At 44.9% G+C, this 461,373-nt stretch carries 391 protein-coding genes, 1 tRNA gene and 6 pseudogenes (2 of these 398 running past the window's edge); 192 read left to right on the top strand and 206 right to left on the bottom strand.

Features of this window, described 5'->3' with window-relative positions:
* From J4N42_RS17940 to J4N42_RS17925, 4 genes are all read left to right on the top strand, one after another.
* Positions 1 to 998: the final stretch of an LruC domain-containing protein gene (locus J4N42_RS17940; protein WP_252034015.1), read on the top strand. The gene continues 1,117 nt to the left of window position 1, outside the view; 998 of the gene's 2,115 nt are visible here — the last part of the coding sequence; its start codon lies beyond the left edge, outside the window; it ends in the stop codon at positions 996 to 998.
* A 5-nt stretch (positions 999 to 1,003) separates the two neighbouring features.
* Positions 1,004 to 1,486, top strand: a complete 483-nt coding sequence (locus J4N42_RS17935) for a hypothetical protein (RefSeq protein ID WP_252034013.1) — start codon at positions 1,004 to 1,006, stop codon at positions 1,484 to 1,486.
* A gap of 136 nt (positions 1,487 to 1,622) precedes the next feature.
* Positions 1,623 to 1,928 carry a hypothetical protein gene (locus J4N42_RS17930; protein WP_252034012.1) on the top strand — a complete coding sequence of 102 codons (306 nt, stop codon included), beginning with the start codon at positions 1,623 to 1,625 and terminating at the stop codon, positions 1,926 to 1,928.
* A gap of 55 nt (positions 1,929 to 1,983) precedes the next feature.
* Positions 1,984 to 2,820 carry a sulfurtransferase gene (locus tag J4N42_RS17925; RefSeq protein WP_252034010.1) on the top strand — a complete coding sequence of 279 codons (837 nt, stop codon included), beginning with the start codon at positions 1,984 to 1,986 and terminating at the stop codon, positions 2,818 to 2,820.
* Between the two features lie 71 nt (positions 2,821 to 2,891).
* Here J4N42_RS17925 and J4N42_RS17920 read toward each other — a convergent pair whose 3' ends face one another.
* Together J4N42_RS17920 and J4N42_RS17915 are read right to left on the bottom strand one after the other, a co-directional pair.
* The gene (locus tag J4N42_RS17920; protein ID WP_252034008.1) at positions 2,892 to 4,187 is read right to left on the bottom strand and encodes a glycoside hydrolase family 18 protein; all 1,296 of its coding nucleotides are present in this window, start codon (positions 4,185 to 4,187) and stop codon (positions 2,892 to 2,894) included.
* A gap of 141 nt (positions 4,188 to 4,328) precedes the next feature.
* On the bottom strand, positions 4,329 to 5,324 hold the full coding sequence (locus J4N42_RS17915) for a sugar-binding transcriptional regulator (protein WP_252034006.1): 996 nt from the start codon (positions 5,322 to 5,324) through the stop codon (positions 4,329 to 4,331).
* 448 nt (positions 5,325 to 5,772) lie between these two features.
* Here J4N42_RS17915 and tal point away from each other — a divergent pair, with 448 nt between their 5' ends.
* Together tal and tkt are read left to right on the top strand one after the other, a co-directional pair.
* Positions 5,773 to 6,723, top strand: a complete 951-nt coding sequence (gene tal / locus J4N42_RS17910) for a transaldolase (RefSeq protein WP_252034004.1) — start codon at positions 5,773 to 5,775, stop codon at positions 6,721 to 6,723.
* 83 nt (positions 6,724 to 6,806) lie between these two features.
* A pseudogene (gene tkt, locus J4N42_RS17905) lies at positions 6,807 to 8,799 on the top strand (transketolase).
* A gap of 70 nt (positions 8,800 to 8,869) precedes the next feature.
* Here tkt and J4N42_RS17900 read toward each other — a convergent pair.
* On the bottom strand, positions 8,870 to 9,340 hold the full coding sequence (locus J4N42_RS17900) for an Lrp/AsnC family transcriptional regulator (RefSeq protein ID WP_252034002.1): 471 nt from the start codon (positions 9,338 to 9,340) through the stop codon (positions 8,870 to 8,872).
* 148 nt (positions 9,341 to 9,488) lie between these two features.
* Between J4N42_RS17900 and J4N42_RS17895 the strand changes: the two genes are divergently transcribed.
* Positions 9,489 to 10,454, top strand: coding sequence for a hypothetical protein (locus tag J4N42_RS17895; RefSeq protein WP_252034000.1), 966 nt, complete (start codon positions 9,489 to 9,491; stop codon positions 10,452 to 10,454).
* Positions 10,455 to 10,487: 33 nt separating this feature from the next.
* Here J4N42_RS17895 and J4N42_RS17890 read toward each other — a convergent pair whose 3' ends face one another.
* Entirely contained in the window at positions 10,488 to 11,147 is a 660-nt protein-coding gene (locus J4N42_RS17890) for an outer membrane beta-barrel protein (protein ID WP_252033999.1), read from the bottom strand.
* Between the two features lie 108 nt (positions 11,148 to 11,255).
* Positions 11,256 to 11,873 (bottom strand): OmpA family protein, encoded by a 618-nt coding sequence (locus J4N42_RS17885; protein WP_252033997.1) that lies wholly within the window; start codon positions 11,871 to 11,873, stop codon positions 11,256 to 11,258.
* Positions 11,874 to 12,033: 160 nt separating this feature from the next.
* Between J4N42_RS17885 and J4N42_RS17880 the strand changes: the two genes are divergently transcribed.
* Together J4N42_RS17880 and bamJ are read left to right on the top strand one after the other, a co-directional pair.
* Positions 12,034 to 12,660 (top strand): thiol:disulfide interchange protein DsbA/DsbL, encoded by a 627-nt coding sequence (locus J4N42_RS17880; protein WP_252033995.1) that lies wholly within the window; start codon positions 12,034 to 12,036, stop codon positions 12,658 to 12,660.
* Positions 12,661 to 12,672: 12 nt separating this feature from the next.
* Entirely contained in the window at positions 12,673 to 13,146 is a 474-nt protein-coding gene (bamJ, locus tag J4N42_RS17875; RefSeq protein WP_252033993.1) for a BamJ family beta-barrel-assembly machinery protein, read from the top strand.
* 79 nt (positions 13,147 to 13,225) lie between these two features.
* Here bamJ and J4N42_RS17870 read toward each other — a convergent pair whose 3' ends face one another.
* A complete protein-coding gene (locus J4N42_RS17870) occupies positions 13,226 to 13,825 on the bottom strand; it encodes a beta-phosphoglucomutase family hydrolase (RefSeq protein ID WP_252033991.1) in 600 nt (199 codons plus the stop codon).
* A gap of 36 nt (positions 13,826 to 13,861) precedes the next feature.
* Here J4N42_RS17870 and arfB point away from each other — a divergent pair, with 36 nt between their 5' ends.
* Together arfB and J4N42_RS17860 are read left to right on the top strand one after the other, a co-directional pair.
* Complete coding sequence (gene arfB / locus J4N42_RS17865; protein WP_252033989.1) at positions 13,862 to 14,275, top strand: alternative ribosome rescue aminoacyl-tRNA hydrolase ArfB; 414 nt, start codon at positions 13,862 to 13,864, stop codon at positions 14,273 to 14,275.
* 185 nt (positions 14,276 to 14,460) lie between these two features.
* Complete coding sequence (locus tag J4N42_RS17860) at positions 14,461 to 16,230, top strand: methyl-accepting chemotaxis protein (RefSeq protein ID WP_252033986.1); 1,770 nt, start codon at positions 14,461 to 14,463, stop codon at positions 16,228 to 16,230.
* A 28-nt stretch (positions 16,231 to 16,258) separates the two neighbouring features.
* Here the strand turns inward: J4N42_RS17860 and ppsR are convergent, their stop codons facing one another.
* Entirely contained in the window at positions 16,259 to 17,092 is an 834-nt protein-coding gene (ppsR, locus tag J4N42_RS17855; protein WP_252033984.1) for a posphoenolpyruvate synthetase regulatory kinase/phosphorylase PpsR, read from the bottom strand.
* A 156-nt stretch (positions 17,093 to 17,248) separates the two neighbouring features.
* On the opposite strand from ppsR, the gene ppsA reads away from it, so the two are divergent.
* Complete coding sequence (gene ppsA, locus J4N42_RS17850) at positions 17,249 to 19,630, top strand: phosphoenolpyruvate synthase (protein ID WP_252033982.1); 2,382 nt, start codon at positions 17,249 to 17,251, stop codon at positions 19,628 to 19,630.
* Positions 19,631 to 19,702: 72 nt separating this feature from the next.
* On the opposite strand, the gene J4N42_RS17845 is transcribed toward ppsA, so the two are convergent.
* The gene (locus tag J4N42_RS17845) at positions 19,703 to 20,713 is read right to left on the bottom strand and encodes a DUF3080 domain-containing protein (protein WP_252033980.1); all 1,011 of its coding nucleotides are present in this window, start codon (positions 20,711 to 20,713) and stop codon (positions 19,703 to 19,705) included.
* Positions 20,714 to 21,034: 321 nt separating this feature from the next.
* On the opposite strand from J4N42_RS17845, the gene ylqF reads away from it, so the two are divergent.
* The gene (ylqF, locus tag J4N42_RS17840) at positions 21,035 to 21,970 is read left to right on the top strand and encodes a ribosome biogenesis GTPase YlqF (RefSeq protein ID WP_252033978.1); all 936 of its coding nucleotides are present in this window, start codon (positions 21,035 to 21,037) and stop codon (positions 21,968 to 21,970) included.
* Between the two features lie 64 nt (positions 21,971 to 22,034).
* On the opposite strand, the gene J4N42_RS17835 is transcribed toward ylqF, so the two are convergent.
* On the bottom strand, positions 22,035 to 23,021 hold the full coding sequence (locus tag J4N42_RS17835; RefSeq protein ID WP_252033976.1) for a CobW family GTP-binding protein: 987 nt from the start codon (positions 23,019 to 23,021) through the stop codon (positions 22,035 to 22,037).
* A 487-nt stretch (positions 23,022 to 23,508) separates the two neighbouring features.
* On the opposite strand from J4N42_RS17835, the gene clcA reads away from it, so the two are divergent.
* The 3 genes from clcA to cqsA all read left to right on the top strand — a co-directional run bounded on the left by clcA (position 23,509) and on the right by cqsA (position 27,756).
* On the top strand, positions 23,509 to 24,912 hold the full coding sequence (gene clcA, locus J4N42_RS17830; RefSeq protein WP_252033974.1) for a H(+)/Cl(-) exchange transporter ClcA: 1,404 nt from the start codon (positions 23,509 to 23,511) through the stop codon (positions 24,910 to 24,912).
* Between the two features lie 390 nt (positions 24,913 to 25,302).
* Positions 25,303 to 26,253, top strand: coding sequence for a TDT family transporter (locus J4N42_RS17825; protein WP_252033972.1), 951 nt, complete (start codon positions 25,303 to 25,305; stop codon positions 26,251 to 26,253).
* A 291-nt stretch (positions 26,254 to 26,544) separates the two neighbouring features.
* Complete coding sequence (gene cqsA / locus J4N42_RS17820) at positions 26,545 to 27,756, top strand: alpha-hydroxyketone-type quorum-sensing autoinducer synthase (RefSeq protein ID WP_503035423.1); 1,212 nt, start codon at positions 26,545 to 26,547, stop codon at positions 27,754 to 27,756.
* A 100-nt stretch (positions 27,757 to 27,856) separates the two neighbouring features.
* Here the strand turns inward: cqsA and J4N42_RS17815 are convergent, their stop codons facing one another.
* Together J4N42_RS17815 and J4N42_RS17810 are read right to left on the bottom strand one after the other, a co-directional pair.
* On the bottom strand, positions 27,857 to 28,339 hold the full coding sequence (locus J4N42_RS17815; RefSeq protein ID WP_252033970.1) for a hypothetical protein: 483 nt from the start codon (positions 28,337 to 28,339) through the stop codon (positions 27,857 to 27,859).
* The gene (locus J4N42_RS17810; protein ID WP_252033968.1) at positions 28,332 to 28,973 is read right to left on the bottom strand and encodes a winged helix-turn-helix domain-containing protein; all 642 of its coding nucleotides are present in this window, start codon (positions 28,971 to 28,973) and stop codon (positions 28,332 to 28,334) included. Before J4N42_RS17810 ends, J4N42_RS17815 begins: the two co-directional genes overlap by 8 nt.
* 306 nt (positions 28,974 to 29,279) lie before the next feature.
* Between J4N42_RS17810 and J4N42_RS17805 the strand changes: the two genes are divergently transcribed.
* Both J4N42_RS17805 and J4N42_RS17800 read left to right on the top strand, forming a co-directional pair.
* Positions 29,280 to 31,418 carry an Ig-like domain-containing protein gene (locus tag J4N42_RS17805; protein ID WP_252033966.1) on the top strand — a complete coding sequence of 713 codons (2,139 nt, stop codon included), beginning with the start codon at positions 29,280 to 29,282 and terminating at the stop codon, positions 31,416 to 31,418.
* Positions 31,408 to 32,607, top strand: a complete 1,200-nt coding sequence (locus tag J4N42_RS17800) for an outer membrane protein transport protein (protein ID WP_252033965.1) — start codon at positions 31,408 to 31,410, stop codon at positions 32,605 to 32,607. Before J4N42_RS17805 ends, J4N42_RS17800 begins: the two co-directional genes overlap by 11 nt.
* A gap of 73 nt (positions 32,608 to 32,680) precedes the next feature.
* On the opposite strand, the gene J4N42_RS17795 is transcribed toward J4N42_RS17800, so the two are convergent.
* From J4N42_RS17795 to J4N42_RS17780, 4 genes are all read right to left on the bottom strand, one after another.
* Positions 32,681 to 34,720, bottom strand: coding sequence for an ATP-binding response regulator (locus tag J4N42_RS17795; RefSeq protein WP_252033963.1), 2,040 nt, complete (start codon positions 34,718 to 34,720; stop codon positions 32,681 to 32,683).
* A 149-nt stretch (positions 34,721 to 34,869) separates the two neighbouring features.
* The gene (locus tag J4N42_RS17790) at positions 34,870 to 37,926 is read right to left on the bottom strand and encodes an AAA family ATPase (RefSeq protein ID WP_252033961.1); all 3,057 of its coding nucleotides are present in this window, start codon (positions 37,924 to 37,926) and stop codon (positions 34,870 to 34,872) included.
* Positions 37,927 to 37,936: 10 nt separating this feature from the next.
* Positions 37,937 to 39,070 (bottom strand): exonuclease SbcCD subunit D, encoded by a 1,134-nt coding sequence (locus J4N42_RS17785; protein WP_252033959.1) that lies wholly within the window; start codon positions 39,068 to 39,070, stop codon positions 37,937 to 37,939.
* A 370-nt stretch (positions 39,071 to 39,440) separates the two neighbouring features.
* Positions 39,441 to 41,180, bottom strand: a complete 1,740-nt coding sequence (locus J4N42_RS17780; RefSeq protein WP_252033957.1) for a bifunctional metallophosphatase/5'-nucleotidase — start codon at positions 41,178 to 41,180, stop codon at positions 39,441 to 39,443.
* Between the two features lie 263 nt (positions 41,181 to 41,443).
* Between J4N42_RS17780 and J4N42_RS17775 the strand changes: the two genes are divergently transcribed.
* Complete coding sequence (locus tag J4N42_RS17775) at positions 41,444 to 43,075, top strand: ATP-dependent endonuclease (RefSeq protein WP_252033955.1); 1,632 nt, start codon at positions 41,444 to 41,446, stop codon at positions 43,073 to 43,075.
* Positions 43,076 to 43,227: 152 nt separating this feature from the next.
* On the opposite strand, the gene J4N42_RS17770 is transcribed toward J4N42_RS17775, so the two are convergent.
* The 3 genes from J4N42_RS17770 to J4N42_RS17760 all read right to left on the bottom strand — a co-directional run bounded on the left by J4N42_RS17770 (position 43,228) and on the right by J4N42_RS17760 (position 46,156).
* On the bottom strand, positions 43,228 to 43,716 hold the full coding sequence (locus J4N42_RS17770; protein WP_252033953.1) for a DUF1097 domain-containing protein: 489 nt from the start codon (positions 43,714 to 43,716) through the stop codon (positions 43,228 to 43,230).
* 251 nt (positions 43,717 to 43,967) lie between these two features.
* The gene (locus J4N42_RS17765; RefSeq protein WP_252033951.1) at positions 43,968 to 45,497 is read right to left on the bottom strand and encodes a hypothetical protein; all 1,530 of its coding nucleotides are present in this window, start codon (positions 45,495 to 45,497) and stop codon (positions 43,968 to 43,970) included.
* A 107-nt stretch (positions 45,498 to 45,604) separates the two neighbouring features.
* Positions 45,605 to 46,156 (bottom strand): CBS domain-containing protein, encoded by a 552-nt coding sequence (locus tag J4N42_RS17760; RefSeq protein ID WP_252033949.1) that lies wholly within the window; start codon positions 46,154 to 46,156, stop codon positions 45,605 to 45,607.
* Between the two features lie 436 nt (positions 46,157 to 46,592).
* Between J4N42_RS17760 and J4N42_RS17755 the strand changes: the two genes are divergently transcribed.
* Positions 46,593 to 47,489 (top strand): LysR substrate-binding domain-containing protein, encoded by an 897-nt coding sequence (locus J4N42_RS17755; RefSeq protein WP_252033947.1) that lies wholly within the window; start codon positions 46,593 to 46,595, stop codon positions 47,487 to 47,489.
* An 85-nt stretch (positions 47,490 to 47,574) separates the two neighbouring features.
* Here J4N42_RS17755 and J4N42_RS17750 read toward each other — a convergent pair whose 3' ends face one another.
* From J4N42_RS17750 to J4N42_RS17740, 3 genes are all read right to left on the bottom strand, one after another.
* Positions 47,575 to 48,144: a YceI family protein gene (locus tag J4N42_RS17750; RefSeq protein WP_252033945.1), complete on the bottom strand. Its 570-nt coding sequence runs from the start codon at positions 48,142 to 48,144 to the stop codon at positions 47,575 to 47,577.
* Positions 48,141 to 48,680, bottom strand: coding sequence for a cytochrome b (locus J4N42_RS17745; RefSeq protein WP_252033944.1), 540 nt, complete (start codon positions 48,678 to 48,680; stop codon positions 48,141 to 48,143). The genes J4N42_RS17750 and J4N42_RS17745 overlap by 4 nt, the downstream gene beginning before the upstream one ends.
* Before the next feature lie 175 nt (positions 48,681 to 48,855).
* Positions 48,856 to 49,104 carry a DUF2164 domain-containing protein gene (locus J4N42_RS17740; RefSeq protein ID WP_252033942.1) on the bottom strand — a complete coding sequence of 83 codons (249 nt, stop codon included), beginning with the start codon at positions 49,102 to 49,104 and terminating at the stop codon, positions 48,856 to 48,858.
* A 256-nt stretch (positions 49,105 to 49,360) separates the two neighbouring features.
* Here J4N42_RS17740 and J4N42_RS17735 point away from each other — a divergent pair, with 256 nt between their 5' ends.
* The 4 genes from J4N42_RS17735 to dcuC all read left to right on the top strand — a co-directional run bounded on the left by J4N42_RS17735 (position 49,361) and on the right by dcuC (position 53,662).
* Positions 49,361 to 49,996, top strand: coding sequence for a hypothetical protein (locus J4N42_RS17735; protein WP_252033940.1), 636 nt, complete (start codon positions 49,361 to 49,363; stop codon positions 49,994 to 49,996).
* A gap of 91 nt (positions 49,997 to 50,087) precedes the next feature.
* Positions 50,088 to 50,876, top strand: coding sequence for a lipase family protein (locus J4N42_RS17730; RefSeq protein WP_252033938.1), 789 nt, complete (start codon positions 50,088 to 50,090; stop codon positions 50,874 to 50,876).
* A 324-nt stretch (positions 50,877 to 51,200) separates the two neighbouring features.
* Complete coding sequence (locus tag J4N42_RS17725; protein ID WP_252033936.1) at positions 51,201 to 51,995, top strand: EAL domain-containing protein; 795 nt, start codon at positions 51,201 to 51,203, stop codon at positions 51,993 to 51,995.
* Positions 51,996 to 52,294: 299 nt separating this feature from the next.
* Positions 52,295 to 53,662, top strand: a complete 1,368-nt coding sequence (dcuC, locus tag J4N42_RS17720; RefSeq protein WP_252033934.1) for an anaerobic C4-dicarboxylate transporter DcuC — start codon at positions 52,295 to 52,297, stop codon at positions 53,660 to 53,662.
* Between the two features lie 95 nt (positions 53,663 to 53,757).
* Here the strand turns inward: dcuC and J4N42_RS17715 are convergent, their stop codons facing one another.
* Complete coding sequence (locus J4N42_RS17715) at positions 53,758 to 54,390, bottom strand: response regulator (RefSeq protein ID WP_252033932.1); 633 nt, start codon at positions 54,388 to 54,390, stop codon at positions 53,758 to 53,760.
* A 15-nt stretch (positions 54,391 to 54,405) separates the two neighbouring features.
* Entirely contained in the window at positions 54,406 to 56,106 is a 1,701-nt protein-coding gene (gene narQ, locus J4N42_RS17710; protein WP_252033929.1) for a nitrate/nitrite two-component system sensor histidine kinase NarQ, read from the bottom strand.
* A 247-nt stretch (positions 56,107 to 56,353) separates the two neighbouring features.
* Here narQ and napF point away from each other — a divergent pair, with 247 nt between their 5' ends.
* The 6 genes from napF (at position 56,354) to J4N42_RS17680 (ending at position 60,931) form a co-directional block, all read left to right on the top strand.
* Positions 56,354 to 56,848 carry a ferredoxin-type protein NapF gene (gene napF, locus J4N42_RS17705; RefSeq protein ID WP_252033927.1) on the top strand — a complete coding sequence of 165 codons (495 nt, stop codon included), beginning with the start codon at positions 56,354 to 56,356 and terminating at the stop codon, positions 56,846 to 56,848.
* Between the two features lie 2 nt (positions 56,849 to 56,850).
* Entirely contained in the window at positions 56,851 to 57,156 is a 306-nt protein-coding gene (locus J4N42_RS17700) for a chaperone NapD (protein ID WP_252033925.1), read from the top strand.
* Positions 57,153 to 59,639, top strand: a complete 2,487-nt coding sequence (gene napA / locus J4N42_RS17695; protein ID WP_252033924.1) for a periplasmic nitrate reductase subunit alpha — start codon at positions 57,153 to 57,155, stop codon at positions 59,637 to 59,639. Before J4N42_RS17700 ends, napA begins: the two co-directional genes overlap by 4 nt.
* A gap of 78 nt (positions 59,640 to 59,717) precedes the next feature.
* Positions 59,718 to 60,173, top strand: a complete 456-nt coding sequence (locus tag J4N42_RS17690) for a nitrate reductase cytochrome c-type subunit (RefSeq protein WP_252033923.1) — start codon at positions 59,718 to 59,720, stop codon at positions 60,171 to 60,173.
* Positions 60,174 to 60,202: 29 nt separating this feature from the next.
* Positions 60,203 to 60,781, top strand: coding sequence for a NapC/NirT family cytochrome c (locus J4N42_RS17685; RefSeq protein ID WP_252033922.1), 579 nt, complete (start codon positions 60,203 to 60,205; stop codon positions 60,779 to 60,781).
* Positions 60,782 to 60,793: 12 nt separating this feature from the next.
* Complete coding sequence (locus tag J4N42_RS17680; protein WP_252033921.1) at positions 60,794 to 60,931, top strand: TIGR02808 family protein; 138 nt, start codon at positions 60,794 to 60,796, stop codon at positions 60,929 to 60,931.
* A gap of 82 nt (positions 60,932 to 61,013) precedes the next feature.
* Here the strand turns inward: J4N42_RS17680 and galE are convergent, their stop codons facing one another.
* The 4 genes from galE to J4N42_RS17660 all read right to left on the bottom strand — a co-directional run bounded on the left by galE (position 61,014) and on the right by J4N42_RS17660 (position 66,609).
* Positions 61,014 to 62,027 (bottom strand): UDP-glucose 4-epimerase GalE, encoded by a 1,014-nt coding sequence (gene galE / locus J4N42_RS17675; RefSeq protein WP_252033920.1) that lies wholly within the window; start codon positions 62,025 to 62,027, stop codon positions 61,014 to 61,016.
* 116 nt (positions 62,028 to 62,143) lie between these two features.
* Positions 62,144 to 64,117 (bottom strand): sensor domain-containing diguanylate cyclase, encoded by a 1,974-nt coding sequence (locus J4N42_RS17670; protein ID WP_252033919.1) that lies wholly within the window; start codon positions 64,115 to 64,117, stop codon positions 62,144 to 62,146.
* On the bottom strand, positions 64,110 to 64,619 hold the full coding sequence (locus J4N42_RS17665) for a YfiR family protein (protein ID WP_252033918.1): 510 nt from the start codon (positions 64,617 to 64,619) through the stop codon (positions 64,110 to 64,112). The genes J4N42_RS17670 and J4N42_RS17665 overlap by 8 nt, the downstream gene beginning before the upstream one ends.
* Positions 64,609 to 66,609 (bottom strand): TonB-dependent receptor plug domain-containing protein, encoded by a 2,001-nt coding sequence (locus tag J4N42_RS17660; protein WP_252033917.1) that lies wholly within the window; start codon positions 66,607 to 66,609, stop codon positions 64,609 to 64,611. The genes J4N42_RS17665 and J4N42_RS17660 overlap by 11 nt, the downstream gene beginning before the upstream one ends.
* A gap of 172 nt (positions 66,610 to 66,781) precedes the next feature.
* Between J4N42_RS17660 and J4N42_RS17655 the strand changes: the two genes are divergently transcribed.
* The 3 genes from J4N42_RS17655 to J4N42_RS17645 all read left to right on the top strand — a co-directional run bounded on the left by J4N42_RS17655 (position 66,782) and on the right by J4N42_RS17645 (position 69,294).
* Positions 66,782 to 67,534 (top strand): 5-oxoprolinase subunit PxpA, encoded by a 753-nt coding sequence (locus tag J4N42_RS17655; protein ID WP_252033915.1) that lies wholly within the window; start codon positions 66,782 to 66,784, stop codon positions 67,532 to 67,534.
* Between the two features lie 130 nt (positions 67,535 to 67,664).
* Complete coding sequence (locus tag J4N42_RS17650; protein ID WP_252033912.1) at positions 67,665 to 68,381, top strand: 5-oxoprolinase subunit B family protein; 717 nt, start codon at positions 67,665 to 67,667, stop codon at positions 68,379 to 68,381.
* Positions 68,368 to 69,294: a 5-oxoprolinase subunit C family protein gene (locus J4N42_RS17645; RefSeq protein WP_252033910.1), complete on the top strand. Its 927-nt coding sequence runs from the start codon at positions 68,368 to 68,370 to the stop codon at positions 69,292 to 69,294. Before J4N42_RS17650 ends, J4N42_RS17645 begins: the two co-directional genes overlap by 14 nt.
* A 77-nt stretch (positions 69,295 to 69,371) precedes the next feature.
* Here the strand turns inward: J4N42_RS17645 and J4N42_RS17640 are convergent, their stop codons facing one another.
* The 3 genes from J4N42_RS17640 to J4N42_RS17630 form a co-directional block, all read right to left on the bottom strand.
* Complete coding sequence (locus J4N42_RS17640) at positions 69,372 to 70,817, bottom strand: FAD-dependent oxidoreductase (RefSeq protein ID WP_252033907.1); 1,446 nt, start codon at positions 70,815 to 70,817, stop codon at positions 69,372 to 69,374.
* A 369-nt stretch (positions 70,818 to 71,186) separates the two neighbouring features.
* Positions 71,187 to 73,622, bottom strand: coding sequence for an ABC transporter permease (locus J4N42_RS17635; RefSeq protein ID WP_252033905.1), 2,436 nt, complete (start codon positions 73,620 to 73,622; stop codon positions 71,187 to 71,189).
* Complete coding sequence (locus J4N42_RS17630) at positions 73,622 to 74,296, bottom strand: ABC transporter ATP-binding protein (protein WP_252033903.1); 675 nt, start codon at positions 74,294 to 74,296, stop codon at positions 73,622 to 73,624. Before J4N42_RS17630 ends, J4N42_RS17635 begins: the two co-directional genes overlap by 1 nt.
* On the opposite strand from J4N42_RS17630, the gene tesA reads away from it, so the two are divergent.
* From tesA to J4N42_RS17610, 4 genes are all read left to right on the top strand, one after another.
* Complete coding sequence (gene tesA, locus J4N42_RS17625; RefSeq protein ID WP_252033901.1) at positions 74,295 to 74,894, top strand: multifunctional acyl-CoA thioesterase I/protease I/lysophospholipase L1; 600 nt, start codon at positions 74,295 to 74,297, stop codon at positions 74,892 to 74,894. The two genes, J4N42_RS17630 and tesA, sit on opposite strands and share 2 nt — an antisense overlap.
* 78 nt (positions 74,895 to 74,972) lie before the next feature.
* On the top strand, positions 74,973 to 76,184 hold the full coding sequence (gene fabV / locus J4N42_RS17620; protein WP_252033900.1) for an enoyl-ACP reductase FabV: 1,212 nt from the start codon (positions 74,973 to 74,975) through the stop codon (positions 76,182 to 76,184).
* Between the two features lie 189 nt (positions 76,185 to 76,373).
* Complete coding sequence (locus tag J4N42_RS17615; protein ID WP_252033899.1) at positions 76,374 to 78,290, top strand: sensor domain-containing phosphodiesterase; 1,917 nt, start codon at positions 76,374 to 76,376, stop codon at positions 78,288 to 78,290.
* 95 nt (positions 78,291 to 78,385) lie between these two features.
* Complete coding sequence (locus J4N42_RS17610; RefSeq protein ID WP_252033898.1) at positions 78,386 to 80,041, top strand: ABC-ATPase domain-containing protein; 1,656 nt, start codon at positions 78,386 to 78,388, stop codon at positions 80,039 to 80,041.
* A 77-nt stretch (positions 80,042 to 80,118) separates the two neighbouring features.
* Here J4N42_RS17610 and J4N42_RS17605 read toward each other — a convergent pair whose 3' ends face one another.
* Entirely contained in the window at positions 80,119 to 80,736 is a 618-nt protein-coding gene (locus J4N42_RS17605) for a DNA-J related domain-containing protein (protein WP_252033897.1), read from the bottom strand.
* Positions 80,737 to 80,884: 148 nt separating this feature from the next.
* Positions 80,885 to 81,724, bottom strand: a complete 840-nt coding sequence (locus J4N42_RS17600; protein WP_252033896.1) for an isopenicillin N synthase family dioxygenase — start codon at positions 81,722 to 81,724, stop codon at positions 80,885 to 80,887.
* Between the two features lie 528 nt (positions 81,725 to 82,252).
* On the opposite strand from J4N42_RS17600, the gene J4N42_RS17595 reads away from it, so the two are divergent.
* The gene (locus tag J4N42_RS17595; protein ID WP_252033895.1) at positions 82,253 to 82,882 is read left to right on the top strand and encodes a DUF2238 domain-containing protein; all 630 of its coding nucleotides are present in this window, start codon (positions 82,253 to 82,255) and stop codon (positions 82,880 to 82,882) included.
* Here the strand turns inward: J4N42_RS17595 and cutA are convergent.
* The 3 genes from cutA to J4N42_RS17580 form a co-directional block, all read right to left on the bottom strand.
* A complete protein-coding gene (gene cutA / locus J4N42_RS17590) occupies positions 82,839 to 83,165 on the bottom strand; it encodes a divalent-cation tolerance protein CutA (protein WP_252033894.1) in 327 nt (108 codons plus the stop codon). The two genes, J4N42_RS17595 and cutA, sit on opposite strands and share 44 nt — an antisense overlap.
* A 323-nt stretch (positions 83,166 to 83,488) precedes the next feature.
* Positions 83,489 to 84,169, bottom strand: a complete 681-nt coding sequence (locus J4N42_RS17585; protein ID WP_252033893.1) for an HAD-IA family hydrolase — start codon at positions 84,167 to 84,169, stop codon at positions 83,489 to 83,491.
* A 144-nt stretch (positions 84,170 to 84,313) separates the two neighbouring features.
* A complete protein-coding gene (locus J4N42_RS17580; protein ID WP_252033892.1) occupies positions 84,314 to 84,817 on the bottom strand; it encodes a flavodoxin in 504 nt (167 codons plus the stop codon).
* 155 nt (positions 84,818 to 84,972) lie between these two features.
* On the opposite strand from J4N42_RS17580, the gene J4N42_RS17575 reads away from it, so the two are divergent.
* Both J4N42_RS17575 and J4N42_RS17570 read left to right on the top strand, forming a co-directional pair.
* Complete coding sequence (locus J4N42_RS17575) at positions 84,973 to 85,446, top strand: CreA family protein (protein ID WP_252033891.1); 474 nt, start codon at positions 84,973 to 84,975, stop codon at positions 85,444 to 85,446.
* 166 nt (positions 85,447 to 85,612) lie between these two features.
* Complete coding sequence (locus J4N42_RS17570; protein ID WP_252033890.1) at positions 85,613 to 86,917, top strand: inosine/guanosine kinase; 1,305 nt, start codon at positions 85,613 to 85,615, stop codon at positions 86,915 to 86,917.
* An 84-nt stretch (positions 86,918 to 87,001) separates the two neighbouring features.
* On the opposite strand, the gene torS is transcribed toward J4N42_RS17570, so the two are convergent.
* A complete protein-coding gene (torS, locus tag J4N42_RS17565) occupies positions 87,002 to 89,935 on the bottom strand; it encodes a TMAO reductase system sensor histidine kinase/response regulator TorS (RefSeq protein ID WP_252033888.1) in 2,934 nt (977 codons plus the stop codon).
* A gap of 79 nt (positions 89,936 to 90,014) precedes the next feature.
* Between torS and torT the strand changes: the two genes are divergently transcribed.
* Both torT and J4N42_RS17555 read left to right on the top strand, forming a co-directional pair.
* On the top strand, positions 90,015 to 91,019 hold the full coding sequence (gene torT / locus J4N42_RS17560; protein ID WP_252033887.1) for a TMAO reductase system periplasmic protein TorT: 1,005 nt from the start codon (positions 90,015 to 90,017) through the stop codon (positions 91,017 to 91,019).
* Between the two features lie 62 nt (positions 91,020 to 91,081).
* A complete protein-coding gene (locus J4N42_RS17555) occupies positions 91,082 to 91,537 on the top strand; it encodes a methylglyoxal synthase (RefSeq protein ID WP_252033886.1) in 456 nt (151 codons plus the stop codon).
* Positions 91,538 to 91,603: 66 nt separating this feature from the next.
* Here J4N42_RS17555 and helD read toward each other — a convergent pair whose 3' ends face one another.
* Positions 91,604 to 93,673: a DNA helicase IV gene (gene helD / locus J4N42_RS17550; protein WP_252033884.1), complete on the bottom strand. Its 2,070-nt coding sequence runs from the start codon at positions 93,671 to 93,673 to the stop codon at positions 91,604 to 91,606.
* A gap of 193 nt (positions 93,674 to 93,866) precedes the next feature.
* On the opposite strand from helD, the gene yccS reads away from it, so the two are divergent.
* From yccS to J4N42_RS17525, 5 genes are all read left to right on the top strand, one after another.
* Positions 93,867 to 96,023: a YccS family putative transporter gene (gene yccS / locus J4N42_RS17545; protein ID WP_252033882.1), complete on the top strand. Its 2,157-nt coding sequence runs from the start codon at positions 93,867 to 93,869 to the stop codon at positions 96,021 to 96,023.
* A 124-nt stretch (positions 96,024 to 96,147) separates the two neighbouring features.
* On the top strand, positions 96,148 to 96,372 hold the full coding sequence (locus tag J4N42_RS17540; RefSeq protein ID WP_252034224.1) for a hypothetical protein: 225 nt from the start codon (positions 96,148 to 96,150) through the stop codon (positions 96,370 to 96,372).
* A gap of 81 nt (positions 96,373 to 96,453) precedes the next feature.
* On the top strand, positions 96,454 to 96,744 hold the full coding sequence (locus J4N42_RS17535; RefSeq protein ID WP_252033881.1) for a hypothetical protein: 291 nt from the start codon (positions 96,454 to 96,456) through the stop codon (positions 96,742 to 96,744).
* A gap of 101 nt (positions 96,745 to 96,845) precedes the next feature.
* Positions 96,846 to 98,108, top strand: coding sequence for a hydroxymethylglutaryl-CoA reductase (locus tag J4N42_RS17530; protein ID WP_252033879.1), 1,263 nt, complete (start codon positions 96,846 to 96,848; stop codon positions 98,106 to 98,108).
* 155 nt (positions 98,109 to 98,263) lie between these two features.
* The gene (locus tag J4N42_RS17525) at positions 98,264 to 98,929 is read left to right on the top strand and encodes a PilZ domain-containing protein (protein ID WP_252033878.1); all 666 of its coding nucleotides are present in this window, start codon (positions 98,264 to 98,266) and stop codon (positions 98,927 to 98,929) included.
* 27 nt (positions 98,930 to 98,956) lie between these two features.
* Here the strand turns inward: J4N42_RS17525 and luxQ are convergent, their stop codons facing one another.
* The 6 genes from luxQ to J4N42_RS17495 all read right to left on the bottom strand — a co-directional run bounded on the left by luxQ (position 98,957) and on the right by J4N42_RS17495 (position 105,181).
* A complete protein-coding gene (luxQ, locus tag J4N42_RS17520) occupies positions 98,957 to 101,530 on the bottom strand; it encodes a quorum-sensing autoinducer 2 sensor kinase/phosphatase LuxQ (protein ID WP_353505400.1) in 2,574 nt (857 codons plus the stop codon).
* Positions 101,527 to 102,624 carry an autoinducer 2-binding periplasmic protein LuxP gene (locus J4N42_RS17515; RefSeq protein ID WP_252033876.1) on the bottom strand — a complete coding sequence of 366 codons (1,098 nt, stop codon included), beginning with the start codon at positions 102,622 to 102,624 and terminating at the stop codon, positions 101,527 to 101,529. Before J4N42_RS17515 ends, luxQ begins: the two co-directional genes overlap by 4 nt.
* A gap of 131 nt (positions 102,625 to 102,755) precedes the next feature.
* The gene (locus J4N42_RS17510; RefSeq protein WP_252033875.1) at positions 102,756 to 103,913 is read right to left on the bottom strand and encodes a conjugal transfer protein TraF; all 1,158 of its coding nucleotides are present in this window, start codon (positions 103,911 to 103,913) and stop codon (positions 102,756 to 102,758) included.
* A 72-nt stretch (positions 103,914 to 103,985) separates the two neighbouring features.
* Entirely contained in the window at positions 103,986 to 104,303 is a 318-nt protein-coding gene (locus J4N42_RS17505) for a GIY-YIG nuclease family protein (protein WP_286036695.1), read from the bottom strand.
* Positions 104,287 to 104,946 carry a YceH family protein gene (locus J4N42_RS17500; protein ID WP_252033874.1) on the bottom strand — a complete coding sequence of 220 codons (660 nt, stop codon included), beginning with the start codon at positions 104,944 to 104,946 and terminating at the stop codon, positions 104,287 to 104,289. The genes J4N42_RS17505 and J4N42_RS17500 overlap by 17 nt, the downstream gene beginning before the upstream one ends.
* Positions 104,947 to 104,983: 37 nt before the next feature.
* Positions 104,984 to 105,181: a hypothetical protein gene (locus tag J4N42_RS17495; RefSeq protein ID WP_252033873.1), complete on the bottom strand. Its 198-nt coding sequence runs from the start codon at positions 105,179 to 105,181 to the stop codon at positions 104,984 to 104,986.
* Positions 105,182 to 105,334: 153 nt separating this feature from the next.
* Between J4N42_RS17495 and J4N42_RS17490 the strand changes: the two genes are divergently transcribed.
* Positions 105,335 to 105,682, top strand: coding sequence for a DUF496 family protein (locus tag J4N42_RS17490; protein ID WP_265689047.1), 348 nt, complete (start codon positions 105,335 to 105,337; stop codon positions 105,680 to 105,682).
* 120 nt (positions 105,683 to 105,802) lie between these two features.
* Here J4N42_RS17490 and J4N42_RS17485 read toward each other — a convergent pair whose 3' ends face one another.
* A complete protein-coding gene (locus J4N42_RS17485) occupies positions 105,803 to 106,321 on the bottom strand; it encodes an NUDIX hydrolase (protein ID WP_252033871.1) in 519 nt (172 codons plus the stop codon).
* A 123-nt stretch (positions 106,322 to 106,444) separates the two neighbouring features.
* Positions 106,445 to 108,061: a mechanosensitive ion channel domain-containing protein gene (locus tag J4N42_RS17480; protein WP_252033870.1), complete on the bottom strand. Its 1,617-nt coding sequence runs from the start codon at positions 108,059 to 108,061 to the stop codon at positions 106,445 to 106,447.
* Between the two features lie 534 nt (positions 108,062 to 108,595).
* On the opposite strand from J4N42_RS17480, the gene J4N42_RS17475 reads away from it, so the two are divergent.
* Positions 108,596 to 108,757 (top strand): hypothetical protein, encoded by a 162-nt coding sequence (locus tag J4N42_RS17475; protein WP_252033869.1) that lies wholly within the window; start codon positions 108,596 to 108,598, stop codon positions 108,755 to 108,757.
* Positions 108,758 to 108,902: 145 nt separating this feature from the next.
* Positions 108,903 to 109,436 (top strand): DUF3332 domain-containing protein, encoded by a 534-nt coding sequence (locus J4N42_RS17470; protein ID WP_252033867.1) that lies wholly within the window; start codon positions 108,903 to 108,905, stop codon positions 109,434 to 109,436.
* Positions 109,437 to 109,484: 48 nt separating this feature from the next.
* Here J4N42_RS17470 and J4N42_RS17465 read toward each other — a convergent pair whose 3' ends face one another.
* From J4N42_RS17465 to J4N42_RS17450, 4 genes are read right to left on the bottom strand one after another with little or no spacing between them, the layout of a single operon-like run.
* A complete protein-coding gene (locus J4N42_RS17465; RefSeq protein WP_252033865.1) occupies positions 109,485 to 110,147 on the bottom strand; it encodes a potassium channel family protein in 663 nt (220 codons plus the stop codon).
* Positions 110,147 to 111,211: an AI-2E family transporter gene (locus tag J4N42_RS17460; protein WP_252033863.1), complete on the bottom strand. Its 1,065-nt coding sequence runs from the start codon at positions 111,209 to 111,211 to the stop codon at positions 110,147 to 110,149. The genes J4N42_RS17465 and J4N42_RS17460 overlap by 1 nt, the downstream gene beginning before the upstream one ends.
* A gap of 22 nt (positions 111,212 to 111,233) precedes the next feature.
* Positions 111,234 to 112,247 carry a DUF2955 domain-containing protein gene (locus J4N42_RS17455; protein WP_252033861.1) on the bottom strand — a complete coding sequence of 338 codons (1,014 nt, stop codon included), beginning with the start codon at positions 112,245 to 112,247 and terminating at the stop codon, positions 111,234 to 111,236.
* Positions 112,237 to 113,358 (bottom strand): HlyD family secretion protein, encoded by a 1,122-nt coding sequence (locus J4N42_RS17450; RefSeq protein ID WP_252033859.1) that lies wholly within the window; start codon positions 113,356 to 113,358, stop codon positions 112,237 to 112,239. The genes J4N42_RS17455 and J4N42_RS17450 overlap by 11 nt, the downstream gene beginning before the upstream one ends.
* A gap of 162 nt (positions 113,359 to 113,520) precedes the next feature.
* Between J4N42_RS17450 and J4N42_RS17445 the strand changes: the two genes are divergently transcribed.
* Complete coding sequence (locus J4N42_RS17445; protein ID WP_252033857.1) at positions 113,521 to 114,513, top strand: helix-turn-helix domain-containing protein; 993 nt, start codon at positions 113,521 to 113,523, stop codon at positions 114,511 to 114,513.
* A 68-nt stretch (positions 114,514 to 114,581) separates the two neighbouring features.
* On the opposite strand, the gene J4N42_RS17440 is transcribed toward J4N42_RS17445, so the two are convergent.
* Positions 114,582 to 115,805 (bottom strand): carbohydrate porin, encoded by a 1,224-nt coding sequence (locus tag J4N42_RS17440; RefSeq protein WP_252033855.1) that lies wholly within the window; start codon positions 115,803 to 115,805, stop codon positions 114,582 to 114,584.
* 303 nt (positions 115,806 to 116,108) lie between these two features.
* On the opposite strand from J4N42_RS17440, the gene J4N42_RS17435 reads away from it, so the two are divergent.
* Positions 116,109 to 117,011, top strand: coding sequence for a helix-turn-helix transcriptional regulator (locus tag J4N42_RS17435; RefSeq protein WP_252033853.1), 903 nt, complete (start codon positions 116,109 to 116,111; stop codon positions 117,009 to 117,011).
* 297 nt (positions 117,012 to 117,308) lie between these two features.
* Entirely contained in the window at positions 117,309 to 117,779 is a 471-nt protein-coding gene (locus J4N42_RS17430; protein ID WP_252033851.1) for a hypothetical protein, read from the top strand.
* 580 nt (positions 117,780 to 118,359) lie between these two features.
* Here the strand turns inward: J4N42_RS17430 and J4N42_RS17425 are convergent.
* The 5 genes and pseudogenes from J4N42_RS17425 to J4N42_RS17410 all read right to left on the bottom strand — a co-directional run bounded on the left by J4N42_RS17425 (position 118,360) and on the right by J4N42_RS17410 (position 127,492).
* A complete protein-coding gene (locus tag J4N42_RS17425; RefSeq protein ID WP_252033849.1) occupies positions 118,360 to 121,938 on the bottom strand; it encodes a sacsin N-terminal ATP-binding-like domain-containing protein in 3,579 nt (1,192 codons plus the stop codon).
* Entirely contained in the window at positions 121,931 to 125,476 is a 3,546-nt protein-coding gene (locus J4N42_RS17420; RefSeq protein ID WP_252033847.1) for a helicase-related protein, read from the bottom strand. Before J4N42_RS17420 ends, J4N42_RS17425 begins: the two co-directional genes overlap by 8 nt.
* A gap of 254 nt (positions 125,477 to 125,730) precedes the next feature.
* Positions 125,731 to 125,925, bottom strand: a complete 195-nt coding sequence (locus J4N42_RS22680) for a BrxR family transcriptional regulator (protein ID WP_503035490.1) — start codon at positions 125,923 to 125,925, stop codon at positions 125,731 to 125,733.
* 240 nt (positions 125,926 to 126,165) lie between these two features.
* Positions 126,166 to 126,270 (bottom strand): annotated as a pseudogene (locus J4N42_RS17415) (IS200/IS605 family transposase); the annotation flags it as partial.
* A gap of 175 nt (positions 126,271 to 126,445) precedes the next feature.
* The gene (locus J4N42_RS17410; RefSeq protein WP_252033845.1) at positions 126,446 to 127,492 is read right to left on the bottom strand and encodes a GMP reductase; all 1,047 of its coding nucleotides are present in this window, start codon (positions 127,490 to 127,492) and stop codon (positions 126,446 to 126,448) included.
* Positions 127,493 to 128,067: 575 nt separating this feature from the next.
* Between J4N42_RS17410 and J4N42_RS17405 the strand changes: the two genes are divergently transcribed.
* Positions 128,068 to 128,661 (top strand): porin family protein, encoded by a 594-nt coding sequence (locus J4N42_RS17405; protein ID WP_252033843.1) that lies wholly within the window; start codon positions 128,068 to 128,070, stop codon positions 128,659 to 128,661.
* 24 nt (positions 128,662 to 128,685) lie between these two features.
* On the opposite strand, the gene J4N42_RS17400 is transcribed toward J4N42_RS17405, so the two are convergent.
* The 4 genes from J4N42_RS17400 to J4N42_RS17385 all read right to left on the bottom strand — a co-directional run bounded on the left by J4N42_RS17400 (position 128,686) and on the right by J4N42_RS17385 (position 132,434).
* On the bottom strand, positions 128,686 to 130,161 hold the full coding sequence (locus J4N42_RS17400) for an NAD(P)H-hydrate dehydratase (protein ID WP_252033841.1): 1,476 nt from the start codon (positions 130,159 to 130,161) through the stop codon (positions 128,686 to 128,688).
* A gap of 122 nt (positions 130,162 to 130,283) precedes the next feature.
* Positions 130,284 to 130,721 carry a PAS domain-containing protein gene (locus J4N42_RS17395; RefSeq protein ID WP_252033839.1) on the bottom strand — a complete coding sequence of 146 codons (438 nt, stop codon included), beginning with the start codon at positions 130,719 to 130,721 and terminating at the stop codon, positions 130,284 to 130,286.
* Positions 130,721 to 131,725 (bottom strand): response regulator, encoded by a 1,005-nt coding sequence (locus J4N42_RS17390; RefSeq protein ID WP_252033837.1) that lies wholly within the window; start codon positions 131,723 to 131,725, stop codon positions 130,721 to 130,723. Before J4N42_RS17390 ends, J4N42_RS17395 begins: the two co-directional genes overlap by 1 nt.
* Before the next feature lie 247 nt (positions 131,726 to 131,972).
* Entirely contained in the window at positions 131,973 to 132,434 is a 462-nt protein-coding gene (locus tag J4N42_RS17385; RefSeq protein WP_252033835.1) for a TetR/AcrR family transcriptional regulator, read from the bottom strand.
* 533 nt (positions 132,435 to 132,967) lie between these two features.
* Between J4N42_RS17385 and J4N42_RS17380 the strand changes: the two genes are divergently transcribed.
* Both J4N42_RS17380 and J4N42_RS17375 read left to right on the top strand, forming a co-directional pair.
* On the top strand, positions 132,968 to 133,267 hold the full coding sequence (locus J4N42_RS17380) for a YfcZ/YiiS family protein (RefSeq protein ID WP_252033833.1): 300 nt from the start codon (positions 132,968 to 132,970) through the stop codon (positions 133,265 to 133,267).
* A 196-nt stretch (positions 133,268 to 133,463) separates the two neighbouring features.
* Positions 133,464 to 134,063: a hypothetical protein gene (locus J4N42_RS17375; RefSeq protein ID WP_252034196.1), complete on the top strand. Its 600-nt coding sequence runs from the start codon at positions 133,464 to 133,466 to the stop codon at positions 134,061 to 134,063.
* A gap of 67 nt (positions 134,064 to 134,130) precedes the next feature.
* Here the strand turns inward: J4N42_RS17375 and J4N42_RS17370 are convergent, their stop codons facing one another.
* A complete protein-coding gene (locus J4N42_RS17370) occupies positions 134,131 to 135,234 on the bottom strand; it encodes a 1-acyl-sn-glycerol-3-phosphate acyltransferase (RefSeq protein WP_252033831.1) in 1,104 nt (367 codons plus the stop codon).
* A 176-nt stretch (positions 135,235 to 135,410) separates the two neighbouring features.
* Here J4N42_RS17370 and J4N42_RS17365 point away from each other — a divergent pair, with 176 nt between their 5' ends.
* Positions 135,411 to 136,019: an AraC family transcriptional regulator gene (locus J4N42_RS17365; protein WP_252033830.1), complete on the top strand. Its 609-nt coding sequence runs from the start codon at positions 135,411 to 135,413 to the stop codon at positions 136,017 to 136,019.
* Positions 136,020 to 136,050: 31 nt separating this feature from the next.
* Here J4N42_RS17365 and J4N42_RS17360 read toward each other — a convergent pair whose 3' ends face one another.
* A complete protein-coding gene (locus J4N42_RS17360) occupies positions 136,051 to 137,421 on the bottom strand; it encodes an alpha-amylase family glycosyl hydrolase (protein ID WP_252033828.1) in 1,371 nt (456 codons plus the stop codon).
* A 235-nt stretch (positions 137,422 to 137,656) separates the two neighbouring features.
* On the opposite strand from J4N42_RS17360, the gene J4N42_RS17355 reads away from it, so the two are divergent.
* Together J4N42_RS17355 and J4N42_RS17350 are read left to right on the top strand one after the other, a co-directional pair.
* Complete coding sequence (locus J4N42_RS17355) at positions 137,657 to 138,310, top strand: DsbA family oxidoreductase (protein ID WP_252033827.1); 654 nt, start codon at positions 137,657 to 137,659, stop codon at positions 138,308 to 138,310.
* Between the two features lie 318 nt (positions 138,311 to 138,628).
* A complete protein-coding gene (locus J4N42_RS17350; RefSeq protein WP_252033825.1) occupies positions 138,629 to 139,546 on the top strand; it encodes a M14 family metallopeptidase in 918 nt (305 codons plus the stop codon).
* A 40-nt stretch (positions 139,547 to 139,586) separates the two neighbouring features.
* On the opposite strand, the gene J4N42_RS17345 is transcribed toward J4N42_RS17350, so the two are convergent.
* Positions 139,587 to 140,375, bottom strand: coding sequence for an AraC family transcriptional regulator (locus J4N42_RS17345; protein ID WP_252033824.1), 789 nt, complete (start codon positions 140,373 to 140,375; stop codon positions 139,587 to 139,589).
* Positions 140,376 to 140,474: 99 nt separating this feature from the next.
* Between J4N42_RS17345 and J4N42_RS17340 the strand changes: the two genes are divergently transcribed.
* Together J4N42_RS17340 and J4N42_RS17335 are read left to right on the top strand one after the other, a co-directional pair.
* Positions 140,475 to 141,371 (top strand): DMT family transporter, encoded by an 897-nt coding sequence (locus J4N42_RS17340; RefSeq protein ID WP_252033822.1) that lies wholly within the window; start codon positions 140,475 to 140,477, stop codon positions 141,369 to 141,371.
* Positions 141,372 to 141,544: 173 nt separating this feature from the next.
* A complete protein-coding gene (locus J4N42_RS17335) occupies positions 141,545 to 142,267 on the top strand; it encodes a LuxR family transcriptional regulator (protein ID WP_252034194.1) in 723 nt (240 codons plus the stop codon).
* Between the two features lie 12 nt (positions 142,268 to 142,279).
* On the opposite strand, the gene J4N42_RS17330 is transcribed toward J4N42_RS17335, so the two are convergent.
* Both J4N42_RS17330 and J4N42_RS17325 read right to left on the bottom strand, forming a co-directional pair.
* Positions 142,280 to 142,861 (bottom strand): acyl-homoserine-lactone synthase, encoded by a 582-nt coding sequence (locus J4N42_RS17330; protein ID WP_252033820.1) that lies wholly within the window; start codon positions 142,859 to 142,861, stop codon positions 142,280 to 142,282.
* 247 nt (positions 142,862 to 143,108) lie between these two features.
* Positions 143,109 to 144,926 carry a hybrid-cluster NAD(P)-dependent oxidoreductase gene (locus J4N42_RS17325; RefSeq protein WP_252033818.1) on the bottom strand — a complete coding sequence of 606 codons (1,818 nt, stop codon included), beginning with the start codon at positions 144,924 to 144,926 and terminating at the stop codon, positions 143,109 to 143,111.
* Positions 144,927 to 145,064: 138 nt separating this feature from the next.
* On the opposite strand from J4N42_RS17325, the gene J4N42_RS17320 reads away from it, so the two are divergent.
* Both J4N42_RS17320 and pyrC read left to right on the top strand, forming a co-directional pair.
* Positions 145,065 to 145,232 (top strand): YqaE/Pmp3 family membrane protein, encoded by a 168-nt coding sequence (locus J4N42_RS17320; RefSeq protein ID WP_252033816.1) that lies wholly within the window; start codon positions 145,065 to 145,067, stop codon positions 145,230 to 145,232.
* A 160-nt stretch (positions 145,233 to 145,392) separates the two neighbouring features.
* Positions 145,393 to 146,421, top strand: coding sequence for a dihydroorotase (gene pyrC / locus J4N42_RS17315; protein ID WP_252033814.1), 1,029 nt, complete (start codon positions 145,393 to 145,395; stop codon positions 146,419 to 146,421).
* Between the two features lie 297 nt (positions 146,422 to 146,718).
* Here pyrC and J4N42_RS17310 read toward each other — a convergent pair whose 3' ends face one another.
* On the bottom strand, positions 146,719 to 146,919 hold the full coding sequence (locus J4N42_RS17310; RefSeq protein WP_252033812.1) for a restriction endonuclease subunit S domain-containing protein: 201 nt from the start codon (positions 146,917 to 146,919) through the stop codon (positions 146,719 to 146,721).
* 306 nt (positions 146,920 to 147,225) lie between these two features.
* On the opposite strand from J4N42_RS17310, the gene J4N42_RS17305 reads away from it, so the two are divergent.
* The 7 genes from J4N42_RS17305 to J4N42_RS17275 all read left to right on the top strand — a co-directional run bounded on the left by J4N42_RS17305 (position 147,226) and on the right by J4N42_RS17275 (position 156,972).
* Positions 147,226 to 148,182 (top strand): AAA family ATPase, encoded by a 957-nt coding sequence (locus J4N42_RS17305; protein ID WP_252033810.1) that lies wholly within the window; start codon positions 147,226 to 147,228, stop codon positions 148,180 to 148,182.
* Between the two features lie 13 nt (positions 148,183 to 148,195).
* On the top strand, positions 148,196 to 149,119 hold the full coding sequence (locus tag J4N42_RS17300; protein ID WP_252033808.1) for a DUF58 domain-containing protein: 924 nt from the start codon (positions 148,196 to 148,198) through the stop codon (positions 149,117 to 149,119).
* Complete coding sequence (locus tag J4N42_RS17295; protein ID WP_252033806.1) at positions 149,119 to 149,613, top strand: DUF4381 domain-containing protein; 495 nt, start codon at positions 149,119 to 149,121, stop codon at positions 149,611 to 149,613. Before J4N42_RS17300 ends, J4N42_RS17295 begins: the two co-directional genes overlap by 1 nt.
* Positions 149,606 to 150,574, top strand: a complete 969-nt coding sequence (locus tag J4N42_RS17290) for a vWA domain-containing protein (RefSeq protein WP_252033804.1) — start codon at positions 149,606 to 149,608, stop codon at positions 150,572 to 150,574. The genes J4N42_RS17295 and J4N42_RS17290 overlap by 8 nt, the downstream gene beginning before the upstream one ends.
* Positions 150,567 to 152,567 (top strand): VWA domain-containing protein, encoded by a 2,001-nt coding sequence (locus J4N42_RS17285; RefSeq protein ID WP_252033802.1) that lies wholly within the window; start codon positions 150,567 to 150,569, stop codon positions 152,565 to 152,567. The genes J4N42_RS17290 and J4N42_RS17285 overlap by 8 nt, the downstream gene beginning before the upstream one ends.
* Positions 152,568 to 152,569: 2 nt before the next feature.
* Positions 152,570 to 154,207 carry a BatD family protein gene (locus tag J4N42_RS17280; protein ID WP_252033800.1) on the top strand — a complete coding sequence of 546 codons (1,638 nt, stop codon included), beginning with the start codon at positions 152,570 to 152,572 and terminating at the stop codon, positions 154,205 to 154,207.
* Positions 154,208 to 154,437: 230 nt separating this feature from the next.
* The gene (locus tag J4N42_RS17275) at positions 154,438 to 156,972 is read left to right on the top strand and encodes a bifunctional diguanylate cyclase/phosphodiesterase (protein ID WP_252033798.1); all 2,535 of its coding nucleotides are present in this window, start codon (positions 154,438 to 154,440) and stop codon (positions 156,970 to 156,972) included.
* A 109-nt stretch (positions 156,973 to 157,081) separates the two neighbouring features.
* On the opposite strand, the gene J4N42_RS17270 is transcribed toward J4N42_RS17275, so the two are convergent.
* Complete coding sequence (locus tag J4N42_RS17270; RefSeq protein WP_252033796.1) at positions 157,082 to 159,205, bottom strand: sensor domain-containing diguanylate cyclase; 2,124 nt, start codon at positions 159,203 to 159,205, stop codon at positions 157,082 to 157,084.
* 294 nt (positions 159,206 to 159,499) lie between these two features.
* Here J4N42_RS17270 and J4N42_RS17265 point away from each other — a divergent pair, with 294 nt between their 5' ends.
* A complete protein-coding gene (locus J4N42_RS17265) occupies positions 159,500 to 159,976 on the top strand; it encodes a L,D-transpeptidase family protein (protein ID WP_252033795.1) in 477 nt (158 codons plus the stop codon).
* A gap of 120 nt (positions 159,977 to 160,096) precedes the next feature.
* Here the strand turns inward: J4N42_RS17265 and ureG are convergent, their stop codons facing one another.
* From ureG to urtA, 13 genes are all read right to left on the bottom strand, one after another.
* Positions 160,097 to 160,732, bottom strand: coding sequence for an urease accessory protein UreG (gene ureG / locus J4N42_RS17260; protein WP_252033794.1), 636 nt, complete (start codon positions 160,730 to 160,732; stop codon positions 160,097 to 160,099).
* A 45-nt stretch (positions 160,733 to 160,777) separates the two neighbouring features.
* Positions 160,778 to 161,458, bottom strand: a complete 681-nt coding sequence (locus J4N42_RS17255) for an urease accessory protein UreF (protein WP_252033793.1) — start codon at positions 161,456 to 161,458, stop codon at positions 160,778 to 160,780.
* Positions 161,459 to 161,498: 40 nt separating this feature from the next.
* Positions 161,499 to 162,110 carry a HupE/UreJ family protein gene (locus tag J4N42_RS17250; RefSeq protein ID WP_252033792.1) on the bottom strand — a complete coding sequence of 204 codons (612 nt, stop codon included), beginning with the start codon at positions 162,108 to 162,110 and terminating at the stop codon, positions 161,499 to 161,501.
* Between the two features lie 115 nt (positions 162,111 to 162,225).
* On the bottom strand, positions 162,226 to 162,678 hold the full coding sequence (gene ureE / locus J4N42_RS17245) for an urease accessory protein UreE (RefSeq protein ID WP_252033791.1): 453 nt from the start codon (positions 162,676 to 162,678) through the stop codon (positions 162,226 to 162,228).
* 99 nt (positions 162,679 to 162,777) lie between these two features.
* Positions 162,778 to 164,481 (bottom strand): urease subunit alpha, encoded by a 1,704-nt coding sequence (gene ureC, locus J4N42_RS17240; RefSeq protein ID WP_252033789.1) that lies wholly within the window; start codon positions 164,479 to 164,481, stop codon positions 162,778 to 162,780.
* A 40-nt stretch (positions 164,482 to 164,521) separates the two neighbouring features.
* Positions 164,522 to 164,857, bottom strand: a complete 336-nt coding sequence (locus J4N42_RS17235; RefSeq protein WP_252033787.1) for an urease subunit beta — start codon at positions 164,855 to 164,857, stop codon at positions 164,522 to 164,524.
* Between the two features lie 11 nt (positions 164,858 to 164,868).
* Complete coding sequence (gene ureA, locus J4N42_RS17230) at positions 164,869 to 165,171, bottom strand: urease subunit gamma (protein WP_252033785.1); 303 nt, start codon at positions 165,169 to 165,171, stop codon at positions 164,869 to 164,871.
* Positions 165,172 to 165,296: 125 nt separating this feature from the next.
* Positions 165,297 to 166,232 (bottom strand): urease accessory protein UreD, encoded by a 936-nt coding sequence (locus J4N42_RS17225; RefSeq protein ID WP_252033784.1) that lies wholly within the window; start codon positions 166,230 to 166,232, stop codon positions 165,297 to 165,299.
* Positions 166,229 to 166,924, bottom strand: coding sequence for an urea ABC transporter ATP-binding subunit UrtE (urtE, locus tag J4N42_RS17220; RefSeq protein WP_252033781.1), 696 nt, complete (start codon positions 166,922 to 166,924; stop codon positions 166,229 to 166,231). Before urtE ends, J4N42_RS17225 begins: the two co-directional genes overlap by 4 nt.
* Before the next feature lies 1 nt (position 166,925).
* Positions 166,926 to 167,768: an urea ABC transporter ATP-binding protein UrtD gene (gene urtD / locus J4N42_RS17215; RefSeq protein ID WP_252033779.1), complete on the bottom strand. Its 843-nt coding sequence runs from the start codon at positions 167,766 to 167,768 to the stop codon at positions 166,926 to 166,928.
* On the bottom strand, positions 167,765 to 168,937 hold the full coding sequence (gene urtC, locus J4N42_RS17210) for an urea ABC transporter permease subunit UrtC (RefSeq protein ID WP_252033777.1): 1,173 nt from the start codon (positions 168,935 to 168,937) through the stop codon (positions 167,765 to 167,767). The genes urtD and urtC overlap by 4 nt, the downstream gene beginning before the upstream one ends.
* Before the next feature lie 10 nt (positions 168,938 to 168,947).
* Entirely contained in the window at positions 168,948 to 170,576 is a 1,629-nt protein-coding gene (gene urtB / locus J4N42_RS17205) for an urea ABC transporter permease subunit UrtB (RefSeq protein ID WP_252033775.1), read from the bottom strand.
* Between the two features lie 156 nt (positions 170,577 to 170,732).
* Positions 170,733 to 172,019, bottom strand: coding sequence for an urea ABC transporter substrate-binding protein (gene urtA / locus J4N42_RS17200; protein ID WP_252033773.1), 1,287 nt, complete (start codon positions 172,017 to 172,019; stop codon positions 170,733 to 170,735).
* 328 nt (positions 172,020 to 172,347) lie between these two features.
* Here urtA and J4N42_RS17195 point away from each other — a divergent pair, with 328 nt between their 5' ends.
* Complete coding sequence (locus J4N42_RS17195; protein WP_252033771.1) at positions 172,348 to 173,349, top strand: metal-dependent hydrolase; 1,002 nt, start codon at positions 172,348 to 172,350, stop codon at positions 173,347 to 173,349.
* Positions 173,350 to 173,458: 109 nt separating this feature from the next.
* On the opposite strand, the gene J4N42_RS17190 is transcribed toward J4N42_RS17195, so the two are convergent.
* Positions 173,459 to 175,819, bottom strand: coding sequence for a Lon protease family protein (locus J4N42_RS17190; RefSeq protein ID WP_252033769.1), 2,361 nt, complete (start codon positions 175,817 to 175,819; stop codon positions 173,459 to 173,461).
* A 228-nt stretch (positions 175,820 to 176,047) separates the two neighbouring features.
* Between J4N42_RS17190 and J4N42_RS17185 the strand changes: the two genes are divergently transcribed.
* Together J4N42_RS17185 and J4N42_RS17180 are read left to right on the top strand one after the other, a co-directional pair.
* Positions 176,048 to 176,542: a hypothetical protein gene (locus tag J4N42_RS17185; protein WP_252033768.1), complete on the top strand. Its 495-nt coding sequence runs from the start codon at positions 176,048 to 176,050 to the stop codon at positions 176,540 to 176,542.
* A 12-nt stretch (positions 176,543 to 176,554) separates the two neighbouring features.
* Positions 176,555 to 178,174 carry an ABC transporter ATP-binding protein gene (locus J4N42_RS17180; protein ID WP_252033766.1) on the top strand — a complete coding sequence of 540 codons (1,620 nt, stop codon included), beginning with the start codon at positions 176,555 to 176,557 and terminating at the stop codon, positions 178,172 to 178,174.
* Positions 178,175 to 178,526: 352 nt separating this feature from the next.
* Here J4N42_RS17180 and J4N42_RS17175 read toward each other — a convergent pair whose 3' ends face one another.
* Positions 178,527 to 179,426, bottom strand: a complete 900-nt coding sequence (locus J4N42_RS17175) for a LysR family transcriptional regulator (protein ID WP_252033764.1) — start codon at positions 179,424 to 179,426, stop codon at positions 178,527 to 178,529.
* 156 nt (positions 179,427 to 179,582) lie between these two features.
* On the opposite strand from J4N42_RS17175, the gene J4N42_RS17170 reads away from it, so the two are divergent.
* The 3 genes from J4N42_RS17170 (at position 179,583) to J4N42_RS17160 (ending at position 185,850) form a co-directional block, all read left to right on the top strand.
* On the top strand, positions 179,583 to 181,274 hold the full coding sequence (locus tag J4N42_RS17170) for an L-lactate permease (protein ID WP_252033762.1): 1,692 nt from the start codon (positions 179,583 to 179,585) through the stop codon (positions 181,272 to 181,274).
* A 200-nt stretch (positions 181,275 to 181,474) separates the two neighbouring features.
* Complete coding sequence (gene lldD, locus J4N42_RS17165; protein ID WP_252033760.1) at positions 181,475 to 182,611, top strand: FMN-dependent L-lactate dehydrogenase LldD; 1,137 nt, start codon at positions 181,475 to 181,477, stop codon at positions 182,609 to 182,611.
* Positions 182,612 to 182,997: 386 nt separating this feature from the next.
* Positions 182,998 to 185,850 carry an FAD-binding and (Fe-S)-binding domain-containing protein gene (locus J4N42_RS17160; protein ID WP_252033758.1) on the top strand — a complete coding sequence of 951 codons (2,853 nt, stop codon included), beginning with the start codon at positions 182,998 to 183,000 and terminating at the stop codon, positions 185,848 to 185,850.
* 146 nt (positions 185,851 to 185,996) lie between these two features.
* Here the strand turns inward: J4N42_RS17160 and J4N42_RS17155 are convergent, their stop codons facing one another.
* Positions 185,997 to 187,757, bottom strand: a complete 1,761-nt coding sequence (locus tag J4N42_RS17155; protein WP_252033756.1) for an alkyl sulfatase dimerization domain-containing protein — start codon at positions 187,755 to 187,757, stop codon at positions 185,997 to 185,999.
* Between the two features lie 171 nt (positions 187,758 to 187,928).
* Positions 187,929 to 188,246: a hypothetical protein gene (locus J4N42_RS17150; RefSeq protein WP_252033754.1), complete on the bottom strand. Its 318-nt coding sequence runs from the start codon at positions 188,244 to 188,246 to the stop codon at positions 187,929 to 187,931.
* Positions 188,247 to 188,558: 312 nt separating this feature from the next.
* Here J4N42_RS17150 and secD point away from each other — a divergent pair, with 312 nt between their 5' ends.
* The 7 genes from secD to J4N42_RS17115 all read left to right on the top strand — a co-directional run bounded on the left by secD (position 188,559) and on the right by J4N42_RS17115 (position 196,894).
* Positions 188,559 to 190,346 (top strand): protein translocase subunit SecD, encoded by a 1,788-nt coding sequence (gene secD, locus J4N42_RS17145; protein ID WP_252033752.1) that lies wholly within the window; start codon positions 188,559 to 188,561, stop codon positions 190,344 to 190,346.
* Entirely contained in the window at positions 190,346 to 191,248 is a 903-nt protein-coding gene (gene secF, locus J4N42_RS17140) for a protein translocase subunit SecF (RefSeq protein WP_252033751.1), read from the top strand. The genes secD and secF overlap by 1 nt, the downstream gene beginning before the upstream one ends.
* Before the next feature lie 239 nt (positions 191,249 to 191,487).
* Positions 191,488 to 192,579 (top strand): calcium:cation antiporter, encoded by a 1,092-nt coding sequence (locus tag J4N42_RS17135; protein ID WP_252033749.1) that lies wholly within the window; start codon positions 191,488 to 191,490, stop codon positions 192,577 to 192,579.
* Positions 192,580 to 192,636: 57 nt separating this feature from the next.
* On the top strand, positions 192,637 to 193,293 hold the full coding sequence (locus J4N42_RS17130) for a DedA family protein (protein ID WP_252033747.1): 657 nt from the start codon (positions 192,637 to 192,639) through the stop codon (positions 193,291 to 193,293).
* A 44-nt stretch (positions 193,294 to 193,337) separates the two neighbouring features.
* Positions 193,338 to 194,729 carry a magnesium transporter gene (locus J4N42_RS17125; protein WP_252033745.1) on the top strand — a complete coding sequence of 464 codons (1,392 nt, stop codon included), beginning with the start codon at positions 193,338 to 193,340 and terminating at the stop codon, positions 194,727 to 194,729.
* A 267-nt stretch (positions 194,730 to 194,996) separates the two neighbouring features.
* Positions 194,997 to 195,674 carry a hypothetical protein gene (locus tag J4N42_RS17120; protein WP_252033743.1) on the top strand — a complete coding sequence of 226 codons (678 nt, stop codon included), beginning with the start codon at positions 194,997 to 194,999 and terminating at the stop codon, positions 195,672 to 195,674.
* Positions 195,675 to 195,961: 287 nt separating this feature from the next.
* Positions 195,962 to 196,894, top strand: coding sequence for a LysR family transcriptional regulator (locus J4N42_RS17115; protein WP_252033741.1), 933 nt, complete (start codon positions 195,962 to 195,964; stop codon positions 196,892 to 196,894).
* A 123-nt stretch (positions 196,895 to 197,017) separates the two neighbouring features.
* Here J4N42_RS17115 and J4N42_RS17110 read toward each other — a convergent pair whose 3' ends face one another.
* The 5 genes from J4N42_RS17110 to J4N42_RS17090 form a co-directional block, all read right to left on the bottom strand.
* Positions 197,018 to 198,832: a mechanosensitive ion channel family protein gene (locus J4N42_RS17110; protein ID WP_252033739.1), complete on the bottom strand. Its 1,815-nt coding sequence runs from the start codon at positions 198,830 to 198,832 to the stop codon at positions 197,018 to 197,020.
* Between the two features lie 206 nt (positions 198,833 to 199,038).
* A complete protein-coding gene (locus J4N42_RS17105; protein ID WP_252033737.1) occupies positions 199,039 to 200,079 on the bottom strand; it encodes an alpha/beta hydrolase in 1,041 nt (346 codons plus the stop codon).
* A gap of 552 nt (positions 200,080 to 200,631) precedes the next feature.
* Positions 200,632 to 202,908 (bottom strand): DEAD/DEAH box helicase, encoded by a 2,277-nt coding sequence (locus J4N42_RS17100; protein ID WP_252033735.1) that lies wholly within the window; start codon positions 202,906 to 202,908, stop codon positions 200,632 to 200,634.
* Complete coding sequence (locus J4N42_RS17095; protein ID WP_252033733.1) at positions 202,902 to 203,606, bottom strand: hypothetical protein; 705 nt, start codon at positions 203,604 to 203,606, stop codon at positions 202,902 to 202,904. Before J4N42_RS17095 ends, J4N42_RS17100 begins: the two co-directional genes overlap by 7 nt.
* A 558-nt stretch (positions 203,607 to 204,164) precedes the next feature.
* Positions 204,165 to 205,022 (bottom strand): SDR family oxidoreductase, encoded by an 858-nt coding sequence (locus tag J4N42_RS17090; RefSeq protein ID WP_252033731.1) that lies wholly within the window; start codon positions 205,020 to 205,022, stop codon positions 204,165 to 204,167.
* 93 nt (positions 205,023 to 205,115) lie between these two features.
* On the opposite strand from J4N42_RS17090, the gene J4N42_RS17085 reads away from it, so the two are divergent.
* Positions 205,116 to 206,072 carry a LysR family transcriptional regulator gene (locus tag J4N42_RS17085; RefSeq protein WP_252033730.1) on the top strand — a complete coding sequence of 319 codons (957 nt, stop codon included), beginning with the start codon at positions 205,116 to 205,118 and terminating at the stop codon, positions 206,070 to 206,072.
* Here J4N42_RS17085 and J4N42_RS17080 read toward each other — a convergent pair.
* The 5 genes and pseudogenes from J4N42_RS17080 to J4N42_RS17060 form a co-directional block, all read right to left on the bottom strand.
* Positions 206,067 to 206,207: pseudogene (locus J4N42_RS17080) on the bottom strand (integrase); the annotation flags it as partial. The gene J4N42_RS17085 and the pseudogene J4N42_RS17080 sit on opposite strands and share 6 nt — an antisense overlap.
* A gap of 58 nt (positions 206,208 to 206,265) precedes the next feature.
* Entirely contained in the window at positions 206,266 to 206,466 is a 201-nt protein-coding gene (locus J4N42_RS17075) for a DUF1289 domain-containing protein (protein ID WP_252033728.1), read from the bottom strand.
* Between the two features lie 103 nt (positions 206,467 to 206,569).
* Positions 206,570 to 207,232, bottom strand: coding sequence for a transmembrane anchor protein (locus J4N42_RS17070; protein WP_252033726.1), 663 nt, complete (start codon positions 207,230 to 207,232; stop codon positions 206,570 to 206,572).
* A 20-nt stretch (positions 207,233 to 207,252) separates the two neighbouring features.
* On the bottom strand, positions 207,253 to 207,996 hold the full coding sequence (locus tag J4N42_RS17065; RefSeq protein ID WP_252033725.1) for a HupE/UreJ family protein: 744 nt from the start codon (positions 207,994 to 207,996) through the stop codon (positions 207,253 to 207,255).
* A gap of 531 nt (positions 207,997 to 208,527) precedes the next feature.
* The gene (locus J4N42_RS17060) at positions 208,528 to 209,604 is read right to left on the bottom strand and encodes a nickel/cobalt efflux protein RcnA (RefSeq protein WP_252033723.1); all 1,077 of its coding nucleotides are present in this window, start codon (positions 209,602 to 209,604) and stop codon (positions 208,528 to 208,530) included.
* A gap of 135 nt (positions 209,605 to 209,739) precedes the next feature.
* On the opposite strand from J4N42_RS17060, the gene rcnR reads away from it, so the two are divergent.
* Positions 209,740 to 210,012: a Ni(II)/Co(II)-binding transcriptional repressor RcnR gene (gene rcnR, locus J4N42_RS17055; protein ID WP_252033721.1), complete on the top strand. Its 273-nt coding sequence runs from the start codon at positions 209,740 to 209,742 to the stop codon at positions 210,010 to 210,012.
* Between the two features lie 148 nt (positions 210,013 to 210,160).
* Here rcnR and J4N42_RS17050 read toward each other — a convergent pair whose 3' ends face one another.
* Positions 210,161 to 211,669 carry a DUF3360 domain-containing protein gene (locus tag J4N42_RS17050; protein ID WP_252033719.1) on the bottom strand — a complete coding sequence of 503 codons (1,509 nt, stop codon included), beginning with the start codon at positions 211,667 to 211,669 and terminating at the stop codon, positions 210,161 to 210,163.
* A gap of 538 nt (positions 211,670 to 212,207) precedes the next feature.
* Between J4N42_RS17050 and J4N42_RS17045 the strand changes: the two genes are divergently transcribed.
* From J4N42_RS17045 to arsB, 4 genes are all read left to right on the top strand, one after another.
* Positions 212,208 to 212,978 (top strand): YMGG-like glycine zipper-containing protein, encoded by a 771-nt coding sequence (locus tag J4N42_RS17045; RefSeq protein WP_252033717.1) that lies wholly within the window; start codon positions 212,208 to 212,210, stop codon positions 212,976 to 212,978.
* A 231-nt stretch (positions 212,979 to 213,209) separates the two neighbouring features.
* The gene (locus J4N42_RS17040; protein ID WP_252033715.1) at positions 213,210 to 213,842 is read left to right on the top strand and encodes a lipase family protein; all 633 of its coding nucleotides are present in this window, start codon (positions 213,210 to 213,212) and stop codon (positions 213,840 to 213,842) included.
* A 116-nt stretch (positions 213,843 to 213,958) separates the two neighbouring features.
* Positions 213,959 to 214,300, top strand: coding sequence for an ArsR/SmtB family transcription factor (locus tag J4N42_RS17035; protein ID WP_252033714.1), 342 nt, complete (start codon positions 213,959 to 213,961; stop codon positions 214,298 to 214,300).
* Positions 214,301 to 214,496: 196 nt separating this feature from the next.
* Positions 214,497 to 215,528 (top strand): ACR3 family arsenite efflux transporter, encoded by a 1,032-nt coding sequence (gene arsB / locus J4N42_RS17030; RefSeq protein WP_252034193.1) that lies wholly within the window; start codon positions 214,497 to 214,499, stop codon positions 215,526 to 215,528.
* Between the two features lie 66 nt (positions 215,529 to 215,594).
* Here arsB and J4N42_RS17025 read toward each other — a convergent pair whose 3' ends face one another.
* The 6 genes from J4N42_RS17025 to J4N42_RS17000 form a co-directional block, all read right to left on the bottom strand.
* Positions 215,595 to 216,950, bottom strand: a complete 1,356-nt coding sequence (locus J4N42_RS17025) for an EAL domain-containing protein (RefSeq protein WP_252033711.1) — start codon at positions 216,948 to 216,950, stop codon at positions 215,595 to 215,597.
* 250 nt (positions 216,951 to 217,200) lie between these two features.
* Positions 217,201 to 218,046 carry a mechanosensitive ion channel family protein gene (locus J4N42_RS17020; RefSeq protein ID WP_252033709.1) on the bottom strand — a complete coding sequence of 282 codons (846 nt, stop codon included), beginning with the start codon at positions 218,044 to 218,046 and terminating at the stop codon, positions 217,201 to 217,203.
* Between the two features lie 53 nt (positions 218,047 to 218,099).
* Positions 218,100 to 219,014, bottom strand: coding sequence for an OmpA family protein (locus J4N42_RS17015; RefSeq protein WP_252033707.1), 915 nt, complete (start codon positions 219,012 to 219,014; stop codon positions 218,100 to 218,102).
* 9 nt (positions 219,015 to 219,023) lie between these two features.
* A complete protein-coding gene (locus tag J4N42_RS17010) occupies positions 219,024 to 222,551 on the bottom strand; it encodes a hypothetical protein (protein ID WP_252033705.1) in 3,528 nt (1,175 codons plus the stop codon).
* A gap of 60 nt (positions 222,552 to 222,611) precedes the next feature.
* Positions 222,612 to 233,726 carry a DUF11 domain-containing protein gene (locus tag J4N42_RS17005; protein WP_503035407.1) on the bottom strand — a complete coding sequence of 3,705 codons (11,115 nt, stop codon included), beginning with the start codon at positions 233,724 to 233,726 and terminating at the stop codon, positions 222,612 to 222,614.
* A 190-nt stretch (positions 233,727 to 233,916) separates the two neighbouring features.
* Positions 233,917 to 234,384, bottom strand: a complete 468-nt coding sequence (locus tag J4N42_RS17000; RefSeq protein ID WP_252033703.1) for a DM13 domain-containing protein — start codon at positions 234,382 to 234,384, stop codon at positions 233,917 to 233,919.
* Positions 234,385 to 234,665: 281 nt separating this feature from the next.
* On the opposite strand from J4N42_RS17000, the gene J4N42_RS16995 reads away from it, so the two are divergent.
* Positions 234,666 to 235,430 (top strand): winged helix-turn-helix domain-containing protein, encoded by a 765-nt coding sequence (locus J4N42_RS16995; protein ID WP_252033701.1) that lies wholly within the window; start codon positions 234,666 to 234,668, stop codon positions 235,428 to 235,430.
* Positions 235,427 to 235,894 carry a hypothetical protein gene (locus J4N42_RS16990; protein ID WP_252033699.1) on the top strand — a complete coding sequence of 156 codons (468 nt, stop codon included), beginning with the start codon at positions 235,427 to 235,429 and terminating at the stop codon, positions 235,892 to 235,894. The genes J4N42_RS16995 and J4N42_RS16990 overlap by 4 nt, the downstream gene beginning before the upstream one ends.
* A 142-nt stretch (positions 235,895 to 236,036) precedes the next feature.
* Here J4N42_RS16990 and J4N42_RS16985 read toward each other — a convergent pair whose 3' ends face one another.
* On the bottom strand, positions 236,037 to 236,651 hold the full coding sequence (locus J4N42_RS16985) for a porin family protein (RefSeq protein WP_252033697.1): 615 nt from the start codon (positions 236,649 to 236,651) through the stop codon (positions 236,037 to 236,039).
* A gap of 285 nt (positions 236,652 to 236,936) precedes the next feature.
* Here J4N42_RS16985 and J4N42_RS16980 point away from each other — a divergent pair, with 285 nt between their 5' ends.
* Together J4N42_RS16980 and J4N42_RS16975 are read left to right on the top strand one after the other, a co-directional pair.
* Complete coding sequence (locus tag J4N42_RS16980) at positions 236,937 to 237,386, top strand: exoribonuclease R (protein WP_252033695.1); 450 nt, start codon at positions 236,937 to 236,939, stop codon at positions 237,384 to 237,386.
* 217 nt (positions 237,387 to 237,603) lie between these two features.
* Positions 237,604 to 238,458: a hypothetical protein gene (locus J4N42_RS16975; RefSeq protein WP_252034189.1), complete on the top strand. Its 855-nt coding sequence runs from the start codon at positions 237,604 to 237,606 to the stop codon at positions 238,456 to 238,458.
* 68 nt (positions 238,459 to 238,526) lie between these two features.
* Here J4N42_RS16975 and J4N42_RS16970 read toward each other — a convergent pair whose 3' ends face one another.
* From J4N42_RS16970 to J4N42_RS16955, 4 genes are all read right to left on the bottom strand, one after another.
* A complete protein-coding gene (locus tag J4N42_RS16970) occupies positions 238,527 to 239,243 on the bottom strand; it encodes a carbonic anhydrase (protein WP_252034188.1) in 717 nt (238 codons plus the stop codon).
* A gap of 292 nt (positions 239,244 to 239,535) precedes the next feature.
* Entirely contained in the window at positions 239,536 to 240,387 is an 852-nt protein-coding gene (locus tag J4N42_RS16965; RefSeq protein WP_252033694.1) for an ion transporter, read from the bottom strand.
* Between the two features lie 199 nt (positions 240,388 to 240,586).
* Positions 240,587 to 241,618, bottom strand: coding sequence for an L-threonine 3-dehydrogenase (gene tdh, locus J4N42_RS16960; RefSeq protein WP_252033692.1), 1,032 nt, complete (start codon positions 241,616 to 241,618; stop codon positions 240,587 to 240,589).
* A 79-nt stretch (positions 241,619 to 241,697) separates the two neighbouring features.
* Entirely contained in the window at positions 241,698 to 242,891 is a 1,194-nt protein-coding gene (locus tag J4N42_RS16955) for a glycine C-acetyltransferase (RefSeq protein WP_252033691.1), read from the bottom strand.
* 333 nt (positions 242,892 to 243,224) lie between these two features.
* Between J4N42_RS16955 and J4N42_RS16950 the strand changes: the two genes are divergently transcribed.
* The gene (locus J4N42_RS16950) at positions 243,225 to 243,962 is read left to right on the top strand and encodes an EAL domain-containing protein (RefSeq protein WP_252033689.1); all 738 of its coding nucleotides are present in this window, start codon (positions 243,225 to 243,227) and stop codon (positions 243,960 to 243,962) included.
* An 11-nt stretch (positions 243,963 to 243,973) separates the two neighbouring features.
* A complete protein-coding gene (locus J4N42_RS16945; RefSeq protein ID WP_252033687.1) occupies positions 243,974 to 245,587 on the top strand; it encodes a response regulator in 1,614 nt (537 codons plus the stop codon).
* Here J4N42_RS16945 and J4N42_RS16940 read toward each other — a convergent pair.
* Positions 245,568 to 246,386, bottom strand: a complete 819-nt coding sequence (locus J4N42_RS16940) for a helix-turn-helix transcriptional regulator (RefSeq protein WP_252033685.1) — start codon at positions 246,384 to 246,386, stop codon at positions 245,568 to 245,570. The two genes, J4N42_RS16945 and J4N42_RS16940, sit on opposite strands and share 20 nt — an antisense overlap.
* A gap of 200 nt (positions 246,387 to 246,586) precedes the next feature.
* Here J4N42_RS16940 and J4N42_RS16935 point away from each other — a divergent pair, with 200 nt between their 5' ends.
* Together J4N42_RS16935 and gloA2 are read left to right on the top strand one after the other, a co-directional pair.
* Positions 246,587 to 247,522 carry a LysR family transcriptional regulator gene (locus J4N42_RS16935; protein WP_252033683.1) on the top strand — a complete coding sequence of 312 codons (936 nt, stop codon included), beginning with the start codon at positions 246,587 to 246,589 and terminating at the stop codon, positions 247,520 to 247,522.
* A gap of 28 nt (positions 247,523 to 247,550) precedes the next feature.
* Positions 247,551 to 247,934, top strand: coding sequence for an SMU1112c/YaeR family gloxylase I-like metalloprotein (gloA2, locus tag J4N42_RS16930; RefSeq protein ID WP_252034186.1), 384 nt, complete (start codon positions 247,551 to 247,553; stop codon positions 247,932 to 247,934).
* A 41-nt stretch (positions 247,935 to 247,975) separates the two neighbouring features.
* Here gloA2 and J4N42_RS16925 read toward each other — a convergent pair whose 3' ends face one another.
* From J4N42_RS16925 to J4N42_RS16905, 5 genes are all read right to left on the bottom strand, one after another.
* Positions 247,976 to 249,403: a PepSY-associated TM helix domain-containing protein gene (locus J4N42_RS16925; protein WP_252033681.1), complete on the bottom strand. Its 1,428-nt coding sequence runs from the start codon at positions 249,401 to 249,403 to the stop codon at positions 247,976 to 247,978.
* A gap of 102 nt (positions 249,404 to 249,505) precedes the next feature.
* Positions 249,506 to 249,862, bottom strand: coding sequence for a hypothetical protein (locus J4N42_RS16920; protein ID WP_252033679.1), 357 nt, complete (start codon positions 249,860 to 249,862; stop codon positions 249,506 to 249,508).
* A gap of 180 nt (positions 249,863 to 250,042) precedes the next feature.
* Positions 250,043 to 250,441, bottom strand: a complete 399-nt coding sequence (locus J4N42_RS16915) for a cytochrome b562 (RefSeq protein ID WP_252033677.1) — start codon at positions 250,439 to 250,441, stop codon at positions 250,043 to 250,045.
* A gap of 172 nt (positions 250,442 to 250,613) precedes the next feature.
* Positions 250,614 to 251,357, bottom strand: a complete 744-nt coding sequence (locus J4N42_RS16910) for a phosphatase (RefSeq protein WP_252033675.1) — start codon at positions 251,355 to 251,357, stop codon at positions 250,614 to 250,616.
* Positions 251,358 to 251,404: 47 nt separating this feature from the next.
* On the bottom strand, positions 251,405 to 251,848 hold the full coding sequence (locus tag J4N42_RS16905) for an SRPBCC family protein (RefSeq protein ID WP_252033673.1): 444 nt from the start codon (positions 251,846 to 251,848) through the stop codon (positions 251,405 to 251,407).
* A gap of 314 nt (positions 251,849 to 252,162) precedes the next feature.
* On the opposite strand from J4N42_RS16905, the gene J4N42_RS16900 reads away from it, so the two are divergent.
* The 4 genes from J4N42_RS16900 (at position 252,163) to gnd (ending at position 259,073) form a co-directional block, all read left to right on the top strand.
* The gene (locus J4N42_RS16900; RefSeq protein ID WP_252033671.1) at positions 252,163 to 255,039 is read left to right on the top strand and encodes an HD domain-containing phosphohydrolase; all 2,877 of its coding nucleotides are present in this window, start codon (positions 252,163 to 252,165) and stop codon (positions 255,037 to 255,039) included.
* A 334-nt stretch (positions 255,040 to 255,373) separates the two neighbouring features.
* Positions 255,374 to 256,876 carry a glucose-6-phosphate dehydrogenase gene (zwf, locus tag J4N42_RS16895; RefSeq protein WP_252034184.1) on the top strand — a complete coding sequence of 501 codons (1,503 nt, stop codon included), beginning with the start codon at positions 255,374 to 255,376 and terminating at the stop codon, positions 256,874 to 256,876.
* Entirely contained in the window at positions 256,873 to 257,589 is a 717-nt protein-coding gene (pgl, locus tag J4N42_RS16890) for a 6-phosphogluconolactonase (protein ID WP_252033669.1), read from the top strand. The genes zwf and pgl overlap by 4 nt, the downstream gene beginning before the upstream one ends.
* 35 nt (positions 257,590 to 257,624) lie before the next feature.
* A complete protein-coding gene (gene gnd, locus J4N42_RS16885; RefSeq protein WP_252033667.1) occupies positions 257,625 to 259,073 on the top strand; it encodes a decarboxylating NADP(+)-dependent phosphogluconate dehydrogenase in 1,449 nt (482 codons plus the stop codon).
* 137 nt (positions 259,074 to 259,210) lie between these two features.
* Here gnd and J4N42_RS16880 read toward each other — a convergent pair whose 3' ends face one another.
* Positions 259,211 to 259,414, bottom strand: coding sequence for a hypothetical protein (locus tag J4N42_RS16880; protein ID WP_252033665.1), 204 nt, complete (start codon positions 259,412 to 259,414; stop codon positions 259,211 to 259,213).
* Positions 259,415 to 259,581: 167 nt separating this feature from the next.
* Here J4N42_RS16880 and J4N42_RS16875 point away from each other — a divergent pair, with 167 nt between their 5' ends.
* Complete coding sequence (locus J4N42_RS16875; RefSeq protein WP_252033663.1) at positions 259,582 to 260,469, top strand: AraC family transcriptional regulator; 888 nt, start codon at positions 259,582 to 259,584, stop codon at positions 260,467 to 260,469.
* A gap of 120 nt (positions 260,470 to 260,589) precedes the next feature.
* Here the strand turns inward: J4N42_RS16875 and J4N42_RS16870 are convergent, their stop codons facing one another.
* Positions 260,590 to 260,787 (bottom strand): hypothetical protein, encoded by a 198-nt coding sequence (locus tag J4N42_RS16870; RefSeq protein ID WP_252033662.1) that lies wholly within the window; start codon positions 260,785 to 260,787, stop codon positions 260,590 to 260,592.
* A gap of 328 nt (positions 260,788 to 261,115) precedes the next feature.
* Between J4N42_RS16870 and J4N42_RS16865 the strand changes: the two genes are divergently transcribed.
* A complete protein-coding gene (locus J4N42_RS16865; protein WP_252033660.1) occupies positions 261,116 to 261,259 on the top strand; it encodes a hypothetical protein in 144 nt (47 codons plus the stop codon).
* 60 nt (positions 261,260 to 261,319) lie between these two features.
* Here J4N42_RS16865 and J4N42_RS16860 read toward each other — a convergent pair whose 3' ends face one another.
* The gene (locus J4N42_RS16860; RefSeq protein WP_252033658.1) at positions 261,320 to 261,760 is read right to left on the bottom strand and encodes a YtoQ family protein; all 441 of its coding nucleotides are present in this window, start codon (positions 261,758 to 261,760) and stop codon (positions 261,320 to 261,322) included.
* Between the two features lie 2 nt (positions 261,761 to 261,762).
* Positions 261,763 to 262,071, bottom strand: a complete 309-nt coding sequence (locus tag J4N42_RS16855) for a putative quinol monooxygenase (RefSeq protein ID WP_252033656.1) — start codon at positions 262,069 to 262,071, stop codon at positions 261,763 to 261,765.
* An 86-nt stretch (positions 262,072 to 262,157) separates the two neighbouring features.
* Here J4N42_RS16855 and J4N42_RS16850 point away from each other — a divergent pair, with 86 nt between their 5' ends.
* Entirely contained in the window at positions 262,158 to 262,562 is a 405-nt protein-coding gene (locus J4N42_RS16850; protein WP_252033654.1) for a VOC family protein, read from the top strand.
* A 19-nt stretch (positions 262,563 to 262,581) separates the two neighbouring features.
* On the opposite strand, the gene J4N42_RS16845 is transcribed toward J4N42_RS16850, so the two are convergent.
* Entirely contained in the window at positions 262,582 to 264,360 is a 1,779-nt protein-coding gene (locus J4N42_RS16845) for a sigma-54-dependent Fis family transcriptional regulator (RefSeq protein ID WP_252033652.1), read from the bottom strand.
* A 256-nt stretch (positions 264,361 to 264,616) separates the two neighbouring features.
* Between J4N42_RS16845 and exaC the strand changes: the two genes are divergently transcribed.
* Positions 264,617 to 266,137, top strand: a complete 1,521-nt coding sequence (exaC, locus tag J4N42_RS16840) for an acetaldehyde dehydrogenase ExaC (RefSeq protein ID WP_252033650.1) — start codon at positions 264,617 to 264,619, stop codon at positions 266,135 to 266,137.
* A gap of 144 nt (positions 266,138 to 266,281) precedes the next feature.
* Positions 266,282 to 267,058 carry a substrate-binding periplasmic protein gene (locus J4N42_RS16835; RefSeq protein ID WP_252033648.1) on the top strand — a complete coding sequence of 259 codons (777 nt, stop codon included), beginning with the start codon at positions 266,282 to 266,284 and terminating at the stop codon, positions 267,056 to 267,058.
* A 79-nt stretch (positions 267,059 to 267,137) separates the two neighbouring features.
* Here the strand turns inward: J4N42_RS16835 and J4N42_RS16830 are convergent, their stop codons facing one another.
* A complete protein-coding gene (locus tag J4N42_RS16830) occupies positions 267,138 to 269,078 on the bottom strand; it encodes a DEAD/DEAH box helicase (RefSeq protein WP_252033645.1) in 1,941 nt (646 codons plus the stop codon).
* Between the two features lie 648 nt (positions 269,079 to 269,726).
* Here J4N42_RS16830 and rnb point away from each other — a divergent pair.
* Positions 269,727 to 271,727, top strand: coding sequence for an exoribonuclease II (rnb, locus tag J4N42_RS16825; RefSeq protein ID WP_252033643.1), 2,001 nt, complete (start codon positions 269,727 to 269,729; stop codon positions 271,725 to 271,727).
* 84 nt (positions 271,728 to 271,811) lie between these two features.
* Here the strand turns inward: rnb and J4N42_RS16820 are convergent, their stop codons facing one another.
* Positions 271,812 to 272,162: a DUF3024 domain-containing protein gene (locus tag J4N42_RS16820; RefSeq protein ID WP_252033642.1), complete on the bottom strand. Its 351-nt coding sequence runs from the start codon at positions 272,160 to 272,162 to the stop codon at positions 271,812 to 271,814.
* Between the two features lie 150 nt (positions 272,163 to 272,312).
* Here J4N42_RS16820 and J4N42_RS16815 point away from each other — a divergent pair, with 150 nt between their 5' ends.
* Positions 272,313 to 273,131, top strand: coding sequence for a phosphate ABC transporter substrate-binding protein (locus J4N42_RS16815; RefSeq protein ID WP_252033641.1), 819 nt, complete (start codon positions 272,313 to 272,315; stop codon positions 273,129 to 273,131).
* 47 nt (positions 273,132 to 273,178) lie between these two features.
* Here J4N42_RS16815 and J4N42_RS16810 read toward each other — a convergent pair whose 3' ends face one another.
* Positions 273,179 to 273,856, bottom strand: a complete 678-nt coding sequence (locus tag J4N42_RS16810) for a MaoC family dehydratase (protein ID WP_252033640.1) — start codon at positions 273,854 to 273,856, stop codon at positions 273,179 to 273,181.
* A 317-nt stretch (positions 273,857 to 274,173) separates the two neighbouring features.
* Here J4N42_RS16810 and J4N42_RS16805 point away from each other — a divergent pair.
* A tRNA-Ser gene (locus tag J4N42_RS16805) sits at positions 274,174 to 274,264 on the top strand.
* 137 nt (positions 274,265 to 274,401) lie between these two features.
* On the opposite strand, the gene J4N42_RS16800 is transcribed toward J4N42_RS16805, so the two are convergent.
* The gene (locus J4N42_RS16800) at positions 274,402 to 275,004 is read right to left on the bottom strand and encodes a type II secretion system protein (RefSeq protein ID WP_252033639.1); all 603 of its coding nucleotides are present in this window, start codon (positions 275,002 to 275,004) and stop codon (positions 274,402 to 274,404) included.
* A gap of 331 nt (positions 275,005 to 275,335) precedes the next feature.
* On the opposite strand from J4N42_RS16800, the gene J4N42_RS16795 reads away from it, so the two are divergent.
* Positions 275,336 to 276,241 (top strand): zinc ribbon domain-containing protein, encoded by a 906-nt coding sequence (locus tag J4N42_RS16795; RefSeq protein WP_252033638.1) that lies wholly within the window; start codon positions 275,336 to 275,338, stop codon positions 276,239 to 276,241.
* Positions 276,242 to 276,307: 66 nt separating this feature from the next.
* Here the strand turns inward: J4N42_RS16795 and cyoE (J4N42_RS16790) are convergent, their stop codons facing one another.
* The 9 genes from cyoE (J4N42_RS16790) to hisD form a co-directional block, all read right to left on the bottom strand.
* Positions 276,308 to 277,177, bottom strand: coding sequence for a heme o synthase (gene cyoE / locus J4N42_RS16790; RefSeq protein ID WP_252033637.1), 870 nt, complete (start codon positions 277,175 to 277,177; stop codon positions 276,308 to 276,310).
* Positions 277,178 to 277,185: 8 nt separating this feature from the next.
* On the bottom strand, positions 277,186 to 277,497 hold the full coding sequence (gene cyoD, locus J4N42_RS16785; RefSeq protein WP_252033636.1) for a cytochrome o ubiquinol oxidase subunit IV: 312 nt from the start codon (positions 277,495 to 277,497) through the stop codon (positions 277,186 to 277,188).
* A complete protein-coding gene (gene cyoC, locus J4N42_RS16780) occupies positions 277,497 to 278,096 on the bottom strand; it encodes a cytochrome o ubiquinol oxidase subunit III (protein WP_252033635.1) in 600 nt (199 codons plus the stop codon). The genes cyoD and cyoC overlap by 1 nt, the downstream gene beginning before the upstream one ends.
* Positions 278,086 to 280,122 carry a cytochrome o ubiquinol oxidase subunit I gene (cyoB, locus tag J4N42_RS16775; protein ID WP_252033634.1) on the bottom strand — a complete coding sequence of 679 codons (2,037 nt, stop codon included), beginning with the start codon at positions 280,120 to 280,122 and terminating at the stop codon, positions 278,086 to 278,088. Before cyoB ends, cyoC begins: the two co-directional genes overlap by 11 nt.
* Positions 280,123 to 280,126: 4 nt before the next feature.
* Positions 280,127 to 281,008: a ubiquinol oxidase subunit II gene (gene cyoA / locus J4N42_RS16770; protein ID WP_252033633.1), complete on the bottom strand. Its 882-nt coding sequence runs from the start codon at positions 281,006 to 281,008 to the stop codon at positions 280,127 to 280,129.
* Positions 281,009 to 281,572: 564 nt separating this feature from the next.
* Complete coding sequence (locus tag J4N42_RS16765) at positions 281,573 to 282,286, bottom strand: alpha/beta fold hydrolase (protein WP_252033631.1); 714 nt, start codon at positions 282,284 to 282,286, stop codon at positions 281,573 to 281,575.
* Between the two features lie 10 nt (positions 282,287 to 282,296).
* Positions 282,297 to 283,292: a cupin domain-containing protein gene (locus J4N42_RS16760; RefSeq protein WP_252033629.1), complete on the bottom strand. Its 996-nt coding sequence runs from the start codon at positions 283,290 to 283,292 to the stop codon at positions 282,297 to 282,299.
* 98 nt (positions 283,293 to 283,390) lie between these two features.
* The gene (locus J4N42_RS16755) at positions 283,391 to 284,125 is read right to left on the bottom strand and encodes an SDR family NAD(P)-dependent oxidoreductase (RefSeq protein WP_252033627.1); all 735 of its coding nucleotides are present in this window, start codon (positions 284,123 to 284,125) and stop codon (positions 283,391 to 283,393) included.
* A 1-nt stretch (position 284,126) separates the two neighbouring features.
* Positions 284,127 to 285,419 carry a histidinol dehydrogenase gene (gene hisD, locus J4N42_RS16750; RefSeq protein ID WP_252033625.1) on the bottom strand — a complete coding sequence of 431 codons (1,293 nt, stop codon included), beginning with the start codon at positions 285,417 to 285,419 and terminating at the stop codon, positions 284,127 to 284,129.
* Between the two features lie 290 nt (positions 285,420 to 285,709).
* Here hisD and J4N42_RS16745 point away from each other — a divergent pair, with 290 nt between their 5' ends.
* The 5 genes from J4N42_RS16745 to J4N42_RS16725 all read left to right on the top strand — a co-directional run bounded on the left by J4N42_RS16745 (position 285,710) and on the right by J4N42_RS16725 (position 291,843).
* On the top strand, positions 285,710 to 286,459 hold the full coding sequence (locus tag J4N42_RS16745) for an HpcH/HpaI aldolase family protein (protein ID WP_252033624.1): 750 nt from the start codon (positions 285,710 to 285,712) through the stop codon (positions 286,457 to 286,459).
* Between the two features lie 148 nt (positions 286,460 to 286,607).
* On the top strand, positions 286,608 to 287,570 hold the full coding sequence (locus tag J4N42_RS16740) for a LacI family DNA-binding transcriptional regulator (RefSeq protein ID WP_252034182.1): 963 nt from the start codon (positions 286,608 to 286,610) through the stop codon (positions 287,568 to 287,570).
* Positions 287,571 to 288,083: 513 nt separating this feature from the next.
* Complete coding sequence (locus J4N42_RS16735) at positions 288,084 to 289,058, top strand: nuclear transport factor 2 family protein (protein ID WP_252033622.1); 975 nt, start codon at positions 288,084 to 288,086, stop codon at positions 289,056 to 289,058.
* A gap of 51 nt (positions 289,059 to 289,109) precedes the next feature.
* The gene (locus J4N42_RS16730; RefSeq protein WP_252033620.1) at positions 289,110 to 290,105 is read left to right on the top strand and encodes a nuclear transport factor 2 family protein; all 996 of its coding nucleotides are present in this window, start codon (positions 289,110 to 289,112) and stop codon (positions 290,103 to 290,105) included.
* Positions 290,098 to 291,843: a sodium:solute symporter family transporter gene (locus J4N42_RS16725; protein ID WP_252033618.1), complete on the top strand. Its 1,746-nt coding sequence runs from the start codon at positions 290,098 to 290,100 to the stop codon at positions 291,841 to 291,843. The genes J4N42_RS16730 and J4N42_RS16725 overlap by 8 nt, the downstream gene beginning before the upstream one ends.
* Before the next feature lie 227 nt (positions 291,844 to 292,070).
* Here J4N42_RS16725 and rplT read toward each other — a convergent pair.
* From rplT to J4N42_RS16695, 6 genes and pseudogenes are all read right to left on the bottom strand, one after another.
* Positions 292,071 to 292,424, bottom strand: a pseudogene (gene rplT, locus J4N42_RS16720) (50S ribosomal protein L20).
* A gap of 41 nt (positions 292,425 to 292,465) precedes the next feature.
* The gene (gene rpmI, locus J4N42_RS16715) at positions 292,466 to 292,660 is read right to left on the bottom strand and encodes a 50S ribosomal protein L35 (RefSeq protein ID WP_019275792.1); all 195 of its coding nucleotides are present in this window, start codon (positions 292,658 to 292,660) and stop codon (positions 292,466 to 292,468) included.
* Between the two features lie 106 nt (positions 292,661 to 292,766).
* A complete protein-coding gene (gene infC / locus J4N42_RS16710) occupies positions 292,767 to 293,318 on the bottom strand; it encodes a translation initiation factor IF-3 (protein ID WP_252034180.1) in 552 nt (183 codons plus the stop codon).
* A 3-nt stretch (positions 293,319 to 293,321) separates the two neighbouring features.
* The gene (gene thrS, locus J4N42_RS16705) at positions 293,322 to 295,250 is read right to left on the bottom strand and encodes a threonine--tRNA ligase (RefSeq protein ID WP_252033615.1); all 1,929 of its coding nucleotides are present in this window, start codon (positions 295,248 to 295,250) and stop codon (positions 293,322 to 293,324) included.
* 253 nt (positions 295,251 to 295,503) lie between these two features.
* Complete coding sequence (locus J4N42_RS16700) at positions 295,504 to 295,959, bottom strand: hypothetical protein (protein WP_252033613.1); 456 nt, start codon at positions 295,957 to 295,959, stop codon at positions 295,504 to 295,506.
* Positions 295,960 to 295,971: 12 nt separating this feature from the next.
* Complete coding sequence (locus J4N42_RS16695) at positions 295,972 to 297,927, bottom strand: alkyl/aryl-sulfatase (protein WP_252033611.1); 1,956 nt, start codon at positions 297,925 to 297,927, stop codon at positions 295,972 to 295,974.
* 353 nt (positions 297,928 to 298,280) lie between these two features.
* Between J4N42_RS16695 and J4N42_RS16690 the strand changes: the two genes are divergently transcribed.
* From J4N42_RS16690 to J4N42_RS16680, 3 genes are all read left to right on the top strand, one after another.
* Complete coding sequence (locus J4N42_RS16690) at positions 298,281 to 298,619, top strand: DUF3316 domain-containing protein (protein ID WP_252033609.1); 339 nt, start codon at positions 298,281 to 298,283, stop codon at positions 298,617 to 298,619.
* Between the two features lie 182 nt (positions 298,620 to 298,801).
* The gene (locus tag J4N42_RS16685) at positions 298,802 to 299,182 is read left to right on the top strand and encodes a cystatin domain-containing protein (protein WP_252033607.1); all 381 of its coding nucleotides are present in this window, start codon (positions 298,802 to 298,804) and stop codon (positions 299,180 to 299,182) included.
* 257 nt (positions 299,183 to 299,439) lie between these two features.
* Positions 299,440 to 300,999: a methyl-accepting chemotaxis protein gene (locus tag J4N42_RS16680; protein WP_252033605.1), complete on the top strand. Its 1,560-nt coding sequence runs from the start codon at positions 299,440 to 299,442 to the stop codon at positions 300,997 to 300,999.
* 50 nt (positions 301,000 to 301,049) lie between these two features.
* Here J4N42_RS16680 and J4N42_RS16675 read toward each other — a convergent pair whose 3' ends face one another.
* A complete protein-coding gene (locus tag J4N42_RS16675; protein WP_252033604.1) occupies positions 301,050 to 302,219 on the bottom strand; it encodes a lytic polysaccharide monooxygenase in 1,170 nt (389 codons plus the stop codon).
* Between the two features lie 232 nt (positions 302,220 to 302,451).
* Complete coding sequence (locus J4N42_RS16670) at positions 302,452 to 302,964, bottom strand: RNA methyltransferase (RefSeq protein WP_252033602.1); 513 nt, start codon at positions 302,962 to 302,964, stop codon at positions 302,452 to 302,454.
* A 214-nt stretch (positions 302,965 to 303,178) separates the two neighbouring features.
* Between J4N42_RS16670 and J4N42_RS16665 the strand changes: the two genes are divergently transcribed.
* The 4 genes from J4N42_RS16665 (at position 303,179) to J4N42_RS16650 (ending at position 307,136) form a co-directional block, all read left to right on the top strand.
* On the top strand, positions 303,179 to 303,556 hold the full coding sequence (locus J4N42_RS16665) for a DUF3316 domain-containing protein (RefSeq protein WP_252033600.1): 378 nt from the start codon (positions 303,179 to 303,181) through the stop codon (positions 303,554 to 303,556).
* 90 nt (positions 303,557 to 303,646) lie between these two features.
* A complete protein-coding gene (locus tag J4N42_RS16660) occupies positions 303,647 to 304,330 on the top strand; it encodes a heavy metal response regulator transcription factor (RefSeq protein ID WP_252033598.1) in 684 nt (227 codons plus the stop codon).
* Positions 304,314 to 305,672, top strand: a complete 1,359-nt coding sequence (locus J4N42_RS16655) for a heavy metal sensor histidine kinase (protein ID WP_252033597.1) — start codon at positions 304,314 to 304,316, stop codon at positions 305,670 to 305,672. Before J4N42_RS16660 ends, J4N42_RS16655 begins: the two co-directional genes overlap by 17 nt.
* Positions 305,673 to 305,879: 207 nt before the next feature.
* Positions 305,880 to 307,136, top strand: a complete 1,257-nt coding sequence (locus J4N42_RS16650) for a hypothetical protein (RefSeq protein WP_252033595.1) — start codon at positions 305,880 to 305,882, stop codon at positions 307,134 to 307,136.
* Between the two features lie 94 nt (positions 307,137 to 307,230).
* Here the strand turns inward: J4N42_RS16650 and J4N42_RS16645 are convergent, their stop codons facing one another.
* From J4N42_RS16645 to J4N42_RS16615, 7 genes are all read right to left on the bottom strand, one after another.
* Positions 307,231 to 308,238 (bottom strand): substrate-binding domain-containing protein, encoded by a 1,008-nt coding sequence (locus J4N42_RS16645; RefSeq protein ID WP_252033593.1) that lies wholly within the window; start codon positions 308,236 to 308,238, stop codon positions 307,231 to 307,233.
* 22 nt (positions 308,239 to 308,260) lie between these two features.
* Complete coding sequence (rbsK, locus tag J4N42_RS16640) at positions 308,261 to 309,181, bottom strand: ribokinase (RefSeq protein ID WP_252033591.1); 921 nt, start codon at positions 309,179 to 309,181, stop codon at positions 308,261 to 308,263.
* A gap of 240 nt (positions 309,182 to 309,421) precedes the next feature.
* Entirely contained in the window at positions 309,422 to 310,300 is an 879-nt protein-coding gene (gene rbsB, locus J4N42_RS16635) for a ribose ABC transporter substrate-binding protein RbsB (RefSeq protein WP_252033589.1), read from the bottom strand.
* Positions 310,301 to 310,415: 115 nt separating this feature from the next.
* Complete coding sequence (rbsC, locus tag J4N42_RS16630; RefSeq protein WP_252034178.1) at positions 310,416 to 311,384, bottom strand: ribose ABC transporter permease; 969 nt, start codon at positions 311,382 to 311,384, stop codon at positions 310,416 to 310,418.
* Between the two features lie 32 nt (positions 311,385 to 311,416).
* Complete coding sequence (gene rbsA / locus J4N42_RS16625) at positions 311,417 to 312,922, bottom strand: ribose ABC transporter ATP-binding protein RbsA (RefSeq protein WP_252033587.1); 1,506 nt, start codon at positions 312,920 to 312,922, stop codon at positions 311,417 to 311,419.
* Positions 312,923 to 312,951: 29 nt separating this feature from the next.
* Positions 312,952 to 313,371: a D-ribose pyranase gene (gene rbsD / locus J4N42_RS16620; protein ID WP_252033585.1), complete on the bottom strand. Its 420-nt coding sequence runs from the start codon at positions 313,369 to 313,371 to the stop codon at positions 312,952 to 312,954.
* Positions 313,372 to 313,948: 577 nt separating this feature from the next.
* A complete protein-coding gene (locus tag J4N42_RS16615) occupies positions 313,949 to 314,839 on the bottom strand; it encodes a dihydrodipicolinate synthase family protein (protein ID WP_252033583.1) in 891 nt (296 codons plus the stop codon).
* Positions 314,840 to 315,128: 289 nt separating this feature from the next.
* Here J4N42_RS16615 and J4N42_RS16610 point away from each other — a divergent pair, with 289 nt between their 5' ends.
* From J4N42_RS16610 to J4N42_RS16590, 5 genes and pseudogenes are all read left to right on the top strand, one after another.
* A complete protein-coding gene (locus J4N42_RS16610; RefSeq protein WP_252033581.1) occupies positions 315,129 to 315,998 on the top strand; it encodes a MurR/RpiR family transcriptional regulator in 870 nt (289 codons plus the stop codon).
* A 272-nt stretch (positions 315,999 to 316,270) separates the two neighbouring features.
* Positions 316,271 to 317,007, top strand: a pseudogene (locus tag J4N42_RS16605) (N-acetylmannosamine-6-phosphate 2-epimerase).
* Positions 317,008 to 317,145: 138 nt separating this feature from the next.
* Positions 317,146 to 318,645, top strand: coding sequence for a sodium:solute symporter family protein (locus J4N42_RS16600; RefSeq protein WP_252033579.1), 1,500 nt, complete (start codon positions 317,146 to 317,148; stop codon positions 318,643 to 318,645).
* 64 nt (positions 318,646 to 318,709) lie between these two features.
* Positions 318,710 to 319,183: an N-acetylneuraminate anomerase gene (gene nanQ, locus J4N42_RS16595; RefSeq protein ID WP_252033577.1), complete on the top strand. Its 474-nt coding sequence runs from the start codon at positions 318,710 to 318,712 to the stop codon at positions 319,181 to 319,183.
* Between the two features lie 140 nt (positions 319,184 to 319,323).
* On the top strand, positions 319,324 to 320,391 hold the full coding sequence (locus J4N42_RS16590; protein ID WP_252033575.1) for a porin: 1,068 nt from the start codon (positions 319,324 to 319,326) through the stop codon (positions 320,389 to 320,391).
* A gap of 117 nt (positions 320,392 to 320,508) precedes the next feature.
* Here J4N42_RS16590 and J4N42_RS16585 read toward each other — a convergent pair whose 3' ends face one another.
* The gene (locus tag J4N42_RS16585) at positions 320,509 to 320,676 is read right to left on the bottom strand and encodes a hypothetical protein (RefSeq protein WP_252033573.1); all 168 of its coding nucleotides are present in this window, start codon (positions 320,674 to 320,676) and stop codon (positions 320,509 to 320,511) included.
* A 424-nt stretch (positions 320,677 to 321,100) separates the two neighbouring features.
* Between J4N42_RS16585 and J4N42_RS16580 the strand changes: the two genes are divergently transcribed.
* A complete protein-coding gene (locus J4N42_RS16580; RefSeq protein ID WP_252033571.1) occupies positions 321,101 to 321,595 on the top strand; it encodes a peptidylprolyl isomerase in 495 nt (164 codons plus the stop codon).
* A 51-nt stretch (positions 321,596 to 321,646) separates the two neighbouring features.
* On the opposite strand, the gene J4N42_RS16575 is transcribed toward J4N42_RS16580, so the two are convergent.
* Positions 321,647 to 322,018 (bottom strand): YybH family protein, encoded by a 372-nt coding sequence (locus J4N42_RS16575; protein ID WP_252033570.1) that lies wholly within the window; start codon positions 322,016 to 322,018, stop codon positions 321,647 to 321,649.
* A 124-nt stretch (positions 322,019 to 322,142) separates the two neighbouring features.
* Here J4N42_RS16575 and J4N42_RS16570 point away from each other — a divergent pair, with 124 nt between their 5' ends.
* Together J4N42_RS16570 and J4N42_RS16565 are read left to right on the top strand one after the other, a co-directional pair.
* Positions 322,143 to 322,994 (top strand): LysR family transcriptional regulator, encoded by an 852-nt coding sequence (locus J4N42_RS16570; protein ID WP_252033568.1) that lies wholly within the window; start codon positions 322,143 to 322,145, stop codon positions 322,992 to 322,994.
* A 117-nt stretch (positions 322,995 to 323,111) separates the two neighbouring features.
* Positions 323,112 to 324,128 carry a polysaccharide deacetylase family protein gene (locus J4N42_RS16565; protein WP_252033566.1) on the top strand — a complete coding sequence of 339 codons (1,017 nt, stop codon included), beginning with the start codon at positions 323,112 to 323,114 and terminating at the stop codon, positions 324,126 to 324,128.
* A gap of 114 nt (positions 324,129 to 324,242) precedes the next feature.
* Here J4N42_RS16565 and J4N42_RS16560 read toward each other — a convergent pair whose 3' ends face one another.
* On the bottom strand, positions 324,243 to 324,764 hold the full coding sequence (locus J4N42_RS16560; RefSeq protein WP_252033564.1) for a MerR family transcriptional regulator: 522 nt from the start codon (positions 324,762 to 324,764) through the stop codon (positions 324,243 to 324,245).
* Positions 324,765 to 324,779: 15 nt separating this feature from the next.
* A complete protein-coding gene (locus J4N42_RS16555) occupies positions 324,780 to 325,691 on the bottom strand; it encodes a DMT family transporter (protein ID WP_252033562.1) in 912 nt (303 codons plus the stop codon).
* A 245-nt stretch (positions 325,692 to 325,936) separates the two neighbouring features.
* Between J4N42_RS16555 and J4N42_RS16550 the strand changes: the two genes are divergently transcribed.
* Positions 325,937 to 326,182, top strand: a complete 246-nt coding sequence (locus tag J4N42_RS16550; RefSeq protein WP_252033561.1) for a hypothetical protein — start codon at positions 325,937 to 325,939, stop codon at positions 326,180 to 326,182.
* A gap of 154 nt (positions 326,183 to 326,336) precedes the next feature.
* On the opposite strand, the gene J4N42_RS16545 is transcribed toward J4N42_RS16550, so the two are convergent.
* Entirely contained in the window at positions 326,337 to 327,083 is a 747-nt protein-coding gene (locus J4N42_RS16545; RefSeq protein ID WP_045456777.1) for an ion transporter, read from the bottom strand.
* A gap of 64 nt (positions 327,084 to 327,147) precedes the next feature.
* A complete protein-coding gene (locus J4N42_RS16540) occupies positions 327,148 to 328,350 on the bottom strand; it encodes a low temperature requirement protein A (RefSeq protein WP_252033559.1) in 1,203 nt (400 codons plus the stop codon).
* Between the two features lie 303 nt (positions 328,351 to 328,653).
* On the opposite strand from J4N42_RS16540, the gene J4N42_RS16535 reads away from it, so the two are divergent.
* The 4 genes from J4N42_RS16535 (at position 328,654) to J4N42_RS16520 (ending at position 331,226) form a co-directional block, all read left to right on the top strand.
* Positions 328,654 to 329,238, top strand: a complete 585-nt coding sequence (locus J4N42_RS16535) for an NAD(P)H-dependent oxidoreductase (RefSeq protein WP_252033557.1) — start codon at positions 328,654 to 328,656, stop codon at positions 329,236 to 329,238.
* A gap of 10 nt (positions 329,239 to 329,248) precedes the next feature.
* On the top strand, positions 329,249 to 329,815 hold the full coding sequence (locus J4N42_RS16530; RefSeq protein ID WP_252033556.1) for a carboxymuconolactone decarboxylase family protein: 567 nt from the start codon (positions 329,249 to 329,251) through the stop codon (positions 329,813 to 329,815).
* Between the two features lie 75 nt (positions 329,816 to 329,890).
* Positions 329,891 to 330,547: a DsbA family oxidoreductase gene (locus J4N42_RS16525; protein WP_006962699.1), complete on the top strand. Its 657-nt coding sequence runs from the start codon at positions 329,891 to 329,893 to the stop codon at positions 330,545 to 330,547.
* 139 nt (positions 330,548 to 330,686) lie between these two features.
* The gene (locus J4N42_RS16520; protein WP_045065341.1) at positions 330,687 to 331,226 is read left to right on the top strand and encodes a peroxiredoxin family protein; all 540 of its coding nucleotides are present in this window, start codon (positions 330,687 to 330,689) and stop codon (positions 331,224 to 331,226) included.
* 107 nt (positions 331,227 to 331,333) lie between these two features.
* Here the strand turns inward: J4N42_RS16520 and J4N42_RS16515 are convergent, their stop codons facing one another.
* The 7 genes from J4N42_RS16515 to J4N42_RS16485 form a co-directional block, all read right to left on the bottom strand.
* A complete protein-coding gene (locus tag J4N42_RS16515; RefSeq protein ID WP_252033554.1) occupies positions 331,334 to 331,699 on the bottom strand; it encodes a winged helix-turn-helix transcriptional regulator in 366 nt (121 codons plus the stop codon).
* 154 nt (positions 331,700 to 331,853) lie between these two features.
* Positions 331,854 to 332,438 carry an NAD(P)H-dependent oxidoreductase gene (locus J4N42_RS16510; RefSeq protein WP_045065338.1) on the bottom strand — a complete coding sequence of 195 codons (585 nt, stop codon included), beginning with the start codon at positions 332,436 to 332,438 and terminating at the stop codon, positions 331,854 to 331,856.
* Positions 332,439 to 332,647: 209 nt separating this feature from the next.
* Complete coding sequence (locus tag J4N42_RS16505) at positions 332,648 to 333,244, bottom strand: tyrosine-type recombinase/integrase (RefSeq protein WP_252033552.1); 597 nt, start codon at positions 333,242 to 333,244, stop codon at positions 332,648 to 332,650.
* Between the two features lie 451 nt (positions 333,245 to 333,695).
* Positions 333,696 to 335,297 carry a BCCT family transporter gene (locus J4N42_RS16500; RefSeq protein WP_252033550.1) on the bottom strand — a complete coding sequence of 534 codons (1,602 nt, stop codon included), beginning with the start codon at positions 335,295 to 335,297 and terminating at the stop codon, positions 333,696 to 333,698.
* Between the two features lie 9 nt (positions 335,298 to 335,306).
* A complete protein-coding gene (gene dddP / locus J4N42_RS16495) occupies positions 335,307 to 336,644 on the bottom strand; it encodes a dimethylsulfonioproprionate lyase DddP (RefSeq protein ID WP_252033548.1) in 1,338 nt (445 codons plus the stop codon).
* Positions 336,645 to 337,168: 524 nt separating this feature from the next.
* On the bottom strand, positions 337,169 to 338,188 hold the full coding sequence (locus tag J4N42_RS16490; protein ID WP_022593154.1) for an aldo/keto reductase: 1,020 nt from the start codon (positions 338,186 to 338,188) through the stop codon (positions 337,169 to 337,171).
* Positions 338,189 to 338,393: 205 nt separating this feature from the next.
* Entirely contained in the window at positions 338,394 to 339,278 is an 885-nt protein-coding gene (locus J4N42_RS16485) for a LysR family transcriptional regulator (RefSeq protein ID WP_252033546.1), read from the bottom strand.
* Between the two features lie 216 nt (positions 339,279 to 339,494).
* Here J4N42_RS16485 and J4N42_RS16480 point away from each other — a divergent pair, with 216 nt between their 5' ends.
* From J4N42_RS16480 to J4N42_RS16450, 7 genes are all read left to right on the top strand, one after another.
* The gene (locus tag J4N42_RS16480; protein WP_252033544.1) at positions 339,495 to 341,000 is read left to right on the top strand and encodes an aldehyde dehydrogenase family protein; all 1,506 of its coding nucleotides are present in this window, start codon (positions 339,495 to 339,497) and stop codon (positions 340,998 to 341,000) included.
* A gap of 43 nt (positions 341,001 to 341,043) precedes the next feature.
* The gene (locus J4N42_RS16475) at positions 341,044 to 342,384 is read left to right on the top strand and encodes a lyase family protein (protein ID WP_252033542.1); all 1,341 of its coding nucleotides are present in this window, start codon (positions 341,044 to 341,046) and stop codon (positions 342,382 to 342,384) included.
* 1,053 nt (positions 342,385 to 343,437) lie between these two features.
* Positions 343,438 to 343,581, top strand: a complete 144-nt coding sequence (locus J4N42_RS16470) for a hypothetical protein (protein ID WP_252033540.1) — start codon at positions 343,438 to 343,440, stop codon at positions 343,579 to 343,581.
* 76 nt (positions 343,582 to 343,657) lie between these two features.
* A complete protein-coding gene (locus J4N42_RS16465) occupies positions 343,658 to 344,389 on the top strand; it encodes a GTPase (protein WP_252033538.1) in 732 nt (243 codons plus the stop codon).
* 45 nt (positions 344,390 to 344,434) lie between these two features.
* Positions 344,435 to 345,577, top strand: coding sequence for an MFS transporter (locus tag J4N42_RS16460; protein ID WP_252033536.1), 1,143 nt, complete (start codon positions 344,435 to 344,437; stop codon positions 345,575 to 345,577).
* 141 nt (positions 345,578 to 345,718) lie between these two features.
* Positions 345,719 to 346,204 (top strand): DUF3015 family protein, encoded by a 486-nt coding sequence (locus J4N42_RS16455; RefSeq protein ID WP_252033534.1) that lies wholly within the window; start codon positions 345,719 to 345,721, stop codon positions 346,202 to 346,204.
* A 71-nt stretch (positions 346,205 to 346,275) separates the two neighbouring features.
* A complete protein-coding gene (locus tag J4N42_RS16450; RefSeq protein WP_252033532.1) occupies positions 346,276 to 348,060 on the top strand; it encodes an Lnb N-terminal periplasmic domain-containing protein in 1,785 nt (594 codons plus the stop codon).
* A gap of 172 nt (positions 348,061 to 348,232) precedes the next feature.
* On the opposite strand, the gene J4N42_RS16445 is transcribed toward J4N42_RS16450, so the two are convergent.
* The 6 genes from J4N42_RS16445 to J4N42_RS16420 all read right to left on the bottom strand — a co-directional run bounded on the left by J4N42_RS16445 (position 348,233) and on the right by J4N42_RS16420 (position 351,914).
* A complete protein-coding gene (locus tag J4N42_RS16445) occupies positions 348,233 to 348,475 on the bottom strand; it encodes a hypothetical protein (RefSeq protein ID WP_252033529.1) in 243 nt (80 codons plus the stop codon).
* 43 nt (positions 348,476 to 348,518) lie between these two features.
* A complete protein-coding gene (locus tag J4N42_RS16440) occupies positions 348,519 to 348,734 on the bottom strand; it encodes a DUF3820 family protein (RefSeq protein ID WP_049844907.1) in 216 nt (71 codons plus the stop codon).
* Positions 348,735 to 348,859: 125 nt separating this feature from the next.
* Positions 348,860 to 349,210 carry a helix-turn-helix domain-containing protein gene (locus J4N42_RS16435; RefSeq protein WP_252033528.1) on the bottom strand — a complete coding sequence of 117 codons (351 nt, stop codon included), beginning with the start codon at positions 349,208 to 349,210 and terminating at the stop codon, positions 348,860 to 348,862.
* Between the two features lie 244 nt (positions 349,211 to 349,454).
* Complete coding sequence (locus J4N42_RS16430; protein WP_252033527.1) at positions 349,455 to 350,057, bottom strand: 2OG-Fe(II) oxygenase; 603 nt, start codon at positions 350,055 to 350,057, stop codon at positions 349,455 to 349,457.
* 143 nt (positions 350,058 to 350,200) lie between these two features.
* Entirely contained in the window at positions 350,201 to 351,370 is a 1,170-nt protein-coding gene (locus tag J4N42_RS16425) for a D-alanyl-D-alanine carboxypeptidase family protein (RefSeq protein WP_252033526.1), read from the bottom strand.
* 187 nt (positions 351,371 to 351,557) lie between these two features.
* Positions 351,558 to 351,914, bottom strand: coding sequence for an NADH:ubiquinone oxidoreductase (locus J4N42_RS16420; RefSeq protein WP_252033525.1), 357 nt, complete (start codon positions 351,912 to 351,914; stop codon positions 351,558 to 351,560).
* Between the two features lie 483 nt (positions 351,915 to 352,397).
* Between J4N42_RS16420 and J4N42_RS16415 the strand changes: the two genes are divergently transcribed.
* Complete coding sequence (locus J4N42_RS16415) at positions 352,398 to 353,561, top strand: threonine/serine exporter family protein (protein WP_252033524.1); 1,164 nt, start codon at positions 352,398 to 352,400, stop codon at positions 353,559 to 353,561.
* 46 nt (positions 353,562 to 353,607) lie between these two features.
* On the opposite strand, the gene J4N42_RS16410 is transcribed toward J4N42_RS16415, so the two are convergent.
* On the bottom strand, positions 353,608 to 353,823 hold the full coding sequence (locus J4N42_RS16410; RefSeq protein WP_252034177.1) for an alternative ribosome-rescue factor A: 216 nt from the start codon (positions 353,821 to 353,823) through the stop codon (positions 353,608 to 353,610).
* Positions 353,824 to 354,193: 370 nt separating this feature from the next.
* Between J4N42_RS16410 and J4N42_RS16405 the strand changes: the two genes are divergently transcribed.
* The 3 genes from J4N42_RS16405 to J4N42_RS16395 all read left to right on the top strand — a co-directional run bounded on the left by J4N42_RS16405 (position 354,194) and on the right by J4N42_RS16395 (position 355,597).
* Positions 354,194 to 354,403, top strand: coding sequence for a cold-shock protein (locus J4N42_RS16405; protein ID WP_047047292.1), 210 nt, complete (start codon positions 354,194 to 354,196; stop codon positions 354,401 to 354,403).
* Between the two features lie 73 nt (positions 354,404 to 354,476).
* On the top strand, positions 354,477 to 355,013 hold the full coding sequence (locus tag J4N42_RS16400; RefSeq protein ID WP_252033522.1) for a YaeQ family protein: 537 nt from the start codon (positions 354,477 to 354,479) through the stop codon (positions 355,011 to 355,013).
* Positions 355,010 to 355,597 (top strand): hypothetical protein, encoded by a 588-nt coding sequence (locus J4N42_RS16395; protein WP_252033520.1) that lies wholly within the window; start codon positions 355,010 to 355,012, stop codon positions 355,595 to 355,597. Before J4N42_RS16400 ends, J4N42_RS16395 begins: the two co-directional genes overlap by 4 nt.
* Positions 355,598 to 355,671: 74 nt before the next feature.
* Here the strand turns inward: J4N42_RS16395 and hmpA are convergent, their stop codons facing one another.
* Positions 355,672 to 356,850: an NO-inducible flavohemoprotein gene (gene hmpA / locus J4N42_RS16390; RefSeq protein WP_252033518.1), complete on the bottom strand. Its 1,179-nt coding sequence runs from the start codon at positions 356,848 to 356,850 to the stop codon at positions 355,672 to 355,674.
* Between the two features lie 227 nt (positions 356,851 to 357,077).
* On the opposite strand from hmpA, the gene norR reads away from it, so the two are divergent.
* The 5 genes from norR to J4N42_RS16365 all read left to right on the top strand — a co-directional run bounded on the left by norR (position 357,078) and on the right by J4N42_RS16365 (position 362,841).
* Entirely contained in the window at positions 357,078 to 358,661 is a 1,584-nt protein-coding gene (gene norR / locus J4N42_RS16385) for a nitric oxide reductase transcriptional regulator NorR (RefSeq protein ID WP_252033515.1), read from the top strand.
* Positions 358,662 to 358,762: 101 nt separating this feature from the next.
* Positions 358,763 to 359,125 (top strand): glutaredoxin family protein, encoded by a 363-nt coding sequence (locus J4N42_RS16380; RefSeq protein ID WP_252033513.1) that lies wholly within the window; start codon positions 358,763 to 358,765, stop codon positions 359,123 to 359,125.
* 92 nt (positions 359,126 to 359,217) lie between these two features.
* Entirely contained in the window at positions 359,218 to 360,573 is a 1,356-nt protein-coding gene (locus J4N42_RS16375; protein WP_252033512.1) for an MATE family efflux transporter, read from the top strand.
* 281 nt (positions 360,574 to 360,854) lie between these two features.
* The gene (locus tag J4N42_RS16370; protein ID WP_252033510.1) at positions 360,855 to 361,778 is read left to right on the top strand and encodes a DMT family transporter; all 924 of its coding nucleotides are present in this window, start codon (positions 360,855 to 360,857) and stop codon (positions 361,776 to 361,778) included.
* A gap of 505 nt (positions 361,779 to 362,283) precedes the next feature.
* Positions 362,284 to 362,841, top strand: a complete 558-nt coding sequence (locus tag J4N42_RS16365) for an MSHA operon transcriptional regulator (protein ID WP_252033508.1) — start codon at positions 362,284 to 362,286, stop codon at positions 362,839 to 362,841.
* A gap of 318 nt (positions 362,842 to 363,159) precedes the next feature.
* Here the strand turns inward: J4N42_RS16365 and J4N42_RS16360 are convergent, their stop codons facing one another.
* Entirely contained in the window at positions 363,160 to 363,942 is a 783-nt protein-coding gene (locus J4N42_RS16360) for a substrate-binding periplasmic protein (protein WP_503035359.1), read from the bottom strand.
* Between the two features lie 77 nt (positions 363,943 to 364,019).
* Positions 364,020 to 364,301: a hypothetical protein gene (locus J4N42_RS16355; RefSeq protein WP_252033506.1), complete on the bottom strand. Its 282-nt coding sequence runs from the start codon at positions 364,299 to 364,301 to the stop codon at positions 364,020 to 364,022.
* 176 nt (positions 364,302 to 364,477) lie between these two features.
* On the opposite strand from J4N42_RS16355, the gene J4N42_RS16350 reads away from it, so the two are divergent.
* Positions 364,478 to 365,518, top strand: coding sequence for a sensor domain-containing diguanylate cyclase (locus J4N42_RS16350; RefSeq protein WP_252033504.1), 1,041 nt, complete (start codon positions 364,478 to 364,480; stop codon positions 365,516 to 365,518).
* Positions 365,519 to 365,534: 16 nt separating this feature from the next.
* Here J4N42_RS16350 and J4N42_RS16345 read toward each other — a convergent pair whose 3' ends face one another.
* On the bottom strand, positions 365,535 to 366,452 hold the full coding sequence (locus tag J4N42_RS16345) for a DMT family transporter (RefSeq protein ID WP_252033501.1): 918 nt from the start codon (positions 366,450 to 366,452) through the stop codon (positions 365,535 to 365,537).
* A gap of 95 nt (positions 366,453 to 366,547) precedes the next feature.
* Here J4N42_RS16345 and J4N42_RS16340 point away from each other — a divergent pair, with 95 nt between their 5' ends.
* The gene (locus tag J4N42_RS16340) at positions 366,548 to 367,975 is read left to right on the top strand and encodes an aminotransferase-like domain-containing protein (protein ID WP_252033499.1); all 1,428 of its coding nucleotides are present in this window, start codon (positions 366,548 to 366,550) and stop codon (positions 367,973 to 367,975) included.
* A gap of 75 nt (positions 367,976 to 368,050) precedes the next feature.
* On the opposite strand, the gene J4N42_RS16335 is transcribed toward J4N42_RS16340, so the two are convergent.
* Positions 368,051 to 369,010 (bottom strand): nitrilase family protein, encoded by a 960-nt coding sequence (locus tag J4N42_RS16335; RefSeq protein ID WP_503035355.1) that lies wholly within the window; start codon positions 369,008 to 369,010, stop codon positions 368,051 to 368,053.
* Between the two features lie 99 nt (positions 369,011 to 369,109).
* On the opposite strand from J4N42_RS16335, the gene J4N42_RS16330 reads away from it, so the two are divergent.
* Genes J4N42_RS16330 through J4N42_RS16315 form a run of 4 tightly spaced genes read left to right on the top strand, consistent with a single transcriptional unit; the run spans position 369,110 to position 371,618 of the window.
* The gene (locus J4N42_RS16330; RefSeq protein WP_252033497.1) at positions 369,110 to 369,997 is read left to right on the top strand and encodes a LysR family transcriptional regulator; all 888 of its coding nucleotides are present in this window, start codon (positions 369,110 to 369,112) and stop codon (positions 369,995 to 369,997) included.
* Positions 369,998 to 370,007: 10 nt separating this feature from the next.
* On the top strand, positions 370,008 to 370,640 hold the full coding sequence (gene catB / locus J4N42_RS16325) for a type B chloramphenicol O-acetyltransferase (protein WP_252033495.1): 633 nt from the start codon (positions 370,008 to 370,010) through the stop codon (positions 370,638 to 370,640).
* Positions 370,630 to 371,166, top strand: coding sequence for a DUF924 family protein (locus tag J4N42_RS16320; RefSeq protein WP_252033493.1), 537 nt, complete (start codon positions 370,630 to 370,632; stop codon positions 371,164 to 371,166). Before catB ends, J4N42_RS16320 begins: the two co-directional genes overlap by 11 nt.
* A gap of 2 nt (positions 371,167 to 371,168) precedes the next feature.
* Positions 371,169 to 371,618, top strand: a complete 450-nt coding sequence (locus J4N42_RS16315; RefSeq protein WP_252033491.1) for a GNAT family N-acetyltransferase — start codon at positions 371,169 to 371,171, stop codon at positions 371,616 to 371,618.
* A gap of 91 nt (positions 371,619 to 371,709) precedes the next feature.
* Here J4N42_RS16315 and J4N42_RS16310 read toward each other — a convergent pair whose 3' ends face one another.
* Positions 371,710 to 387,183: a retention module-containing protein gene (locus tag J4N42_RS16310; RefSeq protein ID WP_252033489.1), complete on the bottom strand. Its 15,474-nt coding sequence runs from the start codon at positions 387,181 to 387,183 to the stop codon at positions 371,710 to 371,712.
* 453 nt (positions 387,184 to 387,636) lie between these two features.
* Between J4N42_RS16310 and J4N42_RS16305 the strand changes: the two genes are divergently transcribed.
* Positions 387,637 to 389,220: an EAL domain-containing protein gene (locus J4N42_RS16305; protein ID WP_252033488.1), complete on the top strand. Its 1,584-nt coding sequence runs from the start codon at positions 387,637 to 387,639 to the stop codon at positions 389,218 to 389,220.
* 39 nt (positions 389,221 to 389,259) lie between these two features.
* On the opposite strand, the gene J4N42_RS16300 is transcribed toward J4N42_RS16305, so the two are convergent.
* The 8 genes from J4N42_RS16300 to J4N42_RS16265 form a co-directional block, all read right to left on the bottom strand.
* Positions 389,260 to 390,045, bottom strand: a complete 786-nt coding sequence (locus J4N42_RS16300; protein WP_252033486.1) for a LytR/AlgR family response regulator transcription factor — start codon at positions 390,043 to 390,045, stop codon at positions 389,260 to 389,262.
* Positions 390,035 to 391,093: a sensor histidine kinase gene (locus J4N42_RS16295; RefSeq protein ID WP_252033484.1), complete on the bottom strand. Its 1,059-nt coding sequence runs from the start codon at positions 391,091 to 391,093 to the stop codon at positions 390,035 to 390,037. Before J4N42_RS16295 ends, J4N42_RS16300 begins: the two co-directional genes overlap by 11 nt.
* Complete coding sequence (locus J4N42_RS16290; RefSeq protein ID WP_252034174.1) at positions 391,093 to 392,394, bottom strand: hypothetical protein; 1,302 nt, start codon at positions 392,392 to 392,394, stop codon at positions 391,093 to 391,095. The genes J4N42_RS16295 and J4N42_RS16290 overlap by 1 nt, the downstream gene beginning before the upstream one ends.
* 61 nt (positions 392,395 to 392,455) lie before the next feature.
* Positions 392,456 to 393,208, bottom strand: coding sequence for an outer membrane lipoprotein-sorting protein (locus J4N42_RS16285; RefSeq protein WP_503035479.1), 753 nt, complete (start codon positions 393,206 to 393,208; stop codon positions 392,456 to 392,458).
* 28 nt (positions 393,209 to 393,236) lie between these two features.
* Positions 393,237 to 394,511 carry an ABC transporter permease gene (locus J4N42_RS16280; RefSeq protein WP_252033483.1) on the bottom strand — a complete coding sequence of 425 codons (1,275 nt, stop codon included), beginning with the start codon at positions 394,509 to 394,511 and terminating at the stop codon, positions 393,237 to 393,239.
* Positions 394,499 to 395,194, bottom strand: a complete 696-nt coding sequence (locus tag J4N42_RS16275; RefSeq protein ID WP_252033481.1) for an ABC transporter ATP-binding protein — start codon at positions 395,192 to 395,194, stop codon at positions 394,499 to 394,501. Before J4N42_RS16275 ends, J4N42_RS16280 begins: the two co-directional genes overlap by 13 nt.
* 9 nt (positions 395,195 to 395,203) lie before the next feature.
* Positions 395,204 to 395,848, bottom strand: a complete 645-nt coding sequence (locus J4N42_RS16270) for a hypothetical protein (protein ID WP_252033478.1) — start codon at positions 395,846 to 395,848, stop codon at positions 395,204 to 395,206.
* Between the two features lie 256 nt (positions 395,849 to 396,104).
* Positions 396,105 to 397,013, bottom strand: coding sequence for an aldo/keto reductase (locus J4N42_RS16265; RefSeq protein ID WP_252034172.1), 909 nt, complete (start codon positions 397,011 to 397,013; stop codon positions 396,105 to 396,107).
* A 96-nt stretch (positions 397,014 to 397,109) separates the two neighbouring features.
* Between J4N42_RS16265 and J4N42_RS16260 the strand changes: the two genes are divergently transcribed.
* The gene (locus J4N42_RS16260) at positions 397,110 to 397,511 is read left to right on the top strand and encodes an XRE family transcriptional regulator (protein ID WP_252033476.1); all 402 of its coding nucleotides are present in this window, start codon (positions 397,110 to 397,112) and stop codon (positions 397,509 to 397,511) included.
* Here J4N42_RS16260 and J4N42_RS16255 read toward each other — a convergent pair.
* Positions 397,465 to 398,025: a hypothetical protein gene (locus J4N42_RS16255; protein WP_252033475.1), complete on the bottom strand. Its 561-nt coding sequence runs from the start codon at positions 398,023 to 398,025 to the stop codon at positions 397,465 to 397,467. The genes J4N42_RS16260 and J4N42_RS16255 overlap by 47 nt on opposite strands.
* Before the next feature lie 284 nt (positions 398,026 to 398,309).
* On the opposite strand from J4N42_RS16255, the gene J4N42_RS16250 reads away from it, so the two are divergent.
* The 5 genes from J4N42_RS16250 to J4N42_RS16230 all read left to right on the top strand — a co-directional run bounded on the left by J4N42_RS16250 (position 398,310) and on the right by J4N42_RS16230 (position 405,872).
* The gene (locus J4N42_RS16250; RefSeq protein ID WP_252033473.1) at positions 398,310 to 400,355 is read left to right on the top strand and encodes an alpha-amylase; all 2,046 of its coding nucleotides are present in this window, start codon (positions 398,310 to 398,312) and stop codon (positions 400,353 to 400,355) included.
* A 224-nt stretch (positions 400,356 to 400,579) separates the two neighbouring features.
* Positions 400,580 to 401,209: a chemotaxis protein gene (locus tag J4N42_RS16245; RefSeq protein ID WP_252033471.1), complete on the top strand. Its 630-nt coding sequence runs from the start codon at positions 400,580 to 400,582 to the stop codon at positions 401,207 to 401,209.
* Entirely contained in the window at positions 401,187 to 401,921 is a 735-nt protein-coding gene (locus J4N42_RS16240) for an oxygen-binding di-iron domain-containing protein (RefSeq protein WP_252033469.1), read from the top strand. The genes J4N42_RS16245 and J4N42_RS16240 overlap by 23 nt, the downstream gene beginning before the upstream one ends.
* Positions 401,922 to 402,256: 335 nt before the next feature.
* Positions 402,257 to 403,498 (top strand): outer membrane protein transport protein, encoded by a 1,242-nt coding sequence (locus J4N42_RS16235; protein WP_252033467.1) that lies wholly within the window; start codon positions 402,257 to 402,259, stop codon positions 403,496 to 403,498.
* Between the two features lie 13 nt (positions 403,499 to 403,511).
* Positions 403,512 to 405,872, top strand: coding sequence for a VolA/Pla-1 family phospholipase (locus J4N42_RS16230; RefSeq protein WP_252033465.1), 2,361 nt, complete (start codon positions 403,512 to 403,514; stop codon positions 405,870 to 405,872).
* Between the two features lie 36 nt (positions 405,873 to 405,908).
* Here the strand turns inward: J4N42_RS16230 and J4N42_RS16225 are convergent, their stop codons facing one another.
* Positions 405,909 to 406,391 carry an Lrp/AsnC family transcriptional regulator gene (locus J4N42_RS16225; RefSeq protein WP_252033463.1) on the bottom strand — a complete coding sequence of 161 codons (483 nt, stop codon included), beginning with the start codon at positions 406,389 to 406,391 and terminating at the stop codon, positions 405,909 to 405,911.
* Between the two features lie 117 nt (positions 406,392 to 406,508).
* On the opposite strand from J4N42_RS16225, the gene J4N42_RS16220 reads away from it, so the two are divergent.
* Positions 406,509 to 407,108 carry a LysE family translocator gene (locus J4N42_RS16220; protein ID WP_252033461.1) on the top strand — a complete coding sequence of 200 codons (600 nt, stop codon included), beginning with the start codon at positions 406,509 to 406,511 and terminating at the stop codon, positions 407,106 to 407,108.
* A 56-nt stretch (positions 407,109 to 407,164) separates the two neighbouring features.
* Here the strand turns inward: J4N42_RS16220 and J4N42_RS16215 are convergent, their stop codons facing one another.
* Together J4N42_RS16215 and tnaA are read right to left on the bottom strand one after the other, a co-directional pair.
* Positions 407,165 to 408,019 (bottom strand): C13 family peptidase, encoded by an 855-nt coding sequence (locus J4N42_RS16215; protein WP_252033459.1) that lies wholly within the window; start codon positions 408,017 to 408,019, stop codon positions 407,165 to 407,167.
* 191 nt (positions 408,020 to 408,210) lie between these two features.
* Positions 408,211 to 409,677, bottom strand: coding sequence for a tryptophanase (gene tnaA, locus J4N42_RS16210; RefSeq protein WP_252033457.1), 1,467 nt, complete (start codon positions 409,675 to 409,677; stop codon positions 408,211 to 408,213).
* A 760-nt stretch (positions 409,678 to 410,437) separates the two neighbouring features.
* Between tnaA and J4N42_RS16205 the strand changes: the two genes are divergently transcribed.
* On the top strand, positions 410,438 to 412,096 hold the full coding sequence (locus J4N42_RS16205) for an FG-GAP-like repeat-containing protein (RefSeq protein WP_252033455.1): 1,659 nt from the start codon (positions 410,438 to 410,440) through the stop codon (positions 412,094 to 412,096).
* An 89-nt stretch (positions 412,097 to 412,185) separates the two neighbouring features.
* Here J4N42_RS16205 and aroG read toward each other — a convergent pair whose 3' ends face one another.
* The gene (gene aroG, locus J4N42_RS16200; RefSeq protein WP_252033453.1) at positions 412,186 to 413,238 is read right to left on the bottom strand and encodes a 3-deoxy-7-phosphoheptulonate synthase AroG; all 1,053 of its coding nucleotides are present in this window, start codon (positions 413,236 to 413,238) and stop codon (positions 412,186 to 412,188) included.
* 307 nt (positions 413,239 to 413,545) lie between these two features.
* Between aroG and J4N42_RS16195 the strand changes: the two genes are divergently transcribed.
* The 4 genes from J4N42_RS16195 to J4N42_RS16180 are packed head-to-tail and all read left to right on the top strand — an operon-like array spanning position 413,546 to position 416,878.
* Positions 413,546 to 414,259, top strand: coding sequence for an amino acid ABC transporter ATP-binding protein (locus J4N42_RS16195; protein ID WP_252033451.1), 714 nt, complete (start codon positions 413,546 to 413,548; stop codon positions 414,257 to 414,259).
* Positions 414,259 to 415,056 carry an amino acid ABC transporter permease gene (locus tag J4N42_RS16190; protein ID WP_252033449.1) on the top strand — a complete coding sequence of 266 codons (798 nt, stop codon included), beginning with the start codon at positions 414,259 to 414,261 and terminating at the stop codon, positions 415,054 to 415,056. Before J4N42_RS16195 ends, J4N42_RS16190 begins: the two co-directional genes overlap by 1 nt.
* Before the next feature lie 24 nt (positions 415,057 to 415,080).
* Positions 415,081 to 415,929, top strand: a complete 849-nt coding sequence (locus J4N42_RS16185) for a transporter substrate-binding domain-containing protein (protein WP_252033447.1) — start codon at positions 415,081 to 415,083, stop codon at positions 415,927 to 415,929.
* A 25-nt stretch (positions 415,930 to 415,954) separates the two neighbouring features.
* Positions 415,955 to 416,878 (top strand): amino acid ABC transporter permease, encoded by a 924-nt coding sequence (locus J4N42_RS16180; RefSeq protein WP_252033445.1) that lies wholly within the window; start codon positions 415,955 to 415,957, stop codon positions 416,876 to 416,878.
* On the opposite strand, the gene J4N42_RS16175 is transcribed toward J4N42_RS16180, so the two are convergent.
* The 5 genes from J4N42_RS16175 to J4N42_RS16155 all read right to left on the bottom strand — a co-directional run bounded on the left by J4N42_RS16175 (position 416,879) and on the right by J4N42_RS16155 (position 421,093).
* Complete coding sequence (locus J4N42_RS16175) at positions 416,879 to 417,556, bottom strand: transporter substrate-binding domain-containing protein (RefSeq protein WP_252033443.1); 678 nt, start codon at positions 417,554 to 417,556, stop codon at positions 416,879 to 416,881.
* 172 nt (positions 417,557 to 417,728) lie between these two features.
* Positions 417,729 to 418,625 (bottom strand): heme o synthase, encoded by an 897-nt coding sequence (gene cyoE, locus J4N42_RS16170; protein ID WP_252034171.1) that lies wholly within the window; start codon positions 418,623 to 418,625, stop codon positions 417,729 to 417,731.
* Between the two features lie 26 nt (positions 418,626 to 418,651).
* Positions 418,652 to 419,680, bottom strand: coding sequence for a COX15/CtaA family protein (locus J4N42_RS16165; RefSeq protein WP_252033441.1), 1,029 nt, complete (start codon positions 419,678 to 419,680; stop codon positions 418,652 to 418,654).
* 91 nt (positions 419,681 to 419,771) lie between these two features.
* Positions 419,772 to 420,317 carry a redox-active disulfide-containing membrane protein gene (locus tag J4N42_RS16160; RefSeq protein ID WP_252033439.1) on the bottom strand — a complete coding sequence of 182 codons (546 nt, stop codon included), beginning with the start codon at positions 420,315 to 420,317 and terminating at the stop codon, positions 419,772 to 419,774.
* The gene (locus J4N42_RS16155; RefSeq protein ID WP_252033437.1) at positions 420,314 to 421,093 is read right to left on the bottom strand and encodes an SURF1 family protein; all 780 of its coding nucleotides are present in this window, start codon (positions 421,091 to 421,093) and stop codon (positions 420,314 to 420,316) included. Before J4N42_RS16155 ends, J4N42_RS16160 begins: the two co-directional genes overlap by 4 nt.
* 19 nt (positions 421,094 to 421,112) lie before the next feature.
* Here J4N42_RS16155 and J4N42_RS16150 point away from each other — a divergent pair, with 19 nt between their 5' ends.
* The gene (locus J4N42_RS16150; protein ID WP_252033435.1) at positions 421,113 to 421,340 is read left to right on the top strand and encodes a DUF2909 family protein; all 228 of its coding nucleotides are present in this window, start codon (positions 421,113 to 421,115) and stop codon (positions 421,338 to 421,340) included.
* A 26-nt stretch (positions 421,341 to 421,366) separates the two neighbouring features.
* Here the strand turns inward: J4N42_RS16150 and J4N42_RS16145 are convergent, their stop codons facing one another.
* The 4 genes from J4N42_RS16145 to coxB are packed head-to-tail and all read right to left on the bottom strand — an operon-like array spanning position 421,367 to position 425,778.
* Positions 421,367 to 422,251 (bottom strand): cytochrome c oxidase subunit 3, encoded by an 885-nt coding sequence (locus tag J4N42_RS16145; protein WP_252033433.1) that lies wholly within the window; start codon positions 422,249 to 422,251, stop codon positions 421,367 to 421,369.
* Positions 422,248 to 422,964 carry a cytochrome c oxidase assembly protein gene (locus tag J4N42_RS16140; protein ID WP_252033431.1) on the bottom strand — a complete coding sequence of 239 codons (717 nt, stop codon included), beginning with the start codon at positions 422,962 to 422,964 and terminating at the stop codon, positions 422,248 to 422,250. Before J4N42_RS16140 ends, J4N42_RS16145 begins: the two co-directional genes overlap by 4 nt.
* Before the next feature lie 19 nt (positions 422,965 to 422,983).
* Positions 422,984 to 424,615, bottom strand: a complete 1,632-nt coding sequence (gene ctaD, locus J4N42_RS16135) for a cytochrome c oxidase subunit I (RefSeq protein WP_252033430.1) — start codon at positions 424,613 to 424,615, stop codon at positions 422,984 to 422,986.
* Entirely contained in the window at positions 424,612 to 425,778 is a 1,167-nt protein-coding gene (gene coxB, locus J4N42_RS16130; RefSeq protein ID WP_252033429.1) for a cytochrome c oxidase subunit II, read from the bottom strand. The genes ctaD and coxB overlap by 4 nt, the downstream gene beginning before the upstream one ends.
* A 343-nt stretch (positions 425,779 to 426,121) precedes the next feature.
* Here coxB and J4N42_RS16125 point away from each other — a divergent pair, with 343 nt between their 5' ends.
* Positions 426,122 to 427,828 carry a phospho-sugar mutase gene (locus J4N42_RS16125; RefSeq protein ID WP_252033428.1) on the top strand — a complete coding sequence of 569 codons (1,707 nt, stop codon included), beginning with the start codon at positions 426,122 to 426,124 and terminating at the stop codon, positions 427,826 to 427,828.
* A 61-nt stretch (positions 427,829 to 427,889) separates the two neighbouring features.
* Here J4N42_RS16125 and J4N42_RS16120 read toward each other — a convergent pair whose 3' ends face one another.
* Positions 427,890 to 428,522, bottom strand: a complete 633-nt coding sequence (locus tag J4N42_RS16120) for a LysE family translocator (protein WP_252033427.1) — start codon at positions 428,520 to 428,522, stop codon at positions 427,890 to 427,892.
* 246 nt (positions 428,523 to 428,768) lie between these two features.
* On the opposite strand from J4N42_RS16120, the gene J4N42_RS16115 reads away from it, so the two are divergent.
* From J4N42_RS16115 to J4N42_RS16105, 3 genes are all read left to right on the top strand, one after another.
* Positions 428,769 to 429,584 (top strand): AraC family transcriptional regulator, encoded by an 816-nt coding sequence (locus J4N42_RS16115; RefSeq protein WP_252033426.1) that lies wholly within the window; start codon positions 428,769 to 428,771, stop codon positions 429,582 to 429,584.
* 119 nt (positions 429,585 to 429,703) lie between these two features.
* Positions 429,704 to 430,444, top strand: a complete 741-nt coding sequence (locus J4N42_RS16110) for an AzlC family ABC transporter permease (RefSeq protein ID WP_252033425.1) — start codon at positions 429,704 to 429,706, stop codon at positions 430,442 to 430,444.
* Entirely contained in the window at positions 430,444 to 430,767 is a 324-nt protein-coding gene (locus J4N42_RS16105) for an AzlD domain-containing protein (RefSeq protein ID WP_252033424.1), read from the top strand. The genes J4N42_RS16110 and J4N42_RS16105 overlap by 1 nt, the downstream gene beginning before the upstream one ends.
* 24 nt (positions 430,768 to 430,791) lie before the next feature.
* Here J4N42_RS16105 and J4N42_RS16100 read toward each other — a convergent pair whose 3' ends face one another.
* The 3 genes from J4N42_RS16100 to J4N42_RS16090 form a co-directional block, all read right to left on the bottom strand.
* Positions 430,792 to 431,406 (bottom strand): fumarylacetoacetate hydrolase family protein, encoded by a 615-nt coding sequence (locus J4N42_RS16100; protein WP_252033423.1) that lies wholly within the window; start codon positions 431,404 to 431,406, stop codon positions 430,792 to 430,794.
* Positions 431,407 to 431,646: 240 nt separating this feature from the next.
* Positions 431,647 to 432,624, bottom strand: a complete 978-nt coding sequence (locus tag J4N42_RS16095; RefSeq protein WP_252033422.1) for a porin — start codon at positions 432,622 to 432,624, stop codon at positions 431,647 to 431,649.
* Positions 432,625 to 432,820: 196 nt separating this feature from the next.
* On the bottom strand, positions 432,821 to 433,849 hold the full coding sequence (locus J4N42_RS16090) for a porin (RefSeq protein ID WP_252033421.1): 1,029 nt from the start codon (positions 433,847 to 433,849) through the stop codon (positions 432,821 to 432,823).
* Positions 433,850 to 434,294: 445 nt separating this feature from the next.
* On the opposite strand from J4N42_RS16090, the gene J4N42_RS16085 reads away from it, so the two are divergent.
* The 7 genes from J4N42_RS16085 (at position 434,295) to J4N42_RS16055 (ending at position 441,600) form a co-directional block, all read left to right on the top strand.
* Positions 434,295 to 434,675, top strand: coding sequence for a hypothetical protein (locus J4N42_RS16085; RefSeq protein ID WP_252033419.1), 381 nt, complete (start codon positions 434,295 to 434,297; stop codon positions 434,673 to 434,675).
* A gap of 320 nt (positions 434,676 to 434,995) precedes the next feature.
* Positions 434,996 to 437,083 (top strand): protein-disulfide reductase DsbD family protein, encoded by a 2,088-nt coding sequence (locus tag J4N42_RS16080; RefSeq protein WP_252033417.1) that lies wholly within the window; start codon positions 434,996 to 434,998, stop codon positions 437,081 to 437,083.
* 4 nt (positions 437,084 to 437,087) lie between these two features.
* Positions 437,088 to 437,612, top strand: coding sequence for a protein disulfide oxidoreductase (locus J4N42_RS16075; RefSeq protein ID WP_252033415.1), 525 nt, complete (start codon positions 437,088 to 437,090; stop codon positions 437,610 to 437,612).
* Positions 437,613 to 437,644: 32 nt separating this feature from the next.
* Entirely contained in the window at positions 437,645 to 438,379 is a 735-nt protein-coding gene (locus tag J4N42_RS16070; protein WP_252033413.1) for a DsbA family protein, read from the top strand.
* Between the two features lie 245 nt (positions 438,380 to 438,624).
* Positions 438,625 to 439,626, top strand: coding sequence for a porin (locus J4N42_RS16065; RefSeq protein ID WP_252033411.1), 1,002 nt, complete (start codon positions 438,625 to 438,627; stop codon positions 439,624 to 439,626).
* 407 nt (positions 439,627 to 440,033) lie between these two features.
* The gene (locus J4N42_RS16060) at positions 440,034 to 440,915 is read left to right on the top strand and encodes a DMT family transporter (RefSeq protein WP_252033409.1); all 882 of its coding nucleotides are present in this window, start codon (positions 440,034 to 440,036) and stop codon (positions 440,913 to 440,915) included.
* Positions 440,916 to 440,976: 61 nt separating this feature from the next.
* Positions 440,977 to 441,600, top strand: coding sequence for a glutaredoxin domain-containing protein (locus J4N42_RS16055; RefSeq protein WP_252033407.1), 624 nt, complete (start codon positions 440,977 to 440,979; stop codon positions 441,598 to 441,600).
* A 338-nt stretch (positions 441,601 to 441,938) separates the two neighbouring features.
* On the opposite strand, the gene J4N42_RS22620 is transcribed toward J4N42_RS16055, so the two are convergent.
* The 3 genes from J4N42_RS22620 to J4N42_RS16045 form a co-directional block, all read right to left on the bottom strand.
* Complete coding sequence (locus J4N42_RS22620) at positions 441,939 to 442,073, bottom strand: hypothetical protein (RefSeq protein WP_286036694.1); 135 nt, start codon at positions 442,071 to 442,073, stop codon at positions 441,939 to 441,941.
* A 148-nt stretch (positions 442,074 to 442,221) separates the two neighbouring features.
* On the bottom strand, positions 442,222 to 442,572 hold the full coding sequence (locus tag J4N42_RS16050) for a hypothetical protein (RefSeq protein WP_252033405.1): 351 nt from the start codon (positions 442,570 to 442,572) through the stop codon (positions 442,222 to 442,224).
* Positions 442,573 to 442,665: 93 nt separating this feature from the next.
* Positions 442,666 to 443,865, bottom strand: coding sequence for a multidrug effflux MFS transporter (locus tag J4N42_RS16045; protein ID WP_252034170.1), 1,200 nt, complete (start codon positions 443,863 to 443,865; stop codon positions 442,666 to 442,668).
* Positions 443,866 to 443,963: 98 nt separating this feature from the next.
* On the opposite strand from J4N42_RS16045, the pseudogene J4N42_RS16040 reads away from it, so the two are divergent.
* Positions 443,964 to 444,852 (top strand): annotated as a pseudogene (locus tag J4N42_RS16040) (LysR family transcriptional regulator).
* A gap of 180 nt (positions 444,853 to 445,032) precedes the next feature.
* A complete protein-coding gene (locus J4N42_RS16035; protein ID WP_252033403.1) occupies positions 445,033 to 446,865 on the top strand; it encodes a putative bifunctional diguanylate cyclase/phosphodiesterase in 1,833 nt (610 codons plus the stop codon).
* A 75-nt stretch (positions 446,866 to 446,940) separates the two neighbouring features.
* On the opposite strand, the gene shyA is transcribed toward J4N42_RS16035, so the two are convergent.
* From shyA to J4N42_RS16020, 3 genes are all read right to left on the bottom strand, one after another.
* The gene (shyA, locus tag J4N42_RS16030; protein WP_503035333.1) at positions 446,941 to 448,254 is read right to left on the bottom strand and encodes a peptidoglycan DD-endopeptidase ShyA; all 1,314 of its coding nucleotides are present in this window, start codon (positions 448,252 to 448,254) and stop codon (positions 446,941 to 446,943) included.
* Positions 448,255 to 448,411: 157 nt separating this feature from the next.
* Positions 448,412 to 448,714: an isoamylase early set domain-containing protein gene (locus J4N42_RS16025; protein ID WP_252033400.1), complete on the bottom strand. Its 303-nt coding sequence runs from the start codon at positions 448,712 to 448,714 to the stop codon at positions 448,412 to 448,414.
* 119 nt (positions 448,715 to 448,833) lie between these two features.
* The gene (locus J4N42_RS16020; RefSeq protein ID WP_252033398.1) at positions 448,834 to 449,460 is read right to left on the bottom strand and encodes a hypothetical protein; all 627 of its coding nucleotides are present in this window, start codon (positions 449,458 to 449,460) and stop codon (positions 448,834 to 448,836) included.
* 210 nt (positions 449,461 to 449,670) lie between these two features.
* Between J4N42_RS16020 and J4N42_RS16015 the strand changes: the two genes are divergently transcribed.
* The 5 genes from J4N42_RS16015 (at position 449,671) to J4N42_RS15995 (ending at position 454,262) form a co-directional block, all read left to right on the top strand.
* Positions 449,671 to 450,078 carry a GFA family protein gene (locus J4N42_RS16015; protein WP_252033396.1) on the top strand — a complete coding sequence of 136 codons (408 nt, stop codon included), beginning with the start codon at positions 449,671 to 449,673 and terminating at the stop codon, positions 450,076 to 450,078.
* Positions 450,079 to 450,180: 102 nt separating this feature from the next.
* The gene (locus J4N42_RS16010; protein WP_252033394.1) at positions 450,181 to 450,843 is read left to right on the top strand and encodes a YoaK family protein; all 663 of its coding nucleotides are present in this window, start codon (positions 450,181 to 450,183) and stop codon (positions 450,841 to 450,843) included.
* 246 nt (positions 450,844 to 451,089) lie between these two features.
* Positions 451,090 to 452,460 (top strand): YjiH family protein, encoded by a 1,371-nt coding sequence (locus tag J4N42_RS16005; protein WP_252033393.1) that lies wholly within the window; start codon positions 451,090 to 451,092, stop codon positions 452,458 to 452,460.
* A gap of 246 nt (positions 452,461 to 452,706) precedes the next feature.
* Positions 452,707 to 453,171 carry a putative pterin-binding protein gene (locus J4N42_RS16000; protein WP_252033391.1) on the top strand — a complete coding sequence of 155 codons (465 nt, stop codon included), beginning with the start codon at positions 452,707 to 452,709 and terminating at the stop codon, positions 453,169 to 453,171.
* Positions 453,172 to 453,191: 20 nt separating this feature from the next.
* Entirely contained in the window at positions 453,192 to 454,262 is a 1,071-nt protein-coding gene (locus J4N42_RS15995; RefSeq protein WP_252033389.1) for a GGDEF domain-containing protein, read from the top strand.
* Between the two features lie 37 nt (positions 454,263 to 454,299).
* On the opposite strand, the gene J4N42_RS15990 is transcribed toward J4N42_RS15995, so the two are convergent.
* From J4N42_RS15990 to J4N42_RS15975, 4 genes are all read right to left on the bottom strand, one after another.
* Positions 454,300 to 455,274: a DUF4382 domain-containing protein gene (locus tag J4N42_RS15990; protein ID WP_252033387.1), complete on the bottom strand. Its 975-nt coding sequence runs from the start codon at positions 455,272 to 455,274 to the stop codon at positions 454,300 to 454,302.
* Positions 455,275 to 455,414: 140 nt separating this feature from the next.
* Positions 455,415 to 457,190, bottom strand: a complete 1,776-nt coding sequence (pdxR, locus tag J4N42_RS15985) for a MocR-like pyridoxine biosynthesis transcription factor PdxR (protein ID WP_252033385.1) — start codon at positions 457,188 to 457,190, stop codon at positions 455,415 to 455,417.
* Between the two features lie 133 nt (positions 457,191 to 457,323).
* Complete coding sequence (gabT, locus tag J4N42_RS15980) at positions 457,324 to 458,598, bottom strand: 4-aminobutyrate--2-oxoglutarate transaminase (protein WP_252033383.1); 1,275 nt, start codon at positions 458,596 to 458,598, stop codon at positions 457,324 to 457,326.
* An 18-nt stretch (positions 458,599 to 458,616) separates the two neighbouring features.
* On the bottom strand, positions 458,617 to 460,044 hold the full coding sequence (locus tag J4N42_RS15975) for an NAD-dependent succinate-semialdehyde dehydrogenase (RefSeq protein ID WP_252033381.1): 1,428 nt from the start codon (positions 460,042 to 460,044) through the stop codon (positions 458,617 to 458,619).
* A gap of 233 nt (positions 460,045 to 460,277) precedes the next feature.
* Here J4N42_RS15975 and J4N42_RS15970 point away from each other — a divergent pair, with 233 nt between their 5' ends.
* Positions 460,278 to 461,294 carry a TRAP transporter substrate-binding protein gene (locus J4N42_RS15970; protein WP_252033380.1) on the top strand — a complete coding sequence of 339 codons (1,017 nt, stop codon included), beginning with the start codon at positions 460,278 to 460,280 and terminating at the stop codon, positions 461,292 to 461,294.
* Between the two features lie 63 nt (positions 461,295 to 461,357).
* Positions 461,358 to 461,373, top strand: partial view of a TRAP transporter small permease subunit gene (locus J4N42_RS15965; protein ID WP_252033378.1) — the start only. It continues 620 nt past the right edge of the window; only the first 16 of its 636 coding nucleotides appear in the window; it begins with the start codon at positions 461,358 to 461,360; the stop codon falls past the right edge of the window.

The following is a 461,373-nucleotide window of genomic DNA, read 5'->3' as shown; positions in this document are numbered from 1 at the left end:
CAGCAGGAACCAACACTTTAACGCTCTCTGTACCGAATGATGCCACTCAAGGTTCAACTTGGAGCCGTTTCCGTTTCAGTGACCAAACAGGTATCGACTACTTCGGTGGTGCTCAAACAGGTGAAGTGGAAGACCACCAGTTATTGATCACCAAGGACGGTGCTGCTGTTAGGCATTATCCAAGTGAGTCTGGATACGCGACAGTTGCATTCGAAGATAACTGGCCGCACACCGCCGACTACGATATGAATGACGTTGTCATTCGTTACCGCGTCACAGAAACAATCCAAGATGGTCGTGTAGCAAGAAGTGTCATTGAAGGATATTTGTCAGCCTATGGTGCAGATTATCGTAATGGATTTGCGATAAGGCTCGCGGGTTTGAATCGTACAGATATCGACACCACCCTAACGACTCAGTCTCAAAATGGGGTTGTGCTGGCTGATAGCGGATTAGAGTCTGATTCGAATGAAGCCATCTTCATTATCTCTGAAGACTTATCGCAGTTTACTGGCTCAAGTTGTGAGTTTTACCGTACCCAGCAACACTGCCAAGATGGGCTAACACTGTCTTTCGAAATTGATATCACCACTAACGATGATGCCGACACGAGTGGATTAATGGCGATGCCGTATGACCCATTTATCTTCGCAACACCAGGATATTACCATGGCGAATCACTCCCACTTCACCCAGGCAGAACATTGGAAATTCACTTAGCCGATCAATCACCAACCGAGAAGTTCGACGACCAAAACCTTTATGGTTTGGGAGTAGATAGCAGTGATGCAGCACAAGGGCGTTACTTTAAAACATCCGATAATCTGCCTTGGGCACTGCTAATTCCACACGATTGGAAATGGCCGCGCGAAAAAGTGGACTTGGTCAACGCCTATCCAGAGTTTGCAGAATATGCCGAGTCTTCCGGTAGCAAGAAACAAGATTGGTACTTGGAAGAAAAAGCAACGAACAACAAATATTACCAACCACAGGAGTAATCACCATGAAAACTAAATTACCCTACTTTGCGCTGATTGGTTTACTTACTGCCTGTGGTGGCGGTGGTGGAGATGGCGGTGGTTCATCGGCAGGCTCTGCTGATTCGGGCTCGCCTAGCACAACTCCGGCTGATGCGAGCACAACAGAAGATGACGTGACATTAAGATCGATGTCGGATTTGAGTATCGCGGATGGATTCAGCTTCAATCCAGTAATGGGACATAGCTTAGATGTTGATATCAGTGCTTACAGCACAGAAAGAGCTTACGTTTCAGTCTATGGCGAATACGTCGAGAATGGTGACGGTAGTTATTCGCCTAACTACAACAGTCGAATCAGCTCATCCTCATTAGATAATGGTACCGTAAGCTTGGATTTCTGCGTGTCAGAGGCCCAGCAATATGTTCTTGCGGAAGTGTGGTTTTATGACGGTTCAGCGCCAATTCAAGAGATCCTAGATACCTCTTCGATGAGCATCATTCAGTAAGTGGTTGGCCTCACTCATAGAATCACATCTCAAAGAGCCCTTATTAAGGGCTCTTTCTTTGGAATGTCTAATACAACTAGTACACTGAAGTTACGTATATTTTAGTGCCCTATTCAACCATTAGAATCCGCTGACTATGAACAACCCAAAAGTTTACGTTCTGTGTCTGCTTGTAGCATTCGGCATACTGTTCGCCGTATTAAAATTGCAACCAGATACCTCGATAAATGTAGAAACTGAAGCAACAGTATTGGAGTCAACGCTAACTCAATCGCTTGATGGTCATCGCCGTTATCTAACCGTAGAAACACAGCAGGCGAAATTGTACCGCGTCAGTGTCCCTATCACTAATGAGTGTACTAGAGGAGACAGCGTAAAATTACGTGGTAATACTTCCAATTTGGAAACATCGACCAGCTTTCAATTTATTTCTTGTAAATAATTGATTATCTTGAGTAGTCAACGAATCACAATAACAACAAGCACAAGGAGCTGTGATGTATCCACTCGTTACTCCGCAATGGCTAGCCGAACAAAAAATTTCCAATCAAAACCTATTTATTCTGGATGCCAGCATCGATTTTCAGATCCCAAGTGAAACTGAAAAAGACAAAGAGCACATGATTCCGGGAGCCATGCGGTTTGATTACGACAATCAATTTTGCGACCCAGAGGCTTCACTTCCGCATATGATGCCGAGCGAGGAGCGATTTAATCAATTGGCGCAACAACTCGGCTTAAACAACGACTCAACCATCGTTGTTTATGACAATAGCGGTACATTCGCTTCCCCACGAGCATGGTGGATGTTTAAAGCGATGGGACACAAAGAAGTCTATGTGCTAGATGGCGGCTTAACCGAATGGAAAAACTCAGGGCAACCTCTAGACACCTCATACGCGGTACCTTTAGCTAACGGCAATTTTTCCGGCCAGCTGAGCCACAGCCTGTTTTTATCTGCACAACAGGTACTCGAGCAAACCAGCAATGATAATAATTTAACCGTAGATGCTCGCTCAAAAGCGCGATTTTTCGCAGAAGTTCCCGAGCCAAGAGCTGGGATCAGAAGCGGCCACATTCCGAACTCGGTTTGCCAACCATTTGCTGAGTTAATGGACGGTCACAAAATTAAACCAGTGGAACAATTAAAGCCGATTCTATCTTCTTCAATCGCCCAAGATAAAACGAGCTACATCTTCAGCTGTGGCTCTGGCGTAACCGCCTGTATCGTTCTACTTGCGAGCCAGTTGTGTGGCTATGAAAACTTAGCTGTATACGACGGCTCTTGGACCGAATGGGGCCAAAGACAAGATTTACCGATTCAAACCCAATAGTTTGATAACACTAAACCATCCTTAATAGAAAAAACCCTCGCAGTGCGAGGGTTTGTTTTTAAGCATTTAACTTACTTGTTCATTTCTTGGTGCATTATCTCGACCAGTTCACCTGATGGGTCGCCCGACAGCTCCCAAGTGAAGATGCCACCTAGTTTAGTCGATTTAGCCCATTCAACTTTTGCTTTGATTGAACGCTGATCTTCAAAAGAGATAAACACTTTTTCTTTATCATTCCATAAAAATGGCGCTTGCGCTTGCTCATCATACTTATAGGCATAGCCTTGGTCTGCACCATAGTTTTTCAGCAGATCCCAGAACATGAAGTATCCATGCTCGCCCGTCCCAAACTCAGCGCCTTTCTCAGACACTAAATCACCTTTCGGTAAAGTACCATCGAAGTCCTTGGTGCCTTGCCAGCCTCGGCCATAGAATGCAGAGCCTAATACCAGTTTCTCACTCGGGATACCCAGTTCAATCATCTGGTTAATAAACACGTCAGCTCCCATTCCCCACCAACTTCTTTCCGTCGCGTGTAGATTGGTCAAGTGCCCGGTTTGAGGCCCCCAACCACCAAGGAAGTCATAGGTCATGGCAAACATGTTGGTTAAATATTGCTGAGCTTCTGACCAGTCGATTTGTGCAGCCTTTGCACCTACGCCCACAGCCGTTGAAAGTTCGTATTCACGTTTAGTGCTCTCTTCCAGCTTATCCAAATCAGCACGCATGGTTTTGACTAAATAGGTAAAGGCGTCACGCTCTTTCTCCTTTTGCTCGTCGGAAAGCTTGGTATCAGGATTCCAAGGCGATGTCGTCAAACCGCCGCCACCTGGGTATTCCCAATCGAGGTCGATTCCGTCAAAGAATGGGTATTGTGCGATAAGTTCAACCGCTGTTTTAGAAAAGTGTTCCATCGCTTTTGGATCTTGCACCATTGCATGGAAAGGTTCAGACATTGTCCAGCCACCAAATGACGGCAAGATCTTAATTGAAGGGTTATCTTGCTTGAGCTGAGTAAGCTGAGCGAAATGACCTTTGTAATCCACTTTTACATCAACGTTGCCAAAGTCATGCTCTAACGCCGCCTCGCGATCGACAATAATTGCGGTATAAGGCGCTTTCCCTTCACATGCTTTTGCAACTTGTTTCTGAACAAGCTCACTTGCACCTGTATGTGGGCCACACATACTCAAAAATGCATAGATAATGTGAGTTAAGTTTTCGGCCGGAATATCCTTAACCGTATATCCGTTATCTGGATTAGCGTATTGCCAATCGGCAAAGTAACCTGCGACGATGTTAGTGTTAGCCTGAGCACCAAAAGCAGTTGTTGCCGCAATAGCAATAGTTATCAGTGATTTGTTCATGTTCTTCTCCCTTAGTCTGTATACAAACTAAGCAGAGATTTTTATTTTCACCGCTAAAGTTATTAACACTGCGAGTGATCATCAATTTCGCGCAGTGACTATTACATCATTTTCATAGCAATTTGATTTAGTTAATGTTTTTCACTCAGCAACAACACTTGCCATTTGCTCGTCAAGGTTAAGAACTGTCAGCGCATTGCTTACCGTCGTCGCGATTACATCGATTGCTCCAGTTCTCAACGCTCCCAATAATGCTAGGGGCTTACTGTTCTCAGCGGCAATGGCGATAACTTCTGAAATTGGTCGAAACTCGTCGAGGCTCAAACCGATAACGCGATCGCTCATCACTGTCACCGCTGACTCACCGTTGATATCAAAGAAATCATACCCGGCAAAGTCACCGACAACCCCCTGCAACATACGTGACTGCACAACTTCGTCTGCGGTAAACCACCCTAGGTCAACCATATAACTGTTTTCACTCATATCGCCGATCCCCACTAGCGCTACGTCTGCTTTACGTGCAAGGTCGAGAGTTTGTTTCACGGTGGCATTCTGCATAAAGGCCAGCTTCTGTTCACGGTTTTCTGCATAAGCCGGAGCATAGAGCGTTTCTGAACTGCCCCCATAGGTTTTCGCAAACTGACGACAAATATGGTCGGCATTAAACATACCGCCCCTTGGGTGAATACCGCCTATACCACAAACAAACTTAACATCACGCTGCGGAATAACGCCGATGTGGTGGGCAACCGCAGATACATTTCGCCCCTGACCAACAGTCACCACCGTGCCATTTTGGAGAGTCTTTGCCATATACTTGGACACTAAACCCGCCACCTGTAAGCGCTGCTGCTCCTCACTCGGTTGATCTAGCGCTACCAAAGCACGTTTAACTCCAAAACGCTCTACCAGTCGTTGTTCGATTTTGGCACTAAACACTGGGTGGTACTTAACTGTGATTTCTACGATACCTTCATCGCGCGCTTGCTTTAGCATCCGCCCAACTTTTGCACGTGAAACAGCAAACTTTTTTGAGATCTCTTCTTGTGTTGCACCATCTTGGTAATACGCCACCGAAATCTCGGTTAGAAGATCTGCGCTATCATCTGACATCTCATTTTGCGTCTTACTCATAAAGCCACCCGCTCCTGCTTGTTTAGTTGGAACATATGTTCATAGCTATAGCATATGCTATATCGCCAAATAACACCAACATTTGCTCACTACCATTACATTTTCTCACTCTTGGTTCTATACATTAACTTGTGTTCTTCAGCCCTATTTACACTGGGCAAACGTTACACTTCAGCGCTTATTCCTTATGAGGATAAAATTACTTGATGAATGTCACCATAACTTCCATTCCCAGATTGACTTTCTCGCTAGATAAGATAAATATGAACCCATCATTTACTCAACGACAGAGCAAATGTTCACGACATCTGCTCATACGCTGAAAAAATTTCTGGTCAGTTGATTTTCCAAGCTGATTTGTCGCTTTGGATAGTTGGCTGCCTTGCTTGCAAATGCATTACTCACGTTAATCAAATTACGTGGGAGCCCATTAAATAGGATGATCGAAATGAGCAACAAATTAGAGCAACTTCGTAAACTAACGACAGTAGTAGCAGACACTGGTGAAATTGATGCAATCAAAAAGTACCAGCCAGAAGATGCAACAACTAACCCTTCTCTGATTCTTAAAGCAGCTCAAATCGAAGAGTATGCACCACTTATCGATGCTTCAATCGAATACGCTAAAGCACAAAGCGCTGATAAAGCACAACAAGTACAAGACACTTGTGACATGCTTGCAGTAAACATCGGTAAAGAAATCCTGAAAACAATCCCAGGCCGTATCTCTACAGAAGTAGATGCTCGTCTTTCTTACGACACTGAAGGCAGCGTTGCTAAAGCTCGTCAGCTAGTAAAAATGTACAACGATGCTGGTATCACTAACGATCGCATCCTAATCAAACTGGCTTCTACTTGGGAAGGTATCCGCGCTGCTGAAATCCTAGAAAAAGAAGGCATCAACTGTAACCTTACTCTTCTATTCTCATTCGCCCAGGCTCGTGCTTGTGCTGAAGCAGGTGTATTCCTAATCTCGCCATTCGTTGGTCGTATCATGGACTGGTACAAAGCGAAAGAAGGTCGTGACTTTGAACCTTCAGAAGATCCAGGTGTAATCTCAGTAACTGACATCTACAACTACTACAAAGACTACGGCTACAACACTGTTGTTATGGGCGCAAGCTTCCGTAACATCGGCGAGATCCTAGAACTTGCTGGTTGTGACCGTCTAACTATCGCTCCTGCTCTTTTAGCTGAACTAGAAGCTGCTGAAGGTGAAGTTGTAGAGAAGCTAGTTGACTCTAAAGGCTCTAAAGAGCGCCCTGCTCCAATGACTCACGCTGAGTTCCTATGGGAGCACAACCTTGACGCTATGGCAGTAGAGAAAGTTGCAGAAGGTATCCGTAACTTCGCCGTTGACCAAGGCAAACTAGAAGACATGATCGCAGCTAAGCTGTAATCACACAGTATTAAAAAAGGGGAACGTTTGCGTTCCCCTTTCAATTTCCAATCCAATATTTAAATTTGAAATCGGTATTCATTATGGATCGTAAAAATCTAGCTAATGCAATTCGTGCTCTAAGCATGGACGGCGTACAACAAGCAAACTCTGGTCACCCAGGCGCACCTATGGGCATGGCTGACATCGCTGAAGTTCTTTGGCGTGATCACCTAAACCACAACCCATCAAACCCAGAGTGGGCAGATCGCGACCGTTTCGTTCTTTCAAACGGCCACGGCTCAATGCTGATTTACTCTCTGCTTCACCTAGCAGGCTACGAGCTATCAATCGAAGATCTTAAGAACTTCCGTCAACTGCACTCGAAGACTCCAGGTCACCCAGAGTACGGTTACGCACCAGGTATCGAAACAACAACTGGCCCACTAGGTCAAGGTATCACGAACGCTGTGGGGTATGGCGCTGGCTGAGAAAACTCTAGCAGCACAATTCAACAAAGAAGGCCACGACATCGTTGACCACTTCACTTATGCATTCATGGGTGATGGCTGTCTGATGGAAGGTATTTCTCACGAAGCATGTTCTCTAGCAGGTACGCTAGGTCTTGGTAAGCTGATCGCTTTCTGGGATGACAACGGTATCTCTATCGATGGTCACGTTGAAGGCTGGTTCTCTGATGATACACCTAAGCGTTTTGAAGCATACGGCTGGCACGTAATCCCAGCAGTAGATGGCCACGATGCTGAAGCAATCAACGCAGCAATCATTGCAGCAAAAGCAGATCCACGCCCTACTCTAATCTGTACTAAGACTATCATCGGTTTTGGTTCTCCAAACAAATCTGGTTCACACGACTGTCACGGTGCACCACTAGGCGCTGAAGAAATTGCAGCTACACGTAAAGAACTTGGTTGGGAGCACGGTCCTTTTGAAATTCCGTCGGAAGTCTACGCAGAGTGGGATGCGAAAGAAGCAGGCGCAGCTAAGGAAGCAGCGTGGAACGAGAAACTTTCTGCTTATGAAGCAGCACACCCCGAGCTGGCGGCTGAGTTTAAGAGACGAGTAAACGGCGAGCTACCTGCGCAGTGGGAAGAGAAAGCAAACGCAATCATTGCTGATCTTCAAGCTAACCCAGCAAACATCGCATCACGTAAAGCATCTCAAAACGCACTAGAAGCGTTCGGTGCTATGCTACCTGAATTCCTAGGCGGCTCTGCTGACCTAGCACCTTCAAACCTAACTATGTGGTCTGGTTCTAAGTCTGTTTCTGCTGAAGATCCAGCAGGTAACTACATCCACTACGGTGTACGTGAATTCGGTATGACTGCGATCATGAACGGTATCGCTCTACACCGGTGGTTTCGTACCATACGGCGCTACTTTCCTAATGTTCATGGAATACGCTCGTAACGCAATGCGTATGGCTGCTCTGATGAAAGTTCAGAACATCCAAGTTTACACGCACGACTCTATCGGTCTTGGCGAAGATGGTCCAACTCACCAACCTGTTGAGCAAATGGCGTCACTACGTTGACTCCAAACATGAGCACATGGCGTCCATGTGACCAAGTTGAGTCTGCAGTAGCTTGGAAACTGGCTATCGAGCGTAAAGACGGTCCAACGTCTCTCATCTTCTCTCGTCAAAACCTTGCACAGCAAGAGCGTAACGAAGAGCAAGTCGCTAACATCGCACGTGGTGGTTACATCCTGAAAGATTGCGAAGGCAAGCCAGAGCTTATCCTTATCGCAACAGGTTCTGAAGTTGAGCTAGCGGTTAACGCTGCGGCTGAACTAACTGCTGAAGGTAAGAAGGTACGTGTAGTCTCTATGCCTGCAACTGACGCATTCGACAAGCAAGACGCTGAGTACCGTGAATCTGTACTTCCATCTGACGTAACAGCTCGTATCGCTGTAGAAGCTGGCATCGCTGACTTCTGGTACAAGTACGTTGGCTTCGGTGGCAAGATCATCGGTATGACAACATTCGGCGAATCTGCACCAGCAGGCGAGCTATTCAAGATGTTCGGTTTCACTACTGAAAACGTAGTAAACACAGCGAAAGAACTTCTAGCATAACTTTGATTTATCAAGTTACCTAAGTAAAAGCCCCGCTAGCATAGCGGGGCTTTTTTATTTGGCTGCTCGGCTATTCATGAGCACTCAAATCTATCTCCGTTGAGAACTTCACTGTTCTCAGCGATACCGACGTATGAAATTTACGAATGTTTAAATCGGTGTGTAATACCCTTTCAACAAAACCTTCATAGGCTTGAATGTCTTTAACACACACCACCAGCATAAAGTCATAACTCCCAGAGATCTGATAGCACTGGCTCACCTCTGGTGCTTTCATTATCGATTGCCTGAAAATTTGATAGATATCGGCTCGGTCACGCTCCATTTCTACCGATACCAGCAAAGTCATTTTGTTGCCCGCCAATTCAGGGTTGATGATCGACACATCGTTCACTATCACCCCTCCTTCCCTCAAACGCTTCACGCGCTTAAGGCACGCTGGTGCGGACAACCCTACAGACTCCGCCAATTCAATGTTAGGGATACGGTTACACTTTTGTAGTTCGACCAATATTCTGCGATCAATTCTGTCAATTTCCATAATTTCCCAATAAGCACTCTAAAGAAACTTTTGAATCACATAGTGATTCAAATAAGAAATATTGTCCACTTCAAGTATATGAATAGAAAATTTAACAACAGTCAAATCACTTAAAATAGCCCCTAAGTTAAATATCAAGGACGTATCCATGCCACACATCCGAACCTTTTTTATCGAGCTATTTAAAGAAATCATTGATGTCACCACCACTCTGTTCAAAATAATGATCCCGATTATTATCGCAATTAAGATCATCGAGGAGTTTGGAGGCATTGTCCTACTAAGCAACGCATTAGGACCCGTGATGGAAATGGTTGGCCTACCAAAGGAAATGGGGCTAGTTTGGGCAACAACTATTCTCACCAATATCTACGCTGGCCTAGTTGTATTTATTAATATGGATGCAACATTGAGCGTCGCCCAAGTCTCCATATTAGGTAGCATGATGTTACTTGCGCACTCACTGCCAATCGAGGCAGCGATAGCGAAAAAAGCAGGAGTAAATCTCAGTGTTACTTTGCTTATTCGAGTCGGCGGAAGCTTGTTGCTCGCATCGATTCTGCACTTCACCTATGAGACAGGTGATCTTTTGAACCAAACGGCCGTTACTATTTGGCAACCCGACCTTGCTGAAGATCCTAGCTATTTGGTTTGGGCATTAGAGCAATTAAAAAGCTTCGTGATGATTTTTGCAGTTGTCTCTGTACTGTTGTTTGTATTGAAGGTTTTAAAACTTATCGGAATAGAAAAAGCGATGGCTATCCTGCTTCGCCCATTTCTACGATTATTGGGGATCAGTAAAGAAGCGACGAACCTAACGATCATCGGAATCACTTTAGGTTTGTCATTTGGTGGTGGGCTATTAATCAACGAAGCCAAGCGTGGTCATATACCCGCGAGAGACGTGTTCACGGCCATTATGCTATTGAATCTACTCCACAGCTTGATTGAAGATACCTTGCTCATACTACTGATAGGAGCAGACTTCTTCACGATATTCTGGGGACGCTTGATTTTCTCCGTCATACTGATCGCCATTGTTGCTCAAGGAATCAAACGACTAGACGAACGTACCTGCCAGCGATATCTCTACCAAAAAGTCTCTGAAAACTAATATCACTGCAACCAACTAATGGGCGTTTACAAATTAATCGAAACTAAAACGCCCTCCGAGTTGGATATTGTTTTGTTTTAGGTGCTTGCTATAGGTGTAACCGTAGTTCGCTTCTAATGAAAACCATGAGCTTAGGCGAAATACGTTGCCAACCTGTAGCTTGTTGATCCCGTTACTGTAGACATCACTGTAACTATAAGAAGGATGCATCGACCAACGGTCATTCAAGTAATATACGCCACCTACTTCACCATACATGGCTGTGTCTTTATTGTTTGTCACTTCACGATCACATGCGCCAAGAAAATCATCATTGCGACAAGATGAACGACGTTCGGCCGACACCCAATTTACGCCAGTATGAATGTAAAGCTCAAGGCTTTCCGATGTTGAAAAACTGTACCCAGCACCGAAGCTAAAATCAGATACAGATGTCGAACTTCGAGTAGTCGCTTCTAAATCCGCAGTCACAAACCAACCGTTATTTAACGCGTGGTTTCCGCCAAGAAACACACCGTAGAGATCTTTGCTCCCCTGGTTATTGTATGCGCCTTCGAAATAGTCTTGGAAGCCGTTGTCACTGACGCGAGCGTTTTGATACCCAACATACACGTAGTCGGACGTTTTAGACGCGAGAGCAACGCTTGGGCTAGCAAGTACAGAAGCAAGAAGACAAAAACGAAAAAGCTGCATAAATGACCTATTTACTTAATTAAGTAGGCAATTTATAGCAGCTTTGTTAACGAGTATTGGAATTTGGGTTATTCCTAAACATTTCAAACAATGCTTGGAAAATACGCATCAGTTGTTTGAAACAATAAATAGCACTTCTACGCGGCGATTACAGGCTTTACCCGCCTTGGTTTTGTTTGAACACGCCGGAACGTATTCCCCATAGCCACGAGTGAATATTGAGTCCATTGCCACATTGTTTCTTACCAGTGTCTGTTTCACCTGCTTAGCTCGACGCAGTGACAACCCATCGTTAAAGTTTGGTGTGCCCGTGCTGTCAGCGTGGCCATCAATGACAACATCAATGCCCGGCTCTGTCGCCAAGTAGCGTCCCATCATACCTAACCAGTATGAAGAGTCAGGAGAAACGACGCTGGATCCGGTTTCGAACTTTACTGTATCTTTCAGCTTCACCATGACATGGTTGCCCGGTAATACTTCGTAGTCGACACCGTTTTTAAGAAGGAAACTCTGCAATGAGTCATAGCTAGTGGTGCGCTCTTGCCCCATAGGGCCTTTCACGCCAGCTACCGATGTTTTCGGAGCATCACCCCAGCTTGGTTGACGCACATCCATATCACCCTTTGGCGCAGTATCAAGCATACTATCACCAAATAGCATCGCATCTGGCGGGAGCGTTCCACATCCAGTTAATAGTAACAACATTGAAAGAGATAAATACTTCATCGTCACACCGTCTCGTATTCCAACTTACATAGACTTTATCGGCACCGATATAGAAACTTTAGCAAAAAATAATTCGAATCACTTTTCTAAAAGATATCGGTTTTCGATTACAGCCTTAACCGCTAGAATCTAGGCACTTTCTTTTACTTTGTATATTTATATGAAAAAACTTTCTCTGATGTTTGCAACGGTAGTCCTAAGTGTTACTGCACTGATTGGATGCTCTGAATCTTCTCTGCCAATCGAAGGTAAACAGTTCGAGCAGTTGCCAGCAAACCTGTCTACTTACCGCCTCCCGCCAGTGACAGAGGTATTCTCACTAAACTGTGGTCACTGTCGTAAAATGGAAGCTGTCATCCCTGAGCTCGAAAAGCTAACCAACCAAAAATTTGGCAAGGTACACGTTACCTTTAACGAAAGTGCTCAAATTGGTGCAATGATCTACTACTCTGCAGAAATGCAACTGGGTAAAGCACCAGACCATAAAATGATGGAAGAATTGTTTGCTGCTGTGCAAATGGGTGACGGCGCGACACTGCAAGAGAAAAAAACAGCAATTGACACTGTATTCACCAGTCGCGGTTTGATCAGCCCATACGATTTCGATGAAGAGCAACAAAAACAACTGTTTGCAGCCATGCAAGTCGCTGACGATATCTCAGTGAAAGCGCAGATCAACTCGGTTCCAACTTTCATTGTTAATGGTAAATATCAGGTCATTACAACAGGCCACAAAGACGAGCAAGACATTGCTGCAACGATTAACTACTTAATTCAGAACTACTAAGGACACAACAACATGGGCAAGTTTGCTTTTCCTATTATCATTTTCCTACTAGCGGGCTTTTTCATTTACCGCACATGGACTAACCACAAAGCTGCCGATGTAAACTTCCAAGAAGGCCAAGCATTTCTTGCTGAAAATGGTCAAAAGGAAGGTGTCATCACCACTGAGTCTGGATTGCAGTATCAAGTGCTTCAAGAAGGTACCGGCACGGTTCACCCAACCGCGAACAGCCGCGTAAAAGTTCACTACCACGGTACGCTAATCGATGGCACTGTGTTCGACAGCTCAGTAGAGCGTAATGAACCAATAGCATTTGGTCTTAACCAAGTGATTAAAGGCTGGCAAGAAGGTGTTCAGTACATGGTAGAAGGCCAAAAAATTCGCCTGTTCGTACCAAGTACACTTGGCTACGGCAAAAGCGGCACTGGCCCTATCCCACCTTCAGCGACACTGATTTTTGATATTGAGTTACTAGAAATCCAGTAACAGAGCCTCATTAATGAGTAAGACAATAAAAGCCCCGCTTGATGAGCGGGGCTTTTTATATTGACTGAATAAGGGTTTACTAAGGCAACGGATAGAAAACCAGTTTATCACCTTCGACCATAACACAGTCCATTCCAGCAGCATGCGCTGCTTGCTTCCCCAATGCGGTGTCTTCAAACACAACGCACTGCTGTGGCTCTAAACCGAGTTTTTCAGCCGCCAACAAAAAGGTGTCTGGCTCTGGTTTGTGCTTGTCGACATCGGTCGCCGTCACAACTGCGTCTAACTTATTAATGATACCTGTTGTGTCCAACAACCTATTTGCACTGTCGCGCTGGCTTCCCGTTCCAACCGCCATTTTCTTTTTACCGTAAAATTCATTTAGTACGTGATTTGTGCAAGGAATGATGGCACCGAAATCTTCGAATGATGCGAATGTCGACATCTTAAACTCAGACACCTCTCTCGGATTTAATGCCATACCGTGCTTACGATTTATCTCGCCTACAATTTTAACACTTGGCATTCCACCCAAGCTGTGAAGCCATTCTTTGGTGAAAGGGAATTTGAAATGCTCTGCCGTTTGAGACCAAGCTTCGAGGTGGGCTGGCATGGTATCAATAAGGGTACCATCCATATCAAAAATGAGGCCTTGATACTTCTCTAAATCAATGTACATTCTCGTACTCTAATAACTTCTGGATGTACGAGCAGTATGCTGAAAATATCAAACACTGTCACCATACAAGCATGGGAAATTCAACTCACTGCAATTCGAGCTCAAGGTGCGGGCGGACAAAATGTAAATAAAGTTTCCTCCGCAATACATCTACAGTTTGATGTCGCTCACTCAACATTACCCCCTTTCTATAAAGAAAGGCTTCTCGCATTAAGGGATAGCCGAATCTCAAAAGAAGGCGTTATCACCATTAAAGCCCAGCAGTTTCGTACCCAAGAACAAAATAAGGAGGACGCATTAAATCGGCTAGCCGAACTAATACGGGGAGCAACGGTGGTACAAAAGAAACGTAGAGAAACGAAACCAACAAAAGGTTCTAAAGAACGCCGATTAAAAGCGAAGAAAACACGCTCGACAACCAAAGAGCTGAGAGGAAAATATAAGTTTTAATATTAAATTTCGGTTACTCGTTCAGCACTCTGAACAAAAAACTTGTTTTGTTACAAAAAGATATGAGAAAAGCGTCTAACAAACGTTCTCCTAGCCATCCCATCTATTGATATTCATATAATTAATGCCTACGCTTATTTCATAATTAAAATAATGCATTAAATATTATTAACTTAGGTAATCTTATGAATATCAAACAAAAACTGTATTCATTAGGGGTTATTGCCATTGTCGGAGTTATAGCACTTGTTACAGCGACGACTCAATTTGCCCATACTACAGAACAACTTCACAAAGCCACTAGCTTAGTACAACAGTTAGAGATTCGGCTTTTAAACTTGCGCAGGAACGAGAAAGATTTCCTACTGCGCAAAGATATGAAGTATCTAGACAAGTTTGATAAAAACATGGATACCTTCTTATCTCTAGAATCTGAGTTATCAACCATTCTCACCAGCCACGATCTTCCATCTAGCCAGCAGTTACGTTCCGATATCCTTAGTTACCAAAAAGGCTTTCAAGCTTTGGTCGCTGCCTACGCTGCACATGGCCTAAAACCCGATCAAAACTTACTAGGAACGTATAACTCTGCCATGGCAGCCTACGAGTCGTCATTGAGTGATACCCAGTTGGTTAAGATGATTGAGTTTGATCGCCTAATACGCAAAGGCGAGTTGAATGAATCTTTGGTAACTGCACCTGGGGCGAGTTCGTTTATCTCGGCGGCACGTTCATTGGTCAATCAGAAAGTTGTAATTGGGCTTAAATATAACGAAGGTGCGTTGGGGCAAACACGCGCCTTGTCCCACACGGTAGAAGAGCAGTTCAAGAGCTTTTCTTCAGCGTTAATATCTGAAACAGCGGCATCGAGCGAACGACTCTTCAAGATTAAGCAAGCGGTTACCGTAGGTGTCATCCTGTTGATCATTGCGTTGGTTTATCAGATCTCACGTTCAATCAACACGCAAGTTGCTCAGTTGCTATCCGTTATCCAAGATATCGCGAGAACGAATAATGTCAGTATGCGCGCTGATCTAACCGGTAAAAATGAATTAGTCTCTATCGGTAATTACTTCAACCGCTTGTTGGATAAACTCGAAACCTTAATCTCTAGCACTCAAGAGAAATCGGGGCAGCTTTCTAGCAGTACTAATAGCATGCACAACGAGCTACAAGGTGTGATTGAGCAGTTCCATGTTCAAGCAGACCACACCACTACTATGGCGACGTCGGTACAGGAAATGGTTGCTACCATTAACGAAATTTCTGAAAGCACCGCCGTAGCAGTTGAAGGTGTACAACAGGCTTCTGTGAATGCGCAAAATGGCCGACAAGTGGTTGAATCAACGGTACAAAATATTGACGAGCTTTCTAATATTCTTGGTGAAAGTCAGCACTCAATTTCATCATTGAACGAACATGTCGACAAAATCGGCGGTGCAGTCAACATTATTCAAGAGATTGCAGAACAAACCAACCTACTGGCTCTTAACGCTGCGATTGAGGCCGCTCGTGCGGGCGAGCAAGGCCGAGGCTTTGCGGTCGTTGCCGATGAAGTTCGCGCTCTAGCTAGCCGTACACACCAATCGACTGAAGAAATTACCAAAGTGGTATCTGCGATCCAGAGCCAAATGTCCGCGGTTGTGGTGAACATTGATAAATGTAACGACCAAGGGCAACAAACGTTGTCGGCATCTCAAACTCTGGATGAGAGCTTAAGCCAAATCATTTCAGATATGGACAATATTCAAGCCAACTCAGAACGAATTGCTTCAGCGATTGAAGAGCAAGGTATCGTAATGAATCAGGTAAGTGAGTCAATTACTGAGCTCAACAGCATATCAGACAACAATATGCAGTCGGCTCAGCAATGTTTAACCGAAGTGGATGTAGTGTCTGGTCAAGCCAAAGACATGGACGTTGCTGTTGCAGAGTTCACGACCAACAAATCGTAATTTAGCCTAAATCAAACGGGTTTGAACGTTAGAAAATTCTACGCTTCAAGCCCGTTCTTTCTAGGATTCTGGTGGAAATTTCCTCTACCGACATATTCGACGTATTGATATACGGTATCGCTTCCCTTCTAAATAAACTCTCTACACTATTGAGCTCAGTCTTACATTGAGCCGCACTCGCATAATCACTGCCTGCTAGGCGATTACTGCGAATCTCAGTTAAACGCGATGCATCAATGGTAAGGCCAAACAACTTGTGCCGATGGATTTCAAACTGAGGCAGCAATCTAAGCTTAGCAATATCTTCATCGATAAACGGATAGTTAACGACTCGCAGGCCAAACTGCATGGCCATATATAAACTGGTTGGCGTTTTACCACTTCTGGATACGCCAAGTAGAATGAGATCCGCTTCTTCTAACCCTTTTAGAGACACGCCATCATCGTGAGCTAACGTGTACTCAATCGCTGCTATACGGTCGAAATAGCCTTCGTGATCTTTTCCAACACTATGCGAACGTTGCAGTTTCGGTTTCGCTTCTAGATTTAAGTCTTTTTCAACCAAGTTCACCATGGTATCGAGGACATCATAAAACAGTGCGTTTGCGGTCAATAAACGCTGCTTTGCTTCAGGTATAACCATGGAAAAGAAAACCAATGGTTTTTCTCCGCTCTGGTTATAGGAACGCTCAATTTCTTTAACAACATCTTCAACTTTGTCTTCATTTTCGATGAAAGGAAACGTTTGCTGGTTCACAGAGAAGGGAAATTGGCCTAGAACGGTGTGCCCTATCGTTTGACATGTGATGGCTGTACCGTCAGAAACGTAGAATACATCACGACTTTGAACTTCTGTTTGCATTTTCTGTTTAAACCATAAAATTTTTTTGAGTAAGATAACAAAATAATAACGATAACTTACTAGAGTGTTCTATTACGTAGCCCACAGCCTTACAAAATAATTACATTTTTTTAGGTATGTACGTAAACGTTTGCTCCCCCCCTACAAACTTGCTGAATGTTTCTGGAGAAATACATGCAAAAGTACACCCTTTGGTTCAACACCCTGTCCATGAATGACGTGAACCAAGTCGGCGGTAAAAATGCCTCACTTGGAGAAATGGTTTCAAACCTATCTAATGCGGGCGTTTCCGTCCCTAATGGTTTCGCGACTACCTCCTTTGCCTTCCATGAATTCTTAGAGTATGAAGGACTAAACTCTCGAATTTACGAACTGTTGAACAAGCTAGATGTAGAAGACGTAGATGCACTACGCGAAACTGGCGCAACTATTCGTAATTGGATTCTAGACGCACCCTTCCCTGCCCTACTAGAAGAAAATATCCGTACTCACTACGCAACGCTTATTGAAGACAACGAAGAATTGTCTGTAGCGGTGCGTTCTTCAGCTACTGCTGAAGACTTACCTGATGCCTCTTTTGCAGGGCAACAAGAAACATTCCTAAACGTGAAAGGTATTGATGCCGTGCTTGAGGCAACTAAGCACGTTTATGCTTCATTATTTAACGATCGCGCAATTTCATACCGTGTTCACCAAGGTTTCGACCACGAAGGCATCGCTCTTTCTGCGGGCATCCAGCGTATGGTGCGTTCAGATAAAGCGTCCTCTGGTGTGATGTTCACTCTGGACACTGAATCTGGTTTCGACCAAGTGGTATTTATCACCTCTTCTTGGGGTCTAGGCGAGATGGTTGTTCAGGGTGCTGTTAACCCAGACGAATTCTACGTACACAAGCCATTACTAGAAGCAGGCCAAGCGCCAATCGTTAAGAAAACCTTTGGTTCTAAACTGACTAAGATGATCTATTCAACCAACCAAGAGATTGGTAAGCAGGTGGACATCATCGACACCACGTCTGAAGAGCAAAATGCATTCTCGCTGAACGACGACGAGATCAAAGAGCTGGCTAAACAAGCGATGATCATTGAAAAGCACTACGAGCGTCCTATGGACATCGAATGGGCAAAAGATGGCATCGACGGCAAGCTCTACATCGTTCAAGCTCGCCCAGAAACGGTATGTTCTCAAAGTGAGCAAAATGTCATCGAGCGTTATGAGCTCAATAACAAAGCTGAAGTTCTTATTGAAGGCCGTGCTATCGGCCAGCGTATTGGTTCAGGTACAGTTCGACTGGTTGACTCATTGGATCAAATGTCACTGGTACAAGAAGGCGATGTACTGGTTACAGACATGACTGACCCTGATTGGGAACCTGTCATGAAGAAAGCAGCAGCGATCATCACTAACCGCGGCGGTCGTACTTGTCACGCAGCGATCATTGCACGTGAGCTTGGTATCCCAGCCATTGTAGGCTGTGGTAATGCAACCACAGCTCTAACCGATGGCAGTGTTGTTACCGCTTCTTGTTCGGAAGGTGAAACGGGTTATGTTTATCAAGGCGAACTGGATTTTGAAATCCGTCGTTCTGCGGTTGATGAACTGCCGCTGCTACCAACGAAAGTAATGATGAACGTTGGTAACCCAGATCGTGCTTTCGACTTTGCTCAGATTCCAAACGAAGGGGTTGGTCTGGCGCGTTTAGAGTTCATCATCAACAAGATGATTGGCATCCACCCTAAAGCCCTGCTTAACTTTGACCAACAAAGCGAAGAGCTGCAAGAAAAGATCCGTCACTGCATCCGAGGTTACGACAACCCTATCGACTTCTATGTTAGCAAGCTAACTGAAGGTATCGCGACCATTGCAGCTGCATTCTGGCCAAAACGTGTGATTGTTCGTATGTCTGACTTTAAGTCAAACGAATATAGCAATCTAATTGGTGGCCAAGGTTACGAACCGCATGAAGAAAACCCAATGCTGGGCTTCCGCGGTGCATCTCGCTACATTTCTCCTGTTTTCGAAGACTGTTTTGAACTAGAAACTCAAGCTATCAAACGTGTTCGTAATGAAATGGGATTGAAGAACGTTGAAATCATGATTCCATTCGTTCGAACTCCAAGCGAAGCCGCTTCTGTTATCGACCTACTCGCTAAGTTTGACCTGCGCCGTGGCGACCAAGGCCTGAAAGTTATTATGATGTGTGAACTACCATCAAATGCGGTACTGGCAGAAGAGTTCCTGAAGTACTTCGATGGTTTCTCTATCGGCTCTAACGATATGACTCAGCTGACTCTAGGACTAGATCGAGATTCCGGCGATGTTGCTCACTTGTTTGACGAACGCAACCCAGCAGTTAAAGCGATGCTGAAAATGGCGATCGACGCGGCAACCAAAGCGGGTAAATATGTTGGTATTTGTGGCCAAGGACCATCGGACCACGATGATCTGGCTAAGTGGTTAATGGAGCAAGGCATCAGCTCTGTGTCATTGAACCCAGATACCGTTATCGATACTTGGCTGAAATTAGGCGAAATCTAATTCAATCCATTTAATGTAAAAATTCAAAGCCTAGCGATTTCGCTAGGCTTTTTTTACGAATCAATACAGTAGCTATTCGTTTGGCGCACCTATTGGAACCCCGCACCTCTTGAATAGCCGTTGCCAATAATCCACATGCGCCTTTACCGCTAATCTAAATCTTTCATGATTGCTCTGTAATGAGTATTCATAGCCCGATTGGTGCGTTAGAAAAGTAAGCTGTGGGCTCGCTTGTAGATAAGCTCCATCTAACAAAGCGCTGTATGGTTGTATCTGCTCAATGTAATTGTTGTTAAACACATTGCGAAGGTATCGAAATTTTGTAGAGTCGCGGTTTTGGCGGCATATCACCTGAGCATCATTAGCATTTAGCAAGATCGTGATACGCTCTAGCCATTGTGACGAACGCAGCAACGAGAAGTTCAACTCTCCAATTAGCCTTATTTTGTCGAGTGACTCTTGATATTGGGTCACATTGATTGGATCAACAGGAGCTGTTTTAGCAATCAAGATATGAGTTTTGTTGATTGCAGCTAAGGCAGGCAATAACGTCCCTAAGTTCCAAGTATCCTCCTCAATCAACCATCGACTACTTTGTAGTTGGTTGCGCATTGCATCATCTCCAAACACCATGTTTTCAAAATGGAGCATCAATTGACTTTGCTTGAGCGCTGCAACTCTATTGAGCTCAGAAGCGACTTCAGAACTAATAGATTCATCACTTAAACATTGATATGCAGTATCAATAAAATTGAGCTGATAGTCGAAGTTACGAAACTTGTCTTGAACTTTGCCGAGCGACGAGTTTTTCTCCGCTATAAGATGAAACAACCCACACGCTTTGAGCTGATAACTGTCCAATAACCTCATAGTGATGGCTGGAATATCATGTATTAGTTCTCGTTTAGCGGGTAATGAAATGGACGTCGTAGCCGGCGGTTCTGGGGCATCAACCTCTAAGACATTTGATAGCCTTTGCAGGTAATCTTCAAAGCTGGCTTCTATCTTTTGAGCTGGGCTATCACAACCAGACAATATAAAAAGGCTAGTCAATACGAAAATGTTAGTCGCTAGCTTACGCACTCGTTTATTCCAATTAACACCGTTTGTTCTAATTAGCTTACCAACGATTTCGCGTGTCAGAGGCCCTGAAACGCGAAAAACCGCTATCCGAACACGAAAATCAACACCAGTATACCTAGGGCAAACCCGCCAAAGACCTTCAACAACATACTCAAACTACGCGTACCACCAATCGGTGATTTGTTGCAACAAACCATAATATTTCCTCCAAGAATTCATTTACGGTAAAGCCTCACCTTAGGTTAAGGTCAATCAAAGGCTTTACTCTCAACGAATTCCCCTTACAATTAGCGCAAACTTAAAAAGCTCAAGGTTGTCACCATGTCTATCCAATGGTTTCCGGGCCATATGCACAAGGCTCAAAAAGAGATTGCTGAAGCAATCCCTCAGATTGATGTAATTATTGAGGTGCTTGACGCTCGTATCCCTTTTAGTAGCGAAAACCCTATGATTGCAAAATTAAAGGGGGATAAGCCAGTTGTAAAAGTGCTTAATAAACGTGATCTTGCCGATCCTGAATTGACTCAACTTTGGATTGACCATTTTGAGAAAGAGCACAATGTAAAAGCGATTGCAATTACCACATCTCAGTCGCACGAAGTTCAAAAAGTCATGGAGTTAGTTCGTAAACTTGCTCCTCACCGTGAAGAGATCGGTAAAAACATTCGCACCATGATTATGGGTATCCCGAATGTGGGCAAGTCTACAATCATCAACTCGTTGGCTGGTCGTACTATAGCTGTCACCGGTAACCAACCGGCGGTAACACGCCGTCAGCAGCGAATTAACCTGCAAAACGGTATTGTGTTGTCTGATACCCCAGGAATCCTTTGGCCTAAAGTAGAAAACCCGCATAGTGGTTTTCGTTTAGCGGCTACAGGGGCAGTAAAAGACACCGCAATGGAATACGATGAAGTTGCATTCTATACCGTCGAATACCTTGCTCAGCAATACCCAGAGCTATTGAAAGAGCGCTACCAAATCGAAGAGCTTCCGGAGTCAGACATTGAGTTGATGGAAGCGATTGGCCGTAAACGTGGCGCACTTCGCGCGGGTGGACATATCGACATCCACAAGTGTTCTGAAATCCTACTTCACGAGCTTCGCGGTGGTATTCTGGGTCAAGTTACCTTAGAGCTTCCAGAGATGATCACTCAAGAGCTGATCGAAGTTGAAGAAGAAGCCGCTCGTAAGGCTGAAGAAAAAGCTAAGAAAAAAGAAGAACGCAGAAAGCGTTACCTAAAAAACAAGCGTTGATTATTTCGATACCATCAACGAAAAAGGGCGAACTGAATGTTCGCCCTTTATTGTCGCCATTAACTTAAAGTTCAATGCCTGCTAATTTCAGCAATATTGATTCAAGGTCGCTCCAAGGCATCAATTGCGAGTCAATCACCTCCAATCGAGACTCAAACCCTTCTAAGCTCAGCTCATTAACCGACACGACACCATTGGCTACATTGAATGCGTAGCAACCTTTGTTAGTGTTCACGACCGCTTTGACTCGTTCCGCAGTAAGCGCACTGAGCATTGAAAATAACTCATCGAAATCAAAACTATATTCAGCACCAAACAGCCACCCACAACCAAAGTAACCTTGCCCTTTGTTTTCTTTGCGAATGTATTTTTCGCCTGGCGGTAATTCAAACTGCGGCTCTTGTTCTGCGTGCGCGTGATGGTGTGGTTCAATTTGGCTTGAAGCTCCGTCGTACATACGTTCAATATCGAGTACTTCAATCGGAATACTGCCATTTTGAACTAGCTTGCTAAATACCTTCGATGGTGTTTGGTTCGTTACCCAGTCATTAAACTCATCGACATCATGTACAGTACATTGGTCAACTTTGTTACCTATAATCACATCGGCACTTGCCAGTTGGTCATTAAAATTCTGATTTTGCGTGTACTTTTCAATGCTCAGATTTCTTGGGTCTAGTAGCCCGATTGTCGCTTTCAAATCCACATAAGGTTGATACTGACTAGAGGTTAATGTAGCTATCACCTGTTTAGGGTGTCCAAGTCCGGTTGGCTCAATCAATAAGCGGTCTGGCTTTTGTCTGAGCAACGCATTGATTCCGACAGACATTGGAACACCAGCAGTACAACACATACACCCGCCTGGCACTTCTTTTATTAAAGCGCCTTGATCAGTCATCATGGCGCCATCAATGCCAATCTCACCAAACTCATTAACCAATACCGCCCAGTTTTCGCCTTCGGGCTTATTTTTAAGTAACTCTAAAATTGCGGTAGTTTTACCAACACCTAAAAAGCCGGTGATGATATTGGTAGGCACTTTATTTGCCATTAAATACGCTCCTATCTGTAAAGGCTAAGCATCTGGTAAGTATACCCAATTAGCTCAAGAAAGTGTGTTTGAGTGCGGCAAACAACAATTTGTTTTTTGACCATTTAAAACGACAAAAGGCGCACTACTATGAGCGCGCCTTATCCCTCGTTACTCAATCGTGAGTTTGCGAATCAAGACGTCTATTGATGCGACTTGAACTGTTACGAGGATCTAGATTTGATTAGTTTGAATCCATCCAAATTGTAGGTAAGGCCAATTTGTGTCCTCCCTGCGAGTCGGTTCAGATTGCCTTACAACTTAACTATGGCTCAAGATAGGTAAATTACAAGCGACCGCATGTTTCATTTTCAAGAATGTGGCATAGGTCAAATCACGATAATTGAAAATCAATATTGCAAATATGTCGCTATAGTTAGACCAACTCAAGCGTATAATTCAAAGGTATGATTTTCTAGTCTTATTAAATGCCAGAGGCCTTCCTTAAATGACCAAAAGAGAGAAATTGAAGCTTTCACTACTCGCACACATGCCTAAAGATGCGATTAACCAATTTCTTTCTTCAGATAAAACCCCACTTTCAGTATTAGCAATGTCTCTCATTGTCGGTATCTTAGCTGGACTAGTTGGAACCTATTTCGAAATTGCCGTTCATTTTGTGTCAGAGACCCGGACAGAGTGGTTAAAGAGTGAAATCGGCAGCGCAATTCCACTATGGCTTACCGCTTTCATTATCAGCGCCCTACTTGCATTTATTGGATACTACCTAGTACACAAGTTTGCACCAGAAGCTGCGGGATCTGGAATTCCTGAGATTGAAGGCGCAATGGATGGAATGAGACCCGTACGCTGGTGGCGGGTCATTCCAGTAAAATTTTTTGGTGGTATGGGTGCTTTGGGCTCAGGGATGGTACTAGGCCGTGAAGGGCCAACAGTTCAAATGGGCGGTGCTATTGGCCGAATGGTTACCGATATATTCAAGGTTAGCAACGACGACACCAAACATTCCCTACTAGCGTCGGGCGCTGCTGGCGGCTTGGCCGCCGCATTCAATGCACCACTTGCTGGCATCATGTTTGTGGTTGAAGAAATGCGTCCGCAATTTCGCTATTCGCTGATTTCTATTCGAGCAGTGATCATATCGGCTGTATCCGCGAACATTGTATTCCGTTACATCAATGGCCAAGACGCCGTTATAACGATGCCGCAGTATCAAGCTCCCGAAATACCAGCCCTATGGCTGTTTTTATTGCTCGGTGCACTATTCGGTGTATTTGGCGTCTTATTCAATCGATTAGTGACATTGTCACAAGATATTTTTACTCGCATCCATCAAAATGACCGTAAACGCTATCTGATCACCGGCTCATTAATTGGTGGTTGTTTTGGCCTACTACTTATTTACGTACCTGAACTTACCGGTGGCGGTATCGGGCTGATTCCCACCATTACTAATGGTGGGTATGGCGCTAGCTTCCTTTTACTCTTATTTTTAGGAAGAATACTCACCACCATGATCTGCTTTGGCTCTGGGGCACCAGGTGGCATTTTTGCGCCGATGTTAGCTTTAGGTACCCTGTTTGGCTATGCATTTGGCGTTATTGCTAAGGGTTGTTTTCCAGAACTCGATATCGTACCTGGCATGTTTGCTATTGCAGGTATGGGCGCATTATTCGCCGCTACAGTTCGAGCCCCTATTACAGGAATATTGCTGGTTATTGAAATGACCAACAATTACTACCTGATTTTGCCCTTGATTATTACCAGTTTAGGGGCTGTTATTTTTGCTCAATTACTTGGCGGCCAACCAATATATAGTCAATTGCTTCGTAGAACTTTGAAAAATGAGAAGTTGAGGCAGGAAGATCTGCCTAGCGAGCCTAAGAGTTGATTGCTTCATCAGCAGTGAAATTGTTACTATTTCTCGCCTTTATCATAGAGGCCTATTAGGGTCTGTTGATCTTTCGAGATGATTTTTGCAGCACTTTGTGGGAAATTTCTACAAGGCAGAGGCTTTAATGTGTAGCTAGCCTACATGAGAAGCCGATAACGCAGTAGAAATGAACCACAAAGGCTGCCCGAAGGGTTCGAGCTAGGCGCCCCCGTTAAAATCGTTTTATGCTTCGTTGAAGACTATTTGCTTAGAATGCTAGGCTGCACAGTCTTCGCCTCGCCTAAAACGATTTTGACTAGGCATCCCCATCCGAACAAAATTTAACCACGAAAGATCAACAGACCCTAGTACTACCTTTCTAACCTATTAAGACTCATGGAGTAAGAGTTGAACTGGAAACGTCTCACTAAATTTCAAAATGTTCCCCCTTCCCAAGCTGCATTGGCTTTGGGGATGATCGGTCTTGGACATGCGTGGGCGTTGTACATTCCAGAAGTAGGCATTCCAATACGCCCTTATTTGGCAGCGATGGGCGCATTGCTGCTATTGCCCGTTCTGCTCAAATACTTCACCAGCTACTCCACATTTATTAACGATATTCGCCATCCTTTAAGTGGTAGTTTAATGGCGCCAATGAGTATGTCGTTACTGATGCTTTGTGATTACTTGGCCGAGATATCGCCGATTATTGCTTACCCGATGTGGTTTGCCGCGATATTACTTCATTGCACAATGATGATTATGTTTTTTGGGTTCCAACTCACTAACTTCAAGATGTCTAATATAGTCCCAAGCTGGTTTTTGTATCCAGTTGGTTTCATCAGCAGTTCGTTAGCTGGCACTCAATTTGGCCATGATGTGTTTTCTTCCACTTTGGTTAATATCTGCATCACGATTTACTTCTTCATGTTACCACTAGTGCTTTATCGCTTAGTGTTTGAAGGCAGCTTACCTCGTAGAGCTCGTCCAACCCTGGCTATTATGGCTGCGCCGATCAATTTAACGCTCGCCAGTTATCTCGTTAACTTCCATGAGCCAGACCCTATCTTAACAGGCGCGTTAGCGGGCATCGCGATTACTATGACACTGCTGATTTACCTGTGCTACATCCGTTTAATACGTTTGAAATTCCAACCATCGATTGCCGCAGTGACTTTTCCATCGGTGATCAGCGCCGTCGCCATGCACCGCCTTACCTCATTCTTCGAGCAATACCACCCACAATGGCATTGGCTTCATAATTTCGGTTTGCTGGAACTTTCGATCGCGACAGGATTGGTAATTTGGGTATCAGTGGGCTATGTAAAAATGTATTGGCCTGAATTGAGTAAGGCTTAACAAAAATATAGTCCGTTTCCTGTTGCTATTAGAACTAAGATCACACTCTTAATTTAGCAAAGCACGATCATTCGTGTATATTTCACATCTGATATATTTAATTATATTTCAATGATTTAAATCAAATTATAGGCCCAAAACCCTAATCAACTGTATTAAAAACGAAAGTATCAATATTTTTATTTGTAATCATACGCAATAAATTAAATATTGTGCATCGACGTACATAAAATTCCGGTTCATAAATACCTTGTCAGCTGGCACTGATTCAAAAATATTAAAGGTATAACTATGAATACTTTGCATACTCCTATCCGCTTACCGGAATTTGTTGATACGCGCCTTAATTTCTTTATTGATTCTCTGCTAGACACTAAAGACACAGGTCGTAACTTAGTCCTAGGCTTAGCACCCCAAGAAACGGATATTAACCTTCAAAGCAACGACTATCTTAATTTGTCGTACCACCCAGACATAATAAACGCTCAGATCCGATCATTAGCGTCTAAAAAAGGTACACCTTTTATGTCTAATGTGTTTCTTCAAGCCGATGGGCTCGACAAGCAAGTTGAACAACAATTAGCTCGATTTGTTGGTTTCGATTCTTGTATCGTCAGTGCATCCGGTTGGACTGCCAACGTAGGATTGCTCCAAACTATCTGCGACAGCAGCACCAACGTTTATATCGACTTCTTCGCTCACATGTCATTGTGGGAAGGCGCTCGAATCGCTGGTGCCAACATCCACCCGTTTATGCACAACAACGTTCGCCACTTGAAAAAGTTGATAAGCCGTAACGGTCCGGGCATTGTGCTGATAGATTCGGTCTACAGCACCCTCGGTACCATCGCTCGCTTAGAAGAGATTATTGCGACTTGTAACGAACTCAACTGCGCAATTGTTGTAGACGAATCCCACTCGCTCGGCACCCACGGTCCTTCTGGGGCTGGCTTGTTGCAAGAACATGGATTAACAAAACAAGTGGACTTTCTAACCGCAAGCTTGGCCAAAACCTTTGCCTACCGAGCTGGTGCCATTTGGTGTAATAATCGATTTGGCGATTGCTTACCCTATGTCGCGTTCCCATCTATATTTAGCTCAGCAGTCATGACACATGAGTTAGAGCGAATTGAAGCAACGTTAAAAGTGATACGTGGCAGTGATCTTGCGAGAAATAAGCTTCATCAGAACTCGAAACGAATTCGGAACGCTCTCAGAGACATCGGATTCGGTATTCGCAGTGAAACACAAATCATAGCGTTAGAGACTGGTGGAAATACAGAAACTCGGATAGTGAGGGATTATTTAGAAAGCCATGGGGTGTTTGGTTCGGTATTTTGTCCACCAGCAACACCTAATAATAAGAACGTAATTAGATTATCGATTGATAGCCAATTAACCGACGGACAAATTGATCATTTAATTAATGTTTGTAGTGATGCGTACGATAAATATTTCTCGCATCAGGTTTCCTTCGCCGCCAAACCCAAACAAGCCAGTTAACTTTATTGGTTCTTATTACACTGTGTGAGTGAAACAATAAAGCAGCCTATTTGGCTGCTTTGTCATACTGTTATTTCTGTTCGAATTGACGATTTACCATCTAGTGGGAATATCGTTCTAGTTCAGAGCATGGCCTACCTTTGCAAAAATGGGTAATGCCATATTGAGTCATCAGCAAAATTTCAAATTCATTGAGCTTAACGTATTCCATCATATCGCTAGATAAAATCGCACCTTGACTGACCATGACCTGCTCATAAAATGCCAGTTCTCTGCTCGGGACGATCTTATCGTGATTGTCTTCCTGCAAAGAAATGCTTACTGGTGACACAATATATTGACCGGAAGAAGTGAAACCGACTTGCTTGTTAGTTAAGTACAACAAATCGTAGTGGCCATTGGTCTTGAACTCGACATTGACTGAGGACTCATTGAAGGTATTTCCTTGCTCCGACTTATACATAGATGCCGAACGCGCAAAGTAGTGACCTTGAATATGGGAGTTTGAACACTGTGAAATACCCCAGCCAACTACAACACCGATAGCCACCGCAAGCGTTAGAAGGAGCCCTTTTTTAATCACAATTCACCTCCTCACTACCTGGAGGGAAACTAAATGAACGCCCTTCGCGGTCCACCAAAATTTGCTTGTCGTTGTATCGGTACAGCGTGACATCATCTAGCGAACTAAATGACAGGCTGTCTGTCTCGATTTTGCATGAGCTGTATTGCTCTATCTCTAATACCGCGTCTGGTTTGAGGCTGCTTTTTGAAAAGTAGCTGTATGACAAGAATACCGTCAGTCCCGTCACTAAAACCAATAGCGCCACAAAGTGATGTGTAAGCACAAAGCTCGCACGGGTATCAGATTGCTCCGAGTTGACAGAGGCCTCTTCTCGTTCAAGTTGAGCCGAGAAAATATACCCCTTGCCACGCTCAGTCACAATTATCTTGCCTTCGCTATCTTCAAGCGCTTTTCGGCACACAGAAATAGTCTGCATCAAACTTCCGTCTTCAACGTGAATGCCTTTGGATAGCCAAACCTGTTCTATTAATTCTTGCCTAGCCAGCACGACATTTGGACGCTGAAAGAAATACATCAACAAAGCTACTTCATTTGAGCCTAAACGATAGGTGCGCCCAGAGATACGGTGTTGAACTTCCGACTTATCCAGATTCACTTGGATATCACTATTGATGATGAAGTGTTCCGACATGAGCTCTTCTTGATGTTAATGCGATGAAACAGGAATATAACAAATAACTTCAGCGGTATAAACTGAAGCAATTTATGCGCTTACCAAACTTTCTAAAGTCATATAAAACAACCTAAAACCCTCAAAGCAGAAGCCTCTTTATCCTCAATAAGCATATTTGAGGCAGCATCTCCGATTCGCATAGGCATACTCCAGTATTGCTTGATAGCTGAGCCGTAACAAGCAGACATACAACAAACGCGGGCTGCTCTCCGCCCGTTTCTCCTCCACATATATTTGTACGCGCGATAAAAATAAGGAGTCATTTTGCTCTATTTAAAACGACAATATATATACGCTCTCGTAGGCTTATCACTATTTGGATGTAATTCAGACGATGGTTCAGTTCAAGAACCAGTGTCTGTTTATGTACCCTACGACATTAGAGAACTACCTAAACCAAATGATGGTTATGGATACGATGATGACAACACTATCCGAGGTGTAAATGAACCATCTGGGTATTCAGCATCAGATCAACACCCCTACTATCAAGACTACAACAACTCCTACGCCGCTTTGGATGGTTGGGGCCTTTGTGCTGAGCCTATTTTGATTCCATTGCAAAGTGCAGATTCTGAGAAGCGCTTTCCTTTGGATCCAGATTCACTTGATGGGAATGTCGCTCTATACGATGAAGACGGCGACATCGTCCCAACACAAATATCTGCGGATGGCTCAACAATTAAAATTCAGTGTGAGCAGAGCTTGCAACCGGCTACAACCTACAGCGTAGTGGTCACAGACGGTGTGAGAACAGATTTCAATCAACCCCTACAAGCGGACGCTTCTTTTCTCAATCTGATTAGCGCATCAGAAGGGGACTTAGATGACGAGCAAAAAGAGCTACAGCAACAAGTCTTTGCAGCAATGAATCATCACGGTAGCAGCGCTGGATTTGTCTATGCGGCTCAGTTTACAACGCAAAGTTCATATTCAGCACTTGATGCAATGCGAGATAATCATATTGCGAATACTACGATCTTTAACGCCGTTCCGCTTAAAGACAGCAAGAATCGTAAGTACAATTTGTTCACCTACACACTCAATGCTCCGTTTTATTTGCCCTTTACGGAAGCCCGAGAAGAAGAATGTCTGATTGATGAGTTCGACCCTAAGCCAGCATGCCCTCCTCTTTATGAATGGATGACAACCGATCAGGATGGATTCCCTACCTTTAACGACCCACTGCCGCAAGTCGTTGAAATGCAAGATATTGAAGTGAATGTCTATGCACCTAAAGAAAACGACATGAACACCCCAATGCCTGTCGTTATCTTTGTTCATGGCGTAACTGGCCAAAAAGACGATGCGTCTTTGATGGCTGCAGACTATACATCCGAAGGTATCGCTGTTGTATCCATCGATATGCCTTACCACGGCTCTCGTATACGCCACGATGACAACGGGGTAGAAATCAGTGCAAGAGCCAATAAATCGTTTTTCATCAATATCGATTCGCCACTGGCTCTGCGTTCTAACCTTCAGCAATCGGTATCCGACTTTTTAGGACTTAGATATGCACTCAACTCTTTACCTTGGGTAAAGAATGATGATGTACATCTAGTAGGTCTTTCGCTTGGTGGAATCATGTCGGTAATGATTACTGAATTCACCCAGAACAACCCAGCTTTTTCGCTAAAGACAGCGAACTTTGTAGTTCCAGGGCAAGGCCTAACCAATCTAACGTTAAGCTCGAAAACCCTCGGTCCAGAAATGTCTGAAGCAGTGAAAAAATCACCTGATGTTCAGCGTAGTATTGCAGAAACCGTGATACCAAATACTTGTACAGCTAGTGCTAGCAACCAAGAGTGTATTGAAGCACTACGCGACTTTGTAGACGTATCTGAAGAAAACGCAATCACGGTCACGCAGTTAGAAAACGACATTTATACGCTCATCGAACCTGGACTTCTTCAAGGTGTACAGTCAACGATTGATAGTTCAGACCCTGCTAGCTTTACTCGCGATCAACGTTGGTACAAACAACCAACTTTGCTTATTGAAGCCGTTGGCAACTGTGGTGAGACATGTGAAGTGGGCGAATACATGCCGGATACTGTAGTTCCAAACTCAGCACCGAACAACATCCGTACAGGTACAGATCCGTTAATTAAAGCACTCGACCTCGAGCCATTAGTAGACACCTACAACATTCAACCACATACCCGTGGCGTAATTAGAGCAACTACTGGTGGACATGGAACTTACTTGTTTCCTTACGAGGGACCTATGGATGAAACAGGCCTGCCAAGCTTCCCTGAAGGCGAAACAATGAAGTTTGTTATGGACGCCAATGTCACCCAAAAGATCGCCGTAAGATCTATGGTTCGAAGTGATTCTCACGCTGTTCGAATCAAAAATATAGAACACATCGAGACAGAGGTACCAAGTGATGAAGAATAAACCTATTCAGATTTTAGGCTCATGTGCCCTACTCGTTCCTTGTATTTCTCAGGCGGCTGGTTTTCAGCTTAATGCTCAATCTGCAACTGGCTTAGGTCGCGCTTTCGCGGGAGATGCAGTTATCGCTGATAGTGCGGCCATTGTGTCTAAAAACGCAGCAGCCATGGCATATATCGAGCAACCGACCATTTCTGTCGGCGCTGTCTATATCGACAGTTCCGTTGAAGCGTCTAATATCAGTTACACTCCTCTGGTTGGGGATACAACTCAACTCGCGGACACAACTCTTGATTCAGGTACATTAGTGCCTAACCTGCACTATGTTCACCCGCTAGAAAACTCTAAGTTCACCTTAGGATTTACGGTTCATTCTAACTTCGGCACTAACATCGAGTTTGATGATTCGTTCTCCGCGGATGAGTTCTCAGGTACCACAGCACTGACAAGTGTAAACACAGGCGTTGCGCTCGCCTATGAAGTCAATGAGCAATTCAACATCGGTGCAGGTATTGACGTGATCTACGGTGCTGGCGAAATTTATCGTAAAGGATTGGTCGATATTGATGCCGATGGTATTGGCATTGGTGCAAACGTTGGGGCAACTTATCAAGTTGACGACAATAATCGATTTGGTTTCGCCTACCGTTATAGCCCAGACATTGAAGTAGAAGGCACAATCACTAAAGCTGGCGTGCCTGCCGACAAAATGAATGTCCCTCTACCTGATATGGCAGAGTTCTCCGGCTGGCACAAACTCAGCAGTACATGGGCAGTCCACTACAGTCTGCAATGGGTAAACTGGTCAGAATTTGATTCTCTTACTTCAGATTCATACAGTGATGCAATCAAGGAATACCAATGGAAAGACGCTGGACACTTATCTGTTGGCGCAACCTACACCGTTTCTGAAAAAGTCGAGTTGAGAGCTGGCTACATGTACGACATGAGCCCGGTAGATGAACTTACCTCACTGTCTATCCCTGATTCAGATAGACACTGGTTAGCATTTGGAGGCACTTATCACTTCTCGAAAGCTAGTTCAGTTGATTTGGGGGTAAGTTTCTTGTTTGGAGAGCAAACTCAGGTCGATGAAAGTTTAACGACCATCCCTGATACGTACACCAACATTACGTCCGACATTTCAACTGGCGCTGTACTATTTGGTCTTCAGTACCAACACAAGTTCTAACCTCATTAAGACGTTCAACTCTTAAACCGCGTTGTTCATGGCTCGACAAGGATGTCGAGCCAGTTTTTATCGACTATAAATAATTCTCTAACGTTTCCAGCAAATTATCTTTACTGACTGGCTTGATCAGGTAGTCGTTCATTCCAACAAGGTGCATCTTTTCAATGCTTTCCGGTGAACTGTCCCCGGTGTGACCAATGATTGGAATCGAGGCAAAACTTTTACTTGAATTACGAATATCAGTGGCTGCGGTATAACCATCCTTTACTGGCATATCAATATCTAAGATCACTAAGTCGATATCGCTGTTCTCGAGCGTATCAATCGCCTCTGCCCCATCAGACACTTCCACAACGTGATAGCCTTGTTTAGATAGCAAGATGGAAGTCAAACTGCGCAGAGAAACGTTGTCGTCTGCAAGTAAGATGGTTTTGTTGTAGCTCACTTCTCGGGAAGGGATATCTCCACGATGGGCATGGTGGGCATCGAAAATCAAACCGTCTAGGACTTTACCTACGTCCTCAAGCACATTCTGTTTTGAGGTAGGATAGATCTCCAGGAATCGGTTCCAATTTCCAGAGTAATGCTTGTTTTCATCATACAGGTAGGCAAGTTTACCAACGGTAAAGCCAAGTTTAGATTCCATCACTGAAAAAGCGTTGTCATTGAAGCTATCCAAATCTAGTAACAACAAGTCATACTCAAACTCGTACTCTTCCAACCCTAACGCTTGCTCGGGCGAAATCGCTTTAAACGTGAAGCCTTGATAGAAAGCATGCTCATTAAACTTGCGGATAATTGGTTTCGACTCTCCCATATACAGGACGCTACGCGCACTCATTAGATCCAACTTAATTGATTGCACTTCACGTGATTGGTACTTAGGAAAGGTCAACGTAAACTCCGTCCACTGTTCGAGCTCCGAACGACATTCAATGTTACCGCCAAAAGAGTTCATCACCTTTTTACAAAACGGTAGGCCAAGGCCGTAACTACCATTCTTACCATGAGTATAAAAATCATTGAATATTTGGTCTAGGCTGTCTTCGTCGATGCCGATACCATTATCTTTGAATACTAACCTGTTGTGCCATTCATCTTCATACAATGTAATGGTGATTTGAAAGTCACTGTCATTTTGATAATAAAATGCGTTCTTCATTAAGTTGTATAAAGAATACTTCAACAATAAATCACTACCAAAATATTCAAAGTTATCAACAACCTTTAACGACACGACATTTTTAGCGGATTTACTTTTATACGGGTAACTGTTTAGAGTGTCTTCAATCACTTGCTGAATTGAATGACGTGTAAACGTAGAGTTGGACACTCGATTTTTGTCGATAGACGTCAACAATAAATCGATCGCTTCGTTGCCGTTTCTAATCACTTCATCAGCACCCTCTAGCAACTCCGTCACGACTTCGAGATCTTTTGCTGAAATCGTATAGCTATCCGAGCTTCTGTCATGCCCATTCGGCAACGTACTTTGGATTACATCGACAGACGTTTTTAATGCACTGAGAGGGTTACGCATTTCGTGCGCGATACCAGCACCAAAGGCTTTGGCTATCGATACCTTCGATTCGTGTTCCGCTTGATTACGGAAATAGAACAAATTACCAAATACATAGGTAAACAAGAAGATTGGAATATATGGCCACATGACCATGTTGTAGGTAATTTCACCTTTTATCGTCCATGTAGTCAGTGCAGCAGCAATAATGGAAAGGATCGTCTGTAAAAACAGCACTTTACTTTCATGCACTAACAGCACATGTAGAAAGATACACGCCATCAAGGACATAACCCACACTGTTGACCAATCATTCATCAGAAGCATAAACATGAAGAAAAATGGCAAGCAGAACGTTATGGTAGCAACGTAATAATACGGTAGGTATTTTTGTAGGTAACTGGGAATATAGTCACGCAGCGCTAGTACGAGAAGAACAACCGCGCAAAAGCCACGAAGCAACATAGACTCATAGGGCTGTGGAAACATGAACGCCCAGATGTAGTAGTATACAGGGAAGCCTACAAAGCCCATCCACCCTACTAACGTAAGGTTAGGCTCCGCATAATGATAGATTTTCTTTACTACATCCATCTGTTGTACACCGGCAACTACTCAATAGTCCTTTGTTATTAACTGTATAGCCAAATCTGCATTGGTGCACTTAATTTAATATGCACAATGAATAACACCGCAAATAATTTTAAGCAGATCGCTATTTAAAGCAGTGAGGCTCAGCGTTATTAGGCATTCGTCACTCTAATCTGACTGCCAGAACGGCTCGAATTCACGTCAATCCGAAGTGCCATTTGCTCTTTGAGCTCACTCACGTGGGAAATGATGCCGATTGTTCGCCCCCCCTGCTGTAAATCGATCAACGTTTGCAAAGCCAACTCAAGCGACTCGGGATCTAAGCTACCAAAGCCTTCATCGATGAAAAGCGTGTCTAAACGGATACCACCACTATATGATTGCACGACATCCGATAAACCCAACGCGAGTGCAAGAGCAGCCATGAAGGACTCCCCACCGGAAAGAGTCGCCACATCGCGATTTTTTCCGGTATAGCCATCTTCGACAGAGAGGTCTAGTCCTCGACCCGCGGCACCTTTAAAGCCTTCCGTCTTACGAACTAATCGATAGCGACCCTTGCTCATAATATTCAAACGCCCAGAAGCCTGAATCAATACATCATCAAGCAGCACTCCGAGTACAAAACGGTGCAGGCTTATTCGGCTACCTGTTTTACCACTAGCGACGTCATATAAAGTGCCATACACCTTATAGTCGGCTTCCAGCTTCTCATTTTTCTGATGAAGTATCGCAATATCTTGGCCGACTTTAACAACTCGCTGATATTGCGATTTCGCAGTATCCAAAGCCTCTCGAGCCTGCTTATAGACCAACTCTTGTTGTGAAAGTTGCACTGTCAGTTGCTCTAATTGTGGTTGCTCGACATCTTTCAGCTGAGACTCCAGATCAGAAATCGTCTGCTCCAAACGAGCTTTTGTTTCTGTGAATTGTTGAACCCCAAGTTGCCACTGCTCAATGGTTTGCTCTGAATGTCGGTTTGCCAAATAGTGTTCTTCATTCTCGAAGTCACTTAGCTCAAGTTTATCCAGCCACTGGGAGGACGCTGCCGATAAACCGTTTTGCGCCTGAGCAAGGTATTCAAGATTCGTTTTAAACTGCGTGTCCAACTCATTGTGGGCAACCATCGCAGACTGATAAGCTTTTTGAGTATGCTCTGCATTCGCATTGATTCGCGAGACCGTTTGTTGAGTGTTCAAGTAATCCTTCTCAACATCTTCTAGAGATTGATATTGTGGATCAATCGAATTAACCAGAGAAGTAACTTGGGCTTTCTGAAGTTCAACCTTACTGTCGTTAGCCGAGATTTGTTCTCGCACTTCATTGATCTTGTTATCGCCTGTTACGCATCGCTGGTTGAGTTCCTCAACCCCCTTTTCCATTTGCGCCAAATCAATGCTGTTTAATTGCTCAAGCCGAGCCACCAAGTCGGCAAGCGCTTGGTTAATTGATTCAATACTTTGGAATGTCGTTTCACCTAGATTTGCTTGCTGCTCACCCCTTAGCTTTCCTTTTTCAAGCAGCTGAGATTTATGCTGTTCAAATAGGTTGTTATGGTGATTAAAGTTATTCAGTGCATCGCGCTCATTGGATCTTGCCGCCTGAACTTGTTCTTTGGATACAGCTTCACCAACAAATTGAGCCGGCGCCGGGTGATTTTCACTACCACACACCGGGCATGCTTCTCCTTGCTTAAGCTTCTGCGCTAGAATTGAAGCCTGAGACGTATGCCATTTAAGTTCTAGGCTGTCTGCTATTTTCTGCTCGCTATGCCACAGGTTCCGTGCACTGACTACATTTGCCTCAAAAGTTTGGCTCTGCTGTTCAAGTTGACCAATCTCTAAGATCGTCGCTTGTAGCTTGGTGAAGTCGGAATGTAGCCTTTGATGCGCCACCAATTCAGCTTCAAGCTTTACTTTTTCATTAAGGTCTAGCCTTGCCTTGTCCAAGGCTTGCTTTAACTGCTGAGCTTCTTCACTCAGTTTGTCTCTAAAGCTAATGTATTGGCTTAACGTCTTATTAAGCTCTCCTTTCGCAGCTACGTAGCTGGATAGCTGTTTTTCTGCAGTGAGCTTTTCAGACCACTTGGTTTTCACTTGTTCGATTCTAAATAACTGCTCACTTAGATGAGGAAGCTGGTTAGATTCTTCGCTGGCCTTCTCTTGCTGTTTCTCGGCTTCAGTTAGCTCAGCTTTTGCATTGACGACACGCGCTTTGAGCTGCTGATCTTGTTGGCCAAGCTCAGTAAACTGCTTCTCCGCATTTTGACGCGTCACGTAAGCTAGCTCTAACTTATTGGCTTGATTTGCCAAAGCTAAGCGACTCTGCCAAACCTGAACCTGCTCTTGCTCAGTGAGGTGCTGCTTTAACGAAGCTTGAGCATTAGAATACTTAGCAAACTCTTGATTTAACGCTTGAGCTTTCTGTAACTCTGCATTGAGTCTGCTTCGTTCACTTTGTGCTGTTTGTTCATCTAGCTGAAGTGTTTCAACGCGAGCGGCTAACTGGCTGGCTAACTCTTGAAGCTCATCTTCACTGCTTACTTCAGCAACCGTTAGAGCGCCGCGGAGCTGATTATCAAACTCATCTTTAGCCTTAACTATCTCACCTGCCTTATCTTTTAGTGCAAACTCGATTTTTTTGTAGATATCTGTTTGAAACAGCTGCCCAAAGATGGCTTCACGCTCTTTTGAACTCGCGAGTAAAAGCTCTCTAAACTTGCCTTGAGGGAGAACCATCACCTGCCTAAACTGAGTTTCATTCAAGCCGATAAGCTCAGTCACTTCAGTTTTGACCTGCGCCGTTTTGCTAGTAATGAGTTTGTCTTCAGCCGTTAGTTCATAATCGGTAACGTCATACAAAGAGGCGGTGTGTTTACGGGTCGTTGTCCCCTCTCCACGTGCTTTGGGGGCCTGCTGCTCGGGTGAACGTGTCACTCGATAACGTTTGTTGCTTAGCGAAAATTCAAGCGTGACTTCTGTCGGGGTCGCGATATCAGCTTGGTCGCTGCGCATTTGCATACCTTGGCGCTCATTGCCTGTCGTTTCTCCGTACAGCGCAAAACAAATCGCATCAAGGATTGACGTTTTACCCGACCCTGTAGGGCCATTAATCAAAAAGAGTGGATTGCTACCGAGCTTGGTGAAGTCTATATGTTCTTTAGAAGCAAATGGGCCAAAGGCCTGAATGGATAACGAAATAGGTTTCATTGTATTGGCCTTAATGAGTGTTAAGCTGCTTGATAATCCCGCTGATCGCTTCGTCTTGTTCCGCGCTAAGTGACGCATCCTGCGCTTCTAGGAAGAAATCCCTAAACATGTCAACTTCGCTTCTGGCGAGCTTTGCTTTGGCCATCTGTTGTTCTACACCAACTAACATTCCAGGCTTTTCGATATGCAGAACATTTGGGTATACCGAACGTAACTTGTCCATCGGATTTAAGATCGCATGCTTGTCTAGCAAACGCACCAACAAGTAATCATGACTTTTCGGATCTGTTTTCCCTTTGACGATAATCTCATCCAACTCTCCCTCTACAATTCTCATTTCATGAGGGGCAACAAGCTCAAAATGCTGAGCACTTTTAAATCCGTTTGCGTCCAATTCAACCAAAGTGAAGCCTTTCTTCTGGTGCTGCTCGGAAAAGCTGTATTTCATGAGAGAGCCCGAATAGCGGATGTACTCTTCTCCTTTGTATTGGGGCTGATGCAAATGGCCGAGAGCAACATAATCAAAAGGCAAGAAGTGGCTATGGCTGACTCTATCCGAGCCACCAATAGAAAGCGGACGCTCGGACTCTGATTCAATAGCGCCGTCAACAAAGCAATGTGAGATCAGAATGTTACGTTGTTTGTTACTGAAACGAGCCACGATTTCTTCAGCAAGTATTCGATGAGCGTCATCATGGTCCTTAACAGGCTGCTTAAAGTGATGTCGAACAAGCTCAGGATCGCTGTACGGCATACCAAAGAATGCGACTTCACCCGCTTGTTCTGTTTTGATGACGACAGGAGTCAACATGTCATCAAAGTTACTAAGAATGTGTAAGCCTGAATCGGTCATCTGCTTTGCTGCAAAACCTAACCGTTGAGCACCATCATGATTTCCTGGGATAAGAATGATTGGCGTCGAAAGTTCGTTACACACCTTTTCGACAAGTTGACTCATCAGCTCGATTGCAGCCGTCGGGGGCACCGAGCGATCATACACATCACCGGCAATAACAAGCGCATCGACGGGGTTTTCTGCCATGTAGGCTACGAGATCATCGAGTACGGCTTTTTGATCATCGAGAAGAGAAACGTTATGAAACTGGCGTCCAAGGTGCCAATCAGAGGTGTGAATGAACTTCATTCAAGTCCCGTAGAAGCTGATACTAAATGGCGCTCAATATAGCAAGAAACCGCCTCTGATTCACCTAATTAACGATGTATCTACCAGCCTCAAGACCGTAGAATCACACGTAAAAAGCCAATCAGCGGCGGTTCCATTAAGGCTGCTACTTGGAAAAGATTACACTCCACCAAGTGGCACGAAATAGACTAGCGCAGACCAAACGCCTACCCAGGCGAATACGACTGCAATATCTACCCAATCCTTACTCCACATAAGCTTCCCCTTTTCATCTGCGCCTCTTCGCATAGAAAAGGCAGTTAGACTCAAACAAGCTGAGCAAGCTTTATGCCAAACCGTAATATGTCTTAGATAAGGCTGTTCAGAGGCTTTAGCAATTCAAAGAGCACGCTGCTCTTAGCTCAAGATTCAATGTTTCAGGTGCATCTTTGAGCAACTCGATAAAACAGTCGGCCATGGACACCGTACTTACCCACCCTTCACCTCTCATACGTAGGATAGCGTCGTAACCCTCTTTTCCTTTCATGGTATAGGCCGATGAACTACCAGTATAAAGCTTTGATTGTTCAACATTTACCCAGCCTAGACTCTCATCATGTATCTTAAGGTTCACTATACGTTCACCTTTTTCATTGCTCGCAACGTAATCAAACTTGAGGTTGTTGGTGTACGGGAATGACCCAGAACCCGTCCCTTCGACACCGTTGTTTAGCGCATTGTTAATTGCTCCCTCTAGGGTATCTCGTAATGCTTCCCCATTGAGCTGGTAAGTGCCAATCGGTACGGCAAATGGCAGCAACTTTCCGGCAATATCGGCAACGGAGACGTCACCGGCATTAAGTGAATTACGAACGCCTCCAGCATTATGGATAGCAAACTCAACGTCATGGCCGCGCTTTCGCATAGCGTGACAGAACGATTTTGCGACCAATGGGGCTAACTGGCTTGGCCCTTTCTCGTCGGGTAATCGAACATGCCTTAGTGTATGTTCTGCATTTGCAATGACTTGCTCCTGTAATGCTTTCACTCGTGGCATGTATTTATGGGTCAATAAACTTTGTACTTGAGGATCTTTCTTACAGACAACGACGTTAGGGTGATTGCCTAGAAAATCGCAAGCAACTTGATGGGCTTCGCCTGTGCCAGCTTCACTTAAGCTAGCATCCAAAAACAACCGCCTTCCCAGTAGCAGTTCGTTCTTGCCATTAAACGAAACAACCTTGCCCGACGCATCGAAGTCGATCACGCTGTGCCCCATACTCAACGCGTGATAACCCGCCTGAACTATGTAGGTGTTGTTCACCCTTACCCCGTATTCATCGTCTTTGTTTAGCCCAAGAGCACTAAAGTCACCTTGTAAGCGATGGCTGTGCCCGCCAACAATAACGCTCAGTCCATCAACCTGACCGGCTAATGCGATGTCTGCGTCGTAACCAAGGTGACTGAGTAATACAATTTTATTGATGCCACTTTGATGAATCTCTTCAATGGTTGCTTTGGCGGTTGATAAAGCGTCGATAAAAGGCGTATCAGGATCTGGGTTGGCAATATCTGTCATCTTATCCAGCGACAAGCCGAATATAGCGATAGGTTCCCCACCCACATCTTTTGTTATCCAATTCGCGATGCGTTTGTTTGGGTCGTAACTAACAACACGATGATGACCATTCAGGCCGTGCGCTTTTTCTTCGCGTTCGTTCGATAAGTCCCAATTGCCACAGAGCAGCGGGAACTGAGTTTTAGTCACAAATTGTGCAACAGGTTCGTTACCCATATCCAATTCATGGTTCCCTAGTGCCATAGCATCAATATTAAGTGCGTTCAGTAAATCAGCATTGGCACGACCTTTAAACAAAGAGAAATACAATGTGCCTTGGAAACAGTCACCAGCATGAAGAAACAAAAAGCCTCGATTCATTCGGGCAGCATCATCTCGAAGCTGATTAACGCGAGTGGATATTCTAGCGAAACCACCCGCACTCACATAAGGCGTTAGCGTTTCTTGTCCCGCTTGTAACGTGAGTTGTAAAGAGGTGGGCTCGAAATATGAGTGAGTATCATTGATGTGTGCCAGGATGATTCTTGCTGGTTTATTTTCTGTCTTCGTCATTCTTTTCTCTCTTCTCTTCACTTTCATCCTAGCGTGTAAATCATGACAGAATCGTGACTTTTATGAAACGACTATGAAAAGAAATTTCCGTGATGTTTCACAGGTCTAATTTAGTAAAGAGTAATACTTTTTGTAGGTACTTATCGTTAACACTGAAATTGTGAGCTAAGAGTCTGCTTATATTGAGTTTTTACATTATGCTTTAAGAACAAAGTGTGCAGAACCGACACTCTCACAGGGTAAATCTAAGGCAGGAGCCGCCTATGCAGTTAGACCGAATTGAAATTTCAGGGTTCAGAGGCATTAAACGTTTATCGTTGTCATTTGGAGAGCTCACTACATTGATTGGTGAGAATACATGGGGCAAATCGTCACTACTGGATGCCTTGTCTGTCGCTCTTCCCGCTGAAGGTGAACCCTATCAATTCGAAATGCAAGATTTCCATGTCGATTACTCAGTTGCCCATCCACAAACCCAGCACCTGCAAATTGTACTCGCTCTCATTTCAACGGATAAAAAAGAGATCCGAGCTGGTCGATATAGAAAAATAAAGCCAATTTGGGTGACGGACGAAAACAACCTTAACCGAATTTACTATCGAATCAGTGCGACGCGCGATGAATACGACATTACGACTAAATATGCGTTTCTAGACATAAACGGTAACCCATTACCACTCCATCACTCTGAAAAGCTAGCCCAAGAATTGATGTCCCTTCACCCTGTTATTCGCTTGAAAGATTCGCGACGCTTTGAGCGCCCGTTTTCTGCCGGCAACAACGATAACGTCCGCATAGAGAAACGAATCAATAATACCTGCCGACGACTGATGGCGATCCCTGGCCACGTTAACAAAGGCGAGATGCGAAGCAGCCTCAATTCGATGAACAGTCTTGTCGAGCACTACTTCTCCTTTAAAAGTAACAATAGGAAGAATCCAAGGAAGCAGCGAGACGGGCTATTTTTTAGCAATGCTAACCCCGAAAAAAGCCTGTCTCAGGTCGTTGAAGAAACTAAAAATAAGCAAACCCGATTGCTTATGATGGGGCTTCTTAATGCGTATTTACAAGCAAAGGGCCCAACAGATCTTCGCCGCTGCGCGCGCCCTCTTCTGATTTTGGAAGATCCTGAAGGTAGGCTCCATCCTACTCATTTAGCACGCGCATGGAGCTTATTGCAGCTCTTACCAATGCAGAAGATTCTCACAACCAATAGTGGTGAATTGTTAGGGCAAGTACCGCTTGGGACAATTCGTCGGTTAGTTCGTCAATCAGATAAAACAATTGCAACGTCACTCCCCTCGAAAGGATTCAATAACGACGAATTAAGGCGCATTGGGTTTCATATTCGTTTTCATCGCTCTGGTGCTTTATTTGCACGATGTTGGCTATTGGTTGAGGGTGAAACCGAAGTTTGGCTATTTAATGAACTAGCCAACCAATGTGGATATAACCTCGCCGCAGAAGGCGTGCAAATCATTGAGTTTGCTCAGTCTGGCTTAAAGTCTCTAATTAAGGTAGCTAAGGCATTTGGGATCGATTGGCACGTGGTCACTGATGGTGATGCGGCAGGTAAGAAATATGCTGCTGCGGTACGTGGGCAACTAGACAACGATCAAGAGCGTCATCGTCTTACTGAACTACCAGACCGTGATATTGAACATTACTTATACGCCAATGGGTTTGAGTACTTCTTCAAAGACATGATAAAAATCCCTCACGACCACCCTATTCCAGCCAAGAAGGTCGTGACTCGGGTTCTTAAAAAACATGCAAAGCCAGATCTCGCGTTATCTATTGTCTCCTATTGCGAAGAGCGTGGAGTTGAATGCATCCCACTACTGCTTCGATGGACATTAAAACGTGTGGTCACTATGGCCAATGGTAATACGTGACGGCAAACGGTAATACCTGATCATACCGGAGTAATAAAAAAGGCACTCTATTTTGTAAATAGAGTGCCTGTATCTAAAAATATTATCAGGAAATAGTCGATACTAATCAATCGGGGGTTCCAAACTAAGCCTGCAGCTAACGCCTCCCCCTACTAGCGGGTTTCCATCGCTTGCTCGGTACTTAACTTTGGTTGAGATGATTTCTGATGCAGCCACAACCCGGACGCTTTCATTAGGTAACCAAAGAGTCCACCCAAAATCAATGAAGGCACTACAAGCTTCCAATCACCACTCGCCGCAAATGTGGCACACGAACCAATAAATGTACCGGGGATGTAGCCCAGCCACGATTGCTTCGCTTGAATGCACATCATAAATGCGACAATAGCAGTGATGACATAACCTAGAATATCTAAGCTAGCGTATTGTGAAGCATGAATAATCACCATTGCCCAAAATACGCCTGTCATGTTGGTGACAAGGCTTTCAGCCAGCCCTTTCAGCCCACTATTAGGTGAAGCAAAGTAACTCGTACACCCTAAAAAACCAGCCCATGACAATAATCCCAATGAAATGGCGATCCATCCCCATAGTCCAGACAAAATCCCAGTGGTCAGTGAAATAGCGACTAAAGTACTCATCTTTTTCCTCGCATTACCGCCCAGCAATCTAATGGTTAAGCGGCATCAGTGAATCAAGATGAAATACTAAACTACCCGTCGTAATATTCACTCGATCATGATCACACTTAAAATACAGAAAATAACATTTGTTTCATTATTTGTGTGATGCAATCGAATTTTCAACAGAATTCGATAATAAGATGCAGTAACGAATAGAAAGGTCAAATAGCAAACGGCCAGCATTCGCTGACCGTTTAACTGAGGTAAAATTAAATGAGTACAGTTGAGTAAAGCACACCAGCTAAGCCTAGGCTTGCGAGTATCCCCACGACTTTCTCGGTCATCTTACCCTGACGTTCCGCCGCTTTACCAAACATCCCAAATACCAATGGATGAACTAAGAAAGTCATTGCAAAAGTAAAGGTGATGAGACTCGCTGCTGTGTCTCCAAACATGCCCTCCTGTACCGCAGCAAAGAGGCCGAAGTGCGATAAGCCAGATGAAGCTGACATTGAAGCGTGCTCAAGTGACATGCCCGCTACGCTAAGTAGCGTGAAGCTACCGAATACCGCAACGATTTGCCAGCCAAGAGAAAACTGCATTAAGCCTTTTACTTCTGCCGCGGTATCGCCATTTGCACGACGCAATGTTCTTAGTGAAAGTACAACAAACGCGGCACCAATCAGAATGAGCGGCAACGTCCATTCGACCATTAGCGTCCCTTTCTCCGCGCTAGCAGCCAGTATCGTGAAAACAAAGATATGACCAGCGAACGGGATATTGATCATAATCGGCGCGCGTGAGGCAGCAGTTTTACCGAAGTCGCCCGCAGTACACGCCCCTGTTAGCCCTGAGTGAGACAATCCACCAGCCATGCCTGGAGCAAGGTTACGAAGCTGATTTGCTTTACCCACAAAGATCAATAACGCTAAACCGCCAAACATCCAGAACACTTGCCCTGCAAAACCGTACACAATTACGCTCTGCAAACCTGGAATAGAGAATGCTTCAAGCATATGCGAGCCACCGACTAGGAAGCTGCCTGCCAACACTAATGGAATACCCGCAAACAATAATGAGTTCATGGTCGGGCCGAGTTTCCATTTCGGCAGCATCACACCGAGCCCCGATGAAAGGATCATTGCAAAGAAGATTTGCGGTAAACCAATGATGTCTTGCACAACCGTTGATAACCAAAGCGAAATTTTCAATACGATGATAATGGTCACCGCTTCAACGAACCCTTTACGAATATACGATTGTTTACAAGCAAAAATCGCCTTGCTGTCCACGAGCACAAATGCAATCGCTAAACTGATGTACGCCAACAGCAGATACGAGTCACCCAGCTGGAAATCGGCTGTGCGACCTGACATCAGAACATCTGCCATTTCAATACCCAGTAACAACAAGAATGCGCGAATAATGAATGTCAGCTGCGTGGTGTTCGTACCTAATATCACTTCTTTATTTGAAGGCGTAAAGAAGCCCTCTTCACTGAACTCCTGCTTTGACAGCAAGCGTTTAATTTCTTGGCCCCCGACAAAAAACGAAGCGATAAGCGCGATAACCGTGGTTTGACTCATCATGACAATAACCGGGAAATCTACCAACCCAGGTTGAGCCATGTCTGTTTGTACTAACAATGCACCTAACGCCAAGCCAAACACAACAATCACTAAAAGTGATGAGTACTTAGTGCCCGCGACGATCGTGCGAGCCACCAATACCATGATAGATAACGCTACAAACGCCAAAACGAAATGGTTGAACGCAGCGAGATGAGAAAACTGTTCCATTAGAACTCCAGTAAACGTTTTGCCAGACAGTTAGTTTAAAATGCACAAGACTCGGTATCTTTTGGGCACTTCGAGTCGGCAAAAACTGTTGAATAAGTGAAATGCGATTAGGCTACAGGCGATGCAATACTTGACGCTGTAGTCTGCTCAACAGGAGGGCTTACCGAATCTGTAAACAAAGTACGCAAGCCTGCCAATACTTCTTTTCTCGAAACGGTTCCCACATATTTTCCCGCATCAACTACTGGAAGAATCTGAGGTCGATTCACTTTGATTGACTTAGCACGCTCTTCTACAGATAGGGTTGTCAAGCGCGTGGCATAACCCATACTGGTTGTTGGATAAAGTTGTTCTTTGTCCAGAGCCAAAAACTCCATAACATCGGTGAGTCGATCGTTCGCTTTGATGGACACCACATCAGTCTTCATCAAGCTGCCAACGGTAACATCCTGATCTGGGATGTAATCTTGGCACCACATTTCTACCATCACATCGTGAGCAGAGAAGAAACCCTGCAGATTACCTTCACTGTCACACACCGCTGCCCCATTGATTTGATTCTTCAACAGCATATCGATTGCAACAGGTAAGCTAGCATCTGCGGTTAATACCGGCGCTTGTGGATTGACAATGTCGCTAACAGTTAACAATGCACTCATAACGTTCTCCTAATTTGAACCTTAAATACGGTCAATTCATTAAAAATTGGTTCGTTAAAACTCATAAATTCGCAGGCTAAGCTGCTCTGCTGGAATGCATGTTACTTACCACCAATGTATTAGTAAATTTGATTTTATTTATTTTTAGATTCAATTTTATTGATACAAATCCAAAGAGACTCAGTTTTCTGCATCCAACCTCCATCTATCAGAAATAGTGATTCGATTCTTTTCAGCGCATTCAGAACAATAATGAAAGACAACAACTTAAAAGGAGCATAAATGTAATACTGGCAAGGGTTTATGGCCCAAATTAAGAGACAAAGGGTGGAAGCATTTCATAACGTATTAATTGATATGTTTTAATATCTTAATCAGCTTTTCTGATATAGAATCGTATCTAGATCACCTCCCACCCGTAATGAAAGGAAGAAAATTGCGCTATTCGTTGAAACAACTTGCGGTATTTGATGCCGTTGCCGAATTGGGAAGTGTTAGTCAGGCGGCAGAAAAGCTTGCTGTTACCCAATCGGCGGCAAGCATGTCTCTGAGCCAACTTGAAAAGCTACTCGGCCGAGAACTATTTATCCGTCAGGGTAAGTTTATGCGGCTGAGTCACTGGGGTAACTGGTTACGCCCTAGAGCAAAGCGTTTACTACAAGATGCAGAGCAAATTGAGATCGGGTTTTATGACCAGCATCTCTTCAGTGGCAACATCAATATTGGCTCTAGTCAAACCCCTGCTGAGCACTGGGTTCCAGAGCTTATCAGTAGAATTGATAACGACTTTCCAGAAATCCGTACCGCACTAGAAGTGAGAAGTACCAACCGCATCATTCAAGGTGTGCTCGATTACAAATATGACTTGGGCATTATTGAAGGTCGTTGTGATGATACTCGAACTCATCAAGAAGAATGGTTCCGCGATCACCTGGTTGTTATCAGCGCCTCACACCACCCATTTGCAAAGCATGAACGAGTGAGTTTGTCTCAGCTAGAGCAAGCACAGTGGGTGCTTAGAGAAGGCGGAGCTGGTACTCGTTCTATTTTTGAGAGTGCGATGGTGCCTTTAATTCCTGATCTCGATGTATGGCGTGAATACTCTCACGTTCCAGTCATTAGAAGCTTAGTTGCGAACGGCAAATACCTTTCTTGCTTACCGTTTCTAGATGTCGCTCCTCATATTGAACGAGGTGAACTCGCAGCGTTAAATGTTCCAGAGCTGAAAATGGATCGTGCCATCTCATTCATTTGGCGTGCGGAAATGGGCGATCACCCTCTTCTAGAATGTATCAAGCGCGAAGCTCATCGCATGATGAAAAATCGCAAATAGCAGGCAATAAAAAACCCAACGTTATTCGTTGGGTTTTTTAATCGATTTATAGCTCGTTATTGAGCTTTGCTCGGCAGTCTATATATTACTTCTTGATGCCTTCTACATGAAGTTCCATATCTACATAGCTTGATGAGCCCATAACTTGAATATCGAAGTCTTTAAGCTCTAGACGAGTTGTACCGATAAAACCTGCACGCTCACCACCCCACGGGTCTTGGCCTGCACCGATAAACTCAGCGGCAATTGTGATTGGCTTAGTTTGACCATGCAGAGTTAAATCCCCCATTACATCTAGCTGACCGTCACCTTTATCAACCACTTTAGTACTGGTAAATGTTGCTGTAGAGAATTTCGATGCATCGATAAAGTCAGAGCTACGAATATGCTTATCACGTTCTGCGTGGTTTGAGTCTAGGCTTCGTGTATCAACATTAACGGTAACACTTGAGTCGGCAACGTTAGCTGGGTCGTAAGAGAACTCACCATCAAATGTGTTAAAGCGGCCTTTGATAAAGCTGTAACCCAAGTGACTCACTTTAAAGTTAATAGAAGCGTGCGCACCCTTCGTATCAATCACATAGTCTGCTGCGTTTGCGGTAAAAGGCAGTGCCATAGCGAAGGCTAATCCTGTAGCAAATAACGATTTTTTCATTTTGAAGTTCCTATCATCTTACGTAGTGTATTGTCTTTATCAATTACGTGGTGTTTGACTGCTGCAAGTGCATGTACCGCAGCGAGTAAAATTAGTGCCCAAGCGAAGTAAAAGTGGAGTTCACCCGCGAGATCTGCTTGCCCTTCAAATAGAGCACCAAGACCGGGGACGGTGAACCAGTTAAACACTTCAATTCCTCGGCCATCTTCAGTAGAAATCAGATAACCTGATACTAGAAGGAGAATGAGTAATACATACATTGCGAGGTGAGTCAGTTTCGCTGCTGCGATTTCGTAAGACTTACCTTCAACCTTTGGTGACGGCGTAACAGTTTTCCATACAAATCGAAACACGGTCACTGCAACCAAAATAATGCCAACAGACTTATGCCAGTGCGGTGCGGTTCGATACCATTCACTGTAGTAGGACAAATCAACCATCCATAATCCAACCGCGAACATACCAATCACGACCAAAGCTGAAACCCAGTGAATGAGCCTGACCAGCAAATTGTAGTTTTTTACTTCATTATTCATGTTCGTATCTGACCCAAATTATTATCTAAGGAATGCGAATAGCTCTCATAGAGGTTATCCTCTGTTGCATTCACGTAACACAGTATTTACTAATCTTTACACAGATAAAATCCATGGTTATTGATTAAGTCATTCGAAAAACTTGAACAACGCAAATTCGAAAGTCGATTTTGCTTCAGTATTTGCTCTCTTTGGCAATGTCATATAGCTCATCAGACACATCTAACATTTTCTTTTCTATAACTAATTGAGCATCGGCAACGCCTTTATTGTAAAAGGCTGGACCTATCTCCTTGCAAATAAAATCAAGCAAAAACTCGCCATCAAACTGGCCTAGTTCGGCATCCAGTTCGTTTTCGAAGTACTTTTGCAGTTCGTCCACAATGGCTTGTTTTTGTTGACGAGAGAATTCAATTTCTGACATATTTTGTTACTTATTAGGGAAATAGATGCATACTATTATATACACTTAAGCGGGAATCCTTCCTGAGTTCATTCGGAAAATTGAACCAGAGCCATTCAATTTCTTTATAGCCCTCCTTGATAACCCAGTTGTTTATACCGGTATTGATTTGGTGCGAAAGATCATGAAGTTAGCGTTTGCCAATTTGTAAAAAATAGAAACGTGCTAATCTGTAAGTCTTATTGAGCAGAGCGCTCAATTATATGGAGAGAAACAGTTGTTATTGGATGTTCTAATTCAAAGTGTGAATGAGTTTCAAGCTGATTGTATGAAGCTATGTGAAAAGCACTATCCGACGATTCACAACCAAGGTATGAGTGAGCACCACCTCGGACTCGCTTTTGCAAGAAGGCTAGCTAGAACACTGAATGAATTTGGTCACACCTGCGATTACAACTCACTGGAGTCCACCAAGCAAACTGACTTCCCCCATCACTATCGTGTGAGTTCTGACGTCGGAACGGTGTGGGTGTTAACATCCCACATGATTAGCGCCGGTAAAACCTGTCGACACAAGTTGATGAAAGACATTGGCCAGTGGAAATCGGAATATGGGTATGCGATTCAGCCTAATGATCTACTGCTACTTCTCACCGACCATTGGATAAGCCGCAGCAAACAGAGTCGAGAACTGCTTCACTGGTGGACAGGGCAACTGCCAGACGAAATCGATGAGTACAGTGCGCAAGGCATCAATCTGTATGAGAGTGAATCTCAGCTGAGTCAACTTCTCGAGGAACAGTATTCTTTGAGCCCTTACTTTATCAAGTTTTCTCACCCACTCAAGCGCTCTACCAACCAACAGCTAGTCCGAAAGTACATTCAGCTCTACGCTGTCATTCAATGGAACTAATTCTTCGCCAGCCACACTATTGACTGTCATACTTCGGTCATGCATTGGAGGCATGCTGGTTATTACCATGCCTCAATATGCTTGAATCGATTTGAAGACTCTTAAACGCTACCAATATGAAAAGTATGCGGTTCTGTGTAATTTGGCTTATCAACGCACCTTAAAACAAACGCGCTACGGCTTTTCACCTACCGGTCAGCGAATCATTCGTAATCGTCTTGGACAGACTTTTATTCGTATTCTATGGAATGAGCACAACGATGAAGTCATTGTGGTTATCAAAGGGTCTCATAACATTTGGGATTGGCTACTGAATTTAGCCATGTGGAAACGAAGTTGTAAGCCATTTGGTCTGAACTACTCTATTCATTTTGGCTTCCACTATTTGCTTGCTCAAGAAAGCTTACCGCATTACAACTCGGACAAGCTCGGACTGACTGTATTCGAGCGTGTTATCAAAGTGATTGAACCCTTGATATCTCACGGCAAGCGAATCACATTCACAGGACACTCATCAGGAGGTGCCATTGGGTGCGTACTGGCAGATGCAATAGAATACCGGAATCCGAAGAGTATTAAGCGGGTCGTAACGTTTGGCCAGCCTGCACTTGGTGGGCATTCATTTAAACATCACTACGCAATTAAGAACCGTACTTACTTAATATGCTGCGATCTTGATATTGTTACCTTTCTTCCCCCTCTCCCATTTTTGTATTGCCACTGTGGGAAGCAACTCTGGCTCTATAATGGAAAAATTCACGAGAATACTCCAACCTACATTAGGCTATTTCGCTCACTCTTTTCATGGGTTATCCGCCCTTTTTCCTATCATTTGATGAGCAAATACATTCGAAATAAAGACTACTTTGATGAGCGATAAAGCCTGTTCTGTGAGTTACGTCGATTACTGACAATACACACAGTACAATTTTTAGGTCTTCATGTATCAGATCAACAAATCATAAATCGGACAATGCATAGTTTAGGTAGTTAAATGTGTTTTAATTTTGGCCGGTGATGAAGCCTTGTTTCACAAAAATCAATTTAGCAATTACATTCGATAAATATTGCTAGAAATTTTTACGATGTATAATTTACCCTGTTCTGCCAAGCCAATGCGATAGCGTGATTTAATCGTTTTTAAATGCATTAACTTGAGTGACGAAATGTTAGATGTGTTTTTAATCAGGATATTTGAAGCAGTATGATCCTATCGACAAAAAATCAGTTTCAGCAGTGCCTTTCAACTAGCGAAAATGGCGAGTTCGTTGCTCAATTTAAAGACCTATTGTTAAGTAGTGTTTTTCAGCCAATCTATAATAAGTTCAACGATGTAGTCGGCGTTGAAGCATTAATACGCATATTTAATAACCGAAGCAAAACGTCCATTCGCCCCGACCAGTTTTTTCATTCATCACTCACTCCGCTGGACGATAAAATCAACGTCGAACGTTTGAGCCGCGTCATTCATATCCGCAACTTCGCCATTTCTAGTTTTGCTAACACATCACTATTTCTTAATATTCTCCCTGCTGCAGGAGAATCTTTTGCGTTGAGTGACGTGGAAACGTGCTTGCTTTCTTCAAGGCTCAAAGAGCTTCAGATAGATCGTTCTCAGTTAGTCATGGAACTATTAGAAATAGAAGAAAACAATACGTTTCAATTCAAAACCGCCATTCAAAAACTGTCCGACGCGGGGTATCAGATTGCTATTGATGATTTTGGTGTGAGTGCCTCTACGGAACAAAGGGTTAAACTTCTACAACCTAATATTATAAAGATCGACCGTTCTTTACTTGTTAAATACGTTTCCGGTGATACCTCCCCATTACTCAATGGCGTAAAAATCGCCAATGACATTAACGCAAAGGTTGTCGTCGAAGGCATTGAAACCGAAGAACAATTCCATGCAATGAAATCCCTCAATATTGATATGTATCAGGGCTATTATCTTGCCATGCCGTCACCAATCACACCGACATTAAAGTGCACTGGGTAACCACTTTGCTCTAATATCTCCTCAAACTCCCATAACTTTCAATCTTGCATTATTTCGCCTGCAATTCTTTCTAACTCTTACCAATATTCTTACCCGTTTAATTCCACATAATCAAAATCAACATCTAAACACACCCTTATTTACATAATTTATAACCAATATTTTACATATAAGTAATTTATTGTTTTAGATCATGACTCATTCGATTATGGCTCGTGCTACAAAATAGATTTATGTACATTCATTGACATAGTTTGAAACAGTTTCTTTATAACTTTTATAATTTCACGGAGATTTCTATGTTAGAGCTCTTAATTGGCTTAGTGGTCACTATTTCAGTGGGCTATTTTATCGTCAAAGGCTATAAGCCTGCCGGGGTCCTACTGACCGCAGGTGTATTGTTACTTATCATAACCGGACTGATTGGGCACACCGTTCTACCAGACAATGTTGCATCTACTGGCAATATGCTCACCGATTCGCTGGAATACGTGAAATACATGCTGCAATACCGTGGCGGTGGCTTGGGTATGCAAATCATGTTGTTGTGTGGTTTTGCCTCTTACATGACTCACATCGGCGCGAATAACGTTGTTGTAAAACAGTTTTCTAAGCCGTTGTCGGTTATCAAATCTCCATATGTGTTACTGGTTGCGGCTTATATTGTTGCGTGCTTGATGTCATTAGCTGTCAGCTCTGCAACTGGCCTTGGCGTGCTACTAATGGCAACCCTATTCCCTATGATGACAGCGATGGGTATTTCGCGTCCGGCAGCAGTCGCAGTATGTGCCTCACCAGCAGCCATTATCCTTTCACCTACCTCAGGTGATGTTGTAATTGCAGCGGAGAAATCTGGTTTAGCGCTGCATGTTTTTGCGGTCGAAACGGTTCTACCTGTTTCGATTAGCGCTATCATTGTCATGGCTGCCGCAGCATTTTTCTGGAACAAGTATCTAGATAAGAAAGACAATTCACCTATGGAACGCGTCGATGTTTCAGAGATTGAAGTTAACGCGCCGGCTTACTACGCAATCCTGCCTTTCTTACCTATCATCGGCGTGTTTGTATTCAATGGTGAAACGATTGAAGGCCTTTATCTAGACATTTATACCATTGTGGTACTTTCAATCTTCATTGGTGCACTGGTAGATTTCATTACTAAGCGATTTGATGGACAGAAAACCATCGAAGATCTCGAAGCATGTTACCAAGGAATGGCTGACGCATTTAAAGGCGTTGTTATGCTGTTAGTAGCGGCTGGTGTATTTGCCCAAGGTTTGATGTCCGTTGGAGCGATTGATAACTTACTTCACCTTGCCGAAACAGCAGGCGCAGGTGGTATTGCACTAATGCTTATTTTGACTGGTCTTACCGTTGCCGCTGCAATTGCTACTGGTTCGGGTAACGCACCATTCTATGCTTTTGTGGAGCTTGCACCTTCTCTTGCCGCTAAGATGGGTTTGAATCCAGCGTTTTTAATCATTCCTATGCTACAAGCATCGAATCTAGGTCGTACTATTTCTCCAGTATCCGGTGTAATAGTAGCAACCTCTGGTATGGCTAAGATCAGCCCATTTGAAGTGGTTAAACGAACTTCGGTGCCTGTTATTTGCGGATTGGCGACTGTTATCCTTGGTACACTGGTACTTGTCCCAATGGCTGCCTAGTTTGATGCCAAGCTAGAACTGCATACAAGTAAAAGAAAAAGCTCCTTTTTAAGGAGCTTTTTTATATGCCAATACCTGTGTTCATAAATAGCGGTTTATTTAATGTCGCCATACCTTTCAAGATATAAAACTGTCGCAGCGGTTCTTGAAGGGACTTGAAGCTTTTTAAGTAAACTCTTCATGTGCACTTTCACTGTGGATTCAGAGATAAATAAACGGTCTGCGATTTGTTTATTCCTGAAGCCTTTTGCTACTTCTTGAAGGATCTGGGTTTCACGTTCCGTCAGTGTTTCGAATACATCTTCATGATCTTGACGTTCAGTTAAGTACTTCGCTACTTCCTGGCTATACGCTTTTGCACCAGTGGTTGCTTGCTTTAACAGCTCAACCAACTCGTCTGGCTCGGTATCTTTCAGAAGGTAACCATCCGCACCAGCGCGCACGATTGCTTCAATATCGGCGCTGTTGTCCGAAACGGTAAGAATCACGATTGCAGCTGTCGCGCCGTCTGCGCGCAACGCTTTCAATGTATCCAGACCAGACATACCCTTCATGTTCAAATCAAGCAGTATTAGATCTGGCTCTACTTCGTGAGCCTTTGCAATCGCATCTGCACCATTACTTGCTTCAGCTATAACTTCAAATTCATCTTCAAAGTCGAGTAATTGGCTGATCCCTCTTCTCATCAGAGGATGATCATCCACAAGCATTACTTTACATTCTGTCAAAATTTACGCCCTTTATTAATCTCGTCGGTATTCTAACGTAACTTTACAGCCTTCGTCGTGAGAAGAATCAATACGCAGCTCTCCTTTCAGCCTAGCGGCTCTCTCCTGCATTATACTCATTCCGTAGTGATTAATCTTCTCGCCAGATCGCTCAAATCCAATTCCATCATCAGAAATTTGTACTGTGACGATGCCGTTACTTTCAGCACAAGACACTTCAATCTTGGTTGCTTGTGCGTGTTTAATTGCATTTATTGTCGCTTCACGGATTAGTTGCAATAAGTGGACTTGCTGATGCGCGTCCAAATCCGTGGTCGATAATTCATTGTTAAGTGTAATTTCCGCAGTAGTTTGGTCATCCAGTTGATCCAACATTTCATGCAGCGCTTGACCAAAGCTTCCTTCTTTAATCGCCAATCGGAAAGTGGTGAGCAACTCACGTAATTGGGTATAAGCCGAGGACAGCCCGGTATCAATTTCAGAAATCACCCGCTCTGCTTTCGGTGTGTTATCACTTTCAGGCAGCTTCTTCATCGCTTTCTTAAGCAGCGATACTTGAATCTTCAAATAAGAAAGAGACTGAGCAAGCGAATCATGCAGTTCACGCGCTATCGTCGCACGCTCTTCCATTAGAATTAACTGCTCTGCCTGACGCTGTGCTTGGTTATAGTAGATTGCACGCGACAGAATGTGCACAAAGTTATCGAGAAGCGCTTGATCCGGACACGGCAGCCCACACTGCAGATGCAGGTATCCCAAATGTTGATTGTCGAGCGTCAGGGCTCGCGATGTAAACTCGTCACCTTTGGGTTCGCCCCAAACTAGCATCGAGTTTGGTTCACCGAATTCATCAATTTCAAGCTTAGCTGCTATCACGCCTTCTAAGCTGACAACCTGCTTCAATATCGCCTCAAAATTGTCTTGGGTAATTCTCGCCGCGGTAAGCTCTTGAGACGATTTATACAGCACTTCTAATGAGTGATTCGCATGCTGAAGTTTATGCGTTTTCTCGTTGACCGCTTTTTCTAGCCCACGATATAGTTTGCCGAGATCAGACGCCATATGATTAAAAGTACGCGCTAAAATACCCATTTCGCTGTTACTGCTGGTATCGAGCTCAACATCAAATGAACGAGAGGTAATCTGTTCACTGGCAATCACCAACGCTTGGAGCGGCTTGACCACTTCTCTTCGCACAAAGTGGACAACGTAAACAGCCAATAGCAAAATCGCACCTAGACCAATGCCACCAACCCAAGCTAATTTAATCAGTTTAAGTTCGGAGAACTCCTGTAGCTTGTATACAAACGCATCAATTTGGGAAACAAACCCAGCAACCAACTCTAGATAGTGGTCGTTGTTGGGGCTCTGTAACACGTCTTTGAGTTCATGCCATCGTATGATGAGAAGATAGTAATCGTTAGTGATGTCGTCAGGAACCGTCCAGTTCTGCAACGCTTTCATCGACGGAGAATAAATAGAACGCTCAAATAGCTCGATGTGCTCCGAATAATCAACAGAGCTAATCTGAATGTCATGTGCGAGGCGATAGCTCTGCATTCGCATTGAACCAGCAATATTCACTGCTTCGGCATCGTTAAGGCTCGATGCTAAGGTAATGATTGCAAAGCTAGTAGTAGCGATCGACAGCAGTACAATCAAAGACATTGCTTTCGCGATGGTGCGTGTTACCGACCGTTTAACACTCTTCAACAAAACTCTCTCCCAGTGATTATTGTTAACTTATTTTCTTCGTGAGCGAGTCCATTATCTGTCAACTATATCAATATGTGATCACTCTCGACGGAATTTATTGATCTAAAACAAAAATACCCCCTCATTACCCCCTTGGGGGTATTTATTGAAATGTGTCAAAAACTAAAATTTATGTAAGCATAAATGAAAGATTATTAATAATAATAAGCTACTCTTAAGTAGTAATTCTCAATAGTTAGGTGAAGTAGTGGTAGACCTTTCAAGAAGACGCCTGTTTAAAAGAAAAGTTGTTAACAGCGACCAGCTCTGCCTACCCTGGGTTAAAGACCCAAGCCACTTTACTAACGATTGCACTCGCTGTGGCAAGTGCGTTGAGAATTGCGAAACCAACATAATTGTTAATGGCGATGGCGGCTTTCCTACCATCGATTTTTCAATTGGTGAGTGTACATTTTGTTACCAATGTGCGATTGCATGCCCGGAGTCACTTTTTAAACAAGAAGATACGGCACCTTGGCAATCAGTAGCTACTATTAATAACAAGTGCTTATCACAGCAGAATATTGAATGCCGTAGCTGTGGTGATATGTGCGATTCAATGGCAATACAGTTTAAGTTGGAGGTGGGTAAAGTTGCCCAACCCCATATAAATCTAGATGAGTGTAATGGTTGTGGCGCCTGTGTAGCAGTCTGCCCTACTTCATCCATCGATGTGAGCAATTTTAATAATAACGAGAGATAACTATGGCACTAAATGAAGTGCACATTTCGAGTTTAGTGGTGCATGTTTCGCCAGAGCACTTAACTGAAATCAAAACTCAAATAGAAACATTCGATTGTACTGAGATTTACGGTGATAGCCCTGAAGGCAAGATCGTGGTTGTTCTTGAGACAGAAAACCAAGGTTTTGTAACGGATACCATCGATGCTATCAACAATCTTCCAAATGTTCTGAGCACAGTATTGGTTTACCACCAAATCGAAACTGACTTAGACGATACGGATATAGACACTGGAACTAACCATTCCCAAATTGAGGGTGAAGTATGAAAATGACAAGACGTGCGTTTGTGAAAGCAAACGCAGCAGCATCAGCAGCTGCAGTCGCGGGCGTTACACTGCCAGCATCTGCAACCAATCTGATTGCTAGCTCCGACCAAACAAAAATCACGTGGGACAAAGCACCTTGTCGTTTTTGTGGTACTGGCTGTTCAGTATTAGTTGGTACTCAAAACGGTAAAGTAGTAGCAACTCAAGGTGATCCAGAAGCGCCAGTGAACAAAGGCCTAAACTGTATCAAGGGCTACTTCTTGTCGAAAATCATGTACGGTAAAGACCGTCTTGAAACGCCAATGCTTCGTATGAAAGATGGCAAGTACGACAAAAACGGCGACTTCACTCCTGTATCTTGGGACGTAGCATTCGACACCATGGCTGAAAAGTGGAAAGAAGCACTTAAAAAGCAAGGTCCTTCTGGCGTAGGTATGTTCGGTTCAGGTCAATGGACCGTTATGGAAGGCTACGCAGCCGCTAAAATGATGAAAGCCGGTCTGCGCTCAAACAACATTGACCCTAACGCTCGCCACTGTATGGCATCAGCGGTAGTTGGTTTTATGCGTTCGTTTGGTATTGATGAACCAATGGGCTGTTACGATGACTTCGAGCACGCTGATTCATTCGTGCTATGGGGTTCAAACATGGCAGAAATGCACCCAGTATTATGGACTCGCATCACTGACCGTCGTCTAAGCCACCCTCATGTTAAAGTAAACGTACTGTCTACGTTCTATCATCGTTCTTTCGAATTGGCGGACGAAGGTTACATCTTCGAACCACAAACAGACCTAGCGATTGCGAACTACATCGCAAACTACATCATCCAAAATGATGCGGTAAACTGGGACTTCGTGAACAAGCACACGACATTCAAGCAAGCAACAACCGATATCGGTTACGGCCTGCGTGATGACAATCCTATTCAGATGAAAGCGAAAAACCCTAACTCGGGTGACATGAGCAGCATTTCATTTGAAGAATACAAAAAATCAGTTGCACCATACGACGCTAAGATGACATCTGAGCTTTCAGGTGTTTCTGAAGATAAACTTTTAGAGTTAGCTAAGCAGTACGCAGATCCTAACACTAAGGTAATGTCACTATGGACTATGGGTACTAACCAGCACACTCGTGGTGTTTGGGTTAACAGCCTGATTTACAACCTACACCTTCTAACTGGTAAGATTTCTACTCCGGGTAACAGCCCATTCTCACTAACCGGTCAACCTTCAGCATGTGGTACAGCACGTGAAGTTGGTACGTTTGCTCACCGTCTGCCTGCAGATATGGTTGTTGCAAACCCTAAACACCGTAAAGTAGCAGAGAAAATTTGGAACATTCCAGATGGCGTTATCCCACCGAAACCAGGTTACCACGCTGTACTTCAAGACCGCATGCTAAAAGACGGTAAGCTAAACGCTTATTGGGTAATGTGTAACAACAACATGCAAGCTGGTCCAAACATTAACGAAGAGCGTCTGCCAGGTTATCGTAACCCTGAAAACTTCATCGTTTGTTCTGACCCATACCCAACAGCAACAGCGCAAGCTGCTGACCTTGTTCTTCCAACTGCAATGTGGATTGAAAAAGAAGGTGCTTACGGTAACGCAGAACGTCGTACTCAAGCTTGGTACCAACAAGTTGGCACCGTTGGTGAAGCGAAGTCAGACTTATGGCAAATCATGGAGTTCTCTAAGCGCTTCAAGATGGAAGAAGTTTGGACTGAAGAGATGCTAGCAAAAGCACCTCAGTACCGCGGTAAAACTATGTATGACATGCTGTTCAAAAACGGTCAGGTTGATAAGTTCCCTATCGAAGAAGCTCGTGAGCTTAACGATGATGCTCACCACTTTGGCTACTATGTACAAAAAGGTCTATTCGAAGAATACGCGACCTTCGGACGTGGTAAAGCACACGATTTGGCACCTTATGATGTATACCACCAAGTACGCGGTCTACGCTGGCCTGTTGTTGATGGTAAAGAAACACTTTGGCGCTACAAAGAAGGTTCTGATCCATATGCTAAGAAAGGCTCAGGCTGGGATTTCTACGGTAAACCAGACGGCAAAGCATTCATTATTTCTGCTCCATATGAAGCGCCACCAGAGTCTCCGGATGAAGAGTTTGACATGTGGCTATGTACCGGCCGTGTTCTGGAGCACTGGCATACAGGTACTATGACTCGCCGTGTGCCAGAACTGTACAAAGCGGTTCCTGATGCATTGTGTTACATCCACCCTGCTGATGCGAAAGCGAAAGGCCTACGCCGTGGTGACGAAGTTCTTATAGAGAACAAGCGTGGTGAAGTTCGCGTACGTGTTGAAACACGCGGTCGAAACCGTCCACCTCAAGGGTTGGTATTCGTACCATTCTTTGATGCACGAATCCTGATTAACAAACTGATCTTAGATACCGATCCTCTGTCTAAACAGACAGACTTCAAGAAGTGTCCGGTGAAGATCACTAAAGTTTCTTAATTACTTACGGAATCAAGCTGGCAGCCTGTTTTTCAGGCTGCCAAATCAAAGAATTAGCCATAAGGCGGAGAATTTAACATGAAAAAACTGATTACAGCGCTTTTGTCAGTTGGTGTTCTACTAACAGGTGTAGCCCAAGCTGAATTGGACAACCCTGGTGGTATCGGTGGGCTTGAATCACTGCGTGGTGCAAGTGAGCTTGAAACCACTCGTCCAGCTGATGATTTTAAAAAGTTCCCACGTGAACAAGCACTAGATAGCAGCTACGTTTACCAGCCACCTCTTATTCCACACAACATCCGTGGCTACGAGGTATCTCTAAACGCGAACAAATGTCTAGCTTGTCATAGCTGGAAAAACGCGAAAGAAATGGGTGCAACTAAGATCAGCGTTACCCACTACGTAAACCGCGAAGACGCCGTACTAGCTGATATGTCGCCGCGCCGTTACTTCTGTCTACAATGTCACGTTCCTCAAGCTAATGCTCAACCGCTTGTTGAAAATGAATTCAAGAGTGTAGATTCACTTAAATAAGTGACTAGCGAGTAAATAAGAGGCGATCTATGAAATTATTGAAAGCGTTTTGGAAAAGGCTAACAAGCCCAAGTAAAGCTGCCGTAGGTGTAGTTTTATTTATGGGTTTCGCTGGTGGTCTTCTATTCTGGGGGGCATTCAACACGGGTATGGAAGCAACTAACACAGAAGAATTCTGTTCTGGTTGTCACGCACCTATTGTTGCTGAAATCCAAGAGACCATCCACTACTCTAACCGTTCAGGTGTTCGTGCTATCTGTTCTGACTGTCACGTACCACATGAGTGGACAGACAAAATTGTTCGTAAGGTACAAGCATCAAAAGAGCTATTTGCACACTTTATAACGAAGACAATCGACACTCCGGAGAAATTCCAAGAGCGTCGCGCTCACTTGGCCGAGCGAGAATGGGCTCGTTTGAAGAACAACGATTCCTTAGAATGTCGTAACTGTCATGAGTTTGAGTTTATGGACTTCTCAGAGCAAAGCACACGTAGCTCTAAGCAACACTCTACAGCGCTAGCATCTGGTGAGAAAACATGTGTAGACTGTCACAAAGGTATCGCGCATAAACTACCAGACATGCACGGCGTTGAAGGCTGGCAATAAGGAGAACAGACAATGAGTACATTAGAATCCGTTATCTGGCATATCCTTGGCTACAGCGCAATGCCAGTCATAATACTCGGTGGCTTTGCCGGTGTCGCAGTTGTGTCACTTTGGCTGCTGTCACTAGGTAAAGACAAAGAAGTTGAATAAATAAAGCATCACAATTTTGCCTATTTTGTACGATGCAAAAAAGCCACCGATTCGGTGGCTTTTCTTTTATCAAGATTTAAATTTAGCCTGGGTATCCGTCTGGATTGTTAGATTGCCAGCGCCACGTATCTTCTGTCATCTCGTTAAGCGTACGCTCCGCTTTCCATCCTAGATCGTTAATTGCCTTAGAAGGATCAGCCCAACATTCAGCGATATCCCCTGCTCTTCGCTCCACCAGCTTATAAGGCACAGGCTTACCAGAAGCGGCTTCAAATGCTTTGACCATTTCCAGTACGCTATAGCCGTTACCAGTGCCTAAGTTGTAGATATGCAGCCCAGATTTATTACCTACTTTCTCCAACGCAGCAACATGACCATCGGATAAGTCCATAACGTGGATATAGTCACGTACGCCAGTACCGTCTTTAGTTGGGTAATCGCTGCCAAACACAGATAAGAACTCACGTCTGCCAACAGCGACTTGAGATACAAATGGCATCAAGTTGTTTGGGATTCCTTGAGGATCCTCCCCAAGTTCACCACTAGGATGAGAACCTACTGGGTTGAAATAACGCAGTAGCGTAATGCTCCAGTCTGAGTTAGCCTTTTGAAAATCCGTCAAGCACTCTTCAACCATAAGTTTACTGCGTCCATATGGGTTAGTCGCACTGGTAGGAAAGTCTTCAGTAATAGGCACTGACGCAGGGTCACCGTATACCGTTGCAGATGAACTGAATACCAATGTTTTTACCCCGGCTTCACGCATAGCGTCAACTAGCACAAGCGTACCATTGACGTTGTTATCGTAATACTCTAGAGGCTTTTCTACCGACTCGCCTACCGCTTTAAGGCCAGCAAAATGAATGACGCTCTCAATAGCGTTATCTTTCAAAGCTGATGTCAGTAAGCCTTTGTCACGGATATCGCCTTCAATAAACTTTGGACGCACACCTGCTACTTTTTCAATTCTATCCAGAACCGTATTCTTACTGTTATAGAGGTTGTCCAAGATAATAGGCGTCATTCCTGCTTGGATCATTTGAATACAAGTGTGGCTTCCGATATATCCCATACCACCGGTAACTAAAACATTCATTGTTTCTAACCTTCTGATAAATTTTGGAAATTGTACCTAACTATAGATAAACCTCAATCCACAAAATGAGATTGTTCGTCAATTTCTTTGCGCAGAATGTCAATTTATTAAATCTATTAACCAGTACGCAATTTACTGTGCACAACATAGCGACCTTTCCCAGATGACTTCGCTTGGTACATCGCTGTGTCTGCCGCTTTCATAATTTCATCTTGAGATTCACTGCCACCCGTAATATGGTAGCCACCAATACTCGCACCAACACGCAGTACACGGCCTTTATAAATTATCTCTTTTTCCATTAAGCTTAGCAGCCTTACCGCGCAGTCCTCTAAGCTATCGACATCACACGAGCGCAACACCAAAACAAACTCATCCCCAGACAGTCTTGCAACTAAATCTTGGCTTTGAACTTGGGAAAGCAAACGTTCGGCTACTTGCTTCAAGACTTCATCGCCGGCATCGTGGCCATAGGTATCATTGACTTGCTTAAAGCCATCGAGATCTAAGTATAGAAGGCCAACACCCTCTTCGATGCAGTATTGTGGCGAAAGTATCTCATCCATAACACGGTTCAACTGCGCTCTATTGGCTAGACCTGTTAGTAAATCGTGATGAGCCAAATATTCGAGGCGTTCCATCTCTTTCATATTAGAAAGATCAGACAAAATAAGTACGTAATCGTAGACGCTATCACCTTCTTCAGTCGCGATTCGGTTTACTTTGACAAACATCGGAATCGCTTGGCCTGAGGAGTGCTTTTCCCAAATTTCTCCTTGCCATTGGCCAAAGTTGTCTACTGACTCAATAATCGTCGGCATCAAAGTACCAAATTGGCGCCACTCCAATACATCAGACGGTCGCTTATTCATCAACTGCTCTTGTGAATATCCAAGTAACTTTGCTACCGCTGGGTTAGTCATGGTGATCACACCATCTTGATTAAGTACAACTAATCCATCTTGGCTGTTTTCAAATACTCCGGCCGCGAGTTTTTGACGTTTAAGCGCCGCTTCAACTACAGTCACATCTCTGATTGCAAACAAGAATTGGTCTTGGCGTGACAGCTTCCTACAGCTCACTTTAAGAAGCTGTTTATCACTGAATACATTGGTGAATACCAACAATTCATCGTCAAACTCTTTACCCGTTTTGACCGCATCTAATAGTAAGTGATACTTGTCCGTATTGAGTATTTCTAGGAAGTTGGCGCCTTTCAGGTAGGCAGGTGTGCACTTAAACACTTCATTACTCGCAGCATTGCTGTGCAGGATATTTCCACTGCTATCAACAACAACTAATGCATGGCGAACCGCTTCGACCACTTCGTTAACAAAGAATTTTTCTTGCTCTAGCTTATCTAAGGTATACGCAACTTGCTGATCACGTTGACCAATTTTATCTAGCATGTGATTAAACGCGTTCACTAGATCGCCTATCTCGTCGCTTGAAGAAGCGGACAGTCTCGTGCTTTGAGTCTTACGCTCATTAAATGACTGGATGGCTTGGTTCAACGCATAAACCGGATCGAGTATAAACTTTTGCGCCATTAAATAGAGCGTTGCTGAGGAGATCACCAATAAGCCTAAAAACAACATAGCGTTATTGACAGTGCGATCGTAAATTTTTGAAAACGACGACTTAGAGACAACAACCCTTAATTTAGCAATCACCTCACCTTCGACTAAGATAGGGACCAGCAAAAATAGATGCTTATCGCCCATTGAGTAACCTTGTTTAACAATCTCGGCACGCTGAGTTGCATTCGGAATGGGCGCACTTGCGTCTCTGCGTTCATACATAGAGAAAAGCTGGCCATCAGCAGTGTACAGCTTCACTCGTAAGATCTGTTCATCGGCAGAAAATGCTGAAAGAACTTCTTTAGCACCCAAACTATCGTTAAACAAAATTGCAGCTTGCAAGTTATAGGCAACACCGTTCGCTAGTACTTTAGTTCGCTCGACGAGTACATCTTTTTGCTCTGAGTGGCTCGATACAAAACTATAAAGCTGTGACACAAAGAAAATTACGACACTAAATAGAATTATCGGAGTGAGCAGTTTACTTCGTAAGGAGAAAGTACTAATCATCTTGGCTGCCCCCTTCGATAATTGAAATTCGTAACAGGCTGGATGAAATCGAGTAGCTGCCGATATTATCTATATTAATCTTAGGTTTGATTCGGCCTTCACTCGGCACAAGTGCGATAACGCCTCCTCGCTCCGTAAAGCGTTTTGAATCACTTATCGTCACCATCGAATCACTATGAGTGATGTCTTGAGACAAAAGGCTCTTTTTTGAAACGAACAACACATTACACTTTTCACTAATGCCGGGATATAAAGCGAGCGGCATCGAGCGAATGGTCTTCCCTTGAATAATGACGTCAAGTAATCGGGCGATTTGCTGATCTCCTTCAACACAAAAATTCAGTGATGTCATCGACGCCTCATCGGGCCAATTAATGAAATTAGCAATTCTAAATACATAAACTGCCAATACTTCTTCTGGTTTATAGGCGGCATGGAGATGCCCTGGAACCGCTACGCACACCATTAGAATCATTGCGATATAAATGCGCTTAAAATTCATAGGATACTCTCAGGTAAGCCAGTTGCTCTTGTGTATACCTCATCCAATCTTGAGTATATCCTTCCTTTTCTCCTAGATTTTTGACGATCGCTTCAAACAAGGGGGCATGCGAATGTTTTTGCCACGCTAGCCTTAGATCAACGGCGATAAAATTAGGTACTTGTTCATACTGCTGCGCATACTCAATTTCTTGAGCTCGAATTAAGAAGTCGAATTGCCATTGTGGATTAATGTCGAACAGCCCCTGCACTGTAGCCAGATGTTGATGTTCAACGGTATATAAGTTTTTAGATTCTCCCGTCGAATATTGACCACCGTCCCATTCTCCCTGAGCAGAGAAGTAGGTGTATGTACCAAATACCTTAAACCAATCTCTTACTGGCCACTGAGCCGCTAGCTCTAGTCCATGACTGTCTAGCGAATAGTCATCTGTTGTCACATTCACATCTACCTGATAGTAGTCTGGGTGGTAACCAATGAAATCCTGGCCTCTTACATTGTCATGTTGACTGTAAAATACGGTAGCATCGAGCTCCAATCCCGCTGACAAGTAGCGATAACCTAGTTCATAGGTCGTCACAATTTCTGGTGACATATCAGGTTGAGGATAATATCCCGCAATCCAATAGGCGTCCCCTTGAGGGTAGTTATTAAAATAGTACGAATTCGTTTCAATATAGGACGGTGCCGTGGCACTGCGACCAATTCCAGCCCAGAATGATTGGTTGTCCGATACTTGATACAAAGCACGAGCTTGAGGCGAGAGTTCAAATGCGCTGGTATGTTCGAAGTACTCACCTTTTATACCAAAAACAGTTTTGAATGATTCGGTCCAGAATTTGTCCGATTGAATGTACGCGCTAGCTATACTGTCACGAGTCGAATCACCGCTGAACGCTCGAATAAAATAATCAATATTATTGAAGTCCACATCGGAAATCTCAGAACCAAAATCAATCGCCACGTATCGATAAGCAAATCCGTACGACACAATTTGGGTTGGTTCCAGATCTTGGACAAAATTGGCTTCTATATCGAATGTTGTGTATGTGCCCGGCGCGTCCAATGCCTCATCTTTATTGGTTTCAAGCGCAATCATACTGTTGGCATGAACAGACTCTGATAGTTCGTGCTCAGTATTGAGCTGAACATAAGCCGAGTGACTGGCAACGTCACCCTCCGAGCTTGTTAGCCCTTGCGACTGGCCATTTTCATATTGAACCTGATAAAAGGTTCGGTCGTATTTAGATTGCTCTCCACCAAATCGTAGTGTCCACTGTTCCTCATTTTCTAGCACTACACCAGCCGACTCTCTTAACCAATGTTGTGCGTCACTTGAAAAATCACGTTTCTCATCTCTTCGCTTATAAAACGCTCTGCCCGTCACTGATTCATTAAGCTGTAAACCATGTCGAACGCTCGTAATATAATCACCATTGTCTGCAAATGCCCCTTTTACGAACGTTCCTAACGTATCTTGCGTCGACTTGGTGATGATATTAATGACGCCATTAACTGCATTTCCTCCCCACATCGCCCCACCTGGGCCACGCAGTACTTCAATGCGGTCTATATCCGGCAATATATAGTCAACATCGGACCAATAGACCCCGCCATAAACTGGGCTGAATAAGCTACGTCCATCTATCATGACTAGCATTTTATTGTACAAGCCGTCATGAAACCCACGGGACGAAACCATGGGCTCTGTTTGAGAAAACATAGAAACATTGAGGCCAGGGACTAACGCCAGTGCTTGAGCTATCGTTGTGGCACCGCTACGTTGAATACGGTCGCTTTCGAGTACATAAACGGACGATGGAATATCGGTCAGCTGCTGAGAGTATTTTGACGCTGTCTGCATCTCAATTTGAAGTAAAGAAAGTTCTTCTAAGCTCATTGACATGAGATGCTCTAAGGCACTCTCTTCAGCCAGAACTGGGCGGGAAACTAGAGAAAGAAAAAGAGACGTTAACAACGTGTATTTCATACAGCACTCTCGTAATATTAGTGAGTACTATTATTCCATTTATTGATAGAAATATACATACAGCATGATAGGTCTATATACCAAAACCCGCTAAATGATGAATTCGATCACTGTTTATATTTAACAATGATAAATATTACACTGATTACACATGGAACACGTGGATACACTGATGAAGAAACGAACAATCACATTAAACTGCGATATGGGCGAGAGCTACGGCTCTTGGAAAATGGGTTTAGATGAAGACGTTATCCCATTTATAGACATGAGCAACATCGCTTGTGGTTTCCACGCCTCAGACCCCCACATCATGAGCCATACCATCGATTTAGCCATCAAGCACAATGTCATGATTGGTGCTCACCCGAGCTACCCAGACCTACATGGTTTTGGTCGTCGTTCTATGGCGTTTTCGGCCAGTGAATTGGGAGAGATTTTGATTTATCAGATTGGTGCGCTCAAAGCGTTATGTGAGAGCAAAAACACCGAGCTTAGCTACGTAAAACCTCATGGTGCTTTGTATAACGATATGATGAGAGACCAAGAGATTTTTGCCGCTGTCGCCGATGCAGTGTCCTGCTTTAATGTGCCATTAATGATGCTTGCAACTCAAGACAACCAAGCATTTCTCGACATTGCAGAAAGGTACGATCTCCCACTGATCTTTGAAGCATTTGCCGACAGAGCCTATCTCGCTAATGGCATGCTTGCTCCGCGTTCAGAAAAAGGAGCGGTTCTTGGCAATGAAGAGGATATTCTTAATCAAATAAAACAGCTAGTCAGCTATGGCAAGGTCACCACCTTAGATGGCTTTGTTATCCCTATAGAGGCAGACACAATATGTGTTCACGGTGATAACCAAGAAGCTATCGCCCTAATTGAAAATATCGCGCAGACTATCGACAACCTAAGCCAACGCTAGCTCGTTGTTTTACCGATAGATCTTACTTTACAGATAGTTATTACTTTGCAGTCAGTACTGCGCTCTCAATAACAACGGTGCTTTAAAACCACATAAACGTTATAGAATCAAATGAACGTTGGAGTATCAAATGGATTTTGAATTCACTCTCGAACCAATCGCCGAATGTTCAACTCTGGTGTGCTTTAACAGTACTCCGTCACCTGCCCTTTCATTGCATATCGCTCAAGTCAGCAAAGCCATACATGACGAGCTTGACACGCTCGTCATGAACGTTACGCCTTCTTACCACACCATTTTGGTGGATTACTTACCTCACCGTGTCAACGTTTTCGAATTTCATGCACGTCTAGAAAGCGTCATCAAACATACTCAGGTTAATTTAGATGCGAGTCTCGCTCCCATCATTGAGTTACCTGTCTACTACGATATTGACGTCGGACCCGATATCCCGTTGTATCAAGCTAAGGGAATTGCAATAGAAGATCTCATAGAGGCTCATACCTCCGTTAGCTACACCGTTTCTGCTGTTGGATTCGCGCCAGGGTTTGCGTTTCTAACCAGCGTTGCTGAGTCGTTACAGCTTCCACGTAAAAGCAGCCCTAGATTACGGGTTCCGAAAGGCAGCGTTGCGATCGCCGATAATCAAACGGCTGTTTACCCAAATCTATCTCCAGGTGGATGGAATATCATTGGTAACTGCCCTATCGACTTATATGATCCCAATAATTCCCCTATGACACCTTTCGAAATTGGGGCTCAAGTCCAGTTTCGCTCGATCAGCAAACAAGAATTCACTTCTTTGGGTGGCGTGATTTCATCGGAGGTGTTCAATGAGCTATCTTAACGTCATCAAACCCGGACAACTTAGCTTAATTCAAGATTTCGGCCGCTATGGGCATAGCCAATCAGGTGTGACACAAGGTGGTCCTGTAGATGATTACGCCTATAGCTGGGCCAATCATCTGCTTTCTAACCCTATCAATAGCTCGACGCTGGAAATCACCTTGGGGCAAGCCGAGTTTAAGGCCCAAGGCGACTGTGAACTTGCTATAGCTGGAGGAAACTTAAACGCTAAATTAGACGGTCGAACGATCCCTAACTGGAGTAACTTCTGTGTGCGTAAAGGACAAACCCTTACCTTCGGCTTACCATCCAATGGCCTTCGAGCCTATTTGGCCGTAAAGGGAGGCTTTAACGTGCTTCCTCAGCTTGGAAGCACGGCAACCGTAGTGCGTGAGAACTTGGGAGGCTTAGAGCAACAGGGGTTAAGATTACAAGCGGGAGACCAGCTCTCATTTAACTCACACAATTTAAGCAAGCAAAGCGTACAAACAACCTTTCGTTATCAGCCCAACTACAATTTACCGCTGCAACTGAGAGTGATAGAAAGCTACCAAAACGAGTTATTTTCAGAATCAGCTCAGCAGTCGATTTATCAACAGACGTTCCAAGTCAGTCAGCATATCGATCGGATGGGTTATCGTTTAACGGGCGGGAGCATTACTCCGCCTAGTAATGGTGTGATTAGCGAAGGGATTGCACTTGGCTCAATCCAAATACCGCCAAATGGAGAGCCAATTATATTGCTCAATGACAGGCAGACTATTGGCGGATATCCTAAATTTGGCTGCGTCGCGCGTATCGACCTGCCTAGACTCGCTCAAGCAAAACCTGGACAAGAAGTGCAATTTGTAAAAGGTGATTTACTTGGATTGCAAACCGTTTGGGCTAAATGGGCCCGATTTTTTGGCTATTAGAGTCTGTTGAGCATACAGATAATACAAAGGGGAAGCATTTGCTCCCCCTTTGTTTATTCAAGCAAATCAATTCGGTTCTATCTCTCACCTATCACAATAGCCAACTGCTTTGGATATCCGCGACTTATAGCTAACTCACAAGCTAAGGTTTCAACTTGCTCTTCGGTCAGCGACATACTTAGAGGGTGTAGCTGCTCAATATTCTCAGGTTGATAATCTTCAACCAAACTCCAATGTTCAATGATCTTAGAAGCTGCTTCTAATGCCGACGACCCTTTAACCACTTCCATTCGAGCATAATTTTCGTTTTCAAATGTCACATCCGCAGCCCGCAGCGTTTCATCTCGACCTGGGATTTGTTGTGCACCGTATAACGGCTTGCCCGCCACTTTTGCTGAATCAAAGCTTGGGACATATCGAGCCACATGCTCTATCGCCCGTTCTGTGCGTAATTGAACAACATCTGGCTGCCAACCTTTTTCTAACTTGTTGGTCAGAACTTCAGGTAACTTAGGATGAGAAGATTGGTAACAAGACGACACGAGTCCGCCTTCAAAAAGGGTAATATCTTCGGTCATGCCATGGAGTTGGAACACACCATCAGCATAGGGAGTTAACTGGGCCATCCCATTTGGTGTCCCTCTTTCACCATGGAAGATCACTTCTGGCCACTGGGCTTGTCCATTTCCCCATTGAGTCACATAAGCGGCCTTGAATTCAACCAAGCGAGAGCGAGGTAGCTCCGCGCTATCGTCGACCTGGCCTGTTTGATAACCACAAGCGTTAATCAAATATTCCGCATGAAGCTCTTTCACATCACCTTGGGAGTCTTTGTACGTGAGCACCCAGCATTCATCTTTTCGCTGCGCCCGCAATAAGGTGCTATTGAGCATCAGTCGACTGCATTTTGACTGCTGAATCGTAAGCGTTGCACTGGCCGCCAAGCGAAAGACACTCCAGCCATATTCATTAACGGCAACAACGGGATATTTAATAGAGTCTAAGTCTACCGATTTAGCAAAAGGTATAAGCCATTGCTCAAAAGATGTTGGCGTATCAGGTTGAGACTGACCTGCGAGCAACTCAAGCTCTTCACGCTCGAATAATCGATAATACTGCTTAGGGTCACCCAGCACTTGATTTTTGGGGTCTTGGTCTACTAGCGTTTGATAGCTACTTGTAATGCGTTTTAGGCGCGGAACTAACTCTTTCGGGCAACCCGTGTCAGTATGAGGCACCGCAATGACGGTAGGCCTCTTATTAATAGTATGGGGAAACAAACGAACGGAAGCGATGGACTGCTCTAGTAACTCGATGCATTGCTGTTCTGATATCTCGCGATACAGATTGCCACCAGCGTGAAGATGGCAGATTGGTGGGCCATTGACTAGCCCAGGGCCTTTTTCCAACAGAGCAACATCAATTCCCAATTCACCTAAGTGAACTGCAGCTGTTGCTCCCGAAACACCACCACCAATGATGGCAATTTTTACAGATTGTGACGCAGATTCGTGTGTTTTCATTTCAAACGCTATGCTTTTATTCTGCCAGCATTTTAAAGCCAAACACCTCGTATGAAAATCACATTTTTTGAGTGGGATTTTAGTGGTGATCTGCGTGCTAGAATCAAGGTTTTCATACAAGTTATTAACACGTAGCAAGGCATACAGAATCTTTATGCCGTTTTAATGAAAATTAGCTAAAAAAGATTGAAAAAACTCTTGACTCATTAATCCCCGAATCTGAATTTTTACTCTGTGTGAATAACAAAAATTGCTGCAGCCAAAGCAGCATGTGGGCTGCGCCTCGATACCAAGTTATCTACAGGGTAAGTTATCCAAAACTTTATCCACTGTTTTTGTGGATAACTGAATATCGAGGCACTCCCAGTTTTAGCTAAACGCTTTATTGATAGGGGTTAGCAGCTTATTTATCAAACTATTAACAACCAAGAAAAGTGTGCAAAAAGCAACCACAGGGAGCAATAACCATAACCAAATATGTATCTGTGGATCGAGCTCAAAACCGAATTTCATGATACTTGCCACAACGATTTCCGCCCCTAAACTCGCAACTAAACTCGCCGTTAGAGCCATGATTCCATATTCAGCCCAGATGGTTGTACTTATCCGCTTTCTACTTGCTCCAAGAGTACGATACAACCTGACTTCCTGTTGACGCTGACTCAAGTTCAACCGCAATAATGTGAAGATCAAAAGCAATCCAGCAACACCCGATAGCCCAGCAAGCACCGTAATAGACAATACAATATTGGCGAGCAAGTCTCTGATCTTGTCCCCCATCCTTCTAATGTCCATCAAACTCACTGTTGGAAAATCTCGCGAAAGCTTAGAAATCAAGTCATTATGGGTATCATCTAATCGGAAACTCACCAGATAAGAAGCTGGGAAATTCGCCAAAACATCAGGAGTAAAAATAAAGTAGAAGTTTGGTTTCATCTCTCGCCATTCCACCGCTCGGATGGTGTTGACTTCCGCGGTATAGGTTTGAGAGGCGATGGAAAACTCTAATTTATCCCCAATTTTCAAGCCAAGCGCTTGTGCAACTTCGCTTTCAACTGATACACCGTTGGTCTGTGTCCAATTACCTTCTAGTGTTTCATTGTACTTAGGTAGCGTATCCGCCCAAGTAAAGTTCAACTCGCGCCTTAGCGCGTCTGTTTTTTCCTCAGCGCCATCAACTTGCTTTGCAGGCTCATCGTTCACCTTAGTCAAGCGTCCGCGAATAATTGGGAAGGCTTCAGAGCGTTCGATATTGTTTTCATCTAATACGTTCAAATATTGCTGCTGCTCATAGTCCGCAATATTCAACGCAAAAGCGTTAGGCGCGTTTTCTGGCAATGTCTGCTGCCAGTCTGAAAGAAGATCGGTACGAATTAACCAAATCGTCGCGATAAGCATCAACGAAAGCCCTAGCGCCCCGAATTGAAACCCTGTCGCAACGGGTGAACGGTTGATACGGCTCAACGCCAGTTTCATGGATACGCCAACCGGTGCCTTGGCTAACAATCGATTGATTAATACACCACATACAGCCAATACAGCGAACAAAGTGACAACACCAAACAGCACCATCCAAACCATTTGATTGTCGCCATACGCAAATCCTAAAGCAGCGATGGGTAAGGCAATAAGCCATAGTGACTTTTTGCTGCTACCTGTTACCTGCTGAGCTTGCATCACATTGGCAGCACTGACATTAAGTAATCCCATCAATGGAATACTCAGCGCTGGCAAAGCAATCACAACACTGGTACCAATCGCAAGAACAAAAGGATAAATGCCGTAACTCGGAAGCGGATCAGGAAGGAGGTCAACTAACGGGATCCTCAACAAAAACTCTAAACCGACTCCTATTAGTGAGCCGACTACCGCTGAAGTCACAAACAGTAAGGCAACCTGAGTAACAAGCCAGCGCTGCAGCCAACGTTTTGTCGCACCAAGACTTTTTAACATCGCGATAGTCGTACGACGGGTAGAAACATAATGCTGACAAGTAAGAACTAGTGTGGTTGCTGCCATGAGCACGACAATAGCGACACTTAAAGACAAATACTGTTGAGTCTGCGTAAAGACTTCGTTAGTGCGGCTACCACTATTTTCATCACGCCAGCGATCGCTCGGTTGAAGTTCTATCTCTGACTTTAATGCGTCAATAGCCGCAGCATCGCCATTTATGAACAAGCGGTATTGGACACGGCTTCCCATCTGAATAGCCCCTGTTTTATCCACATCTTGCTGATGAATAAAAACGGTAGGCATTTGTTGGAATGGGTTGAAGCTCATCCCTGGCTCTTCTGCAATACGACCAGAAACAGTGAAGTCAGCATTACCAATGGACAGCGTTTGTCCCACTTCGGTATTTAACTGCGCAAACAAGCGCTCATCCAGCCAGAGCTCCCCGGGCTTTATGTTGGATTGAGCCCCCTCATCGCCCACTAACACCATCTCGCCTTGCAGTGGATAATTGCTTTCGATCGCTTTAACCATAACAAGCTGCATACCTTGGTCACTGAATGCCATGGTTGAAAAGCGAGTATAGTTCGAGGTATCGAGACTTCTCTGCTGAGTCAGTGTCGTTAGATCCTGTGGCAACGGATTTGAAGAAACAAAGACGCTATCAGCGGTGAGAGCTTGCTTTCCCTGAGTAACAACAACTTGCTCCAATCGATTGGCTAGAGCACTAAGTGCAAACACTGAAGCAATAATAAGAACAAGTGCTAACGCAACGGGCCATAACTGCCCTTCTTTAATTTCTCGGAAGCTCCATTGGAGCATCTTCAGGTTGTGTGTTTGTTGGCCTTTCATTAGGACTCCTCCACACCACCAGATTTCAAATGAACGGTTCGGTCACAACGCTGCGCCAGCGACAAGTCGTGTGTAACCAACACTAATGTTGTTCCGTGATTCTTGTTCAGCTCAAACAACAGTTCAACGACTCTCGCGGCTGTCTGTTGATCAAGATTGCCTGTCGGCTCATCAGCAAACAACACGCTAGGTTCAATCATAAACGCACGCGCCAACGCGACACGCTGCTGCTCACCACCAGACAGTTGTGCGGGCGAATGATCGACCCTGTCAGCCAAGCCCACATCCGCTAAAAGTTTAAGTGCGCGCTCTCGATTCTCTTCTTCGCCTTTAAGCAAACATGGTAACGTCACGTTTTCTAATGCGGATAAACTTGGGATCAAAAGAAAGCTTTGAAATACAAACCCTACTGACTCGCTTCGGATCTGAGCACGTTGCTCATCAGACATGGTTGCAAGCGAATGACCAAGTAGCTCTACGCTACCATGGCTCGGTACATCGAGCCCTGCCAATAAAGTCATCAGCGTTGATTTCCCAGCGCCTGATGTACCCACTATCGCAACGCTTTCGCCTTGCTTGATATCTAGGCTTACATCGTTAAGGATTGTTAATTGCTCTTGTTTAGTAGAGACTACTTTCGATAATGATTCAGCTTTAATAACGGATGTTTGCATGATTCGATTACTTTCCTTCGTATTCGCTTTGTTTGTGTCTAGCTACGCCAGTAGTACCACATTATTAATTTTGGGTGATAGCCTGAGTGCGGGATATCAAATGCCGATCGCTCAAGCGTGGCCTTCATTGCTGCCTGAAGAACTGGCAAAACAAAATAAAACCGTTGATGTCGTTAATGCCAGTATATCAGGTGACACAACGGGTAATGGGTTATCTCGCTTACCCTCGTTATTGCAAGAACATCGACCGTCTTACGTACTTATCGAGCTCGGTGCTAACGACGGCTTACGTGGTTTTCCGCCCAACATTGTTGAGAAGAACTTATCAGCAATGATTGCACAAGCGAAAGCCTCTGGCGCGACACCAATTCTGATGCAAATCAGAGTGCCACCTAACTACGGTAACCGTTATAGCGATGCGTTTTTCGACATCTATCCGACAGTCGCCCAAAAAGACGGTGTGAGCCTAATCCCTTTCTTTCTCGAACAAGTGATAATCAAACCAGAATGGATGATGTCTGATGGTCTGCATCCAAAACCAGAAGCTCAGCCGTTCATTGCAGAGTATGTGGCAGGTCACCTAGTTAAGCATCTCTGATTTTACTGCCCTAGCTCAATAAAATTTACCTTGCTTTACGTTACGTTATTTGAACGTTGCGTAAATCAGGATAGGACTATGATTATTGAACCCGTAATCAACGGCGTGGTTGCCCGCACTGCTCACCCATACGGTTGTGAACAAGCGGTCTTAGAACAAATTCGTTATATCCAACAAACGACTACCTCTGACAAGAACACCAATCATGGGCCAGCAAGAGTATTAATTCTTGGTGGCTCTTCCGGCTTTGGCCTTGCTGCCAGAATCGCTCTTGCATTCGGCGCTAGTGAATCTGATACCATCAGTGTCTCGTTCGAAAGAGGCCCTTCTGAAAAGGGTGTAGGCACCGCGGGTTGGTACAACAATTACTATTTTAAAAAGCATGCAGAACAAGAAGGTCGAATAGCCGTTAATATCGATGGTGACGCTTTCGGTCAAGAAACGCGCACCCAAGTGATTGAAGCGATCGAGACCTATTTCGAAGGGGAAGTTGATCTCGTTATTTACAGCCTAGCTACCGGTGCACGTCCAAATCCAGAAACAGGTGAGTTGTGGCGCTCGTCAATAAAGCCTATCGGGGAAGCCGTCACCGGCGCCAGTGTGATGTTAGAAACCGACACATGGCAAGATCTCACTTTACAACCTGCCAGCGAGCAGGAAATCGAATCGACAATGAAAGTGATGGGCGGCGAAGATTGGGAAAGCTGGATCGATGCACTGATTAACGCTGAATCAATTGCCGATGGTTGCCAAACCATCGCGTTTTCATACATCGGCCCTGAAGTTACCCACCCGATTTATCTAGACGGCACTCTCGGGCGAGCGAAAGTTGATTTACACCAGACCAGCCACGCGCTGAACTTAAAACTCGCAAACTTTGGTGGTGCTGCCTACGCGACAGTGTGTAAAGCGCTTGTCACTAAAGCCAGTGTATTCATCCCAGGTCTAACCCCTTACATGATGGCATTATATGAGGTGATGAAAGAACAAGGCACCCATGAAGGCTGCATAGAGCAAATGCACCGTTTGTTCACCCAAAAGCTCTACATCAATGAGCCAGTACATGTAGACGGTGAGCGGCTGATTCGCATAGACGACTTAGAACTCGACTCGGAAACCCAGCAAAAAGTACAACAGTTGCTCACTAAACTTAACCGCGATAACTTTAAAGAACTTGCTGATTACCGCGGATTCAAAACTGAGTTTATGAAACTAAATGGATTCGACTTTGATGGCATTGATTACAAAACACCCATTAATATTGATGAGTTTATAAATATAACTCCTTAATTATAAATGTCTTATTTTTAAGACTTATTACAAACGATAAAGTCCTATTGTCTAAATAGGACTTTTTTTTGTTACATTGCCAATGCGTTCTTATAATTAAGAATAAGTCTCGTCCACAGATAGAGTATTTGACGGGTAATAAGAGCAAAGGACGCTCACTCATTGCGAAGTTCCCAAGGATAATTACGTATGTCAAAAATCAACACACAAGAGTTGACTATTCCGGCTAGCACATTGTCGGGGTGGCAAAATATTGTGAACTTGCTTGCTGAAATAATCTCCGTACCTTCCGCACTTATCATGCGTGTACGCACAGACACCATTGAAGTCTGTAGCTCAAATAATAACGCCCCTACTCCCTATTCAATCGGCGACTCAGAATCATTAGGGCAAGGTTTATATTGTGAAACCGTCATCCAATCTCAGCAAGAATTACTCATCCCAAATGCGCTGTCCGATCCTGAGTGGGACAAGAACCCAGACATCAAGCTAGGCATGATCGCCTACTGTGGTCTTCCGATTAATTGGCCGTCAGGCGAACCTTTTGGCACCATCTGTATTCTGGATACCAAAGAAAACCCGTTTTGCGATACCTACCGTAACCTGCTCGACAGTTTCAAGGAGTCGATTGAATCTCAACTGAAGACCATTTACCAACACGAGCGTCTCAATCAACTTAACTTTGAACTACAAAATCGAGTCGAGACTCGTACAAAAGATCTTGCCACGTTAAATTTCTCGTTAAGCCAAGAAATAGATAAACGTCGCGCGGCAGAACAAAAGATTCAATATCAGCAAAGGCACGACATTGGCACAGGTTTTCTTAACCGTACTGCGATTGAAAGCGAACTCGACGGTTGGTATAGAAAGGCTATTGAACAAAACCAAAAGCTAGCCGTGATTCATATCGGATTCAGTAACGGTCGACGCTTGCAATCGAAATACGGCTACACCGAGTGGGATAATATCCTCACCCACTACCGAAACCGCTTGAGTGCACCTTTTCACAGCTTAGAGCTCATTACTGCAAGACCAACCTCCACTGATTTGGTGCTTATCGTAAAAGCCGATCAAATTCGCGGACAACTCGAAGCGCTATGCCACACTTTGGTGGAAATCGGCCATTCTGAATTCAAAGTCGAAGATGATATGGTACATTTGCATGCCTATATTGGTGTGTCTACTTCAGAGGATGCTAACAATGGTAGCGACCTTTTAAAATACGCCGCTGAAGCGATGATTTCTTGCAAAGATTCGGGTCATAAGTTTAGTTTTTATTCTCAAGCATTTTCAGATACTCAAAGTCACTTGAACCAACTTGAAAGCTACTTACTTCAAGCAGTTCGAAGCGATGATTTGTTACTCTACTTCCAGCCTAAGGTTTCTCCAACCACTCACCGTTGGACGGGTGCTGAAGCCTTACTCCGTTGGCGACACCCTGTGCTGGGTGATATGTCCAATGAAAGATTGATCCATATCGCCGAACAAAATGGATTGATTTTTGAGCTAGGTAATTTCGTATTGCGCTCTGCAATCGAAAAGGCTTCTCAGTGGGCTCGCTATGTAAACGACTTCAAGATTGCAATTAACGTCTCGGCGGTACAGCTAAAAAATGCTAACTTTGCTCAACAAGTGAAGGATTTATTGCAGACTTACAACCTACCCGCTCATTACTTAGAGCTAGAAGTGACAGAAAGCGGTTTAATCGGTGATGAAAAGGTAGCCAGCAACACATTAAAAGCACTGCACGATCTTGGCGTAACCCTTTCTCTGGATGACTTTGGTACAGGTTACGCGTCTTTCCAATACTTGAAGAAGTACCCGTTTGACAGCATAAAGATCGATAAAAGCTTCCTCCATCAGCTTGAGAACAGTGAGCAAGACAAAGCCATCATTCGCTCAATTATCAATGTTGCAAAAAAACTCGACCTCGAGGTGATAATGGAAGGTGTAGAAACTAAGAGGCAAGAAGATTTTATCATCAGTGAAGGCTGCGAGTATGGACAAGGTTATTTCTATGGTAAACCGATGCCTTGTGATGAGTTTGAGGTAAGCCTCATTGGCCAAAACAACGTCGAGCTACCTTGGCCTAGCTATCATCACTGATACGCCTCATACGCAGGCTCGGGAAAACCCTTTACTCAACGGGCGGTGATTTCTATAATCGCCGCCTTTATCATTATTTAAATGAGCGCTTGGATATGGATCGACTCATCGCAGTCCTTAAGAAACTAGAAAAACAAAACTACCGTGCGTATCAGCAAATCAAAGGCAACTACGATTTTACTGATTACACGCTTTATATTGATCACATCCAAGCCGACCCATACGCCTCTGCTTCTCGATTCCGTGCCACAAGAGCTTGGTCACTAACTGGATTAGAGTGGCTAAAAGACAAATCCGAGGCATATCAAATCGCGGCCAGAGATTACATCGCCCGTAAGTTCGCGGAATTTGCTAAGCAAGAAAATAGCATCAGCATTGCCTTAACTGGCCAAACTGTACTCGACAGCACAGCAGTTCTTTTCACTGAAGAAGGCATTGAACTACGCTTTCGCGTACACCTTCCTGCAGAAGGACGCCAGATCCTGGCTAAGAAAGCAACGAACACCCTTACCTTCCACCTACCTAAGTTCATTCGACGCGCTACACTTGAGCGTGAACTCGATAAAGATGCTCTCATTCACCATTGTGAGGTGATCGAAGATCAAGAAGCAATGCGTGCCCAACTAAGTGATAAAGGCTTAGTCGCATTTATCGCCGATGGTAGTGTGCTACCTAGGGTTGCAGGTAACTGCGATTTGCCAATGAAGGAAGCGGTTGCTTTTCAGGCTCCGGAATCTCTAAGGGTTGAGCTAGAAACACCTAACCAAGGCAAAGTTGTAGGTACCGGTATCGCAAACGGCATTACTTTGATCGTTGGTGGTGGCTTCCATGGTAAATCAACTCTGCTGACGGCAATTGAACGTTCTATTTACAACCATATTCCAGGCGATGGCCGAGAAGGTGTGGTCACTAGCCTAGATACCGTGAAGATTCGAGCGGAAGATGGCCGATGTGTTCATCATTTAAACTTATCTAACTACATCAATCATTTACCTATGGGTAAGGATACAGGTGACTTTTCTACTCAGGATGCGTCAGGCTCAACTTCTCAAGCCGCTTGGTTGCAAGAATCAATTGAAGCTGGTGCGACATCGATGCTCATTGATGAAGACACCTCCGCTACCAACTTCATGATTCGCGATGAGCGCATGCAGGCGCTGGTTAGTAAAGGCGCAGAACCAATTACCCCACTTGTAGACCGTATCGGTCAACTACGCGATGAGATGAATATCTCAACCATCATTGTTATGGGTGGCTCAGGCGATTATTTAGATGTCGCTGACACTGTTATTCAAATGCATGATTACCAGCCAATCGATGTGAGTGAAAAGGCGAAAGAAGTGATTGAGCAACACCCGACTCAGCGCTCAAATGAATGTGAGTCACCGCTGAATTCATTTAGGCCACGTGCGTTAAACCGAGCGTCGTTGCAAAGCATTTTGGTCGACGGAAAGTTCCGAGTCTCAGCTAAAGGCAAAGATTCACTAAGGTTTGGCAAGGAGTTCACTGATATCTCTGCGCTAGAACAACTTGAATCTGCATCTGAAGTGAATGCGATTGGTTGGGCATGGTTCCAATTTGCACAACTCCCAGGCTGGTCTGGCAACCCAGCAAAAGAGTTCAACGAGCTGCTTAACGAAAATTGGCATGTAAATATGCCCAACCATGGCGACTTAGCTAAGCCTAGAGTGGTCGATGTAATGGCAACCCTAAACCGAATGAGAAAGTCACATTTCAAACCGTCCAAGTAGCTATACTCCACGACATAAAAATAAAAAAGACGCTTTAATGCGTCTTTTTTATTCGAAAATGAAACATCATTTGCGAACTAGTGACGAAGTACGTGCCACGCTTCACACAACACTCTAAATTGGTCTGCGTCACCGTTGTCTCTATCAGGGTGCCACTTCAACGCGAGCTTACGCCATGTCTTGCGAATTTCAGAGTTACTTGCATCGTAAGGAAGCTTGAATAGGCTTAGGGCTTTAGCTCTGTCCATATCTTTGCCATTGGTGCTACCAACAAATTCACGATACCGTGTCCAGAATTCATTGAGCAATCGTTTCACCTCTCCCTCTTCAGCTTCATAGTTCACCCATTGAGTATAATACTCTCTCAGTGCATCCTGATGCCCCATTTCCGTCTCAGACACTCGATACGCGGGCATCAGCGCAATGTCCATCGCTTCCACCTGCAACCATTTTTCTGGGTACAAGGTTTCTTGCAATTGATACAACGCATTCATAATGAGGAAGTTGCGCTTGAATAAATCTTTTTCTGGAGAGCCATCCAAAACCGGCATCAAGCCAAGTTCAGTGATGTGAGAGGCTAAAGTGTGGACTTTCCAGCCACTTGGCTGTTTTTTTAGAACTTCTAGAATTGGCCAGAGCAACGGATTTTCCATATAGCTCTGAAAGGTGGCAGTAAGGTCGTGCTGTTCGGTCATAATTGTTCTAAACGTCGTAAGCCAATAACTTAATTCAAAGCTACTGTGCTCCGTTTGTCGAATTATTACTGCGCTGAGATGGCAACGACATGATCCCTGCTACAAAAAGAGCCAGCGATGCTGGCTCTGACTTTATTATCAATTAATCCTAGATCACACCGAGCTCTCTCAGGCGTTCCATTAGGTAGCTGTCCGCTGTGTAGCGCTCAGAAAGAACCACATCCGGCTTCGGATGTAAGAACAAAGGAAGTGAGATACGAGAGTGTTCCTGACGACCACCCGTTGGGTTAATAACTCGGTGAGTCGTGCTTGGGAAATATCCACCCGATGCTTCTTGCAGCATGTCACCAATATTGATGATCAAGTTACCAAAATCACACGGCACATCAATCCAACTTCCGTCTTGACCTTTTACTTGTAAGCCAGGCTCGTTAGCAGCTGGCAATACTGTTAATAGGTTGATGTCTTCATGCGCTGCTGCACGAATTGCTCCCGGTTCTTCTTCGCCCGTCATTGGTGGGTAATGAAGTACACGTAGCAATGTTTTTTCACTGCCGTTAATCATGTCAGAAAGTGCAATAGAGAAACGCTCTTGTACTTCTTTTGGTGCGTGAGCTTCTACCCAGCTTAAGAGTTCTTCAGCAAACGCATTTGCACGTTGATAGTAATCTAAGATCTGCTCTTTGAGCTCTTCAGGGATTTGTCCCCATGGGTACACATGGAAATACTCTTTAATGTCTTTAACGCTGTGCCCTTTTGCCACTTCAGACACCGACGGTGGGAAGTAACCGTCTTGGGTTTCTACATTGAAGTGAAATTCATTCTTACGCTCAGAAGAAAAAAACTTGTACCAATTCTCGTAAATTGATTCGACCAACTCTTTTGGAATTGGGTGATTTTTCAAGACACCGAACCCTGTTTCTCTCAGTGACTTTACAAATTCTTCCGCTGCGTTCTCAGCAAGATAATCGACGGTTTCCAGTTTCATGGCTTTACTTTTATAGTTATTTAATTGAACGCATAATTTTAAAAGTGAGTCATATGTAAATCAAACTTTAATGAAATGCTTACTCGCCGTTTGGACATTATTGTGCCAAATATTCATCTTTCAACATATTCGGTTACTTTAAGGCGAAACTGTCTAACCGCGACAAATAAAGTATTGAACAGTGTTCATTATCAAGTAACATGACTAGGATCTGTTGATCTTTCGAGATGGTTTTTGCAGCACTTTGTGGGAAATTTCTACAAGGCAGAGGGTTTGATGTGTAGCTAGCCTACATGAGAAGCCGATAACGCAGTAGAAATGGACCACAAAGGCTGCCCGAAGGGTTCGAGCTAGGCGCCCCCGTTAAAATCGTTTTATGCTTTGTTGAAGACTATTTGCTTAGAATAACTAGGCTACACAGTCTTCGCCTCGCCTAAAACGATTTTGACTAGGCGTCCCCATCCGAACAAAACTTAACCACGAAAGAACAACAGACCCTAAAGTAAACGCAAATTTAAGGTGAAGACCATGTCATCCAACTCAAATAGATTGACCTTCAATGTATTGCTACTTTTCTATACTGCTGTATTTCTATTCTCTGCAATCTCGCCTGCTTCTCGCGCAGTATGGATCGCGGAAATCATTCCTGCTGTAGCCATCCTAGGTGTCATTGCATGGGTATCCACTAAAGTCGAATTCAGTAAAACGGCTTTAGTGATGATGTTTATCTGGTTGTGCTTACACACCATCGGTGCAAAGTATACCTTTGCGGAAGTGCCATTCGATTGGTTCAATCATGTTATTGGTTCTGAGCGTAATAACTTTGATAGAGTCGCCCACTTCTCTATCGGGCTATATGCCTACCCAATCGCCGAAGTATTAATCAAGAAAAAAGTCGCAAAGCCAGTATTTGCAAGTTTATTCGGCCTGTTTGCCATAATGAGCGTTGCTGCAGCATACGAGATAATTGAGTGGTGGTATGCGGCCATTGCCGGTGGTGATGAAGGAATCGCTTTCCTTGGCTCCCAAGGCGATATTTGGGATGCGCAAAAAGACATGCTGTGCGACACAACAGGCGCATTGGTCGCGCTATTGATCATGCGGGTACAACGTTCTACTGACTGGTATTGCTCTGAATCCAGCTTAAGTAAGGGTTAAAACCATCGATAAATGGTACCTCGACGATTTGAGGTACCTCATAAGGGTGTCGGCTTAGCAACGCCGACTCTAACTGTTGATAAAGAAAGTGTTGCGTTTTTATCACCAATAAGAATTCAGCATCACAGCACACTTCACCGTTCCAAATGTAGCTACTTTTGATTTCCAACTGCTGAATGCAGGCTGCGAGTTTATTCTCTAGGACGTAAGCGGTAATGTCAGCCGCACTTTCGACAGAATTGGTTGTGGTTAATACCATGCTATACAAACAATCGCTGCTCATTGATTACCTTCTTTCCGTCAAAAACGTCAAAATACTATGAAATGCTTCTCAAAGTTAGCATGAAAACTGCGGTTATGATTCATCCATTTGCCCCTTAGGCTAAGATGAAAGAACGCACTACAACTGTAGTGCTTTTAGCTGCTGAGACAAAAATATGAAATATAATAATTCTGTAAAAGACATCCCATCGTGCTGTCCATTATGTACATCCGATGAGTTTTTAATCTCTGAAGATAACAACACGCTGCTGTGTGCCCACTGCGGTTCCTTTCTTGAACAAGTACCACACATCCAACAAGCCATTCACCCCTTACCTACTGTCACTACCCCAGCGATACATTCAATAAGTTGTGCTGTGCACTAAGCCAGTGTTGAAGTGAAGGTAAATCAGGAAGCGTTTCAACATCATCATAGATAGAGCTTGTACTAGAGTTGACCAGTTGAAACGTTTTCACTCCAGCACGAATGCCCGCTTCTACACCTTTTAACGTGTCATCAACGTAAACACATTCGGAAAGCGTATACCCCATATTCATTGCTGAATATCGGATGAGATCGGGCTCAGGTTTCCAGCTATTGGTATCAAATGCAGAAAAGATATTGCCGGTAAAATACTGTTCTAAATGGGTAAGCTTGAGTGAATGAATTATTTTGCTTCGCGGGCCATTCGATGCCACGCAAAAGTCTATTCGATTGGCCATCAAAAACTCAAGTAAATCACGCGCACCAAGCATGGGTTTCAAATCCAACTCAAATAGGCGAGTTACTTCCTCACGGTAAAGCGGTTCAAGAGTGTCAAGAGGAATACTCACCCCAGCATCTTGACTGGCAGAAGCAAGAATATCGGCCAGTTTTCCTCCCTCGAAACGGTTAGTCGCCTCTGACAAAGAGTAACGAACACCGAGTCGATTAAAAATATTCACCAGCGCCTGACAGCACAGTATTTCACTGTCGACAAGCGTTCCATCGCAATCAAAAATAACGCATTTAATCGGATTATTCATAGCTCGCCTCATCCATATGACTTACTTCATCATATTAAATAAGATCCGTTTGAATACGATCTGGTTAACAGTACTAAGAACTTACTCGAATAAATCGACGAAAATCGACGCTAAATCACTATTTGTTCAAATGATATAGAGAGATCACTCAACCACTTCTATCAATATTTCATCGTACTCGCTTGCGCTCACTTTTGCTTTCTCCAAAACAGCGCTAACAAAGTGCTTATCAGTGGCTTTTCCCACGCAGAAAACATCCGACACTAAAGCTGTTGAATGATGTTTGGTTACGATCGCAGTCGAGAAAGGTTGCCCATCTTTAAAACCAACAAATAAGTCGCAAGGAGGAGAGAAAATGATTTGAGTAAAAAACTCCAAAATTGCAGATTTTTCCTCTTCACTGCCCCATTGTTGCCCTTGCAGTAACGCAAACATTACTGTTAAACGATGAAAATCAACGAGGTATATATCGTCTAAAGAAAATCCATTTGGTTGTTCGCCTACTTCTAAGTAATGCTCATAGGTCGCGGTATCCATTCGCGCTTGATAGAGCGCCTTACCTTGTAAGCTTTCTTTAGTGGGGAATTTCACGTTGACGTGATCGAAGAGCCAGTTGTTCTTTAGTCGTGCAATCTCAGGAGTAGACATAAATACGTCCGTTGTAGAAGTTAGCACAAGCATAGCGATGCGCTGTCACCCCCACAAGCGCTATTTCAGATTTTGCAATTTGTTGTTATGAATCTGGTACATCAATAACAGATAGGTATACACTAGTCTGAACATTAAGGATTTAGGTTAATAATATGATGAAGAAAATCGCTGTACTATCTGCTTTAACACTCGCTTTGGTCGGTTGTGACAACAAAGAAGTAGGCGACGTAAGCCTTGGATTTTTTACGTTGAAAGACATAAAGATTTCCAACCTAGACGATGAGAAAATACCGGGGGTTACTTGTCATATTGCTTCTGTTGAAGCAAACCTGAGTCTCTCCGATCCAAGTGACAGCTCTATCTCTTGCCGACAAACTGGCGATATTACACCAGAGATGATTGCCTCAATTGACAAAAGCAAATCCGGTGAAGTGGTCTTCAAGCAATCTAAGAGTATTTTCTTTAAGACAATGAAAGTACGTCGTATCTACGATGCTGAGAACCAAGCCTTGCTGTACTTGTCTTACACAACAAAAGAAACTGAAGGTAGTTTTAAGCACAGTCTATCAACCGTCCCGCTGTGGGGCACTAAAGCCTACGTGGATCAACCTGAATCGGTAAAATAAATTAAAAGGTAGGAGCTGAGTTAGGCTCCTCTTTTGATTCTGCTTAAAACTCAAACAAGCGCACTGTCATCTCGCGTTATAAAACACGTTTTTATGTAATTTAAATGAAAGCTATATAACATTTATGTGATATTATGCAGGAAAATTCTCAACTACCCGTTTTCACATGAAGTTCCCTGGACAGCGTAAATCTAAGCACTACTTCCCTACTCATGCTCGTGACCCATTGGTCAATCAAATCCAGCAAACACCCAAGTTACATCGCCCTATTATTGTTGGCGTTGGGCAAACAATTGTTGATATTGAAGCTCGTGTAGACAATGAGTTCCTAGAAAAGTACGAACTCAGCAAAGGACATTCATTAGTCCTAGAAGAAAGTAAAGCGAACGCTCTTTACGAAGAACTCGTCGAGCGTGGACTGATTACTCACCAGCATCCAGGTGACACAATCGGTAACACACTGCACAACTATTCGGTGCTTGCAGACAGCAAATCAGTGCTACTTGGCGTAATGTCGAAGAATGTAGAAGTAGGCTCTTACGCTTATCGTTATCTATGTCGAACTTCTTCACGGATGAACCTAAACCACCTACAAATGGTGGATGGTCCTATCGGCCGTTGCTACACCCTGATTTCAGAAGATGGTGAACGTACATTTGCTATCAATGAAGGCCACATGAATAAACTTCGCCCAGACAGTGTGCCTGAAGAGGTGTTCGATAAAGCATCAGCGCTAGTGGTTTCATCTTACCTAATGCGTGGTAAGCCTGAAGACCCTATGCCTCAAGCCGTCGCTCGTGCGATTGAGATTGCCAAATCTAAAAATGTTCCTGTTGTACTGACTCTAGGGACCAAGTGGGTCATTGAGGGCAACGAAAAATGGTGGCAAGACTACATCAAAGAAAACATTACCGTTGTCGCAATGAACGAAGAAGAAGGTGAATCACTGACTGGTGAGAAAGATCCTCTATTAGCTGCAGACAAGGCACTTGAGTGGGTTGATCTGGTGTTGTGTACTGCCGGACCAATTGGCCTATACATGGCTGGTTACGTTGAGGACTCTGCAAAACGCGAAACTGAATTACCTCTGTTGCCAGGTAACATTCCTGAATTCAATAAATATGAATTTAGCCGAGCAATGCGTAAGTCTGAATGTAAGACCCCGACCAAGGTGTACTCACATATAGGCCCTTACCTAGGCGGTCCATTAGAAATCAAGAATACAAATGGTGCTGGTGATGGCGCGCTATCTGCATTACTGCATGATATGGCAGCAAATAGCTACCATGAAACGAACGTGCCGAACTCGTCTAAGCATGACCAACCATACTTGACGTATTCTTCACTTTCACAAGTGTGTAAGTACGCTAACCGCGTAAGCTATGAAGTGTTAACTCAGCACTCTCCTCGCCTTTCTCGCGCACTACCAGAACGAGAAGACAGCTTAGAAGAAGCATATTGGGATCGTTAAGCTATCTTGTTATTGAACTGAAAAGGCGGCCAATGGCAGCCTTTTCTATTTTGTAATCTAGCTATCCATTCGTTGTTGGTTTTATCAGGATTGATAACTCGATACCAACCTAATCAAAGCAACATGCGATGACGTGACTAGTTCTGTTAGGAGCGCTTGATTATTGATGTATTCAGTAACCGGGTTAGTACTGGCCTCGATGGATTTACATACCATATATAACTGAGTTAAACCCAGGCTGGATGCCGAACCTTTTAGTTTGTGGGCGTGTGCTTTAGCAGATTGATTATCTTGCTCTGCTGCAGCCTGCTCTAGCGCTGTCACACTCTCTTTAGCGCCAACCTCGAACAATTCTACGATTTGGCGTACTTTATCCACTCCAAGGACTTCAATATCCCTGTTCAGCACTTTTTCATCAAGTAGCTCGTTATCCTCTAGTGAACACACTTCATCTGACAACTCATTGCTCGGGTCGAGACTCAACAAGGTTTTGTCTTCACTCGCAAACGGCGCCATCTCAATTGGTGTTCCCCCAGTTAGCTCGCTTTGAATCGCTTTTGAAAGCGCTCGCTTATCTAACGGTTTTGGTAGAAAGCCATCAAAGCCAGACGCCAAGTAGCTTTCAACTTCCTCGTTAAAGACATGCGCAGATACCGCATACATAGGCAAAGATGGATGAAGTTCCCTCAACTGATTCAAAAGCTCAACGCCACTGCAGTCAGGTAGATTGATATCAAGAAGCGCAATATCAAAGACACCACTTTTCGCTACTTTTAAAGCAGATTCGCCACTCTCCGCTGTTGTCACACTATGGCCAAGGCTATGTAAAAAGCCCTCAGCGACCATACTATTGACCGGATTATCCTCCACCAGCAGTACGTTAGCGGTAAGTAAATCAGTCGCTAAAGCTTCAGTGGCCTCTTGTAACTCCTCACCTATAGTAAGTGGTACTGATACAATGAATTGGCTCCCCTCTCCTTCTACGGAGCGAAAACTTAGCTCACCTTCCATAGCTTCAACAAGTCGCTTGCTGATAGCCAAGCCCAGCCCAGTCCCACCTTTTGCTCCGACACCGCCCGATGCTTGTGTAAAGGCATCAAATAATGCCGCCTGCTCGGATTCTGCAATACCGATCCCCGAATCTGAAATTTCAAAAACCACAATGTCTTCATTATCTGGATCAAGGCTAATGTAGATATCGACATAGCCTTCGTCTGTAAACTTAATGGCATTTCCCACTAAGTTATTGAGCACTTGGCTTATTCGAGTCACATCGCCCAGCCAGAACTTGGACACATCACTTTCAATTTGCAGATTAAGGTCTATCCCTTTCTCGGTTGCTCTGCCTAGTAACAATTGGTAGGTATCATCGGCCATGGAATGGAGGTTAAAGTTAACCGGACGAATGGCTAAATGCCCTGCTTCAATCTTTGAGTAATCGAGTACATCGTTGAGGATAGCGAGCAAGGTATTTCCGCTTCTGTTGATCACGTTGACATAGTGACTTTGCAGATGGTTCAGGCCTGAGTCTTGTAACAAATGCGCGGTACCCAACACACCATTCATCGGTGTACGAATCTCGTGACTCATAGTGGCCAAGAAAGCCGATTTTGCGCGGTTAGCTTGCTCCGCTTGGCTTCTAGCTTTCGCGTGATTCAGCACTTCTTGGTTAAGCTTGGTATTACTCTGCTCAAGTTGTTGAGTGCGTTCCGCTACTAATTCTTCTAAGTGCTCCTTGTGCTCTTGAAGCTCTTTCTTTGCTTTTGCTTCACTTTCAGCAGTCACTTTCAACGCACTGGCTGTATCTCTAGCTGTTACTATCGCCTGCCCCATATGAGCAAGCTCATCGCTGCCTTTTACTGAGATATCCACATCTAGCTGACCACGAGCCACAGATAACAAAGCCGCTGAGTACTCAGCCAATCTGCTTACCACTTGCACGTAAACCACTCGCCACACGATCACAGCCACGATAATGAGACCAAACATACTCAGTACAACGAGTGTAACTTGAGCGTAATCGAGAGTCGTTTTCAGTTCTTCAACTGCGGCTGTCGTGGTCGAATTAGAGTCATCAACCAATTGATTTACGGTGTTGTTTAAGTCTGCAAATTGAACAAGCGTGTTTTGCATTAACGTTTGGGAGTTTTGTTCGTTGTTATACCGTTCTTCAAGAACATTAAACACGCTCGCCCGTTCAGCCAGCTCATTTAACAATACGGTCATTTGCTGAGATCGCGTTGGGTCTTCAACAGCGGTCACCCTACGCTGCATAATGCTCAAGTTGGATTTAAACTCTTTCCGAATTGCCTCAATACGATTCGCATCCGTCACCGTTTGAGTTTCTTCGATTTGGTTTAGCATAGTGAATGCGAGTAAGTGCAGCTCGTGTAGACGTTCAGAAAGGTCGAGATCGACCTCGACTAAAGTATCCAAAGCTTGATAAGCACTGTCTAGCTGCTTGTCTTCGAGTAAGTCATAAATATGGGTCACGTTAGCGACTGCAACAGTACTGGTATTGAGTACTTGGGTACGGGTAAGTTGTTCAAGCTCCGTTGCAAGGGCACGCATCTGCGCTACCCGAGTCGCGAGTTCATCGTCTAAGTTCAGCCTTTGCTCAACGGTCAAGCCAAGCTCAGCCAACGTATCGATAATGGTTTGAACGTCTCGCTCGAGTTTGGCCAGCAGGTCAGAGTCGAAAGAGTACGCTCCGAGTTGTTTGATATGGGTGAGTAGTGATTCAAGCTGGGCAAATAGCAACTTTCCCGACTCTTGCCTTTCATCTTCGGTTCGAGCATTAGACAGTACCTGAACAGAGGCAATAATTCGTGCACTGAGTTCAGATACTTGGCGCGCTTCAATCATTGAAGGGATGGCAAAGTTCACCACGTTGCGCTCCGTTTTTGCAACCGAAGAAAAACCAAATACACCGATCAATGCCGATGACAAGACAAGCAATGCCATCGCCAAAAAAGCGAACAGTAACTTTCGACCTATACTGGCCTTCGCCAACAACATATGAAAACTTCACTTCTTTACTGAAACAGAATCCGATATATTCTGCAGTGTTTACCGTCAATATGCCACTGAATTACCCATGGGCACATCTAATATGCTTTCTAAGTTCAAACGTATAACACTACTTGGCTTAATAACTGGGTTAACCGGCGTTGCACATGCAGCCGATAACAAGCTGTGTGCTATCTACCCTCATTTAAAAGACTCATATTGGTTGTCAGTGAACTACGGCATGGTCGATGAAGCTCGTAAGCTTGGTATGCAGCTCCAAGTATTCGAGTCCGGCGGCTACCCTAACCACGACAAGCAACGGGAACAGCTGAAGCGCTGCACTCAGTGGGGAGCAGATGCCATAGTATTGGGTACCGTCGCTCCGAATATCTATCAAAATGATCTTCCTGAACTGATTGGTAACACCCCGCTTTTTGCAAGTGTGAACCATCTAGAAGTGGGGAAAGCTAACCAGGCTTCACTCAAAGGTGAAGTGGGTGTTGATTGGTACTGGATGGGCTACCTAGTTGGCCAATACATGGCAGAAAAGCACCCTAAAGGCTCAGGGATAACCAACATTGCTTTGTTGCCTGGCCCCGTATCTCGGGGGGGGACCAAACCGGTTATTCAAGGTTTTCATCGAGCGATAAAAGGCAGTGACATTAATGTCGTTGAAACCTTTTGGGCGGACAACGATAAAGAATTGCAGCGTAACCTAGTTCAAAAGGTCATTGATGGTCACGAAGTGAAGTATATTGTTGGCAGTGCAGTTGCTATCGAAGCAGCGATTAGCGAACTTCGCACTGCTGGAAAATCTCAGCAAATCTCATTGATATCGACTTACCTCAGTCACGGTGTATACCGCGGCCTGCTGCGTAAACGAGTCGAGTTTGCTCCAACGGATAAAATGGTCAAACAAGGGCGCCTTTCAGTTCGTCAAGCATACCAATACTTGAACAACCAACCCTATGAGTTCGCACAAGCACCAATCATTGAACCCCTTACTTCGAATAAATTAAAACCGAGTGTCATTGCAGATTCCCTCTCTCCTTCCGAGTACAGGCCAACTTTTGAGGTTAACCTGATTGATTAGTGCCGCATTTTTCGTTATTGATAAACAAAGAATTAAAATTGATTGAAACATTAGGAACGTACATGCAAAAAACAACACGCACCATGCCAGCACATAAACATGTGGCTTTGGTCGCTCACGATAATTGTAAGCCTGAACTGCTACGCTGGGTGAAAGAGAATAAAGAGAAGTTACAGAGTCACTTTTTATACGCTACCGGAACGACGGGTAATATGCTTAGTAAAGAGACAGGCTTAGCAATCAAGAGCATGATCAGTGGCCCAATGGGCGGTGATCAGCAATTAGGCGCACTGATCTCTGAAGGCAAGATTGATATGATGATCTTCTTTTGGGACCCGCTTAATGCTGTGCCGCACGACCCTGATGTTAAAGCCTTGCTTCGTATCGCCAGTGTATGGAACATCCCTGTCGCAACTAACCGTGCTACAGCGAAGTTTTTGTTTGAGTCCCCGCTGGTTGAACAAGAGGTGGATATCGAAATCCCTGATTACGAAGCTTACCTCGCTGAGCGTACATAAGTATCGAGTCGCTAGGTTGAAAAGCAAAACACCCCGCAAAAGCGGGGTGTTTTCTTTTGATGCAAGTTATTTGAGCTTAGCGACCGGATAATCATTATCGGCAAGCTCTTTCACAAAGCTAGAACCACTACCGTTATGTAGGATCCACACCTTCTCCTTGGCACGAGTCATCGCCACGTAGAATAGGCGTCTTTCTTCAGCATAAGGGTAGTCATCATCCGACTTAGTCAATGCTCCATCTAGATGCAATGTTTTCACCCTTGAAGGGAACTGCCCTTCATCAACGGAAAGAATAATAACAAAGTCAGCTTCTTTACCTTTGCTCGCATGACAGGTCATAAACTCGAGCGACAACATCGAGAAGCTCTTTTGCCACTCACCCAATAACTCCGGGCAGTGATAATGATTGCGGCCTAATAGCAATACGGATTTCGATGACTTCGCACTGCGATTGAGCTGATCGAGGATTTTTTCAATACGGCTTGTAGGAGCTAGAGATACAGACTTCTGCTTCTTTTGTTTGTAGCTGTTTAGCTGCTTTTCTAGCTGTGCAGGGTTTTCTTGAATGAAACGATTCGCCACTTCACCAATTTTGTCATTAAATCGGTATGTCGTATCCAAGTAATGCACCGTAGAGTGTGGAAAACGCTGCTCAAAACCAGTGGTAAGGTCGACATCCGAACCGGCAAATTGATAAATAGACTGCCAATCATCCCCTACCGCAAATAATACGCAAGGATCCGTTTCTCGGTTTTGCTCACATAGCGCTTCCACTAGTGCCAAACGATCCGGTGAAATATCCTGATATTCGTCAATCATGATGTATCGCCAACGCGATTTAAACTTACCTTTCTTCACGTGTTGGGTCGCACGATTGATCATTATATTGAAATCAATGTGTTTTTCTTCTTTAAGCATCTGCTGCCAAGCTTGATAACATGGCCATACTAATGCGAGTTCACTATTCAAACGCGTATATTCAGGGTGGGACACTAAGCGCTCTTGCAGTTGTTTTTTGTTTAAGCCAACCGCCGCCAACTGCATCATCTGCTTTTCCAACCAAGCGATCAGCTTAGGGTTTTCTACGTGACTTCCAAGCTCATCATCACCGGCCAAATACGCAATAGGCCATTGCGATAAATGCTTCTGCCAACGCTTAAAACTTGTTGGCGTCATCCAGTGCTTCTTAAGCCAATCAATACACCAAGCTTGTCTTAACTTATCGTCCAACGCCACTGGCGAAATGGTGACAGGCTCCTTTTCTACATCATTAAGTATCTTTAGGCCAAGCTGGTGAAAGGTGTTCACCTGAATACTCTCTGCCGCCAGACCGACTTTATCGTTCAAGCGTTGAGACATTTCTCCAGCGGCCTCTCGGCCAAATGCCAACATCAGAATGTCTTCTGCTTGCGCAAGGTGGCTCTGAAGCAAATAAGCAACACGGGCTGTAAGCACGCTAGTTTTGCCAGAGCCAGCCCCAGCGAGGATTAGGTTATTGTCATCATTAAGAAGTACCGCGTGCTGCTGAGACGCATTCAGTGGCGATGACTCTACTTGGTTGAATAACACTTCCCAATTTCCAAGCTCATTGGCGATCCAAGCTTTATTGCGTTCAGCTAAAACCTTATCGCTTTCAATAAGCCAAGGTTCAAGAGCTTGAATTCGAGCCGGCATCCGTTGGCTTGCTTCAAGTAGGCTCATCCCCATGGTTTCAAAGTCATTTGAAATAGAGCTGTACCAGTTATTGATCTGAGAATGCGACAAAAAAGTCGGTAATTTAATGAGGCGATCGAGCTCTTGCTCCCAGTTAGGCAAATACTGATGAAGCTGTTCACACTGATGGTTGTGCCACTTTTGATAACTCGCGACAGCAATTCGCGCAAATTCTCTGCAGCGTTCCCATGGCAGGCCTTGAACCATCCAAGACTTTTGAACCCCCTCCTCTTCATGTGCGAAGAACTGAATACTCCCCCAAAATAGCCCACGTTTAAGCGTGACATGCCCGTTCCAGACATGGAAAGGAATATGCTCTTCACTTATACCTGATGAGAGAATAAGAAGAGCCGGTTCAAGGTTAACTTGGTGATACTCGTTTTGAATAAGATACTGTGCAGTCTTATTAGCACTCAGCTGCATTGGAATTTAGCCTGTTGTTTTTCTATGTGGGTAGCTGGATAGCAGTATATATGAATGGTTTCTCATTATGATAAGTTTTTGTCAAGAAAGTGAGTGACCAATTAGTAAGCATTCAGCACCTTTTCTGTATCTGTGTCAGAAAGTTAGAAGCAAAGTCTGCTACACTCATTTTTTTGTTATGAGTTGAATCCGCGTGCCACTTTCGAATCAGTTACGCCTATACTGGGCAAACAAAACGATAAACTATAGCATCCTGATTGTAATCACTCTTCTGGGGGTTGTGGTTCCGGCTTGGTACTACCAACTCAATACTCTCATTATTCCATTGATTCTTGGCGTCATCGCCGCAGCACTTGCCGAGAGTGACGATAGTTTTACTGGGCGATTAAAATCTCTCATAATCACTTTAATCTGTTTTGGCATCGCCTCTTTTTCGATCGAGTTTTTATTTAGCACACCAATATTGTTTGCTTTAGGCTTATTTGCCTCTACTTTTGGTTTCATCATGCTCGGTGCTATTGGCCCACGCTACGCAAGCATTGCATTTGGCTCTTTGCTAATCGCGATTTATGCCATGCTCGGTGCACACGAAAGCACCAATTTATGGTTCCAGCCCTTGATGCTGCTCACAGGGGCAAGCTGGTACTACTTCATGTCCATGATTTGGCATATGTTTTGGCCTATGCAGCCCGTTCAGCAGAGCTTAGCGAATGTATTTTTGCAGCTAGCCAATTACCTCGAATCGAAAAGCAATCTGTTCCACCCTGTTTCAGACCTTGTACCTCAACCTCACCGAATTGCTGAAGCCAAATTAAATGCCGCGACCGTAACAGCCCTGAACCTATGTAAAGCGACGCTACTCACTCGCTCAAAGCGTGGGCACATCGACGGTGCCAGTGACCGTTTCTTGAATATTTACTTTCTTGCGCAGGATATCCACGAGCGTGTCAGTTCAAGCCACTATCGCTATCAAGAGCTCGCTCAAAACTTCCAACGTTCAGATGTGATGTTTAGGTTCAAGTATCTACTCGAGACACAAGCCAAGGCATGTCGAGAGATTGCTTATTCCATTCGCCTCGGAAAAGAGTATCAGCATACTGAAGACTCAATCATGGCTTTGGACGAGCTGCAACTTTCTCTAGAGCATTTGCAGCATCACCGTTCCAGTGAAATACGAGGTTCTCTGGCTCAGCTTGATTATCTGTTTAACAATTTAGCGACGGTAGAAAAACTCCTCAACAATGTGAACAACCCAGACGTACACAGACTTGAAGAAGACGTACTCGATGACACTGATGCGCATACCCTAAAAGCAATGTGGCAGCGGATTAGAGCTAACTTCAGCAAAGACTCTATGCTCTTTAGGCACGCCGTTAGAATGTCGATTGCGCTCACGGCCGGTTACGGAATCATACAAGGATTTGATATTGAAAGGGGATACTGGATTCTACTGACCACCTTATTTGTCTGCCAACCTAACTATAGCGCGACAAGACAGAAGCTTACGGCTCGTGTTTTGGGCACCATAGCGGGTCTGCTTATCGGTGTACCTCTACTGACCTTTTTTCCATCTCAAGAAAGCCAACTGTTCTTAATCGTGTTCTCTGGAGTCATGTTCTTTGCCTTCCGTATCAATAACTATGGCTTTGCGACTGCGTTCATTACTTTGTTGGTTCTATTCTGTTTTAACCAACTCGGTGAAGGTTACGCCGTTGTCTTACCACGTTTGGCCGATACACTAGTAGGCTGCGCTCTAGCGGTTGCGGCGGTCGTTTTCATCATGCCAGATTGGCAGTCTAAACGACTTCATAAGGTTATGGCAGAAGCCATCGACGCTAATAAAACATACTTAGGCCAGATTATTGGGCAGTACCGCATTGGCAAGAAAGATAGCCTGACCTACCGTATTTCTCGTAGACATGCTCACAACAATGATGCCAACCTAACAGCGGCAATTAGTAGTATGCTAGCAGAGCCTGGGCGCTACCGAACCGCAGTAGATGAAAGCTTCCGTTTCCTCACTCTAAATCACGCACTGTTGAGTTATATCTCAGCACTGGGAGCCCACCGTACGCGCATAGAAGACGAATCGACCCATCAACTCGTTCTGGATACTCACCGTGTGATCCACAAACATCTGGAGGTGCTCCATACTCAACTCCATGATCATTGCGGTGACTGCGACACATCTGATTTTTCTGATCCTGCATTGGAGCAACGCCTATCAGAATGGCGTGATGATGATGACACTTCGGCGAGAATGGTATTGCAGCAGCTTCACCTAATATACCGAATGCTTCCCGAGCTGCATTCTTTAGCCAGCAAGTTTGCAGTACGAGTAAGCAACTAGCTGCCTAAAATGGTAATATCTTGCCTTTGGTTTACGTTTGTCTTACATGGATTGACAAAACTCGGACAAATATTGCACTACAGCAAATACAATGATCTCAGTTTATTCTTACGAGGGTAACGAGATGAATGGATCTGTCTCTTACTTTCAAGATAGCGTGACTACGCATATTTTGGGAAACAAGCAAATGACATCGATTCAATTTGAACAGTTGAAAGCACAGTTAAAGCTGCTAACTCCTCAACAGTTGAGATCTCTGCAAGGTGAGATTCGTTCTTCTCTAGATATTGAGAAAGAAACGGTACTAACCGAGGAAGAGCTGAACCTTATAACAAGCCTATTTGACTAGCGCCTTTGCCCTACAGTCACTGATAGCACAGCTTGCGAAAATTGCAAATGCGTCTTACGCTTTTATTAGCGGAGGTACGTTATGCCAGTATCAGGAGTCCAATCTGGTTATCAAGTAATTGAGCAATCAAACAAGATGGCAGAAGAAGCCGCTCTTGAAATTGCCCAACAGCAGTCCATTGCCCCGGTAGAATTGCATGACAAATCACTCGAGTTCAACAAGATCGATGACGACTCCCCTCCTCCTCCTCTACCTAGCTCTCATGAACCACTCATCAAGCTTGGAAATGCTCAACACTACAATCGTATAGGCACTAATATGCTTCAGCGTGAACAAGATATGATTGGCTCGTTGCTCGATATACATGTTTAGATGAAATCTAGCGACGATTTCGTTGCAAAACGTTCCACCAGCATTGTGTTTCTATACTCAGTCAGTAGAATCCCAACTCAAAGTTACAATATCGGTTCACTATGCCAAAACTAAACCTGCACCAACGCGATTACGTTTCCTTTCTTGGAGGTGAACTGAGCGCTGACCAGTTAGAACAAACCCTACGCCCGAATCTAGGCAGGTCTTCCCTAAGACTCACTCCCAGCCCCTACCTAACAGATAAGAACGTCGACAAACGCTGGAGTGTCTTGGAATCCTTAACCGATAAAAGCCAACTTCTTGATGCCACGACAGAGCAACAAAAAGAAGTGTACGCAAAAAACATCGAGCACTTTATCGGTACGGTCAAGCTACCTGTTGGTGTGGCAGGCCCTCTTCGAGTCAATGGCCTTTTCGCCAATGAAGATTACCTGATTCCCCTAGCGACGACTGAAGCGGCATTAGTGGCGTCGTACAATCGAGGCTCTCAGCTCATCACTGCAGCGGGTGGCGCGAGTGCCATGCTGCTTAACGAAGGCGTGACACGTACACCCGGATTCGCTTTTCATAGTTTAAAAGAAGCCGGCCAATTCGTCGCTTGGGTTGTGACTCAATACGACACCTTCAAACAAATTGCAGAGTCAACCACATCACACGGTAAACTCACCGATATTAACGTCAATATCGAAGGCAACCATGTCTACCTCGTTTTTGAGTACCTGACTGGCGACGCATCCGGACAGAATATGGTGACAATAGCTACCAATGCAGTATTCGAGTTCATTATGGAGCACACCCCAGTAGATCCTGATTATGCATTTCTAGATGGCAACCTGTCTGGCGACAAAAAGCCAAACGCACACTCGCTTCGTAGCGTTCGAGGTAAGAAAGTCACTGCCGAAGTACATCTAACCAAAGAGTTGGTGGAAAAATACCTACATACAACGCCTGAGAAGATGGTTCAATTTGGACAAATGACCACGGTTGGTGGTGCACTAAGTGGTACAATTGGTATCAATGCCCACTATGCCAATGCTCTCGCAGCGCTCTATATTGCATGTGGCCAAGATGCTGCTTGTGTTGCTGAGTCTGCAGTAGGTATGACTCGGATGGAAATCAATAAATCCGGTGGTTTATACGCTAGCGTAACACTACCAAACATTATGGTCGGTACAGTTGGCGGTGGTACTGGGCTCCCAAGCCAAAAAGCCTGTTTGGATATTCTTGGTTTACACGGTAATGGCAAATCCCAAGCATTAGCTGAAGTTGCCGCTGCGCTTTGCCTCGCGGGTGAACTGTCGATTGTCGGCGCGTTTTGTGCGGGCCACTTTTCTAGAGCCCACCATAAACTCGCCCGTAAATAGCTTTCTAACTCTGCTGTTCATCGCTAGCTCCAACCAATTCAAGTCAACAGTCTAGCGATGAATCACACTTCACCGACTTTCATCTTTATGTCCCTGTAGGCGAATGGTAATTTAACCATCTAAAATTATGACAAATATGCCTATCAGCACACGCTATGCCTTCTACTCATCAGTCTATTGACGAGCTCTACACATTGCTCACTCCTGGCCTAAAACTCTCGGTGGTGATTGAATTTGGCCCCAATGATCAATTTACATTTGCCACCCATTTGATCGGGTTCAAGCACGGTTCGTTCATTATCCTAGATGTCCCAATGAAAGTACGCTCGTCGTTAGTTATGCGTACTATAGATAACGTCTCTATTGTCGTGCGTGGCATCTCCAATTCAAAACTCGGCCACATTATTGCCTTCAAAACGACCATACTTACTTCAACAACTAAACCTGCGAACTTAATGTTCCTTCGTCCACCTCAACGCTTTGCTTCAAAACCAACAAGAGCACACGAGCGCTACAGTTTAGATTTAGAAACGACCATTACCGAGGGAACCAAGACGTACCAAGCGTATTTAAGAGATATTTCACTCACCGGGTGTGCACTTTTCATTTTAGGGGAAAATGAGCTGACGAAGTCGAGCGTTATTGAAATTGAAAATGACCTCACCACGTTTTTCAGTAACGAAATTAAATATCAAATCGTCAACATTACTAAAACCAAATCAGGCCATAAGATTGGTATCAAGTTTAATCATTCAATTGAGATGACCGATGAGCTGAAAGGACGAATCTTGGAGCTATCGGTTAATGCGTCAGTGCTATAAAAGAACGGTGTGACAGGTAAGAGAATGCTATTCGACTAAATCGTCGCTTAAGTAATGAGATTTTAAATACATAAACGCGTCAAATAGCGCTTTTTCTTTAAGCGGTTTAACCAACACATAATCGGCACCCGCTGCAAGAAATTCTCGCTTAGTGTCGAGCATACCATCGGCGGTACAGGCAAATACTGGCACTTCTGATTGCAGCTCTTCTTTTATAATTCGTGTTGCTTCAACGCCACCAAGATTTGGCAACTGATTGTCCATCAGTACGAGGTCATATTGGTGTTTTTGGACGCTTTCAATCGACTGGATTCCATCTTGGACCCAAGTCACCTCCATGCCATATTTCTCACAGAATGCTTTGGCAATAAATGCATTGGTGTGATTGTCTTCCACCAGCAAAACGCTAAGCTGCCTGTCGAACAGTTCATCAGGGTTAACATCATTGGCGGTATTGGGTTTAGAACCGTGACAATCGACGACATCTACTGGTATCACCACCTCAAAGCGAGAGCCACGGCCCAGCTCACTGTGAACGTCGATCGTACCACCAAGCAAGTCAACCAAACTATTCACTATCGTCAATCCTAGGCCGCTTCCTCCATATTCGCGCGTGGTTGTTGATTCAGCCTGAACAAATGGCTCAAAGATCGTGTCCGTTTTATTCTTTGATATTCCGATACCACTATCTTCTACTACTACGCTTAACTGGCTCTGTTTATCGGTGGTCTTTAAAGAAACCAACACATTAACAAAGCCTTGGTGAGTGAACTTCACCGCGTTACTTACCAAATTGAACAAGATTTGGTTGAGACGAACCTGATCGCTGTTGAGGATAATGTCTGGCTCAAAGTCTGTTTGAACCGACAAGGAGATCCCCTTTTCGTCACAAAGTGGAGAGAATATTTTTTCGACCGCTTGGTTCGTTTCAATTAAACGAAATTCAGTGTGTTGAATATTGAACTTACCTTGCTCTATTTTAGAAAAATCGAGAATATCGTTCAGTACCGCCAATAGGTGCTCGCCACTATTGCAAAGTATGTCCACGTGTTCTTTCTGTTCAGGCTCATTCAACCCACGTTTAAGTAACTGGGAGACACCTAAAATACCATTAAGCGGTGTGCGAAGTTCATGGCTCATCTTAGCCAAGAAATCAGCCCTAACGCGAGCCGATTCTTCCGCTTCTAATCGAGCAGTCTCACTTTGCTGTTCAGCGAGGATAAGTGACGTGATGTCTTGTCCCTGAGCCAGAATGTGCTGTGTTTGATGTTCAACTCTAATTGGCGACAAATTCCATCGAAAGACTTTGTCATTTAAAGGAATATTGAGGCCAGTCAGCGTCGCACCACGTGCAGCCATCATGACTTGAGGAAGTAGCTTTTCAACCAATTGATGGAAAGTTGGGTCCTCAACTTTACTTGCGTTGAAGTATTTTTGAGCCGCAGGGTTCATTTTGATCACTCGCCCTTCACGATTCCACACAAGAATTGGTGAAAGAGAGAAATTAAACAGATCTTCAAATTGCTTTTCTTGTTCAGTCAAGCGCTTAAAGGACAACTCTAATGCTTGACCAATTTGGTCGAACTCTTCGATCTTGCTGCCATTAAACGGCTCAATATAACGCCTTTCAACCGTATCTGAAGTGTACTGCATTAACGAGCCTAACTCTTGGGTGACTCTACGTTGAATCCAATATCGGGTGGTCACAGCAACAACACTCATGAGAGCCAAAAGCGTCAATATCCCAAAATAGTGGTGTCGCTTGAACTGTAGAATAGAGTCGTTATTTTGGACAGTGTATACAGACAGATACGTCGGCACACCATTAATACGGATTTCAGTTTCTCCGACTAAGTATGCAGACGTATTGTCGTGCTCTGCAAACTGATTGATGACATCGAGCTGTGTATAATCATCTTTCTTCGATAGCGTTGATGCAATGACTTGAGAACCCACTAGCATCAATACATTTTCGGAGTTACTGCCCCTTTTTAATGCTTCAATCAAACCAAAGTTGTTGTTAAGTACAACACCGATGTGTAGTGTAGCCATCACTTCACCACTCGCACTATCCACTATCGGCGTCTTGCGCGCCAAAATATAGCGAGCTCCTAGAGAAGACGGTACCTGAGTTATGTGCCAGTTACTGCTCAATGTCATATCTTGGCTCAGCTGCGCTAAAGCCGACGTTTCCATCCCATAGAACTGGTAACTAGAGTCATCCCAAATTAACTGATTATTGATGGTGATGTAACGAAAGTCCGGTGTGTAATCCGGTTCCGTTTCATCAACACTATCGAAGAACTGACTGATTTCCCCCTGAAGACTGGCGCGTATTGCTTTGACCAAGGTGTCATTTCTGCTGTAACTGTCTTGCTGAATCTGTAAAGACGTGAGCTTAAAGTTGACGATCCCTTGAACTAAGCTGGAGGTTTGTTTGGTTGTCCGTTTGATTTCTTCTGAAATAAGCTGTGAGCTAACCTGATAGTTTTGAAACAACACTATCAGTGTTAATGCCGCGATCACCACAAACACCGATCTTGAAATCAGTGTCGCTAGGTTTCTCGTTTTAGGCCTTAACTTTTCGCTCAAAAATCTCACTGGTCTGAATACCTAAATGCTCTCTTTTTCAATCCGTCTATTTTCTCCTGACTGTCTTCTGCAGTCACAAGTTCAAAGTCACCCGAATATACCTGCGGTACAGGCTTGCCTTCCAAATCCCATTTGATGGCTTCAGCCATCGCAATGCCAGTGTCATCGTTCATGCGCATTACAGTCACATTAAGTTCGTTGTTCTTAATTGCTTCAAGCTCGGCACTGCCGCCGCCCCAACCATTCAATACGATATCAGTACGGTTGAGTTCTTTTAGAGCATCTGCTGCGCCCAAAGCCACATCAGTTGAACACGCATAAATGAACGATACATCAGGCTGCTTTTCAATCGCATTCAATGCTGCCTGATAGCCACTTTCTCGAGTCGCCTTGGTGTAAAACGACGACTTCAGTTGGTATTTATCATGATGAGTCATTTCTTCAATAAAGGTATTGCCACGCGCGTCACTCACGTAACCTTCCGAGAAGTATAAAACGGAGTAATCCCCACCTTCTGGGAACTTTTCTCTGTAGTAATCTTCCAGCACTCGCGTACCCGTTGCGTGGTCAAAACCAACATACATAAAAGGTTGGCGGTCTTCCCAAGCTCTGAGTGGCGTGGTGATATTCTGCAAAATCAATTTTGTGTTATTCGCAGCAAGAACATGTTCTACGAACTTACGGTGACGAGTCGTATCAAGCGTGAAGATTAAGTAATCAGACTTGTTTTTCACCGCCTCCATTAACGACAAGCTCTGTTGACGAACATCTACATTTGGGCGAGTAAACACTTGGTTAATTTGATATTGAACACCAAGCTTTTCCAGCCGAGTCTCAAATGCCTGGATATTCCGAACCCAATAATCGGAAATTTGCTGACCCGGATAAACCACTGAAATATGAACAGGCTCTGACTGCTCTTGGCTGAGCATGATAGGGCGCTCGCGCACCGTCGATGCTAAAGACTGAGTCAATTCAGCCTGCTGTGGATAAGCATCAAGGAAATCTTGATAGCTCCAGTAGTCGGTTAAAGCCTGAGCCGATTGTGCCGAGTTAGCGAGTGTGCAACATGTGAGCAGTGATATTTTTATAAAATTATTCATTCCTGCCTTCTTGAAAAATAGCCAATTATACGTTGTGAGCCTATCTTATCCGCTTAATACCGTAGGTCATAGTGATTGGAACAAAATTATTTTATTCCAATCACTTACGCTCAGTTAATGAACAATTGTCATTAAAATGTAAAGGCCAAATTAGCCGATGCACCGAATTGATTATCTCCCGCATAACTCCCTGCAAGATCAAAGCTTACGAGATCTCCGGGACTGATCCCAACACCAAAAGTGACGGAATCGTCTAATGTATCTTCCATTTCAATTTCATAACCAATACGTGCTTGTGCCCAGCCCCATGCGTTGACTTCTCCGCCAAAACGTAAGAACTGCGTATCATCATTAACGCCACTAAATCGTTTTTGTTTGGTCAGGTCCCAGTCAGTAGTCAGTACAAATAGGTTATGTACATAGGCGCCTGACAAGGTAACTTGTGTATCTAAGTGGTATGTACTTACGCCACTGACATCCAATGTGTCGATTTCCTGTGAGAACAAATCTCTTACCACTACCCCCGCCCGGTAGTTGTTGTATAACCACACGGCCCCGAGGTCCATGTTAAACGCATTCTTAGATGTTTCACTTTGGTCATAATCGCTGATGTCAAAATCTTCGATAGAGATGTCTTGCTTATAAGTCCGCATCTGTTGGAATTTGGGCGTAATACCAAACGACACATCCTGACCTCCAAGCTTCATTCTTTTTGCGAGGGCTAGGCCGAGTTCGGTATATCCGAATGCAATAAGATCTACTGAAGATGTCTCATAGCGTGTTTCTACCGCGGAAGGGGTATCTCCCGTATTCTCGGATATTTCTGGGCTAGCGATAACTTCTGCATAACCACGAACAAAGAAGTTACTTGAAACAACATCGAATGGAATCGCCACAGCTGCCGCTGCACCACCAGAAATAGCCAGAGGCTTGTCATTTTCAAGATCGTCCAGATAACCGTTCATCCGCGAAATGAGTTCCGGAGACGGCGTATTAGTGTTTTCGAATTCGTTTATCGAATCTTGAAGGGAGTCAATAGTATCTAGAGATTCATCGGTATCGCGAGCATTGATACCAAGTGCTGGAAACAGTATCCCTATATTGTCCCTATCCCGGTACACCGCGACAAGTGCAGGATTGTAGAAAGGAGCTAACAGGTAATCTGCTGTTGTGACACCGGTATTACCCATACCATTACCACGCGCATCGGAGACAGCAGTCGCACCCTGTGCAGCCATCGTCACCAAAGAAGCCCCTACCACCACTGATAATTTTGTTAGTTGTTTCATTTCCTTACCAACCTTTTTTATGTTCCCATAAACAAGGTTAATACATACTTTGAATCACCACATAAAAATTAATCAATTAGCTTCAACGACCTGCGTCAAGGACAGCTCACCACTGACCAATGCTTCTTTAGTCTGTTTTGGTAATCGCTTTAAATACAGCTCTAACTTTGTCGCATCACTTCGGGTCGTTCCAGCGCTTTCACTCCAAACTAGAGTGAGTGGTGATTTTCCTTTTAACGCTTTTGCGCCTTTACCTTGGCAGTGCTGAGAAAAACGACGCTCTACGTCGGTTGTAATACCGCAGTAGAGCGCGTTGTTCGGCATTCGCACGAAATAAGCATACCACTCACAAATGCCTGTATTGGAGGACATATTAGCTGGTGAGGTCATTGACTAGGCTGCGAAGTTCAGCCAGTTCTTGTTTAAGAGCAGCGACTTCACTCTCCAGTTCATCAAGTCTCGTATTCGAAGCGGCTACTGGTGCAGCAGGTGCGGCATATTGTGCCAATGCTTCAATGTCTACTTCACCACTGAACAAGTGCTGGTATCTCGACTCTCGTTTTCCTGCTTCCCTTGGGAGTTTAACCACCAGCGCTCCAGACTCACGTGAGGCCATCGCGTCGAGCACCGATTCCACTTCTTTTACATCACCAAACTGGCACAAGCGGTTAGTTCGAGTGCGAAGCTCTCCTGGCGTTTGAGGACCTCGTAACAGCATGCAACAAACAATGCCTTTCTCTTGCTCAGTCAGTTTTAAGTCACCGAACTCAGTGTTGCAGAAACGGTGTTGGTATTTACTTGCACGACTATTGAAGCCACTTTCATCGCTCACCAAACGCTTAGCAATCAAACCTTCCAGTGCATCCTGTACTTCTGCATCCGAAAGCGCCATAACAGGCTCTCGATTACTTTTTTGATTGCAGGCTGTTGTGAGGCCATTTAACGTCAAGGGATAGTAATCAGGTGTGGTTACTTCTTTTTCGATTAAGCAGCCAATGATACGTGCTTCAATCGCTGTCAACTCAATAGTCATGTTCATATCCTTTTCTATTCCGCTTCTCTCACAGGGCTCAATGCTCTGCCAAGAGTGATACCTTTTTCATGTTACCGTGTTCATCAATCATGAAGACTTTCGCACGGCTTAATTCCACTTCAACGACTTCCAATTGCTTGCTCTCACTTTGGTAAGCTAACCGTAGGCGCTCATTAACCAAAGGGGCAACTTTCTCATTCTCTATTGGTGGAAGAATGATCTCTGATTCTTGCATAGTACGTGGTACAAACTTCTCTAACTGCAAGCATAATATATTGATAAAAGAGAAGATGACAAACGGATTTAGCCCAGTTGATGATTAAATCGTCAAGATACCGTTTGGATTGATCTTAAGACTGTTCTGGACTCTATTGTTATGCTTTAATCGTTGACAGTTAATAAATCTAGGGAAAAGGAACCTATGAGTAGTGTATTTGAAATCGTGAACCAAGCACGTCGTAAAAACAAACTGAAGCGTGAACTTCTAGATAACGAAAAGAAAGTTCGTGACAACCGCAAGCGTGTTGATCTACTTGAGAACCTACTAGACTACATCAAGTCTGATATGAGCCACGACGAGATCGTTGCTATCATCAAAAACATGAAAGCGGATTACGAAGACCGTGTCGATGACCACATCATCAAGAGTGCTGAAATCTCTAAAGCACGTCGCGACATCAGCCGTCGCATTCGCGAGCTAACAGAAGAAGACAAACAGACTCAAGGTAAGAAGTAACCCTTTGTGTTTGTGATGCGGTAAGACTGGTCTTATAGCACCTTACCACTTGAATGAAAAAAGCCCGAACTCATTGAGTTTCGGGCTTTTTTGTTATTGTGCTATGTCAAAGAAGCTATTTCATAGCATCTCTTTTGCGACAAGCTGAAGCAGGAATGTTTCTCGCTCGATGCTCATACCTTTCTTGTCGCTCTCAGCAATGGTTTTTTCATTGTGGGCAATCGCGTCGTGGATATTAATCCAAACCGGTTTCATTCCGTTTTTGATCTCGTAATCTTCGTAGTTGGTCTCGCCAAGTTCTCGATTGATTTTGCAGGTGTAGCAATACGAAATCATGTGGATGACATCTGCGTCATCTTTATACCACGGACGAAACTCTTCAAAAATGCCAAATGGCTTTATGCTGTGGATGTTTTGCGCGCCCGTTTCTTCTTCCAGCTCTCTAACCATTCCTGCTATTACGTCTTCACCGTCATCAAGGCCACCACCTGGGATTGAATAGTCGTGATAACGTTCGGTGTACAACATCAAGATATCTTCTCCATCGACAACGATAGCGCGAGCTGCATTTCGTTTATAAACCGTTTGGTTATCGAGGTGTTCAATATCAGGGTGAACCGTGGTTTTTAAATGTCTCATACCAAAAGCAAATTGATTAATTTGTCGCGATTCTAGCACAAGAGAGTTCGTCACGTGCAAAAACGGCGACCTTATAGGCCGCCGTGTTACTGAGCTTGGTTCTCAGTATGAAGGTGTGAACTCTTATTTGGATTCAACGTTGTGGGTATACAAATGAACATCGCGTTGTGGGAACGGAATAGTGATCCCTTCGGAATCTAGGCGTTTCTTCACTTTCTCTGTGACATCCCAATACACATCCCAGTAGTCATCAGTTTGTACCCAAGGCCTTACAACAAAATCTACCGAAGATTCATTTAATGTATGCAGTTTCACCATAGGCTCTGGGTCTTTTAGTACTCGAGGGTCAGCATGCAAGATCTCCATGAAGATGGCTTTAGCTTTATCGATATCATCAGCGTAACCAATGCCAAACACCATATCGACGCGGCGGATAGTCTCGGCTGTGATGTTGTTGATCACATCACCCCAAATCTTATTGTTTGGAATAACTAAGCGTTGGTTATCAATTGTTTGTACCGTGGTCGATACTAGGCTCATGTTCTTAACGGTACCTTGAATTCCCGCTACTTTGACCATATCACCAACATCATACGGGCGATAAATTAGAATCATAAGTCCAGACGCAAAGTTCGAAAGAGTATCTTGCAATGCAAAACCGATGATCACACCCGCGACACCGAAACCTGTCAATAGTGGACCGAGCTCAATGCCGACTTGCGATAAAGCTACCAGTAAGCCTACAAAGACAACTGCTTTTGATGCGATCGATACAAAGAACTCTTGCATTAGGACGCTAAAGTCCATTTTCGAGTGCTTCACGCTACGACCAACGGCACTAGATACTACTTTGGACAATTTACGAGTTAAGTACAAAATAGCTAAGAATAGCGTTAGCTTAACCACCATTGACGGTGTGTTTTCGAATGCCCATTCTTTAAATGACATCAGCCAACCTTCGAGTAGGCCATAAGCGACACCAATGTCTAACACGTCCGCATTGATATCACCGGTTAAGGTCAGTAGTAACTGCTTGTATTCAGTAACGTCTTGCCCCATCGCCTCCATGAGTGCGATACCTGATTCGAAACTCACGACCATCATAGCGATACGCTCGTTGTATCGAACAATATCTTCTGTCAGATTCGCTTTTTCCGCTTCACTAACATAAGTAAGACGCGATTCAGTTTCTTTCTTTTGGGTGTCTAGGTACAAAGTCGCATTGGCTAAGTACTCCACCCTACGCTTCAGCTTTTGCTTAAATTCATCTCGGACACTAGAAACATCGATTGAGCGCTGCTCAGCCATTTTGAGCGTGATTTCAAGCTGGTCATAGTATGTGTCCATCACTGCAATTCTGCGCTGGATCCTAAACTCAATCTTCGCTTTGTCTTCGTCAGCAGCCGCTCGTGAGGCCTTTGCTAGCTTCGAAATTGCCGATTCACTTAAATCCAATAAACCCTGCAGCAAATCAATTTGGGCGAGCAGTACTGGCTTTGCTTTCTCGTCTGACGCGCCACTACTTAACTGTTCTGTGATTCTATCTCTTAGGCGCTCGTTTTTACGCCTAAGTACATCCTCAAGAAAAGCCTGCTCACTTTCGTGAGCTTGTTTTAGTGTCTCTAGATCCGCACTAAGTGCGGATTGAGTATCCAAGATTGGTTGTGCATACGCGATATTGGCTACGGACACCAATATGCTAAGAAACAGTATTTTAAATACCATCATTACACGATTCATGAGTTCACCTTAGGTTGATTCATTGCAACATTAGGTTGTTATCACTAACAACATTACTGTTCATTGGGCGACACCGAACGGTTCGCTGAATATAAAGAATTAAGCCGCTCAGCTAATAGTAGTCGAGCATTTATAAACATGTTCTCAGTGACTTATCACTTCCATCAATTTAAACCGACTTGAGGTCACGTTTGGATTATGTCGATAGGATTGAGATCAGTATCTCGGTTATTCCTCGGATTGTTTAGTTAACACCCGACACCGATGACACCCCTGTTTAAAAGATACACATAGTTTATTTCATGGTTCAAACACAGACTTACCACTTTACGCCGGATCCACTTTAGCTGACGTTATGATGACCAAGCTTCATATCAACCTGTTTTTATTTTCACTTAATTTTTCCTACCGACATCAAGTGAAAAACAAACTGGCGCTAAATGGTAAGTACGAGAATTATCGCTCGGATATAGTTCCCCCCATCAAGGCAGAGCGTCTGGAACGGATTCTTCATTCAGTTATAAGAAGATAGCAATGACTTATTCCGATTTTAAACACAGTGATCTGCATAAATGCCTAAGTACCGCAGGTGAACTTCTGTTCATGGTAGGCAAATATACGCTGAAGATTTTTGCTGGTATTACGAAGTTCATATTTTGGTTAGCAGCCAAAGCGTACTACTACGTAATGAAGTAATAGCAGCATCTAAAGCTCCTTGAATTCACCATTTCTACGTAAACGACAGAATTAGTTATTGGCGTAAAGTGGTAAAACAATCGAATTTAAAAACGGGATACTACGCTCGTTTTAACACAACAACATATTAAACACAGGTATCGAAATGAAAAAATTAGCACTTAAAGTAGTAGGACTAACAGTTTTAGCGTCAGCACTAACTGGTTGTATCGGTAGCAATGCCGTAACAGGGAAAGTAATGAAATTTAACGTTGAAGTTGTTGATAACCGCTATGCTCGTGCTGGAGTAAACTTCCTTTTGGCACCTGTTTACGGTATCACAACTGCGGCTGATTACGTGGTGTTTAACTCTCTAGAATTCTGGACAGGTAAAAACCCAATTTCAGGTGCTCCACACATCTTTGATAGTAAAGTTGATACCCAATTCAAAGTAAACGATGAGCTGGATCCAAGCTTAAAAGACGCTCCGATTGATCCTTTGTCAAACAATCGTACTATCGAAAGCGGTGAAATGATCAAAGTTGATGACAACACTGTTCAAATGGACATTGTTTACAACAACGGTGACAAAGCAACACTAACAGGCATCAAAGATGGCGAGAACGTTAGCTACTACATCGACGGTGAGCTTGTATCCCAAACAACAATCGCTGAGCTAGAAGCACTTCAAAACAGCTAAGATTGACAGACAAAACTAAAAAGCCCCACTCAGTGAGTGGGGCTTTTTTTATACTTTCTCTTGCATCTGTGTCAGTCTAATACTGACTAAACTGGCCACCATTATCGCTAAATAAAAGCTACCAATAATGGACTCCAAGAAAACAAAAAATTGCGCAACAGGAACCGTAGGAGAAATATCACCATAGCCCACCGTCGTTAAGGTGATAAAACTAAAATAAAGTGCATTAAATAAGTTAGTTAACCAAGGCTTCGCTTCTAAACCAGTAAATGCAACAGGGAATACTTCTAATATCAACAAATACAGTGTTGCCCAAGCTAACCCTAATAAGAGGTAGATACACAACGAGCCAATGATATGGTTGGTGGTAACCGTTTTGGTTTGCATCACTTGCTTAAGCGCAGAATAGATATGCGACAACAAGAAGGCTAACAGCGCCGACAAGGTCACTATAGAAAGATCATAGTCTTCAAAGAATGAGAAAATGCCCGAGACGGAAGCCGTCACGAGCAGTACTCCATACCAAGAACGATAAATCGCTTTTCCTCGATTGATACCCGCAATGGAAGCCGCAAGCGTAACAATGATCAGCCCCAACACTGTTTTTTGGCCTTCCGGAAAAAACTGCTGCATTACCGCACAGCCAAAAAACAAGATAAGAAGTGCGAAAAACAAAAAATAGAAATTATCGTCCTTCGAAATAGGCTTCATTATTTAGCCTCTTGCGGGTGACTTTCTAGCCAAGCAACCATTAGCTGATAAGTTAAACTAAGCACAACCGCACCTACGAATAAGCCTACAATACCCGACATCGCCATACCACCTAGTGCCCCAAGCAGAATCACAAGCATTGGGATGTCTGAACCACGACTTAACAAAATTGGCTTAAGGATAGCGTCACTGCCGCTTACGATGATACACCATACAAGGAAAAGGCCTGCAGCCAGTGTCGATTCAACGCTGAACATGTAAATAATTGCAGGAAGAAGCGCAACGATTGGTGGCAGTTGAATGATAGCAACAAGTAAAACAGCAAGCGCCCATACCGCAGCCATAGGTACGCCAGCAACCACAAGGCCAATTGCCGACAAAGTCGACTGAATCACAGCAACGCCGATTACGCCTTGAACAACGCTTCGCACTGTCGACTTAGATAACTCAACAAGTTCTTCACCTCGCCCATCCGTTAAACGCGTCACAAGCATCGTCATGCCAGCTTGGCATTTATCTGCATTGCTCATGAATGCACCCGCAATGATGGTAGAAATAATGAATTGAAGAAAGCCACCGCCAACAGAGCCAATTATAGAAGCCGCTTTACCTGCAAACTGTTTGATTTCTTCAGCGTATTTCACAAAAGCCCCTTCAATATTCGAAGAAGCAAATAGCATGAAGCTATACAGTTTCTCACCAATTAATGGTAGATCTTGAATAGAAGCTTTTGGCTTAGGTAACGTCAGAGTGCCCTCTTGTACTCCGGTTACTAGCTCCGATGCACTGGTATAGATACCAGAAGACAATGCGACCAAAGGAATCAACAGCAGCAACACCCCGATAAAGCTTAACAATGCACTCGCTTTACCTTTCGAGAGTCCAGTTCTTTTGTGAATGGACAGCGCCACTGGATAAAGTGCAGTAGCAATGATTGCCCCCCACACCACCAGCATTAGAAATGGTCGAAGTATTGAAAAACACCAATAAACCAAAATCGCCACAACAGCAATTTTAATTGCTGCATCTATAGCATTACGAGAAAACTCGTGATCTATCTTCATAAGACACCCTTTTTAATTAACGCTAGTTCTGTAAGAACTTCCAATTTCTCGTCTCCAAAAACAAACTAGCTAAAATCATATACACCCCAATCATGACTAACTGGAATATACGAATAAACGTACTGCTATCTATATCACCTGAACTCATTAACGTACTACCCACTAATACCAACAACGTACTAAAGGCAGTAGCAAATATCGGCGCTTTCTCTGGAATGGTATAAATTTTCCTTGCCATGATGATTGCAATGAGTCCGATAAAGCACGAATAGAACACAATGCTCGGCACAATTGCTAAAATTGAAAAGGAAATAATTGCTAATAAACCACCAATACCATTACTAATAATAAGGAATGCGCTCAACTTGACCGACTTTTCGGCGGTTATCATCAAAGACAACAATGCAATAAACATCATTGTGAGCAGCGCTTCTGATATTTGGAAAATAAAGAAAAAGCACACGACTGGGAAGGAAATAATCATGGCTCGAAATGCAGCGTGCCAGCGCTGCTGTCTGTTGATAGGTGGCTTAGCAAAGCCAGCAAATTCACCTTTTGGTTCAGGAAAATAAATATGAACTAACGCAAAAATACCTACCGCTACCACCCCTGAAGCCGATAGCCCGCTTGCCAGCAACACCGACACACCCGGTGTAGCAATTGCCATGAATGGCAGCATCAAAACAGAAATCAATAGTATCGTAGCGAACAAGTTCCACTTAGGATCGGTAAACAAGTAGTATCCCCAAAGCATCATCAGCCCTACGACTGTTAATAACGGCAGCGGATACTGAGTGATCCCTCTAGATAGCAGTAACCCGAGCGCCATGGTTGCCAGTAATGCAAGTAACAACTCGTAAATGGTTTCCTTATGCAGCCTCGGCTTATCTATCAAAAATTTTGCCGTAAATACTGGAGCGACAAAAGCAAGCGGCCAATTGATCCAAGCAGCTAGGAAAACCGAGAGCGTTACTCCCACCATAAAGCGAATGATGCGAGTCTGTGTTTGCTGGTCTGGTATGAGCTTATCGGACATAAGAAAGCAGACTAATGAAGCGAATCCAAACTTTACCAATTGCGTTAAAGATAAAGTTGTCACCACTATAGACAATCACATCCGCTTGGCCGCCCACTCTCAGCATGCCTCTCACCTCTTCTCTATCAAAATCAATAGAAATCGGTAGCATTTGAGTTTGACGTAGCCAACCTGTCTGTTGGCTTGCTTGAGCCAGTTTACCAGCTTGATCATTCTGGCCCCAATCAACCCCCCAGTCGATGCTTGTTACTCTACCTTGCACCACTTTTCCAGGAACAAAATCAAGCGCAATTTCTACTTTGTCACCCACCTTAATATTACCTAGGCTGTTTTCTCGAAAATACGCTTCAACCCAAATATCTTCGGTAGACACGAACGTCATCAAAGGCTGGCCAGCTGACGCATAAAAGCCTTCCGATAGACTAAAGTTCGATACCCCGCCCTGAGTTGGAGCTTTAACAACTGTGCGTTCAAGATTTAGCTGAGCTTGCTCCAATGCGAGTAACGCCGCTTTCACTTGGCTGTTCTCTTCACCATCTTTACCCAGTTGCTGTTTCGCGCGTTCTAAATCAGCTTCAGCATTCACAACCGCTGCTCGCGCAGTCGCTAAAGACGCTCTCGCTTCGTCAGCATCCGATTTAGATACCACACCCTTTTCTACCAAGGCTAAAATACGATTGGTTTGCAGTTCTGCATTTTGCTTTTCAACCAAAGCAGACGTTAAACGCGCTTGAGCCGATGCAATATTGGCAGTTTGAGCACCGACATTTTGCCCCGCTATTTCTAAGTTTTGCTCGGCTTGTTGAACAGCAATGATGTAATCAGATTGGTCGAGAATAGCGAGCTCGTCACCTTCCTCAACCAATTGATTTGGTTTGACTTTGATATCCAGTACCTTACCCGAAACCTGAGGCTTAATCGGGACAATGTAACCCTGAACACGAGCACTATCGGTGATAGGAATAATTCGGTCAGCCACCACACTAAAAAGCAACATAAAAGCAACAAAAGACAACAGATAGTTGGTCACTTTCCTTACTTTGTCTTTCTTGTTGGTTTCTTCTTTTGGCTGCGGCTCATTTAGTTGAACGTCGTCCTTAACTTCAGACATACAGCTCCCTTCTTCTAGATTAAACTTAATAAAATTAATACGTTAAGAATATACCCATCGACTTAAAACACAAGAAAATTGACTACTTTTTTGTACGTCATGTTATAATTTTGCGACTGCACTTTTATTGCCGAAAATCAAGCCTTTGGAGCGTGCGAACACATGAGCTCAGACTCTTTCCAAGTCCCTGTTATACAAACTAATTACGCAAAGATATTGGTTGAGATCTTTTCTGAATACGGATTTGACGTACATAAGTTATTGAATGAATCTGGGCTTCCTGCTGATCTGTTTCAGTCCAACAGCGATTTTGTGCCCTCTGACTCGATCAAACGACTCATTTACTTAACATCTTCTCAACTCAAAATTTCAAACTTCGTCGAGTTACTGAGGCTAGCGCTACAACAACGTATTATTCCGCACATACTTCATCAGTTTGCTGAATACGACACAATTGGAGCAGCACTGAAAGATGTCAATCGCATCTTCGTCAATGACACCCCCAGTAGTAGAGTTCATTTTAGGCAAGAGCATGGAATGAGTTGGTTTTGCGTTGACTCACCGCATAAAGAAGGCCTCTACCCTGAATGGACTGAGCTTTTCCCGATAGTCTACATCCAAGAGCTCATGAAGTTGCTTACCAATTCAGACTGGCAATTCGAAAGTGTAAAACTACAAAATACGGATATTGATATTATTCAATCTGCGTTACCAAAAAGCTGCCAAGTGTTTGTCGGCCACGAATATACTGCGGTACTGATCCCACAATCGTTACTAGACAAAGAGATCCATCTACCTAAAAGCGCTTTGAGCCCAAAACCCGCCATTGTTGAATGGCACACCAGTTTTACTGACAGTGTGTTTGAAGTGCTTAAACCGTATGTAAAAGAACGAAACCTAACCATTGAAGATGCTGCCGAGCTGCTGAATTTTTCAGTGCGTACACTGCAACGAAAACTCAAAAATGAGCAAAGTTCATTCAGAAAAATCAAAGAAAATCTGATGTTCTCAGTGGCTTGCGAACTAATGGAAGAGGGCCATTCGCTGACTTATATTTCCAGCCAACTTGGCTACAATAACATTTCACATTTTTCGCGTGCCTTTAAACGAGTGTCAGGTTTAACGCCACGGCTTTATCAGAAGTCCATCACCTAAAAAAGCAGAGCTTATTGCTCTGCTTTCTAGTGAAATTAGCTCTTTGCCTAGAGTGCCTAACTGTTTTTCTAGATAATGATTCTCGCTCTTAGGCCTACAACCCAAGTGCTGTCTTCACTAGAAAATGCGGGATCGGAGATATACTGTAAATCGGGCGTCAATTGAACCAAGTCATTAAGCTCAATGTTGTAGTAAAGTTCAGCCGTAAATTGCTTCGACTCTCCCACTGCATACGCAGATTCTATATTGTCATTCACGTTACTCCAGTTCACAGCAAATCCTAGATTGTTCTTCTCACCAGCTAATCCAAAGTACCCAAAACCAAGCGTAAGCGAGCGGTCATATAAGGCAACATCCCCTTCCGATATCCCACCACGAACGAACGGCATTAGATGGGGTGTTGCAAAGTAACTGGCTGAAAAATTGATACCCCGCCCACTTTCTTCACTAGTTAGGTTGTGCTGTGTACCTCCATCTAGGTGCCATGCTGTAATATGGATATTGTCCGTGTAGATCTGATCTTGAGATGCCGTCCAGCCGAGCTCAAAGGTAGTAAACAGTTTATGGTCATTAAAAAGCGTCTCGAAGCCATCAAGTGGTTTATCGGAGTTTCCTTTCCCATCAGCCACACCGGCAACAACATAGAAGTTTTGATTGAGCATGTGTCCTGCCGCTACGCCCAAAATACCATCATCAGGTAAGCCAACTGCCCCAGCCCCTGTGCTAAACGCTAGGTTAGTAAATCCTGTCCAAGGGCTAGCCAAAGCATAGACATCTACATAATCGGTGGTATCCAAGTAACCCACCATGATGGTGCCTCTACCATCACTGATTTTTTGTTTCCAATATAGATTTGTTAGCCGACTGCCTTGGTTGCTATAAACTGGAGCTATCATACCCGCATATCCTAAACCATTGCCGATAAATGCAAGATCTTTAGGAGCGAGTTCCGTATACGAATGGCGATGCTCGACTTTCCAAACCAACCCACCACGATTCGCTCCATTAAGCCCGACAAGTTCCCAAGAGCCATAGAACCGCGCTACACCGCTAGAGGCAACATTATCGCCCCCAGACGTTGGAGCTGAAGCTGACAAAGCAAGCGCTTGGTAGTCGAAACCAAACGTTAAGTGATGCTTAGCTGCTAAGTGTTCTCGCCAACTTTTCTTTTTACGTTCGTTTTCTCTAATGGCGTTGTCGACTGAATCTGGACTACCAAAATTAGCTTCAGCAAAAACAGAAGGTGTTAACAGCAAACAACAGACACTTGCGATTGCAGCAGTAAATTTCATGATGACCCTTTTGATAGAAACCTATAAGAGTAGGGATAAAGGCATTAAAGGGAACGAGCTGAATCGCGTGAGGAACAATCGCGATAAACAACGTGTCACTTACCTCCACTCTTGACTGTGATGGGCATTCTAGAGGCTCGAGCATGCTGAAATATACATTTTGCGCCAGTCAACACATCCCTGCTAACCTATCAAGCATGAATGGTTTGGTTTCACTACGCTAACATCGAATAAAACTCAAATAGCAAATAGTTAAGCTTTTGATTTAATGTAGATATTTACAGGGAACAACGTGAGGAATGTATGCGATTACCCACTATAGACAAACGTATTGTGCTGTCTTATCTAAAACAGCTGAAATTGTGTTGCGGCTCTTACGATCAGTTAGTTGACAAGGCAGGCATGCCGTTTTCGCTCGAAACCACGCCCGCCCTACATGTTCCCTTTTTACCTTTCAGTAAGCTACTTCACTTAGCCAAGTTAGAGATGCAGGGGGCAGACTTTACCCAATACTTAATACACTCTGTGAATGCTGTACCTCGTGAAGCCATAAACCTTGGTGACCTCTATGGGCGCCTTCCGCTAAGCCACTTACAGTTAAGCAAAACGGAAAGCAGTATGTCACTGCAAGCACAGCTTATTGAATCTGTTGAATTAAGCGTAGAATCCGAACTTAGCCTGATCACTTTACTTCATGCTAGTTTCAACGCTCATGTAGGAACTACGTTGGAACCGATTAGCTATCATTTGCAATCAACAAGCTCACAAGAGCTAGACCAACTCAAGATTAGAAACGACATCCCACAATATATGGGAGCAAAGGCGACAACAATCGAGTACTCAGTGTATGCAGATACTGAATTACCGCCAATAACGGAATCAGAACAGTCGTTCACTGAATCTGTACGGCAGTCACTCGCGCCCTACATTGGAAGACAAGATATATCGCTGGAGAACTTAGCTGAGATTTCCGGAATGTCCCGCCGCACAATTCAAAGGTATTTACAGTCAGACGGTTCCACATTTAGGGGAATTAAAGAACAGCTTAATATTGAATTTGCCAAGCGGGTTTTGGTAGACAGAAACGTTAGTATCGCCGATGTCGCTATCCACCTTGGCTACTCTGATTCAGCGCAGTTTATACGAGCATTCAAAAGAGTCACCAGATCTCCTCCCAAACAGTGGCTAAAAGAGCAACTTCGTTAGAAACTTAAGTTATCGATTTCACAGGCGTTTTAGGCAATTTGTCTTGCATAAATGTTGCCAAATCTATGGCCATCCATAGCTCTTCTACATCCTGAACTCTAAAATAAATAATCATAATAAGCTCTTAGTTTGGGAATAGAAGCGTATGATAAACAGCAGCTCCCCACCCTGCTTACCAAATAGCGCCACTAAGTTGTTTGAATTGATATTTGAATTGCGCCCAGGAGTATAAAAGCAAATTAGAAATAGTGTTCGCGATCTACTAGGGTAAGATCATGTTAGTAAAAAGGAATTTACATGAGCAACGTAGAAAAGGTATATGGATTCAACACACCTCAAAGGTTATTTGTTGGATATACATTGGCTATTCTAGTCGATTTAACCGTTCTCAATTTTTTTGATGAGTACTGGGAATACGTAACGATCGACTCTTTTACCATCTCGTTTGCTGCAGCAATGTTGCTTCAGTTACTTCTCAAACTCTCAATAGGGTTAGAACACAAACTTGCCAACTACTTCAAAACGAAACCGGGAACTGGTGCAAAAGTGATGAGAGGGATCTCTACGTACATCATCTTGGTTGGCTCCAAATTTGTGATGCTCGAAGCCATCAACCTTATGTTTGGTGATAAGGTCCAGTTTACCGGCCCACTCAACGGTGTTGTGGCGTTTTTTGCGGTGGTGTTTGTCATTCTAATCTCGGAAATAACAGTATCTCGAATCTACTTTGCATTAGAAGACCAGAAAGAAGACAAAGTATGCGAATAAAAAAAGCCCCATGATGCAAGCATCATGGGGCAAAATCCGGCTGTAAAATACAGAATCGAACAAACTCTTAATTCGAAACTGCGTATGTTCAGGTACCGCTACCACTACAGCCAATACAGGTTCCCCCAGGGCATGGGGCTCTCTCCTAAGTGGTGGAACAAACCGAGGCGAATTATGCAGTCTTTTGCTCGATACGACTTACCAATTTACGCCACGACATAATCTCTTTGATAATTAAGTTATTAATCAAACACAAAGCCCGTTCGACTAACACTGAAAACAAAAAAAGAGCCGCATCAAGCGGCTCTTTTTAAATAACTCATTTGTTGAAAAAACCATATATTGATATTGATGATTTCCTTTATTTCAACAACTTACTCAAAAAGCAACCATATATTGATATCACTTAAAACAACTATAAGTTGATATTTTTGTGAAAGTGTAACTTCGCACGGACCATCGATGAACGAAAACTACTTTCAGCTTTGAGTCAATCGTTGACAAGACTACCACACAAACCGGGGTCACATTCCGAACATTTTTAATTATTGGGAACCTAAAAGGCTGGGTTTAATCTTGGTCAAACCCAGCCTGTGCCGTAACACTCTCTACAAGGATTTGGTTTAATTACACCTTTACATTTAGGGCAATACTGTTTGCCATCTGGAATACTCACTTTAGTTTTAGTGGTGCTGCTAGTCGCAGGTTTTGGAACTAAGGGAGATTTCCGCGTAAGTCGTGTCAACTTTGGCGACTTTGTTTTCAATACGGGCTTAATTGGCTGCTTTGCAAGTAGCGCATCATATTCACTCCTGACTGTTAGTTTACCCTCAAAACCACGTGTCTTCAGGTAGCTAGTCCACCAGTTCTCAGCAGCAATTACAGACTCAAAACTAGCCACAACCTCTTTATTTGTACCAATTTTAACCGAGCCCGAATTGTTTGATGTAGTGATGAATGCATTTCTCCAGAGCGAAAGGTGTTTAGGAACAGCAACCCCATCAATAACGCAACTTACTTCTTCAACCGTTGATGATTGAGACTCAATCGAGGTCTCAACTGCGACAGATGTTACTCCGAAAATGGCCTTAACATCATTCATGTGGTTATCAGTAAAATACAGTTCTGTTTCAATTCCATTTAGCTGTAATGAAATGCTTCTATTCTCAGTTGTAGACAGCTTATCAAACAAAATAGTCTTATCAGAGTTACTATGCTTAAACATTGCTGCATGATTTGGACAGAGACAGAGATGGTTTTGAAAGTGCATAGAGTCACTTTCAATGAAGTCAACGATTTCAAAATAATAATCCCCATTCAGCTTCCTAAACGGCAACTCTTCTTGACATAACTGACAGATCATCGTTTCATTAATTGAATACTGGCTTTTTAAATAAGCTTCCGCTTCCTGCCTGACAGACGGCTTCCCTACAGCGACTGATCGTTCTCTTACTTCCTTACGCTTTTCTGGAGCTTGCTCTGCAGCTTTAGAAACTGCCAAGGCACGAGCTGCTGAATTACTTGAGCTCTGTTGCGGTAGCTGCTGGGAGAAGTTGTGAGCACTTGAAGTAACAGAAGCAATTAGTTGTTGCTTTTGTGCTTCAGAGATTGAACCACTTGAGATAAGGTCTAAAAGCTGAAAATCAGTCTGACTAGTGATTCCCAACCGTTTTGCTGCTTCCTTCTTAACAAGACTTTCTTTAGAGCTTTCTTCTTCCTTCTGACAGAATCTTATCTTATCCGCCCAGTCAGTTCCCAACGCGCGAAGAAAATTACCTGATAAGTCTTTCTTCTGAGCATCACATGGTTTGACAAATGTGCCACTTTTAGTAGGAACCCAAGCTCTATCACGAAGTAAACATATCCATTGAGAATCAGCAGTACGACTTGGGTTACTTTGGTTTTGACTGTAAACTGCAATCTGCTTATTGCGCGCTTGATTACTTACCGTCTTCAAAATGAGTTCTGACACAGCTTTATCATGTGCTTTTAGCAAACGCTCAAGCCCATCTATTGTGTAGTCTCTATTGACGCCGGTGTGAGTTGCATTCCCAGGAGCCGTTCTCAAGTAGCTCCACTTAGGATTACTAAGGCATGACGTTTCAATGATGTCTAAAGACTTGATTACACCAAGAAACTCGAAAAAACCGTTAAGCTCGTTGATTTCAATTCCCAACTGTAGGTACATGTTATTAATAGCATGTACAGTAGAGACGCCTTTAGCACCTAAAGCTATGGCCATTCCGGTTGACCTATATGGGTCATCAAGATAGGTACGATTCGGTTTAACGTAATCAAAATTACCGTCAAGGATTATTGAATGTTTTTTGAGTTCATTGGCTGCAAATTTTGCTTGCTTATACCATGAAAAAAACTTTTTCATATGCAATGCATGCGTTCCAAAATCCAACGATATCCTGTCAGATGAATAGTGTGTTTTTAAAATAGCAAGAATGCTTTCTTTTTCACCATACGTCTTAACACCTGTACCACTGAAAAATGAAATAACACCATCATGGACCTTCTTCGACTCACCTTCGAGTGGCGCCAACAGATCTGAACGTAAACAGGAAATACTATCGTCAGTAATGGAGTCCTCTAAAGGGAAATAGCACTCACTAGGCGCTTTTACCTGGCTATTATTGGTTGGAATGACCCTTAAAGAACTTACCGGATAACTAAGCTCGTCTCTCAACTCTGACGCAAATAACGAATACAGGTCTCGCAGCCATTGTGAACTTTTTCTCAGTATCCACTCATCGAAATTAGCCAACTCCTGCTTGGTTGCTTTCTCTTCAAATGAGTAACTTTTGGGTTTGTAGTACTCGAAACACTCTATTAAGTCATCCTTAGTCCATTCTGAAACTCCAGCGTCTATCAATAATTTGTATAAGCGATCATTTTTCTGATTGCTTATAATTGACCAGCCTACCGAGGCTATGCTGTTTCGTGTGAGATTTGCGAAGTCTAAGGTGTTGATAACACGAGCAATCCTGCTTTTGGTTAGATAAAGCAGTTTCCCTTTTTTGAATGAACCCTCTAGAGTCGGAACAAGCTCCTCGCTCATCAGAGATTTCTTGACTCGATCCCGTATTACTTGATATTTCTTGGGTACCGGATCGGATGAGTTCGGCATAGCCTCCAGGAAATTCCTATCTAACAATCCGATTGACTTAACTTCATGCAAAGCCTTCTCTATGGTATCAGCTAGGTAGTCATATAATCTGTCATTTTCTGGGGTATCTTTAACGCTAGCTCGGCTCAACTCAGTTACAAAAGGGGCGTGAACATGAAACCTTAAACCAGAAGTTTCTTTTTCAGCAGGGAAGAAAGCCGACACAGTACCTCTTTTGATCCCCTCAACAACAAATCGTTCAGCGAGCTTCGCTTTTTCTGAATCAGTATTATTTGTCTTTTGCGGCTTTTCTCTTAGCTTAAATGCTATTGAGGAAAATAGAGTTTCTTTCTCCCCGAACAAAGTAATATAACGCAACCAATTAACGACGACAGGCTTACTGTCAGAATCACTCTTTTGAGCGATCGAAATATGATTGTCAGCTAATTCCTCTCGTTCAATACTGCCTAAAAACTCGCCATCGACAAACCATTCGACTTTTTTAATATTTCTGAGAAACAGCAAAGCACTTCCAGACAGCTGCTTCAGTGCGTGACCTATTTCTTTATACGACTCTTGAGGTGTTTTTTTCTTACTATTAAACGGGAACTCAAAAACTGTTACAGCATCATGATTACTAGGGTTACGGAATGTGGGTACGACGAATCTCTCGATCGTGAAATCGAGGTTGCCTGACTTTACTCTTGGAGATTCGGTATATACGAAAACGGCTTTAAACCCAATACCAAACCGCCCTATAGAGTTATCGTCATCCTTTTTGCTACTTTCCCCAATGTCTGTGATAGCACTGATGTCCTGGTCATTAAAAGGTCTACCGTCGTGAGAACAGGTCAATTGCTCTTTAGATAAAGAAAACGATACCGCTGTAGCGTTAGCATCTTCAGCATTTTGAAGCAGTTCATAAATGAAGTGAGCCTTGTCAGGATATAGATCTTCAACAATTCTTCGTAATGCTGGTTTCCTCTCCAACCAATACGCATACTCTTCTCTATCTTTGATTAACTCTTCAATAAATTTATTCATTGTCTTCTACAACCACTACACCTGCACACAACTCTGAAAAATGAACATCACCACTATCTCCCAATCTTTGCAGTTCATTTAACCGCAACTGAAAATCAGTATTAGCATGTATCAATTCGCTTTGCTTCATCTTGGCAATCTTGGGGTTATTAGCATTCTCCATTTGTTCAAAAATGGTCTTGCAACGAGCTTTATGACTACTCGTTAAACTCTGCACTTTCACCTCAGCTAACTGCCTATTATCGGCAATATGTTTTACTTGAGCACGACTCCACTGTTCATAATGAAGGTCAGCTAAAGCTTTAGCTTCAGATTCACTCAGTCTTTTTTTGACTTGCTCTTGCGTCAAAGCTTCAGAGATTAAATCTAGCAAGTTATCAGCCAGCACTTTGCTCTCACTAACTACCACTAACGTATCGTCTGAACGAATACCTTTTTTATTCCACTGGTAAATGGAAAATGGGTAACGACCTGTTGGTAGCTTTTCGCAAGGTAAACTAATGTACGCTTCAATTTTTTCATTTGGTGCCAAGGCCTGAGTCGCATACTGAATTAGTGGGTGCTCCAATGTCACAAGAATATTGCTTTCGTTTTTATACTTAGGCTCAAAGACCACTGACAGTCTTGCGCTAGATCCAGATAGCCATGATAACCACTCTCTTTGACCAACAGAGAGCTTTGAGGAATCTACATGATGCTCCTTCAACAGAGTTTTCCTCTGTTCAGCGTTTAAGTTCAATATCGCTTCATTGTCGGAACTAATATAAGTTCTATTATCTGAAAGAACATTTGATAAGTAGATGTTAATCAGATTCTTCAGAGCAGGCGGAGAAAGTAACGCCTGCTTAAACTGGCTAAGCTCTCCAAAGTCGTCACTTTCACCAGGGATTGTTAAACCAAACAACTCTGATTGCTGTGCAGCTAATCGTTCATTCTCAGCAATTAATCGAATCTTATTGTCAGCTAATTGACTCAGTTGCTTCTGCACCTCTGTACGCGTTAGGGATAAATTTTCTGCTAAACTCCGAATACCACTACTTATCTCTCCCAATATCTCCTCACAGCCCCCTATCGCATTTTTAAACACGCCAATCCTAACTAGACACCTTTCATATATATCAGCGTCTACAGTCCCGGGGGTTACAAAATTGACTATAGCCACCGCTTCACTTTGCTGACCATACCTATCAATTCGTCCAATTCGTTGTTCAACCTTCATCGGATTCCAGGGAAGATCGTAGTTAAACAAACAGTCACAAAACTGAAAATCTAACCCTTCACAACCAACTTCAGAGGATAAAAGAATATCGATGCTCTCTGAGTCTGTTGATTCCATGGAAAACCTGTTCCTGATATCCCTTCTTTCCTGATCTGAAATGCCACCATGTATTACCCCAAACCGTAGTCCAGAGGCTCCCAACTTCGCCTCTAGGTACTTAATGGTATGCCGAAAAGTAGTGAAGATAAGAACCTTTCTATTTGCTAAGGCGAGCTTTTCCCTAATGAGTTGAATAAAAACGTCTGCTTTTGGGTCTGATGTGGGTAAGTTCTTACACAAAGCCAGCAATTCAACAACTCTATCCTTGATCAGTGAAACCTCAGACTCTGAGACTCTACTAATTGGGAGCTCATCATACGACTCATCTATTTCTAACTGAGCAAGCTTATTACTCAGAAGATCGTTAAGTAGAGGGGCTAACCCATGTATACAACTCGCAGCTTGGCGTCTAATCATGGTCATCATAAAGCGAATGTTTTGATGTCCATGTGTCACTTTCAAAATATCGGCGACGACGTCTAGAAGAGTGTCATGAACAGCCCTCTGCTCCTGCGTAAATTCTACAGACACAGTTTCAGGCTTACGAACAGTAAACTCCCCGATATCTCGCCTTCTTGTCCTATTGATAAGAGGACTAAAGGTGTTTAGTTCTTCTAGTTTGCCGATGGCTGAAACTCTTACCTCATCAGGAACTCTTGGTTCAGATAATGTGTCGTAGATCTCTTGAAACCGTGGAGTCTCGCGTATAAACATTCTTCCCCATTCAGTTTCAGACAGCGCTTTTAGCTTAACAATCGCATTTTCTTGCCAACCTTCATTTGCTTCGCGGAGTATATGAATTGCTTCATTGGAATACTTGTTAGGGACAGCCATAGAGTGAAAACTATTCTCATCTATGATGAGCTCTGGCCGTAGTACATTCAACAATGTATACAAGTCACTGCTGCCTAACTGGACTGGTGTAGCCGACAGGAAAACTACCGCATTAGCGTTATCACACAGAAACTTAACCCCTTGGTGAAGGTTAGTGTTTCTGTTCCTGATATTGTGTGCTTCGTCTACGATTATTAGATCAAATTTTGGTGGTGTGCTTAGCTCGAGAAGACCATTATTACGCTTTGTCTTTGTATCCTCCCCATGCAAAAGAGCTGAATCGAACAAAGAAAAAGGCAATATTGCCTTTGTATGGCTTTCTGGCCAATGACCCTCAATCTCTGTCTCTTTGAGGCAGTACCTTAACGTTTTTCCATCCAAGGGAACAAAATTTTCCCCAAAGCGCTTCATTTCTAGTTCCCATTTTCTCTCTGCAACAAGTGCTTTTGGACAGATAATGAGTACAGACTTGATCGTTGTCCTAGCGGAAAGTTCCTTCAATATAAGCCCAGCTTCTATCGTTTTACCAACACCCACTTCATCCGCTACCAAAAGTCTAGGCTGTTCCGCTTGAATGATTTTAATCGCTGGTCGGTATTGATATGGGACGAAGTCAATGTCAGCTGAATTTAGAGAATAGAGGCTACTATTAGACGGTAAACTAAGGCTTGTTGCACTCAACGAAGCCCAAAGTTCCTCTTTCGAGCACCTTTCAAAACCTTGTTCACTATCAGAACCCATCTCTTGCAACTGGCTTTGGAAGTATGTAGATACTTTACCTGACTCAAATACCTCATAAGCTGGCTCGACTCCGTCAAGCTTCACTTTCATGATCGGTAAGACTACATTAGAGTCAGACCTCAAAGTAACTAACTGTCCTGGCTGAAAATGGGGAACATCCCCGCTTTGATAAGTTTGAACAGTATTCTCAGGACCATTCGTCCCATTGTTCTTATGGGCTAAAGCGTCGAGCAAATTGTCCCTTGCACCATACAAGGCTGGCAGACTTTTTTCATCACAGCTAATAACTTCAATTAATCTAATCAGTGTATCAAGATCACGATATTCTTCACTGATAGGCAAGTCGGTTGATGCATGAGCCCATTTATTCCTGATAGTTTGAAGCTCTTTAACCCAGTTTCTCGCCTCGCGAGGTAATTTACATACGCCCACTAACTCAAACCAGTTTTGGTCTAAAACCCTGAGCAATGCTGCTAGGTCGAGTTCGTAAATTGATGTAAAACCCTTCTCCAGAGCTACCTTTTGCTGTTGGAATGATAGTCTTTCAATAACATTATTCTCCCACCAATCATCTGATAAGGTGGGCAAATTGGAACTAAGAAAGTCTTGCAAAGCTCTAGTCATGATTTTGAAATTTGTAAACATCAACGCACCTCTCGATCTAAAGCATAGGTTACATATAAGAGTGAAAATTACTTACCAACTCACGCCAAGCATAAATCAAACTACATTCCAACGATTCTCTACATGCTTGACGTGCAAATCGTTTTAAACACAGAGGTTTGGGCAAACAGCTTGTACTGAATGGTCCACTTAGGACCCTATACCTTTGTTACCAACACTGACCGGCTGGGCGGTACTAGTCTTATTGATGGAAACCAAGTAAAGCCAGTGGCTTTCTAAGCCCGATGACTTTTTAAGTGCAGCTGATGTCGCAAAGCGTTCAGGGAGCTCTCTTCGGAGCAGTCCACATTCCACTGCGTGAGTAGGTATCCCACCAGAGCAGAGCAAACTTCAATATTTATTTTCTCTTGAATCACTTTATAATCAAGCCCAATAATCTTAGGGTGCTTGCTTTGTGGGTGGGCGCCAATCTCAAGATGAAAAGCTGTATTGCAAGCTTTGTCGAAACTTGAAGATTCACCGGCTTTAAGTGGCGTTCCTGAAGTCTCTATTTTTGTAAATCGACTGCAAACTGAATCACAAAAACTATTAGCATTTCGATCAAGTGCTCGAACATATCAGCGATGACTGTCACTAATCAAGTGAAAGATAGCCTCTATGTTCTTGCAAAGACCCAAGCCTTACAATAGCTATGAAAGCCTCTAAAGCTACTTTCCTAAATTACCTTTCAAGATTTTCAGGCAGTATTTGGGTGTCCAGACGATGTGGTACTGACACCTATGATATACGTCTGAGGCGGATTTATATCTGCTCATGTTCTTTATTTCCTTCATTTGCTGGTTACAAACGAGGACATCTGAACATAAGCATTCTTCGGGTATAGCCCAAAGGAACGATCACCACCTTCTAAAGAAGGTGGTTTAAGGTTAGAAAACAAAAAAAGAGCCGCATCAGGCGGCTCTTTTTAAATAACTCATTGGTAATGGAAAATTACTTCTCTTTACCGAAAACGTTGTTCTCTTGCTCTTGTACGCGGATAAAGGTAGTACGCTTAGTTAGCTCTTTAAGCTTTGCTGCACCTACGTATGTACACGTTGAGCGAACACCACCAAGGATGTCTGAAATCGTGTTGTTTACATCACCACGGAAAGGAAGTAGTACGGTTTTACCTTCAGCTGCACGGTACTGAGCAACACCACCAGAGTGCTTATCCATTGCAGATTGAGAAGACATGCCGTAGAACTTCATGAATTTCTCGCCATCTTTCTCAATAACTTCACCGCCAGATTGCTCGTGGCCGGCTAGCATACCGCCAAGCATTACGAAATCTGCACCGCCACCAAATGCTTTAGCAACGTCACCAGCACATGAACAGCCACCGTCACCGATAATCATACCGCCTAGGCCGTGTGCTGCGTCTGCACACTCAATGATTGCTGAAAGCTGAGGGTAACCAACACCAGTTTTAACACGCGTAGTACATACGGAACCTGGGCCAATACCTACTTTTACGATGTCTGCGCCCGCTAAGATAAGCTCTTCACACATATCGCCAGTTACAACGTTACCTGCTGAGATAGTTTTCGTTGGGAATGCTTCACGAACGCGCTGAACAAACTCAACTAGGTGCTCTGAATAGCCATTTGCGATATCGATACAGATGAACTCTAGATCTTCGCTTAGCGCTAAGATTTCAGAAGTTTTATCAAAGTCACGATCAGACGTACCTGTAGATACAAATACTTTATTTAGCGTTTCTTTGTCTGAATTTTTTACGAACTCAGCCCATTGCTCAACAGTGTAATGCTTGTGCATTGCCGTCATTGCGCCATGCTTAGCTAGTTCAGTCGCCATTTCAAAGCTACCTACTGAATCCATGTTTGCTGCAATAACTGGAACTCCAGACCATTGACGACCACTGTGCTTAAATGTAAAATCGCGGGTTAAATTTACTTGAGAACGACTTTTAAGAGTTGAACGCTTCGGGCGAAACAGTACATCTTTAAAGCCTAACTTAAGTTCTTGTTCGATACGCATTGTGTAAATTCCTTGATTTATTAGTACATGTTCCAGTGGGCATATGGCTTACTCGAAAGAGCACAGTCATAACTAAACACAGTCATAACTAAGCATAGTGCGTTGGCATTGCGTTGGCAGACGCTTTACCTTTCTTCGGACACAAAAAAACCGGAGCGTTGGCAGACGCTCCGGTTTTCAGCATTATAGGTTGTGATTTATTTCCCGCAAGACTGATAAAATTATTTTTTTTGTGTTACCTTACGTCAGAAATCATACCCCAAAACGAGCAAACCGTTCTCTTTTCCTAAGAACACCCTAACACCTCCTTAAATTACAAACACTTAGCTAGAATTTTATATTCTTTAATTTTGCAACCATCGTTTCGCAAACGTTTACCGAAATCGTTACCTCTTATTACAAAAGCCACACAACGTGATTCAAGTCACACCCAAAACCCTAGAACGGCGGTTAATTTTCATACTGTTCTTTCCGATTATTTTTCACATCACAAAGAACATAGAAATGATCTATAGCATTACTTATCTGGTTTGGTTATTGCTTTAATTTATTCATAACGTCAAAAGAACAACAACATGAATACCAAGTCATCATTAACATGGAGTGAAGTGATGAAAGTAACCTACTCAAGCTTATTTATTATCGCACTACTACTTATTAAGCCCGCTGTATCTCTGGCGGCTTCATCACCACACCAAATCTATATCGATACCGGTTACGCTGAGCTCAAAGGGCCATTTGGTAAAGATGACACTTGGGTGACCAATGTAGGTTACAGCTACTTTTTTACACCATTCATCGGCTTCGACGTGGGCTACACAGACACGGTGATCAGCACCGCTGAATATGTGAACTCGCTAGATGAAACAATTGAGGCCGGTTATAAAGGCTTTTATGGCGGGGCTAGAATTGAACACCCGATACGCAATATCGGTATGCTGTATGCGAAAGGTGGGCTGAGCCATACAACCCTAGAAGAAGTGAATGTGACTAGTGCTCCTAACACCACCATTGACACCTCTGGCACTAATCCTTACTTCGGCATTGGTGCCACAATTCCTTCACGCATGCAGCCGAATCTCGAGTTTAGTATCGAGTACAACTACCAAGACTTAGAGGGAGATTACAAAAACTCGGCGATTTTATTCGGTGCACACTATCGACTTTAAATGGTTATTGTTCAGTTTAAGTCATCATTGATTCATCAGGCGGCGAATAGCTGGAATTAGGTCGCTTGCGAGTAGCCCTCTTGAGCCAAATTCAGTTGCAAGTTCGTCTGCTGCGACACTATGTAGCTGAACCCCTGTCAGCGCAGCATCACTCAACGACATGCCCTGCGCCAATAAGCTGACAATAACGCCCGTTAATACATCCCCCATTCCACCAGAACCCATTCCAGCGTTACCGGCGGTGCAAACATAGATGGTTTGTCCATCATGTACTAGCGTACCAGCACCTTTGAGAACAATAACCCCTCCATAGATTTGCTGTAGCTGAGTCACTGCTTGGAAACGATTCGATTCGACTTCTTTAATTGAACATGCCAACAAGCGTGCTGCTTCACCAGGGTGAGGCGTTAGTATTCGGTTATCGTCTTTGAAGGGATTTTCAGCCAATAACGTCAAAGCATCTGCATCCAACACTTTTGCTTTGTCATAACGGCGTACTAATTCAAACAGTGAACGAGCATGATTTGACGTGGATAGCCCGGGACCAAGAGCAATGGCATCAGACCAATCAACCCGTTTGGCGACAAAAGCCATACTTTGCCAGTTTGAAACCATAACTTCAGGGCAGTGATTTAACATTGGCGCTATGCTCACTTCGTTAGTCAGCACTGCAGTAAGGCCTGCGCCTGATCGAGCAGATGCGTTCCCAGAAAGAATAATGGCACCGGAGAAACCTTGCTCGCCGCCTATTAACGCTACCTTGCCATGCGTTGATTTGTGAGAAGCGGGTTTACGTTTCGGTAAAGATGATTGCCAACAACGTGAATCGATAGCCAAGGTAGCCGGCACATTCTGCCTATGGAAGGTTTCAGATACCCCTAACCCATCATAAACAAACTTACCGGTATGATTTCGTGCTTGCCCTGTCACTAACCCCTGTTTCATTCCAATAAACGTGACTGTATAGAACGCTTCGATGGCCACACCCAATACACTCCCTGTATCAGCACAAAGCCCCGAAGGTATATCTACCGAGATTACTTTAGCCGAGTGAGCATTGATCAGTTCGATTATCGATCGCTGCGCAACGCGAACTTCTCCTGTTAACCCCGTACCGAGTATCGCGTCGACGATCAGTTCAACGTCGCTCACTATCGCGAGAGCTGGCTTTTCAACGCGGCCACCAGCACCGATATAGGCTTGATACGCTGACTTAGCGTCGCCAGTAAGCTTTTCTATATCTACCGCTGACCAAAGCTCAACGTTGACTCCTGCTTCAAGTAGCAATCTTGCTACGACATAACCATCACCACCATTATTGCCTCCACCGCAACACACAAGCACTCGCCGTACACTTGGAAACTGCCGCTTAATAGTTTGAAACACGGCTAAGCCCGCACGTTCCATCAAGGCATACATTTCGACTTGGCAATCTTTGGCGGCTTTCTGCTCACCCGATTTAACTTGCTGCGCCGTGTAAAAACGAGCTTGTTCATCCATCAGTAGAGGTCTCTAGAGGCAATTATTATTCGTTATAAGCATAGACAAAAAAGCCAAGGAAAACCTTGGCTTAGTTGACATAGTGATTATTATAGATACCGAAGTTCAGCAGCGGTAAGGCTTCAAGCTTTACCAGAAATCAAGGCTTCCGCAGTCGCATCTTGGATCGAAAGAAATAGAGATTTAATTTCTCCCGTTGGGGTACGCATCGGATTCAGTGTGACATTTTGGTACATGAAATCCGCTTGCTGGGTAACTGGCCTCACGTTACGACAACGGAATAAATATGGCCGTTGCTGCCAAGTGATAAAGCTTCGACAACCAAGGTCATAAACAGGCTTTGTCTTAAACTTAAACCACTCTTGAGGGATCTCAGGAAACAGTTCAAACAGTGACTTTCCAATCGCATCATGAGATTGCTTACCACTGTGATGAGTCATAAAGCCATTCCACACTTGCACATTGTAGTCCCTGTCGATAACGATCAATCCCATATCGACATTTTGCACCATGTCCACCATCCAGTGGAATTGCTCAAATTCAGCAGGAAGATTCAACATCAAAAGTCCTCCATCAAATAGGCTAGCTTGTTATCGAGCAGAGGGAGTGACTCGTCAACGAACATAAACAGTAAATCACAGCGAATCGAAGTGCCATCGATGTTATAACTTACCTCGAAGGTCATGGTCTTTTTAAATGACCCCGTCGTCGAAGAAATTACCGAATCGATAGAAATATGCTGGCCTAACAACACAGGTGAACTCTGGAAGAAACGCACTTCAGATTGTTCTCCCAAGCCGTTAAGAAAAGACCCCACAAGGATGTTGGATACGTCCATCAAAAGTTCTAATTCTTCTAGCTCTTCGCTGTCTGCTGGGATCTTCATAAGCTTCTTCAGATCCGAAACACTGGAATCACTAAGCAGCACCAAAGCTTCGCCCGCAATACCTTCACCACTGAAGCCCTGACACACGCCAGAAACTTGGTCATTTTCAGCAAGGTCACGAAGGGCCATATGGAGTTCACTCAACTCCAATATATTTACGTTAGGCAATGGCAAGTGCACAAACACATCAAAATGTCGCGCTAACGCATCAGCTGCGCGTCCAATCGAAACGTTTGCCACTTCCATATACACATCTCGGCGACGAAGTATTGGCAGCTCAACCGATACTGGAGTCACTATACGCGGCTGGGTAACTGGCTCTACAAGTTCTTTTAATACATCGTTGAGAATTTGTTTATCGATGGGCTTTTGAATAAAGGCTTTTGCGCCAAGTGCGGTCACGCGTTCTTTGGCTTTAGGCTGAATATCCCCAGACACAACAACTACAGGGATCGAATAGCCTCGCTTTTGGATTTCTTCTAACGTACCAAAGCCATCCAGCTCGGGCATCGTCAGATCCAAAAACATCAATTTGAATTCATTTTGGGCTAGTTGGTCCAGTGCATCTAAACCGTGCACTGCAAAAGTGATATCTGCGTTGAGTGATGCAGGAAGAGAACGTGCCATCTGCTTGCGCGCAAGCGCAGAGTCATCACAGATGAGTACGGGATAAGACATGCGATCACCTACTACTATTTTACTGTCGAATAAATACAGTGTAACAGATAGTTACCGGACAAGATCCCAAACGTAATGATATTTTCACATTTATATTGCCAAGATTATAAGAAGCGAAGTTGGGAAAAGAAAATGCCGTTAGATAAAAGAGTATGTCACTGTTATTCAACGTTTAATGGCAAGCGTTGCTCAAGAGAAAGGGAGAAAGTAAAAAGCCCTCGAATGAGGGCTTGATAATGAACTGTTTTTATTTGGTCATTCGAATCAACGAGCAACCCATGAGCCACTCCAGCTCACGTGCACTAGCCTCACCAAATTGGGTTTCTAACAGCTTGTACAAGCGGTCTACACCTTGCGCAGCAAACTCATGCGCGTTTTCGGTTGTTACAATATGGTGGAACAGCAAACGAAGAATCGCTAAGAACTCTTCGTTCTCTAGTGATTCAATCCAACTCTGTGAAAACGCTTCTAGGCCGTTTTCAAAGTCTAAGTGTTCGATAAACAATCTGAAAATACGACCATCTAAAGCAGCGGTAAAATCGGTCTTTTTCGGAAAGTGGTGGCTAATACCAGTACGTGATACGCCCGTCTGTTGACTCAGAGTGGTGTACGACATCTTGTCGTAGCCCAGTCTTAACAGTTGGTCGACCACTGCATCCATAATTTTCTGGATAGTGATCTCAGTATCTTCTTTACTACGTTTAGGCATGGTGAGGCTCTTCTCTCTGTAAATCCATCTGACTCAAATTGAGTCTTGAATGAAAATCTCTACGGTTTGTCCACAATGATTCACAGCGATTTATATATAGTTTTGTACGCCATGAAGACTTTTCATCGGTTGGCTTAAACCAAGCTGTTTATTCCGAACAGCATAGCCTAAAACAATCCGACTCACCAAAGCGAAACTAATTTTTCACTTTTGTTTGTGCAACATATCTAGCTAACAAATGTGATAGCTTGCTGCATTGGTTATATAAATATTTTATCCATCGGGATGATGTTATAAAACCAGCCAATACACAACTCAGGGAAACGATACCCCACAGAATTCTGACACACTGTTACGCATTTATATGATCTACATCACATGTAACAAAGCAGGCTGGAGGTATATAGGAAGACAGTTACATACCCGATATCAACATAACATACCGTTTCTTGCGGCTTTAATTTGACTCCGTTTTTGTAGATGAAGATCAAATTCAATTGTAGAATAGCCCTAATTTCTTTAAGGAGTACCTAATGAGCATCGAACAAACCGAAGCTGAAGTATGTGAAGCATGTGGCTGTGCTGGCGAAATGGGCTTTATTATCAAAGAAGGTGACGACGTCGCAGAAGTCACGATTTTTGCCAATAACAAAGAACAGCTAGATGGCGAATTCCAAAAATACCTGACATTGGCACAACAAGTCTGCGCAAACGTCGAGCACGAACTTAGCCCTGTGTCTGACGAGTCTAAAGAACTGACTGCCCGCTTCAAGTTCGAAGTTAGCGCTGAAAAACTGATTTTTGAATTGAAATCTCGCTCTATCTCACGATGAGTCTAATTACTAAAAACGAGCCCTTGGGCTCGTTTTTTATTCCTCACACACATCCAATACTGCCCTTTCCATCCACACACAAAAAAAACAGCTAAGCCGCTGACATAAAATCACAAATTGTCGGCTTGCCATTGCACTGCCAAACAAAGCCACCGATACTACCACTATGTTTGTATCATCGACTTCTTGGCCATTTATGAAGGCAGCACTACTCTTCTTGACCCTAAGCCTACTTTCTACTCACGCCGCTGCCGAGCCGCTTGATTACTACCGTATGCTCAATCATTTAGACAACTACGGTAACTTAGATCTACGCAATAAACCCTATACAGCGCTACCCGATGGTCTACAGGTCAAAGGAAACCTCAATATTGCAAAAACATCGATTGAGCGCCTACCTAAGGGCTTGGATATTCAAGGGAGCTTGGATGCCTCAAATAGCAAACTAAAGCGCATTGAAAAAGGCACTAAAATTAAGGGGTTTGCAAACTTGTTAGGCAGCGAACTCACTCGATGGCCTGGCGGAATCCAAGTCGGCGGTTTTATCAACCTAACCGACACCAAAGTTACCTCACTCCCTCCGCGTTTTTATGTCAAAGGCGACTTGAGTGTCATTAGAACCCCCCTTGAGCAGCTACCTGAGGGCCTGACTGTCGAAGGCAATTTGTTTATTGGCGGTTCAAAAATAACGACTTTCCCAGACACTATGACAGTCAATGGCAATATATTCCTTGGAGGCAACGTCGTGACTAAATGGCCAAGCAATTTAACACTGGGCGGAGCGGTAGCTCGTTAACGTGTAGACTGAGCAAACAAAAAAGAGAGGCATCAGCCTCTCTTTTTTGTTTTGTAACTCAGCAAATTTACGCTTGGTTACGTACTGGGTTAGCGTAGCTGTCTAACAAGTACTGATGCGCATCTTCCGGAAGCGCTTGAAGCTTCTCGTCTAAATGGCTGCGCACCGCAGATTCAACGCTCTGTTCATTGCCTGCAGCCAAATGGTTAATTGGGTACAGGTTGTAGTTTGCGTGGATCTGACGATCAATTTCTGCAGCGAGCTCTTCAGGCGTTTCAAAGGTATCGGAAATAACGTCACCAAACGCGACGTGAATGCGGCCTTTATTACCCACAATGCCCTGAATGATGCTTTCGATATCTTCAAATTCACCTTTTTCATAGCTGCCATTGGTCGCTTTCTCATACAACTCACGTGCTTTAGCGATATCACACGGGTCATTTTCGTAAGCAATCGATACTGGGACGATTTTCAGAGACTTAATGTAGTCCGGGAAGGCTACTTTTTGTTTGCGACCTTCTACGTGGAACATCTTCAAAATCGCTGGATCGGTAAAATCGTTGCCATCTTTGGCACGACCTTCTTTCTGAGCGATCCAGATAGAATTCCCAGTGTCTAAAGAGTGTTTGATGTAGCTAGACAGTGTACCTAGAGCTTTCATCATTTCACGAGGGCCTTTTGCCGAACGTTTCACAATGAAACTCTTGTTCAATCGCATTAGTTCTGTCGCACATGGCTTTTTAAGCAAGTTATCACCAATAGCAATACGAACCGTTCTGTGGTTCTCTTGGTGTAAGCCATAGTTCACGAGCGCTGGATCCATCGCGATGTCGCGGTGGTTAGACACAAACAAATACGCCGTGCTCTTATCCAGCTTATCTAGACCTGTGTACGTCACACCATTTGTAGTGGTTTCTAATGTCTTAGTGAGGTACTTCTTCACTTCCATTTGAATCGCTTCAACAGAAGTTAATTTGGCCCACTTAAACTTCAGGTAAGCTTTCACAAATGGGCTCATAACCGCTTTGAACCAAGGGGCATGATTAGAGAATCGATGCTGTAAAATCGCACTGATAAACTCTTCATCGTTAATAAGCCGATCGATAGCGGATGGAATTTCTTCGTCGTTATACGGACGAATGTCTACATAAGGGTCAGTATTAGAACTCATTTTTCACTACATCAAATAAAAAGCTGGCCTATTCTACGCATAGTTTTTATGGTTATCAGCAACAGACGTCTGAGAATACTCAAGGTCAGACCAGAAGATGGTCAATAAACTACCACGCTATTGGCATTTTTGGGAAGAAAAGGTAACCTTAGCGCCCCATTTTTGGAGACGAATTAATGAATTACGCCATTGAACATCAATACGAGCAGTTTAACTACCTAATTACGACACCGCGTAAAAAAGTAATTAAATACAGTTTGGTACGAGTGATTCATGGCCTCGTCTTGGTTCGATTAGGAAAACATGAGTACACGGTCGAAGCAGGTGAAGCAATGTGGATTCCATTTGATTGCTTATGCTCACTGTCCTTTTTTCCAGGTTCGAAAGTACAACAAGTACACTTTTCTGCTCGCTTAACTGACTCTTTCCCAAGCCAGGCAGGATACGTAGAACTTAACGACCTAACGCTTGCCCTGCTCGACCGACTAGCAACCAAAACATCGTCTGTGGAGCATAGCCAAGATATGCTGACCGTTGTGCGAAATGAAATCGGCACGCTGAAGCCACTTCTGTCTCTCAACCTGTTGAGCCAAGCAATTTCATCTTGGCAACCTGATAGCGATTCTTCGTTAGCTCGTGATGTGCTTATGGTCTTGACGGTACGTGAAGCTAAAAAGCGCATTCAATCTGGCCAGAAAAAAGCTGTCGTTATTGAACAATTATTTGCGGGTAATGAAGAAGAGTGCGAACAAATCGCACTCTTGGTTCTAGGTGAAGATTTTTAGGCAAGAGACCTATACGGATAAGCGTGGCGTACTAGCTCTTAGATAGTGCGCCTTGTTTAACTAGCATCATACTCTGTTGTGGCGGGACAACCACAGAAAGCTCTCTTTTAACAGTAGAGTATTTCTGAGCACTGAGTAATTCAAACCACTCACCAGACACAGGAAGAGACATTCTCTTCGGCTTACGTGACTTGTTCAGCACAACAATACCTTTATCTCCACGTTTAAACGCTAGGAGATCATCACATGCTTCAATTACAGACATGCGAAGCCCATGCATTCGGTTGTGGAACTCTATTCTTGCAACCATTTGAGGATCATTCCAAGAATCTACCCAACGCGGTTTCTTGCAAGAATTTACTATCCCGCTAGTATCAAGATCGGTGTAAATCAACGGCACTCCGCCATCTCGCCCCAATATATAGCTATAGGCTAACCCTTCTAATGACTCGTCCATCACCATATCGGCAAACACATCGTTGTTTGGAATATCGTGTGTGATGGCAAAGGTGATCGCTCTTGGTTTAGACAGTGCTTGGCCAAAACAATATGGGTCGATGAGTGATTTCAATGACCCTTTTGGCTGCAGCGAGTCAAACACCGTTTGAAACAACGGGAAGTCGTAGGCACCAAGCCGTGTTTGCTCTAAGTAAGGTTGTAAGAACAACTCATATTCGGCCTTCGTCGCTCCACCATCGGTAATGATCTCCCCAAAGATATGGATACCTTCAGTAATATCATCACTCCAAACTTTTTTGAGTTGTTCTAGGGTAATGTGCTTTGCCGCGTCAATTCGAAACCCTTTAACACCAAGCGATTTCATCGCTTTTAAGTAGAGTTTTTGCTGCTCGACCACGTAATCACTGTCTCGAAGTGTAGGCAAACCTGGATCGGTTGGGCCCCCCGTTATCCGGCCATTTTGTACTTCCCACTTGTCTTGCCAATCTTCAATCCCAAATGCTTCTACAAAGTCTTCTTCCGTAAAAATAGGCTCAGAGAGATCACCGAATAGCTTCACTGATTCAAAATATTGGCTGTTTGACTGATAGCTGTCTAACTCTGCTTGGCTAGGATACTGGAGATCATTTCGAATCGAAGACTCGTTCGCCATATGGTTGAACACCACATCCACATAAGTGCGAATGTCATGCTCCTTTAAGGCGGTAATCATTGCTTTGAAATCGACCGTGTTTCCCAACTGGTTATCAATTACGCGATAATCTTGAGGCTGATAGCGTTGCCACCATTTGGTGCCGCTTTTAGTACATAGGGACTTCATTGGAGGAGAAACCAAAACAGATTTGTACCCTGCTTTCGCTATTTCATGAGCTTGCTCTGCAACCGAAAGATATGGCCAATCAAAGGCGTGAAGAATTACGTCGGTATGATGCACAGTTTTCATGTTGTTACTTTCCTTTGTTATACCGACTGACATGGTCATTTTTTGTACTCGCGATCCAATTTTGTCAGTCTGTATGATAAATTTGTAGTGGTACTGGCAAACTGAGATTATATTCAATCTCACGAGCTTTGATTCCCCCTACTGGGGAAAATTGGCGTATGAGTTAGGGGGCGTAGAGGGCGCGCTATACTATAACGAGTACTAACCACCAATCGAGGTATTCACAGGAGGGCCTATGTCAACACTGCGAATTGATATTGTTTCTGATGTCGTTTGCCCATGGTGCATCATCGGTTACAAGCGCCTTGAAGTTGCACTTGAGCAGTTGTCTGACCTTGTTGTAGCTGACATCCACTGGCACCCTTTTGAGCTTAACCCAGCTATGCCGATTGAAGGTCAAAACCTCAAAGAACATTTGGCCGCCAAGTACGGGACATCGGATGAAGCAAGTGCGTCTGCAAGAGAAACTCTGACTCAACTCGGCGCAGACTTGGGCTTTCAGTTCGACTTTTACGACGAAATGCGCATATACAACACTCGAAAAGCGCATCAACTGCTAATGTGGGCGCAAAGTGATGCCAAACAACAAGCGCTGGAACTCGCCCTTTTCAAAGCCTATTTCTCTAAACGGATGGATATCAGTCAACCATCAGTGTTGATTGAAATTGCCACTTCCATCGGTTTAGATGCTGATCTAGCTCAGAAAGTGATAGACGATCCTTCTTGGGCTGAAACCGTCGCGTCTACTGAACAGCAGTGGATCGAAGCGGGTATCAATGCCGTCCCTGCAATCATTTTGAATCAAAAACACCTTATCGCTGGCGCACAGTCAAGCCAAATACTGGTCGATGTAATTACTGAAGTGGTTACAAAAGAGCTCGCTGACTAGACTCATTGACCTCTCCTTACATCTCGCCAACCCTTTATCCACTGAGGATTTGCCGACTAAAACACCAATCCTGACGAATAACTCACCAGCTAACATTATCAATATCAATAATCGTTGCTCTAGTTGCGCTGCCGTTTTAAGCTGCAAAGATACACACTGGTCGTTGATATGCCATCCCTATTCGTTGGCAATACGTATTTCTACTTACAGGTAGGGAATTCAGTATCAGGGTTTATGTTAGAGGGCAGCCTTTGCTAACAAACCTGTTCAACCGACTGATGTATAACAAAAACAACAAAAAGAAGAAGAGGTAAAACGATGCACAGCTCATACTCCTACCCGATTGGAACAAGCGGAGAAAAGTGGGGACAAGAGGAACGTAAAGCTTGGCGCGCTCAAACCACCATTAAGCGAGAATATCAACAAGAAGTCGTACCCAAAATTAAGGCGCTCGCCTCTAAGTTTCTCGTCGAACAATATGGCGCTCTTTCCTACGATGAACAGCGCTATCCATTATTTTGCATCAAGAGCCCTAATTGGGATGACAACAAGCCCACTGTGCTAGTCACTGGTGGCGTGCACGGTTATGAAACCAGTGGTGTGCACGGTGCGTTAAAGTTTGTAGAGACTCAAGCTCAGCACTACAGCCAATACTTCAACATTGTCGTTGCTCCTTGTGTCAGCCCTTGGGGATACGAGACGATTAACCGTTGGAACCCAAATGCAGTGGATCCAAATCGCTCGTTCTATCAAGATTCGCCAGCAGAAGAATCTGCCAACTTAATGAAGTTAGTCTCAACGCTAGGTGATGTACTCATTCACATCGATCTTCATGAGACAACCGATACCGACGAAACCGAGTTCCGCCCAGCTCTGGCAGCTCGTGACGGAATTGAATACATTGAAGGCATGATCCCAGACGGTTTTTACACTGTTGGTGACACAGAGAACCCAGTGCCAGACTTCCAAGCAGCGGTCATTGAGTCGGTTAGAAAAGTGACTCATATTGCTCCTGCTGACGAGGATGGCAAAATCATCGGCTCTGAAGTCGTACAAGATGGCGTAATTAACTACTCCATGAAAAAGCTTGGCCTTTGTGGCGGCGTAACGAATTGTCAGTACGGTACGACTACCGAAGTTTACCCAGACAGCCCAAAAGTCACTGACGACGAGTGTAATCATGCACAAGTGGCAGCCATCATTGGTGGTTTAGACTACGTATTGTCTCAGCGCTAACACGCACTGTCGGCTGATAAAACGAAAGATAAAAAACTGGCTATAGCAGCCGGTTTTTATATTGTTCTGGAGTTAAGCCAGAGTACTTCTTGAACATCGATATATAAGGGCTCGCTTGGTTGTAGCCCAGTGTAAATGCTACTTCCTTAACAGAGTGCCCCTTTCGCAATAACTCCATGGAATAGAGATATCGAACTCGCAAACGCCACTCTGTGAAACTCATGCCCAATTCCGTTTGGCAATGACGCGCTAACGTTCGCTCCGTGGTATGCACCTTTGCAGCCCAATCTCCTAAGCTGGTGTTGTCGGTCGGCGACTCCTCTACCGCTGCCAATATCGGCTCTAGGTATTTGTTGTTTGTTGTAGGTAGAAAGTGGTGTTCAACTTCACCAGTAGCCAGCTGGTCGAGCAACACTTGAATCAACCGCTTGTCCTGCACTGATTCCGCTACGTTAATGTCCCTCGACCTGAAGTCATCAACAATCGCAGAAACAATTGGGGTTACTTTTATCAGGCTGGTTTGGCTGGGGAAATGTTTGGTTAAGTCCAACGCAATATTCAAAGAACAGTAATCCAGTGGTTTACGATTGAAGCTACAGTGGCTGATACCCGCGGGCACCCAAATAGCCAAATGAGGCGGTGCTAGAAAACGCGTGTCTTCTGCTTCCATTTCTAAAATGCCACCACTGATTAACTGAATTTGCCCCCAAGGATGACTATGAACCCGCGTCTCTGTGTTAGACAAAAACGCTTCAAAATTCATAAATACATCTGATGGCGCAGTGTCAATTGATAACGAAGGGTGAAGGTTACGAGCTGCTCTTTTCAAAGTTGTCTTCCTAACGCGCAGAATGTCTTTTTGAAGATACATACAATCATACAGACCTGTCAGACTTGTTACTATCACTTATACTGCGACGGAGCTCACATGGTCTACCTACTACCGCTTTTCACTGTCATGATCTGGGGCGGGAACTCCATCGTAAATAAACTGGCTGCTTCAGCAATCGAACCGAGCTCTATGAGCTTTTATCGTTGGTTCGTTGCCATGCTCATCCTTACACCATTCTGCTTGCCAACGTTCATTAAGCAGTGGCAAGTCATTAAGCCTTACCTTTCTAAGCTCGCCTTCTTGGCAATGCTTGGTATGGTGCTTAACCAGTCTCTTGGGTACTACGCCGGGTTGACAACAACAGCATCCAACATGGCACTGATCACGTCTTTAGTTCCTCTACTGAGCGTCTTCCTTAGTGTACCGTTATTGGGTAAACGCTTATCACCTCTGAGTATCGCTGGAGGTGTTATTTCCCTTTCAGGCTTAGCATTTATGCTTGGTAAAGGGGACATTGGTTTCTTCCTAGATAAAGATATGACTCAAGGTGACTTCCTCACCATTCTTTCAGCTTCGGTATACGCGCTTTACTGTGTATTGCTTAAACGCTGGAAAATGCCTTTGAGTAACTGGACGCTTATCTACAGCCAAGGGCTTTTTGCTGTCGCCATGCTTATCCCGCTGTGGCTTTCTAGCGAAACGTTACTACCCACTCAAGCATCTTTGCCTCTCATCGCTTATGCCTCTATTTTAGGGTCGATTGCAGCGCCTTGGATGTGGGTAAAAGCCATTGACCTCATCGGCGCAGACTCAAGTGCAATGTTTATGAACCTGCTACCGGTTTTCGCAGTGACTCTAGCAGCCATATTGCTTGGCGAAACTATCCACAGCTACCATGTGTTAGGTGGTTTAATGGTTATTTCTGGGGTTATTTTGTCTCAATTCAAACTTCGTAGAGCCGTAGTAACGGCCGTTGATGCGGATAAAGCTTAACGGGTAACGCAAAATGAGCTGGTGGTGTGAATACCCCACTCCACCAGCTCTTGAGCTTAGATATAAAAAATTATTTAGGATAGGCATACTGTTTTTTTATTTAAAAACATGCCTCTAGGGATTTCATCTGATATAACTGTCAGTACATAACAACAAATAATTTGTCGCCTATGATGCAACCCATTTTGCAGCTGATCGAAGAGAACCAAGTCATTTCGTCTCCAGAGCAGCTCAAACAGATCTTACTGAAGTTAAATAACATCATCGACCACGAATACTTTTTGCTCGGACTCTCGTTCCAACCCACTTTGGTTGACGGTAAGACACTCATTATCGATAACTACCCCGCTACCTGGCGAGAACAGTATGATGAATCTGGCTTCATGCATGTGGACCCAGTGGTGAAGTACAGCATGTCCCATTTTCTGCCAGTACGATGGGATCTGTTCAAGCAAGACACATCCAGTTCTAACGTCATTTTTGAAGAAGCTCGCTGTAATGGCCTCAACGCTGGCTTTAGCATCCCAATACACGGTTTAAGGGGCGAGTTTGGTATGCTAAGTTTCGCCACGTCTGATGAGAAAGCTTACAACGTCGACAGCGCTAGAATCGCCACATCTCAATTGATTGTCCCTTTGCTCACCCAGAACATTCACAACATTGTGTCTGACTCTGAGGACAACGAACATTTGGTGTCTTTAACCAATAGAGAAGTTCAATGCTTAACTTGGGCTGCGGAAGGCAAAAGTGCATGGGAAATTGCCGCAATAATCGGTTGCTCAGAACGCACGGCAAAGTTTCACATTTCGAATGCTTGCAATAAGCTTGGCGCGACGAATCGCTACCAAGCTATTACTAAAGCGATACTCGGGGGACATATTCACCCTCATATCTAATGTTGCGAATCACTAAGCGCCAACACTTTGCCTGTATTGCTCATTCATCGGAATGTGAAGTACCACGGAACGCGTATCTCCCAGCAGATGGACTTGCTGGTCTCCTATCCTAGAGTTTGGGATCCCCATACGGCTGATTAATTTCTCTATCGCTACCGAAGTCACTGTCACATATGAGTCAATCTCATGCGATTTTGCGTGTTGGTACAAGGCCTGAAACATCTTCATCGTCACATTACTCACACCACCCGCTTGAGCTGAAAACTCCTTATCAACTGCAAATCGGCTGAGCTCAAACACCCTTTCTTCCTGTGGCGCTTCTTGCTCGCCAAGCAAAATCGGAAAAGTGTCCTTTAGCATGTAGTCTTGTGTTGTCGGAAGAACACGCCAGCACCCAATCACTGGCCCGTGCTCTTGTTTAGCATACAAATAATGCGCTCTATCGACATCGTACTCATCTGTTTCTTTCTGTTGCTCAACATTGAGCTCCCAATTCAAACGCTTAGCGAAAACCTTGTAACGTAACGACAATAAGTCGTCGTAATCACCGGTAGGAATTTCGCTAAATGTGTGGGACAAAATTGAAATAGACATGTTACATCTCCTTTTTATTGATGGAGATGTCAACGTAGTAGATAGATTTACTTAGAAAACCTGTCCGATCGAACAGTTATGCATACGGTTGGATTTATTTATTATCTAGGAGCTTATTACTAGCAGTCAGTTGGCCGATACCACGAAAACACTACATAAAATTTATTCAGTATTCGGCGTGTATTAAAAAGCCCTTAGCTCATCGAACTAAGGGCTTTTCTTGTATTGAACTTAGTAGAAAAAGCCGTTAACTAACCACTTCAATATCCGTTTGAGGAACGCAGCAACACGCTAACGCAACCCCCATGTGCTTTTCATCGTCTTGTAGGGCTGGAACATCTGGCTGATGCACCTTACCTGACTCAACCGTCACTTTACATGCACCACACAAGCCTGCGCGACAAGTATGAGTGATGGCAATCCCTGCTTTCTCGGCTTGTTCTAACAACGTTTCTTGGTTATTTCCTTCAAAGACAGTGCCGTTCACACTCAATTGCACCGACTTAAGCGGTGCCGTTGAAATTTGAGCAACACCAAACGCTTCCTGATGGTAGTGATCTTCTGGCAACCCTTTCTTTAGCAGCAAGCTTTTGGCTTTTTGCATAAATCCATCTGGGCCACACACAAATACTTGTCGTTTCTCAGCATCTTTGATCTGTTTGATGTGAGATAAGCTGATGCGACCTTTCAACCCAAACCAATCGATTGGAGCTTGAGATAATGAAATCAACACTTTCAGTCCAGGGTGCTCACGCTTCAACTGGTCAAGTTCCTCCTTACAAGGAATATCTTCTGCACTTCGGCATTGGTGGTAAAAGACAACATCATCTATTTGATTGTGGTCTGCTAAGTATCTAAGCATTGAAAGCATCGGAGTAACACCACTGCCCGCCGAAAGCAACAACAGTGGTTGATTCATGTCTTCACTCAAATGAAAACTGCCATCTGGCATTTCTGTGGTGAGCGAGTCGCCCACTTTAAGATGATCGGCCAGCCAGTTTGACACGCGGCCACCATCAATACGCTTCACCGATATTGCCAGTCGTCCCGGGCGAGATGGGCTTGATGATAGCGTGTAACGGCGTCCAACATGCTCACCATCAATCGTTACTTCGATTGGCAAGTGTTGACCTGGCTGATAGCTAGGTGTTGAGGAGTGCTGAGGTTCTAGCCAGAAAGTCACAAAATCTTTGGCAATTTCTTCACGTTCTACACATGTCATTGTCAGCTTAGTTGGCGAGGTATCTTGGTAAACTTCTTTGTCTTTATATTCGAGGACTTCAATCTCGTCACCCGCTTGAATTAGGCCCTCGTTCTTCGCAACAAGGTTTTGCCCAAAGAACACCCCACCACGTTCATTTGCTCTAAATTGGCTTAAAGTATTGAGTGGCTCTTTGCTTTCTCTGAATGCACCTTTCTCGACATCAACTGTTGTTAGAATGCAACGTTCACACGGCTTTACACTTTCGAACTCGACTTCACCTATGCGAATTCGCTTCCAGCTGTCTTCAATAAACGGCTCACTTCCACTCACAACAAGGTTAGTACGAAATTGGTCCATACTGTGCTGTTCTGGACTACGACGGTTCAACTCATCTAACGAAGCCTCACTGATTACCAATACTGGATAGCCGTCTGCGAAGCTCACATTGTGTCCAAGCTTGTCACGAACACGCTGAGATTGCTCACCAGTGTAAAGTAACTCAACACGTTGACCGAGCACTTCGCTGAACCAATCATCCGCTTCATCGGTCGTTGTAAACGCTTCAAAAGTGTCTTTCCACACCGTGGCTGGCGCAGGCTGCATTTTGAAAGATGAGTAACTCAGTTTCAGAGGTGATAAATTAGGAGCGGTAAAGATCAATCCATCCGCTAGCAAGGTCGATGTCACTTTAACCATCTGAGGGAACTTACGAGCGGTGACCATACTGCCATCAGCCAACGCGACCATGAATCGTCTATCAAAAGCCAATCCTTGCTTCTCAACCCAAGAGGTAGAAAGTGAAATTCCTCCAACAGACTTAACTGGGTAGACATTAATTTGTGTGAGCTTAGCTGTCGACATTGCTGATCCTATTGTATTTTTTTATTGATGCGCCATGATAATGCATAATCCGACTCAAAGGGGAAACAGTTGAATAACAATTGGTTGTTTTTTCTTTCGAACACGGCCCTCTCCAATCAAAAACTAAAGAGACTTGTTATGAATGATACTAACCGCCTACTGATGATCATCTTGTGTGTAGTGATTCCACCTTTCGCTGTATTTGTCTCAAAAGGGTTTGGTAAAGACTTCATTATCAACCTTATCCTAACGCTTATTTTCTTTGTTCCAGGGATGATCCACGCACTTTGGTTAACACTTAAATAACCCGTAAACTAAACGCTAATTTCCCGCTGTTTCAAAAATAGGATGAAATCAAAGGGGTTTTCCTCTATCATCCTGTCGCCTAAACGGAAGCGTTTGCTTTCACAGATTTCGCTTCAGTTTAGGCTCCAATCAGAAAACTATTCAATGGTGGGAGCCCTTAATGACAACACTTACGATCACTCGTCCTGACGACTGGCACGTTCACCTTCGCGATGGCGAAGTTCTTGTTGATACCGTACGCGACATCAGCCGTTACAACGGCCGAGCGCTAATCATGCCAAACACCGTCCCACCAGTTACCGATACTGAAATGGCTATTGCTTACCGTGATCGCATCATGGCTCAAAAACCAAGTGAGCAATTCCAACCTTTGATGGCGCTTTACCTCACCGATAACACATCACCTGACGAAATTCGCAAAGCTAAAGCTTCTGGCGCTGTTGTCGCAGCTAAGCTATACCCAGCTGGCGCGACTACAAACTCAGATTCAGGCGTAACGTCTGCCAAGAACATCTACCCAGTTCTTGAAGCAATGCAAGAAGTTGGCATGCTGCTCCTTGTTCACGGTGAAGTAACCACACACGATGTTGATATCTTTGACCGTGAGAAGGAGTTCTTAGATACTGTTCTGGCTCCAATTGTGAACGACTTCCCTGAGTTAAAAATCGTTCTTGAGCACATTACGACAGCCGATGCAGCAAACTTCGTGAAAAATGCGAACGAGAACGTTGCTGCTACTATCACCGCTCACCACTTACTCTATAACCGCAACCACATGTTGGTTGGTGGCATTAAACCTCACTTCTACTGCCTACCGATTTTGAAGCGTAACACGCACCAACAAGCGCTGATTGAAGCGGCAACAAGTGGCAGCGGCAAATTCTTCTTAGGTACTGACTCAGCCCCTCACGCGAAAGGCATGAAAGAAGCGGCATGTGGCTGCGCAGGTTCGTACACTGCACACGCAGCATTGGAGCTATACGCCGAAGTATTTGAGCAAGAAGGTAAGCTAGAAAACCTAGAAGCGTTCGCAAGTCACAATGGCCCTGACTTCTATGGTATCCCTCGCAACCAAGACACAGTGACGCTAACGAAAGAAAGCTGGGCAGTCCCTGAATCAATGCCTTTTGGTAGCGACATCGTGGTACCTATCCGTGGTGGCGAGGCAATTGAGTGGACGGTTAAGTAACCTTTCTTCGAGTTAACCAATAATAAAAAAAGCCGCTGAATCAGCGGCTTTTTTTTATGCATTTACTTAAGAGCTCTATCACCGGATAGCATTAGATTTTATCGAGCAATCTATCTACCCAAGTCAGTTCTCCGAAAGCAATAAAATCGTAGATGGAGAAAAAAACCGCGCAGATAATCGCAAGCTTTAATAAGCGATAAACAATAAACATCGTGGGTTCCTTGATAAAAAAGCCGCATGCGCGGCCTTTCAAAATACTATGCACTCATATCATTTCTTTATGAGTGTCCAGAAGCCTTAGTGGATTGGAGTATCCGTCTTTGCGTAGAACTTGCCGAAGTACTGTTCCATCACTTCTGGAGTCAGTTTACCTTCTGCTTCAAGCTTCTTAAGCTCTGCAACCACAGCTTTTTGCTCTTCAAGTGATGGAAGCTTAACTTCAGGCTCTTCAGTCATTTGCTGAGACATCGCTTCTAGTTCTTTTTCGAAATCACTCATTGTACTTACCTTCAAATAATAACTACGGCAAAGTTTACCTATTTTCACCGTTCGGATCTACATTCCAGCTCGTTGCCACCCATCCATTCAACTTGTAAAAAGTCCCCAGAATGCCTCATTTACAAAAACTAACTTTTCTAAACTAAAACCCTTGGAACAAAGCTCATAATCCCCATATCCTAATTAACTGATAGATAAGGCAATATGATTGAATAAAACCTAACCAAACGATTAGGTTTACAGCATTTCTTACGGAACTTTTTACCTTACTGACTCACTAATTGAAAAATTAGGAGATAAATACTCATGAATTCTTCAGCATTACAACAACTACAGCACTACCTACAAGGCCAAGTGATCGGTCAAGCAGACCTAGTAAAACAACTGCTTGTCGCTCTACTCGCTGATGGCCACATCTTAGTTGAAGGCCCTCCTGGGCTTGCTAAAACTCGTGCTGTGAAATCTTTGGCCAATTGTATTGAAGGGGATTTCCACCGCATTCAGTTTACTCCTGACCTACTTCCAGCTGATTTAACTGGTACCGATATATTCAGGCCGGAAACCGGTGAGTTTGTGTTCCAGTCTGGTCCAATTTTCAATTCACTGCTTTTGGCAGATGAAATCAACCGTGCTCCGGCGAAAGTTCAAGCTGCGATGCTCGAAGCCATGGCTGAAAAGCAGATCACAGCAGGTCGCAAGACTTACAAATTACCAGAGCTATTTCTGGTAATGGCTACTCAAAACCCCATTGAGCAGGAAGGCACGTACCCCCTTCCAGAAGCGCAGCTCGACCGTTTCTTACTACACCTTGACGTGAATTACCCAGACGCTCAAAGCGAGTTGGAAATCCTTCGTCTCAACCGCGGTGAAGCGAAAGGTGAAACAAGTACAACACCACCAAAGCTGACTCAGACCGATATTTTTGCTGCCCGCCAAGAAGTGCTCAACATCCACATGGCTGAAAGTATTGAGCAATACATTATTCGCTTAGTGATAGCGACTCGCCAACCTAGTGAATACGACAGTACCCTAGCGCAATGGATTGAACTTGGTGTAAGCCCACGTGCGACTATTGCTCTAGACCGCTGTGCGCGCGCTCACGCTTGGCTTGCAGGCCGTGACTTTGTCTCCCCTGAAGATGTTCAGGCCATGGCGTTTCCTGTGCTTCGTCACCGCCTCCTACTCAGCTATCAAGCGCAAGCAGAAGGTGTTCACCCGAATCAAGTGATCAATCAACTTCTGTCACTCGTGGGCAGTGCATGAATTGAGTAACAACATGGATTCAAAACTTCCACCAAGCACTGATGGCGTGACATTGTCACTCGATGAACTGTTGTTTTACAAACAACAAACTGTTCATTGGTTACCGCCAGCCAAAAGTTTATGGTCTCAAATGCTCGGACAGCACCAAAGTCGCAGGCTGGGTAGAGGCATGGATTTCGCTGAAGTACGCCAGTACCAAGCAGGAGATGATATCCGAAGCATTGACTGGCGAGTCACCGCGCGCACGGGTAAACCTCATACTAAATTGTTTACCGAAGAGCGAGAAAAGCCAGTCGTTCTCTATATCGATTTGTCTTCCAGCATGTACTTTGGGTCAAAGCTACTTTTGAAATCAGTTCAAATGGCCCATATGGCAAGTCTGATTAGTTGGCTATCTGTCGCTAATCAAGACCGAGTCGGTGCAGTCATAGACACTGGCAGCCAGTTACTGGACATTAAGCCAAGTGCTCGCAACAGCGGTCCGTTACAAATCATTCAACAGCTCATCACTGAGCACAATAACCTTCTTGGTCGAACCGCGGTAACCGAAGCAACCTCAATGGCGCCCGCTTTTGAAGCACTTAATCGGCTATGCCCAAAAGGAAGCGAAGTGATTTTGCTGAGTGATTTTGTTCGCTTTAGTGAAAGCAACCAAGCTCTATTGGCTCGCCTACGACAACACAACCTCGTTCGAGTCGTACATTTTTCAGACCCTTTGGAACAGGGAGTAACAAACTACCGAGGAATACAACAAGTCGCGGATAAAGAGAAAACGCAGTGGTTTGATTTTTCTTCTCGCGCAACAAGAAAACAGCTCGCTAATGCCTATATGAGTAAAGTGAACGCCGTTCAGGAGATCTGCCAATCACACGGCATCACCTTTACCTCATTGGTAAGTGACCAACCATTATTACAACAATTATCTGGACAACATTAATGAAGGAATCATCAGACTCAACGCTACCTACTCTCGAATTACCATTGAAGGCATTGCATCTTCCAGACGCACCTTCTTGGTTCCCCCTTGCATGGGGATGGTGGGCATCTTTTGCGGCAATCCTTGTAGCGATACTCGCTGTCGTATTGCTTATACGCTGGAACAAAAAGAAGCAGGCTCCGAAAAAGACCGCACTTCGCTTGCTGAAACCTTCACATACTGCGGTAAAACCGTCTGCAGCTATCGAGCTCGTACGTCAAGCTGCTCTGTGCTACTTCCCTAGGGAGCAAGTAGCACAACTTACTGGAAAAGAATGGTATGCATTTTTGGACTCTCAACTCACAGATCCTCTTTTCCAACCAAATGAACACCAATGGCAAGCAGCGCTTTACCAAAAAGACGCAGTCGAAAACCCTGAAGAACTGGTAGAGCACTGCTATCAGTGGGTAAATGACGCTTTGCCGCCGAAGAAAGGGAGAGCCAAGCTTGGCTAATTTTGCACTTGAATGGTGGTGGATGCTAGCTGTACTTCCGCTGCCAATACTCATCTATTGGCGAGCGCCGGCAACGCGCCAAACCACGCCCATTCACTTGCCCTATTTGCCCCAAAGCGAAGGAAAAACCGCCCCTAAAAACTGGGCAGCCCGACTATTAGCTGCCCTAATTTGGATATGCCTAGTTGTTGCCTCAGCAAGGCCAGTTTGGTATGGAGACCCCATTACCGCCCAACCTAAGCACCGCGATGTCATGTTGGTAGTGGATTTATCTTACTCGATGAAACAAGCCGACATGAAACAGGGTGATAAATACATCGATCGCCTGACAGCAGTAAAACAAGTGCTGTCAGAGTTTATCGCCAAACGAGAAGGCGACCGCTTAGGGCTGGTCTTGTTTGCCGATCATGCCTATCTGCAAACACCACTCACCCTCGATAGGAACACCGTTGCCGATCAACTCAACCAAACGGTATTGCGCTTAATAGGAACCCAAACCGCCATTGGTGATGGCATCGGACTGGCCACCAAAACCTTTATTGACGGTGATGCTCCACAACGAGTCATGATTTTATTGAGTGACGGTAGCAATAACGCTGGTGTACTTGATCCAATCGAAGCAGCCAACATCGCCAAGAAATACGGTACAACCATTTATACCGTTGGCGTTGGAGCTGGCGAAATGATGGTAAAAGATTTCTTTATGACGCGAAAAGTGAATACGGCCGAAGATTTAGATGAACAAGCATTGACTAAAATCGCCGACATCACTGGCGGGCAGTATTTTCGAGCTCGCGACAGCCAGGACCTAGCCCAGATCTACGACACAATTAATCAGCTTGAACCGGTTAGCCAAGCAACACAAACCTGGCGTCCGCAGACCGAATGGTTCCCATATCCATTAGGAGCGGCATTGGTACTATCACTGGTGCTGATCGTGTTAAGGAGAAATCATGTCTGACTCCACTTTCGTCATGCCAACTTCTCTTGGTGAACTATTCCTAAACCCACAATGGCTGATTGCATTGATACCCTTAGCATTACTGTTAGCCTGGGTGTTTTTCAGCGACAAATCACAGCAGCTTGTTGCGCCCCATTTAGCCAAAGCGATGGGGATTGATAACACAACACGCTCTAAATGGTTTGTATCTCTAACCACAGGTTCACTTGTCTTAGCGGTTATCGCTCTCGCGGGGCCAAGTTTTGAAAAGTCTGAACGACCGAATTTTGCTGCGGCCAATGGACGAGTGTTGGTGGTTGATATGTCAATGTCGATGTATGCCAAAGATATTAAGCCAAATCGATTAACTCAAACTCGGTACAAAGCTCTCGATCTACTTCGTGGCTGGAATGAAGGTGTCACTGGGCTCATCGCCTACGCAGGGGACGCATACACAATCAGCCCAATGACCTCTGATAGCCACACTATCGAAACATTAGTTCCTAACCTCAAGCCCGAACTTATGCCCTACCCGGGTGCAAATGCGGCAAGTGGTGTTGCGCTCGCGATAGAGATGATGACTAATGCTGGGCTTTCGTCCGGCCATATTGTCTTGCTCGCCGACGACTTAGATGACAACGAAACAACTGAAATTACATCGCTATTACAAGGTACAGATTGGAAACTTTCCATTTTGGGCGTGGGCACTCGTGCGGGTGCACCGATTGCACTGGAAGACGGCTCACTACTCAAAAGTGAATCAGGAAACACTGTGGTCGCAAAAACCAACTTTTCTAACATGAAAGATTTAGCAAACCGTGTTGATGGCTTCTTTACACCAATTCGCCGCACCAATGACGATGTGAGCAGTATTTTGAATCGCACACAAATCTCTGCACTCGATGACTCCGCAATTAAAGGCCAAAGCTCGAGTTCAGAGCGAGTTAACAACGGCTACTGGCTACTTCCTCTTCTGCTAATCCCAGCCGCGTTAATGTTCCGCAAGGGCGTTATTCTCAGCCTTATGCTCGTGTCGGTACCACTGCTTACAACACCTTCAGCAGAAGCGAACCCTTTTCTCAATAGCAATCAAAGCGCAATGAAGAACTTTGACCAGCAAGATTACCAAAGTGCCAGTGACAAGTTTACCGACCCCGCATGGAAAGGCGCAGCTCAGTATCAAGCAGGAGACTTTAAAGGTGCGATCCAAACCCTCTCAGAGCTCGAAGGAAGTGACGTTCAATATAACCTTGCAAATGCATACGCACAGGATGGTCAATACGACAAAGCCATTGAGTTGTATGAACAACTGCTGTTAACTAACCCAGATAATCAAGATGCCAAGAGTAACTTAGAGGTAGTTCGACAAGCTCAACAGCAACAGCAACAGCAACAGCAACAGCAACAGCTACAGCAACAGCAACAGCAACAGCAACAGCAACAGCAACAGCAACAGCAACAGCAACAGCAACAGCAACATTCTGATGGCGAGAATTCCGAAGAACAACAAGATTCTCAGCAGACGTCTGAAAAAAAAGAGCAACAAGGCAATAGCGCTCAGGACCAATCTGGTGAAGATAGTCAATCCGGAGACAGCAAACAAACACAAAACAGTGACGAAGCTGATCGCTCCTCACAAGAGAGTTCTCAGCCTAACTCGGCAGACAAAGACTCCGCTCAAACAAGCCCACAGCCTAGCGATCCTTCTAAAGGGCCAGCACAACAAGACTTGTCCGAGCAAAGCTCTCAGAGCAACCAGTCGCAAACGGATGAATCCAACGAGCAAAATAATGGATCGCCAGAGCTCGCTCAAACATCACCGCAAAATGGTAGCGAAACACAAGATGGCCAGGCCGCGTCATCAGCGATGGGAGATCAAGAATCCGTCGCACCTGAAATTAGACGCTTAGAACAAGTAGAAAGTGCTCGTGATCCAAGCCGGTTATTGCAAGCACAGATGCTACTGCAGGCTAAACAGAAACAACCACCGCAGGATACAGGTAAAAAATGGTAACGATGAAATTACACAAAAGCCTAATGGCGGCTTTATTATGCGCGATGGCGTTATTTAGTGTATCCAGCCAGGCAGCAACCGCTTGGGCAACGGTGAGCAAAAACAAAGTCGCTAAAAATGAAGTGTTTCAGCTAAGAGTCGTGGTTGATGAAAAAGCATCATCTGGTGACATCGATTTCAGCCAGTTAGAAGACGATTTTTTCATCAGCAGGCCAAGCTTCGGAACATCCGTCAACATCATTAACGGTGAACGTAATGTACGAAGCGAATGGAACATTTCACTTGCCGCTCTCAAGTTAGGGACGCACACCATTCCAAGCTTTTCGGTTTCTGGAACTGAGTCTCAGCCGATCAACATTACCGTCGTCATGGATCAAGATACGCCGGATGTGTCTGAGTTGATCGAGCTACAAAATCACCTCGATAAAACGCAGCTTTACCCAAGCGAAAGTGCGATTTTGAAATCTCGCCTGATCATTAAGGCCGACCCTCGTCGATTACAAAACCCTAAGGTCGTGCCACCTTTAATAAAAGGGATGACACTAACCGCGCAAGGTGAGCCAAACCAGTACCAAAGCGTGTTAGATGGTGTTGAAGTGACCGTGCTTGACCAAACGTACCGAGTTACGGCGCTAGAGTCAGGAACCTACACTTTAAATGCACCAGCCTTCAATGGCGCTGTTGTGTATGGAAACAACCGTACGGGCACTACTAAGCTGATTTCTGTCGATACCAAGCCAGAGCAGTTTGCAATCACAGTTGAACCCAAACCAAGTCAGTATCAAGGTTTCTGGTTACCGAGCTCTAAGCTAACGCTATCTCAGGTTTGGAAAGATCAAGATGGCAATCAAATCGACCCTAGCACTCCATTTAACACCAGCGTTGGTGAATCACTGACACGAGAGGTCTCACTGTCTATCGAAGGGCTAACTTCCGAACAATTCCCGAATCTAGTCACTCACTATCCAGACAGCATTCGCTTGTACGCAGAGAAGCCACACTTCTCTACCAATGATGATGGCCTAGTGACAATGACCATCAAGCAGGTGCTGATCCCGCAGCAAGCTGGTGAAGTTCAACTGGATAACCTCAGCGTTAATTGGTGGCACAGCCAAACTAAAACACCGAAAACAGCCAGTATAACTGGGCTGGTATTAAACGTAGAACCAGGTGAAGCTTTCAATACCATTGCCCCAACCTCTACGCCGCCCCCCCAGCAACCAGTCAAAATTGAAACGGTGACGTTAAAAGACAGTGGTGTTTGGCCTTATCTCACAGCCTTGTTTGCCGCGCTTTGGCTAGCCACATTAGTGTACTTTTTAAAACAACGTAAAACGCCAAAGCAGGAAGAACAGCGTGCTCCTTACCCTGCAGACAATAACCTCACGGCACTAAAAGAAGCGTTACAGCGCAAAGATGTTATTCAAGCTCAGCTTTACGGCCAACGTTGGTTACAGTCGCAGCAAAATTTAAGGTCGGAAGATAAAGCTGAATTCGAGAGCGCTTTAAGTCGCCTAGCTCGTGCGTTTTCTACAACACCATCTGAAAACGACACTCAGACGTTGTTAAAAATGCTCGAAGCACTAGAAAAACAAACTCGATTCAGCAAAGCCTCAAAAGAACATCTCGCCAAACTATAACCATACTTCAGAGCCAAGGTAATACTGTTTACCTTGGCTCTAATCTACATAAAAGTTACTACCATCAGGTTCTAATATAGGACTCTCTGCTCTACACAATTTTGAGCACAAATCTTGTCTATACTTCTATCGGTAACATAGATTACTCAATGCGCGATAATCAGCATAAAAGCAAATAACAAAACTCTTGAAACTAACGTCAGAGGCCTTAATTTAAAGGTGGTTTCACTATGGCGGATAACTTTCAGATCCAGCTCAAAACTGCACTCATCCTACCGTTTGTCTGTGTCTTCTTTGTAACGATGAGCATAATACTCTGGTTCCAACAAACCAGTTATGAGTCCATGCTTAGCAATATCAGTGAAAAGCGCCTTAATGCTCTCACTCACGCCGTCGATTTAGAATTAGATCATTTCCTCAAAGAGCCGTTCAACGCCGGCTATGCACTAAGCCATGCAATCAGCTTTAACTCTTTGTATCAACCTAATGATATGCAGCGAATCGAGCAATATATGTTAGAAAGTGCCGAAGCCATATATAACAAAATAGAACACCTCGACGTCATCGCTTTTGGTAGCGAGGTCGGTGACTTTGTCGGCTTTCGGAAAGAGGCAAACAGTGGTCAAACGTTGATGCTACAAGACAGTCGTACTAACCAAAACTTAGTTATATACCGTGGTAAATCGATCAGTCAGGACATACGTTCAACAATCGAAGGATATGATCCCCGAACAAGGCCTTGGTATGAACCTGTCGCAAAATCAAAATCTCCAAAGTGGTCTTCTATCTACGCGAATGTCGATGAACGCAAAGACGTGACGCTCTCTGCGTTGTCGCCAGTATACACACAACGAAAATTCAGCGGCGTGGTCGTTCTCGATATCAAAATCGACACATTCAACTCTTTTCTCGCTGAGCAGCAAAATCTCACCGATGCATTCATCTATATTTTCGACAGCAATCAACAACTCGTCGCGCACTCTATTCAGTCGTCAATATTCTCTGAAAGCAACCGCGCCAAGCTAAGTGAAAGCCCAAACGCGGTAATTCAAGGTGTGAGCAATAAGATAAATTCACCTAACAGCATGCTCGAAAACGCTCCTTTATCATTTGATATGGTATTGAACAACGAACGTTACTTTAACCACATAACACCCTTTAACGACGAAAACGGGCTAAGTTGGTACATTGGAGTATCAATTTCCGAAAGTAATCTATTAGGAGCTCTTGCTGAAACACAGGAAAATAGCTTGTTTGCGGCACTCGCAGCAGGCGTTATCGGCCTACTGTTAGGATTCTACCTTTTACATCAAGTGGTGCTACCCATTATCTGGACGGCTAAAGCGGCCAATAATCTTGCAAAAGGCGACTGGGATTGTCCCCTACCTAAACGCGGAATCATTCGAGAAACGAACGTTTTACTGTATTCATTCCAAGAAATGGCGACACATTTACAAGCTTCGTTTAAAGCCCTCAGAGAACAAATTGTATATGACAGTCTGACTAAGATTTACAGTCGACAGGGTTTTGCAGAGAAGTGTGACTCACTTGAACCCGCTCTTGGCTGCCTAATGATAATTGGCTTAGATAAGTTCCGCGAGGTCAATGACAATTTGGGACACTATCATGGTGACCAAATACTGAAGATCGTCGCAGCACGCCTTAAATCTTTGTTCGACGGTTCAAACCACTACATGGCAAGAGTGGGAGGAGATGAGTTTGCGTTGTTTCTCCATTGCGAGTGCAGTGAAGACGTCAATAGATTGAATGCAAACCGTATTCTTCAGTTGTTCGCTTCCCCCATTTCTACTGAGGGAGAACAAACTCTAGTTCATGCGTCGATCGGCATGGTAAACGTCAATGATCAAGAAAGCATGTCGATGTGGTTAAGAAAAGGGAGTATTGCTCTAAGTCACGCTAAGTCAAGCCCCACCAAAATAAGCCAATACGAGTTGCAAATGGATCAAGCCTCGAGACAAAAGATGCAACTGGTTCCACGCATTAAAGATGCATTGGACAATAATGAGTTCGTCCCTTTCTATCAGCCACTTATTGACCTTAACACCCATCAGTTTACTGGTGCCGAAGCGCTCGCTCGCTGGATAAGCCCTGAGCACGGGTTGATTTCACCGCTAGAGTTTATTTCAGTGGCTGAAGAATACGACCTAATAAACGATATTGGCTTGTGTATCCTCGAAAAGGCATGTTCTGACACCGTTAAAGGTATCGATGAAGGCAAGTTTCCTTCTAATTTTCAGCTTCATGTTAACTTATCTGTTAAGCAACTCGCGATGCCCGACTTTGTCCCAACGCTCGAAAGTATCATACGAAAAACTCGAATGAATCCAGTGCAATTGTCGCTAGAGATCACCGAGTCAAAGTTGATTGACAGTGACCACGTTACCATTCGAAACATGCATGCAATTCGTAAACTTGGAATTGGCATTGCAATTGACGATTTCGGCACGGGCTACAGCTCACTGTCGTACATTCATACCTTGCCATTCAATTGTTTAAAGATCGATAGAGTCTTTATCGAGAGAATGAACGCAGATAACGCGAAACACTCTTTGGTGAAAACCATCATTGATATGTCTACCACGCTCGGGTTTGAAATCATTGCAGAAGGGATAGAAACAGAGCAACAATCCCAAGCGCTTACCCGTCTTAATTGCCCGCTTGGTCAAGGGTTCTTATTTGGAAAACCAGTCCCCTACTCAGAGTGGAGCGATGTACCGCTCAACGCGAAACGGACCGCTAGCTGATTTCACGATGCATTGGCTGAGTCTATCCACATTCCAGATGATTCCAACACAGCAACCAAGTAAAAAGGAGACCAACTGTCTCCTTTTTACTTTCCTAACGGCTGAGGTATTAGATTTGTAGCGCCTCATCTTTTACTAAACCTACGCACTGGTTTCTTCCCTGATCTTTGGCTTTATACAGCGCTTTGTCGGCGTAACCATACAGTAAATCGAAGTTAAACTTGTCTGGCGACAACTCCATATAGGTATAACCGATAGACACCGTTAAATATTGACCTACCGGGCTTGTTTCATGGTTAATTCGTTCTACTTCAATACACTGACGAATGCACTCAGCGAGATCGGATACTTCTTGTTCCGATTTATTCGCAACCAACAGCACAAACTCTTCACCACCGATACGACAAAATACTTCATGCTCCAGAGAGGTATGGTGCTTCAAGATATTACCAACTCGCATTAAAGCAATATCACCTTCTAAATGCCCATAGTGATTGTTGAACAAACCAAAGTGGTCGAGATCCAGCAAGATCAGTCCATAAGTCCCCTGTTGCTGCCTTCCCCCCATGCATTGCGATTCTAACAAATGTTCCAACATTCTGCGGTTACCCAAACGCGTCAGTGGGTCCATTTTGGCGAGTAGTTCCAGCTTTTCATTGGCCTCTTGAAGCTGCTTGGTACGGCTTTTTACTTCTCTTTCTAGATTGTCGTTCAACTCATGAATGGCCTCTTGAGCTCTAGTTTTCAATAAAACTTCGGTTACATTAGAGGCAAACATACGAATCACTTCGCGTAGCTGAGAAGTCAGTGGTGTTCTCTTTAACAAGTTATCAGCGGCAATAAAAGCAATGGGTTCACCGGTTGCACTGGTGAGCATGGTCATGGCTGTCCAGCCAAAACCCACAATATTAAAATCATGGTAAATCGGCACTGACTCTTCAAATACCACTTCATTGGGGTTGGCGCGTGCCATCGTCACGATAGAGCGGTCATGAGTTTCTGAGCTGTAATAGGACTCATCAACAATATTACCTTGGATATCCGTACCCCAAGTTCCTTTCATATAAGTACATTCGGGGTTGGTTAGGAAGACCGCTAAACGGTCGATACCTAGCCGGTTAATTGCAAACATCACCGCCGAACGACACACCTCTTTGGTGGTCATACAGCGAGACAGTTCCACCATACTAGCGTGTAGCATACGAACGTTTTGTTCTTGACGTTTACGGATATAAATTTGGGAGAGTTGCAGACCAAACGCTTCTAGCGCTTGTTTTTGATAAGGCGTAATTGGGTGACGGTTGATAAAGTTATCGACGCTGATCCAACCTATGGTTTCATTACCGTCACGAAGAATTAGCATACCGTTCCACCCCTGACCGACAACATTGCCTGCGGTGTACAAGGGAGCGTCTTCTGCGATAACCACACTCCTAGAGTCATCAAAAATGGCTTCTATATATTCCTCTTCTAATTGGTGTAAATCGTACTGAGTATGATGTTCGCTAATGGTTCGGCCTTGCTCATCGGTGCCGTAAGTACCGCTGAAACAGCGCTTTTTCATATCAAGTAACATGAATACGGCTCGGTCAAACTTGAGCTGTTCTCGCACCGCTTCAACCGCTTTTTTATATAGCTGATCAAGAGTTTCTGGATTAGCCATATCTGTCGCGATCTCTTGCACCAGTTTCATGTTATCAATGAAGTGCTCGCGCTGTTTGATTTCATCTAAGTATTTCGCTTCACGAATATCACGATTTTTAAATTCGCGTGAGGCCTCTCGCTCAGCACGTACGCACTGCCAACGCGAAGCAATGAGCATTAAGAAATCTAAACGACCTGATTGCTCAAGCCGAGTAAAGGTGTCTCTGTCTGCAGCCTCTATGACTAAGAAAGTGCGCATATCGGGATGGTTATCCAGCATGAAGATAAAGGATTCACCACCCATTAAAGATAAGTAATCCCACTTACAAGTATTAATGGCAAGTGGCAGTACGCTATCGGAGGTATCAAACTGAGCAGCCCAGTTCCAAAACGTGTCTGGGTATTTGGCAATAGATGTGCATTCACCATGAGTGAAAAGTAGTTGCCCAGAAGAGTGCATGCTAGGGCTGACAATCACACTCGCGGCTCGTGGAGAAAGCAGATCATCAATAGAAGCGAACATCAAATTAGCGAGATAACGAAGGTTTCTAGCTGAAGAGATCTGCTTTAAAAGAACGCGAGAGTACATGGTGCTGACCTAGCTGTTGGTATAATTTTTAATAAAAAATTAGTCAACATTTAATATGCAATCAACACAGCATCCTAGCCACTGTTAACCTTGCCGCAAAACACTGCTTTTAGTTCCTACATTCTTGAGACAAACGACATTTATTTGACCTTGTTTCCATAATTTTCATCAATTTGCACAATCTTTATACTTCTATAAATTCGCTAAAGCTCACCGTTTTGAGTCTTACCTTTGCCCATTAGAAGCGGCGTGACGTAAAATAGTAAGGAAAGCAGTACAAACCTATCGCGTGTTATGAAAGCTATAATTGTCACCATTTTATGTCTATTTTCTATCAACAGCTTTGCGGCTGTCGACCTTGTTCAAATCGACAAGTCAAAACGAAGAATGTATTTAGTAAAAGACGAGCAAGTCATTCGCGAATTTCGTATCGCTTTGGGCGCAAATCCCAAAGGACACAAAGTACAGGAAGGCGATAACAAAACCCCAGAAGGTCGATACAAACTCGACTTTGTTATCGAAGACTCCGCATTTTACCGCTCTATCCATATCGACTACCCAAACCAAAACGACATCATTAAGGCCGAAGCATTAGGCGTCGCCCCTGGTGGGGACATCAAAATACATGGCATTAAAAACGATGACACTCGACAACCAGAGTTTATTCAAAGCTTTGACTGGACCAACGGTTGCATTGCAATTACTAACGAAGAAATGGATGAGTTTTTGGAGTTGGTTGAAATGGGAACACCGATTGAAATTGAGTGGTAAATAAGCCCATTTCGTTGTTTCTCTAAACATTACGGCTCAGCCACATGACAGGATGCGAACTGAGCTGCAATAGTAATTACACCGATTTAATAAAGGTGCACCGTCAATCGTTCATTGCAATTAAACGGCGGTAGATTCTTTAAGAGTCAACATCCCTTCCGTTACGATGAAGTCAATGATGGTATCTAAGCCTTTACTCTCTTTTAAGTTGGTGAACACATAGGGTTTGGTAGGACGCATACGCTGTGTGTCTTGTTCCATTACCTCAAGTGACGCTCCAACATATGGTGCTAAATCGATCTTATTGATAACCAAAAGATCAGATCGTGTGATACCCGGCCCGCCTTTACGTGGGATCTTCTCCCCTTCCGCCACATCAATCACATAGATGGTGAGATCGGCGAGTTCAGGGCTGAATGTCGCACTCAGGTTATCGCCACCACTCTCAACGAACACCACATCGAGATTCTTATGTAGCTTAGCAAGCTCTTCTACAGCAGCAAGGTTCATCGATGCATCTTCTCGTATCGCCGTATGCGGACAGCCACCCGTTTCTACACCGATAATGCGGTCAGGCTCCAGAGCTTCCGCTCGAGTGAGTATTTTGGCATCTTCTTGTGTGTAGATGTCATTAGTAACCACGGCAATGTTTAGCTTGTCGCGAATCTCCTTACATAACACTTCTAATAATGCTGTTTTACCAGACCCTACCGGGCCGCCAATACCAATTCGAAGTGGTTGTTTATAACTTTCCATTGTCTACTTCCTTAAATTTTCCCTACACTTCGTTCGCGCCACCTGCTACGAACGAAATAGTCGTGTGTATTGTGTTTCGTGCAATGAACTGGCGAGGGCCATTGAAGGTGAGAAACTCCCTATCATCCAATCTTCTATCGAATGCGCTTTTTCAATCATTTTTGGAAACGTGTTGGTGATATTGATTAAGGCCAGCTGGCCATCGGTTTGCCCTAAAGGGACCAACTTAACCCCTGCGGTCACCATGTTTTCAACCCAACTCCATAAGTAGCCTCGCTTGAGGCTTTCAAGATCGATCCCCCAGTATTGAGCCGCGATGCACATTCCCAACAGTTGGTTTGGATGACTATCAATAGACTCAGCCATTGATATATCGATCTCTAACTTTTTTAGTAAGGTATTCAATGCCTGGCCTCGCTGCTTTTCTTCTGCTCGCAATTCACTGGTTTCACGGCTTGAGTACAAGTAGTTACACCAATGCTCGAGCTCATCGAGTTCGCCTGCTTCTAAAGCATGATAAAGGCGCTCTAAGATAGGTAGTTCCAATGTCGCAACACTCGAACTAACAACAGTATTGAGCCACTGCTCCATGCTGTTTCGGTCCTTTACCCACCCAGCTTCAACCGCGAATTCCAAGCCCTGTGAATAGGTGAAACTTCCAATCGGCAATGATGGGCTGATTAGTTGAAACAAACGATAAATAGCGACATTTTCCGTTGTGGTCATGTTAGTGCTCTCTTTCTTTTGAATCGAAAAGTCCGAGAGCCTATACGCCTAACAGCAATGCAGCGCTTGCTGACGCCACAGCGACTGACAACCATTTAGAGTAAACTGCACGACCGATAAAAGTCCCCATAGCCATTAATGCCATCGCGCTGATGCTCATACCGATTGTGAATTGAGTTAGGTTGCTTGCGGCTTCAACACCGTGCGCATAGCCATGGAAAAACAACATAGCAATGGAAGCGACCAATACGCTGGTGACACGCTTGGTTGATGGAGAGAACACGTACCATAAACAAAGGCTTATCACGAATAGAGAAGCGACAATAGCTGGTTCAACAATCACCGAGAAACCGAGTGCTTGGCCTGCAAAAAGCCCCACTACCAACGACGCCAATCCCGCTCCAATCAAGGTAGCTTTTATCTTGGCTGAAAACGATAATGCGCCAATTAATAAGCCGAAAGCGATCAGCATGATCAGATGATCCATCCCTGTCACAGGGTGAGTTAAGCCAGACATGAATGAATGAGGGTCGCTCACAGAATGGGAGCCATGCCCAGGGTGAGCGAACGCCAATGTTGATGTTGTTAGAGAAGCGATAGTTAGTGACGCTGTTGTTAACGTGCGTAAGCCTGTAGCAGTTTTCAATTTCATCGCGAATTCCTTGCGTTAATTTGTGTCTCTTTTCTATGAGAAAGTGTTGTTATTGGAAAATGTTTCTAATGCGTACTCAGTACAGTGCGTGACCAGATTCAGCCGTACTCATTATTTAATGATGGTGATGATGACCACCAGAGCGACCACCATAGGCACCGCCTTCTGGCTCAAAGGGTTGCTTTTCTGTCGTCACTTTCGCTCCCAAGCCTTCAACCATTTCATCTAAAACATGGTCGTGTTGGTAGCGAATCCAGCCAGCTTCGACTTGTAGCGGAACGTGACGGTTACCAAGGTGGTACGCCACTCGAGTAAGCAAGTGGGAATCTTCGCAGTACACTGTGGAAACGGTTTCGGGAGCGGCTTTCACTTCTACGACTAAGCCGCATTCACTAGAGAGTTGTTCACCTCCACGCAAAATATGCCCTCGTGGTAGGAACAGCCCTGCATCTCGGCCATCATCAAGAGTCACTTTAAGGCGACTCTTGATTCGACTATCGATCGGTAGGCTTAGAAAGCCATCGGGAGCCGTGTTCAACTCCGCTTGAATTTGAGTAAGTTCAATCATGCTATTACCTCAATCTCCTTATGAGATTTATAACGTTCAAAGTAGATTCGCTAAAATAAGAGCCCTCAGCCATTGGCAAAAATATGCCCTCAGCGAGTGCTAAAACAAAAAGTAACGCTGCGCCATTGGCAACTCTTCAGCTGGTTCGCACGTCAACAACTCACCATCAGCACGCACTTGATAAGTCTGCGAGTCCACCTCTATCTTTGGCATCCAGTCATTGAGCTTCATGTCAGCTTTGCTGATGTTTCTACAATTGCTCACCACACCAATCAGACTTTTTAACCCCAATTGCTTATCAATGTTCTGTGCTTTGGCTTCCTTAGAAACAAACAGCATCGATGTGTTCTGACATGCTTTACCATAGCTACCAAACATAGACCGGTAATGAACAGGCTGAGGGGTCGGAATAGAAGCGTTTGGGTCACCCATTGGCGCCATAGCGATCATGCCTCCTTTCAAGATCACACTCGGTTTCACACCAAAGAATGCTGGTTTCCACAATACCAAGTCTGCCAACTTGCCTTCTTCAATAGAGCCGATTTCATGCGCCATACCGTGCGTAATTGCTGGATTAATGGTGTATTTGGCGACATAACGCCTTAAGCGGAAATTATCGCTGTAGTCTGAATCCTCTTTTAGGCTCCCACGCTGCACTTTCATCTTGTGTGCAGTTTGCCAAGTACGAGTGACCACCTCACCAATCCGCCCCATTGCCTGAGAGTCCGAAGCGATCATCGAAAACGCACCTAAGTCATGAAGAATGTCTTCTGCGGCAATGGTCTCACGGCGAATACGAGACTCCGCAAAGGCAACATCCTCAGCAATCGATGGTGAAAGGTGATGACACACCATCAGCATATCTAAATGCTCATCGACCGTATTGACGGTGTAAGGTCGTGTTGGGTTAGTTGAGGACGGCAATACATTCGGCTCGCCTGCGGCGCGGATAATATCGGGAGCATGTCCCCCGCCCGCACCTTCAGTGTGATAGGTGTGAATCACGCGCTCTCCGATAGCGCCAAGGGTCGATTCAACAAAGCCCGACTCGTTCAAGGTATCGGTGTGAATCGCAACCTGTACGTCCATTTCATCTGCAACAGCCAAACAAGTATCGATAGAAGCAGGCGTGGTTCCCCAGTCTTCATGCAGCTTTAGGCCCACTGCACCTGCGGCTACTTGTTCTCGCAGAGCCTCAGGTTGGCTAGCGTTGCCTTTTCCTAATAAACCAAAGTTCATTGGAAACTGGTCGAGAGATTCCAGCATACGGTGCATGTTCCAAGGCCCCGGTGTGCATGTCGTCGCGTTAGTACCCGTATTTGGCCCAGTGCCCCCACCTATCATAGTGGTTACGCCAGATGCCAAAGCTTCTTCAATCTGCTGTGGGCAAATAAAGTGGATATGTGAATCAATGCCACCAGCAGTGAGTATCGAACCTTCGCCAGCCAAAATTTCGGTGCCAGGGCCAATGACAATATCGACACCGGGCTGAACATCAGGGTTGCCTGCTTTACCCAATGCGTGAACGCGGCCATCTTTGATAGCGACGTCAGCTTTTACGATGCCCCAGTAGTCCAGCACGATAGCATTGGTGATCACCAAGTCTGGAGTTTCGGCACTTGGACGCTGACTTTGCCCTTGCCCATCACGGATTACCTTACCGCCACCAAACTTTACTTCGTCTCCATAGACGGTGTAATCCTTTTCAACTTCTAGCCATAAATCGGTGTCAGCGAGGCGCACGCGGTCACCGATCGTTGGCCCAAACATTTCGGCATACGCCTGCTTGGATATCGTCGCCATGATCAATCCTTTGTCGTTTTAGTTATTTCTGTGAATGGGCTTAGAGCTTGCCCATCACTTTCCCTTGGAAGCCGTAGATCTCTAATTTTCCGGCATAACGCACCAATTCAACGCTACGCGACTGACCCGGCTCAAAGCGGGTTGCTGTCCCAGCAGGGATATTAAGTCGAAAGCCTTTGGTCGCCTCTCGGTCGAAGATAAGCGAAGGGTTTGCTTCATAGAAATGATAATGAGAGCCAATTTGTACCGGACGATCGCCAATGTTCTCGACCTTGACAGATGTCGTGTCTCGCCCTTCATTTAGAGTGATGTTACCCGCAGCGGTTTCAACCTGCCCGGGAACTAAGCCTGAATAATGTTTTGGGGAACCAGCCATACTACTCCCCCTTACACGATAGGTTCATGAACGGTCACCAACTTGGTGCCATCAGGGAAAGTGGCTTCAACTTGCACATCTGGGATCATGGAAGGGACTCCCTCCATGACGTCATCGATGGTAAGAAGTGTACGCCCAAAATCCATCAGTTCCGAAACGGTTTTACCTTCTCGAGCACCTTCTAAAATAGCACAGCTGATCAGCGCTATTGATTCTGGGTAGTTCAGTTTTAAGCCTTTTAGTTTGCGCTGTTGCGCCAGCATTCCTGCGCAAAAGATAAGGAGTTTATCTTTTTCTCTTGGTGTTAATTCCATTTAGCCGCCCGCTGTTAGTGTTGTTCTCTTAGTGCTCAAAAAAAAGGAGCACTAAGTGGGATTCAAACACAGCAAGCTTGAACGCATCTGACTAGAAAGGAGAGCGGCGCTTCTTGAAAACAAAGCTAAGTCGCCCAGATCCTCGGTAAATCAGGAGTGGTACCACACAAGTGAGAACGCGTAGCTTGCCACACTTGTCCAAAGGCTTGAAGGATATCTTCACTCCAATTGCCCAATGCTCTTATTACAATCAATCCTTCTATTTGTGTAGCGCCCAATATTAATGCGGGCTCACTCGAATTTTTTGATGTAACTGCTTGCTGTTTAATAGATAAGAGCAAGCTCTGTACCAACTCTAAATCTTGCTGATGATCTGAGGTAATATAAAAGGTGCCCATCATTGAAAAGCCAAGTAACCCCATATCTATCAGTAAGTTATCGCCACCATGAAAATCAAACCCTTCCGTGAGTAGCCTTTGGTTATCTAGGTAGATTTCCGTTTTCCCCACTAAATGACCATGCTCAAATCCCTCATTCTGTGCAGGCCTTCCAAAACAGTGCATCTCCCACCCCCAAAACTGTGCACCTTTTTCTAGATGGATTTCAGTGTCTAAGCGAACGTGAGCATTCGGGAAAAAAATGTTCTCTTGGGGCATCCACTCTAAACGAGCCCCTTTCTTCACTCGAAGCGTTTGCTTCTGCTTGGCGTACTTGTTATTTGAACGATAGAACTTAGTTGCCCCTGGAGTGGTGATCAACGCATGAGCACTATTCTCAACGGTCGCTTCAATATTCAGAGTGTCACCACCTACGACTCCCCCAGGAGGATGGAGCAAGTAGGTATGACACGTCTTCCCATCAGGGTATAACGGACGTTGCACCGCCAGTGGGCCCGATTGCTGACGATGCTTTAATACTGTTCTATCACCACGGTCTGCAAAGGTGAGATTTAATTCGGCTTGCCAACCGTCCCGAATATCTTGTTCAATGATCTCATTCAGAGGCAATGATTCAGCTTGGGTCGTATCACCTGCTTTACTCAAAGAATAAATAGTGTTCATACGGTTAAGTACTCCTTAATCAGAGACTCATCGAGCCTTTTCATTTCACCTTCCGCGACCTGACGACCTCGGTCGAGAATACAAAACCGATCACCAACCTTTCTCGCAAAGGGCAACTTCTGCTCGACAAGCAACACCGTAAGCCCCATCTTTTCGTTGAGCATACGAATGATATCGCCAATTTCCTGTACGATATTGGGCTGAATCCCTTCTGTGGGTTCGTCCAAAATCAATAGTTTTGGATTGACCACCAAGGCACGACCAATGGCTAGCTGTTGTTGCTGACCACCAGATAAGTCACCTCCACGGCGATGCAGCATCTCTTTTAACACAGGGAATATCTCGAATATAAACTCTGGGATTTTACGGTCGCCTTTGTCTCTAATTGGCAACCCAACTTCCAAGTTTTCTTGAACAGTAAGCATCGGGAAAATCTGACGCCCTTGAGGAACATAGCCTATCCCTTGTCGTGGACGCTCCTCGGCATCAGATTTCAGCAGCGATTCACCAAATAAAGAGATATCACCACTTTCAACCTTAACGAGCCCCATGATGCATTGAAGTAACGTCGTTTTTCCTACACCATTTCGTCCCATTAACACCGTACATTTCCCTTGTGGGATCTGCATATTCAAATCCCACAAAGTATGGCTCTCACCGTAATACTGATTAACTGATTTAACCTCTAACATCCTATTCTCCGAGATAAACTTGTTTAACTTCAGGGTGAGCCTGCACTTGGTCCATTGTACCTTCTGCCAAGACGTGGCCTTGATGGAGCACGGTTACGTGGTTAGCAATTGAGCGAACAAAGTCCATATCATGCTCAACTACTACAACCGAGTGGTTGCCGACTAGCGAGTTGAGTAATTCAGAAGTACGATCCATTTCTTGGTGAGTCATACCCGCAACAGGTTCATCCACCAGTAGTAACTTAGGGTTTTGCATCAGCAACATGCCAATCTCTAGCCACTGCTTTTGCCCGTGAGAGAGGTTGCCTGCCATATTCGTGGCATTATCTTTTAGATGTATCAATTCAAGTACCGATGTGAGCTTGTCCTTTTGCTCACCAGACATAGCTGCAGTGAAGGTCGCCCATACAGAGCGATTGCCAGCCATAGCTAACTCAAGGTTCTGCCACACAGTTAAACATTCGATCACCGTCGGTTTCTGAAACTTTCTCCCGACACCTGCATTGGCAATTTCTGCTTCGTTCATCTTTAGTAGGTTGATGTTTGAGCCTAGCCACACTTCACCGGTATCCGGCTTAGTTTTTCCAGTAATGATATCCATCATGGTGGTTTTACCTGCGCCATTTGGACCAATGATGCAGCGCAGCTCGCCCTCTTCGATATACAAATTAAGATCGTTGATCGCTTGAAAGCCATCAAAACTCTTATTGACACCTTCCACGTACAACAACACGTTATGGCGGGTATCAATAGCAGGGTGAATATCCGGTTTGAGGTAGTCGAAGACTTCATCTCGACGAGTCAACGCCTGAACCGAATCCTTGATGCGATTAAATTGGGTCATGCGATCACCTCCTTGGATTTAGCCTGCCCACCTTTGCCTGACTTCCCACTGTTCGAGTCCGATACTTTTCGTAGCTGCTGCCACTTTTCGCTAACAAAACCAATGACCCCTTGTGGGAAGTACATGGTTGAAAGTACAAATAGGCCACCTAGTGCGAATAACCACACCTCTGGAAACTCAACCGTAAACCAGCTCTTGGCATAGTTGATGAGCAATGCTCCAACAATGGCACCAAATAAAGTGGCGCGACCTCCTAAGGCAACCCAAACAACAATTTCAATCGAATTAAGTGGTGCAAACTCTCCAGGATTGATGATGCCGACTTGAGGAACATATAACGCCCCCGCAATGCCTGCGATAACTGCTGAGAGAACAAAAACCCACAACTTAATGCCATCAACGTCATAGCCCATAAAGCGAGTGCGAGATTCTGTGTCACGAATCGCCAGTGCCACTCGACCCAAACGACTGGTTACCACTATTCGACACACTACATAACTGAAAATCAAAGCGATGCCAGTACAAACGAACAGGCCAATTTTGACTACATCACTTTGTAGACTGAGACCGATGATATCTTTGAAATCCGTGAGCCCGTTATTGCCACCAAAGCCCATCTCGTTGCGGAAAAACGCCAACATCAAGGCGTAAGTTAGCGCTTGAGTCATGATTGAGAGGTACACCCCAGAGACTCGAGATCGGAAAGCAAGGTAACCAAACAGGTAAGCCAGCGCTCCTGGAATTAATACCACCATAATGCAAGCGAACCAGAACTGATCGAAACCGTTCCAAAACCATGGCAAAGCCGACCAATCAAGAAACACCATGAAATCAGGTAAGACAGGATCGCCATAGACCCCACGGTCACCAATTTGGCGCATCAGGTACATCCCCATGGCATAGCCACCAAGAGCAAAGAAAGCACCATGGCCAAGGCTCAATATGCCGAGGTAACCCCACACAAGATCGAGAGCAAGTGCCAACATGGCGTAGCTCAAATATTTGCCCATCAGTGAGATGGTAAAAGTCTCAACATGAAGCGGATGTCCACTTGGCAGCATGGTATTTGCCAGTGGAACTAAAATCACGGCTGCAAGTATCACAAAGATGGTCAGTTGACCCCCTTTGTCACCACGCATCGCCGAAAGTACAAATGATTTTGACTGCATGATGTTGTCCTTAACCTTCAGCCGCACGGCCACGTTGTGGGAACAATCCACGTGGGCGTTTTTGAATAAACAGAATGATGAAAACCAGTACTAAGATTTTGGCGAGTACCGCACCAGCCCATGGTTCTAGGATCTTATTGAATAATCCAAGGCTTAATCCCGCTACTAGTGTGCCCCACAAGTTACCGACGCCACCAAACACCACCACCATAAAAGAATCAATGATGTACGCCTGCCCCATATTGGGACCAACATTGGTTAATTGAGAAAGCGCGACACCCGCGACACCAGCGACACCAGAACCAAGCCCAAACGTCATTGCATCAACACGTTCAGATCGAATCCCCATCGCACGAGCCATACCACGATTTTGAGACACTGCACGAACCTGTAACCCTAGCGGTGTCTTCTTGAGCACCATTAATAAGCCGATAAACACCAAACCACAGAAAAGAATGATGTATAAACGGTTGTAGGTCAGTGACAACATTGGGTTTAATTGGAGTGCGCCCGACATCCATTCAGGTGTACTCACTGAACGGTTCAATGGAGAAAAGATTGAACGAACGGCTTGCTGCAAAATCAAGCTCACACCAAAGGTCGCAAGCAAGGTTTCAAGTGGGCGACCATAAAGATGGCGAATCACGCTTCGCTCAATCGCTATACCAACCAGACCAGATACAATAAACGCGGCTGGAATAGAGAGAATCAGTGCCAGTCCGATATGATTGGGCATCAAAAGTTGCAGCACATATGTGGTGTAAGCGCCAATCATAATCAGTTCACCATGCGCCATGTTGATAACGCCCATTACGCCGAAGGTAATAGCCAAGCCAATGCCCGCCAATACCAACACAGATCCCAAGCTCAAACCGAAGAATACGGTTTCAACGCCCGAGTACAGCGCTTGGCTTTGCTGATAACTGTCTAAGGCGCGTTCCGCCGCAGCCAAGATCCTCGGGTCCTGCTCACGATTAAGCAGTTGGTTCAGCGTTTTTAGTACCACTGATTGTTTAAAATCCCCTACTCGTTCAATCGAAGCCAAGCGCTCTTCAGTACTTGCGCTAGTATCGAGCGCGCTATAGATAGCCAACGACAGATCCATAAGCTCTGATACCGAGCCTTCCGACTCGTTTTTCCTCAGTTCCGAAATTCGAGCGATAATGTCTGCATCTTTCGTCCCCAACAGATCGGACACCGCCTTATAACGCACACCTGAGTTGCTACTGCTTAACCCGATAGAAGCGATCTCACCACGTAAGATCCCGCGTAGTTTGTTGTTTACACGAACCTTTTTAAATAGCTTGGCATCTTCAATGTTGAGGGTAGAACCTCCCCAAACAGACTGAGTCGAGGTCGATGTTTTAAAGCTTTGAATAAGATAGAGCTGCTGATACTGTTCGCTTTGCCTGTCATTAAAATAGTAGAGGTATCCATTTAACCATCCATCCAAGATGGCTTTAGCTACTTCTTCTGATTGCGTCTCAACCACCCAGTCGATGGCCAGTTCTTTATCCGATGTCTTCTTACCAACTAGCGCCTTGGTAAAGCTAGCCTCATCCGTTATACCAGCAAAAGCCAACTGGGCACTCGCTGCTAAAATCAACAGTGCCTTAAACACGTTCAATACGTTCTTCATCCCTGCTTCCTTAGTACATCCAGCTAGATATTGTTATTTTTGCTTGATGGACACGTGTAGAATTATTGTTACTTGAAGCAATGAGCCTTCCATTAGTGGAACTCCTTCACTGGCACTTCCTCCTATACAGAAGGCTCAATGTGCTAACCAATCGTTCTAGTTACTACCGGAACATTTCTTGGTTTCAACGTTGAAAGCACCACATGAGAAAGGCTTCGACCAGCTTGAGAATAGCTTCGCAGACTCAGGTAGATAGCTAGACCATGCATCACCCGCGACAAGGCCTGTGGTTTCCCAAACGATATCGAATTGACCATCGTCTTGGATCTCACCGATAAGAACAGGTTTAGTTATGTGGTGGTTAGGTAGCATGGTTGAGTAGCCACCAGAAAGGTTAGGCACTGATACGCCGATCAAAGCATCTTGTACCGCTTCCGCATCTGTCGTGCCCGCGTTGGTAACCGCTTGAGCCCACATATTGAAACCAACATAATGCGCTTCCATTGGATCGTTGGTTACGCGTTTTTCACTCTGGATAAATGATTGCCATGTTTCCACGAACTCTGCATTAGCTTCGGTATCGACACTCATGAAGTAGTTCCACGCTGCTAAGTGGCCAACCAATGGTTCAGTATCCATACCTGACAACTCTTCTTCACCGACAGAGAATGCAATAACTGGGATATCTTCAGATGAAATGCCTTGAGCGCCGAGCTCTTTATAGAAAGGGACATTCGCATCGCCATTTACAGTAGACACCACAGCTGTTTTCTTGCCCGCAGCACCGAACTTTTTGATGTCAGACACGATTGATTGCCAGTCAGAATGACCAAATGGCGTGTAGCTGATCATGATGTCTTCTTCTGCGACACCTTTATCTTTTAGGTAGGCTTCTAGGATTTTATTGGTTGTACGAGGGTAAACGTAATCGGTACCAGCTAGTACCCAACGTTCCACTTCCAACTCATCCATTAGGTATTCGACGGCAGGAATCGCCTGTTGATTGGGCGCAGCGCCTGTATAGAAAACGTTCTTAGACGATTCTTCACCTTCATATTGTACTGGGTAGAAAAGAATACTGTTCAGCTCTTCAAAGACTGGCAGCATCGACTTACGTGACACCGACGTCCAACCACCAAAAACGACATCAACCTTCTCTTTCTCGATAAGCTCGCGGGCTTTTTCAGCAAACAAAGGCCAGTTTGATGCAGGATCAACCACTACTGGCTCGAGTTTTTTGCCAAGCAAACCACCCTTCTTATTCTGCTCTTCAATGAGCATTAGCACGGTATCTTTTAGCGTTGTTTCGCTTATCGCCATTGTGCCGGACAGTGAATGTAGAACGCCCACCTTAATTGTTTCCTCTGCCGCAAACACCGTTGCAGAAGAAAGTGAAAGAGTTGTACATAGTGCAGTTAGCGATAAATTGAACACCTTGTTCATGTTGTTACTCCATAATTGTATTTTTGTTATCCAATTACAGAGTTACAAGAAGAATGCCAAATAAACGTACCGTGAAAAGTGGAAATAAGTAACTGTTATTAAAGTGTATTTATTTATCTGAACAATTTTGGTGCATTATGAGTTAATCATGTATGACGTAATGTGGTGCAGAAAATCTAATAATGAACCAGTATGAAACATGAGTGGTAAATGATATCAACCCTCGATATCTACTATAGCTCAAAGCCCGCTGACCACTTAGTTCAATTTTCAGCTGAAACCTGTCCTATGTTCTACTATTAAGTCATGTGCTATCAATGAGTTAATTATGGATCCAATAACACAAGGTTTACTGGGCGCCTCCTTGTCACAGTCGTTTAGCAACAAACAACATTTGATGACTGCGGGCTCTATTGGACTACTTGCTGCAATGACGCCAGATCTGGATGTATTGATCCGTTCGCAAACCGACCCGTTGCTATTTCTCGAAGCACATCGGCAGTTTACTCATTCACTCTTTTTTATCCCTATCGGTAGTTTCCTTTGTGCGTTGGTATTGCACTATCTGCTGGCAAAAAAGCGAGGGTTTTCTTTTAAACAGAGTTGGCTGTATGCCGCCATAGGGTTTAGCACTCATGCCCTGCTAGACTCATTCACTTCATACGGTACGCAACTGTTTTGGCCGCTATCCAATCATCGATATGCGTGGAACGCCGTGTCTGTCATCGATCCACTATTCACGCTCCCCATATTGATACTGCTAGGGCTGGCAATAATGAAGCGGTCAGTGTTATTTTCGCGTATTGCGTATCTTTGGGCTGTAACCTACTTGATGCTAGGAGTCGTTCAAAGAGATAGAGCTGAAGCCGCTGGCTGGGAATTGGCGAAAGAAAGGCAACACAACCCAATTCAGCTAGAAGCTAAACCGAGCTTTGCTAACATCTTGGTGTGGAAAGTCGTTTACGAAACACACAACACCTATGTCGTTGACGCCGTTCGAGTCGGGTCATCCGTCAAAACATATCCAGGCGAGTCCATCACTAAGCTAAGCCTCAGCAGAGACTTCCCATGGCTTGTACCGGGCTCTCAACAAGCGAAAGACATTGAACGTTTTCGCCGATTTTCAAATGGGTATTTAGCGCAAGACCCCACCAATGAGCTGCGCATTATCGATGTGCGATATTCTATGGTGCCAAACCAAATCAACCCTTTATGGAGCATTGAACTCTCTCCATCGGCAACTATGGGTACACACGTCGAATACGCAGTGCATCGAGACAGTAGTTCCGAGTCCAGACAACTTTATTTAGACATGCTTTTGGATTTCTAGCGTGGAGTATCGGGAATGAAATGGCACTGGGCATCGAGTCGCGTGACCACAAATTCAGACAAAAAAACGCCCAAGATATCTTGGGCGCTTTTAGTCTTTTCCTATCGTGCTACTTTCGCAATGCGTTCAACTTAGCTTGCGCGATGCCATAAATGGTATCAATTGGGTAACTGCCCTCTTCACTTGGTTCACCCGCTGGCTTACCGGTAAAGATCTCAATCGCCTCAGTGACATGGTCAATGGCCCAAATATGGAACTCACCTTTTTCGACCGCTTTCACCACATCAGGCCTTAGCATTAGATTATGCATGTTGGAGCGAGGAATGATCACACCTTGTTCGCTAGTGCGTCCTTTGATTCCACACACATCGAAGAAACCTTCGATCTTCTCGTTGACGCCGCCAATTGGCTGAGATTCACCAAACTGGTTCATCGAGCCAGTAATAGCGATATCTTGACGGTTGGCTTTCCTAGAGAATGCCGACACAACCGCACAGAACTCCGCCATGCTGGCACTGTCACCATCGACACCACCATACGATTGCTCGAAGGTGATATTGGTGGTTAAAGGTACTCTCGCTGTTTTACCAAATACAGAAGATAAATAAGCGGTAAGTATCATCACCCCTTTAGAGTGAATGCTGCCCCCCAGATCGACGCTACGTTCGATATCAATCACGTCACCATCACCATACGACGTTGTGGCTGTAATACGGTTTGGCGCACCGAACATGTGATCGCTGGTACTCAGTACCGATAAGGCGTTTACTTGCCCTACTGCCACCCCATCGGTATGGATCAGCGTAGTGCCATTTATGAAACTTTCCATCACGCTATCTTGCAGCCGGCTAACACGCAATTGTTGGTTACTTAACGCCTCTTCAACATGGCCGGTACGAATCATATTAGAGTTCGCTTGGCGAGCTACATAGTTCGATTCACGCAACAGATTCGCAATGTGTGCAGAATGAAGCGAAAGCTTACTTTGGTCGCCTGCCAGCCTAGAGCTGTGCTCGATGATCCTTGCAATGGCTTTGCGGTCACAATGCAGCATGTTGTTATCGTGAACAATGCTGGAAATAAAGCGTGCATAATGCAGCTCTGAATCCGGCGTGCGCTTCATTTCGTCTTCGAAGTCGGCAGTCACACGGAACAGCTCGCTAAATTCCGGATCGTAATGTTGGAGAAGTTGGTAGGTGCGGTAATCACCAAACAAGATGATTTTTACGTCCAGTGGAATTGGCTCAGGATCAAGAGACACGGCACCCGTTAACGTGACTTCTTTTTCCAAAGAAGTGAAACTTAGCTGACGCGCTCGCAACGCTCGCTTTAAGCCATCCCACACATAAGGTTGCTCTAGTACCTTTTGCGCATCCATCAGCAGTACACCACCGTTAGCTTTATGTAAGCTACCTGGGCGAATTAAAGAGAAATCGGTAAATACCGTACCTTTGAATGTTGCCGTTTCAATGTAACCAAACAATGAGTGATAGTTTGGATTCTCTTCCACCACAATTGGGAAGTCATCACTCTTTCGGCTCACCAGTACATTGACTTTGTATCGGCGAGGCAGTTTTTTATCCAATGATGCCGTTGCAATCTCGCCTTGCTCTCCCGTTTCCTCTAGGAAGATGTCAGCGTTTTCAACGATGTCTTTTTGAAGCTCAGTAAGGTAAGACTTAATATCTGGATAGTTAGTGTAATCAAGCTTGAGCTGCTTAATAAAATGGGTGATCACATCTAGGGTCACATCGTCGTTTAGCTTTTTGATTTTTTCGCTGTACGACTCTTCCCACTCAGTAAGCTGGCGAACCATCTCACGCAGATCCACTTCAAGCGCATCGATAGTAGAGCCGAAATAGTCCTGCTCTTTTTTACTTAACGCCTCAAACGATTCTTCGGTATGTAGCTCTTCGCCATCCATTGCGACAAATTGGTAATCGCCTTGCGTGGTCAACGTTAAACTAATACCGCGCTCTTTCGCGTCTTTACTGATCTTTTCTAACTCGACCTGCTGCTTGGCGGCCAATTGGTTTTTAAGCCTTTCCGCGCGCGAAATGTACATTTCGTTATCGAAGGCGAGTGGGATCGCATTAACTAACTTGGTGATCAGTTTATCGATATCTTGCTTAAGTTTTGCGCCCACACCGAATGGTAGCTTCAGCACTTTTGGTGTTCGAATGTCTTCAAAGTTCGCCACATAACACCAGTCAAACAATGAATCGACTTCATGCTGATGGCGGTTTAAGTAGCGCAGTATCATGGTTCGTTTGCCTAGGCCATTTTGACCAATAGCATAAATGTTGTAGCCCTTTTCCTTGATGGACATAGCAAACTCGACCGCTTTTTGAGCGCGCTCTTGGCCGACTATCTCATCGATTGGAGCCAGTTCTTTGGTCGACTTGCACGGCAACTTCTCTAATTCTGCAGTATTGTAGAGTTGCTCTGAATTCAATCTTTGAATCGCCATCACTACCTCCTAAACGTTTGTTCTTCCTTTTTGTTTTATCAAGTGTAGATGGTTTATTCATACAATTTAGTGACTTACACCGAAATCATGGTTAAGTGCGCAAATAACAATCAATTCACAAAAAAAACTTCGCATATCGCCTTGCACAACCATTATTAATGATAATTATTTGCAATTGAGATTTATTTCGATTTAAATATTTAGCGAATCAACGGTGAGGTTAATGAGATGGACTTACAACATTGCTGGGCGAGTTATTTAAAAGCTGAACAATTGCTCGAACAAGGCCACTGGCCAGAAGCGCACCGCTTGTTTGAGGAGGTGCTTCAACACATGCCCACGTATATCCAGCAAGCGATGGAAGATGAAGAAACCAAACCGTGTCAATTTGTGTGCTTAGTGTCTGGCTTACGAGATGCTGCCGTGTCTCAGTCGGAAATCCTTAACAAGATGGGCCAACAACAGCAAGCTTTCGACACTCTCAATCAGAGTTATGGCTTGCTTCAGTTTGTCTCTATTGAGCAATCCCAACTGGTTCAAACAACCACCAGCATTTTGCATAAACACAGTGAAGACCTACTCAACCACATGGCTGCTTTCTGTTCAGCTCAGCGCAATGCTCAGTGGATGCTAGAGCTCGAACATGTTCAAAAAGCCCATCACTATTTCACTACCCTAAAACACCATAATGACTTTATGACTCACGCGCCCGTGCTCAATTGATAAGGATGTACAATGACACAGCCCCCTATTCTTACCGTAAGTAACCTTTCGGTTAGCTTTACCACCAACGACGGCATCGTGGACGCCGTCAAGAACGTTAACTTCGAGCTTAGCAAAGGTGAAACCTTGGCTATCGTTGGTGAGTCTGGCAGCGGAAAATCGGTCTCAAGCAGCGCCGTAATGCAACTGCTGCCTAAAAATGCCCTTGTTCACGAGCAGTCGCGTATTCAATTTGAAAACCAAGACTTACTGACTAAAACAGAACAAGAAATGTGTGCTGTTCGAGGCGATCGCATTGGTATGATCTTCCAAGAGCCGATGACCTCTCTCAACCCATATCTTCGCGTTGGGATTCAAGTTGCGGAAGCGATGACTTGCCATCGTTCAGTCTCAGTTCAAGCGGCTAAAGCACGCGTTTTGGAACTATTTAATTTAGTTCACCTGCCTAATCCTGAGCAAGCCTACAGCAAATTCCCCCACGAGTTCTCTGGTGGTCAGCTACAGCGCATCATGATCGCAATGGCCCTGATTAACGAACCTGACATCTTGATTGCTGATGAGCCAACAACGGCGCTTGATGTTACTGTGCAAGCCGAAGTGCTCAACCTTATCAAAGAAATTCAGGCCAAAATGGGCATGGCTATTTTGTTCATTACTCATGACCTAGGGGTGGTGAAGCATCTGGCAGATCGCGTATTGGTGATGTGTAAAGGCGATGTTGTCGAAGAAGGCATTACTCAGCAGCTGTTCCAAAATCCAAACCACGCCTACACAAAAATGCTGATTAACTCCGTTCCTAAGGGGCAAAAAGATCCTGTTGAAGCCTCCGCACCTGCTTTACTTAGCGCTGAAGATATTCGTGTTAAGTTCATGATTAAATCCCACTTCATAGCAAGTAAATGCGAATACTTTGAAGCGGTTAAAGGCATTTCCTTACAACTCAAACAAGGTGAAACACTGGGGATTGTTGGCGAATCAGGATCTGGTAAATCCACGCTTGGCCGTGCACTGATTGGATTGTTGCCATCGACAGGCAAAGTCGCGTTTAAAGGCCAAGATGTAAGCCAATTAGACGACAAGCAACGTTTTGCTTTGAAGAAAGACATTCAAATGGTTTTTCAAGATCCCTATGGCTCTTTGTCCCCACGTATGACCGTTGGAGAAATCATCACTGAAGGCTTAACTGTCCATCAGCCTCAGCTAAGTAAAACGGAGCGACTGCAGCGTGCTCGTATAGCACTTGAGGAAGTGCGCTTAGAGCCAAGTTCAATCAACCGCTACCCTCATGAGTTTTCTGGTGGTCAGCGTCAACGCATTGCAATCGCTAGAGCACTGATTCTTGAGCCCTCTTTTATCCTACTGGATGAGCCCACATCTGCGTTGGATCGTTCGGTTCAGCTCACTGTGATTGAACTTTTGAAGGAAATACAGGCCAAACATAATATCGGCTTCCTTTTCATCAGCCACGATTTGAGCGTGGTAAAAGCGCTATCCGATAGAGTGTTAGTGATGCAAAAAGGTGTCGTAATGGAGGAAGGAACGGCAGATGAAATCTTCCATAACCCTAAGAGCGACTATACACGTAAGTTGATTGAGGCATCATTCGAACTCGATAGTGAAGAAGCCGCCTAAACAGTGGCAATAAATACAAACGTCTAAGAGTAGTACCTAAATTCAATATCTAGTCTACTCTTATAAAAGAATACCAAATCAGATGCATAACCTGCGTTTGGTATGTTCCGCCTAAAAGCGGATATAGCACCTAAAAATCGGTTTGGCCGCCGACCAAAAGAGCGCTGCATGGATGCGGCGCTTTTTCTTTTTGTTAGGGCCTGTTGATCTTTCGCACTGATTTTCGCCGCTCTTGTGGGAAATTTATACAAGGCAGAGGCTTTGATGTGTAGTTAGCCTGCATGAGAAGCCGATTACGCAGTAGAAATGGACCACAAAAACCTGCCCCAAGAGTCTGGCTACGCACCCCAAACTAAAAATAATGAGAAATTGCCAGATACCGAGTGCGGATATGCTCGATGAGCAATTTAACTTTGTTGGGTGGTTGCCTTGTAAACGGGTACACCGCATAGATGCCTAACTTTTTGCCGACGAGTTCGGGAAAAATATCAATGAGCTGGCCATTTCGTATATCGTGATACACCAAACACCTAGGTACATAAGCCACTCCGTACCCACCAAGCGCCGCCTTCCTTAGCGCTGTCGCATTATCGGTCGAGAACGAACCTGACACACGCACTATGTAGTTCCCTTGTGAGCCTTTAAACTCCCATTCACTTGCACCCGTGGTTTGGTAGGCGTATTGGAGGCAGTTATGATTCACCAAATTCTGCGGCTCAATAGGTTTACCATGTTTAGCTATGTACGACGGAGAAGCACAAACCACCCATTGAGAATCAAGGATATGACGAGCGATTAGACTTGAATCTTCTAAATACCCGGTACGAATCACGAGATCAAACCCACCGTCCACCAAATCGACAAACTTATTATCTAGTGACATATCGACACTCAGGCCTGGATGCATATCGCAAAACTCGGCCACAGCATCAGCCAATATCAAATCACCCGATATGGTAGGCACCGACATTTTGATATGACCACTCACGTTTTCACCAAAGCCTGCAACTGAGTCCATAGCCTCCTGAGCGGCTAACTTCACAGTTTTCGCGCCGTGCAGTAGAGCCTTGCCCGCTTCAGTTAGCGTTAATTTACGCGTTGTTCGATATAATAGTTGAACGCCAATTTGTTCTTCTAAACGCGCAATGCGTTTACTAACTACCGAATTTGTAAGGTTATTTTGCTCTGCGGCCTTGCTAAAACTACCGAGTTCTATGACCTGTGAAAACAGGATTAAATCGTCTGCTCGCATCTTATTATGTCACTTTTGGAATTAATCATTTTCATTATTTCCCTATATCAGCAAAAAATAAAGGGTTAAATTCACCTCGCATTAACATTGCTAACAGAATTACAAACTCCAAGAGGCTTTGAAGAGCCCTGATTAATGAAAGTAAAGGACATACCAATGAGTGAAACATTACTTGCCCTCGTGGCCTTCTCACCGATAGTGGTGGCTGCCATTCTACTCGTGGGCCTTAATTGGCCGGCGAAACGCGCGATGCCTGTCGCATTCGGTCTCACTGTAGTGATTGCACTGTTTGCATGGGACATGAGTACCACACGAGTTTTGGCTTCCGTATTCCAAGGCCTAGGCATTACCGTCTCGGTACTATGGATCGTGTTTGGCGCTATCTTCCTGCTTAACACGCTAAAACATACCGGTGCTATTTCCACTATCCGCAATGGATTCACCAATATCTCCCCGGATCGACGCGTGCAAGCCATCATCATCGCTTGGTGTTTTGGTTCATTCATTGAAGGTGCATCCGGTTTCGGTACACCAGCTGCCATTGCTGCACCACTATTGGTTGCTATTGGTTTCCCTGCTTTAGCTGCTGTTCTTATGGGTATGATGATCCAATCAACCCCGGTATCTTTTGGTGCAGTCGGAACGCCTATCATTGTGGGTGTGAACAAAGGCCTCGATACCCACAATATTGGTGAAGCCCTGTTAGCGAACGGCTCAACCTGGGAAGCCTACTTACAGCAAATCACTTCAAGTGTTGCGTTAATTCATGCCAGCGTGGGGACTTTAATGCCAGTCTTAATGGCAATGATGCTCACCCGTTTCTTTGGCAGAAATAAGAGCTGGACAGAAGGCCTAGACATTCTTCCTTTTGCTATCTTTGCTGGCCTTGCGTTCACCATTCCATATGCGTTAACGGGTGTTTTCCTAGGCGCTGAGTTCCCATCTCTAATTGGTGGTTTAGTTGGCCTATCTATCGTTGTATCTGCGGCTAAACGTGGTTTCTTAGTACCGAAAAGTACATGGGATTTTGAAGACGAGAAAAAATGGCCTGCTGAATGGCTGGGTTCACTAAAAATCGATCTAAAAGATTCTAGCGGTAAACCAATGAACTTAGTCTTAGCTTGGTTCCCATACGTATTGCTTGCCGTGGTATTAGTTGCGAGTCGCGTCAGCGCTGACTTTAAAGCGATGCTCACAAGCGTCAGCGTGTCATTTAGCAATATCCTAGGTGAAGTGGGGATTAGCGCTGCTATTCAACCTCTCTACTTACCTGGTGGTATCTTAGTGTTCGTGGCCCTTGTTGCAGTAGCACTGCAAGCACGCAGTGTTGCGCCGCTAGCAAAAGCGTTCGGCGAGTCGAGCAAAACGCTAATCGGCGCTGGCTTTGTACTTATCTTTACGATTCCAATGGTTCGCATCTTTATTAACTCTGGCGTAAACGGAGCCGATCTAGCCAGCATGCCAGTGACTACCGCCAACTTCGCTGCAGGTCTTGTCGGTGATGCTTTCCCTGCCCTAAGTGCAACTGTGGGTGCATTGGGTGCGTTTATCGCGGGTTCAAACACGGTATCGAACATGATGTTTAGCCAGTTCCAATTTGAAGTGGCACAAACATTGACTATCTCCAGCGCTGTCGTTGTTGCTCTGCAAGCGGTAGGCGCAGCGGCCGGCAATATGATTGCGATTCACAACGTTGTAGCTGCATCAGCAACGGTAGGCCTACTCGGCCGAGAAGGTGCCACATTGCGTAAAACCATCATCCCTACGATGTATTACCTACTCGTCACGGGAGCAATCGGCTTAATCGCCATTTATGGCCTTCAGATCACCGACGCGTTAATGAAATAAGCTTTCCCCTTTAGGTGCGAACTTCTTGAAGATATGACCAATATCGGCACTACATATTGGTCAAATCGTGCTCTGTACTTACTCTGAACATTAATAGATGTTCAACATCAGTAGATACCCGACATTAGCTAACCGAGATATTCGCACCTATTTTTAACAAGCCTTCGTAGAAAGGCCACTAACACAATTAGGACTGAATTATGATCATCTCTGCTTCCACGGATTATCGAGCGGCTGCCAAGGCCAAGCTTCCACCGTTTTTATTTCACTACATCGATGGCGGTTCATATGGAGAGCATACGCTGAGAAAGAACACTGAAGATCTGGCAGACATTGCCCTAAAGCAGCGAGTGCTCAACAACATGGAAGATCTCAGCCTAGAAACAGAGATTTTTGGTGAACAGTTCTCTATGCCAATCGCCTTAGCCCCTGTCGGTTTAACGGGCATGTATGCACGAAGAGGTGAAGTACAAGCCGCTAAAGCCGCAGCGAATAAAGGGCTGCCATTTACTATGTCGACCGTTTCCGTTTGCCCAATAGAAGAAGTTGCTCCCGCGATTGAGCGCCCGATGTGGTTTCAGCTCTACGTCCTTAAAGACCGTGGTTTTATGAAGAATGTACTTGAGCGTGCCAAAGCGGCTGGCGTAACGACACTTGTATTTACCGTTGATATGCCTGTGCCTGGTGCACGCTACCGAGACATGCGTTCTGGCATGAGTGGGCCAAATGCCGCAGCGAGACGCGTTTTTCAGGCGATGCTCCACCCAAGTTGGGCCTTTGATGTGGGTTTATTTGGTAAACCACACGATTTGGGCAACATCTCAACCTACCGAGGAGAGCCGACCAAATTAGAAGACTACATCGGATGGCTCGGCGCTAACTTTGACCCTTCAATTTGTTGGAAGGACTTAGAGTGGATTCGGGATTTTTGGGATGGCCCTATGGTAATCAAAGGCATTTTAGATGAGCAAGATGCCAAAGATGCGGTCACTTTTGGTGCTGACGGCATCGTGGTCTCAAATCATGGTGGCCGCCAGTTGGACGGGGTTCTTTCGACAGCAAAAGCCCTACCCACTATTGCAGATGCAGTAACCGGTGATTTAAAAATCTTTGTCGATTCAGGTATTCGTACCGGTTTAGACGTGGTCAGAATGCTGGCTCTTGGCGCCGACTGTACGTTACTCGGACGTTCATTTGTCTACGCGTTAGCAGCGCAAGGCCAGTCTGGCGTTGAAAACCTTCTCGACCTGTATGAGAAAGAAATGCGAGTCGCCATGACGCTGACAGGTGCTAAAAGTATCAAAGACTTAGATAGAAACTCACTCGCCAATTTTTAAGTATTTTATAAAGGTGTCACAACAATTTAACTTTAGCTGTGACACCTTGTGCAGTACTGGACCAAATAAAAAATACAAACCAGTCATTAGGGTCTGTTGATCTTTCGTGGTTAAGTTTTGTTCGAGATAAAATCGTTTTAGGCGAGGCGAAGACTGTGTAGCCTAGTCATTCTAAGCAAATAGTCTTCAACAAAGCATAAAACGATTTTAACCGAACCCTTCGGGCAGCCTTTGTGGTTCATTTCTACTGCGTTATCGGCTTCTCATGTAGGCTAGCTACACATCAAAGCCTCTGCCTTGTAGAAATTTCCCACAAAGTGCTGCAAAAAACATCTCGAAAGATCAACAGACCCTAGTACACAGTGAAAAACAGGTAGGAAGCCTCAATGTCGACACTCAACTCAGACACTCCAAATACAGACCAAACCTATCAACAGCTCGAGTCACTCTTTGCGGTCGAAATCGAGCCAAGCAGAATCATCACGCAACAGGCGAAACGGTTAGCTTATGGCACCGATGCGAGCTTTTACCGCTTGGTTCCTCGTATTGTGTTGCGTTTAAAAAGTCTCAACGAAGTGATTTATGCCATTCAGTGCTGCCGAGAAATGAACGTACACTTTACGTTTCGTGCAGCGGGGACGAGTTTATCTGGCCAAGCCGTCTCTGATTCGGTTCTCATTACTCTCACCGACGATTGGCGTGGTCACAAAATTCTTGATGATGGTGAGAAAATTGTCCTACAGCCTGGCGTAATTGGCGCTGACGCCAATAAATACTTAGCGCCATTTAAACGTAAAATCGGCCCTGACCCCGCTTCTATTAATACCTGTAAAATCGGTGGTATTGCGGCGAACAATGCCAGCGGCATGTGCTGTGGCACCGCGCAAAACTCCTATCGAACCGTCGACAGTATGAAGTTAGTCTTCAGCGATGGGACATTTCTCGATACTTCAAGCAAAGACAGCATTGCAGCTTTTCATTCTACTCGCCCAGATATCATTGATGGGCTCACAGAATTGGTGAATGAAACCAAAGCAAATACAGCACTGAGCGAACGTATTCGACATAAGTACCGACTCAAGAACACGACAGGTTATGCACTCAACGCGTTAGTTGATTTCGACGATCCGATCGCAGTACTAGAGCACTTAATGATTGGTTCTGAAGGCACATTGGGCTTCATTGCCGAAGTCACTTACAACACCGTCATCGAGCATAATTTTAAAGCCTCTTCTCTGCTGGTATTTGCCGATATTGAAGAAGCCAGCCGTGCAGTAACCACGCTATCGAGCACCCCTGTCGCTGCTGTAGAGCTTATGGATGGCCGCGCGCTTCGATCAGTTGCCGATAAGCCAGGCATGCCCGAGTTTATTCAACAACTCGATTTAGAAGCCGCAGCCCTGTTGGTCGAAACCCATGCTAGCGAGCAAACCGAAATCGATGCTCAATGTGTGTCTATCATGGCGTCTCTTTCTGACTACACCATCATAGAATCAGTGCCGTTTACACTCGACCCTAAAACAGTGGCGACCTTATGGGGCATCCGTAAAGGTATGTTCCCTGCTGTTGGCGCCGTTCGCGAAGTCGGAACAACAGTCATCATTGAAGACGTGGCGTTTCCGGTCGAAAACCTCGCCAATGGCGTACGCGACCTGCAAGCCTTATTCGACAAATACCACTATAACGAAGCCATCATTTTCGGCCATGCTCTGGAAGGCAACCTGCACTTTGTCTTCACTCAGGGGTTTGATTCGCAAGTAGAGATCAATCGTTATGGCAACTTTATGGATGACGTGGCCGACTTGGTTGCAGTCAAATATCAAGGTTCATTGAAAGCTGAGCATGGCACAGGGCGTAACATGGCGCCGTATGTCGAGCTTGAATGGGGCCAAGATGGCTATCAATTGATGCAAAAGATCAAAGCACTGTTTGATCCACAAGGGCTTTTGAATCCGGGCGTTATCATCAATGACAACCCTCATTCACACATTGAAAACCTAAAGCCAATGCCGGCTGCAGATTCTATTGTAGATCGATGTATCGAATGTGGTTTCTGCGAACCAGTTTGTCCATCACGCACGCTTACCCTGTCACCACGACAGAGAATTGTATTGTATCGAGAGTTACAACGCAGACGCGTTGCGGGTGAAGATACGTCGGCAAGCGAGCTTGAAAAGGTCTTCGAATACCAAGGCATAGATACGTGCGCGGCAACAGGGCTATGCGCTGAAAGGTGCCCAGTAGGGATCAATACAGGCGATCTCGTCAAACAGCTAAGAACCGCGAAGTACCAGAAGTTTACGCCAATAGCCAAGTGGACCGCAGATCACTTTTCTACCACAACAGCGCTTACACGTGCTTCACTGAAGGCCAACCGCATTGCAACCAAAGTGATTGGTGAATCGGGCGTATCCGGCATCACAAATGGGATCCGTAAACTCAGCAACAACAAAACGCCAGCTTGGCTTCCTGAGATGCCAAAAGCAAACAAACATAGTGTTGAAAAAGCGATGGAGCTGTTGGTGCGCTCAGACAAGAAAGTGGTTTACGTCCCTTCTTGTGCTTCACGTACCATGGGTCAGCAATCCGATGCTCCCGATCAGCGTAGCCTAACCGAGGTCACGCTATCTTTGATTAAGAAAGCAGGGTTTGAAGTGATTATCCCTGAAAGGATCAACGACCAATGCTGTGGGATGCCTTACGACAGCAAAGGGATGAATGACATTGCGCACGATAAGGCGACGCAGCTAGAAGCAGCGCTGTGGAAAGCAAGCTACGAGGGAGAATACCCAATCTTAATGGACACCAGCCCTTGTGCCAAACGCAGTATTGAGCAATTCACCAAACCTCTTGAAGTGCTGGAGCCCACTGGATTTGTATCAAAATACTTAATGGATAGCCTTGCCATCACACCTGCACAAGAAACCATCATGCTGCACGTTACTTGTAGTTCGCGCAGAATGGGATTAGAGAGCGACATGCTTGCGCTAGCGAAAGCTTGTGCTTCTGATGTGATTGTTCCTGAGCACATCTCTTGTTGTGGCTGGGCGGGAGATAAAGGCTTCACTACCCCAGAGCTCAATGAAGCAGCCGTACACCCACTCAAAGAGCAAGTGCCAGCAGAGTGCAAACGCGGATTCAGTAACAGCCGCACCTGTGAAATAGGCTTGTCTCACCACAGCGGTATTCCGTATCAATCCATCCTCTACTTGGTCGATGAGGTTTCCTCTCCTATCTAGTGACAAGCGTAATTTACGATACGACAGATCCGCTTGGTGGACACTCCAAGCGGATCCTCAAACGACTTACCAAAAATTAGTAAACATAAAATGGTGGCTCAAACATTCGCCACCATTGAATGATCTAAAAACACGAAAGCGTTATGTTAGTGAGTGGTTATAGTCAGTGCGGTATCAAAGTCTGCCAACGAGTCGTCTAGTTGCTTAAACTCTGTCTCGCCTAATAACACTTCACTCCACTCAGAGTGGGATAGATTAACGGTAACCCCTGAATTTAATTGAGAACTAATTTGAACAATGCCATTTCGAAGCTGAATACCGAACGCATGTTCACTATCACTCATATTTAGGTTGAACTCAGAAGACAAGCCTTCCGCTTTGCGTGGATCCACCAAATAACGGATGTACTCGACATTACTTTCTATCGGAGAATTCTCTAGCTTTTCAGTAGTTATGGCTCCAAGTAACTGAGTTAGAGTTTGATAGTTATCCAATTGATGCTCACCAAATGAAAGCTTCCCTTCATGAAGTAATGCTTCAGAAATATAGAATCCGCGAGCGTTGGCTGAGCTGGTACGTTGCCCTAATGCTCGAGCCGCATCCGCACGAGACTGTTTGGCCTCTTCGCTATTTGGTTCAATTTCAAGTATTTGTGAAGTCAAATATAGCGACCACTGCCACCCTTCCAATGTTTGTTTCTGATTTGATTGCCTGGCCATTTTATTGGCTAACTCGATCCCACCTAAGCTGCCAATGAATTGATGAGCAAAAGCTTGTGTCGGCAATGGATTGATGTCGTACACATCCCAACCGTTCCAGCCCATAACACCGTGATAGACTTGCTTAACATGACTTTCAACTTGTCCATAGGTTTCTTTATCCACTCGCAAGTTAGCTGGCATATAAACAAACTCGGCAGCGCCTTGAGCATCATTTCCAAGCTTTATCGCTCGTATTGTTTGATCGTGTATCAGTTGCATCGAGTCACGAAACTCATAAATTGCATTTTCCGCAGTTTCTTTCGTCACATTGGCAGCACCGTGTATGTCAACGTGATAGTTAAAGTCATAGGAAAGGACCAAATCTGCAGCATCTACAAGTCGAATAGGGTCACGATACCGATCTCCGCGCAAAGTATAGAGGTTAAAAATTGACCCTGCATTCATGGCATTGGTCACCATAAGGCCTTTCGCTGGGAAGTAGTAGGCAACGCTGTCTGTCACATCTGTAGGGCTAGGTAAAACAATCACCTCCATCCCAGCAATTGTGTGGGTTTCAACTTGGTTGTGCTCAAAAGTAACGGTCGGAGATTGGTAGCCTTTTTCCCCCACTAGTTTGTCAATTGTAAAGCCAAGCTTGTTTGGAAAAGTATCAGGACCACTTTCTGGGTGTAATAGACCAAATTGAATTGCGGCTCGAGTAGAAAAGTTTCCAGCTAAAGGACTAACGCCATTATCAGCAAAAAGGTGTTTCTCCATCCACTCATGTGCATAAACCGTGGTTTTATCATTGCTCCACGCCTGTGTACCCCACACATAATGCGAATGGGTATAAAGAACAGCGCGAACATCAATTACTTGATTCAGCTTTTTCTCTAACTGCTTGCGTTGCTCTTGAGCTACTTTTAAATCGTCTCCCGTATCGACAATAATCCAACCTTCAGGAGCCTCTACTGCGATAACGTTACCTATACCCCAACCGGCAATACGGTATACACCATCTGTTATTTTAGTGACTGATTGCGTGTCTACATCCCATAGTTGATCGACCATTGCTGCAGGTTTTGTGGTGATAGCTCCATTGTCCATAACAATAGGGTCATACTTAAGAGATAGATTGTATTGGTCGGCAACCGCAACAAATGAAGCAGAAAGTAATAGAATACTACTTAGGTTTTTTTTTCGCATGATGTCATTCTTCTAAATAAGGGAACACTTTCGGGGGGTAACCCGTTCGATGCCACTATTACACCCAACCTCAACTATTAGTTCGATGAATTAGAGAAAGTCATTTTTGGCTAATCAGTCATAGTATTAATTCGAATAAATAATTTACGTCATGCGATTCGTTCGAAGGTGCTAAGCAAAATCGCCCAGATATATTGCTTGTCCTTTATCGGTTTTAATTTCAAAGTCATCAAGCCAATAGATGTTAGTTAATAATCGAACATCCCCGATCAATTCACAGCGTTCCTTTTCATACAGTGTGTCAATTTCCCCACTCCAACATATTGATATATCGATAACTATCATTCTTTCTATCTCAAGAAACTGATGGCTAAAGTGCTCATGCAATGAATCTATACCTTCTGCATAACTGAGCACTAGAGTGCATCTCCCATCACCAATATCGCAAATTCTATATTTGCGGTCGTTTAAATATATTGTGCAATCCACGTAGGTTTATCCTCAATAATTAACTCAGAATCGATTGTTTTAAACAAACCGAATCTCTGCGAGGAATTAGAGAAATTCATATATGAAAAGTTGAGCAAAGCAAATATGAATTTCTCTAACCCATAGCTCTATTGAGCCAAGAAACTAAGATAGCTCGGTAACCAATAGTTAGGTTTATCGATAAAACCGAAATCACCATCGGAAGCCTTTCAACCCTTTAGTTTCAACTCATACATGATGAATACCGGTGCTCATCTAATAAATAAGCTTGATGCTATTTACGTATGCGTTAATCAATAAGATGCAATCAATATGAAGTTAAAGCGCTCGATCGCACCCATAAATTATTCGGCGAAATGGAAGATCATCGTTCTCGTGTTGTCTGTGGTACTGATGCTTCTCAGCGCCCTGCCTTCTGCATTTGGAGAACGTGAAGCTTTGCACATTTCAAACCAGACTCATTCGACACAGGCTGATGATGTATATCGTTATCTTGTAGACAGTAGCATTGATGTTCACAGTGTTAGCGAAAACAACAATAGGTTGGTTGTGACATTTGCTTCAAGCGGACAACAAGCCCCCGCACAAGCTTTGATGTCGGATTTCATCCACCCATCGGAGACCATTGCCCTCACACTAGAACCTTCTGCTCCTTCTTGGCTAACCTCGCTAGGCTTTCAACCTATTAAGTTTGGATTAGATCTGCGCGGTGGTGTGCAATTTCTCTTAGACGTCGATCTAGCGCCTGTTTTTAATGCTCACGCGACATCAGTGATCGACGACTTGCGTCAGGAGTTTCGTGTACGCGGTCGTGTAGAAGACGGAGAGGTGGTGGTTGCTCGATATGACGAAGTAATACTTGGCGATATTCGAACTCACTTGAGAACACAATATCCAAATTGGACTCTGCGCCAATCTGGTCAGCACTTAATGATCTCAATGGATGAGGAAGAAAAACGCGCCATTCGCACTCTGACCGTGACACAAAACCTTCAAACGATGCGAGGCCGCATCGAAGAACTAGGAATCACGGAAGCCGCAGTCCAGCGACAAGGTGAGAATCGAATTCGCATAGAACTGCCAGGCGTGCAAGATCCGACATCCGCGAAAAACATTATCGGCGCCACTGCATCATTAGCGTTTTTCCATGTGGAACCTAATCCCACTGCACGAACAAAATCCATCAATGACCAAGATGGTAGACCTGTCATTCTTCATCGAAACAGTATCTTAGGGGGCGAACATATTATCGATGCACGCGCCAGCCTAGGAGAAATGGGGACTCCTGAAGTTAACATCACTCTTGATCGTACGGGTGGCCGGCTAATGTCCAATCACTCGCGCAGCAATATCGGAAACCTGATGGCGACAGTCTACAGTGAATACAGTCAATCAGAGACCGGGCAATCCATTGAGCAAAGCGAAGTTATCAGTGTGGCGACAATTCAGTCAACGCTGGGGAACCGTTTTCGCATCACTGGTGTGGGCTCAATGGCTGACGCTCAAAACCTTGCCCTGCTATTAAGAGCAGGCTCTCTCACCGCTCCTGTCACTATTGTTGAAGAGCGCACAATAGGGCCAACTCTGGGGGCGGAAAACGTCAAAAATGGCTTTGCTGCACTCGCCTTGGGGCTTGGTTTTACACTGGTGTTTATTGCTTGCTGGTATCGACGCCTTGGCTGGGTTGCAAATGCAGCACTGACTATCAATTTAGTGTGTCTGTTTGGCCTATTAGCGCTCATTCCGGGTGCAGTGCTAACGCTTCCCGGCATCGCTGGGCTAGTACTAACCGTGGGAATGGCTGTCGATACCAACGTACTGATCTTCGAACGCATCAAAGACAAAATGCGAGAAGGCAGAAACTTTTCTCAAGCCATAGATCGAGGCTTCGATAGTGCATTCTCTTCAATTTTCGATGCCAACCTCACCACTATGATCGTCGCCATCGCTCTGTATGCGATAGGTAACGGTCCAATTCAAGGCTTTGCTATCACACTCGGATTAGGCCTACTGACTAGCTTATTTACTGGCGTATTTGCGTCTCGAATTCTTATCAATTATTTGTGGGGAAGAAACACCTCACATGAGGTGAAACTGTAATGACCAAATCAATTAACGTCACCAAAATACGTCGATTGATGACGATGATATCTCTGATTCTACTGACACTTTCTATTACATCAATCGCGATAAGAGGTTTCAATTGGGGGCTCGACTTTACGGGAGGTGTCGTCGCCGACATTCAAACAAAACCAGACGTCACACAAGTTCTGTTCAAATCTCACCTCGATATGGCACTGAGTCAAGATGTTCAAGTAACGGCAGTGGGCGATGAAGGACATTGGCAATTGCGTTTCAACAATACAGACCTCGATTTACGAGAAGCCCTAAGCAAAGCATTGTTGCCCATGGACAGCCATTTTCACATTGCCAACAGCAGCGTAATTGGTCCTCAGGTTGGATTGGAAATGATCGAACAAGGCGGCTTGGCGATTTTGGCTTGTTTTGTCCTTACCTTACTGTACTTGAGCTATCGATTTGAATGGCGATTGGCGCTCGGTTCAATTGCAGCATTGGTTTACGACATTGTCATTGTGTTAGGGGTCTTTGCGGTAACCCAAATTGAATTCAACCTAACCGTGTTGGCCGCTTTGCTGGCAGTGATGGGCTACTCCCTGAATGACTCGATCATCATTTCAGATCGAATCCGTGAGGTATTTCGTGCGAAGCCAGATGGTGAGACCGATGCCCTTCTCGATCAGTCCATCGTATCAACGTTGTCACGAACACTTGTCACATCAGGTACAACCTTGGTCACAGTCTCAGCGTTGTGGTTGTTAGGAGGAAGTGCCCTAGAAGGTTTCGCCATTGCACTGTGTGTCGGAATTTTAAGTGGGACGTGGTCCTCTATCTCGATTGGCACACTCCTACCAACGTGTGTGGGCTTGAAACCAATCCACTATAAAGCAGAAGAAACTGAATCCCTTGAAAGCATGCCGTAGCTTTTTCTGGCTGCGCTGACGGTGTACTTAGAATGCTATTAGTCGACTATCGGTCGTCTAATAGCAACAAAGAATTTCTCTAATTCATAGTCTGAATCATCGGTTCACCTTAAGTTAGCAACATAGTTAGACACATGACTTAAACGAACCGTCTACTGCACAGGAAATTGCAGTATTCACCCGATTTACTCTCGTTAAAGGACATTAGCGAGCCTTCGGTTACTCAATAAAGGCTCAACATGCTCAACGCTCTCAAACAAGAATACAAACTGCCTCTTGGCATTGTTGCCGTTCTATTTTTTAAACTGATCGGCGACAACTTACTCACAGGAGAATTATCTCAATTCGCCTATATTATGATCACTGCGATACTGTTTTATGCGGTAATGAGCGCCATTTTTTCCGTTGTTCGTCACTCAGATGCCTTGGCGATAAAACTTGGCGACCCATACGGAACGCTCATATTGACGCTCTCCGTAGTCTTACTGGAAGTCATCATGGTCTCGTCCGTAATGCTGACAGGAGAATCAAACCCTTTCCTAGCACGTGACACCATGTTTGCTGTCGTGATGGCAGTGCTCAATGGCTTTGTCGGTATCACCTTATTAATCGGTGGTATGAAGTACCATACCCAAAGCTACAACCTCGATGGAATAAAAGCTTATCTGGTCGCCATTATTCCACTTTCGTTACTGTGCCTAGTACTGCCTAACTTCACCAGTATGGACTCGCTCGGTAACATGTCGACCAGCCTAACTTGGACATTAGTGCTGGCTTCGATCGCCTTGTATGCGGTTTTCTTGTTCATTCAAACACGCAGCCATACCGACTACTTCATTGATGGCGATAATGAAGATCACCACGAACATCATGGCCCTCTGCATAGCAATGTATTCCACACGATTATGCTGGTGAGCTATTTGATGGTGGTGATTTTGTTAGCGAAAAGCCTCGCGATTCCAATTAACGATGGCATCACGGAAATGGGGGCGCCTGCCGCTCTAGGTGGTTTGATTGTTGCCTTGATTATTCTCGCACCCGAAGCGGTTGGTGCTGTTAAAGCCGCCGTGACCAATCAATTGCAGCGCGCGATGAATCTGTTCTTTGGATCAGTTCTCGCCACTATTGCCCTAACCGTTCCCGCTGTTCTGTTGATTTCAGGAGTAATGAACGAGCCCATCCAACTCGGCCTCGCCCCTGCAGAAATGGTGTTATTAGGCGCAACGCTATTGATGACAAGCGTGAGCTTTAGTAGCGGGAGAACCAACTCGCTCAACGGTGCAACCCATCTCATTCTGTTCTTTGCCTACATCATCTTGATGTTTGATTAAAACCCATTGTGGGCTCTGGCTATCAACAGCCAGAGCCCACGTTAACCTGGAGTTACCATGCAAGAGATTATTTCCGCGATCTGGCTGCAAGACTTTGATGCCTTACTTCAACTGAACTCACTGCACGTTTTATTACTTTTGCTTGGTGTCGTGCTTTTTCTCGAGTCGAGTTTTGTTTTCTTGCCATTACCCGGTGACGGTCTAGTTCTGTTTGTCGGCGGCATGGTCGGTTTGGGCGCGATTGACTTTTCAAGCGCTCTAATGCTTCTAACCTGTGCCTCGTTTTTGGGCAGTATCATTGCGTATCTTCAAGGACGCTGGCTGCACAATACTCCGTTCATGCGTAAAGCAGAACAAACACTGCCAGATGAATCGTTACCCAAGGCCAAAAAACTATTAAACCGGTTCGGATTTTTGTCCCTATTCGTTTCGCGGTTTGTCCCATTTGTTCGCGTACTGACCCCTATGTTGATGGGCATTGCACAACTCAGCACAATAAGGACGATTATTGTTAGCTTCACTAGCTCAATTACCTGGGTCTTCAGTTTGCTGTTGGTAGGAAAGTGGGTCATGCGACACCCGTTCGTCTCTCAATATCAAGAGTTGATTACAAAGTGGTTCTTAATGGGCAGTTTCTTCCTGATGGTCACCGCATTTATCGCCCTATTTGTTCGGCTTGCGACCAAAAGGCGACAACTACAAACGTCCGAATAAAATCGCTTCAATCGTATTCTCACTTATTGTCAAAGGTTTAACGTATGACATTAATTACATTATCTTTTTCATCGGAAGAAGCGGAAAATCTGCACCTAAGAATACTGGAGTGTATAACTCTAAGAAAGGCTAGGCGACTGAATCAAACGCTTTTAGAGGCTAAGCCCGTCGAATTGCCATCAGTATTAAGGAAGCTCTCTGACCAGCAACGTATCGCCACCTGGACTCTACTAAGCGAAGTAAACCCGAGTCTTGCTGCCAACTTACTTGATCACTTATCTGATCCCGAGCTTTTATGGCTGTTCAGCCAACTATCTGAAAGCAACACCATAGTGCTATTTCAATATTTGCATTCCGCAGACCGCCGGCTGCTCCTCAATGAACTGCCAGCCGGCCTACAAAAAAAACTCAAACAAGCCCTACCCTCTGCATGGAAAGACGAAGAGCATGCAGCTCTGCTCTACCCGCAAGATTCTGCTGGAGGGATTTGTAAAAGTGAAGTTCTCAAATTGGCAGCAGACGCTACCACCGACAGTTTGAGTGCAATATTAAACGCAGAAGAGCACAGGTTAGATCGACTAGAGTGGCGCTACGTTTACTTGCATAACAGTGAAGGTGGCTATTTGGGCGGGCTGAAAATCCGTGATGTACTGCTATTACCACGCGGGGCACTTCTGAAAGAACATATAGATAAAACGGTGCCCGTCATCAGCCCTGAGGCCGATCTCAATACGATTAAAAGCACACTGGATACCACTTTACACCCCGTCATTCCCATCGTTGATGAACAAGGCTTTCAAATAGGCATCATTGGTTTTAAGCATCTCAATGAAGCTTTATACCAACGCTCTAAGCAGCAAATGCTTGAACAATCCGGCGTATTTGGGGGCGATGAGTCTCGCACCATGCCAGTACTTAAACGTAACCTACGCCGACTTGCCTTTTTACTGCCTTCTGTTGCTTTAAGTTATGCCGCGATTTCGATCATTGCCATCTACGAACCCATTATAGAAAAAATTGCAGTATTAGCGGCAGTACTGCCGCTTGTCGCCAATCTTTCTGGAGCGGCAGGGAATCAATCCGTTGCGGTGTCGATACGTGAATTATCCATTGGGCAGATCTCAGTCAGAGATCTGCTGTATGTCGTCGTGAAAGAGATTCCAATCGGCGCGATAAATGGAATACTAATTGGTGGTGTTTTGGCTCTGCTTACGCTGTTCACACTTGGCGGAGAACACTCAGGATTGCCATTGCTTATCGCCATCGCTTACACACTGTCTTCCACTCTTGCCGTCGTTTTCGGCGGGACATTACCCCTGCTTCTAAAGCGGCTCAACTTCGACCCTGCCATGCTATCAAGCCCAATGCTGACCACCTTAACCGACGCTGTTTCGTTCTTCAGTGTTCTGTCTTTAGCGCACGCTTTTTTACTGTGATTCGACGGTCTATGCCACCACAACGTAGGAGTTTCTATTAATTATCTATGGAGTGCCGTTTTTCACTCTCGGGATTCAAGAAATCGTTCTTGAAATCCACGAGCTCTTATAAGTAAGCAAGCTCCCCAATTTTTAGCCTCACCCATTTGGGTTGAGGCTTTTTTATGTCTACACGTTTAGCAAATATGAATCGCTGTAATTCATAGTCTACTCCCCAGTCTGTAAATAAAATAGCGGCATAAACAAACATGACTTGGATTTATATTTATGAAACTGACTAAAACATCTCTATTAATTGCATCACTTGTTGCTTCACCTTTAGTACTTGCAAATACCAATGTTAATTTCTCTGATTCTAAACAACATTATTCAGGATTTGACATCGGTTACGGCAGCAACGATTTTGATATTGGCCTTCAATACGCCAAATCACTAAACAACGATTGGAGTTTGCTGAGCTCATATAGCAGTGACGACAATTTTGATAACCACGAATTGGGATTTGACTTTCAACGAAGCGATGGCTTAGGGCTTGTTTTTGAGTATGAACATGATGCCAACTTCCAATCAGATAATTTGCGCGCGAATGACTATAGTTTCAGCCTCTACAAGACCAATATGGTTAACGAACAGTTTTCTGTTGTACCTCAAGTAACAATTGGCAACTTTAAGCATCAACAGATGAGCAGCAGTGTTTACTACACGAGTGCATCACTTGATATGACTTACAACCTAAACCCTAGCATGTGGGTAGGATTCGCACCAGAATACACATACAGCTTAGGTAAAGTAAAAGAAAAGAATGGTAATCAATCGAAACTTAGAGATTGGGATTACACGGCAGAACTTGGTTATCAATTAAATAGCACAAGCGCGTTCGTATATAGTTACCAATATGATGATGGTAATAACCTCTCATTATTCTCTTTTAAACATTCATTCTAAATTACTAGAGCTGCCGACAAAAAGGCAGCTCTATTTTCATCACCTTGTTTAAATTTTTAAAAATGTTGGTTACTTTGAAAACTAAACTATTATTGCTGAGCCATATAGTCAGTACCTATTAACCCCCTGATGGAAACACTAATAAGTATGTAGCAACACGGACGTTGCCACTCCTGCGAATTGTATCAAACATTCTTTAACACATATCTCTCCTAAGCTATTGAACAAACGTCAATTTCCCTTATTCTTAAATGATGCTTTAGAACTTCGTTACGAAAAGGGAACCCATGAAAGAACTTCAAGACTTAGACCTAAATCTGCTCAAGTTACTTAAAGCGGTTGTCGAAACCCGTAATACCCATGCAGCAGCAGACAAGCTGGGTATATCGCAAACCAGTGTCAGCAGAGGGATGGCGAAGTTAAGAGAAACTTTTGGCGACCAGCTTTTTCTTCGTAAAGCACATGGCGTAGAGCCTTCAGAATTGGCAGAGAAACTCGCCGAAGCGGCCGAAGAAATGTACTCCCCTTTGATAAAGGTGGTTGAGTCATACCACAACTTTGACCCAAAAACGTTTAGCGGTGAAGTCACCATCGCTTTGAACATATTTCTAATTGAGCAATACGGTGAAGGGATTTTTAAGGTTCTACATGAGGCACTTCCGCAAGCGAGCTTTAAATTAGTCTACTGGCAAGACAAAAGCTTGGCTGAAGTGCTAAATGGACAAGTTGATTACTTATTGCAACTTTCAGGTATCCCATTGCCCCAAGATATCTATCAGCATAAGCTCACCGAAGTAAAGTTGAGCCTCATTGCGCGCAAAGAGCATCCAGTGCTGAGCAAGAGCAGTGAATGGGAAGATATTCATCACCTACCAATCACAAGAATCTTGATTGATGGTATCAACACCAAACGAGCGAAAATCGAAGATCTTTATTTATCAAAAGGCTACACCGCGAATGTTGTGTTAGCGACACATAGTTTAACGGTGTTGCGAAGTAAGCTTAAAAATTCAGACGCTTTCTCTTTTGGCAGCAGTTATATGACTGAAAATGAACCAGAGCTAAGCTGTTACCCATTACCTAACCTACCAAAAGAAATGCGCCAAATTGGCGTAGAGGGAGGCTACCTACAATCGAAGAGAGGCTTTCCACTTCATCAACTATTACATCAGACCATGCAGAGCTACTTTGATAGCGTTGTTCAACCTGACGCTCAATAGCGAGCAAAGTTGCTAACCTTGTTTTAGTTAAAATCCATCAATGACAGACTCCAGTCCCTAAAGCGCTCCATTAGTCGCTTTAGGGAAGTATTGCTGAGAGAGAATATAGTGGCTAGAGTCGTTTTAAACGGAAGGAGAGCGCACAGCAGAGGTTACCGCTGGATACATAATGGTGTTTTTGATTTCGTACTTATATTCAAAACTGAAATCAGGGAAAGGGAATGCTTGCTCTTCATGCCACTGCGCCACAACCTGCTCGGCTTTTCGTTTCTGTTCCTCATTGTCATTGGCATTTACATCCACAAGTTGATATTGCGTAGAATGAGCTATCTTCGCACCAACGCTCTCAACTTGGGTCAATACCGAAAACAGAATGTCCTCTTGGACAGCCATGAACTCTTCATGGTCACGGCAACTGATGTAAGCCATCAGACTAATATTAATAGAGTACTCCCCAACACCCATAAGCCTCACTCGAACAGGTTCTTCTTCGATAATTGGATGTTGTAGCAACAACCGGCGCAGGTTAACGATCAGTACTCGTAATTGCTCAAGGGTGGTTTCAGAACGTAGTCTCAACACATGCTCCATGCGTCGTTTATCACGCCGTTCCAAATTATCAATTTCCATATTGGCAAATTCCGAGTTAGGGATGGTAATTAAGGAGCGTTCTAGCGTCCTGACTCGAGTCGAACGCAAACCAATACTTTCAATGGTTCCGAGTTTATCCCCATAACGGCAAAACTCACCAATCTTTACTCCCCCGTCAGCATAGAGCGTTAGTCCGTTAATTACGTTCTCAAGTATGGGGCGAATAGCCAGGGCAACCGCTAAACCACCCACACCCAAACCAGCCAATATCGGGGAGATTGAAAAACCCATAAATTCGATGACATAAATACCAAGAATAGCGATCGTCAACCCGCCAAAAATACGAGCTAACACAGTTATCAGTGACGAATCTACGTGCTTTCCATTGTGCTTCTTGAATACATAAATATCAGCGAAATAGTTGAAAATGGCCATAATAAGCCATGAGACGAAGAAGAACTGAGTGAGTAAGAAGAATGTAGTGAACAACTGATAAACGCCACCCGTAACCCATATACCATCATCAATCACCCACCTTGCTAAAAACAGCAAATTCACTACGCCCACCAGCGAAAACAGTCGACCTGCCCGCCATTTCAAGCCTTTACCTTCCCAACGGCTATTCCAACGCTCACCAAGCAAAAAGCTGATTTTTATCATCACCTTACATAGTGCCAGAACACCAGTAAGTGCAAGCCATTGCCATAAGGGAAGTGGTCCATAAAGTTGATTAAAAGATGAAGGTAAAGAAAGAACAAATTGCTTAGAGAACATTGGTCCGGGGCTAATCAGAAATTCCTGATAATAATCTGGACGTACTTCGGCATAGTACGGAAGGACTGACATGGTTCTATACCAACGAGAAAGGCTTTGAATGGTGTTAGAACTAAATAGGAACTGATCGGTTCTATCGCCTAGAGTTTGGCGAGACAATACGATCTCAGTGTTACCTAAGCGCCAGTGGTCAATATCCTCTCCCTTTATTTGCTCGACATTTGGTACTAACTGATGAGTACCTTGATCAATTCGATCCAACAACTCACGAAGAAGAATTATTTTCTCCATCACAACAACCGTTCGACTGCGATTGGGGACCATAGATAAGTCCATGGTTCTGATCACTTGCGAATATGCATGCTGCGCTTCTTTGACATCCAATGTTTCATTTTGCCAATGCTCAATAACCACACTCGAATCTCTGATGAAACTCGAAAGAGTATGTTTGGGGCTGGACGTGTCAGCGAGCTCTAAACCAATACTTGGAATGGCTAGCGCATTAGGTATGGCTAGACATAAGGGTATGGTTAGAAAGACGGCTACGAACATCGAATAAAAGCGGCTTATCACAACGAGCTCCGATCATGACTTTGTTTCGTGGAAAACATAGGGGCTAGCGAATAAGAATGATCCACGACAGATTGATGCTGAGCATAATGATAATTAGCTTGTAGTAACGTAGATATACATTTAAAAAGTGAAGTGAATAACGTTGTCATTATATCCTCCAAATAAACACCCACATCCATGTGATTCACGATTAGCTTGTTGAAAAACTAGTTGATATGTTTATTAAAGAACTGTCCTAATTCACTAATAGCATCTTCAGACTCTGGCATATCGACCAAAATACCACTCAGATAATCACCATGAGATTGACCATCATATATATGCAGGTCAGTTTCTACACCTACACTACGTAATAATCGATGCATACGAACCGTATCACTTAACAAGAGATCTCGAGTTCCTGAAATGAACATCGTTGGTGGGAATTCATCAATGTCAGCGTATATTGGTGAGATCAGAGGGTTATCAAGTGCCTCTCCATCAGCATATACATCGAAAGCCCCCTCAATAAGCCCTTCTCGCTGACCTAAAGGATCTAAACCTTGCAACGTTAACCATGAATCTGATGTTTCTTTAAGATCAACGGCTGGTGTCCCAACAAACAGTGCACCAGGTGCTGGAAGGTCGAGTTCTTGAAGTTTGAGTGTCGTTGCCAACGTTAAGTTACCGCCTGCAGATGTACCAAAAATCGCTGTCGATTCCGGTGACTGTGTTTTGATTAACTCTTTCCATACTGCAACAGCATCATCAATTGCAGCCGGAAATGGGTGCAATGGCGGTTGACGATAATCAACAGAGATCACCTGAGCACCAAGCCCATTGGCGACCCAAATAGCCTCTCGTAGCGCTGATTCGCCCCCACCGAAAACAAACGCACCACCATGGATATGTACTAACCACTTATCTTTATATTCAGGGGCGATATTTTTCGGCGTAACAAAGAATGTATCAACTCCAGCAAACTGCTTAGCTTCATAAGTAACACCTAAGCGCTCTAGGCCTTGTTGAGCCATTTTTATACCCGGAGCATCAAATTGGGTTTGTAACGCCAACCACTCTGCTGTGTTGTTCGGAACAGGAAGTGCCGGTGGGATAACTCTGTCCTCAAATAACTGAGCAAACTCGATCGATATACCTGCTGGAGTAGGAACCTTTCGTTCTTGCAGCTCCATTCCGGCAAACACCGCAGTGCTCGATAAGCCGAGTAGCAATGCAGGGATAACAGTGCGTAGTGATTTGGTTTTCATAGTAACTCCGGTTATGAATCTAAAAGCCGTGATTGGCGAACTGAGGCTATTATTCACATCCAAATTCAATGACACTATGAATTAGAGAAATTCAATTTTGATTGCCGATATATGGCAATAATGAATTTCTCTAATTCCTATTTCATATTAACGAAACCAATCATGATCAAATCATCAACGCGAGGATTGAACATGAAATATCTACCTACCAGCCTAATATTCGTAAGTTACTTAACCTTCTTTTTCTTCTTAGTTATCAGACTAAATACTTAATAGGATTCAGTAACAGCCGAACCTGTGAAATTGGCTTATCTCACCACAGCGGTATTCCGTATCAATCCATCCTCTACTTGGTCGATGAGGTTTCCTCTCCTATCTAGCGAAGAGCAAATTGCTAGGGGGTTACGATACGATAGAGCCGCTTGGTGGACACACCAAGCGGCTCTGGGGTCTAACTTGGAGTTAGAAAAAAGTGAGCCATACATTATAGATAGACCACCCGAAATAAGATTGATAATTACGTGTAGAATGTATCAGCAGATCCCCGCAGCCTTATGGCAGATACCAGTCTACGAGTTCTCTCACGTTATCTGGGGAACTAATAATATCAGGCTTAAACAGGATATTTTCTTCAGAGATAGTTTCTACGTACGTTGATATCTCTTTAATCTCTTCTGGAGGAAATCCATACCGTAGCAACAATGTATGAACAGTGTCGTTAGTACCGTATTTTAAAAGCTCTACCATCTTTAACGCATTGGTATCTTTAGTCCGATTATGATAAATACTAAAAGCTCCGATAAGCACGTCTGATAGAGAGAACGAGATTACCGTATCCAAATAATCGTAGGTATCAAATACGACCGCATCGTAACTCACATCCTTAGATTTTATATTGTTAAACAGTGGATATTCATTAAATAACCCACTATCTGGTAGTTTATTCGCAGGCTGAGTGAAGTTTGCATATAAGTTTTGGTTTTTTCCTCTATTTGAAATATAGCTATACCTTATTCCTACAATTTCCTTAAAGCTTCGGCCCTGAATCAAATGAAAGAATATTTCGATTGCAGTATCAAAGACATTCTTCTCTCCAGGAAGCAAAGGTCTGCCTAGCGATATTTCATAAATAGCCCTTAGACAGTTTTTTGTAGCTAGCCGATTTTCTTTATTGTCCCTGCCAAACAGCTTTGCTCCAAATCCATCTTTATACATAAAATATAAAACGGACTCCATTAGCTCTAGCGCTTTTGTCGTTGAGAGTCTATCCACTTTAGTTAAAGGCAGATTCATCTCCTCATCAAATGTACCTTCGATTATTGAAGAAATAAGCTCTCTTTCATCATCCAAGCCTTCTATATCTTGTTCGAGCAGTGACTCTTCAGATAAAGTAAATGGTGTATTTAAACGCGATGAAAGTAAAATAGGATTCTTTGTATATACATATCCAAAATCAAACACTGCCCCCTTAGACAGTCGTCCACTACGCCCTATCAAATTTTTGAATGCTAGTGCTTTGTCTTCTTCATCACCACCCTGCATTCTCATATTGTCCAACCAAACAACATCGAATGGCATGTTGATACCTTGCGCTAATGTACTAGTAGCAAAGCAAATCTTTGCATGCCCCTGCCTAATAAATTCTTCAATCAAGAATCTCACTTCAAGTGGTACAGAACCATGGTGAATGACCACACCTTTTCTTAACAAACTAACAAGGTTAGAACGATGGTCTTGCTCATTTGCTCCAATCAACAATTCAACTTCTTGGATTATAGAGATTGCAGATTCATCTTCAATTAAGCGAAATCTGTCGACATACTTCTGAAAATCATCGATAAAGTCCCCACGATATAATGACGCTTTAGACACAAAAACCAGAACTGTATGAACACCATTGAAAGCAATTTTCTCAAATTTTTCATTCAGCTGGATACTATTCTTTACATGATGACCTTGCTCTTTATACGGTGAGAAATAGTAGTCTTTCTTGTTACTGTGACCAAATACAAATGCTTTGCCAACAGTATTATGAGGGTATGACCGAGAATACGCCTGACTCTCGTCTAACGCGTGCTTTTTCATTTGGGCGTCAGGGTTATCAACAAAAGGATGAGCAAATACTAGTTTTGCTTCTGGGTAGGCAGCCTTAACTCGCCTAACTAAAACATCAAAAATAACCCCTCTTTCTGCTTCTTCTGATACTTGAGCCTCATCAAAAAAGAATAACGAGATATTCAATCTTTCTTTATGTGAGAATATTTCTCTAGCGCGCTCAGGGGTAAGAACGAAAATTCTTCTCAACTTTCTGCTTGTAAACACACAATCAACAAAAGAAGAGATCATAACCTGCTTATTGTCCTTAAATCGCTCCCTCAAGGTCGCCATATACTCAGCAATAAGTGCTCGAGATGGGACAACTATTACACTATCTTCCTCTTGCTCAAAAATGTAATCTCTTAAAGAAAAAGATTTACCTGCACTGGTTGGTGCAGATATTGAAGTGTATCGATTTTCTTCTACCGCTAATCGCACACTCGCTTGCACTGGCGTAAGCCATTCACCAAATCTTTTTTTGTTTTCTCTTCCAATTCCTGCCAATAAAAATGAATATAAGTCTGTTGGGTTCTCATCTTTATAAAACAACCCAAGAACTGACAGCACCTTAGGTTCAAAGCTTTTAAAAACATCAGAATGAAAAAGTTTGTAGTAAGTTAACGCCTGTATGACTTCACGATCTACTGGGCCATCTTTATGAAGTGTTTCTATTAACTCGCCAACACTAGCTTGCGGGCGAGTATCTGCCTCAATACATGTAATATCTAACATACAACAACTCCGATAACATAAGCACATTGGACTTTTTCAAACAGTCCAGACTCCCGAATGCTTTCTATAGCATTATCCATTATTGAATCGTGATCTTTTGAATTTATAGAAAATGCAGCTATGGCACCAAATTTATCATCATCCAAATTCTCTATAGATTTTTTGGACGCTAAATTGACTAAATGTGCCCTATCCCGAAAATGCTTTTCATCATTAATGAAGCCTTCTGCTTGTGGTATTGCTCTACCATGAGGGTTTACACTCCCTGAAAATTTTGCTTCACCAAAGTTAATTAACTGTTCAGTACACTCGGTGTGGAAATCAAAACCTTCATTTTGTTTGAGCTGAGGTTTCCATATCTCGGCGATAGGTAATGCTATATGATCAAAGACAACTGATAGTGAACGAGCTGAACTGATAGAAACCATAACTTCGCCAAACTCAACACCTAATTGATGGTCATCGGAAAACTTCTTAAAGATCTCCACTAAAGCATTAGCGGTTTCTCTAGCTGTATACTCATAAGTCCTTCTGGTACCTTTATCTAGAGCAAGCATCCATGAAGAATCAAGCACCGCCGACGTTAGTTTTTCAGAGATCTTGTCTAAATCGGAAACAGCCACAATACATGCTTTGACGTTGCTACTATCGTGGTAACGTGAATGGGTACATCCCCATTCATTATCAATTTTGTCCAAATGCATCACCTAACCAATCTATATGAAAGATTGCTTCAAAATTAAAACTACAATCATTCAAGAGTACCTGTTATGTGTATAGTAGCATTTGTTATTTTTTATGAGCCCAATATATTGTTGATTTAAATCACGATTTATTTCATTAAATGCGTTCATCAATATCACATCTAGGAGCCTCAGCCATTGAGGAAACATCCTCAGAAACAATTACTAAATAGCTCTATCAAGTTTGGCCTTTTGCCCTTCATTCGCTCTGATGCTTATTACTACTCATTTAGGGTCAAAACCTTATTATACTAATCACTTAAATTAGGAAGTGTAGATAACTTTTGGTATCGGTGAAATTCTTAGTGAAGTGTTCAAAATCTTCTTTTTCAGCTCAAGAAGAATGAGGGCTGATTTATATTGTTCTAGCCGCTAAGCTAAGCTGCAACCTCCAGTTACACCATCTAGTGTTCTGGTTCAGCCCTTACATCTAGTCAATCTAATATAGAAAACGCCACACTGTACTATTTAAGTGTGGCGTTATTTAGTTTCGAAGCCTTTTTCAGAGAAATGCTACTTTACGGCATGGGCAAACTCCGCCGCGAAGTCTGCGAAGTTACGTGGTTTGTTACCGGTTACTTGCTCAACTGTATTGGTGACTTCTGCGTAGTGGCCTTCACCAAACCACGCGAGGATCTCTGCCAGTTTTTCTGCTGTCCAATCATCCATTCCAGCTTCTTTCATTGCTGATTCTGCTGCTTGTTGCGGAACGGCTACATATTCAATGGTTTTACCTGCTGCTTCGCCTAAAATCTCTGCTTGTTGTGCAAAGGTTAGTGTTTCTGGGCCTGAAATTAGGTAGGTCTGATTCTCATGACCTGATTTAGTCAGTGCAGCAATGACAACTGCCGCGACATCACGAATATCGATCACACTCTGTTTTGCATCTGCAAGTGGCAAGAAGAACTGGCCCATGCTGTTAATGGTGGCTAGGCTGCCATATAAGTTTTGGAAGAACGAGTTTGGCTGAACAATAGTATAGGCAATACCAGACCCTTTAACGATGTCATCGGTTATTACGTGAGTACGAATGATCTCTGAACCGGCATCTGCTTTTGCACCCATGCCAGATAGTTTCACAATGTGCTCAACACCCGAGGCTTTTGCTGCTACGACTACATTTTCAGTCCACTGCTTATTGCTTGGGCTTGCTGGCATCGCAACGTAGATCTTTTTCACACCAGACATTGCTTTAGTCATTGCGGCAACATCATCAAAGGTTGCGATACGCAGTTGCGACTCTTTTAAGCCTAATTTTTCAGCTGCACCGTTGTTTCGAGCCATAATGGCAAACTCTTGCTTTGCTTCTTTAAGTTGACGTACAACCTCTGAGCCAGTGTTACCTGTTGCGCCTAGAATTAAAATATCCATCTCAAACCTCTTGTTTGCGTGCTGTGCCATTTTATTGTTTAGCACTGTTGTTGGTATGAGCTAACTATAAATAATCCCATTTATGTTGATTAGATGGTTAAATTGAATTTCAATATCCCATATACGGGGCAAACTAAAGAAGAGCGGATGAGAGAGATATCGTCGTTACTGCTATTAGCAAAAGTTGTAGAGTTGGGAAGTTTTGCTCAGGCGGCACGTGAACTCAACGTTCCTACAACAACGGTCAGCCGTAAGATACAACAACTGGAATCAGAGCTAGGTGGTAAGCTGCTAAACCGTTCGACTCGGGCGTTATCATTGACTGAGCTCGGCCAACAAGTTTTACCTAAAGCACAGCTGATAGCCGATACGGTTTTTGAACTATACAGTGAAGCGGAAGAGTTCTCATCACAGCCCAAAGGAACCTTGATCATCACTGCTCCACATGCATTTAGCCAGGACATTCTAGCCCCAATGCTTGCTGAGTTTCAGCGACGATACCCAAGCATTATGATTAACCTTTCCTCATCGAACCGCTTTCAAGATCTCACTAAACAGAACATCGATTTTGCTTTTCGCCTTGGCCCTTTGCATGACTCATCGATGATTGCTCTCACACTCTCTCCTGTTCGTTATGTTCTGGTAGCAAGCAGAGAGTATATGGCTCAGAAGGGGGCAATTAATCATCCAAACGATCTTTTTCAGCATCAATTGCTAAGAAATCATGTTGATGGTTATTTCCTACCTTGGCGATTTGAACACGAGGGTGAAGTAGTGGATATCGGCGAGACGAATGGCGTTATCTGTGATGACTTTAATATCACTCAACAATTCGTTCTCAATCATGCTGGTATTGCTTATTTGCCTGCTTCGTTGTTTAGACATCAGCAAGAAAGAGACAGCGTTGAATTTATCCTGCCGGAATGGATCCCACAGCAGCGAAGCATGTTACTGGTTTATCAAAGTAAACAACATCTACCCTTGAAGTCTCAGTTATTTATCGAGTTTGTGAAAGAGAAATTAGAGGATTTTAGCCAAGCGCTATCTTAACTTGTCATCAATGACTCGGTTCAGCAATGTAAGCTGCATCACATTGTTTTCAATCTCAATTCTAGTTCTGATTCTCCAGATTTCTTCAAGCTTAAATGGCCTTTTTATAGGGGCAGAGTTCGCTGAAACGCCCAGTGAACAGAATTAAATCCGTGTCCCTAATAATAAAGAATGCTGCGGATATCCTCAGGTATTACTTTGTATTGGACTTGCTAAGTTCACTTCTCATTTGTGACATCCTTTTTTGGAGTTCTTTCTTTAGGATGTTCAGAGCATAAGGCTTAAGTGTTTTCCATTTCTGACATTCATCACGAGTTCTGCCGCACCCCAAGCACCAACCTTTAGGATTAGAGAAGTCACACAGATCGACGCAAGGACTTTTATGTTTTTTCATACCTTTAACCTCAAATGGCAATGTTCAAGCGGCTTGCTTACAAAAAAATCATATAAAATAGCCCCTACGAAACTCACCTTCGTAGAGGCTAAACTTAGCTTAGTTACAGAACTCGCTTCATTTCCGCATAGTCGCCACCCGTTCTCAAAATAACCATAACAACGTTGTCATTTCGATTACGGAAAAACCAACCGTGGTTTCCAGTAAACGCGGCTACCAACTCCCCTTCGTCATTGGGAACTCCACGACCTTTTTTATAGCTCATCGATTTTCCGTTACCATCTCCATGAGTGTCGTAGTTGACGGGACCACCTTTCGAGATCCATTCAAATTGAGCAACTTGGTCTTTTTCCATTACCAATTTAACTTCAGCGCCCTGCCCTGGTTTAAGTGAAAGCATAATTTTGTCTTTCCAAACAGGCTCAGCTTCGGCAGTAACTTCATTTTTTGGAGAGCTTACCTCCAGTTGTTGAAGCACCACTTCAGGTTCAGTGTTAACAGACTCACTTTGAACCGTTTTTGTGGCGGCTACGACTGCGCTGTTAGCTTGGTCTTCTGCTGCCTCTTGGGCTAGCTGAGCTTTAATCTCACCCATCTCAGTTAAGCCCAGTGCTCTACCCACTCCTGTTGGGTCAATAGCGTACTCCGCAGGCAAAATAACAGTGATGAGCAGTACCATGGCGCTCCCTAGCGCAATAAAGGTTGAGCGAACAAGCTGTTTCGTTGTTGGTAGCTCAGCACGGTTTGGCATATCTGTATTGTACATGATTGATTCCTTTTTTCTGTTTACTGAGCAACAACATAGCCCGTTAATTGATAACCGATAAGCATGAAGCCTAAGCTCATCATAACGACATTGACTGAATAGGCTTGACGATAAAAGCTGCTATGTCGCCTCCAAAAGCCCATCACAATCAAAATGGTGCCAAGGGCTATCAGCTGCCCAATTTCTACACCGATGTTGAACGCCAGCAGATTAGGAATTAATCCGTCAGGAGAAATATCATATTCAATGATTTTGGACGACAGCCCAAAACCATGACAGAACCCGAATAACAAAGTAGCGAGTTTGGTATTGGGCTGCACACCAAACCACCGCTTAAACGCACCTAAGTTATCCATTGCCTTGTAGACAACAGATAACCCAATGATGGCATCAATGATGTAGCTGTTAATACCAATATTGAAGTACACGCCAAGCAGCATGGTAGACGAGTGTCCGAAAGCAAAAAGACTCACATACAATGCGATGTGTTTCATTTTGTAGAGGAAGAAAATCACACCGAACAGAAACAGGATATGATCGTATCCTGTTACCATGTGCTTCGCACCTAGATACATAAACGAAATGAGATTGGTGCCTGTGATTTCTTGGATATAACCTTTGTCACCCTGTGCCACAGCATGAGCAAAAACATCCGTACTCATCACCATGGTTAAGGCGAGAGTGAGATAGAGCATCCCCTTACGAAGCGACGTCGCCGTACCGATAGGCAACGCACTCACTTCGCGTAAAGAGAGTAAGTTCATAATAACTCCGTTGTTTGTTGAATTATTTGTAGCCGCTTAATGCGGCGTTATTAGCTAATCAACAAAGGCCTTGGAGGACGTTCTATTTTAAAGGGTTTGTGAATAGGAGTTCCGCTGGCTTGCCTGCCATAAGTGGGTACAACCACGCTAGTAAGGACAGAATGATTCAACACTTTTAGTGTTGCACTGTCATACGTGTGGTTATGATTGCTCGCATCATGTTGAAATAAATACTTATCATCGACATTATGAGAATGGTTGGATGAATGGGAATGTGCGTGGTTACCATCTATAACAGACGTTAGCGACAGACCATGAGAACGAAACTCACCTATCGCAGACGTAGTCGTACCTAATGCGACAATAAGTAGCATTAATAAGCTAATACATTGTGTGATTGCTTTAGAAGCCATACGCCATCGCCAGCATTGAGATAAATAGTTGTTAATGAGAAGAATAATAATTGTTATATTATAACAAGGTTGAGATATCAACAGCCACTTGCTTATTTATGTCGATTCAAAACTAATCTCAGCTCATCAGTGACGTATACCCATGTATACCCATGTACAGGCCTACAGCACTAATTAAAGCGCCCGATAAGTAAGGTGCTCGACGCGCAACATCGTTTAAGCCACTCCATTTTGATGTTGCTTTTTGCACACCCACGGCTGCCACAACGCCAACAGCTACCAGAGTCAGAGCTAAGCCAATACTGAATGACACAACTAAAGTAGCGCCAAGTGTCATGGCCTTAAGCTGCAAACAGATAAGCAAAACCGTTACCGCAGCAGGACATGGAATCAGGCCACCCGTTAAACCAAACAGCAGTATCTGCCCATTGGTGACGTCTCGATTCTCAAAACGCTTTTGTATATCTAGAGCGTGAGCACGCTCATGAGCATCTTGGTATTCTTTATTCTCACTTTCTGAATGAGACCCCGAAATAAAATGCACTTCAAAATCATGAGTATGATCGTGGTGCCCTATAATCAATGTGACAGAAAGATCATCACAAAACTCTATACAGGACGCCGACTCTAAATATCCATCACGCTCAATAAAATGATAGGTATCAGTAGATTGAGAGTTGTTACTCGGTACTGAAATCTTGACACCCTCAACCGCTAAAGGCTTACCGTGGAGTGTTCGCAACTGGAAACGGTGATAATGCCCTTCCTCTGTGATCGAGAGCGAAACATGCCCATGTCCAGTATCGACAACCTGAGTAGTCCATTCATTAGCATGGCTATGAGCTTTATGCCAAGCACGTTCATCGCTCCACGTCCGCCAGAACATCCACAAACCTGTCGATACAATAATGATTCCTGAGAAGAGTTGCATCCACGGCTCTGCAGCTTCAGCCGTGAATTTCTGGCTGATATACATCCCACCAACAGCGATTAACCACACAATGGCGGTGTGAGAAAGTGTGGCTGCTAATCCCAACATCACTGCTTGCTTGACCGTTCCTTTAACCGCGACAATGAAAGCCGCCATCATTGTTTTGGAGTGTCCGGGCTCAAGACCATGCAAAGCACCAAGTAAGATGGCACTGGGAATAAAGAACCACCCGTTACCTTGTTGGAGTAGTGCGACAAAATCCATTGTAATTCTCTGTTACTGTTTTTTATTTGACGCAAACTATACTCCCCCCTAGTATCAAATACTACCCCCCAGTATAAATTGAGTGCTACATTATCGGTTAGAATCGCTCAGTCCGTAACATAAAGAAGATTAGTCATGTCGCATACAACCAGAGATCAGAAGAAGCTCAACACCCGAGTCAGTAAAATACAGGGTCAGGTGAACGGACTTAAAAAAATGCTGGAAGAAGATCATGAATGCCAAGATGTATTGCAGCAAATTGCCGCGATTCGTGGTGCTGTAAATGGCTTGATGCGAGAAGTGATCAAAGGTCATTTGCTTGAGCACGTTGTACTTGAGGAAGACAAAGAGCAACGTGAAGCAGATATGGAAATAGTACTAAAAGTTCTGGATTCTTATATCAAATAGTGTAGCGGCTTCAACCAGAATCTACGCCATGACACGAGTGAGATAAATATTAGGTTTTATTATTCACATAAGCCTCTTCTAACGTAGTGACACTTGATACAAGCAGATAAGAAAAAGGGCCAAACATTCAGTGGCCCTTATTTAAAGATTAACGAAAGCTTGGGATAATCGCCGGTAGCCCAGGTAGTAAGCCAACCAAGGCCATTACGCCTGTTAGCACAATAAACATTATCCCCGGCAGCACCCAACGGCTCATTTTACTCAGTTCACCGCTACGTTCTTTACAACCCACTAAACCCAAGTTATCTAACAGCATGGTGAGCGACCAACCAAATGCTGGGTTAACTAGCGCGGAAGAAAACACAACGATCGCAGCCGATTGGGTGGTTTTCCCTTCACGTGTCATTTCCATTCCAGCTTCTAGTAATGGCACAAACACACCAACAATGAGCGCAACACAAAGTACAGGTTGCCAAATAGCTAGATCCATTGGGTAGCCCCACACTGCGGCGATAATGCAGAACAGTGCCGTTAACAAAGCGCCGGCAGGAATCGGACGTTTAGCGATTGCGGCTGGCACGATATAAGTCCCCCACGAAGACGTGAAGTTAGTACCGCCAAGCAGAGAGCCGAACGTTTGACGAATAGACGCTGTAGTCATGGTGTCGTCTATGTTCATGTGCACTTTTTCAGTGCGCTCTGGATAGCTGATTTTCTGAAATACTTGATGCCCTAAGAAATCTGGCGACCACATCGCTACGGCTAAAATAGCAAATGGCAATACCACCATGAAGTGTTCAATTGTTGGTAGGCCTAGCATCCAGCCTGTATTTTCGCCCCACCAATACATAGGGTTCATATTGGGTAAACCAGGCTCGGTTTGGAAAGAGAAAGGAGCTCCCATAGCGAAAGCTAACGTACCACCCAGCAAGCAACTAAGAGGCACGGCTAGCCAACGCTTACGAAAATGTTCCAATAAGGCATACAAAATAATGGTGCAGAAGATCACAACGAACGCTATATGGCTCATTCCGATTCCCTCGGCCCAAGCGAATAGCTTTTTAACTTGAGAAACAGTTCCAACAAAACCAAGGTAAAGCAACAAACCGCCACACACGCCTTTACTGGTGAGGTTGGCCAACATACTGCCCCCTTTACTGATGGCTAAAAGCAATCCAAAAGCGCCAATTAGCAAACCAAAGGCCATAGGATGACCGCCTGCGGCAACCACGATAGGAATTAATGGGATAAGTGGGCCGTGTGTACCTGCGAGGTTAGCAGTCGGCAATAAAAAACCAGAGAAAAGAATAATAAAAACAGAGGCGATGAGTAGCTCATAACGGACGTTTTCTAAGATGAAGCCTTCGCCTAACCCGAGAGCGCCGGCAAAAGTGGCTGCAATGGCCCCTACCATAACAACCTTACCAATGGTCGCCGCCATCGCTGGAATGGTATCTTCTACCTCAAATCGATAATCTTTGAACGGCAAATTAGGACGCCAACGTTTAGGCGCCATGATTTGTAATTCGTGCTCTAGGTACTGTTCCCGTGAGTCAAATTCTGAGCTTGGTTTATGTTGTTGCTCGTAGGTGAGTTCATCCTCATGGGCTTGAGGCTTATCTGTTTGTATTTGTGCGGAGTCTAAAGTACTGCTCATATTGATTCCTTTCATTCACACTCTAAGGTGCGTTTTCCAACCAACGTTATCTACTCACGAAACGAAGACTAAGCGAGTCGTTGTCGGTATGTTTTCTTCTACAAAGAACTCGAAGACTGTTTTTATCAAGCGTTGAAATTCAGTTGCTAGTACCTTATATCAAACGAAAAAACACTAATAGCCTCAGACAGTTAGACATTAGTCGTAGAGTGCAGCTACCAATATAGGCTTTGTTGTGGAATTCGATGGAACTGATTCAGGAACCTACGCTGTGAGAGTTGGACTCTTTCGCTAGCTATTTTTATCTGCTCAGTTATTGCACTTTTGTTAGAGCAAATTTAAAACTCATCCAAGTGCTAAATGCCGCTTGTCAGCAACATGTTTTTGTTACCAAGCGAACCGATTTGTTACAGTTTTCCTTGGTGATAACCAGCAGTTATAACCGAGATAAGTGGAACTCAAAAAAACGTCGTTCAATAATAGCTCCGTTGAATTAGCAAGGCTTCTTTGCTTACTACTAACCATTTCGGAGTTCACTATGAAACTTTTTACTAAATCTTCTCTCGTTGCTGCTCTGTCTCTACCGCTACTTGCAGGGTGTGTAACTCCAGGTGAAGACGATCCGAATGCCCTAACTAAGCAAGGAGCTGCTGGTGGCGCACTACTAGGCCTAACACTTGGTGCATTAACTGGCGATGCAGAGCTAGCAATGAAAGGCGCTGTTGCTGGTGGTGTTGCTGGTGGTGTTGCTGGCGCTGGTGCCGACATTCAAAACAACCGCGAAAACATGCGTGGTTCTAGCCGTGACGAAGCCATTGCGAACATTGGTAACAACAACCAAAATGCCGCTACGAACCAAAAACAAACTTGGGACGAACTAAACAACTTTGTGGGTGAATGGAATGTATCTATTCGCAGCCATTCTGGTGACTTGAAAGACGCGCACCCTATTTCGGGTGAAGGTAAACTGGCAACAACTAGCCAAGCGAATGTTGACCTGTCTAATGACCAAGGCGTGAACATTTCGGCGCAGTTCTCTTACTCACAAGACCAAGGCTACCAGCTAGATCTGGTTAACAACGCAAAAGACGTAAAAGTTAACTTTGCAGGTGAATTTCAGCCGCAAGCTAATCGTTACCAGTTCTACCCAACCAACATCAATGATGTGATTTACCAAGATATCCCAAGCGCGGATATCCGTGTAGAACTGGGCTTTGCGGGCAGCAATGTTTGGATCATCGACACTTACGCGTACATCGATGGCGCAGAGAAGAAGCTACAGACTTTCCGCTTCAACCGCGCAGGTTAACCTTCGTAACTCTGATATCGAAAGCCAGCTACACGCTGGCTTTTTTTGTATCAAGACGAAAGCAATTCCATGTTTGTGCGCCTAAAGCGTGACAAAATACCCTATCAAGATTTGCTTACATTTCGATTCGATAATTTGCTGAAAGTTAACCACTATTTGTGATCAATTAACTTTCCCCGCCTAGCGTTTATGTCATTATAGATTGAGTAATTCTGGTCGTTAGAGGTGTGAATGAAAGTAATAATTTTGCATGGTCTGTATATGCATGGCATGGTCATGCAGCCCCTTAGCCAAAAGCTGCAAAAGCTCGGTTATGACAGCGCCGTGATCAGCTACAACACACTCTCTATCAACGAAGAAACGGTTTTCAATCAAATCGACCACGCACTTGCCCCTAATACGCCAAACATCCTTGTGGGACACAGCCTCGGTGGTTTGATGATCAAACACTACCTCGCTGCCAGACCAAACAATTCAAACCGCATTTCCCACGTTGTCGCGATAGGCTCACCGCTTAGAGGAGCTTCTATTGCAATGAAAATTCAAGACATGGGCTTTGGTGCTCTGCTGGGTAACTCCCCTCACTACGGGCTAGATGAACACGACGACGTTTGGCTGTTTCCTCAAAAACTCGGTAGCATTGCCGGCACCACACCTGTCGGCTTGCGTCCACTATTGATGGGTAATGGCCATATGTCAGACGGTACCGTCACTGTGGAAGAAACGAAAATCGAAGGCATGACCGATCACATTGAAATTCGTGGTAGCCACACTGCCATGATTTACACCAACTACGTGCCAAATCAGATTGATCATTTTATTCGCTTTGGGCTGTTTAAGCACCGCCAAACCACCACCGTCTAATGAGCGCCTCTCACCTGCTGAAGATCTCTTAGGCAGTTTCGCTCTCTTCACACTTGCAACTCAATAAAGTCAGGAGTATAGTTAATCGCAATTCGACGATTAACTATGAGTACAGCATGACATCTCAATGTAGTATCGCCAATCAGCAGGCATTTGCGTCCAGTGAGCAAGACATAGCGAATGAACAAGAGTTCGCGCAATTAGCCAAGGCGCTATCGCATCCGGCTCGAGTCAGAATTCTTAAAATACTGATCACTTTGGACAACTTAGGTGGCTGCTTAAACAGTGATTTAGTGTCTGAATTAGGATTAGCTCAGTCGACTGTTTCTGAACATTTAAGAATTTTGAAACAAGCGGGCTTTATTATTGCAGAGCCTAATCCGCCAAAAGTCTGTTATCGAGTTGCTCGCGACAAGATAGAACAATTTCAAAGTTTGTTTGTATCGATTCTCGACTAACTCAGCTTTAAACAAATTTTCTAGCTGGATGAATGACAACTATCCAGCTTTTTTAAACTTAAACCAATCGTCTTTCGACGATAAACGAAGAGAAAACATTATGGCGACTCGTAACCACCCGTCAGACAATGCTCAACCGTCTTCAAATCAACATTCGTCCAGCAAGCCTGATGTGTCCACTAGCACCTCAGAAAAAATGAGCTTTCTTGATCGATACTTAACACTTTGGATTTTTGTCGCAATGGCGATCGGCGTAGGTATTGGCGCTGTTTACCCACAAGTCGCAGAGCTCAATGAGGCGATGTCTGTGGGCAGCACTAACATCCCACTAGCTATTGGCTTGATCCTAATGATGTACCCGCCATTGGCTAAAGTAGACTACAGCCTTTTGGGTAAGGTCACTCAAGACAAGCAAGCTATCGCGCTATCACTTGTGATGAACTGGATTGTCGGTCCTATCCTAATGTTTGTTTTAGCACTGACATTTCTTGGCGATCACCCAGGTTACATGGCAGGCATTATCTTAATTGGATTAGCACGTTGTATTGCGATGGTTCTAGTGTGGAATGACATCGGTGGCGGTAATAAAGAGTATGGTGCAGCGTTGGTTGCACTCAATAGTGCATTTCAGATTGTCACCTACAGCTTCATGGCTTGGCTGTTCATCACGGTATTGCCCCCACTGTTTGGTTACCAAGGCTTCGCAGTTGATATTTCAATCGCCGATATTGCAGAGAGTGTATTCATCTACTTAGGTATTCCATTCTTAGCGGGCTTCCTGAGCCGTAAAATCCTCGTCGCTAAGAAAGGTGAACAGTGGTACAACGAAGTCTTTATTCCACGCGTATCGCCAATTACTTTGATCGCCCTACTCGCCACCATCGTTTTGATGTTCAGCTTGAAAGGTGAAATGATCCTTGAGTTGCCAATGGATGTGGTTCGCGTAGCGATTCCACTGGCTATTTACTTCGTGTTGATGTTCTTCGTCAGCTTCTTTGTTGGTAAGAAAATGGGGATTCCTTACGACAAAAACGCCTCCATCGCCTACACCGCGACAGGCAATAACTTCGAACTAGCGATTGCTGTTTCGATTGCTGTATTTGGCATCAATTCGGACCAAGCCTTTGCCGGGGTTATTGGCCCGCTAATCGAAGTGCCTGTTCTCATTGCCTTAGTTAACGTGGCACTCAAAATGAAACAGAAGTATTTTGTTCCAGCAACAAACTAGCTAAGTGAAGAGCCTCCTATGCGGAGGCTCTACTGTTTTAGGAGATAAAGGCTATAAGAGACCAATTTATAGGGAGTAAAACTCGTAGTTTTCATCTTTCGTTGAGTGTTGGCAGAATGTCACCGATTCAATAATTTCCGCCAGTGGCATAGGTTTGAAGAAATAGAAACCTTGCAAACAATGAATGCCTTGCTGCGCCATGAAGTCCACTTCTTCTTCACTCTCTACACCCTCAACCACCACTTGTGCGCCAGTGAGTCGAACAAGCTTACTCGTCAGCCGGAACATCTCTCTACCGTTACGATTCTTTAGGTTCTGCACCAATAGGCGGTCAATTTTCACCTTATCGAATTCGAATTTAGTCAGGTAACCAATTGAAGAGTAGCCTGCCCCAAAGTCATCCAACGCGATCGAAATGCCAAGTGTTCTTAGTTCTTTTAACACTTCCCATGTCGTTTGTTCATCTTGGATCAGTAAGTCTTCAGTAATTTCAAACTCGACCTGATTAAAGTTCAGTTCACTTCGCTTGATCAAATCTACCACTCGCTCGGTAAACTCTGATACCAAAAAGGTTTCCGGCGATATATTTATCGACACCCTAAAATTCGGGTTGTCCGAGAAAATTGAAACTTCATTAAGTGCAGTTTCAATTACCCATAAATCCAGATCGCTCATCAACCCGAGTTTGGCAAAGCTGCGCAAGAAATACGGTGGAGAGATGACGCCTGTTTTAGAGCGGTGTCTCAGTAGCACTTCCATTCCATTCACACAGCCGTGGCTAGTATCGAACTGAGGTTGGTAGTAAAGCTCAAAGTCCCCTTCTCGCATCAAATCGCTGATCTCTTTTTTAGCTGCAAAGCTGCCATTTAACGCAGGAAAGAAGCCTTTTTTATCGAGCGAAGTACCTAATACAGGCAGTGACATGCACTCTTCAAACACCGGCTTAGACGTTATCTTCAATCGGTTTGATGTGCGATTGACCAAACGACATAACGGATAATACAAAGGCGTTACCAATAGAATAATGGCGATCTCGAATGCGAAGTCGATATACGAATATTGCATGTACACTTCGCCGCTCAGTACCGACAAAGTTACCCACCCCATCAGCTCTGAAATCACAAATGAAGCCAGAATAATAATCACGCGAGCGCTACGGTCGACCGATGCAAGATAAAGCGAGAAATAGATCACCAGCAACACTGGGAACAATTGCCATATCAGCACGCTAACAGACAGTAAAGTTTCCGCACTTTTGGGCGTACCAACAAGTTGTAGAAGCAAACTGACTAGAATGCTCCCTAGAGACAAAACAAAGATAGGTAACAGCATCACAGTTGCGTTAATGATGCCACTTAGGTACGCGTTACCTGTAAAAACTAAACGAGATTTATAGCTGGTTGGAGGGTTCATTGTTTTCATTAAATGCCCGATGACGTGTCGCATCCGTGCTCTTTGGTGTTTGCTCTCCCTATCCACCGTAAGTTGCTTCACTTGCACCACATGTAATTTAAGCCTTATTGAGTGGCATTTAATCAAGCTAAGCAATTGGGCGCACATTAGCCGCGAATTCACTTTGCGTCTATCAAATTAAATTTGTCGTTAAGATGAATATTGATAGTGAAAAACAAGACTATTCCGACACAAAAAAAGGAGCGAATGCTCCTTTAATCTATTGAGTTTGTTCGGGAAATACCTCGTGGTATTTTTCCATGAAATCTTTTCGGATCTCTTGTTCCAAATGTGAGGCTTTTTCAGTCGGACAGAAAATCATGTAATGGACGATTTGCTCTCCGGTTGGTGCACTGCCTATTTCAATATGCGGCTCAGAACCCGGTAAATCGACCCCTGCATGCTTTTCAATCACACTATTGTAACGCCTTGCGACTTCAATAAAGTCTTCACAATGATGCTCAATTTTTTCTGTGAGCTCAGGAAGCAATGGGTACAGGTTAACGAAGTCTTTCACGACAATAGAGAAGTTATGGTAGACATAACGTTTCATGAAGTTGAGATTCTTCACCGGATACGTGAAAAACATACTATTCGGCAGTGTCGCGGTTTTACCAGTGTAGTGATACTGACCATGTGACAAGTCGATTTCTTGGATCACCGTTGCCATTAGGTTGTGTTCAATCACTTCACCACTCAACTTACCGACTTCAATCCAATCACCAATACGGAATGAGCGTGAACTCGCGCGCTGAATAGAGCCTGTGAAACACAGGATGATTTCTTTCGATGCCACGACTATCGCAACCGCAATCGCCGTCACAGAAAGCGCAAACTCGTTGATCTCGGATTGCCACAACATAAACAGCAATACGACAATAATCGTAAAGGTTCCGTTCTTAGTTCGTGACATCCATTTACGCTGGTCTTCTGATAAGAAGGCCTCTTCTCCACGAATTTTAGATAGCACAATCCGCTTAACCAAAGAGATCAACATGATGATCAGCAAGGTAAAAATCAATTTGTGAGTGAGAAGAAAATCAACAGCTAAATACACTTTCTCCATGCTCTACTCCCTTTATACAAAAAGGGGCATTAAGCCCCTTAGTTTCCAACTTGTTACTGTGGAGAAGGGAGTTCTGGTAACTCTCCTTCTTTGAATATCACCACCGCCCGCCTATTGAGTGCGTTTGCATCCAAGGTTTGCTCTTGAGTGATGGGATTCAATTCACCGAATGATTTAACTTCCCACACAAACTGAGCTGGGTCTAGTTTGGTTTGCAAATATTGCAACACAGATTGCGCTCTCTGCTTTGCAAGTTTTTCATTGTAACTTATTGAACCTTGGTAATCGGTATGACCAGCAATTAAAATACGGCCATTTAAGCCAACCAAATTATCGGCAAACTCATCTAATGATGATTTATCTAGATCCGTCACTTGCGACTTATCAAAGCCAAAGTGAGGCGTCATAGCAACAAACACCTTTCGTTTTGGCTCGGGCGGTGCACAAAATGGGTTCTCTTCTTCTGTCTGAGTTTGCTCAAACACAATGTAGGCTCGGCGGTTTTCAGCGTTTGCGGCAAGCGTGGTGCCTTCGGCAATCGGCTTCGATTCGCCATAGTGCTTTAATTCCCAGTCATATCGAGACGCATCCAATTTCGACTGCATATAAGCTTGAACGGCTTGTGCCCGACGCAGAGAAAGCTTCTGGTTATAATCAGAAGCGCCTTGATAATCAGTGTGGCCGACTATCGCAATTTGGCCATGTAGCTTCTTAATACTATCAATGAGCTGGTCGATAGCTGCATGGTCTTGCTGTTTGAGCTCTGATTTATCGAAATCAAAATGTTCTGCCACTGCGATTCGAATATCCCGTTCGGGAACAATACATTCCCGAATGAGAAACTTCTCCACATTGGGTTCACCAAACTTATCTATGTTTTCTTTGCTTACGTAAGTATCTGTCGAGCAACCAGAAACACTCACCAGTAAAACGGACATTATTGCTGTCAGAACTAATGCAGATTTCATCGTCTTTCCTTAAATTTTACCAACCAAGTTCAAGAAGAAGCCAGTTGCATCGTAGTCATCGTCATTGGCTAAATTGCTGTCAAAGCCAGAGAAGTTATAGCCCACACCCACCTTAAAGTTATCAGAGAGGTGCTTGTTGAAAGAGAGCAATGCACCATGTTCTAACTCTTCATTGAGCGTATCGGTTTTCCAATGATATTCGCCGGTCACATCCCAGTTTTTCATAATGTGATACGAAGCATTCACACCATATAAGTTGATATTGCTTTCCACGATTTCAAACGTGCCTGAAGCCCGTTCAAAAGCTTCACGCTTGTCTTTATGAGCGTATTTTGCCCCTAAGTCCCAGTGGGCATCTAAGGAGTAGATTCCCTCGAGTTCGATAATGTGGCTTTCTTCATCGGTATAATCAATGTCGCGGTCTAACTGGTCAAAATCGACCAAATAAGTATATCGCGTCAGTAAGTTGAGCCTATCGTTGTAAATCGGACGATAAGCTAATCCACCCGTTGCTTCGATAAAACGTACCAGTGTTTCATCTGTTTCTTTACTCACCGATTTCGAATAGTTGTACTTACCAAACAGCGTGTATTCTTCGGTGAGATGGTGCGTGTAACGGTTTGTCGTAACGATTTGATCGATACGTTTCTTTTCTGCGTCGACGTTGTCGTTCCCCTTATCAACACGGTACTCGAACTTGTGCTTAAAACTAATATCATCGAGATCAATTGAGGTATTGAAAGAAACGGCTCTGCGTTCCGTGATTTCTTTTCTCCCCTCGCCAATCGGTTTCTCTATTTCGCCCTGCTGATAACCGATACCGAAGTCGACATCATCATTCATGTCATAGCCAAAACCATAAGAGTCGATTTGGCCTTTACCATTGTTTTCGTCAACGAACTGATTTTCTTGGTAGAAATCCACACTCGATGTTAGGTCTGCTCGTTGCCCGACAATTACGTTGTTTTGACCTTCGTAGTTATCATCCACATACGTCACATATGTGGAATAGTCACTGGTAACGTCGTAAGTTGCAGTTGCTTCCGTTGCCGTACCGCGATCGCCTGAGGTGTATTCGGCGCCAAGTTTTAAGTCGTCGAAGACTCTTGCTTCAGCACCAACACTGACGCTGTCGTTATCATCGTATTCCGCGGTTTTGTCGACCGTTGTTTGGCCTTTAATGTAGACGCTGGTATCTGAATCCCAGATATAATCAGCCCGAACACCAGCAAGAGAACCTTTACCTTTCAGGCCATCGTTGTTGAGCTCCTCAACTTGTTTACCCGCAGCCGACAGCTTAATGTGCTCAGTCACTTTTAACTGGCCTTCGACTTCAATTTGTTCACTGTCGGTTCTAACGTCGCCGTCGATTTCTGTTTCCAGCATCGAGGTATAACGAGTCGCGATGCTGATTCTATCGGTTGCTTGAAACCTTAATTCCGTGCCATAAGATTCTTGTTCTAAGTCATCACTCTGGCTGGCGTAGCTGTAGCCCGCATCTTTGGATTTGTACCAAGCTTTCACATCATTACCCACTGCACCAAAGATGTTTGGAGCTAGATCGTATAAGTTCGCAACGGCTTTTACCTGTACCGAATCACCTTCACGTTCTTCTAAGGACTCCCCCACTGGGGTAAAAGTTAGACCACCATCGTAGGAAACAAAGTTAGAATCCGTTTGGCGACCTTTACTGTGAGCAAACTCGGCCTTGATGTAAGTCCCTTCGGTCGCTCTCAACGTCACATCAGTGCCGTAAGCTTCGTAGTCTTGGTTATCTTTTTCTTCCGTGGTGTAAGAAGCACCTAGGCCGACATAATCGTTCACCCAACCTTTGACACGGCCACCGTAAGCGAGTGAATCCAAAGCATCACTCCCTTGCGGTACGTATTCATAATCCACTGCAAGATAGTTGTCGTACCCGTCACTTGGAAAGTCGTCCAACACACTACTGAAGTTATCTGAAATAATATTGTTCAGAGGGCGAGTTAGGATAATCCGCCCTTGATAAGGGTCGATTTCATAGTCACGACCAGACACAAGCGGGACTTCGCTTTCTGATATCCCGCTGTTTTTATTAACGACTTTGATGTAAACCTTGTCGCTCCCTGGGACTACTTCACCATGACGTAAGAAGTATAAAGAGCCGCCTGTCCCTAGGAATTCTTCATGGGAGTAAAGCGAATCGGCTTCAGAAGTAAAACCAACGATATTCAGCCTATCTTCACCAAACTTGGTGGTGGAAAGGGTTCGGTAGTCCCCTTTAAAGCCATACATACTACGGTTGTAGTCGTTGTTGTCCGTGCCCGTGAGACCAGTATTGTAGTTGCCCCACATCACTTGCGATTTGTCATATTCTAAATCAAAGTAAACCTTACCCTTGGTGTTTACTTCCTGACGAATATTCGCGCTGTCTCCGTAGTCACCATAATAAAGCTCGTCATCGTCTTCTAAAATATCGAACACGCTCGACGAATCTGAAGCGAACGGGTGCTTGAAAATATCGCTGATCTCTCCGTCTTTGGAGTCAAAATGAGTGGTAAGCCTTAATTTGTCACCAAACTTACCTTGCCCGAAATACGCAATACGCCCTTGATTGTAGATATCGTCCTGATATTGCTCGTTAACCCCTAGCGCGCCGGTATTGCCTGTTACACGGTTGTTGCCAATGTAGAAGTCCGCTAAACCAGCTTGGGCATAGTATGTATCTGGAATGCGAACATATAACTGATAGCGACGTTCATCACCATTATCGAACACCACTTTGGTTGGAAATACATAAGCATCGGTTGGAAGAAACTGCTCGGCGTACAGTTCACCATCTTCGATATCAAACTCGTCTTCACCAATAATGACTTTATCGACTCCTCTTAGCCCGGTACCAATAAATTTGGCGAGACCAGAAGACGTCGGAATGTTATGACGCATCAGTTCGGCGCTACCGAAACGTCGTCCTTTATCTTCTTCGTTTTCATTTCGATCCAGTTCAACTTCTGAGTCGGGCTTAACCATATCCATGACACCAACCGTGGTCACATCAAAGTTGCCGTCTTTATCCCAAACTTTTAGTCGGAACAGTAGCTGCTTACCCGGAGCAAATGTGTAATCGACGTCGCTGCTACCATCCCAGCTAATATCAAAATCATTGGCAAGCTCTCCACCTTCAATCACCGCAAGAGGTTGAGATAAGCTTCGGTCCTCACCACGAAAAACCTCTACTTGATACTTGGTGATGTAGTAGCTGTAGTTAGTGGTAATGGTAAAGCTCACCTCATCTTTGAGCTTGCCGTCTTCAACTTCCAGTTCATCACCCACACTGACATCTAGGACAGGGTCGAAACGCATGATGTCCCGACTTGCCCATATTGCCCCCTCTTCTAAGTAGATTCGGGAGCTGTCTTCTTGTTTATGGGGGCTGACTTCAATGCCCGTCGAATCAGAATCGAGTTTTTCTAATTGGCTCGTGTCTTTTGCCGCAACCATCAAAGGTATTGCGGTTAATACGCACACTGCAAGTTGAGTCTTTTTAAATATCTTCATATCGTTATCCAGAAAACCGTATTGAGCGACATCCATCTGCTCTTATTGTTCTGTGTACGGTTAATCTTCCTCCCCGGTATGAATACTGAAGTTGAACTTAGTCAGTTTATTCGGAGAGATCCTCTGTACTTTCGGGTTTTCACTGATGACCTTCATGCCAGTTGGCAGCGAATCGGTATCGACTTTCACTAAGAAGTTTTTGCCCTTCTTATCCAACACCCACTGATCAGGCACGTGGAATCGACCGTATTGATCGGTTTCAATCACTATCCCCTCTGTAGTAAGTAATCGAACGCCTGGAATACCATCTTCATAGATCCCCTTGTTCTCGATAACGATTTCCCACAGGTAATCATTTCCGTCTTTGTAAAGGTTGCGCGTTATATCCAAGTTCTCAGCCGATAGACCCTCAGCCTTATCCGACGAATGATTGGTCTTGATCTTGCCGTCACGATCGAATTCCAAATAGCTACCTGCATTGGTTTCAATACGGAAAGAGAAACCTGCACGGGAGCGAGTTTTTAGCTGGTACGCGATTTTGTTGCTGTGCGGTAAGGTTCGATTTGAAGAAATACCGAACAACTTGTCCAACGTGTGGCCTTTCGCCAACACAGAGTCGTGTTGATTTTCCAGACGAGCGTTAGCCTCACCATAACCGTGTTCATACTGGCCTTTAGTGTTCAGCTCTACACCATAAGTTGTGCTTGGGTGGTAATCCGATTTGAATGGCACATCCTCTAACTGGATTTCTGCCCCTTCTTTGGTGATTAAAGTGGTTCCAGAAATATAATCCTGTTCATCCATATTTACTTTAATGTGTACATCGTAAGCTGTGGCATCTGCTTGGAAGCCATCTTGGTTATGATCTTCAAAGACTTTACCGATAATAGAGGCGGTATCGAAAACCTTATCTGGCACCACTTCGACGATCGCACTGGCTTTATTTGAGTTCACCACAAGAGCCCCCGAAGTCTGGCCTTCAGGAGGGGTCATCGCAACAGCAGTATTGACGTATTTGCCAAACGTCGCCCCAACACTGACTCTGAGTAAGTAACGGATACGGACTTGTTCAGTGGTCGTCCCGTCATCGTTACCATAAGCCAGCATATCGCCTACATTGAACACCATTTCATTGGTAACAGATGGGTCAGCGGTGGACAGCACATCATCCCCCGTATCGAATGCGCCATCAGGCCCGCTATTGGTCATTTCAGTCGAGCCTTCAACATACTCGAACCCTGCTGGATAGTGGTCGACCAATTTGACATTCTTGAATTCAGAATCATTGTTGTTCTGAATAATGACTTCATATTCAACCACATCGCCGACAGAAACATCGTTTTGCAAGGCCTCTTTGGTGACGGAAAGCTGCCCTTCATTATCAGCAAACTTTTTAACGTGAATGGTTACTGAATCAGAAGCCGTTTGACCTGTGGCCGGATCTTTAACGCTAAAGGTGTTAGTGACATTGTCATCTAAGCCTTTGTTAAGTTGGCCGGTGATGGTAATTTCATAGCCATTACCCATGTAAGGCAAAAGATCAAGCGATAGGCTACCGTCAGGTAACATCAGATCTTTGTCCGTAAACTCCCCTTTCAATTGCCCTGTTGGCCACTCTTCGATTCGCACTTTCCAAGAAGTAAATAATGCGTTGCCATTCGCTCCAACAAGCTTACTGATTTCATCAACCATCTCGACACCCGAAATCGTCGCAGCACCCTCGTTACTCACTTTAAGCAAGTACACCAACTCGTCATCTTCGTTGGTATATTGCGCGTTGTCGCCTTTGGATGTGGTTTTATCAATAGCAAAACGTACGGCTTCAGGCGTAATCATCGCGCTGACCGTTTCTATCGTAGCGTGGTTTGAAAGTGAGGTAGCACTGCGGTTGGATGTGTTCCCACCAGCATTGCTACCACCGTTCTGAGCGTTATCTTTTGCTTCTGCAATCTTGTTCGCTACGTTAACAATCTCACCCATGGCTCGGGCATCGACTGTACCTGTAATTGCGAACTCCACACTGTCTCCCGGCGCAATATCCATCACCGCTTCAATGTCCGCGTTGGCAACGATAGAACCTGGAATCACTTTCGTTCTCGGATCACTACTACTGATATCAACTGTCCAATCAGTAAACGCTCTCACCACCTGACGCTGGCCAGTGCTAATGTCTGGTCGAGTCGGTACCAACATACGTGAAACCATATTGCTCAGTACGATATCGTTAGCAAACCCTTTACTGTCATTAAATAGGGTTACCCTAAACGTTGATTGCTCCCCTGCGATATAAATCGGGTTATCGGCTACTTCCGTGATGAGTACGTTATCTGGCTCAGGCAATAGGCTAGCGACTGCGGTGTAACGTTGAGCGCGCCCCGACAACCTGGTCATGCTGGCCTTGTTGTCAATCTGACCATTGGCAAACTCGTTCACTTTGCCTTTGATAGTCAATTCCAAGGTATCATTTGGGGCTAGGTTTACTGTCGCATCAACCTCTTTATTCGCACCACTTGGGTCTGGTGAAATAGAGGTTAGCTTGCTGCCTTTAGAAACATCTATCGTCCATGTTTCAAATGCTTTCTCAGTGCTACCTTTGACTGTAGTCACCTGCATCGACTTCAAGAGATCTTTTAGCTGAATACCAGCAACAAATGCTTCGTTCTGGTTACTCAGAACCACTCGGAATGTTGCCTCTTTGCCCGGTTCATAGGCCATTTGGGTATCACTACCCGCTTCACCCACAAACTTCTCTAATTTCAACGACACAGGTCGATGTTTTATCAAAGCGTCCGCCGTTATCGGTGCTTCAGTCGGAGCGGTTACCGAGACTTGGTTATAGATATCAGAAGTAGCGTAGCTGTTTACTTTACCTTTGATGACAAAGGTAATATTACTGTTAGGCGCAATATCCGCCAAGGTATCGATATCTGGGTTGTTGCCCGTTGGCTCCGTTACCAGTGACGACCTTGGGTCACTGTATTTGGTTTCAATGGCCCACTGTTCAAATGCTTTGCCTTTGCTGCCATCGACCAGGGTAACCATCACATCAGACATCAAATCTGTTAGTTCAACATCATTGGCAAACCCATTGCCATCGTTGTTTACCGTGATGGTAAATTGAGCCAACTGACCCGCTTGGTAATACTCTCTATCAGCGACCTTTTCTACCTTAATAGTGGATTTCTCAGGCTCAATCACCGCTGTAGGTGAGTACTCTTTACCATCAAACTTCACCAATGCCGTATTTTCGATCTGCCCAATAGCCTTGCTTTCGACCGGCCCTTCAATCGTGAACACAATGGTGTCGTTTGGTGCTAAATCAATGACATTATTGATGTCGGTGTCCCAACTGTAGGTTGAAGACTGAACTTGAGTTCTAGGATCATCTGCTTTCCAGTCAACCAACCAGCGACTGAAAGCCAACTGCTCTGTGCCATCTGTCGTTTCTACCAAAATGCTGGAAATCACATCTTGCAAGGTAATATCGTTAGCGAAGGCGGCGTCTTGGTTTTCTATCGTGATAGTGAACCCATTTTGTTTTCCGGGTTCATAGGTCGGATGAACCGCTTGCTTGGTCACACTGAGTTTAGGTACCAACGGTTCGCTAACTGCTTCATCACCAACGGTTTTGCCATCGTAATCCACCGTCACAGTATTCTTAACTTCACCAACGATGTCTTCTTTGAGCGTCGCTTTAATGGTTACGGTAATGGTGTCATTCGGGGCAATGTCGACCGTATTATCAATGTAGTCACCCGAAAGAGCTGGTAACGAAGTGGTTCCTAGTGACGATACCCCTGTAATTTGATAGCTACCAGCATCAAACGCGGTAACCGTAGCACCGGAAATGGACGTTGAGCTTACTCTGTCAATCAGGTCGACAACATTCACATCTGCCGCCCATACGCGCTGGGTGTTGGTCAGTACGATAGTGTAAATCAGCGTATCACCCGCGAGATACACGTCTTTATCGACCGTTTTTGACACTGTGACTTCAGCATCAATTGGTTGATAAGTTGCGCGAGCAGTTAATGCATCTTGGTTATCTGCTGTTACCTCCACTTGGTTTTCAATCTCTCCGATGACATTCGAACGAACTGTGCCCTCTAAATGCAAAACCACCTTAGAGTTAGGAGCGATGTTGTAGTTACCTTTGAATCCATCACTGCTGTCAAAGGCCGTTTCCGAAATCACCTGTGTTTTACTCGCCGATGAGTCAACCACTGAAACACTGCTCTTCGAAACATCCCAAGAGTCGAAAGCCTGCTGAGGCAATAAGCTATCTACCACATCCGCTTTGATCTGTTTGGCGAGGTCTTCAATCACCACATTTTGGACGTAACCACCGCCAGTGTTTTCTACTTCGATATCAAAACCAATCGAATCACCCGGTGCATAGAGAGCCGGGGACAATGAAGCCACCTTGCTTACTTGCAAAGTACCTTGCTCTGGGTAAATAAAGTGTTGCTGCAAATCGTATTGCTTTGTATCGACGTATAGAGTGTTTCCAAACTTGCCAATCGCATCATCACGCACATGACCAACGACGTTAATTTGCAGAACAGTTGGCTCGGTGCCCGCAGCCCCTAGCTTAACAATAGCGTCGATATCACCTTTAGTTTGAATAGCACTCGCATCGTTATGAGCCGCACCAGCATTGCCGACAAACTTGACCGATGTTGTCCAATCTTTCAGTGCCGTTTTCTGAGTGCCGTCTGCCGTTTCTACGGTAAATTTTGAGATTTGGTCTTGAACTCGTACGTCAACGTTAGAGTCGGATTTGTTTGCCACGTACATGGTGTAACGGACTTCACCGCCCGGTACGTAGGTTGGTGTATCCGTTGATTTTGACGCCAAAATTTCCGCCTGCCCCTGCCCTAAAACGATGTCGTTAGAATCGGTTCCATCTATTTTCGCGATATTAGTGATAGTCCCTGTCGCGTCCGCATCGACGACTCCTGACAGTCCAAATACAACCTTATCACCCGGCATAAGGTCGAATGTCGCGTTTAAAGGCTTATTGCCTTCATAGCTGCCCGAAATAGCAAAGCGGTCAGAGCTTGGTTTCTCTAAAATGGTGCTCGATAAGTTACTGAACGCTTTTGTCCCAGTAGAGGTTGAAATCTTGTTGAGCTCATCGACGATAGACACGTCATTTGCAATGCCTTCACCGTTATTCTCTACAGTGATCGTGTAGTTCACCTGTCCACTTGGGTTATATTCACAACCGCTGCCAGAATTCGACGGGAAAGTACAAGAACTGCTATCGGCAGTGGTATTGACGACTAGCTTTTCAAAATCGATTTTAGGTGCGATAGGTGGAATCGTAGGTGTCACGACCGTAGTGCTTCCGCCTACGGCTTTGTTCGCATCAATTTCACCCAGCGCATCTTCACGAATCGTCCCCTTAATAGTGAACTGAATGTCTTCAGCTGGGCCAATATCGGTGATTAGGTCAATGTCACTATTCGCATCATAGTCTGGTAAGTAAGTATCGACGCGAAGCTCTAGGCCTTGTGAAATCGTGTGGGTAATAGCAAAGCTATCAAACGCTTGCTCTGTTGCACCGCCAATCACTTCTACTTGAATGTCAGACACAATGTCACGAATACGGGTTTGGTCTGTCCAAACTTTGGCTGCGTTATCGACATCAAGCAAATAGATGACTTCCTCGCCTGGTTTATAGGTATCACCATCACGGTAAGCTCTACCACCAATCGAGAGGATCTGTTTACTCACTAATAAATTTTGTGCGTCTGGCTTAATCGTTGATTTTTGAAAGCTGCTACCGTTGTAGTTTGGCTTCACGATGACATTTTCTAACGCATCGTCTCGAATCTTGCCCTCAATAACAAAATCAATCCAACCACCAGGCGCAATGGATAGCTTTGGAATATTGATATCGACATTTGAACCACCCGCGTAACCACCAATATCTGTCACTAACTCACCCGAGGTAGTGGCTGTTACTGTCCAACCATATTGTTCAAACACAAAACCTTTCTGGTCATTCGGCTCTCCTGCGGCATTTTGCGCCAAGCGAGATTTAACCTTAGAAAACTCTTCTTTAAGCGAAGCTAAAAACTCCGTACCCTTACCTTTGTTTTCTATACGAAGGTGATAAGCAACGTCTTGCCCATTGTCACTTGAGTCAAAGTTATAGTTGGTTTTCTGAGTATTAAAGCTGGTGTCTGTGTAGGCTTTATGTGTTTTCTTAAGGTCAGCAGCCAACATATCAGAGCGTTCTGACGGCAAGTTATGGCTATCATCTACTCGAGCGATATTTTGAATAGAGCCCACCGCTTTTTCAGACACTTTCGCTTTGATTACGTAGCGAACAAACGTACCGCCTTTAGCAAATTTGCTACCTGCAATGTCAAACTCTGTATCAATATCATCGTTATCTGCAGTAACCCCTGCGTGCGAGAGACCACTATCGTCAACTTCGGTTTTTATGGTCCAAGAATCAAATGCTTGCCCCGTTGTATCATTGTAGTAGCGAGTGGATATTTCCTGGATCTTATCCACTATTCTGACATCCTGTAAGTGAACATTGTTCTTGTTCTCTAATAGGATTTGATACTCGATGTAACCACCCGGCGTATAGCCACCGACGAGTTCTGTTTTGCCATCTTTGTCGTAGTACTTCAGCACCCGCTTCTCAAAGACATATTTTTCCGTATCCGTTTTAGATTCGGCACTGACCGTATCATTGTCGACTCGAAGCAAATTCAAAATATCGCCGACGGCATTCTGGTTGACCGGCGCTGTCACGACGTATTGAATCGTTTCACCAGCAGGGACTGAGATATGAGTATTGATATCACGGTTGTCTGCCAGCGTGCCATCAAGATCTACTTCCGCGACTTTACTTCCGCCAAGTACCTTGGGTTCGATTTTCCAGCCGTTAGGGAATGCTTTGCCTTGAGTGGTATCGATCAGTTCCACCTCTATCGTGGAGAGCTCATCCTCAATTGGGATGTAGTAAGCACTGCCCTTACCGTCATTTTTAACCGTCAATCGGTAGGTCAGGTTTTCACCCGGCTGGTAGTTCTTTTGGTCGACTGTTTTGGTGAACGTTAAATGGTACTCGTATGGCTCAACGGTAATACCGCCAATAGTGATATCTCCGACCGCGTCATCACGAACAACGCCCTCAACCGTGTACCAAACAGAATCGCCACCAGCCACATCAATTGTTGTATCAATGTTTTCATTGTCGGCAACTACGCCATCCTGCTCCCCAGTCGTCGTGCCATTACCACCATCACTGTCCTCTTTACCTACATCTACGCTGAACGTGTCGTTAAACGGGTTTGCTGATGTTCCGTCGAGTAACTGAACACTCACGCCCTTAATGTTCTCGTCCACCACATGGTCGTTCATGTAGCCATTTTGAGAAGATAGCGTCACTTTATAGGTCAGCGTATCGCCTGGTGCGTAGTATCGACTTGGTGAGCCATTAACAAGGAGTTCGCGTGTCACATCGCCGCCAGATGCGACTCGCTCCATTTCATGGTGAGAAACATGCGAGGCTTCCGTCACTTGCTTGTAATCTCTGAAGATGTACGCATCGTTCGCTATTATTGGCTCAAGAAAGCCCTCGTTATCCGAGCCGATAACGTTGTCTTTGATGCGCGCTTTTATCTTAAATGTTCGGGTTTCACCAGCAGCCAAAGAAAATGTGGTGTTTTCATCCCCTTCAGGGTAAATCAAGTCGTCAGTCACCTTACCGCGCCAACCAGCGCCATCAGCGTAGTCGAACTGCCAATATTCAAACGGCGACTGATCACGATAGTTGGCGAAATGATCATCTTTTTGGTTCGCCAATAACGATTTGATTTGAGTGAGAGGGTCAACCAACTTAAGTCTGTCGGCTTTGTTTTCGCTGAGGTTAGCCAAAGTGATCAGGTAGGTAACGTCTTCTCCCGGGATAAAACGTCGTTTATCTGCTGATTTGACTATCGAGACGTTGAGTTTTTCATCACCACTGTCCCCTATCTCTGCAGATGCAGACTGATCTAGGTTGTTGATTGGGTCATGTATCTCCGCCGTATTTGAAATTTCATATTTTTCATAGTCACTTCGCACTAAACCACGGATTGTATAACGAACAAACCCCATACCTTGTTTCGTTTTCGGGTCGATATCCACCTTGGTATCAATATTGTTATTGTCGGCATAATTCGCAGGACTACCCGCATAGCTCCCTGTTTTATAAGGGCTATTATTTCGATCAGTAGATGAGCTTATTTCCCACTTTGAAAAGGCGTTCATCACTTTAATGTCGTCTTTCACCGACACTTCATTGGCGTAGCCAGCACCTCGGTTATAGACCGTCACATCAAACGTTACCCATTGCCCTGGAAAAAATTCACTTTCTTGAGTGGTTTTCACAACAACCACATCCGGCTCTTTCGGGTATACCACTGCTGTATCAGAAGTTGATTCTTGAGAGTCTGAGTCTGGTGTTTTCACCGTGACCGTATTATCAAAACGCTTGTAGAGAATTCTATCTCCATCGCTACGGTCCATTTGGCCGACTATGGTGTAGATAATCTCGACATCTGGCGGAATTTGAGCGGTTACATTGAGATCTTTATTGTCTTCAAAGTCACCCACTTTGGTATAGGTGTCATTGCCGTTTAACAGGGCATTATCCGATACAATTGCGGCCGAGATAGTCCACGAGGTAAAGACTTTCTTAGATTCATTATCTGGCTCCAGTACACCCGCTTCAATCTTAGAAATTTCATCGATAATCGAAACATTGGTTGCAAATCCGTTGCCTTTCTTGTTCTTCACGTGTAGCTGATAGGTGACTTCATTGTCGTTCTTTGAATAGCTCACACGTTCACTGTTAAAACCACCACTGGTGTTGGTTTTAACTGTTTTGTTGAGTGTAATTTCAAAATCATGAGGATCGGAGCCACGATCTGCATAAACGAAATTATCAACCGTTACACTGTTTTGGATATGTCCATTGGCTAAAGGATTCGTCTTGGCAGCAATGGTATAAATCACATAACTATGAGGCTCAATGGTTGCTTTAACGTCAAGGATCTTTCCGTCAGCCATTGAACCGTCTATCGAGCCAGAAATGCCTGTATCGGTAGCGCTTGCTGCGCTGCCATCAGAATGGAAAGCCTCAGCGGTAATCGTCCAGCTATCAAATGCTGGTTTCACTTCTCCGTACACGTTGACTGTTTGAACGGCGGTTAGGTCGTCAATAACTGGGATTTGGTCTGCAAAGCCGTCGCCATCATTATCAACACGAATGGTGTAAGTGAGTATGTCTCCGGCAGAATAGTAGCGAGAGTCGACATCTTTGCTTGCGCGCAGGTTATCTTCTGGCATTTGAATACCAGAGCCCTCTTCAGAGACATTGTCTGAACACGCGGGATTATCATCAATGATCAACCCGACACTAGAGTCATTAACTTCCGCCGTGAGCGTATAGGTAACTGTCTCACCCGGCGCGACATCAGGTGACAGCGTAACTGGTGAGGTTATCCAATTTCCATAGGAATAACTGCCCGGGTCCGTACCTTTGTCATCTTCTGAACTGCTCGGCTCAATTTTCCAACGTTTGAATGCTGAACCTGTACCGGCTCCACCAGCCTGCTCAGTCTGGACACACGTTAAGTCATCCACGACCGCTAAGTCATTAGCAAAATACTTAGACGAAGAGTTGGTCACTTTGATTTCGTACTCTACTTGGCCACTAGGCAGGTATTCAGATGCTTTGGTGGTTTTCTGGATATTGATTTCAGAATCGTTGACATCCAAAACCCGTTCAGCCTCTATCACTGAACCGATTTGGCTATCTTTCACCAAGTTCCCGCTCGCATCGTAGACAGCAGCATTGGCCCCCAAAACAGGCCCAATGGCGACAGGAGACAATTCAGCCTTGATCAGATATGTGATCGACTCACCTGGGTAGATGGATACGGTGTCATCAATCGGAATATTGGATTGGATACCAGAAGAGCGATAGTTCGATAATGAGTTATCGCCGATATCACTGACTTCAACGGTCCAAGAACGGTACGGGTTTCCATCAATATCAGAATGGTTATGTTCCGAAGACAGGTTATTCGCAAGGCCAAGTTTTGAAACCAGATCGGCAATATTTTGTTTGACGTGGTAGTCGTGGGCAATCCCTCCCCCTTGGTTGGAAACTTCAACCGTATAATTACGCTTGGTAGAAACGAGGTAAGGGTTGGTTTTATCCAGAGAATGTTCAATTTCAACCTTGGGCTCGCTCGGTGGGGTAACAACAGGTGTTGTTGTGACGTTTCCATCTTTAGTTGAAGAGTCGGCCATCACTTCAATATCACCAACCAAAGTATCAGCGATAGTTGTGTCGATGGTATACGTAAGGGAGCCCCCAGAAGCTATCCTTGCATCGGTAACATTGAGGTCACCAGAAGAGTTGTAACTCCCCAAATCGCTCGACGAGCCAGATTTCTTTCCTGATATGTTGATGGCTTGAAATGGCGATATTGTGCTTCCGCCATTAGAAGCGACGTTAAGGCTGTCCAGAGGCAAACTAATATCTAGCCCTCTAACATCATACCGACCCGTGTTCGTGACTTGGAGTGTGTAAGTTAACCTTCCCCCTACGGCGTATTCGGATTTATCGGCCGTCAATTCCATTTCGTATTGATACGCTACAGGTTTGAATACACTGCCCGAAGATGGAGTAAATGATTCCGAACTTCCGTCGCCGTTGATATCAGCTTCCACTGTTGTGGAACCCAACTGAATATCGCCGACTACGCTATCGCTCACCAAAGCTGAAATTGAATAGGTAACTTTTCCGAATGCAAACAACGTCGCATCAGCTACTTCGAGATTGGCGTCAGTGCCCGTGAAAGTGCCTTCACTAGAGCCCCACGAATGTGTGGCCGTCACAGAGGCAGAATCAAATGCTCGCCCTCCGGTGGAAGTTGTATCCCAAAAAAGATCTTCGATTCGAACATTTTTTAAAGGTTTAGCTGTCGTGTTCTTAATCTCAATTTGGTAACTGATGTACTCACTGTTTTCGTAAACTGCACTACTTGGGGATACGGTAACCTCAATTTCTCCCGCCGCTAGAGCTTGGAAAGAAGCCAAAGTACAAACACACACCAGTAGATGGCTCACACGAGCAAGACACTTATAAAACGACACGACACTTTCCCACTGTTAGATTTAGTAAGCTATGCCCAACAGCAGACAGTTCACACAAACAAGAAGCAGCCCAACATCAAACCGTCATAGTATTGACGGCTTGAAATTTGAGCGCCCAAAGTCGATAAACAAACTAATATCTTGTAATTTCAGGGAAATTTTCAGACTAAGTTCTGATTAACTCATTAAGTCACTGTAATTTGGCGGAAGTAATATACTCCCCAAAGGTCTCACACCATATGATTACAGTATTAAATTCAGAAATATCTGACACATTTGATATAGAGAGAGAGAATCTATCGAAGCGATTTACGTTGCCAACGTTTAACATTTGATCTTTATTAGCCATGAAGTCTACTTCCGTTTCGACGTAAACAGGAGAAAGGTACGCTTTGTAATCAGGCCCTGGTGCTAGTTCACCAACAAAGATAAGTTCACTGTTGGTGATAGAAACCGTTCCTTCTCCCCAGTGCAAGAAGTCGCTATCCGCACGTTCTCTTTCAAAAGTGCCGCTAAGTATCACTTCGTCTGGTTGGAGAGTAATTTCGTTGAGCTGCGAAGAAGGTGGTTGGATTAGAATAGGAAGCGCATAGATACCTAGAGCAAAGCCTAGTCCACCAATAGCAAGGTGGGAGAAAGTGAGTAGAATCCACTTCATAATTAACATCCTTGTCGAATATAGATACCATATAAATGTACACGACAATCAATAAGATAGCAGGATGCCATATATTAATTTGTAATAACTTTGTTGGTTTTTCCGTAAAGCTCACAATTAAACACGTTTAATATATAAACATTAGTGTTTTTAAATCAATGAATAACCTAGCCAAATCTAATGGTGGATACTTCAGCATATACACTTTTCGTTCGTATACTGGCTTTACATAAATCAGGTGAAGTGTTCTACTTTGGGCGTTATTGATAAAAGGAATCAGTGTGGGTAGCAGGGAAACTATTTTTATTGTTCAGACCGGTGAACTGCGTCAGGGTGAATTAACCACGCACCTTTCCTATACAGACTCAAGAGTGTTGGACTATCTCGTTCAACACCAAAGTGATGTCGTTAAAAAAGAAACGCTTAAGCAGTACGCTTGGGAACATACAGAAGTCACCGACTCATCGCTCGCCAAATCAATCGCCAAACTTAGAGAAGCGTTAGCCCCTTTTCAACTTTCTGATGATGTCATCGTATCGGTCCCTCGCATAGGTTACCGCCTCAAGCTAGATAACCCATCGCAATTGCTCGTCAAGCAGCGACTTGACTCCATCGAGGGGGTTCAACCCGAATCCGCTCCAAGTCCGTCTCTGATTACCAAAATTCGTAATAATAAGCAGTGGCTGTTCTTCCCGACGTTAATCAGTTGCTCGTTAGTTCTTATCGGGCTCTCGGTGCAAAACTTTTACCAAGTTCGGTTTGATAATTCAGCCTATTACCTCAATCCAAACAACATCATTCACAGTACACAAATTGCGAATCGTGAATTCAAAATCATAGCACCTAGGGGACACGTTTTGACCAAAGCTCAACGACACCTGATTCAAAGCATTGGCTGTGACTGTACTTATTACATAGAAAAGAACGATACAGCCCTCATCCTAAGTGTCTATCAGCCCGACAAGAAGTTTGGCAAGACCTATGCTTTACCACTTGACGGTATCGAACAGGCAGCGCAAGTAATTAGAAAAGAGATACACCCATGAGAGCCCTCCTGATATTACTGACGCTATCTGCCGGGTTATATTTGTTTAGCGAAAGCTATTACCGTAGCCACATCTCGATTGGGGGCGAATATCGCGCGCACTTCAGTGATTTGAGGAAAGAAGGCAACAAACTATACGAAGTCATCAAGGCGAGTATCACGGAAGATAAGTTCACGACAGATGTGTACTTGAAAGAGGAAGGTATTGATTCAGTTTCTGTTTTCCACTCTAAAGGTAAGTTTCTACGTTTCAAACACGGAACGTATCGTTATTCTGCGCAAATTACTGCAGAACAGAAAGCAGATATAAGTAACTTAGAGGCCTCAGAAGAATACGGAGACATGTTGCTGCGTAGCATCACAGAAGAGAAAGATATTCTTGAGTTACTCTATTTAGACAAGCATATAGCTATTGTTAGCAGAGGACAGAAAAGGCATATCTCTCTTTATGTACGCATAAAATAGCCTTTGGAGATAAAGTTTACGTCGGTGCTATATCTTTATAACCAAGGTGCTCATGAAGCCTCCACTCAACGCGGTCTCAATAATCACCTTGGTCAGTTTTTGAAAGGTTAATCTGGTGAGTAAAGTGAATATATGTCTCGGCTTATCTTGCCCCACCAAAGTAGTAGTTTAATCTCAGATACAACATATTGTCGTCTGCAAATTGATCAGAGCCAGAAACGCCAGCTAACCCACTTCCATTGAAATCAGGATTAGACACATAGCGATCCTCTGACTCCCAATAGTTCGCAGATACCTGGTATCCAAGTTCAACGCTAAAATCTCTCATGCGATACTCAGCACCAACTTGCCCACCAGCAACGATAGAGCTGTATTCATCTTCTACTCCAGAGTCATCGTATCCAACCATTAGCCCCGCGGTTAGATTAAATCTATCAGATAGGCCAAATATATAATCGTATGCAGTGTAATAGCGCGCTACGCTGATGCCAGCGAAGTCCTTGTCCATATACCCTAACTTCAATCTATGATGCTGAGAAAGTACAACACCCGTATAGAAGCCGGGGCTTATTTCTTTGTCAAACTCTGTATCTTCAACGCCAGATATCGTGCCTGACCCAACTCTTTCAATTCCGGGATTAGTTAAGTTGTAGCTTGCCTCCACCCCAAAGAATGGCTCGACTCCTCCCGCTAGCGCCATCGATGAAACGCATCCAGATACCACTGCCAAGCCCAATACCGCATATTTTAATTTCATTGCATGTTCCTATGTGTTGATAACCTTAAATCCTCAAATGATTGGCCAAGTGACCTCTCATCGATGTGGTGAATATTAAGAACAGCTAAGCTAAACCCCTAGTAAACTGTATTGAGCAGTAAAGAATTGCGTGGAATAAATCTAAAATGATATAAAAAACCCAATTAAACAAAAGGTTACACAAACCCCGCCACCACTATAAAGGTCGCTGTGGCATCAGATTGGTAGCAATTTCAGCCCTAGGCGATACAATACGCCCCCAAATAAAAGGCCAGCGAGACAACAATGCAACGCGACTACACTTTAAATAGCCTGCAATCTATGCCGAGAGAAGAATTGGAAGAATTCAGTTTGCGAATGATCCACCGATTAGTACCGGAAGAAGCGATGACCGAGCTGTTTACCTTTGAACAAGAAGAAACAGAAAATGAAGAACGCCTTCAGTCTGCCAAGTTCGACGCGATGCTCAGAATGAACGCTATCGCGCTCAGCGAACTTAATTTGGCGTTTAGTGAATCAGATAATGCTAAACAGAACATCGAGCGCATGACTCGGCTGCTACTATGGCACTTCTACGCGGTTTCATTTCATTTAGAAAAAGCGATTCCGCTAGAAATACACTGTGACAAAGTAGAAACCATCATTAAAACCATGCCTTCAGATGCGTTTGGGTGGGTGAAAACTCTAACAGAGTTACTGCACTACTATGCGGAAAAAAGCGATAGCCAGAACTAAGTCGTCACCGAGCGTCAGTTGATGCCACATCGCTCAGCTCGCACAACCAATAAATAAAAGCACTCCAATTGATAGAATAAACATATACTATTGATTGGAGTGTTTTTTTGTTCACAGGGTTGTGTTGTTGCTGTATCCAAATCCCATCTTATTTCTCGTTTTCGCTGGCTTACTATTCCCAGTATCTTCCGTCGCTAGCGAATCTGATACTGAAACCATCGACGAATGTAACACTGTGGACGACGACGCAGGATTTTTAGATAGCGCCTACGCTCGCCTCAATACCCGCTTCTGTCAACCTGCTGTTTGGTTCGATAACTTCTTTATAGATGAACGAGCCGATGAAGATGCCAGGGCTGGCACCCTCGTACGCTGGTACAACGATTTCTCTTGGGTTGAAAACGAAGGGTATAAATTCAAAACCAAACTTAAAGCACGATTCCATTTACCGAAAGTAACTCGTAGGCTCAAGGTTGTGTTCGAATCGGATGAAGAAAGCGATGTATTTGATCTATTCCCACAATCGTCGGAAGACGCAGAAAGTACGTTAGGTTTGCGATACGACTGGCTAAGTAAAGGCAGAAGCAGTTTCAACTTCAGAGTAACTGCAAGGCCGAGTATTGAAGCTCGCTATCAATATACATACCCATTTACCATTGATACCCTCGCCCGCTTCACCCAGAAGGTTTATCAAAGAAAGCGAGTAACAGGTGAATCCACACAGCTAGATATTGACCACTCTTTTAGCCCTGAGTATTTATTGCGTTGGACGAGTTTCGGTACCTACGAAGACGATATTAAAGGTTGGGAGCTGGGCTCAGGAGTCACACTCTACCAACACTTGTCCGACACCCAAGCAATGAGCTATCAGGCAAGCACTTCAGGAACCAACCGTCCTTATCATTACATCACCAATACCCACCTATCGGTCACTTATCGGCAGAACATCTGGCGAGACTGGCTATTCTACGAGCTAAAGCCAGAATATAACTGGAACAAAGAAGAAGACATTGAGCGTTACGAAGAGGCAAAGTTCACGCTGCGCTTAGAAATTACATTCCACAATATCTAAACGAACAACTAAAAAAGCCGCCCTACTGAGCTAGGGCGACTTTGATAGTTATCGGAGAGTTAGAGGGACTAGTTTTCCAAAATCACGCGTGCATTATGCGCTTGAATTGGACGGTTGTTTTCACCCATATTTTCTTTTAGTAACTCACCTTGAGCCTGTGACATTTCTACTGGATCTTTCATTACGTACCAGCGAACACCTTCACTACAAGGAGGTGTCGTTAACGAACCATTAAAGCGGTAGTAATCACCTTCTTTAGGCAGCAGATCAGCCACTTTGAACGATTGGCTTAAGTCCACGGAATTACCACTGCTTGGTAGTGACTGGCTGAGCTTTTTCAACGCTTGGTTTTCAGAGCCAGGCTTGAACATCACGGCAATCACGGCTAAGTTACCGCTCTCGTCAGCATGAACGAAGTGTGCCTCAAGCGGGTACTGCTTTCCTCTGATTAAGTTCTCTGATGGGGTATGAAAGTGGAACTGCTTTAATTCAAATTCCACACCATTGATCATCAATGTATTTTCACCATCTAGAGCGGCCTGCAATGTATGGCCGTTGTTCGCAAGGCTAACTACATTACCTTGGTAATTTGGTTTGATGTCTTTAAGGTCTGCTTCAACGATATTATTGATGTCTATTGGGCTTTGGTTTTTTCCCGTTTCACACTCTTTGGCTACCTTTCCCCAATGCTCTGGGCCATGATCACCTTCGTAGCCCCACTCTGCCGCATTTGCTGCTCCAGCAGCCATTACAGAAACCGATAATGCCAACAGTAACTTCTTCATCATTTCTCCATTTTGGGTTTTGGTTTTAATTAGTGATCTCAGTTTAATCACAACCTTATCGGGGTGAGCAACATGCAAACTTTGTTTGCTGTTCATCATTGGAATCAGTCCCTAGTAATTATGTAATTGTCTTAATTATCAAATACCTTTGGTAACTCAATGAAATAGGAAGCAAAACTCCACAACACTGTGTTACCCCCATAAGCAAGCAAAATAGATGAGAGAATCAGGCACAAAAAAGCCCGCAATCAGCGGGCTTTAACGTTCTAATTATTACTTACTAGCAACTATCCTATCCTTGTTGGTTTTGCTGCTTAAGTAACTGCTTGATCTCGTCAAGCTCTTGCTTCAATTCTGCCATCGTCGGTTCATTAAGCTCTTCACTTTCTTCAAGAGCAATTTTCTGACGCTCTTGCTCTAGTACATTAACCACAATACCGATAACCATGTTCAAGAAAGCAAATGCAGTAAAGAAGATGAACGACAAGAAGTAAATCCACGACAGCGGATAATGCGCCATCGTTTCGTACATGACACTTGTCCAACTCTCAAAGGTCATTACCCTAAACAAGGTGAGCATACTTATTGAAATATCACCCCATAGCACAGGGTTGATCGAAGCAAAAAACGTAGAACCCACTGCCGCGTAGATGTAGAAGATGATAAACATCAGCAACATCACGTAACTTAACTGCGGCAACGCTTTAACCAACGAGTTAATCAACAACCTAAGTTCCGGGATAATAGACACCATTCTTAACACGCGGAAAATACGTACTAAACGACCCAGTACCGCCATCTCGCTGTCTTGGATCGGAATCAAACTTACTACCACGATAAGTGTGTCGAATACGTTCCAGAAGTTATTAAAGAAGCGCTTTTTGTTCGGCTCCCCGATAAATCGGATCGTAATCTCAACTAAGAAGATGAGCGTGATACCGAAGTCTAAAACCTTCAGTAAACTGACCAAACTAGGCGGCATATCATAGGTGTTGGCGCCTATCATCAATGCCGAAAATACAATAATAGAAATAACAAACCACTCAAAGATCTTGTTATTTCTTAAACGATAGAAGCGCTCTTGCAGCGTTCTGTGCCCGGGTGTCATAAGCTGACTATCGACGGATTTTTCCATTTCAGTCATGGGTTGTCGTGATTCCTAATGAGTTTATATTGAGCTGACTTTGTGACGTTGATACGCCTATATTTTTGAGGTGAGACTATAACAAAACGTGATGTTCGTCGATGCGAAAATAGTGTTAAAAAATATTGGTGAAGACAATAAAAAAGCCGAACTTTCACAAGCTCGGCTTTTAATATTTTTGGAATCAGACAGTTAAGACTTATTCCCAGTCAAGAATCACTTTACCAGACATGCCGCTACGCATCACATCGAAGCCTTGTTGGAAGTCATCGATCTTGTAATGGTGCGTGATGATTGGTGTCAGATCTAGGCCAGATTGAATCAATGAAGCCATCTTGTACCAAGTTTCGAACATTTCACGACCGTAGATACCTTTGATAACCAAGCCTTTGAAGATAACTTGGTTCCAGTCGATACCCATGTCTGATGGCGGAATACCTAGTAGAGCGATACGACCACCGTGGTTCATTGTCTTCAGCATTGTGCTGAATGCCGCTTGAACACCTGACATTTCAAGGCCAACATCGAAGCCTTCTGTCATGCCCAGCTCTTCCATCACGTCTTCCAGCTTCTCTTCTGCCACGTTAACTGCGCGGGTTACGCCCATTTTACGTGCTAGATCCAAGCGGTATTCGTTTACGTCAGTGATTACAACATGACGAGCACCAACGTGCTTCGCCACAGCCGCCGCCATGATGCCAATTGGGCCTGCGCCAGTAATCAGCACGTCTTCACCAACTAGGTCGAACGACAGTGCCGTGTGCACAGCGTTGCCAAACGGGTCGAAGATAGACGCTAGGTCATCTGAAATGCCTTCAGGGATCTTAAATGCATTAAATGCTGGGATCACTAAGTACTCAGAGAATGCACCAGTGCGGTTTACACCAACACCCGTTGTGTTACGACACAAGTGAGTACGGCCGCCACGACAGTTACGACAGTGACCACAAGTGATGTGGCCTTCGCCTGATACACGATCGCCAATTTCGAAGCCACGAACTTCTTGGCCGATTCCTACCACTTCACCCACGTACTCATGGCCAACGACCATAGGTACTGGAATCGTGTTTTGAGACCATTCGTCCCAGTTGTAGATGTGGACATCAGTACCACAGATTGCCGTTTTCTTAATTTTGATCAGAATGTCGTTGTGACCAAGCTCTGGCTTGTCCACTTCAGTCATCCAAATGCCTTCTTCAGGCTTCAGTTTAGAAAGAGCTTTAATTTTCATAATGTTACCTAATTCATCTCGCCCACCGTTCGGGCGAGAATCAAAAATTCTGGTTATCTAAATTCGACGTTTGAGCGAATTAGATGATGCCCATATCTTTACCGACAGCGATGAACGCGTCGATTGCACGGTCTAGCTGCTCACGAGAGTGTGCTGCTGACATTTGAGTACGGATACGAGCTTGGCCTTTTGGTACGACAGGGAAAGAGAAGCCAATTACATAGATGCCTTTCTCTAGCGCGCGTTCAGCAAACTCTGCTGCCACTTTTGCATCACCCAACATGATTGGAATGATTGCGTGGTCTGCACCACCCATAGTGAAGCCAGCGCCTTCCATACGTGCACGGAAGTGAGCTGCGTTTTCCCATAGACGGTCGCGTAGGTCACCCGACTCTTCTAGTAAGTCTAGAACTCGGATTGAAGCCGATACAATTGCAGGAGCAACTGAGTTAGAGAATAGGTATGGGCGCGAACGTTGACGTAGCCAGTCGATCACTTCTGCTTTACCAGACGTGTAACCACCTGAAGCACCACCCATCGCTTTACCTAGCGTACCTGTGATGATATCGATACGGTCTACAACATCGTGATATTCGTGTGTACCTGCACCTGTTTTACCCATGAAGCCAACAGCGTGAGAATCGTCGACCATAGTTAATGCACCGTACTTGTCTGCTAGGTCGCAGATAGCTGGTAGGTTTGCAACCACACCGTCCATTGAGAATACGCCGTCAGTAACAATCAGAATGTGGCGAGCACCCGCTTCTTTCGCAGCGATCAATTGTTGCTCTAGCTCTTCCATATTGTTGTTTGAGTAACGGAAGCGCATCGCTTTACATAGACGAACACCATCGATGATTGATGCGTGGTTTAGTGCGTCAGAGATGATCGCATCTTCTTTGCCAAGAATCGTTTCGAATAGGCCAGCGTTCGCATCGAAACAAGAAGTGTAAAGAATCGTATCTTCTTTACCCAAGAATTTAGATAGCTTTTGCTCTAGCTCTTTGTGGATGTCTTGAGTACCACAGATGAAACGCACTGACGCCATACCGAAACCGTGGTCATCCATACCTGCTTTACCAGCTTCGATAAGAGCTGGGTGGTTTGCTAGGCCTAGGTAGTTGTTTGCACAGAAGTTCAGAACTTCTTCACCTGTCGAAATCTTTACCGCAGCTTGCTGCTGTGAAGTAATAACACGCTCTGACTTGTAAAGGCCTTCTTCCTTTACTTCTTCAATTTGAGTTTTGATCTGTTGGTAAAATGCAGATGACATTTCAAATTCCTTCCTAGTTATTATCTTTGTATCGCCCAATCGACTTAAACCAAAGTATGGTTGCTCGAATGGGCTTGTAGGGTGCTCTGCTAAATCGCAAAGCAATTCTGTTGCGGTAAAGTGTAATCCAACCCGCTGTAATGCATTAGAGCGTCAACCGGAAAAACATTAGTGAACCACAGGCACAAATAATCTTATTTAGTGACTTGGGTAACAATTCCGAATTTTGATGCTGATATATCAAACAGAAAAATCTTTGCTCAATTCAATATAGTCCTCCAGCTGCAGACTGAAGAGAATATGCGTCCTTTTTCACCACTTAAGGTCGTACTCATGAATATCTCTGATCAGTTAATCAAGGACGCTTTTGCCAAGGGTTGGCATACCTGCTTTTACCAACCTCTAGTCGAGCCAAGCCTTGATACTGTGAAGGGTGTTGAAGTCCTGTTTCGCCTTAAGACACCAAGCCACGGCATTGTTTCCCCTGCCTCATTTATCGAACGCGCATTCGAATTGGGTTTCGAACAAGACATTTTCCAAATCGTGCTAAGCACAGCATTGACCGAAGTTACCTCGCTGTCTTACCCATGCCCTGTTGCGATCAATGTAAGTTATAACGTACTAGATAACGAAAAAACCTATGAATCCGTTCGAGCTCTGCTTTGGGATCACTCCTATCCGGCACATATGCTGACATTCGAACTAAGCGAGTCAGACGACGTAACTGAATGCTCACAAGCATTGATAGATAAGTACAAAGCACTGGGGATCAAGATCTCTATTGACGATTTTGGCGCTGGTTATTCAAACATCAACAAGCTACTGGCACTCAATGTCGATGAAGTGAAGTTCGATAAAAACCTTATCAATACAAACCATCAGAACGGTTATGCACTGCTGAAAAGCATTCTATTGTTTTGCAAAGAGATGGGAATCGCCACAGTCGCTGAAGGGGTAGAAAACGCTGATACTCGCATTTACGTGCGTAATTTAGGCTTCGACCAGTACCAAGGTTTCCACTTTTCTAAGCCAGTTTGCTTTCAAGAGCTTAAAACTTTGGTTGCGGCATAAGGCTCAGCACAATGAAAATCTTAAAAGACAGCCAACTTCTCAACTCAGCTCAATACAACAACTTTGGCAAACTGAAAGTATTGATCGTTGACGACAGCACTCTGTTCATACAAAGCATCAGAAAAATCCTGTCCAAGCTGAAAATCGATGACAAAAACATTCAACATGCATCTGATACCAAACTGGCGTCGTGGTACCTCAAAGATAAAATCGAAGACGAGGGGTATGACATCATTATTTGTTCGTATCGATTCAAAAATCGTCCGCTTGGGAGGGATTTTCTACGCTATTTAGAAAAAGAGCAGTTCCGAACAAAACTGACGTCATTGATCGTGACAGACAACACCCTTGATCTCGATACTGCTCGTGAAATCGATACCAATATCCCAGACGGCTTTATTGCTAAGCCATTTAATCACAATCAGTTCGTGGCTAAGCTCACTAAGATCGTCCAGAAAAGTATCAAACTAAAGCCACTTAAGAACGCATATTTTGGCCGCGCATACGATCAGGTCATTGAAAAGTCAGAACAACTACTGTTCGAAAGCCCTCAGTATGCCAGTGAGATTATGCGCTTAAAGTGCCTAGCACTAACGAAACTGAAGCGCTTTGAAGAAGCGATTCAATGCTGCAAGTCAGAACTGCAAACAAGTGCCGAATGGCCCCTTGTACAACTCGTCGAGCTATACAGTTTGTTGGGGAAACATACGTTAGTCACCGATTTGCTCGACAGCGAACCGTCAATCAAATCGCACCCTAAAGTGAGCTGGATCTTACGTGAAAACAACGTTGAAACCGACACATGTCAGTCGGTAATAAAAGAGTATATGAAATCCAATGAAGACCATGAAAAGATCATCAAAGCCGCGGTTCTTCACATGTACAACCTCGACTATAGCTCGGCTTCGGACACTCTCACTCGTTATATCAGGCATAACCGAAGCAACCCACTACTTGAAAAGCGCGCAATGTTGTTTCTTCAATGTTTGCGTGCATTGGAACAAGTATTTGTAGGCAAACCTAAATATGTAGAGCCACATATTTTCGACAAGTTAGTTTCAGAGCAAGATAAACAGGACAATCTGTACTTTCTGTTTATGTATATCCTGAAAAACTACGATAAGAAGTCACTGTTCAAAACCCGTCAGCATATCGAAGCCTTTAAAGCTCGAGCACTGTATTGCAATGATAACTTAGTACTTATTCTGCTCGCTTTAGCGTGTTACCACCTTGGGCTAAACGCTAATGTGAAAATGTTGCACAACAAACATCTTATGTTCGTGGAAAATGATTACTTGTCTATTGTGACAAACAAAGTGTTTGAAAGCTTAGTTCAGCACAGTGCCGATAAAGAGCTGCACTTCGATTTGAAACGAGACTCAGATCTATCTGCGTTAGAGTCAATGACAGCTCAATCTCCACTCAACCAACACTATCACGAAAGTTTTGTATCGCTGATTGCACGTACACTCGCGAACAAACCAGTGAAAAAAACCAAGGGATTTCTATCTAATATTGAGACCAGCATTAGCTTCCTCAAAGACTCATACAAAGATCTTGGGCAGCACAACAATTTAGTGAGGTTAAAAGCGGAATACGATCAAATTAGGTTTCACCTAAGATAAATTCGATGCTCTTTTTCTTCATTTTTAGATCGTGATAGCGAATGTACTTAAAGTACACGTCATTGCGAGTTTGAATGGTTTGCGAGAAAGGATTCTCCACCACTTTTTTGATACTTGAACGGAAACACGTCAAACCATGTTGAGTGCCTACTGGCTCCAAATAGAGGTCGTAGAGGAACTGTGCCATCGCTGGGTCAATTGTTGGAAAGTTGAACTCCATATCATTGGTATGCTTCGCTAAATAATCGAAAATACGCCGGCGGATCACTATGCTCACAGCGCCCACGCTGAGCAGCGTATGGGTCACCCCATCGTATATTACATGGCCGAGAATCACGCTCTCACGCATAAAAGACAGAACCACCACCGACGCCGGGCGAAACGACATTCTCTCTATGATCTGGCCGATATCCTGTCCGTAAAGCTTCTTGTGTAGTGCACACATCAGCGCTAATCGCTGTGGATCTGCATCGGCATAAGTCGCGTGTTCAACATGAGAAATTTGGTAGTCGTACACCGCATCTTGATTAAAGACTTGATCCATCAACTTGCTCGCCGATTTCACCCGCCCCATTTCTTCAATAGAAAAATCGTAATCTACCTTAAAAAAGCTGGCTAACCCTAAACGACGAACAAAGCTGGGTATGGTTTTCCCTCGCTCCCATTGACTCACCGTCACTTGATTGACCCCTAAAAATGCGCGATGAGATTGAGACAGCACTTCTACCAACTCTTCTTGAGAAAGCTGCTTTTGCTCACGTAATTCTTTAAGCCGATGAGAGAAATTATCTTTGTTCATTATGCTTCGCTCACACTTCTCTTTATGGATCACATAGTTACCTTATCTCCTTAGTGTAGAACACTCGGCTGTAAAATTGGTATCACAATCCTATACACGACTCAGTTTCTGGTGCTACAAGTTGAACTCTCCTCTCGAATACGCTTTACTTCGGCTATTCACTGAGTGCTCCACCCTAATCATCAGAGTCTTCTGTTACTATGCTCAATCCGAAACTCATTTCTCTGCTACCCGATCTTGCTTCATTTATCCTCGTCGTCGATGAGGGAAGCTTTACCGCAGCAGCAAAAAAGCTCGATGTCACACCTTCAGCATTGAGTAAGCTCGTCACCCGCTTGGAGAGCTCGCTGTCTGTTAAGCTGTTCGAAAGAACCACACGTAAACTGGTTATCACCCCTACTGGCCGTCAGATTTACGACCAAGCGATTTTAATGGTCAATGCTGCCCAACAAGCTGTAGAACTTTCAACATCGGACCATACCGCTCCGACGGGCTCTCTCACCGTAGCCGCACCAGAGGCGTTTCTTAACTCGGTACTGCAACCTTTTGTCGTACCATTTTTGCAAAAGTACCCAGACATTCAGCTCAAGCTTCGTGTTGCTGACGGTGAAATCGATTTACTGCGTGACCGAATTGATATCGCATTTAAACTCACCGACAAGCCTGACGAAAATTTAGTATTAAAAGAAATCGCTTCAACCAACTTAGTGTTGTGTGCAAGCCCTGAATACATCGCTCAGCGTGGGGAACCACAACACCCTACGGATTTAGAACAGCACGACTGTCTGTACTTAGCAGAAACCGAGCGCGATAACCGCTGGGAGTTTTTTAAAGGGGATGATTACCATACGGTTTCGGTTACAGGGCGCTACGCGGTCAACCATTCACAAATGCGCCTACGTGGGGTGAAAGATGGGCTAGGCATCGGCATATTCCATGACTTCGTGATCAGCGATGCGCTACGCAAGAAAAGGGTCATTCCAATACTGCAAGATTGGACGATTAAAAGTGCTTATCACGGCGCTATTGCTATGCAATACCCGCAAACCAAATATATGCCTGCTAGGCTAAGAGTGTTCATCGATTTTGTTATGGAGAACCTCACTACGACAGGCTCAACGGAGCCTAGGAGTTAACGGAGTGAGTGATATGAAGGAAGAGTCAATGTTCAAACGTATTCATCATGTTGCGATAATTTGTTCGGATTATCTCGTTTCAAAGCGATTTTATTGCGAGGTATTAGGGTTTAAAGTTTTAGCGGAAACCTACCGCGAGGCGCGCGACTCATACAAACTCGACCTTGAGCTTCCTGACGGTTCGCAAATCGAGCTATTTAGTTTTCCAGATACCCCTGAACGCCCGAGCTATCCAGAAGCTCAAGGCTTAAGGCACCTAGCTTTCCATGTCGATAATATCGAACGCGTAGTGGATTACTTGGTTGGAAAAGGCATCGATGTTGAGCCAATTCGTACTGATGAATTGACTGGCAAAACATTTACCTTTTTTGCCGACCCAGATGGCTTACCACTCGAGATCTACCAATCTTAACTGAGCAACAAAAAGCCCCGCGACTTAGCGGGGCTTTTACATTAGCTTAGCGCTAAACGGAGCTTCGCTACACGCCTAATCAGTAGCCAATCGATTAACATTGCTACAATGATACTGATACCTGCCAGTGGAAATGCAATCGCAATAACAACCAGAGTCACCGCGCCTGTTTTCCAAATCGCATCTCGCTCAAAGCGTGGCGGAACACCCACTTTTCCTACCCCACTTGGTCGTCTCATCCACCACATCAAGACACCCGTTACCGATATCACAATGAATAAGACACATATCAGAGCATTCGCCGCCTTGTTAGCGACTGAGATGTCACCTTGGTGAAGCGCAATACCCGCCGCCATGGCTTTGGCTATCAAACTGTAATCTTGCCAAGTCACATCGGCCAATAGTTCGCCAGAATACTGATCCACATGCGAGGTTCTATCCTGAGTGGGATCACTAATGTCGCCACTCATCGTGTTTGCAGAAACAGTAAATACACCGGTTTCTGAACGAGGGAAGTTGATTCTATAGTGAGTGAAACCCATCGCTTCTGCTTTGGCGACGACGGCATTGATGCCAATGTTATCCATAAACACTTCGCCACTTTCCATCATAGCGGAGTGATCATGCGATTCAGGCACTGGCGTTTGCTCTAGATTCCAAGGCATTTCTTCTTCACTGCCATGGTTTAGGTCTTTATGTGTCAGCGAAGATAATGGCACATCATCCCACTTTTGCGCCGGAAACGTGTTCCAAGGCTGCACGAATTTGGCACCCCAGATGCCGGCCCAAGCCAACCCAGACAGAACAAAGAACAACAGCACGAGTGAGAGCACACCACCTATGTTAGTATGCAGATCTCTCAGCAGCGTGCGACTGCCGTTTTGCAGTCTAACCTTAAGAAACCCAGCAGCGCTTGCTCTGTCGGTTGGCAACCACATATAAATGCCAGACACCAACAATAAAATGGTCAAACTTGCGGCCATCTCAATGAGAAAATCACCGGTTTCACCCACCAGCAACGTCCCGTGAATGTCGTTCGCCAATTGATACCAACTTTCGCTGCGGTCAATTTCACCTAGCACTCTGCCAGTGTATGGATCGACGGTCACCAATACTGTTTCACCGTTGCTCTTAGTGACAGAAAACCGATTCGCAGTGGTGGAACTAGGAGCGGTAATGAACTGAGTAACACTAGCGTCAGGGTACGCACTTTGAACTGCGTCTAACTGCACCGAGGGGGTCACTTGCGCGATCTGAGGAGTCACTTCAATGACATCGCCATATCGGGCAAATTCGATTTCATCATCGAATAACATGACAAGGCCAGTGAGAGAAAGCATCAGCATGAACGGGACGACAAATAAACCCGCATAGAAGTGCCAGCGCCAAGTGAGAAAATAGAGTGTTTTTGCTGACTGAGCAGCGTTTTTCGCAGAGTCTGCTTCCTTTTGCGTTGATTGATTCAACATTATTTTTCCTTATTACACGCGAAAAAACACCACCGCTAATATAAAAAGCGGAAGTGCTGAGCGTGATGACTTTACTTAAGTGATTATTTTAATTTTGGTTATTTAAGTCGCTAGGAAACGAGGAGGTGCACGAGGAACATGCTTTTCAAACCGGACACTTAGAGCCAAAAAAGTGTAGCGGTCTAGAAGAGCAATACTTTGCGATGAAAGTAAAGGAGGTGTTGGAAGGTTGTCGTGATGAAAGCTGGAGAAGTGACTAAACGGACAAGGCTTGCCATTATGGGTTTCTGCTGTGCCTTCTTCTATTTGAACCAGCTCAAAGCCATTTACGGTACATAACGTCGCCCATACCCCAGCACTACTGCCGTGCGCGTTGATCACCGGCATCAAGGTCACAAGCACCCAGCTGAGGGCACTTGCTAATAGCATTGAGCGATGAAACGAGGCTGACTTAAACATTGGGCGACCCGAAAGAATTGAGCCGATACTATAACTTTAGCAGATAGATATTTCCGCTTTAAACCTCTCAAAACGCTACAAAATATTATCGATATTTACATTTTCACTACAGAGTCACAAACAAAAAAGCAGCGCTTATGCGCTGCTTTCTAACATTTAGGAAGTCATCACCAATGTGATTTAACCGAACAAACGGCTCCAGATACTTGGGTTACGTCTATCATGATATTCAATTCGAAGATCATCCACTTCTCGCAACAGCTCTTGCGCTTGCTCTAAATCACCCGCTTCGATTTGCGCTTCAACGCCGTCGATAGCTATCGCGAGTTTTTTAAAGCCTTCCATGTATAACTCTTGCTTTTCTACAGGGTATTCAGCTTGCTTAGACTGCTCAACTAGCTCTGCTAGATTAACAATCGGTTGCTGCATCTGCTCGATACTCTCTGCTTCTGCAGCTTGTTTAAACTCGAAGCGCATTTTTTTCATGGTTTGAGTAAGGTCGAAAGGCTGAGCAAACGCACTTGAAGCAAATGCTAGGCTCGCCACTAGGCCAGCGATAGCAGGAATATTGTTTTTCATATTGGAATAATTACTTTTTATCGTTGAGTTCGAATATTACTTTTTTGTCACTATACCGAACATAACAATAAAGGGAGAGTAAGAAATTGTTTCAATTTGCGAAATGGCTACACACCACAATTGCTTATTTCGATAATGGCTTACTCTGTTCCTTCTGACTTTCCGACGCGCCTTAAAGAGTATGATACTCCTCAATCGGCTCTCGGCCTCTCAGCTCAAGAAAATCGAGAAACTGCCGTGGAGAATGAGTAATCACCTTGTCACCGGAAATCCCAACTTTATCCAGTAATTCACTCACCAAGCCTAGGTTGCCAACATCATGGCAAAAATGTGCATCACTCCCTGTAGTGACAAAAGCGCCATGCAATTTCGCTAACTCGGCAATCTCGTAACAGCGCTCAACGCTGCCTACTCGGCTATTACCTTTCAATGTAGTGTTATTGATCTCTATTGCCACATTGTGCTCCGAAGCACATTGAATCACTGCGTCAAAATCAAAGTCGAAATTGGGATTCCCAAGGTGGCCCAGCGCATCGACACGACCACCACGTATAACATTAATGAGCGCTTGAGTGTGAGCCGCTTTATCCGCAGGTTTAAATACAGGTTCATGGAAACTCGCGATAACCCAGTCTAGGTTGCGGTCGACAGAAAGAGGGATGTCGATGTCACCGGAGGTGTTCATGATGTTTGACTCAACACCACGAATGACAGCAACGCCTTCAAGAAAACGAGGGAGAACACGTTGATTAGAGAAAAACCAATAGTGTGGAGCGCCGGGCATGGTTTCGGAGTGGTCAGTGGTACAAAACATTGCTAGACCATTTTCTTTGGCCAATTTCGCATTTTCAATTAAGGTGCTATAAGCATGCCCACTGGCATAAGTATGGGTGTGCGTGTCGACAAGTAACTTCATGAACGGCTTAACTATCTCTATTCGATTTACCGCCTAGTTTAGCAGCTTCAATCTTGCTCACAAAGTAGCTTAATCATGGGTAACGCTCGCTCCCAACCGTTGTTGAACATTGCGGTAAACTCTTGGTGTGTGTTGATTTTCACTTTGAGCAACACGCTCGACTCAAGCGAGACTATTTCAAACGATTCACTCGAACCAATCCACTTTCTTGCCACGTCGCTATTGATGTCTTGGATATGATCGGGCGTGAAAATCGCCACGTGATGATAGGAAAGCAGCTTACCCTCTTCAACAGTATCAATCACAGCGCGAGTCCCACCTAACGCAGGGTCAAAGAAAGTCATGTCTGCCCCTTCTCGCCATTCACCTTTGAATTGAGATTGGGGAGAAAAGGCCGCGGCCCACTTCTGATAACTTTCAAGCTCAGTCAAGATAGCCCACAAATTTTCAGCGTTCGTTTCGATTTCTATTTGATAATTAAGCGATTGCATATCACATCCCTAAAAAGCGTTGTTTATGCCCGAATGCCTTGGAGCGAACAGGTTACTTCACTGGATCATTTTCCAAGAAAACCAGTGACATCGTTCTGAATCCCGCGTCTTTAAGTCATTTGGGTATATTAGGTATAGAAGATAAAAATGACAAAACATCGGAAAACGAAGGGAATTCCTTTATAGAACGGTGGCTTTTTATTCTTTTTTGAACTGACTCACGTAATTTCAAGTGGTTAAATTTTCCGTCTTTTTTTGCATCATCGATAGATTAGACAATAATTAGATCAGTCAATTGCCCAAGGAAGAGCAACATGAGAAAGCAGCGCTACTCGCTGAGTATTCATATTACTAGCCTGTTTTTGGTGCTGACTACACTCGTGGGTGTCGTCCTTATTTCAATCAGCTACCAACACTCTCAGCAGTTGCTCTCCGGCAGCGCGAAAGAGCTCAGCAATGAAAACAGCCGTAAGCTTGAATCAGCGTTTAAGCAAAGCGCGGGCCCTATTCTCACCACTCTGGACTTTATGGCGCTGAGCGCCAGCACGGAAGATAAGAAAGTTCCACTTAAGCAAAAACGATGGCTTGCCTCAATTGATCTCATTTTTCAGCGTAACGAAGGACTAGTTGCGCTCTATTATGGCAATGAAAGCGGTCAGTTTATTCTCATGCGTCCACTGCGCGACAACAAAGCTCGAGAACGATTTAACGCACCAGAAAAAGCCAGCATATTCATCAATCATACTCAGGCTAATGGCCTGAATGAGTTCTATTATCTCGACGGTAACCACAACCAAGTCGGCTACACCAAAACCAACGATAACGAATTTGATCCACGAGCTAGGCCTTGGTTCATTAATGCCGATTTGGATGGTGAAATTCGTCTCACTGAACCTTACTTTTTCTATTTTCTGCAAACCACTGGCGTTACCTTGTCTCGAAGATCGATCAATGGCAGTGCGGTAGTCGGCGCCGACTTCACTCTGGATTCTCTGTCCCAACAAATAAGCTCCATAGGCTATTCAAGCAACTCAAAGCTTGTTCTATTCGACAATCAGTTCAAAGTGTTGGCCCATCATCAATCTGGGGTTGAATTAGGAGAAGAAGAGCAAAAAGCCAGAGCGACACTCAACAACGGCGTGTTCGTCAATATGCTCGACCGTAATAGCAGCCAAACCCTTTATGAGAATGTATTTTTCGATGAACAGAACTGGTCGGTCACGCTGACACCAGTCTCTCTGAACAAGCATGTCAGGCTGCTTTTGGCCGAAGCGACACCGCAAGATGACTTACTCGCAAACCTGATGTCGATGCGAGACAAACAAATCACCGTGGCCCTAACCATGCTGTTAGTCAGTTTTGTGGTGGTTTGGATCATCGCCAAACGCTTAGCTAACCCGTTACAAAACTTGGTTCTGCTCACTGATAACATTGCGCGATTCGACTTCAAGAAAACTCGTTATCCAAAGAGTATGATTAAAGAGGTCTCTAACCTCACTGAATCAATCGAACTGATGGAGCACACACTGCATGACTTACTTCGCTTGCTCCGAGAAACCGCAAGCAACCAAGATTTTAACCTACTGGCCAAGACCATCACTCACCAAAGTTATTTGGTGACTCGCGCCGAAACGATTATTTTGTTTGTCCACTCTGAGAAAGAAAACAAATTCACTACCGCAGCCAACCACGCGATAATTCCGTTCAAAATCGAAATTAATGAGTTTCTCTCTGACACGCCTTGGCTAATGACGGAACTTAAAAAGGGAGAAACCATCCACCTAAATCGAGACGATAACGCTATTGGCCCGCACCGCGACCACTTCTATAACTCTGATGTGTATTTCTTCCCGTTACTTAACCGAGAAAAACATCTCGTTGGCGTGCTTACCTTGGGCTACGAGCGAGCAATTACCAAAGAACAAAGCGATAAACATGCCTTCCTGAGTGAATTGCTCAGCTTTGCCGAGATCGCCAAAGACAACATCGATCAGATGCAACAACAGAAAGACATGCTTAATGCTTTCATCGAACTAATGGCTTCCTCCATTGATACGAAATCACCTTACACTGGCAGCCATTGCCAGCGTGTGCCAGCGCTAACCAAAATGCTCACCGAGGTCGCGGCCAAAGATGAACAGTACTTCCCTCGATTTGGGATGACAAACCAACAATGGGAAGAATTGCATCTAGCGTCTTGGTTGCACGATTGCGGTAAAGTCACTACTCCGGAATACGTCATCGATAAAGCGACAAAACTGGAAACCATCTATGACCGTATTCATGAAATACGCATGCGATTTGAACTACTTAAGAAACAGGCTGAAACGGACTACTGGCAAGCGTTACACAAAGGCGGTAACGAGTCAGAACTCAAGCTCGCGCTTCATGAGCAGCACCGAACCTTAGATGAGGAATTCGCCTTCGTTGCCAAGTGCAATATTGGTGGCGAATCGATGAGTGAAGAAGATATCGCCAGGCTGGCCCAGATTGGCGCTCGTGAATGGACGCGAACACTGGATGACCATCAGGGCATATCCTGGATCGAAAAACAGCGTAGCGACTCCAAATATACCCTTCCGACGCAAGAGAAGTTATTGGCTGATAAAGCGGTTCATCGCGTTGAATGGCCTCGTGGGGAAAACCCAAAACAACATTGGAATGAACCTTATATTTTGGAACCAGGTAGCGTCAAATACGACCGTGGAGAGTTGTATAATCTTTCTATTCAAAGGGGCACCCTGACCTCTGAAGAACGATTTATTATCAACGATCACATCATTCAAAGTATCTCGATGCTGAATCGACTTCCTTATCCCGAACACCTCAAAAACATTCCCGAAATTGCAGGGGGTCACCATGAACGAGTCGATGGAAAAGGTTACCCTAAAGGCTTGAGTGACGAAGAGTTATCTGTACCTGCACGTGTTATGGCCATTGCTGATGTATTCGAAGCACTCACATCTTCAGATAGACCATATAAGAAAGCGAAGAGCCTCGATGAATCGATTCACATCATGACCGACATGGCGACCACCGGGCACATCGACCCTAAGTTGTACCTGCTGTTTCTTGAAAATGGAATCGACCAGATCTATGCCGACGAGTTTTTAGCGCCAGAACAAATCAACTCTATCGACCGCGAGTTCCATCTTCAAAAGGTCAGAGAGTATCTAAAAACTCTTTTCTAACGCCACCGAATAGCCCCTAGCCTTTGCCGCACTCAAATATAGAGTAATAACTTCATTTTTAACCAAAATATCACTTAGATTATTACTCTATGTTTTTTAATGACTTAGCAACAAAATGAGTCATTATTTAAACGATTGCGCTTTCGACTATTGATGTGCATCAAATAGTCATGGACAATACGCACCCGTGTCGAAAGTGATCTGCATCACTTTCAAGAGCAGCAAAAGTTATCGATTTTGGCTATCGGTACGATAGGCAGAGTCAATTATCAAAATTTGTGTGACGCTGTTAACGTTAGCGCTCACCTAATACCGTGTTTTTAAAGGGAAGATGATGGTAATACCTGAAAACAGCAGCATCGTTATTTTTGGTGCCTCGGGAGATTTAACTTATCGTAAGTTGATCCCAGCTCTCTATCACCTATATGCAAGCGATCAGCTTCCAAAGTCTTTTGCTATTTTGGGCGTGAGCCGAACTGAGTACAGCGACGATTCATACCGCGAAAAACTCAAGAAATCGCTTCAAGAAATGGAACAAACCGAGCCAGCAGTGCTCGACGCTTTCATCAACCATCTTCACTACCAAGCCATTAACACTTCAGACTCTCAAGACTACGCTAAACTAGTAACTCGTCTTGACTCACTGTCTACTGAATACGGCTTCGAGCAACGTAACACTCTATTCTACTTGGCGACCCCACCAAGCCTATACAGCGTTATTCCTGCAAGCCTTGCCCAGCACGGCCTAAGTAACGAAGACGATGGTTGGAAACGCCTCATCATCGAAAAGCCATTTGGCTACGACCTAGAGTCAGCACAAAAGCTCGATAAAGAAATTCACGAGCATTTCCAAGAGCATCAAATCTACCGTATCGACCACTACCTTGGTAAGGAAACGGTACAGAACCTACTGGTTCTGCGTTTCTCAAATGCGATGTTTGAGCCACTTTGGAACCGTAACTTTATCGAATACGTTGAAATTACCGGTGCCGAGTTTCTTGGCGTTGAAGAACGTGGTGGTTACTACGATGGCTCTGGTGCGGTACGTGACATGTTCCAGAACCACCTGCTTCAAGTTCTTGCGATGGTTGGTATGGAACCACCAGCACAAATCAACGCAGATTCTATGCGTGACGAAGTAGTAAAAGTTCTGCAGTGTTTGAAACCTCTAGACGAAGAGTCACTGCGTAAAGACCTTGTTCTTGGCCAATACACAGCGTCTGACGTTCGTGGCGAACACCTACTGGGCTACCGTGAAGAAAACGGCGTCGCTGACGATTCACGTACTGAAACCTACATCGGCCTAAAAGCGTACATCAACAACTGGCGTTGGAATGGCGTGCCATTCTACGTACGTACGGGTAAGCGCCTACCTACTCGCGTTACTGAAGTGGTTATCCACTTTAAGAACACACCGCACCCAGTATTTGGTCAAAACGCACCTGAGAACAAACTGATCATCCGTATTCAGCCGGATGAAGGCATTCAAATGAGCTTCGGCTTGAAAGAACCAGGCGCGGGCTTTAAAGCCAAAGAAGTGAAGATGAACTTCTCTTACAACGATTTGGAAGAGACTCAAATGCTAACCGCTTACGAGCGCTTATTGCTTGATGCTTTGAACGGCGATGCTACTCTATTTGCGCGTACTGATGCGGTAGAAGCATGTTGGAAGTACGTTCAGCCTATTCTCGATTTCAAACAAGACCCACAAGCACTATTTGGTTATGCCTGTGGTACATGGGGACCAAAAGAAGCAGATGATCTACTTCAACGTGCTAACCGCGCTTGGCGTTTCCCATGTAAGAACCTAACAGATACGGACTACTGCGAATTATGATCAACCATAAGATCTTTCAAACCGCGGAACAGGTTGTTGAAAGCCTAGCGAACGACATGAAAACGTTCAGCGAACTAGGTCGCCCTGTTCATATTTCACTGTCTGGCGGCAGCACACCTAAGATGCTGTTCAAGCTACTAGCGACAGAAACATACGCAACCTCAATCCAGTGGAACAACCTACACTTCTGGTGGGGTGACGAGCGCTGTGTAGCACCAAATGACGCTGAAAGTAACTACGGTGAAGCAAATACTTTGCTTTTCAGCAAAGTCAAACTGCCAACAGACAACATTCACCGCATCCGTGGTGAAGAAGAGCCAAAAGCAGAAGCAGAGCGCTTCGCGAAAGAAATGGCAGACGTGATTCCAACAGAGAACGGAACGCCTGTTTTCGATTGGATTCTGCTAGGCGTGGGAGCCGACGGCCACACAGCTTCGCTATTCCCAGGTCAAACTAACTATCAAGATGAGAACCTATCGGTATTGGCTTCTCACCCTGAATCAGGCCAGATTCGTGTTTCTAAAACAGCAAAAGTTCTAGAAGCCGCTAAACGTATCAGCTACCTAGTGCTTGGCGCAGGTAAAGTTGAGATCGTTAACGAAATTCATACTACTCCAGCAAGTGAACTGCCTTACCCGGCAGCGAAAATCCAGTCTAAAGCTGGTGAAACGGAGTGGTACTTAGATTCTGACGCAGCAGCAAAAATCGCGTAATGCGAGCGTCCAAATAGGAAAATTGGAGACAAACAATGAAAGGTGATATCGGTGTAATTGGCCTAGCAGTAATGGGTCAAAACCTTATCCTAAACATGAACGACCACGGCTTCAAAGTAGTGGCTCACAACCGTACTGCTGCGAAGGTAGATGAATTCCTTGAAGGTCCAGCAAAAGGCACTAACATCGTTGGTGCTTACTCTCTAGAAGAGCTAGTAGAGAAGCTAGAAGCACCACGTAAAGTGATGCTAATGGTTCGTGCGGGTGCTGTTGTCGATGCGTTCATCGACAACCTAATTCCACTTCTAGACGAAGGCGACATCATCATCGACGGCGGTAACACTAACTACCCTGACACAAACCGTCGCGTAGCGCATTGTCGTGAGAAAGGCATTCACTTCATCGGTACTGGTGTATCTGGTGGTGAAGAAGGCGCGCGTTTTGGTCCTTCAATCATGCCTGGCGGCGCTGCTGAAGCTTGGGAAGCGGTTAAGCCAATCTTCCAAGGTATCTCTGCAAAAACTGACGCTGGTGAACCTTGTTGTGACTGGGTTGGTAACGACGGTGCTGGTCACTTCGTTAAGATGGTACACAACGGCATCGAATACGGCGACATGCAGCTTATCACTGAAGCGTACCAGTTTATGAAAGATGGCCTAGGTATGTCTGCTGACGAAATGCAGGCAGTATTTGCTGACTGGAACAAGACTGAGCTAGACAGCTACCTTGTTGAAATCACTGCTGACATCCTTGGCTACAAAGATGAAGACGGTGAAGCGCTAGTTGAGAAGATCCTAGACACTGCTGGCCAAAAAGGTACTGGTAAGTGGACTGGTATCAACGCACTAGACCTAGGTATTCCTCTAACGCTTATCTCTGAGTCTGTATTCTCTCGTTGCCTATCTGCACTGAAAGATCAGCGTGTTGAAGCTGAATCTCTATTCGGTAAGACAATCACACCAGTTGAAGGCGATAAGCAAGAGTGGGTTGACGCACTTCGTCAAGCTCTACTTGCTTCTAAGATCATCTCTTACGCTCAAGGCTTTATGCTAATGCGCGAAGCGTCTAACGAGAATGGTTGGGACCTAAACTACGGTAACGTAGCGCTAATGTGGCGTGGTGGTTGTATCATCCGCTCTGCATTCCTAGGTAACATCCGTGATGCGTACGAAGCGAACCCAGATATCGCATTCCTAGGTTCAGACGATTACTTCAAAGGCATCCTACAAAACAGCCTGAGCGCATGGCGCAAAGTAGCGGCTAAGTCGCTAGAAGCTGGTATCCCAATGCCTTGTACTATCTCTGCACTTTCGTTCCTAGATGGTTACACTACAGCTCGCCTTCCTGCTAACCTACTTCAAGCTCAACGTGACTACTTCGGTGCTCACACTTATGAGCGTACTGACCGTCCACGTGGTGAGTTCTTCCACACGAACTGGACTGGTACTGGCGGCGACACAGCGTCTACTACTTACGACGTTTAATTAGCGCCAAATAGAATAAAAGCCGATTTGAATTTCAAATCGGCTTTTTTATTTCTAATCTTTGTCCTGTTCTGAGCACTGAGCTGAAACATAGTCCCCTACTGACTAGGGAGCGCATTTAGCTACACGAAAACATGTTAACGACTCATTTTTGAGGGGCTGGCTGTTGGAAGTACCTTTCTACTTTGACGCATATCCAGCTCAAATTGCTGCTCAGATTCATAGCCTAACGTCTTCCATAACTGGGCGTAGTTCGCACTGTACCCCTCAACTAACAGCGCAACCCATTGTGTTCTGTTGTCGCTTATAGCTAGCTTGATATGCTGGAATAATTTATACATGCAAAACCCTCTCTTTGTTGCTGATGATTTGACTTTAAAAGCAAACCACTCCCCGAAGAGTACCGATTCAGCAAATTTCAATACTTTTCCATCACTGAAAAGATTTATACGATTTTTATAGTACTATCCTGTCAATAGACAATATCAATCCGCCATAGGGTATGCCGATGCTTAATGCTAAGTATGAAAAAGTCCCTCAGCGCCTAGGGGCATCATGGCGCTACATGCTCGATGAGAATTGTAGCTCCCAATCAGAGTGGCACTATCACACTGAATATGAACTAGTTTTGCATCGTCATTATCAAGGAGTGGGAAACGTCGGGCACTATCAAGGAGAAATCGAACACAATACCTTATGGCTAATCCCGCCTAATACTCCGCATCGCTTTAACCATGAAAGCTCTGGGAAAGAAGGCAAAATCACACGCCACCTGATTTGGTTCAAAAAAGAGTGGCTGTCTAACATGATGTACCACTGCGTAGAGTTAAGAAAACTTGAAGAGTTGCTGCGCAAAGCCGAGATGGGCCTTGGCTTTTCAAGTCATACCGCAGAGCAAGTGTGCAATAGGGCTGAATCCATGTCTGAGGGCCGCACTGCCATAGAGTACTTATCTATGTTACTCGAAATTTTTTCTGTGATTGCATCGGATAACCAGACTAAATCGCTTCTCTCTTTCACACACAGACCGTCTAACGGGGAGCATATTGAGGGGGTGGACAGAGTAAACAAACTAATTCAGTTCATCGACGCTAACTACGCCTCCCCGCTCTCAATGCATGATGTTGCCTCTGAACTATATATGAGCGAAAGCTCGGTGCACCGATTATTCGAATCGCATTTTCAGGAGAGCTTCAGCCAATACTTAAAGAAGCTAAGGTTAAATCGCGCATCAGACTTGCTGATCCACTCACGCCTTTCAATCACCGTTATTGCAGAAAAAGTCGGCTACCGTAACCAAGCCAATTTTAACCGCCTTTTTAAAGAGTATAAGGGCGTGACCCCGAGCCAATACCGAAAGGATTTAGGGAGCGTATATAAGAAAAAAGGATGCTAGAACAGCATCCTTTTCGGTAGTGTGTTTGCAACGCCTACCACTTCAGTAAGCAGTGACTCAGACGGTCACAATTCATAGTGCTACCGATGTGATAACGACGAATTCAAAAACATTGAAACACTATGCGTCTCTTTCTTTTGGTTTGTTCTTGCCTTTGAAAATGTCGGCTAAGTAGATCACTGCGCTCACAACCAAGCAGGTGACAGACGCGAATAACAGCGCCGGCATTCCTAGTACCCAAGCAAAGGTTGCGGTAAGAAATGCGATAAAGCAGATGAACCGACTTGATGACATAACATGACCGAGTTTCTTGTTCATAACGCCCCCTTAATGACCGTCTTTTCTTGCATAAATATTGTCTCATTTGTGAGCAGAAAAGCAGCTAAATAAACCTCAAAAAAGGTTATTTAATGACCAACATCAAACTTTAAAGGTCACCGTTCTATTAACAGAATCGACAGTAATCATGGGGTGGATAAAACCAAATTGGGTAAGCCCTTTTACTCAGCCTATAATTAAATTGATAAGGATGAGGTTGAATATGCCTCAACCTTTAAAATTGTTCTTAACGTGTATGAATCCATCACAGACTGATGAGATTCATTTTTCCAGGAAGGTGTAATGTTACTTAATTGAGGTTCTTGAAATGACGATAAATAAATACTTTGTTTTTGTACCGAGCGCACAACAAGATGAGCCAGAACAAACCAACAAAGCTATCTCAGAAGCGGAAACTCAACGTCAGGCTTTATTAAAACAAGTCCAACAAGATGGTGGCTTGTCAGGCTAATATTCACCAGGCTGTAAATTGAACGCACACCGCCCGAAAAAGCGGTGTGCGTTTTTTTGTTTAGTTACTGGTGACGTATCTTAGAATTTCAACCACTTGCTGTGGCGTCTCTGCCCACGCCATTGCTGCCGCATCGACCTCTTTAAGAGGGTGGATGATGCCTTCATCATGAAGCGTAATAAATGGCTTATCGAGTGCGGCAAGCATTCCTGCATCGAACGCTGCATTCCACTGACGGTATTTGTCACCAAACCTAACGACACCAATATCACACTGCTTAATAAGATTCTTAGTACGAATCGCGTTCACCTTTGATGACTGATGATCGCGCCAAAACTGCACATCGTTTTCTCGTAGGTGATCACCCGCGGCATCGCTAGAGTCGTGGTCCGTATTCGCTGAGTAAAACTCAACATCCAATTCTAAACGAGCCGCTCCTGCAATGATTTGCTCACGCCAGTCGGTGTGGATCTCACCGCTCAAATATACTTTCCAACTCATTGTTATTCCTTATTATTTGGGTTTGTTGCAATGACATCCGCTCGGATAACCGAAGTTTCTACCACTAAGTCTGCCAGTAACTTGCGGCTATCTAAATAGTGTTGCGTTTGTTTGTGTACCTGCAGTGCTTGCTGATCTTGATAGATTTCGTACAAATAGAAGTCTTGTGGTGACTCTTGAGCCTGCACAACATCAAATCGATAGCACTCAGGCTCATTTGTCACTGATGCTTGAGCGTTTTCTGTAATTATCGATTTATAGCGTTCTTCACTGCCCGGTTTCACTCGGTTACGAACAATAATGCAATACATCCTACCCTCTCCATGGCACTTATTTGAAATTACACCCAATTATTGTATACAATTTAAATCAAAATAAAATACAAAGGATGTAAATAATGAAAAGGCCAGCCCCGTTTAATGGAATGAGACACATCGCGTTAGTGGTACAAAAGTTTGAAGAGTGTGAAGCGTTTTATACTGACATCATGGGAATGGAGATTTTAAGGCGAGCCAATGACAACCTTGTCTATTTAACCTGTGGCAATGATAACCTCTCTCTCGGACGAGCTCGCAGCCAACGAGTCTGCTCGCCAATCAGTGTCGACCACTTCGGCTTTGTTGTGAACAGTAAGCAAGAGCTGCAAGATTGGTATGAGTTTATGCAGGCTAAGGGCGTTACGCTGCTTGATGAGCCGCACGACCACAGTGATGGCGCGCGCAGCTTTCATTGCAAGGATCCAGAAGGCCACGTGATTCAGCCACTCTACCACCCGGCAGTATCACACCAAACGCTAAGCTAGCTCTCTACCTCGGGTAACGTTAGTTAGAGATAATACCCATCGCTTTTAGCTTTCGATAAATGGTATTGCGGCTTACGCCCAATAAGCGTGATGTTTTACTTACGTTACCTTGAGTGGCTTCAAACGTTTGAAGCAACGTGGAGTCAATAGTGGACTTTAAATCTGTTTTTTCGAAAGCGTCCACTAGCTGTCCGCTCCCCTGTGCTATAGGTACACCTAGAGTTTTATTGAGTAATGAACTCGGTAAATGGTGAAGCGCTAGCTCCGCTTCATCACTTGCTAACAAGCTCGAGACTTTCAGAACGTTATCCAACTCCCTTAGATTCCCAGGCCATGTATGCTGATCAAACGCTTCTATTAAGCTAACAGAAAGCTTCTGCCCGACTTCCGCATATTTGGCGTGTATGGCTTGATACAGCGCCTGCTTATCTGCCCTATTGCGCAATGCAGGTAAGTTCAATACCAGACCATTCAATCGATAATACAAATCCAGCCTAAATTCCCCCCTCTCCACTAACTGCTCTAGGTTCTTGTGTGTCGCAGCGATAACTTGAATATCAACTTGATGGCTCTGAGTTGAGCCCACCGGTACTACCACTTTTTCTTGTAAGACATGCAGCAAGCGGCACTGCGCTTCAAGCGGCATGTCAGCAATCTCATCTAGGAACAAGATCCCTTTGTCCGCTTGACGTACCTTACCGATATAACCTTTGCTACTCGCCCCGGTAAACGCACCCGGGACGTGTCCAAACAACTCTGATTCAACCAGGTCCTTCGGCAATGCACCACAGTTCACCGTCACAAGCGGCGCATTTTTCTTCGCACTGTTCTTGTGTAATGCCTTAACGAACTCACCCTTACCTACGCCCGTCTCTCCTAGGATCAATACGCTAACGTCTTTGTCGATCACTTTGTTCGCTTGCTGCCATGCATGCTCAATCGTGCTGTCGCCATAATGCAAATCACTGGATGCAGACACCGTTTTACGTACCGCGACTTTGCTATCCAGATATTGCTTTTCAAACACTAAAGACGAGGAATATTTGGTTTCCTCGAGTATCGCATCCAAACTAGAGCCTATTGCTGAATTTAATGACAACAACTGCGATGCTACCTGATTGTGTGCGACAACTAAGCCTGATTGATCAGCAATCACAATCCCCTGCCAGCCACTATTGAGCAAAGCTTTTTCACAGGCTAGATCGACTCGGATCGAACCTTCTGGAATGTGACTCAAAAGGTGATTCTCGACCAACTGAACCATATTCTGGACTAGGACTTGTGTGGTTACATCATGTTGTTGCTGCTCACTTGTGATGTCTAACACCCCACGCAAATTTCCCATGTGGTCGAGCACTGGACTAGCAGAACAACTGATGAACTGATGCTGCTTAATAAAATGTTGTTCACCAATCACAGAAATTGGCTTGGCTTCTACCAACGCGGTGCCTATTGCATTGGTGCCTTTCAGCCTTTCCAACCAACAACTCCCCGTACCAAGTGCAATACTCGTCAGCTTCTCTTGAAAGCGTTCCTGCCCCCAACTTGCTATAACGACCCCTTCGTTATCGGTCAGAATCAAACGGCTATCTGTACGAGCGAACATTTGATTAAACAACGGTAAAGCAAAACGTTCGACTACCTCAATCAAAGTGCGGGCTTGCTGTTTGCGCTGTTTAAGAAGCGGTTCTGAAATCCGGGTATCTTCCGGTAATTTGCGCTGTTTTAAACCCGCATCACTACTTCTCACCCATGAAGAAGATAACCAAGATGGTGTGTCATTAACTTGAAGCTGCATAACTGTTCCATTTCGCCACAGTACGGGTGTTCCATTATGGAACACTTGAACAATGCACGGGTGTGCTACGGCTTGCCCAATTTTGCGCACATTAAAACCATTAACGTTTTGCAATCATAGTTTTACAATTATTTAACAACAAACTTTTCCTTCTTGGCGTGTGATTTGCGTTTATCAATTTGAAAAGGAAACTCGCCAAGTGCGTGTTTTAAACAAAAACGATGAACATCAATACGTTCACTAGAAGGATCTCAATATGATTTATGCACAGCCGGGCAGCGAAAACTCAGTCGTTAATTTCAAGAGCCACTACGATAACTACATCGGTGGCGAATGGGTAAAACCGGTTAATGGCGAATACTTCGATAACAGTTCCCCTGTCAACGGAAGTAATTACTGTAAAGTAGCGCGTTCATCGGCGGAAGATATTGAATTGGCTCTTGATGCCGCACACGCGGTAAAGGCTAGTTGGGCAGCGACAAGCGTAACAGAACGCTCAAATATCCTACTTAAGATCGCCGACCGAATTGAACAGCACCTTGAAGAATTAGCGGTGGCTGAAACTTGGGAAAATGGCAAACCAGTACGAGAAACGCTGGCCGCAGACTTACCGTTGGTTGTAGACCATTTCCGTTATTTTGCGGGCTGTATTCGCGCGCAGGAAGGCAGCGCGGCTGAGCTAGACGCGAATACCGCGAGCTACCACTTCCCGGAACCAATCGGTGTCGTTGGGCAAATCATCCCTTGGAACTTCCCTATGCTAATGGCGGCATGGAAACTTGCTCCAGCTCTCGCTGCGGGTTGTTGTGTCGTACTTAAACCAGCCGAGCAAACGCCAACATCTATTCTGGTGCTGATGGAGAAGATCGGCGACCTTATCCCAGCTGGCGTCGTGAACGTGGTGAATGGTTTTGGTAGTGAAGCTGGTCAAGCACTGGCAACTAGCCAGCGAATCGCGAAACTTGCTTTCACCGGTTCGACAGAAGTCGGTAACCATATTCTGAAATGTGCTGCCGATAGCTTGATCCCATCAACAGTCGAGCTAGGCGGTAAGTCACCGAATATCTACTTCCCAGATGTCTTCAACTATGAAGATGAATACCTAGATAAGTGCGTAGAAGGGATGCTGTTGGCTTTCTTCAACCAAGGTGAAGTGTGTACCTGCCCATCTCGTGTATTAATCCATGAGTCTATCTACGACCAGTTCATTGCTAAAGTTGTTGAACGCGCGAAGACCATTAAGCAAGGAAACCCACTGGATACTGACACTCAGGTTGGTGCTCAAGCTTCTCAGGAGCAATTTGATAAGATCCTCAGCTACCTAGAAATTGGCCGCCAAGAAGGCGCACAAGTTTTAGTTGGCGGCGAAATTGCCACACAAGACGATGACTTGGGCAATGGTTACTATATCCAGCCGACGATGCTCAAAGGCGACAACAAAATGCGCGTATTCCAAGAAGAGATCTTTGGACCTGTTATTGCCATCACAACGTTTAAAGATGAAGCAGAAGCACTGGCGATTGCTAACGACACCGAGTACGGCTTAGGCGCAGGTGTTTGGACACGTGATGCAAACCTTGCCTACAGAATAGGTCGTAAAATCGAAGCTGGGCGTATCTGGGTTAATTGCTACCACGCATACCCAGCACACGCAGCATTCGGTGGATACAAAAAGTCTGGTATCGGACGTGAAACACACAAAATGATGCTCGACCACTACCAAAATACCAAGAACCTGCTGATTAGCTACGACGTTAACCCACTTGGCTTCTTCTAAGCACTCCAAGTAGCGCTCAAAAGAAGCCTGAACGTTTAGGTTTAAATCTCAGAAAGCACCCTCGGGTGCTTTTTTATTTAACCAATCGAACTGCAACCATGCGTCTATACTAGAGTTAAGCCCATAAACGAAAGAGCTAGAAAAATGCAATCAGCGATGCTGAATACGCTTTTGTTGATGTTACTTATTGGCTTCTCATTCTCTGCTCAAGCGAATTCATTATCCGGAAAACATCTAACTATTTGTGGTGATGCTATCGACTGGCCTCCATACACTTACGTTCATGAAGATATGGTGAAAGGGGTAGACGTTGAAGTACTAAAGTTGATCCTGCCAAAACACGATATCAGCTACGAAATCATTATGACCTCATGGGCGCGCTGCCTTAAAGGCGCGGCAATGGGACAATATGACATAGCACTCAGCGCCAGTTACAGCGAAGAGCGCAGTCAATACTACCTCTACACCGATTCTTACTACTCTATCCGCCCTCTTTACATCTACTCCGAGCTTGTTTTTCCTGATGCCCCTCCCGTGAAGCAACAAAGCGATCTGTACAACTACCGCGTGTGCGGCATATTCAGTTATAACTATGCGGACTTTAAGTTAGATGCAAGTGCGATTGAACAGAACACCCATTCAGTGTTTGAAACCTTACAAGAGATCAAATACGACCATTGCGACGTGTTTTTGATGTGGCATGAAATCCTAGATGGATTTGAGAGAATCTGGGATGTGGATTACACCACTAATGAGTTTCAAGTTGCCGAAATAGCCGATCTTGCTCCACACAAGTTCTATATGATGGTGTCAAAAAAGAATCCACAAGCAGAAAGCATTAAAACGCTACTCAATATCGAGATTGGCGAACTGAAAGAATCTGGAGAGCTGGATAAGATTATTCAAAGCCACCTTAAATAGTGATTCTGAAACAGTTATAGCTAAAAACAAAAAAGCCCTCGCATCAAGCGAGGGCTTTTTCTAAATACTCAGCAATCTATTATGCTTCGTTACCGCGTCCACGACCATGGCCACGTTCACCACGGTAGTTACCACGGTGGTCGCCACCACGGTTACGGTCGAAACGACGCTCACCATCACGGCCGCCTTCGCGGTTGCCACGGTATCCGCCTTCACGGTTACCATCGCGGTTACCACGGTAACCACCGCCGTCACGGTTGCCACGACGCTCGCCACCACGGCCACCTTCACGGTTACCACGGTAGCCACCGCCATCACGACGTCCGCCGTCACGACGACCACGAGGCTCACGGAAGTCATCGAAGTCACACACTACTGCGCCTACTTCTTTTTGACGAATACGTAGCTTGCGTAGTTTACCTGCCGTTTCAGAGTTCATTGCTTTTGGAAGCTGTACGTAAGTTTGGCCTTGAGCCAGCTTGATAGCACCGATAGAACCTTTAGTTAGGCCAAGTTCGTTTGCTAGTGCACCAACGATATCTTTAACTTGAACGCCTTGCTCGCGGCCAACTTGAAGCTGGTAAGTATCCCAGTCTTGGTTGTTGAAGCTACGACCACCGTCACGACGACCATCACGGCCACCTTCACGGCGTTCTTTACGACGTTGCTTGTCACGTTCAATTGCTTCAATCATTGGATCAGCACCAACGTAGAACAATGGACGCTTACCTTGCTGACGCTTAAGCAGGATTGCAGCTAGAGTTGCTGCATCAAGCTCTAGAGATTCTTGTAGCTGTTCAACTAGCTCAGTGAATTTCTCTAGTGATTTGTGTTCTTTCTCAGCTTCTAGCTCAGCACCTAGTTTAACTAGACGAGCTTGTGCTACTACGTCACGTAGAGGAAGTTGGATTTCTTCCATTGATGACTTAGTTACGCGCTCGATAGTGCGAAGCATGCGGATTTGGTTAGTGCGAACAAGAAGGATCGCTTTACCTTTACGTCCAGCACGGCCAGTACGACCGATACGGTGGATGTATGACTCAACATCGAATGGAATGTCGTAGTTGAATACGTGAGTGATACGTGGAACATCTAGGCCACGTGCCACAACGTCAGTTGCAACTAGGATATCAATCACACCTTGCTTGATGTGGTCTACAGTACGCTCACGAAGAGACTGAGGAATATCACCGTGTAGTGCTGCTGCTTTGAAGCCACGAGCTTGTAGCCAATCCGCTAGACGCTCAGTGTCTTGACGAGTACGTACGAATACGATTGACGCGTCAGTTTCTTCAGTTTCTAGAAGACGAGTCATTGCTTCGTCTTTCTCTACACCTTTAACAACCCAGAACTGCTGCTCTACTTTGTCTACTGTGTGGTTCTTACCAGCAACGTCTACGTACTCTGGTTCACGCAAGAAACGATCAACGATCTTCTTAAGCATTGGAGGCATAGTTGCGGAGAACAATACACGTTGTGCAGTTTCTGGAGCGTGCTCCATGATCTCTGTTACGTCGTCAACAAAGCCCATGTTCAGCATTTCATCTGCTTCATCTAGAACAAACGTGTGTACTTCGTCTAGGTGTAGACGGTCACGGTTGATCAAGTCTTGAACACGGCCAGGAGTACCAACAACAACGTGTGCACCAGATTTAAGAGCGCGCATTTGATCTACGATAGATGCACCACCGTAGATTTCTAAAACTTTAAGACCCTTGATGTTTTGACCAAGGTTTTTCATCTCTGCAGCAACCTGAATCGCAAGCTCACGAGTAGGAGCAAGTACCACAGCTTGTGGTTTACGTTGATCAAGGTCTAGCTTGTTAAGCAGAGGAAGAGAGAAAGCAGCTGTTTTACCAGTACCAGTTTGAGCTTTACCTAGCGCATCTTTACCTTCAAGAAGGTGCGGAATAGCCGCAGCTTGAATTGGAGTTGGAGATACGAAACCCATTCCGTCTAGAGCAGAAAGGATTGAATCGTTCAGGTCAAGTTCGCTGAACTGAATTACAGAATCTTGCATTGGGATCCCACTATATTAATTAACAAAAGGTCCCACGTGCTCTACCAATTCCAATACCAATCCAGTTTTGAGCTGATTCCATTCAGATGCGGAGTAGTGTTAAAACGCATCAAGCCGCTAGGGACGACAACTTAGGGAGGCGGATTATTCCTTAAACGCATAAAAAAAGCCAGAAAAAATTGAAATACATCACAATTTTTTCTCTAAACCGATAAAAATGGTCATATATACATCATAGCGCCCATTTTTCGAGCCTTTTTCACCCTATAGCGAAGCAAAAAATTCATGCTTAAAAAACACCCTTTTTCGAGGGTCTGTTGAACTTTCGTGGTTAAGTTTTGTTCGAGATAAAATCGTTTTAGGCGAGGCGAAGACTGTGTAGCCTAGTCATTCTAAGCAAATAGCCTTCAACAAAGCATAAAACGATTTTAACGGGGGCGCCTAGCTCAAACCCTTCGGGCAGCCTTTGTGGTTCATTTCTACTGCGTTATCGGCTTCTCATGTAGGCTAGCTACACATCAAAGCCTCTGCCTTGTAGAAATTTCCCACAAAGTGCTGCAAAAAACATCTCGAAAGATCAACAGACCCTAGTATTACCGCCCCTCAATGATTATAGTGAGCGCAATTAATCACGTTAGAAAAGATAAGATGTTTCAAGATAACCCACTACTCGCTCAGCTTAAGCAACAGATCCAAGAAACCCTGCCTAAGAAAGAAGGAACCATCAAAGCCACAGACAAAGGTTTTGGCTTCCTAGAAGTAGACAGCAAAACAAGCTTTTTCATCCCGCCTCCATACATGAAAAAGTGCATGCATGGCGACAAAGTTGTGGCGATCATCCGCACTGAAAAAGAAAAAGAAGTCGCTGAGCCGGAAGAGCTAGTAGAACAAGGTTTGAACCGTTTTATCGGTCGCGTGAAAATGTTCAAAGGTAAATTGAACGTAACGCCAGATCATCCACAACTGAAAAAACAATCTTTGAAAGCCAAAGTCAAAAAGGGTTTAAACCCAGAGCACTTTGCTGAAGGAGATTGGGTTGTTGCACATCTTATCCGCCACCCGTTAAAAGGCGATAACGGCTTCTTCGTAGAAATCTCCGAAAAGATCACTGACGCGAACGATAAAATCGCGCCATGGTGGGTAACGCTAGCGCAAAACGATCTACCAAACAGTGAACCAGCAGGTATTGATAACTGGTCACTAAAAGACGATGAAGCACTAGAAAGAATCGACATGACGCACCTACCGTTCGTTACTATTGATGGGGCGTCTACTAAAGACATGGACGATGCGCTTTACGCAAAGAAAACCGAATCGGGTGACTTTGAACTGACTATCGCAATTGCCGACCCTACTGCGTACATTACGCCGGAAGATGAAATGGACAAAGTGGCGCGCGAGCGCGGCTTCACTATTTACCTACCAGGTCGCAACATTCCAATGCTTCCTCGTGACCTTGCAGACGACCTATGTTCACTGATTGAAGACGAAGTGCGCCCAGCTCTTTGCTGTAGCGTTACAGTGTCGAAAGATGGCGTAATCAACGACGACATCAAGTTCTTCGCTGCGAACATCAAATCACACGCTCGCCTTGTTTACGACCAAGTCTCCGACTGGCTAGAAAACGGTTCAAGCGATGAGTGGCAACCAAACGAACAAATCAGCACTATTGTTCGTGACCTATACGAATTCTCTCTTGCTCGTGCAAATTGGCGTGAAGAAAATGCAGTCGTCTTCCCGGATCGCCCTGATTACCGCTTTGAACTGAGTGAAGATAACGACGTTGTGGCGATTCATGCAGACATGCGCCGCTCAGCTAATCGTCTAGTTGAAGAATCAATGATCACAGCTAACATCTGTGCTGGTAAAACGTTACAAGCGACGTTCAATAGTGGTGTATTCAACACCCACGCAGGCTTCAAACCAGAAAAGATTGCAGACGTTGTCGAGCTGGTTAACCCGCAAGGTGAGCTTCCATATAGCGCAGAAAGCATTGCAACACTTGAAGGTTTCTCTGCTCTACGCCGTTGGTTAGGCAAACAAGAAACCAGCTACCTAGATAACCGTATTCGTAAGTCTCAGGCATACAGTGAAATCGGCAACCAGCCACTTCCACACTACGCAATGGGCTTAGATATCTACGCAACGTGGACATCACCAATTCGTAAATACGGCGATATGATCAACCATCGCATGCTAAAAGCGCACATCTTAGGTAAAGAACCCGTTCAAACTCCGGATGAGATGGTCGGTGAAGAACTGGCCCTGCATCGTAAGCACCACAAAATTGCCGAGCGCAACGTTGGTGACTGGTTATACGCTCGTACGCTAGCTGAAGAGCCAAGCAAAGCCACAACATTCACCGGTGAGATTTTTGATATAAACCGAGCGGGTATGCGTATTCGCTTAATCGAAAACGGCGCGGCAGCGTTCATTCCTGGCTCACTTATCCTAGATAACAAAGAGCGTTTGGTATGTAACTCCGAAGAGGGTTCTACTTCCATCGACAATGAAGTTGTTTACCGCTTAGGTGACACGCTTGAGGTTGTATTGACGGAAGTAAACCAAGAAAACCGTAGTTTAGTCGCTAAGCCAACTCAAGTATTTGCAGACAATAAACCCGCGGAAACTGAATCTGCGCCTGAGTAATCAGCACCGCACACCCATCGAAAAAGGCGCTATGAAATAGCGCCTTTTTTATTGTTCTGCATTCGGTGTTCTACATGTTTTGGTTTACCAAAAATACGATTTGGGGTCTTTTTCAACTTCGCGGGTTAATGCGGTAAGATCAGAACTACGCGCCAAATATGGGTATGGTACCCAAGCCTCTTCAGGCTCTTCTTCCGATGGGATTTTCAACTCCCACTTCTCAGATTGCACATCCCATGTAATACGTGCCACCAAACTGGAATAATCGCAATGGCTCGAATCCAGCAAGTAGTGCTGCTTGATAAATTGGACACCATTTTCTAGTGGCTCAAAACTCGATTTCCCCAGTTCCACTGGCAAACCTTTGTTTCGATTTTGACAGACTACCCGAGCGCGGCTTTCAACTTGCCGTTGCAGTAGATTCACTAGGCTCATCTCAGCGCCTCCCATCGAGTGACTTTGCCTTAATATTAGTTCAGTCTCATCATAGGCATAAGTCAAATTCACAACTTGGCTCGTTTTCACAAAACTGTCATCTAATCGACATAAGATACTCGGGCTTATTTACAATCTACGGAGTTCATTATGTTTCGAGTCGCACTTGCTGCCCTCTTATCTACTACATTCTTTACCAGTGCTGTTGGGGCAAGTGAAATCAACGTTTCCGGCTCAACCTCTGTAGCGCGTGTAATGGATGTTCTTGCTGAAGACTACAATGCCAACCACAAAGATACGTACATTGCTGTACAAGGTATTGGCTCGACTGCAGGCATTACTCTAGTGAAAAAAGGTGTCGCGGACATCGGCATGAGCTCTCGTTACCTTACTGAGCGTGAGCAAAGTACAGACCTAAAAGTCACACCCATTGCCTTCGATGGTTTAGCCGTTGTCGTGAATCAATCCAATACCGTTGCCGATCTCTCGCGCGAGCAACTGTTTGATATCTACAAAGGGAAAATCACTAACTGGAAACAAGTAGGTGGCGCAGACCAAAAGATCGCAGTAGTAACACGTGAAGCCTCTTCAGGCACTCGTTACAGCTTTGAAAGCCTGCTTGGCCTAACAAAGATCGTGAACGACAGACTGGTTTCCGACATCAACCCAGACAACCTAGTGGTCAACAGCAACAGCATGGTGAAAACCATCGTCAACCACAACAAACAAGCGATTGGGTTTATCTCAACAGGCTCAGTAGACCGCTCAATCAAAGCATTGAAATTTGAAGGTACAGAAGCTACCAACGCCAACATTGCCAATGGTAAGTATGAGCTTTCTCGCCCATTCCTAATGGTTTATCAGCCAGAAGACCTAGATGAGCAAGCTGATAGTTTCCTAAATTACCTAAATTCAGAGCATGCCAAATCTCTTATTGCTGAATACGGCTATACGCCAGTGAAAAAATAGCACAAAAAAAGGAGAGCGAAAGCTCTCCTTTTTCTTTTCAATTCACTTTAGAAATGCAACTGAATCACAGATACCACCACCGCACCTGGGCGACGGATACCTTCAATTTCAACTTTGATTTCACGCTCAATCTCTAAGCCTTTTTTGATAGGCGTTACTTTTAGCAGCGTGCTTTTTGCTCGTACATTATTACCAGACTTCACTGGGTACGGGAAACGCACTTTGTTCAAGCCAATGTTTACCACCATTTTTGCCGTTGGGAACTGAGCCTGTTCAGGATCGACACTGTCTGTTAGGCGCGGCAACAAAGATAACGTCAAGAAACCATGAGCAATGGTCGTTTTAAATGGAGACTCAGATTCCGCACGGCTTGGATCCGTATGAATCCACTGCATGTCTTCAGTCACCTGACCAAACTGGTTGATACGTTCCTGATCAACAGAAATCCAATCACCTACATGGATCACTTCACCGATCTGCTCTTGCAGTTCAGCATAAAGTGCTTGTGCTTCTGGCTTTAGAACAATTGGTTCTGGAATTGGCGCGTCTTCATTCACTGCAGGTTGCTGGAAATCACGTACCCAAGAAAACAGGTGGCTGCTGTTCGTCTTATTCAAAAACTCTCCCCAGTACTCACGAAGAGTAGGAGACATCCACTGCACAAACTCGTTGTGGTGTTTTGATAACGATTCACCACGATGCTTAAAAAGATTCGCGACTTTCATAAATAACCTCAGAAAATACTTAAGGAGTTAATAACCCATTAATTTTGAAGCAGTTCACAAATATGTGCAAATACTTTATTGCGTACACCCGTTAACTGAACTGTGTTTTATTTCAACTTTTCAACAACTTATAAATAAAACATTATTTTATTAGAACAGGATCATTTAGAGTTAAAAGACTAGATTTTAATCAAAAATGTGAACAACATCTCCTAAACCAGCTCTTAACATCTGCACATTAGTTGGCCACTTAAACCAAAACCACTCAATTTATCCTTTACAACATTTATGCCAATACCTATTATACGTCCCGCAACGGAGAGATGGCTGAGTGGTTGAAAGCACCGGTCTTGAAAACCGGCATACGTTAATAGCGTATCTAGGGTTCAAATCCCTATCTCTCCGCCACATTCAGAAAAAAAGCCGTCCTTTGGGACGGCTTTTTTTCGTTTGGAAGCTTTCAAAGTATCTATAGTACGGGTTCTGTGCCAAACGAACGACAGAGTTATAGTAGTTGGTGGCCTTGTCCCTACTAGCTATAGGAGTCAAGAACGTGACGATGGCATCGGGTAAGTCTCACCAATCTTACAGACAAGACTTCCCAATAGAGCTTTGTCATAGCGTATTGTTCCGTCAGCACTGTAGGACTCTAAACTCTGCTCACCATCCACAATTTGGTTGATTTCTTGTGCAACTTCTAATGGGACAAACCAAATACAAGCGGCAATAGAACAAGATGCTGAGTTTTGTTTACAGCCGGTTGGGATGCTTCCTCGTACCCATTCACTGCCGGTTTCTTTAAGCAGCAACTGCGTAGCGACGTATTCTGGGTGTCCGATATATTGTTCACCACCAATCCACGTATCATCATATGGCAAGTAAGGCCCACGCCAAGTCGTTAAACTAGGGTCATCAATCAGGTTATTGATGTTCAAATAACCAAACTCTGGATCGGTATCTGAGGTTATTGGAGGGAGAGTACCGTTATCAAGATAGTATTGTCTCGCGGCTTCTAAAACCGTATCTAGATCCTCTAGTACAGCTTGAACCTCTCCACTTTTCGAGGCGCTTACAGCAGATTGATAGTACGCAAAAGCGCTTCCAATTACGATAGTGAAACCTAGCGTAATAACTTTCCATTTTTTCATTTCCGGCGAAGACTCCAGTGCATAATCGGCATTCTTTAGAGCGTTGCTTCTTGTTTCCTTAGCTCTAACGACAATGCCTATTTCAGAGTATTCTAAATTGGAAATCAATAGAGGTGGGTGCAACCAACCTTTATTTCTCCCTATCGGGCAAACACTATTGGCTCTGTAGTTTCATTTCCTCACCAAATTAACAAAACCTACTCGCGTGCAAACATTGTTAAAGCTAGCAAGATTTGAACGATAAAGCTGAATACCACAAATAAATATCAGGTATTTAAAATTGTCATTACATGGATTAGCCCTTAGTCGCTATTATCCAGCGACCTCAGATATGGATATCATCATTAAAGTCGAGTTTAGTATGACCATTATCAAGTGCCCCGAATGTAATAAAAAAGTCTCTCAAAACGCTACGCAATGCCCTAAGTGCGGTTGTCACGTTGCAGAAATCCTTAAACAGAAACGCGAAGAGTTCGACAACCTCCCCCCTTTTCTGAAAACGATTTATGTATCTTTTAAAATTGTCATTTGGGGCATAACCAACCCTATTAAAACGGTAATACTCGCTTTCATATTATTAACTTTCCTTAATAGCAATGACTTTATTGGTAATGAAAAAGTCACTAAGAAGATGACACAAACAGAACTAGATCACGAGCTCGTAATGAATTTTCAAAAAGAGCATGGTTTAACTGCGGACGGAATCATTGGCCCGAATACTTGTAGCAAAGTAAGTCCAAATGCCGACGAAAGAGTTGTTCAACTTTGTGACAGTTTCAAGATAGCATCAGCTCCGATCGAAACTATGATCAAAACTAAACCTGCATATGTTTGCTCAGCTTTAAACTCTTCGGGGTATGAATCCAAAGGCTGGACACACTACTCAGGTAATAACTTTGGTTGCTCAACTTCATACGCCGATATTGGCAATGGGACACCTTTAGCAAATAACATTGCGCTCTATGCCAAGGGCTCCAAGACTCAGGTGAAAGAAGTAAAGTTAATGCTTAACATCAATCAAAGAGCTCAGGAAAAACAAGCACAAGAAGTGCTAGCTGAAGACTCAGAAAAAGTGTTAGAAATACTTGCAGGCCAGGAGCTCTCTTTAGCTATAGCCGAAGCTATCTATTCAAAAAGCGCTTATTCTGAAACTATCAATGGCATTGAAGTGAAGGTTTATACAGAAGAGTGGTCAACCGGAAAAGGATACGAAACCTTGGTTGTATTTAGCGGGTAATTGTCGCTACTAAGCCTTGAGTACGACGCCAGTTCATAATCAAGGCTTAGACTATTTAGAATCTCTCTAAATGAACGGCAGTGGTATTAACTCTAGTCCCAGAACGCCACTTATGCTCATTACCACCAGCAGCGACATTTTGAACACGGCCTTCGACCACTGAACATAGTTGTCGTCCGTGACTTTCCGGAAAGTGACTCGTGTCCAGAAAAAGCACACAGCGGCTGATACCGCGAGGTATTCATAACCAGCCTCTCCCAACATAAACAAGCCTGCTGCTACAACAGCAAATGCAATCACATACGCTTTCATATGCTGGTGTGCTTTGTTGATGCCCTCTTTCACTGGCAGTACCGGAATGCCTGCTTCACGATAGTCTTGCATGCGGAACATAGCAATTGCGTAAGAGTGCGGCATTTGCCATAAGCAGAACATAATAAACAACAGCATAGCTTCTAGACTGATGTAGTTTGCTACTGCAAGATAACCAACAAGTGGAGGGACTGCTCCAGAAATGCTGCCCACTAATGTGCCATACACAGAGTTACGCTTGTACCACATGGTGTAGAAGAACACATAGAACACATAACCCAGCAGCACCACCACAGCCGAAAGAGGATTCACTCTTTGAAACAGTAACGCTGTTCCACCCAGTAATAACGCTAACGCATAGACAAATGCAACATCGATATTGATGTCCCCCATCACCAGCTCTCGGTACTGGGTACGCTTCATTTTTTGGTCGATATCTCGGTCGAAAATATTATTGACGACACAACCGGACGCTATCACTAGCCCCACTCCGACTAACGTTGTTAAGAGCAACAGAAAGTCTGCTGATTCTGTTTTCGCGGCGAGGAAGAACCCCGCCGCTACAGAAATCAGGTTGCCGAAAATAATGCCAGGCTTAGTGATAGACACGTAACTTTTCAGCATACCGAAACCTACAATTTCATGTTGACGTTCATGTTGTAGATAATCCAAATCGAGCCAGCAATCAGGATAAGCACTACAATGGCGGTAAACATGAGTGACACTAAGTTCCACTTACCATCGGAGGTTTTTGCTTCCATGTGCAGGAAGTATTTAAAGTGGACAAAGATCTGCACAATCGCACAACCCAGTGCCACCACATAAGTTGAGGTTATTGGTAGGACTTTCGCCGATACAACGTAGAACGGAATCACCGTTAGGATCAGTGATGCAACAAAGCCTTTTACGTAATCTGAAGCACCGGAGTCTAGATCTTGTTTCATTACATAACCCCCATTAAATACACGATGGTAAACACGCAAATCCAGACGATATCGAGAAAGTGCCAAAACAAACTAAGACACTGGAATCGCATCGACATATTGTCGTTCAAGCCTTTGGTTGATAGTTGGTGGTAGCACACTACCAGCCAGATCAGACCGAAAGTCACGTGCAGGCCGTGTGTTCCAACTAAGGTAAAGAACGCCGATAAGAACGCGCTTTCTTGAGGCCCATAACCTTCTGCAATCAGGTGATGGAACTCGTACACTTCCATGCCAATGAAGCCAAGCCCTAACAGGAACGTGATCTTTAGCCAACGCTTTAGCCCCGTAACATCTTGGCGTTTCATCGCGATCATGCCGAAACCAAAGGTGATACTGCTAAACAGAAGCAACATTGTTTCGACAAACACAAACGGTAATTCGAATATGTCTTTACCGGTTGGCCCAGAAATAGAGCCACTTTCAAGCACTGCGTAGGTTGCGAACAGCGTCGCGAACAACACACAGTCACTCATTAAATACACCCAGAAGCCAAACAGCTTATTGCCAGCAGCATCGTGGTGATGATCGTGGTCGTGAACCGCTACATTAGCTTGCATAGGTCACCTCCAGATCGTCTTTCTTATCGTTGTCTTTCACTTCGTTCTTCTTCGCTTCTTCAAGTTGAGCACGTCGCTCCGCTTCAATCGCTTTAATTTCTTCTACTTCAACGTAGTAATCCACGTCGTCGTTGTAGCTGTGCTGGATACAGGTGACAATGATGCCGACAAAGCTTGCAGCTGCAAGCCACCAGATGTACCAAATCATCGCGAAACCAAACACCAATGCCCATGCTGAAACATAGATACCTGTCGGCGTGTTCTTCGGCATATGGATGCGTTCGTATTCCACTTCCTTAGTTGGATCGAACTCACCGCTTTGCTTTTGGTACCAGAATGCATCTAGCTCATCACCCTTTGGCAGGTGCGCGAAGTTGTAGAATGGAGGTGGTGACGACGTCGCCCATTCAAACGTACGACCGCCCCACGGATCACCAGTGAGATCGCGATTTTGCTCGCGGTCACGAATACTCACGTAAATTTGGATGAACTGGCAAGCTACACCCAACGCAATGACTGCGGTACCTGCCGCTGCAACAGCCAACAATGGGAAGTATTCAGGGTTAAGATCTTGGCTAAGACGTCGTGTCATCCCCATAAAGCCCAGCGCATACAATGGTAAAAACGCCATTAAGAAGCCGATGATCCAGCAGTAAAAAGCGCGTTTGCCCCATGCTTCATTCATGGTGAAACCCGTTGCTTTCGGGAACCAGTAAGTGATTGCCGCAAAACAGCCGAATACCACACCACCAATGATTACGTTATGGAAATGCGCAATCAGGAACACGGAGTTATGCAGAACAAAGTCGGCACCCGGAACGGCCATCAGTACGCCTGTCATACCACCTACCGAGAAAGTGATCAGGAAGCCAACAGTCCACATCATAGGAGTGGTAAAGCGAATGCGGCCTTTGTACATGGTGAACAGCCAGTTGAAGATCTTCACCCCAGTTGGGATCGAGATAATCATAGTGGCGATGCCAAAGAACGCATTTACATTTGCTCCAGAGCCCATGGTAAAGAAGTGGTGCAACCAAACGACGAACGCCAAGATAGTAATGACAATGGTCGCCCATACTAGCGAGGTATAACCAAACAGCTTCTTGCGGGAGAAAGTTGCCGTTACTTCAGAGAACACACCAAAGATAGGCAAGATCAGGATGTATACTTCTGGGTGTCCCCATGCCCAGATCAGGTTGACGTACATCATTACGTTTCCACCAAGATCATTAGTGAAAAAGTGCGTACCGATGTAGCGATCTAACGTCAGTAACGCAATGGTTACGGTCAGAATTGGGAACGAAATGATGATTAGGATGTTGGCACACAGGGACGCCCACGTGAACACTGGCATCTTCATCATTGGCATAGACGGCGTACGCATGCGCAAAATAGTTGCGAAGAAGTTTACGCCGGTCAGCGTGGTACCGACACCGGATATTTGCAGTGCCCATATCCAATAGTCCACCCCAACCCCGGGGCTCGCCTCAATACCAGACAGCGGCGGATAAGCCAGCCAACCTGTACGACCAAATTCACCCAAGCCAAGTGACATATTGGTGAGAATTACCCCAACAATAAACAGCCAAAAACTCAAGTTATTGAGGTATGGGAAAGCGACATCGCGCGCACCAATTTGTAGCGGTACGATAATATTCATCAAACCAATTACCAGTGGCATCGCGACGAAGAAAATCATAATCACGCCATGAGCAGTAAAGATCTGGTCGTAGTGGTGCGGTGGTAAGTAACCTGTCTCACCAGCGGCAGATAGCAGTTGTTGGCTACGCATCATGACCGCATCAGCGAAACCACGAATCAACATCACCATTGCCACAGCAATGTACATAAAGCCCAGTTTTTTGTGGTCTACAGAGGTAAACCATTCGTACCATAAGTATTGCCACTTACCCGCTTTGGTTATCAAAGCAACGACAGCCAAACCAACCATCGCAATCACCGCTAGTGTGACAACGATAATCGGCTCGTGATAAGGGATTGAATCAAGCGTTAATCTTCCAAACATGCGATTATCCTAGGTTTTCCGGCAAACAGTTCATTGAACCCGGATGTTGGGTCACGACGTCGGTGAACAAAAATGGTGGAACACTAGAAAACAGTGTTACTGGCTCGGCAACACTTGGTGAAGCAAGTGAGCGGAACTGTTCCCAATCTTCAATTCGATCTGGGCTGGCTTTCACCTTCTGCACCCAGTTAAGGAATGCAGTGCGATCTTCCAGTGCTGCTGCGGTGAACTTCATTTGTGAGAAGCCCTTACCGCTGTAGTTAGACGCAAAGCCTTTGTAATCACCGGAGTGATTGGCAATTAAGTTAAGCTTGGTCACCATGCCTGGCATCGCATAAATCTGTGTACCTAAACGCGGAATGAAGAATGCGTTCATGATGTTGTCCGACGTCAGCTTGAACTGAACCGGTACATCTTTCGGGAACGCCACATAATTGACCGTCGCAATGTGCTCTTCTGGATAAATGAATAGCCACTTCCAGTCGAGTGACACCACTTCAATCGTGATTGGTTTAACATCACTTGCAATTGGTTTGGATGGTTCTAACTCATGAGTCGAACGCCAAGTGATGGCCGCTAGGATGGCAATGATGATGATTGGAATCGTCCACACCACCACTTCAATTTTGGTTGAGTGTGACCACTCTGGTGCGTATTCCTCATTGGTATTAGACTCGCGGTAGCGATAAGCGAAATAGATTGTCATTAGAATCACGGGGATAACGACAATCAGCATCAGCAACAGAGCCGTAATGATCAACTCTCTTTCCTGTACGCCTATGCTTCCTTTTGGATCTAGTAACGCGGAGTTACACCCAGCAAGCATAAGTATGGTTCCCACCAAACTTACTCTCGCCAAGACGCGTTTGTATCTTGAAGCTTCCATTAACTTTCTCGATGGTTTTGCCAGCAGCAGAGCAAGCTCTATGGCTGGTTCTTTTTGTCATTAGAATATTTTTATGTTGAGCGTATGTAGCAATAGATTTCAGAGCGTACTGTCAGGTTGCAGGGCGGTAAAAACCACACATTCAACGTGAGTGTATTGTTACACTTTGAAATACATTGTTACATTTTGCGGATTATGAGGAGAGAGAGGAGAAAATTCATCAAACAAAAATGAAAACTAAAGTTCTATTTTTACGTGCTAGAAGATTAATGCATTGATACGTCTATGACGACAGGCGTAAAAACTGGGTCGCTCCACTCCGTTAGCCAAACCACTTTTGGGAGAGTGTCACACTCTGGGTTTTTATTGTCTTTACAGCAACTGGCAAGCTAGAAAGTGCGAACCATCAACTAGGTAGGAAAGCGATGCTAAGTCGATGAATTGCAAGACTATGGTGAGTATATGATACCCAAATGTCGATAAGATAAGAGGGAGTTGAGTTCCAACAAGCAACCAAGACAATCGAGATAAAGCTAGGCGATGAAACTCACCTAGTAATCTGATCTATGCAGCCAGTAATTCCAGCCAGTTAGAGAGGTGGCGAGCGACTTGACGTGGCTTTTCCATTGTCGATAAGTGACCACAATTAGGCAGCACATGTAGGGTCACATCAGGAATATGCCTTGCCATCAGCAAGTGATTGTCAATTGGGCAAAGCAAGTCTTCTTTTCCCGTAATCACTATTGTTGGTACAGAGATATCGGCAAGTAATGGCCTTGCATCTGGGCGAGTGGCTAAGGCGTCGGCATGAGCTTGAAATGCGTCAACACCAACATTGAGTGCCATTTGCTCAATTTGTTTCGTTAGCGCCGTATCTGCTGCGCTACTAGGGTGAATCAAAACAGGTATCAACACTTCTGGAGTAATCTGCCTGAATTCGCCTTTTAATGCCCTTTTAACCAGTGCATAGCGTTTTTCCGATACTTCCGGTTTCTCATCAGCGGAATTGGTGTCCATCAAAATCAAACCTTTCACTCGATGAGGAGCCTGGCGATAAACCTCAAACGCCAATATTCCCCCCATGGAAAGACCACCGAGAACAAACTCACTCGGTGCATTTTCCAATACGAATGACGCAAGTTGTTCCATGCTAGCCAATGCGGGCATTTGAACGCATTCAGGAGCGACCCAATCGGGCAGCTCCTGATTAACTTGTTCAAACAAAGCACCGTCACACAATAAACCCGGCAGCCAAACCAAAGGCATTGGTTGTGTCATGCCCTACTCCTTATAATTTTGCAGGCTTGTCTGACCCAAGAACGCAGTATGTGAAGCTATTCCCGCGCAAGTTAGTTAGAGAATACGAAGCACCTTCCGGGACACTGAATACGTCTCCACGAGTCATGATGACACTTGCTTGCTCTCCTTGGTGCGTGACTACCACTTCGGTATCACCGTCAAAGTTAATCAGCACTTGCTTATCGTCACGACGATGCAGGGGTATTGATCCACCTTCTGTTAGCTCATACGCCATGATGCTCACTTCATCTTCACTTTTCACGTGGAAATCGTAGTCAGCCAAAGGATGGCCCGTTAACGCGTATTGATTGACGTTAGAGCCCGTAAATTCACCTTGTATCGGGCGATATTCATTCTTAAGCGCAACGAAAGGCATCATTTGCTCGGCGGTGTAAGTATCAAATGTCGCTAGCTGCTCTTCTGTAAGTAGAGGCATTAACTCAGTTTCACTTGGTACCGCATCGCCGTCGACTGTGTCGATTAATGTTCCATCGGCTTTAAGGTATAGGCCGTAACCTTGGCTATCTTTGATGACATTTGGGTGCCAAATCACGCCACCGCCAGAATCATCCCCACCAAGTACAGAGAACATAAATCCGTAGTCTCGCCCCACTACTTCAAAGCCACGAAATAGATTGGTTGGAATAGAGATGACATCACCGTGAGACAGCACAGCTTCATGCTCACCATCATTCCCCCAGTAGAAGCGGAACTGACCTTTGAAAACGACAAACAGCTCTGCAGTTCGGTGTGAATGAAGCGAGTTTTTGATGCCCGGCGGCTGACCAGCAGCACCAATATTGAAACCCGCAGTGTCGCGAATATGTACATGCTGACGGCTGCTTTCTGCAACTCCGGCGCCAATAATGCAAAAGTTATCTTTCAGGTCGCTGCCTGGAGTACGTGCATCAATAAAAGCACTGGTGCCTGGGATCAGCTCCATATAACGAACAAGATTGTCGTTAATTTGGCTTTGTAGTGTCATAGATAAAATCCTATTTATTCATTCTTATTCTTGGGTCTAGCCCTGACGTTGCTTTCGACTAGTGGATACGAAAGGCGTTTACTTGGTGTTTCTATAGGTCAGTTGCCTAATGGTCGGCCACCATCAACGGCTAAGGTTGTACCTGTCGAGAAAGTCAGTAACTCGGCGGCAGCGAATACCGCGTTGGCAACTTCATCGTCATTCGCTAAACGCTTAAGTGGTGTCGACTGTTCTTGCTGATTGCGCCAGCTATCGTCCAGCCCTTTAACAAACTCGGTATCAACTAAACCTGGCGCGACCGCTAAGACACGAATATCTGGTGACAGCGCGCGAGCCAATGAACGGGTCATGTTTTCAGCCGCCGATTTACTCGCACAATATGCGATGTTGCTTCCCATCGCGGTTTGCGCTGCAATTGAAGTAATGTTAACGACGCAGCCTTTCGCTTCACGAAGCAAAGACTCACACGCCCTTACCATGGCAAATGGCGCGCGCACGTTAACCTGAAAAATCTGATCAAATAGCTCATCACTAAGACCTTGTAGATCCGAATGAGCAACAAATTTTGTCATTCCAGCGCAGTTCACCAGCAAATCCAGTTGCGGGCTAATCTCCGCAACTTGCTTAGCGAGCTCTTCTATCGCTTGCGAGTGAGCTACATTGAGCTGGAACGCGACATGCCCTTCTCCACTGAGAGCAGAAACGACTTGGTCAGCAGAACTCTGGTTGCTGTTGTAAGTCAGGATTACTTGATAGCCTGAATCGGCCAACTTATGACATATGGCGGCCCCAAGACCGCCACTGCCGCCTGTAACTAAGGCAGTTTTTTGCATATTACGCCTCTTCTACTTTGCCTTTGTAACGACGAACTCGAATATCGGCTTGCTCCTTATGCCCAGCAAAACCTTCAAGTGCACATAGACGTGAACAGTACTCGCCGACTTTCAGCGAAGCCGATTCAGTCACACGTTGGTAGGTACAAGTCTTAATGAATTTTCCAACCCAAAGGCCACCGGTGTAGCGAGCTGCTTTCTTTGTCGGAAGGGTATGGTTAGTACCAATACATTTGTCGCCGTAAGAAACGTTCGTTTCACGCCCTAGGAATAGCGCACCGTAATTCGTCATGTTATCTAGGAAGTACTTTGGATCTTCAGTCATGACCTGCACGTGCTCAGACGCAATGTCGTCCGCAACTTCTACCATTTCTTCATAGCTATCACACACGATCACTTGCCCGTAGTCAGCCCATGCCTTACCTGCAACCTCAGCAGTCGGCAAAATCGTTAGTTGACGTTCCACTTCTTTGATTGTTTCTTGGGCGAACTTTTCGCTGTTGGTTAGAAGGACTGCTGGGGAGTTGTAACCATGCTCGGCTTGACCAAGCAAGTCGGCTGCTGCCAGTTCAGGATCGCAGCCTTGCTCGTCTGCGATAACGAGTGTTTCAGTTGGGCCCGCAAATAGGTCAATACCTACGCGGCCAAATAACTGACGTTTAGCTTCAGCCACAAACGCGTTACCTGGGCCAACAATCATATCGACAGGCGCGATTGTTTCAGTACCAAGAGCCATTGCACCTACCGCCTGAACTCCGCCGAAACAATAGATTTCGTCCGCACCGGCCAAAGCCATTGCAGCCACAATCGCAACGTTTGGTTGACCGTTGAAAGGAGGTGCACACGCAATGACACGTTTAACACCCGCCACTTTTGCAGTCAGCACACTCATATGTGCAGAAGCAACCAATGGATACTTCCCGCCAGGAATGTAACAGCCCACGCTGTTTACCGGAATATTCTTATGGCCCAATACCACACCCGGCATGGTTTCTACTTCTACGTCTTTCATTGAGTCACGCTGGATCTGAGCAAAGTTGCGTACTTGCTCTTGAGCGAATTCGATATCGTGACGAGTAGATTCATCTAGCGCATCAACACATGCCTGAATCTGGTCTTGAGTGAGTCGAAACTGCTCTGGAGACCAGTTATCGAATTTTTCTGAAAGCTCGCGGACAGCGCTATCACCTTTCGATTCAATGTTAGAAAGAATGTCTTCAACGATTTGACGAACTTTGGCGTCATTTGATGCTGAAACTTCTTCGGTGATTCCATTCTTCAGAATACGTGCCATACGATTTTCTCCTTGAGGGTTGAGTCTGACGGTTGTTAGTTTTTACTTTTGGATACGAATGCAAAACCAGACTAAACATAAAATCAACATCTTTCAAGATAGAAGTGCCATCGACCACCAAGCCACCTAACTACTTGTTTTAATTTGATAAAAATTCAATTGAAAGGCGATAACCATCCTAGACAAGGTGGTTTAATGGTCAATTATGATATTTTGATCACACTATTTTTACTGAATATTTACATTTATCCATGTTAATTTTTGCATACCTTTGCAACGGAGATATTCTTATGCACAACTTCAAATCTACGCTCTCTCAAACTTCGCTTCTAGGCACCTTTGTCAAAACACCGCATCCACATATCGTTGAGGTGCTGTCGCTTGCAGAGCTTCCTTTTATCATTTTGGATGCCGAGCATGCCCCGTTCGACAGAACCTCTTTGGATGCCTGCATACTCGCTGCGCGCGCCAACCAACTACCTTGCTTAGTTAGGGTTCAAGACAGTGCACCATCCACCATTTTGAATGCGCTAGACTGTGGAGCTACCGGTGTTCAGATTCCACATGTTTGTACAAAGCAACAAGCTCAAACCATCGCTAGAATGTGCCACTACGGAGAAGGCGGGCGCGGTTATGCTGGCTCAAGTAGAGCGGCAAACTACGCCACAAAACCAATGGCTCAGCACCTCGCAGATAGCGCTTCGAGTACAGTAGTGATTGCACAAATTGAAGACCCAGAAGGGGTCGAAAATGTAGACGCTATAGCGGGTGTAGAAGGAATTGATGCCCTATTCATCGGGCAAGTAGATCTTACGGTTGCTTATGGCGCAACGAGTGTGAACGATGAAAAAGTTCGTCAAGCGAGCATCAAAATCATCGAGGCGGCCCAAAAACACGATAAGCCGGTCGGAATGTTTGTCGCAACAGCGCAACAAGCCAAAGACTGGGGCGAGATCGGAGTAAGCTTTTTTTGTGTAGGCTCTGAACACAAAATGATCATTGATGGTTTCCGACAAGAAAGAAATGTGATGAATTCCTGAGTTTTCTCCGATAGTTAAACGCTATCAATCGTCAACTCTAGACAGAGAATTCCCCTAGCCCATACACTCAGGCTAACTAAAGGGGCAAATACCCCACACAAGGAGTATGACTATTAAAGCGAAAGTAACTTCGATAGACGTCGCCAAGATGCTCGGCGTCTCTCAGTCGACCGTATCAAGAGCTTTTAGCCCAACCGCTAGCATTAGCGAGAAAAAACGAAAAATGGTCATGGATGCTGCAGCAAAGCTCGGCTACACGCCCAATGCCATCGCCCGTAGCTTAATCTCTAATCGCTCCGGCCTAATAGCTATTGCACTCGATAGTGAGTCTAACCCGATGTACGATCTTCAATCGCGAGCATTGGCAATGGAGATCCAACGCCGCGGTGGTCAAGTGGTGCTTTGCCCTATTGACAAAGGCGACCTTGATTTAGCTATTTCCCGCGCAATTGAGTATCAAGTGGACGGCTTGGTCATCGCAACCAGTCGATTGACTTCGCGCGCGTTTGCCCAATGTGAAAAGTTTGGTGTGCACTTAAGCGTCATCAACCGTTACACCAAAGGAATCAATGCAAATGCGACCGGAATTGATAACCGTTTAGCAGGCGAAGAAGCAGCTGAATACTTGGTTAGTAAGGGATATCAACAGTTGGCGTATATTAGTGGTGATTCCGGTTCGATGACCAGTGAAGAACGTTGGCTAGGTTTTTCATCCAAGCTAAAAGCGCTTGATGTACCCACACCTGTCTTTATTCAGTCTAAATACAGCTTCGATGCTGGTATGGAAGCGGCAAAGGAAGTGCTCGCCCACTCAGTGAGACCTGAAGCGATATTTTGCGCTAATGACATTATCGCACTCGGGCTTATGGATGGATTACGCCTAAGCGGCGCTTCCATTCCTAGCGACTATGCGATCATGGGCGTCGATAACATCCCGATGTCGAGTTGGCCAAGCTACGACCTAACCACAGTTGCACAACCTATAGACGATATTGTTCGTCGCACCGTGGAAGACTTGATGAGGCGGATTAACGACAACGTCGATGCTTCTGGAGAGTATCTCCTTGAGAAAGGAACGCTAATCGAACGTGGCAGCACCGCTCGAAATTAACGTTAGCTAAGAGAACTCGTTCCATTAAAGGCATAAGTCTAAGCTCACAATCACCGTACTGACTCAATAAAGCCTCGCATCCAACGCGAGGCTTTTCTCAATTTCACCGCCACAAACGACCGCTGAAAACCATTGAATTCGTATGCAATAGGGATTGAAACAAGATCACCGTTTAGGAAACTAAACGTCCACTAGCGGTCTATTTGGTCTGAGTCCATGCCATTCAAACGCATATCTTGCGTCGAAACCCATTCACCAAGCCCTTTGTTTCCCTTATCTATATCACTCATACAAACAAGTACTTAAAGGGGAATAACCTCTCTGATCTACTCGCGTTCAAATCGATTAGCGTAATTACTCTGGGTGTTTTTCAAACAGATGTTAAAAATCTGATCTTAAGCACGATATTAAAACATCAAGAAAACTTACTGTTGACAATATTGCAACATAACTTCATTTTGGATACGTAATCAAAACAAACAAGAATTGAACAATCTGATCAGGAGGTAGGTTATGGCCATGGCTGGCTTTGATGAAAAATGGCGTGATTTCCCAGACTACATTATCGGTATCACCAAAGAAATTTGGGAAGACCGTGGTTTACATACGCTAGAGCACTACTACTCGCCGGATATTGTTGTTCGCACACCTCTATCCATCGCTCAGGGTAACGAAGGGGTGATCAGCGCGACCATGGCAACACTTGCAGAGTTTCCAGATCGCACTTTGTTTGGCGAGGATGTCATTTGGTCTGGCTCACCAGAGCAAGGTATGCTGTCTTCACACCGAATCATTTCAACTGCAACACACAGCATTGATGGTTTCTATGGCAAAGCAACCAACACGAAGCTGCGTTTTCGCATCATTGCCGACTGCCATGCAATCAATAATCAAATTAACGATGAGTGGCTCATCCGCGACCAAGCCGATATCGCCAAGCAACTGGGCATGACCTCGGAACAATTTGCACGTAACCAGATCGAATTTGAAGGTGGTGTAGAAAACAGTAAGTTTCCATTTACTCCTGAGTGCGATGTTCAAGGCCCTTACCTAGGAGTTGGTAACGATGACGAATATGGTCAGCGTTATGAATCAATCTTGAACAGCATCATGAACGCAGAGTTTTCCGTTATTCCAAAAGAATACGATCGTGCATGTATTGGCGAATATGCTGGAGGACGCACCGCGCTTTCACATCATGAGATCGATCATTTCTGGATATCGCTGCGCTCCTCATTCCCTAATGCAAAATTCACTGTGCATCATCGCATAGGTCGCGACGACCCAATGATGTCTCCGCGCGCTGCAATCCGCTGGTCACTGCAAGGTAAGCACGAAGGTTACGGCGCATTTGGCCAACCAACAGGTAAAGAAGTCCACATTATGGGAATAAGCCACGCTGAGTTTGGCCCGTGGGGGCTGCGCCGCGAGTTTACGCTTATCGACGAGACAGCAATCTGGAAACAAATCCTACTACAGAAAGGCTAACAACAAGCCACACCACCCGCTCTACAATTTAACGAACAGTAAGGAAACACAATGTCACTTAACATCATCGAGCAGTTTTACCAATCCTATTTCCAAGCCCCAGCTAGCGAGCAAGCGAACATCGCGAATGAAGCCCTCAATCCAGATGTGAAATGGTGTGTTGCCCATCCAATCAACGACTTGAATGGGCCAGAATCAACAAACTCTGAATTCCTAGCACCATTAGCTGCTGCTTTGCCTGATGTAGAACGTCGCCCAATGATTGTAATGAATGGCGAGTTTGAAGGCCGCACTTGGTACAACTCGACAGGTTATTTTGTAGGGACATTTGAAAAGCCTCTGTTCGGTATCCCAGCGACAGGAAAAACCCTTTACTTGCGATACACCGAAATGGTTTGTGTAGAGAGCAACCAAATCACTGAATCGTATATGATTCCTGATTTCATCGATGCTATGAACCAAGCCGGTTCTAATCCACTTCGCCGTAGTCTAGGACACGACGGGTTGGTACCAGCACCAGCGACATTCGATGGCATTCAAAACGGAGAGATATGTGCTCAACACAGTGAACAAAGTGGCCAACTTGTCCATGACATGCTGTCCTGTTTAGGCCGCTTCGATGGTAAAGATCTTTACTCTATGGATCTTGAGAATTACTGGCACCGCGACTTTATGTGGTACGGCCCAGCTGGCATCGGAACCACTCGTGGTATCAAAGGTTTCCGTAATCATCACCAGGCGCCATTCGTGTTCGCATTCCCAGATCGAGGTGTCGATATTGAGCTCAATTTTTTGGCTCAAAATGACTACGTATCCACTGGTGGTTGGCCACACATGCACGGCACTCACACAGGCCACAGTGGTTGGTTAGGGCTTGCTCCAACAGGAAAGAATATTGAGCTTCGCGTTATGGATATCTGGCGACGTGAAGGTAACTTGCTGAAAGAAAACTGGGTAGCGATAGATATCGTACATATTCTGCTTCAACTCGGTTATGACGTATTCGGCCAAATGAAAGAACAATTAGAAGGACCTAATTATGCATGAGTTTGGAACGCTTAACTGGACGATACTCGGTGTCTACATCGTTCTCACTTTGGTACTCGGTGCCGTAGTGGGTAAAAAAGTCACCTCGGCGAATCAGTTCGCTTTAGGTGACAAAAACATTCCATGGTGGGCAATCGGTATCTCTGTGGTATGTACATACGTAAGCGCAATGTCTTTCTTAGGCGGGCCTGCTTGGTCATACAAAGAAGGGCTATCGGTGATCGCCATTCACCTGAACTACCCTCTTGTGATCTTTTTCATTGTTGCTGTGTTCATGCCGTTTTTCTACAACAATGGCCTCACCTCAATATACGAATATCAAGAGAGACGATTTGGTAAAGCATCTCGCGTTACTCTATCTTTTATCTTCCTCATCAAACAAGCTTTGAGCTCAGCTGCAGTGCTGTACGCGACCGCTATGATACTTGAGTTCATTACAGGGATAGACGTGGTGTACTGCATCATGATCGTGACCGCCATTGCGCTGGTTTATACCGTTATGGGTGGGATTGCAGCGGTTATCTGGACAGACGTCATCCAAGCGGTCATCTTGTTCATCGGTGCATTCATCATCATTGAAGCGGTATGGAATGGCATGCCTGCACCAATGACTGAAGTGATGGCCGAACTTAAAGCTAAGGGAATGACGGACTCACTGCAAACCAGCATGGACTTGAGCCAAGTAACAACCGTTTGGGCTGGTGTTATTGCTATGACGATGTTCCACACGACAGTATACGGTGGTAGCCAGATGATGGTGCAACGTTGTATGGCTGCAAAAAGCATGGGCGACGCGAAAAAAGCAATGCTGATGATGGGTTACGTCGCTTTCTTCATCTACTTCGTATTCATTCTATTGGGCGTGTTATTCAACGCTTACTACGATGGTCAAGAATTCGAAAACGGCAACACTATTATTCTTCACTACGCCAGTGAATATGGCATGCCAGGCCTCATGGGAATCATCGCTGCGGCAATTCTGGCAGCAAGTATGTCGAGCTTAGATTCAGCATTTAACTCTATGGCTACAGTATCGGTTGCCGACTTCTACAAACGCTTCTACAAGAAGAACGAATCTGAAGAACATTACTTGAAAGCTTCACGCTTCTTCACAGTTGGCTGGGCTATTTTGGTTATCATTCCTGCATTGATGTTCGCGACGAGTACAGGCTCGGTACTTGAAGTACTAAGTAAAGCAGGTTCTTACTTTGTTGGTGCAAGTTTCTGTATGTTTGTGCTGGGCTTCTACTCCAAGCACATTACAGAGAAAGGGCTATTAATTGGTGTCGCAGCGAGCTTTGTCGCTATCTGGTACGTCGCAGTCGCAACAGACATCGCTTGGCCTTGGTACTGTGTTATTGGTGTGGTGGTCAATGCTGTTGTTGCTTATGCAGCGAGCCTACTGCTGACAGGTAAACAGGAAGAAATGCACTTATATACCATCAAAGGTCAACAAGCTGAGTACGCTCGATTAAACAAGCCAGTGAAACAAGATGGCTGGTACGTTATCCCTGGTAAGATTGATGCACCTTGCTACGGCCTATTAGTGATGTTTGTGTTCTCTCTTATATTCCTGTGGGGAATCAATGCATTCACCGACAACGCTCCAATGCTGATTAATTTTGTGCGTGGTTGCTCTATTCTTGTCGCGTTAAGCATTGCCGGGTACGCTGTTTACTCTCTGTTTGGTAATAAGCTCCGCTCTCGAACAGACAATGTTGAAACCCAAAGCTTGTAACTGCTAGAGCTGCAATAACTCCAAATAATTAAGCCCGCTGATAGTCAGCGGGCTTTTTTTGTTTATGCGCATCAATTGAGATTGTCACCAGCCATACCCAAATAACTTCGCTCAACCAAGAGTAACTTGGTGTGTTAAATCGTAACCTGAAATCATTTGGGTATAGGAAGCAGGCAATAAAAAAGGAGAGCCGAAGCTCTCCTTTCTCTTAACCTTCAAACTGCTAATTAAAGAGCAGCTTTCGCTTTTTCAACTAGAACTGCGAATGCAGCTTTGTCGAATACCGCGATATCAGCAAGAATCTTACGATCGATCTCGATAGATGCTTTCTTAAGACCGTTGATGAAACGGCTGTAAGATAGACCATTTTGACGAGATGCAGCGTTGATACGTGCAATCCATAGTTGACGGAATTGACGTTTCTTGTTGCGACGGTCACGGTAAGCGTATTGACCAGCTTTAGTAACTGCTTGGAAAGCTACGCGGTAAACACGTGAACGTGCTCCTTAGTAACCTTTAGCTTGTTTTAGAACTTTCTTATGACGTGCACGAGCTTGTACACCACGTTTTACGCGAGGCATTATGCTTCTCCTAAACTAAACGATTATTAAACTAAAAAGAATTAAGCGTATGGCATCATACGAACAACTGCAGCCACTTCACACTTAGGAAGGATTGCATTTGGACGAAGCTGACGCTTGTTCTTAGTAGTACGCTTAGTCAGGATGTGACGTTTAGTAGCGTGCTTAAACTTAATACCACCAGCAGTTTTCTTGAAACGCTTAGCAGCACCTTTGTTGGTTTTCATCTTAGGCATGATGAATAACTCCGCATTGTTGAGTTGTTTTAAACAATAGTAATTAGGGCGAACAAAACCCAGCCATTCAAGAACGGCTAGGTTTTCTTACTTGTAAAGCCGTTAATTACTTCTTCTTAGGGGCCAATACCATGATCATCTGGCGGCCTTCGATTCGAGTCGGGAAAGATTCAACAACAGCTAAATCTACTGTATCTTCTTTCAAACGATTCAAAACGTCGACACCGATGTCTTGGTGAGCCATTTCACGGCCACGGAAGCGAATTGTTACCTTCACTTTGTTGCCGTCTTCTAGGAAACGCGTCAGGTTGCGTAGTTTTACCTGATAGTCTCCAATATCAGTTCCAGGACGGAATTTTACTTCCTTAATCTGAATCTGCTTTTGCTTCTTCTTCTGCTCTTTAGCAGCTTTGCTCTTTTCGAAGAGGAACTTGCCATAGTCCATCACACGACAAACTGGTGGCTCGGCGTTAGGGCTGATCTCTACGAGATCCATACCAGCTTCAACAGCTGCTTCTAGCGCTTCATTGATAGAAACGATACCAACGGCTTCACCGTCAGCGCCTGTTAGACGAACTTCACGAACGCCGCGAATTTCACCGTTTAAACGGTGCTGGTTTTGTTTGGCCGGTTGTTGGCCACGTCTTCCGCCTTTAATAGCTTATTCCTCCAGATTGAGCTTACGGGTAGAAACTTCGGCTTGGATGTATGAGATAAAGTCATCCACTTTAAACTTACCTAAGTCTTTACCTTTACGAGTACGTACTGCGATTTCTCCAGCTTCCATCTCTTGGTCGCCACAAACCAGCATATACGGGACACGCTTCAAAGTATGTTCGCGGATTTTAAAGCCAATCTTCTCATTTCTCAAGTCTGCTTTGGCTCTAATTCCACTTTTTTGTAGTTTTTGTGCAACTTCTTGAACATAATCTGACTGTTTGTCGGTGATGTTCATGATAACTGCTTGTTCTGGCGCCAACCATGTAGGGAAGAAACCAGCGTATTCTTCGATAAGAATACCAATGAAACGCTCTAGAGAACCTAGAATTGCACGGTGAATCATCACCGGAACTAAACGCTCATTGTTTTCACCTACGTAAGTTGCACCAAGGCGACCAGGTAGGTTGAAGTCTAACTGGACCGTACCACATTGCCATGCGCGGTCTAGACAGTCGTAAAGAGTAAATTCAATCTTAGGACCGTAGAATGCCCCCTCACCTTCTTGAATTTCGTATGGAATTTCCATCGCTTCAAGAGACTGCTTAAGCGCTTCTTCTGATTGATCCCAGATTTCATCTGAACCTACACGCTTTTCAGGGCGAGTCGATAGTTTAACAACGATGTTGTCGAAGCCAAATGTCTGGTACGTATCGTAAACCATCTTGATGCAGCTAGTGACTTCTTCCTGAATTTGACTCTCAGTACAGAAAATGTGCGCATCATCTTGAGTAAAGCCACGTACACGCATAATACCGTGCAGTGCACCAGATGGTTCGTTACGGTGACATGAGCCGAACTCAGCCATACGCAACGGTAGATCACGGTATGATTTCAGGCCTTGGTTAAAGATCTGAACGTGACCAGGGCAGTTCATTGGTTTCAATGCGTACTCACGGTTCTCTGAAGAAGTCGTAAACATCGCTTCTGCGTATTTGTCCCAGTGACCAGAACGTTCCCAAAGAACGCGGTCCATGATAAGTGGACCTTTTACTTCTTGGTAACCGTATTCAGTCAGTTTTTCACGAACGAATACTTCAAGATCACGGAAAATAGACCAACCATTGTGATGCCAGAACACCATACCCGGTGCTTCTTGCTGCATGTGGAACAGGTCTAGGTGCTTACCGATTTTACGGTGGTCACGCTTCGCCGCTTCTTCTAGGCGAGTTAGATGCGCTTTAAGCGCTTTCTTGTCGTGGAAAGCGGTACCATAGATACGTTGAAGCATCTTGTTATCGCTGTTACCACGCCAGTATGCACCTGCTACGTTAAGCAACGTGAAGTGCTGACAAAAACCCATATGTGGTACGTGAGGGCCACGACACATATCGATGTATTCTTCATGATGGTAAAGGCCTGGACGGTCGTCGCGAGCAACGTTCTCGTCCAAGATTTCCATCTTGTATGTTTCACCGCGAGCTTCAAATGCATCGCGTGCTTCCTGCCAGCTAACTTTTTTCTTGATAACTTGGTACTTGGTCTTCGCTAGCTCTTTCATGCGCTTTTCGACTTTTTCTAAGTCTTCTTGCGTTAAAGAGTGCTCCATGTCGATATCGTAGTAGAAACCGTTATCGATCGTTGGACCAATCGCCATTTTAGCTTCAGGGTAAAGTTGCTTGATCGCGTGACCCAGTAGGTGAGCACAAGAGTGACGAACAATTTCAAGGCCATCGACCTCATCTTTTACAGTGATGATCTCAAGGCTTGCATCGTTTTCGATAAGGTCACATGCATCAACACGGTTGCCATCAACACGGCCAGCGATGGTTGCTTTAGCAAGACCAGGACCGATCGATTGAGCGACTTCTAGAGTTGAAACTGGGTTGTCAAATTGACGCTGACTGCCGTCAGGAAGTGTAATAATAGGCATTAGATATCCTTTACAGTGGTGTTGCATACCAAGCAACACGTGTTCAGTTAATGTTTTAGCTTTTAAAACATCGCATTATAAGACTCTACATTTATGTCGATACAAATACGGATGTACCTAAAAAAATGCGAACGGGCATTGTAACTGAATCAAATTAAATAACAATCGATGCCATGATATTCTCGTTATTTGGCAAGTAAACAAGCATAAAAAAGCGGAGGATTATTTCCTCCGCTTTTATTCTTTTCGTTCACTATCTAACGGATACTATCCCTAGACTCAACGCCCTATCAAAGCTCACGTTATCTTTCACTAAGTTGTCGAGTGCAGCTTCGGATAACATCACTACACGGCTATCTTTGGCTGTAGGCGCATCTGAGTGAATCTGCATTTGGCTATCAGATGTAAAGTGACTCCATAACTGGCTATCGACCAAATAAACGAAGGTATCAGGTTGTATTGGCCCCTGCTTTGTCCACACCGTTAACCACCAGCTCACTTGTCTCAGCCCTTGTTTCCCAGCGGCAATTGTCGTTGGATGCAGGCTTTGCGAGTTAATCGCTTGTTGTGTGGCTATAGCCACATCCAGCGCTCCCTCATAGCTCTCAGCAAACGGATTACTAAACTGGCCGTCATAAGAACAGGCCAAACTCGCTGGTGCGGCACAGCAAGTAAGTATAACGGTCAATGCGTATTTCGATATTGCCATACACTACTCCGATTAAGGTGTCACGATGTTGAACCAGAAATTAAAGCTATCAAGCATGCCAACAAAATCCTTGAAGACTTGCTTATCGCCTTTAATTTGAATATCGCCACTAGCGATTGCTTTTTCCAGTGTCACATTACCTAGTTGAACATCATCCAACGCGGCTTTGGTTAAAGTTAGCGTTACATCAGGCTTATCTGTTTGCATTCTTGTATGGTTTAGAACGGAGTTCTCTACATATAAAGTGTATTGTTCATCGAGATCGGTGAAGTTAATGTTCATCGCAAAGTCTTTGCCTGCAGCTTTGTCTGGCAAGATTCTTACCGCCAAATAGTCGAACAACATCTCTGGTGGCATATTCTTGATGATGTCTGGAGAGGCTGTGTTTGTCCCGCCTGCACTTGGTGTTCCATTCCTAAGCTCATAAGCCCCTTGTAGATAGACAGAACGCCAAGGGCCTGACTCCGCTTGGTAACCTAACTGTTCGTAAGTATCTGCCAGTAGAGCTTTACCGTTTTTACTTTGTGGGTTGGCAAACACAACATGCTTAAGCACTTCCGCTACCCAGCGGTATTTACCCTCATCAAAATCCGCTTTTGCTTTTTCAATTACCGCTCGCTCACCGCCCATGTACTCGACGTATTTCACGGCAGCATTAGTTGGCGGCAAGTTGTTAAGATCGGATGGGTTACCTGAGTACCACCCCATGTATCTTTGATACACCGCTCGGCTATTGTGTCTTAACGTGCCGTAGTAGCCTCGAGTACTCCAGTTATTTTCTAGTTCATCAGGGAATTGGATGATTTCTGAGATTTCAGAGCCTATGTAGCCTTGGTTCATCAGGCGGACTGTTTGGTCGTGGGTGTATTTGTACATATCACGTTGCTTTTTAAAGTAATCAACGATCTCTTTCTGCCCCCACATTGGCCAGTGGTGACTTTGGAATTTCACCTCAACCTCATCGCCCCAAGTTTCAATCGTTTCTTGAAGGTAACCAGACCATTTCAGCGCATCACGTACTTGTGCGCCACGCAAGGTCAAAATATTGTGCATGGTATTGGTGGTATTCTCTGCCATCCAAAGTGCTTTTTTCTCTGGGAACCAGGTATTGATCTCAGTTGGCGCTTCCGAGCCCGGCGTGTATTGGAATACCATTTTCACACCATCGACCGTTCTCTCATCACCTGTTTTTTCAATGATATCGGTTGGCTCAATCAAAGTCGCAAGACCTGTTGAAGTGGTTTGTCCTAGCCCTCCGTTCACACCACCAAACTCATTTCTTGGCAGTAGTGCTCCGTACATATAGATGGCGCGTCGTCCCATCGCGTTACCGGCAATAACGTTCTCCGACACCGCATGCTCTGTAAACCCATGTGAAGCAATAATTTGTACTTTACCTGACTTCACATCTGCCTCATCGACAATCCCACGAACACCACCGAAATGGTCAATATGGCTATGGCTGTAAATCACAGCAACCACCGGCCTTTCTCCCAATTCTGAGTTGATAAACTCTAGTGCTACTTTAGCCGTTTCTTGAGAGATCAGTGGATCGAACACAATCCAGCCCGTGTCGCCCTCTACAAAGGTGATATTGGTCAGGTCATAGCCTCTAATTTGGTAAATACCATCGGTCACTTCAAACAAACCATTGATCATATTGAGCTGAGCATTGCGCCATAAACTCGGGTTAACGCTGTCTGGTGCTGGATTATCTAGCGTGATGTACTTCTTGTATTCTTCTAGGTCCCAAACCACACCTCCCTTATCATTGGTGATCGTGACAGTATCTTGAGCAGCGATAAATCCTCGCTGAGCATTCTCAAAATCCTGCTTGTCTTTAAAGGGAAGCGTAGCAAGCACCTGTTGATTCGCTTTAATGGTCGATGGTGTGGCTGGTTTTGGTTCTGCGGCCCAAACCGAAGTTGAGAGCACTGCAGCAATAAGAGGAACTGTGCAATAGTTCATGGATAACTCCTTGTTTTCCAACTGACATTACTAAAGCTAGTTCATATGGCGACAAACTCAATTTCTCCCCACGCTTAAATAGAAAAAACTCATCAGACTAAGCAAGTTTGAGACAATTTACTGACAAATCCCTCTAAATTAACCACCTCTTCGTTTGCCATTGACCTTACTTATACCAAAGCCTGACAAAATCGACTTCCCTGACCTCTAACTCACAAAGTGTCAATTTTTGTTAGTAAAACCTTTACATTAACTAGGGTAAAACTTACATAGCCTGACGGACTCCTTACACGGCAATCCGTATTATGGGAATCACCAACTCAATGGTCATTCCCATAACTAGGAGAATTATTATGAAAAAAGCAATCCTACTAGCGTCAGCACTTGTGATCAGCTCAACAGCATTTGCTGGTGTAAACTCAAAAAGCAGTGAAACCACTGTAAAGACCGACGCATTCGCGACTCAAGAGCAAGCTTACAACGCTGGATATGACCTCATGGACGAGTACAAGGCAATGCCATCGCACCAGTTACGTGCCAAGTTACCAATCAATGAAAACAGCGTACAAACCTCAAGTGTTGAAGTAACCGACGGCAAAGTGACAGTCGAAGAGTTTTCTCCAGCACGCGGCGAAATTCAGTATCGCGCAGTCGTTGAAGTTGATTACCAATACAAGTACCGTGAAAGCTAATTCTTAGCTAAGACTGTGTTCAAAGCCCTAGCCTACAAGCTAGGGCTTTATTATTTATACTCAAACCAATCTCAACCGGTCTTCCCGATTGCAATGAATACTAACTTCTCATTTTTCGACACATGCTCGGCAATTAAAGAGCGTAGAATAGATGGTCTCACCAGATAACAGAGTCATACCTTATGAACAAGACACTACTCATCACAGCAACGTTCATGATTGTCAGCTTGTCAGGATGTAGCCCAGACTCGCCCCAACAAGTTGAAAAGAAGCCAAGTGAAAACCCAATGTGTATCAGCCAAGAGACGCTAGCGGGTGGCTGGGCACAATCGGTAGTGACACCAGAGGCCGAATTGGCCCTCGATACCGTTCTCGCCCAAATGAACACCAGCGCCAAATTGGAAGAAATCATTTCAGTGAGAACACAGGTCGTTAACGGCATAAATTACGCGATTGAATTCAAGCTCGAGAGCGGTGAAGTTTGGCACACAATTGTATATCGAAGCATAGAAGGTAAATACCAAATGACACAGGTCGCGACTCAAGGGCGTTTTTGTCAATAACATTGGTTAGCCTCTCGTATGTGAGGCTAGCTAGCCTAGCCTTTAACGCTTTCCCACTTTCCAGTAACAGACTTAATTGCCTTACCCAATATACATACTCTTTGCGAATGAAATCTTGTTGAATGTGAGTTGAGTTTCTTAAACTTTCGGACTATAGAATATAGACAGCACAAATATCGATAATTAAATCCTCACTTATAAGTTGTGTCTGTCCGTTGGCGCTCTGATCGAAAATAATTAGAAGCAATGGAGCCAACATGCGTGTAAATCAGCCTGTCACTCAAAAAGAGATCCTATACCCAGCAAGTTACAACTTGCTGTCTGTTACCTCCCCATCTAGTCACATCACTTATGCCAGCAAAGAATTCTGTGAAGTCGCTGGGTATGAGTTGGACGAGTTAGTCGGAGAGCCGCACAATATTGTTCGCCACCCTGACATGCCACCTGAAGCATTTGCCGATATGTGGAAACACATCAAAGAGGGCAAGTCATGGATGGGGATGGTAAAAAATCGCTGCAAAAATGGGGACCATTATTGGGTGGATGCATTCGCCTCACCGATCAAAGAAGGTAACCAGATTGTTGAGTATCAATCAGTCCGTTTATGCCCCAGCCGAGAAAATGTAGAAAACGCTGAAAAGCTCTATGCGCAAATTCGAGAAGGCAAAACACCGACCAAACTCAAACTTCCTAGGACTCGGCTGTGGCAAAGAGCAGCGCTTTTCATGTTCGTTTCTGCCATCGTTTCGATGTTCGCTGATTCAGCACTACCGGGAGCCGGCGTTTGGATCCTATTGCTTTTATCTATAGGCTCTGTCTACCACCTTACCCGAAGGTTAGAAGCGTTATCTGAGCAAGCTCGTAAAGTGTTTGATAACCCTTTAATGGAGCTGGTTTATACCAAGCATGTGGACGATATCTCAGAGATTCAGTTAGCACTAAAAATGCGTCAGTCAGAACTCAATGCGGTGGTTGGTCGGATACAAGACTCCAACGACCAGATTGGCGATGCAGCAAAATCATCGTCCCAAAATTGTGATACCACTGCTCAGAACCTTGAAGGACAAACCCACGAAACCGAACAAGTGGCAGCCGCAATTAACGAAATGCACTCTACTGCCAACGAAATTGCTCAAAATGCCCAAAGCGCCTCTGACGCAACCGAAAGTGCTCATATTGCCGCTAATGAGGGTAAAGAATCCGTCAGACAAACCGTTGAAGCGATACAAGAACTTGCTACTCAATTGGACGAAGCATCTGATGTGGTTTCCCAACTCGAAGCTCACGGTAAAACCATCGGTGATGTGCTCATCGTGATTCAAGGTATCGCCGAGCAAACCAACTTGCTTGCTCTAAATGCGGCGATTGAGGCGGCTCGAGCGGGCGAACAAGGTAGAGGCTTTGCCGTAGTGGCCGATGAAGTGCGTACGTTAGCGCAACGAAGCCACGAATCAACGGAAGAAATTCAAGCCGTCATTAGCCAGATTCAGACCAGTACTCAACGCGCCGTATCCGCAATGCAAGAAGGTGGGCAGCTATCAAAAATGTGTGTAGAAAGCGCTGAAACATCAGGACAGCGCTTAGATACTCTCTCTCACCAAGTTTCTGATATTTCGGATAGAAACGGGCAAATTGCGACTGCAGTCGAAGAGATGGCTCGCGTCTCAGAAGATATGAACTCCAGCGTGCAATCTATTAGCGAAGTTTGCTCCGCAACCAATATCCTTGCCAGTGATACCCGCGACGAATGTGAAGGACTGGTCACCAACTTAGCCTCACAAGGTAAATTGGTTAGCCAATTCAGACGCATAGATTAGCGCATACAAAAAGAGGAGGTCCCCCCTCCTCTTTTACCCTTCAATCACGATTAGCGCCAAACACCCCATTCACCGGTTGTGCCCGGTTCATCGCCTTTCGTCCACCATTGAGCGGTCCAAGATTGACCGTTATGGGTCACCACGTCTCCAGCGTTGTAAATGCTGGCACTGTTCCACGCATTATCCGGCTCTACCGGCGGTGGCGTGTCTCCTTTAATCAAAGACACCTGATAGCTGTAACTGGTATCTGGAGCTAACACCTTATTCGCATACACATTGTTGGTATCAAACATGTAGTGGTTCATTTCTGCATGCCAGAATCCCACAAACCAACTGCCTTGCTGCGCGTCGTTAAACCGCCCAGCAAGTTCCGCTGCCCAGGTGGACGTATTATTGGCAGAGATTGCCAACTGAATGTCCGTAAGCTCGGCACCACTCGCATCGAAGGTTCTAAATCTAACTGTGTCACCCGATTCCACCGGGCCAAAACCTTGAGCCACAAAGTAGCCCAGTGATTGTAGATTATCGACGGGTTCCGTTGGGTCCGTCGGATCGGTTGGATCCGTGCCGGTACCACTGAATGAGATATCACTACAGTTGTAGAACCCTTCTCCTGCGGCGTCCTCACGTTGCCAGCGAGTATAAAGAATCGCATCACCACTTCTGTCGGCTGGCAATGTCACCTTAATGCGGTATCGCTTATCTTCGCCGACCGCGACATTTCCAGAGGTATCGACAAGTTCTAGGTCATCCCAAGTCAACGCAACGCTAGGATCGTAGCTCGGCTTTGACAGGTAAAACTGCCAGTAAGATGGATTATGAGGAGCGGTAGCGTTGAACACCAAATCAATTTGATTATTGGCATCTAGGCTGATGTTGGTTTTTTGCCAGTGAGGAGAAGGAACATTGAGCCCCGATTTGGCGGCATCACTTGCTGAACATAGTTCACCATCACGCACGATCGCTCGAACATGTGCCATGTCCCGATAATTCGGTACATTAGCGGCAACTTCGTTGCGTTGAACAAATGGGTAAGCACCGGATTCATCGAACGCAGCCTGACAAGCCGCATTCGGAATCGTATTGTCCCAGAATCCCCCATCGAGATAGCAGGTATTCTGCCTCGCGCTTGGAAATTCTACCCAGCCATGTGCCTGCACGTTGATTGACGACAGTGCTGCAAGTGAGCCCATCGCCATTGTTATGATTTTCTTTTTCATTACTAAATTCCTTGTTAAATATTCTCCATAAGGAGCCCATCTGGCCTGCTATGTAGCACACCATTTGCCTTATGAAGCTAGCAAGTAATAGTAATTTCGCCGCTGTTAGCACCACTTTTACGCCGCTTAATCGACAAAATTGTCGGCTGCTTTCCAGCGCAATAGAAAAAGAATGTAATGAGATAAATACGATTCGAGTCACTTCATAGAAAGCCACTCCGAGAGCAAGCGCTTATCCGCGATTCACTTCCAGTTTATTGCGGCAATCTCGGCTGCTGACAATAAGTTCTTCGCTCACGTCGACTGTTTGAGACTTCGCTAAACGGTCATACAGCAGAACATTCACTGACGCTGCCAAGTTCATGCACCCAATTGTCGGCACATACACCACATGGTGTGCCTTGTCCGCTACTTCTTGAGCGATACTGCCATCTTCGGGACCAAAGATATAAATCGCTTTTTCAGGGTGGGTGAATTCTGGTAGCGGAGTGGCACCTACGGCTAATTCCACGCATACGATAGCTGTGTCTTCATCGAGTTCATTGAGCAGCGAATCAACGGCAACCAAGGGGATAGATTGGGTGACCGATTTGGTGTCGGTTTGGAATTTGGCAGCGCGGTCGTAGCGCTCTCCTGTGTATCGAACGCTGTCGGCTTGGTAGCAGCCTGCGGCCCTCATTACACCACCTACATTGGTTGGGCTTTTAGGGTTAGTCAGTCCGATGATGACATGAGATTGATTCATGATAACTCTTGGCTAAGTAGCGAGGCTCTACACAGGCCTGGCGAATTCGAAAGCACGCATTCTACAAAACCTCGCCGCAGACTCAAAATAAACCTGAAGCAACTGTTATCAAACGAAATAGAGAATATGACACAAATGTCATTTTTCTGAGCGGTTCATGTCATCAACACATTGTTAATCTTACTTCCAACAAATAAACCGAAAGGAACAAACAATGAAAACGAAGACAGCCCTTCTACTTACATCAACAATCGCGCTGATGAGCAGCAATGCCTTCGCTAACACATTAAACTCGAATGGCATGTACACCGTTGTTGAACGAAACAAAACTATTCATACAGAAAGCATGACAAGTAAAGATGCAGCCTACCAGCAAGGTCTTACCATCCTGACCCAGCTGCAAGAAAGCTCACCTAAAGAACTGAAAAGAGAGCTCAACGTATTTACGGTAGGCGCTGCTAGCTCGCAAATCCAGCTTAAAGATGGGGCTTACGTTACTACTCAAGAATTCATGAATGCTGATGGCCAAGTGCAGTACAAAGGCATTGTAAATGTTGGGTACCAATACCTAGAACGCACAGGTAACAGCTAAGATATAATTGACGGAAGAATTCTGTCACACTGCAACACGGCCACAGGGTACCCTTGGCCGTGGTTAAGTGGGTTTAACTAAAAGGTGCGCATGAGAATACTGATCGTTGAAGACGAAATAAAAGCCGGAGAATACCTGGTTAAAGGGTTATCTGAAGCAGGGTTTAACTGTGAACATGTTCCTAACGGAGTGGATGGTCTTTATAAAGCCACCAGCGAGTCGTTCGATTTAATCGTTCTTGACGTTATGCTGCCCATGCTCAGTGGCTGGCAAGTGCTGCAAACTTTAAGAAGCAGCAATATCGATACCCCTATCATTATGCTCACCGCCAAAGACCAAGTAGAAGATCGCGTCAAAGGATTAGAGCTTGGCGCCGATGACTACCTCGTCAAACCCTTCGCGTTTGTTGAATTACTTGCCCGAATCCGAAATGCGCTGAAGCGCAAGAGCACTACAACAGCGAGTGAATCCAGCCTCACCGTCGCTAACTTGACCATTGATTTATTGCGCAGACGTGTAACTCGAGACAACACGGCTATTACCCTCACCGCGAAAGAGTTTTCTTTATTAGAGTTATTTATGCGACGCCATGGCGAAGTCATGTCACGTTCGCAAATTGCTTCCGCCGTATGGGACATGAACTTTGATAGTGATACCAACGTCATAGACGTAGCGGTTAAACGCCTACGCGCCAAAATAGATAAAGAGTTTGAACCGAAATTGATCCACACGATTCGAGGCATGGGTTACCTATTTGATGACAACAAAGAATAAAACCAGCTCAATGCACTCCATCGCAACTCGGCTGATCCTGTCCTACTTCTCAGCATCACTGCTGGTATTATGCGTTTTAAGCGCCACCACTCTTTATGCTGTGCGCTACCACTTTGCTCAGCAAGACTACTCTATTTTACAGGCCAGCTTTAGCACCATTAACAAGCTGCAGTCGGAAGACAATTTCATACTCAAATTTGGCGAATTCTTTGAAGCGAGTGAAATCAAATTATGGTTGCTTGCTGATGAGCGGTTGATCTACAGCTCCCAAAAAATTCCTCTGCCGATGCAATTGGAAGTAAACAATTCTGATACTTTCATTGAGTGGAGTATAGAAGGAACGCACTATCGGGCGCTCAAATTTACCCTTGATGATCGGCCTGGTGTGTACGCTGTTCTTGGCGTCAGTACCAACGCACACCACGTATTCATTCGTAACTTTGCTAACGTATTACTGCTCACTACCATCATTGCCAGTATCATCAGCGGTGTGCTCGGCTGGTTAATTGTACGTCGAGAGCTTTCCCCTTTACGCCGCTTAGAGCAACATATTAAAGCCATCACTCCACAAAAACTGGATTTGCGAATTCCGAATCAACATTTTCCACAAGAGCTGATACCCCTAGTGATTGGCTTCAACGATATGCTTGATCGACTGGAAGGTGACTTTGAAAGGCTTTCAGAGTTCTCATCCGATATCGCGCATGAGTTGCGAACACCAGTTGGCAACATGATGACCCAGACTCAAGTTGCACTCTCTAAACCGCGCTCTAATGAAGAGTATCAAGACATACTGGTGTCGAATGTAGAAGAGCTCAACCGGATCACTAAAACCATCACCGACATGCTTTATCTGGCGAAGTCGGAGCACAATCTGCTGCTGAAAACTAATGAGCCTATTGCACTCTCGAACATGGTAGAAGAGTTAATCGAGTTTTACGAAATGGCTGGCGACGACAAAGCACTCACATTCTCACAGTCGGGTGATGCCGAGATCGTTGCCGACAAATCCATGGTAAAGCGCGCACTCAGTAACTTGCTCTCTAATGCTGTTCGTCATAGCCGGTCGAACAGCAACATCGATGTCGCAATCACTCAAACTCAAACCAGTAGTGAAATTGCCATCACTAACCATGGTGACACCATTGCAGCAGAATCAATCCCTATGCTGTTTGAGCGCTTCTACCGAGCCGACAAATCTAGGCAACATAACTCAAGCTCAGGCGCCGGATTGGGGTTACCCATTACCTGTTCGATAGCCAAAATGCACCATGGCGATGTGTGTGTTGAATCCAGCGATGGCGTCACAACCTTCACGCTTAAGCTCGCGAATAAATCCTAAATCTCGACCAATTACACATAGCACGTACCGCGGTACGTGCCGCAAAACCTAAAAAGCGCCGCCACTTCATACAAGTATATTATTAAAAACATCAACAATTTATTTACACAAACTATAAATGCATACAAACTATATAAACCGCATCTTCTTTTGGCGTTATTTTTAACATTTAAAAGCCCAAATAGTACTGTGATTTAGGGAGAGTTTATGCAGATAAAAATATTTAAGAGAAAGATCAAAGATAAGCTGTTTGGCAAAACCACTAACACTGCTCTCGGTGTGCAGCAACTGGAAATGGCCGATGCTCGAATGGGTGCCATGTTCATGTTAGCCAACACGGAAATCAGCAAAGTTTCCTCCTTTTCTAATGGCCACTTTTTTGAAAACTTTGTGATTGGTGCAGAACCGTTAAGCGACTTAAAAACCGTATCAATGGGATTGCTTGAAAAAACCGATGCGATGGCGAAGTTCCAGCAAACCAAAGCCGGTCAAAACATCACTAAGGCAGTTACGATTGTCGGCGAAGCGACATCGGTTGTGATTCAAAAAGTAAAACAGATTATTTCTGATTTCTTCCGAATGCTGGTCAACAAAGTGAAGGCTGTGTATGGCGAAGCTCTCTATACCGCAGAATGGTTTGCAGAGTTTGGTACATGGCTAGCAGGCGAATTTGCTGGTAACTTCTCAAGCTTTATACCTGGTTGGGGTTATGTTCAGAGCGCAGCAGACATCTACTCTGGTGTAAAACAAGCGGTCTGCAAATCACGCGATTTAGTCACACAGTTTTATGCTGGTCGCGGTGTTGAGCTCCTTGGTGGACACCCAAGCATTATCGCTAACGCGTTAGCACGTCATTCAGCTGCTGGTGCTTTAGGCGGTTTGAAAAATGCTGCTGTCGGCATCACTAAAATAGGTTTAGAAGCAGCGGGCGATGCATTTGCCGGCGCTGGTATGCTGGTGAGCTTTATTACTGGTTTGTTCGAACGCATTGTTGGCCTAGTCGACTACATGGTGCAACGCACCTTGGTCGGAAAAGTGCTAAAACGTGCGAAGAAAGAATGGGTAAATAAAGATTCTGGCTCTAGCATGTTGAAAGACCACAAACGTTTTTCAGAGTGGTTCCAAAGTGCAGTGATCACCACGCCAATCATTGCCGCTCTGGTAATGGGCAGTGGCTTTGTCGGGCACCCCTATAAGTTCATCCAGTTACTTGCCCCTAATTTAGCGGTCGTCTCTCAAGCTGAATTCGACAAAGGGGTAATCTACATAGAAAAACTTAAGTCGCTCTCAAGTGATTATGTCCAAGAATATGTAGAAGGCTACTCCGTCGACTTTTCTAGCCGTAACGGTGTGATTAACGCGCGATTGAATGAGTTGAAAGACGGTAAAGGCATCTTAGATGGAATGGAAGTGTCAGTGTCCAGCACAACCTCCACTTCAACGTCTACCACCACGACGCCTTAATCTGTCACCTAAATAGCTAAAACTCAGTATAAATAACAAAGCCGCAGCGTAATGCTGCGGCTTTAATTTATCTTATGGGTCAGTGGCGAAACACCTACTGGTTCAGCACTTTCACACTTGCGCGCTCAACTAGCGTTGGCTCTAACTGAACCACTTGCGCTTCTTCCGTCTCTTTTTCTAGCTTTTTGAGTAAGGTTTCCACCGCCGCTTTGCCTAAACGATACTTTGGCTGGTGAATGGTTGTAAGCGACGGAGACATAAACTTAGCGATGTGGATATCATCGTAGCCAATCAACGAAACGTCTTCGGGAATTTTGATCCCTTTTTCATTTGCTGCATTGATGACGCCCATCGCCATCATGTCGTTACAAACGAAAATGGAGCTTGGCAAGTCGCCTTTGGATAAGATCTTGTTGAAAGCTTCATAGCCCCCTTCACACTCAAAGTCTGCTTCAACAATCCAGTTAGGGTTAAAGTCCAAACCGGCTTCGTTGATTGCACGCTTATACCCTTCATAACGCATTTGCGCTTGATGGCGGATCAGAGGACCTGTGATACAACCTACCTCTTTATGCCCTGAATCTATCAAGTATTTAGTGGCCATATAGCCGCCGCGTAAAGAGTTATCTTGAATCTTATCGCTGGTAAACAGCATTGGGCCCCAATCCATCACCACAACAGGAATATCTGGGTAGCGCTCGAATACATCAATGCGCTCCCCTTCCAGCGTAGAACACATCAGCAACAAACCATCCACGCGCTTTTGTAGCAACGTATTGATAGAAGCTTTCATGCGCTCGTTATCACCTTCGGTATTACACAAAATGAGGTTATAACCTTGGTGATAACAGCTGCGCTCGACCCCTTTTACCACTTCACCGAAGAAGGGGTTGGTCGAGGTTGTCACTAGCATTCCAATGGTTTTAGTGCGGTTGACTTTGAGGCTACGCGCCAGAGCAGAAGGCGCGTAGTTTAGCTCTTGAGCGGCTCGGTTGACCCGCTCGGAGATCTCTTCACTAACATAGCGAGATTTGTTAATAACATGGCTAACGGTTGAAGTGGAAACTCCTGCAAGCCTTGCTATGTCTTTCATCGTTGCCATGTTACTTCCTTATAATTGGCGTTTACGCTCTCTCGCTGAGAAACTCATCCACCTCGGCACGAGTTGGAATGGATGTCTGTGCACCAAAGCGAGTCACAGAAATCGCCGCAGCAGCGTGAGCAAACTTAATCGCTGATTCTAAAGGCATATCTTCCAATAAACCAGTGACCAATGCCCCATTAAAGGTATCGCCTGCCGCCGTGGTATCAGTGGCTTCCACTTTGAAACCTGCAATAAGCTCACCACGGCCATTTTGACTTAACCAAACACCTTTCGCTCCTAGGGTAATAAGAACGATCTCTATACCTTTACGGTGCAGTGCATTGGCAGCTTCCTGCGCCGATTCGTCGTCATTAACCGTGATACCCGTTAGCACTTCAGCTTCTGTTTCATTTGGTGTAATGACATCTACACATTTTAGTAAATTGTCTGGCAGTTCGCGTGCTGGCGCTGGATTTAAGATGACATTAGTACGGTTTTCTTTCGCAACAAGTGCCGCTTTTTCAATACCGTCTAATGGCGTTTCCAATTGCATGAGCAGGTAGTTCGCTTGGCGAATACGTTCTAAATCGGGTTCAATTGCATCGGCATTCAACTTCGCGTTTGCTTCAGCAGAAATACAAATACTGTTCTCACCGCTATCAGATACTTGGATCATCGCAATGCCCGTTGGGCAGTTTGGCTGCATCTTCACACCCGCGATATTTATGCCATCTAACTTGAATGCTTCGCGAATATTGATACCAAATGCGTCGTCACCCACACAAGCGATAAAGCCAGTGTCAGCATTTAAGCGTGCGGCGGCTACCGCTTGGTTTGCCCCTTTACCACCTGGGATAACTTGATAGTTGCGACCGTGAAGCGTCTCGCCTGGGCGAGGAAATGAAGGCACTTGAAGAACATGGTCAGCGTTAACACTACCTAATACCACTAACTGATTCATACGGTTATCCTCGGTTCTCTGTGAACCTTACTTAATTGAGATACGAATTCATGAAATTCACTGGAAGTGATTCCATATTGGCTGATGGTTGTGGGCTCTCTGTTAAAACAGCAAGAACCCATAAACATCAGCTTTGTTCTCCCCTAACGGTTTGACTATAGGGGGAAAGAGGAGAACAAAGTCAGTGGCTTACCAAACTACGTTAGCAAGCACACTGCTAACCCACTTGGGGTAAGTGAATTACTTAGTAACGACTTTTAGCGGTACTGGGATGTACTCTTCAACTTTGTCGCCTTCTAGTACTTTTGCCGCAGTTTCGATGCCAAGCGCACCAATAAGGTCTGGTTGCTGTGCCACTGTTGCAGCTAGCTTGCCACGGTTAACCGCTGCGATACCGTCGTCAGTACCATCAAAGCCGACAATCATTACGTCTTTGCCTGATGCTTGAACTGCACGTAGCGCACCTAGTGCCATCTCATCGTTCTGAGCAAATACTGCTTGTACGTCTGGGTTAGCGGCAAGCAGGTTTTCCATTACGTTCAAACCTTTAGTACGGTCGAAGTCAGCTGGTTGGCTTGCTAGTAGTTCCATGTCGCTGCCTTTCACTGCGTTCATGAAACCTTCACCACGTTCACGTGCAGCAGACGTACCTGCAATACCTTCAAGTTGGATAACCTTAGCTTTCTCGCCTACTTTTTCCATGATGAAGTGACCCGCCATTTCACCACCCACTACGTTATCTGACGCAATGTGGCTAACAACGTCACCACGGCTTGCACCACGGTCTAGCGTTAGTACTGGAATGTTAGAACGGTTTGCCATGCGAATTGCATTCGATACCGCATCTGAATCCGTTGGGTTGATTAGAATCGCTTTGACACCACGAACCGTAAGATCTTCCACGTTTGAAAGCTCTTTGCTTGGGTCATTTTGCGAATCTAGAACGATTAGGTCGTAACCTAGCTCTTTTGCTTTTGCTTCAGCGCCGTCTTTCATCGTCACAAAGAATGGGTTGTTCAGTGTCGATAGTACAATTGCCATCGTATCTTGCGCATGTGCAGACACAGAAACAGTGGAAGACAGAAGTGCAGCAGAAATAAATGTTGCTAGTTTTTTCATCGTTATAGTCCTTTTCGTAGGGGAGAGCCAAGTTACCCTGTTAGTAAAAAGTTCGTTGGCTCAGTTTTATCCGTACTGTCTAATTTCGTACGTAATTATTGGAAATCGTTAAGATTTACTTGTTTTTGTTATCAACCAATACTGCCAAGAGAATAACCACTGCTTTGGCAATCATTTGGTAGTAAGAAGATACGTCGAGTAGGTTTAGGGCGTTGTTCAGGAAACCGATGATCAGTGCACCAATCAAAGTACCCATGATTCGGCCTTTCCCCCCCATTAAGCTGGTACCACCGAGAACAACCGCTGCGATTGCATCCAGTTCGTAACCCATACCCGCAGTTGGCTGAGCAGAAGACAAGCGAGAAGTAATGATGATGCCCGCAAGCGCTGCCAACATACCGCAGATGGCGTAAACACCCATCTTCACGCGGTCCACATTAATACCCGATAGGCGCGCCGCAGATTCGTTACCACCCAGAGCGTATACGTAGCGGCCAAAACGTGTATGGTTGAGTAAGTACCATGCAGCAGCAAATACAATCACCATCATCCATACCGGAACTGGGATACCTAATGCGTAACCTGTACCAAACCATGCAAACGCATCAGCGGTGTCGGTAAAGCCAGTCGAGATTGGGCGACCGTCGGTGTAAACCATGGTCACGCCACGTAGCAATGTCATCGTCACCAAGGTCGCGATAAACGCCTGAACCTTGCCTTTAGCGATAATGATCCCGCTGATCGCACCAAGCGCAGCACCGGCAACAAGAGACGTTGGTACTGCTATCATTACAGGCACTTCCATGCCAATCATGGTGGCAGCGAAAGCGCCACAGAGTGCGAGTACCGAACCCACGCTCAAATCGATGCCAGCAGTTAAGATAACCAAGGTCATACCCACTGCGATGATTGCGTTCACCGATGTTTGACGCAGAATATTAAGAATGTTGTCTACGGTAAAAAAGTTCGGGTTTAAGAAAGACACCACAACAATCAAAAACAGTAAGGCAATCAGTGACTTTTGTTCAATTAACCACTCTTTGCTAAATAGCTTTTTGCTGTTTTGTTCGGCTGTATTATTCATAGCATTGGTCGCTTTGTTTGTAGCATTCACACTCATGCTGCTTCCTCGTTAATCTTTTTACCTACCGCACACGCGAGTAGTTTCTCTTGGTCGGCATCTTTGGCATCAAACTCGCCGCTGATACGCCCTTCGTGCATCACCATGATGCGGTCACTCATCCCAAGCACTTCCGGCATTTCAGACGACACCAAAATGATGCTCATGCCTTCCGATTTAAACTTGTTGATCAGCTGGTAAATTTCTTTTTTAGCCCCAACGTCTACACCACGCGTCGGCTCATCTAGAATCAACACCTTAGGCTTAGTCATCAGCCCTTTTGCAATCGCTACTTTCTGCTGGTTACCACCAGACAAGTTGCCAATGATTTGATCGCGAGTTGGTGTTTTGATGTTGAATAAGCGAATGAAGTCTTCAACCGCAATCACTTCTTCATTGTGTTGAATTTGGCCGCCTTTGGTCAGCTTATCGAGTGCACATAAGGACATGTTCTCTTTAACCGATAAGCCCAAAACCAAGCCATCGCCTTTACGGTCTTCAGAAATATAAGCAATGCCATTCGCCAAGCCATCTTGTGGGCTTACTGGGTTAATAGTTTTGTTATCAAGGTTAATCACGCCGCGCTCACTTGGTAGAGCTCCGTAAATCACCTTCATCAGTTCGGTACGCCCTGCCCCCATAAGGCCAGACACACCAAGAATTTCGCCGCGCTTAAGCGTAAAACTCACATCGTGAACGCCAGAGCCGGTCAGGCCAATCACTTCAAGGCAAGTATCACCGTGGCATACATCAATACGTGGGTACTGCTCTTCTAATTTACGCCCTACCATCATTTCGATCAGGCCGTCTTCATCAGTATCCGACACTTGGCATTCACCAATGAATTTGCCATCGCGCAGCACAGTGATGTCATCACAGATTTCGAAGATCTCTTTCAAACGGTGAGAGATGTAAACAATGCCGCAACCTTGGTCGCGAAGTTCATTGATTACCTTAAATAGAGATTCAGTTTCCGTATCGGTTAGCGCATCGGTCGGCTCATCCATGATGATCACCTTAGATTCAAAAGACAGTGCTTTTGCAATCTCAACCATCTGTTGCTCACCTAGGCTTAAATCACCAAGCAAGGTTTTAGAACTGTGTTTGACGTTCAAACGCGCAAGCAGCTTGTCCGCTTCTTGATACATTTTGCCCCACTGAATGCGCCCCATCGCGCCAGTGAACTCTCTCCCCAGAAAGATGTTTTCTGCGATAGTCAGTTCAGGGATCAAGTTCAGCTCTTGGTGAATGATGCTGATCCCGGCTTGTTGAGAATCGCGTGGGCCTTTAAATGCTGCCGATGCACCTTGGTAATGAATACTACCGGCGTCCAGTGAGTAAATGCCTGTTAGCACTTTCATCAGCGTCGACTTACCAGCACCGTTTTCACCCATCAGCGCCATAACGCGGCCTGGATAAACATTGAGGCTTGCTTTGTCTAGGGCTTTCACCCCTGGAAAAGCTTTTTCAATTTCGCTGAGTTGTAAAATGGCTTGAGTCATGTCATGTCCTCAATTCGATATCGAAAGCGTTAAAATACAACGCCAGCTTGGAAAATAACGTTGGCGTAAGGCGTGCATTCGCCCGTTCGCACTACTGCACGGCTCGACTGCGTTCTTACTTTGAATTCTTCGTGAGACACGTAGTGAATCTCGATGGATTTACCCGTGCATTCTTCTTCTGATTTTAGTTCTTTAATGAGTGCACTGTGGTGCTCTGGGCTAACAGCAGCAAACTCTTCAGCAATCACAACACCTTCAATTTGAGACTCCGACAGAATCACTCGCACTGTCTCAAGGAAACTTGGTACGCCATGGGTCAAGGCTAAATCGATGCGCTGCACATCATCAGGGATAGGCAAGCCTGCATCACAAATAGTGATTTCATCGGTGTGGCCTAGCGTCGCAACTAAATACGATAATTCGGCATTGATGAGAGTACTTTTTTTCATTTCTCGACCTTAATTTTGGGCTACGTTAAGACTTCATATGAGTGCTTGTTCTTGTGAAACTGTTGTCATTTTGCTTTGAGAAAACACCCATCGAAACGTTTCGATGAAAGAATAATGCACAAATTTTGTTTTGCACGACTCACCGAATCAATGTGTGATTTTGATCTTTGAAATGTTTTGAAACAGGCGGGAAACGGTGAACGGGATCACTGAGAGAGTTGTCAATAAGTGTAGTTTTAGGCAAAAAAATAGCCCGAACTAATCCTTAGTTCGGGCTATCGACTCTCTAGGGTCTGTTGACCTTTCGTGATTAAATTTTGTTCGAGATAAAATCGTTTTAGGCGAGGCGAAGACTGTGTAGCCTAGTATTCTAAGCAAATAGTCTTCAACAAAGCATAAAACGATTTTAACCGAACCCTCTGGGCAGCCTTTGTGGTTCATTTCTACTGCGTTATCGGCTTCTCATGTAGACTAGCTACACATCAAAACCTCTGCCTTGTATAAATTTCCCACAAAGTGCTGCAAAAATCAGCTCGAAAGATTAACAGACCCTAAACAGGCAGTTAGTAAGTTAATTTTATAGGAAACCAGCTGCGCGCATTTTGCTTACTACCACTTCCTTTTGCTCTGCAGAAAGAGGAAGTAGTGGCAGACGAGCATCGCCCGCGTCGATATCGTGCAGTGCCATTGCAGCTTTACCCGCAGAAACACCACCGAACTCCACCAGCACTCGAATAAGAGCAATAACTGTATCCATTTTTTCGATAACTTGAGCGTGTTTGCCTTGCTCAAACGCTTCGATGATCGAATTGAAGTGTTTCGCTGCGTAGTTATAGGTACTACCTACCGCACTTTTAGCACCAACCGCTAGCGCGCCAGGTAGATGCTCATCTACACCCCATGGAATATCGAACTTACCATCACATGCACGCAAGCAGCGTTGGTATTCGTATAAGTCACCGCTGTTGAATTTCAAGCCAGAAAGGTTTGGAATCTTCTTGTCTGCTTGGATAAGGAACTGCTCCATATCTAGATTTACGCCAGACATGCCAGAGTGGTAGTAGTAGAAACCTTTTGAAGGTGCCGCTGCCGCAACGGTTGCACAGTACTCAACTAATGCTTCAACGCTGCCCGGTTTGAAGAAACAAGGGCCAATCGCCGAAGTCGCAAGAATATCGATAGTCTCAGCGTGCTTAGTCAGTTCTAACGTGTCTACAATGCTAAGCGCACCAGTGTGGACAATAATGTCTAGCTTCCCAGCACTCGCCGATACCCAACGCTCAGCAATCGCTTTGCGCTCTTCGACGCTACAGTGAATGCCTTCGCCTGTAGTACCACAAATGTATACGCCGCTTACGCCATCCGCGATTAAGTGTGCAGCGATCTTGTCGATCTCGCTGAAGTTCACTTGGTTGTTACTATCGAACGGAGTGTGTGGAGCAGCAATTAGGCCAGTTAGTTTTTTCATGTTTTCCTCTCGGCATACCGAAGTAGCGGAATGATATGAAGCAATACTTCATAATTAATTCAAAAAGTGGAGCTGCACTTATATTATGGAGCTAAATTTCATGATTCAACAAAAATAATGGCGTAAAAGCCAAAATGTGACCTCGGCACAATTTTTTTCTTCACTAAACCCCTTTAAAACTCAGCGTTGCTATGAAAATGGGTTATCATGCCTTCATGGAGTATAACTTCATAATGTCATTAATATATGTCATTATGGCTTTAATTACCGAGTGAATAAGAGCGAAAGTATGACCAAACCGCAGATCAGAGCTGGAAACATTTTGGATACCATTGGTAGCCTGTATAACAGCTTGACGCCCTCTTCTAAACGCATCGCCGATTACGTGACAGCCAACCCAGAGCAAATCAGCACATTTTCTATTGCTGAACTTTCACAAGAAGTGAATGCTGGCGACGCAACCATCATTCGTTTCTGTCGTACACTTGGGTTTAATGGCTATCAGGATTTCAAACTAATGCTGGCGGTAGAGGTGTCTAACGCCAAAACCGTAGAACCTTCCATTCTCGATACCGACGTCACACCGGAAGACAGCCCAGAGATGATTGGCAAAAAGCTACAGTCGTCCATAGACCACGTACTATCGGAAACATTGAATCTACTGAACTTCGCAGAGCTAGACGCCGCGGCAGAGTTAGCCAAAAACGCTAACGCCATCTATTTCTTCGGCGTAGGTTCATCCGGTATTACGGCTGAAAGCGCCAAATATAAGTTTATGCGTATTGGTCTAAATGTTGATGCTTACACCAACAACCACTTCATGTATATCAAGGCTTCTCTATTGAAACCTGGCGACATCGCTATTGGTATCAGCCATTCTGGTGACTCTACAGAAACCACTAAAGCATTGAAGCTTGCCAAAGATAACGGCGCGACAACCATCGCTATTACTCATAATCCACGCTCCGCGATCACCAAATACGCAGACAAAGTTCTGGTTAACGGTAACCGACAAGGCCAACTTCAAGGCGACTCCATTGGTACCAAAATCTCTCAGCTATTCGTACTGGATTTGATGTATACCCTACTCGTTCAGCGCGATATTTCTGGCACATTCGATATCAAGCTGAAGACCACAGAAGCCATTTCACAGCAGTAGTAACTTCTCCACTCCAATCACCTTACTAAGAGCCCCAGCATTCAGTTGGGGCTTTTTTTACTCCATTAATAACCATTCACCGAAGTAATACTCCAAAATAAAATTATTTACGAAACCCTGGATATTAGTTTATTTCAAATATTCAATAACTTAACAACTAAACGTAAACAATAGATAGTGAGGCGAGAAAATAATTTTGAGAGGTTAATCTCCATTTCGAACAATGATCGTTGAAGTTTCACTCCAAAACAACAAAATGGAGTGAAACTTACATGGCATTATCTCATTTGGAGTTTAGCTTACATGCAACACTTATCACATCCTATTCTTGCAACTCTCTCAAAGGGCTTTGTTTCTTCTTGCCAGCCTGTTGATGACGGACCAATGGATAAGCCTGAAATCGTCGCCGCCATGGCTCACGCGAGCGTACTTGGTGGTGCAAGTCGCTTTAAGAATTGAAGGCGTAGACAACCTAAAAGCCGTTCGCCCACTGGTTTCAGTGCCAATCATTGGAATTGTTAAACGTGACCTTGAAGGCACAGACGTACGCATCACGCCTTTCGTTGAAGACGTAATCGCACTTAAAGAAGCAGGCGCTGACATCATAGCGATCGACGCAACCGATCGCGCTAGGCCAACTCCTGTCGCTCAGTTAGTCGACACCATTCACAGCCTAGGCTGCTTAGCGATGGCAGATTGCTCCAACCTAGAAGAAGGCTTACACAGCCAAGAATTAGGCTGCGAAGTGATCGGGACAACTTTATCAGGCTATGTGGGTGGGCCAACACCTACCGAGCCTGATTTCCAGTTCATTACTGAACTGGCGAAAAGAGGCTGCTTCGTAATGGCGGAAGGCCGATTCAACTCACCGGATCTCGCGTCTCAAGCAATTTCTGCCGGAGCGTCTTGTGTCACTGTCGGCTCTGCGATAACCCGAATCGAACACATATGTGGTTGGTTTGATAAGGCCGTGTCTGACGCGAAACAGCTAAAACAAGAAATCGCTTAGCCACGACGCTCCGTCACCGAAAATATTAATAAAACTTTGAATAAATCGGCCAAGCAGTAGCGGGAAAACGCTGCGAATCACAGTATTACTGGCACTGCTTTGCCTACAATTAAATCCTACAACAAAAGGTTTACCCTAATGGAAGCAAGTTCATTTGGCACACTAAACTATATCGCTTTGATAGTTTATTTAGGTGCAATTATGGGAGTCGGCGTTTACTTCGCGAAGCGCCAGAAATCAGCGGATGATTACTTTAAAGCAGGCGGACGAATTCCGGGCTGGGCAGCTGGCTTCAGTGTATTCGCCACTACCCTTAGCTCTATCACCTTCATGTCGATCCCTGCGAAAGCATACACCGACGACTGGACATTCCTCATCGGTCAGTACATCGCAATTGCGATCTTGCCGATCGTGTTTTGGTTCTACATCCCTTTCTTCCGTAAGTTGAACCTCACTTCCGTTTACGAATACCTAGAGCGTCGCTTCGATGTGAAAATGCGCCTATTCGGCAGTATTTCATTCATGCTGTTCCACATTGGTCGTATCGCTATCGTGACTTACCTAACCGCTCTAGCGCTGATGCCATTCATCGACATGAGCCCACTCACCATCGTATTCTTAATTGGTGTTCTGTGTATCATCTACACCTTCTTGGGTGGTATTGAAGGCGTAATTTGGACCGACGTAATCCAAGGCATTATGCTGTCTGGTGCGGCTATCCTTATCTTCCTAGTGATCTGTTTCAACGTTGATGGCGGCGTCACTGAAATCTTCAGCATGTCGGCTCGCGAAGGTAAATACTTCCCAGCAGAACAGTTCCGTTGGAGTTGGAGTGAAAGCACGATTCCTGTTCTTATGATTGGCTTCTTCTTTGCGTCTCTGCAGCAATTCACCGCAAGCCAAGACGTTGTACAACGTTACATCGTGACCGACAACATCGAAGAAACTAAGCGCGCACTTATTACTAACGCAAAACTGGTTGCGTGTGTGCCAATCTTCTTCTTCGCAGTAGGTTCAGGCTTGTTTGCTTACTACTCACAAAACCCTGCACTTCTACCAGAAGGCTTCAACACAGGTGGTATCTTACCGTTCTACGTGATTTCACAAATGCCAGCGGGTGTTGCAGGCCTGATTATTGCCGCTATCTTTGCAGCGTCTCAATCGAGTATTTCAAGTAGCTTGAACAGCATTGCAGCATGTTTCACTTCAGACATCTACGAAAAAATCAGTGACCAGCCATCGGCAGAACAAAAGCTGAAAGTAGGCCGAATCCTAACTGTTACAGCAGGTATTCTTGGTGTGTGTGCGTCTACGTACCTTATCCTTTCAAACGAAAGCGAAATTTGGGATGCGTTCAACAGCCTACTTGGCCTAATGGGTGGCCCAATGACAGGTCTATTCATGCTGGGTATCTTCGTACGCAAAGCGAATGCTTCTAGCGCACTAGTTGGTGTGGTTTCAAGTATCGCGACGGTTGTGTGTGTACGTTACTTCACTGACCTAAACTTCTTCTTCTACGGTGTGGTTGGCACGTTAATGGTAGTCATTGTGGGTTACCTAACTGCGCCACTGTTTAAAAACACGTTAAGCGATGCAGACAAAGAGCAATTGACTGTGGGAAAGCTCGCTAAGGCGTAACCAACCGTGCAAGGGCTCGGCAGAGAGCCCTTGCAACCTACCCTAGAATTTGGAGATACCCACTGTGATTTACGGTCATATTCAACACCATAACGTTAACCAATATTTGCCAAAGCCAATCTTACGTTGCTTGGACTACTTACAAACCGTCGACTTGATGGAATTGGAAGTGGGTCAACACATCATAGATGGCGACGATATCTTCGCTAACGTCATGGAATTCAACACGGCTCCTGCCGAAAGCAAACAAGCTGAAGTCCACCAAGACTATTTAGATATTCAATGCCTTATCTATGGTGAAGAACGCATTCAATTTTGCAACGAATCACCAAAGAACCTTCCGGCGACCGACTACGATGCCGAGAACGACTTCTTCTTAGTCGGCAACATGACCGACACCAGCGAAGTGGTTCTACAACCAGGCATGTTTGCGGTGTTCTTCCCGGGAGAGCCCCACAAACCCGGCTGCGAAATCGCTCAGCCTGAAAAGCTCAAGAAAGTGGTAGTGAAACTCCACAAGCGTTTGCTCGCTAACTAACAACTTTTACTAAATACACGTTATCGCCCTCCTAATACGCCATTTCTAATGGCGGGGGCTTTGTCGTGCCAAAAACAAGCAAATATGGATATTTGCGAGTGAAACATTAGGGATATATCTCTACAAAAGTGGTACTTAAAATGAAAAAAACTTTACTTGCTCTGGCGCTGGCTCCGGTTGCTCTACTGCCTATTACCTCTCAAGCAGCACAAATTTATAAAGCAGAAGATGGCTCAGTGTTGAACATGTATGGTCGTGTTCAAGGTGATTTCAAATATCACGATGAGCACAGCAACCCAGCCGCAGATGGCGACGAGAAACTGAACGGTTCTGTCAGTGCTCGTGTTGGCTTCAACGGCCACCAAGTAATCAACGACGATTACTCACTCATTGGTCAGATGCAGTACCAATTGGTTTCAAACGATGAAGACGCAAGCATCGATTGGCAAGCTCGTTACGTGTGGGCAGGTATCGACATGAACGAAAATGGCCGCATCGAAACAGGCCGTGTGCTGTCGGTAGTGACTCTGTTCTCTGACATTGGTGATATCTTCTCTACTGGTGGCGACCCAGTAGCGGGTTACCACGTAGGCACTGTTGACTCCAGTGCTGCGCTTATCTTCCGTCAAAACGGTACGTTCCAATACCGTAACGAAATCGGCAACTTGGCATTCGGTACAGCACTTATCACCAACAGCAACGTTGATTACGGTTACAACGCAGCAGCGCGTTACACCATCGACATGGGTGATGCGGGTATCCTAAAGCCAGCTGCAATGTTCCAGTACAACAAGTCTGACGATGCAAACGCCGACGTACAAGATTACCAAACTTGGGGCTTGGGTTCGCAATACTTCCTTGGCGGCCTATACCTAGGTGCGGCATACACCCAAGAATCAATGGGGCTTAGAAACAGCAGCGACAATGCCGACACAACAGGCTACGACTTCCGTGCTGCATACGATTTCGGAGACTGGGTTGTTCGCGCGGGTTACCGTTACTTAGCCCTAGATGAGTCAACCAACGGCGAAGATGTGATTGAAGATGCAATTCAAACTGAAGTGCAGTACCGCCTGACGCGTCAATCGTCAATCTTCTTGAACTACACCGACAACAAAGGTGGCAACTCAGACATTACCTCTTCTGGCGCAAGTGTTTCTGGCCAGAAAGGCGCAGTGTTCACCACCAGCCTGCGTTACGAGTGGTAATCACTCAGTCCATAACTACGTAATGCGGTACCTCCCCCTATAGGTACCAATAAAAAGCCGAGCCCTAGTCCAGCTCGGCTTTTTCCTTTCTACTTTTAGCTTCGGAGTTTTTCTCCCCTATTCGGGCATATCGTCCTTTTGGCTTTGAGCTTCTACGTGCCAAAACTCAGTCGGATCGAAGTTTTCATCACAGAGGTCGATGCTAAAACCCATTTCAGATATTTCTTTGAGAGTGAGGTTATCTGCCATTCTGGCAATTTCACCTCGGCTGTTGCGGAGTTCCATAATGTTTCTCCTTACTGACTTGTTCACTGTAATTATAGTGAAGAATGGATAGGGTCTGTTAACCTTTCGAGCTGATTTTTGCAGCCCTTTGTGGGAAATTGATACAAGGCAGAGGCTTTGATGTGTAGCTAGCCTACATGAGAAGCCGATAACGCAGTAGAAATGAACCACAAAGGCTGCCCAAAGGGTTCGGCTAAAATCGTTTTATGCTTTGTTGAAGACCATTTGCTTAGAATGACTAGGCAACACAGTCTTCGCCTCGCCTAAAACGATTTTATCTCGAACAAAATTTAACCACGAAAGATAAACAGACCCTAGTACATGGTCGGTTCCAAACGTAAGTTAAATATCGCTGGGGAATAACCCGTTACTTACACGGTTTTCGGTATATACTTGCCGCAGTTTACCTTTCGGAATGCAAGTCATGATTACCTTACATACCAACCTTGGCGATATCGTCATTGAACTCGACCTTTCCACAGCTCCAGTCAGTGCTAAAAACTTCCTGCGCTATTGCAAAGAAGGCTTTTACACTGGCACCATTTTCCATCGAGTGATTCCGGGCTTTATGATTCAAGGCGGCGGTTACGATAACAACTTACTAGAAAAGCCAACCCGACCAGCCATCGTCAACGAAGCCAATCGTGGCCTAAAGAACAAATTGGGCACCATTGCGATGGCCCGTACCGATGCGCCGCATTCTGCAACGTCGGAATTTTTCATTAACTTGGCCGACAACGATTTTCTCGACCATACAGCAACCACCAATAAAGGCTGGGGCTACGCTGTGTTTGGTAACGTAGTTGCAGGGATGGATGTGGTAAACGCCATTGCTGCGATTGAAACCACCGCCAAGCAAGGGCATGAAGACGTGCCAATCAGCGCCATTACTATTGAAGATGTTACGGTGGCTGAATAAACAAAAATGCCCGTGAACAATCACGGGCATTTCTTAATTTTAAGTCTAATTCTAGCGCTCACCGAGCACTTCAAACTCATCGTATTCTAGCCTTGCTTTGCCATCGGCTTGCAGCTTCCAATGCTCTTTGTGTACCACACCGTAAGCTTTGTTCATCGTCCAGCTAGAGGTTAGGATAAATCCGTCTTCGCCTTCTGCTGTCCATTCCACGTCTTGATACTCTACGTTCGAAAAACCTTGGTCGATGATGCCTTGCCAAAAGTTTTCGATTGCTTCGCGTCCAACAAACGTACCAAAAGGTTTAGCAACCATTGTCGTGCCTTCTGCGTACTGCTGCGCACACCCTTTAGCGTTGCCCTGATTGAAAGCTGATTGCCAAGCCGAAATACCCGCTTTACATGCGTCTAAAACTGAATTGTTCATGTTTGTTCTCCATTGCTGTTGAATCCAATATTAGCGATGGAATTGACCAAGAAAAACACGCTAAAATAAAATCACTGTTTAATCAAATCGAACAGTAACATTCAAACAAATAAGAGATTACGAGATGAATAAGCTCAGACAGATGTCGCTGTTTTTAAATATTGTCGAAGCAGGATCGATAACCAAAGCGGCCGATAAATTAAATCTCTCTAAATCGGTGCTCAGCCAACACCTTAAACAGTTAGAGTCGGACTTATCGTTCACGCTATTAAAACGCACGACACGTCGTCAAACCCTTACTCCTGCCGGCGAGAAGTTCTACCAACATTGCCTGAAAATGCACACCATCGCAGAGCAGGCGTGGAGTGAAGTGTTGGAACAGCAAGAACAACCTATAGGAACACTAACCATTACAGCGCCCCACGCGCTAATGAACACAATCGTGATCCCTGCGTTATCTAGCCAATTGTCACAGTACCAAAAGCTCTCGTTTAATCTTATCTGCGAAGATCATCACCTCGACCTCATGCAGCATGACATCGACCTCGCCATTCGTGTTGGTGAATCTCCAGACAGCAATTACAAACAAAGAAAGCTCGGTCAGTTCTCTGATGTACTTTGCCAAAACGTTGGCTCAACAGTGCCACTCAACCAAGCTTGCTACATTGCCAATCACTGGCAAGGCACACACATGCAGCACCAAATTAAAGGCGAAAATATCGAGTTTCACGCGGTTCACCGCACCAATACGATTCACCAAACCATCGCCATGATTGAGCAAGGGCTTGGCATTGGCGTCGTCCCTGATTTAATGCTCACTCAACATCCTTCACTGCAAGCAATCGAAGCGATTTCAAACGCCAACATCTATGCACTCCACCCGTATTCGGCTTCTGTGCCTATTGGGGTGACTCTGGCACAACAAGCGATTGAACAGCAGCTTATTCAACACGCCTCACACTCAGCGAGTAACTAAAGTGATTGATTACACACAAATAACAATCACCCTGCCCAATAGCGGCTACAATAAGGTTTATGTTTAACCCTATGATTTGGCAGTGCCAAATTCATCATCGTGAGAGGTTACCTTCCTTTGCTTAAGAAATGTCTACTTCCATTGCTAGCTCTTTCAGCCCCCGCTTCGGCGCAAACCCTAAACATTTTGCTTTACCACCATGTTGCTGATGACACCCCTGCGGTCACCTCAACCAAAGTCGCCGACTTTATTGCCCAGCTCGATAACTTTGAACAGCAAGGTTATGAGATTGTCGATTTAGAACAAGCAGTGAAGCAAGTACAGGCTGGAAAACCACTTGAGAAACGAAGCATCGCGCTCACGTTCGATGATGGGTTTAAATCGGTTTGCGATACCGCCTACCCTGAACTCAAAAAACGTGGTTTACCTTTTACGGTATTTGTTACTACCAACCCAATAGACGACAACTACCAAGGTTACTGCAGCTGGGATGAGCTGAAAGAAATGGCTGATAATGGCGTTACCATTGCCAACCACACTCTCGACCACGGACATTTGGTGAGTAAAGCGCTAAAGGACGACAATTGGTTAGAAGCGGTTAAATCCAACATCAACGATGCGCAAGCCAAGTTAGAGCAGAAAATCGGCCACGCACCGATGATTTTTGCCTACCCATACGGCGAGTACAATAACGAGCTCAAACTGTGGCTAAAAGAACAAGGCTACATTGCTTTTGGTCAGCAATCGGGTTCTGTGGGAACAACAAGCGACTGGCAAGCGCTACCAAGGTTTAACGCTGCTGGTAACTATGCCAGCATCAGCTCTTTGCGTTTTAAGATCAACGCCTCTGCCCTGCCTCTCGATTACGCAACGCTGCCTGATCCTCAAACGACATCAAGCCAACCAGAGCTAAACATCACCCTGCTGGAATCAAACGAAGCGTACTACCCACACTTGCAGTGTTTCATCAATGGCCAACCAATAGACGTAAGCTGGAAATCCGATTTGGAATTCAGCGTCACGCCGCCAGAGCCACTGAGCAATGGTCGCCATAGGCTCAACTGTACCGCCCCTCATAGAAATGGCTCGCCATTCTTTTGGTTGTCTCAACAATGGTTGGTAGACGCTCAATAACCCCATAGACACCCTGTTCAAAATCGAAAGAGCCAACACTCATGTGTTGGCTCTTTTTAATGACTGAAATGGGCTGTTTAACGACTCGTTACCACATACTTTTGCGTTTCTCGCTCATGACTTAGAGGCTTTACGTATCGCCTCGATTTCCTCGCGTTCAATGTTCAGCGATTCCAAGAAATCTTGATGAGCCTGTGGCTCCCTTTTTTCGAACTGCTTATGCCAGTTCATCATATCGTCATCGTTCATCCCTGCTCCACGCATGATTTCAACCCAGCGTTCTTTGGTCAGTGCCGCTTGTTCGGGCAGGCTTGGCTCTTCCAACATCATCAATATGGCTTTTTGCTGTTGGCGCAGAGATTGGATCTCCTGCTCTAGCGCATTGAAGTGTCCGCGTAACGCATGCTCTTGTTTGTCATCACCGACACTGTCGAGCAGTGGCGCAATGTCTTGGACGGGTAAACCAAACGAGCGATACGACAAAATACTTTTCAAACGGGCGTGTTCTTTCTCACCATAGAGTCGATAACCACTATCCGTTCGACTTGCGGGAAACAGTAACCCCACACGTTCGTAATACAATACTGTGGTACGCGAAACCTCGCAGGCTTTCGCGAGTTGAGTAACAGTGAACAATACAACCTCCAGCGGTTAACGCGCTTTAAACAGAATGGGTAGAACAGCACTCAATATCAGCACCACGATTCCAGTCAATGCGACGATATTTGGGATCTCTGCAAACAACCAATAGCCAAACAACACAGAATAGATAATCTTGGCATACTCTACGTTGGCAACCACATTCGCTTCACCATATTTGTAAGCCGTGATACCAATCCACTGAGCGACAGATGAAATCGCGCCGACACATACTAACAATACCATCTGTTCTAGGGTTGGCCATGTCCAATTAAGCAAGCTTGGCACTAAGGCAATTAAACCCACAAATATCGCTTGGTAGGCCAGCAAGGTGATCCTTGGTTCGGTTTGAGCCACCTTACGCACACAGATCACCGCTACCGCCGCACCTAACGCCGACAACAACCCAAGCAGCGTGTAGGTTAACGACGATTGCTCGAAGCTTGGTTGAACCACCAGCATCACACCGATAAAGCCAACGATGATGGTAAACAGGCGCGATGTCGACACTTGTTCTGCCAAGAACATGCGTGAGATAGCCGCAACGAACAATACCTGCGTAAAACCCAGTGCAGTGGCATCTGCCAATGGAATATTGCTCACGGTAACAAAGCCGAAATACAAAGCCACAAACGCCCCTAAAATACGAAATGTATGCAATTTGAGGTGCTTAGGCTTAAGTAGTACATCCATGTTCTTAACGATTGCAGGCAACAGTAATGCAATAAACACCACTTGGCGAGACAATAAAATCTGGAACAGATCAATGCTGCCACTTAATACACGTACCAGGACCCCGACGATGGTAAAAAGTGCCGTCGAGACCAACGCTAGCGCCACGCCTTTGGTGGTTGACGATAACTGCTCGAATGCTTGCAATGCAAAGCGATTAGGATGAGAAACTTTCTGCTGTAACGGTGCCATTTTTACCTCTTATCATAAGCCGAACGCTTAGCCTAAACCCTACACTTGTAGACGGGTCAACGCGCTTTGTTGCCTAAAGCGCTGCGAACGAACAAATAAGCAGCTTGTACCTTTATGCAAACGGGGTGAATTGGTTGTCGACTATGGCAATTAGCCGCTATGATCGTTAAAGTACACGCAATCAATTTGGCGTGTCGAAATAGGCGCATGAGCCAAGGCACGCGTAAGAACAGCGAGAACAAAGAATGATTGATGACGATCGAATTATTGCCGACCTAGCAGAACTGGAAGCATTTCTAATCACTGTGGAAAGTGGCAGCCTAGGTTTAGCCAACGCAGCAGGCGTCGTGCTAGCAACCAACAACAGCGATGGCCGCCGTTTTGTTGCTGTACTCGACGACAAGCACCAACTTATCTTAGGCCGTTGGGTAACAGAAGAAGTGTTCCAAACAGGCCAAGACCTAGTTCGCAACGGCCCAACCAAGCAATAAGCGAACTCACCAAACGACAAAAGCCACGCAATGCGTGGCTTTTTTGTGTCTGCTGCTAAAACTCGTAATTGGACAAAAATGAGTTACGAAAAATTGAATACTAACAACTCATGAATAACTACAAGTATGGCAAGTCTAGCCGCGGGATAGCAGACTACTCATTTCTTTCAGTTTGCTTTTTTAGTATTGATTTCAATTCCCGAACCTCTGCTTTGAGCTCATGCACCTCTTCTAAGATCTGAACCTCCATCTTACGCTCGTTAGAAGTGTCCATGATCCACGAGGCGAGAACCGCGGTAAAGCTACCAAACATACCAACGCCAGTCGTGATTAAAACAATGGCAACAATGCGCCCTTCTAGAGTCACAGGGAAAAAGTCACCGTATCCAACCGTTGTGATGGTGACGAATGTCCACCAAAACGCATCACCAGCGGTATGAATATTGGCACCCGGCATGTCCTTCTCAAGATAGAGAATATAAATCGAACCAAACACCATCATCATCAATGAAGTGACCACCATAAAATGCAGTGACGTCGACGCTTTGTTCTCATTGATTGCATGAGAAATCATAGAGATAGATTTGATTGCACGGATTAGGCGAAACACACGAATCAAACGAGCAAACTGGTTCATCTCCATTAACGGAATACAAGAGATAAGGTCAAGCCAGCCCCATTTCATGTATTCAAGCTTTGATGGCGCAGCACGATACTGCTGCACAAAATCGATAAAGAAGATCATGCAGATAAAGGTATCTACGTAAATCAATATCTGAAGAATTTCAGGCGGTAACTTAAAGATAAGTTCAACGGTTAATGAGACCACAACAAACAAAGACAGTATTAAGACTGCCAATTGAAAGCTTGTGATTTGTTCCGGTACTTTTGGTCGATACATAATGGCAATCCAGTAAACCGCAAAGTAGACTGCCCTGCGGTTCAAACAAAAGGGCTTAATCGAGCTATTGCTCAGCTTCTTCAGTCAGGGTTTTAAATGCAGTTCTCACAGGAATGAGGATCTGAGAGAACAATGCTGCTCCCCATACGACATTGGCTACAATTGAAGGAACAAACGACACAGTAGCAAGCGTCACAAAGCACAGCGCAATACCAATATAACGAACTTTAGCAGTAGCAAAACGATGGGCCGTGCGAAGTTCAATCACGTTTTGAATCTGAAGCAAGCAATACAGGTATGTCGCCAAGCCTAAACAACCAATCAACGCATATTTGAATGGGTATTGGTCCATAAAGCTAATCTTCACTTCCGCTGACAGTGCAACACCTATCATGACAGCAGAAAGCATCAAGAACAGGTGAGCGACCGTCCACTTGATGAATGTTTTCGGCTCATTATCACGCGGCTTGCCATTACCAACAAAATCAAAATAGATCCAACATAAAACGAAAATAGAGAGACCACCAAATGCGTAATTAACAAACACATCGCCAACCACATCATCGATGCCCTTTTCTGCAAGAGTAATGACAAGCTTAAAAAAGCCCTCGCCAGCAACGATAAGTAGTAGCAGTACAAAACGTTCCGCCATATGTCCAAAGCGCGGTAAGAATCGCTTGCTGTAAAGTACGCCAACTTTTGGCGCGACATACAACGCAGCTAAAACCACCATCCCGGCAGCAAAGACCATGTAGCTATATGGCGCAGGGAGAAACGCACTAATAAAGAAGATGACTGAGCCAATAGCAAAGTTTCGTGACATGCGACTTGGTAGACAAGTCTCACTATCTTCGACCGTTTTAGCCCTGAAATAGAGCAGTGACATAATCGCTCGGTTTATCGCGTAACCTATAGCAAAGTAAGCCCAACCAGCACCATCAATATGCACTATCGCTGATGACATGATCATAATGGTGATAATCTGCGCCGCCATAATGTAACGGTGCTGGACATCGGTGCTGACATAAATGGAGTTAAAAAGGCTTAAGTCAAACCAGGCAACCCAGATCACGGTAAACAGTGCAGCAAAAATGGCAAAACCACCAAAGCCAAGATGATGACTTAAGAAGTTCCCAAGAACAAAAATCGATACCACATGGGCTAAATCGTAAAAAAGCTCAATCCAATGCACATGATCATTGCTGCTATCTGCATCAAGATGATGTTTTGGTTTACGCCACAATGGGTGTTTTTGGGATAAATCCATACAGTTATGTCCTATAGGTTAGTACTCTATTCTGTTTATGTGGTTTATTATTGTAACCTCCTGCGATATTTCAAGTAGTATCCTTTTGGTAACCTATTTCTGCTTACCTACGCTCTCCCCCCGGTAACCTTAAAAAATAAAAAACATATTAAACAATAACTTATTGTTAATTTCGCTGGGATTTACGGTGGTTACTAAAAGTTAACCAGTTGTAGTCTAATTCTAGGTAACCATAATAAACCACAAGACAGCGATATCTTCTTCGCTATGTAAAGCAGTCAATTTATTAAAGGGTTAATTATCATGAGTAACGTTCTAATCATTAACGCACACGAGCCATCGCCATTTTCTGAAGGTAAGCTAAATGCTGCTCTAGTCGAGAAAGCTCGCACCAAGCTAGAGTCAAAAGGTCATGAGGTTCGTGTGGTTACCATGCAAGATGAAATTGTCGTTGATGAGCAACTGGCGCACTTTGAATGGGCAGACCGCGTAATCCTTCAGTCTCCTGTTAACTGGATGACGATTCCATGGTCATTTAAAAAATACATGGATGAGGTATTCACCGCTGGTATGGGGGGGGCGCTATGTGCATTTGATGGTCGCAGCGCAGAAGAACCGAAGAAGAACTACGGTACGGGCGGCACTCGCACTAACACAAAATACATGCTGTCTTTCACATTCAATGCACCTGAAGAGTCATTTAATGATGAAAATGAATACCTATTCCAAGGTCGTAGCGTTGATGATTTGATGTTCCATATGCACGCAAACTTCCGTTTCTTTGGTATGTCTGCACTACCAACGTTTGCGTGTTATGACGTAATGAAAAATGGTGACATCGAAAATGATTTCGCTCGTTTTGAAGCGCACCTAGACGCTAACTTCTAAGGAGATACCCATGAGCACTGAATTTACTTATTACAACGCCGAAACTGCGCCTGAAGAGTCTAAAGCTCTGGTGGAACAGTCTCTTAAAGGCTTTGGCATGCTACCCAATCTGCACGCAGTTCTTGCTGAAGCACCAGCGACGTACGAAGCATACAACACGGTTTTCGAACTGTTTATCAAGAACACAACATTCAGCCCGCTAGAGCAGCAGGTGGTCTTCATGACAGCGAACTTTGAGAACAACTGTCACTACTGCGTTCCGGGTCATACATGGATGATGAAAGCAGGCAAAATGCCAGATGAAGTGATTGAAGCGCTGCGCGAAGGTACTCCAATTCCTGATGTGAAGTTACAAGCGTTGCATGATTTTACCAAAGAGCTGCTTGATAACCGTGGTCATATTGGTGATAAAAGACTGCAAGCCTTCCTAGATGCAGGTTTCACCAAGCGTCAAGCACTTGAAGTATTGACGGGTTTGTCTGCAAAGCTTATCTCGAACTTCACTAACGCACTGGCACATACTGAACCTGATGCGCCATTCCAAAAATATGCGTGGACGCATCCTAACGAGCGTTAATCTAAATCAACAGCAATAACACCACTCAAGTACTGTTTGCGTAACGCCTACAGTACTTTCTAATAAGGAATCATCATGAGTAATATGATTAAACTCGACATTATTAGTGATGTCGTTTGCCCTTGGTGCATTATTGGTTACAACCACTTACAAGCCGCTATTAAAGAGCTTGGCATTGAAGACCGCATCGAGATTGAATGGCAACCTTTTGAGCTCAATCCGGATATGCCTGCTGAGGGAGAAAACCTTCGTCAGCACGTTGCACGTAAATATGGCAGTAGCGTAGAGGAAAGTAAAAACGCGCGTATTCGTATCGCCAGCATTGGCGCGGAGCATGGCTTCAAGTTTAACTACTTTGATGACATGAAGATGGTGAACACATTTGACGCACACCTTCTGCTTGATTACGCCAAGAGTTTGGGCAAGCAGACTGAACTAAAAATGCGTTTATTTACCGCATTTTTCAGTGAGCAGAAAGACGTCTCTGACCGCGAGATTCTCAAGCAAGAGCTAATCTTTGTAGGCCTTGACCCTGAAGAAGGAATGCGCTGGCTAAATGATGCGGAGCAACGTAGTGCGATACGTAACGCAGAGAAACAATGGCAGCAAATGGGTGTTTCAAGTGTGCCAACGGTCGTCTTCAACCGTGAGTCTGGCGTTTCTGGGGCGCACCCAGTTGAAGGTTATAAACAAATCCTATCTGAACTGATGGCTAAGGCGGATGCAGAATAATGCTTTGCCGTTTTCATCCAGACGAGGTAGACATTCTCACGCCCATAACTAGGTTACTAAAAGTATACCAGTTGCAACTGGTTTCCTAGTGGCTTATCTTTTTATCTACTTAGTTGTAAACCCAATTCAAGGAGTCGAGATGACATACTCACAGAAGCTCAAAGCCGGTGACACTTTCCCTACATTAGAAGCAACAACCTTGGATGGGACCAAAGTTACGCTAGGTCAACCTCAAGGTGATGCAACATGGCAAGCGGTGTTTATCTATCGTGGTAAGCATTGTCCACTTTGCACCAAATACCTTAATGAAATTGAGACCTACAAACAGGCCTTCAGCGATGCAGGCGTTGATATTTTGGCTGTCTCTGGCGATTCAAAGCAACAATTAGAGCAACATCTAGAAAAGCTCGATATCAGCTTCCCAATTGCTTATGGCCTAAGTGAGCAACAAATGAAGACGTTAGGACTTTATATTTCTCTACCGCGTTCTGAAGCAGAAACGGACCATAACTTTGCAGAGCCAGGGCTATTTGTCGTCAATGAGCACGGCAATGTCCATGTCGTTGACTTATCAAACAACCCATTTGTAAGACCAGAGCTTGGCGCATTAACTCGCGGTTTGGCCTGGATTCGCGATCCAAACAACCATTACCCAATCCGAGGAACGCTAGACTACTAAGTCTCAAACCTCACAAGGCAAGAATGAAAAAAGGCAACCTCGTAACAGGTTGCCTTTTTTAATTCGGTTGTCAGTGATTGTTTTAGCCAACACTGTTGAACGGCACATTATTTAATCTGAACATTGTTACTTTCAGACCACTTCCTCAATTCATCAAGAATCGTCAGAGCGCTTGTGCCAAACTCAGTCAGCTCATAACTCACCGCTAGTGGCTTGTCATTGATCACGCGACGTACCACCATATTTTCACTTTCTAGCTCTTTTAGGCGTTGGTCAACCATCTTCTTACTGGCTCCGCCCAACATTCTTGTAAGATCATTAAATCTGACTGGGCCGTCTTTCAGGTGGTAGATGATGGAACCTTTCCACTTAGAACCCAAGATCCGCATGCCTTTTTCTATCGCACAAGGCTCAGAGCAGGCATTGGTAACATTCTTACGTCCTTTGGGGCCTATTTCTACTCTTGCTTTCATACAACCTCACTAATCAAGAAACCAGATAGCAGGGGTTCATTCATTGAAAGAAGCCACAAATATCTGGTTTAAGTCTTGCGCCATAGTAGCACTACGCGCCAATTGAATTAAGTTCTCAGTAGAGGTAATTAACGAACCCTACTGGTCTTGTTAATTAAAATAGCTCATTAAGGTGCGATTCAAAGCGTGCAAAGTCATTTTCAATATCGCCATTCTTCATCACGTCATAACAAGCGAAAGTCGGCAATGCTGACATACCAAAGAAACGAAAGTTAGCGTGCATGTGGAACATTAAATCATCCACACCTTTACCTTGGAATAAGAATTCATCTTGATCATCAAAAGATTCTTTTGGTGCGTTAAATGTCAGTGAAAGCATATATTTGGTGTTAGTACGCGTGCCACCTGTACCATAGTTCTTAGTTGGCTCTTCTGCGCTACGACCATCAAAAGCACACAATGCGCCGCCCATACCAGCAGTGAATACTTCATCCATATATTTTTTGAAAGACCAAGGGATCGTCATCCAGTTTACTGGGGATTGCAGAATAACACGATCAGCCCACTCAAAATGCGCTAACTGTTCATCAACGACCCATTCCTCTTGCATGGTTACGATACGAACTGAATGACCTTTCTGTTCTAATAATGTCGCCGCTTTATCTACCAAAGAAGCGTTAAGTTTACCTTCTGAGAATGGTGATGGTTCGTGGGCATTGATGATAAGAACGTTACTCATAGCTAATTACTCCGCAAAAAAATAGATTGGATACACAAATGAAACCCTCGTCTCTTGTGTCTTGCGGTATATATTAGTTACCTGATATTGGATTACAATTAGTATACTTTTAGTAACCTACTCTTAAGAGTATATGGAATGACTCATATAGGGTCACAGACTGTCAGAGACTAGCTAATTGGAACCCTAAGAAATAGGGCTCCTTTCAACTAACAATCAGTGTCTTCTGAAAGTAATAATGCATCTTCTAGTTCAACACCAAGATAGCGAATCGTGTTATCTACCTTTGTATGTCCCAGTAAAAGCTGCACCACTCGAATGTTTTTCGTTTTTGCATAGACTAATGTAGCTTTGGTTCGCCTCATTGAGTGAGTACCATAAAGATGAGAATCCAACCCAAGATCTGATGCCCACTTTCTGACTAGGGACCTATAGTACGAATAACTAATTGGTTGTTGCTCTCGTCTTTGGCTTGGAAAAAGAAAATCGCTGGCGTCTAAAGCAGAAATCAAAATCCATTTCATTAGACTTTGTTGAGTTCTTGTCGTTATTTCAAATTGAACTTCAATGTCTGTTTCTCGTTGAGTATGCTTAACACAACTGAATATCCTACCTTGAGAAGATACATCGCAAACCCTGAGCGAGAGCAAGTCACTTTCTCTAAGTTTGCTATCAATAGCTAAGTTAAGTAGCGCAAGCTGCATCAAACTATTTTCAATCTCTAGTCTGGTTCTGATCCGCCAAATTTCCTCAAGCCGAAAAGACTTTTTGACGCCACTTCGTTTTGTTTTGTTGAAAACCACCATAATGACCTCCTTCTTATTTGGTCATCACGATTGTAGTTGGAAGGAAATGGGCAAAACTGATTGTATAATTAATCATTAGTAAAAGTAGGTCACTAGTGATGCAAGAAACAAGTCAATATTGTTGCGCTAAGTAACTTTGGGGCAAATTAGAGTTTAGGTACTTAGATTCGTAGATGCCGACTGAAGTTAGTCCCAAACCAGTCGGGCTGAAACATCGTTGGACAAAAGTGAGTCAGTGACTATTTTAATTTAGCAAATCATTGACAACTTTGTGTATGGAAAGACACTTAAACTGGTGTCCAACCTTTTATGCAGATGTATATGAGAAGTGTGGACTTTTGAGTGCTCTCCTACTCAAAAGTAGCTCTAAGGAGGAACTTGAAAGTGAGGAGAGCTGTATAGTCAGTGAATCGTCTATATTATTGATCTTACGTAATCTAACTCAATATTATTACTTACCACCATGGATGACTTGAGCTTTTCTATATTCAATCTCCGTTTGCTCTGCTTTTCTAATCACTTCATCCAATTCCGCTCCTCTCGTTTTGGTAGCTGGAGCATATACTTCAAGATACACAGATTTCATAAACCCATAACTCATCATCGTTACCATAATGGCAAAAGGACATCCCATAATAACGAGTAGTGATTGAATAGCTGTCATACCTCCACTCATTAACAACAAGCTAGTGATGCCAGAAATAGCAATTACCCAGCCAATGCGTTGTGAAATCGGAGCATTGTCTTCGTCCTTTGATGTCAGTGTATTGATTACAAGCGTGCCCGAATCAGAGGTCGTGATAAAGAATACGAAAATGCTGAATAGTGCTAGGTAACTAGGCAGACTCCAATCAGATACCAACTCAAAAAACTTAAACAGTGCTGATGAAGAGTTTGTCATTACAGCAGTGCTTAGCTCCTCAATACCTTGGTTATGAATAAGATCCAACGCACTATTACCAAATATTGTCAGCCATGCGAAAGAAAAACCTACAGGAATAACTAGTACTCCAACTACGAACTCTCGTATTGTTCTACCACGTGAAATTCGAGCGATGAACAATCCAGTTGGCGCAGCAAAGGCAATCCACCACGCCCAGTAAAAGAGAGTCCAACCATAAAACCAATCAGGGTTGGTAAAGGTATAAGTATCAAACGACAGTGGTACAAAGCTCGCTAAATAGTTGCCAATATTTTCAACGGTTGAGTTGAGGATGAAGGTGGTATTAGAGGCTAAGAAGACGTATGTCATTAGTCCAATGGCGACACAAATATTGATGAGTGATAGCGCTTTAATCCCTTTCTTTAGACCAAGTACTAACGAAATACATGTCATTACACCAATGATTGTAATCAGGACAATTTGATTGCCTGTGCTGATCTCAACGCCAAGTACGTAATTTAAGCCAGTGTTTATTTGCTGAACACCAAATCCTAAAGGGGTAACGATACCAACCACTGTGGCGAGCACAGCAAAGACATCAATGGCTACGCCCAATGGTCCGTTGATTCGCTCGCCAAAGATTGGGTAAAATGCACTTCGCATTTCTAGTGGACGGCCTTTGCGATAGGCTGCGTAAGAAATAACAAGCGCTACAATGGTGTAAATAGCCCATGCATTGATTCCCCAGTGAAAGAAGGTGATATTCATTGCTTCTCTAACTGCGACATCGGTTTGAGCCTCCACGATCGGAGGGTTCATGTAGTGCATAACAGGCTCAGCGACGCCGAAAAAAACAAGCCCAATGCCCATTCCTGTGCTAAAGAGCATCGAACCCCATGCAAACCCTGAAAATTCAGGTCTCTCATTATCTTTACCGAGCCTTAAATCTCCAACACGGCTACATGCACTAAAAATTAAGATAGAGATAAACAATGCGACACTGCCCATATAAAACCAGGCAAACTTATGCGCGATGTAGTTTTTCAAATTTGAGAACATGTCAGTGCTTGCTTCTGGAGCAAGTAATACATAGACAAAGCACAGAGTTAAAATTATCCCAGCTCCTGCGCTTACAAGTAATTTATGAGTGTTTTTAGGTACGGATGTCATGTGCTGCTCCTACTTTAATAACTCTTTTTCAAATGGGTAGTTCGTTAGGTTTTCAAACCCATCCTCTGTGATAATGACTTGGTCTTCCAATTTGACCCCTTCTTTGCCGTCAACAGCGCCAACATATGCCTCAACACAAAGTGCCATGCCTGGCTCCAATACACCGTCATACCCATGACCTTCTAGATCTTCTGGATATCGTATTGAAGGGTACTCATCGCATAAACCGACACCGTGCATCATTACTCCATAGCGTTGTGGTCGGTATTTTTCAGGAAGTAAAAGGCCAGAGCGTGTTACTTCTTCGAATGTCATACCTGGTTTTAGTATTTCCATATTGTGTTGGATATGTTCATAGGCCACGCGGTATAAATGTCTCTGTTCTTCGGTAGCTTCTACATCACCGATTAGCCACGTGCGTGATAGGTCTGCACAGAATCCATAAGGACCAATGAGATCGGTATCAAAAGCTAACAGCTCTCCTTCTTTAACTACGCGAGGGCCGCACTCTTGGAACCATGGGTTTGTACGAGGTCCTGAAGACAGGATTCGACACTCTATCCATTCACCACCGCGCTTAATGTTTTCAGCATGTAACACCGACCAAATATCGTTTTCAGTGACGCCAGGAACAGTTGCCTCTTGCATTTTTTTCATTGCAATCTCTGTCGAAGCAATCGAACAGCGCATTGCGTTGATCTCATCAATGTTTTTGACTGCTCTAGCTAGCTCCATCACTTCTTGGCCATCAAAGATATCAAGGCCTTGCTTATCGAGCTCACGCAAACCAACAATCTCTATCTTGTCTACAGCGATACGATTGCTCCCACCACCGTGACGCTTAACGATGTCTGCAATCTCTTTTGCAAAATGATGGGCGTGTTCATTGGTTCGATTTCCAGTTTCGAAGTAGAAGAATGACGCTCCATTACGTACTTCTTTCACAAGCGGTAGGTGTGCGGATAAATGTTCACAGTTATGGAAATCCCAAAGAATCATGTAGCCCTCTGCAGATACAAAACAAGCACGAGCGTGGTTGTGTGCAATCCAAAGCTGCATGTTGGTAGAATCTGTTGCATATCGAATGTTCAAAGGATCAAATAACAACACCCCTGCTAAGTCACGGGCTTGCAACTGGTCTACAATGCGTTTTAATCGATACTCTCGCATTTTCTGTAGATTTGGGGGAGTGAGACCTAGGTCAGCCCATTCTTGGAATGCAAGAGCAGTAGGCCCAATTTCGACTCGATCATTGTCGTTCACGCTTCCATCTGGTTTTAATTGTGCGGCACGTCGACGTGACGGATCTATTTTTCGATTGGAGCCAAGTACAAATTGGTTTGTCATTTTATTTCCCTTAATAAACCACCTTATTAATTGGGTTCAATGTTACAGCAATGTTATCGGTGAATAATGGAAATAAAGTCCCATACCTAAGAACAAAATTCACTCGATAATGAATCCTCCAATTAAACAACCAGTTAGATTGAATTGACCTTGAATGTCTATATTCCAATAGTGATAGTCATCAATAACACGTTGTTAATCGAGTGTTGCATTTTGAGGGGTTTACTTTTAGTTCTGTGAGCTAAGTTTAATTGCCAGACGTGCAAAAACGCCTATATCGTCATAGGTATCAGTAAGTTAAGCTGATTTTGTAAAACCAGTGGCTTGTAAAACCCTTGGGTTAGAAGCGGAAGTTGATGGAGGTAGCCGAGCTAATTCTGGACTTCATCCAGAAGGGGTTAGGAAGTGTCGAGTACGATTAGCGTCATTCAGGAAGCTGACTGTTATAGATGGGGTTTCCGTATTAAAAATACAAAAAATGGCACATTAAGTGCCATTTAAATACAGTTTGAGTTATATGCTATTTATTTAGCGTAAATACCTTTGGGGAGGCGAGCTTCTCGAGGGATACGATTTCCTGCTGTGTAATCGTTGATTATATCGCAAGGCGTATAATTGCGTTCTAACTCAAATATATCATCTTGATCTAGATTCATTTCCAAAGCAGCTAGAGCGCTATTGAATTGTTCCGGAGTATCAGCACCAACTAACATCGAGGAAACGTATTGTTTAGATAGTACCCAAGCTTGTGCTACCTGAGCGGGAGCTACATTGTGCCTCTGGGCTACGCGGGCAACAGAAGTAGAAATATCAAATGAAGCCTTGTCGTTATACATTTCGGCAGTAAAGAAATCGGTTTTGTTTCGGTTAGACTGCATATCATTAGTGAGGATACCCCGAGCAAGAGGACTAAATACCGACACTCCGATGCCTTGGTCTTGGCAATATGGAATCATCTCTCTCTCTTCTTCTCGGTAGGCACAATTATATTGTAATTGCATGTTGATAGGTTTTACCCAACCGTTTTGATCACATACCTGGATGATCTTAGCGAGCTGCCATGTATACATGGTTGAAACACCAATATAGCGAGCTTTGCCTGATCGAACGATATCATTCAGAGCGCACATTGTTTCTTCGATAGGGGTGTTTACATCAAAGAAATGAAGCATGTAAATATCTACATAGTCCATCTTCATGCGCTTTAGCGATGCATCAATGGAGTTCATTATATGCTGGCGAGAGTGGCCTTGTGCGTTGATGTCATCATTCATTTGGTAGCCAACTTTAGTTGTGACAATCAGTTTGTCACGTTGTCCAATGCGATTGAGTACATTACAAACGACTTCTTCACCTGCTCCATATGAGTAAAAGTCTGCTAGGTCGATAAAGTTAACACCATGGTCGATAGCATGACGAATGATTGGCTCGCTCTCTTTCTCATTAAAGATCCAAGGCTTCCATTCCTTAGAGCCCATGTTCATCGTTCCAAGGCACAAACGAGACACCTTGAGGCCAGAGTTACCTAGTTGTACGTATTCCATATTCACCCCTCGCGTTATGTAAACGAAATGTTTAATTTTTGTTTGTTGACCTGAGTATTTAGATTCAAAAGCCAACAAAACACGAGTGAATATAAGTTAGGTATGCATGAGTTTAGTTCATCATTGCATGTATGGTGAATTTAATTTAATAAAAAACAATCAGTTACATTCTGATTGGTAATCGTGGTTGTTTGAAAAATTGAAGCTAAGACACGCTAAGGCACTCTTCTTTCAACCAGGATACAAATGCTTCAACTTTACTCGTACCGACTTTAGGAGTCGGGACATGAATAAAATACCCATAGCGACTGCGACATTGCAGAGGGTGAAATTGGATTAGCTCCTGCTTTTTAAGTGAGTGATAAACCATATTGAGATCGACTACCGCGAATCCGCCTCCAGCGATAGCTGTATTTATCACCTGTTCTTGAGTACTCATCGAAATCCCTTTTCGATGTCCCTCTGTCAATTGGATATTGGCTGATTCAAGCCAATCTTTCCATGCCGGGAGGTTATGACCATGGTGGCGAATATGGAGCATCTTATGTGTATGAGCCTCAATATTCATGCTCTCGGTAACGAGGTCTTGATTGCAGACTGCTACGTATTTTTCTTTAAACAACAAGTTGTCTTTTGCATAGAACTCACTGACTTCATCAAAGAGGATTTCAATATCGTATAGGGTACTTTGCTCTCGTTTGCTATAGATCTGTAAGTCATACTGAGGAAATGCTTTAGCAAAGTTAACGAGGTGAACACTCAACCAACGGCTGGTAAATGTTGGAGGAGCAAGGACAACTAATCGCTGTTGAAGATTGGGGTTCCGTATGACCTCTAACCCTTTCTCAACTTCAGAAAGAGAACGAGAAATCGTGTCGAGAACTTGCTCGCCAATCGGAGTTAACTCAAGGAGCCCTCGAGTAGATGTGCGTTTAAAAAGCGGTACACCCAAATACTCCTCGAGTTGTTTTATCTGTTTGCTAACCGCCCCCTGCGTAACATTTAAAATGTTTGCCGCAGCGGTGAAACTTAAGTGCGTACCTGCAACTTCAAATACTCGAACTGCATTAAGCGAGGGTAGTTGTCTCATTATCTTGCTCCTAGTCACAAATACAGCGGCTTAGAACTCAAACTCGGTCGCTGCGTTTCACATTAATTTCCGAAATAGCGCGCTTTTATAGGTTTTTTTGAATTCTAACGATTAAATCTCATATGTTAATTACTTTTATTCAGTTGTTGTAAAATTGTGAGATCTGTAAATTTTTAAGGACTGACCACAATGACAAATGCGCAGTTTGGAGAAAATATGGATACTCAATACAACTTAGCGATCGCTACAGCTAAAGGATGGCTAAGCAAAGATAAAAAACAGTTTATTGGCGGCCAATGGGTTCTTGGGAACTTGGAGAATAACTGGATGGTTACCAACCCTAGTAATAGAGATGTGTTATGTAACATCCCTTTAGCTGATGAGCAGCTAGTTGAAGAAGCGACTGTTGTTGCCTCACAAGCTCACCAATCTGGTGTTTGGAGTAAAGTTAGTAGGACTGGACGAGCTAAAGTTCTTCGCGATATTGCTCAGGTTATTCGTGATCATACTGAAGTCTTAGCGGTGCTAGAGACGCTACCAAACGGGAAACTTTTAACAGAGTCGTTGGCAGATGATATTCCAACTTGTGCTGATATCTTTGAGTACTATGCAGGCTGGACTGATAAATTTTATGGCGAAACGTCACCTGTCGATCCTGAATACCTTAACTTCACGAATAAAGAACCGGTTGGTGTGTGTGCTCTTATCGCACCTTGGAACTTTCCTCTTTATCAGGCCGCGTTGAAAATCGCTCCGGCTTTAGCTATGGGGAATACGGTTATTCTAAAACCATCCGAGTTTACACCTTTGACCTCCTTATATTTGATAGAAAAAATTGTTGAAAACGTTGATATTCCAGACGGTGTTTTAAACCTAGTAATCGCTGATGGAGCGGCTTCAAATCAGCTAACAGTCAGCAATAATGTGCAAAAAGTTTCCTTTACGGGTAGTACACCGATTGGACGCAAAATTATTGAGAATAGCGGCCAATCAAACATGAAATCAGTCACGCTTGAGCTTGGCGGTAAGTCTCCTTGTATTTTCTTTGAGGATACTGAAAACCTAGATGCAGCTATTGATCGCGCCTTTACTGTTATGTTCTCTCATAAAGGTGAAAAGTGCTCCGAACCAACACGATTCTTAATTCAAGAAGGAATTTACGATTACGTTCTTGAGAAACTGATTGCTAAAGCAGAGGCTGTTAAGTGTGGTGATCCGTTAGATCCTGAAAGTGAACAAGGGCCTCAATGTAATGAAGCGCAGTTCAATAAAATCATGTCTTACATTGAGATAGGTAAAACCGAAGCAAAACTGGTTGCTGGTGGTACGCGAGATACATCAAATGGGAATAACAACGGCTACTTTGTGCGCCCAACAATTTTCTCAGAAGTACCTGAAGATGCACGTATAGCTCGCGAAGAGATCTTTGGCCCGGTGCTTTCCTGTATCAAATTCAGAACTGAAGAAGACGCCGTTAGAATAGCTAACAACACGGAATATGGGCTTGCAGCAGGTATATACACATCTAATGTGACTCGCGCACATCGAATGGTTGAGCAGATTGATGCTGGTATGGTGTTTGTAAACAAATATGGTTGCTATGGACTTGCCAGCCCATTTGGAGGCTTTAAACAAAGTGGTTGGGGTAAAGAAATGGCCATTCATTCGCTATCTTCTTACACAAAGACTAAGAGTATTTGGGTCTACTACGGCGAAAGCTAGTCAAATATGTTGGGCGGTCCTATCCGCCCAATTAAGGAAAAATATGCAATACAGAATCGAAGTCGATAATATTGGTGAAGTGAAAATTCCAGCGGTACTCCCTTATGGGGCTCAAACACAACGAGCTCTAAATCTGTATCCTGTAGATAATCAAAAAACACTTGGTGACTACGCTTCACTTGTCACTGCTGTTTTACGCATCAAATTAGCTTCTGCTCGTGTAAACAGGGAAATCGGAGAAATGGATCCTGTGCTTTCATTGAACGTTGAAAACACCTGTCAGTCCGTACTAGAAAACTACCAAAAGGAGCTATTCCCCGTTCACGCCTTTCATGGTGGTGGTGGCATTTCAGTTAATATGAATGTCAATGAAGTCGTCGCTAACATTGTCAATCATAGCTATTATGCCCAGCCCTACGGCTCTTATTCTCCCGTTCATCCGAATGATGCCATTAACATGAATCATTCAACGAGCGATTGCTTGCAAACCGCAAGCCACTTGGCTGCGATTGAAGCCCTTGACCGCTTAGATATAACCATTGAACGCTTGATGTACGCGTTTGAGTATTTAATGGCGAGCCACAGCGACAGCTCTAAACTCGCTAGAACCTGTATGCAGGATGCAGTCACGATTGAGTTTAAACAATTCTGGAGTGGTTATTTAGCATCACTACGCACCTATCAAATGCACCTTAAAGCGTGTCGCAACGACCTTCAGGCTGTTAATTTAAGCGGTAATATTATTGGTCGAAGTGGTGACTGCTCAACGGCTTATGCCGAGCGTTGTATCTCAGTACTTTCAGACGTGACCGGTATAGAGCTTCGCAAGAACGATAACTTGTTTCAATCCAGCCAATCATTCGATGCTCAAACTCATTGTGTGAGCCAGTTGGAGAACTTAGCGGGCTTTATTATCAAGATAGCGAAAGACCTGCGTCTGATGTCTTCCGGTCCCGAGGGAGGTTTATCGGAAATTACGCTTCCAGCAGTACAGGCTGGTTCAAGTGCTATGCCTGGGAAAGTAAACCCTACGGTTCCCGAGTTTGCCATTCAGTCTGCTATGCAAGCACAAGGGCATTGTTATTCATCTAAACAAGCACATATCCATGGAGAGTTAGATTATAACCCGTGGGGAATGCTACTGATTATCAATCTATTGGATGCGATAGATCACCTAGAGAAAGGTATTTCAGTACTAACTGAGAAGTGTATTCTCGGGATAGAAGTCAACTCAGAGACACAATCTCGTAATGAGTCTGCCTTAGTGCCACTCGTCGTACAGGTTAAGTCTAAGATTGGATACAAAGCAACTTTTGACTATGTTAAAGAGGCAAAAAACTCGACTGAATTAAAAGAGACGTTACAAGAGATACTCAAGCGGTGACCTCTACTCATTAATAGCAAATAATACTGTAACCGGAATACTAGATTGTGGCACCTAGTCTATTAAAGCGTGCTCTAATCTTTTGATGTCACTCCACCTGCGAGTGACAGTTCTGTAGACATCATTCAGATTAGAATTAATAAGCCAAATACCTATCTGCAAAGCATCACACGAAAGTTATGTAGCTTGTAATGGGGCAAAAACGAGTTAAACCAGTTAGCTTAGAATCTCATCCGTTTTAAACCGTTTCCCCAAGTTCTGCACGGCATGGCTTGTAATGCCCCCACCCCACCAGTTATAGAGCAAACAACCACCCAAGCCGCAAGTGGAACAAAAGAAGAGGCACTTGATGCATTTTAAGCAAGTCGATGGAAGCGACGGTATTGAGTGTAGTTTGTGATAACTTTCTTCCTACTAGTAAATAGAAACTCCCGTTGGGAGTTTCTATTTATGCTTTAACACCCTATCAATAGCTTACTTTGAGCGTTTCACGAGCTTTGAAATTCTGCCCGGCGTGCTTGGGCGCTTCTGCCAACACGTCACGGCTTCCTTGCTCTGCTTCTCTCTCTGTTCAGCTTCACTGATGTAATTTGCCAGTTGTCTTCTGTTCGCTCTAAACCAAACTCGTAAACCAATTTGGTATGACGCCGGGCCAATTCGTTAAACAACAAAAAGACTAGTGTATCGGTGGGCCAACTCATCTGATTGTAAGCAAAGCATCTCGGCCCCCTCACCTTGCCAGAAGCTTCACGATGCTATTTCGACCTATCATATTTGTAGCCCACAGCAACGCTTAAACAACCCTCTCAATTTCCCAATAGTGAAGCCCACTAGCTCACTTCCCATATAACACCACGAACAAAACATATGTATTTCGGATGAGAAATCCACGCAATGAAAATCGCCCTGAATACTCACCAACCTCAAGAAATAACATTCCAAAAACGATCATGTAACAAACTATTAACCGTGCGTATTATCTTCGTGTTCTTGATTTGAGTTGCATATCGCAACCAAGCACTGAGCACAATTTTATTTAAAGAGGATCTGAACATGAACGGAAAACTACGCACAGCTTTGTCACTAAAGCTTAAGAAGCAAAATATCTCTGACCAACCTCCAAGATTAGTACGTTCAAATGCCGCATTTGAATCGAACCCTGTCCCGTCTGAACAGCACAAAAAGGCATCTCGCTAACACGCTGCTCCCCCGTTCAATAAGACACTCAATCGGGTGTCTTGTTGAAAATATCAGCTGAGTAAAGGAATAGTCTATGAACAATATACAAAGCAGCCTCTATGACTTATTTGATACTAAAGGTGTGAGTCTTTCTAAAGAGTACAAAGATTGCATCGAGAAGTACTTAGTCTCTGATTTGTCATTCACTTCCGAGATGATGAATGGTTTAGCTAGGACTATTTTTCAAAACAAGAAGATGATGGCTTACTACCTTTTGCACAATGCGATAGATGAAGCTAAAGGTGCAGCAAGATTACGAATGATTGCTGAGCGATATGCCGATGATGAGTTGAGGCAACGTATGTTGCGTCATTATAACGATGAAATGAATCATTCTACGCTGTTTGCCAGCCTTATCCCTTTAACTGGTTACGAGACAGAAACGCATGAACATGAAGTTCAGATTGAGCTAGACAAAGTCATGAACTTTGATGATGAGCTAAAGACATTCCTGTTTCGGGTTCACTCGATTGAAATACGATCATGGCGGTTACTGGTGCTGCATTTGGCGATCATTGACGAGTCTAACGATGATTACATGAAACAAATGCGTCCAACGATTCAAAAAATCTTAGAAGATGAAATGCAGCATGTATGTTACACCGCGCAATATGTCAGCCGCTGGCTACATGTTGAGCCACATCTAAGCAAAGTGTTCATAGAGTGTATCACCCACACGAATAAGGAAACTTGGGACGATCTTTCTTCGATGGCTCTATTTATGCGTGATCGTATTCAAGATTTTCTATTGGAATCGGCGGCTTAAATGATGCACTGGCTTCGAACTTTAACATCGCGGAGTTCATTCGCAATGTTGGTGATTATCGCTATTGCATCGGTGATAGCGAATACTGGGTGGCGCGTTGTTATGAACAACTTTGCCGTCGATACGGTCGGCATGACGGGCGCTGACGTGGGTATCTTGCAGAGTGTTAGGGAAATCCCTGGTTTACTCTCATTCACCGTATTGTTTTTGTTGTTCATCGCCTCAGAGCAAAGAGTTGCGGTATTGTCGGTTGCAACATTAGGACTGGGCGTTGCGGTCACGGGATACCTACCTTCGATTTATGGTTTCTATTTCAGCACCACGATTATGTCGATTGGTTTCCATTACCTAGAAGCGGTAAACAAATCACTTTCAACACAGTTGCTAGCGACTGAAGATTTCAGTGAATCAATGGGGAAGATTCGTTCTGCTGCCTCATTTTTCTCGATGGTGACTTTTCTTGGCATAATGGTCGCGAGCTATCTTTTTGATGTTTCCGATAGAGCCATATTCTTTACCTGTGGAGCGATATGTTTCGCGCTGGCAGTCTATTTGATTACCTTTAGAGATACTCACACAGAGGTTAAGCAACACACCAAACTGATTGTGCGACGCGAGTACACGACATACTACATTCTGACATTTTTGAGCGGAGCAAGAAGACAAATATTTGTCGCATTCGCTGGTTTGCTGATGGTCACTAAGTTTGGCTACACGATCCCCATGATGGCCGCTTTGTTTATGATATCCAGCTTAGCGACCACGGTGGCTCTACCTTATGTTGGGCGCTTTATCGATCGCATTGGAGAGCGGCGGGCTTTGATCATTGAGTACACTGCACTAGTGTTGGTGTTCCTATCTTACGCATTTGTAGATGATCATTACGCGGCCGCCGCGCTATACGTTATCGACAGTATCATTTTTAGCTTTGCGATAGCCTTAAATACCTACTTTAAGAAAACCATCAGGGAAGATGAAGTGGCTTCAACGGCAAGTTTGTCATTCACAATCAACCATGTTGCCGCTGTGTTCCTACCATTTTTGCTGGGGATCATCTGGATGTCTGGGTATCAGTGGGTATTTTTGACAGGATCCTTGATTGCGTTAACAAGCCTATTGGTCTCGCTGACCATCGGAACGAAATGGCATCAACGAATTAATGGATTTGAGGAGTTACAGAAGCAGTAGTACAAGTGACAGGCTGCCGCATTCTTGTAACTCGCCAAACATCCGTTTCTTTTTACTTTTCCTCATTTAGTTCTAAAGTTTAAAGAGCGCGGTGGACTATTAATTTGCTCCGCTCCAAAAGTTTGAATAAGGGGCTTTATTTTGAAAAACAAAATCTTTGCTTTGCTTTTAATGACTTTTGCTTATCTACCAAACGCCAACGCTTCTCTAGATGGTATCTATAAGGGATGTGGTTTAGGGCACTGGGTTGCCAACGGCTATGCGAACGGCTGGCTCGCCGTGACCACCAACGTAACATGGGACTTGGGTACTACCGCGTCAATCTCTTATTACTCCACCCCTGGAGCATGCTCCGGCCCATTTTATGCGGCCGCACAATTTATCGACAGAACTTACCCAGAGCTGGAACAAGAGACGGTACAGGGAGAAGGTGAACATATGCTTGCGATGCTGAACATCCTTGAATGCGGGCAAGAACAGCAGCAGATAGTACGTCAAGGAATTCGAAGTGATTTTGCAAAAGTGCTGGCAAATGATAATTACGCTGAAATGCCTCATCATGAGAAGGCTGACCGTTATTACCGTATTGTAGCAAAACATGCTTCACAGCAGTGCTCGGTGTCTTAGTCCGCATTAACAACCAATTGATACGATGTGTCGTATCGTCCTGTTTGGGCATATCGCTCTTTGTAGCGCTTTTGTCTTCTTGGCCTGCTTCTGGGTCATCCTCACTTAGTGAAAAACAGATTAATCAATGGTCCAAACTGCTGCATTTTAAAAACGGCAGCAGCACCATTTCCAGCCCTGAATTTTTCCTTTCCGAAAACGGCAGCTTTAATGCAGAAGCAGAGTTGATTGCTACTCTTAGCGCATTTACTTTGCCATCTTCAATGGCGCATTGCCGCTACCCTGCTCGATACATCTGGGTTAAAGACAACTTTGGCTCTGATTTAGCGCTGTCTTTACAGGATTGCGAAGACTATCAGCAATGGATTCAGCACAGCAAAACTGAGTCGGTCAGTCTTGTTTATGTCACCGGATATCTTGGAAACCCAGCCTCTTTTTTTGGTCACCTGATGATGAAATTTAACCGCCTGGGAGACAACGAAACAGATATCGAATTACTTGATACGGGTATTAACTTCGGAGCGAACGCACATCCTGACGACAATCCGGTTAAATATGTTCTGTATGGTATCTTTGGTGGCTACACCGCCACTTACACCACTGCCACTTACTATCTTCATACTGGGAATTATGCAGAGAATGAGCAGCGGGAACTATGGGAATATGAACTTAGCCTAACCAAACAAGAAGTGGCGTTGATACAGGCGCATCTGTTTGAGTTACAGAATGTCGATTTCAGCTATTACTTCCTAAGCGATAACTGCTCTACTGCGTTTAAAGACATTTTGAATATTGTTTTGGAACAACCCCTCGATACCGGGCTTCAGCCATGGGACATGCCCATTGATATATTCCATGCAATCCCAGACGTTCAGCATCATGGTCAACCTTTGGTTAAAAAGGTCAATCAACGTCAATCGAAATATAGCCGCATTCAAAATAAGTACCTTGCCCTCAGTGATGCAGAGAAACAGCAAGCACTCTCAATAGCCGAAGAGCTTTCAAAACTGGAGCCGTTTATGCGGTCCGGTGACTTTTCTGAATATGAAAAGGCGAAAGTTCTAGATGTGTTAACCGAATACACAGAATTATTATTAGTCACAAACAACGAACCCGAGAACAACTACAAAGAACAAAAGCGGAAATTGCTACTGGCGAGACTACAGTTAGGCAGCTTTAGTGTGGACTGGCCGAAGCGTAAAGCCGACCCTCCACATTTGGCTCAACTACCCATTAACCTTGGTATCGGTACCGGTTATAGCAACGATTATGGCGGGTACATCAGCATAAGGGGTTATGGCGCTTATTATGACTTTTTGTCAATCGATACAGCACGACTAAAAGATTCAGCTCTTACGGTTATGGATACTGAGCTACATATCACCGATGACAAACTGCGTCTCAAAACACTCGATTTCCTTAATGTTGCTTCACTCAACACCAATGATGTGGCCTTGTTTGAGAATGATCGCTTTGCATGGCAATTGAATCTCTCAATTGAACATAGCAAGTGCGATGAGGATGAGTGTTACCGCCCATATTTCAAAGGCTATTTGGGCTTGGCTACACGCCGTTCCAATAGCCTTTCAGCCTACTCTATGATCGGTGGTCAGGCCGATTTCGCCTACCTTGATGACTCAACGCTTCAGCTCCCAATTGGGGTCTTTTATAACTGGCCAGCTCGCTGGAAAACACACCTTAGAGTAGTGCCTTCACTAAGTTTGAATGGGAGTGGCTGGAACTACACCGTCTATGGGGACTCCCGCTTTCACATTAGCAACAAAGCTGATATCCGTATAAGTATCGAGAAAAGCTATGACGAGTTGGTAGGAATTTATTACAACCGATACTTTTAAGGGACCCAACCTGTCACTTAACGGACATATTATCGGATTACCCCCTAGCTCTTCCGATAGCAACAACGTTTTTGGAAGCACAAACTCTCTAAATTTGTCAGCACCGATATTCATCCGTACTTAGCGAAATTCGCTATTTCGGTTAATCTAAACGGTCGGTTGCCGTCTTTGATTACTTCGGCTGGTGCCCCGTCTTCTTCGCAAACTTTTGCATCGCCTCGGCAAACGTTGTGGTCCCACCTTTCGCTTTAACCTGTACGACCTTAAAGCCCATCTTTTCCAGCGCTTGGCGTTCTGCCAAAACCGCTTTGTCATCTTGTTGGCTGCCTTGTGCTGGCTGATGAATGTAACAGCCCTCTAACTGACCATCTTCGACTAATTGGTGGTGCTTGAGTGCATTGATATCAAAATTCATAGTGAGTCTTTTTATTAATAATGGGATAGGTTTTTATGGCAGCTTACATGCGTTTTAACGGCTTAACCACACTATCAAGCCCTTCGATTTTTAGAGCAAGGCAGAGTTTCAGTAAGTCACCTAGTTCGCCGCTTGGGAACCCTTTCTTATCAAACCACAACAAATACTCTTCAGGTAAATCGATCAATACGCGACCTGCGTATTTGCCAAATGGCATCTGCATTCTTGCCAGCTTTATTAGGTTTTCTTTTTCGAGCATTTCAGCGTCCATCATTACGTTTGGTCGCTAGGTTATCACTGAAGCGCGATGGGTAGAAGAAATGGGGCGAGGAAAATGATAAGCCAAAGCTGCGAGTCATTCTTCAGCTCTGGCTCATTGTAAGGCTAGTGGGAAACAGTATGAGCGTACTCTACAACGACTTGGTTACCTTCAATGTACGCACGTTGGATATCGCCATCGACACTCATACGGCTTTCAAGGTACACCACTTTAGGTACGTCCTGAGCATCTTGCTTGAGTGATGGGATGACCAATTTTGGATCAACATGAAGCTGACGGCAAAACTGACTGATAAACGTCATTGAAAGGGCGGCGTCGCCACGTAGGAGATTGGAGAAGTCGAGCTGGGTTAAACCTAGTCGCTTGGCGACTTCCATCTGCGTTAAACGCATCTTCGCTTTTTGAGACATCCATATGTCGTATAGTGCATCGCGATCCTGCTGATTGAATTCCACTGCTATTACTCTTTTATATAATTGGATTGTGGTAAATTTTGGCAAGATCCTGACCTTCCTTGTCAGTCTTAGGTGAATTTTACTTCAAGGTTTCCCCCACTAATCGATGAGAGAAATCTCAATTATCAGGAGTTACAAGAAAGCTATCGAGGTAAGAAAGTGTGTCTGTTTATGCCTGAACATAAACACTGCATTAGGGCCGACCTGTGCGGCCGCCCCTTTCATTTTCGCCCAAGCGACTCACTCAGTTGGCGATGTCCAATAGGTTATCTTTCACGCCATTAATGCGGAACCAGCCTGCAATGCTGAAGCGCTCAGCGTTGGTCGGTAAAACCTCATGCGGGAACTGCTCAGAGAAGAAGACAAACAAGCGGCCTGACTCAGGAGGAATACGCGCAACTTCGTTGTCATCGAGATCGTAAACCACTAGCTCACCGGCGTCTTCTTGTTGCCAGCTTTCATTCATATAAAAAACGGTGGTTAAGCGTCGGTTCTCATTACCTTGAAAGCAATCTAAGTGTTTCTCGTAGAAATCGCCTTGCTCGTATTTGGCAAAGTGCGCTTCATACTCGAACAAGCCGAGAAAGAAATGCCTGTTGGCTTCCAAACGGATCGCTTCCATCTTACTGAGAAAGGTTTGTACTGGCTCCCCCATTGTCGGGCTTAGCCACTGTATTTTATCACTACGACGAGTGGCTTCACGCACGGCTTCATCGCTTCGCCCTATGCGCGCTTTCTTCCAGTTTTCTGGAATGCAATCGCGTAACGCTGCGACCTGTTGCGCGGTGAGGAAATCATCCCAAATGTAGTAACCGTCCTTGGATAAAGCCTGAATCATTTGTTGCATGGTTATCTACCTAGATCAAAAACAGGCGTTTTAGACCTAAGCCAACTCACTCGCAACTCAGCTTTTTTGTCGTATCGATAAATCAAAAAAGCCGCTCTGTTGAGCGGCCTTGTTTCAATTCTTGTTACTAGTGCGTGTTGACCTTAAAAGAAGCTCGCAATTAAGCGCTTAAACCAATCCAACGCCTTTTTAAATAAGCTACCTTCTTCAACGTCTTCCAGCGCAACCAGTTCGGCTTCAGCCACTGTTTTTCCATTTAGTGAGTAGACTACCGTGCCGATCACTTCATTTTGAGCAATAGGTGCTGTTAACTCTGCAGGTACTTCGATGTTTGCACTAAGATTGCGGATTTGCCCTTTCGGCAACGTAATGAAAATGTCTTCCGCTAAACCCACTGACACTTGGTCCTCTTTACCCATCCATACGCGTGGTGTCGCGATTTCTTCATTAGCGTCATTTGGTGACACGGTATCGAAGAATCTAAAGCCATAACTTAGTAGCTGTTTGCTTTCGCTCTCGCGACTCTTAGTGCTGTTAGAGCCCATTACTACCGAGATTAAACGCATGTCACCGTTGGTCGCAGAGCTTGCTAAGCTGTAGCCTGCTCCACTAGTGAAGCCTGTTTTCATTCCATCAACATTCATGCTGCGGTCACGCAATAAACCATTGCGGTTGTACTGTGTAATGCCGTTGTATTTGAATGAACGCTCGCTATACAGCGGGTAGATATCAGGTAAATCACGGATAATGGCTTGCCCTAGTTTAGCGATATCGTAAGGCGTTGAATAAAGACCATCGCTATCCAAACCATGTGGGTTAGTAAAAGCAGTATTGTCTAACCCTAGTCTTTGTGCCCATGAGTTCATCAATGCCACGAATGAGTCTTGAGAGCCTGCTACGTGCTCAGCAATCGCCACACTGGCGTCGTTGCCCGACTGCACAATGAGCCCTCGGTACAGGTCGCTCATGCTAACGCTGGTGCCCACTTCGATAAACATCTTTGAAGAATCTGGGAATTTCTTAGCCCAAGCGTTTTCACTGATGACCACTTGATCGTCGATCGAGATATTCCCACTACGGATTTCCTGCCCTGCGACATAAGCGGTCATTAACTTAGTTAAGCTGGCTGGATTAAGCTTTTGATGAGCGTTCTTCTCGACCAACACTTGCCCCGTGTTGTAGTCGATAAGGATATAACCTTTAGCACCTAGAACCGGTGGATCTGGAACGATAGTTGGCGCGGCCAAAGCAAGAGGAGCAATAAGAGAACTAACAAGTACAGAACTAAAGAAACGAATAGCCATTTTTCTCATAACAAAGCCAAATAAATAGATGTGTTGTGAGTATAGCCAAATACGCCACTTGTAAATCAGGACTTTACCAACCTTTACGATAATTCGAAATTCGTTACATTATTGGCGTTAAAAAGTATTTGAGAAGAGATATTCGAATGAGGAATGGATACAAAAAAGGCCAGTATTTGATACTGGCCTCTTGGAATTACTTAGCAGCTAACCACTTTGGTCTTGCGGTGATTGCATCTTTATAGCTGAACCATAGATAAGTCAGCGCAATCGAGAAGAACAAGTAAGAGAGTGCAAATGTGAGTGGCGATGTCATTAGGTCTGCCGATACGCCCCACATCACGCCTACTACCGTTACGGTTAGTTTAGACAGCATGCCACACAATAGTAGGAATACTGCTAACTGAGGGAAACGAGTGCTACGGAATGCAAACCAGTAACAGCTACCCACTGCTAATGCTGAAATAGAAAGGCCTAGCATGAAAGAATGGAGGTGCTCACCTGATGCTACGCCAGCCGAGATAGATGCCATAAAAATTAGAAATAATTTCATTTGTATGCCTCGCTTTAAACTAAGAAAAGCTTCCTTTCATTTTTGCAAACTCATTTTCCACTTATTTTCGCTATTTTTGGCATAATTTCAAGCTCAAAAATTAAACAATTTTTGTTCATATCCTACCCAGGGAAACTATGTAACATAAAGGTTAACAATTGAAATCGAATACATTTAGGCCAGCCGGAGTACTTCTGAGTTATATATGTCAAAACACAAACTTTTGTAACAAACTATTAACCTGAAAAATATTTTATGATTTTGGTGAAAATGTGAGCCAATTCATTCGTCGTAGGAATTATCTGATACATTTGGATCACAACTTCTAAAAGGGTTGGCCTCGTTTTCCGAGTGGGGGTGAGCATGCTTTAAACAGATTAAATCGATTGCGTGAGCACTGGCACTTTACCAACATGTTCTTCTGTTTAATTTGATAGTGCTCTGATACCTTTACGCCACTTTCAAATTCACGCTGCTAACACCATGCCTTCACAATACAGAATCAATAAAATCGTGGAGATCGGAGACACCCTTCACCGAAGTGGATGTGCTCCATATAAAGTCGAAAAATACACTCAGCACTACGCGCAAAAACACGGCGTCGATGTGATGATTCAAGCCACACCGACCACCATCAACTACCAGTTCCCAGACGACAACAATGCCGTTGTCATGAAGCGTCTCAAACCTGCTTCTATCAACCTAAGTTTGTTGGCGAACACTATTATTCGCATCAATCAACCAAGCAGCGAGCCGGTACCCGAACCTGTGGGTTACCCCAAATGGGTGGTTGCGCTGGCAAATATGGGCATTCCACCAGCGTACTTAATGCTAGTTGGCAGCACGCTAGAAGCCGTCGCGTTTGCCGCGCTATTAGGCTTTATGGTGTGGTTGTGTCAATTGGTGTGCAAAGCGCGTAGAAGTATTGCTGTGGAATTTCTTTCTGCACTAGTAACGGGGATTTTAGTCGCATTTATCGCCAGCACGGGGTTGCCAGTTCCGGTTTGGACACTCTGTATTGCAGCCATCATTTTGTTTGTGCCCGGCCTTTCGATAGCAAACTCGCTGGAATGTCTGGCCTTTAATGATCTGGTTTCCGGAACCAGCTTACTAGGGCAAAGTGCTTTAACCTTGATTAAGCTGTTTGTAGGGATTGTGATTGGCCTCAATATAGGTGAAGCATTTTGGGGCGCAGCGCCCGATACCACCTATATGAATGCCGTACCGACTTGGCTGCATATTTTCGGCCTATTTTTGCTGTCTATTTCCATCGGTATCATCTTTAACGCGCGCCCGACCGATATTTTATTGGGGCTGCCGGTTGCGGTGTTGGGTATGTGGGGGCCGTTTTATCTAGGCTTTGAAAGTGGCTGGATAGTCGGTACTTGGATCACCACGGTATTGATTACGTTATATGGCACTTGGGTGGCGAAGAAAATGGAGCTCACCGGTGCCATCTACATCCTGCAAGGCATCATCATTCTTGTTCCTGGTAGCCGAGTGCTGGTGAGTGCAAGTCAGTCAGTGTTTGAGCAGTCTATTTTACCGATCCCGAGTATCGGCCTTTCGGCGTTGTTTATGTTCTCAGCCATCGTCGCAGGGCAAATCACCGCCTATTCAATCTACTCGCCGAAGATAGAAAGATAAAAGAAAAGCCCTATTCGAAAGTAGCGTGCAATCTGCTAAGTGATAGCTATGCGGCTTTTGAATAGGGCTCTTTGCCTCTATGTTTCTCTTTTCTACTGTAACTCCCTTTTCCTTTCTTCGCTTTCTCAACTCTACTTTTGAATACTTTGCTGGTAACCAGCGCCTTTAACGCGTTGTCTTTAATCTGCCCTCGACCGAGTTCTAGCTCACTCGATACCGGGCAGCCCCCCTCTTCTATCGGGGCGTGCTTTTTGTAATTCATCATTGCCTCATTTTCGTTGATGATGTGATTCCGAGCCCAATAATATGTGAAATATCAGGCGGATCAACCCCATTGCGCCTAAGTGCAATCTGTTTCATTAATATTAATCTCTGTTAGCAGACGGTAAAAATGAAACCTTGCGCATAAAACTGACTGAAAATGTAGAAAGTTCCGAGGTTTGAGTCGAGTATTCGTTGACTTAGGAGCGAATTACTCTACACTCATCTTCAGCAAGAAAGCAGTTCTATGTATACAATACATTTCGTTGAATTACTCGTAACTTCCACGTTGTGTCCGTACGCAATAGCAATCTACTTTTCCACGCTATCCGCGCCGAATTCGGCACAACAAATTAACTAGGATATTTATTATGTCTAACACAGTTACTGGTACAGTAAAATGGTTCAACGAAACTAAAGGTTTCGGTTTCATTCAACAAGAAAACGGCCCAGACGTATTCGCACACTTCTCTGCAATCACTGGTGACGGTTTCCGTACTCTAGTTGAAGGCCAAAAAGTTGAGTTCGTAGTATCTCAAGGTCAAAAAGGCCCTCAAGCTGAGAGCATCAAAGTACTATAATTTGTACTTACAGTTTCTAAAAAATAGCCAGCAAACGCTGGCTATTTTTTTGTCAAAATCATAAGAAGTTTCCATGGCATTAAAACCCACCATTTTTAAGTTCCGCATCGCATTAACGGACATGAATCGTGACTACTACGATTCACTGAATCTGACCATTGCTCAGCACCCTTCAGAGAACAACCAACGCATGATGGCTCGTATTCTTGCCTTCTGCCTTAATGCACAAGAGTCACTCCAGTTTACGAAAGGTTTATCGACCATTGAAGAACCGGATATCTGGTTAAAATCTCTCGATGATCAAATCCAATTATGGATTGATGTGGGTGAGCCGGATCCCGAGCGCATCAAGAAATCGTCTCGCCTTGCTAAGCAAGTAAAAGTGTACAGTTTCAATACCAAGTCGAACGTTTGGTGGTCTCAAAACCAAGGCAAGATTGGTCAGTACAAAGCTGATGTGGTTCGATTCGATGCTGAAGCGGTTGAACAGTTAGGTGATATGGTTGAACGTAGTATGGAGTTGTCTGTCATGGTTACTGGTACGTCATTGTTCGTCGATGCAGCTCAAGGTTCTGTCGAAGTAGTTTGGGAAGAGCTACAAAGCGCATGACAGCACCCACCTCTAGTGAGCAAACCGATATGGTTGGTACACTTGCCAAGTACTGCGAGCAATTAGGCCTGCCGACCGTGGGACGCCTAGCTGAACGCGATCAAGAGTGGCAGCAATGGTGCGTTGAGCATGATGCGCTGTTTCAGCATGTACTCAAAGCGAAACCAGAGAGCAGCACAAACCACCACTTGTTAGGTTTGTTGACCAAAAGCCATATTGAAATCACCGCCAAACTCAGCCAACACGCAGACTCCGTGGTGGCTATGCGTGAAGCGATTGCCCAATCGGTAGGTGAAGAACACAGCAATAAGTTTGGGTTACCCGACTGTATCCAGCTTGATGTTATCACCCATGCTTGGTTGTACGTTCAGGGTTGTATGAATATGGATTACAGCTTGGCTAATGATCACGCCCAGAACACCGCCGAATTGCTTAACAGGCTGTACTTCACACCTGCTACCGATGTACAAGCTACACGAGTAGCGTACATGGAAAGCTTTTATGCAGGCAAAGACGTATTCGGTGAACCGAGTAAGCCATCTTTTTGGCAAAAACTTTCGTATTGGATAAACGGTCAGGACTAGAGGTTAGTCCTCAATCGGCTAAGCAATACAAAAACAGAGAAGCGATGCTTCTCTGTTTTTCATTTAAGGACGAGTTATAGATTCGCGTGAGGACCAAACACCTCGTAGTGGATGCGATCTCGGCTTACGTTTAACGAATCAAGCTGCTTAACAATAGCATCCATGAAACCGACTGGACCACAGATATAGAAATCGCCCTCTGTCAATGGTAGCTGTTCGTTAACTTTCGACAGATCCATTTGTCCCTGATGATCCGCATCCCCCTCTAAGTACCAAGTGTGCTGTTTCCAATCGTTACCCGCAACAAGAGTACTTGTTTCATCGATGAATGAGTGCTGCAGCTTGCTGTTGCAAGCATGAAGGTAAGTCACGTCTGACTTTTTCGATTCAGACAGTGTTTGCAGCATCGCTTGCATTGGTGTTGCGCCGACACCCGCTGAAATCAGCACAACTGGCTGATGCTTTTCTGTGTAGTAAAAATCACCGGCCGGTGCGTAAAGCTGAACCGTATCACCTTCTTGAACGTTGTCATGCAAGTGGTTCGACACAATGCCTTCGTAATCGCTGCCGTAACCTTCTCGTTTTACTGAGATACGGTAGTTCTGTCCGTTTGATTTTTGCGATAAAGAGTACTGGCGAATCTCATTGTATTCAGCTTTTGATGGCTTCACTTCAATACCAATGTACTGGCCAGCTTGGTAGCTAAGAACGTTTCCGCCATCTTTAGGCGTAAGTACAAAGCTACATACCAACTCAGATTCTTGTTTCTTCTCAGAAACCACAAACTCGCGGCTGTTTTCCCAGCCACCAATTGCTTGCTTTCTTTGCAGGTAAAGTTCGCCCTCACGATCAATAAAGACTTGAGCTAGGAACAAGTAAGCTGCGGTCCATGCCTCTTCTACTTCTGGAGTAAAAGCTTCTCCCGCTAGCTCGCGAAGTGTTTCAATCAGGTGCAAGCCTACAATTTGATAATGTTCTGGCTGAATGTTGAAACTGGTATGTTTATGAGCAATACGTTCTACAGCACTGGTAAGTGCTGCTAGATTTTCAATGTGCTTTGCATAAGCTGCAATGGCTTCAAATAGTGCAACACCTTGTCGACCGGTGTGCTGGTGAGTCATATTGAAGATGTCTTTCAGCTCTGGGTTGTGGCTGAACATACGTTGATAGAAATGCTTAGTTAACGCTGGACCTGCGCTTTCTAATAGTGGAATAGTACTTTTTACGACTTCAATATGTTGATTGTTGAGCATGTATAAACTCTCCCCATCAGGATTTATTTGGCAATAGACTGGCTCATAGGCAAGCTAAGGCTTGCTCTTATTCAATTCCTATAGAGCAGATTGCGTGCCAACATAGAAAACATCGTGTTTCCTTGATTTTAAACAAGTTTACGGCACATTTCGTGTCGTAATGACTCCTTTATTTTGAGTCACTTTGACACTATACTATCCAATCATCCCTTTTCTTTGGAAATAGCATGCAAGACATCTCTGCTTCTACTCTAGTTGAAATGACCATCGGGCTCGCCAGTGGTCTTAACGACCAAGATCGCTTTCATAAACTTCTCGATGCGATAAGAAAAACCATCCAATGTGACTGTGTGGCATTGATGTCTAAGCAAGGTGATACGTTAACGCCTCTCGCGATGCAAGGGTTAACCCGAGACACATTAGGAAGGCGCTTCATCATTCAAGAGCATCCTAGGTTTTCACAGATCTGTGACTCTAAAACCCCAGTGATTTTTGATGCCGATAGCGATTTGCCTGATCCATTCGATGGGTTGCTACTCGATCACGATGGCGACCTGCCAATGCATGCTTGCATGGGCTTACCACTCATATTTGGTGACACCCTGCTTGGCATACTCACGTTAGATAGCCTAACACCGCAAGTTTTTGACTCTATTCCCCACCGTAACCTCGATGTGCTATCTGCGATTGCAGCATCGACGCTGAAAATGGCTCTGACCTTTTCACAGCTCGAACAACAAGCGAAACAGAGCCAGCAACGCCTTGAAGAGCTAAATGAAGAAGCATGGGAAAGAGATGGCGGTGAAATTATCGGCTCCAGCCCAGCAATGACATTGATGAAAGCGGATATCGACGTCGTCGCTCCATCGGATTTCAACATTCTGATTCACGGTGAAACTGGTGTGGGTAAAGAACTGGTTGCTCGTACTCTGCACCACAAGTCTTCACGTAAGAAGCAACCTCTTGTTTACGTGAACTGTGCCGCTATCCCAGAAAACTTAGTCGAGAGTGAGCTGTTCGGTCACATCAAAGGCGCCTTCACCGGTGCAGATAAAAACCGTTTAGGTAAGTTTGCCCTAGCCGATGGCGGTACACTGTTCTTGGATGAGATAGGTGAACTTCCACTTGCCGCACAGAGTAAGATCCTTCGCGCATTGCAAAACAACGAGATTCAACCTGTCGGGCAAGATAAGGTCGAAACAATTAATGTGCGTGTTTTAGCTGCGACTAACCGTGACTTGAAACACGAAGTCGCCGAAGGGCGATTCCGAGCTGACTTGTATCATCGCCTCAGCGTCTACCCGGTTTCCGTTCCACCACTGCGTGACCGTGAAGGTGACATTGCGCTGCTGTCTGGCTATTTCTTAGAAGTGGCGAGAAGAAAGCTAGGTATCGTTCAACTAAAGCTTGGCCGCGAAGCATTAGTTCATGTCACCCGTTACAACTGGCCGGGTAACGTTCGGGAGCTAGAGCATGTAATTAACCGTGCAGCGTTGAAAGCGCGTGCACGTATTCACAACCGTTCTGTCATTACCGTATCGGTAGATGATATTGGCCTGCTCGATAACGCTCCGTTAGAGTCGTCAGCTCAAGTTCAGGCTTCACAACCAGAAGCGACGCTCGACCTTTCTCAAGGATTAAGGCAAGCAACCGAAGACTATCAGCGTCAGTTGATCACACATGCTCTAACCAATGCGGATTTTAATTGGGCGAAAGCCGGGCGACTATTGAAAACCGACCGCGCTAACCTCACGCGCCTTGCCAAGCGCCTAGGGATCACTGTCACCAAAGAACATAAAATTTCACTTTAATAGAGCTCAAATTACACCTACTTTTTACAAGGTTTAGTCCTGTTAACATCGCTGATACAATGCGGCGGTTAAATTGTTAAATTACTTATTAAAGGATGATTATGAAGTTTGTCCGCTGGTTTTTAGGCCGCATTATTTTGCTACTAAATTTTGTGTTTTCGCCTAAAGGGGTTAAACGTTCACAAGAAGCTCAAAAGGACGTTGACCAAAAGGCTGCCACTATGGCGCTATACCAATTTGAAGCATGTCCCTTTTGTGTAAAGGTACGTCGCGCAATGAAGCGTCAATCAGTGAAGATTGAGCTTAGAGATGCGAAAAACGACACGACTCACCGTAGCGAGCTTGAAGCAGGTGGCGGCCGAGTAAAAGTGCCGTGCTTGCGAATCGAGAAAGACGGCCAAGTCGAGTGGATGTACGAATCCTCAGACATCGTCGCTTACCTCGAACAAGAGTTTGCAGCGTAAGAACGATGGTCTACAATAAAGGCCTACAATACTTGAGCAGCTAAGGATAATTCCTTAGCTGTTTTTTTTCATCATCAGCAATGAAGCTACCTATGCCCAATACACACAAGTCTGATACACACCGTGAAGCACCTTCTTTAGGCCGTCAGCTCTTTACCATGACATGGCCGATGCTGTTTGGCGTTTTATCCCTGATGAGCTTTCAGCTCGTCGATAGTGCATTCATAGGTCAACTTGGCGTGCTTCCTCTCGCGGCTCAAGGTTTCACCCTGCCCCTACAAATGATCATTATCGGTCTGCAAGTCGGTCTTGGTATTGCGACGACAGCAATTATTTCTAGAGCACTGGGCGCTCAGCAAGTTCGCTATGCTAAGCAGCTTGGCGGGTTGGTCGTGTTTATTGGCAGTGTGGGTATTGCTGCGTTTTCCGTCCTGCTGTATCTCATTCGAGTACCCATTCTTCAACTGCTCAGCGCCCCAGAGAGTGTTTACCCGATTATCGACAGCTACTGGATTGTCTGGCTAATCAGTGCATGGGTCGGGGCTTTGCTGTACTTCTTCTACAGCGTATGTCGAGCTAACGGTAACACCATGCTTCCTGGCACTATGATGATGGTGACTAGCCTACTCAATTTGATTTTCGATCCTATCTTCATCTTCTATTTTGATATGGGCATTGAGGGCGCGGCAGTTGCAACCATACTTGCCTTCTCTATCGGTTCTTTAGTTGTAGCACCCAAAATCCTCAAAAAACACTGGATGTCGTTTGACTGGAATGACTTGAATATTGCCAAAAGCTTAAAAGAAATTGGCAACATCATGGGCCCAGCAATGATTAGTCAGCTACTCCCCCCTATTTCATCTATGCTGGCGACCAAACTTTTAGCAGGGTTTGGGACTGCAGCAGTCGCGGCATGGGCGCTAGGCTCCCGCTTCGAGTTTTTTGCAATTGTGTCGGTACTGGCACTCACTATGTCTATGCCACCCATGGTTGGCAGGCTACTTGGATCAAAAAACTACGCAGACATTCGTCAATTGGTCAGCATTGCTTGTCGATTCATTCTGGGTTTCCAAGTGGTTGTCGCGCTAATTACGTTCGTGGCAGCTTCACCATTAGCCTCGTTAATGACGAGCGAAGAATCCGTAGAAACGATTCTGCATTGGCATTTACTGATTGTCCCTATTAGCTTAGGCCCACTAGGTATTTGTATGTTGATGGTTTCGGTTTCTAATGCCCTCGGTAAGGCATACACCGCCCTGACTATCTCAGCATTGAGACTTTTCGCGTTTTTCCTTCCTTGTCTATGGATTGGAGCTCAACTAGGGGGCATCAATGGGCTGTTTATTGGTTCGTTAATCGGAAATATACTCGCAGGCTTTACCGCTTGGATGCTCTACCGTCAAACGCTGTCTAAGTTAGAGTTACGAATCGAAACGGTCGCTAAGTAATAAAGACATATCGGCGGCTCAATGCCGCTTATATCTAGCTTAGAAATTGAGCCACCTAAATCCATAGGATCATTTTAACCTCTTGCAAGGGCTGATAATTTCGCGTAGGTTGAAAATTCACCACAAGGAAATGATATGAACTTCACTGTTACTTACCTCTGGCTCCTCCTAACTATGCCTGTAGTCCGGTAGGTGACCCTGTGCCTGGCTACGAGTGATGTAGCCAGCAATGTTTCAATCTTCATCACTTCGTAGCTCACTCTTTCTAAGGATGCGAAACGATGAATGAAAACCCCAGTATAGAAAACTCTTCTCAATCCAAATCCAGCGCCTATCGTATTGGCGTTTTACTGGCTCTAGCCGGCACTTTACTGTTTTCCATCAAACCCGTACTGGTAAAAGTTGCCTATCAATATGGTGGTGATGTTACGTCTATTATGGCGTTAAGAGCTCTAACCTCCCTGCCTTTTTACTTGTATATTCTGGTGCACATGTGTCGCTCAAGCGAAAACCGTCAGAATGTCCGGCAGCATGGATTGCTGGCAGTCGCGGTGGGTATCTTAGGTTACTTCTTCGCGACATACCTCGACATCGTGGCGCTAGAGTACATCTCGGCGCAGTTGGAGCGATTGCTAATCTTTCTATTCCCTACGTTTGTGGTACTCATCAGTTGGATGTTGTGCAAACAAAAGCCAAATCGGAAAGTCGTGTCGGCAACGATCATCGGTTATGTCGGCATTGCGTTTGTTGTAGCTCACGATTTAACGAGCCTTGGTGAAGATGTCTTATACGGCAGCGGATTAGCGATTCTATCGGCCATTGCTTTCGCGTTCTACTTGGTATGGAGTAAGCCTTTAATCGCCAAACTAGGCAGTCCGCTATTTACCAGTATTGGCATGGGTAGCGCTGGAGTAGCCATTCTAATCCACTTGGCTTTTTCCAATGCCGATATCGCTTCATGGAGTATCGAACTGATCGCCATTGGTGCGTTACTTGGCTTGTTCTGTACCGTGATCCCTTCGTATTTGATAGCAGCGGCCATGGCACGAATCAGCCCGACAGAGCTTAGTTTATCAAGCAACATCGGGCCCTCAATTACCGCAGTAGCCGCCGTGACCATACTTGGCGAAGCGTTCACTTGGTTCCACTTGATAGGAATGGCGCTAGTGGTGTTTTCCGTCTATCAAATCAATCGTTCCAAATAATTCAAGACGGCGAGGAAGCGGCGACATTCGTCGCTTCTTCTCCACTTAGCTCTTAAACCATGATTTGTTTCAGTATTCGAGTGAGATATTGCAGTGTTCTTACAATTAGGTAGCAGTTATCTTACGCTTAAGGTGCTAGAGTAACCCCGAGCTTCCATGACTATTTAGTGATAATGCTATATTAAACAGTACAGAGAGCCGCTTTCATTTAGCTCTAGCTCTGTTGATGAGTTTATTAGTATTTTGATAGCCACTTCACTGAATACACTGGAATGCAGACTTAGTATGAGAGTAGAATGTGCCGCTGCTTATGGGCGATGGTGTCTTATCCGTTGCTTGCAGCCTGCCATATAGGTGGATGCTAAACCTGATGGCACTAAGACAAATAATTAAAACTCAGCCAACATCACCTGCGCATAGCTAGGTGGTTGCCATTACTTAATAAACTTACCCAGTTGAACACCACCCGTTCATCTAGGTATTGATAGCACTGTGTAATAAGCAAATGGACCAAGACAAGTTTACAAATATTTATCGCTTACCCGGGTCAATACAAATTCGTATTGGCAAATGGCAGCAAACTCTGCGTGGAACGTCTGATCTTGTTCTTCACCAAGCGCTGCAATCAAGAAACAAGCAATACAAAACCAAAGCTCTTAAGCCTACGGGATGGTTCATCACACCATTCCGCTATGAAGATATTTCTGTTACGCACCACGGCCGCTATATTCAAACGGCATTACGTACGATGTTAGACCGCAAAGTCGCATACAAGAGACTTTATCTATCTACGACCCCACTTGAACAAGCAGAGCCGGCCCTGATCGCATTCAAGAAGGAATGGATCCAAAAACATAATCGTGTGGCAAAAAAGTATAACCAAATCAAGCTGAAAGAATTTCTTCGCTACGCAACCGAAGAGCTAGAAACTCTCTACCCTTCTATTCCTAAGCCTCAGTTCGATAAAGCGCTATGGAATCGATTGGTGGTATCGGAGCTAGGTTCGCAGAAGAAGTTCAGCGACCCGTTTTACGTAAAACGAGCCGATATAAACAGGAAATAACCACTACGCCTTAGATGAGGTAATTAGGGTCTGTTGATCTTTCGAGCTGATTTTTGCAGCACTTTGTGGGAAATTGATACAAGGCAGAGGCTTTGACGTGTAGCTAGCCTACATGAGAAGCCAATAACGCAGTAGAAATGAACCACAAAGGCTGCCCAAAGGGTTCGAGCTAGGCGCCCCCGTTAAAATCGTTTTATACTTCGTTGAAGACTATTTGCTTAGAATGCTAGACTACACAGTCTTCGCCTCGCCTAAAACGATTTTATCTCGAACAAAATTTAACCGCGAAAGATCAACAGACCCTAGCTAAGGCGATATCTAGCGATACTTGTTAAGAATGGCTTGGTATTCAGTAATGCCATCAGCGTTTTGGCGTGCTTTGATGATATCAATGCCGCGCTGCAGGTCATCTAGAGTTTCTTGAGGAATGTTTTTGTTGAACGCGTAATAGATGTAGCCTTCTTTCAGTACATAAACAGGTTCAAACTCCTGAGAGTCAATTCCGGCCTGTTTAGCCCACCAATAAGCCGCTCTTTCCGCATACGCCAGCAAATCGATCCGCTCCTTCATTAACTGCTCTGCGAGCGTAGTAACGTATGATGCCTCTTGCATCGAATCTCTTGGTAGACCTAGTGCCAGCAAAGACTGTTCGCCGATATCATCACGAATCACACCAATTTTGTAATTCGCCATATCAAGTGGGGTTTCGATTTGAACAGCAGCATCTTTACGTGCTAGCACCACAACCTTGATATCAGCAATTGGACCAACCCAACGAAATAGTTCCTCACGATGCTCTGTGCGAGTTGTCGAGAACAACACTGCGTTGGGCTTGGTTAGCGTTGCACGGTACGATCTCGCCCAAGGTAAAGGCTTGATTTGATTGAGTTGGACTTCTTGTCCTACCGCTTTTGAAGCGGCGACGAGGATATCTACCGCGTATCCTGTAACTTTGCCTTCGACTTCAAAGTTGGCCGGTGGGTAATTTTCGGTATAGAAGTCTAAAGAGCTCAACGATTGAGCTTGAGCCGTTAGTGGCATGATTGAAAGATTTAGCGCGGCGAAGAGCAAGGCTAATTGGATAAACCGAAAGCAAACCATACGCACCTCAATCAACACTTCACTCACTACTATTAAACTAGTTGATGAAATTATCAGCGTCTAGGCGATGTGGCGAATCAACGTGCAATAATATTGTTTCTTACTAAACCACGCCTAACATTGGTGCACAACTTGCCAAATCGACGTATTTCATCAAAGTTTGGAATGACTCCTCGATTCATTGCTGCTTCCCAGTAAGACAACTCTGAATCAACCAGTTCTAACAGCTTTTTAGGGCAACCAATACAGCTCCCTTCAGGCCCGCACACAAACGTATCTTCCTCATATAAAGGAAGCTCCGTTTTAACCTGTTCTATGATCAGGCGCATCGCACTGGTTCTATCTAGTTTTGGGTTCATAACATAGTTGATAGTGAAAAAAGGCGGGTGATTATATAAGCAGTTTGATGCATTAGCCCTACCCCTTGTGGGGAATATTGTTATCCAAATTACAAATCTCACAAGTGACATTTCAGAAATTGGTAAACTAGGTCTAGGTTTATTAATATATCAATCAACAATAGTGAGAGGCTACGATGGACGGTAAAGTTGATTCGCATTCACCTCTGACTTCATTCACGTCGACTTCAGAGGGAAAAGTACCACTAGCGTTTCTTGAGGCGCTGGCGCAGTCTAAATCGCTTGATCAAATCCTCAACTGCACGTCGCTATGGATGTGTAAGCTGTTTCAGGCGCATCGTTGCAGCATCGCCTTAGCTCAACAGGACGAGTTCCTTCATATCTACAGTTTAAAGGGGAATGACGCCATTCCTGCTGATCAACCAGTGCCGATCCAACACACTTTAGTTGGACAAGCTTTTACGCAGCATACGACTCTCAAATGCGACGATATGTCTTCGGTCGATCTACTCGACTGCCAATGGCTCTCGTCTGGCGGGCTACATTCCTGTATCGATGCTCCTCTTGTCAGCGATGGGACTTGCTATGGTACGGTGAATATCGCTCATGAAAACAAACACCGTTACAACCAATCGGACGTACAAACGTTAACCACTATTGCACATTGGATCGCCTCTCAAATCCGAGTCCAGAGAGAAGTTGATGCGATGAGAACCTTGGCTGACATCGACCCGCTCACTGCGATACTCAACCGACGAGCATTTTCAGAAGCAACGCAACAATTTGGACAGCATTCTCGCTATCACGATGGTGAGCACGCGCTACTCATGTTGGATCTAGACAGGTTCAAATCAATCAATGACCAATATGGCCACCTAGTTGGCGACGAAGTATTAGTGTCTATTGCTCAAATCATTCGCGCGCAGATACGCCATGATGACTTGTTTGCCCGAATCGGTGGTGAAGAGTTTGCCCTACTATTGAGAAATACCAGTGAAGAAGCAGCCGTTGTCTTAGCAGAAAAACTACGTGCAGCCATAGAGTGTACTCCTACACACATAGACAACCACCAAGTGCACTGTACCGCAAGCTTTGGTATCGCCATTCCTCATCCAAGCGACGTGTGTTTCCGTGATTTAATGAGCCGTGCTGACCACGCACTTTACACTGCGAAAAGGCGTGGCCGTAACCGTGTGTTTCTTGAACTGAAAGCCTGATTAGCAGTTTTTAGTGCTACTGACTTTTGACCGTCTCCCTCACTAACGGCTTAACCCCCGCTTCTAGCGATTGACTTGGCTTTTTCACCACTAGGTAAACACCCGCGGCTGCCATCACAAACCCCACCATCCCGATAGCATCGAACGACTCACCGAACATTAGCCATGCTTGAATAGCGGTTGTGGGTGGAACGAGGTAAAACACCGACGCAACGCTCGCAGACGCACCGTTTTTAACCATATAAAGCAGTAACAGTATCGCGACACAAGACAGCACCACCACTAGCCAGAACAAGGTCAGAACCAGCTGATACGTCCATGTCACCTCCATCGTTTCAAACGCCAAAGCATAGGGCAACATCACTAAACCGGCTGCAAAATACTGAACCATTGCGCCGCCGACCATATCGACATTTTGGCAGTAACGCTTTTGATATAAGGTACCAAACGTAATTCCAACTAGCGCTAGAACACAGAACGCGACGGCGGATACTTTATGCTGTTCTGATTGCCACTCGATGTTACCCATCAATACCAAACATATGCCTAGAAAACCTAACCCTAGCCCCCACCATTGAGCGACTCGAAAACGGGTGCTGGCAAAGGAAACTAGCACCACTGCAGTTAGAATTGGCTGAGTCCCTACCAATAATGAACTTAGCCCAGCAGGCATACCTAAATCAATCGCCACGTAAGTGCCACCTAAATAAAAACCGTGTATCAAGATGCCCACGACCGCACTATGAAACAGCCCTTTCCCCGTTGGCATACGACGACGTAAAAACACCACCAGTAACGCGAACAAAGCAACATTGGCTGTCATTCGGATCAGCAGTAAGGTGGCTGGTTCGGCATACTGAAGCCCGTAGCGTGCACCAACAAAACCTGATGCCCATAACACCACAAATGCAAAAGGGATCATTCGAATTAGCATGATTGCCTCTAGAAAATTAACTGCGAATACTGTTACCTTATCTGGGTACAGTTCTTCTAAAAAGACACAGAAAGGTTTATTTTGGTGGGTACAGAATGAGTGCAGATAACAAATATCGTCAGGTCGAAACGTATCTACTTCAAGCACTACAAGACGGCTTGTTCCAGTGCCACGATAAGCTCCCCTCTATTCGCAAGCTCAGTGAAGAGCTTCAATTGAGCAAAAATACAGTGATCCGAGCCTACCAAGAACTGGAAGCGCAAGGCGTTATTTACGCCGTCCCTAAATCAGGGTATCGAGTCAAAGAAAAAGCATCACATCACTCACCAATAGCAAAACCTACCGAGGTTAACCTGTTGTCAGTCAGCAAAGCATTGCTCAGTTACCCGAAAGAAAAACAACAACTTGCAACCGGTTCTGCCCACCCAAACATAGATTCTCCCGCAATAAAAAGTTTGTATGCCGAAATTGGACGACACAGCAGATTACAAAGCCAGATGCCCAGCCATTACCAAATCCCTCCGGGCAACGACGTACTCATCAAGCAGCTGTTGAAGATCAGCCAAGACTTAGGCGTTCCCTGTCAAACCAGCGATATCGCCGTTACGCATGGCGCTCAACAAGGGATCAGCTTAGCGCTTCGGGCCCTTACACAACCTGGCGACATCGTTGCCGTAGAATCACCTTGTTACTTTGGCAATTTGCTGTTGATGGAATCACTAGGATTGCAAGTGATTGAAGTACAAGGAAGTGTAACGACAGGAATAGATGCTCGATCACTGAAAGACACGCTACAAAAGTGGCCAGTGAAAGCCATATTAGTCACACCCAATTTCAATAATCCGACCGGATCTCGTATGTCGTTAGAAGGTAGGCAAGCCTTGCTCGACGTTTCCGGGGACATACCAATCATTGAAGACGACGTGTTTGGAGAGCTGTTCTATGACGTACCCTTGCCTAGCTTGAAAGCGCTCGATACCAAAGATAGGGTTATCTACGTCAATTCGCTTTCTAAAACGCTGGATTCTAGACTTCGTATCGGGTGGATACTCTCGGGGAAATATCAGGCCCAGATTGAGAAATACCTAATTTGTGACAACATGGGCAGCTTGAACCTAATGCAATCGGCGGTTGGTGAGTTTCTAACTACAGGAAAATACCGCTCTCATACTAGAAAAATGACTCGAACGTATCAGGCTAATGGTAAACGCTTTCTTTCCTACCTGACTAAATCACTCAACACACACTCGGTATTACAAGGCCGCTACCACCTCACTCATCCTCAAGGCTCTTTTCTATGTTGGTTAACGCTTCCCAACCATGTTGATACTTTCGATCTCTACCAGCGTTGCCTAAAGCATAGAATCAGTATTTACCCCGGAATGCTGTTTGGGACTCACAACCAATTTAAGCACTGCATAAGGCTTAATTTTGCCAACTTTGAAGACAACTCAGATTGGCTTTCAGGAATAGACAAGCTGACAAACTTGATCGCCGAGCACCTAGCCACTTACGACTATTAAACGTCGCAGGCTCGTCGCCTAACGCGCCCTCTACGAGCAAATAAGTCACTTAGAGGGCGATTGAATTGAACGTCGTTATACTTCTGAGAATCGAGCTTGATGAGGATCCAGCTCGTTACCCTGCGAAGTCGTTAATGGCTGATACAAATGTGGCTTTCTTCCACGAATCCAACGTCGGCCAGTACACATTTCAAGCTCTTGCCCGTTGAGTGATGCGATAACCATAACGTCTTCAACCGAATCCGTTTCCACCATGATCTCTCCATACGGATTCAAAATCATCGCATTACCTGTTCTAACTTCATCCATATCGACACCGACACCATTACTAAATACCAAGAACATACCGTTATCATGCGCGCGCGCAGGCAGCCAACGCATCAGCCATTCTCGCCCTTTTCGGCCTTGCATTTCACTGCGTATCAATTCAGGATTTTGTGCTCGGTTATGCCATAACTCTGGGTCAATGCGACCTAGCGCATTCGGACTTCGAGATTGAGTGCCACCCGTTTGATGGGGAGCTATCAAAACGTCCGCTCCCATTAACGCGGTAATGCGAACATTTTCGACTAAGTTGTTGTCCCAACAAATCAAGATCCCAACCTTACAACCATGTGGCGTATCGAACACAGTGTAGTCACTGCCACTACTCATATGAGGACTGACAAAGGTATGCAACTTACGATGCTTCTTAACTTCACCATTTGGCATCGCGAATACGTAAGTATTGTAAAGTTGGCCATCTTCCCCAAGCTCCACTAGGCCAGCGCCGATACTGATATCAAATGAGACAGCCATCTCGAGTAGTTTTTGGCTCGAATTACCTTGCGGCACAGGCTCCGCCAACTTCCGAATTTCAGTCTCCGACAAGGCAGAAAGGTGCCAATACCCTGAGATACAAGCTTCGGGGAAGACGATGATGTTGGTATCTTGCTGTTTGGCTTCCAACACAAACTGCTCAATAACAGTAAGGTTATACGCTTTATCTCCAGCGTGGTGATTGAACTGCACGGATGCAACCTTGGTATTAAACATCAGGATTCCTCTTAGTCTGTCGGCGATTCAAAAACTACTATAGCGACGCAAATTCATTCCATATAATGAAATAAATGACACATTTAATGAGTAATTGGAATGGATATAGATTTACTGAAAGCGTTTATCGCCTTAGCAACTACCAATACCTATCGAGAAGCGTCAGAAAAGCTCTTCATTACTCAATCAGCACTGACCAAGAAGATACAAAGGCTAGAGGATAAACTTGGCTCTAAGCTGTTTGAACGTGGTCGTCAGGGCGCCCAATTAACCTTAGTAGGTGAAACGCTGCTTCCCGACGCTCAACGAGTCGTCGAGCAATTCGATAACTTCACACAACTCACCCATTCAGTGGTAGATGGAACCCTCGGCCATCTGAACATCGGGTTTGGAATCTCCAGTTACTCAGTTGCTCCTGAAATTATTGCGCTGTTTAAAAAGCATTTCCCCAATGTGCACATCACGCTCAATGACACTCCTTCACAACATCAGCATAGTGCGCTGCTGTCTGGTGAAATGCACATCAGCTTTAATCGTTTGCCCGCTGAAAATCCTTTAAAAGGAGAGAAAATCTATTCAGACAGACTGGTACTAGCCGTTCATAACGAGCATACGATAGACATCGACTCCCCGTTCGCTTCAGTCGCAACGCAGCCCTACTTGGCTCTTTCCGCTGAACGCGGATTAGGGCTTCACCATCAAATACAGAGTTACTTAGTAAGCCAGTCGGTTTCCCTACAGCCATCGCAGCAGTCCGATGATATTTTGACCTTACTCGCCTTAGTATCCGCTCGCTTGGGCTACACCATAGTGCCAGAAAGCGCTAAAGCGATCAGTCCACCTAACGTACGTTTTTTCGCGCTCGAAGGAGAACACAGTCAGTGGGACATCGGTATTCTTTATAACGCGAGCAAACAAAACCCATTGAGAGAAAAGTTTGTCGATACGGCGTTGAAGCACCTACAATCAACAATTAATAACGAATAAAAACAATCATATGAGTAACTATTTCGACAACCCATTTACTGGCAAATTGATCAAAGACCAAATCACCAATCCAAATATTATTGCCGGAGACCACAGCTATTATTCTGGGTACTACCATCAGCACAGTTTCGACGACTGTGCACGCTACCTCTCTCCAGATAGAGACGATGTCGACAAGCTGATTATCGGTCGCTACTGCTCAATTGGCAGTGGAGCGGTGTTTATGATGGCTGGAAATCAAGGCCACCGCACTGATTGGATAGCGACCTATCCATTCTTTTACCAACAAGACTCAGCCTTCTCAGGCGCACAAGACGGGTTCCAAACAGCTGGGGACACTGTGATTGGCCACGATGTATGGATTGGATCGGAAGCGATGATCATGCCAGGCGTCACCATTGGTGACGGCGCAGTTATCGCTAGCCGCTCTGTCGTGACTAAAGATGTAGAGCCCTATGCAATAGTCGGTTCTAACCCAGCGAAGCATATTCGTTACCGATTTAGCCAAAGTGACATCACTTTACTGCTTGAAATGCAATGGTGGCACTGGGATAGTGAAATGCTACAACCTGCAATGGCATTGATGACATCTTCTGACATCAAGGGCCTGTATCAATATTGGAGTGAACACAATGGTCGATGAAGTATTGAAGTTTTGGTTTGAAGAGCTTGAGCCAAAAGATTGGTTTGTCAGCAGTGAGCAAGTAGACAAACAAATAGAACAGCGCTTCCTAGCGACTCTACAACAAGCGTCAGCATCCGAGTTATTCGATTGGCGTTCAACACCGCGTGGCCGACTAGCGGAAATCATCGTACTCGACCAGTTCTCTCGCAACGTTTATCGCAATACACCTCAGGCTTTCGCTCAAGACCCACTTGCTTTGGCATTGGCCCAAGAAGCTATTTCCGTAGGCGACGATAAAGCGCTTAACGATGTGGAACGCAGCTTTCTCTACATGCCCTTCATGCACAGTGAATCACAAAAAGTCCATGTTGAAGCCGAGAAATTGTTTAAGTCTTTAGGCCGTGAATCTAACTACGAATTTGAGATAAAGCATAAAGTGATCATCGATCGCTTTGGCCGTTACCCACACCGAAATGAAATACTAGGAAGAGAAAGTACCCCGGAAGAAGTCGAGTTCCTAACCCAGCCAGGTTCGAGTTTCTAACCATGCAATTTGGCACTCGTCTCGCAAACAACAATGACTACCAGTTCGCATATGAAGTAAAAATCGCGGCTGAAGTAGACGCGATAACCGCAGTATTCGGTTGGGACGAGGAGCTTCAGGTCGAGCTGCATCGACAAGAGTGGAATACCGGCAAGCCAACCATCATCACCCATAATGACTGCTCTATCGGCACGTTTATGTTAGAAGAAAAAGGCGATTGCTGGTTTTTCTCTAGGTTCTTCATTTTTCCTAAATATCAGAACCATGGAATTGGCAGCGCTATTTTACAACAGGTAATCGAACAAGTTTCACTTTCAGAAAAACCTTGTAAATTGTGCTATTTGCAGGGAAATAAAGTGCGCGGTTTATATGAACGATTCGGCTTCACTATAACGGAACAAGATAGCCAATATGTTCATATGATTTACCCTAAGCTTCAGGAGAAGGAATAACTAACCTTAAGCTTAGGCAACCGCAATACCAGAAAAAGTAGAATTAAAAACGCCCAATGAATTGAAACCATTGGGCGTTTTTCTTCGCTAATTACAAGTCATGCTGAATGACATTATTTTGTAATAGTGAATCCACGATCTGAGACGAATCCATCCCTGTAAAATCGATTTGAGAGCCTAGATCTTCTACTATTATCGTTTGATGAACACTATCATCAGTGGTGATATCTAGTTCGACATCATCGGTACCATCAACCACTTTCGCCTCAATTTTATCGCCAATTGCCGACAATAAGTCTTCCATTGGGGTGTCTTTCAAGTCGGTGATTACGTCCCTCAAATCAATAGCATCACCATCATTCACACTGAAATCAGTGATGGTATCTGTTGTTCCTTCATCCACAGAGTCGGTCGTCCACTTGAATGTATCGTGCCCAGAACCACCAGTAAGAATATCGGAGCCTAATCCACCAATCAGAATATCGTTACCAGCGCCGCCAATAAGAGTGTCATCTCCAGCACCACCAAATAGCTGGTCGTCGCCATCGCCACCTTCAATGCGATCGTCACCATCTCCCGCTCTGAGTTCTATACCAGTATCATCCCCCAGTATGAAGCTATCATCGCTTGCAGAAGATTGATCAATCGCAGAGCTGTCTGGAGTGACATCTAGGTCTATCTCAATTGGCGATGATGTCGCAAAGCTTCCGTCCGTTTCTGTTGATACCGCTGAAACAGAGATGGTGTGAGAACCCACCGTCGCTCCTGATAATTGAAGACTGTCGATTGCATCAGCCGATACTGTCCAGACATTGCCATCTTGTACAACACTACCAACACTACTGCTTAAGACCGCACCGTTTGGAATACCTGATAATTCAAGTGACAGTACTTCGTTGCTATCGGTCAGAATCGCGACCAAGCCAACCAAACTGATCCCCTGCATGCTGATACTTTGGCTTGCGTGAATATGTTTGATGTAGTTGAAATTCGGGTCAACTTGCAGTGTTGGCTGATTTGCTACAGGCGCAACCGCTATTTGGAACTTCTCCTCATCTTCTAACGCCATGCCAGAAGCATTTTCGAAGTAGACACCATTATCTTGTGCTTTCACCGTGAGTTCGATCGTTTCGTTCGGGATCAGGCTAGCATCGACAAACACACCTGTGGATGGATCGCTACTTGATAGCACCGCATTGATGTCATCAATGGCGCCGATCAAAATAACTTCACCCGACATACCTACGCTTTGTGTCACACCGCTTGAAGGCGGAAGCACCACACTCAAGATACCAAAGTCTGTATCAAGCGTTACCGTCATGTCTGCATTCGCATGAGCACCGCTGTAGTCTACATCGCTCACACTAATGCCTGTGATTTTCTGGGCTGCCGCTTCCTCAATACCCGATGTCACTAATGAGCCATCGATTTCAGGGGCATCGTTTACCGCTAATACCGTCGCTGAAGCACTTCCAGAAATCGTTTGGAAGTCATTGACACCATCTGTCGTACCATCATCAGTGATGTCATAGGTAAAGTTGACGTCACCATAAAAGTTTTCCGCAGGTTTAAATGTCCAAGTTCCATCACCGTTGTCCGTTAGTACACCAGAGGCCGGGTCAGTAAGTGCCACATTACTAACCGTCATTGCATGAGATTCAGGGTCGTTGGCGCTAGACAAAAGCTGCGCACTCGTAATAACTAGGCCAGCAGTACTGTCTTCTTCGATATCGCTAAGGGTTACTGGTGCCGTAGTCGGCTTATCATTGACCTCGGAAACATGGATCACAAAGCTATCGCTGTTAGTGTTAGATGTGGATATATCTCCCGGATCGACACTACCTACATTGCCTTGGTCATCCACAATAACGTTAACCTGGACGCCATCAGCATCCGTCAGATCGTTGCTGTCAGGAGCTGGAGTAAATGTGATCAAATCATCGGCTATTGCTGCATTCACATTGCTCACAGTGCCTAAAATCACAATAGACTGAGTACCTGGGTCTAGGGTCACAGTTAAACCAAAGTCCGAGGCAATTTGACTGTCAAACTGTAAGCTGCCTGAGTCGACGGTCAAGGTCACAGCGTATTCTGCATTTGGGTCATCCAACTCGCTATCTACATCACCAATGGTGAAGCTATTTAGTGCAACTGGCGTATCTTCTTGAGTATCCACGTCAACAACATTGGCAAATGTAGGCCTATCATTGACAGCTTCGACATCAACAGACACATCAAACTCTTGCGCAGGACCAAAGTCAGCCGCTCCAGCATCAACCGCTTGAACCTTAAAGTGCAAGTTGCCATCCCAGTTATTGCTGTTCGCATCACCGGAGTTAAAGATGATCTTATCTAAGCTTTGAGCATCGACTTCAACAATCCAAACACCTGCGACTAAGGTAGCCGTACCAGTCACACCCGATGGCAAAGAAACGCTCGCACCGTCTGGTGCTCCGGTAATCTCAACCCGCAATGTCTCTGGCGTATTTTCAGTGTGGTTAGCACCGGCTCCGATCGAGTCAGCCTTATCGACAACAGACGCTTTAATATCAATCTCTACATCTTGACCTTCAACCCCGAGAGCATCAGTCGTTGGCTCGATATCGACTTCGTCCGCCACTGGCGTGACATCAATGGTAAAGGTGCTGTTGTGCTCTGTTGGCACACCTAGCAACTCTTCCTGAGTAAAGACAGTAATACCAATCTCCGCGCTGCCGCTAAAGTGTTTAGGCGGTTTAATCTGGATCGCACTCAGGTCAATCGAGGTTTGGCTTGGATCTTTTAGCTGAATACTCCACTCTCCTCCACCATTGTTCTTAATGGTGAAGTCCGACGACGTTGAGTGAAGAATAAAGTCTTCAGGCACATCCGTAAGCTTCATTGAAACGAACTCTTCAGAGCCATCGTTATCATTTAAGCTCACCGTTAGCCCAGAGCTACCATCCGATAATGAAATCCATGTATCTTCATCTCCTTCAGCAACAAACGGGTCCGCTGGATCCATTCCAGTGATCGTAATGTCATCAACCACGGGTGTCACTTCAAAGGAGACGCTACCATCAAATTCACGCTCGTCTGTCACTGTACCGCCACCGGTGTCATTGAAGACTGCTGTATCAGTAATCTTTCCGCTAATATCAATGGTGACTGTGTTCTGACCATTATCTGTTGGATAGTTTTCTGCCGGTTTGAATAGCACCTCATCCAATGCACCCGCCGCAATTTCAGCTTGGGTGAATGTAATTGTGTCACCTAACACATTGCCAGAAGCGTCAACAAAGTCACCCATCGCTGAATCAGGTATAGTCAGAGTAACTTCCGACACAACTTCCTGACCGCCTTCAGTGCCATTCAGCTTATCCGCTAAACCAATAGAGAAATCTAACTGAATCAGACCATCTTCATAGCCTATGTTGTCATTGGTCGGTACATCGTTGGAAAGATCGACGTTACCGCTTCCGTCAACTATTGGCTGATGATCCGCATCCAAGCCCAATGTTCCTTTGATGTTTACAGACATAGAAGGAGTGACATTGTTGTCAAATGGCTGATCGACCGCGGAGTCTGGGACATCGGCAATTGGAGTCACCTGAACCGGTAGCTCTACCGGAATCACATTCTCATCACCCGATTCCGTGTCAGTGGTAATGATCACAAGCGGCAACTTAAAATCGCCAGAATAATCTTTCGGCATAGACAGGAACAAAGACCCGATCCCGCTCACTGAACCATCTGCATTCAATGTTGCTTGGAAAACATACTTACCATCAACAAAGTCGTAATCTGTTGCTGTGATAGAGGTACCTGACGGGATCTGTGGCGAATTCGGATCAAGTACCACAGTAATCTGGTCAGCGACACCATCATGCCCGACAATAGAAAACATCGATTGAGTTTGTGTACCTAAATCGATCACATTGTCTTCTTCGCCAGCCACAATGCTCACGCCGTCATAAACAATATTGGCGGCAGTAGACGTTTTCTCGACAACTTCAATCGGAAACTCTAACGTAACTTCTGTTTGTCTGAGTACAGTTGAGTCTTTCTCGTTGCCCACATCTTCGCCCAAATCGACGACTTCAGCATAGATCACCATATCGATTTGGCTCGTACCATTATTGTCGTTCGGATTCCCTGGCGTTAAATCCAAACCTGCTGGGGCTTTGATTGAGAAGTTTTCTTCATCAGTAATAACCCACTTGCCGCCACCCTCGTTCGTTGCGCCAGTGATGAACAACTGGTCGAGAACATCTTCAGATAGGTTCTTAAGCTCGACAACAAGCTGAGTCACTACTTCTTGAGAAGAGTCATCAAACTCTTGATATTTAATGATATTGGCATCTGGTTCATCGGTGCTCTTATCATTGATGGTAAAGTTGATGGTGCCGTCACTATCCGCTTGAACAACAGAGAGTACCGCTCCATCTGATTCTGTCACCAACAGTTTTTCATGTTTAGCAGAATCAGGATCGGTTGTATTCTCTTCCTCAACCACTGGGTTGACGGTCACAGCTACCGTTCCAGAAATATCCTTAGAAGCAATGCCCTCACCTGGCTCCCCAGCATTCACGTATTCATGGTCTGTTTCACGAACCGTGACTAATGTATCCAAGGTGAAATCTTTACTTGAGTCTTCAGGTAGCTCAACTTGGATGTAACCGGATTGGGAGATCACCGCCGAAAAGTCTTGGTCGCTCTGACCACCAGTTGGTTCTAGAATTAAGACACCACCTGTAGCGGTAAGGTCTTGTGCAACACCATCGACATATACGATCGCTCCGTCAGGGAAGTTAGATATTTCTAATCGCGCATAATATTCGTCATTATCTGGGTTTTGCCCACCTTTCGGTTCCCAGTTAATATTGATAATCGTGTCTTCATCACCTTGAGAAGTAGCGGTATACCCGTCCTTCGCATCAATCACTGGTTCAACATTCAAACGGATCTCTCGCTCAAACGCTCGGCTATGACCATCATCCTCAGTCACAATAATCGTGGTTTTGATATGGATGTTTTCAGTTGAAGACTCAACAGGACGAATAGTGATACCAGAATCAAAATGCATGCCGGTAATGTTCGCTTCGTAGACAGGCTCACCATTGGTGTCGTAGCCAACGAAGGTTAGATCCACTGAGCTACCATCACTGTCAAAAACTTCGACACCATGAGGAATATTCGACAGCAGCACGGTTACAGATTCTGAGTCATCAAGTGGAGCATCAGCTCGTTCACCGGACACTACCGAGAAACTTAAGTTCGCTTCACCGTTCTCTTGAATTAGAGCTTCAACACCCGAAACTGTTCCATCGTCAAACTCATGCCATGACGTCTGCCCTGCAAAAATGATTGCGTCTGGTACATCGGCAACACCTTTCACCGCAACGTTAACTGTTTTCTCACCCAATGAAGTTTCATTGATCACTGTCCCTGATGTCGTGACAGCAGTGTCCTTCACAATACCTTCGACTTTGAAGTTAAAGTCTTCATTACTGTGCTTAGGCGGCAATACCTCAACTTGATCCAAGTACTGTTCTGGAATTTCATAGTAAGCGACACCACCGGCACCGTCCGAAACTTCAACAATCGGATTATCAGCAGGGTCTCCAAGCCAAATTACGGAAACACCACCCTCAGAGAAGCTCGAAATGCGAACATGCAAGGACTCAGAACCGTCGATATCAACGGAAGCTGACATGGTAATCACTTCACTGAGTAGAAGTGGGTCATGATCGGTTTCAGGATCAACGGTATCCTGTGCAGCAGCATTGTCTTCGAAAATATTGATACGACTTACGCTAAAACTGCCTTTATCGGCGACTGGTGCGACATCGATAACGATCTCTTGTGTCGTTGATTCTGCCGTATCTTTTCCTGCGTGAATATTGTTAGTTTCAGAAGTTACTGCAGTAACCTCAAGTTTGATCTGACCGGAAAACTCATCATTCGGGTCGACTTCGACATCGCCAATGCGGTCAGCGGGAACCAAATACACACCAGAGCCCGCTGGCGTGTCTGTAATCGGCGTACCATCAGAATACACTAGTTCAGCGCTATCACCACCGAGAGTAAACTCTAAGCGATAAACAATCGTTTCTGGCGTGCTGTCATCTTGCGTTTCTGCAAGTATATCCAGCTCAACGTTACTTCCATCTTCGTCCGTTTGATAATCGAACGTACTTGATGCAGTCCAAGTAGCGATATCCGCTACGCTCTCTACATCAATGACCAATTTACCGCGAATACTGTGATCAACGACACCACTATTGAGCACTTCCATCTCAATATTAACTTTGAAACCACCATCATTTGTTGAGTAGTTTCTGTCAGGTACAAAGAACAGGTTATCAATTGTCGAAACTGTACCATTGATGGTTTGATCAACGAGGCTCGCGTCTAGCACATAGGTGTTTCCAACCTTAGTCAAAGCGTGGTAGTCGCCACTTGAGTCTTGATAATAGAAAGTACCGTGGTGGTTATTGGCATTCTTAATAATGATGTTGCCAATTTCCTCTCCACTATCAATATCAAACAGATCGGCTTGCAGCTGCACTTGAATCGGCGCATTGTCTAAGCCTCCTAAGTTGTCCTCAGCATTCGCGTCATCAGTACTTGCAATCGAACCGTCTCTACCAGCATCTTCGGTTCCTTCTACTTTAGAAAGAATGATTTTGGCATTTTTGTCTTCGATTACGACATCAAGTTGTTCAGTAGAAGTATCCCCATCACTGTCTGTGGCAGTAATGTCTACGCTAAACGGAATATCTTCACCATCAGTATGTTCTAGGCTCTCAGCTGGCTTAAAGCTCACTCGTCCATCGGCACGAACATTCAGTGTCCCCAAAACAACTTCTACACCGTTAATAGTTTCAACAACCGATACGGTTTCTCCTCTGCCTGTAATTTCAATTTCATCGGTCAGTGGATCGTTGCCTTGCTTGAATTGAATGTCTCGCCCAGGTTCATCAACAATTTCAAACTTGGTTAGCTTACCTTCGTCAGCTCCTTGCGTGTCTGCTGCTCGATCACCGTCTTGGTCGAACATATTAACCGCTCGCCATCCTTGTCCTTCTTGGCGAACAATCGTCTTATCATGCAGAGTCGGTTCGTCGTCCGCCACGGTAATCGATAAGTCCGCCGCGGTTGCGGCTGTTTCACCAGTAATGGTCGAACGGTCGCCGTCACTGTCTACCGCATAAACCGGCAGCGTAAAGGTCAGGCTGTCGTCGTTCGCTCCGGTATGGTCCAGCGCTTCCAACAGCGTGAATTGGTATTGGCCAAGAGCGGGTGTATCGAGCGTGATGCTAAAGACTGGCGTCTTAGTGCCGCCCACCTCGATGTAACCTTGGTAACTGCCGTCGGGCAGCTCTTCTAAGCGAACCGGCTCACCTTGGGCCGTCAGTGAGTCATCGGTATTGAACTCGCTTGGCTCTAGCTCATAGCGAGCAATGTCATCACTGCCTACGGTGGTTGTGATGGTGCCGGTGCCTGTGATGTGGTCATTATCCGGTGAAGAGCCATCGCCGAGGCCCGCTTCATCCAGACTCAAGCCCGTCACGTTAGTGATGATAGGTAACTCACCATCGGCAATGCTCAGGTCAATGGTCGCCGTTTGAGTGTCACCATCCCCGTCCACAGCGGTGAAGACCACGGTGCTTTCTATCGGATCGACGGTGCTGTGGTCTAAATCGCGGTCCGGCACAAAACGGAATTCACCGTCTAACGTGATGTACACGGTACCGTCACTGACCGCAAAGTCTTGCTCTGTGGCGTCGGTGTCATCGAGCGTATACTTGGTGCCGTTGTAGGTGAACGACTCTATCACGGCGCCGTCCGCCCCTTCTTGGTCAAACAGGCTGTGCGTCACTTCCACCGCGCCATCCGTCGTCGGCTCCGTCAGTGCAAAATCGTTATCCACCAATGACAGCACATCGTCCGCCACGGTAATCGATAAGTCCGCCGCGGTTGCGGCTGTTTCACCAGTAATGGTCGAACGGTCGCCGTCACTGTCTACCGCGTAAACCGGCAGCGTAAAGGTCAGGCTGTCGTCGTTCGCTCCGGTATGGTCCAGCGCTTCCAACAGCGTGAATTGGTATTGGCCAAGAGCGGGTGTATCGAGCGTGATGCTAAAGACTGGCGTCTTAGTGCCGCCCACCTCGATGTAACCTTGGTAACTGCCGTCGGGCAGCTCTTCTAAGCGAACCGGCTCACCTTGGGCTGTCAGTGAGTCATCGGTATTGAACTCGCTTGGCTCCAGCTCATAGCGGGCAATGTCATCACTGCCTACGGTGGTTGTGATGGTGCCGGTGCCTGTGATGTGGTCATTATCCGGTGAAGAGCCATCGCCGAGGCCTGCTTCATCCAGACTCAAGCCCGTCACGTTAGTGATGATAGGTAACTCACCATCGGCAATGCTCAGGTCAATGGTCGCGGTTTGAGTGTCACCATCCCCGTCCACAGCGGTGAAGACCACGGTGCTTTCTATCGGATCGACGGTGCTGTGGTCTAAATCGCGGTCCGGCACAAAACGGAATTCACCGTCTAACGTGATGTACACGGTACCGTCACTGACCGCAAAGTCTTGCTCTGTGGCGTCGGTGTCATCGAGCGTATACTTGGTGCCGTTGTAGGTGAACGACTCTATCACGGCGCCGTCCGCCCCTTCTTGGTCAAACAGGCTGTGCGTCACTTCCACCGCACCATCCGTCGTCGGCTCCGTCAGTGCAAAATCGTTATCCACCAATGACAGCACATCGTCCGCCACGGTAATCGATAAGTCCGCCGCGGTTGCGGCTGTTTCACCAGTAATGGTCGAACGGTCGCCGTCACTGTCTACCGCATAAACCGGCAGCGTAAAGGTCAGGCTGTCGTCGTTCGCTCCGGTATGGTCCAGCGCTTCCAACAGCTTGAATTGGTATTGGCCAAGAGCGGGTGTATCGAGCGTGATGCTAAAGACTGGCATCTTAGTGCCGCCCACCTCGATGTAACCTTGGTAACTGCCGTCGGGCAGCTCTTCTAAGCGAACCGGCTCACCTTGGGCCGTCAGTGAGTCATCGGTATTGAACTCGCTTGGCTCTAGCTCATAGCGAGCAATGTCATCACTGCCTACGGTGGTTGTGATGGTGCCGGTGCCTGTGATGTGGTCATTATCCGGTGAAGAGCCATCGCCGAGGCCCGCTTCATCCAGACTCAAGCCCGTCACGTTAGTGATGATAGGTAACTCACCATCGGCAATGCTCAGGTCAATGGTCGCCGTTTGAGTGTCACCATCCCCGTCCACAGCGGTGAAGACCACGGTGCTTTCTATCGGATCGACGGTGCTGTGGTCTAAATCGCGGTCCGGCACAAAACGGAATTCACCGTCTAACGTGATGTACACGGTACCGTCACTGACCGCAAAGTCTTGCTCTGTGGCGTCGGTGTCATCGAGCGTATACTTGGTGCCGTTGTAGGTGAACGACTCTATCACGGCGCCGTCCGCCCCTTCTTGGTCAAACAGGCTGTGCGTCACTTCCACCGCGCCATCCGTCGTCGGCTCCGTCAGTGCAAAATCGTTATCCACCAATGACAGCACATCGTCCGCCACGGTAATCGATAAGTCCGCCGCGGTTGCGGCTGTTTCACCAGTAATGGTCGAACGGTCGCCGTCACTGTCTACCGCATAAACCGGCAGCGTAAAGGTCAGGCTGTCGTCGTTCGCTCCGGTATGGTCCAGCGCTTCCAACAGCGTGAATTGGTATTGGCCAAGAGCGGGTGTATCGAGCGTGATGCTAAAGACTGGCGTCTTAGTGCCGCCCACCTCGATGTAACCTTGGTAACTGCCGTCGGGCAGCTCTTCTAAGCGAACCGGCTCACCTTGGGCCGTCAGTGAGTCATCGGTATTGAACTCGCTTGGCTCTAGCTCATAGCGAGCAATGTCATCACTGCCTACGGTGGTTGTGATGGTGCCGGTGCCTGTGATGTGGTCATTATCCGGTGAAGAGCCATCGCCGAGGCCCGCTTCATCCAGACTCAAGCCCGTCACGTTAGTGATGATAGGTAACTCACCATCGGCAATGCTCAGGTCAATGGTCGCCGTTTGAGTGTCACCATCCCCGTCCACAGCGGTGAAGACCACGGTGCTTTCTATCGGATCGACGGTGCTGTGGTCTAAGTCGCGGTCCGGCACAAAACGGAACTCACCGTCTAACGTGATGTACACGGTACCGTCACTGACCGCAAAGTCTTGCTCTGTGGCGTCGGTGTCATCGAGCGTATACTTGGTGCCGTTGTAGGTGAACGACTCTATCACGGCGCCGTCCGCCCCTTCTTGGTCAAACAGGCTGTGCGTCACTTCCACCGCGCCATCCGTCGTCGGCTCCGTCAGTGCAAAATCGTTATCCACCAATGACAGCACATCGTCCGCCACGGTAATCGATAAGTCCGCCGCGGTTGCGGCTGTTTCACCAGTAATGGTCGAACGGTCGCCGTCACTGTCTACCGCATAAACCGGCAGCGTAAAGGTCAGGCTGTCGTCGTTCGCTCCGGTATGGTCCAGCGCTTCCAACAGCGTGAATTGGTATTGGCCAAGAGCGGGTGTATCGAGCGTGATGCTAAAGACTGGCGTCTTAGTGCCGCCCACCTCGATGTAACCTTGGTAACTGCCGTCGGGCAGCTCTTCTAAGCGAACCGGCTCACCTTGGGCCGTCAGTGAGTCATCGGTATTGAACTCGCTTGGCTCCAGCTCATAGCGGGCAATGTCATCACTGCCTACGGTGGTTGTGATGGTGCCGGTGCCTGTGATGTGGTCATTATCCGGTGAAGAGCCATCGCCGAGGCCTGCTTCATCCAGACTCAAGCCCGTCACGTTAGTGATGATAGGTAACTCACCATCGGCAATGCTCAGGTCAATGGTCGCGGTTTGAGTGTCACCATCCCCGTCCACAGAGGTGAAGACCACGGTGCTTTCTATCGGATCGACGGTGCTGTGGTCTAAATCGCGGTCCGGCACAAAACGGAATTCACCGTCTAACGTGATGTACACGGTACCGTCACTGACCGCAAAGTCTTGCTCTGTGGCGTCGGTGTCATCGAGCGTATACTTGGTGCCGTTGTAGGTGAACGACTCTATCACGGCGCCGTCCGCCCCTTCTTGGTCAAACAGGCTGTGCGTCACTTCCACCGCGCCATCCGTCGTCGGCTCCGTCAGTGCAAAATCGTTATCCACCAATGACAGCACATCGTCCGCCACGGTAATCGATAAGTCCGCCGCGGTTGCAGCTGTTTCACCAGTAATGGTCGAACGGTCGCCGTCACTGTCTACCGCGTAAACCGGCAGCGTGAAGGTCAGGCTATCGTCGTTCGCTCCGGTATGGTCCAGCGCCTCCAACAGCGTGAATTGGTATTGGCCAAGAGCGGGTGTATCGAGCGTGATGCTAAAGACTGGCGTCTTAGTGCCGCCCACCTCGATGTAACCTTGGTAACTGCCGTCGGGCAGCTCTTCTAAGCGAACCGGCTCACCTTGGGCTGTCAGTGAGTCATCGGTATTGAACTCGCTTGGCTCTAGCTCATAGCGGGCAATGTCATCACTGCCTACGGTGGTTGTGATGGTGCCGGTGCCTGTGATGTGGTCATTATCCGGTGAAGAGCCATCGCCGAGGCCTGCTTCATCCAGACTCAAGCCCGTCACGTTAGTGATGATAGGTAACTCACCATCGGCAATGCTCAGGTCAATGGTCGCGGTTTGAGTGTCACCATCCCCGTCCACAGCGGTGAAGACCACGGTGCTTTCTATCGGATCGACGGTGCTGTGGTCTAAATCGCGGTCCGGCACAAAACGGAATTCACCGTCTAACGTGATGTACACGGTACCGTCACTGACCGCAAAGTCTTGCTCTGTGGCGTCGGTGTCATCGAGCGTATACTTGGTGCCGTTGTAGGTGAACGACTCTATCACGGCGCCGTCCGCCCCTTCTTGGTCAAACAGGCTGTGCGTCACTTCCACCGCGCCATCCGTCGTCGGCTCCGTCAGTGCAAAATCGTTATCCACCAATGACAGCACATCGTCCGCCACGGTAATCGATAAGTCCGCCGCGGTTGCAGCTGTTTCACCAGTAATGGTCGAACGGTCGCCGTCACTGTCTACCGCGTAAACCGGCAGCGTAAAGGTCAGGCTGTCGTCGTTCGCTCCGGTATGGTCCAGCGCTTCCAACAGCGTGAATTGGTATTGGCCAAGAGCGGGTGTATCGAGCGTGATGCTAAAGACTGGCGTCTTAGTGCCGCCCACCTCGATGTAACCTTGGTAACTGCCGTCGGGCAGCTCTTCTAAGCGAACCGGCTCACCTTGGGCTGTCAGTGAGTCATCGGTATTGAACTCGCTTGGCTCCAGCTCATAGCGGGCAATGTCATCACTGCCTACGGTGGTTGTGATGGTGCCGGTGCCTGTGATGTGGTCATTATCCGGTGAAGAGCCATCGCCGAGGCCTGCTTCATCCAGACTCAAGCCCGTCACGTTAGTGATGATAGGTAACTCACCATCGGCAATGCTCAGGTCAATGGTCGCGGTTTGAGTGTCACCATCCCCGTCCACAGCGGTGAAGACCACGGTGCTTTCTATCGGATCGACGGTGCTGTGGTCTAAATCGCGGTCCGGCACAAAACGGAATTCACCGTCTAACGTGATGTACACGGTACCGTCACTGACCGCAAAGTCTTGCTCTGTGGCGTCGGTGTCATCGAGCGTATACTTGGTGCCGTTGTAGGTGAACGACTCTATCACGGCGCCGTCCGCCCCTTCTTGGTCAAACAGGCTGTGCGTCACTTCCACCGCACCATCCGTCGTCGGCTCCGTCAGTGCAAAATCGTTATCCACCAATGACAGCACATCGTCCGCCACGGTAATCGATAAGTCCGCCGCGGTTGCGGCTGTTTCACCAGTAATGGTCGAACGGTCGCCGTCACTGTCTACCGCATAAACCGGCAGCGTAAAGGTCAGGCTGTCGTCGTTCGCTCCGGTATGGTCCAGCGCTTCCAACAGCTTGAATTGGTATTGGCCAAGAGCGGGTGTATCGAGCGTGATGCTAAAGACTGGCATCTTAGTGCCGCCCACCTCGATGTAACCTTGGTAACTGCCGTCGGGCAGCTCTTCTAAGCGAACCGGCTCACCTTGGGCCGTCAGTGAGTCATCGGTATTGAACTCGCTTGGCTCTAGCTCATAGCGAGCAATGTCATCACTGCCTACGGTGGTTGTGATGGTGCCGGTGCCTGTGATGTGGTCATTATCCGGTGAAGAGCCATCGCCGAGGCCCGCTTCATCCAGACTCAAGCCCGTCACGTTAGTGATGATAGGTAACTCACCATCGGCAATGCTCAGGTCAATGGTCGCCGTTTGAGTGTCACCATCCCCGTCCACAGCGGTGAAGACCACGGTGCTTTCTATCGGATCGACGGTGCTGTGGTCTAAATCGCGGTCCGGCACAAAACGGAATTCACCGTCTAACGTGATGTACACGGTACCGTCACTGACCGCAAAGTCTTGCTCTGTGGCGTCGGTGTCATCGAGCGTATACTTGGTGCCGTTGTAGGTGAACGACTCTATCACGGCGCCGTCCGCCCCTTCTTGGTCAAACAGGCTGTGCGTCACTTCCACCGCGCCATCCGTCGTCGGCTCCGTCAGTGCAAAATCGTTATCCACCAATGACAGCACATCGTCCGCCACGGTAATCGATAAGTCCGCCGCAGTTGGGTCCGTTTCACCAGTAATCGTTGAGCGGTCGCCGTCACTGTCTACCGCGTAAACCGGCAGCGTAAAGGTCAGGCTGTCGTCGTTCGCTCCGGTATGGTCCAGCGCTTCCAACAGCGTGAATTGGTATTGGCCAAGAGCGGGTGTATCGAGCGTGATGCTAAAGACTGGCGTTTTCGTGCCGCCCACCTCGATGTAACCTTGGTAACTGCCGTCGGGCAACTCTTCTAAGCGAACCGGCTCACCTTGGGCTGTCAGTGAGTCGTCGGTATTGAACTCGCTTGGCTCTAGCTCATAGCGGGCAATGTCATCACTGCCTACGGTGGTCGTGATGGTGCCGGTGCCTGTGATGTGGTCATTATCCGGTGAAGAGCCATCGCCGAGACCCGCTTCATCCAGCGACAAAGGATCAATACTATCAATAACAGGAATGGAGCCATCGGTAATTTTGATGTCCATAACGTTATTGGTCGTATCACCATCGAAGTCATTAGCCGTAACAGGGAGTTGAAGTGATATGCTATCGTCGTCTGAAGAGTGGTCCAGAGGAGCTGATTGCTGAAAGTTGTACTGCCCCTGAGTATCAATACTGATCACTAGAACCGAGTCACTGCTCCCTGTTAGGGCCAGAGTGATCGTCGTACCATCATCTGAAAGAGTCGCTGTAGTCGCTTCTCCATTACTAGTGAAACCATTAAACTGATCTAAAACACTTGCGTCGAAAGTCACAGACTCTAAATTATCGGCACCGATATCAAATAGTGTACCTATTAAGGCTTCACTCGAAGATTCCACATTTTCGATGCTAACCTCTGCCGCTGTCGCATCAGCGCCATCCACAATACCAACATCAATGGCTACTGGAGACTTGATGTCGTTGCCACCGCTGTCTTGCCCCAAAACCTCAAGGTTAATTGCTATCTGGTCATTATCGATAGAAACCAAGCCATCACCAACACTAGGTACATGATCGATTGGTTGGCTGACTATAGTTACAACTTCCAGTTCAACGTCTTTGCCAGCATTGATAGGGTTTAGCTCAATTCGTAGAACTTCGTCACCAGAAGCAAGCTGGCCGACAATGGCATTAGTCGCTTCATCGAAAGCAAAAGAAACGGTTTGCCCCCCCGACGTAATGTCAGAGTCAAGCTCTTCAATTAGCGCGTCTAGCCCCTCTTGCGAGAAGGTAAATGTTGACGCTACTAAAGCAGAATCACCCGCAACAACGGTCACGGTTTCGGTAACTGATTGAGGGTATGAGTTTAGAGAGAGCGAACCTTCGGTTAATGTTTCACTTAGGGTTTCACCACCAGCAGCAAACACCGTAGGTCTGATGTCATCATTGACGGCATCTTCAGAGTCACTCTCTGGAATTGAGGTTTCAAAAAACGTGCTCGCCAGCACTTCAGTAAAGTTATAATCAATAGTGACAAAGCCTGCATTCGCCGAACCATTACCACCACCAGCAGCGGTAGCTTCCAGTACTTCCGTCGGATCGACACCGTCTAGAATCGCTTGCTGAATAGCTGCGATATCTTCCTCACCAAACTCAGCATTGGCAATATTATCAAGGTCCGCATTAATGGCCCCAGACACTTCAGCAGTCGCCAACCAAGGGTTCTCCGCATCGCTTTCATCAATACAAGCAACACAGTTTTCAGCAACCGGAAACGCTTGTTGATTCGCAATGACAACGGCAGATGCACCATTAATCGTGATAATGATATCGTTTTTATCGACTTCATTACCTTCAGCCAAAATCCTTGCACTCCCTTTCGGGCTCACAGCAATGACTTCCCCAATTACTTCTTCAACAACAGCGCGCTGGCTAACAACTTCTAGACTCATCTCAACCTCTCAATCAACGAGATGTGCGTAACTACTCTTCAATGGCAGCTATCTTATTGATTTGAATAAATGGACCACGATTCACATACAAAACATGCATATATTCTGCAATAAACCTTTGTACTACTTATTAAATCTTATAATTTGTAAAATATTATGTAGAACATACCGTAATACATCAATAATCTCTATATCAATTATAACCTAGGGTTTGTAATCAAGATTCACTCAAAAGTTTAGATAAAGAAGCAAGTTATCGCCTAGGGTGACTAGCTAATAATAAGAATAACAATAAGTTATGGATTTCACCTCACCTAAAAAGAACGAGAAAAGAACTAGTTAGCAAAACAATCGTATGGTTATCGTTTGAATCCCAGCCAATAAGTGAGAAGTAACCGTACGTTGCAACATATAGTTAAAGCCAAACAAAAAACAAAATGGCTAACGTTCACTATGAATCAATCAACCAGTTCAGTGGGCAGTTACAACAGGCTTAAACTGCTAGTAAGACACAACATCAACTCCGCTCTACCGATCGCTCTGATCCTGTTTGGCGTTTTTCTTGTATCGACAGTCCTCAACTTCTACAGTGCAAACCGCTATGCTCAGCAACAAGGCAAGCTTGCTATCGCAGAGTTGGAAAGCTTCATTACCAACACAGCCAGCGACTTACTCCAGTTATCGGAGCAGGTATCAGACAGATGCGATCGTACAGACGTACTGGCATTACGAAAATACGTATTCTATTCCCCAATCTTGAAAGAAACCGGAATCTACAAAGATGGACGTGTTTTTTGCACCAGCAATGAAGGCGTTAGTGACATTCCGTTGTTTAGCTCTATCCTGCAGAGAATTAGCGAGTCTCCTAACCACATAACTATTTCTCTTACACGCTCTAAAAGTCGGCTCCAAACCTTTTTCGTGTTTGCCTCAAACGATAAAAAGAGTGGCGTCAATGCATTGCTACCACCGGAACAGTTTCTGAGAATCGTGGCGCCAACCTTTGAAAAGTATGAATACGGCTATCAGATTTCTGTGCTCAACCAAACCATTCAAAGCGAGCACGGCTCTATAGAATCAGCGCATAAGCTATTTAGTTTCTCTTCTCACCTATACCCACTTTCCGTCACATTGCATTTGAATGCCGACTCCTATCAATATCATTACCAGCAACAGTTATGGAAAACGCTGCTGATGGCAGCACTCTTGTCTGTTGGTTATCTCTTTTTCAGCAATTACCTGATCTCGAGAAATTCCATAGAACACTCACTAAAAAGCGCGTTGCACCATAAAGAGTTCGAGTTGTATTTGCAGCCAATTGTGGATATTCACAAGCAGCGAATCGCGGGCTCAGAAGCATTGATACGCTGGGTGCACCCTGAACAAGGAAATATCCCGCCAGATATCTTTATTCCCCTGGCGGAACGAATTGGCGTCATCGATGAAGTCACTAAGAAAATGCTTAAAGCGGTAACCGCGTTTCTCTACCAGAATCGAAAATCTCTAGATGGCCAATATATCAGCCTGAATATCAGCCGCCAGTTAGTGATCAACGACCAGTTTATGCATTACATACAGAGATATGCGAAGAGACACCCAACGATTACCCCATTACTGCTGCTTGAGATTACAGAAAACAATGATTATTCGAGCTCTGAAATGGATAAAGCAATTGAAGCGATGAAAACACTCAACCAACTGGGATTTCGCATTGCCGTCGATGATTTTGGGACTGGCTACTCAGGGCTCAACTTTATTCGCCAACATAACTTTGACGTGCTGAAGATTGATAAAGTTTTCATCAAGAGCCTGCACTCTGACTCCTCAATTACACCAGTACTGATGTCCATGATTGGCTTAGGTGAAGAACTCAACATGAAGGTGATTGCCGAGGGGGTAGAAACACAAGCTCAGATTGATCAGCTAAGAAAACTTGGAGTGCGCTACATACAAGGTTTTTACTATTCAGCCCCCCTACCGCCAAGAGAGTTCATAAACTTTGGCCAGCACACGATGCAGCGCTTATTTCCATACTAAGAGCAGCTGGGCAAGGGCACTTTCTTACTTAGTAAATGACTACTTAGTAAATTGCCCTTGCATGGCACGACTAACTGGCAATTTCTCATCGCCAATAAACACCGACATTTTCCCAGTAAAGTCCTTTTTCACCTTTTCTATCGCCGATACATTCACAACTATAGAGCGATGGATCTGCCAAAACAGTTCTGGGTCTAACTGGGAAAGAAGTTCCTTCAACGAAGTGCGCAATAAGTACTCTACCACTGCACCCTGCTCGCTTTTAAACAAAGACACATATTTATCTTCCGCTTTGAAAAACAAAACTTCTGAAATAGAAATGAGGTGAATTTCTTCGCCCTTGGAAGCCTTGATCCACTTAAGATAACTCGGCTTCGCTTGATGGGTCAGTTGTTGAATCTGGTTAAGTAAGCTCACCATGTCCGGACTGGCTGCATGAGCAGTTTTGAAACGTTGTTTAAGCTTAGAGATACATTGCTCCAGCCTTTGTTCAGATAAAGGCTTTAAAAGATAATCGACTGCATTGTTTTCGAACGCTTGTACTGCAAACTCGTCATAAGCCGTAACGAACACCACGCAAGGTGCTGTTTCACCGAATGCTAGCAGTTGCTTTGCGAGACTCATACCATCAATGTTGGGCATTTTTATATCCAGAAATGCGATATCTGGTTGGTGTTCCTGAATCAATTCTAGAGCCTGACGCCCGTTTTCAGCGGCTCCAACGACTTCTAGTTCCGGCCAATAATCCGCTAACATTTTATTCAAGTGGTGGCGCAACAACGGCTCATCATCAGCTATAACTGCGCTTAACGCATTATCGTTCATCCAGTACTTCCTCAAGCCCATCCAGTGAGCGGGTTGCAAACCTAAGCGTTGCCTTAACGCCACCTTCTACATGTTCAGCGATGGTCAGAGAGGCGAATTCACCAAATAGTCCAAGCAGCCGCTGCCTAATATTGTCCAAGCCAATACCGTGGCCAGTATGTTGTGCTCCCGCCGTTAACCCAACCCCTGTATCCAACACTTCGATCACCGTGTCATCTTCTTCGACAAATGCTCGAATCGTGATTTGTCCGCCCTGCTCTTTAGGCTCAATACCGTGCTGCAGAGCATTTTCCACCAATGGTTGAAGAATCAATGGAGGAAACGTCACTCCATGCTCCACTTGGTTATCTATCGTAAAATTCAGCCTGTTACCCAAGCGAATTTTCTGAATCGACAGGTAGGCATCAACAAGATCAAGCTCACCTTGCAAATTGGTGTGCTTTTGACGACTACTTTGCAAGGTTCCGCGCAATAAATCAGTGAGGCGCTCCAGCATCATTTGAGCACTTTTGGGTTCACTGGAAATCAGTGCATTGATGTTGGCAAGAGTATTAAATAGGAAGTGAGGTTCTATTTGGCTTTGCAATTGCTTCAATTGGCTAAGGATAAGTGCTTTTTCCTGTTCGGATTGCTTGCGTTTAGCCACTTCAAGAGCTTTCTGAGCTTGCAGCTTCTGTTCATGAGCATAGAAGTAAAAAAAACAGGCAACGGTAAACACAAAGCCAAGAAACACCACTGGCTTCATTGAACCGATATGACTGAATTTCTCATACTTATTTAACCAAAAGTACGCGTTTCCGCTACCGAGTACCATAGCAACCAGTAACGAGTAGATGTTGATTTCTCTTAGCGAAAAGTTAGGTTTAAGCCAAGCAATCAAATGAGCACTGATCACCGCACTATAACCATAACCAAAACTGATCGCCAAGTGCTCCCACAGCGAACTAGGCCAGATGGTTTGCGTGGTGAATGCAATAACAGTACAAAACAGCGATGTCCACGCTAAGCTTTTTAAGCTATTCGCAGCATGTCGCTTTAAATCAGACATCAGAACTTCCCTTTCAGATTTAGTAGAATCATATGCTTATCCGACAAATTTGCATACACAGAATCTTTGCTCCCGGTCATAAATCGCGCAGCAAGCTCCACATTAAAAGAAGATTGACCAGAGTCGTAGGCAGTGTAATTCAGCCACTGCGTTGCGATAAGCCCGCCATCTTGTGGTGAATACAAAAAGTCGAATGTCGGTTCTAAATTACCTAGCCACAACCATTCTTTGCTCCATTCCCAATGACTCCAGCTACTCGAATCTAAGGACCAATGCATCATAATGTTGTGCGCAACCAAATTGGCATGATTCAAACCTTGTGCATACGACAACGCTAACTCGGAGCTCGTCGGATAAGACGATAGATTAAGCGCTCTCTGATAAGCGTTACTCCAGTCCGATTTGTCCCAACTTCGACTGTCATACCAGTATTCGACAATGATGTTCTGGCCAATGGTGTCCGCCCAGTTAAGGCCAACCAATGCTTGATACCCATGATCTAAGCGCTCATCACTTAGCTCCACGGGTTCAAAGTCGTAACCTTGCTCATAGCTCAAATATTTGTTTTGCCACAACATTGATGCATGAATTTCCCAAGCATGGCTCAACACGGTCACTACTGATCCACCAAGCACTCCATCGCGTACATCATCATAGTAAGCTAAGCCTTGCCATTCTGTATCACCCGCTAAAAGATAACGCCGGATGCCAATCCCTTGTTGTTCGGATCGTTCTTCTAGCTCACTCCCCTGTTGCGAGTTCCAAGAAGAATCGGTGTACACTAAGCTCCACTCTCCGTACTCGTCAAAGTATGATGTCATTAGGGTCCCAGCCCCTTCTTCTACTTGAATACCAACAGGATTACGTCGATACGGTTTGAATATGTCTAGTGGGCGATAGCCATAACCAACACCCCAATCTAAGCGGACCTTACCTACCGTCAAATCAACCGCATTATCAAACCAAGCAGGGCTACCTTGCCAAAACAGCTCTTGCACTATCAGTTCCCCATCAAAGGAGCGAGCGGCGTCTGAGCTATAAACATCTGTTCCTTTCGCTGCAAACAAGCCAGTCCAACCCTGCCAACCTACTTGAACATCCAAAAGGACATCTACTGAGTTTGTCTGGTTTTGCTGCGGCTCTTCAAACCAAACCGAGCTTCTATGAGCGGCTATGCCACTGCTTACCATCCAATCCCAATCAAACGAAAGTTCGCTAGCAACAGCGTTTTGTGTGACCAGTAGCCCCAGCAGAAAAACCCTTGGACCTTGTGTGATTCGGCTGATCGATTTACCACTCATTACTTCCCTCGAATCACTATCGATTTTTGTCATTACTGCAGTCCTTTACCTACCAATCAACCTACAGTCCCGACACCGAGTTTCGTGTTAGATAGGCTGGGTTGTAATATTTTTCCGATAACTCTTCTGGTGTGATGGATTGATATTCAATCACCGTTTTCTTCGCTGGTTGAATACGATCGAGTAACGTCATAGCCACTACACGTTGCTTGCCTTCTCTTTCGCCTAGTTGAAACCAAGCTTGTTTCGCGAGCTTACCTGACCTTAAGTACAAGTTTGCTTTAACTGGGAAGTCGTCGCTGGCATCAAGCCATAACTCGATTCGCTGATAACTCGCCCCATTGGTTTTTGCGGTAAGCTCAAGTTTATTTGTCACAACCTTCTGCTCGTTTTCTAACTCTACGTCTTGCTGTGTTATCAATTTGGGTTGATAGTCGTCGCTCCACGTTAAGGTTGAAATGTCTCCAACCGATGCCTCACCGAGCAGCTTCTGCATCGGGGTAATACGAATCGGACGGCGACTTTTAGGCATTAGCAACCAATAGTTATCACCCAGCATGAGCATCTTTTGACCCGCTTCAACTTGGGATTTAAACACCACTAAGGATTCTCTATTGGGCCGTGTATAAACGTTGTATGCTCTGGTTTTATCCAACTCATCGTGCTCATAAAGTTTAACCAGAGACACTACTTTTGAAGAAGCTGAATCAAGTCGGTAGTTGTCTGCGTTGATCACCATTTGCTGAGCATTACTCTGACCATAAGACATGCCAGACAACGCCATCAATCCCATCGCTAACCACGTGTTAATCATTTGTCGCATTGCTTTGTCCTCTTGTCGGTTAAACATAAATCAGCGCTTCGGTAATCGGCTTGTTCACGCCTTTGCGAGCAGATAACCACGCGGCCACAACACAAATCGCGACAACACCAACAAAGCTGTATGCCAGGAGTTCGAAGGAAAAATAGATATTCAGTGGGTAGCCATCCGTTCTGCCTGGAGGAGGTGGCATCTGAACATCCATAACAAGTAGTAAAACCGAAGTTAGTGCAGTCAATATGCCGCCGAAAGCCGCACCAATCAGAGCAAGCAATCCCGCTTCACGCATAAAACCAAGTACGATTTCATTCGGGTAAGTCCCTAACGCTGACAATGTACCTATCTCTCGAGTTCGCTCCGTCACCGACATTGTCATGGTATTAAACAAAGCGACAAAGACCACCAACGCCATGACAGCTCCCATGATGCCAAAGATACGGTCATAAAGATCTTTAACCTTGGTATAGAAAAATGCCCTATCTTGCCAAGGTGTTACCTCGATAGGTTGAGGCAGTGTCATTCCAGACAGCAGTTGCTCTACCCATGCCTGCACCGCTTCTGTCTGTGGTGTATCAAATAAGAAGATCGACAAAGTGCTCACTTTGTTGGTTGCGAGTAAATCTTGTGCCGATTGAATATGAATGTATAGCTGACGTTTATCCAACTCAGGTACACCTGTGGAATAGATACCGCGTACTTGGAAATCAAACGCATTCAAAGCACCATCACTGGTTGTAGCCAGTAGCGTCACCCAGTCACCAATGCCAACATTGAGATTGCGCGCAAGGTCAACACCCAGCATCACTTCAGGCTCAGCTGGGTCATAGCGAGATGAATGGATATTAGACAGTGTTCGTCCCGAACGAACATCCAAAAACGGGCCTTTCATGTCAAACTCACGTTCGTTGACACCAGTTCCGACAAAAATGGTCGATTTGTTTCCATTAGAGACCAACCCCGTGAATTCAATTCTTGGCTGTACACCACGAACTGCATCACTACCTAATAGAAACTTGGTTAGCTCTTCTGTTTTTGCTAACCCATTGGCCAATGGCATTTCTTCGTCCTGTTCAAAAAACCCCGGTTGGCTTAGCGTTAAATGGCCTGTGTCTCGTGCGGTCGACTCTTTCAATGAATCATAGGTATACAGGCCAAAGCCACCTGCAGCAGTCAGTGCAAATACTGCGATCGCTATGATTAATATCGATAACACACTGCGGCGCCCGTTACGCTTCAAGTTCAAAAATGCAATTCGTAACGACAATGCCCAGCTTGCGAGAAAAGTTAACTTGCCCATTTGACTACCTCCGTATTGTCTTTGGCTAGCTGTCCATCGACTAACTCAATTACCCTGTCACAGTGAGCTGCCATTCTTGAGTCATGCGTTGCCACAATGAAGGTGGTCCCCATTTCATGGCCCAATGTTTTCATTAGCTCTATAACTAATTCTGCCGTTTTGCTGTCTAGGCTCGCAGTCGGTTCATCGGCAATCACCATTTCTGGTTGATGTACTAATGCTCTCGCAATCGCAACACGCTGTTGCTGCCCACCAGATAAATTGTCCGGTCTGTGGTCAACGAACGCTTCTAATCCAACTTTTACTAGAATCTCTGTCGCCAACCGTTTTTGATCTTGCCTACTGTAGCCGTTCAGCATGAGTGGATAAGCAACGTTTTCCCAAGCACTCATCACTGGAACAAGATTGAACTTCTGAAATACAAAGCCCAGCCTTGAACGACGCCACAATGCAGCCAGATACGCATCTTTGGGATAGTTTTCTCCGCTTGATGTACGCACTTCGCCTTGATAATCCATATCCAGTAAGCCAAGAACATTGAGCAACGTACTTTTTCCAGAACCAGATGGGCCACATAGCGCCACCATTTCACCTTGCTTAATATCACCACTGACGCCCTGCAGTGCCATAACTTGTTGAACACCGAGTAAGTAGCACTTGGAAATGTCTTTGAATTTCAACATAACGCCTCCTTAAGCCGCTTTATCAATAAGGGCTTGAGCTTGAAGCGTCATTGGATGCTGGGAGTTTCTAGCCTGCATATCTTTCAGCCATGCTTTGGCTTGAGATGTGTCCTCCGCCCTCAACGAAGCTTTAATGGCATAAACATAGATCCAAGAAATCACGTCGTAGTCTTGCGATGTAAACGTCTCATCGCTCAGCAATTCTAGATATAAGTCGTAACCTCGTTCAAAGTGATTAAACATGTCCGGTAATGAGGTAAACGTGGTCGCGGCGATAGCTTTAGCTAACAAGGTTTCCGGCAGCCCCTGACGTATTAGCTGCTCTTGAAGTGGGATATTTGAGTCAGCCATGAGTGCCAATCCTTTGGAAATAGTAGCTAGGCCCTGCTCAGTGTGCTTCATCTTGGTCCAAGGCATAAATGCATCACGGCCCATAAGAGTCTGCGTACTTCCCAAATACACTAGGCTAAGCGCATCGGCTCCCTGCTCAGCAACCTGCTGTTGAAGCTGCTCGTAAACAACTTCTACCTTATCTTCATCACCTTCTGCGGCGAGGTTATATTGACTAATGGTGGCTTCCGATGGCACTGCCAGTACTTGTGCACTGGCTAGAACAGTTAAAGAGAATAGTGTCGCTAGCTTAAATACTTTCATGATGTCGTCCCTTTCATTTGGCTGATGTTGAAAGGTTACGGTGCTTTATCCTAGCCTGCAGGACTATGCGACAAACGGTATTTCCGTGGAGTGAATGGTTATATTGCGTCGTGAATGGCAATGGGGTGATTCAGCCGTTACCTGACGGTGAAAAGTTGAAGATAGAAGGTGGTCAACCTTATTTAAGACGAGACCGAGGAAACAAAAAGAGCCAACGTGTTTACGTTGGCTCTTTAGAGATATTACTTGCTAATTCCTATGGCACACCATGGCCTTTAGACGCCACCCAAACTCGGTACCATTGCTCGCGAGTCAACTCGATATTCAACGCGTCGACAGCGGTCTGCACACGCTCGATTTTGCCCGACCCAATGATAGGTAACGGCTTAGAAGGCAAGCGACGTACCCACGCGTATATCACTTGGTCAATGCTTGCTGCACCTACTTCTTGGCGGATAGCTTCCAGTTGATCACGAACACTCTTCGCCTGCTCAGTGTCGCCAGAGAAAATGCTGCCACCACCTAGGCATGACCAAGCCATAGGACGAGTACGTTGCATTTGTAACTGATCGAGTGTGCCATCATGAACAACATCGAAGTTCAGTGGGTTGATTTCCACTTGGTTGGTCACAAGCGGTTTACCTAGGCGAGATTGAAGCAATTCAAACTGACGCGGAGTAAAGTTAGACACACCAAAATGCTTCACTTTGCCGACTTTGTGCAACTCAGAGAAAGCCTCAGCTACTTCGTCTGCATCCATAAGTGCATCTGGACGATGAATCAGCAGCACATCAATCTCATCAACCCCCAAACGCTCAAGAGAGTTGTTCACCGATTGATAAATGTGCGCCGCGCTCGTATCGTAATGGTTGATCTTACGCTCAGGCGTTTTGTCACCACACAAGTTAATATCGCACTTGGTCACGATTTCAATTTGGTCACGGACACTTTTATCTAACGCTAAACCTTCACCGAACAGCTTTTCACACTCATAACCACCATAAATATCGGCATGGTCGACGGTTGTGACTCCTAGTTCAATATGCTGTTTCAAAAAAGTCAGTCGCTGTTGAGGGGTCATGCCCCACTCAGCTAAACGCCAATACCCTTGCACTAGCTCGGAAAACTCTGGCCCCTGTTGAGCCATTGTCACTTTTGCTACCATGGATTTCTCTCCGTCAATTAATCTGCCCACAGAGTATGCTTGTTTACCCTGCCTCTCAACGTATACTAGCCAGTAACTCGAACTGGAGTACGAAAAATGAGTTTTGCTGCACGTTTAAAAGAATTAATTGGTGAAGAAAGCATCAGCGGATTTGCTCGCCGAGTGGATCTTTCTGAAGCATTGATCCGAAAATACCTAAAAGGAAGTGAGCCAAGTTTAGCGAAAGCCAATCAAATTGCCCTGCGCGCGAATTGCTCTTTAGAATGGTTAGCGACCGGCTGCGGGTATTTATATCGTAGGGCTGAAGTGGTTGATATGGATGCGTATAAGGCTGCGTTTCGTTTCGTCACTCAGCAAGAACTCGAAGACGAAGAACAACACCGTTTGATTGTGTCTGGCTACCAATATTTACGCGCCCACAAAAAATCCGATGGCTATTTAGATGAAGCGGCTATGGCTGCGTTTTTAAATCGTCATCCTCGAGAAGTTCAGCAGTAAAACTAAGGGTGACTTGTTCACCATCGCTATAGAATTTAGCGCTCTGCACCTGCAGTGGCTTCAATGACTCAATACGTTGCCATTCCATCTCAACGGGTTGTGCTATTCCTCCTTTGTTGAGAAATAGCACCAATGCTTTATCAGTTTCTTCGACACCTTGATGTTGGATTGCTACTTGCACATCAAACACTTCTTGGCCTCTCACAACTTTTTGCAATGAAAAGCCATCTCGGCGGAGGTTCAATTGGATATCGTTGTAATTAGTGAGAGAAAACGCTGCACTCAGCAAAATGGTGTTGAGATCATGACGTTCAGATAAAACGACTTCACCAAAAACCGGAACTTTGTAGTAACTGATACGATCACTGCAAAAACGTTGACCTTCATTTTCACCGCAATCGAACCAGTCAGAATGTTCAAAGTTTACTGGCAAGCTCATCAACTGTTGCGATGACATCGGCGTCAAATCTTCAGCAACACCCAAACCTGAAAACAATAAGAATAAAGCCCCCAAAAACCGCGCCTTACGAAACCATCGACTTCTATTCCTTACGCGTCCAAGTTGTGTACTCACACTAACCTCATCCGTTCTAGCCTCTATTCAATGCATTGTTACTTATATGAGTCTCCTCGCCAAACGCCTAACACACTTTCTTTTTTGTCAGTGTCTCCTCCCCCTACGTGAGCTTTTGTGAAAGAACGCAAACTTTGGGGCGTAGACTTTAGGAATGATGTTGAACCCATAGAAGCTGCTTATGATCGATACGAAGAACTATAAACATAATTCGAAGGACTGATATGAAGCTGACCCGACTCTTGCTTGCAATGGCCTGCGCTAGCACGGCTGTTCATGCCGCCCCAAACCTCACTATCTCAACCACCACGAACAGTCGCGATTTTCCTTTAGACCCCAACCAAACATTGGTGGTTACGTTAACTAAGGACCAATACACGTTAAGTATCTCTGGCGTAGAAGGTAAATGTTCAGCACCATCTGGGCAAAAAGTGAAATTCAGTAAACCCCTCTCGCTTAACTGTGGTAGCCCGACCGAGCTGCCAGTCAAAATTCGTTTCACTGGTGATTACTCTTTTGCATATAACGAGCAAGATCAAACCATTACCTTCAAGCGTCAGCCTAAAAAGAGCACTAATAAGCCATTTAAGCGCCCAATCCCGACAGTACAATGTGAAACTTACCAAGGTGGCCCTGTCACTGTGGACCTTCACGGGCAATTTCCAGATGGAACAGAATTGATCGACGCTTTTAGCAAACAAACTGCCATTGTCACCAACGGAGAAGTCACCATTCAACCGGCTACAAACAGTGGCGGGTTAGTCTTACTTGAGCCGCTCAAATCGACTCCTCAACCATTCAGTTACCAGAGCGCGAACATCTACTTTGTTATGGTTGATAGGTTTCACAACGCAGACAAAACCAACGATCAAAGTTATGGTCGTAAAAAAGATGGAAAAGAAGAGATTGGTACATTCCATGGCGGCGACTTGAAAGGCGTCATCGAAAAACTCGACTACATCCAGAGCTTGGGTACCGATGCCATTTGGTTGTCCCCAATTGTTGAACAAGTCCATGGCTTCGTTGGCGGCGGCGACAGCGGCAGCTTCCCGTTCTATGCTTATCACGGATACTGGACAAGAGACTTCACCAAAATCGACCAAAACTTTGGTAACGATGAAGACCTAAAAACTCTGGTAACCGAAGCGCATAAACGAGGCATCAAGGTGCTGCTCGATGCTGTAATCAATCATTCTGGCTACGCTACTCTTGCAGACTTACAGTTCGACAGCATCGATGTCGTCGATAGCCAAGCAATGCCAAAAAAATGGGCAGACTGGACGCCAAAAGCTGGGCAAAACTGGCATAGTTACAACGACGCTATTAATTATCAAAGTACCCAATGGGCACATTGGTGGGGGCCAGATTGGGTACGTGCAGGGCTGCCTAACTACCCGAAACCAGGCTCTAGTGATATCACAATGACACTTGCTGGATTGCCTGATTTTCAAACAGAGTCTAACCAAACCGTGACACCGCCCAAATGGTTGTTAAATAACCCGGGAACACGCGTCACCATCAAAGAAGACTATACGGTTGCAGACTACTTGATTGAATGGCAAACCGATTGGGTAAAACGATTCGGTATCGATGGTTTTAGAGTGGATACCGTCAAGCACGTTGAAGGTGAAGTATGGCAGCGTTTAAAACAGCAAGCTTCAGAAAACCTCGATAAATGGCGTCAGCAAAACGACCAAAATGGCCTACCTTTCTGGATGATGGGTGAAGTATGGGGGCATTCAGCCTATCGCAGCCGATATGCCGACGACGGGTTTGATGCGCTAATCAACTTTGACATGCAGAAGAAGCTCGACAAAGGTGCTGCCTGCTTTAGTCAAATGGCTGATACCTACCAAAGTTACGCAGATTCTATTCAGGAGTCTCCAGGATACACCCCTGTCAGCTACATGTCATCGCACGATACCGAGCTGTTCTTTGGCCGATTCAACTCTATGGAGATGCAACGCAATGCCGCCAATGCTTTGCTGCTCAGCCCAGGAGCAATTCAAGTCTACTACGGCGATGAAATAGCCCGTAACGTTGGCCCATATGCCGATGATTTCCATCAGGGCACTCGTTCAGACATGCTGTGGCAACTAGACGATGAGAGAAAAGCATTGCTCAACCATTGGCAAACGCTAGGTCAATTCCGCCAGAGGCATCCCGCTATAGGAGCAGGCATTCATACTGAGCTTGCTAACACACAAGCTTATGTCTTTTCTCGCACACTGAATGACGACAAAGTGGTTGTCATCTACGTGGGGAAATAGAGCGTGTTGACCAACGAGTTACCTAGTTTAACTCTGGCTTGAGTACATAACTCATTCGTACAGTCAGCCGAGGGAGTGCAATCGCACTCCCTACTGTTACCTCTCCATTGAATAGCCGTTGTTGGGCTTAATATCTTTCCACACTAAGCGTGTGGTTTATTCAATATTGTCTATAGTTACCAATATGATAAGTCGAACTGATTCGGCAAATGTAGGGCTAGGACATGTCAAACAAACCCGTATTTGTTATTGCTGCGGAAGTCGCAGCCGAGCTAAATCGCGGCATGGAAGTCGCTAAAAGACTGTTGCTGGTTGCCAGTAATGCGAGAGCATTGGCGCTTCGCGCAGGGGAAAGCGCCGCCGGATTTAGGCCAATCACTGACTCCATAGACGACCTAGTTCGCGTAACACTAGAAGCCTCAAACCGGATTAACATTCAAGCGCAACAACTCAGTAAAATTGCAACCGCTGGTACTCGTTCAGGCACTGCTGTCGAGCGATTCGAGCACGTATACCAACGTGCAAAAGGTGCTAATCACCTTGATTCACTCAATGAAGCGAGAGCGAATAACCTCAAAGAATATCGAGATATCAGCCAACGTTTTTCTCATGAAGCTAAAGGGCTGCATGAAGGACTCAAAACCCTTTACGACGAACTGAGGATCGCGCAAATCATCTCAACCATGTTAAGTGTCGAAGCTTCTCAAGCAGATGAAAAGTATCAGGCTCAACTCAACACAATTGCAGACAGCGTGACTCAACTGGCCGAGACCATCCAAGCCCACGTACTCCAATCCCTTAAACTGTTTTCCATTTTTGCCAAGGTGAACTATGCAATCAAAAGTACTATTTGAACACGGTGCACACCGCTGGGTGATGTTTGCACGCGATCCAGAAAAACCTGAAAAGATTATCGACACCAATCAATATATGATCGTTAACCGCGACCAAGCGATGCTGCTGGATCCTGGTGGCATTGAGTTATTCTCTGCAATGCTTGGCTGTGTGGTCAAAGAAGTCCCTATTGAGCACATTACTCATCTATTCGCTTCGCATCAGGACCCCGACATCATCTCTTCACTCGGATTATGGGACAAAGCTTTACCTTCGAGCACTCTACACTCGCCTTGGCTGTGGGAATCTTTCATACGACATTTTGGTATGGAGTCTATTCAGTTCTCTCCGATCAAAGACGAAGGCGGAAAAATCCTATTATCTGGCCTCGAAATACAATTCATTCCAGCCCATTACATGCATTCATCAGGCAACTTTTCTGTTTACGATCCTGAGGCAAAAGTACTGATGTCTGGAGACATCGGCGCGGCTATGGACACACAAGATGCGCCGTTTTTTGTCCGAGATTTCAATCAACACATCCCTAAAATGGAATACTTCCATAGGCGATGGATGCCATCTAACAAAGCAAAACACGACTGGATCGAGCGGGTGAGTCGTCTTGATATCGATATGATGTGCCCACAACACGGAGGAATATTCAAAGGTGATGATATCCGCCGTTTCCTCGACTGGCTCGACACCTTAGATGTCGGGATCGCAGTGAAATAATCCACTCCAAACCCCTATGCACGCGTGGGGTTTGGCTCACTTTACCCATACTGGAACTTGGCTAACCTATTCCTCTGATAAATTGAATATTTATTAATCTAATGAGTAGTTATGCGGCTTTTATTCCCACTTACTCCATTTTCCACCATAAATACACAGGTCACACCTCTAACCTGTCAAAAATAACATCATAAGACGTTGATATTAATAACCTTATAGATTCAAACACCTGATTTAAACATGTTAAAACACACAGTTTACTTTGACATTTATTTAACAAATAAATAACATCAAGTTGATTACGCAATCAAATATGGTTCTTGGAGATCCTAATAATGAAAATAAAGCAATACTCTATGCTCTCCCTTGCGTCGCTTGTCGCAGCCCATGCAAATGCTGCTGGGTTTCAGGTTGCAGAGCACTCGGCCTCAGGACTAGGCCGTGCTTTTTCAGGTGAAGCTGTTGTCGCTGACAATGCTTCCGTTCTTGCGCGCAACCCCTCTGCGATGACACTGTTTGAACGTGCGCAATTTTCTGGAGCAATTTCTGTTGTCGACCCAGAAGTGAATATCTGGGATAAGACTAATGGTGAATCATCCAAAGATGTTGCACCAATGCAAATCGTACCTGCCGCATACTATGTCAGCCCAATTAACGACAAGTGGTCTTGGGGTATTGGTATGTTCACCACCTATGGTGTAGCAACCGACTACCCTAACGATATCCAAGCGGGTGACATGGCTGGGGATACAGCCCTGATTTCAGTTAATTTAAACCCAGCGGTTGCGTATCGAATCAATGAATACTTCAGTATTGGCGGAGGCTTAAACTTAGTCTACGCACATGCAGAGCTAACCCGTCACAAAGGTGCCCTTGCCCCAGCCTTTAGTGCCGAACCTTCAGATAACCTCATTGGCCTAGAAGGTGATACCTTTGGTTTTGGTTGGAATGTCGGTGCAACGTATGAAATCAATAAAGATCACCGCTTTGGGTTCGGTTACCGCTCTCAGGTCGACCTAGACTTCGATGATGGTGAATTTACCAGTTACGATAGCGGTATTGCCACTAGCCCTACGGTCACAGGTCGCCTAGAAATCGCCCTACCTGCAATTTGGGAAATCTCAGGCTTCCACCAACTAACCGAAGAGTTCTCTCTACACTACAGCTACCAACGCACCGACTGGAGTACGTTTACTGAGCTTAAAGCAACCTCTCCGGACTGTAACGACGGCACAGCGAACCAATGTTTCTACAAAGAAGAGCACTATGAAGACAACGGCCGTTGGTCTATCGGTGGTACCTACCAATTCTCTCCAAGCTGGATAGGCCGTATTGGTTTTGCCTTCGACGAACAAGCCGGCGAAGCTACTTTGAGTATTCCTGACAGCGACCGTACTTGGTATTCCGCGGGTGTCACTTATATCTACAGTGACGACCTTTCTTTCGATGCAGGCTTTGCATACGTCGCGAGTAAAGATGGCTCATTCACCGAGACCAATGCACTCGATGAAACTTTAGAATTTGATTCTGAAGGCAGTGCTTACATCAGCTCTATTCAAATGAACTACAGCTTCTAAAGGCAGGATTACCATGAAAAAAGGACTTACACTTTCGTTGCTGTCTAGCGCGATATTGCTTGCAGGCTGTGGTGACGATACCTCAAGTACAACCAACGAGCCGCAGTACGAATCCTATATTCAAGATGCACTTTCACGCAGTACATCGATTGATTTCACATTGCAGGGCACCAATGCCAACGTACCGCTTCCATCATTTGCGTTAATGAACACCAGTGACGCAACACTGGAACTACCAACCGGTGGTGACGATGCACTGACTAACCCTATCGCAGCAATGGGGACAATGGATGGCTGGTCAACCTCAATGCCTATCACTATGGCATTTGAAGGTACGGGGCTCGCTGATGGCGTCATTGCGAATGGTGTGTATCTGGTCGAACTGAGCGACAGTATGACGGGCTCACCTACCCCTTCGACTATATTATCGAACACAACAGACTTTACCGTTTATTCCAGCTCAGAAACTGATTCTTTGACGATTGTTCTACACAGCGACCTTAATCCTAGCTCTGAGTACATTTTGGCGCTTACAAGCGAAATTACCGATGAGAATGGGGATCCGGTGGGCACTTCAGGCAGTTACGCTGCTTTAAAATCATCAGCTAAAACATACACAACCGGAAGCCTTGCAACCGCTCAACAAGTCACTCAAGGTATCGAGGCGTTATTTCAGGCCACAGGCGTAGATAGCACAACTATTGTTTACTCAACTTGGTTCAGCACTCAATCTGTGGGCGACACGCTATACTCGGTTAAAGGCGCAACAGCAACAGGGTTAGCTGCTACAGATATTTCAACCGTGTGGAAAGACAGCGCTAACCCAAATAACGTTAATTTAAGCGCAGCCTATACCATGAGCTTTAGCAGCACAGACACTTACACTGATGCCTTGAATACCGATACTAACTTCACTACCTACTTTGATAATGATGGCTCGATAAAAACGGCCCTTATTTCTCAGTTTGGCGCTTCTGGCGTTTACGTGAGTAAAGGTGTAGTTCAGCTGCCATACTACCTAGAAACTGGCGATGACTGGAATAGCCAACCTTTCGAATCGGCTATGCCAAGCTTGGCCCTTATCTCAGAAGCGCTTAGCGATTCGACAGAACAAGCCACAATTAGCGCTCAACTGGTCGATGCTGGAATCGACTCTTCCATTTTGGCAACTGACGCGAGCGAACAGTTAAAACTCATTGGCGTAGACTTAACGAAATCTGATGGTTCGGCACTAGATAGCAACCGCTACATCACTCGCTATAACCCAGTACCAAAGATCAAATCGTTACAATCTGTTGATTTCATTTTGTTCACACCTAGTAACACAGCCGCTAACTGGCCTGTAGTGATTTACCAACACGGGATTACTTCGGTTAAAGAGAATACCTACTTCTTCGCAGCGAACCTTGCGGCTGCAGGCTATGCGGTGATCGCGATAGACCAACCGCTACACGGCTCACGTAGCTTAGATTCTGATCGCTCAGCCAACAGTGATATCACTGCATACTTGAACCTGAATAATTTGGCAGTTGCTCGTGATAACGTTAGACAAAGTGCACTAGATATCATGGGGCTACGTGCTTCTTTAAGTTACTCACAAGCGGCAGGTTTGTTAGCGTCAAGCGTACTTTCATCTGTTGATATGGTCACGTCAGCGCCACGCTTTTTAGGCCATTCATTAGGTGGGGTAACGGGTCTTCCAGCTGTAGCCGCGACTAACCGAACCATTAACAATGCTACTGGCGATGCTATGTATGCGTTTTCTTCGTTCGCTGCTGCAAACACAGGTGGACAAATTTCGAACCTATTGCTGAATTCAGATTCTTACGGACCACTCATCAAACACAGTGTCGCCGCTTCTTCGAGCGCTGCATACCAAACTTTCGTCAGCGAAAATTGCAGTTCATTAAGTGACTCAGCTTGCTATGTAGAGTTTGAAGATAATGCGAGCTCATCCCAGCAAAGCGAAGTTGATTCAGCAATAAACCAATTCGCCTATGCGACACAAACGCTGCTCGACACCATTGACCCATATACCAATGCAAGTCATTTAAGCGCTAGCTTACCGACGTACTTGTTGCAGGTGAAAGATGACGACACAGTACCAAACAGTGTTACGAACACGTTTGCAGGTACAATACCTTTAGCGACTAAACTATCGCTAGCGACTGTCGACTCAAGCGACACCACGGCGCCTGGCGCACAAGGTTTTGTACGCTTCTCTGATGTAGGGCAACACAGTACCTTTATCTTCCCGCAAGATTCAGGGTTGGCGGACGCGCCACTGCACAGTGAGATAATGACTGAGGTCATCGACTTCTTAGGTGATAACAGCCTCGATGCTATTGATAACTCCAGCAGCGTCTTGGAATAGCAAGCAAAAGGCTCTCATTCGAGAGCCTTTTTTAATTTAGCCTAATGGAAGCTGTAGGTGAGTTTTCACTTCTTTTACTGAGACGTTAGATTGAATAGAGCTCACCCCTTTAACTCGTCGCATTGCACTGATGTGTTCAAAGTAGTCATCCAAATCTTTCGCGACTATCTGCACAATGTAGTCCGCGCTACCCGCAATACAGTGGCACATCTGTACCCAAGCATGGTTTTGCGCAAACTCTTCAAAAGGCTCCGTGTTCTCTACCTCATGACTTCCCAAAGTCACAAAGGTAAACCCAACCACTTGATAACCCATTCTTTTTCGATTCAAAGTGGCACTGTAGCCATCAATAAATCCTTCTTCTTCAAGCCGTTTCCAGCGCCTCCAACAAGGTGTCTCGCTTAAATGCAATCGTTCTGCGAGCTTACTGTTGCTCATTCTGCCTTCTTTCTGAATAAGCTCTAAAATAGCGAGGTCGGTATCATCTAACGAGAATTGAATGGATTCTTTCTTTTTCATGGCCAATTTTGAAATAGTCTTCCCTATATGAAGGAAATTGTAGCTGATATAGCAATTTTATTCCTAGCGATTTGTATAGACTGAACCTATCAATTTCACACAACTAGGAGTAAGTAAATGAGCGCTCAGTTAATGACGGCATTCTTACTGTTTTCCATATCGATTTCATTGACCCCAGGCGCGGGCAATATTGCATTACTTGGAATATCAAGCAGATACGGTTTTGGGGCGACGCTACCGTTTGTATTGGGTAATGCGCTTGGCGCAACCATCGTACTTGCAGGGAGTAGCATCGGCTTAGTCAGCCTATTCACTGTCTACCCTGAGCTTTACACCATTCTAAAAGCCGTTGGCGCGGCCTACCTGTTGTATCTCGCATGGATGATAGCGACATCAGATATTCAAACCGATGCCGATGTACAAAAAGCAGGTTTTATTCCTGGCGTCATTGTACAAATCGTCAATCCGAAAAGTTGGGTTGCTTCACTTACGGTGTTTTCTCAATTCATTACCGCAGACCAAAGCTACGTCATTCAAGTGTCTATTATTATTACAGTCATGGTATTTTTTGGTGTACTGGGAATGCTTCTTTGGGCTTATTTCGGCGCCGTCCTTAAGAAGTTTCTCAGCACAGAGAAAAGGATGCTCTGGGTGAACCGGGGGTTAGGTGGAATGCTTGCAGCTGTGGCTTTGTATATGGTGAGCCAATCAGCCTAGCAACGGAGAGCTAAAATAAGGGTGTCGCGTTAAACTACACCCTTATTTCTTTGATATTATTCCAAGTTCACAGAAGCGAGTTTGTTTCGGATTGGAGACTCGGCCACCAACATTGGATTTGAATGTTCGAAACCTTTGTCACGTTCTTTCTTTGCAATCTCTTCTATTGCATCGTTAAATGCCTCTGTTAAAGAAGAATTATTCGACAGGCCATTCTTGAAAAAGGCTTCACCAAAGTAAGTGTATTGATCAGCAGAGCTGCACCCAAAGGACGGCTGATGGGGATCGCTTGCGGTAATCACCATAGTATTCGGCCCTTTCAACTCATTGGCAAACCGACCAGAGAAGCAAGCAGAAACCACCACGACGCGCCATTTGAACCCTGCGGTATCGAGTTCCCGCTTTAATTCTTCCGGTGTAATTAACCCTTTATGATTGGCACCGTAATAGGTATAGAGCCCATATTGATTGCCTTCGAAAGTGCCATGGCCGCTCAAAAACAAAAATAGGACATCGTTATCGGTATCCATAATGTTCGCTACATTTGATAGTGTCTTGTTTAGGTTCTCAGAAGTCGCCATCGGAATCGTTTCCGACGTACTGCTGTTGTTGAGGAGTACTGCACTTCGACCTTTAAGTCCAAACTGCTGTTCGAGCAAACTTTTAGCAAGGTTCACTTCGTTACTGAATACCTTCAAGCTCGAATCCGCTGCAAAGCCAACATAGTATACCTCCGCCACTTCCGGCTTCTGCGGCTGTAGTTGGTTAGTGTTTTGCTCAACTAGCAACGGCTGAGCATCCAACATCGCCTGATTGACACAACCAGTAAGAAACACAATCATCAACACAATGCTTCGTTTCACTACTGAGGCAAGCTGCGATCGCTGGCTAGTCATCCAATTCCTTTTCATTCTCTACCCACTCCTATATTCATTTACCGCCAATCTATATGACTGACAGAGGAGAAAATATTAGGAGTGTTGAAACTTGCCTTTTGGCTAATGTATTAGAGTTCTATCAAACTACTCACTTACAAAAATTGGAGAAATCACTCGCAATAAAAAGCGCGACCTAGGCCGCGCTTGATGTTTAGCTGAAAAGCCTAGACTTCAACGAGTTGCTTCTTTGGGGATGTCTGTTTTACCTCACTAACCTCAACCTCTTTAAGTTGCGCTGTAAAATGGCGTAAAACAGGCGGCTCATAAGTAAACTCTAATCCTTTCACATTAGCGGCATTCGCTTTCACTTTCTCAAACGCTTCAATGATGAAATCCATATGAGTTTGGGTGTAAGTGGCTCGTGGTATGGTTAGGCGCAGTAGCTCTGCAGGGCATTCATGTTGCTCACCCGTTGCAGGATCCCGGCCTAATAGCAATGAGCCTATTTCCACTGCCCGAATACCAGCCACTTTGTACAGTTCGCATGCGAGAGCGTGTGCTGGAAATTGCTCGGCCGGAATATGGGGAAGCATCTTACCAGCATCGACAAACGCGGCATGGCCACCTGCTTGCTGACAAACGACACCTATTGCTTCAAGGCCATCCACTAAGTACTGCACCTGACCTATACGATAGGCTAACCAATCTTGCCTCATCCCATCGTACAGTCCTACAGCAAGGCGCTCCATTGCACCACCTTCCAAACCCCCATAGGTTGGGAACCCTTCCTGGACTACACACAAGGTCCGACACTCAGTGTAGACATCCATAAACGCGTCATCTTTGAAGCACAATAAGCCACCCATTTGAACCATAGCGTCCTTTTTAGCCGACATCGCTAAACCATCGGCGTATTTGTAGGATTCCTTCGTGATCTGCTCGATGCTCCAATCTTGGTATCCCGGCTCACGTTGCTGAATGAAATAAGCGTTCTCTGCGTATCGAGCAGAATCCATGATGACTGGAATATCGTATTTTTGTGCGATCTGATACACCGCTTTAAGATTTGCAATCGAAACAGGTTGCCCCCCTGCGGAGTTACAGGTGATGGTGCTAACGATATACGGCACGTTCTCTGCGCCTGCATCGAGTATCGCTTGCTCCAATTTCACAAGATCGAAGTTGCCTTTAAAATCTGCGTTAACTGCAGTATCGAACGCTTCTTCGGTATATACATTTTTCGCCACGCAGCAGTTCACCTGAGTATGGCCTTGAGTGGTGTCGAAAAAGTAATTGGATAGCGCAACCATCTTCGAACGGTCTAACCCCTTCTCCATTTCTCGCTTTTTAATCAATACAGGAATATAGATTTGTTCTGCACCACGGCCTTGGTGAGTCGGAATAGTAAGCGAATATCCAAAAATATCTTCAACTGCATTTTTTAACGCATGGTAACTGCGACTACCGCTATACGCTTCATCTCCTCGAAGCATTGCCGCTTGCATATCTTGGGTAATTGACCCAGTACCACTGTCGGTCAGCAAGTCGATAAAGACATCTTCACTGTCCAATAAAAATGGATTCATGCCTGCGTCCAAAATAGCACGCTCACGATACTCTCTTGTCGTGCGTTTCACTGGCTCAACAACGCGAATACGAAACGGCTCAGGTAGATGTTTAAAGTTTTCCATAAAATAACCTTGTCACGCTTAAAGAATGTCTCTCTGAACGATGTAAAAGAGTATTTGCCTAAAGCGCCTAAATAATGCTGCCAATCACCGTTTATTTAGGGTGTAAATATCCCCTCACCAATAAACAGCGAGTAAAAAAAAATACGTATTAGTAAAAAGGCGGTAGCAGTTAAGTCCGTTATATGTGCTAAGAACTAAGCGAAGCTATAATTAGAAAAACAACGCTCATTGCAGTTAAGAACACTAGGGTTGCTACGCCATCAGATGCAGCGATGGTTATTCTGAGGATAGGTGGAATGAGAGCTGGTGATCGAGGTTATACCAGGCTTGCTGTGTAAGCCATGCAGTTGATTGCCATTTAAGGTACATGTCCATGTTATGTTCCTCTTCTGAAAACCAATAAAGTGGATAGAAGTACAATTAATAACACAATCCTTAATTAAATATATAGACCAGATCAATATATGTGATCAAGGCGATATTTGTTATGGACATATAACTTCAGGTTATTACTACACAAAATAATCCAACTTGAGCCCCTGCGGTTAATTACTTCCTGTAAAGATGTCAAGTAATGGTAAATAAATAGAAAATGAAGGAAAGAATAATATACCCATTACAAGTTCGCGGTATGTACCTGATTAATATCACACTAATTACCGGATGGCGTTGTTTAACCCAATAGTAAAGCAGTACTTTTTCATCGAAAAATAAGTTCTCGATAATCACTATCGTACCCTCAATCAAATAATAAGAAATCATGATGAAAAAGTATCAATCTGTAAGAACTATTGGCCTATCGCTAATCGCAGCTTCCGTATTAGTAGGCTGTAATGATGATTCATCTACTCCAGAAGTCGATGTGGTCATAGGACTTGGCCTACAGGTCAATTATGCAAGCTGCTCCCCTAGAATTTTGTTGGAGAGCCGAGTTGATCGGCTTTACAAGGAAGGCAGCAAAAAAGACAACCCAATTTATGTTGTGTCCGGTAAAGGCAACCCAACGTCCGTCCCTCTGTGTGTAGAAGGTGAAGTTGCCAGAGGTAAAACAGAAGCCAAGGCAATGCGCAATATCTTGATGTCCAAATATCAAGTACCGTCTGACAAAATTTTGTTAGAAGAAGAATCTACCGACACTATAACCAACGCTACCTACGTGAAAGAGCTGCTGGATGAGAAGGTATACAGCAATGCATTTAATATCCGTTCTTACACGCTAGTTACCAGTAACTACCACATGCATCGTGGAGGCGCAGGCAATGACTCCTCAGCACCATTTTATTTTAACGAAGAGTTTGGAGAGGGGACGTTTGTTGAAGGAGAGAACACATTTGAATCCTCGATCATAGATAATGAATCAATTTGGAGCGTGGAATTCACCAATAATGCAGGGTGGGACACCACTACCGACAAACGAATTGCCGCAGATATAGATGGTGATGGTAGAGCAGATGCAGTAGGTTTCCAATCCAATGAGGTCTTAGTTGGCTACAGTAATGGGACCAACAGTTTTGGCTATCAACAGACATTAACATCTAATTTCCTTCCAAGCTCAGGGAACTGGGAAGAAGCTCATTATCGAACCGCAGCCGATATCAATGGAGATGGCAAAGACGAACTAATTGGGTTTGGTAACGATGGTGTTTATGTCGCTGGTGAGGCATCGGGCTATGAGCCGGTTCTGTGGAGCTCGGATTTCGGTAGCGAAAATGGTTGGACTAAACAACGACATGTCTACCAAATGGTTGATCTCAACAATGATGGTAAAGCAGACATTGTTGCCTTTGGCGAAGATGGCGTATATGTAGCTTATGCTGAAGAAGGTAGCTTCTCTGCTGCATCTAAAGTACTTAGCAACTATGGTTCCACTCATACGGTACTGGGTGCAACCAGTGGAGAAACATACCAGGACAGCTTAACCAAATATCTACGTTTAGCTGGGGATGTTACCGGAAATGGCTATGCTGACATCGTAATTTTTGGTGTTGATGCCATTTACGTGGCAGAAAATACTGGTGACAAATTCCTCGAAGCGAAAGCTTGGCTTGGCCCTGAAACAGATGAAGAAGGTAACCACGCTAGCTTTATCGAAGGCTGGGATAACCAAGATCATTACCGCGGTTTAGCCGATATGAACAATAACGGCAAAATGGATATCATCACCGTGGGCAATAAGGACATCACTGTCGCGCACTCAACAGGAGAGCGCTTCGAACACCTCAATGGGGTTTGGTTCTACACCACCGAAAACCGTCACAATGACGAGAACACTCAAGGTTGGAACCAGTTCACTACCAATAGTGGCTGGAACGCAGCAAACTCTGTCAGGGTATTTGCCGACGTTACAGGAAATGGTTTACCCGATATTGTTGGCTTCTCTCACGATGCTGTATACGTTGGCGCTTCTGTAGCTCAGTAAACACACATCGCAAAACCTAAACTAGAAAAGGCCCCTATTAGGAGCCTTTTTTGTATTTAATCGCCCAGCGGACTATGTCTTACGCTAAGTTATGCCTTACGACGTGCCTCTACCGCATCAGCTAATTGGCGAAGCACTTTTTCAGTATCTTCCCAACCAATACAAGCATCAGTGATTGATTGTCCGTAAGTTGCCGCTTTGCCATCAACAAGATCTTGGCGACCTTCAACTAGGTGCGATTCAATCATAACGCCGAAGATAGATTTCTCACCATTTGCCATCTGACCGGCTACGTCTTCAGCTACAAGCATCTGACGTTGGAACTGCTTGGAGCTGTTTGCGTGGCTGAAGTCGATCATCACTTTTTCCGGCAAGCCCGATGCTTTAAGCTCTTCTTTAATAGAGGCCACATGGTCAGCGCTGTAGTTAGGCTCTTTACCGCCGCGAAGAATGATGTGACAGTCTGGGTTACCGGCTGTTTCGATAATCGCAGAATGACCGTACTTAGTTACTGACAAGAAGTGGTGAGATGCACTCGCAGAGCGAATAGCGTCTGACGCAATTTTGATGTTGCCATCCGTACCGTTTTTGAAGCCCACTGGACAAGATAGACCAGATGCTAATTCACGGTGTACCTGAGATTCAGTAGTACGAGCACCGATAGCACCCCAACTAATAAGGTCACCCACGTATTGTGGCGTGATCATATCTAGGAATTCACTTGCAGTTGGCATACCCATATCAGTCAGATCAAGTAGCAACTTACGGCCCATGCGAAGGCCATCATTGAGTTTGAACGTATCGTTCATATAAGGGTCGTTAATTAGGCCTTTCCAACCAACCGTTGTACGTGGCTTTTCAAAGTAAACGCGCATTACCACTTCTAGGCGGTCACCCAGTTCATCACGAAGTACTTTTAAGCGTTTACCGTATTCTAACGCAGCTTCTGGATCATGAATTGAACAAGGACCAACGATAACCAATAGACGGTCGTCCTTGTCTTCTAAAATATTGTGAATCGCTTCACGCGATTGAAACGTTGTAGAAGAAGCAACTTCAGTAGCAGGAAACTTCTCTAAAACTGCCACTGGTGGTAATAATTCTTTTACTTTGTTAATTCGTACATCATCTGTTTGAAACATTGCTTACTTCTTCCTATTTATCTCGCTTTGAACGTGTTGCCATCAACATTGATGCATATTTGTTCAAGGCTTCTAATCTCTCTTCCCTGTAACTTATCTACTAAAAACGAGAAGTTCAATCATTAATTTAATCAAAAGGCAATATTTCTTGTAATTTTACACTTACACTAGAGTGTAAATTTTGATTTACAACCAAATTAACCGATGATATTGACTGTAAACTAGCCGAATAGCGTTAGGTTCAAAGTGCATTATCACCTTGATATTGCTAAGGTAGTAGCATAACTAAAACAACCTAATCGTCAGTATGAGCGTCATTGAGTTTACTAATGTCGACAAATGGTATGGAAAATTCCATGCCTTAAAACAAATCAATCTGTCCGTGATGAAGGGAGAGATTGTCGTTGTTTGTGGACCATCTGGATCTGGCAAATCGACACTGATCCGCACAGTTAATGGGTTGGAGTCGATTTCAAATGGTGAAATCTCCGTGCTTCCTGATTACAGCACACCACCAGCAGGCAAAGTGGGGATGGTGTTTCAGCACTTTAACCTATTCCCCCATTTAACCGTATTAGACAATTTAACCCTTGCCCCGATTCGTACGCTCAAAATGAACAAGCAAAAAGCAAAAGAACGGGCCTTACATTTTCTCGAGCGGGTTAATATCGTCGAACAAGCCAGTAAGTATCCTGTACAACTTTCCGGTGGACAGCAGCAACGTGTCGCTATTGCTCGCTCTCTTTGTATGCAGCCGGAAATACTGCTGTTTGATGAACCTACGTCTGCGCTCGACCCAGAGACGATCCACGAAGTACTCGATGTGATGGTCGACCTTGCGAAAGATGGCATCACCATGATGTGCGTGACTCACGAAATGGGGTTTGCTCGGAAAGTGGCTGATCGCGTCATTTTCATGGATCACGGTGAAATATTGGAAGTGGCTACTCCAGAGCAGATATTTAGCCACCCTAAGCACGCTCGTACTCAGCAATTTCTTGATCAGATTTTAAGCCACTGATGTTGATAAAGTTATTTAAACCCATAGTTTCAGCGATAGCTCAAATTGCCTTAGTGATAATGGCAATGGTATGGCTATTGGACTCGGGTGCGCAATCAATGGGCTATCAATGGCAGTGGGAACGAGTCCCCGATTATCTCGCGTTTTACGAAGACGGACAGTGGTGGCCTGCAGAGCTAGTTGAAGGCCTATTAGTTACCCTCAAGATTTCCGCGATCAGCTTGTTTTTCACCCTTGTCATCAGCTTGGCGACTGCGCTACTCAAACTTTCGGATTCTTTGGTTGGCAGAGCTCTTGCCAACGGTTATATCGAACTGATTCGTAATACTCCGTTGCTGGTTCAAATCTACCTGCTGTACTTCATATTTGGCCCTGTCATCGGCTTGGACCGCTTTTCCACTGCCGTACTCGCTTTATCTTTGTTTCAAGGCGCGTATACCGCAGAAATTATCCGAGGTGGGCTAAAAAGCATTCCAACAGGGCAAACTGAAGCAGCAAAAACATTAGGGCTATCGCCGTTTTTCACCTTTAAAGACATTATATTCCCTCAGCTCCTACAAAGAACCTTGCCTCCAATGACGAACGAGGTCGTATCGCTGATTAAGAACTCCTCCATTGTCAGTGTCATGGCGATATTCGACTTAACGACGGAGGGACGTAACATCGTGTCAGAAACCGCAATGCCGTTTGAAATCTGGTTTACGGTAGCTGCAATGTATTTGCTTTTAACCTTAGCTTTGTCTGGGTTGTCAGCATGGCTAGAGCACAGGCTGGGCGCTCAGTGGCGCACTCAGTAAGGTGCAAAAAACATGGAGAATAAAATGAATAATATAGGAAAACGCTTTTCGCGCAGAAGTTTTAGCAAAACAATCACCACTCTACTTGGGCTCGCGTTGTTCTTGCCAAGCGTTTCAGCGCTAGCAGATGTGGAGACCCCAAACCTTGATGCTATCAACGACCGTGGCACGCTAAGAGTCGGTATGTCGACCTTTGTTCCATGGGCTATGCGTGATAAACAAGGGGACCTTATCGGCTTCGAAATTGATGTTGCTAAACGACTGGCGCAAGACTCCGGTTGGAAAGTTGAGTTTGTACCAACGGCTTGGGATGGCATTATCCCTGCGCTCCTTGCTAAAAAATTCGATGTAATTATCGGCGGTATGTCGGTGACACCTGAACGTTCAAAAAGCGTGCTCTTCTCAGCACCTTACTCTCACTCAGGAGTACAGGTTGCGGCAAGTAAGGAACTCGCAGAGGGTTTCTCACAGTTCAGTGACTTCAACTCTAGACGGGTTAAAATAGCAGCCCGCCGTGGTGCATTCACTGTACAAGTAGCTCGTGAAACATTCCCTAAGGCGAAAATCCTTCAATTCGATGACGATGCTCAGGCATTCCAAGAAGTGTTAAATGGCAACGCACATGCTGTAATTGCCTCTAGCCCGAAACCAGAACATGAAGCGGTTAAACATAGCGATAAACTATTTATTCCATTCACGGATCGCCTGTCAAAAGGCAATGAAGCGTTTGCTGTTCGACTGGGCGAAGAAGACAAGAAAGCCTTCTTCAACAACTGGATTCAAGCCCGCACCGATGACGGTTGGTTACAAGAACGCTATGAATATTGGTTCTCTACCCTAGACTGGCAAGATCAGATCGCTTCTGGTCAATAACAAACTCGAATATATTGGAGACTAAGTGTCTGTAGTAAAGGCATCAGCCCAACCAACACTCTTAGCAAAGAAGCGTGATTTTCGACTTAATAAGCTCGATGTCACGCTGCTTGTGATCGTCGCAATTTTTACTTACTGGTTATATCAACGTTCGACGATTGGAGTGAATTACCATTGGCGTTGGGCTGATGCTTTAGATCTGGTTTTCACTTCTCGTTCCGATGGTAGCTTGCCTTACTTCTTTCAAGGTGTTCTCGCGACATTGAGGCTGAGCCTATGGGGTATATTGCTTGCCATCGGGCTTGGAACATTGCTTGGTCTAGCTCGACACAGCAAGATTGCATTATTTTCAGCACCAGCAAACATCTTCATCCAGTTGGTTCGCAACATTCCCCCACTGGTGTTCGTATTTATTTTCTACTTTTTCATTTCCAACCAAGTCATTCCATTGTTAGGGCTTGAATCTGTACTACGTGGCTACACTGGAGAAATTGCGTGGTGGCAACTAGCTCTGTTCGGCTCAGCGAATTTGTGGGAAAACCTACTCTCTGGCGTGCTCTGCATTGGGTTACTTTCTTCAGCCTATATCGCAGAAATCGTACGCTCTGGTCTTGCTGGCATTGAAAAAGGACAATGGGAAGCATCACACTCGCTTGGGTTGTCAACGTGGTCAAAGTATCGCTACGTTATCGCACCTCAAGTCCTCTCGGCAATCACTCCAGCCATAGCTGGACAAGCGATTTCACTTATCAAAGATACTTCAATCGTCTCGCTAATTTCGATTCAAGAGATGACCTTCGTCGGAACAGAGATCGCCAACTCATCAGGGCTGATCTTTGAGATTTGGTTATTGGTGGGCGCGTGTTATTTGGTGCTGTGCCTTACACTCTCTCTTCTGTTTAAGCGATTAGAAGCCGTTACATCTAGCCACCAGTCACCCCAACGCTAGTTATCGGGTAAACAGCATCTGACATCGAGGCTCAACATACACACCGATCTGCGTTTCAAGTATATAAGTCGATGAAAACTCGACACTACTTAGATCTTTTGTAGGATTGCTTTGTTGTACCTCATTAAGAAACTGCTTATCCCCGAAGGTATAATCGACCCGCTGTTTTAAAAGAAGCTCTAAACCAACCTCTAAGTTGTCCACCAGCATTACCTCCATGCCAGCTTGAATAAACTGTTTCGCAAATGGGCCTTCAAGGTCGGTTCGTATTAACGCGACAGATTGACCAGACAATTCAGACAAAGATTGCCAATAAAACGCACCAGTTTGCTTGATCCTGAATAACCCCAGTTGAACCACTTGGCTAGACAAACTTACGAACTGCGAACGTTGTGATTTAGGTGGTGGGTAGAAGCTCATACACCACCCCGGATTTTCCAGGGTTTGTAGAGCACGTTTAGGTGGCAGGAAAATGGGAATAAGCATGCTGGAGTCTACATGAGACAATTTTTCCTTCAGCAGACGAAAAGCAATGCCTCCATCTTCTAGGTCTGGCGAAGTAAAAGGCGGGTAATCTATTGCGACAACTGAATATCTGTCTTTATTTGACTCGGCAAACACATAAAATGGCAGCCAAAGCACCAAGAAATACAGATATTTCAAACCTGATAATCGCAAGTGCTTCCTCCTTCGATTGCACATATTCCGTTGTACACAGCTGTTACTGCACGCCGGTCAAAGTTACTGACATTAACATCAACAGCCTCAGAAAAGACTGAAGTTTAGTAGTCTCACTCGCATTGTTCTTGAGCAATAAGTACCAAACTAAACCAATAGTGCACATCCAACACTACATCAAGTAGTGATCCAGCAGTAACGCAATAAACAACAGCATTAAGTGATAGATGGAGAATTTGAACGTACCAATCGCAGACTTATCATGTGCATGGTATTTGAGCTCCCACGCTGAATAGATGAAACCAGCACTCAATACACTAGAAATAGCTAAATACAAGCCGCCGCTCATACCGACTAAAACAGGAAACAGCACAATCAATGCAAGCAAGACGGTATAAAGCAGTATGGATGTTTTGGTGTATTCGACGCCGTGAGTCACAGGTAGCATTGGAATATCCGCTTTGGCGTAATCTTCCCTACGATGGATAGCCAGCGCCCAGAAATGCGGCGGTGTCCAAATAAAAATGATCATAACCAGTAACCAGGCGTGGGCATGTAGCTCCCCAGTGACCGCTGTCCAACCGAGTAAAGGAGGCATTGCTCCTGCAATACCAGCAATAACAATATTCTGTGGTGTGGCGCGTTTGAGGTACAGGGTATACACCACAGCGTAACCAAGTAGACTAGCGAAAGTCAGCCATGCAGTGAGTGCATTCACTCCCACCATTAATATGCCAAAGCCCACAACCCCAATGGACAACGCAAATATAAATACTCTAGACGCTTTAATATCCCCAGACGGCAACGGACGCTTGTGAGTTCTTGCCATAATTGCGTCTATTCGTCGGTCGATTAAATGATTAAACGCCGCCGCTGAGCCTGCCATTAAGCCTATCCCAGACAGCCCTAATATCGTTGCTTGCACAGGCAGTGCACCCGGGACAGCCAAACACATACCGACAAGTGCCGTGAGTAGCATCAATGCGACCACTTTAGGTTTGGTTAGTGTGAGATAAGTTCGCCATGGTGCGTCAGTCACGATTTTTGAACGGGTCTGCTCACGATTCATCGCTTGAGGAAGTGTCGCTGATTTACTCATGAGATTCTCTCCTTGTTCAATTCGATCGCTTCATTGGGGTGCCAAAGCAAGAAATTAACGTGCAACACCGAAAGTAGCAGCAATGCCGCGACCAAGTTATGTGCGACTGCAACCGCTAACGGTAAGCTAAACGCCACGTTGCTAATGCCGAGTAATATTTGCAACGTTAATACCACCAAAATCCGCCACCCCATACGATTGAGCTCAGGGATGGGTTGAGCGAAACATTGGCGCACCAATATCAGAGCCACCATGGTCGTGACCATCGCACCTATTCGATGGCTGACATGAATCGTCATTCGAGCACCGTAATCCAAGACCCCAAACTCATAGGAGTCATGCCCTGGCTGAATCAGCTTAAATGCGGTACCGAAATCGAGATAAGTCATCCAGTTACCTTCACAAATAGGTAACGCTGTACACATAAGGGCTGCATAATTCGATGACGTCCACCCCCCGAGCGCTATTTGAGCAATCACAACCATTAGGGTGACAACAGCAAGCGGTCGAAGCATGGGAGGTATGGCTAAATGATCGATTGGCATCTCATCTTTAATCAGGCACCAATAGAGTAGAGCTAAGCCACACAAAAGTGTGAAGCCCCCCAGCAAGTGCCCCATTACGACTATTGGCATCAGTTTCAAGGTGACGGTCCACATACCAAGTAATGCTTGAAATACCACAATCGCGCACAAAGCTAAGGGGAGATAGAGAGGAGTTTGAGGGCGCTGAGCCCGGTTCATTACACACACGGCTAGAATAGCGAAAATTGCCAAGCCAAGTGTGCCTGCAAAATAGCGGTGAATCATTTCAAGCCATGCTTTGTCAGGCTCTACAGTAAGATCTGGGTAACGTTGATTGGCTTGTAGCAACTCTTTCGCATCCGTTGGCACAGTCAATTGACCATAACACCCAGGCCAGTCAGGGCAGCCTAAACCTGCATCGGCAAGCCTCGTGTACGCACCAAGAATGATGACGACAAACGTGAGAATGAGACTGAACCTAACCAACATCACCAAATTCATATGCTCTCCTTGCTATACGTTCACTTTGGCTAAATGAGTCCGGAAGATCGAGCTATCCACTACATCGTCAATCTACTCGTGTCAAGCGCTATCACCCAACACGAGATAGCTTTAGCAGTTTCCTTAAGTCAGCCAGCAACCCTTTGCTTTGTGGCACCAACGCCTGCTCGGCATCAACTTTAGGATACCGCATCACAAGCTGACCAAGCGGATCAACGATGACATAGTCAGACGCTTTTACTTGCTCATTAAAACTTTCATTAATGGTAATCACCTGAAATTCATAGTCTTTTATTATTGTAGTATCACTTTTCTCAGAGAGTAAAATGACAGGTGTGACCCTTGTTTGATATTTTCCTAATGCTAGGTGGCTTTGCCCCAACAAATACAGCTGCTGCACACAAAAATCATCACAATTGTCCGGGACTAAATACGCAAGTTGCCATGACTTCTTATCAAGCGGGTTATTCACCCCCAAAGATTGATAAGAAACGGAAGGTTCAAGCAAGGTTCCTTTGTTCGTTACTCCCTCTTGGTACCAGTGATTGCTGAGTACAAGCTTCGCAATCAAAGCCGGCATTGCGAAAGTAAATACAAGGCCCAGTAGTAACAAGCGGCCTCTCAATTTCTGATTCATTGTCGCTCTCCTTGCTGATCGCGAGTGATCCTTTTCAGATACTTATAAGTCACCCAACTCGACAAAATGCACAGTGCTAATGCCATCGAAAACCATTGAAAAGCGTAGCCATAGTGCTTAGTCGATTTCATTGGTACTGGCTTCCAAGGCTGTGAATAGGGCCAATCATCTTGCTGAGGTTGCAGTACATATGCCGCCAAAGGCACACCAAATAAGGTAGATAACTGCTCAATATTGAGGTTTTGAATTCTATATATACCCTGCATAAATTCACTCTGGATATCCGAACTCAACGGGTTGTGTGAGCGAGTATAGACTCGCCCCTCAAGCTTATGGGGCGTATCTAGCCAACTTATGGAAGGCAAAGTGCGCCTATCACGCATCGCAGCAATGAACCCGCGTTCGACCAACAAGTATTGACCGCTACGACTGCGCATTACCTGCAGAGCCAAATACCCTACTTTACTCGGGCCACTTGGCTCTGCTCGGTAGGTTTGGTTGTCTAAATACACATAAGCGTTTGGCACAGGCTCAAGCTCCGCCCATATTTTCATCCCGACTAAATCGAGACTGACTGCCCCGCTTTGCCATCCTTGCTGTATTTGTAAGAACTCCGCCAAAGGTATTGCCGGCTTAGATTGATAGTTTGCGAGCTGAACTTCCATTGTTTGCTTATCTTCCCCTCTAGCCAACTGCCAGAAGCCCAGTTTGACCAATACGCTAAATACGACCACAGTTACTATTAAACCAAACCAAAACTGTTTACTTTTCAACATAATGCCAAGCGAGGTCGCGATGACACTACTGTTCAAATTGGTACTTGTTTTACTTCTGCTATTCATTGTATTCAACCTAGCAAGAGCCATGGTTCAAATGGTCAAAGAGCCCAGCGATGAAGATGAAAACCGTAAACCAATGAGCCACTACTTGGGCCGTCGGGTCATGCTTTCCGCAGTGGTTGTGGTACTGCTGATCGTCGCTCTGCTTAGTGGATGGATTGAGCCTAATGCTCGCCCTTACTAGGTCCGTCCTTACTAGGCCCGCTCTCTTTAAAGCACGTACACAAACACGAATAACCCCAACCAAACCACATCAACAAAATGCCAGTACCAGCTACCGGCCTGGAATGCAAAGTGATCCTTAGGGGTGAAGTGGTCTTTGGCGACACGGAACAAGAGCACGGATAGGAAGATAGTCCCTAAACATACATGGAGGCCATGGAACCCTGTCAGCATGAAAAAGGTGTTGCCGTATATCCCAGACTGTAATGTAAGCCCCATATCTTGGTAAGCGTGAGCGTACTCTACAAATTGGTAGTAAAGGAAAAAGCCGGCCAACACGATGGTGATTTCTAACCAAACGATCAACGCCATGCGCTTGTTTTTCTCTAAACTCACATGCGCCATATGCAGCGTAATGGAAGACAACAGCAGGATAATCGTATTGGTCAGTGGAATGCCCTGCCACGGCATCGCTTGAGTGGTTTCACCACTGGGTGTTGTCGTGAGTGGCCACATGGCTTCAAATGTCGGCCAGAGCACCTCGTGAGTCATTACATTATTGTCTGCACCACCTAACCAAGGCACTGAAAACATACGAGCATAAAATAGAGCACCGAAAAAGGCTCCGAAGAACATCACCTCAGAGAAGATAAACCAGCTCATACCCTGTCTAAATGAACGAGCAATCTGATTGGAATACAGCCCAGACATAGACTCTGTCACCACATTGGTAAACCAACCCGCTAACATGTACAGCAGCACCACGAAACCCAGAATCAGAATCACAGTACCAAAACCGCTGGCTGCTCCTCCAGTTTGTGTGCCTTGAACCGTTAATCCCGCACCGACAGCAACTAAAAACAGTGCCACTGCACCAATGATTGGCCAACTACTCTGCGCGGGCACATAGTAAGGTTGATGTTTTGAACTCATGGGGTCACTCCTTGTGTCGAGCTAACGCGAGCCAATTGACTGCCATCTTCAGGATATTGCTGTTCAAGATAGTCATCGCCCATAAATGGGGCTATGTGCGCGGTATTCGCTCCATCATCAGCTTGCTGAGTACTCTCAGGTTCGACAGCATCCGTGATGTTGTACAGGGTATAGGACAGAGTCAGCGTATGGATTGAATCCGGAATATCTGGCTCTATGTAAAAGATCAGTGGCATTTCTGCCTGTGCCTTTGCTTCCAATGGTTGATGATTGAAGCAGAAGCACTCAATTTTATTGAAATAATTCGCCCCCAGCCCCGGTGATACCGATGGCACGGCCTGGCCAATAAGTGAACTTCCAGACTGGTTTGTTGCGAGGTACGTGGTTTGAATCACTTGCCCCGGGTGTACATCCATTGTTCTGGTTTCAGGGACAAACTTCCAAGGCATATCAGGGTTAATATGCGCCATAAACTCAACTCTTACGGTGCGACTGGTATCAGGCACCATACCTTGTGGTTGAATCGCTGAGACCGTATTGGTTTTACCATTGATACCCAAAGCTTCACACATGATGTCGTACAAAGGGACAAGGGCAAAGCCAAATCCAAACATCGCCACTACCGCAACCAACAACTTAGCCGTCAATTTGGCATTCTGTTTGCTGCTTTGACTATCACGGGCTTCGGCATTGGATTGATTACGCGGCTCCATATCATCCCCCTCACTCAGTTCAGTCTACTTTCGGCGGGGTTGAGAATGTATGGTGCGGTGCGGGGCTTGGTACGGTCCATTCTAAACCTTCTGCACGCTCCCATGGTTTGGCCGGAGCTTTTTCACCACCACGAATACACTTGATCACCACCCACAAGAAAATGAGCTGAGAAACACCGAATGCAAAGCCACCTATAGACACAATTTGGTTAACATCTGCAAACTGGATGGCGTAGTCAGGAATTCGCCGAGGCATACCCGCTAATCCTAGGAAGTGCATAGGGAAGAAGAGGACGTTGACCGAAATAACAGAACACCAAAAGTGGAGCAAACCAAGCCGCTCATCGTACATATGTCCTGTCCACTTCGGCAGCCAGTAATACGCCGCTGCCATAATTGAAAAGACCGCTCCAGATACCAACACATAATGGAAGTGAGCGACAACAAAGTAAGTATCATGATATTGGAAATCCGCTGGCACTATCGCCAGCATCAGTCCGGATAGCCCACCAATGGTAAACAATACGATAAACGCAATCGCAAATAACATTGGCGTTTCAAACGTCAATGCGCCTCGCCACATCGTCGCGACCCAGTTAAATACTTTTACCCCAGTTGGCACAGCGATAAGCATGGTGCAATACATGAAGAACAGTTCTGCAAATACCGGCATCCCCGTAGTGAACATATGGTGTGCCCATACTAAAAATGACAACAGCGCGATACTGCACGTCGCGTACACCATCGAATGATAACCAAACAGCTTTTTACCGCTAAAGGCCGGCACAATCGCCGAAATGATCCCAAATGATGGCAGGATCATGATGTAAACCTCTGGATGACCAAAGAACCAGAAAATATGCTGGAACATAACTGGATCACCACCACCAGCCGCATCAAAGAAGCTGGTTCCGAAGTACTTATCGGTCAATACCATGGTGACGGCACCAGCGAGCACGGGCATAACAGCTATCAGCAGGAATGCGGTGATGAGCCAAGTCCAAACAAACAGCGGCATCTTGAACCACGTCATACCCGGAGCGCGCATATTGAAAATGGTAACAATCACATTGATTGCCCCCATAATCGAACTGATGCCCATGATATGAACCGAGAACACGAATAAGGCGGTACTGTCTGGGCCATATGTCGTGGAAAGTGGCGCGTAGAAAGTCCAACCAAAGTCAGGGCCACCGCCTTCAGTAAACAGCGATGCTAACAAAATTAAGAACGCAAAAGGTAGAATCCAAAAGCTCAGGTTGTTCATTCGAGGCAGTGCCATATCTGGAGCGCCGATCATCATTGGGATCATCCAGTTTGCGAGCCCAGTAAAGGCTGGCATTACCGCCCCAAACACCATGATCAACCCGTGTACTGTGGTCATCTGGTTAAAGAAATCTGGCTCAACCAACTGTAAACCGGGCTGGAACAATTCGGCACGTATGATCATCGCCATTGCTCCACCAGTTAGGAACATAATGAAGCTAAACCAAAGATAAAGTGTCCCTATGTCTTTATGGTTAGTTGAATATATCCAGCGCGCAATGCCGCTTGGAGCATGGTGATCATCGTGAGAGTCGTGAACGCTACCGCCAACTTCAGCTTCCGTTGCAGGTGCAGACTTTACATTTCTATCCGTGGACGTTTTCATTGTCCCTCCTTAGACTCTTCACTTGCTTGCTTAAACTGATTGATATCCGACGCTTGAATCACATCTCCAGTGTCATTACCCCAAGCGTTACGTTGGTACGTAATAACAGCCGCGATTTCTTGGTCGGTAAGTTGATTGGCAAACGCCTGCATAGCCGTACCCGAACGGCCATTGACCACAATATCAATGTGAGCATCGACGTCGCCAGTGGCAATCTGGCTGCCTTTAATGGCAGGGAATGCGCCGGGAATACCTTCACCAGAAGCTTGATGACAGACAGCGCATCGGTCGACATACACTTTATCGCCAATCGCCATAAGCTCTTCCATTGAAAGTGAACTGGTGAGCGCTTGCTCTGCTTGTTTCTTCGCCTCTGCGAGCTCTCGCTTCTTATCAGCCAGCCACTGGTCGTATTCGTCTTCTTCCATCGCATGGACCACAATCGGCATAAATCCATGCGCGCGCCCACACAACTCAGCACATTGCCCACGATACACACCCGGTATATCGATCTTTGTCCATGCCTCATTGATAAATCCAGGGATGGTGTCTTTCTTCACAGCAAAATCAGGCACCCACCAAGAGTGAATAACGTCATCAGAAGTCATCAAAAATCGGATTTTTCGATTAATAGGAACAACAAGGGGATTATCGACTTCTAACAAATAATGGGCCCCCTTTGCTTCGATACCATCTATTTGCTTTGAACTCGTCGCTAGCAAACTAAAAAACTCGACATCTTCGCCAAAGTAGCTGTAATGCCACTTCCACTGGGAGCCGGTAATTTTTATCGTGAGATCGGATTGGGAAGTATCTTCCATAGCGATAAGAGTTTTGGTCGCCGGAATGGCCATTGCGATCAAGATTAAGATAGGGATAACAGTCCAAATAATTTCGACTTTGGTGCTTTCATGGAAGTGGGCTGCAACGGCACCCTTAGATTTGCGGTGATTAATAATGGAGTAAAACATCACCCCGAACACCACGACAGCGATTGCACAACAAATATAAAAGATCAGCATATGCAGGTCGTATACCTGACCACTTATCTCGGTGACACCTTGAGTCATATTCAAGGGTTGTTCTGCCGAAATCGCTGGCGCAGCAAAGCCAACAAACATCAAATCGGTCAACAGCCAAAGACTCGCCTGTAATCTTTTCAAAAGATCTCTCCTCTGCCCACATGCACCTACCATGGTGCGCATACCCCACTGGATAAGAACCATGCGGGTATAAGCGTACGCCGAGCTTCCAACAGCGTAACGTCACGGAAAAACTCCGTAAAAACAGCGAATTCGACACAATTTGTTATATTTATGTTAATTAACGTTAGTTAACGAATGTCAATAGCGCAAGAAAGTCCTACTATTTATGTAAGCCACTCTATTTCTGATAATTAACTCAATAACAAAGTCAGGAGTAAGGGTAAATTTAACGATTGCGCTCTCGCAAATGATAATCAATATCAGTTAGTATCAGATCAATATACGGACAAAGGTTATCGATATGATTGAACAAGTAACAACATGGTTGGAGCGAGATCCCGACCCTAGAACACGTGAAGAACTCCAATACCTTATTGATGAAAAGATGGTCGATGAGCTTGCAGATCGGTTTAAATCACGACTTGAGTTTGGTACGGCTGGTTTAAGAGGCATGGTTGGCAGCGGTCCAAATCGAATGAATCGATTGGTGATTCAAGAAACAGCAACAGGCCTTGGCCACTACCTAGTGAAAAAGGTCGACAATGCCACCAAGAGAGGCGTCGTAATTGGATATGATGGCAGGCTCGATTCTAAGCAGTTTGCCCATGACACCGCATCAGTGCTAACTGCACTCGGAATCAAGGTGTACTTAACTCATGCCGTTGCAGCAACACCGATTGTTGCTTTTGGGGTTAAGCACTTCAATGCAGCGGCTGCCGTTGTTGTTACCGCCAGCCATAACCCTCCGGAGTACAATGGGTTTAAAGTGTACTGGGAAAATGGCGCTCAAATTATTCCTCCTCATGATTCCGGTATTGCCGCTGAAATAGAGTTAGCCGCAACTAGGCCGCTACCGTTGATGCCATTAGAAAGCGCCGAAGCAAATGGCTTGTTGGAATGGCTAACAGACGACTACTACCAAGCATATCGCCAAGCAAATAACCAAAACCCGCTGCTACAAAATGATGCAGACCCAAGCAAAATGATCATCGCCTACACAGCGATGCATGGCGTAGGTGCAGATATGGCTGAAACCCTTCTCGCCGACGCGGGCTATAAAACCTTCTTCAGTGTGGATGAGCAGCGTCAACCAGACGGCAACTTTCCGACCGTAAACTTCCCGAATCCAGAAGAAGCTGGGGCTATGGATATGGTCATCAACTTGGCAGATTCCGTTGGCGCGCAAATCGCGTGTGCCAATGACCCAGATGCCGACCGCTTTGCTGTCGCAGCCCGTAAAGATAATGGCGAATACCAAATGCTTACCGGGGACCAAGTGGGTGCTCTGTTCGGCCAATACCTGCTGGATAAATCCAGTGCAGAACGTCCGCTGGTTGGCAACACCATTGTGTCGTCTAGCTTGCTAGAAAAAATCGCGATCTCGCATGGCGCACGCTATTACCAAACCCTCACCGGGTTTAAATGGCTAACGAATGTCGCAATGCTTAATCAAAGTGATGAAAGCCCTTTCTTGTTCGCTTATGAAGAAGCGTTAGGTTATACCATCGGCAGCCAAGTATGGGATAAAGATGGCTTATCTGCTTTGGTCGTCTTCGCTCAGTTATCAGCAGAGATCTATAACCAAGGTAAAACGCTGTGGCAGCAGCTAGAGTCTATCTACAGACAACATGGTCTATATGTAAACGCGCAAAGAAGTATTGCTTTGAACCCAGACTCGCCGCCTATCGGTGACAAACTGCGAGCCTCACCGCCAGAAGAAATAGCAGGGCTAAAAGTACTGGTCACAGAAGATCTAAAAGCCTCACTCAAGTTCGTTACGGGTGGCCGAACAGAAGCATTAAACTTGCCCGCCAGTGATGTTCTTATCTACCATCTTGAAGGTGGAGCAAGAGTCATTGTCCGCCCTTCAGGCACTGAGCCGAAGTTGAAATGCTACTACGAAGTGGTCGAAGCGTTTCCCGAGTCGGCTGAATATCAAACGGTGCAAGATAAAGCGCAAGCTTCCATGGACCAATTGATCAAACAACACCAAGCAAGCTTAAGCTAGAACGTGTTGACGATGGAAAGCAAAAAGGCAGCCTGATGGCTGCCTTTTGATTGAGAGCACTCTATGCTGCAAAGCTACTTAACATCCAAAGAGCCAGTAAGATAAAAATTAGCCCCATAAACTTGTGCTGGTACAAGCGGAACTGGGCATTTTCCACTAACGACTTTCCAAGAGAGCCCACTAACGCGACCAATATTAGGTTGAATGCTAAGCCCAGCACATTCAGCAATAGCCCAAGGACTAACATCTGCTCTCCAGAGCTCGCTGTAATGTTGCTTGAAACAAACTGCGGTAAAAACATTACAAAGAAAACCAGTGCTTTTGGATTGAGTAAATTACTCACCAAGGCACGTTGATAGAAGGCGCTGGCTATTTTATTGCTTTCATCCAGCTCAGGAGTATCTGACGCCTTCACCCGAACACAGTCCCAACCCATTTTCAGCAAATAGGCTCCTCCAAGTAAGTGGAGCACATTAAGCGCGATAGGACTCATAGCGATAAGCGCAGATACCCCCATCGCAGCCAAAAAGGTGAGAATAATCCCTGAAGTCGCATTACCAAGGCTAGCGAATAGACCAACTTTACGTCCGTAGCTCATGCTTGAGCTGGCAATAAGTAACATGTCTGGCCCAGGAAGAAGTAACAAAGCAACCACTGCTGTTAGATAAACAGGGAGAATAGATATATCGATCATTATTATTGATTATAAAATACAGAAAGCGCGAGATGATATAGCAACAAAAAACAGTTATCTATAATTTATCGCCATAAATATTCAAATAATCAATACATAACAACACCCAAGTGGAGTCGTTAGCTAATTAACTGCTCACAAAAGAGCAATTTTGTACAAAATAACTCAGGTGGTCTGATATACACTCTTAAGTATTCATACCAGCGTAACGCCAGTGGCAACCACCAATCAGGAATACTCCATTCGATGAAAGCGCCATTTAAAGAATCTGCAGAATTTAAAGTTGCCGATGAGCTAGGTGGCTTGGAGCTGCTTAGCGCTCGATACAAAAAGCAGAACTTTTCTCGCCATAGCCATGAAGGCTACACCATTGGCGTTATCGAAAAGGGAGCACAGAAATTTTACCGTACTGGCGGTAATCATATCGCCCCTGAAAATAGCATTATCTTGGTTAATGCCGATGAAATGCACGATGGTCATTCTGCTGCTGAGGGTGGCTGGGCATACAAAGCGATGTACCCACTTCCTGAACAGTTTACTTCCCTTTGCCAAGATGTTGGCGCACCTTACTTTCCGAAGCCTGTGGTCCACGACCCAGAAATGGCGACCCAGCTTAGGTTAGTTTTCGATACGTTAGAACATTCAGACAATAGACTATTGCGCGAAACCTTGGTATACGGGACATTGGTAAAACTTGCAGGACGTCATGGAAAATCTCACCACGAACCAAACAGTAAAACACAGACGCAAAAACAAATCTTACTGATCAAAGAGTTTCTCGACGACTTTCCTCAAGCTGATGTGTCGTTGGAAGAACTGGCTAAACTCGCCGGTCTGAGCCCATATTATTTGCTACGCCAGTTTCAGAAAGCTTTTGGTTTCCCGCCTCACGCTTATCAAGTTCAAGCAAGATTGCGTTTCGCTAAGAATTTGCTGCGTCAGGGGCATTCCATTTCCGATACGGCACAAGAATCTGGTTTCCATGACCAAAGCCACTTTCATCGCCATTTCAAGAGAGCGATGGGAGTGACTCCAAAGCAGTTCGCCAAGAGTTCGCCCTAGGCTTTGAACTTCCCTTACCAAAGAAAAGATACCAGATGGCAATTTCATACAATTTGTTTTAAGTACACATCGATAAAGTGGATGCACCAATCAGACGCACCGATACCAAGTTTATTAGTATGGATACATCAATTTTGAACACCAATTCCAATCATGGCTTGAGCAAGCTACAGCTATTTTGGCAAGGAACCGTCGCAATGATGCCATTGAGCATCGCCGTGCTCCCATGGGGGTTGTTAGCAGGCTCATTTGCTATTGAATCAGGCCTAAACCCATTTGAAAGCCAAGCGCTGTCTGCAATCTTATTTGCGGGTTCAGCTCAACTTGTCGCGACAGGTATGCTGAAAGCTGGCGCGGGAATGGCCACCCTTCTCATGACAACGCTTTTTATCACTTCAAGGCACTTGCTCTATAGTGTATCGATGAGAGATAAGATTAGTGGCTTACCGCTGCGTTGGCGTCTCGGGTTAGGTTTTTTGCTCACTGACGAGCTGTTTGCGATATGTGGTCATCAAGCACCAAGACGATTCGAGCCTTGGTACGCTTTAGGAGCAGGTCTCAGTTTCTACCTGTTTTGGAATTTCGCCACCCTGGCCGGCATTGTTGCTGGGAGCTTCATTCCCGGGCTTAATGAACTAGGGCTTGAATTTGCAGTTGCAGCAACATTTATCGCCATTGTCATTCCGACCATCAAAACCAAACCTGTGCTTCTCTCTGTGTTGGTGGCCTTAGCCTTATCTGTGGCACTTAATTACTTCGCAGTTGAAGGAAGCCTAATGATTGCAAGCATAGCAGGAATGTTATCTGGGTATTACGCAGAAAAACTCTTACCTAATCAGCAGAGAGAGGGGCAGAAATAATGGTTATGATCTCTATTTTAGCGATGACAGGATTGGTTTTTATGAGCCGATACTTGTTCCTCGAACCTAAACTGCCGTTAAGGCTGAACCCTCAAGCTCAAAGGTTACTGAGTTATTCTAGCCCAGCAGTGTTGACTGCGATTTGGGCACCAATCGTCTTTATGCCAGACAATCAGTTAGATCTTTCAGCAAGTAACCCATTTTTATGGGCTGCACTACTCGCCGGGCTTATCGCCTGGAAAACCAAAAACGTGTTGCTGACAACAATTAGCAGTATGGTGGTGTTTCTGATATTAAAGCTGGTTGTGTTCGCACCAACATAGCTTTCGGCGGCATTAATTATCGAATTAACTGGCGAGCCATTCAATCTCAATTAGAGTTGTGTCACCACACTTAAGGCGACCAAGAAACACATCACCTCTGTGAACCTCTCCTACTCCCTTGGGCGTACCTGTCATGACAATGTCGTTATCGCACAGGCTAGTGTATGACGAGAGCTGGTCGAGAATGGTCTGCGGAGAATACATCATGTGCGGTACAGTGCCGCACTGAACTCGAACACAGTTAATATACAGTTCAATTTGCAAGTGCGAGAGATCGATGTTGTTGAGCGGAATAAACCGGCTGAAGACAGCAGAACCGTCGAAGCTTTTCGCTCTTTCCCAAGGCAAACCTTTTTCTTTGAGCTTACTTTGCAGACCTCGCTTCGTTAGATCTAACCCCAAACCCACAGAATGGTACTGCCCATTGCGAACCAAAAAGCAGATCTCAGCTTCATAGTGCAATGGCTCTTGATGGAACGCTTTTAATTGTGAAGTAATCGAGCTGTTCGGTTTGTTGAAGACTACCATTTCGTCTGGGATAGCGTTATTAAGCTCTTTGATATGATCTAAATAGTTACGCCCTACACACAACACCTTGCTTGGCACAACTTGCTCATCTCCCACACGAACCGTTTTCATAACCCTTCCTTGACGACATACTAATGGCGAATAAATTCTATACGATCGAAGATATATGGGAACAACTTTAGTCAGCGAGATGATCAAAGTAAGATCATGTCCGCAAGTTATTAAACCACAATAACGTGTGTAACACTTGCTCGGGCTCTAGATAGAAAAACACCTGCCCAAAGTGGACAGGTGCAAACACAAGAAGTGTGTTTAGGCAGTGTTCTTTTAATCTGATTTATGATTTATCGCTTATAGGAAGTAACGAGCACCGATAATCCACTTGTCGTCTTCTTCCGTTCCGTAATCATCACCTAAATCAAACTGGTAGCCCGCAAATGTGACTAAATTTGGCGTAACCGTATATTCAGCTTGCAACGCACTTTGACTAAACTGAGTAAGGTCATTCTTGTCATCAAGTACCGCTTCGTAGTTCAGACTTAGATTCACTCCATTTCCCAAACCATACGCGAATAGCGATTCCATTTGAATCGACTCTTCTAGGCCATCATAAAAGTTTTCATTCATCCCATATACGGTTGCTACATAAACACCATTACCGTAGTTACCATATGCGAGACTTAAAACGTGTGAAGTTGCATCAACAGTGCCGATGTCACCACCGGAGTAGGTATAACCAAGTGCGATGCCGATAATATCAACGCTTAGTGCAATCTGCATGCGCGAATCTGCAACACCTGTATTCTCACCCTGCCAGCCAAGACCAAGACTCACTGAGCTGTCTTTAGCCACATTGAATGAATTACGGTAGGTTACCATTTTGTCACCGCGTCCAGAGCCAGTGATCGCTTGGTTTTCATAGAGGAAGTCGTTAGCAAATGCGATAGGTAAATCGGCAACACCTGCAACGTCGTAGTATGGTGCCCATTGTGTACCAACCGCTAACCGGCCACCAGTCTCATGGGTAGCACCGATGTAACCTAAACGAGTAGTGAAGCTTGTTCCGCCTCCATTTAAGTAATTGAGCTGCCATTCACCTTTGGCGTCAACTACGACACCATTACCGATATCTTGCGTACCACCTACATTCAGCCTTGGCGAAACTTGGTTTACTTGAATATCGTCATCGTCGCCATATTCGCCGACGCCCACGTCGACATAACCACCGATAGACAGAGTTGAACCTTCGCTGTTATACACTTCGGCAGCGAAAGCTTGAGTACCACATGCTGTTGCCGCGATTGCTGCGGCTAATAATTTAATTTTCATGTTATATGTCCATATAGGTTTATACATTTCGTTTTTTTATGCATTGCCATCAATACATATCAAACACTTAAACCGTAGTAGGATTTCATAAACATGCAAATGCATCAGATCACATAACAAAAAAACGCCAACTGCGCTATGCAGTTGGCGTTATCACAAATTACTGTGAAATCAGACAGTAAGGGGGACGTTTACCTTATAGGTAGTAACGTGCACCGATAACCCATTTGTCATCAGATGTGTAACCGTCTTCGCTCTTAAGATCGAATTGGTAACCTGTGTAACCTACGAACTTAGAAGTGAAGTTGTATTCAGCTTGTAGAGCTAGCTCTTCACGGTCAGTAGACTTAGTGTTAGCAACTTTTTCTGTAATTTCTACAGTTTCGTAGTTAACGCTTAGGTTTAGGCTGTTTGCTAGTGCGTAAGCTGCGATCAATTCGTAAGAATCGCTTTCTTCGCGAGTTACGTACTTGTCTTCAGATAGTTGGTAAACACCCGCTAGGTATAGACCGTTACCGTAAGAACCGTATGCAGCAGAGAATACGTGGTAATCTAGAGCACCAGAAGCGCCACCTAGACCTTTAACATCACCAGTGCTGTATGCGTAACCTAGGTTAGCACCCATGATTGCGTAAGATAGAGCGAATTGAACGCGGTCGCTGTACTCAGTGATGCCAGTAGCAGTCTTAGAGTCAGCAGTACCTTGCCAACCAATACCTACGTTAAGTGCACCAGCGTTGCCGAAGTCGATGCCGTTACGGTAAGAAACCATGTTGTCCGCACGAGTTTGACCAGTCTTAGCGAAGTCGTCACCTGTGTATAGGAAATCGTTCGCAAACGCGATTGGTAAATCGGTTACGCCAGCTACGTCGTAGAATGGTGCCCATTGAGTACCAACGTAAGTAGAACCGTATTCAGCGTGAGTAACACCGATGTAACCTAGACGAGTAGTGAATGACTCGTCAGAGTTTTCTAGAAGGTTTAGAGCCCACTCACCTTTAGCTTCAGCTGTGAAGCCGTTGCCTAGGTCTTGAGTTGCACCAAAGTTGATACGTGGAGAGTTAGTACCTACGCTAGCATCTTCAGCTTCAGAACCGTTCACGTTTACAGAAACGTGGCCGCCCATAGAGAAAGTACTACCGTCGTTGTTGTATAGTTCAACAGCAACAGCTTGAGTGCCGAATGCAGATGCAGCGATTGCTACAGCTAATAGTTTTTTGTTCATTTTAAAGTCCATATATAACGATTGGTTGTCCACCGCAACCAGGGTGTTACACCTTGGTTAACAAGTGACACTGACTCTACCGATGGAACTCAGAAAAGTTGCATAAAATGATATAAAACAGACAAAAACAAATATAAATAAAATAAAATCAACAACTTAATTAACTCATAAAAATCTATTTTTACCTTTTACTTATGTCACGACTGGTAACACCTTGTAATTTTTCGAGACACCTATCACTTTTTAGAAAAAACACATTCTTTCTTTAACACGATCAACAGCTTAATATCACCAAGACTTATACTTTAAACGTGTACTAATTAGTCAATTTTGAACACTGTTTTTAGCATCAACGAATTCTTACAAATCATTGACACAGCTAAGATTGCTCATTTTTCAGTAAAGCTTTATGCTTATCGCTTCGTTCACTGCTAGGTTTATTCACTTGCGTAAACTTTCCCAACACATTCGCGGTTATTGGTCATTATTTATGATCATGATTGTCGTGTTAGCCTGTTTTGGTAGCACTCTAGATTCTACTAACGGTGCTATGGGAGTCACTTCGACTACAAATAGCCAAAACTTCGCAGCTGGTGAATCGAACGGAGTATCCACTCTTTCTTTAGAACAAGAACCCTGTAAGCTAATCACTCAGTTACTCAATCACGCTCAGAGCGGTTGGGAGCAGTTCGCACCAGCACTGCTTCTGTTTACTATTGTATTAGCTACATCGGTTCGGTTTACTTTGGTTGCTGCCAAAACTGAAGTCATTCCAATACAGCCCAAGCGGCGTATTCATCTCAAGCACTGTATTTTCCAAGAGTAAAAACTCATCCACTCTGAACTTCCAGATGGAATCAAGGGATCGCTATGCCCATTGGCTTGGCATTTCCAAACGCAGTCGCTTTGTGTTCTTATTGCTGCGCCTTGACGTCATTTGGATTTAGATACCCATTGCCTGCTTGTGCATTCCAGTTAAGATTGCTGTTCAGCTACACTGACATGTTTCTTTGATGAGAAGCATATACGCAATATTGACCGCACAGTGTCCTATGCACACAGCACTCTTTGTGCGCCGTGTTCTTAGTTGATACAAGCAGAAATGGACGACCTGTTTGAATTTTTTGGAGAAAACAAGTGACAAATATGTCTGCCACTTTAGGCTTCAAACCCTTTAGGTTTGTCGCGCTTATTCTTACCCTACTTTCAAGTATCTGGGTAAGCTCGACTGCGTACGCTCAGTCAACCGGATGGTTACAGGACCCAAATCATCCTCCAGTTATGCTTCGAGTCATGACGACGGGACAGGTAGACAAGGAAGCTAAAACAATAGAAGCCGTTCTAGATGTAAAACTGTCTGGAGAGTGGAAAACGTACTGGCGCAGCCCAGGTGAAGGCGGTGTCGCTCCTGAGTTAGATTGGAGTCAGTCTGAAAACATCGCTGATATCGAATGGCACTGGCCAGTTCCCGCTTACTACGAACAACTGGGGGTAATGACTTTAGGCTACAAGCACAATGTCAGCTTCCCTATCACCTTACGCGTAGAGGACTTCAATCAACCGGTAATCCTGCGCGCGAATCTCCGTCTGCCTTCGTGTACCAATATCTGTGTGATTACGGATTATGATGTGTCACTGACACTTGATCCTACCGACCTCACCCTAGATGAAGATGCCGCTTTTTTATATACCCAAGGAATGAGCCTGACCCCTAAACATAATGGTATGGTTGAAGCTCAAGCCAACTACTGGGATCAAGCAAACCAGACGCTTACAGTAAAACTCACCACAAACCAGAAGTGGGAAAAACCGCAGATATTGGTCGACGGTGACGATGTCGTCGATGAATACTTTGCGGAGCCAAAGATCGCTTACGATGACAACGAGCTGTACGCCAAATTCAAGGTGTCCAACTGGTTAGGCGAAGCGGATTTAGCCGGCAAATCGGTCACACTTACTGTGTCAGATGCGTCTATTCTCAGCGAAGTAAGTACTGACATTTCCACTACACCACTCAACATGCCTAGCCAAACCAACTTTATCTGGATGGTCGGCTTTGCCCTGCTTGGTGGATTGATTCTAAACATTATGCCTTGTGTCTTACCTGTGCTCGGAATGAAGCTTAATAGCTTACTGCACTCCCAAGATATGGCACCAAGGCAAATCAGATTGTCATTCTTTGCATCTGCATTAGGAATCATCACTTCATTTGCCATTCTTGCCGGCGGATTGACACTACTTAAGCTTGGTGGCAACGCCATTGGTTGGGGTATCCAGTTCCAAAACATGTGGTTCATTGGCTTCATGGTGCTGGTAACCTTAGTCTTTGCCATCAATCTGCTAGGCTTGATTGAGTTTAGGTTGCCAAGTGGCATGAATACTTGGATGGCAACGAAAGGAAATAACTCTCACTCCGGTCATTTTATTCAAGGTATGTTTGCCACTCTATTGGCAACACCGTGTAGTGCTCCATTTTTAGGCACCGCAGTCGCCTATGCGCTTGGCGCTAGTTACGCCGAAATGTGGGCAATTTTCATCGCACTCGGTGTTGGTATGAGCGCACCATGGTTGTTGTTTACCGCTATGCCGCAATTGGTCAAATTCTTGCCAAAACCTGGTAACTGGATGAATACCGTGAAAACGGTATTTGGCGTAATGATGTTAATCACCAGTTTATGGCTAATAAGTCTAATGAAACCTTTCGTTGGACAAATGGTCAGTATATTGGCTGTGATTAGCGTCTTGCTAGCGGTACTGATTTGGATCGGATTGAAGCACGGTAAGAAAGTCGTTATCGCTATTTTAGCGGTCGTCACTTTTGCATTCGGAGGCGGTTTGATTATTGGGAGCCTTACTGCAGACAAATGGTCTACGCCAATCGTGGATGACTTACCATGGCAAAAACTCGATGCTGAGCAAATCCCAGAGTTAATCGCGCAAGGCAAGACAGTATTTGTCGATGTAACCGCTGATTGGTGTATCACCTGTAAGGCCAACAAGATTGGCGTGATACTGCAAAACCCAGTATACGACCGACTTAACGCAGGTGACATCGTACTCATGCGCGGTGACTGGACAACGCCAAGTGACTCTGTCACCAAATACTTGCAGAGTAACGATCGATTTGGCGTGCCATTTAACATCGTCTACGGGCCGAAATACCCGAACGGAATTCCGCTACCGGTTATTTTGAATAGCGATGTTGTAATGGATGCAATCAAACTAGCGGAGTAACACCATGACAGAGACAGGGGATCAGCCCAAAAAGCCGAGCAAATTGCTCAAATGGGCAAAAGAACTGCTGGGCATCATTGTCATCGTCACGGTAGTTTCTTTTGTAATGAACATCTATTACAGCTCATCGATGCCCGAGGGCCAAGCTCCTAACATAGAAGCGTTTACTATTGATGGCAAACGTATCGATGTAAACGAGATGAGTAATGACGGACCTGTGATCGTTTACTTCTGGGCGACATGGTGTGGTGCGTGTAAGTTAGTGAGCCCAAGCATTGACTACTTCGATAAGCACTACCCTGTTGTTTCCGTGGCACTGTCGTCCGGTAGTAACGAGCGTATTCAGCAATATATGACGGCTAAGGAACATCAGTTTGAAGTGATTAACGATCACAACGGGCAGTTTAGTCGGGAATGGGGAATCCAGGTAACTCCAACAATCGTCATCATTAACGATGGCGAAATTAAAAGCATTACAACAGGCGTAACCACTCCGATAGGAATATGGTTAAGAGCACTTTTCGCTTGATGCTCTGCTCAGTATCAAGCTAAGGAAATATTATGAAGAAATCATTTATCGCGCTTGCGACAGCGTCAGCTCTACTATTTAGCTCTGTTTCATTGGCAGAGCTAACTAAAGAACAGCAGCAGCAACTTGCTGATATCAACAAACTTCTAGAGTCGAACCCTGAAGTCATCGCTAACCTGCATCAAAGCTTAGCGAAATACGTTGATGGCCAAGCACTACTGGAAAAAGCCAAAGCAGAGAACCACGATTGGCTATACAACACCAAAGATCACAGTATCACCGGTAACCCAGATGGTAAGACGGTCCTCATCAACTTTACTGACTACAACTGCCCGTACTGTAAGAAACTAGAAGCGGGTATCGAGCAACTTGTGAAAGAATATGACGACGTCAAAGTCATCAACATTATTGTTCCTCTGCAGCAACAACAAGTGAAAGGCCTAGACACAAACTCAGCCGTCTATTCACTCAAGGTTTGGCAAGAAGCACCTGAATCATTCCAAGAGGTACATAACCTTCTGGTAGCGAAAAATGGCCGCCATACCAAAGATTCATTAGAGAAGATTGCGAAAAAGACCAACACTGAGAGGCTGTTAGTCGAAGACAGCGAAATCCAAAAGACGGTGATGAAAAACTACCGTGCGTTCAATGAATTAGGCTTAGGTGGTACTCCTGCTATCTTTATCGGCGACCAAATCATCCCAGGCTTTATTCCTTATACTCAACTAAAGGAGCTAGTCGCAAAGGAAATAGAATCTAACGGCTAGATTTTGAAACTGAGACTCCTCTTAAAATGCCCCTACTAATAGGGGCATTTTTTATTACTTGAGACTAAAACCAACAGCAGCAACTCAAAATAGACTATTTATTCAAGTCACTAGTCATAAAACATAAATAAAACTGACACTTAAGCGTAATCTATCAGAAATTAAAACTTCATTTATCTCACTTATCTTTATCGCCAACAAACATTCAGAGCATCGAAGCTCAAACTATAAATAAGGTAAGTAAAATGAAACAAGCAGCAATCGCTACGGCAATTCTTTCAGCATTGGTATCTGGTTCATCTCTAGCAGCATCGGTATACAGCAACGATGGTACAGACCTTTCTATCGGCGGTCGTGCAGAATTTCGTGGCGACTTCGGTGGTGACGACAGCGGTAACGAAATCGACGGCACAATGAAAAACAAGAGCCGTGTTCGTTTAAACCTAAAAGGCTCAACAGAAATTTCTGAATCACTAAAAGGTTTCGCGAAATATGAAGCTGAGCAATCAGTTACTTCATCTGGCGATAACGAAAAGACCGACAACTTCAAACAGCGCTACATGTTTGCAGGATTGAAAGGTGACTTCGGTGCATTCTCAGTTGGTAAGCAAGACACTGCTGGCGTTCAAATCTCAAACATGTCAGATATCTCTACTTATTCTGGCGACCAAAAAGCCTTCATCAATGCGGGTGACGAGCAAGCAAACAACGCGTTCGTCTACCAATACGCGACTGAGCAGCTAAACCTACAAGCAAGTTTCATTGCTGCTGAAGCAAAAGATGAAAATGGCTTTGGTGTTTCAGGTACTTACTTCCTACCTATGGGACTAGGCCTAGGTTTAGGTTACGCGACTAACGACAACGGCGAAGGTGCGGGTTCTGCAAACCAAATCATTGGTGGTGTGAGCTACGAGCTAGATGCACTATACCTTGGTGCAACATACACAATGGGTGACCTAGACGACAAAGCGAAAACTGAGTTCAACGGTTTAGAGATCGCGGGTCACTACAAGTTTACTAGCCAATTCCGTCTTATTGCCGCTTACCAAAAGCAAGAAGAGGAAGACAAATCTTCAAGCACAACCACAAACTTGTCTGATTTCTTCGAGTTAACTGGCCGTTACGATTTCAACAAGTCAATCCGTGGCTACGTATCTTACAAACTGAACAACCTAGACAAAGAAGACATTGGCCAATCTTACGACGCGAAGGATTCTATTCGCCTAGGCCTACGCTACAACTTCTAATCTCTGAATATACTCCTAAAGGAACTGTCCTTTAACCCTTGGCCGAGCTAATTCTCGGCCTTTTTTATGTTCGATTTTGGCTCAGTTCTCCCCAATTCGGTGCGCTTTTATCAAACGTTCAACTTCGCTACATGTTCTGATCCCTTGCTTTCCCCTACGTACAAGCCATTTTTAATTGTTGTCTAAGTTGGCATAGAGTCTGCTACTACTAAATGGTTATCTGCTTACTTGATAACATGCTCCATCTTTCGTCACGGGCAAGGTGACGAAAACTTCATGTCCTTTGCCTCCCCTTTCGGGGAGGATTTTTTCAACCAACTACCTGAACATCTTGTTCAAACGACTTCTCTTGCTAACTATCTATAAAACCGTATGATTTTGCACAGTCTTTCAAAATCGTCATCAATATGAGTCAACAACATCACCACCCGATCCAAGGTGCCAGCTGGATGCTTACTGCTGGCCTCGCGTTTGCTATCGTTAACAGCCTGGCACAAATCGCCAGTATTAATTACGGGCTTTCTTCGACTACAGTCGCGTTTATCCAATATGGTGTCGCATTACTGGTCATCCTGCCGTATTTGAAAACACTAGGGATTCGACAATCTCTACGTACCCAGCATTTTGGCTTACATGCTTTCCGTGTGTTTCTCTCGGTCATTGGCATACAACTGTGGCTATGGGCATTAGCTTATCCAGTTCCAATTTGGCAAGGGATTGCGCTGCTGATGACGTCTCCACTTTTTGCCACCGTCGGCTCGGGGTTATTCCTTAAAGAAAAAGTAGGCATAGCCCGTTGGGGAGCAACATTAGCCGGCTTCGCGGGTGCCATGATCATTCTGGAACCTTGGTCTGATGAATTTAGCTGGGCAGCATTGCTACCCGTTGGTGCAGCTTTCTTTTGGGCGTGTTACTCATTGATGGTGAAAAAGCTCTCCTCCAATGATTCCCCTTCAACCATGGTTGTATACTTACTGGTATTAATCACCCCATTTAACCTGTTATTGGCAGTACCAGAATGGCAAACTCCAGACAGCATTGCATTATGGGGCATCCTGCTCTTTGCTGGCAGTATGACAGCCTTGGCTCAATGGGCCATAGTTAAAGCATACTCAGTTGCGGACGCCTCCTTTGTTCAACCCTTCGATCACGCGAAACTGCCATTGAACGTGCTGGCAGGATGGCTGGTTTTTAGTTGGGTTCCACCTGGTCGGTTATGGCTTGGAGCGGCAATCATTATTGCTTCAGTTGCGTTTATTACTCGGTGGGAAGCAAAAAAATCGTCATAGCTGAAATTTCTTGGCGAACTATCGGTTCTTATTGATTAAGAACATTTAAGAGGGAATATCGATGACTAAACCAATCAAAGTAACGCTATATCGTTGGGCAGGCAGTTGGGGGCCATTCAAAGTCAATATTCCGTGTGGTGAATGCACATTAACCAAGGATATCTTGGCTGATACGTTTGCAAATGAACTTGCTGACGTGCCCGTTGAACTGGAAGTCAAAGATTGGTTATCGCACTGGTGGGAACCGTTGAAAAAAGGTGCATGGCATGCACCGATACTCATGGTAGAAGGCCAAATTGTGAGTCAAGGGGAAGCACTCAACCGCGGCGTCTTGGTTCAATCGATCATCAAAGAGTGGACAACTCGAGACACACTAAAAGGCAATATTGTCTACGGCAAAGCAACTTGCCCATATTGTGTTAAAGCCAAACAAATGCTCGATGAAGCAGGTGTTGAGTATCAATATCATGATGTGGTTAAAGAGAGCGCAGCCCTGTACCGAATGATCCCGGAAGTAAAGGCAATCATTGGTGAGAAAACACCAGTGACCGTGCCACAAATTTGGCTTGATGGTCAATATATCGGTGGCGCAGATAATCTCGAAGCTTGGATGAAAGAAAAGGGTTTGGACAGCATTCCAGATAATGTCGTGACTATGGAAAATAACCAATCTTCAGTTGGATAAAAGCCCTATATACCCAAGTGACTTCAAGATGAAGGATTCAGAACGTTATCACTGGTTCAAGTTCAAGGCAAATGGCGCAGCGGAATAACGGGTTCTTTCCGAGTCATTTAACGTAGAAATTGAGCCAATGATACGCTCCCAAAGGGCGAGTTTGCCTAGCTCGCACACGTTGTTAACGATTCTCAATTTAGAACCACTAGATTGTCGAATCGTTGCCGCGTTTGCAAACTAGGCAATTCTCGCTGAACCACGCATCTTGACGTTACTTGGGTATAAGCAAAAGCCCCAGTATTGGACGCTATATACGGTCCGGAGTACTGGGGCTTTTTAATTCCATTTTACTTGCTCATTTTCTTTTTCAGTCTTTTGAACAATGACACCTTCTTCGGTGCTGCTTTTCCATAAAGCGAATCTTCCATCATACGTTTTGCCATTAAGTGACCAACGTAGACATTTCCTAGATCATGACCCATTACAATTCTCCAAAAAGCCATAAATGCGGCGGAGGATTGTAACTGGAAAAGAGACAAAAACAAGATCTATATCACGCTTTTGTGCCATTTTGTTTTAGGAACGATAGCGCGAAAAAGCTCAGCTCGTACGAGCTGTATATAGAGCACACTAGCTGCGTTTTGGCTGCTTGTATGTCTTGCCTGCTGCAGTGTAAGTGTCTTTTTGTTTTACCTCGAACATAGCATCGAAGAACCACGCAACAAATTTGATCACGTCATCGCCTTCATTCATGACATGCTCAACAAATTCTTCTTGCTCACCCTGTTCATTTTCTTGGATCGTGACATGAAAGATACGCTGCTCACCTTCAACTTCAGCAAGTGCAAATTGACCAACTAATGAGTTAGCCGCTTCAGAGATCTCATTGTCTTCTTGGCTTTTGAGTACTTCTAGCGCCTGAGGTAAATTTTCAGCTTCACACAAAGTTTTAACTAGTGCTTCGAATTCGTTATGTTGCATTTTGATTGCCCTTAATTGGTTTGGGCGCATTGTATACCCAAATCGCAATTAAACCCACCAGCCCTACCCTTCAAAAAAATCTAACGCAATGGATTAAGCGGTTTCGGTCACCAATTGGCGGCTTTTTCGACCACTTAGTAATACAGCCCCCATCGCAGCACAAATACACAGGTAGAAGTAGCCCAAACTCGTCTGGCTAGTCACCCAGTTCTCTACCAAGAAGCCACCAAACAAACCCGACAAACACATTTGTACCGATCCTGATAGCGCCGATACAGATCCTGCCTGCGTTTTGTGTGGCTCTAATAACAGGCTGATCGACAACGGAAATGAGATACCTTGGGCAATAGTCAGCCAAGTGAGAGCCCAAATCAGGTTAAAAATTGTCATCTCAGTAAACAATAGCCAACCTCCCGCAAATGCCATGATCGTTATGGCAATAGCAAGTAACTGATGCGTACTGAAGAAACGATTCAGAATATTGAGACTTACGCTGCCCATCATTAACCCTGCAGAGGGGATCAACATGACGGTGCCGTAGTCAGCCGCGGTTAGTCCCAATTGTTTTTGCAGTAGAAAGGGGAATATCGACAGAGAAACCAATGCAGCCAAATAGCTAAACCAGTTGTAACTCGCACTACCAATGACCTGAGGGTTGCGAACTAACAGCCAATAGTTAGAAACAACTTTACTGGCATCAAAACGTTGTTTTGAGTATGGCAAGGTCTCTGGCAGGATAAACCAGCCCAGCACAAAGATTCCACATAAGTATATGAGTACAAAAGCAAACACCGCTTCCCAACTCAAATGGAATGCTATCCAGCCCCCAAACACTGGGGAAATGATTGGCATAACGGACGCTGTTACAGACATATAAGATAAGGCTTTGGTAAGCTGTGCGCCATCATAGCTGTCTCTGAGTACACTTCTCCCCAGCACAGAGGCACTTCCCGCCCCTAAGCCTTGCAATAGGCGCCCAAATTCGAGTGCTGCAAATGAATCGGAAAAGAGCAAGCAAATCACAGTACCAACTAAGTAGACGCCTTGCCCAAAAATAAAGATAGGTCGACGCCCTATCGCGTCAGACATAGGGCCGTAGAATAGTTGCGAGACGCCAAAGCCCACTAAAAAAAGCGTAACCAGCATTTGAACTTGGGTTTGGTCGACAGCGAGCGAATCACTAATCAAAGGTAGTGACGGTAAATAGATACTCACGCCTACTTGGCCAGTCGCAATGATCATCATTGCCAACAGCATCGGCGTTCGATTGAAGGTGTTTTTCTGTTCTTTCATCATGAAAATCAGTTTATATTTGGTAACTGTGAATTGATAATTCAGAAAATGGGAAATGAATTACTTCCCAGAAAGAAACAATAAGAGGCAGACAAGCGATGGATTGGATACAAAGCGTACAAAGTTACATCCGAGTGGTAGAAGAAGGCAGCTTTAACGGCGCGGCACGTAAACTCAATACCACCAGCTCTGCAATCAGTAAACGAATCCACTGGCTTGAAGATCGTATTGGCGTTCAGTTACTTAAGCGGACAACTCGATCTGTCACGCAAACCGAAGCCGGCGCTTTGTTTTATGAACGAGCCAAGAGCCAACTCGATAGTTGGCAGTCAGTGGTCGATGAAACACGCAGCGTAAACCAAACCCCCTGCTGGCTTGTTGAGAATTGGCGCTACCTTAGCGGTCGGGGCTAAATTTCTAGTTCAGTATCTGGACGACTTCTTACAACAATACCCAGACATTCGAATCCAGCTCACCACGACTACCCCAGGGCAACTGCCAGAGCTCAGCCTGGATCTGTTTATCAGTCGTGAGATTGAACAGCTCAACTCTTTGAGCTTCAAAGCCACCCCTCTATTTGAACACCAAGCAGGGTTTTATGCCGCCCCCAGCTACATTGAGAAACACGGCGAACCTAAAGATGTCGATGAGTTGATGCAACACAATATGCTCAACTGGGGGGAGCGACCACACCGAGAGATAAAACTGACTCACGGGCGAAGAATTCACTTGTCGGGTAACTTCGCGACGACTAACCCAGAAGCCCTATTCTATGCAGGTAAAGCAGGCATGGGGATCTTATTGTCCAACAACGTCATGTTGAAAGAAGAGCTTAAAACCGGTGCGTTGGTGAGAATTCTGCCTGACATTACCGCCGATGAAACGACGGTTTATGCCTATTATCCTAAGCTTGATTACCAACACACCCGCACACAACTGTTTCTGGATTATCTTAAGCAGCGCTTGGCCAGTGAAGAACAGAAATAGTGCGTTAGACTAAATCTAAAATATTCTTGTTTAAGTCTCTGAATCGGTGAAAATTGTCAAAAAAGGTTCACAAAAAACTGTGAGCTGAGTTTGAAAAAGTGGGTGTTCTCTACCATAGTAACTAAGTGCATATTCTAATAACAAAAAGTGAATAGCTTCACTACAACGTGAGTTCTCATTATGGCTAAGAGATCAACGGCAAGTAGTCCAATCGGCTTAGATATTCTCAAAGATACCCTGCTATTGGATGGCGCCACACTGTTAGACAGAGTCACTTTAGTGCTGCATCAGCACTTCGATAGTCACTGCACCTGTGTGATCGAAATTGATAAACTCCACTATAGTGCTCAAACCCTTTCCTATGCTTGTGACAACAGCATTCAACAAGACATCAATTACCAGATAAAGAGCACCCCTTGTGAGCAGATAGGCAAGTCACATCAAGACTATTGCCTGTATTCCGATAATGTCTCCGAGGCTTTTCCAAATGATAACTACATCTACCAGAATAATATTCGCGGCTACTTAGGTATCCCGCTAAAAACACAATCCGGTGAAGTGCTGGGGATCCTACTTTCTACCTACACCGAACCGCTTACTGACTCCAGTGATGTGGTTTATTATCATCAGATGTTTGCCAATGTGATCGTACATAGCTTGCGCTCTAAGTGGTTAATGGAACGTTCTGACAGCCTCGTGAATCAATTGAGCTATGAAGTCTCCCACGATAACTTAACCAACCTGATGAACCGCTCTTACCTTTCTGATCGATTAGAGGTAATGACGGAAAACTCGAATACTCCTTTTACGCTCGCTTACATAGACATCGATAATTTCAAGTCCATCAATGATCTATATGGTAATTACATTGGTGACCAAGTGATCAAATTTGTCGCCGACGCACTGACAAGTGTGGTACCTGAAAACAACTTATCATTCCGAATTGCGGGTGATGAATTCGCGTTTATTACCCATTCGCCAGAACCTTTGCAGATCTGTCGCTCGCTTGTCAGTAAACTCGAACAAGGTTACGTCGACTCGTCACACGACATTAAGGTTAGCGTCAGCATTGGGATTGCGCGTAAGTCCGAAGCGCCGATGAACCCCGACCAATTGATTCTCAATGCCAGCCTTGCACTTAAAGATTGTAAGCGGTCACGACAAACCAATATCCAGTGTTACGACACCCATTTAAGCGCTAAGTATTATCGTCGAACCCAGATCATTGACGCTCTTAGGCATGAATTGTCTAAACCTCGAGGCAGTATCAGCGAAATCTATGTCGCCACACAGCCAATCGTACATCGTGAACATAAACGCTGGGACTATTTTGAAATATTGGCACGCTGGACCAACCCTCACCTTGGCACCATTTCTCCGATTGAGTTTATCGAGGCCGCAGAGCAATCTGGCTTAATCATCGAACTTGGCGAACGTATCGTTGAACTCGCCTGTGCTGCTAAGTTAGAGCTGGAAAATGGATTGGGTTACAAGGTTAAGCTCGGCTTAAACTGTTCTGCCCACGAATTAAATGACTCAGGTCGTTACTTGGAACACCTGACCAATACCATTCAAAACTACGGATTTAAAGCCAACGAGTTTGTCATTGAGCTCACCGAAACCGTGCTTCTGTCTCGTACAGACGAGGTTCGTTTTGTGCTCGATAAGCTGAGAAACCTAGGCTTTACTGTGGCACTGGATGATTTTGGTACTGGCTACTCTAGTCTCAACTACATCCATAGTTATCCTATTGATTGTATTAAGATAGATGCAACCTTTATCCGCAACATGCTAAACAATGAAACCTCAGAGCGCGTTGTATGGTTGATCATTCAACTGGCGCAGCAATTAAATGTCGATCTAGTCGCAGAAGGGGTGGAAGATCAAGAAGCGCTCGAAAAACTCTACAGCATGGGGTGCAAACAGATCCAAGGCTATTACTTTTCGCGACCTGAGACCCCATTGGCAATCATCAACCACTACTTCAACATCAAGAATACGCGAACTGCGTAGCCCTAATAGGTGTAATCTAAATACAAAAATCCCCCGAACTTCGGGGGATTTTTATTAAGCATTGATGACCGCGACCTAGCCTTTTGAACTTTCGTTGCCCGCAGATTCAATCGCTAACTTTAGCTCTTGCTGCTTGAGCATCGCATCTAGCTCATTGCGCCTTGCAACAAAACCAGCCATTTCCTTCTTCGGCACAGAGTTCGCCATAGGAATATTAGCGGTCATCGCGTTTACAGGGCGACCTCGCACAATTAATTCATAGTGAATATGCGGACCGGTTACACGGCCAGACATACCCGACAAACCGATGCGCTGTCCACGGCTCACTTTCTGCCCTTTGCGCACTAAGATTTTACTCAGGTGTAAGTAACGCGTTTTGTAGGTACTGCCATGCTGAATCACAACATAATTACCCGCGTACGGGTGCTTACGCGTCATGATCACAACACCATCACCTGTCGACACAATGGGGGTACCAATCGGTGTCGCCCAGTCGGTGCCGTTATGTGGAGAAACACGGCCTGTAACAGGGTGTAAACGTTTCGGATTGAAGTTAGAACTTAAACGATAGTTCGACTCGATAGGCTTACGCTGGAATGCACGTTGCAAGCTATTGCCGTCTTTATCGTAGTACTGACCATCTTTATGCAGATAAGCCGTGACTTCTTGGCCACGATTGAAGATCTTAATCGCCTGAATCTCTCGGTTTCCTGTCAGTTTATCGCCCACATACTGACGGGATTGAACCACTTCAAACTTATCACCTGCTCGTAGGTCACGTGCGAAGTTGATTTTGTCTTTAAGCAGAGAAACCACATGTTCGATTTCTGCGCTGTTCAAACCCATGCGGTTCACCGATTGTGAGAAACTGCCATTTATTTCCCCAACCATTGGAAACTCTTTCCACTCACCCGGAAGCTTCACATCCTCGAAGCTGTAACTACCGTCTTCCAAGCGAGTATAAACTGCTCGTTCAACAATGCTGAACTCAAGCTCCATTTTCGCAAGAGAGTTGTCAGTGTCAGATTTCCAAAAACGAAGTGTATTACCAGGGCGCAGAGTATCGAGAGCAAGGAAGTTTAAATCGGTTTCCATGACACTCATCATGTCTTTATAACCGAAACCGAGTTGGTCAAAAATGGTACTTAGATTATCGCCAGAAGCAATGACATACTCATAATCAGGTACATCGACTTGCTTGACCTCGGTATCCATTAGAATGTCTTCGACAATTTTAGATTCAGGTAACGAAAGTTCTACCGTCCTTTGTAGAGAGTTGCCACCTAAAGAAGACATCGCGACAGCCGCTGCCAATGGCAAGCATGCAACCAACATTTTATGGCGTTTCGATAACGCAGACAGTCGGGCTGTAATTGATTTAGGACGCACAACAGAACCTATATATGATGAATACAAAGGCCTAAGAGTAAGGGTTTAAGGTGAAAATGTCACCTTTGTCGTATCAAGAAAAGGTTAAAAAAGGCACCGAAGTGCCTTGATATTTAGTTCATGGATGAGGCGTAAGTACACACTTACTTATTATCAATCAGTTAGCGTAAGTCTTAACTAGACAGTTGTCTTCGCCATAACCGTTGGGAATGTATTGGTCTGCATTCGGATCATTGACCCATTTCTGGTTATCGACCAAGTAACGAAATTCGAACTGAGCATCTTTCGGTAGACGCGTTTTAAACTTAAATGATTTGGATTTGGCTACTTTTTTCATTTCCGTTGGCTGCCAATCCAAAAAATCCGCCACCAACGCTACCGATGAATCGGCGTGTGACGCATCTAATTCAAAGGTGACTTCTACTTCGTCTTTGGTCTTGAAAAACCGCTTATTGATCATCTCAAACTCCCTTTCAAACAATATACTGATAACAACGTCTAATCATAGGCAACCTAAATCATATTCACAATCAGAAGTTGAATTTTTAATCAATTGCTCAACAAGGGGGCATATTATTGCTAAATGGATTTCACCAACGACAATTGGTTTCTGTTCGACACATTAAAACGCAGCGTAACTTGCTCAGCTGGCGCTTCAGCCATTGCTTGACCTTCTGCATGTTGGTTAAGTACTACGTGCACTTGGGGCGCTAAGTACTCCATAGCCTCTATGGTAATGCGATCGCCAAGCAGCATGGAATCCACCAGCACCATACGTTCACGCTGTTGGTCATATTGGAATGTTGAAAGATAGTTAAACACGCCTGTGCCTTGACTGGTTACTCGCATTACGGCCACGTATCCTTTGCCATCGTTCACAGGTGTAAGCGTATCGGTTAACACTAACAGCTGGCCACGTTGCGAACCTGCATCGTAACGGCCACTTGCTACCTGATTCTCATGATCAACGGTTTCAATAAATGCAAATGCGTGCGTTTCTGGGACTTTTACCGTCCATGGGTTTGGCGACTGAACATCAAATACCTCTTTCATTACCGAATTACTAGATAGCTGATGGCTTGGAAACTTGCTCAGAATCTCTTCATCGGTCAGGCTAAATCGGTAGACACCAGCAACGACGACGACAACCAACAAAACAATCGGGATAAGTAAAATCAGTGGAATAGGTAAAATTCTTTTTTTCATTAATGAGCTCAACGTACAAATGTCTGCGAGATAGAAACATATCCCCAAAATGACTTCAAGATACTGGATTCAGAACTGCTCCCGGTTTGAATCATTGTCGCACTTGTCGCCATGTATATCTTACTGAAGAGACGTATTGAGATTATTTAGGCATATCTATCTAAACTAAAGGTAGGTTAACACATCATTTAGCGTGAGGCGTTCGATATTATGAAGCAAGATATGAAAATACGCATGGCAGATTGCAGCTGTGGCCAAGTCAGCCTTGTTTGCCGCGGTGAACCGACCCGTTCATCGGTTTGTCACTGTTTCGAATGCCAGAAACGAACTGGCAGTGTCTTTGGAGTGCAAGTACGCTTCAACGTAGAGCAAGTCTCCGTGAACGGTGAGTTAGCCTCCTACACCCGAATCGCAGATTCCGGTAATGAAGTCAGCTATCAGTTCTGCCCTCGTTGCAGTACGACTATGCTGCTCAAACTTAGCGCCGTGCCTGAATCCATTGTTGTCCCTGTCGGCGTATTTAACGAACACGACTTTCCAGCGCCGAGCGTATCCGTTTACGAACAGCGCAAACATGGCTGGGTCAAATTTGAAGGAGAGATGGAGCACCTCGAGTAACATCGCATCAGGCATTACTTTCAGCCTAGTGGTCTGACTCCCCCAGTTTAATTCGGTGACAATAGGCGTTATAATCCCGCACTTCAACTAAGGATTACTGCTGTGATCACTAAGCTTCCTCGCTGGGTAGAGTATGGAGCACTACTACTCGCTATTCTTGCAGGGATCGTCAACGCCGTTGGCCTACTCGGGTTTCAGCATCAGGCCGTTTCACATGTGTCGGGTACCATCACGTTACTTGGCACCCAACTTCGCGAGTTTGATAGCCAGTCATTTCATTTACTTCTGGTGCTATTGAGTTTCCTATCCGGCGCCATTCTGAGTGGTGTTTTGATCGAAAATACCGCGCTAAAAATGGGCAGAAGATATGGTGTGGCCCTTTGCGTAGAAGGGGGGCTGCTACTCACCGCCTGCTACTTGCTCAACCTTAACTCACTGTATGGGCAGTATTTCGCATCTGCTGCGTGTGGATTACAGAACGCCATGATCACAACCTTCAGCGGTGCGGTAGTCCGTACAACGCACATGACGGGGATCGTTACAGATTTAGGCCTGATGATCGGCGCTAAACTGCGCGGTGAAAATTTTGACTACCGAAAAGCCAAGCTTTTTCTCTTTATTCTCACTGGTTTTATCCTTGGCGGACTTATCGGTGGCAAACTGTTTATCCGCCTTCAAGTCAATGCCTTAATCATCCCAGCTCTACTTGCATTTGGCCTCGCCATTTTTTATTGGTATCGGCTCAATGCTAATAAATATCCATAGACTACACTTTGTTTTGGGTTAATACTGGCAACTAATTTATTACTCATGTAACATTTACAAAACAAATCACTACAATTTGGTAAATAATTAGAATTCAATAGTGAATATTTAGCGTTAGTTAATGAATAGTATTGCAAGAATTAGCGAATACAGATATTCTCTCGCGCACTGATTAGATACGGATATTTAGTGAATAAGTATGCCAAGGAATTTGGCAATCATTTGACTAGTAACATGAGCAAACCCATGCACAATCAGAATCCATCGATTGAACAGCCAACGAAAAAAGGCAACTTTTGGATGTTTTTCATCCCTTCACTTCTTGGCCTGTTCCTTTTCATGGCACCAGTGAGCTATAACGGCGATCTCACTATCCCTGTCGCGGTACTCGCGAAATCGATTCAAGCTATCTTTGGTGACTACCTCGTCGGGACTGTTACCGCCATCATTGCGTTTATGGCGTCAATGTCCCTGCTTTACCGATTCTTTAAGCCTACGTTCATTTCAAACAATGAATTCCTAAACGGCCTTTTCTCGCCATCTCCACTTTGGCTAGCGGTACGTCTAGTTGGTGGCGCAGCGGTAGTAATGACATACTTCCAGTTCGGCCCTGAAGCAATCTGGGAGGAAAACACTGGTGGATTGGTACTAGAAGGTCTGCTTCCAACGCTATTTTCTGTATTTATTTTCGCTGGTTTGCTCCTACCACTGCTGCTTAACTTCGGCTTGCTGGAGCTATTCGGTACGCTACTAAGCAAAATCATGCGTCCGGTGTTCAACCTACCAGGTCGCAGTGCGATTGACTGTATGGCTTCATGGCTTGGCGACGGTAGTGTCGGTATCCTTCTGACCAGCAAACAATATGAGAACAAGTTCTACACTCAACGTGAAGCGGCTGTTGTAGGTACCACGTTCTCAGCGGTTTCTATCACATTCAGCTTGGTCGTTTTGGCTCAAGTTGAATTAGAGCACCTATTCTTACCGTTCTACGGCGCTATCTGTTTGGCCGGTATCGTAGCGGCGGTGATCATTCCACGTATTCCACCGCTAAGCCTTAAGAAAGACACATTTATCGATGGCACAGAGCCAGCAAAAGATGCCGATGCGATCCCTGCGGGCCACAGTTCTTTTTCATGGGGCCTTGAACTTGCTCTAACTAAAGCGGGCCAAGTGAAATCAGCGAAAGGTGTATTTGGAGAAGGCGTTCGTAACGCTATCGACATGGTATTTGGTGTACTTCCTGTTGTTATGGGCTTAGGTACCATTGCGCTGGTGATTGCCGAGTATACTTCTGTATTCAGCATTCTAGGTCAGCCATTTATCCCATTCTTGGAGCTACTCGGTATCCCTGAAGCCGTTCAAGCATCACAAACGATTGTTGTTGGTTTTGCAGATATGTTTATTCCAGCGATCCTTGCTGCTTCAATCGACAACGAAATGACTCGTTTTGTGATTGCAGCAATGTCGGTTACTCAGCTGATTTATATGTCTGAAGTGGGTGCACTGCTTCTTGGCAGCCGAATTCCAGTAAACATTGTGGAGCTGTTCATCATCTTCATTTTGCGTACCTTAATTACCCTCCCGGTGATTGCAGGTGTCGCACACTTAATTTTCTAATTGATAGAAATCGCAAAATACCATTTAAATCCCTCGACCTTGGTCGGGGGATTTTTGTATACAACGCGAAAAAATCCTGACCAGACTGATGCTTAGTCTCTTTGCTGATACAGCTATACAGTGACTTGCAACATATTTCATAAGGAAGTCAGCTATTAATCGATCATTTCATTGGTTAGAATATCGCCTTATACTTAATTACGACTTTAGTTTGAGTCATTGAATCTCCCAAATAGGAATTTCAGTATGAAATGGATTTTTTCAGTATTCCTTTTTCTTAGCTTTTCGATTCACGCCGCCCCGCTTGTTATTCACCACACAGACAGTTCCAAGACAACCTTGTCATTCGAGCAAATCACTCAAGATATTCCAAGTAGCGGGTTTGCCACGCACCTGCCGTGGTATGACGGCGCCAAAAGTTTCACAGGCATGCGCGTCTCTGACCTGATTGCTCATTTAGGTGTAAAAGACATAGGCGCTGTTTCTTTCGTGGCGTTGAATGATTACGCTGCCACGACCACCATTGCCGACATTCAAAAATATGAGCCAATCGTAGCGTATTTGATGGAAGGCAAGCGGATGAAAGTCAGAGACAAGGGGCCATATTGGTTGGTGTTCAACACCGACGGCTATCCAGAAACCAACAATGAAGTGTTTTACACCCAGATGGTTTGGCAAATCGACGAGATTATTCTTCACCCCAAGAAGTAATGAGGTGTTAACCCAAAGTTATGCATAGCTTTTTATCTAAGTCGAAGACGTTACTTATATTGCTGACCGTTGCTCTCATCCTCGCGAATGTCTATATCGTGACCGCGACACGAGATTTGGCGAAGTCCTACTCGGCTCAGCAAAACCAAGCGACTTGGTTCTTATTCCAATTAACCAAAGAGTTTTCGGAGTTAGTTGCCATTGGGCCGTATATGCTGGAAAACCCAGCCAATCAATCGAAAGTTTGGCTGAAGTACGAACTCACATGGAGCCGATTCGATCTACTGTTAAACAGCCGTGAATCCGACACATTCATGTCCCTTGAAGGTGCACGCCCATTTTTCAAAGAAATATTTATCGATTACCAAAACATGGAGCCCATACTGGAACAGGTCAACGATCAAAAATCTCTGCTGACTCTCACTGATGGCCTAGATAAGATTTATTACGATATGATCGGCTACGTGAATCAAAACTTCCGATTAAAAAGTCCACTTTACCAACAACAAATGGCTTTGGCACAAGAGCTTAGCTACATTCAATACCTACTGATGTTTTTGCTATTTTGCTGCGCCGCACTGGTCACTTACATACTCCACCAAGAGTCTCTTCACCATAAAAAGCTTGCCTTCACCGATACATTAACGGGGATTAAAAACCGTTTCTCCTTGTTTGAAGCCCTTGAAAAGCAGCATAAATTCGCCGAGTTTACGGTTGTATTGCTCGATTTAAATGGCTTTAAAGAGATCAATGATACTTATGGTCACCTAGCGGGTGACGAAGCACTGGCGCAAACCGCATGGCGACTCAATACATTTATCCCACTCAGTAATTACCATGTTTATCGCATGGGTGGCGATGAGTTCACACTGGTGCTCGAATCGACTAGCTTGGAAGATGTTGCTCAGTTTAACGAGCTTATCTTGGCGTGTTTTAATGAGAAACTAATTTTAAAATCAGGGGAAAGTGTCCAGCTCGGTGCAAGCCTAGGCTTTAGCCGCTACCCAATTGATTCAACGGATATTAACCACTTATTGTCGATTGCCGATAAGAATATGTATAAGATGAAGTTTGAGAAAGAAGATGGCTAACGAGTAGCCATCTTTCTATTTGTTTGGTAGCTAAGCCCTAGTAACTAAAATCCACTACAGCTTGCTGTCCGTTGACTAATGTCACTTCCGAGAACTTATCACCGGTCGAGTTTGCCGTAGGTGCCATTGGAATAATGATTTCTGGATTGTACTCAATCGCATCATCGCCATCCCCATCGCAAGCAAAGGCAACCATATAATCGCCCGCAGTTAGGAAACCAAACTGATAGGTACCGTTGTCCGCGACTTCGACTGATGCGACTGGCGCAATACTACCGTCAGGTATGGCAGGCTCTCCAGTAAAGGTTTCATCATCGGGGTCAACCAAATCAATCAGTAAGCCGCTGTCTAAACCACCACCCGAGTACAAATACACCATGCTACTGCTGTCTAGCGAACATGCATCGCCTTCATCAAACAAATTGGTGTCTACTGTACCAGAGAGCGATACCGCTTCACTGTTATCAACAATAGTCACACCGTGAGGTTTTAAAATGTAGCCGTTGTTATTCCCTTGGTTCCCTCTCATAACCAAGGACATCCTCAATACAAACTCGATGGTGAACGCTTGGACACTCTCGGTACCGACTTCAAACTCACCCAGCTTAAGCTTATTGCTTGGCTGCTTTAAGTTCTGTTGGCCATTGTTGTCTACCACATAGCTGACGCCCGATTCGTCACTAATATGAAGAATCAGATTTTCATAGCTACCGACAGGCACTACTTGGTTGGAGACAATGAGTAGAGAGTCCGTCCCTTGGTAGTCCAACAAATCTACTTGCACGTAATCGTTCGCACCGCTATCCACATCAAGAAAGATAGATTCTTCATCAGACACAACTAATTCAACTTGATCAAAAGCGATCACCACCTCTTGAGCACTGTCGACCGGAGCATCAGAGACAGAAAACGAGATAGACGCCGACCCACTTGAGCCGCCACTGTCATCCCCACCACAGGAGACCATTAGCAATGAAAGTGCAAATGCACCCAACCCTTTTACAATACGCATAGCCATTTCTCCCCTACCGAGCGTACCCAACCTAAATTATGGCTAAAGGTATTTACTCAGAGCGAAGAATGACAAATATGTCCCAACGAAAGATAGAAAAGTGCTAATGATGTTTTCATCATTAGCACTCAAAGCTGAAACTATGACAGTGCGATGAGTTCGCCTCGGCTTACGCAATATCCGTCGGTATCAAATCGACTCAGTAAGCTACCATTTTTGACCAACTCCAACTGCCTCACATCGGCAAACTGCCAAGTTTTCCACTGATAGCACATCTTATTTTCTTCTACCCACCAGTACCCCTCATCCTCATCGTTAGGTCTATCGGACATACCGTACATACGGCCATCAGCTTGGAAAGTGATTCTATAAGGGATGTTAAAACAATCACTTGTCAGCAATTGATGACTATTTAGAACCTCTCTGATCTGCGTACCGTTTAAATGCTCTCCTTCAGAGTTTTCTATTCGCTCTAAAGGGAGTATTTGCTTAGCGAGTTGAGACAATTGTCTTACGCCTTCCCGGATATTTACTTCTTCAATTGAATTGAAACTCAGGCGAAAGCCGTTGTTGCAGGCGTTGGTAAAGTAATACTGCTCGCCAGGGTTGATTAATATCCCCTGCTTCTCCGCCAATATTGCCAGCTTATTGGCATCAAACCCTTGAGTGTAGTTAATCCAAAACGCTGTGCCCGCTAATGACGGCACAACCCCAGACTGAGGGAAGTAATAGTTCAACGCCTTTTCCATGGTCAACCATTTACTGCGCAGGCTTTTCAGCAACTTCTGAATGAGAGCGTCGTAATAACCAAGGCTTAAGAACAGCGCTAAAGTTTGGCAGTTATTCTGAGGCGGATAGCTATGACTTTTACGCTGTAACTCTTTCGCACGTTTAATGAACGGTGCAGCCGCCACCACAAAGCCAATCCGAAGTCCTGGGGCAATCGTAGAAGAAAAGCTCGATAAATAGATGATTCGCTCAGTAGTGAACTCGCCTTTTAACGCGGGTATATCTTGGTCGATGAAGTTAACCTCATGCTCATAATCATCTTCAACGACCAAGAAATCATTGGTTTTCGCCGATTCAATAAGTTGTTCACGCCTTTCGGTTGGCATCCTCACCGACGTTGGAAATTGATTACTTGGCGTTGTGTAGACGATGTCGCATTTCGCAAGTTCATCGTTCACCACCAATCCTTTATCATCCACAGCCAGTGGAATCACATTAGATTGTTTGGCACTGAGTTGAGTGTATGCCTCTGGGTAACCTGGGTTTTCGATACCAACATTGGTTTGCTTGGAGGTGAGCGTTCGACTGATAAGATACAAGCTTTGCTGCGTTCCCAGAGTCACCAAGATCTCATCCGCTTGAACAAAAATACCTCGTCGAGGCAATACACGCGTTCGAATCTGCTCTATGAGATCATCGTAATCATTGTTCGAGGACGTCCACTGCTTGCTGTTGGCTTTATTTGACGACTGAATACTGCATTTTCGCCATTCGTTAACGGGAAAGACCGACTCATCAACCATCCCATGTACAAAGCGGTACGGGTAGTCCTGAAGCTCTCTGGTTGGCTGAGCATGTTCGTCTGCTTCAGTGACTAAGTATTGCTGCCAATCGAGCTCATTGGTTGCCGAGGCCGTCACCCTAGCTGAATGCAACACTAGTTCAGGGTTGACATAATAACCTTTGCGCTCCTTTGACACAAAAAAACCTTCTTCATTAAGCTGCTCATATACTCTAAGTACTGTATTTCGAGACACCTTTAGACTCATCGCGAGTTTGCGTGAAGAAGTAACTGGTGTATCACGATCCACAAAGCCATTCATAATCGCCTGCGTAATAGCTGTCTTAATCTGATCTTGAAGTGAAAGCTGATGATTCGGATCGACGTGGATGTACTTCTCTAGCATACGGCCTCGATGCTTAATGATGATTTAAACAGTATTGGTAAACGAAGTGTTAAATTCCGAGAGCAGAGTCTCAAAGGTGAGATGTTGTACGGTTAGCGGCCGTTTGACCGCTAACTTTTTGAACTGAGTAGAATTAATTAATTAGACTGGTTAATTCTTCCTCAACTATCACTAAACCTCGTTCAATCAATGTGTTCTCAATCGTCAAAGCGGGTAAAAAACGAATCACGTTACCTTTAACGCCGCAGGACAACAGAATGAGTCCGCGCTTCGCACTGGCTTGAACTAGCTGCTTAGTTTGCTCAACCAAGGGTTCACCCGTCTGTGGATCATTGAGCTCCATTGCTATCATTGCGCCTACTTGGCGTACATCACCAATAGCAGCAATCCGACCCTGCATTTCATTTAGGTGTCGTTTAAACTCTGCCCCTACTTCATTTGCCTGATGACAAAGCGATTCTTGCTCAATAATGTCCAATACTTGAAGTGCAGCAACACAAGCGAGAGGAGAGCCTGCGTATGTACCCCCTAGACCACCTGGGTTTGCAGCGTCCATGATGTCCGCTCGACCGACCACAGCAGAGATAGGGAATCCACCAGCAATACCTTTCGCCATGGTTGTGATATCTGGCACCATATCTAGGTGTTCAGATGCAAACATCGCTCCTGTGCGAGCAAAGCCCGTTTGTATTTCGTCACAAATCAATACGATACCGTGTTTATCACAGATTTCTCGTACCGCCTGTGCCCACTGAGCTGGAGCTGGGTAAAAACCGCCTTCACCTTGTATAGGCTCGAAGATGATGGCGGCTACCCGGTTAGGTTCTATGTCGCAGCTAAACAAATCATTCAGAGCGTTTAGGCTGCTTTCAATCGAGACACCGTGATACTCGTTGGGAAACGGCGCGTGATAAATTTCATTGGGAAACGGTCCAAAGCCCGCTTTGTACGGGGCAACTTTACCTGTTAAACCCATACACATATTGGTTCGGCCATGAAACCCTCCTTTAAATGCAATCACACCACTGCGCCCAGTATGAGCACGCGCCACTTTAATTGCATTTTCAACGGCTTCTGCGCCGGTAGTCAGGAATATCGCTTTCTTATCAAACTCACCTGGCGCCTTATCCACCAGCTTTTCCGCCAATTCTACAAAGCTTGGGTATGGCGTCACCATGGCACATGTATGACTGAATTTGTCTAACTGAGCTTTCACGGCCTCGATGATTTTCGGGTGGCTATGGCCCGTATTGGTCACTGCAATACCAGAGGCAAAGTCGATGTATTCATTCCCTTCCACATCGAAAACCAAAGCATTGCTTGCCGACTCAGCATAGATAGGAGCAAGATTCCCCATCCCTTTCGCAATTACTTTGTCTTTGCGGCTCTGCCAATTCAAGTTTGTCATTTTATTCCCTCACTATGCTCACATGCCGCCTAGGCAGATGTATTTGGTGTTCATGTACTCTTCAATCCCTTGTTTCGCACCTTCGCGACCAAAGCCCGATTGCTTAACGCCTCCAAATGGCGCAACCTCAGTAGAGATGATGCCTTCATTTAGCCCCACCATGCCGTATTCCAACTGCTCAGCAATACGGAACGCTCGATTGATATTTTGGGTGTAGAAATAGCTTGCTAAGCCGTAAATGGTATCGTTGGCTTGCTCAATCAGGTCTTGTTCATCTTTGAAACGAATGATCGGCGCTACTGGGCCAAAAATTTCTTGCTGAACAATCGACATCTGCTTAGTTACGCCGGTTAACACCGTTGGTTGCACAAAATTCCCGGGTAAACTTTCACCGCCAAAACGAATGGTTGCCCCTTGCTCAACCGCAGTAGAGACCATTTTCATTACGCTGCCTTTTGCTTTCTGGTCAATAACTGGCCCCACCACAATGCCAGGCTCCAGCCCATTACCTATGGTCAGCTTGCTGACCGCGGCAACAAACTTATCGACGAAGGAATCGTAGATGTCATCTTGTACGTAGAAGCGGTTCGCACATACACAGGTTTGCCCGGCATTACGAAATTTTGATGCCACAGCGCCTGTAACTGCGGCTTCAACATCCGCATCGTCAAAAACAATGAATGGTGCGTTACCACCGAGTTCCATAGAGGTTCTCTTAACGGTATCCGCTGTCTGCTTTATTAGAGCGCGTCCCACTTCTGTTGAGCCCGTAAAAGACAGCTTCTTGATGTCTTCATGGTTACAGAAAATTTCTCCGACCATGACTGAAGAATGGCTGTTGATGACAATCAACAAATCTTCTGGCAACCCTGCTTGATAGGCTAATTCTGCAACGGCATACGCGCTCAATGGGGTCTGATTAGCTGGTTTAACTAAGCAACTACACCCAGCAGCCAAAGCTGGTGCGGCTTTTCGTGTCAACATGGCAATAGGAAAATTCCACGGAGTAATGGACGCCGTCACACCCACTGGTTGTTTAATGGTCATCAAGCGCTTATTGCCAGCAGGCGTTGGAATTGTGTCACCATAGGTTCGTTTACCTTCTTCAGCGAACCATTGCACAAAACCCGCCCCATACGTCACTTCGCCCTTGGCTTCAGCAAGCGGCTTACCCTGCTCAACAGTCATTATGTAAGCAAGATCATCGGCATTTTCGATCATAAGGTCGTACCAACGCTTTAATACCGCACTGCGCTCTGCCGCTGTTTTTTGCTGCCAAAGTACCTGAGCTGCTTTCGATTTAGCGATTCGCTCATAGATATCTGCACTTGATAAAGAAGGGACATAACCAATGATCTTTTCATTCACTGGGTTATAGACAGCAATCGCGTTGTCGCTTTCTTCACACATGAAGCTCAACAACGATTTGTTAACAACTTGTTCCATTTACCTTCACTCCAATCTAGAAGATGTTGAGTTAAGCATATGACAGAGTGAGCGTCAGCATTAGAACCAGATTGCTAGTAACGATGGTACCAAGCAAATTTTCACTGGTACCATCTGAAGTCCCTATCTGGTTCTAACGCCAAAAATCCTCTCCACCTATATTGAGTAATGAAACATTTATGCAACATCTCGGATGCATAAACACAAAACACAAAAAGGACGAGGACAACGATATGTCTACTACGAAAGGAAGAAAACTGCTTAGTGGTCTACTAGCTGCTGCCATTGGTGTTTCATCACTTGCTGCTTCTGCTCTATCTTACGCTGCTGAGTACAACTGGCGCTTTGCAAACTTGTATGGCCGAGGAACGGCTTACGGCGAAGTGTATGAAAACCTAGCGAAAAATATCGAAGTAATGTCGAACGGACGTATCGAAGTCCAAGTACTATATTCTGGAGAGGGCGTTGGCACGAGTGGCATCCTTTCTGCTGTTAAATCTGGCCTAGTCACTATGGGAGCTCCCTTCCAATCAATGCACGCCGGTGAACTTCCTGCAGGTGTGGTAGAGATTGGTTTACCTGGCGGTACTGCTGATGTGGGTGAACTTTCAACACTATTCCACGAGCAAGGCTGGTCGGAGATTTTAACTGAAGCGTACGGCTCTCAAGGCATGACATGGCTATCACCTTACATCCAACCACCGGTGTACATCATCACTAAGAAAGAAATCAAATCGATTGAAGACTTCAAAGGCCTGAAAATCCGTGCTCCAGGTGCTTACGGTAAGTTCCTACGTAACTTGGGTGCTTCCCCAGTATCATTGGCTTGGAGCGAAATCTACACTTCTCTAGCCACTGGTGTTATCGATGGTTCAATTGGTTCAAACATGATTGACCACAGAGACGGTAACCACGTGGAAGTGGCTAAGTACATGTACCGTTTACCACTTGCAGGAGCTCAGGTTCTTCCGATTGTCGTGAACACTAAGCAATTTAATAAGCTGCCAGAAGATCTACAAGCCATTGTAAGAGCAGCAACGACGGTGCACTCACAAGAGCAAATGACCAAGTCTATCCTATGGGAATCTCAAGCCGTTGCTCAAATGGAAGAGAAAGGTCTGAAGTGGAGTCCGGAACCGAGCACAGCAGATATCGAAGCATGGCGTAATGCCGGTAAGTCACTGGCGAAAGAGTACTCTAATCAAGACAAATACTCGAAGCAGCTTGTTGAACAGCTAGAAAAGTTATAAATCGTCCCAACCTAGGTGAGCCTCGTGCTCACCTTTTCTTTTTCAAGCAGGATGGAGAGCAGGATGCTAGAAAAACTAT

This window comes from Vibrio sp. SCSIO 43135 (assembly GCF_023716665.1).
Lineage (GTDB): Bacteria > Pseudomonadota > Gammaproteobacteria > Enterobacterales > Vibrionaceae > Vibrio > Vibrio paucivorans.
The sequence above is the reverse complement of the archived record's forward strand: the minus strand, read 5'-3'. Positions and strand labels throughout refer to the sequence as shown.

Coding starts and splice junctions, on each gene's coding strand:
- J4N42_RS17935 (WP_252034013.1), top strand. CDS start 1,004: ATGAAAACTAAATTACCCTACTTTGCGCTGATTGGTTTACTTACTGCC.
- J4N42_RS17930 (WP_252034012.1), top strand. CDS start 1,623: ATGAACAACCCAAAAGTTTACGTTCTGTGTCTGCTTGTAGCATTCGGC.
- J4N42_RS17925 (WP_252034010.1), top strand. CDS start 1,984: ATGTATCCACTCGTTACTCCGCAATGGCTAGCCGAACAAAAAATTTCC.
- J4N42_RS17920 (WP_252034008.1), bottom strand. CDS start 4,187: ATGAACAAATCACTGATAACTATTGCTATTGCGGCAACAACTGCTTTT.
- J4N42_RS17915 (WP_252034006.1), bottom strand. CDS start 5,324: ATGAGTAAGACGCAAAATGAGATGTCAGATGATAGCGCAGATCTTCTA.
- tal (WP_252034004.1), top strand. CDS start 5,773: ATGAGCAACAAATTAGAGCAACTTCGTAAACTAACGACAGTAGTAGCA.
- J4N42_RS17900 (WP_252034002.1), bottom strand. CDS start 9,340: ATGGAAATTGACAGAATTGATCGCAGAATATTGGTCGAACTACAAAAG.
- J4N42_RS17895 (WP_252034000.1), top strand. CDS start 9,489: ATGCCACACATCCGAACCTTTTTTATCGAGCTATTTAAAGAAATCATT.
- J4N42_RS17890 (WP_252033999.1), bottom strand. CDS start 11,147: ATGCAGCTTTTTCGTTTTTGTCTTCTTGCTTCTGTACTTGCTAGCCCA.
- J4N42_RS17885 (WP_252033997.1), bottom strand. CDS start 11,873: ATGAAGTATTTATCTCTTTCAATGTTGTTACTATTAACTGGATGTGGA.
- J4N42_RS17880 (WP_252033995.1), top strand. CDS start 12,034: ATGAAAAAACTTTCTCTGATGTTTGCAACGGTAGTCCTAAGTGTTACT.
- bamJ (WP_252033993.1), top strand. CDS start 12,673: ATGGGCAAGTTTGCTTTTCCTATTATCATTTTCCTACTAGCGGGCTTT.
- J4N42_RS17870 (WP_252033991.1), bottom strand. CDS start 13,825: ATGTACATTGATTTAGAGAAGTATCAAGGCCTCATTTTTGATATGGAT.
- arfB (WP_252033989.1), top strand. CDS start 13,862: ATGCTGAAAATATCAAACACTGTCACCATACAAGCATGGGAAATTCAA.
- J4N42_RS17860 (WP_252033986.1), top strand. CDS start 14,461: ATGAATATCAAACAAAAACTGTATTCATTAGGGGTTATTGCCATTGTC.
- ppsR (WP_252033984.1), bottom strand. CDS start 17,092: ATGCAAACAGAAGTTCAAAGTCGTGATGTATTCTACGTTTCTGACGGT.
- ppsA (WP_252033982.1), top strand. CDS start 17,249: ATGTTTCTGGAGAAATACATGCAAAAGTACACCCTTTGGTTCAACACC.
- ylqF (WP_252033978.1), top strand. CDS start 21,035: ATGTCTATCCAATGGTTTCCGGGCCATATGCACAAGGCTCAAAAAGAG.
- J4N42_RS17835 (WP_252033976.1), bottom strand. CDS start 23,021: ATGGCAAATAAAGTGCCTACCAATATCATCACCGGCTTTTTAGGTGTT.
- clcA (WP_252033974.1), top strand. CDS start 23,509: ATGACCAAAAGAGAGAAATTGAAGCTTTCACTACTCGCACACATGCCT.
- cqsA (WP_503035423.1), top strand. CDS start 26,545: ATGAATACTTTGCATACTCCTATCCGCTTACCGGAATTTGTTGATACG.
- J4N42_RS17810 (WP_252033968.1), bottom strand. CDS start 28,973: ATGTCGGAACACTTCATCATCAATAGTGATATCCAAGTGAATCTGGAT.
- J4N42_RS17800 (WP_252033965.1), top strand. CDS start 31,408: ATGAAGAATAAACCTATTCAGATTTTAGGCTCATGTGCCCTACTCGTT.
- J4N42_RS17795 (WP_252033963.1), bottom strand. CDS start 34,720: ATGGATGTAGTAAAGAAAATCTATCATTATGCGGAGCCTAACCTTACG.
- J4N42_RS17790 (WP_252033961.1), bottom strand. CDS start 37,926: ATGAAACCTATTTCGTTATCCATTCAGGCCTTTGGCCCATTTGCTTCT.
- J4N42_RS17785 (WP_252033959.1), bottom strand. CDS start 39,070: ATGAAGTTCATTCACACCTCTGATTGGCACCTTGGACGCCAGTTTCAT.
- J4N42_RS17780 (WP_252033957.1), bottom strand. CDS start 41,180: ATGACGAAGACAGAAAATAAACCAGCAAGAATCATCCTGGCACACATC.
- J4N42_RS17775 (WP_252033955.1), top strand. CDS start 41,444: ATGCAGTTAGACCGAATTGAAATTTCAGGGTTCAGAGGCATTAAACGT.
- J4N42_RS17770 (WP_252033953.1), bottom strand. CDS start 43,716: ATGAGTACTTTAGTCGCTATTTCACTGACCACTGGGATTTTGTCTGGA.
- J4N42_RS17765 (WP_252033951.1), bottom strand. CDS start 45,497: ATGGAACAGTTTTCTCATCTCGCTGCGTTCAACCATTTCGTTTTGGCG.
- J4N42_RS17760 (WP_252033949.1), bottom strand. CDS start 46,156: ATGAGTGCATTGTTAACTGTTAGCGACATTGTCAATCCACAAGCGCCG.
- J4N42_RS17750 (WP_252033945.1), bottom strand. CDS start 48,144: ATGAAAAAATCGTTATTTGCTACAGGATTAGCCTTCGCTATGGCACTG.
- J4N42_RS17745 (WP_252033944.1), bottom strand. CDS start 48,680: ATGAATAATGAAGTAAAAAACTACAATTTGCTGGTCAGGCTCATTCAC.
- J4N42_RS17740 (WP_252033942.1), bottom strand. CDS start 49,104: ATGTCAGAAATTGAATTCTCTCGTCAACAAAAACAAGCCATTGTGGAC.
- J4N42_RS17725 (WP_252033936.1), top strand. CDS start 51,201: ATGATCCTATCGACAAAAAATCAGTTTCAGCAGTGCCTTTCAACTAGC.
- dcuC (WP_252033934.1), top strand. CDS start 52,295: ATGTTAGAGCTCTTAATTGGCTTAGTGGTCACTATTTCAGTGGGCTAT.
- J4N42_RS17700 (WP_252033925.1), top strand. CDS start 56,851: ATGGCACTAAATGAAGTGCACATTTCGAGTTTAGTGGTGCATGTTTCG.
- napA (WP_252033924.1), top strand. CDS start 57,153: ATGAAAATGACAAGACGTGCGTTTGTGAAAGCAAACGCAGCAGCATCA.
- J4N42_RS17690 (WP_252033923.1), top strand. CDS start 59,718: ATGAAAAAACTGATTACAGCGCTTTTGTCAGTTGGTGTTCTACTAACA.
- J4N42_RS17685 (WP_252033922.1), top strand. CDS start 60,203: ATGAAATTATTGAAAGCGTTTTGGAAAAGGCTAACAAGCCCAAGTAAA.
- J4N42_RS17680 (WP_252033921.1), top strand. CDS start 60,794: ATGAGTACATTAGAATCCGTTATCTGGCATATCCTTGGCTACAGCGCA.
- galE (WP_252033920.1), bottom strand. CDS start 62,027: ATGAATGTTTTAGTTACCGGTGGTATGGGATATATCGGAAGCCACACT.
- J4N42_RS17670 (WP_252033919.1), bottom strand. CDS start 64,117: ATGATTAGTACTTTCTCCTTACGAAGTAAACTGCTCACTCCGATAATT.
- J4N42_RS17665 (WP_252033918.1), bottom strand. CDS start 64,619: ATGAATTTTAAGCGCATTTATATCGCAATGATTCTAATGGTGTGCGTA.
- J4N42_RS17660 (WP_252033917.1), bottom strand. CDS start 66,609: ATGAAATACACGTTGTTAACGTCTCTTTTTCTTTCTCTAGTTTCCCGC.
- J4N42_RS17655 (WP_252033915.1), top strand. CDS start 66,782: ATGAAGAAACGAACAATCACATTAAACTGCGATATGGGCGAGAGCTAC.
- J4N42_RS17650 (WP_252033912.1), top strand. CDS start 67,665: ATGGATTTTGAATTCACTCTCGAACCAATCGCCGAATGTTCAACTCTG.
- J4N42_RS17645 (WP_252033910.1), top strand. CDS start 68,368: ATGAGCTATCTTAACGTCATCAAACCCGGACAACTTAGCTTAATTCAA.
- J4N42_RS17640 (WP_252033907.1), bottom strand. CDS start 70,817: ATGAAAACACACGAATCTGCGTCACAATCTGTAAAAATTGCCATCATT.
- J4N42_RS17635 (WP_252033905.1), bottom strand. CDS start 73,622: ATGAAAGGCCAACAAACACACAACCTGAAGATGCTCCAATGGAGCTTC.
- tesA (WP_252033901.1), top strand. CDS start 74,295: ATGATTCGATTACTTTCCTTCGTATTCGCTTTGTTTGTGTCTAGCTAC.
- J4N42_RS17630 (WP_252033903.1), bottom strand. CDS start 74,296: ATGCAAACATCCGTTATTAAAGCTGAATCATTATCGAAAGTAGTCTCT.
- fabV (WP_252033900.1), top strand. CDS start 74,973: ATGATTATTGAACCCGTAATCAACGGCGTGGTTGCCCGCACTGCTCAC.
- J4N42_RS17615 (WP_252033899.1), top strand. CDS start 76,374: ATGTCAAAAATCAACACACAAGAGTTGACTATTCCGGCTAGCACATTG.
- J4N42_RS17610 (WP_252033898.1), top strand. CDS start 78,386: ATGGATCGACTCATCGCAGTCCTTAAGAAACTAGAAAAACAAAACTAC.
- J4N42_RS17605 (WP_252033897.1), bottom strand. CDS start 80,736: ATGACCGAACAGCACGACCTTACTGCCACCTTTCAGAGCTATATGGAA.
- J4N42_RS17600 (WP_252033896.1), bottom strand. CDS start 81,724: ATGAAACTGGAAACCGTCGATTATCTTGCTGAGAACGCAGCGGAAGAA.
- J4N42_RS17595 (WP_252033895.1), top strand. CDS start 82,253: ATGTCATCCAACTCAAATAGATTGACCTTCAATGTATTGCTACTTTTC.
- cutA (WP_252033894.1), bottom strand. CDS start 83,165: ATGAGCAGCGATTGTTTGTATAGCATGGTATTAACCACAACCAATTCT.
- J4N42_RS17585 (WP_252033893.1), bottom strand. CDS start 84,169: ATGAATAATCCGATTAAATGCGTTATTTTTGATTGCGATGGAACGCTT.
- J4N42_RS17580 (WP_252033892.1), bottom strand. CDS start 84,817: ATGTCTACTCCTGAGATTGCACGACTAAAGAACAACTGGCTCTTCGAT.
- J4N42_RS17575 (WP_252033891.1), top strand. CDS start 84,973: ATGATGAAGAAAATCGCTGTACTATCTGCTTTAACACTCGCTTTGGTC.
- J4N42_RS17570 (WP_252033890.1), top strand. CDS start 85,613: ATGAAGTTCCCTGGACAGCGTAAATCTAAGCACTACTTCCCTACTCAT.
- torS (WP_252033888.1), bottom strand. CDS start 89,935: ATGTTGTTGGCGAAGGCCAGTATAGGTCGAAAGTTACTGTTCGCTTTT.
- torT (WP_252033887.1), top strand. CDS start 90,015: ATGGGCACATCTAATATGCTTTCTAAGTTCAAACGTATAACACTACTT.
- J4N42_RS17555 (WP_252033886.1), top strand. CDS start 91,082: ATGCAAAAAACAACACGCACCATGCCAGCACATAAACATGTGGCTTTG.
- helD (WP_252033884.1), bottom strand. CDS start 93,673: ATGCAGCTGAGTGCTAATAAGACTGCACAGTATCTTATTCAAAACGAG.
- J4N42_RS17540 (WP_252034224.1), top strand. CDS start 96,148: ATGAATGGATCTGTCTCTTACTTTCAAGATAGCGTGACTACGCATATT.
- J4N42_RS17535 (WP_252033881.1), top strand. CDS start 96,454: ATGCCAGTATCAGGAGTCCAATCTGGTTATCAAGTAATTGAGCAATCA.
- J4N42_RS17530 (WP_252033879.1), top strand. CDS start 96,846: ATGCCAAAACTAAACCTGCACCAACGCGATTACGTTTCCTTTCTTGGA.
- J4N42_RS17525 (WP_252033878.1), top strand. CDS start 98,264: ATGCCTTCTACTCATCAGTCTATTGACGAGCTCTACACATTGCTCACT.
- J4N42_RS17515 (WP_252033876.1), bottom strand. CDS start 102,624: ATGAATAATTTTATAAAAATATCACTGCTCACATGTTGCACACTCGCT.
- J4N42_RS17510 (WP_252033875.1), bottom strand. CDS start 103,913: ATGAAACAACTAACAAAATTATCAGTGGTGGTAGGGGCTTCTTTGGTG.
- J4N42_RS17505 (WP_286036695.1), bottom strand. CDS start 104,303: ATGACCTCACCAGCTAATATGTCCTCCAATACAGGCATTTGTGAGTGG.
- J4N42_RS17500 (WP_252033874.1), bottom strand. CDS start 104,946: ATGACTATTGAGTTGACAGCGATTGAAGCACGTATCATTGGCTGCTTA.
- J4N42_RS17495 (WP_252033873.1), bottom strand. CDS start 105,181: ATGCAAGAATCAGAGATCATTCTTCCACCAATAGAGAATGAGAAAGTT.
- J4N42_RS17485 (WP_252033871.1), bottom strand. CDS start 106,321: ATGAGACATTTAAAAACCACGGTTCACCCTGATATTGAACACCTCGAT.
- J4N42_RS17480 (WP_252033870.1), bottom strand. CDS start 108,061: ATGAATCGTGTAATGATGGTATTTAAAATACTGTTTCTTAGCATATTG.
- J4N42_RS17475 (WP_252033869.1), top strand. CDS start 108,596: ATGACTTATTCCGATTTTAAACACAGTGATCTGCATAAATGCCTAAGT.
- J4N42_RS17470 (WP_252033867.1), top strand. CDS start 108,903: ATGAAAAAATTAGCACTTAAAGTAGTAGGACTAACAGTTTTAGCGTCA.
- J4N42_RS17465 (WP_252033865.1), bottom strand. CDS start 110,147: ATGAAGCCTATTTCGAAGGACGATAATTTCTATTTTTTGTTTTTCGCA.
- J4N42_RS17460 (WP_252033863.1), bottom strand. CDS start 111,211: ATGAAGATAGATCACGAGTTTTCTCGTAATGCTATAGATGCAGCAATT.
- J4N42_RS17455 (WP_252033861.1), bottom strand. CDS start 112,247: ATGTCCGATAAGCTCATACCAGACCAGCAAACACAGACTCGCATCATT.
- J4N42_RS17450 (WP_252033859.1), bottom strand. CDS start 113,358: ATGTCTGAAGTTAAGGACGACGTTCAACTAAATGAGCCGCAGCCAAAA.
- J4N42_RS17445 (WP_252033857.1), top strand. CDS start 113,521: ATGAGCTCAGACTCTTTCCAAGTCCCTGTTATACAAACTAATTACGCA.
- J4N42_RS17440 (WP_252033855.1), bottom strand. CDS start 115,805: ATGAAATTTACTGCTGCAATCGCAAGTGTCTGTTGTTTGCTGTTAACA.
- J4N42_RS17435 (WP_252033853.1), top strand. CDS start 116,109: ATGCGATTACCCACTATAGACAAACGTATTGTGCTGTCTTATCTAAAA.
- J4N42_RS17430 (WP_252033851.1), top strand. CDS start 117,309: ATGAGCAACGTAGAAAAGGTATATGGATTCAACACACCTCAAAGGTTA.
- J4N42_RS17425 (WP_252033849.1), bottom strand. CDS start 121,938: ATGAATAAATTTATTGAAGAGTTAATCAAAGATAGAGAAGAGTATGCG.
- J4N42_RS17420 (WP_252033847.1), bottom strand. CDS start 125,476: ATGTTTACAAATTTCAAAATCATGACTAGAGCTTTGCAAGACTTTCTT.
- J4N42_RS17410 (WP_252033845.1), bottom strand. CDS start 127,492: ATGCGTATCGAACAAGAACTTAAGTTAGGCTTTAAAGATGTACTGTTT.
- J4N42_RS17405 (WP_252033843.1), top strand. CDS start 128,068: ATGAATACCAAGTCATCATTAACATGGAGTGAAGTGATGAAAGTAACC.
- J4N42_RS17400 (WP_252033841.1), bottom strand. CDS start 130,161: ATGGATGAACAAGCTCGTTTTTACACGGCGCAGCAAGTTAAATCGGGT.
- J4N42_RS17395 (WP_252033839.1), bottom strand. CDS start 130,721: ATGTTGAATCTTCCTGCTGAATTTGAGCAATTCCACTGGATGGTGGAC.
- J4N42_RS17390 (WP_252033837.1), bottom strand. CDS start 131,725: ATGTCTTATCCCGTACTCATCTGTGATGACTCTGCGCTTGCGCGCAAG.
- J4N42_RS17385 (WP_252033835.1), bottom strand. CDS start 132,434: ATGCCTAAACGTAGTAAAGAAGATACTGAGATCACTATCCAGAAAATT.
- J4N42_RS17380 (WP_252033833.1), top strand. CDS start 132,968: ATGAGCATCGAACAAACCGAAGCTGAAGTATGTGAAGCATGTGGCTGT.
- J4N42_RS17375 (WP_252034196.1), top strand. CDS start 133,464: ATGAAGGCAGCACTACTCTTCTTGACCCTAAGCCTACTTTCTACTCAC.
- J4N42_RS17370 (WP_252033831.1), bottom strand. CDS start 135,234: ATGAGTTCTAATACTGACCCTTATGTAGACATTCGTCCGTATAACGAC.
- J4N42_RS17365 (WP_252033830.1), top strand. CDS start 135,411: ATGAATTACGCCATTGAACATCAATACGAGCAGTTTAACTACCTAATT.
- J4N42_RS17360 (WP_252033828.1), bottom strand. CDS start 137,421: ATGAAAACTGTGCATCATACCGACGTAATTCTTCACGCCTTTGATTGG.
- J4N42_RS17355 (WP_252033827.1), top strand. CDS start 137,657: ATGTCAACACTGCGAATTGATATTGTTTCTGATGTCGTTTGCCCATGG.
- J4N42_RS17350 (WP_252033825.1), top strand. CDS start 138,629: ATGCACAGCTCATACTCCTACCCGATTGGAACAAGCGGAGAAAAGTGG.
- J4N42_RS17340 (WP_252033822.1), top strand. CDS start 140,475: ATGGTCTACCTACTACCGCTTTTCACTGTCATGATCTGGGGCGGGAAC.
- J4N42_RS17335 (WP_252034194.1), top strand. CDS start 141,545: ATGCAACCCATTTTGCAGCTGATCGAAGAGAACCAAGTCATTTCGTCT.
- J4N42_RS17330 (WP_252033820.1), bottom strand. CDS start 142,861: ATGTCTATTTCAATTTTGTCCCACACATTTAGCGAAATTCCTACCGGT.
- J4N42_RS17325 (WP_252033818.1), bottom strand. CDS start 144,926: ATGTCGACAGCTAAGCTCACACAAATTAATGTCTACCCAGTTAAGTCT.
- J4N42_RS17320 (WP_252033816.1), top strand. CDS start 145,065: ATGAATGATACTAACCGCCTACTGATGATCATCTTGTGTGTAGTGATT.
- pyrC (WP_252033814.1), top strand. CDS start 145,393: ATGACAACACTTACGATCACTCGTCCTGACGACTGGCACGTTCACCTT.
- J4N42_RS17310 (WP_252033812.1), bottom strand. CDS start 146,919: ATGAGTGATTTCGAAAAAGAACTAGAAGCGATGTCTCAGCAAATGACT.
- J4N42_RS17305 (WP_252033810.1), top strand. CDS start 147,226: ATGAATTCTTCAGCATTACAACAACTACAGCACTACCTACAAGGCCAA.
- J4N42_RS17300 (WP_252033808.1), top strand. CDS start 148,196: ATGGATTCAAAACTTCCACCAAGCACTGATGGCGTGACATTGTCACTC.
- J4N42_RS17295 (WP_252033806.1), top strand. CDS start 149,119: ATGAAGGAATCATCAGACTCAACGCTACCTACTCTCGAATTACCATTG.
- J4N42_RS17285 (WP_252033802.1), top strand. CDS start 150,567: ATGTCTGACTCCACTTTCGTCATGCCAACTTCTCTTGGTGAACTATTC.
- J4N42_RS17280 (WP_252033800.1), top strand. CDS start 152,570: ATGAAATTACACAAAAGCCTAATGGCGGCTTTATTATGCGCGATGGCG.
- J4N42_RS17275 (WP_252033798.1), top strand. CDS start 154,438: ATGGCGGATAACTTTCAGATCCAGCTCAAAACTGCACTCATCCTACCG.
- J4N42_RS17270 (WP_252033796.1), bottom strand. CDS start 159,205: ATGTACTCTCGCGTTCTTTTAAAGCAGATCTCTTCAGCTAGAAACCTT.
- J4N42_RS17265 (WP_252033795.1), top strand. CDS start 159,500: ATGAAAGCTATAATTGTCACCATTTTATGTCTATTTTCTATCAACAGC.
- ureG (WP_252033794.1), bottom strand. CDS start 160,732: ATGGAAAGTTATAAACAACCACTTCGAATTGGTATTGGCGGCCCGGTA.
- J4N42_RS17255 (WP_252033793.1), bottom strand. CDS start 161,458: ATGACCACAACGGAAAATGTCGCTATTTATCGTTTGTTTCAACTAATC.
- J4N42_RS17250 (WP_252033792.1), bottom strand. CDS start 162,110: ATGAAATTGAAAACTGCTACAGGCTTACGCACGTTAACAACAGCGTCA.
- ureE (WP_252033791.1), bottom strand. CDS start 162,678: ATGATTGAACTTACTCAAATTCAAGCGGAGTTGAACACGGCTCCCGAT.
- ureC (WP_252033789.1), bottom strand. CDS start 164,481: ATGGCGACGATATCCAAGCAGGCGTATGCCGAAATGTTTGGGCCAACG.
- J4N42_RS17235 (WP_252033787.1), bottom strand. CDS start 164,857: ATGGCTGGTTCCCCAAAACATTATTCAGGCTTAGTTCCCGGGCAGGTT.
- ureA (WP_252033785.1), bottom strand. CDS start 165,171: ATGGAATTAACACCAAGAGAAAAAGATAAACTCCTTATCTTTTGCGCA.
- J4N42_RS17225 (WP_252033784.1), bottom strand. CDS start 166,232: ATGAACACTATTTATTCTTTGAGTAAAGCAGGTGATACGACCCAAGCT.
- urtE (WP_252033781.1), bottom strand. CDS start 166,924: ATGTTAGAGGTTAAATCAGTTAATCAGTATTACGGTGAGAGCCATACT.
- urtD (WP_252033779.1), bottom strand. CDS start 167,768: ATGACCCAATTTAATCGCATCAAGGATTCGGTTCAGGCGTTGACTCGT.
- urtC (WP_252033777.1), bottom strand. CDS start 168,937: ATGCAGTCAAAATCATTTGTACTTTCGGCGATGCGTGGTGACAAAGGG.
- urtB (WP_252033775.1), bottom strand. CDS start 170,576: ATGAAGAACGTATTGAACGTGTTTAAGGCACTGTTGATTTTAGCAGCG.
- urtA (WP_252033773.1), bottom strand. CDS start 172,019: ATGAACAAGGTGTTCAATTTATCGCTAACTGCACTATGTACAACTCTT.
- J4N42_RS17195 (WP_252033771.1), top strand. CDS start 172,348: ATGGATCCAATAACACAAGGTTTACTGGGCGCCTCCTTGTCACAGTCG.
- J4N42_RS17190 (WP_252033769.1), bottom strand. CDS start 175,819: ATGGCGATTCAAAGATTGAATTCAGAGCAACTCTACAATACTGCAGAA.
- J4N42_RS17185 (WP_252033768.1), top strand. CDS start 176,048: ATGGACTTACAACATTGCTGGGCGAGTTATTTAAAAGCTGAACAATTG.
- J4N42_RS17180 (WP_252033766.1), top strand. CDS start 176,555: ATGACACAGCCCCCTATTCTTACCGTAAGTAACCTTTCGGTTAGCTTT.
- J4N42_RS17175 (WP_252033764.1), bottom strand. CDS start 179,426: ATGCGAGCAGACGATTTAATCCTGTTTTCACAGGTCATAGAACTCGGT.
- J4N42_RS17170 (WP_252033762.1), top strand. CDS start 179,583: ATGAGTGAAACATTACTTGCCCTCGTGGCCTTCTCACCGATAGTGGTG.
- lldD (WP_252033760.1), top strand. CDS start 181,475: ATGATCATCTCTGCTTCCACGGATTATCGAGCGGCTGCCAAGGCCAAG.
- J4N42_RS17160 (WP_252033758.1), top strand. CDS start 182,998: ATGTCGACACTCAACTCAGACACTCCAAATACAGACCAAACCTATCAA.
- J4N42_RS17155 (WP_252033756.1), bottom strand. CDS start 187,757: ATGCGAAAAAAAAACCTAAGTAGTATTCTATTACTTTCTGCTTCATTT.
- secD (WP_252033752.1), top strand. CDS start 188,559: ATGAAGTTAAAGCGCTCGATCGCACCCATAAATTATTCGGCGAAATGG.
- secF (WP_252033751.1), top strand. CDS start 190,346: ATGACCAAATCAATTAACGTCACCAAAATACGTCGATTGATGACGATG.
- J4N42_RS17135 (WP_252033749.1), top strand. CDS start 191,488: ATGCTCAACGCTCTCAAACAAGAATACAAACTGCCTCTTGGCATTGTT.
- J4N42_RS17130 (WP_252033747.1), top strand. CDS start 192,637: ATGCAAGAGATTATTTCCGCGATCTGGCTGCAAGACTTTGATGCCTTA.
- J4N42_RS17125 (WP_252033745.1), top strand. CDS start 193,338: ATGACATTAATTACATTATCTTTTTCATCGGAAGAAGCGGAAAATCTG.
- J4N42_RS17120 (WP_252033743.1), top strand. CDS start 194,997: ATGAAACTGACTAAAACATCTCTATTAATTGCATCACTTGTTGCTTCA.
- J4N42_RS17115 (WP_252033741.1), top strand. CDS start 195,962: ATGAAAGAACTTCAAGACTTAGACCTAAATCTGCTCAAGTTACTTAAA.
- J4N42_RS17105 (WP_252033737.1), bottom strand. CDS start 200,079: ATGAAAACCAAATCACTACGCACTGTTATCCCTGCATTGCTACTCGGC.
- J4N42_RS17100 (WP_252033735.1), bottom strand. CDS start 202,908: ATGTTAGATATTACATGTATTGAGGCAGATACTCGCCCGCAAGCTAGT.
- J4N42_RS17090 (WP_252033731.1), bottom strand. CDS start 205,022: ATGGATATTTTAATTCTAGGCGCAACAGGTAACACTGGCTCAGAGGTT.
- J4N42_RS17085 (WP_252033730.1), top strand. CDS start 205,116: ATGGTTAAATTGAATTTCAATATCCCATATACGGGGCAAACTAAAGAA.
- J4N42_RS17075 (WP_252033728.1), bottom strand. CDS start 206,466: ATGAAAAAACATAAAAGTCCTTGCGTCGATCTGTGTGACTTCTCTAAT.
- J4N42_RS17070 (WP_252033726.1), bottom strand. CDS start 207,232: ATGTACAATACAGATATGCCAAACCGTGCTGAGCTACCAACAACGAAA.
- J4N42_RS17065 (WP_252033725.1), bottom strand. CDS start 207,996: ATGAACTTACTCTCTTTACGCGAAGTGAGTGCGTTGCCTATCGGTACG.
- J4N42_RS17060 (WP_252033723.1), bottom strand. CDS start 209,604: ATGGATTTTGTCGCACTACTCCAACAAGGTAACGGGTGGTTCTTTATT.
- rcnR (WP_252033721.1), top strand. CDS start 209,740: ATGTCGCATACAACCAGAGATCAGAAGAAGCTCAACACCCGAGTCAGT.
- J4N42_RS17050 (WP_252033719.1), bottom strand. CDS start 211,669: ATGAGCAGTACTTTAGACTCCGCACAAATACAAACAGATAAGCCTCAA.
- J4N42_RS17045 (WP_252033717.1), top strand. CDS start 212,208: ATGAAACTTTTTACTAAATCTTCTCTCGTTGCTGCTCTGTCTCTACCG.
- J4N42_RS17040 (WP_252033715.1), top strand. CDS start 213,210: ATGAAAGTAATAATTTTGCATGGTCTGTATATGCATGGCATGGTCATG.
- J4N42_RS17035 (WP_252033714.1), top strand. CDS start 213,959: ATGACATCTCAATGTAGTATCGCCAATCAGCAGGCATTTGCGTCCAGT.
- arsB (WP_252034193.1), top strand. CDS start 214,497: ATGAGCTTTCTTGATCGATACTTAACACTTTGGATTTTTGTCGCAATG.
- J4N42_RS17025 (WP_252033711.1), bottom strand. CDS start 216,950: ATGAAAACAATGAACCCTCCAACCAGCTATAAATCTCGTTTAGTTTTT.
- J4N42_RS17020 (WP_252033709.1), bottom strand. CDS start 218,046: ATGGAGAAAGTGTATTTAGCTGTTGATTTTCTTCTCACTCACAAATTG.
- J4N42_RS17015 (WP_252033707.1), bottom strand. CDS start 219,014: ATGAAATCTGCATTAGTTCTGACAGCAATAATGTCCGTTTTACTGGTG.
- J4N42_RS17010 (WP_252033705.1), bottom strand. CDS start 222,551: ATGAAGATATTTAAAAAGACTCAACTTGCAGTGTGCGTATTAACCGCA.
- J4N42_RS17000 (WP_252033703.1), bottom strand. CDS start 234,384: ATGAAGTGGATTCTACTCACTTTCTCCCACCTTGCTATTGGTGGACTA.
- J4N42_RS16990 (WP_252033699.1), top strand. CDS start 235,427: ATGAGAGCCCTCCTGATATTACTGACGCTATCTGCCGGGTTATATTTG.
- J4N42_RS16985 (WP_252033697.1), bottom strand. CDS start 236,651: ATGAAATTAAAATATGCGGTATTGGGCTTGGCAGTGGTATCTGGATGC.
- J4N42_RS16980 (WP_252033695.1), top strand. CDS start 236,937: ATGCAACGCGACTACACTTTAAATAGCCTGCAATCTATGCCGAGAGAA.
- J4N42_RS16970 (WP_252034188.1), bottom strand. CDS start 239,243: ATGAAGAAGTTACTGTTGGCATTATCGGTTTCTGTAATGGCTGCTGGA.
- J4N42_RS16965 (WP_252033694.1), bottom strand. CDS start 240,387: ATGACTGAAATGGAAAAATCCGTCGATAGTCAGCTTATGACACCCGGG.
- tdh (WP_252033692.1), bottom strand. CDS start 241,618: ATGAAAATTAAAGCTCTTTCTAAACTGAAGCCTGAAGAAGGCATTTGG.
- J4N42_RS16955 (WP_252033691.1), bottom strand. CDS start 242,891: ATGTCATCTGCATTTTACCAACAGATCAAAACTCAAATTGAAGAAGTA.
- J4N42_RS16950 (WP_252033689.1), top strand. CDS start 243,225: ATGAATATCTCTGATCAGTTAATCAAGGACGCTTTTGCCAAGGGTTGG.
- J4N42_RS16945 (WP_252033687.1), top strand. CDS start 243,974: ATGAAAATCTTAAAAGACAGCCAACTTCTCAACTCAGCTCAATACAAC.
- J4N42_RS16940 (WP_252033685.1), bottom strand. CDS start 246,386: ATGAACAAAGATAATTTCTCTCATCGGCTTAAAGAATTACGTGAGCAA.
- J4N42_RS16935 (WP_252033683.1), top strand. CDS start 246,587: ATGCTCAATCCGAAACTCATTTCTCTGCTACCCGATCTTGCTTCATTT.
- gloA2 (WP_252034186.1), top strand. CDS start 247,551: ATGTTCAAACGTATTCATCATGTTGCGATAATTTGTTCGGATTATCTC.
- J4N42_RS16925 (WP_252033681.1), bottom strand. CDS start 249,403: ATGTTGAATCAATCAACGCAAAAGGAAGCAGACTCTGCGAAAAACGCT.
- J4N42_RS16920 (WP_252033679.1), bottom strand. CDS start 249,862: ATGTTTAAGTCAGCCTCGTTTCATCGCTCAATGCTATTAGCAAGTGCC.
- J4N42_RS16915 (WP_252033677.1), bottom strand. CDS start 250,441: ATGAAAAACAATATTCCTGCTATCGCTGGCCTAGTGGCGAGCCTAGCA.
- J4N42_RS16910 (WP_252033675.1), bottom strand. CDS start 251,357: ATGAAGTTACTTGTCGACACGCACACCCATACTTATGCCAGTGGGCAT.
- J4N42_RS16905 (WP_252033673.1), bottom strand. CDS start 251,848: ATGCAATCGCTTAATTATCAAATAGAAATCGAAACGAACGCTGAAAAT.
- J4N42_RS16900 (WP_252033671.1), top strand. CDS start 252,163: ATGAGAAAGCAGCGCTACTCGCTGAGTATTCATATTACTAGCCTGTTT.
- zwf (WP_252034184.1), top strand. CDS start 255,374: ATGGTAATACCTGAAAACAGCAGCATCGTTATTTTTGGTGCCTCGGGA.
- pgl (WP_252033669.1), top strand. CDS start 256,873: ATGATCAACCATAAGATCTTTCAAACCGCGGAACAGGTTGTTGAAAGC.
- gnd (WP_252033667.1), top strand. CDS start 257,625: ATGAAAGGTGATATCGGTGTAATTGGCCTAGCAGTAATGGGTCAAAAC.
- J4N42_RS16880 (WP_252033665.1), bottom strand. CDS start 259,414: ATGTATAAATTATTCCAGCATATCAAGCTAGCTATAAGCGACAACAGA.
- J4N42_RS16875 (WP_252033663.1), top strand. CDS start 259,582: ATGCTTAATGCTAAGTATGAAAAAGTCCCTCAGCGCCTAGGGGCATCA.
- J4N42_RS16870 (WP_252033662.1), bottom strand. CDS start 260,787: ATGAACAAGAAACTCGGTCATGTTATGTCATCAAGTCGGTTCATCTGC.
- J4N42_RS16865 (WP_252033660.1), top strand. CDS start 261,116: ATGACGATAAATAAATACTTTGTTTTTGTACCGAGCGCACAACAAGAT.
- J4N42_RS16860 (WP_252033658.1), bottom strand. CDS start 261,760: ATGAGTTGGAAAGTATATTTGAGCGGTGAGATCCACACCGACTGGCGT.
- J4N42_RS16855 (WP_252033656.1), bottom strand. CDS start 262,071: ATGTATTGCATTATTGTTCGTAACCGAGTGAAACCGGGCAGTGAAGAA.
- J4N42_RS16850 (WP_252033654.1), top strand. CDS start 262,158: ATGAAAAGGCCAGCCCCGTTTAATGGAATGAGACACATCGCGTTAGTG.
- J4N42_RS16845 (WP_252033652.1), bottom strand. CDS start 264,360: ATGCAGCTTCAAGTTAATGACACACCATCTTGGTTATCTTCTTCATGG.
- exaC (WP_252033650.1), top strand. CDS start 264,617: ATGATTTATGCACAGCCGGGCAGCGAAAACTCAGTCGTTAATTTCAAG.
- J4N42_RS16835 (WP_252033648.1), top strand. CDS start 266,282: ATGCAATCAGCGATGCTGAATACGCTTTTGTTGATGTTACTTATTGGC.
- J4N42_RS16830 (WP_252033645.1), bottom strand. CDS start 269,078: ATGCAAGATTCTGTAATTCAGTTCAGCGAACTTGACCTGAACGATTCA.
- rnb (WP_252033643.1), top strand. CDS start 269,727: ATGTTTCAAGATAACCCACTACTCGCTCAGCTTAAGCAACAGATCCAA.
- J4N42_RS16820 (WP_252033642.1), bottom strand. CDS start 272,162: ATGAGCCTAGTGAATCTACTGCAACGGCAAGTTGAAAGCCGCGCTCGG.
- J4N42_RS16815 (WP_252033641.1), top strand. CDS start 272,313: ATGTTTCGAGTCGCACTTGCTGCCCTCTTATCTACTACATTCTTTACC.
- J4N42_RS16810 (WP_252033640.1), bottom strand. CDS start 273,856: ATGAAAGTCGCGAATCTTTTTAAGCATCGTGGTGAATCGTTATCAAAA.
- J4N42_RS16800 (WP_252033639.1), bottom strand. CDS start 275,004: ATGAAAAAATGGAAAGTTATTACGCTAGGTTTCACTATCGTAATTGGA.
- J4N42_RS16795 (WP_252033638.1), top strand. CDS start 275,336: ATGGATATCATCATTAAAGTCGAGTTTAGTATGACCATTATCAAGTGC.
- cyoE (WP_252033637.1), bottom strand. CDS start 277,177: ATGCTGAAAAGTTACGTGTCTATCACTAAGCCTGGCATTATTTTCGGC.
- cyoD (WP_252033636.1), bottom strand. CDS start 277,497: ATGAAACAAGATCTAGACTCCGGTGCTTCAGATTACGTAAAAGGCTTT.
- cyoC (WP_252033635.1), bottom strand. CDS start 278,096: ATGCAAGCTAATGTAGCGGTTCACGACCACGATCATCACCACGATGCT.
- cyoB (WP_252033634.1), bottom strand. CDS start 280,122: ATGTTTGGAAGATTAACGCTTGATTCAATCCCTTATCACGAGCCGATT.
- cyoA (WP_252033633.1), bottom strand. CDS start 281,008: ATGGAAGCTTCAAGATACAAACGCGTCTTGGCGAGAGTAAGTTTGGTG.
- J4N42_RS16765 (WP_252033631.1), bottom strand. CDS start 282,286: ATGACACAACCAATGCCTTTGGTTTGGCTGCCGGGTTTATTGTGTGAC.
- J4N42_RS16760 (WP_252033629.1), bottom strand. CDS start 283,292: ATGACACTACAAAGCCAAATTAACGACAATCTTGTTCGTTATATGGAG.
- J4N42_RS16755 (WP_252033627.1), bottom strand. CDS start 284,125: ATGCAAAAAACTGCCTTAGTTACAGGCGGCAGTGGCGGTCTTGGGGCC.
- hisD (WP_252033625.1), bottom strand. CDS start 285,419: ATGGCACGTATTCTGAAGAATGGAATCACCGAAGAAGTTTCAGCATCA.
- J4N42_RS16745 (WP_252033624.1), top strand. CDS start 285,710: ATGCACAACTTCAAATCTACGCTCTCTCAAACTTCGCTTCTAGGCACC.
- J4N42_RS16740 (WP_252034182.1), top strand. CDS start 286,608: ATGCTCGGCGTCTCTCAGTCGACCGTATCAAGAGCTTTTAGCCCAACC.
- J4N42_RS16735 (WP_252033622.1), top strand. CDS start 288,084: ATGGCCATGGCTGGCTTTGATGAAAAATGGCGTGATTTCCCAGACTAC.
- J4N42_RS16730 (WP_252033620.1), top strand. CDS start 289,110: ATGTCACTTAACATCATCGAGCAGTTTTACCAATCCTATTTCCAAGCC.
- J4N42_RS16725 (WP_252033618.1), top strand. CDS start 290,098: ATGCATGAGTTTGGAACGCTTAACTGGACGATACTCGGTGTCTACATC.
- rpmI (WP_019275792.1), bottom strand. CDS start 292,660: ATGCCTAAGATGAAAACCAACAAAGGTGCTGCTAAGCGTTTCAAGAAA.
- thrS (WP_252033615.1), bottom strand. CDS start 295,250: ATGCCTATTATTACACTTCCTGACGGCAGTCAGCGTCAATTTGACAAC.
- J4N42_RS16700 (WP_252033613.1), bottom strand. CDS start 295,959: ATGGCAATATCGAAATACGCATTGACCGTTATACTTACTTGCTGTGCC.
- J4N42_RS16695 (WP_252033611.1), bottom strand. CDS start 297,927: ATGAACTATTGCACAGTTCCTCTTATTGCTGCAGTGCTCTCAACTTCG.
- J4N42_RS16690 (WP_252033609.1), top strand. CDS start 298,281: ATGAAAAAAGCAATCCTACTAGCGTCAGCACTTGTGATCAGCTCAACA.
- J4N42_RS16685 (WP_252033607.1), top strand. CDS start 298,802: ATGAACAAGACACTACTCATCACAGCAACGTTCATGATTGTCAGCTTG.
- J4N42_RS16680 (WP_252033605.1), top strand. CDS start 299,440: ATGCGTGTAAATCAGCCTGTCACTCAAAAAGAGATCCTATACCCAGCA.
- J4N42_RS16675 (WP_252033604.1), bottom strand. CDS start 302,219: ATGAAAAAGAAAATCATAACAATGGCGATGGGCTCACTTGCAGCACTG.
- J4N42_RS16670 (WP_252033602.1), bottom strand. CDS start 302,964: ATGAATCAATCTCATGTCATCATCGGACTGACTAACCCTAAAAGCCCA.
- J4N42_RS16665 (WP_252033600.1), top strand. CDS start 303,179: ATGAAAACGAAGACAGCCCTTCTACTTACATCAACAATCGCGCTGATG.
- J4N42_RS16660 (WP_252033598.1), top strand. CDS start 303,647: ATGAGAATACTGATCGTTGAAGACGAAATAAAAGCCGGAGAATACCTG.
- J4N42_RS16655 (WP_252033597.1), top strand. CDS start 304,314: ATGACAACAAAGAATAAAACCAGCTCAATGCACTCCATCGCAACTCGG.
- J4N42_RS16650 (WP_252033595.1), top strand. CDS start 305,880: ATGCAGATAAAAATATTTAAGAGAAAGATCAAAGATAAGCTGTTTGGC.
- J4N42_RS16645 (WP_252033593.1), bottom strand. CDS start 308,238: ATGGCAACGATGAAAGACATAGCAAGGCTTGCAGGAGTTTCCACTTCA.
- rbsK (WP_252033591.1), bottom strand. CDS start 309,181: ATGAATCAGTTAGTGGTATTAGGTAGTGTTAACGCTGACCATGTTCTT.
- rbsB (WP_252033589.1), bottom strand. CDS start 310,300: ATGAAAAAACTAGCAACATTTATTTCTGCTGCACTTCTGTCTTCCACT.
- rbsC (WP_252034178.1), bottom strand. CDS start 311,384: ATGAATAATACAGCCGAACAAAACAGCAAAAAGCTATTTAGCAAAGAG.
- rbsA (WP_252033587.1), bottom strand. CDS start 312,922: ATGACTCAAGCCATTTTACAACTCAGCGAAATTGAAAAAGCTTTTCCA.
- rbsD (WP_252033585.1), bottom strand. CDS start 313,371: ATGAAAAAAAGTACTCTCATCAATGCCGAATTATCGTATTTAGTTGCG.
- J4N42_RS16615 (WP_252033583.1), bottom strand. CDS start 314,839: ATGAAAAAACTAACTGGCCTAATTGCTGCTCCACACACTCCGTTCGAT.
- J4N42_RS16610 (WP_252033581.1), top strand. CDS start 315,129: ATGACCAAACCGCAGATCAGAGCTGGAAACATTTTGGATACCATTGGT.
- J4N42_RS16600 (WP_252033579.1), top strand. CDS start 317,146: ATGGAAGCAAGTTCATTTGGCACACTAAACTATATCGCTTTGATAGTT.
- J4N42_RS16590 (WP_252033575.1), top strand. CDS start 319,324: ATGAAAAAAACTTTACTTGCTCTGGCGCTGGCTCCGGTTGCTCTACTG.
- J4N42_RS16585 (WP_252033573.1), bottom strand. CDS start 320,676: ATGGAACTCCGCAACAGCCGAGGTGAAATTGCCAGAATGGCAGATAAC.
- J4N42_RS16580 (WP_252033571.1), top strand. CDS start 321,101: ATGATTACCTTACATACCAACCTTGGCGATATCGTCATTGAACTCGAC.
- J4N42_RS16575 (WP_252033570.1), bottom strand. CDS start 322,018: ATGAACAATTCAGTTTTAGACGCATGTAAAGCGGGTATTTCGGCTTGG.
- J4N42_RS16570 (WP_252033568.1), top strand. CDS start 322,143: ATGAATAAGCTCAGACAGATGTCGCTGTTTTTAAATATTGTCGAAGCA.
- J4N42_RS16555 (WP_252033562.1), bottom strand. CDS start 325,691: ATGGCACCGTTACAGCAGAAAGTTTCTCATCCTAATCGCTTTGCATTG.
- J4N42_RS16550 (WP_252033561.1), top strand. CDS start 325,937: ATGATTGATGACGATCGAATTATTGCCGACCTAGCAGAACTGGAAGCA.
- J4N42_RS16545 (WP_045456777.1), bottom strand. CDS start 327,083: ATGTATCGACCAAAAGTACCGGAACAAATCACAAGCTTTCAATTGGCA.
- J4N42_RS16540 (WP_252033559.1), bottom strand. CDS start 328,350: ATGGATTTATCCCAAAAACACCCATTGTGGCGTAAACCAAAACATCAT.
- J4N42_RS16535 (WP_252033557.1), top strand. CDS start 328,654: ATGAGTAACGTTCTAATCATTAACGCACACGAGCCATCGCCATTTTCT.
- J4N42_RS16530 (WP_252033556.1), top strand. CDS start 329,249: ATGAGCACTGAATTTACTTATTACAACGCCGAAACTGCGCCTGAAGAG.
- J4N42_RS16525 (WP_006962699.1), top strand. CDS start 329,891: ATGAGTAATATGATTAAACTCGACATTATTAGTGATGTCGTTTGCCCT.
- J4N42_RS16520 (WP_045065341.1), top strand. CDS start 330,687: ATGACATACTCACAGAAGCTCAAAGCCGGTGACACTTTCCCTACATTA.
- J4N42_RS16515 (WP_252033554.1), bottom strand. CDS start 331,699: ATGAAAGCAAGAGTAGAAATAGGCCCCAAAGGACGTAAGAATGTTACC.
- J4N42_RS16510 (WP_045065338.1), bottom strand. CDS start 332,438: ATGAGTAACGTTCTTATCATCAATGCCCACGAACCATCACCATTCTCA.
- J4N42_RS16505 (WP_252033552.1), bottom strand. CDS start 333,244: ATGGTGGTTTTCAACAAAACAAAACGAAGTGGCGTCAAAAAGTCTTTT.
- J4N42_RS16500 (WP_252033550.1), bottom strand. CDS start 335,297: ATGACATCCGTACCTAAAAACACTCATAAATTACTTGTAAGCGCAGGA.
- dddP (WP_252033548.1), bottom strand. CDS start 336,644: ATGACAAACCAATTTGTACTTGGCTCCAATCGAAAAATAGATCCGTCA.
- J4N42_RS16490 (WP_022593154.1), bottom strand. CDS start 338,188: ATGGAATACGTACAACTAGGTAACTCTGGCCTCAAGGTGTCTCGTTTG.
- J4N42_RS16485 (WP_252033546.1), bottom strand. CDS start 339,278: ATGAGACAACTACCCTCGCTTAATGCAGTTCGAGTATTTGAAGTTGCA.
- J4N42_RS16480 (WP_252033544.1), top strand. CDS start 339,495: ATGGATACTCAATACAACTTAGCGATCGCTACAGCTAAAGGATGGCTA.
- J4N42_RS16475 (WP_252033542.1), top strand. CDS start 341,044: ATGCAATACAGAATCGAAGTCGATAATATTGGTGAAGTGAAAATTCCA.
- J4N42_RS16470 (WP_252033540.1), top strand. CDS start 343,438: ATGAACGGAAAACTACGCACAGCTTTGTCACTAAAGCTTAAGAAGCAA.
- J4N42_RS16465 (WP_252033538.1), top strand. CDS start 343,658: ATGAACAATATACAAAGCAGCCTCTATGACTTATTTGATACTAAAGGT.
- J4N42_RS16460 (WP_252033536.1), top strand. CDS start 344,435: ATGTTGGTGATTATCGCTATTGCATCGGTGATAGCGAATACTGGGTGG.
- J4N42_RS16445 (WP_252033529.1), bottom strand. CDS start 348,475: ATGAATTTTGATATCAATGCACTCAAGCACCACCAATTAGTCGAAGAT.
- J4N42_RS16440 (WP_049844907.1), bottom strand. CDS start 348,734: ATGCTCGAAAAAGAAAACCTAATAAAGCTGGCAAGAATGCAGATGCCA.
- J4N42_RS16430 (WP_252033527.1), bottom strand. CDS start 350,057: ATGCAACAAATGATTCAGGCTTTATCCAAGGACGGTTACTACATTTGG.
- J4N42_RS16425 (WP_252033526.1), bottom strand. CDS start 351,370: ATGAGAAAAATGGCTATTCGTTTCTTTAGTTCTGTACTTGTTAGTTCT.
- J4N42_RS16420 (WP_252033525.1), bottom strand. CDS start 351,914: ATGAAATTATTTCTAATTTTTATGGCATCTATCTCGGCTGGCGTAGCA.
- J4N42_RS16415 (WP_252033524.1), top strand. CDS start 352,398: ATGCCTTCACAATACAGAATCAATAAAATCGTGGAGATCGGAGACACC.
- J4N42_RS16410 (WP_252034177.1), bottom strand. CDS start 353,823: ATGAATTACAAAAAGCACGCCCCGATAGAAGAGGGGGGCTGCCCGGTA.
- J4N42_RS16405 (WP_047047292.1), top strand. CDS start 354,194: ATGTCTAACACAGTTACTGGTACAGTAAAATGGTTCAACGAAACTAAA.
- J4N42_RS16400 (WP_252033522.1), top strand. CDS start 354,477: ATGGCATTAAAACCCACCATTTTTAAGTTCCGCATCGCATTAACGGAC.
- J4N42_RS16395 (WP_252033520.1), top strand. CDS start 355,010: ATGACAGCACCCACCTCTAGTGAGCAAACCGATATGGTTGGTACACTT.
- hmpA (WP_252033518.1), bottom strand. CDS start 356,850: ATGCTCAACAATCAACATATTGAAGTCGTAAAAAGTACTATTCCACTA.
- norR (WP_252033515.1), top strand. CDS start 357,078: ATGCAAGACATCTCTGCTTCTACTCTAGTTGAAATGACCATCGGGCTC.
- J4N42_RS16380 (WP_252033513.1), top strand. CDS start 358,763: ATGAAGTTTGTCCGCTGGTTTTTAGGCCGCATTATTTTGCTACTAAAT.
- J4N42_RS16375 (WP_252033512.1), top strand. CDS start 359,218: ATGCCCAATACACACAAGTCTGATACACACCGTGAAGCACCTTCTTTA.
- J4N42_RS16370 (WP_252033510.1), top strand. CDS start 360,855: ATGAATGAAAACCCCAGTATAGAAAACTCTTCTCAATCCAAATCCAGC.
- J4N42_RS16365 (WP_252033508.1), top strand. CDS start 362,284: ATGGACCAAGACAAGTTTACAAATATTTATCGCTTACCCGGGTCAATA.
- J4N42_RS16360 (WP_503035359.1), bottom strand. CDS start 363,942: ATGGTTTGCTTTCGGTTTATCCAATTAGCCTTGCTCTTCGCCGCGCTA.
- J4N42_RS16355 (WP_252033506.1), bottom strand. CDS start 364,301: ATGAACCCAAAACTAGATAGAACCAGTGCGATGCGCCTGATCATAGAA.
- J4N42_RS16350 (WP_252033504.1), top strand. CDS start 364,478: ATGGACGGTAAAGTTGATTCGCATTCACCTCTGACTTCATTCACGTCG.
- J4N42_RS16345 (WP_252033501.1), bottom strand. CDS start 366,452: ATGCTAATTCGAATGATCCCTTTTGCATTTGTGGTGTTATGGGCATCA.
- J4N42_RS16340 (WP_252033499.1), top strand. CDS start 366,548: ATGAGTGCAGATAACAAATATCGTCAGGTCGAAACGTATCTACTTCAA.
- J4N42_RS16335 (WP_503035355.1), bottom strand. CDS start 369,010: ATGTTTAATACCAAGGTTGCATCCGTGCAGTTCAATCACCACGCTGGA.
- J4N42_RS16330 (WP_252033497.1), top strand. CDS start 369,110: ATGGATATAGATTTACTGAAAGCGTTTATCGCCTTAGCAACTACCAAT.
- catB (WP_252033495.1), top strand. CDS start 370,008: ATGAGTAACTATTTCGACAACCCATTTACTGGCAAATTGATCAAAGAC.
- J4N42_RS16320 (WP_252033493.1), top strand. CDS start 370,630: ATGGTCGATGAAGTATTGAAGTTTTGGTTTGAAGAGCTTGAGCCAAAA.
- J4N42_RS16315 (WP_252033491.1), top strand. CDS start 371,169: ATGCAATTTGGCACTCGTCTCGCAAACAACAATGACTACCAGTTCGCA.
- J4N42_RS16310 (WP_252033489.1), bottom strand. CDS start 387,183: ATGAGTCTAGAAGTTGTTAGCCAGCGCGCTGTTGTTGAAGAAGTAATT.
- J4N42_RS16305 (WP_252033488.1), top strand. CDS start 387,637: ATGAATCAATCAACCAGTTCAGTGGGCAGTTACAACAGGCTTAAACTG.
- J4N42_RS16300 (WP_252033486.1), bottom strand. CDS start 390,045: ATGAACGATAATGCGTTAAGCGCAGTTATAGCTGATGATGAGCCGTTG.
- J4N42_RS16295 (WP_252033484.1), bottom strand. CDS start 391,093: ATGTCTGATTTAAAGCGACATGCTGCGAATAGCTTAAAAAGCTTAGCG.
- J4N42_RS16290 (WP_252034174.1), bottom strand. CDS start 392,394: ATGAGTGGTAAATCGATCAGCCGAATCACACAAGGTCCAAGGGTTTTT.
- J4N42_RS16285 (WP_503035479.1), bottom strand. CDS start 393,208: ATGATTAACACGTGGTTAGCGATGGGATTGATGGCGTTGTCTGGCATG.
- J4N42_RS16280 (WP_252033483.1), bottom strand. CDS start 394,511: ATGGGCAAGTTAACTTTTCTCGCAAGCTGGGCATTGTCGTTACGAATT.
- J4N42_RS16275 (WP_252033481.1), bottom strand. CDS start 395,194: ATGTTGAAATTCAAAGACATTTCCAAGTGCTACTTACTCGGTGTTCAA.
- J4N42_RS16270 (WP_252033478.1), bottom strand. CDS start 395,848: ATGAAAGTATTTAAGCTAGCGACACTATTCTCTTTAACTGTTCTAGCC.
- J4N42_RS16265 (WP_252034172.1), bottom strand. CDS start 397,013: ATGGTAGCAAAAGTGACAATGGCTCAACAGGGGCCAGAGTTTTCCGAG.
- J4N42_RS16260 (WP_252033476.1), top strand. CDS start 397,110: ATGAGTTTTGCTGCACGTTTAAAAGAATTAATTGGTGAAGAAAGCATC.
- J4N42_RS16250 (WP_252033473.1), top strand. CDS start 398,310: ATGAAGCTGACCCGACTCTTGCTTGCAATGGCCTGCGCTAGCACGGCT.
- J4N42_RS16245 (WP_252033471.1), top strand. CDS start 400,580: ATGTCAAACAAACCCGTATTTGTTATTGCTGCGGAAGTCGCAGCCGAG.
- J4N42_RS16240 (WP_252033469.1), top strand. CDS start 401,187: ATGCAATCAAAAGTACTATTTGAACACGGTGCACACCGCTGGGTGATG.
- J4N42_RS16235 (WP_252033467.1), top strand. CDS start 402,257: ATGAAAATAAAGCAATACTCTATGCTCTCCCTTGCGTCGCTTGTCGCA.
- J4N42_RS16230 (WP_252033465.1), top strand. CDS start 403,512: ATGAAAAAAGGACTTACACTTTCGTTGCTGTCTAGCGCGATATTGCTT.
- J4N42_RS16225 (WP_252033463.1), bottom strand. CDS start 406,391: ATGAAAAAGAAAGAATCCATTCAATTCTCGTTAGATGATACCGACCTC.
- J4N42_RS16220 (WP_252033461.1), top strand. CDS start 406,509: ATGAGCGCTCAGTTAATGACGGCATTCTTACTGTTTTCCATATCGATT.
- J4N42_RS16215 (WP_252033459.1), bottom strand. CDS start 408,019: ATGAAAAGGAATTGGATGACTAGCCAGCGATCGCAGCTTGCCTCAGTA.
- tnaA (WP_252033457.1), bottom strand. CDS start 409,677: ATGGAAAACTTTAAACATCTACCTGAGCCGTTTCGTATTCGCGTTGTT.
- J4N42_RS16205 (WP_252033455.1), top strand. CDS start 410,438: ATGATGAAAAAGTATCAATCTGTAAGAACTATTGGCCTATCGCTAATC.
- aroG (WP_252033453.1), bottom strand. CDS start 413,238: ATGTTTCAAACAGATGATGTACGAATTAACAAAGTAAAAGAATTATTA.
- J4N42_RS16195 (WP_252033451.1), top strand. CDS start 413,546: ATGAGCGTCATTGAGTTTACTAATGTCGACAAATGGTATGGAAAATTC.
- J4N42_RS16190 (WP_252033449.1), top strand. CDS start 414,259: ATGTTGATAAAGTTATTTAAACCCATAGTTTCAGCGATAGCTCAAATT.
- J4N42_RS16185 (WP_252033447.1), top strand. CDS start 415,081: ATGAATAATATAGGAAAACGCTTTTCGCGCAGAAGTTTTAGCAAAACA.
- cyoE (WP_252034171.1), bottom strand. CDS start 418,625: ATGAATCGTGAGCAGACCCGTTCAAAAATCGTGACTGACGCACCATGG.
- J4N42_RS16165 (WP_252033441.1), bottom strand. CDS start 419,680: ATGAATTTGGTGATGTTGGTTAGGTTCAGTCTCATTCTCACGTTTGTC.
- J4N42_RS16160 (WP_252033439.1), bottom strand. CDS start 420,317: ATGAATCAGAAATTGAGAGGCCGCTTGTTACTACTGGGCCTTGTATTT.
- J4N42_RS16155 (WP_252033437.1), bottom strand. CDS start 421,093: ATGTTGAAAAGTAAACAGTTTTGGTTTGGTTTAATAGTAACTGTGGTC.
- J4N42_RS16150 (WP_252033435.1), top strand. CDS start 421,113: ATGACACTACTGTTCAAATTGGTACTTGTTTTACTTCTGCTATTCATT.
- J4N42_RS16145 (WP_252033433.1), bottom strand. CDS start 422,251: ATGAGTTCAAAACATCAACCTTACTATGTGCCCGCGCAGAGTAGTTGG.
- J4N42_RS16140 (WP_252033431.1), bottom strand. CDS start 422,964: ATGGAGCCGCGTAATCAATCCAATGCCGAAGCCCGTGATAGTCAAAGC.
- ctaD (WP_252033430.1), bottom strand. CDS start 424,615: ATGAAAACGTCCACGGATAGAAATGTAAAGTCTGCACCTGCAACGGAA.
- J4N42_RS16125 (WP_252033428.1), top strand. CDS start 426,122: ATGATTGAACAAGTAACAACATGGTTGGAGCGAGATCCCGACCCTAGA.
- J4N42_RS16120 (WP_252033427.1), bottom strand. CDS start 428,522: ATGATCGATATATCTATTCTCCCTGTTTATCTAACAGCAGTGGTTGCT.
- J4N42_RS16115 (WP_252033426.1), top strand. CDS start 428,769: ATGAAAGCGCCATTTAAAGAATCTGCAGAATTTAAAGTTGCCGATGAG.
- J4N42_RS16110 (WP_252033425.1), top strand. CDS start 429,704: ATGGATACATCAATTTTGAACACCAATTCCAATCATGGCTTGAGCAAG.
- J4N42_RS16105 (WP_252033424.1), top strand. CDS start 430,444: ATGGTTATGATCTCTATTTTAGCGATGACAGGATTGGTTTTTATGAGC.
- J4N42_RS16100 (WP_252033423.1), bottom strand. CDS start 431,406: ATGAAAACGGTTCGTGTGGGAGATGAGCAAGTTGTGCCAAGCAAGGTG.
- J4N42_RS16095 (WP_252033422.1), bottom strand. CDS start 432,624: ATGAAAATTAAATTATTAGCCGCAGCAATCGCGGCAACAGCATGTGGT.
- J4N42_RS16090 (WP_252033421.1), bottom strand. CDS start 433,849: ATGAACAAAAAACTATTAGCTGTAGCAATCGCTGCATCTGCATTCGGC.
- J4N42_RS16080 (WP_252033417.1), top strand. CDS start 434,996: ATGTCTGCCACTTTAGGCTTCAAACCCTTTAGGTTTGTCGCGCTTATT.
- J4N42_RS16075 (WP_252033415.1), top strand. CDS start 437,088: ATGACAGAGACAGGGGATCAGCCCAAAAAGCCGAGCAAATTGCTCAAA.
- J4N42_RS16070 (WP_252033413.1), top strand. CDS start 437,645: ATGAAGAAATCATTTATCGCGCTTGCGACAGCGTCAGCTCTACTATTT.
- J4N42_RS16065 (WP_252033411.1), top strand. CDS start 438,625: ATGAAACAAGCAGCAATCGCTACGGCAATTCTTTCAGCATTGGTATCT.
- J4N42_RS16060 (WP_252033409.1), top strand. CDS start 440,034: ATGAGTCAACAACATCACCACCCGATCCAAGGTGCCAGCTGGATGCTT.
- J4N42_RS16055 (WP_252033407.1), top strand. CDS start 440,977: ATGACTAAACCAATCAAAGTAACGCTATATCGTTGGGCAGGCAGTTGG.
- J4N42_RS22620 (WP_286036694.1), bottom strand. CDS start 442,073: ATGGGTCATGATCTAGGAAATGTCTACGTTGGTCACTTAATGGCAAAA.
- J4N42_RS16050 (WP_252033405.1), bottom strand. CDS start 442,572: ATGCAACATAACGAATTCGAAGCACTAGTTAAAACTTTGTGTGAAGCT.
- J4N42_RS16045 (WP_252034170.1), bottom strand. CDS start 443,865: ATGAAAGAACAGAAAAACACCTTCAATCGAACGCCGATGCTGTTGGCA.
- J4N42_RS16035 (WP_252033403.1), top strand. CDS start 445,033: ATGGCTAAGAGATCAACGGCAAGTAGTCCAATCGGCTTAGATATTCTC.
- J4N42_RS16025 (WP_252033400.1), bottom strand. CDS start 448,714: ATGATCAATAAGCGGTTTTTCAAGACCAAAGACGAAGTAGAAGTCACC.
- J4N42_RS16020 (WP_252033398.1), bottom strand. CDS start 449,460: ATGAAAAAAAGAATTTTACCTATTCCACTGATTTTACTTATCCCGATT.
- J4N42_RS16015 (WP_252033396.1), top strand. CDS start 449,671: ATGAAGCAAGATATGAAAATACGCATGGCAGATTGCAGCTGTGGCCAA.
- J4N42_RS16005 (WP_252033393.1), top strand. CDS start 451,090: ATGCACAATCAGAATCCATCGATTGAACAGCCAACGAAAAAAGGCAAC.
- J4N42_RS16000 (WP_252033391.1), top strand. CDS start 452,707: ATGAAATGGATTTTTTCAGTATTCCTTTTTCTTAGCTTTTCGATTCAC.
- J4N42_RS15995 (WP_252033389.1), top strand. CDS start 453,192: ATGCATAGCTTTTTATCTAAGTCGAAGACGTTACTTATATTGCTGACC.
- J4N42_RS15990 (WP_252033387.1), bottom strand. CDS start 455,274: ATGCGTATTGTAAAAGGGTTGGGTGCATTTGCACTTTCATTGCTAATG.
- pdxR (WP_252033385.1), bottom strand. CDS start 457,190: ATGCTAGAGAAGTACATCCACGTCGATCCGAATCATCAGCTTTCACTT.
- gabT (WP_252033383.1), bottom strand. CDS start 458,598: ATGACAAACTTGAATTGGCAGAGCCGCAAAGACAAAGTAATTGCGAAA.
- J4N42_RS15975 (WP_252033381.1), bottom strand. CDS start 460,044: ATGGAACAAGTTGTTAACAAATCGTTGTTGAGCTTCATGTGTGAAGAA.
- J4N42_RS15970 (WP_252033380.1), top strand. CDS start 460,278: ATGTCTACTACGAAAGGAAGAAAACTGCTTAGTGGTCTACTAGCTGCT.